The 459079-nt window shown below is 59.7% G+C and carries 434 protein-coding genes, 5 tRNA genes, 7 pseudogenes and 2 riboswitches (2 of these 448 only partly in view); of the genes and pseudogenes, 196 read left to right on the top strand and 250 right to left on the bottom strand.

Translation table 11 applies throughout. The features are described from left to right. The 4 genes from HCZ23_RS11500 to HCZ23_RS11485 form a co-directional block, all read right to left on the bottom strand. Positions 1-397, bottom strand: the 5' portion of a protein-coding gene (locus HCZ23_RS11500; RefSeq protein ID WP_167601847.1) for an ABC transporter ATP-binding protein. It extends 356 nt beyond the left edge of the window; the window shows 397 of its 753 coding nt (coding positions 1-397); it begins with the start codon at positions 395-397; the stop codon falls past the left edge of the window. Continuing rightward, entirely contained in the window at positions 394-1620 is a 1227-nt protein-coding gene (locus HCZ23_RS11495) for a branched-chain amino acid ABC transporter permease (protein WP_167601846.1), read from the bottom strand. Before HCZ23_RS11495 ends, HCZ23_RS11500 begins: the two co-directional genes overlap by 4 nt. 3 nt (positions 1621-1623) lie before the next feature. Then, positions 1624-2565: a branched-chain amino acid ABC transporter permease gene (locus HCZ23_RS11490; RefSeq protein ID WP_167601845.1), complete on the bottom strand. Its 942-nt coding sequence runs from the start codon at positions 2563-2565 to the stop codon at positions 1624-1626. A gap of 96 nt (positions 2566-2661) precedes the next feature. Beyond that, positions 2662-3909 carry a branched-chain amino acid ABC transporter substrate-binding protein gene (locus HCZ23_RS11485; RefSeq protein ID WP_167601844.1) on the bottom strand — a complete coding sequence of 416 codons (1248 nt, stop codon included), beginning with the start codon at positions 3907-3909 and terminating at the stop codon, positions 2662-2664. A gap of 231 nt (positions 3910-4140) precedes the next feature. On the opposite strand from HCZ23_RS11485, the gene HCZ23_RS11480 reads away from it, so the two are divergent. The 11 genes from HCZ23_RS11480 to HCZ23_RS11430 all read left to right on the top strand — a co-directional run bounded on the left by HCZ23_RS11480 (position 4141) and on the right by HCZ23_RS11430 (position 18446). Then, positions 4141-4884, top strand: coding sequence for a FadR/GntR family transcriptional regulator (locus HCZ23_RS11480; RefSeq protein ID WP_167601843.1), 744 nt, complete (start codon positions 4141-4143; stop codon positions 4882-4884). A gap of 606 nt (positions 4885-5490) precedes the next feature. Then, on the top strand, positions 5491-6780 hold the full coding sequence (locus HCZ23_RS11475; RefSeq protein WP_167601842.1) for an SRPBCC family protein: 1290 nt from the start codon (positions 5491-5493) through the stop codon (positions 6778-6780). After that, positions 6777-7871, top strand: a complete 1095-nt coding sequence (locus HCZ23_RS11470) for a hybrid-cluster NAD(P)-dependent oxidoreductase (protein ID WP_167601841.1) — start codon at positions 6777-6779, stop codon at positions 7869-7871. Before HCZ23_RS11475 ends, HCZ23_RS11470 begins: the two co-directional genes overlap by 4 nt. Positions 7872-8001: 130 nt before the next feature. After that, positions 8002-9642, top strand: a complete 1641-nt coding sequence (locus tag HCZ23_RS11465) for a BCCT family transporter (protein WP_167601840.1) — start codon at positions 8002-8004, stop codon at positions 9640-9642. A 134-nt stretch (positions 9643-9776) separates the two neighbouring features. Further along, complete coding sequence (gene folB, locus HCZ23_RS11460) at positions 9777-10139, top strand: dihydroneopterin aldolase (RefSeq protein WP_167601839.1); 363 nt, start codon at positions 9777-9779, stop codon at positions 10137-10139. A 362-nt stretch (positions 10140-10501) separates the two neighbouring features. Further along, on the top strand, positions 10502-11755 hold the full coding sequence (locus HCZ23_RS11455; RefSeq protein ID WP_167601838.1) for a sarcosine oxidase subunit beta family protein: 1254 nt from the start codon (positions 10502-10504) through the stop codon (positions 11753-11755). Between the two features lie 13 nt (positions 11756-11768). Beyond that, complete coding sequence (locus tag HCZ23_RS11450) at positions 11769-12074, top strand: sarcosine oxidase subunit delta (RefSeq protein ID WP_167601837.1); 306 nt, start codon at positions 11769-11771, stop codon at positions 12072-12074. After that, entirely contained in the window at positions 12071-15061 is a 2991-nt protein-coding gene (locus HCZ23_RS11445; protein WP_167601836.1) for a sarcosine oxidase subunit alpha, read from the top strand. Before HCZ23_RS11450 ends, HCZ23_RS11445 begins: the two co-directional genes overlap by 4 nt. A gap of 13 nt (positions 15062-15074) precedes the next feature. Continuing rightward, the gene (locus tag HCZ23_RS11440; protein WP_167601835.1) at positions 15075-15644 is read left to right on the top strand and encodes a sarcosine oxidase subunit gamma; all 570 of its coding nucleotides are present in this window, start codon (positions 15075-15077) and stop codon (positions 15642-15644) included. Between the two features lie 18 nt (positions 15645-15662). Continuing rightward, positions 15663-16931, top strand: coding sequence for a serine hydroxymethyltransferase (glyA, locus tag HCZ23_RS11435; protein WP_167601834.1), 1269 nt, complete (start codon positions 15663-15665; stop codon positions 16929-16931). Positions 16932-17039: 108 nt separating this feature from the next. Continuing rightward, a complete protein-coding gene (locus tag HCZ23_RS11430) occupies positions 17040-18446 on the top strand; it encodes an L-serine ammonia-lyase (RefSeq protein WP_167601892.1) in 1407 nt (468 codons plus the stop codon). A gap of 72 nt (positions 18447-18518) precedes the next feature. Here the strand turns inward: HCZ23_RS11430 and fdhA are convergent, their stop codons facing one another. The 6 genes from fdhA to HCZ23_RS11400 form a co-directional block, all read right to left on the bottom strand. Further along, entirely contained in the window at positions 18519-19706 is a 1188-nt protein-coding gene (gene fdhA / locus HCZ23_RS11425; RefSeq protein ID WP_167601833.1) for a formaldehyde dehydrogenase, glutathione-independent, read from the bottom strand. A gap of 264 nt (positions 19707-19970) precedes the next feature. Then, positions 19971-20909: an ABC transporter permease gene (locus HCZ23_RS11420; RefSeq protein WP_167601832.1), complete on the bottom strand. Its 939-nt coding sequence runs from the start codon at positions 20907-20909 to the stop codon at positions 19971-19973. Positions 20910-20921: 12 nt separating this feature from the next. Continuing rightward, positions 20922-22169, bottom strand: a complete 1248-nt coding sequence (locus HCZ23_RS11415; RefSeq protein ID WP_167601831.1) for an ABC transporter permease — start codon at positions 22167-22169, stop codon at positions 20922-20924. 185 nt (positions 22170-22354) lie between these two features. Then, entirely contained in the window at positions 22355-23440 is a 1086-nt protein-coding gene (locus tag HCZ23_RS11410; RefSeq protein WP_167601830.1) for an ABC transporter substrate-binding protein, read from the bottom strand. A 92-nt stretch (positions 23441-23532) separates the two neighbouring features. Next, positions 23533-24633: an ABC transporter ATP-binding protein gene (locus HCZ23_RS11405; protein ID WP_167601829.1), complete on the bottom strand. Its 1101-nt coding sequence runs from the start codon at positions 24631-24633 to the stop codon at positions 23533-23535. A gap of 244 nt (positions 24634-24877) precedes the next feature. After that, complete coding sequence (locus HCZ23_RS11400; RefSeq protein WP_167601828.1) at positions 24878-25939, bottom strand: GlxA family transcriptional regulator; 1062 nt, start codon at positions 25937-25939, stop codon at positions 24878-24880. A gap of 407 nt (positions 25940-26346) precedes the next feature. Here HCZ23_RS11400 and HCZ23_RS11395 point away from each other — a divergent pair, with 407 nt between their 5' ends. From HCZ23_RS11395 to HCZ23_RS11360, 7 genes are all read left to right on the top strand, one after another. Further along, the gene (locus HCZ23_RS11395; protein WP_167601827.1) at positions 26347-27096 is read left to right on the top strand and encodes an electron transfer flavoprotein subunit beta/FixA family protein; all 750 of its coding nucleotides are present in this window, start codon (positions 26347-26349) and stop codon (positions 27094-27096) included. A gap of 18 nt (positions 27097-27114) precedes the next feature. Next, positions 27115-28047, top strand: coding sequence for an electron transfer flavoprotein subunit alpha/FixB family protein (locus tag HCZ23_RS11390; protein ID WP_167601826.1), 933 nt, complete (start codon positions 27115-27117; stop codon positions 28045-28047). 38 nt (positions 28048-28085) lie between these two features. After that, positions 28086-28943 carry a formyltetrahydrofolate deformylase gene (gene purU / locus HCZ23_RS11385; protein WP_167601825.1) on the top strand — a complete coding sequence of 286 codons (858 nt, stop codon included), beginning with the start codon at positions 28086-28088 and terminating at the stop codon, positions 28941-28943. Between the two features lie 60 nt (positions 28944-29003). After that, positions 29004-29891, top strand: a complete 888-nt coding sequence (folD, locus tag HCZ23_RS11380) for a bifunctional methylenetetrahydrofolate dehydrogenase/methenyltetrahydrofolate cyclohydrolase FolD (RefSeq protein ID WP_167601824.1) — start codon at positions 29004-29006, stop codon at positions 29889-29891. A 166-nt stretch (positions 29892-30057) separates the two neighbouring features. Beyond that, positions 30058-32619 (top strand): FAD-dependent oxidoreductase, encoded by a 2562-nt coding sequence (locus HCZ23_RS11375; RefSeq protein ID WP_167601823.1) that lies wholly within the window; start codon positions 30058-30060, stop codon positions 32617-32619. Positions 32620-32863: 244 nt separating this feature from the next. Further along, positions 32864-33019 carry a hypothetical protein gene (locus tag HCZ23_RS11365; RefSeq protein WP_167601822.1) on the top strand — a complete coding sequence of 52 codons (156 nt, stop codon included), beginning with the start codon at positions 32864-32866 and terminating at the stop codon, positions 33017-33019. 84 nt (positions 33020-33103) lie between these two features. After that, positions 33104-33460: a hypothetical protein gene (locus HCZ23_RS11360; protein ID WP_167601821.1), complete on the top strand. Its 357-nt coding sequence runs from the start codon at positions 33104-33106 to the stop codon at positions 33458-33460. Between the two features lie 245 nt (positions 33461-33705). Here HCZ23_RS11360 and HCZ23_RS11355 read toward each other — a convergent pair whose 3' ends face one another. From HCZ23_RS11355 to HCZ23_RS11300, 12 genes are all read right to left on the bottom strand, one after another. Further along, the gene (locus tag HCZ23_RS11355) at positions 33706-36807 is read right to left on the bottom strand and encodes a type I restriction endonuclease subunit R (protein WP_167601820.1); all 3102 of its coding nucleotides are present in this window, start codon (positions 36805-36807) and stop codon (positions 33706-33708) included. Continuing rightward, positions 36800-37996 (bottom strand): AAA family ATPase, encoded by a 1197-nt coding sequence (locus HCZ23_RS11350; RefSeq protein WP_167601819.1) that lies wholly within the window; start codon positions 37994-37996, stop codon positions 36800-36802. The genes HCZ23_RS11355 and HCZ23_RS11350 overlap by 8 nt, the downstream gene beginning before the upstream one ends. Then, a complete protein-coding gene (locus HCZ23_RS11345; protein WP_167601818.1) occupies positions 37997-39199 on the bottom strand; it encodes a restriction endonuclease subunit S in 1203 nt (400 codons plus the stop codon). Next, the gene (locus HCZ23_RS11340) at positions 39196-40743 is read right to left on the bottom strand and encodes a type I restriction-modification system subunit M (RefSeq protein ID WP_167601817.1); all 1548 of its coding nucleotides are present in this window, start codon (positions 40741-40743) and stop codon (positions 39196-39198) included. The genes HCZ23_RS11345 and HCZ23_RS11340 overlap by 4 nt, the downstream gene beginning before the upstream one ends. Further along, positions 40740-40934 carry a helix-turn-helix domain-containing protein gene (locus tag HCZ23_RS11335; RefSeq protein WP_058239057.1) on the bottom strand — a complete coding sequence of 65 codons (195 nt, stop codon included), beginning with the start codon at positions 40932-40934 and terminating at the stop codon, positions 40740-40742. The genes HCZ23_RS11340 and HCZ23_RS11335 overlap by 4 nt, the downstream gene beginning before the upstream one ends. A 94-nt stretch (positions 40935-41028) precedes the next feature. After that, positions 41029-42048 (bottom strand): tyrosine recombinase XerC, encoded by a 1020-nt coding sequence (gene xerC / locus HCZ23_RS11330; protein WP_167601816.1) that lies wholly within the window; start codon positions 42046-42048, stop codon positions 41029-41031. 477 nt (positions 42049-42525) lie between these two features. Next, positions 42526-42735 carry a helix-turn-helix domain-containing protein gene (locus HCZ23_RS11325; protein WP_167601815.1) on the bottom strand — a complete coding sequence of 70 codons (210 nt, stop codon included), beginning with the start codon at positions 42733-42735 and terminating at the stop codon, positions 42526-42528. A 116-nt stretch (positions 42736-42851) separates the two neighbouring features. After that, on the bottom strand, positions 42852-43724 hold the full coding sequence (locus HCZ23_RS11320; RefSeq protein ID WP_167601814.1) for a hypothetical protein: 873 nt from the start codon (positions 43722-43724) through the stop codon (positions 42852-42854). Beyond that, positions 43708-44892 (bottom strand): site-specific integrase, encoded by a 1185-nt coding sequence (locus HCZ23_RS11315; protein WP_167601813.1) that lies wholly within the window; start codon positions 44890-44892, stop codon positions 43708-43710. The genes HCZ23_RS11320 and HCZ23_RS11315 overlap by 17 nt, the downstream gene beginning before the upstream one ends. A gap of 149 nt (positions 44893-45041) precedes the next feature. Further along, positions 45042-45131, bottom strand: a tRNA-Ser gene (locus tag HCZ23_RS11310). A 77-nt stretch (positions 45132-45208) separates the two neighbouring features. Next, entirely contained in the window at positions 45209-46219 is a 1011-nt protein-coding gene (locus HCZ23_RS11305) for an NAD-dependent epimerase/dehydratase family protein (protein WP_167601812.1), read from the bottom strand. A 25-nt stretch (positions 46220-46244) separates the two neighbouring features. Continuing rightward, positions 46245-47411: a nucleotide sugar dehydrogenase gene (locus tag HCZ23_RS11300; protein WP_167601811.1), complete on the bottom strand. Its 1167-nt coding sequence runs from the start codon at positions 47409-47411 to the stop codon at positions 46245-46247. Positions 47412-47827: 416 nt separating this feature from the next. Here HCZ23_RS11300 and HCZ23_RS11295 point away from each other — a divergent pair, with 416 nt between their 5' ends. From HCZ23_RS11295 to HCZ23_RS11285, 3 genes are all read left to right on the top strand, one after another. Next, complete coding sequence (locus tag HCZ23_RS11295) at positions 47828-49225, top strand: coniferyl aldehyde dehydrogenase (RefSeq protein WP_167601810.1); 1398 nt, start codon at positions 47828-47830, stop codon at positions 49223-49225. A gap of 145 nt (positions 49226-49370) precedes the next feature. After that, positions 49371-50681: an esterase-like activity of phytase family protein gene (locus HCZ23_RS11290; protein ID WP_167601809.1), complete on the top strand. Its 1311-nt coding sequence runs from the start codon at positions 49371-49373 to the stop codon at positions 50679-50681. A gap of 112 nt (positions 50682-50793) precedes the next feature. Next, entirely contained in the window at positions 50794-52134 is a 1341-nt protein-coding gene (locus tag HCZ23_RS11285) for an anti-phage deoxyguanosine triphosphatase (protein WP_167601808.1), read from the top strand. A gap of 51 nt (positions 52135-52185) precedes the next feature. On the opposite strand, the gene ychF is transcribed toward HCZ23_RS11285, so the two are convergent. Then, positions 52186-53283, bottom strand: coding sequence for a redox-regulated ATPase YchF (gene ychF, locus HCZ23_RS11280; RefSeq protein WP_167601807.1), 1098 nt, complete (start codon positions 53281-53283; stop codon positions 52186-52188). A gap of 127 nt (positions 53284-53410) precedes the next feature. Here ychF and trpA point away from each other — a divergent pair, with 127 nt between their 5' ends. Beyond that, positions 53411-54202, top strand: a complete 792-nt coding sequence (gene trpA / locus HCZ23_RS11275; protein ID WP_167601806.1) for a tryptophan synthase subunit alpha — start codon at positions 53411-53413, stop codon at positions 54200-54202. Positions 54203-54214: 12 nt separating this feature from the next. On the opposite strand, the gene HCZ23_RS18330 is transcribed toward trpA, so the two are convergent. Next, on the bottom strand, positions 54215-54514 hold the full coding sequence (locus tag HCZ23_RS18330) for a hypothetical protein (protein WP_368487343.1): 300 nt from the start codon (positions 54512-54514) through the stop codon (positions 54215-54217). 428 nt (positions 54515-54942) lie between these two features. On the opposite strand from HCZ23_RS18330, the gene nspC reads away from it, so the two are divergent. The 4 genes from nspC (at position 54943) to HCZ23_RS11250 (ending at position 59628) form a co-directional block, all read left to right on the top strand. Next, positions 54943-56037 carry a carboxynorspermidine decarboxylase gene (nspC, locus tag HCZ23_RS11265; protein ID WP_167601805.1) on the top strand — a complete coding sequence of 365 codons (1095 nt, stop codon included), beginning with the start codon at positions 54943-54945 and terminating at the stop codon, positions 56035-56037. A gap of 44 nt (positions 56038-56081) precedes the next feature. Continuing rightward, positions 56082-57326: a saccharopine dehydrogenase family protein gene (locus tag HCZ23_RS11260; protein ID WP_167601804.1), complete on the top strand. Its 1245-nt coding sequence runs from the start codon at positions 56082-56084 to the stop codon at positions 57324-57326. A gap of 123 nt (positions 57327-57449) precedes the next feature. Next, positions 57450-58352 carry a type IV pili methyl-accepting chemotaxis transducer N-terminal domain-containing protein gene (locus HCZ23_RS11255; RefSeq protein ID WP_167601803.1) on the top strand — a complete coding sequence of 301 codons (903 nt, stop codon included), beginning with the start codon at positions 57450-57452 and terminating at the stop codon, positions 58350-58352. Between the two features lie 112 nt (positions 58353-58464). Then, complete coding sequence (locus tag HCZ23_RS11250; RefSeq protein WP_167601802.1) at positions 58465-59628, top strand: alpha-hydroxy acid oxidase; 1164 nt, start codon at positions 58465-58467, stop codon at positions 59626-59628. A 31-nt stretch (positions 59629-59659) separates the two neighbouring features. Here HCZ23_RS11250 and HCZ23_RS11245 read toward each other — a convergent pair whose 3' ends face one another. Further along, positions 59660-60811, bottom strand: a complete 1152-nt coding sequence (locus HCZ23_RS11245; RefSeq protein ID WP_167601801.1) for an MFS transporter — start codon at positions 60809-60811, stop codon at positions 59660-59662. Positions 60812-61094: 283 nt separating this feature from the next. On the opposite strand from HCZ23_RS11245, the gene HCZ23_RS11240 reads away from it, so the two are divergent. The 4 genes from HCZ23_RS11240 (at position 61095) to HCZ23_RS11225 (ending at position 63961) form a co-directional block, all read left to right on the top strand. After that, entirely contained in the window at positions 61095-61724 is a 630-nt protein-coding gene (locus tag HCZ23_RS11240) for a 50S ribosomal protein L25/general stress protein Ctc (RefSeq protein WP_167601800.1), read from the top strand. Between the two features lie 136 nt (positions 61725-61860). Further along, on the top strand, positions 61861-62541 hold the full coding sequence (gene pth / locus HCZ23_RS11235; RefSeq protein WP_167601799.1) for an aminoacyl-tRNA hydrolase: 681 nt from the start codon (positions 61861-61863) through the stop codon (positions 62539-62541). After that, positions 62538-63575, top strand: coding sequence for a DUF2332 domain-containing protein (locus HCZ23_RS11230; protein ID WP_167601798.1), 1038 nt, complete (start codon positions 62538-62540; stop codon positions 63573-63575). The genes pth and HCZ23_RS11230 overlap by 4 nt, the downstream gene beginning before the upstream one ends. Positions 63576-63586: 11 nt before the next feature. Further along, positions 63587-63961 carry a DUF2237 family protein gene (locus HCZ23_RS11225; protein ID WP_167601797.1) on the top strand — a complete coding sequence of 125 codons (375 nt, stop codon included), beginning with the start codon at positions 63587-63589 and terminating at the stop codon, positions 63959-63961. 4 nt (positions 63962-63965) lie between these two features. Here HCZ23_RS11225 and HCZ23_RS11220 read toward each other — a convergent pair whose 3' ends face one another. From HCZ23_RS11220 to miaB, 25 genes are all read right to left on the bottom strand, one after another. Continuing rightward, complete coding sequence (locus tag HCZ23_RS11220; RefSeq protein ID WP_167601796.1) at positions 63966-64481, bottom strand: LuxR C-terminal-related transcriptional regulator; 516 nt, start codon at positions 64479-64481, stop codon at positions 63966-63968. Between the two features lie 12 nt (positions 64482-64493). Beyond that, positions 64494-64904 (bottom strand): PepSY domain-containing protein, encoded by a 411-nt coding sequence (locus HCZ23_RS11215; RefSeq protein WP_167601795.1) that lies wholly within the window; start codon positions 64902-64904, stop codon positions 64494-64496. 92 nt (positions 64905-64996) lie between these two features. Beyond that, positions 64997-65455 (bottom strand): hypothetical protein, encoded by a 459-nt coding sequence (locus HCZ23_RS17960; RefSeq protein WP_175580899.1) that lies wholly within the window; start codon positions 65453-65455, stop codon positions 64997-64999. Positions 65456-65686: 231 nt separating this feature from the next. Then, positions 65687-66937: a tryptophan synthase subunit beta gene (gene trpB, locus HCZ23_RS11205; RefSeq protein WP_167601794.1), complete on the bottom strand. Its 1251-nt coding sequence runs from the start codon at positions 66935-66937 to the stop codon at positions 65687-65689. Between the two features lie 100 nt (positions 66938-67037). Continuing rightward, the gene (locus HCZ23_RS11200) at positions 67038-67679 is read right to left on the bottom strand and encodes a phosphoribosylanthranilate isomerase (RefSeq protein ID WP_167601793.1); all 642 of its coding nucleotides are present in this window, start codon (positions 67677-67679) and stop codon (positions 67038-67040) included. 22 nt (positions 67680-67701) lie between these two features. Then, the gene (locus HCZ23_RS11195; protein ID WP_167601792.1) at positions 67702-68049 is read right to left on the bottom strand and encodes a lipopolysaccharide assembly LapA domain-containing protein; all 348 of its coding nucleotides are present in this window, start codon (positions 68047-68049) and stop codon (positions 67702-67704) included. Between the two features lie 18 nt (positions 68050-68067). Further along, a complete protein-coding gene (gene ihfB / locus HCZ23_RS11190; protein ID WP_167601791.1) occupies positions 68068-68349 on the bottom strand; it encodes an integration host factor subunit beta in 282 nt (93 codons plus the stop codon). A gap of 397 nt (positions 68350-68746) precedes the next feature. After that, the gene (rpsA, locus tag HCZ23_RS11185; protein ID WP_167601790.1) at positions 68747-70426 is read right to left on the bottom strand and encodes a 30S ribosomal protein S1; all 1680 of its coding nucleotides are present in this window, start codon (positions 70424-70426) and stop codon (positions 68747-68749) included. A 245-nt stretch (positions 70427-70671) separates the two neighbouring features. Further along, positions 70672-72063: a P-loop NTPase fold protein gene (locus tag HCZ23_RS11180; protein WP_167601789.1), complete on the bottom strand. Its 1392-nt coding sequence runs from the start codon at positions 72061-72063 to the stop codon at positions 70672-70674. 45 nt (positions 72064-72108) lie between these two features. Beyond that, positions 72109-72618 (bottom strand): BLUF domain-containing protein, encoded by a 510-nt coding sequence (locus HCZ23_RS11175; RefSeq protein ID WP_167601788.1) that lies wholly within the window; start codon positions 72616-72618, stop codon positions 72109-72111. Positions 72619-72816: 198 nt separating this feature from the next. Continuing rightward, positions 72817-73449: a nitroreductase family protein gene (locus tag HCZ23_RS11170; protein WP_167601787.1), complete on the bottom strand. Its 633-nt coding sequence runs from the start codon at positions 73447-73449 to the stop codon at positions 72817-72819. A 180-nt stretch (positions 73450-73629) separates the two neighbouring features. Continuing rightward, positions 73630-74574, bottom strand: coding sequence for a hypothetical protein (locus tag HCZ23_RS11165; protein ID WP_167601786.1), 945 nt, complete (start codon positions 74572-74574; stop codon positions 73630-73632). Further along, positions 74571-75179, bottom strand: coding sequence for a d(CMP) kinase (locus HCZ23_RS11160; protein ID WP_167601785.1), 609 nt, complete (start codon positions 75177-75179; stop codon positions 74571-74573). The genes HCZ23_RS11165 and HCZ23_RS11160 overlap by 4 nt, the downstream gene beginning before the upstream one ends. 32 nt (positions 75180-75211) lie before the next feature. Beyond that, the gene (locus HCZ23_RS11155) at positions 75212-75733 is read right to left on the bottom strand and encodes a hypothetical protein (RefSeq protein WP_167601784.1); all 522 of its coding nucleotides are present in this window, start codon (positions 75731-75733) and stop codon (positions 75212-75214) included. A gap of 1 nt (position 75734) precedes the next feature. Next, the gene (gene aroA / locus HCZ23_RS11150; RefSeq protein WP_167601783.1) at positions 75735-77084 is read right to left on the bottom strand and encodes a 3-phosphoshikimate 1-carboxyvinyltransferase; all 1350 of its coding nucleotides are present in this window, start codon (positions 77082-77084) and stop codon (positions 75735-75737) included. 95 nt (positions 77085-77179) lie between these two features. Further along, positions 77180-77953 (bottom strand): tRNA (guanosine(46)-N(7))-methyltransferase TrmB, encoded by a 774-nt coding sequence (locus HCZ23_RS11145; protein ID WP_167601782.1) that lies wholly within the window; start codon positions 77951-77953, stop codon positions 77180-77182. 322 nt (positions 77954-78275) lie between these two features. After that, complete coding sequence (gene queF / locus HCZ23_RS11140; protein WP_167601781.1) at positions 78276-78740, bottom strand: preQ(1) synthase; 465 nt, start codon at positions 78738-78740, stop codon at positions 78276-78278. Positions 78741-78801: 61 nt separating this feature from the next. Continuing rightward, positions 78802-79983, bottom strand: a complete 1182-nt coding sequence (metK, locus tag HCZ23_RS11135; RefSeq protein WP_167601780.1) for a methionine adenosyltransferase — start codon at positions 79981-79983, stop codon at positions 78802-78804. A gap of 8 nt (positions 79984-79991) precedes the next feature. After that, positions 79992-80042, bottom strand: a riboswitch (SAM-SAH riboswitch). A 37-nt stretch (positions 80043-80079) separates the two neighbouring features. Further along, positions 80080-81594, bottom strand: a complete 1515-nt coding sequence (gene lnt / locus HCZ23_RS11130; RefSeq protein ID WP_167601779.1) for an apolipoprotein N-acyltransferase — start codon at positions 81592-81594, stop codon at positions 80080-80082. Positions 81595-81597: 3 nt separating this feature from the next. Continuing rightward, on the bottom strand, positions 81598-82545 hold the full coding sequence (locus tag HCZ23_RS11125; RefSeq protein WP_167601778.1) for a transporter associated domain-containing protein: 948 nt from the start codon (positions 82543-82545) through the stop codon (positions 81598-81600). A gap of 57 nt (positions 82546-82602) precedes the next feature. Further along, positions 82603-83091 carry an rRNA maturation RNase YbeY gene (gene ybeY / locus HCZ23_RS11120; RefSeq protein WP_167601777.1) on the bottom strand — a complete coding sequence of 163 codons (489 nt, stop codon included), beginning with the start codon at positions 83089-83091 and terminating at the stop codon, positions 82603-82605. A gap of 20 nt (positions 83092-83111) precedes the next feature. Then, complete coding sequence (locus HCZ23_RS11115) at positions 83112-84122, bottom strand: PhoH family protein (RefSeq protein ID WP_167601776.1); 1011 nt, start codon at positions 84120-84122, stop codon at positions 83112-83114. A gap of 211 nt (positions 84123-84333) precedes the next feature. Next, positions 84334-84663 (bottom strand): hypothetical protein, encoded by a 330-nt coding sequence (locus HCZ23_RS11110; protein WP_167601775.1) that lies wholly within the window; start codon positions 84661-84663, stop codon positions 84334-84336. Between the two features lie 11 nt (positions 84664-84674). Further along, entirely contained in the window at positions 84675-85256 is a 582-nt protein-coding gene (locus HCZ23_RS11105; protein ID WP_368487340.1) for an OmpA family protein, read from the bottom strand. 246 nt (positions 85257-85502) lie between these two features. After that, complete coding sequence (gene miaB, locus HCZ23_RS11100) at positions 85503-86852, bottom strand: tRNA (N6-isopentenyl adenosine(37)-C2)-methylthiotransferase MiaB (protein WP_167601774.1); 1350 nt, start codon at positions 86850-86852, stop codon at positions 85503-85505. A gap of 230 nt (positions 86853-87082) precedes the next feature. Here miaB and HCZ23_RS11095 point away from each other — a divergent pair, with 230 nt between their 5' ends. The 3 genes from HCZ23_RS11095 to HCZ23_RS11085 all read left to right on the top strand — a co-directional run bounded on the left by HCZ23_RS11095 (position 87083) and on the right by HCZ23_RS11085 (position 89209). Continuing rightward, complete coding sequence (locus HCZ23_RS11095) at positions 87083-87946, top strand: hypothetical protein (protein ID WP_167601773.1); 864 nt, start codon at positions 87083-87085, stop codon at positions 87944-87946. 252 nt (positions 87947-88198) lie between these two features. Beyond that, positions 88199-88627 (top strand): peptidylprolyl isomerase, encoded by a 429-nt coding sequence (locus HCZ23_RS11090; protein WP_167601772.1) that lies wholly within the window; start codon positions 88199-88201, stop codon positions 88625-88627. A gap of 96 nt (positions 88628-88723) precedes the next feature. Further along, positions 88724-89209 carry a hypothetical protein gene (locus HCZ23_RS11085; RefSeq protein ID WP_167601771.1) on the top strand — a complete coding sequence of 162 codons (486 nt, stop codon included), beginning with the start codon at positions 88724-88726 and terminating at the stop codon, positions 89207-89209. A gap of 6 nt (positions 89210-89215) precedes the next feature. Here HCZ23_RS11085 and HCZ23_RS11080 read toward each other — a convergent pair whose 3' ends face one another. From HCZ23_RS11080 to irrA, 4 genes are all read right to left on the bottom strand, one after another. Then, on the bottom strand, positions 89216-89887 hold the full coding sequence (locus HCZ23_RS11080; RefSeq protein ID WP_167601770.1) for an FAD-binding oxidoreductase: 672 nt from the start codon (positions 89885-89887) through the stop codon (positions 89216-89218). A gap of 64 nt (positions 89888-89951) precedes the next feature. Next, positions 89952-90560, bottom strand: coding sequence for a DNA-3-methyladenine glycosylase I (locus HCZ23_RS11075; RefSeq protein WP_167601769.1), 609 nt, complete (start codon positions 90558-90560; stop codon positions 89952-89954). Further along, positions 90560-90919 carry a hypothetical protein gene (locus HCZ23_RS11070; protein ID WP_167601768.1) on the bottom strand — a complete coding sequence of 120 codons (360 nt, stop codon included), beginning with the start codon at positions 90917-90919 and terminating at the stop codon, positions 90560-90562. Before HCZ23_RS11070 ends, HCZ23_RS11075 begins: the two co-directional genes overlap by 1 nt. 20 nt (positions 90920-90939) lie before the next feature. After that, positions 90940-91374 (bottom strand): iron response transcriptional regulator IrrA, encoded by a 435-nt coding sequence (gene irrA / locus HCZ23_RS11065; RefSeq protein WP_167601767.1) that lies wholly within the window; start codon positions 91372-91374, stop codon positions 90940-90942. A gap of 207 nt (positions 91375-91581) precedes the next feature. Between irrA and fabA the strand changes: the two genes are divergently transcribed. The 3 genes from fabA to HCZ23_RS11050 are packed head-to-tail and all read left to right on the top strand — an operon-like array spanning position 91582 to position 94158. Next, on the top strand, positions 91582-92091 hold the full coding sequence (gene fabA, locus HCZ23_RS11060) for a bifunctional 3-hydroxydecanoyl-ACP dehydratase/trans-2-decenoyl-ACP isomerase (RefSeq protein WP_167601766.1): 510 nt from the start codon (positions 91582-91584) through the stop codon (positions 92089-92091). Positions 92092-92131: 40 nt separating this feature from the next. Beyond that, complete coding sequence (gene fabB / locus HCZ23_RS11055; protein WP_167601765.1) at positions 92132-93361, top strand: beta-ketoacyl-ACP synthase I; 1230 nt, start codon at positions 92132-92134, stop codon at positions 93359-93361. Between the two features lie 8 nt (positions 93362-93369). Continuing rightward, on the top strand, positions 93370-94158 hold the full coding sequence (locus HCZ23_RS11050) for an enoyl-ACP reductase (RefSeq protein ID WP_167601764.1): 789 nt from the start codon (positions 93370-93372) through the stop codon (positions 94156-94158). A gap of 87 nt (positions 94159-94245) precedes the next feature. Here HCZ23_RS11050 and HCZ23_RS11045 read toward each other — a convergent pair whose 3' ends face one another. Both HCZ23_RS11045 and HCZ23_RS11040 read right to left on the bottom strand, forming a co-directional pair. Further along, positions 94246-94836 (bottom strand): PRC-barrel domain-containing protein, encoded by a 591-nt coding sequence (locus HCZ23_RS11045; protein WP_167601763.1) that lies wholly within the window; start codon positions 94834-94836, stop codon positions 94246-94248. Between the two features lie 221 nt (positions 94837-95057). Then, positions 95058-95678: a hypothetical protein gene (locus HCZ23_RS11040; RefSeq protein WP_167601762.1), complete on the bottom strand. Its 621-nt coding sequence runs from the start codon at positions 95676-95678 to the stop codon at positions 95058-95060. Between the two features lie 255 nt (positions 95679-95933). Between HCZ23_RS11040 and HCZ23_RS11035 the strand changes: the two genes are divergently transcribed. From HCZ23_RS11035 to HCZ23_RS11000, 8 genes and pseudogenes are all read left to right on the top strand, one after another. Then, complete coding sequence (locus tag HCZ23_RS11035) at positions 95934-96713, top strand: hypothetical protein (protein ID WP_167601761.1); 780 nt, start codon at positions 95934-95936, stop codon at positions 96711-96713. A gap of 60 nt (positions 96714-96773) precedes the next feature. Further along, the gene (locus tag HCZ23_RS11030; RefSeq protein WP_167601760.1) at positions 96774-97613 is read left to right on the top strand and encodes an alpha/beta fold hydrolase; all 840 of its coding nucleotides are present in this window, start codon (positions 96774-96776) and stop codon (positions 97611-97613) included. Between the two features lie 151 nt (positions 97614-97764). Beyond that, a complete protein-coding gene (locus tag HCZ23_RS11025) occupies positions 97765-98097 on the top strand; it encodes a 5-aminolevulinate synthase (protein WP_167601759.1) in 333 nt (110 codons plus the stop codon). Between the two features lie 92 nt (positions 98098-98189). Continuing rightward, a pseudogene (gene pcaD, locus HCZ23_RS11020) lies at positions 98190-98972 on the top strand (3-oxoadipate enol-lactonase); the annotation flags it as partial. Between the two features lie 136 nt (positions 98973-99108). Further along, entirely contained in the window at positions 99109-99837 is a 729-nt protein-coding gene (locus HCZ23_RS11015) for an alpha/beta fold hydrolase (RefSeq protein WP_167601757.1), read from the top strand. A 45-nt stretch (positions 99838-99882) separates the two neighbouring features. Continuing rightward, positions 99883-101103 (top strand): TCR/Tet family MFS transporter, encoded by a 1221-nt coding sequence (locus tag HCZ23_RS11010; protein WP_368487338.1) that lies wholly within the window; start codon positions 99883-99885, stop codon positions 101101-101103. A gap of 94 nt (positions 101104-101197) precedes the next feature. Then, positions 101198-101386, top strand: a complete 189-nt coding sequence (locus tag HCZ23_RS11005; protein WP_167601756.1) for a hypothetical protein — start codon at positions 101198-101200, stop codon at positions 101384-101386. A 344-nt stretch (positions 101387-101730) separates the two neighbouring features. Continuing rightward, complete coding sequence (locus HCZ23_RS11000) at positions 101731-103245, top strand: acetyl-CoA hydrolase/transferase family protein (protein ID WP_368487337.1); 1515 nt, start codon at positions 101731-101733, stop codon at positions 103243-103245. 36 nt (positions 103246-103281) lie between these two features. Here the strand turns inward: HCZ23_RS11000 and ggpS are convergent, their stop codons facing one another. From ggpS to HCZ23_RS10960, 8 genes are all read right to left on the bottom strand, one after another. Beyond that, entirely contained in the window at positions 103282-104793 is a 1512-nt protein-coding gene (gene ggpS / locus HCZ23_RS10995) for a glucosylglycerol-phosphate synthase (RefSeq protein WP_167601754.1), read from the bottom strand. Between the two features lies 1 nt (position 104794). Next, positions 104795-105613: an HAD family hydrolase gene (locus tag HCZ23_RS10990; RefSeq protein WP_167601753.1), complete on the bottom strand. Its 819-nt coding sequence runs from the start codon at positions 105611-105613 to the stop codon at positions 104795-104797. Continuing rightward, positions 105610-106638: an NAD(P)H-dependent glycerol-3-phosphate dehydrogenase gene (locus HCZ23_RS10985; protein ID WP_254870155.1), complete on the bottom strand. Its 1029-nt coding sequence runs from the start codon at positions 106636-106638 to the stop codon at positions 105610-105612. The genes HCZ23_RS10990 and HCZ23_RS10985 overlap by 4 nt, the downstream gene beginning before the upstream one ends. A gap of 415 nt (positions 106639-107053) precedes the next feature. Beyond that, positions 107054-107962, bottom strand: coding sequence for a hypothetical protein (locus HCZ23_RS10980; RefSeq protein ID WP_167601752.1), 909 nt, complete (start codon positions 107960-107962; stop codon positions 107054-107056). 34 nt (positions 107963-107996) lie between these two features. Continuing rightward, complete coding sequence (locus tag HCZ23_RS10975) at positions 107997-108809, bottom strand: hypothetical protein (RefSeq protein ID WP_167601751.1); 813 nt, start codon at positions 108807-108809, stop codon at positions 107997-107999. Positions 108810-108814: 5 nt separating this feature from the next. Then, positions 108815-109291, bottom strand: a complete 477-nt coding sequence (locus HCZ23_RS10970; RefSeq protein ID WP_167601750.1) for a hypothetical protein — start codon at positions 109289-109291, stop codon at positions 108815-108817. 205 nt (positions 109292-109496) lie between these two features. After that, positions 109497-109573, bottom strand: a tRNA-Arg gene (locus HCZ23_RS10965). An 82-nt stretch (positions 109574-109655) separates the two neighbouring features. Continuing rightward, on the bottom strand, positions 109656-109967 hold the full coding sequence (locus HCZ23_RS10960; RefSeq protein WP_167601749.1) for an ETC complex I subunit: 312 nt from the start codon (positions 109965-109967) through the stop codon (positions 109656-109658). Between the two features lie 438 nt (positions 109968-110405). Here HCZ23_RS10960 and uvrB point away from each other — a divergent pair, with 438 nt between their 5' ends. Both uvrB and HCZ23_RS10950 read left to right on the top strand, forming a co-directional pair. Beyond that, positions 110406-112586, top strand: a complete 2181-nt coding sequence (uvrB, locus tag HCZ23_RS10955) for an excinuclease ABC subunit UvrB (protein WP_167601748.1) — start codon at positions 110406-110408, stop codon at positions 112584-112586. Between the two features lie 39 nt (positions 112587-112625). Then, a complete protein-coding gene (locus HCZ23_RS10950; RefSeq protein ID WP_167601747.1) occupies positions 112626-113048 on the top strand; it encodes a hypothetical protein in 423 nt (140 codons plus the stop codon). Positions 113049-113186: 138 nt separating this feature from the next. Here HCZ23_RS10950 and HCZ23_RS10945 read toward each other — a convergent pair whose 3' ends face one another. The 3 genes from HCZ23_RS10945 to HCZ23_RS10935 all read right to left on the bottom strand — a co-directional run bounded on the left by HCZ23_RS10945 (position 113187) and on the right by HCZ23_RS10935 (position 115305). Further along, complete coding sequence (locus HCZ23_RS10945; protein WP_254870145.1) at positions 113187-114314, bottom strand: mechanosensitive ion channel family protein; 1128 nt, start codon at positions 114312-114314, stop codon at positions 113187-113189. Between the two features lie 86 nt (positions 114315-114400). Further along, the gene (locus HCZ23_RS10940; RefSeq protein ID WP_167601746.1) at positions 114401-114988 is read right to left on the bottom strand and encodes a rhodanese-like domain-containing protein; all 588 of its coding nucleotides are present in this window, start codon (positions 114986-114988) and stop codon (positions 114401-114403) included. Beyond that, positions 114988-115305, bottom strand: coding sequence for an antibiotic biosynthesis monooxygenase (locus HCZ23_RS10935; protein WP_167601745.1), 318 nt, complete (start codon positions 115303-115305; stop codon positions 114988-114990). The genes HCZ23_RS10940 and HCZ23_RS10935 overlap by 1 nt, the downstream gene beginning before the upstream one ends. Positions 115306-115743: 438 nt before the next feature. On the opposite strand from HCZ23_RS10935, the gene HCZ23_RS10930 reads away from it, so the two are divergent. The 3 genes from HCZ23_RS10930 (at position 115744) to HCZ23_RS10920 (ending at position 118052) form a co-directional block, all read left to right on the top strand. Beyond that, positions 115744-116436 (top strand): response regulator transcription factor, encoded by a 693-nt coding sequence (locus tag HCZ23_RS10930; RefSeq protein WP_167601744.1) that lies wholly within the window; start codon positions 115744-115746, stop codon positions 116434-116436. Beyond that, positions 116360-117430, top strand: a complete 1071-nt coding sequence (locus tag HCZ23_RS10925) for a type IV pili methyl-accepting chemotaxis transducer N-terminal domain-containing protein (RefSeq protein WP_167601743.1) — start codon at positions 116360-116362, stop codon at positions 117428-117430. The genes HCZ23_RS10930 and HCZ23_RS10925 overlap by 77 nt, the downstream gene beginning before the upstream one ends. Positions 117431-117551: 121 nt before the next feature. Beyond that, positions 117552-118052, top strand: coding sequence for a HugZ family protein (locus tag HCZ23_RS10920; protein WP_167601742.1), 501 nt, complete (start codon positions 117552-117554; stop codon positions 118050-118052). Positions 118053-118107: 55 nt separating this feature from the next. On the opposite strand, the gene HCZ23_RS10915 is transcribed toward HCZ23_RS10920, so the two are convergent. Further along, a complete protein-coding gene (locus tag HCZ23_RS10915) occupies positions 118108-120396 on the bottom strand; it encodes a glycosyl hydrolase family 28-related protein (protein ID WP_167601741.1) in 2289 nt (762 codons plus the stop codon). A 265-nt stretch (positions 120397-120661) separates the two neighbouring features. On the opposite strand from HCZ23_RS10915, the gene HCZ23_RS10910 reads away from it, so the two are divergent. Then, positions 120662-121546 (top strand): CHAD domain-containing protein, encoded by an 885-nt coding sequence (locus HCZ23_RS10910; protein WP_167601740.1) that lies wholly within the window; start codon positions 120662-120664, stop codon positions 121544-121546. Positions 121547-121592: 46 nt separating this feature from the next. Here the strand turns inward: HCZ23_RS10910 and HCZ23_RS10905 are convergent, their stop codons facing one another. Beyond that, positions 121593-123245: a lysine--tRNA ligase gene (locus HCZ23_RS10905; RefSeq protein WP_167601739.1), complete on the bottom strand. Its 1653-nt coding sequence runs from the start codon at positions 123243-123245 to the stop codon at positions 121593-121595. 112 nt (positions 123246-123357) lie between these two features. On the opposite strand from HCZ23_RS10905, the gene HCZ23_RS10900 reads away from it, so the two are divergent. Continuing rightward, positions 123358-123798: a tellurite resistance TerB family protein gene (locus HCZ23_RS10900; RefSeq protein ID WP_167601738.1), complete on the top strand. Its 441-nt coding sequence runs from the start codon at positions 123358-123360 to the stop codon at positions 123796-123798. A gap of 98 nt (positions 123799-123896) precedes the next feature. Here the strand turns inward: HCZ23_RS10900 and dacB are convergent, their stop codons facing one another. Then, positions 123897-125408 (bottom strand): D-alanyl-D-alanine carboxypeptidase/D-alanyl-D-alanine-endopeptidase, encoded by a 1512-nt coding sequence (gene dacB / locus HCZ23_RS10895; protein WP_254870139.1) that lies wholly within the window; start codon positions 125406-125408, stop codon positions 123897-123899. Positions 125409-125499: 91 nt separating this feature from the next. Further along, positions 125500-126105, bottom strand: coding sequence for a nicotinate-nucleotide adenylyltransferase (locus HCZ23_RS10890; RefSeq protein WP_167601886.1), 606 nt, complete (start codon positions 126103-126105; stop codon positions 125500-125502). Between the two features lie 108 nt (positions 126106-126213). Here HCZ23_RS10890 and HCZ23_RS10885 point away from each other — a divergent pair, with 108 nt between their 5' ends. Beyond that, the gene (locus HCZ23_RS10885; RefSeq protein ID WP_167601737.1) at positions 126214-127089 is read left to right on the top strand and encodes a helix-turn-helix domain-containing GNAT family N-acetyltransferase; all 876 of its coding nucleotides are present in this window, start codon (positions 126214-126216) and stop codon (positions 127087-127089) included. On the opposite strand, the gene HCZ23_RS10880 is transcribed toward HCZ23_RS10885, so the two are convergent. After that, positions 127056-127832: an HNH endonuclease gene (locus tag HCZ23_RS10880; RefSeq protein ID WP_167601736.1), complete on the bottom strand. Its 777-nt coding sequence runs from the start codon at positions 127830-127832 to the stop codon at positions 127056-127058. The two genes, HCZ23_RS10885 and HCZ23_RS10880, sit on opposite strands and share 34 nt — an antisense overlap. Positions 127833-127901: 69 nt before the next feature. Here HCZ23_RS10880 and ettA point away from each other — a divergent pair, with 69 nt between their 5' ends. Both ettA and HCZ23_RS10870 read left to right on the top strand, forming a co-directional pair. Next, positions 127902-129557 (top strand): energy-dependent translational throttle protein EttA, encoded by a 1656-nt coding sequence (gene ettA, locus HCZ23_RS10875; RefSeq protein WP_167601735.1) that lies wholly within the window; start codon positions 127902-127904, stop codon positions 129555-129557. Positions 129558-130612: 1055 nt separating this feature from the next. Then, entirely contained in the window at positions 130613-130819 is a 207-nt protein-coding gene (locus HCZ23_RS10870; RefSeq protein WP_066708083.1) for a cold-shock protein, read from the top strand. A gap of 60 nt (positions 130820-130879) precedes the next feature. Here HCZ23_RS10870 and HCZ23_RS10865 read toward each other — a convergent pair whose 3' ends face one another. Further along, positions 130880-131386, bottom strand: a complete 507-nt coding sequence (locus tag HCZ23_RS10865; protein ID WP_167601734.1) for an alkylphosphonate utilization protein — start codon at positions 131384-131386, stop codon at positions 130880-130882. 213 nt (positions 131387-131599) lie between these two features. On the opposite strand from HCZ23_RS10865, the gene HCZ23_RS10860 reads away from it, so the two are divergent. From HCZ23_RS10860 to HCZ23_RS10840, 5 genes are all read left to right on the top strand, one after another. After that, positions 131600-133357, top strand: a complete 1758-nt coding sequence (locus HCZ23_RS10860; protein ID WP_167601733.1) for an autotransporter assembly complex family protein — start codon at positions 131600-131602, stop codon at positions 133355-133357. After that, the gene (locus HCZ23_RS10855) at positions 133357-136650 is read left to right on the top strand and encodes a translocation/assembly module TamB domain-containing protein (protein ID WP_167601732.1); all 3294 of its coding nucleotides are present in this window, start codon (positions 133357-133359) and stop codon (positions 136648-136650) included. Before HCZ23_RS10860 ends, HCZ23_RS10855 begins: the two co-directional genes overlap by 1 nt. 93 nt (positions 136651-136743) lie before the next feature. After that, entirely contained in the window at positions 136744-137451 is a 708-nt protein-coding gene (locus tag HCZ23_RS10850) for an ABC transporter ATP-binding protein (protein ID WP_175580898.1), read from the top strand. 2 nt (positions 137452-137453) lie between these two features. Further along, positions 137454-139820: an ABC transporter permease gene (locus tag HCZ23_RS10845; RefSeq protein WP_167601731.1), complete on the top strand. Its 2367-nt coding sequence runs from the start codon at positions 137454-137456 to the stop codon at positions 139818-139820. A gap of 3 nt (positions 139821-139823) precedes the next feature. Continuing rightward, a complete protein-coding gene (locus tag HCZ23_RS10840) occupies positions 139824-141035 on the top strand; it encodes an efflux RND transporter periplasmic adaptor subunit (protein ID WP_167601730.1) in 1212 nt (403 codons plus the stop codon). Here the strand turns inward: HCZ23_RS10840 and HCZ23_RS10835 are convergent. Further along, positions 141032-141661, bottom strand: a complete 630-nt coding sequence (locus HCZ23_RS10835) for a TetR/AcrR family transcriptional regulator (RefSeq protein WP_167601729.1) — start codon at positions 141659-141661, stop codon at positions 141032-141034. The genes HCZ23_RS10840 and HCZ23_RS10835 overlap by 4 nt on opposite strands. A gap of 402 nt (positions 141662-142063) precedes the next feature. Here HCZ23_RS10835 and HCZ23_RS10830 point away from each other — a divergent pair, with 402 nt between their 5' ends. The 8 genes from HCZ23_RS10830 (at position 142064) to HCZ23_RS10795 (ending at position 149586) form a co-directional block, all read left to right on the top strand. Then, positions 142064-142936, top strand: a complete 873-nt coding sequence (locus HCZ23_RS10830) for an ABC transporter ATP-binding protein (protein ID WP_368487336.1) — start codon at positions 142064-142066, stop codon at positions 142934-142936. Positions 142937-142974: 38 nt separating this feature from the next. Next, positions 142975-144255 carry an ABC transporter substrate-binding protein gene (locus HCZ23_RS10825; RefSeq protein WP_167601728.1) on the top strand — a complete coding sequence of 427 codons (1281 nt, stop codon included), beginning with the start codon at positions 142975-142977 and terminating at the stop codon, positions 144253-144255. Next, positions 144252-145085: an ABC transporter permease gene (locus tag HCZ23_RS10820; protein ID WP_175580897.1), complete on the top strand. Its 834-nt coding sequence runs from the start codon at positions 144252-144254 to the stop codon at positions 145083-145085. Before HCZ23_RS10825 ends, HCZ23_RS10820 begins: the two co-directional genes overlap by 4 nt. 45 nt (positions 145086-145130) lie before the next feature. Further along, a complete protein-coding gene (locus tag HCZ23_RS10815; protein WP_167601727.1) occupies positions 145131-145688 on the top strand; it encodes an OsmC family protein in 558 nt (185 codons plus the stop codon). A 78-nt stretch (positions 145689-145766) separates the two neighbouring features. Continuing rightward, the gene (locus HCZ23_RS10810; RefSeq protein WP_167601726.1) at positions 145767-146876 is read left to right on the top strand and encodes an acyl-CoA dehydrogenase family protein; all 1110 of its coding nucleotides are present in this window, start codon (positions 145767-145769) and stop codon (positions 146874-146876) included. 83 nt (positions 146877-146959) lie between these two features. Further along, entirely contained in the window at positions 146960-147817 is an 858-nt protein-coding gene (locus tag HCZ23_RS10805; RefSeq protein WP_167601725.1) for a sulfurtransferase, read from the top strand. 38 nt (positions 147818-147855) lie between these two features. After that, the gene (gene cynS, locus HCZ23_RS10800) at positions 147856-148308 is read left to right on the top strand and encodes a cyanase (protein ID WP_167601724.1); all 453 of its coding nucleotides are present in this window, start codon (positions 147856-147858) and stop codon (positions 148306-148308) included. Positions 148309-148359: 51 nt separating this feature from the next. Then, positions 148360-149586, top strand: a complete 1227-nt coding sequence (locus tag HCZ23_RS10795; RefSeq protein ID WP_167601723.1) for an NAD(P)/FAD-dependent oxidoreductase — start codon at positions 148360-148362, stop codon at positions 149584-149586. 81 nt (positions 149587-149667) lie between these two features. Here the strand turns inward: HCZ23_RS10795 and HCZ23_RS10790 are convergent, their stop codons facing one another. The 12 genes from HCZ23_RS10790 to HCZ23_RS10735 form a co-directional block, all read right to left on the bottom strand. Further along, complete coding sequence (locus tag HCZ23_RS10790; RefSeq protein ID WP_167601722.1) at positions 149668-150636, bottom strand: dipeptidase; 969 nt, start codon at positions 150634-150636, stop codon at positions 149668-149670. A gap of 14 nt (positions 150637-150650) precedes the next feature. Beyond that, a complete protein-coding gene (locus HCZ23_RS10785; protein WP_167601721.1) occupies positions 150651-151370 on the bottom strand; it encodes an ABC transporter ATP-binding protein in 720 nt (239 codons plus the stop codon). After that, on the bottom strand, positions 151357-152121 hold the full coding sequence (locus tag HCZ23_RS10780) for an ABC transporter ATP-binding protein (RefSeq protein WP_167601720.1): 765 nt from the start codon (positions 152119-152121) through the stop codon (positions 151357-151359). Before HCZ23_RS10780 ends, HCZ23_RS10785 begins: the two co-directional genes overlap by 14 nt. Beyond that, a complete protein-coding gene (locus tag HCZ23_RS10775; RefSeq protein ID WP_167601719.1) occupies positions 152121-153104 on the bottom strand; it encodes a branched-chain amino acid ABC transporter permease in 984 nt (327 codons plus the stop codon). Before HCZ23_RS10775 ends, HCZ23_RS10780 begins: the two co-directional genes overlap by 1 nt. Before the next feature lie 4 nt (positions 153105-153108). After that, entirely contained in the window at positions 153109-153978 is an 870-nt protein-coding gene (locus tag HCZ23_RS10770; protein ID WP_167601718.1) for a branched-chain amino acid ABC transporter permease, read from the bottom strand. A gap of 64 nt (positions 153979-154042) precedes the next feature. Beyond that, the gene (locus HCZ23_RS10765; protein ID WP_167601717.1) at positions 154043-155221 is read right to left on the bottom strand and encodes an ABC transporter substrate-binding protein; all 1179 of its coding nucleotides are present in this window, start codon (positions 155219-155221) and stop codon (positions 154043-154045) included. A 137-nt stretch (positions 155222-155358) separates the two neighbouring features. Next, on the bottom strand, positions 155359-155982 hold the full coding sequence (locus HCZ23_RS10760; protein ID WP_167601716.1) for a TetR/AcrR family transcriptional regulator: 624 nt from the start codon (positions 155980-155982) through the stop codon (positions 155359-155361). Between the two features lie 705 nt (positions 155983-156687). Beyond that, on the bottom strand, positions 156688-156852 hold the full coding sequence (locus tag HCZ23_RS10755) for a hypothetical protein (RefSeq protein WP_167601715.1): 165 nt from the start codon (positions 156850-156852) through the stop codon (positions 156688-156690). Between the two features lie 64 nt (positions 156853-156916). Continuing rightward, positions 156917-157135: a hypothetical protein gene (locus HCZ23_RS10750; RefSeq protein WP_167601714.1), complete on the bottom strand. Its 219-nt coding sequence runs from the start codon at positions 157133-157135 to the stop codon at positions 156917-156919. 55 nt (positions 157136-157190) lie between these two features. Continuing rightward, on the bottom strand, positions 157191-157397 hold the full coding sequence (locus tag HCZ23_RS10745; protein WP_167601713.1) for a cold-shock protein: 207 nt from the start codon (positions 157395-157397) through the stop codon (positions 157191-157193). A 222-nt stretch (positions 157398-157619) separates the two neighbouring features. Then, entirely contained in the window at positions 157620-158441 is an 822-nt protein-coding gene (locus tag HCZ23_RS10740) for a transglutaminase family protein (RefSeq protein ID WP_254870124.1), read from the bottom strand. Positions 158442-158499: 58 nt separating this feature from the next. Further along, positions 158500-158688, bottom strand: a complete 189-nt coding sequence (locus HCZ23_RS10735) for a hypothetical protein (RefSeq protein WP_167601712.1) — start codon at positions 158686-158688, stop codon at positions 158500-158502. A 792-nt stretch (positions 158689-159480) separates the two neighbouring features. Here HCZ23_RS10735 and HCZ23_RS10730 point away from each other — a divergent pair. After that, positions 159481-159744, top strand: coding sequence for a DUF982 domain-containing protein (locus tag HCZ23_RS10730; RefSeq protein ID WP_175580896.1), 264 nt, complete (start codon positions 159481-159483; stop codon positions 159742-159744). 111 nt (positions 159745-159855) lie between these two features. On the opposite strand, the gene HCZ23_RS10725 is transcribed toward HCZ23_RS10730, so the two are convergent. From HCZ23_RS10725 to HCZ23_RS10695, 7 genes are all read right to left on the bottom strand, one after another. After that, complete coding sequence (locus tag HCZ23_RS10725) at positions 159856-160173, bottom strand: hypothetical protein (protein WP_167601711.1); 318 nt, start codon at positions 160171-160173, stop codon at positions 159856-159858. 168 nt (positions 160174-160341) lie between these two features. Continuing rightward, on the bottom strand, positions 160342-160767 hold the full coding sequence (locus tag HCZ23_RS10720; protein ID WP_167601710.1) for a cytochrome c: 426 nt from the start codon (positions 160765-160767) through the stop codon (positions 160342-160344). A gap of 54 nt (positions 160768-160821) precedes the next feature. Next, the gene (locus HCZ23_RS10715) at positions 160822-161271 is read right to left on the bottom strand and encodes a c-type cytochrome (protein WP_167601709.1); all 450 of its coding nucleotides are present in this window, start codon (positions 161269-161271) and stop codon (positions 160822-160824) included. Between the two features lie 6 nt (positions 161272-161277). Next, on the bottom strand, positions 161278-161799 hold the full coding sequence (locus tag HCZ23_RS10710) for a methylamine dehydrogenase light chain (RefSeq protein WP_167601708.1): 522 nt from the start codon (positions 161797-161799) through the stop codon (positions 161278-161280). Positions 161800-161801: 2 nt separating this feature from the next. Further along, positions 161802-162419: a redoxin domain-containing protein gene (locus HCZ23_RS10705; protein WP_167601707.1), complete on the bottom strand. Its 618-nt coding sequence runs from the start codon at positions 162417-162419 to the stop codon at positions 161802-161804. Between the two features lie 16 nt (positions 162420-162435). Continuing rightward, positions 162436-162963 carry a MauE/DoxX family redox-associated membrane protein gene (locus tag HCZ23_RS10700; RefSeq protein WP_167601706.1) on the bottom strand — a complete coding sequence of 176 codons (528 nt, stop codon included), beginning with the start codon at positions 162961-162963 and terminating at the stop codon, positions 162436-162438. Continuing rightward, positions 162963-164102: an amine dehydrogenase large subunit gene (locus HCZ23_RS10695; RefSeq protein ID WP_217703172.1), complete on the bottom strand. Its 1140-nt coding sequence runs from the start codon at positions 164100-164102 to the stop codon at positions 162963-162965. The genes HCZ23_RS10700 and HCZ23_RS10695 overlap by 1 nt, the downstream gene beginning before the upstream one ends. A 222-nt stretch (positions 164103-164324) precedes the next feature. Here HCZ23_RS10695 and HCZ23_RS18325 point away from each other — a divergent pair, with 222 nt between their 5' ends. Both HCZ23_RS18325 and HCZ23_RS18105 read left to right on the top strand, forming a co-directional pair. Then, complete coding sequence (locus tag HCZ23_RS18325; protein WP_167601704.1) at positions 164325-165218, top strand: helix-turn-helix domain-containing protein; 894 nt, start codon at positions 164325-164327, stop codon at positions 165216-165218. Between the two features lie 434 nt (positions 165219-165652). Next, positions 165653-167107, top strand: coding sequence for a type I restriction endonuclease subunit R (locus HCZ23_RS18105; protein WP_167601703.1), 1455 nt, complete (start codon positions 165653-165655; stop codon positions 167105-167107). Between the two features lie 151 nt (positions 167108-167258). On the opposite strand, the gene HCZ23_RS10680 is transcribed toward HCZ23_RS18105, so the two are convergent. The 4 genes from HCZ23_RS10680 to HCZ23_RS10665 form a co-directional block, all read right to left on the bottom strand. After that, the gene (locus tag HCZ23_RS10680; protein ID WP_167601702.1) at positions 167259-170627 is read right to left on the bottom strand and encodes an Ig-like domain-containing protein; all 3369 of its coding nucleotides are present in this window, start codon (positions 170625-170627) and stop codon (positions 167259-167261) included. Positions 170628-171363: 736 nt separating this feature from the next. Further along, positions 171364-172191 (bottom strand): hypothetical protein, encoded by an 828-nt coding sequence (locus HCZ23_RS10675; RefSeq protein WP_217703171.1) that lies wholly within the window; start codon positions 172189-172191, stop codon positions 171364-171366. Continuing rightward, positions 172118-172582: a TniQ family protein gene (locus HCZ23_RS10670; protein ID WP_167601700.1), complete on the bottom strand. Its 465-nt coding sequence runs from the start codon at positions 172580-172582 to the stop codon at positions 172118-172120. Before HCZ23_RS10670 ends, HCZ23_RS10675 begins: the two co-directional genes overlap by 74 nt. A 273-nt stretch (positions 172583-172855) precedes the next feature. Continuing rightward, positions 172856-173089, bottom strand: coding sequence for a helix-turn-helix domain-containing protein (locus tag HCZ23_RS10665; RefSeq protein ID WP_167601699.1), 234 nt, complete (start codon positions 173087-173089; stop codon positions 172856-172858). 121 nt (positions 173090-173210) lie between these two features. Here HCZ23_RS10665 and HCZ23_RS10660 point away from each other — a divergent pair, with 121 nt between their 5' ends. Further along, a complete protein-coding gene (locus HCZ23_RS10660; RefSeq protein ID WP_167601698.1) occupies positions 173211-173468 on the top strand; it encodes a hypothetical protein in 258 nt (85 codons plus the stop codon). Positions 173469-173722: 254 nt separating this feature from the next. After that, a complete protein-coding gene (mprF, locus tag HCZ23_RS10655; protein WP_167601697.1) occupies positions 173723-176257 on the top strand; it encodes a bifunctional lysylphosphatidylglycerol flippase/synthetase MprF in 2535 nt (844 codons plus the stop codon). Positions 176258-176706: 449 nt separating this feature from the next. Here mprF and dmpG read toward each other — a convergent pair whose 3' ends face one another. From dmpG to HCZ23_RS10630, 5 genes are all read right to left on the bottom strand, one after another. Then, the gene (gene dmpG / locus HCZ23_RS10650; RefSeq protein ID WP_167601696.1) at positions 176707-177732 is read right to left on the bottom strand and encodes a 4-hydroxy-2-oxovalerate aldolase; all 1026 of its coding nucleotides are present in this window, start codon (positions 177730-177732) and stop codon (positions 176707-176709) included. A gap of 11 nt (positions 177733-177743) precedes the next feature. Then, positions 177744-178655, bottom strand: a complete 912-nt coding sequence (locus HCZ23_RS10645; RefSeq protein WP_167601695.1) for an acetaldehyde dehydrogenase (acetylating) — start codon at positions 178653-178655, stop codon at positions 177744-177746. A gap of 18 nt (positions 178656-178673) precedes the next feature. After that, on the bottom strand, positions 178674-179957 hold the full coding sequence (locus HCZ23_RS10640; protein WP_167601694.1) for a TRAP transporter large permease: 1284 nt from the start codon (positions 179955-179957) through the stop codon (positions 178674-178676). Further along, positions 179954-180442, bottom strand: coding sequence for a TRAP transporter small permease (locus tag HCZ23_RS10635; RefSeq protein WP_217703170.1), 489 nt, complete (start codon positions 180440-180442; stop codon positions 179954-179956). The genes HCZ23_RS10640 and HCZ23_RS10635 overlap by 4 nt, the downstream gene beginning before the upstream one ends. Positions 180443-180514: 72 nt before the next feature. Beyond that, positions 180515-181528: a TRAP transporter substrate-binding protein gene (locus HCZ23_RS10630; RefSeq protein WP_167601693.1), complete on the bottom strand. Its 1014-nt coding sequence runs from the start codon at positions 181526-181528 to the stop codon at positions 180515-180517. A 175-nt stretch (positions 181529-181703) separates the two neighbouring features. On the opposite strand from HCZ23_RS10630, the gene HCZ23_RS10625 reads away from it, so the two are divergent. After that, positions 181704-183113 carry an FAD-binding oxidoreductase gene (locus tag HCZ23_RS10625; RefSeq protein ID WP_167601692.1) on the top strand — a complete coding sequence of 470 codons (1410 nt, stop codon included), beginning with the start codon at positions 181704-181706 and terminating at the stop codon, positions 183111-183113. Here the strand turns inward: HCZ23_RS10625 and HCZ23_RS10620 are convergent. Then, a complete protein-coding gene (locus HCZ23_RS10620) occupies positions 183110-183880 on the bottom strand; it encodes an IclR family transcriptional regulator (RefSeq protein ID WP_167601691.1) in 771 nt (256 codons plus the stop codon). The genes HCZ23_RS10625 and HCZ23_RS10620 overlap by 4 nt on opposite strands. Positions 183881-184168: 288 nt before the next feature. On the opposite strand from HCZ23_RS10620, the pseudogene HCZ23_RS10615 reads away from it, so the two are divergent. Further along, a pseudogene (locus HCZ23_RS10615) lies at positions 184169-184531 on the top strand (DDE-type integrase/transposase/recombinase); the annotation flags it as partial. A 282-nt stretch (positions 184532-184813) separates the two neighbouring features. Beyond that, positions 184814-185956: an FAD-dependent monooxygenase gene (locus tag HCZ23_RS10610; RefSeq protein ID WP_167601690.1), complete on the top strand. Its 1143-nt coding sequence runs from the start codon at positions 184814-184816 to the stop codon at positions 185954-185956. A 39-nt stretch (positions 185957-185995) separates the two neighbouring features. Here HCZ23_RS10610 and HCZ23_RS10605 read toward each other — a convergent pair whose 3' ends face one another. The 16 genes and pseudogenes from HCZ23_RS10605 to HCZ23_RS18320 all read right to left on the bottom strand — a co-directional run bounded on the left by HCZ23_RS10605 (position 185996) and on the right by HCZ23_RS18320 (position 199623). Further along, positions 185996-186604, bottom strand: coding sequence for a flavin reductase family protein (locus tag HCZ23_RS10605; protein WP_167601689.1), 609 nt, complete (start codon positions 186602-186604; stop codon positions 185996-185998). Between the two features lie 67 nt (positions 186605-186671). After that, positions 186672-187292 (bottom strand): isochorismatase family protein, encoded by a 621-nt coding sequence (locus HCZ23_RS10600; protein WP_167601688.1) that lies wholly within the window; start codon positions 187290-187292, stop codon positions 186672-186674. Positions 187293-187377: 85 nt separating this feature from the next. Further along, positions 187378-188409 carry a leucyl aminopeptidase gene (locus HCZ23_RS10595; RefSeq protein WP_167601687.1) on the bottom strand — a complete coding sequence of 344 codons (1032 nt, stop codon included), beginning with the start codon at positions 188407-188409 and terminating at the stop codon, positions 187378-187380. A gap of 33 nt (positions 188410-188442) precedes the next feature. After that, on the bottom strand, positions 188443-189219 hold the full coding sequence (locus HCZ23_RS10590) for an alpha/beta fold hydrolase (protein WP_167601686.1): 777 nt from the start codon (positions 189217-189219) through the stop codon (positions 188443-188445). A 12-nt stretch (positions 189220-189231) separates the two neighbouring features. Further along, positions 189232-189933, bottom strand: a complete 702-nt coding sequence (locus HCZ23_RS10585; protein WP_167601879.1) for an Asp/Glu racemase — start codon at positions 189931-189933, stop codon at positions 189232-189234. Between the two features lie 159 nt (positions 189934-190092). Then, complete coding sequence (locus HCZ23_RS10580) at positions 190093-190767, bottom strand: TetR/AcrR family transcriptional regulator (RefSeq protein WP_167601685.1); 675 nt, start codon at positions 190765-190767, stop codon at positions 190093-190095. An 87-nt stretch (positions 190768-190854) separates the two neighbouring features. Then, on the bottom strand, positions 190855-192321 hold the full coding sequence (locus HCZ23_RS10575) for a tripartite tricarboxylate transporter permease (RefSeq protein WP_167601684.1): 1467 nt from the start codon (positions 192319-192321) through the stop codon (positions 190855-190857). A 63-nt stretch (positions 192322-192384) separates the two neighbouring features. Next, complete coding sequence (locus HCZ23_RS10570) at positions 192385-192900, bottom strand: tripartite tricarboxylate transporter TctB family protein (RefSeq protein ID WP_167601683.1); 516 nt, start codon at positions 192898-192900, stop codon at positions 192385-192387. Between the two features lie 73 nt (positions 192901-192973). Further along, on the bottom strand, positions 192974-193960 hold the full coding sequence (locus tag HCZ23_RS10565; protein WP_167601682.1) for a tripartite tricarboxylate transporter substrate binding protein: 987 nt from the start codon (positions 193958-193960) through the stop codon (positions 192974-192976). A 306-nt stretch (positions 193961-194266) separates the two neighbouring features. Next, positions 194267-195322, bottom strand: coding sequence for a 2Fe-2S iron-sulfur cluster-binding protein (locus tag HCZ23_RS10560; RefSeq protein ID WP_167601681.1), 1056 nt, complete (start codon positions 195320-195322; stop codon positions 194267-194269). After that, entirely contained in the window at positions 195315-196388 is a 1074-nt protein-coding gene (locus HCZ23_RS10555) for a xylose isomerase (RefSeq protein ID WP_167601680.1), read from the bottom strand. The genes HCZ23_RS10560 and HCZ23_RS10555 overlap by 8 nt, the downstream gene beginning before the upstream one ends. A 50-nt stretch (positions 196389-196438) precedes the next feature. Further along, on the bottom strand, positions 196439-197509 hold the full coding sequence (locus HCZ23_RS10550) for an aromatic ring-hydroxylating dioxygenase subunit alpha (protein ID WP_167601679.1): 1071 nt from the start codon (positions 197507-197509) through the stop codon (positions 196439-196441). 240 nt (positions 197510-197749) lie between these two features. After that, complete coding sequence (locus HCZ23_RS10545) at positions 197750-198232, bottom strand: MarR family winged helix-turn-helix transcriptional regulator (RefSeq protein WP_167601678.1); 483 nt, start codon at positions 198230-198232, stop codon at positions 197750-197752. A 28-nt stretch (positions 198233-198260) separates the two neighbouring features. Further along, positions 198261-198662, bottom strand: a complete 402-nt coding sequence (locus HCZ23_RS10540; protein WP_368487333.1) for a MarR family winged helix-turn-helix transcriptional regulator — start codon at positions 198660-198662, stop codon at positions 198261-198263. 200 nt (positions 198663-198862) lie between these two features. Next, a pseudogene (locus HCZ23_RS18100) lies at positions 198863-199030 on the bottom strand (IS481 family transposase); the annotation flags it as partial. 428 nt (positions 199031-199458) lie between these two features. Beyond that, positions 199459-199623 carry a hypothetical protein gene (locus tag HCZ23_RS18320; protein WP_368487332.1) on the bottom strand — a complete coding sequence of 55 codons (165 nt, stop codon included), beginning with the start codon at positions 199621-199623 and terminating at the stop codon, positions 199459-199461. A gap of 66 nt (positions 199624-199689) precedes the next feature. Between HCZ23_RS18320 and HCZ23_RS10530 the strand changes: the two genes are divergently transcribed. From HCZ23_RS10530 to HCZ23_RS10520, 3 genes are all read left to right on the top strand, one after another. Next, positions 199690-201102, top strand: coding sequence for a sigma-54 dependent transcriptional regulator (locus HCZ23_RS10530; protein ID WP_254870096.1), 1413 nt, complete (start codon positions 199690-199692; stop codon positions 201100-201102). A gap of 69 nt (positions 201103-201171) precedes the next feature. Continuing rightward, positions 201172-203076, top strand: a complete 1905-nt coding sequence (locus HCZ23_RS10525) for a HAMP domain-containing sensor histidine kinase (protein ID WP_167601877.1) — start codon at positions 201172-201174, stop codon at positions 203074-203076. Between the two features lie 256 nt (positions 203077-203332). Next, on the top strand, positions 203333-205057 hold the full coding sequence (locus HCZ23_RS10520) for an OFA family MFS transporter (protein ID WP_167601676.1): 1725 nt from the start codon (positions 203333-203335) through the stop codon (positions 205055-205057). A 371-nt stretch (positions 205058-205428) separates the two neighbouring features. Here HCZ23_RS10520 and HCZ23_RS10515 read toward each other — a convergent pair. Next, positions 205429-205950: pseudogene (locus HCZ23_RS10515) on the bottom strand (MetQ/NlpA family ABC transporter substrate-binding protein); the annotation flags it as partial. Here HCZ23_RS10515 and HCZ23_RS10510 point away from each other — a divergent pair. Together HCZ23_RS10510 and HCZ23_RS10505 are read left to right on the top strand one after the other, a co-directional pair. Next, positions 205949-206098 (top strand): hypothetical protein, encoded by a 150-nt coding sequence (locus tag HCZ23_RS10510; protein ID WP_167601675.1) that lies wholly within the window; start codon positions 205949-205951, stop codon positions 206096-206098. The pseudogene HCZ23_RS10515 and the gene HCZ23_RS10510 sit on opposite strands and share 2 nt — an antisense overlap. Continuing rightward, positions 206080-206364, top strand: coding sequence for a MerR family DNA-binding protein (locus HCZ23_RS10505; protein WP_368487347.1), 285 nt, complete (start codon positions 206080-206082; stop codon positions 206362-206364). The genes HCZ23_RS10510 and HCZ23_RS10505 overlap by 19 nt, the downstream gene beginning before the upstream one ends. A gap of 124 nt (positions 206365-206488) precedes the next feature. Here the strand turns inward: HCZ23_RS10505 and HCZ23_RS10500 are convergent, their stop codons facing one another. Then, positions 206489-207289, bottom strand: coding sequence for a helix-turn-helix domain-containing protein (locus HCZ23_RS10500; RefSeq protein WP_167601674.1), 801 nt, complete (start codon positions 207287-207289; stop codon positions 206489-206491). Positions 207290-207473: 184 nt separating this feature from the next. Here HCZ23_RS10500 and HCZ23_RS10495 point away from each other — a divergent pair, with 184 nt between their 5' ends. Beyond that, positions 207474-207872 carry a hypothetical protein gene (locus HCZ23_RS10495; RefSeq protein WP_167601673.1) on the top strand — a complete coding sequence of 133 codons (399 nt, stop codon included), beginning with the start codon at positions 207474-207476 and terminating at the stop codon, positions 207870-207872. A 29-nt stretch (positions 207873-207901) separates the two neighbouring features. Then, positions 207902-208312 carry a hypothetical protein gene (locus tag HCZ23_RS10490; RefSeq protein WP_167601672.1) on the top strand — a complete coding sequence of 137 codons (411 nt, stop codon included), beginning with the start codon at positions 207902-207904 and terminating at the stop codon, positions 208310-208312. Between the two features lie 109 nt (positions 208313-208421). On the opposite strand, the pseudogene HCZ23_RS10485 reads toward HCZ23_RS10490, so the two are convergent. From HCZ23_RS10485 to HCZ23_RS10440, 10 genes and pseudogenes are all read right to left on the bottom strand, one after another. Then, positions 208422-209669 (bottom strand): annotated as a pseudogene (locus tag HCZ23_RS10485) (transposase). Positions 209670-209763: 94 nt separating this feature from the next. Then, positions 209764-210348 carry a recombinase family protein gene (locus HCZ23_RS10480; RefSeq protein WP_167601671.1) on the bottom strand — a complete coding sequence of 195 codons (585 nt, stop codon included), beginning with the start codon at positions 210346-210348 and terminating at the stop codon, positions 209764-209766. A 377-nt stretch (positions 210349-210725) separates the two neighbouring features. Then, positions 210726-211148: a hypothetical protein gene (locus HCZ23_RS10475; protein ID WP_167601670.1), complete on the bottom strand. Its 423-nt coding sequence runs from the start codon at positions 211146-211148 to the stop codon at positions 210726-210728. Between the two features lie 81 nt (positions 211149-211229). Next, complete coding sequence (locus HCZ23_RS10470) at positions 211230-212156, bottom strand: ATP-binding protein (RefSeq protein ID WP_167601669.1); 927 nt, start codon at positions 212154-212156, stop codon at positions 211230-211232. Next, positions 212153-214351 carry a Mu transposase C-terminal domain-containing protein gene (locus HCZ23_RS10465; RefSeq protein WP_167601668.1) on the bottom strand — a complete coding sequence of 733 codons (2199 nt, stop codon included), beginning with the start codon at positions 214349-214351 and terminating at the stop codon, positions 212153-212155. The genes HCZ23_RS10470 and HCZ23_RS10465 overlap by 4 nt, the downstream gene beginning before the upstream one ends. Beyond that, entirely contained in the window at positions 214348-215109 is a 762-nt protein-coding gene (locus HCZ23_RS10460; RefSeq protein ID WP_167601667.1) for a hypothetical protein, read from the bottom strand. The genes HCZ23_RS10465 and HCZ23_RS10460 overlap by 4 nt, the downstream gene beginning before the upstream one ends. Positions 215110-215154: 45 nt before the next feature. After that, positions 215155-216231 (bottom strand): hypothetical protein, encoded by a 1077-nt coding sequence (locus tag HCZ23_RS10455; protein ID WP_167601666.1) that lies wholly within the window; start codon positions 216229-216231, stop codon positions 215155-215157. Between the two features lie 30 nt (positions 216232-216261). Further along, positions 216262-216672, bottom strand: coding sequence for a hypothetical protein (locus HCZ23_RS10450; protein WP_167601665.1), 411 nt, complete (start codon positions 216670-216672; stop codon positions 216262-216264). 379 nt (positions 216673-217051) lie between these two features. Further along, entirely contained in the window at positions 217052-217285 is a 234-nt protein-coding gene (locus HCZ23_RS10445; RefSeq protein ID WP_167601664.1) for a helix-turn-helix domain-containing protein, read from the bottom strand. A 292-nt stretch (positions 217286-217577) separates the two neighbouring features. Then, on the bottom strand, positions 217578-217862 hold the full coding sequence (locus HCZ23_RS10440; protein WP_167601663.1) for a hypothetical protein: 285 nt from the start codon (positions 217860-217862) through the stop codon (positions 217578-217580). A gap of 204 nt (positions 217863-218066) precedes the next feature. On the opposite strand from HCZ23_RS10440, the gene HCZ23_RS10435 reads away from it, so the two are divergent. From HCZ23_RS10435 to HCZ23_RS10415, 5 genes are all read left to right on the top strand, one after another. Next, positions 218067-218645 (top strand): ImuA family protein, encoded by a 579-nt coding sequence (locus HCZ23_RS10435; RefSeq protein WP_167601662.1) that lies wholly within the window; start codon positions 218067-218069, stop codon positions 218643-218645. After that, a complete protein-coding gene (locus HCZ23_RS10430) occupies positions 218560-220014 on the top strand; it encodes a DNA polymerase Y family protein (protein ID WP_167601661.1) in 1455 nt (484 codons plus the stop codon). The genes HCZ23_RS10435 and HCZ23_RS10430 overlap by 86 nt, the downstream gene beginning before the upstream one ends. Continuing rightward, complete coding sequence (locus HCZ23_RS10425) at positions 220011-223358, top strand: error-prone DNA polymerase (protein WP_167601660.1); 3348 nt, start codon at positions 220011-220013, stop codon at positions 223356-223358. The genes HCZ23_RS10430 and HCZ23_RS10425 overlap by 4 nt, the downstream gene beginning before the upstream one ends. A gap of 170 nt (positions 223359-223528) precedes the next feature. Next, the gene (locus tag HCZ23_RS10420; protein ID WP_167601659.1) at positions 223529-223942 is read left to right on the top strand and encodes a DUF2946 domain-containing protein; all 414 of its coding nucleotides are present in this window, start codon (positions 223529-223531) and stop codon (positions 223940-223942) included. Between the two features lie 102 nt (positions 223943-224044). Continuing rightward, on the top strand, positions 224045-226108 hold the full coding sequence (locus tag HCZ23_RS10415; RefSeq protein ID WP_167601658.1) for a TonB-dependent receptor: 2064 nt from the start codon (positions 224045-224047) through the stop codon (positions 226106-226108). Between the two features lie 92 nt (positions 226109-226200). On the opposite strand, the gene HCZ23_RS10410 is transcribed toward HCZ23_RS10415, so the two are convergent. Continuing rightward, positions 226201-227364 (bottom strand): S-(hydroxymethyl)glutathione dehydrogenase/class III alcohol dehydrogenase, encoded by a 1164-nt coding sequence (locus HCZ23_RS10410; protein ID WP_167601657.1) that lies wholly within the window; start codon positions 227362-227364, stop codon positions 226201-226203. Between the two features lie 128 nt (positions 227365-227492). Between HCZ23_RS10410 and HCZ23_RS10405 the strand changes: the two genes are divergently transcribed. Further along, a complete protein-coding gene (locus tag HCZ23_RS10405) occupies positions 227493-228509 on the top strand; it encodes a GlxA family transcriptional regulator (RefSeq protein WP_167601656.1) in 1017 nt (338 codons plus the stop codon). Positions 228510-228519: 10 nt separating this feature from the next. Here HCZ23_RS10405 and HCZ23_RS10400 read toward each other — a convergent pair whose 3' ends face one another. Genes HCZ23_RS10400 through HCZ23_RS10375 form a run of 7 tightly spaced genes read right to left on the bottom strand, consistent with a single transcriptional unit; the run spans position 228520 to position 234425 of the window. Next, entirely contained in the window at positions 228520-229167 is a 648-nt protein-coding gene (locus HCZ23_RS10400; RefSeq protein ID WP_167601655.1) for a DUF1826 domain-containing protein, read from the bottom strand. Positions 229168-229195: 28 nt separating this feature from the next. After that, a complete protein-coding gene (locus tag HCZ23_RS10395) occupies positions 229196-229669 on the bottom strand; it encodes a phosphoribosyl-AMP cyclohydrolase (RefSeq protein WP_167601654.1) in 474 nt (157 codons plus the stop codon). Between the two features lie 26 nt (positions 229670-229695). Beyond that, positions 229696-230106: a Zn-ribbon domain-containing OB-fold protein gene (locus HCZ23_RS10390; RefSeq protein ID WP_217703169.1), complete on the bottom strand. Its 411-nt coding sequence runs from the start codon at positions 230104-230106 to the stop codon at positions 229696-229698. Position 230107: 1 nt separating this feature from the next. Continuing rightward, positions 230108-230407 carry a hypothetical protein gene (locus HCZ23_RS18095; protein ID WP_254870086.1) on the bottom strand — a complete coding sequence of 100 codons (300 nt, stop codon included), beginning with the start codon at positions 230405-230407 and terminating at the stop codon, positions 230108-230110. A 39-nt stretch (positions 230408-230446) separates the two neighbouring features. Beyond that, the gene (locus HCZ23_RS10385; RefSeq protein ID WP_254870085.1) at positions 230447-231286 is read right to left on the bottom strand and encodes a thiolase domain-containing protein; all 840 of its coding nucleotides are present in this window, start codon (positions 231284-231286) and stop codon (positions 230447-230449) included. After that, positions 231283-233220 carry a threonine--tRNA ligase gene (gene thrS / locus HCZ23_RS10380; RefSeq protein WP_167601653.1) on the bottom strand — a complete coding sequence of 646 codons (1938 nt, stop codon included), beginning with the start codon at positions 233218-233220 and terminating at the stop codon, positions 231283-231285. Before thrS ends, HCZ23_RS10385 begins: the two co-directional genes overlap by 4 nt. 56 nt (positions 233221-233276) lie before the next feature. After that, on the bottom strand, positions 233277-234425 hold the full coding sequence (locus HCZ23_RS10375; RefSeq protein WP_167601652.1) for a GTP-binding protein: 1149 nt from the start codon (positions 234423-234425) through the stop codon (positions 233277-233279). 88 nt (positions 234426-234513) lie between these two features. Between HCZ23_RS10375 and hisI the strand changes: the two genes are divergently transcribed. From hisI to HCZ23_RS10355, 4 genes are all read left to right on the top strand, one after another. Then, on the top strand, positions 234514-234987 hold the full coding sequence (gene hisI, locus HCZ23_RS10370; protein WP_167601651.1) for a phosphoribosyl-AMP cyclohydrolase: 474 nt from the start codon (positions 234514-234516) through the stop codon (positions 234985-234987). Positions 234988-235160: 173 nt separating this feature from the next. Next, complete coding sequence (locus HCZ23_RS10365; RefSeq protein WP_167601650.1) at positions 235161-236033, top strand: LysR family transcriptional regulator; 873 nt, start codon at positions 235161-235163, stop codon at positions 236031-236033. A 184-nt stretch (positions 236034-236217) separates the two neighbouring features. Beyond that, on the top strand, positions 236218-237222 hold the full coding sequence (locus tag HCZ23_RS10360) for a DUF1852 domain-containing protein (protein ID WP_167601649.1): 1005 nt from the start codon (positions 236218-236220) through the stop codon (positions 237220-237222). Positions 237223-237246: 24 nt separating this feature from the next. Beyond that, positions 237247-238275 (top strand): methionine synthase, encoded by a 1029-nt coding sequence (locus tag HCZ23_RS10355; RefSeq protein ID WP_167601648.1) that lies wholly within the window; start codon positions 237247-237249, stop codon positions 238273-238275. Between the two features lie 61 nt (positions 238276-238336). On the opposite strand, the gene prpB is transcribed toward HCZ23_RS10355, so the two are convergent. From prpB to HCZ23_RS10335, 4 genes are read right to left on the bottom strand one after another with little or no spacing between them, the layout of a single operon-like run. Beyond that, positions 238337-239251, bottom strand: coding sequence for a methylisocitrate lyase (prpB, locus tag HCZ23_RS10350; protein WP_167601647.1), 915 nt, complete (start codon positions 239249-239251; stop codon positions 238337-238339). 4 nt (positions 239252-239255) lie between these two features. Then, positions 239256-240425 carry a 2-methylcitrate synthase gene (prpC, locus tag HCZ23_RS10345; RefSeq protein ID WP_167601646.1) on the bottom strand — a complete coding sequence of 390 codons (1170 nt, stop codon included), beginning with the start codon at positions 240423-240425 and terminating at the stop codon, positions 239256-239258. Further along, positions 240422-241939, bottom strand: coding sequence for an MmgE/PrpD family protein (locus HCZ23_RS10340; protein WP_167601645.1), 1518 nt, complete (start codon positions 241937-241939; stop codon positions 240422-240424). The genes prpC and HCZ23_RS10340 overlap by 4 nt, the downstream gene beginning before the upstream one ends. Continuing rightward, on the bottom strand, positions 241936-242364 hold the full coding sequence (locus tag HCZ23_RS10335; protein WP_167601644.1) for an acyl-CoA thioesterase: 429 nt from the start codon (positions 242362-242364) through the stop codon (positions 241936-241938). Before HCZ23_RS10335 ends, HCZ23_RS10340 begins: the two co-directional genes overlap by 4 nt. Positions 242365-242516: 152 nt before the next feature. On the opposite strand from HCZ23_RS10335, the gene HCZ23_RS10330 reads away from it, so the two are divergent. Then, positions 242517-243911 (top strand): short-chain fatty acyl-CoA regulator family protein, encoded by a 1395-nt coding sequence (locus HCZ23_RS10330; RefSeq protein ID WP_167601643.1) that lies wholly within the window; start codon positions 242517-242519, stop codon positions 243909-243911. Between the two features lie 46 nt (positions 243912-243957). Here the strand turns inward: HCZ23_RS10330 and HCZ23_RS10325 are convergent, their stop codons facing one another. Further along, positions 243958-245652 carry an ABC transporter ATP-binding protein gene (locus tag HCZ23_RS10325; RefSeq protein ID WP_254870078.1) on the bottom strand — a complete coding sequence of 565 codons (1695 nt, stop codon included), beginning with the start codon at positions 245650-245652 and terminating at the stop codon, positions 243958-243960. Positions 245653-246059: 407 nt separating this feature from the next. Then, positions 246060-246914, bottom strand: a complete 855-nt coding sequence (locus HCZ23_RS10320; RefSeq protein WP_167601641.1) for a DUF4394 domain-containing protein — start codon at positions 246912-246914, stop codon at positions 246060-246062. Between the two features lie 146 nt (positions 246915-247060). On the opposite strand from HCZ23_RS10320, the gene HCZ23_RS10315 reads away from it, so the two are divergent. Further along, positions 247061-247642, top strand: coding sequence for a sigma-70 family RNA polymerase sigma factor (locus HCZ23_RS10315; protein WP_368487331.1), 582 nt, complete (start codon positions 247061-247063; stop codon positions 247640-247642). After that, on the top strand, positions 247639-248331 hold the full coding sequence (locus HCZ23_RS10310; RefSeq protein ID WP_167601640.1) for an anti-sigma factor: 693 nt from the start codon (positions 247639-247641) through the stop codon (positions 248329-248331). Before HCZ23_RS10315 ends, HCZ23_RS10310 begins: the two co-directional genes overlap by 4 nt. 188 nt (positions 248332-248519) lie before the next feature. On the opposite strand, the gene HCZ23_RS18090 is transcribed toward HCZ23_RS10310, so the two are convergent. The 3 genes from HCZ23_RS18090 to HCZ23_RS10300 all read right to left on the bottom strand — a co-directional run bounded on the left by HCZ23_RS18090 (position 248520) and on the right by HCZ23_RS10300 (position 250395). Then, the gene (locus tag HCZ23_RS18090) at positions 248520-249020 is read right to left on the bottom strand and encodes a PepSY domain-containing protein (protein WP_368487330.1); all 501 of its coding nucleotides are present in this window, start codon (positions 249018-249020) and stop codon (positions 248520-248522) included. After that, positions 248923-249939 carry a PepSY domain-containing protein gene (locus tag HCZ23_RS10305; RefSeq protein ID WP_254870077.1) on the bottom strand — a complete coding sequence of 339 codons (1017 nt, stop codon included), beginning with the start codon at positions 249937-249939 and terminating at the stop codon, positions 248923-248925. Before HCZ23_RS10305 ends, HCZ23_RS18090 begins: the two co-directional genes overlap by 98 nt. 90 nt (positions 249940-250029) lie before the next feature. Further along, positions 250030-250395 (bottom strand): hypothetical protein, encoded by a 366-nt coding sequence (locus HCZ23_RS10300; protein ID WP_167601639.1) that lies wholly within the window; start codon positions 250393-250395, stop codon positions 250030-250032. A gap of 565 nt (positions 250396-250960) precedes the next feature. On the opposite strand from HCZ23_RS10300, the gene HCZ23_RS10295 reads away from it, so the two are divergent. The 8 genes from HCZ23_RS10295 to proC all read left to right on the top strand — a co-directional run bounded on the left by HCZ23_RS10295 (position 250961) and on the right by proC (position 258199). Further along, positions 250961-251626, top strand: coding sequence for a GntR family transcriptional regulator (locus tag HCZ23_RS10295; protein ID WP_167601638.1), 666 nt, complete (start codon positions 250961-250963; stop codon positions 251624-251626). Between the two features lie 25 nt (positions 251627-251651). After that, positions 251652-252476, top strand: coding sequence for a transporter substrate-binding domain-containing protein (locus tag HCZ23_RS10290; RefSeq protein ID WP_167601637.1), 825 nt, complete (start codon positions 251652-251654; stop codon positions 252474-252476). Positions 252477-252548: 72 nt separating this feature from the next. Next, positions 252549-253214 (top strand): amino acid ABC transporter permease, encoded by a 666-nt coding sequence (locus tag HCZ23_RS10285; RefSeq protein ID WP_167601636.1) that lies wholly within the window; start codon positions 252549-252551, stop codon positions 253212-253214. 9 nt (positions 253215-253223) lie between these two features. Then, positions 253224-253889: an amino acid ABC transporter permease gene (locus HCZ23_RS10280; RefSeq protein WP_167601635.1), complete on the top strand. Its 666-nt coding sequence runs from the start codon at positions 253224-253226 to the stop codon at positions 253887-253889. Between the two features lie 18 nt (positions 253890-253907). Then, the gene (locus HCZ23_RS10275) at positions 253908-254681 is read left to right on the top strand and encodes an amino acid ABC transporter ATP-binding protein (protein WP_217703168.1); all 774 of its coding nucleotides are present in this window, start codon (positions 253908-253910) and stop codon (positions 254679-254681) included. 24 nt (positions 254682-254705) lie between these two features. After that, complete coding sequence (locus tag HCZ23_RS10270; protein ID WP_167601634.1) at positions 254706-255620, top strand: aminotransferase class IV; 915 nt, start codon at positions 254706-254708, stop codon at positions 255618-255620. Positions 255621-255777: 157 nt separating this feature from the next. Next, on the top strand, positions 255778-257385 hold the full coding sequence (locus HCZ23_RS10265; RefSeq protein WP_167601633.1) for a chloride channel protein: 1608 nt from the start codon (positions 255778-255780) through the stop codon (positions 257383-257385). Positions 257386-257395: 10 nt separating this feature from the next. Continuing rightward, positions 257396-258199 carry a pyrroline-5-carboxylate reductase gene (gene proC / locus HCZ23_RS10260; protein WP_167601632.1) on the top strand — a complete coding sequence of 268 codons (804 nt, stop codon included), beginning with the start codon at positions 257396-257398 and terminating at the stop codon, positions 258197-258199. A 455-nt stretch (positions 258200-258654) separates the two neighbouring features. Here the strand turns inward: proC and HCZ23_RS10255 are convergent, their stop codons facing one another. Then, the gene (locus HCZ23_RS10255; protein WP_167601631.1) at positions 258655-259581 is read right to left on the bottom strand and encodes a LysR substrate-binding domain-containing protein; all 927 of its coding nucleotides are present in this window, start codon (positions 259579-259581) and stop codon (positions 258655-258657) included. A 176-nt stretch (positions 259582-259757) separates the two neighbouring features. On the opposite strand from HCZ23_RS10255, the gene HCZ23_RS10250 reads away from it, so the two are divergent. The 10 genes and pseudogenes from HCZ23_RS10250 (at position 259758) to HCZ23_RS10210 (ending at position 271299) form a co-directional block, all read left to right on the top strand. Next, positions 259758-261062, top strand: coding sequence for an FAD-binding oxidoreductase (locus HCZ23_RS10250; protein WP_175580895.1), 1305 nt, complete (start codon positions 259758-259760; stop codon positions 261060-261062). Between the two features lie 88 nt (positions 261063-261150). Then, positions 261151-262146 carry a D-2-hydroxyacid dehydrogenase gene (locus HCZ23_RS10245; RefSeq protein ID WP_167601630.1) on the top strand — a complete coding sequence of 332 codons (996 nt, stop codon included), beginning with the start codon at positions 261151-261153 and terminating at the stop codon, positions 262144-262146. 7 nt (positions 262147-262153) lie between these two features. Beyond that, positions 262154-263386, top strand: coding sequence for a pyridoxal phosphate-dependent aminotransferase (locus HCZ23_RS10240; protein ID WP_167601629.1), 1233 nt, complete (start codon positions 262154-262156; stop codon positions 263384-263386). 65 nt (positions 263387-263451) lie between these two features. Next, positions 263452-264777 (top strand): hypothetical protein, encoded by a 1326-nt coding sequence (locus tag HCZ23_RS10235; protein ID WP_167601628.1) that lies wholly within the window; start codon positions 263452-263454, stop codon positions 264775-264777. Between the two features lie 21 nt (positions 264778-264798). After that, positions 264799-266442 carry an NAD(P)/FAD-dependent oxidoreductase gene (locus HCZ23_RS10230; RefSeq protein WP_167601627.1) on the top strand — a complete coding sequence of 548 codons (1644 nt, stop codon included), beginning with the start codon at positions 264799-264801 and terminating at the stop codon, positions 266440-266442. A gap of 173 nt (positions 266443-266615) precedes the next feature. After that, positions 266616-267584, top strand: a complete 969-nt coding sequence (locus tag HCZ23_RS10225; RefSeq protein WP_167601626.1) for a TRAP transporter substrate-binding protein — start codon at positions 266616-266618, stop codon at positions 267582-267584. 144 nt (positions 267585-267728) lie between these two features. Continuing rightward, positions 267729-268220: pseudogene (locus HCZ23_RS18085) on the top strand (TRAP transporter small permease); the annotation flags it as partial. 144 nt (positions 268221-268364) lie between these two features. Beyond that, positions 268365-269690, top strand: a complete 1326-nt coding sequence (locus HCZ23_RS10220) for a TRAP transporter large permease (protein WP_254870229.1) — start codon at positions 268365-268367, stop codon at positions 269688-269690. Beyond that, positions 269687-270634, top strand: coding sequence for a hypothetical protein (locus HCZ23_RS10215; protein ID WP_167601624.1), 948 nt, complete (start codon positions 269687-269689; stop codon positions 270632-270634). Before HCZ23_RS10220 ends, HCZ23_RS10215 begins: the two co-directional genes overlap by 4 nt. Further along, a complete protein-coding gene (locus HCZ23_RS10210) occupies positions 270610-271299 on the top strand; it encodes an aspartate/glutamate racemase family protein (RefSeq protein WP_167601623.1) in 690 nt (229 codons plus the stop codon). Before HCZ23_RS10215 ends, HCZ23_RS10210 begins: the two co-directional genes overlap by 25 nt. Here HCZ23_RS10210 and HCZ23_RS10205 read toward each other — a convergent pair. The 4 genes from HCZ23_RS10205 to trxC all read right to left on the bottom strand — a co-directional run bounded on the left by HCZ23_RS10205 (position 271280) and on the right by trxC (position 273572). Further along, positions 271280-272056 (bottom strand): carbon-nitrogen hydrolase family protein, encoded by a 777-nt coding sequence (locus HCZ23_RS10205; RefSeq protein ID WP_167601622.1) that lies wholly within the window; start codon positions 272054-272056, stop codon positions 271280-271282. The genes HCZ23_RS10210 and HCZ23_RS10205 overlap by 20 nt on opposite strands. 319 nt (positions 272057-272375) lie before the next feature. Next, complete coding sequence (locus HCZ23_RS10200; protein WP_167601621.1) at positions 272376-272939, bottom strand: recombinase family protein; 564 nt, start codon at positions 272937-272939, stop codon at positions 272376-272378. Positions 272940-272976: 37 nt separating this feature from the next. Next, a tRNA-Ala gene (locus HCZ23_RS10195) sits at positions 272977-273052 on the bottom strand. A 58-nt stretch (positions 273053-273110) separates the two neighbouring features. Next, a complete protein-coding gene (gene trxC, locus HCZ23_RS10190; protein WP_167601620.1) occupies positions 273111-273572 on the bottom strand; it encodes a thioredoxin TrxC in 462 nt (153 codons plus the stop codon). A 71-nt stretch (positions 273573-273643) separates the two neighbouring features. Between trxC and HCZ23_RS10185 the strand changes: the two genes are divergently transcribed. After that, positions 273644-273826 (top strand): hypothetical protein, encoded by a 183-nt coding sequence (locus HCZ23_RS10185; RefSeq protein WP_167601619.1) that lies wholly within the window; start codon positions 273644-273646, stop codon positions 273824-273826. On the opposite strand, the gene gcvP is transcribed toward HCZ23_RS10185, so the two are convergent. The 4 genes from gcvP to gltX all read right to left on the bottom strand — a co-directional run bounded on the left by gcvP (position 273827) and on the right by gltX (position 279900). After that, positions 273827-276673 (bottom strand): aminomethyl-transferring glycine dehydrogenase, encoded by a 2847-nt coding sequence (gcvP, locus tag HCZ23_RS10180; protein WP_167601618.1) that lies wholly within the window; start codon positions 276671-276673, stop codon positions 273827-273829. It lies immediately after the preceding gene. A 12-nt stretch (positions 276674-276685) separates the two neighbouring features. Beyond that, a complete protein-coding gene (gene gcvH / locus HCZ23_RS10175; protein ID WP_167601872.1) occupies positions 276686-277045 on the bottom strand; it encodes a glycine cleavage system protein GcvH in 360 nt (119 codons plus the stop codon). A 32-nt stretch (positions 277046-277077) separates the two neighbouring features. After that, positions 277078-278217 (bottom strand): glycine cleavage system aminomethyltransferase GcvT, encoded by a 1140-nt coding sequence (gene gcvT, locus HCZ23_RS10170; protein ID WP_167601617.1) that lies wholly within the window; start codon positions 278215-278217, stop codon positions 277078-277080. 137 nt (positions 278218-278354) lie between these two features. After that, positions 278355-278438, bottom strand: a riboswitch (glycine riboswitch). Positions 278439-278577: 139 nt separating this feature from the next. Then, positions 278578-279900, bottom strand: coding sequence for a glutamate--tRNA ligase (gltX, locus tag HCZ23_RS10165; protein ID WP_167601616.1), 1323 nt, complete (start codon positions 279898-279900; stop codon positions 278578-278580). A gap of 81 nt (positions 279901-279981) precedes the next feature. Between gltX and HCZ23_RS10160 the strand changes: the two genes are divergently transcribed. The 3 genes from HCZ23_RS10160 (at position 279982) to HCZ23_RS10150 (ending at position 282625) form a co-directional block, all read left to right on the top strand. Next, entirely contained in the window at positions 279982-280398 is a 417-nt protein-coding gene (locus tag HCZ23_RS10160; RefSeq protein WP_167601615.1) for a metallopeptidase family protein, read from the top strand. Positions 280399-280494: 96 nt separating this feature from the next. Continuing rightward, a complete protein-coding gene (locus HCZ23_RS10155) occupies positions 280495-281436 on the top strand; it encodes an MBL fold metallo-hydrolase (RefSeq protein ID WP_167601614.1) in 942 nt (313 codons plus the stop codon). 235 nt (positions 281437-281671) lie between these two features. Further along, on the top strand, positions 281672-282625 hold the full coding sequence (locus HCZ23_RS10150; protein WP_167601613.1) for a 1-phosphofructokinase family hexose kinase: 954 nt from the start codon (positions 281672-281674) through the stop codon (positions 282623-282625). 3 nt (positions 282626-282628) lie between these two features. Here the strand turns inward: HCZ23_RS10150 and HCZ23_RS10145 are convergent, their stop codons facing one another. Together HCZ23_RS10145 and HCZ23_RS10140 are read right to left on the bottom strand one after the other, a co-directional pair. After that, positions 282629-283864 (bottom strand): Hsp70 family protein, encoded by a 1236-nt coding sequence (locus tag HCZ23_RS10145; RefSeq protein WP_167601612.1) that lies wholly within the window; start codon positions 283862-283864, stop codon positions 282629-282631. 159 nt (positions 283865-284023) lie between these two features. Next, positions 284024-285682 carry an NAD+ synthase gene (locus tag HCZ23_RS10140; protein ID WP_167601871.1) on the bottom strand — a complete coding sequence of 553 codons (1659 nt, stop codon included), beginning with the start codon at positions 285680-285682 and terminating at the stop codon, positions 284024-284026. A gap of 279 nt (positions 285683-285961) precedes the next feature. Between HCZ23_RS10140 and HCZ23_RS10135 the strand changes: the two genes are divergently transcribed. Further along, positions 285962-287359: an MORN repeat-containing protein gene (locus tag HCZ23_RS10135; protein WP_254870226.1), complete on the top strand. Its 1398-nt coding sequence runs from the start codon at positions 285962-285964 to the stop codon at positions 287357-287359. A 2-nt stretch (positions 287360-287361) separates the two neighbouring features. Here HCZ23_RS10135 and HCZ23_RS10130 read toward each other — a convergent pair whose 3' ends face one another. The 3 genes from HCZ23_RS10130 to HCZ23_RS10120 are packed head-to-tail and all read right to left on the bottom strand — an operon-like array spanning position 287362 to position 290859. Continuing rightward, complete coding sequence (locus HCZ23_RS10130; protein WP_167601611.1) at positions 287362-288891, bottom strand: cryptochrome/photolyase family protein; 1530 nt, start codon at positions 288889-288891, stop codon at positions 287362-287364. Beyond that, positions 288885-289541 carry an SDR family NAD(P)-dependent oxidoreductase gene (locus tag HCZ23_RS10125; RefSeq protein ID WP_167601610.1) on the bottom strand — a complete coding sequence of 219 codons (657 nt, stop codon included), beginning with the start codon at positions 289539-289541 and terminating at the stop codon, positions 288885-288887. The genes HCZ23_RS10130 and HCZ23_RS10125 overlap by 7 nt, the downstream gene beginning before the upstream one ends. A gap of 43 nt (positions 289542-289584) precedes the next feature. Continuing rightward, positions 289585-290859 (bottom strand): NAD(P)/FAD-dependent oxidoreductase, encoded by a 1275-nt coding sequence (locus tag HCZ23_RS10120; RefSeq protein WP_167601609.1) that lies wholly within the window; start codon positions 290857-290859, stop codon positions 289585-289587. 421 nt (positions 290860-291280) lie between these two features. Between HCZ23_RS10120 and HCZ23_RS10115 the strand changes: the two genes are divergently transcribed. The 7 genes from HCZ23_RS10115 (at position 291281) to HCZ23_RS10085 (ending at position 299651) form a co-directional block, all read left to right on the top strand. Beyond that, on the top strand, positions 291281-292858 hold the full coding sequence (locus HCZ23_RS10115; RefSeq protein WP_167601608.1) for a 2-isopropylmalate synthase: 1578 nt from the start codon (positions 291281-291283) through the stop codon (positions 292856-292858). A gap of 218 nt (positions 292859-293076) precedes the next feature. Next, positions 293077-294114, top strand: a complete 1038-nt coding sequence (locus tag HCZ23_RS10110) for a rod shape-determining protein (RefSeq protein ID WP_167601607.1) — start codon at positions 293077-293079, stop codon at positions 294112-294114. A gap of 73 nt (positions 294115-294187) precedes the next feature. Further along, complete coding sequence (gene mreC, locus HCZ23_RS10105) at positions 294188-295117, top strand: rod shape-determining protein MreC (protein WP_167601606.1); 930 nt, start codon at positions 294188-294190, stop codon at positions 295115-295117. After that, positions 295110-295649 (top strand): rod shape-determining protein MreD, encoded by a 540-nt coding sequence (locus HCZ23_RS10100; RefSeq protein WP_167601605.1) that lies wholly within the window; start codon positions 295110-295112, stop codon positions 295647-295649. Before mreC ends, HCZ23_RS10100 begins: the two co-directional genes overlap by 8 nt. Then, a complete protein-coding gene (mrdA, locus tag HCZ23_RS10095) occupies positions 295646-297565 on the top strand; it encodes a penicillin-binding protein 2 (protein WP_167601604.1) in 1920 nt (639 codons plus the stop codon). Before HCZ23_RS10100 ends, mrdA begins: the two co-directional genes overlap by 4 nt. Next, positions 297562-298710, top strand: a complete 1149-nt coding sequence (rodA, locus tag HCZ23_RS10090) for a rod shape-determining protein RodA (RefSeq protein ID WP_167601603.1) — start codon at positions 297562-297564, stop codon at positions 298708-298710. The genes mrdA and rodA overlap by 4 nt, the downstream gene beginning before the upstream one ends. A gap of 8 nt (positions 298711-298718) precedes the next feature. Further along, a complete protein-coding gene (locus tag HCZ23_RS10085) occupies positions 298719-299651 on the top strand; it encodes a glyoxylate/hydroxypyruvate reductase A (protein WP_167601602.1) in 933 nt (310 codons plus the stop codon). A gap of 108 nt (positions 299652-299759) precedes the next feature. Here HCZ23_RS10085 and HCZ23_RS10080 read toward each other — a convergent pair whose 3' ends face one another. Then, entirely contained in the window at positions 299760-300548 is a 789-nt protein-coding gene (locus tag HCZ23_RS10080) for an SseB family protein (protein ID WP_167601601.1), read from the bottom strand. Positions 300549-300556: 8 nt separating this feature from the next. Next, entirely contained in the window at positions 300557-301135 is a 579-nt protein-coding gene (locus tag HCZ23_RS10075; RefSeq protein WP_167601869.1) for a uracil-DNA glycosylase family protein, read from the bottom strand. Positions 301136-301228: 93 nt separating this feature from the next. Here HCZ23_RS10075 and HCZ23_RS10070 point away from each other — a divergent pair, with 93 nt between their 5' ends. The 7 genes from HCZ23_RS10070 to HCZ23_RS10040 all read left to right on the top strand — a co-directional run bounded on the left by HCZ23_RS10070 (position 301229) and on the right by HCZ23_RS10040 (position 307587). Then, positions 301229-301606: a helix-turn-helix transcriptional regulator gene (locus tag HCZ23_RS10070; RefSeq protein WP_167601600.1), complete on the top strand. Its 378-nt coding sequence runs from the start codon at positions 301229-301231 to the stop codon at positions 301604-301606. Continuing rightward, entirely contained in the window at positions 301599-302624 is a 1026-nt protein-coding gene (locus HCZ23_RS10065) for a permease (protein ID WP_167601599.1), read from the top strand. The genes HCZ23_RS10070 and HCZ23_RS10065 overlap by 8 nt, the downstream gene beginning before the upstream one ends. Before the next feature lie 139 nt (positions 302625-302763). Beyond that, positions 302764-304044, top strand: a complete 1281-nt coding sequence (locus HCZ23_RS10060; protein ID WP_167601598.1) for a Na+/H+ antiporter NhaA — start codon at positions 302764-302766, stop codon at positions 304042-304044. Between the two features lie 202 nt (positions 304045-304246). Continuing rightward, on the top strand, positions 304247-304900 hold the full coding sequence (locus HCZ23_RS10055) for an ABC transporter ATP-binding protein (RefSeq protein WP_167601597.1): 654 nt from the start codon (positions 304247-304249) through the stop codon (positions 304898-304900). After that, entirely contained in the window at positions 304884-306683 is a 1800-nt protein-coding gene (locus HCZ23_RS10050; protein WP_167601596.1) for a capsule biosynthesis protein, read from the top strand. The genes HCZ23_RS10055 and HCZ23_RS10050 overlap by 17 nt, the downstream gene beginning before the upstream one ends. Positions 306684-306793: 110 nt before the next feature. Then, a complete protein-coding gene (locus tag HCZ23_RS10045) occupies positions 306794-307327 on the top strand; it encodes an EF-hand domain-containing protein (RefSeq protein WP_167601595.1) in 534 nt (177 codons plus the stop codon). A 185-nt stretch (positions 307328-307512) separates the two neighbouring features. Next, a tRNA-Gln gene (locus HCZ23_RS10040) sits at positions 307513-307587 on the top strand. Positions 307588-307689: 102 nt separating this feature from the next. Here HCZ23_RS10040 and cynS (HCZ23_RS10035) read toward each other — a convergent pair. The 6 genes from cynS (HCZ23_RS10035) to HCZ23_RS10010 all read right to left on the bottom strand — a co-directional run bounded on the left by cynS (HCZ23_RS10035) (position 307690) and on the right by HCZ23_RS10010 (position 315189). Further along, entirely contained in the window at positions 307690-308169 is a 480-nt protein-coding gene (gene cynS / locus HCZ23_RS10035; RefSeq protein WP_167601594.1) for a cyanase, read from the bottom strand. Between the two features lie 18 nt (positions 308170-308187). Beyond that, a complete protein-coding gene (locus tag HCZ23_RS10030; RefSeq protein WP_167601593.1) occupies positions 308188-309909 on the bottom strand; it encodes a bifunctional protein-serine/threonine kinase/phosphatase in 1722 nt (573 codons plus the stop codon). 62 nt (positions 309910-309971) lie between these two features. Continuing rightward, entirely contained in the window at positions 309972-310814 is an 843-nt protein-coding gene (locus HCZ23_RS10025) for a formate/nitrite transporter family protein (RefSeq protein WP_167601592.1), read from the bottom strand. Positions 310815-310947: 133 nt separating this feature from the next. Then, positions 310948-311268 carry a nitrite reductase small subunit NirD gene (nirD, locus tag HCZ23_RS10020; RefSeq protein ID WP_167601591.1) on the bottom strand — a complete coding sequence of 107 codons (321 nt, stop codon included), beginning with the start codon at positions 311266-311268 and terminating at the stop codon, positions 310948-310950. Further along, positions 311265-313718: a nitrite reductase large subunit NirB gene (gene nirB, locus HCZ23_RS10015; RefSeq protein ID WP_167601590.1), complete on the bottom strand. Its 2454-nt coding sequence runs from the start codon at positions 313716-313718 to the stop codon at positions 311265-311267. The genes nirD and nirB overlap by 4 nt, the downstream gene beginning before the upstream one ends. 325 nt (positions 313719-314043) lie before the next feature. After that, entirely contained in the window at positions 314044-315189 is a 1146-nt protein-coding gene (locus HCZ23_RS10010) for an alpha-D-ribose 1-methylphosphonate 5-triphosphate diphosphatase (protein ID WP_167601589.1), read from the bottom strand. A 78-nt stretch (positions 315190-315267) separates the two neighbouring features. On the opposite strand from HCZ23_RS10010, the gene HCZ23_RS10005 reads away from it, so the two are divergent. Beyond that, the gene (locus tag HCZ23_RS10005) at positions 315268-315951 is read left to right on the top strand and encodes a DUF1045 domain-containing protein (protein WP_167601588.1); all 684 of its coding nucleotides are present in this window, start codon (positions 315268-315270) and stop codon (positions 315949-315951) included. Here HCZ23_RS10005 and phnN read toward each other — a convergent pair. The 9 genes from phnN to phnG are packed head-to-tail and all read right to left on the bottom strand — an operon-like array spanning position 315933 to position 322164. Beyond that, positions 315933-316475 carry a phosphonate metabolism protein/1,5-bisphosphokinase (PRPP-forming) PhnN gene (phnN, locus tag HCZ23_RS10000; RefSeq protein WP_167601587.1) on the bottom strand — a complete coding sequence of 181 codons (543 nt, stop codon included), beginning with the start codon at positions 316473-316475 and terminating at the stop codon, positions 315933-315935. The two genes, HCZ23_RS10005 and phnN, sit on opposite strands and share 19 nt — an antisense overlap. A gap of 3 nt (positions 316476-316478) precedes the next feature. Continuing rightward, complete coding sequence (phnL, locus tag HCZ23_RS09995; RefSeq protein ID WP_167601586.1) at positions 316479-317162, bottom strand: phosphonate C-P lyase system protein PhnL; 684 nt, start codon at positions 317160-317162, stop codon at positions 316479-316481. A 4-nt stretch (positions 317163-317166) separates the two neighbouring features. Beyond that, the gene (locus HCZ23_RS09990) at positions 317167-318120 is read right to left on the bottom strand and encodes a magnesium transporter CorA family protein (RefSeq protein WP_167601585.1); all 954 of its coding nucleotides are present in this window, start codon (positions 318118-318120) and stop codon (positions 317167-317169) included. 3 nt (positions 318121-318123) lie between these two features. Further along, on the bottom strand, positions 318124-318894 hold the full coding sequence (gene phnK / locus HCZ23_RS09985) for a phosphonate C-P lyase system protein PhnK (protein WP_167601868.1): 771 nt from the start codon (positions 318892-318894) through the stop codon (positions 318124-318126). 2 nt (positions 318895-318896) lie between these two features. Beyond that, complete coding sequence (locus HCZ23_RS09980) at positions 318897-319757, bottom strand: alpha-D-ribose 1-methylphosphonate 5-phosphate C-P-lyase PhnJ (protein WP_167601584.1); 861 nt, start codon at positions 319755-319757, stop codon at positions 318897-318899. Further along, positions 319750-320010 (bottom strand): hypothetical protein, encoded by a 261-nt coding sequence (locus HCZ23_RS09975; RefSeq protein ID WP_167601583.1) that lies wholly within the window; start codon positions 320008-320010, stop codon positions 319750-319752. Before HCZ23_RS09975 ends, HCZ23_RS09980 begins: the two co-directional genes overlap by 8 nt. Beyond that, the gene (locus tag HCZ23_RS09970; protein WP_167601582.1) at positions 320007-321107 is read right to left on the bottom strand and encodes a carbon-phosphorus lyase complex subunit PhnI; all 1101 of its coding nucleotides are present in this window, start codon (positions 321105-321107) and stop codon (positions 320007-320009) included. The genes HCZ23_RS09975 and HCZ23_RS09970 overlap by 4 nt, the downstream gene beginning before the upstream one ends. Beyond that, a complete protein-coding gene (gene phnH / locus HCZ23_RS09965; protein WP_167601581.1) occupies positions 321107-321688 on the bottom strand; it encodes a phosphonate C-P lyase system protein PhnH in 582 nt (193 codons plus the stop codon). The genes HCZ23_RS09970 and phnH overlap by 1 nt, the downstream gene beginning before the upstream one ends. Before the next feature lie 11 nt (positions 321689-321699). Beyond that, positions 321700-322164 (bottom strand): phosphonate C-P lyase system protein PhnG, encoded by a 465-nt coding sequence (phnG, locus tag HCZ23_RS09960; protein ID WP_167601580.1) that lies wholly within the window; start codon positions 322162-322164, stop codon positions 321700-321702. A gap of 135 nt (positions 322165-322299) precedes the next feature. Between phnG and phnF the strand changes: the two genes are divergently transcribed. After that, complete coding sequence (gene phnF / locus HCZ23_RS09955; protein WP_167601579.1) at positions 322300-323013, top strand: phosphonate metabolism transcriptional regulator PhnF; 714 nt, start codon at positions 322300-322302, stop codon at positions 323011-323013. A gap of 105 nt (positions 323014-323118) precedes the next feature. Then, positions 323119-324297: an alpha-D-ribose 1-methylphosphonate 5-triphosphate diphosphatase gene (locus HCZ23_RS09950; protein ID WP_167601578.1), complete on the top strand. Its 1179-nt coding sequence runs from the start codon at positions 323119-323121 to the stop codon at positions 324295-324297. A 9-nt stretch (positions 324298-324306) separates the two neighbouring features. On the opposite strand, the gene HCZ23_RS09945 is transcribed toward HCZ23_RS09950, so the two are convergent. From HCZ23_RS09945 to phnC, 5 genes are all read right to left on the bottom strand, one after another. After that, complete coding sequence (locus HCZ23_RS09945) at positions 324307-324921, bottom strand: chloramphenicol acetyltransferase (RefSeq protein ID WP_167601577.1); 615 nt, start codon at positions 324919-324921, stop codon at positions 324307-324309. 94 nt (positions 324922-325015) lie between these two features. Then, the gene (phnE, locus tag HCZ23_RS09940) at positions 325016-326341 is read right to left on the bottom strand and encodes a phosphonate ABC transporter, permease protein PhnE (protein WP_167601576.1); all 1326 of its coding nucleotides are present in this window, start codon (positions 326339-326341) and stop codon (positions 325016-325018) included. Beyond that, positions 326338-327201 (bottom strand): phosphonate ABC transporter, permease protein PhnE, encoded by an 864-nt coding sequence (gene phnE, locus HCZ23_RS09935; protein WP_167601575.1) that lies wholly within the window; start codon positions 327199-327201, stop codon positions 326338-326340. Before phnE (HCZ23_RS09935) ends, phnE (HCZ23_RS09940) begins: the two co-directional genes overlap by 4 nt. 77 nt (positions 327202-327278) lie before the next feature. Beyond that, a complete protein-coding gene (gene phnD, locus HCZ23_RS09930) occupies positions 327279-328184 on the bottom strand; it encodes a phosphonate ABC transporter substrate-binding protein (RefSeq protein WP_167601574.1) in 906 nt (301 codons plus the stop codon). Positions 328185-328239: 55 nt separating this feature from the next. Next, entirely contained in the window at positions 328240-329064 is an 825-nt protein-coding gene (gene phnC / locus HCZ23_RS09925) for a phosphonate ABC transporter ATP-binding protein (RefSeq protein ID WP_167601573.1), read from the bottom strand. Positions 329065-329313: 249 nt separating this feature from the next. Between phnC and HCZ23_RS09920 the strand changes: the two genes are divergently transcribed. After that, positions 329314-330360, top strand: a complete 1047-nt coding sequence (locus tag HCZ23_RS09920) for an AbrB family transcriptional regulator (protein WP_254870070.1) — start codon at positions 329314-329316, stop codon at positions 330358-330360. 126 nt (positions 330361-330486) lie between these two features. Here the strand turns inward: HCZ23_RS09920 and HCZ23_RS09915 are convergent, their stop codons facing one another. Beyond that, the gene (locus HCZ23_RS09915) at positions 330487-331491 is read right to left on the bottom strand and encodes a hypothetical protein (RefSeq protein WP_167601571.1); all 1005 of its coding nucleotides are present in this window, start codon (positions 331489-331491) and stop codon (positions 330487-330489) included. Positions 331492-331703: 212 nt separating this feature from the next. On the opposite strand from HCZ23_RS09915, the gene HCZ23_RS09910 reads away from it, so the two are divergent. From HCZ23_RS09910 to HCZ23_RS09900, 3 genes are read left to right on the top strand one after another with little or no spacing between them, the layout of a single operon-like run. Further along, a complete protein-coding gene (locus HCZ23_RS09910) occupies positions 331704-332723 on the top strand; it encodes a glycosyltransferase family 2 protein (protein ID WP_167601570.1) in 1020 nt (339 codons plus the stop codon). Position 332724: 1 nt separating this feature from the next. Continuing rightward, positions 332725-334950 carry a glycosyltransferase family 2 protein gene (locus HCZ23_RS09905; RefSeq protein ID WP_175580893.1) on the top strand — a complete coding sequence of 742 codons (2226 nt, stop codon included), beginning with the start codon at positions 332725-332727 and terminating at the stop codon, positions 334948-334950. Further along, on the top strand, positions 334947-335867 hold the full coding sequence (locus HCZ23_RS09900; protein ID WP_167601569.1) for a hypothetical protein: 921 nt from the start codon (positions 334947-334949) through the stop codon (positions 335865-335867). The genes HCZ23_RS09905 and HCZ23_RS09900 overlap by 4 nt, the downstream gene beginning before the upstream one ends. Positions 335868-335873: 6 nt before the next feature. On the opposite strand, the gene rpe is transcribed toward HCZ23_RS09900, so the two are convergent. Beyond that, on the bottom strand, positions 335874-336572 hold the full coding sequence (gene rpe / locus HCZ23_RS09895) for a ribulose-phosphate 3-epimerase (RefSeq protein WP_167601568.1): 699 nt from the start codon (positions 336570-336572) through the stop codon (positions 335874-335876). Between the two features lie 262 nt (positions 336573-336834). Between rpe and HCZ23_RS09890 the strand changes: the two genes are divergently transcribed. From HCZ23_RS09890 to HCZ23_RS09875, 4 genes are all read left to right on the top strand, one after another. After that, the gene (locus HCZ23_RS09890; protein WP_167601567.1) at positions 336835-337644 is read left to right on the top strand and encodes an AraC family transcriptional regulator; all 810 of its coding nucleotides are present in this window, start codon (positions 336835-336837) and stop codon (positions 337642-337644) included. A gap of 71 nt (positions 337645-337715) precedes the next feature. Then, the gene (gene deoC / locus HCZ23_RS09885) at positions 337716-338729 is read left to right on the top strand and encodes a deoxyribose-phosphate aldolase (protein WP_167601566.1); all 1014 of its coding nucleotides are present in this window, start codon (positions 337716-337718) and stop codon (positions 338727-338729) included. A gap of 15 nt (positions 338730-338744) precedes the next feature. Further along, positions 338745-339011 (top strand): hypothetical protein, encoded by a 267-nt coding sequence (locus HCZ23_RS09880; RefSeq protein ID WP_167601565.1) that lies wholly within the window; start codon positions 338745-338747, stop codon positions 339009-339011. Continuing rightward, positions 339008-341338: an aldehyde dehydrogenase family protein gene (locus HCZ23_RS09875; RefSeq protein ID WP_167601564.1), complete on the top strand. Its 2331-nt coding sequence runs from the start codon at positions 339008-339010 to the stop codon at positions 341336-341338. The genes HCZ23_RS09880 and HCZ23_RS09875 overlap by 4 nt, the downstream gene beginning before the upstream one ends. A gap of 39 nt (positions 341339-341377) precedes the next feature. Here the strand turns inward: HCZ23_RS09875 and HCZ23_RS09870 are convergent, their stop codons facing one another. The 3 genes from HCZ23_RS09870 to HCZ23_RS09860 form a co-directional block, all read right to left on the bottom strand. After that, positions 341378-342013, bottom strand: coding sequence for a DUF1523 family protein (locus tag HCZ23_RS09870; protein ID WP_167601563.1), 636 nt, complete (start codon positions 342011-342013; stop codon positions 341378-341380). Between the two features lie 10 nt (positions 342014-342023). Further along, the gene (locus HCZ23_RS09865) at positions 342024-342290 is read right to left on the bottom strand and encodes a hypothetical protein (protein WP_167601562.1); all 267 of its coding nucleotides are present in this window, start codon (positions 342288-342290) and stop codon (positions 342024-342026) included. A 199-nt stretch (positions 342291-342489) separates the two neighbouring features. Beyond that, the gene (locus tag HCZ23_RS09860) at positions 342490-342876 is read right to left on the bottom strand and encodes a hypothetical protein (RefSeq protein WP_167601561.1); all 387 of its coding nucleotides are present in this window, start codon (positions 342874-342876) and stop codon (positions 342490-342492) included. 151 nt (positions 342877-343027) lie between these two features. On the opposite strand from HCZ23_RS09860, the gene HCZ23_RS09855 reads away from it, so the two are divergent. Continuing rightward, positions 343028-343591, top strand: coding sequence for a hypothetical protein (locus HCZ23_RS09855; RefSeq protein WP_254870069.1), 564 nt, complete (start codon positions 343028-343030; stop codon positions 343589-343591). A gap of 177 nt (positions 343592-343768) precedes the next feature. Here the strand turns inward: HCZ23_RS09855 and HCZ23_RS09850 are convergent, their stop codons facing one another. Together HCZ23_RS09850 and HCZ23_RS09845 are read right to left on the bottom strand one after the other, a co-directional pair. Further along, positions 343769-345025: a PLP-dependent aminotransferase family protein gene (locus tag HCZ23_RS09850; protein ID WP_167601560.1), complete on the bottom strand. Its 1257-nt coding sequence runs from the start codon at positions 345023-345025 to the stop codon at positions 343769-343771. Between the two features lie 196 nt (positions 345026-345221). Next, the gene (locus HCZ23_RS09845; protein WP_175580892.1) at positions 345222-345563 is read right to left on the bottom strand and encodes a hypothetical protein; all 342 of its coding nucleotides are present in this window, start codon (positions 345561-345563) and stop codon (positions 345222-345224) included. A gap of 460 nt (positions 345564-346023) precedes the next feature. Here HCZ23_RS09845 and HCZ23_RS09840 point away from each other — a divergent pair, with 460 nt between their 5' ends. Next, entirely contained in the window at positions 346024-348192 is a 2169-nt protein-coding gene (locus HCZ23_RS09840) for an esterase-like activity of phytase family protein (protein WP_167601559.1), read from the top strand. Positions 348193-348268: 76 nt separating this feature from the next. On the opposite strand, the gene HCZ23_RS09835 is transcribed toward HCZ23_RS09840, so the two are convergent. The 5 genes from HCZ23_RS09835 to HCZ23_RS09815 all read right to left on the bottom strand — a co-directional run bounded on the left by HCZ23_RS09835 (position 348269) and on the right by HCZ23_RS09815 (position 353580). After that, on the bottom strand, positions 348269-348748 hold the full coding sequence (locus HCZ23_RS09835; RefSeq protein WP_167601558.1) for an Hsp20 family protein: 480 nt from the start codon (positions 348746-348748) through the stop codon (positions 348269-348271). Between the two features lie 143 nt (positions 348749-348891). Beyond that, positions 348892-349692, bottom strand: a complete 801-nt coding sequence (locus HCZ23_RS09830) for a serine protease (RefSeq protein WP_167601557.1) — start codon at positions 349690-349692, stop codon at positions 348892-348894. A gap of 53 nt (positions 349693-349745) precedes the next feature. Continuing rightward, positions 349746-351038, bottom strand: coding sequence for a glycolate oxidase subunit GlcF (glcF, locus tag HCZ23_RS09825; protein ID WP_167601556.1), 1293 nt, complete (start codon positions 351036-351038; stop codon positions 349746-349748). Continuing rightward, positions 351038-352147 carry an FAD-binding protein gene (locus tag HCZ23_RS09820; protein ID WP_167601555.1) on the bottom strand — a complete coding sequence of 370 codons (1110 nt, stop codon included), beginning with the start codon at positions 352145-352147 and terminating at the stop codon, positions 351038-351040. Before HCZ23_RS09820 ends, glcF begins: the two co-directional genes overlap by 1 nt. Continuing rightward, a complete protein-coding gene (locus tag HCZ23_RS09815; protein WP_167601554.1) occupies positions 352144-353580 on the bottom strand; it encodes an FAD-linked oxidase C-terminal domain-containing protein in 1437 nt (478 codons plus the stop codon). The genes HCZ23_RS09820 and HCZ23_RS09815 overlap by 4 nt, the downstream gene beginning before the upstream one ends. Positions 353581-353663: 83 nt before the next feature. Between HCZ23_RS09815 and HCZ23_RS09810 the strand changes: the two genes are divergently transcribed. Next, on the top strand, positions 353664-354359 hold the full coding sequence (locus tag HCZ23_RS09810) for a DUF599 domain-containing protein (protein WP_167601553.1): 696 nt from the start codon (positions 353664-353666) through the stop codon (positions 354357-354359). Here the strand turns inward: HCZ23_RS09810 and HCZ23_RS09805 are convergent. Next, complete coding sequence (locus HCZ23_RS09805; RefSeq protein WP_167601552.1) at positions 354356-354958, bottom strand: TetR/AcrR family transcriptional regulator; 603 nt, start codon at positions 354956-354958, stop codon at positions 354356-354358. The genes HCZ23_RS09810 and HCZ23_RS09805 overlap by 4 nt on opposite strands. A 114-nt stretch (positions 354959-355072) precedes the next feature. Between HCZ23_RS09805 and HCZ23_RS09800 the strand changes: the two genes are divergently transcribed. Further along, a complete protein-coding gene (locus HCZ23_RS09800; RefSeq protein WP_167601551.1) occupies positions 355073-355642 on the top strand; it encodes a carboxymuconolactone decarboxylase family protein in 570 nt (189 codons plus the stop codon). Between the two features lie 30 nt (positions 355643-355672). Here HCZ23_RS09800 and HCZ23_RS09795 read toward each other — a convergent pair whose 3' ends face one another. From HCZ23_RS09795 to HCZ23_RS09780, 4 genes are read right to left on the bottom strand one after another with little or no spacing between them, the layout of a single operon-like run. Further along, positions 355673-357736: a hypothetical protein gene (locus tag HCZ23_RS09795; RefSeq protein ID WP_167601550.1), complete on the bottom strand. Its 2064-nt coding sequence runs from the start codon at positions 357734-357736 to the stop codon at positions 355673-355675. After that, complete coding sequence (locus tag HCZ23_RS09790; RefSeq protein WP_167601549.1) at positions 357733-360489, bottom strand: DUF4159 domain-containing protein; 2757 nt, start codon at positions 360487-360489, stop codon at positions 357733-357735. The genes HCZ23_RS09795 and HCZ23_RS09790 overlap by 4 nt, the downstream gene beginning before the upstream one ends. After that, positions 360489-361385 carry a DUF58 domain-containing protein gene (locus tag HCZ23_RS09785; RefSeq protein WP_368487329.1) on the bottom strand — a complete coding sequence of 299 codons (897 nt, stop codon included), beginning with the start codon at positions 361383-361385 and terminating at the stop codon, positions 360489-360491. Before HCZ23_RS09785 ends, HCZ23_RS09790 begins: the two co-directional genes overlap by 1 nt. Next, positions 361382-362386, bottom strand: coding sequence for a MoxR family ATPase (locus HCZ23_RS09780; protein WP_167601548.1), 1005 nt, complete (start codon positions 362384-362386; stop codon positions 361382-361384). Before HCZ23_RS09780 ends, HCZ23_RS09785 begins: the two co-directional genes overlap by 4 nt. A gap of 110 nt (positions 362387-362496) precedes the next feature. Here HCZ23_RS09780 and HCZ23_RS09775 point away from each other — a divergent pair, with 110 nt between their 5' ends. Continuing rightward, the gene (locus HCZ23_RS09775; protein WP_167601547.1) at positions 362497-363060 is read left to right on the top strand and encodes a DUF1285 domain-containing protein; all 564 of its coding nucleotides are present in this window, start codon (positions 362497-362499) and stop codon (positions 363058-363060) included. Between the two features lie 14 nt (positions 363061-363074). Beyond that, a complete protein-coding gene (locus HCZ23_RS09770) occupies positions 363075-363842 on the top strand; it encodes a hydroxypyruvate isomerase family protein (RefSeq protein WP_167601546.1) in 768 nt (255 codons plus the stop codon). Here the strand turns inward: HCZ23_RS09770 and HCZ23_RS09765 are convergent. Then, positions 363834-364763, bottom strand: coding sequence for a cation diffusion facilitator family transporter (locus HCZ23_RS09765; RefSeq protein ID WP_167601545.1), 930 nt, complete (start codon positions 364761-364763; stop codon positions 363834-363836). The genes HCZ23_RS09770 and HCZ23_RS09765 overlap by 9 nt on opposite strands. A 511-nt stretch (positions 364764-365274) precedes the next feature. Here HCZ23_RS09765 and HCZ23_RS09760 point away from each other — a divergent pair. Next, a complete protein-coding gene (locus tag HCZ23_RS09760) occupies positions 365275-365616 on the top strand; it encodes a hypothetical protein (protein ID WP_175580891.1) in 342 nt (113 codons plus the stop codon). 172 nt (positions 365617-365788) lie between these two features. On the opposite strand, the gene HCZ23_RS09755 is transcribed toward HCZ23_RS09760, so the two are convergent. Continuing rightward, positions 365789-366607 (bottom strand): sulfotransferase family protein, encoded by an 819-nt coding sequence (locus HCZ23_RS09755; RefSeq protein ID WP_167601544.1) that lies wholly within the window; start codon positions 366605-366607, stop codon positions 365789-365791. 133 nt (positions 366608-366740) lie between these two features. Between HCZ23_RS09755 and HCZ23_RS09750 the strand changes: the two genes are divergently transcribed. Both HCZ23_RS09750 and HCZ23_RS09745 read left to right on the top strand, forming a co-directional pair. Beyond that, positions 366741-368318 carry a DUF5928 domain-containing protein gene (locus HCZ23_RS09750; RefSeq protein ID WP_167601543.1) on the top strand — a complete coding sequence of 526 codons (1578 nt, stop codon included), beginning with the start codon at positions 366741-366743 and terminating at the stop codon, positions 368316-368318. Positions 368319-368330: 12 nt separating this feature from the next. Next, on the top strand, positions 368331-368708 hold the full coding sequence (locus HCZ23_RS09745) for an HIT domain-containing protein (protein ID WP_167601542.1): 378 nt from the start codon (positions 368331-368333) through the stop codon (positions 368706-368708). An 80-nt stretch (positions 368709-368788) separates the two neighbouring features. On the opposite strand, the gene HCZ23_RS09740 is transcribed toward HCZ23_RS09745, so the two are convergent. Continuing rightward, a complete protein-coding gene (locus tag HCZ23_RS09740) occupies positions 368789-369739 on the bottom strand; it encodes an ABC transporter ATP-binding protein (protein WP_254870065.1) in 951 nt (316 codons plus the stop codon). A 215-nt stretch (positions 369740-369954) separates the two neighbouring features. Between HCZ23_RS09740 and HCZ23_RS09735 the strand changes: the two genes are divergently transcribed. From HCZ23_RS09735 to polA, 3 genes are all read left to right on the top strand, one after another. After that, the gene (locus HCZ23_RS09735) at positions 369955-370137 is read left to right on the top strand and encodes a zinc-finger domain-containing protein (RefSeq protein ID WP_167601541.1); all 183 of its coding nucleotides are present in this window, start codon (positions 369955-369957) and stop codon (positions 370135-370137) included. Between the two features lie 107 nt (positions 370138-370244). Then, positions 370245-370667, top strand: a complete 423-nt coding sequence (locus HCZ23_RS09730; RefSeq protein WP_167601540.1) for a globin domain-containing protein — start codon at positions 370245-370247, stop codon at positions 370665-370667. A gap of 234 nt (positions 370668-370901) precedes the next feature. Then, positions 370902-373709 carry a DNA polymerase I gene (gene polA, locus HCZ23_RS09725; protein WP_167601539.1) on the top strand — a complete coding sequence of 936 codons (2808 nt, stop codon included), beginning with the start codon at positions 370902-370904 and terminating at the stop codon, positions 373707-373709. Between the two features lie 83 nt (positions 373710-373792). Here polA and HCZ23_RS09720 read toward each other — a convergent pair whose 3' ends face one another. Beyond that, complete coding sequence (locus HCZ23_RS09720; RefSeq protein ID WP_167601538.1) at positions 373793-374779, bottom strand: adenosine kinase; 987 nt, start codon at positions 374777-374779, stop codon at positions 373793-373795. Continuing rightward, positions 374772-375419 (bottom strand): endonuclease III, encoded by a 648-nt coding sequence (nth, locus tag HCZ23_RS09715; protein WP_167601537.1) that lies wholly within the window; start codon positions 375417-375419, stop codon positions 374772-374774. Before nth ends, HCZ23_RS09720 begins: the two co-directional genes overlap by 8 nt. Before the next feature lie 188 nt (positions 375420-375607). Here nth and HCZ23_RS09710 point away from each other — a divergent pair, with 188 nt between their 5' ends. The 4 genes from HCZ23_RS09710 to HCZ23_RS09695 all read left to right on the top strand — a co-directional run bounded on the left by HCZ23_RS09710 (position 375608) and on the right by HCZ23_RS09695 (position 378891). Beyond that, positions 375608-376294 carry a Hint domain-containing protein gene (locus tag HCZ23_RS09710; RefSeq protein ID WP_167601536.1) on the top strand — a complete coding sequence of 229 codons (687 nt, stop codon included), beginning with the start codon at positions 375608-375610 and terminating at the stop codon, positions 376292-376294. An 89-nt stretch (positions 376295-376383) separates the two neighbouring features. Continuing rightward, a complete protein-coding gene (locus HCZ23_RS09705) occupies positions 376384-377286 on the top strand; it encodes a methylated-DNA--[protein]-cysteine S-methyltransferase (protein ID WP_167601535.1) in 903 nt (300 codons plus the stop codon). Positions 377287-377365: 79 nt separating this feature from the next. Next, positions 377366-378016 (top strand): OmpA family protein, encoded by a 651-nt coding sequence (locus HCZ23_RS09700; RefSeq protein ID WP_167601534.1) that lies wholly within the window; start codon positions 377366-377368, stop codon positions 378014-378016. 104 nt (positions 378017-378120) lie between these two features. Then, positions 378121-378891, top strand: coding sequence for a FadR/GntR family transcriptional regulator (locus HCZ23_RS09695; protein WP_167601533.1), 771 nt, complete (start codon positions 378121-378123; stop codon positions 378889-378891). Here the strand turns inward: HCZ23_RS09695 and HCZ23_RS09690 are convergent, their stop codons facing one another. The 6 genes from HCZ23_RS09690 to HCZ23_RS09665 form a co-directional block, all read right to left on the bottom strand. Continuing rightward, the gene (locus HCZ23_RS09690; RefSeq protein WP_167601532.1) at positions 378892-379272 is read right to left on the bottom strand and encodes a GFA family protein; all 381 of its coding nucleotides are present in this window, start codon (positions 379270-379272) and stop codon (positions 378892-378894) included. It lies immediately after the preceding gene. A gap of 115 nt (positions 379273-379387) precedes the next feature. Next, the gene (locus HCZ23_RS09685; protein WP_167601531.1) at positions 379388-379945 is read right to left on the bottom strand and encodes a F0F1 ATP synthase subunit B; all 558 of its coding nucleotides are present in this window, start codon (positions 379943-379945) and stop codon (positions 379388-379390) included. Positions 379946-379949: 4 nt separating this feature from the next. Then, entirely contained in the window at positions 379950-380486 is a 537-nt protein-coding gene (locus HCZ23_RS09680) for a F0F1 ATP synthase subunit B' (RefSeq protein WP_167601530.1), read from the bottom strand. 108 nt (positions 380487-380594) lie between these two features. Then, positions 380595-380831 carry a F0F1 ATP synthase subunit C gene (locus tag HCZ23_RS09675; protein WP_066608699.1) on the bottom strand — a complete coding sequence of 79 codons (237 nt, stop codon included), beginning with the start codon at positions 380829-380831 and terminating at the stop codon, positions 380595-380597. A gap of 60 nt (positions 380832-380891) precedes the next feature. After that, complete coding sequence (locus tag HCZ23_RS09670; RefSeq protein ID WP_167601529.1) at positions 380892-381647, bottom strand: F0F1 ATP synthase subunit A; 756 nt, start codon at positions 381645-381647, stop codon at positions 380892-380894. After that, positions 381637-382011, bottom strand: coding sequence for an AtpZ/AtpI family protein (locus HCZ23_RS09665; protein ID WP_167601528.1), 375 nt, complete (start codon positions 382009-382011; stop codon positions 381637-381639). The genes HCZ23_RS09670 and HCZ23_RS09665 overlap by 11 nt, the downstream gene beginning before the upstream one ends. A 229-nt stretch (positions 382012-382240) precedes the next feature. On the opposite strand from HCZ23_RS09665, the gene HCZ23_RS09660 reads away from it, so the two are divergent. Further along, entirely contained in the window at positions 382241-382576 is a 336-nt protein-coding gene (locus HCZ23_RS09660; RefSeq protein WP_167601863.1) for a helix-turn-helix transcriptional regulator, read from the top strand. Between the two features lie 196 nt (positions 382577-382772). Here the strand turns inward: HCZ23_RS09660 and HCZ23_RS09655 are convergent, their stop codons facing one another. The 3 genes from HCZ23_RS09655 to HCZ23_RS09645 all read right to left on the bottom strand — a co-directional run bounded on the left by HCZ23_RS09655 (position 382773) and on the right by HCZ23_RS09645 (position 385582). Then, positions 382773-383624 carry a DMT family transporter gene (locus HCZ23_RS09655; RefSeq protein ID WP_167601862.1) on the bottom strand — a complete coding sequence of 284 codons (852 nt, stop codon included), beginning with the start codon at positions 383622-383624 and terminating at the stop codon, positions 382773-382775. A gap of 158 nt (positions 383625-383782) precedes the next feature. After that, positions 383783-384676, bottom strand: coding sequence for a LysR family transcriptional regulator (locus tag HCZ23_RS09650; protein ID WP_167601527.1), 894 nt, complete (start codon positions 384674-384676; stop codon positions 383783-383785). Between the two features lie 66 nt (positions 384677-384742). Beyond that, positions 384743-385582, bottom strand: a complete 840-nt coding sequence (locus HCZ23_RS09645; RefSeq protein ID WP_167601526.1) for a putative nucleotide-diphospho-sugar transferase — start codon at positions 385580-385582, stop codon at positions 384743-384745. 321 nt (positions 385583-385903) lie between these two features. Between HCZ23_RS09645 and ffh the strand changes: the two genes are divergently transcribed. The 10 genes from ffh to rpmE all read left to right on the top strand — a co-directional run bounded on the left by ffh (position 385904) and on the right by rpmE (position 392415). Next, the gene (ffh, locus tag HCZ23_RS09640; protein WP_167601525.1) at positions 385904-387418 is read left to right on the top strand and encodes a signal recognition particle protein; all 1515 of its coding nucleotides are present in this window, start codon (positions 385904-385906) and stop codon (positions 387416-387418) included. Position 387419: 1 nt separating this feature from the next. Continuing rightward, positions 387420-387944, top strand: coding sequence for a GNAT family N-acetyltransferase (locus HCZ23_RS09635; RefSeq protein WP_167601524.1), 525 nt, complete (start codon positions 387420-387422; stop codon positions 387942-387944). Beyond that, a complete protein-coding gene (locus HCZ23_RS09630; RefSeq protein WP_167601523.1) occupies positions 387941-388489 on the top strand; it encodes a GNAT family N-acetyltransferase in 549 nt (182 codons plus the stop codon). Before HCZ23_RS09635 ends, HCZ23_RS09630 begins: the two co-directional genes overlap by 4 nt. After that, positions 388486-388785 carry a chorismate mutase gene (locus HCZ23_RS09625; RefSeq protein WP_167601522.1) on the top strand — a complete coding sequence of 100 codons (300 nt, stop codon included), beginning with the start codon at positions 388486-388488 and terminating at the stop codon, positions 388783-388785. The genes HCZ23_RS09630 and HCZ23_RS09625 overlap by 4 nt, the downstream gene beginning before the upstream one ends. Before the next feature lie 49 nt (positions 388786-388834). Next, positions 388835-389224 carry a 30S ribosomal protein S16 gene (gene rpsP / locus HCZ23_RS09620; protein WP_167601521.1) on the top strand — a complete coding sequence of 130 codons (390 nt, stop codon included), beginning with the start codon at positions 388835-388837 and terminating at the stop codon, positions 389222-389224. 204 nt (positions 389225-389428) lie between these two features. Then, complete coding sequence (gene bluB, locus HCZ23_RS09615; protein ID WP_167601520.1) at positions 389429-390076, top strand: 5,6-dimethylbenzimidazole synthase; 648 nt, start codon at positions 389429-389431, stop codon at positions 390074-390076. A gap of 107 nt (positions 390077-390183) precedes the next feature. Continuing rightward, positions 390184-390693: a ribosome maturation factor RimM gene (rimM, locus tag HCZ23_RS09610; RefSeq protein WP_167601519.1), complete on the top strand. Its 510-nt coding sequence runs from the start codon at positions 390184-390186 to the stop codon at positions 390691-390693. A 5-nt stretch (positions 390694-390698) separates the two neighbouring features. Then, entirely contained in the window at positions 390699-391544 is an 846-nt protein-coding gene (gene trmD / locus HCZ23_RS09605; protein WP_167601861.1) for a tRNA (guanosine(37)-N1)-methyltransferase TrmD, read from the top strand. Positions 391545-391801: 257 nt separating this feature from the next. Continuing rightward, complete coding sequence (rplS, locus tag HCZ23_RS09600) at positions 391802-392182, top strand: 50S ribosomal protein L19 (protein WP_167601518.1); 381 nt, start codon at positions 391802-391804, stop codon at positions 392180-392182. Between the two features lie 11 nt (positions 392183-392193). Further along, positions 392194-392415 carry a 50S ribosomal protein L31 gene (gene rpmE / locus HCZ23_RS09595; protein WP_167601517.1) on the top strand — a complete coding sequence of 74 codons (222 nt, stop codon included), beginning with the start codon at positions 392194-392196 and terminating at the stop codon, positions 392413-392415. Positions 392416-392483: 68 nt separating this feature from the next. On the opposite strand, the gene HCZ23_RS09590 is transcribed toward rpmE, so the two are convergent. Continuing rightward, positions 392484-394442, bottom strand: coding sequence for an OmpA family protein (locus tag HCZ23_RS09590; protein ID WP_167601516.1), 1959 nt, complete (start codon positions 394440-394442; stop codon positions 392484-392486). Positions 394443-394692: 250 nt separating this feature from the next. Between HCZ23_RS09590 and HCZ23_RS09585 the strand changes: the two genes are divergently transcribed. Next, the gene (locus tag HCZ23_RS09585; protein ID WP_167601515.1) at positions 394693-395505 is read left to right on the top strand and encodes a division plane positioning ATPase MipZ; all 813 of its coding nucleotides are present in this window, start codon (positions 394693-394695) and stop codon (positions 395503-395505) included. A gap of 25 nt (positions 395506-395530) precedes the next feature. Here the strand turns inward: HCZ23_RS09585 and HCZ23_RS09580 are convergent, their stop codons facing one another. The 11 genes and pseudogenes from HCZ23_RS09580 to HCZ23_RS09530 form a co-directional block, all read right to left on the bottom strand. Next, the gene (locus tag HCZ23_RS09580; protein ID WP_167601514.1) at positions 395531-395899 is read right to left on the bottom strand and encodes a hypothetical protein; all 369 of its coding nucleotides are present in this window, start codon (positions 395897-395899) and stop codon (positions 395531-395533) included. 57 nt (positions 395900-395956) lie between these two features. Beyond that, positions 395957-396217: a hypothetical protein gene (locus HCZ23_RS09575; RefSeq protein WP_167601513.1), complete on the bottom strand. Its 261-nt coding sequence runs from the start codon at positions 396215-396217 to the stop codon at positions 395957-395959. Between the two features lie 126 nt (positions 396218-396343). After that, a complete protein-coding gene (locus tag HCZ23_RS09570) occupies positions 396344-397294 on the bottom strand; it encodes a glycosyl transferase family protein (RefSeq protein ID WP_167601512.1) in 951 nt (316 codons plus the stop codon). Positions 397295-397306: 12 nt separating this feature from the next. Further along, positions 397307-399955, bottom strand: a complete 2649-nt coding sequence (locus tag HCZ23_RS09565; RefSeq protein WP_167601511.1) for a nitrate reductase — start codon at positions 399953-399955, stop codon at positions 397307-397309. Between the two features lie 53 nt (positions 399956-400008). Beyond that, positions 400009-401211, bottom strand: a pseudogene (locus HCZ23_RS09560) (NAD(P)/FAD-dependent oxidoreductase); the annotation flags it as partial. Positions 401212-401217: 6 nt separating this feature from the next. Next, positions 401218-402912 (bottom strand): ABC transporter ATP-binding protein, encoded by a 1695-nt coding sequence (locus HCZ23_RS09555; protein ID WP_175580890.1) that lies wholly within the window; start codon positions 402910-402912, stop codon positions 401218-401220. A gap of 5 nt (positions 402913-402917) precedes the next feature. Then, positions 402918-404012, bottom strand: coding sequence for an ABC transporter permease (locus HCZ23_RS09550; RefSeq protein ID WP_167601508.1), 1095 nt, complete (start codon positions 404010-404012; stop codon positions 402918-402920). 199 nt (positions 404013-404211) lie between these two features. Then, on the bottom strand, positions 404212-405579 hold the full coding sequence (locus HCZ23_RS09545) for a CmpA/NrtA family ABC transporter substrate-binding protein (RefSeq protein WP_167601507.1): 1368 nt from the start codon (positions 405577-405579) through the stop codon (positions 404212-404214). A gap of 285 nt (positions 405580-405864) precedes the next feature. Further along, positions 405865-407040, bottom strand: a complete 1176-nt coding sequence (locus HCZ23_RS09540; protein ID WP_167601506.1) for a CmpA/NrtA family ABC transporter substrate-binding protein — start codon at positions 407038-407040, stop codon at positions 405865-405867. Beyond that, the gene (locus HCZ23_RS09535; RefSeq protein WP_167601505.1) at positions 407037-407621 is read right to left on the bottom strand and encodes an ANTAR domain-containing response regulator; all 585 of its coding nucleotides are present in this window, start codon (positions 407619-407621) and stop codon (positions 407037-407039) included. The genes HCZ23_RS09540 and HCZ23_RS09535 overlap by 4 nt, the downstream gene beginning before the upstream one ends. A gap of 112 nt (positions 407622-407733) precedes the next feature. Then, positions 407734-408231, bottom strand: coding sequence for a DUF2478 domain-containing protein (locus tag HCZ23_RS09530; protein WP_167601504.1), 498 nt, complete (start codon positions 408229-408231; stop codon positions 407734-407736). Between the two features lie 80 nt (positions 408232-408311). Between HCZ23_RS09530 and mobA the strand changes: the two genes are divergently transcribed. Then, a complete protein-coding gene (gene mobA, locus HCZ23_RS09525) occupies positions 408312-408947 on the top strand; it encodes a molybdenum cofactor guanylyltransferase MobA (RefSeq protein WP_167601503.1) in 636 nt (211 codons plus the stop codon). On the opposite strand, the gene HCZ23_RS09520 is transcribed toward mobA, so the two are convergent. Together HCZ23_RS09520 and HCZ23_RS09515 are read right to left on the bottom strand one after the other, a co-directional pair. After that, positions 408934-409215, bottom strand: a complete 282-nt coding sequence (locus HCZ23_RS09520; protein ID WP_167601502.1) for a sulfurtransferase TusA family protein — start codon at positions 409213-409215, stop codon at positions 408934-408936. The two genes, mobA and HCZ23_RS09520, sit on opposite strands and share 14 nt — an antisense overlap. A 24-nt stretch (positions 409216-409239) precedes the next feature. Further along, positions 409240-410172 carry an isopenicillin N synthase family oxygenase gene (locus HCZ23_RS09515; protein ID WP_167601501.1) on the bottom strand — a complete coding sequence of 311 codons (933 nt, stop codon included), beginning with the start codon at positions 410170-410172 and terminating at the stop codon, positions 409240-409242. A 471-nt stretch (positions 410173-410643) separates the two neighbouring features. Between HCZ23_RS09515 and HCZ23_RS09510 the strand changes: the two genes are divergently transcribed. The 5 genes from HCZ23_RS09510 to HCZ23_RS09490 all read left to right on the top strand — a co-directional run bounded on the left by HCZ23_RS09510 (position 410644) and on the right by HCZ23_RS09490 (position 415901). Beyond that, positions 410644-411948: an extracellular solute-binding protein gene (locus tag HCZ23_RS09510; RefSeq protein WP_167601500.1), complete on the top strand. Its 1305-nt coding sequence runs from the start codon at positions 410644-410646 to the stop codon at positions 411946-411948. 70 nt (positions 411949-412018) lie between these two features. Beyond that, a complete protein-coding gene (locus HCZ23_RS09505) occupies positions 412019-412900 on the top strand; it encodes an ABC transporter permease subunit (RefSeq protein ID WP_167601499.1) in 882 nt (293 codons plus the stop codon). A 9-nt stretch (positions 412901-412909) separates the two neighbouring features. After that, positions 412910-413806 carry an ABC transporter permease subunit gene (locus HCZ23_RS09500; protein ID WP_167601498.1) on the top strand — a complete coding sequence of 299 codons (897 nt, stop codon included), beginning with the start codon at positions 412910-412912 and terminating at the stop codon, positions 413804-413806. 11 nt (positions 413807-413817) lie between these two features. Further along, the gene (locus HCZ23_RS09495) at positions 413818-414909 is read left to right on the top strand and encodes an ABC transporter ATP-binding protein (protein WP_167601497.1); all 1092 of its coding nucleotides are present in this window, start codon (positions 413818-413820) and stop codon (positions 414907-414909) included. After that, on the top strand, positions 414906-415901 hold the full coding sequence (locus HCZ23_RS09490; protein ID WP_167601496.1) for an endonuclease/exonuclease/phosphatase family protein: 996 nt from the start codon (positions 414906-414908) through the stop codon (positions 415899-415901). Before HCZ23_RS09495 ends, HCZ23_RS09490 begins: the two co-directional genes overlap by 4 nt. Here HCZ23_RS09490 and HCZ23_RS09485 read toward each other — a convergent pair. Beyond that, entirely contained in the window at positions 415898-416578 is a 681-nt protein-coding gene (locus HCZ23_RS09485) for a TetR family transcriptional regulator (RefSeq protein WP_167601495.1), read from the bottom strand. The two genes, HCZ23_RS09490 and HCZ23_RS09485, sit on opposite strands and share 4 nt — an antisense overlap. 124 nt (positions 416579-416702) lie before the next feature. On the opposite strand from HCZ23_RS09485, the gene HCZ23_RS09480 reads away from it, so the two are divergent. The 5 genes from HCZ23_RS09480 (at position 416703) to HCZ23_RS09460 (ending at position 422516) form a co-directional block, all read left to right on the top strand. After that, positions 416703-417617: a shikimate dehydrogenase gene (locus tag HCZ23_RS09480; RefSeq protein ID WP_254870060.1), complete on the top strand. Its 915-nt coding sequence runs from the start codon at positions 416703-416705 to the stop codon at positions 417615-417617. A gap of 52 nt (positions 417618-417669) precedes the next feature. Then, on the top strand, positions 417670-418677 hold the full coding sequence (locus HCZ23_RS09475) for a DctP family TRAP transporter solute-binding subunit (protein WP_167601493.1): 1008 nt from the start codon (positions 417670-417672) through the stop codon (positions 418675-418677). Positions 418678-418758: 81 nt separating this feature from the next. Then, entirely contained in the window at positions 418759-419292 is a 534-nt protein-coding gene (locus HCZ23_RS09470) for a TRAP transporter small permease (RefSeq protein ID WP_167601492.1), read from the top strand. Continuing rightward, positions 419289-420563, top strand: coding sequence for a TRAP transporter large permease (locus HCZ23_RS09465; protein ID WP_167601491.1), 1275 nt, complete (start codon positions 419289-419291; stop codon positions 420561-420563). Before HCZ23_RS09470 ends, HCZ23_RS09465 begins: the two co-directional genes overlap by 4 nt. Before the next feature lie 57 nt (positions 420564-420620). Next, positions 420621-422516, top strand: a complete 1896-nt coding sequence (locus tag HCZ23_RS09460) for a bifunctional sugar phosphate isomerase/epimerase/4-hydroxyphenylpyruvate dioxygenase family protein (RefSeq protein WP_167601490.1) — start codon at positions 420621-420623, stop codon at positions 422514-422516. A 314-nt stretch (positions 422517-422830) separates the two neighbouring features. Here the strand turns inward: HCZ23_RS09460 and HCZ23_RS09455 are convergent, their stop codons facing one another. Then, complete coding sequence (locus HCZ23_RS09455) at positions 422831-422971, bottom strand: hypothetical protein (RefSeq protein ID WP_217703165.1); 141 nt, start codon at positions 422969-422971, stop codon at positions 422831-422833. A 383-nt stretch (positions 422972-423354) separates the two neighbouring features. Between HCZ23_RS09455 and HCZ23_RS09445 the strand changes: the two genes are divergently transcribed. Then, positions 423355-423906, top strand: coding sequence for an FAD-binding protein (locus HCZ23_RS09445; RefSeq protein ID WP_167601489.1), 552 nt, complete (start codon positions 423355-423357; stop codon positions 423904-423906). 143 nt (positions 423907-424049) lie between these two features. On the opposite strand, the gene HCZ23_RS09440 is transcribed toward HCZ23_RS09445, so the two are convergent. Next, entirely contained in the window at positions 424050-425285 is a 1236-nt protein-coding gene (locus HCZ23_RS09440) for a serine hydrolase (RefSeq protein WP_167601488.1), read from the bottom strand. A 130-nt stretch (positions 425286-425415) separates the two neighbouring features. On the opposite strand from HCZ23_RS09440, the gene HCZ23_RS09435 reads away from it, so the two are divergent. Continuing rightward, positions 425416-426315 carry a LysR family transcriptional regulator gene (locus tag HCZ23_RS09435; protein ID WP_167601487.1) on the top strand — a complete coding sequence of 300 codons (900 nt, stop codon included), beginning with the start codon at positions 425416-425418 and terminating at the stop codon, positions 426313-426315. A gap of 88 nt (positions 426316-426403) precedes the next feature. On the opposite strand, the gene HCZ23_RS09430 is transcribed toward HCZ23_RS09435, so the two are convergent. The 8 genes from HCZ23_RS09430 to HCZ23_RS09395 all read right to left on the bottom strand — a co-directional run bounded on the left by HCZ23_RS09430 (position 426404) and on the right by HCZ23_RS09395 (position 436178). After that, positions 426404-427573 (bottom strand): M20 aminoacylase family protein, encoded by a 1170-nt coding sequence (locus HCZ23_RS09430; protein ID WP_167601486.1) that lies wholly within the window; start codon positions 427571-427573, stop codon positions 426404-426406. Between the two features lies 1 nt (position 427574). After that, positions 427575-428069: an L-2-amino-thiazoline-4-carboxylic acid hydrolase gene (locus tag HCZ23_RS09425; RefSeq protein ID WP_175580889.1), complete on the bottom strand. Its 495-nt coding sequence runs from the start codon at positions 428067-428069 to the stop codon at positions 427575-427577. Continuing rightward, complete coding sequence (locus tag HCZ23_RS09420) at positions 428066-429367, bottom strand: FAD-binding oxidoreductase (protein WP_167601485.1); 1302 nt, start codon at positions 429365-429367, stop codon at positions 428066-428068. The genes HCZ23_RS09425 and HCZ23_RS09420 overlap by 4 nt, the downstream gene beginning before the upstream one ends. Beyond that, positions 429364-430989: an aminotransferase class V-fold PLP-dependent enzyme gene (locus HCZ23_RS09415; RefSeq protein ID WP_167601484.1), complete on the bottom strand. Its 1626-nt coding sequence runs from the start codon at positions 430987-430989 to the stop codon at positions 429364-429366. Before HCZ23_RS09415 ends, HCZ23_RS09420 begins: the two co-directional genes overlap by 4 nt. A 9-nt stretch (positions 430990-430998) precedes the next feature. Beyond that, positions 430999-432645, bottom strand: a complete 1647-nt coding sequence (locus HCZ23_RS09410) for an ABC transporter ATP-binding protein (RefSeq protein WP_167601483.1) — start codon at positions 432643-432645, stop codon at positions 430999-431001. Continuing rightward, entirely contained in the window at positions 432642-433517 is an 876-nt protein-coding gene (locus HCZ23_RS09405; protein ID WP_167601482.1) for an ABC transporter permease, read from the bottom strand. Before HCZ23_RS09405 ends, HCZ23_RS09410 begins: the two co-directional genes overlap by 4 nt. Further along, positions 433514-434503, bottom strand: coding sequence for an ABC transporter permease (locus HCZ23_RS09400; RefSeq protein WP_217703164.1), 990 nt, complete (start codon positions 434501-434503; stop codon positions 433514-433516). The genes HCZ23_RS09405 and HCZ23_RS09400 overlap by 4 nt, the downstream gene beginning before the upstream one ends. A 79-nt stretch (positions 434504-434582) precedes the next feature. Further along, positions 434583-436178, bottom strand: coding sequence for an ABC transporter substrate-binding protein (locus HCZ23_RS09395; RefSeq protein ID WP_167601481.1), 1596 nt, complete (start codon positions 436176-436178; stop codon positions 434583-434585). A gap of 197 nt (positions 436179-436375) precedes the next feature. Between HCZ23_RS09395 and HCZ23_RS09390 the strand changes: the two genes are divergently transcribed. Genes HCZ23_RS09390 through HCZ23_RS09380 form a run of 3 tightly spaced genes read left to right on the top strand, consistent with a single transcriptional unit; the run spans position 436376 to position 438511 of the window. After that, positions 436376-437089: an SDR family oxidoreductase gene (locus HCZ23_RS09390; protein WP_167601480.1), complete on the top strand. Its 714-nt coding sequence runs from the start codon at positions 436376-436378 to the stop codon at positions 437087-437089. Positions 437090-437129: 40 nt separating this feature from the next. Next, a complete protein-coding gene (locus tag HCZ23_RS09385; RefSeq protein WP_167601479.1) occupies positions 437130-438002 on the top strand; it encodes a VOC family protein in 873 nt (290 codons plus the stop codon). Then, the gene (locus tag HCZ23_RS09380; RefSeq protein ID WP_217703163.1) at positions 437999-438511 is read left to right on the top strand and encodes an Lrp/AsnC family transcriptional regulator; all 513 of its coding nucleotides are present in this window, start codon (positions 437999-438001) and stop codon (positions 438509-438511) included. The genes HCZ23_RS09385 and HCZ23_RS09380 overlap by 4 nt, the downstream gene beginning before the upstream one ends. A 1381-nt stretch (positions 438512-439892) precedes the next feature. On the opposite strand, the gene HCZ23_RS18315 is transcribed toward HCZ23_RS09380, so the two are convergent. From HCZ23_RS18315 to HCZ23_RS09350, 5 genes are all read right to left on the bottom strand, one after another. Then, positions 439893-441596 carry a DUF87 domain-containing protein gene (locus tag HCZ23_RS18315; protein ID WP_167601477.1) on the bottom strand — a complete coding sequence of 568 codons (1704 nt, stop codon included), beginning with the start codon at positions 441594-441596 and terminating at the stop codon, positions 439893-439895. A 1051-nt stretch (positions 441597-442647) separates the two neighbouring features. Further along, positions 442648-442724, bottom strand: a tRNA-Arg gene (locus tag HCZ23_RS09365). A gap of 90 nt (positions 442725-442814) precedes the next feature. After that, the gene (locus HCZ23_RS09360; RefSeq protein WP_167601476.1) at positions 442815-444254 is read right to left on the bottom strand and encodes a HAMP domain-containing sensor histidine kinase; all 1440 of its coding nucleotides are present in this window, start codon (positions 444252-444254) and stop codon (positions 442815-442817) included. 29 nt (positions 444255-444283) lie between these two features. Next, positions 444284-445657: an NAD(P)/FAD-dependent oxidoreductase gene (locus HCZ23_RS09355; protein ID WP_167601475.1), complete on the bottom strand. Its 1374-nt coding sequence runs from the start codon at positions 445655-445657 to the stop codon at positions 444284-444286. Next, complete coding sequence (locus HCZ23_RS09350; protein WP_167601474.1) at positions 445654-446451, bottom strand: TVP38/TMEM64 family protein; 798 nt, start codon at positions 446449-446451, stop codon at positions 445654-445656. The genes HCZ23_RS09355 and HCZ23_RS09350 overlap by 4 nt, the downstream gene beginning before the upstream one ends. Positions 446452-446698: 247 nt before the next feature. On the opposite strand from HCZ23_RS09350, the gene rpmH reads away from it, so the two are divergent. From rpmH to HCZ23_RS09305, 9 genes are all read left to right on the top strand, one after another. Beyond that, on the top strand, positions 446699-446833 hold the full coding sequence (rpmH, locus tag HCZ23_RS09345) for a 50S ribosomal protein L34 (protein ID WP_043868490.1): 135 nt from the start codon (positions 446699-446701) through the stop codon (positions 446831-446833). 67 nt (positions 446834-446900) lie between these two features. Next, entirely contained in the window at positions 446901-447338 is a 438-nt protein-coding gene (gene rnpA, locus HCZ23_RS09340; protein ID WP_167601473.1) for a ribonuclease P protein component, read from the top strand. Continuing rightward, entirely contained in the window at positions 447335-447598 is a 264-nt protein-coding gene (gene yidD / locus HCZ23_RS09335; protein ID WP_167601472.1) for a membrane protein insertion efficiency factor YidD, read from the top strand. Before rnpA ends, yidD begins: the two co-directional genes overlap by 4 nt. Further along, the gene (gene ttcA / locus HCZ23_RS09330; protein ID WP_167601471.1) at positions 447591-448472 is read left to right on the top strand and encodes a tRNA 2-thiocytidine(32) synthetase TtcA; all 882 of its coding nucleotides are present in this window, start codon (positions 447591-447593) and stop codon (positions 448470-448472) included. Before yidD ends, ttcA begins: the two co-directional genes overlap by 8 nt. Positions 448473-448560: 88 nt before the next feature. Next, complete coding sequence (locus HCZ23_RS09325; protein WP_167601470.1) at positions 448561-450108, top strand: bifunctional diguanylate cyclase/phosphodiesterase; 1548 nt, start codon at positions 448561-448563, stop codon at positions 450106-450108. Between the two features lie 105 nt (positions 450109-450213). After that, a complete protein-coding gene (yidC, locus tag HCZ23_RS09320; RefSeq protein ID WP_167601469.1) occupies positions 450214-452040 on the top strand; it encodes a membrane protein insertase YidC in 1827 nt (608 codons plus the stop codon). 16 nt (positions 452041-452056) lie between these two features. Beyond that, positions 452057-452704, top strand: coding sequence for a ribosome biogenesis GTP-binding protein YihA/YsxC (gene yihA / locus HCZ23_RS09315; protein WP_167601468.1), 648 nt, complete (start codon positions 452057-452059; stop codon positions 452702-452704). A gap of 63 nt (positions 452705-452767) precedes the next feature. Then, the gene (gene argB / locus HCZ23_RS09310) at positions 452768-453664 is read left to right on the top strand and encodes an acetylglutamate kinase (RefSeq protein WP_167601467.1); all 897 of its coding nucleotides are present in this window, start codon (positions 452768-452770) and stop codon (positions 453662-453664) included. After that, positions 453664-454176: a histidine phosphatase family protein gene (locus tag HCZ23_RS09305; protein WP_167601466.1), complete on the top strand. Its 513-nt coding sequence runs from the start codon at positions 453664-453666 to the stop codon at positions 454174-454176. The genes argB and HCZ23_RS09305 overlap by 1 nt, the downstream gene beginning before the upstream one ends. A gap of 44 nt (positions 454177-454220) precedes the next feature. On the opposite strand, the gene HCZ23_RS09300 is transcribed toward HCZ23_RS09305, so the two are convergent. The 5 genes from HCZ23_RS09300 to HCZ23_RS09280 form a co-directional block, all read right to left on the bottom strand. After that, entirely contained in the window at positions 454221-455009 is a 789-nt protein-coding gene (locus HCZ23_RS09300; RefSeq protein ID WP_167601465.1) for an amino acid ABC transporter ATP-binding protein, read from the bottom strand. A 15-nt stretch (positions 455010-455024) separates the two neighbouring features. Then, positions 455025-456335: an amino acid ABC transporter permease gene (locus tag HCZ23_RS09295; protein WP_167601464.1), complete on the bottom strand. Its 1311-nt coding sequence runs from the start codon at positions 456333-456335 to the stop codon at positions 455025-455027. A gap of 1 nt (position 456336) precedes the next feature. Beyond that, a complete protein-coding gene (locus HCZ23_RS09290; protein ID WP_167601463.1) occupies positions 456337-457557 on the bottom strand; it encodes an amino acid ABC transporter permease in 1221 nt (406 codons plus the stop codon). A gap of 141 nt (positions 457558-457698) precedes the next feature. Next, positions 457699-458724 carry an amino acid ABC transporter substrate-binding protein gene (locus HCZ23_RS09285; protein ID WP_167601462.1) on the bottom strand — a complete coding sequence of 342 codons (1026 nt, stop codon included), beginning with the start codon at positions 458722-458724 and terminating at the stop codon, positions 457699-457701. Positions 458725-458953: 229 nt separating this feature from the next. Beyond that, positions 458954-459079, bottom strand: the 3' portion of a protein-coding gene (locus HCZ23_RS09280; RefSeq protein ID WP_167601461.1) for an ATP12 family protein. Its footprint extends 582 nt past the window's final position; 126 of the gene's 708 nt are visible here — the last part of the coding sequence; the start codon falls outside the window, past its right edge; the stop codon is at positions 458954-458956.

Raw genomic sequence — 459079 nt, 5'->3', positions numbered from 1 at the left:
GAAGATCGTCGACCTCCTCGTTGACCAGACGCAGCCGCGCGGCAGAGCGCCAGAACACGAATTGCAGGTTGTGCTTGCGCATCACCGCGAGACGCAAGTTCTCGAAGACCGTCACACCGGGGAAGATATTGGTGATCTGGAACGAGCGCGCCAGACCGCGACGGTTGACCTCCGCCGGTTTCAAACCGGCGATGTTCTTGCCGTTCAAAAGGATCTTGCCCTCGGTGGGTGCGAACTGGCCGGAGCAGAGATGGAACAGCGTCGACTTGCCCGCCCCGTTCGGCCCGATCACCGCATGGCGTTCACCGGGGATCACATCGAGATTGGCATCCCGGATGATATGGGCCTCGCCAAAGGACTTGTGAACATGTTGCAAAGACAGAATAGGATCGCTCATGCCTGTGCCTCCTTGCGCGCCGCGACGCGGCGGTTGACCATGGTGACCAAAGCGATGCCGATGCCGAAGAGGCCGAGGCCAAAGGCCCAAGGGCTTACGGAGAGCGGCGCCCAGTCATAAGAGAAAAGCGCGATGTCGGGCCAGGTGCCGTCGGTGACACCCGCGCGATACTCCGGCGACAGCACGCGTTGCAGGAATTCGATCAGGAAAACCGCACCGAAAGCAGCAATCGCGAGGCTCACAAGACGCGCCAACACCGTGCCGAGCGTGCGGGCCAAGCCTTCGCCACTGGGATTGCGGAGGCGTTCGACCAGCTCGCCCACGAGACCGCGCGGCAGGAACATCATGACGAGCACGAAGATGATGCCCTGGTACAAAAGCCAGACACGGGTCAGGTCGGAGGTGACATGGCCGAAGAAGGTCATCAGCGCGCCGCCGATCGCCGGGCCGAGGAAGACGCGCACACCGCCGATGAAGCTGTTGAGCACCACGGCCGTGGAGATGTGGGATTCGAGCACGACGTAGTTTGCGGCTTCGATGTTCATCGACTGAAGCGCCCCTGCAATGCCCGCGAACATGGCGGAGATGGCGAAGATCAACGTGCCAAGCGCATGGGTGTTGTAGCCCAGAAAACGCAGACGATGCGCGTTTTCACGCAGGCCCAGAGCCAAACGCCCAAGCGGGGTTTTGCTGAAGAGATACAGAAGACCGATGCTCACGAGCGTCCAGACCAGCGTCAGGAAATAGACGTCATTGAGCGAACCGAAGCCAATGCCCCAAGCCGGCATACGGAAGGAGGACACGCCCGCCTCGCCGCCAAAGACGGTTTTGAGGTGCGGCGCCAGAGCGTGCAGCAATTCAGCCAGCGCCAGCGTGATCATGGCGAAGTAAACGCCCGTGCGCTTGGTCGAAAAATAGCCCGCCAGAAGCCCGCTCACCAGGCCCGTCGCGCCCCCGACCAGCGGCAAAAGCGGCGTCGGCAAAAGCCCTTCGCCCCCGAAGGCGTTCATCGCATGGACGGCGGCAAAGGCGCCGACGCCAAAATAGGCGGCATGGCCAAAGCTCAGCATCCCGGCCTGCCCGCACAACAGGCCAAAGGCCATGGCGAAAAGGGCGGCGATCAGCATCTGAACAGCGGCGTTGAGCATGGAGCCGGAGACCAGCCACGGCAGGGCGATCAACACGGCGACCGTGACCAAAAGAAGTAGAGGTGCGTATTTCATGAGTTATTCCTTCTCGCCCATCAATCCGGAGGGGCGCAGCACCAGCACCAGAAGCATGATAAAGAACGGCAGGGTGGCGGCGAGGCTGGACATGCGCATGGTCAAAAGCCCGCCAATCTCCTCGGCCCACCCGCCCATGCCGATCCACGTCAGAAGATCCGCGATGCGGAAATCGCTTCCGACCGCGAGCGAGTTGGTGATGCCGATCAGAAGCGACGCGGCCATCGCGCCGCCCATGGAGCCAAGCCCCCCGACCACGACGACCACGAACACCATGACGCCAAGTTCCAGAGCCATGTTGGGATTGGTGGTGTAAAACGCACCCGCGACAGCACCCGCGAGACCCGCCAGAGCGGCCCCGATGCCAAAGACGCCCATGAAGACCATGGGGACGTTGTGACCCAGCGCCTCGACCATCTGCGGACGGTAAATGGCGGAGCGCACGACGATGCCGACACGGGTTTTCGTCAGCAAGAGATAGATCGCGATGAACATGACGACGGCGATGCCGCCCATGAACAAGCGATAGAACGGATAGTCGATGCCCGACAAAGAGAAGGCCGCAAAGTTCAGCTCGGCCGGCACGCGGTAATCGACCGCGAATTTGCCGTAGACCATCTTGATCATCTCGGCGATCACCACCGACAGACCGAAGGTCACAAGCAATTCATGCGCATGGCCGTGTTCGTGCACATGGCGCAAGATGAAACGTTCGACCAGAATGCCGACCCCCATCACCAGGATCGGAGCGAGGATGATTGCCAGCCAGAATCCCGTAAGAGGTTGAAGCGTATAGGCGAAATAGGCGCCCAGCATGTAAAAGGATGCGTGGGCAAAGTTCAAAACCCCCATCATCCCGAAGATAAGTGTCAAACCGGCGGAAACCATAAAGAGCAAGAGCCCGTAAATGGTGCCGTTGAGCAAAGCAAAGAGTATCTGGTCCACACTGACCTCCGTAGGCATCGGGTGAGCGGCGTCCTGACCGGGGCTTTTCGGCCCCGATCATGACATGCGTTTCGTGTGTAAGTGGGGTGTCAGGGCTTAGCCCGGACGCTTCATTTTGCAGCTGTCCTGCACCGGCTGTTCCGCATCTGCGGCGGAGATGACCTTGATCGGGACAAAGCCATATTCGGTGTCGTCGGCCTTATACTGGGCATCCTTGCTGACCTCTTGTACGATCATCGGCTGAATGATCTGGTGGTCATCGGCACGCATCGAGATCGGTCCCATCGGCGTCTCGGCGGTGGCATTTTCAAGCGCGACGGCGAGATCGGCAGCGTTCAATCCGTCCTCAGTCGGCTCAACCGACTTCAGCGCCTCGCCCAAAAGCATCAGACCAAAGACCGTCGTCGGTTCGACATAGCTTGGATAATGCCCGGTGACGGATTTGTAATCCTCCATGAAGGCGGAGGTTTCTTCCGGGTTCACTTGGGCATTGAACGGCGCGGAGAGGAAATGCCCCTCGGCCACGGCCCCGGCGTTGCCGATGTTGCCCGGCTGATCGAGGAAGGCCGTGCCGAAACGCACATCAAGGCCTGCGCCGCTGGCAGCTTTCATCAAAAGCAGAAGGTCGTTGGACCAGTTGCCGGTGATCACCGTATCGGCATCGGCGGCTTGAATGCGCTGCACATAAGGCGAGAAGTCCTGGATCTTGTTCACGTCATGCAGGGTCTGTTCGACGACGGTAAAGCCGAGACGATCAGCGGCGGCCACAGTGTTGTCCTGCACGTCGACACCCCAGGAGTAGTTCTGGTTCATCGCATAGACGTTGTCGCCCAGCACACCGGCTTCTTTCATGCCGTCGAGCAGAGTGTTGACGCGGATCGCGGCGTTCGGGCTGGTGCGGAAGTGGTAGTAGTGGCACTTGGACCCGGTCAGCTCCATCGCCTCGCCGCCCAGGTTGATGTAAAGTACCTCGTCGCCTGCGTTGCGCAGGTTGTATTTGCGCACGTCTTCGGTCACCTGACCGGCCACGGCGGAAGACGAGCCCTGAAGGATCACATCGGCGCCTTCGGAAATCGCGGCGCGGACACGGTCGGCGGCGCCCACCGGGCCGCCCTGGTTGTCGAATTCGAGCAGTTCGATCGGCTCACCGCCGAAGCCGCCCGCCTCATTGATCTTGCCGATCTGATATTTCACCGCATCGCGATACAGCAAACCGGTCGAGGCCTGCGGACCCGAGAGGGTCTCCACGAGAGCGATCTTCAAAGGCTCTGCCTGTGCCGCAGTCGCGGCCCCCATAACAAGCGCCATAGCCGCCGTACCGCGTGCGAATTTCTGGAATCCCATACTGTCCTCCCTGACATATTTGACTTGCGAAGAGATCCTCCACCCCTTCGGCTTTTCATGTGATGGCATGAAATGGTCTTACCAGTCAACAACCTAACTGACCAATTTTTCAAGGCACACAAAACCACACGAATTTTCAAAATTTACAAATTAATATATTGAATTTAATTGATAATTTTTTCTTTAACCTGTCAGACCAGTGAGATATTATGGTCCTGCAAAGGGGAAAAAATGTCAGTATCCAGTCGACTCACACATGATCAATCGCGCAATGGCACCGGGGCACGCAACGGTCATTTGCCAGATGAGATCGCACAGGACCTGAGCGCAAAAATTGCATCTGGCGCCTTGTCGGTCGGGGATCGGCTCCCCTCGGAGCGCGACCTTTGCACGCAATATGCCGTCAGCCGCGCCGTGGTGCGCGAGGCCTTGTCACAGCTCAAGTCCGACGGTCTCGTCGCCGCCCGCGCGGGCAGCGGCGTTTATGTGACCCAACGCGATCCAACCACATCGTTTCGCTTTCAGAACTTTTCCGTCTCCGATCTCGGGCGGCTCGAAGAGGCGATGGAATTGCTCGTGACCATCGAGGTCGCGGCCACACGCATCGCTGCGAAACGCCGCACGCCGGAGGATCTGAAAAAGATCAAACGCGCGTTGATTGGCATGGAATACGCCATCGCCAGCGACCGGCTGGGCGACGAAGAGGACTATCAGTTCCACCAGGCCATCGTCGAAGCGACGCATAACCCGCATTTCATTTCCCTGTGCCAACACTTGGAGGCCAGCGCGCGCAACATCATTCGCCAGGCGCGCAGCAACACCAAGACCAACCACGCCGATTTGATGGACGCGGTTCAGGATGAACACAAGGCGATCTACAAAGCGCTCGAAGATGGCGATGAGGAGGCGGCGGCTGAGGCGGCTTCGCGTCACCTCTACAACGCGTCGAAGCGGATACGGATTTATCTGGCCTGATGATTTGACCTGATGATCTGACCTGAAAGATCACCCGTCGCCGATTATCTGGCCCGAAACCTTTCTCCCATATCTCGCGCCCCGCCGTGACGGAAACATGACGCATTTGATTCTCTGCATGCTTGTTTTCGCACAGTGGCCACGGGGCGCACCGCGCCGCGACCTCTTGCCATATGCCCAGCCTCTTGTCTCTTCGCTCATTTCTCAGGCATAAAGAAAACAGCTCAGCCTGAGAAGATTGGGTCCTCAAGGGGTCCTGTCGCAAAAATACCGGCAGTTTGACTTACCACTTCTCCCCGCATTTTACACATTTTCAAATGATCACCAGATCGTCCGAACATTAGAGGGCGAAACCCAAAGAGCAGGTTACCTGCCGCCATTAAACAGGGAGACTTAGGGTGCGATCGACAGCCCTTGCCAACCCCCGCGCTTCTCGCGGGTCATACGCGTTTTCGCGGATGACAGACCTCTGCTCGCCAGAGCGGGGCTTTCGTACGGCACCAGCATGCAGTACGATAGAAAGGCAGCGGTTTTCCGCCTCGCAACGCACACCCTTTTATCCGGTCCCCTTCCCCCGCCAACACGCAGTAGCCGAGGTACATCAACATGCGTGACTCCGTTAACATCCCCGCCCTCGTCGCACGTCGCGAAGCTTACAAAAGCCTGGAAGCGCCGTTCTACACGTCTCAGGACGTGCTCGACCTCGATATCGAGGTGATCTTCGGCAACCACTGGATCTTTGTGGGGACCGAGCCGGAATTGCCCGAGCCGGGCGATTGTATCACTGTTGAGATCGGCCCGGTTTCCGTGCTGCTTCTGCGTGGCGACGACGAAGAGATCCGCGGCTTTCACAACGTCTGCCGTCACCGCGGCGCCAAGCTCGTCAACGAGAAATCCACCACCATCGGCAACATCGTCTGCCGCTACCACGGCTGGACCTACAACGAAGATGGCGATCTGATCCTGGCCGAGCACATGGGCAAGGATTTCAAAAAATCCTGCCACAACCTGCGCACCGTCCACGTCCGCTCGATCGCGGGCCTGATCTTCATCTGCCTCGCGAAAGACGCCCCGGCGGACATCGATCAGATGGACGAGATCATGTCGCCCTACATCGCGCCGCATGACATCAAGAACACCAAAGTGGCGTTCCAGTCCGAGCTGATCGAAGAGGGCAACTGGAAGCTGACGCTCGAGAACAACCGCGAGTGCTACCACTGCGAAGGCAACCACCCGCAGCTGACCGTGCCGCTTTCCGAGTTCGGCTTTGGCTTCTCCCCGGACGAGTTGGACGAGCGCCGCTCCGACGACGTTGCCAAATACGAACAAGAAATCAAAGAAAGCCACGCCCGTTGGACCGCCTGCGGCCTGCCCTCCTCCGAGGAACAGCACCTCTCCGACGTCACCGGGTTCCGCACCATGCGCCTGCCGCTGATGTGGGAAGGCGAAAGCCACACCGTGGACACGAAAGTGGCCTGTAAGAAACTTCTCGGCAACTTCAGCCGTGAAACCACTGGCGCCAAACTCGGCGGTCTGAGCTTCTGGACCCACCCGAACTCCTGGCACCACTTCATGTCCGACCACATCGTGACCTTCTCCGTGCTGCCGCTCTCCCCGGGCCGCACCATGGTGCGCACCACCTGGCTGGTGCACAAGGACGCGATCGAGGGCGAGGATTACAACCTCGACAACCTCACCCAGGTCTGGACCTACACCAACCAGCAAGACGCCGATCTGGTCGCTCTGGCACAAAAGGGCGCGGAAATGTCCGGCTACCAGCCGGGGCCCTACTCGCCCTACACCGAGCCGCATGTGGAATCCTTTGCCGCCTGGTACATTGATCGCCTGAAAGACCATTTCGCCAAAGCTGAAACCCAAAAGGTAGCTGCTGAATGACTGCACCGGCCAACGAAAAGCTGACCGAAGCAACTGGCGTTCCTCTGTGGGACCCGGAGGTAGACGACACGCTCGTCTGCCGCCAGGTCCGGCAGGAAACGCATGACGTGAAGACCTTCGTGTTCTCTGCGCGCGAACCGCGCGACTTCCGGTTCTATCCGGGTCAGCACATGACCTTTGAACTGCCGGTCGACGGCATGGTCACGCGCAGCTACACGATTTCCGCCTCGGCGGCGCGGCCTTATCGGATCGAGATCACGGTCAAACGCGTCCCGGGCGGCCCGGGCTCCAACTGGCTGCATGACAACATGTTGCCGGGCAAGGAACTGAACGTGATTGGTCCGTCCGGCGATTTCACCACCGACGCCAATGCGGAAGAGAAACTTTTGTTCATCTCCGCCGGGAGCGGCATCACACCGTTGATGTCGATGACCCGCACGGCCTGCGACCTGTCGGAACCCTACGACCTGCATTTCGTCCATGCGGCCCGGACCCCTGCGGATCTGATTTTCCGCAAGGAGCTTGAGCTTCTGGCGATGCAAAACCCGACGTTGAAATTGGCTCTGACGGTCGACACCACCTCCTCCAGCCATGCCTGGAGCGGCTACGTCGGTCGTCTGAACATCCAGATGCTCACCATGATGTCCCCGGATTACAAAGAGCGAAAAGTGTTCTGCTGCGGTCCGGCGCGTTTCATGGAAGGCGTGCGCGACATGTTGCGCGAGGCCGGGTTCAACATGGACCACTATTACGAAGAAAGCTTTGATTTCGGGGCAGAAACCGCTGGCACGATCGAGGAGCCCAGCTCGGCGCCCGAGATCAGCGGCGATACCTTCCGCGTGAGCTTTCCGAAAACCGGCCATGTGGTCGAGGTCAGCCCCGGCATGACCATTCTGACCGCCGCCAAAGAGGCCGGCCTGCTGCCGATGTCATCGTGTCAGCGCGGCATCTGCGGCACCTGTAAATCGAAACTGATCTCCGGTGAAGTCGATATGCAGCACGGTGGGGGCATTCGCAAACGCGAGATCGATCAGGGCAAAATCCTGATCTGTTGCTCCACGCCGCTCACAGACGTCGAGGTCGAACTCTAAGACCTCACTTTTCAGCCATGCACATCTCGCAGGCAACGCGTTTTGCGCGATGGGTATGGCTGTACCTAAAGGCCCGAAAAGAGGCCTGAATACGGACGAAATCCGCTAAATTTACATTGGAGGGATATCCATGACTGATCAAAAAGATCCGGACCAGACGCCCTATGAGGCGCCGCCGGAAAGTGTCATCGACACCGATTACGATATTGGCCAAGACAACATCGAAGGGTCCTTCGGCCCGTTTGGGTTCGACCTGCACAACCCGGTGTTCCCGGTCTCTGCCATCGCCGTCATCGCCTTTGTGATTTTCACGCTGCTGATGCCCGAAGTGGCCGGCAATACGTTTAGCGCCATGTTCTCATTCGTGACGAAAGGGTTCGACTGGTTCTTCCTCGGCGCGGCAGACATTTTCGTCATCGTCTGTCTTGCCATCGTCATCAGCCCCTATGGCAAAATTCGCCTCGGCGGCCCCGAGGCCAAACCGGACTTTACCTACACCAGCTGGTTCGCGATGCTCTTCGCTGCGGGTATGGGCATCGGCCTGATGTTCTACGGCGTGTCTGAACCTCTCAGCCACTTCTCGTCGTCCTTGGGCGGGATTTCCGTGGGCGAAGACGGTGTGCGCACCGACTGGGCACCGCTGGGTGCTGCGGGTGGAAACGAAGGCGACGCCGTGCGTCTCGGCATGGCGGCCTCGATCTTCCACTGGGGTCTGCACCCCTGGGCGATCTATGCCATCGTGGCGCTGAGCCTCGCGCTCTTTTCCTACAACAAGGGCCTTCCGCTCACCATCCGCTCCGCCTTCTACCCGATCTTCGGCGAACGCGTCTGGGGCTGGCCGGGTCACGTCATCGACATCCTCGCCGTGTTCGCGACCCTCTTCGGTCTCGCCACGTCGCTGGGTCTCGGTGCTGCCCAAGCCAACTCCGGCTTCAACAAGCTCTTCGGCATGCCGATCAGCGACACTTCGCAGGTGATCCTGATCTGCGGCATCACCGCGATCGCCCTGTTCTCCGTGATCCGAGGCCTCGAAGCCGGTGTGAAACTTCTGTCCGAGATCAACATGGGCCTGGCCTTCCTGCTCTGGGCCTTTGTGCTCATCGCGGGTCCGACGCTTTTGCTGACAACGGATGTGCTCAGCTTCCTCGGCGCCTACCTGCAATACCTGCCGGAACTGTCGAACCCGGTCGCACGTGACGATGTCAATTTCGTTCAGGGCTGGACCTCCTTCTACTGGGCCTGGTGGATCTCCTGGTCCCCGTTCGTCGGCATGTTCATCGCCCGCGTCTCCCGTGGTCGGACCGTGCGCGAGTTCATCATCTCCGTGCTGCTCGTCCCCTCGCTGGTCTGTGTGCTCTGGATGTCCGTCTTCGGCGGTGCTGCGATCAACCAGGTTGTGCGTGATGGCTACATGGCCGTGACCGAAGCCCCTCTTCCGCTTCAGCTCTTCACCATGCTGGACGCCATGCCCTGGACGGCGATCACCTCTTTCATCGGGATCATTCTGGTCATCGTCTTCTTCGTGACCTCGTCGGACTCCGGCTCTCTCGTGATCGACACCATCGCCGCAGGCGGTAAAGTCGACGCGCCGGTGCCGCAGCGTGTGTTCTGGTGCCTGTTCGAAGGCGTGGTGGCCATCGTGCTGCTGCTCTCCGCAGGGGGTCTGAGCTCGCTTCAATCCATGGTCATCTCGACCGGCCTTCCCTTCACCATCGTCCTTCTGGTCATGTGTGTCGCGATCTGGCGCGGTCTGGCCTCCGAGCCTCGCTAAGGCGGTGCTCTCCTAACTTCCAAGGGCTTTCCCCTGCCCTTCCCTTGCGCCGCCGGAAGATTCGTCCTCTGGCGGCGCTTTTTTATCCTTCGCCTCTCCCATCCTGCCTGTCTCCTGCCTGCCATGAGGTCCCCATGTCCGACCGCATTTTCATCAGCAATCTTTGCCTCTACGGCTTTCACGGCGTCATGCCGGAGGAAAAGCGTCTGGGCCAAAGATTCTACATCGACCTGTCTTGCGAGATCGACCTGACGCCTGCCGGTCAGGCGGATGACTACGGGCTGACGGTCTGTTATGATGCTTTGTGCCAGTTGGCGCAAAAGGCCTGTGACAGCGGGCCGTTCGATCTTATCGAAACGCTGGGGGAACGTATCGCGCAGGACGTGCTCGACCGGTTTGCCGCCATCCGTTCCGTGCGGGTGACCGTGCGCAAACCCTCGGCGCCGATCCAGGCCGCTCTGGATCACGTCGGAATCGAAATTCTGCGTCAGCGCTGAGCGAAAATCGCTGCGCCTGCGACAGGACATATGCGGCAGTTGCACAACCCGGCTTTCGCGCAGGCGTTCCAGTTGAAAAAGCGATTCCATCCCAGGGTCGTCAAGTGGTCGCAAAAAAGCTTGAACGCGATGGCGCAGCGCCTCAAATGCGCCAGAAATCAAGCATAGAAAGGGATTTCGCGCTCAAAGAATACGCAAAATGATGACAGACCCACTGCGGAAGGATCAGATTTTCTGGCCAACGCAACAAAAACGTGACGATGACGCATACATTCATAACGCGTGGCGCAAATATCCGATTATTCGCCCCGTTTAGACGCGATCATCGCACAATTCCTTCTCTCACAGAGAAAGCCTGCACGATGACACGCTTCAATGCACTTAACCTTGTTAAGAACGCCCTGACCGGGCACAAGAACTGGACCGAGCAATGGCCGGAGAGCCAGCCGAAAGCCGAATATGACGTGGTCATCGTCGGTGCTGGCGGCCACGGGCTTGGTGCCGCTTATTATCTGGCCAAAGAACACGGCATCACCAATATCGCCGTGATCGACAAAGGTTGGCTCGGCGGTGGCAACACCGGCCGGAACACGACCATCATTCGCTCGAACTACCTCTATGACGAGAGCCAGGCGCTCTTCAATCACTCGGTGGATCTCTGGCAGAACCTGAGCCAGGAGCTGAACTACAACGTGATGTACTCGAACCGCGGCTGCTTGATGCTGGCCCACACGGTGCATGACGTTCAAAGCTTTAAGCGTCACGTCCATGCCAACCGTCTGAACGGCGTCGACAACCGCTGGCTGACCCCGGAAGAGTGCAAGGAATACTGCCCGCCGGTCAACATCGCACCGGACGCCCGTTACCCCGTCATGGGCGGTGCGCTTCAGGAACGTGCCGGCACCGCGCGTCACGATGCCGTGGCCTGGGGCTATGCCCGTGGGGCCGCCGAACGTGGTGTGGACATCATCCAGAACTGCGCCGTGAACGCCATCCGCCGCAACCCGGACGGCTCCGTCGCCGGCGTCGACACCGACAAGGGTTTCATCAAAGCCAAGAAGGTCGCCGTCTCCGCCTCCGGCCACAACTCGATGGTCATGGAAACCGCAGGCGTCCGTCTGCCGCTCGAATCCATGCCGCTTCAGGCGCTCGTGTCCGAGCCGATCAAACCGATCTTCCCCTGCGTCGTGATGTCGAACGCCGTGCACGCCTATTGTTCGCAGTCGGACAAAGGCGAGCTGGTCATCGGCTCCGGCACCGACCAATACGTGTCCTACTCCCAGCGCGGCGGCCTGCCGCTCATCGAGCACACGATTGCGGCCATCTCCGAAGTCTTCCCGATCTTCAACCGCATGCGGATGCTGCGCAAATGGGGCGGGATCACCGACAACACACCGGACCGGTCGCCGATCGTCGGCAAGACCCCGGTTCAGAACCTCTATGTCAACTGTGGCTGGGGCACGGGCGGGTTCAAAGCCACCCCGGGTGCCGCGCACACGCTGGCCTGGACCGTTGCCAAAGACGAACCGCACCCGATCAACGCGCCCTTCACGCTGGACCGCTTCCGCACCGGCCGCCTGATCGACGAAGCCGCCGCTGCCGCTGTGGCCCACTAAGGAGACCAAAGACATGATCCAGATTCATTGTCCTTATTGCGGCGAAACGCTTCCGGAACTGGAATTCGCCTACGCGGGCGAGGCCCACATCGACCGTCCGGTCAGCCCCACGGAGCAGACCGACGAAGAATGGGCCGAGTTCCTGTTCATGCGGCAAAACGTCAAGGGCCCGCATTTCGAACGCTGGCGCCACGTCCACGGCTGTGGCCGGTTCTTCAACGCGGTCCGCAACACCATCACCGACCGTTTCTACACCACCTACAAAGCCGGTGAGCCGCGTCCCGATCTCGCCACGCTTCTGGAGGAAGACAACAAATGAGCACTTACCGCGTACGTGGCAAAGGGCGCGTCGACGCCTCCAAGCCGATCGTTTTCACCTTTGACGGCAAACCCTACACCGGTGTGAAAGGCGACACCGTCGCCTCCGCGCTTCTGTCGCATGGCGTCCACCTGATGGGCCGGTCGTTCAAATACCACCGCCCGCGTGGCGCCATCGCGGCCGGTTCCGAAGAGCCCAACGCGCTCATCGGCACCCGGCGCGGCGCTGGCCGTTTCGAGCCGAACACCCGCGCCACCGTTCAGGAGATCTGGGAAGGTCTGGAGACCACCTCGCAGAACAAATTCCCGAGCCTGAAATTCGACGTGGGCGCCGTGAACGACGCCGCCTACATGATGTTCTCGGCCGGGTTCTACTATAAAACCTTCATGTGGCCGCGGTCTTTCTGGGACAAGGTCTATGAGCCTTTCATCCGTGCCGCTGCCGGTCTGGGTGTCTCCCCGACCGAACACGACCCGGACACCTATGCCTCGCGCAACCTCTACTGCGATCTGTTGATCGTGGGCGCCGGTCCCGCCGGGATCGCCGCCGCGCGCGAAGCTTCGGGCAAAGGTCTGTCGGTTGTGCTGGTGGATGAGAACGCCGAAATGGGCGGCTCGATCCTGTCGGAACCGCAAGCCAAGATCGAAGGCAAGACCTCCTGGGATTGGCTCTCGGACGAGCTCGCGGATCTCAAAGCGGCAGGCGTCAAGCTGATGACCCGCACCACCGCGATTGCCTATTACCACGAGAACCTGATCGGTCTGGTCGAGAAACTGACCGACCACCTGCCGACGCTTCCGGCCGACACCCCGCGTGAGCGGATGTGGCGTGTGCGCGCCAAACAGGTCGTTCTGGCCCAGGGTGCTCTGGAAAAACCGCTGGTGTTCCACGGCAACGACCGTCCGGGCGTGATGCTCGCGGGGTCTGCCCAGACCTACCTGAACCGCTACGGCGTCAAGGTCGGCAACAGCCCGGTCGTCGTCACCTCGCATGACAGCGCCTGGTATGCCGCGTTCGATCTTCAGGATGCGGGCGCTTACGTTCAGGCCATCGTCGACACCCGTGCGCAGGTCCGTCAGGACCTTCAGGCCGAGGCCCGTGCGCGTGGCATTCCGGTGAAACTGTCGCACACTGTGACGGCCACCGGCGGTCGTCTGCGCGTCAACAATGTGCGCGTGAACCCGCTCTCCGGCACCAATGTCGGCGCTGGTCAGTGGATCAAATGTGACGCCCTTCTGATGTCCGGTGGCTGGACCCCGTCCCTGCACCTGTTCTCCCACACCAAGGGCAGCCTGACCTGGGACGACGATCTCACCACCTTCTTGCCGAAAGACACGCCGGAAGACTGCGTGATCACCGGCGCATCGCGTGGCCTTTGGGGCACCGAGGCGGCTCTGCGTGACGGGGCAACCCGTGTGGGCGAGGCTCTGGCCAAACTGGGCGTCGAAGCCACCGCGACCGAGTACACCGTGGCGGACGACCGCACCGGCTCCGGCGTGATGATGCGCGAACTGCCGACGGATCGCAGCCCGGGCAAGGCGAAAGCCTTTGTCGACTTCCAGAACGACGTGACCGCGAAAGACCTGCGTCTTGCTGTGCGCGAGGGCATGCGCTCCATCGAGCACGTCAAACGCTACACCACCAACGGCATGGCGACCGACCAAGGCAAGATGTCCAACATCAACGGCCTCAACATCGCCGCCGACGCTCTGGGCAAAAAGCAACCGCAGGTGGGTCTGACGACCTTCCGTCCGCCCTACACGCCGACCACCTTCGGGGCCTTCGCGGGCTATCACCGCGGTGAGCATTTCGAAGTGGTGCGCAAAACGCAGATCGACGGTTGGGCCGAAGAGAACGGTGCTGTGTTCGAACCCGTGGGCCAGTGGCGCCGTGCGCGCTACTTCCCGAAAGCGGGCGAGACCATGGATCAGGCCGTGACCCGCGAATGTGCGGCGACGCGGGCTTCCGTAGGCATCTTCGACGCTTCCACGCTGGGCAAGATCGAAGTCGTCGGGCCGGATGCGGCCGAATTCGTCAACCGCATGTACACCAACCCGTTCCTGAAACTGGCGCCGGGCAAATGTCGCTACGGTCTTCTGCTGGGCGATGACGGCTACATCCGCGACGACGGCGTGATCGCCCGTGTCGAGGAAGACCGGTTCCACGTAACCACCACCACCGGTGGCGCAGCGCGTGTGCTGAACATGATGGAAGACTACCTCCAAACGGAATGGCCCGATCTCAACGTCTGGCTGACCTCCACCACGGAGCAATGGTCCACTGTTGCGCTCAATGGTCCGAACGCCGCCAAACTGCTCGCGCCCTTCGTCGAAGGCATTGAGCTGACCGAAGAGGCTTTCCCGCATATGTCTTGCGTGAATTGCACCGTGGCAGGCTACCCGGCCCGTCTGTGGCGCGTGAGCTTCACCGGTGAGATCGGCTTTGAGATCAACGTGGCAGCACCTTACGGTCGCGATCTTTGGGAAAAACTGTGGGAGGCGGGTCAGAAATACGACATCACCGCCTACGGCACCGAGACCATGCACGTGTTGCGCGCCGAAAAAGGCTACATCATCGTCGGTCAGGACACCGATGGCACCGTCACCCCGCAGGACGCGGGTATGGATTGGGCCGTCGGCAAGAAGAAAGCCGACTTTGTGGGCATGCGCGGTCTCAAACGCCCGGACCTCGTGGCAGAAAACCGCAAACAGCTCGTGGGTCTTCTGACCGAAGACAACAGCTGGCTCGAGGAAGGCGCTCAGATCGTGTTCGATCCGAAACAGCCGATCCCGATGACCATGCGCGGTCACGTGACCTCGTCCTACAATCAGGGCACGACCGGTCGTCCGATCGCTCTGGCCGTGATCGAAGGCGGGCACTCGAAGATGGGCGAAACGGTCTACATCCCGATGCCGGATCGGACCATCGCCGCAAAAATCACCGGGACCGTGTTCTACGATCCCGAAAACAGCCGCCTGAAAATCTGATCGGAGGTCAGACATGTCCAAGCATATCTCTTCTCTGGCCCCCTCGGTCGTGGTGGATACCGCTGCTGCCCGTGTGGCCGTCTCGCAACTGATCGGGCGCATCTCTCTGCGCGCCCGGACCAATGAAAACGGTGGTGATCTTGCCGCTGTCGGCAAAGCCATCGGCCTCGAGCTTCCGACCCAGATCGGCACCCGCGCCAAGGCGGAAGGCATCGAAGCCGCCTGCCTCGGCCCGGACGAGTGGACCGTTCTGGTCCCGCTCGGCCAGATCGAAAAAGTAGAGGACGCTTTGGCGGCCCTCTACCCCTCCCTGCCGCATTCGATGACCGACATCACCGGGCGCGAAGTGACGCTCACCATCGAGGGTCCGCAGGCCGCCGAGCTTTTGAGCATCGGCGCGCCCCGTGACATCGCCTCGATCAAAGTGGGCCAGGCCCGCCGCATGCTTTTCGACGGCGCGACCGTCACTCTCTGGCGCGACTCTGACACCAGCTTCCGCATGGATGTCTGGAACAGCTTCGCGTCCTTCCTTGTCACAACCCTTGAGACCGGCGCGAAAGAACTCGCGGCCGAACTCGCCTGAACCTGAAGGATCACCCGCATGTTTGACCGCCTGCAAAAATACGAAATCGCAGACGCCGACATCGCCTCCGCCATTGGCGAGGAACTGGAGCGTCAGCAGACCCAGATCGAACTGATCGCCTCCGAGAACATCGTGTCCCCGGACGTGATGGCGGCTCAGGGCTCTGTTCTGACCAACAAATACGCCGAAGGGTATGTCGGCAAGCGCTACTACGGTGGCTGTGAGTTCGTGGACAAGGTCGAGGCCGTGGCCATCGACCGTCTCAAACAACTCTTCGGCGCCGAATACGCCAACGTGCAGCCGCACTCCGGCGCACAGGCCAACCAGGCCGTGTTTCTGGCGCTTCTGCAGCCGGGCGACCGCATCATGGGTCTCTCGCTGGCCCACGGTGGTCACCTGACCCACGGCTCGCCTGTGACCATGTCCGGCAAATGGTTCGATGTCGTCTCCTATGAGGTCGACCCCGACACCCACCTGATCGACATGGAAAAAGTGCGTGAGAAAGCGCTGGAAACCAAGCCGAAGCTGATCGTCGCCGGTGCCTCCGCCTACCCGCGTGTCATCGATTTCGAAGGCTTCCGCAAGATCGCCGACGAAGTGGGGGCTTACCTCATGGTCGACATGGCGCACTACGCCGGTCTGATCGCGGGCGGCAAATACCCGAACCCGGTGCCGCACGCCCATGTGACCACCTCCACCACCCACAAGACCCTGCGCGGTCCGCGGGGCGGCGTGATCCTGTCCAACGACGAAGCGATCGCGAAGAAACTGAACTCCGCCGTCTTCCCGGGCAACCAGGGTGGCCCGCTGATGCATGTCATCGCCGCGAAAGCCGTGGCTTTCGGTGAGGCGCTTCAGCCGTCCTTCTCCGACTACGCCGGCCAAGTGATCGAGAACGCGAAAGCTCTGGCGGACGTGTTGAAAGTCGGCGGTCTGGGCATCGTCTCCGGTGGCACCGATTGTCACATGGTCCTCGTCGATCTGCGCCCCAAAGGCGTGACCGGCAAAGTGGCCGAAATCGCGCTCGAACGCGCTGGTCTGACCTGCAACAAGAACTCGATCCCGAACGATCCGGAAAAGCCCTTCGTGACCTCCGGCATCCGTCTCGGCACCTCTGCGGGCACCACGCGTGGGTTCAAAGAGGCCGAGTTCGAACAGATCGGCTCGCTGATCCTTAAGGTCCTCGACGCCCTGTCGAACAATCCCGAGGGCGACGCGGCCGTCGAGGCCGAAGTGCTGGCCGAGGTGAAAAAACTCTGCGCCGATCACCCGATCTACGGCGCCTGATCCTGTCGCGGCCTCCCGTGTGGGGCCGCGACACACCACACCGAGTTGATCTCTGATCTGAGGGGCCTGACGTTTATGCGCAGGCCCCGATTTGCGAAAGGCACCACCATGTTCCTCTCCGTCTTCGACGTTTTCAAAATCGGCATCGGCCCCTCTTCGTCGCATACGATGGGGCCCATGGTCGCCGCGCACCGCTTTATCGAGGATCTGCGCGCTGGTAAGGGCAAATATCCGGGCTGTGGGCCGCTGTCGCGCCTGTCGGCCACGCTCTACGGCTCGCTGGCGTTCACCGGCAAGGGCCACGCCACAGACCGTGCCGTGATCCTTGGGCTTTGCGGGCAATTGCCCGACACGCTCGATCTCGATCAGGCCGACGCGATGGAACAGGCGGTCTATGACGACAAGAAAATCGCCCTCGACGGTCTGCCGGAGCTGGATTTCAACCCGAAGGTGGATCTCGTGTTCGACTACGGTCCGGCGCTTGAGGGTCACGCCAACGGCATGATCCTGCGCGGCCATGACAAGGACGGCAACATCTACTACGCCCAAACCTATTATTCGGTCGGCGGCGGCTTCATCATGACCGATGAGGAGCTGGAAGCCTCCAAAACCGGTGTGTCTCTGCACGACGAAAAAGAAGCACTGAACTTCCCCTACCCCTTTGGCACGGCAAAAGAAATGCTCGCCATGGGGCTAGACGCGGGCAAGTCGATTGCCGAGATGAAACGCGCCAATGAGCGCAAGGTGCATGGCGCCGATCTTGAACCGAAACTCGACCGTCTGATTGAGACGATGAACGAATGCATCGACCGCGGCCTGTCCCAAGACGGCATCCTGCCCGGCGGGTTGAAGGTCAAACGCCGCGCCAAATCCATCCATGAATCGCTCAAGGCCGAACAGGGTCTCAACATCACCGCGCCCCATGTCGCCAACGACTGGATGAGCGTCTACGCCATGGCGGTGAACGAGGAGAACGCGGCGGGTGGCCGGGTTGTGACCTCTCCCACCAACGGGGCAGCGGGCGTCGTGCCGGCTGTGATGCGCTACTACCGGATGCATTGCCAGGGCGCGACAGACGCGAAGCTCAAGGACTTCCTGCTGGTCGCCGCCGCCATCGGCGGGTTGATCAAGCACAACGCCTCGATTTCCGGCGCCGAAGTGGGGTGTCAGGGTGAGGTCGGCTCGGCTGCGGCGATGGCGGCGGGAGCGCTTTGTGCGGTGCTGGGCGGCACCAACGAACAGGTGGAGAATGCCGCCGAGATCGCGCTTGAGCATCACCTCGGAATGACCTGCGACCCGGCGGCGGGTCTGGTTCAGGTGCCCTGTATCGAACGCAACGCGCTTGGCGCGATCAAGGCGGTGTCGGCGGCGTCCCTGTCGCTGCGCGGCGACGGCACGCATTTCATGCCGCTCGACAACTGTATCCAGGTGATGTTGGAAACCGGGCGCGACATGAACCTCAAATACAAAGAGACCTCCACCGGGGGGATCGCTGTGAACCTGCCCGAGTGTTGAGGGCACTTCGTTTGAGACGAAAAAAAGGGCGGCCAACTCTGGCCGCCCTTTCTGTTTCTGGTCGGGTCAGGCTCAGCTCGCCTTGAGCATGCCATGCGGGTCGAGCACGAATTTCTTCGCGGCACCGTGGTCGAAGGCCTCATAGCCCTTCGCCGCATCCTCAAGCGAGATCACCTGTGCGTTCACGATGTCCGCGATCGGCAGACGGCCGTGCAGGATCGCCTGCATGAGCTGACGGTTGTATTTGAGAACCGGGGTCTGGCCGGTGTGGAAGCTCTGCGCCTTGGCCCAGCCGAGCCCGAACCGCAGCGACAGGCTGCCCACCTTAGCGGCTTCATCGGTCGCGCCCGGATCTTCGGTCACGTAGAGGCCCGGAATGCCGATGCTGCCCGCCACGCGGGTGATGTCCATCATCTGGTTGAGCACGATGGCCGGCTGTTCACCGCCCGAATGCCCGCGCGCCTCAAAGCCCACGGCGTCGATGGCGGCGTCCACTTCGGGGCTGCCGGTGATCTCGGCGATCATGTCGCCCAGACGGTCGCTCTGGTTCAGATCGACCGGAACAAAGCCCATCTTGGCGGCGTGATCGAGACGTTCCTTGTTGAAGTCGCCGATCATCACGATGGCGGCGCCAAGGATTTGCGCCGAAGCCGCCGCAGCCAAACCGACAGGACCCGCGCCCGCAACATAGACCACGGAGCCCACGCCCACACCGGCCTGAACCGCACCGTGGAAGCCGGTGGGCAGGATGTCGGAGAGCATGGTGAGATCGGTGATCTTCTCCATCGCCTGATCGCGATCCGGGAATTTCAACAGGTTGAAATCCGCGTAGGGCACCATGACATAGCGCGCCTGACCACCAACCCAGCCGCCCATGTCGACATAGCCATAGGCGCCGCCAGCACGTTCCGGGTTCACGGTGAGACAAACGCCGGTGTCTTGTTCTTTACAGCAGCGGCAACGGCCACAGGCGACGTTGAACGGCACGGAGACGATGTCGCCGACGTTCAGCATCTCGACATCGGAGCCTTTTTCGATCACCTCACCGGTGATTTCGTGACCGAGCACAAGACCCTCGGGCGCGGTGGTGCGACCCCGGACCATGTGCTGGTCGGAACCACAGATGTTGGTGGAGATCACTTTCAGGATCACCGCATGTTCAAGCTTGCGCCCGTCGGGGGCGGCCATCACCGGATCTGCGATGGATTGGACCTCGACCTTGCCGGGGCCCATGTAGACGACGCCTTTGTTGGAACTCATAACTTTCCTCCCATTTCTTCATAGCAATGCGGTTTCAGGATCAGGCCGCTCCGTCCTCCCGGAACTGCCCGCCCGCAAATGGACCTCGCAAATACGGTCCATGCGTCCGACCAGAAGAGCGCGGCAAGCCCCTGTGGCGCGCGGAGAGATGCGGCGAAACCGGGGAACAACTGCGTCACAAACGCAAACGCGCCCGTCCAGGCGGAAGGGCGCGTAGCTATAGTATAACACAGTTGGCGATCAAGATCGCCCGGATGGGCCAGCTTAATGCGCCGCCACCCCCCGCAGACGCTCGGACCGGCGGCGCAGGATTTCCACCGTGGTCAGAAGCGAGATCGAGATGATCACGAGGATCGTCGCCACGGCCAGAATGGCAGGGCTGATCTGTTCGCGGATGCCGCTCCACATTTCGCGCGGGATGGTCTGTTGATCGGGGCCCGCGATGAAAAGCACGGCGACCACTTCGTCAAAGGAGGTGACAAAGGCGAAGAGACCGCCGGAGATCACGCCCGGCAAGATGAGCGGCATCACCACTTTGAAGAACGTCCGGCGCGGGTTGGCGCCGAGGCTGGCCGACGCCCGGATCAGCGACTGGTCAAAGCCCGACATGGTCGCCGTCACGGTGATGATCACGAAGGGAATGCCAAGCGCTGCGTGGGCCAGAATGACGCCCGTATAGGTCGAGGTCAGGCGCCCGCAGTCCATGCCGACGATGGCGCAGGGGTTGGAATAGAAAAAGAACATCCCAGTTGCGACGATGATGATCGGCACGATCATCGGGCTGATCAGGATCGCCATGATCGTCCGGCGCCAGGGCATTTCGGGGCGCGCCAGTCCGAGGGCCGCCAAAGTGCCCAGAACGGTCGACAGGATCGTCGCCCAGAAACCGATGATCACGGAGTTCTTCGCCGCTTTCACCCAATCCGCATTGTGCCACAGATCGGACCACCAGGCGGCATCGCGCACCGCCTCATGGGCCTGCATCCCCGTGGTCAAAAGCGAGTCGTACCAGCGCAGGCTGTAGCCTTCGGGATCGAAGCTGAGCATCTTCTCGGTATAGGTGAAATAGGGTTCCGCGTTGAACGAGAGCGGCACGATCACCAGGATCGGCGCGATCAGGAAGATGAACACGAGGACACAGATCGCCAGATAGGCGTAGTGCCAGGCGCGTTCGAGCGGGGAGGCGTAGGTTGGCAGGGCCATCAGTCTCTCTCCTTAACCGAGTTTCAGTTTGTCGATGCCGATCAGGCGATCGTAGAGCCAGTAGAGCACCAGGACGCCCACCAGAAGCATGGTCGCCAGAGCCGCTGCCATGGACCAGTTGGCCTTGGTCATGTGGAACTGCACCATGTTGGAGAACAGCTGGCCGTCAGCGCCACCGACAAGCGCGGGGGTGATGTAATAGCCAACCGCGAGGATGAAGACCAAGAGCACGCCCGCACCGATGCCGGGAATGGTCTGCGGCAGGTAGATGCGGCGGAAGGTGGTCCAGCTGGTGGCGCCCAGAGAGCGTGCGGCTCGGGTGTAGCTGACCGGAATAACGCGCATCACGGAGTAGAGCGGCAGCACCATGAAGGGCAACAAGATGTGCACCATGGCAATGATCGTCCCGGTCTGGTTGTAGATCATCTGCAGGCGGCCATCGTCGCCGAGGATGCCCAGCGCCACGAAGATGTCGTTGATCACGCCCTGGCCTTGCAACAGCACGATCCAGCTAGTGGTCCGCACCAAGAGCGAGGTCCAGAAGGGCAAAAGCACGAGGATCATCAAGAGGTTCGCCTTGGCCATCGGCAGGGTCGCCAAGAGATGCGCAATCGGAAAGGCCAGCACCAGGCAGATCGCGGTGATCACGCCCGCAATCAGGAAGGTCTTGATGAACAAACGGAAATAGATGCGCTGGTTCTCATCGACCTTGGTCAGCTTGCCGTCCGCGTCGCGTTCCAGATCGAAAGCGATGGTGTAGAAGTCAAACGTCCAGGGGCTGGCCGCTGAGCGCATCGCGTTCCAGACCAGCGGGTCGTCCCAGTCTTCGTCCAGCTCAAGCATCGCCGCCATATAGGGCGGCTCCAATTTGTCCGCGCCACGTGCCGCCTTGGTGAACATCGAGCGCGTGCCGGAGACCACATAGTTGATCCGCGTGCCCGCATCGCCCGCCGCCCGCGTCTCTTTCATCAGCACGAGATCGGAGGCCAGCGCCGCAAAGGCGGCCTCATCGGGCGCTGTGCCTTTCGGGTTCTCGGCAAACCACTCGGTTAGCGCCGGGACGGATTTGGAGAACTGATCGTTGTAGACCGAGCGTTGCAGCATCTGGCCGATCGGCACGGCGAAGCTGATCAGAATGAACAGCAGCAAAGGCAGCACAAGGAAAAATGCGCGGCGTTTGGCCCGGGCCTGGGCCGAGGCCAGCGCGGCCTTGAGCGGGCGCCCGTCCGCGGTGGTCAACTGAGAGGCGACGTCAGACATCCTGTTTCCTATCTTTATCTTGGCGCCGGAGCTGCGCGGGGAACGCGCTCACGGCCGTGTCAGAACACGCGTCAAATTTCGGGTCTTGGGGGACCGGCGAAAGAGCAGAGGTAAAGCTCTTTCGCCGGTCTGCCGGGGACAAGGGGAGGGAGCCCCCGGCAACACTTTCAAATCCTGAGACAGGATCAGTTGGCGAGGAGCCAGGCGTTGAAACGCTCACCCAGCTCGGTTTCGCGGTCGACCCAGAACTCGGCGGAAGACGCCAGAGCGTTGGTCATGTTGTCCGGGTAGGTCGGCAGGTTCGGCGCCATCGGGATGTCGGTGCCGTGCACGTTGCCCACCAGCGGTGCTGCGGATTTACGCGGGGTGCCGTAGGAGATGCGCTCGGAGAAGCTGGCGGATTGCTCGGACGAGGTGGCGTATTTGATGTAGTCCATCGCGGCCTCGGCGTTCGGCGCGCCTTCCGGGATCACATAGCCTTCCCACTCATAGACCTGACCGTCCCAGAGCACTTCGAAGGGTTTGCCTTCGTTGACGGCGGCGTTGAAGATACGGCCGTTGTAGGACATGGTCATCACGACTTCACCATCGGCCAGAAGCTGCGGCGGTTGTGCCCCGGCTTCCCAGTAGATCGCGTCGTCTTTGATGCTTTCGAGTTTCGCAAACGCGCGATCCACACCTTCGTCGGTGTCGAGCACGTCATAAACCTCGGAGGCCGGCACGCCATCGGCCATCAGCGCCATTTCCAGAACCACTTTCGGGCTCTTCAACACGCCGCGTTTGCCCGGGAATTTCTCGGTGTCAAAGAAGTCGGCGATGGAGGACGGGGCCTCACCTTCGGCATATTGCGACGCGTCAAACGCCACGGCGGTGGCGTAAATATCGTTCGGGATCATGCATTCGCTGAGCGTGCCTTCGAGGAAGTCTTCTTCCGCAGGCGTGCCATCGACGCCGTCCGGCAACAGGGAGGCGTCGATCGGCATCAGCTGGCCTTCGTCACACAGACGCACGGCATCGGAGAGGAGGAACAGAGCGACGTCGGTGGTGACGTTGCCAGCATCCACCTGGGCTTTCACCGGGGTCGCCGGGTTGTCGGCGTCCACGGAGACGACACCGATGCCGCTCTCTGCGGTGAAGGGCTTGTAGTAGGCTTCGTTTTCAGCGGCGGCGTAGGACCCGCCCCAGCTCATGATGGTGATGTCCTCGGCCAGAGCCGGGAGCGCCAGGCCGCCAAGCGCGGTGGTCAGGGCCAAAAGAGTCTTTTTGTTCATGTTGGTCTCCATGTTGGATCAGGATGAAATGCGGAGGGGTGCCTTTCGCATCTATGGCCTCGCCCCGGCCCTGAACGCCCGGGCGAAGAAACTCAGATCATGTCGAGCGCGCGCGCATCGAGCGGGTTCCAACCGATGCGGATGCGCTGGCCCGGGGTCAGGGGCATCTGGTCGATGGTGTTGCGACATTTCACGACGAATTCGTCATGACCGGCCACCCGCATCCGGGTGCGCAGAATGTCACCCATGTAGATGACTTCGAGCACCTCAGCGTCGATGGTATGGGCGCCTTCGGGGATAAGTTCGGGTTTGAATTCAACGCGTTCGGGGCGGATCGACACGAGGGTCTTTTCCCCCTTGGCTTTCACGTTCACGGCGGTGGCATCGATCAGCTCGCCATTCTCGAGACGCACCACGGCCCGCTCACCATTGAGCTCTTCGACAACCCCCGGCAGCTTGTTGTTCTCGCCGATGAAGCCCGCGACAAAGCTGTTGTCGGGACGCTCATAAAGCTCGGCGGGCGGCGCGAGTTGCTGGATGCGGCCATCGTTGAACACCGCGACGCGGTCGGACATGGTGAGCGCTTCGCCCTGATCGTGGGTCACATAGACCACGGTGATGCCGAGGCTTTCGTGCAGGTGTTTGATCTCGAACTGCATGTGTTCCCGCAGCTGTTTGTCGAGCGCGCCCAGAGGTTCGTCCATCAGCACGAGTTTCGGGTCGAACACCAATGCGCGCGCCAGAGCGATCCGCTGTTGCTGACCGCCGGACATCTGCGCCGGACGACGGTTCGCGAAGGCGCCCATCTGCACCATATCGAGCGCGCGTTTGATTTTCGCCTCGCGCTCGGACTTGCCCATGCCGCGCACTTCGAGCGGGAAGGACAGGTTTTCGCCCACGGTCATATGCGGGAAAAGCGCGTAGTTCTGGAACACCATGCCGATGCCCCGTTTGTGCGGCGGCACCTGGTTGATCGGTTTGCCGTCGAGGCGGATCTCACCATGGGTGGCGGTCTCAAAGCCTGCGAGCATCATCAGGCAGGTGGTCTTGCCCGACCCCGACGGCCCGAGCATGGTCAGGAATTCACCCTTGGCCAATTGCAGATTGAGGTCTTTCACCACGAGGGTCTCACCGTCGTAGCTTTTCTGTACATGTTCGAAAGACACGAACGCGTCGTCGCGGGATGCCGCCATGACCCAAACTCCCCTGAGTTTTTGTTGTTGAGCCATCGTATGCCGCCCTCTGGAGCGGCCCGTGGCCAAGAATTTCAGGGAATATTGAGAGAAGGCCGAAGCGCAGGGAGTAGCCCTGCGTCATTACCCCAGCATTATTGCGTCGAAGCTCTGGGCGATATGCCGCAGGTTTCACCAAATGTTCATTTTTTACGCCAAGCGCGCTCAGAAAAAGAACGATTGCGACCATTTTCCAGGCAGGAAATTAATCTTCCTGGGTCGGTCCGGCGCGAAATGCCTGCGGCGTGTCGCCATAACGGCGCCGAAACATGCGACTCAGATGCGAAGAATCACAGAAACCGGCATCGACCGCGATCCGTGCGATGGACTTCTGCGACTTCTCGATGAGATGCTTGGCAAAGTTCAGGCGCATGTCGAGAAAGGCCGCCTGCGGCGAGGTATTGAGCGCCAGACGGAAGTGCCGTTCGACCTGGCGTTTGCTGTTGCCCATGCGCTGCGCGATGTCCTGCACCGTGATCGGCGTGTCGATATTCTGCTGCATCAACAAGAGCGCGCGCTGCACGATCGGGTCCTGGGTCTTGAGATCGAGCGGCAGGCCGGGCTGCGGTTTGTCCTCTTGCAACGCGTCGTCGATGATCATGATGTGCAGGCTCTTGCTGGCCTGCGCGCGGCCCACATGCTTGTCCACCAGATAGGCCGCGAGATGCGCGGAACTCGCTCCGCCCGAACAGGTCAGGCGATCTCTGTCCACCACGAAAATCTGATCCGCGACAGGGTTCAGACCCTCGAATTGCTCAAGGAAATCAGAGTGATGGAACCAGCTCACACAACAGCGATAGCCATCCAAAAGCCCCGCCTGGTGCAAAAAGAACGCGCCCGTGCAGACCCCGATCAGCGGGATATTCGCCTCCGCCGCCTGTTGCAGAAACCGGTGATAGGCCTGGCCCAGAGAGGGCGTTTCATCCATCAAACCGCCGATCACGACAATATAGTCAAAGCGCCGCGGGTCGCCGAGGCGTTCCTTGGGCTGCACCGTAATGCCGCTGCTCGACGCGACCGGGTCCATGGTGTCCGACAAGACGGTCCAGTCGCAGAGAATCGGCCGACTGCGGTCGCCCTCATCGGCGGCCAAGCGCAGGACATCGACGAAATTGGCAAAGGCACAGAGCGTGAACCGGCGCGCAAGGATAAAGCCCACCGACAGGCGCGGCCCCTCCGTGCGCGGTTTTTGCGCCCGCAACGTGGTGCTGCGCGGCAAAGCGGATGAGTCGCGGCCAGATGGCTCTCGGGAGGACGGAGTCGTCATCTTTGTCTCTCCAAACAGGAAACCCCAGATTTCCTGTCGTAGCGATAATCTTCGATTGACGCAATCATTCTATTTTTCGACGCAAAAGTCGTCATATTGCCCAGCACGATCAGAAATCCGGTCGTCATGACGAGGACGCGAGTCGGGAGACCGACGAAAACTCCGAGAGGTCAGGGATCACGAACCGCCATCTTTCATGGCCCGTCGCACGTTCGCGCGCCCCGCTTAGCCTCTCTGTTTCATCCCTCGCCCGGCATCGGATTTGTGAAGGTAAACCTGGCTGGACCGGGAACGCCACCGGGGGCATCGCTACGGCACCTTGCTCCCTTATCTTGGAAATAATGCAAAGGCCTCGCACCGGGGCCCGCGCCCGAAACCTCACCATTCGGGCCGACAGAGAGGGAAAAATGAAAGTACTCGTTCCTGTAAAGCGGGTGGTCGATTACAACGTGAAAATCCGTGTCAAAGCGGACAATTCCGGTGTCGAACTCGCCAACGTCAAAATGTCCATGAACCCCTTCGACGAGATCGCCGTCGAAGAAGCCGTGCGCCTGAAAGAAGCGGGCAAGGCCGATGAGGTCATCGCCGTTTCCGTAGGCCCCGCACAGGCGCAAGACGTTCTGCGCACCGCGCTCGCCATGGGCGCCGACCGTGCCATTCTCATCACCGTTGACGGCACCACCGAGCCGCTGACCGTTGCCAAGCTCCTCAAAGGCGTTGCCACCGAGGAAGAGGCCGGTCTCGTGATCCTCGGCAAACAGGCCATCGACGACGACGCCAACCAGACCGGCCAGATGCTCTCCGCGCTCTTGGGCTGGTCGCAGGGCACCTTTGCCTCCGAGGTTGACCTTGGCGACGGCTCCGCGAAAGTCACCCGTGAGGTGGACGGCGGTTTGCAAGCCATCGAGATCAAACTCCCCGCCGTGGTCACCGCCGATCTGCGTCTCAACGAGCCGCGCTATGCCTCTTTGCCGAACATCATGAAGGCCAAGAAAAAGCCGCTCGATCAAAAGACCCCCGCCGATTACGGCGTGACGGTCGAGAACCGCCTGAACGTGTTGCGTGTCGAAGAGCCCGCACAGCGTGAGGCCGGGATCAAAGTCGCCTCCCCCGCCGAGCTGATCGAAAAGCTCAAAAACGAAGCTGGCGTGATCTGAACGTAGGGACCTGAACACATGGCTATTCTTCTTTTTGCAGAACATGACAACGCGACCCTGTCGGACCAGACCGCCAAAGCTCTGACCGCAGCGTCTCAAATCGGCGGCGACGTCGACATCCTGATCGCGGGCAAGGACGCCTCTGCCGCAGCCGACGCCGCCGCCAAACTGGCCGGTGTGCGCAAGGTGCTCGTCGCTGAAAGCGATGCGCTGGCCGAGCGTCTCGCCGAAGCTTCCGCAGCCCTGATCGTCTCGCTCGCGGGCGACTATGACACCATTCTGGCGCCTGCCACCACGACCGGCAAAAACGTGCTGCCGCGCGTCGCTGCCCTTCTGGACGTGATGCAGGTCTCCGAGGTGATCGAAGTGGTCTCCGCCGACACCTTCAAACGTCCGATCTACGCGGGCAATGCCATCGAAGTGGTGCAGGCGACCGACGCGACCAAGGTCCTGACCGTCCGCACCGCCGGGTTTGCCGCCGCGGGCGAAGGTGGCTCCGCCGCCGTCTCTTCCGTGGATGCGCCCTCTGAGGGCAGCGATCTGTCCAGCTTTGTGCAGAACATCCTGTCCGAGAGCGACCGCCCGGAACTGAACTCCGCGAAAATCATCGTCTCCGGCGGCCGTGCGCTCGGCTCCGACGAGAAGTTCAACGAGGTCATCACGCCCCTGGCCGACAAACTCGGCGCCGCCATTGGCGCGTCGCGTGCGGCCGTGGATGCGGGCTATGCCGCCAACGATCTTCAGGTCGGTCAGACCGGCAAAGTCGTGGCGCCGGATCTCTACATCGCCTGCGGCATCTCCGGGGCGATCCAGCACCTTGCCGGGATGAAGGACAGCAAAATCATCGTGGCCATCAACACCGATGAGGATGCGCCGATCTTCCAGGTCGCCGATTACGGCATCGTTGGCGATCTCTTCGAGATCGTGCCTGAGCTTGAGCGTCAACTCTGACGCTCACCCATCAGACATTTATGAACGGAACCAATCCAATGAGCTCCAATTCCTACACCCTGCGCATCGCCTGTGACGACCAGCCGGGCATCGTCTCCGCCGTCACCACCGCCATGGCGTCGCGTGGCGCGAACATCGCCGAATCCAACCAGTTCTGGGACCGCAAGACGAACAAGTTCTTCCTGCGCATGTCCTGCCTCTTCCCCGAGACCATCGAGCGCGATGCCATCGAACTGGCTCTGAAACCCTCCGTCGATCGGTTCAATCTGAACCTCAAGATCGCGGACGAGACCCGCAAGCCGAAGATCATCATCATGGTGTCGAAATTCGACCACGCCATGTTGCACCTTCTCTACCAGATCAAAACCGGCTGGCTCGACGCCGAAGTGGTGGCCATCGTGTCGAACCACGAAGACGCCCGCAAAGTCGCCGATCAGGAAGGCATCCCGTTCCACTGCTGGCCGGTGAACAAGGAAAACAAAGCCGAGCAGGAAGAGAAACTTGCCGCTCTGGTTCAGGAAACCGGTGCCGAGCTGGTGATCCTCGCCCGTTACATGCAGGTGATCTCCAACGAGCTGTCGACCCAGCTTTTCGGCATGATCATCAACATCCACCACTCCTTCCTGCCAAGCTTCAAAGGCGCGAAGCCCTATCATCAGGCTTACGACCGCGGCGTGAAACTCATCGGGGCGACCGCGCATTATGTGACGCCGGATCTCGACGAGGGCCCGATCATCGAGCAGGAAACCGAGCGCGTCACCCACACCATGTCCGCCGAGGATTTCGTGGCCACCGGTCGCGACATCGAGTCCCGCGTCTTGGCCCGTGCAGTGAAATACCACCTCGAAGGCCGCGTCATGTTGAACGACCACCGCACCGTCGTCTTCACGCCGTAATTCCCTGTCCGGAAGGGGTCCAGCCGGTCCCCTTTTCGCTTTTTCTAAGGAGGTGCGTTCATGACCGCACAAATCATCGACGGAAAGGCCTTTGCAGCCGGGCTTGGGGATCGCATCGCCGAAAAAGCCGCCGTTTTCACCGAAAAATCGGGCCGCGCGCCCGGTCTGGCCGTGGTGCTGGTGGGGTCGGACCCGGCCAGCGAAATCTATGTCCGCTCGAAAGGCCGCATGGCCCGCAAGCTGGGCATGGAGAGCTTTGAGCACACGCTGCCCGAAGACACGACGCAAGAAACCCTCATGGAGCTTGTCGCGCAACTCAATGCCGACGAGACCGTGGACGGCATCCTCGTGCAACTGCCCCTGCCCCGTCACCTCGACAGCCTCCAAGTGATCGAAGCCATCGATCCCGCGAAAGATGTCGACGGTCTGCACCCGCTCAGCGCTGGCTATCTGGCTTCCGGCCTTCCCGGTCTGGTGTCTTGCACACCGCTAGGCTGTCTGATGCTTTTGAAGGACCAGCTCGGGTCTCTGTCGGGTCTCGACGCCATTGTCGTGGGCCGGTCGATTTTGGTCGGCAAACCGATGGCACAGCTTCTTCTGGCTGAGAACTGCACCGTCACCATGGCGCATTCGCGCACGGCGGATCTGCCGGAGAAAGTCGGCAAGGCGGATATCGTCGTGGCCGCTGTCGGTCAGGCCGAAATGATCAAGGGCGAATGGATCAAGCCGGGCGCCACCGTGATCGACGTGGGCACCAGCCGCGTCATCCGCGACGGCGAAAAGCACCTCGTGGGCGATGTCGATTTCGGCTCCGCCGCGACCCGCGCCCGCGCCATCACGCCGGTGCCCGGCGGGGTCGGGCCGATGACCATCATGACGCTCATGCACAACACGCTGATCGCGGCCTACCGCAGAAAAGACTATGATGTGCCGGAGCTGGGTGCATGACACCACGCCGTGATATAGCTTACGGCACAGATTTTGGCCGCGCGGGGGGAGATTTCCTCCGCGCGGCTGTCGTCGGTTTCGGGGCCGACCGTTTCCCCCGTAGATCCCGGCGCGCCCTCCCCGCGCCATCCACAGACAAGCACCTCGAAAAGAAGGATTGAGAGATATGTCTTCGTTCCCCAACAGGGCCAAAGTCGTCATCGTCGGTCTCGGCGGCATCGTCGGCGCCTCCGTGGCGCATCACCTCATCGAAAACGGCTGGGATGATATTGTCGGCATCGACAAATCCGCCGTCCCCACCGACATCGGCTCCACCGGCCACGCGTCGGACTTTTGCTTTGCCACCAGCCACGATCTGTTGAGCACCTGGAGCACCATGTACTCGATGGATTTCTACGAGAAGATGGGCCGCTACTCCCGCATCGGCGGCATCGAAGTGTGCCGCAAAGGCGACGAGGACCGTCTGACCGAGCTGAAGCGCCGCTGTGACTCCGGTCGTGCCTTTGGCTCCAACGTGAAGATGATCACGGCGGCCGAAGCCAAAGAGAAATTCCCGCTTCTCGAAGAAGACGAGATCGAATGCGCCATGTGGGACCCGGATGCCGGTCTCGTTGTGCCGCGTTCGCAAGCCGTTGCAGGCGAATTGATCGACGCTGCCGAGAAATCCGGCAAGCTCAAGGTTTTCGCCAATACCCCCGCTCTGGAACTTTTGACCGAGAACGGTCGCGTCACCGGTGTGAAAACCCACCGTGGCACGATCATGGCCGATTACGTTGTGGTCTGTGCCGGTCTTTGGGGCCGTTTGATTGCCGAAATGGCGGGCGAAGACCTCCCCGTGATGCCGGTCGACCACCCGCTGACCTTCTTCGGGCCCTATGATGAATTCGCGGGCACCGGCCTCGAGATTGGTCGTCCGCTTCTGCGCGATCAGGGCAACTCCGCCTATATGCGCGACACCGGCGACCCATCCACCACCGAGGGTGGCCAGATGGAATGGGGCTACTACTACGAGAAAGACGTGCGCATGGTTCACCCGCGCGACATTCTCGAGAAAGAAGAGGCCCGCATGGGTCCGTCCATGCGCGATTTGAGTTTGGAGGACGTGATCGAGCCGCTTGAAAAAGCCATGGAGCTGACGCCGATCCTGGCCGAGCTTGGGTTTAACGAAGGTCACTCCTTCAACGGTCTATTGCAAACCACCACCGATGGCGGCCCGTCCATGGGTGAAAGCCGCAAGCTGCGTGGGTTGTGGTATGCCGTCGCGATCTGGGTCAAAGACGGCCCCGGCATGGGCAAGCTCATCGCCGACTGGATGACCAAAGGCCGCACCGATGTGGACCACAACGGCATCGATTACGCCCGTTTCAGCGACTACCAGCTCACCGAAGACTGGATCTGGGGCCGTTGCGAAGAAACCGCTGCCAAGATCTACAACCCGCCGGTTCACCCGCGCGAGCCCTTCGCCAACGGTCGCGGCGTGCGTCGGTCGCCCTTCTACGAGCGCGAGGTTGAACTGGGTGGCTACTTCATGGAGCTTGGCGGCTGGGAACGGGCCCACGGCTACGCGGCCAACGAGCATCTTCTTGAGAAATACGCCGATCAGGTGCCTGTGCGTGAGGCCGAATGGGACAACCGTCACTTCTGGCGCGTCTCCAACGCCGAACAGCTTGAGATGTCCGCCGATTGCGGCATCATCAACCTGTCGCACTTCCACATGACCGACATTTCGGGTCCCGATCATGTCGAGCTGATGGAATACCTCTGCGCCGCGAAAATCGGGGGCGACAACAACATCGGCAAGGGGATTTACACCCATATGCTCGATTCCGAGGGCATGGTCCGCGCCGACTTTACGGTGTTCCGCATGGAAGACCGTTGCCGCCTCGTGAACGGGGCCGACGCCGGTCCGCGCGATCTCATGTACATGAAGCGTATGGCCGAAGACCGCGGTCTCGACGTGACCATCACCGAGACGACCGAGGACTTCACCACCATCGGCATCTGGGGTCCGAATGCGCGTGAGAACCTGAAAAAGGTTGTCGCCGATCCGGACATGCTGGACATCGAGAACTTCCCCTTCGCGGCGATCAAAACGATCGAGATCGCAGGCAAGAAAGTCTCCGCCTTCCGCATCTCCTACGTGGGGGAACAGGGTTGGGAACTTCACATGCGCTACGAGGACGGTCTGGCCGTTTGGGACGCGCTGCGTGGTGTCGGCGTGATGGCCGTGGGTGTTGAAACCTATGCCAACTCCCGTCGTCTGGAGAAATCCCTGCGCCTGCAGAACGCCGATCTGAACACGATGTACAACCTCTACGAGGCCGACCTGTCGCGCCCGAAAGTGAAAGAGGCGGACTTCGTGGGCAAAGAGAAGCATCTCGAATACCGTGCCCGCGAACAGCAACCGGCGATGCTCTGCACGCTGGTGATGCTCGAGCACACGGACAAAAACGGTGTGAAGCGCTACCCGAACACCACCATGCCGGTGATGGACCCGGAAACCGGTGAGGTTCTGATCGACGAGCTTGGCCGTCGTTCGTTCACCTCTTCGGTGGCTTACGGTCCGAGCGTGGGCAAGAACATCGCTCTGGCTTACCTGCCGAAAGAGTATTGTGAAGTGGGTCGGACGCTCCACGTCACCTATCTCGACGAGACCTACCCGGTCGAGGTCGCAGGTGTCGGCTACGCGCCGCTTTACGATCCGGAAAACTCCAAACCGCGCAGCTAAGGCACGCCGTTTCCGGTCACATAAAAGGGGCGCTTTAGGCGCCCCTTTTTCTATGCCTGAATCTCCGCGCTTCAGAAGGGCCGGACGACATTCCCGGAATAGAAAAACACACCCATCCCGAGGGTAAAAAGCACATTGCCCGCAATGGCATGCAGCACCACCGCCAGAGGGAAAGATTTGCGCACCTCACCCGCTGACCTCCTGCTGGTCGAAGAGCAAGACGGGCAAGAAGCATCCTTATTATATGTGCTTCCACAAGGGCTGTTCCTCCTACCGCAAATCCATTCGCCGCGATGTGATCGAAGGCGAGTTCGCCGTTCTGCTCAATGACATCACTCCGTCACCTGCGAAACTCTCAATTGCCAAGCGCATGTTCAGTGCCGCTTGGAATGATCGCTAGGACCGCGCCCGCGAAAACGCGGCGCTCTATGCTCAGAAGATCAAGGAACTGAATGCGCAGGTCGAATCGCTGCTCTCCCGCTTGATGGAGGCGGACACCAGCACAGTCATCAAGGCGTATGAGAAGAAGATCGGGCAGATCGAACAGGAAAAGCTACTGCTAGCCGAAAAGGCGGAGCAAACAGGCAAGCCGAAAGCAACCTTCGAGCAAATGTTCGAACTCGCGATCCGGCTTCCCGCAAGCCTTTGGAAAGTCTGGGAAACAGGTCGCTTCGACCTACAACGACTCGTGCTCAGACTGGCCTTTGCAGACCGCTTGGCCTACTGCCGGACTGAGGGGTTTCGAACCCCGGAGGTTTCGTTTCTGTTCAAAGTATTACGGGGAGAATCCATGCCGGATTGCAAAATGGCGGAGACGAAGTCCGCCACATTAAATCTTTAACTATTTGTCTTTTTTGTACTTATTGAATTTATCTGGATTTTATACCACATAAAATACCACTCAAGATCAGAAATTGAGGCTTTTCCACTCAAAGTGGACTGGAAGTCCGATGCGCCCTCGTCTCACTTTCGCTCACTCTAAACCACAATAGGGCTTTGCATCGGAGCCCGCGCAGGGGCTTAAACAGACCCACTACGAATAGCAAGTAGAAGCGAAAACCCTCCTAGTCATCGCCGACACGTGCGCTAGAGCCGCCCACCAACACCTTTGAATTTTTCGACAAAGGCGGCAATCTTCTCGAAGACGGTCGTCTTTTTGGTCCGAAACTGCGGATTTAATGGGCTCATTTTGGGAAGTATGGCATTGAGGTCGGCACCGTTTTCACTTGCAAATTCGCGTTTTATGGAAGCGGAAATATAGCGCCTTGCTGCATCAGAATTTAGATCTTCCGATCTGATAAGCTCTTCCACTTCCTTGCGTTGCTCTGCTTGGGCAAAAGAGAAAAATGCATCGATCACACCGGCCTTGTCATCGATCTGATCAAGGTCAGTCTGGTTGATGAAGTCCACGATCAGGCTCTCCTTGGCTCGATTGCCAAGGCTACCGCGAATGACGCGGCGTGCATCCTCAATCAGATCCCCTTTGCTCTTCACCTTTTTGTTTTTCTCAAAGATGAGCTCGAGGATGTAGTCGAGGTTGATCTCCTGCGATTTCAGAAGATCCACTTCGAAAACAACATCATCCCACTCGATATTGCCTTGTTCTTGCTCAGCCGAAGACTTTTCCCGGCGCAGCCAATCGCGAATGTCGTTGTATGTTGATCTATAGTCTTGAACTGCTCGGTCTGAAGGCAGTTCTATCGCCTCCAGGTCGCGTAGGTCCTCGTTGCGCAAATAGTGCTTTTGCTTGAACTCCTCAACGGCAGCGGCATCTGCTAAATCTAGCCCCTGATAGGCTTTCAATGCTGAAAACTCGTCGTAATTTCTGAGCACATTCTCAACTCTCAGATACTCACCAAAGAGCTTCGCGAAATCTTTCTTATCTGCTTCTATGACAATCTCGTCAGGCTTTGGAAAACGCTCGGTCAGCTCCTTCACAACATCAATGAACCCGCGCCGTGCCGTACCGGTTTCTTGATCAACGAAACCGTTCATGTACTCGTCGTAGCTCTTCTCAAGCACGACGTTCTTTGTGTTCTTGTCACCGAACAGCGTGATCGCATCAACGGTTGCTTGCTCAAGATCCCTGAACGCCACGATATTGCCGAACGTTTTGGTCGCATCGTAAATCCGGTTAGTTCTGGAAAACGCTTGCATCAAGCCATGAAAGCGAAGATTTTTGTCGACAAACAAGGTGTTAAGCGTTGGCGCGTCAAAGCCTGTAAGGAACATGCCGACGACAATAAGCAAGTCGATTTCTTTCGAGCGAACCCGGCTGGCAAGATCGCGGTAGTAGTTTTGAAAGCCACTGCTATCGACACTATAATTCGTTTTGAAAAAGGAATTGTAGTCTTTGACTGCGGCGCCCAGAAACTCCTTCGCGCTGCTATTCATCGCTGACACATCGAAGCTCTCGTCCTGAATGTCACCGATCGCATCTTGCTGTTCGTTGGCCGCAAACGAGAAGATCGTCGCGATCTTCAGCGGCTTTTCACTGCCCGCCTGCAGAGCGTTCAAGGTCTCATAGTAGAGCTTCGCGGCATCCACACTGCTGACAGCAAACATGGCATTGAACCCACTGCTGCCTACTTGCATCCGGTGGGTTTTTTGACGGAAGTTGTTTAGTATATACTGAGAGACTTCCCGAATACGTTCTGGATGAAGTAGCGCTTGCTTGTTTTCGGCCGCGCTGAGCTTCTTTTCATCTTGCTCTGTCTCGATGGCTTTAAACTGGGGACGCACATCGTTGTAGTCGACCTTGAACTTCAGAACCTTTTCGTCGCGAATGGCATCGGTGATTACATAGGAATGTAGCTCGCGCCCAAACACGCCCGCGGTCGTTTCAGCCCCAAGCGCATTCTCAGGAAAGATTGGCGTTCCTGTGAAGCCAAACTGGTAAAACCGTTTGAACTTCTTCTTCAGATTCTTCTGTGCCTCACCGAACTGGCTACGGTGGCATTCATCGAAAATGAAAACCACCTGCTGTTCATATACCGACAGGTCACCCTCTGACTTCATCAGGTTGTTCAGCTTTTGAATCGTCGTGACGATGATTTTGTTATCGTCCTTGCCCAAGTTGCGCTTCAACCCGGCCGTGCTGTCGGACCCATTGACACTATCAGGGGAAAACCTCTGGTATTCCTTCATGGTCTGGTAGTCGAGGTCCTTGCGGTCCACGACGAAGAAGACTTTGTCGATGAAATCCAACTCGGTTGCCAACCGCGCCGCCTTGAAACTCGTCAGCGTTTTGCCGGAGCCTGTGGTGTGCCAAATGAAACCACCGCTCTCAGGCTTTCTCCAGTTTTTGGCCTCATATGAGCTTTTGATCTTCCACAGGATGCGCTCAGTCGCTGCAATCTGGTAAGGACGCATGATCAGCAACGTGTCGCTGACATCGAAAACCGAATACTGCAACAGAACGTTCAGCAGCGTACGCTTCTGAAGGAAAGTTGCGGTGAAATCCTTGAGATCTTTGATCAGCTCATTGTCGGACTTCGCCCAGTTCATGGTGAAGTCGAAGCTGTTCTTGTTACGCTTGGTCGTGTTGGCGAAATACCGGGTGTCGGTGCCATTCGAAATCACGAAGAGCTGCAGAAACTTGAACAGGGAATGCTCGCTGTTGAAGCTTTCCTTGCTGTAGCGGTGAATCTGGTTGAAGGCCTCCCGGATCGCCACGCCGCGCTTCTTCAGCTCGATCTGCACCAATGGCAAACCGTTGACCAGGATCGTCACGTCGTAGCGATTAGCGTGCGTGCCGACCTGCTCGAACTGCTTGATCACCTGCAGCTTGTTGCGGGCCATGTTCTTCTTATCGACGAGGTAGATGTTCTGGATGCGCCCGTCGTCAAAGACGAAGTCATGGATGTAGTCGTCGTGGATTTTGCGGGTTTTGTCGACGATGTTGTCGCTTGGCTTGTCGAGGTAGGTCTCGACAAAACGCTTCCATTCATCATCTGAAAACGTGACGTTGTTCAGCCGTTCCAGCTGCACCCGGACATTGGCAAGCATGGCATCTGGGGTCGTGAGACCAGGCAGGAACTCATAGCCCTGATTGATCAGATCCTGCACCAATTCGCGTTCCAGATCATCTTCGCTCTGGTAGCGATCGGCGGCATCCCACTCCTTGGTGTACTTGTCGAGGACGATGAAATTCTTCGTTTCAGCGATGGTTTTCGTCTTCTCAACCATTTTGTTCATCCTGTTGCCAATAGGCGTAATTATTAACCAGATTTTCCAATAAGAGCTTCACGGTGTTTTTCTCTGCAGGTGAAGGATCCCTGACCTGCTCATTCGAAAGCGCCGAGTGCGTGAAAGTGTTGATTGCCCGCACATAGGCGTCTTTACTGCCTTCCACCGTGTCGAGCAGATCGCTCCACCTTGCGTAGCCCAGGAACCCAGCCGTTTTCTCATAGAGGTTCCGAAGCAGCGTAAAATGGTATCGCTCGACAGCGTTGCTAGCGATCGCCTCTTCCAACACCTTCTTCAAATGCAAATGATAGGAAAAACTCTTGTTCGCATCGCCGTATTTGACATTCAGATTGAAGCTCCCATCTTCCAACCGCTCAAGCAGATAGCACCCTTCCTTTTTGCCCTGCTTCTTTAGATCAAGCTCGTTGTGCAAAACGTTGTAGAACAGAGGGCTATGGGTGGTGATCACGAATTTCAGCTGCGGCGGTGCAGCCGTGATCAGGTCCGCCAGGTTCACCGCCAATTCGATCAGGTGGTTTTCATCAAGCGAGCTGACCGGGTCATCAACAAAAACGTACTGCAGCCCATTGAACTGATCCGTTGGTCGATCGCCGACCTCTGCAATGCTCAGAACCGAGACCACTTCTTCAAGGAGGGTGAAAAATATGCTCCAGATGAAATTGCTTTCTTCGCCCTTGGATATCTTGAAGTTGCCGATTTCCTCGTCCCCACCGGCTTCGACCGAAAATGTGACTTCAGAGAAGGCCTTGATCACGACCTCTTTGTCTTGCCCGAGCTCATCCTTGGTTTGAACGGTATATTCTTGGTTGAACGTGGGTGTCAGCTTGTCATTGGCGTATCGCTGAAAGTTCCTGGTGATATTTGGCTCTTGCCCTTGCTCGACCAAGATCCATTCAGTGAACGTGTTCGGCTGGATCACCAACTTGGCGTCGCCGTCACCCTGCAGGTCATTGTTCCAAAAAAACAGATCTTCAGTGAAGGCATTGTAATACAGTATTTTTTCCCGCGAGAGCTCGCCCTCCTGACCGTCTTCAGCCTTGGGAGCAATCAGGTCCTTCAAGGCCCGGGACAGCCGAGTTTTGCCAGTGCCGTTGAAGGCGTAGATCAACTGCACCTTCTTATCGGCTGCATGCAGCTGTTGTGCGATCTCCTCGAGGGTCTGGCCCATTTACGCGGCCTCCTCGGGTTTGGGGAAGCTCAAGAGCAAGTCGCGGTAGTATTCATATTGCTGCTGACGCAACTTGATCTCACGCGGCAAGCCCTCACTGAGCGATGTGGTCAACGTGTCGAACTTGTCGAGGATAGCAACGATGCGGTCTTGCTCCTCAGTAGAGGGGACAGGAACTTTGAACCCCTGCAGCATGGGCATTGTTATATATGGCACGGAACCCTTCTTTGAATGCTGCATGATATATGGCCTGAGATACGCTTTGAGATACGTCAGCAAGAACGCTATCGATACCGTCTCGGCTGTGTCGGCTAAAATATATGTGCGTTGGTACGCGTTGAATTTCCCTTTGTAGTAATTGATGTGCCCAACTTGACTGCCGTTTCCTGATACGATTATGGCTTCGGTGTCGAACGCAAAGGTATCAATTCTGAAAGGATTGGCGTCGCAGGTGAAAAATGGATATTGACCGCCTTCCGTCATTGCATTGGCATTCAATTTCCCAGTCTTTATTGTGTTAACAAGTTCCCCCAAAGTCTTCCATTCCACGTCACCATCTTCAAAACTCAGTACCTGCTCTCGATAGTGGTTGTATTGCTGCTTACGGGCCTTAAGCTCGGCTGTCAGCTCGGCTGTCAGCTCGGCTGTCAGCTCGGTGAAACTGTCCAAAATCCGAACAATCTCCGCTTGGATCGCCAGCGATTTTTCTGGGTCCTCAGGGCATGGGATGGGGATTTGAAAAGCCTTCACCTTCCCGTCCGAAATTGCTGGATAGGCCGCGCCGCTCTGATGCTCTTCAACGTACTGTTTGAATTCGCGAGAGCCAATCCAATGCAACAGCCATTTTGGTAGAACCGCTGTTTGATCCGCCCGCAGAACGCAGTAGCCAGTACTGGCCACCTCCCCTGAAAAGTCCGAGCCGATGAGGCAATATCTTTGTTGTGCAGGTCGAGTGGTCGCGAAAATAAGATCGTTGGTTTCAACAAGTTTTTGCGCTCGACTGGGCGCTGTGTCAGCTGTGATTTCTTTCGTTTCAGTTATGGTACGCGTCTTGATATCGACCGAAGTCAAATCGATGTAGCGGACGGGTCCGTCGACCTCGCCCCATCTGATGTTGCGGGTCTGTAACGTCACCTCTGAGATTGGCACCCAATCGACCGCAGCCCCATTCAGCAGCCTTTCCAGAAAGCCCCGATTGCTCATGCCTCGATCTCCGCAACGATGGCGTCGATGTCTGCGCGCAACTGATCGATCTTGGCGACAGTGGTTTTCAAATCGGCGTTCAGTTCGGTTATGTCGACGGTTTCGCGGGTGTCCTTGGGTTCAACATGGGCACTGACCGACAGGTTATAGTCTTTCTCGACAATCGTGTCGTAGGGGACGGTTTCGGCCACGTGAGGCACGTTCTCTTTGCTGTCGAACATCTTCATGATCTCGGCAATGTGCCGGTCTTCCATGAAGTTGTTGTTCGTGCCTTTGCGGAAGAAGGTATCCTCCTCGGTCGCATCGATGAACTGAACGGCTGTGTCGGTCTTGTTCTTGGCCAGCACCAGAATGTTCACCGCGATGGTTGTGCCGAAAAACAGGTTCGGCGCGAGAGCGATCACCGTTTCAACGAAGTTGTTGTCGACCAGATACTTGCGGATCTTCTGCTCTGCGCCGCCACGGTAGAAGATACCAGGGAAGCAAACGATCGCAGCCCGCCCCTTGGCCGACAGGTAGTGCAGCGCGTGAAGGACAAAGGCAAAGTCGGCCTTCGACTTCGGGGCAAGAACCCCAGCTGGCGCAAAGCGTTCGTCATTGATCAGCGTCGGGTCATCCGCACCCTTCCACTTCACCGAATAGGGCGGGTTCGACACGATGGCGTCAAAGGGCTTGTCATCCTGAAAGTGCGGGTCCTCGAGCGTGTTACCGTATTGGATGTTGAACTTGTCGTAGTTGATGTTGTGCAGGAACATGTTCATGCGGGCGAGGTTGTAGGTGGTGTAATTGATTTCCTGCCCGAAGAAGCCGTCTTCGATTATGTGCTTCTCAAACTCTTCTTTGGCCTGCAAAAGTAGCGACCCAGACCCCGCCGCCGGATCGTAGATCTTGTTGACGCTGGTCTGCTTGTGCATGGCCAGTTTGGCGATGAGTTTGGACACGTGGGTCGGCGTGAAGAACTCACCGCCGGATTTACCCGCGTTGGCCGCGTAGTTCGAGATCAAGAACTCATAGGCGTCGCCGAACAAGTCGCCTTCGTTATCATCGAACTTCAACGGCAAGCCAGCAACGCCCTTGAGGACCTCAGCCAGTCTTTCGTTCTTCTGTTTGACCGTGCTGCCCAGGCGGTTGCTGGTGGTGTCGAAATCAGCAAAGAGGCCATAGATGTCCTGCTCGGACGGATAGCCGCTGGCCGAAGCCTCAATCGCCGAAAAAATCTCGGCAAGGTCAGTGTTCAGGCTGTCGTTCTTGCTCGCGGATTTCACCACGTTTTGAAAGAGTTGGCTGGGGTAGATGAAGTAGCCCTTGGTCTTGATCGCATCGACTTTGGCCTCATCGGGGATGTCAGCGTCCGACATGCCAGCATAATCGATGCTGTCGTCACCACCTTCGATGTAGTTTGTGAAGTTCTCGCTGATGAAGCGATAGAACAACGCGCCCAAGACGAACTGCTTGAAGTCCCAGCCATCGACCGCACCCCGCACTCTATTTGCGATGCTCCAGATTTCTCGGCGCAATGCCTCAGCCTGTTGTTGCCCGGTCATTTTTGCTCCCCTTCTTGTTTTTGTTCCTGCTCGGCAATCCAGCGGTCGATCTCGCTTTTGCGAAATCGCCATGCGCTTCCCACCTTAAACCCGGGAACCTTGCCCTCAGATGCGAACCGATATGCCGTTTTCTCAGCGATCTTGAGATACTCAGCGAGCTCTTTCACGGTCAGAATGTCTTCGTTGGGCATTTCGAAAATGTCCTCTCTGAGGGATATGGGTTGAAACTAGGGGGTAATGATTGAGCCAGCAAGCGCGGTTCATGCTATCTGCCCTTCTTGTAAGTCAATCTAAATGCATACCCTTGATCAACACACCCTGATGTTGTTCTGAGACAGGCAAATAACTCGAAACAGTCGTTGTGAAGTTTTCATGCCCCAAGTTCTGAGACCATGCTTTTTGTTCGGCAAGGGTTAGGTCGCGGTCGTTCATCTCTTGCACAAGGGTTTTGCGGATGCTGTGCGCGCCGTATGGTTGCATCTGAACCTGCACAAACGCAGCCTTAAAAACCTCGTTGATGATGGAGCCGTTCGTGTAGATCTCTCGTGATACTGTGTCGAAAACGAACTTACCGTTCACCAAGCGCTGCTCTGGACGAGGAAACAAAGCGTCTTCCGGGCCAAACATCTTTTCGTTGCGCAGGTAGTTCACCCACCTAGTGAAACACGCCAGATAGTCGGGATGCATTGGAAAAAACCATGTGGTGAAGGTCTTGCCAGCTTTCGTGCGAACTTCTCGCCCATCCTGCAAAACGTATCCGTCCACGAGATTGATATGTTTTAGGCGCAATGAAGAAGCCGCCCCAATCCGTGCGCCCGTGATCACCAGAAACGCGAAAATGGCCTTGTTGCGCCGTTCCAGCTCTGTTCGATCTGCCATTCCTTGAAATGCATGATGCGTGGCTTTTGTTGACGGATACTGAACTGCGCGCTGAGCGTGGGCCGCTCGGGCATCGTTGCGGTTGTTGTTGAAGTATTCGACCTCGGAATAGGTCACCACCTTCTTGAAACCCTGCTGACCCGCCAGCCAATGAAAGAACCCTTTTACCAATCGTAGCGTTGCATCAATCGTTGTCAGGGCCAGCGGCTTACCTTGGATGGTCTTGGCGCGGCTCAAGGCATCCTTGAATTGACGCGCCTGATCGACACGGAACGCCTTGAACGGTTTGTACTTGGTGCTCTCTTCAAATTTCACCAAGGCCGCGCGCATCTTGTCAATGGACTTGTCGTCCTGCCCTTTGGCCTCGCGCAGATACTGCTCATATCGCCGCTTCAGTCGCTCGTTTTCTGCATTATATTTCCGCATGACTCAGCGTCCTTTCCGAAGTGTAGGTTTAAGAGGGGGATGAGGGGTTCCTTTAGGGTCACCAACTGTCCCTGTTCACCACTTCCAGAACTTTCCGAATGGCAGGCATGTCACGGGCACTAACGTTGCGATTGCATTGGCACTCACAGACGGAACACAACGCCTTTAGACGACCGCCGCTGGTACTCGTAGGCACATAGTCCGCCATCGCGCCAAGCGCGCTTCTTTGGGCTTTGCACCGGAAGCAGTAGAATTCTCCCAAGCCCAACGGGCGGCTTGCCTTTGCCTTGCGAGCTTCCAAAAAGGCGAGCGCCTGAAACCCCATGATAAACGTCGGGCGGTTGCCATCGAGCCGATCCATACCGTCTTTTAGCCATTGGCGGACAGTCGCAGGCACAACGTCAGTGACATCCGCTAGCTCGTCAATTCGATAGGCTTTGTTGGCTTTGATACGGCGCGTCTTGAAACGCCGCGACACTAGGTGCGCCCTTCACTCGGATCGACGCGCTGGGCATCGGCCCATGCGTTCAAATCTGCTCCGCGATAGATGATCTTGCGACCGAGTTTGTAGAACGCTGGCCCGACGCCCTTGTGCCGCCATTGCGCCAGCTTCTCGCGGTCGCCTAGGAGGTTAAGTTCTTCGTCGCCAAGAACGTAGTTTCGGTTTTGCTCGAATAGGTCTGCCATGCTCCATTCCTCTCAACAACTTCTTGCTGTTGTTTGGTAATGGGCATTTTCATTCGCCACACCCAATAGACTGAGAGCCATCGGCGGTTCTTCCCAAATTGGGAAAAATCGCCAATCTATCCGATTTTTTCTAGCTTCCTAAGCGCAGAAACTCGCTTTCGTATGGCTTCAACGCCTATCACTTCGCCAGTTGCTTTGATCAAGAGTTGTTTGGGTCGCTTTCGCATGGCTATCGCATAGATTGCCTGAGCAGCGTTGCTATCGCGCCGCATTACTTCGTTTCCTAGCTCCACCCGCGCTTCAAACCAATACTCAGCGATTACCTTGTTTTTGTCCTCAGATTGGGCCTTGGAATGCTCTTTCCTAGCAGAGTTGGCCTTTTGCAGCGCCGCAGAGTTTGCCTGCCCCCGCTCTGCGACATCTCCGACGTCTGCCCTCCACCAAAGTTGAGCGAGCAAAATCCCCATCGTCATGGCAACATCGGGCATTTCCACATCGCTAAAATAGAGGTGAGAGATCTTTGCATAGTACCACTCTTTTGAGAACTCGCTGCCATCCTGCTCTAGCTCTCCGACGACATCTTCCAAATAGAACGCCATATCGACCCGCTCAGCAACACCCCAATCATCACTGGAACCTCTCTCATTTTTCCATCCTCTCGCCTGAAGCTCATCGAATGGGTCTTCGCCAGATATGATGAACTCGACGTCGCTCTCAAACCAGCCGTGACCTTGCAAGTATTGGACCGCGACAAGAACTTCTGATGTCGCACTATATCGAATGGCGTTTAGAGCAAATTGGGAGCTGATGGATGGCTTGCCATCTGCATCAAGATGGAAGGGGTAGATCAATTCAGAGAAGAAATTGACTGTCAAACCGTTCGATACTTTCCCAAAAACCATGCCAACGGCGCCAACTCCAAGCGGTTGAGGGAAACTCTTGTAGTCAATAATCTCAAGGACTGTAGCCCGCTCAATCACTATTTTCACCCATGCCGGATACAAATCCCGACCAACGTTCCATAAGGGTCCGGCGCTTGTCCAATAAATCTGACCGCGCATAGGCGCGCTCTACGTCTGACCCGACCCTGTGCGACAAGCTCATTTCGGCAATCTCGCGTGGGGCGCTGGTCACTTCGGACGCCCAATCGCGGAAGGTGGACCGGAACCCGTGTACCGTGATCCCCTCAACATTCATCCGGCGCAACAGCATCAGCATGGACATATTGGAAAGCGGTTTGTGGCGTTTCTGGCCCTCGAACACGAAGTCGGATTTCAGTCCCTTGAGTGGCTCAATAATTGCCAGCATTTCGTCTGTCAGGGGAACGCGGTGATCTTCCCCCGTTTTCATCCGCTCGTCGGGGCAGGTCCACAGCCGCGCGTCAAAGTCGATCTCTTCCCAACGCATCCCCAAGACTTCGCTGGTCCGCGATCCGGTCAAGCAGGTGAAGCGCAGTGCATTGGCAGACATTGCGCTCCGTCCCTTCAAGTCCGCGTAGAAGGCAGGCACGTCCTGCCAGCGCATTGCCTTGTGGTGTTTGGGCTTGGCCTTCACCTTTGGCAGCGCACCTGCGTCCTTGATCCCTGTGACGGGGTTTTCGCCGGATCGGAAGCCCTTGGACTTCGCCACATCCAGCACCGTCTTGATCCGCTGAGCCAACCGCTTGGCGGTTTCATGCTTTTCGGTCCAGATTGGCGACAGGCACATCATGACTTCGGGCTGGTCGATACTGTCCAGCGGCATTCGGCCGATCTTCGGGAAGGCATAATCACGCAGCGTGTTGATCCATTGCTGGCCATGCTTGGCGTTCTTCCACGTCGGCATCCGATCAATGTGGACCTGCTGGGCGAACTCTTCGAAGGTGGGAATTTCGCGCTGGGCGTTGAAACGCGGGTTCAAGCCTTGCTTGGCCATCCGCCGATACTCCAGCGCCCGTTCGCGCGCTTGGTTGATCGTGACAATATCCGCCCCGCCCAATCCGAAGTCCGTCCGCAACGGAGCGCCCTTCTTGTTCTTGGCCCCTTTGACCACAACGCGCACGATCCAGCGCCGCGCACCGGACGGATCGACCACAAGATAAAGCCCGTTGCCATCCCCATGTCGCCCAGCGCCAAGGCTCTCGACCAGTTTCTTAGTCAGCTTGCCAGAAAGGGCCATTAAAAATACCACATTCCATACCACTCAAGGAACGAATATAGGCATCACCGAAGAAAACTCAAGGCAATCAAGAACGCTCGTATTTCCCAACAAAACAAAGCAAAAGGGCCGCCAGGGGCGACCCAATCAAACTCTTGGAAATGGTATGGTGGCGGAGACGAAGGGATTCGAACCCTCGAGACGGTTTCCCGCCTACTCCCTTAGCAGGGGAGCGCCTTCGACCACTCGGCCACGTCTCCGTCGACCCGTGTAATGGAGCCGTCACAGAGACACAAGGCAAAATCTCACGTCACATCGCCCTGAAAAGCGCCGGCGATCAGGCGTTGTAATATTGCCGATACCAGCGCACGAAATTCGCCACACCTTCGGGCACGGAGGTTTTCGGCGCGTAGCCCGTCAGGCGTTTGAGCAAAGAGGCATCGGCCCAGGTCGCGGGCACATCGCCTGGCTGCATTTCCATCAGGTTGCGGTCTGCGGTCTGGCCGGTGGCGGCCTCGATGGCGGCAATGAAATCGGTGAGCTGCACGGCGTCCGAGTTGCCGATGTTCACCACACGGTAGGGCGCCACGGGCGAGAGGCTGTCGCCCTCCTCGACCACGCCGTCTTCGGGCCGCACCGGCACCGCGTCGATCAGCAGACGTATGGCGTGCACGAGGTCTTCGACATAGGTGAAATCGCGCTTCATGTCGCCGTAATTGTAGACGTCGATGGGCTTACCTTCGAGGATCGCCTTGGTGAATTTAAACAGCGCCATGTCGGGGCGCCCCCAAGGGCCATAGACGGTGAAAAATCGGAACACGGTGATCGGCAGGTCGAAAAGATGCGCGTAGCTGTGCGCCATGCTTTCGGTCGATTTTTTCGTGGCCGCATAAAACGACATTTGGTGGTCGGCCTTCACCGTCTCCTGATAGGGCATCACGGTGTTGGCGCCATAGGCCGAAGAGGTCGAGGCCAAGAGCATGTGCTTCGGCGGATAGGCCCGCGCCGCCTCCAGAAGTTCAAACGTACCGATGATGTTGCTCTCGAGGTAAGACCGCGGGTTCTCGATCGAATAGCGCACACCCGCCTGGGCCGCGAGGTGGATCACCACATCGGGCTTTTCCTCCGCAAACAAAGACATCAAGAGACCGGGGGTCTCGACCTTGTCATGCACGGAGCGGTAGCCGTCATAGGCCGACAGCGTTTCTTCGCGGCGTTCCTTGAGGGCGACATCGTAGTAATCCGACAGGCAGTCTAGGCCTATGACACGCCAGCCTTCTTCCAAGAGGGTGCGGCAAACGAAAGAGCCAATGAACCCGGCGGCGCCGGTGACGAGAGCGGTGGGCATGGGGAGCAGTCCTTGGTCGGCGTCGTTAGTCAGCGTGGAACAGGTCGCGGGTAAAGATCTTGTCCGCGACATCCGCGACATCATCGGTCATACGGTTGGCGACGATGACATCGGCTTCCGCCTTGAACGCCTCCAGGTCGCGCACCACACGCGAGCCAAAGAAATCGTCGTCGTCCAGCACCGGCTCATAGACGATCACTTCGATGCCCTTGGCCTTGATCCGCTTCATGATGCCCTGAATGGACGACTGGCGGAAATTGTCCGAGCCCGCTTTCATCACCAGACGGTAGACGCCCACGACCTTGGGGCCTTTGGCGATGATTTGATCGGCGAGGAAATCCTTGCGCGTGCGGTTGGTTTCCACGATGGCCGCGATCAGGTTTTGCGGCACTTCGGAATAGTTTGCGAGCAACTGTTTGGTGTCTTTCGGAAGGCAATAGCCGCCGTAGCCGAAGGACGGGTTGTTGTAATGGCTGCCGATGCGCGGGTCCAACCCGATGCCGTCGATGATCTGGCGCGTGTCCATGCCGCGCGCCATGGCGTAGCTGTCCAACTCGTTGAAAAACGCCACGCGCATCGCGAGATAGGTGTTGGCGAAAAGTTTGATCGCCTCGGCCTCATCGGCGTCGGTGAAGAGCACCGACACATCCTTGTCCACCGCGCCCTCGACCAGAAGATCGGCAAAGGTGCGGGCGCGCTCGGATTGTTCGCCGACGATGATCCGGGAGGGATGCAGGTTGTCGTAAAGCGCGCGGCCCTCGCGCAGGAATTCCGGCGAAAAGATCACCTGATCGGTGGCCATCTCGGCGCGCACGCGGGTGACAAAGCCCACGGGGATGGTGGATTTCACGACGATTGTGGCGGTCGGGTTCACCGCGATCACCTGCGCGATCACGGCCTCCACGGAGGAGGTGTCGAAATAATTGGATTTGGTGTCGTAATTCGTGGGCGTCGCCACGATGACGAAATCCGCGCCGGTGTAGGCCGAAGCCCCGTCCGTCGTCGCCGACAGGTTCAGCTCTTTGTGCGCGAGAAAGTCCTCAAGTTCCGCATCGACAATCGGAGATTGCCGCCCGTTGACCATCTGGACGCGGCTCTCGGAAATGTCCACCGCGACAACTTCATGATGCTGCGCGAGCAAAACCGCGTTCGACATCCCCACATAGCCGATCCCGGCAACCGCAATCTTCATCCCTGAACCCTTGCACAACTTTCATTGCCCCTCATGGTAATAGATGCATTTGCGGTAATCCAGAGAACAGTTGGAATGTGCTTCAATTTGCAGAGTTTTTAGGCAGTTTGGCCGTCGTGGGGGCACCCCGCATGCCCTTTGCGTCACAGCGATTTCGCAGAGCTGTCACCGGACTGAGACATTTTACCCTTAACAGCGCGTTAAACGCATCTGTCCGTGTTGTTTGGGGGACCCGAGACATGACCGAGATCAGACCTTTCGCCTTTGTGTTGGGCTGTTTGTGGGAACCATCGCGCAACGGGTTTCGCGCCACGTTACGCCGCGTCCTGAGCCGCAACGGCGTCTGACGCGTCTGGCGGGCCTTTTTCTTGCCCATCTTTTCTGGCTGAATGCCCGAAACGATGCGAGAGGCCGACATGACCGCCCAAATAGCAGAGCTGTTCCGCAGCCAAAAGACCGCCCAGCGCGGTCAGCCCCTTATCGAATTGGACCTGCGGCTGGACCGTTTGACGCGGTTGCAAGAGGCATTGCTCTCGGCCGAACCCGCACTGATCGCAGCGATGTCAGATGACTTTTCCCATCGCCCCGCGATGGAAAGCCGCCTCTACGACATCGATCTGGTTCTGGGCGAAATTCGTCAGGCCAAACGGCATTTGAAACGCTGGATGCGGGTCCGTCGCGCGCCTGTGCCGCTGGTCTATAAACCCGCCCGCGCCGAAATCCGGCCGCAGCCCTTGGGCGTTGTCGGCATCATCTCACCGTGGAATTTCCCGGTGCAGCTGGCCCTGGCGCCGATGGTCGCGGCTTTGGCGGCGGGCAATCGCGTGATGCTCAAACCCTCTGAATTGACGCCCCGCACCTCTGAGGTTTTGGCCGAGATGCTCTCAGGCGCCTTCGCCCCCGAAGAGATCGCGACCGTCACCGGCGGGCCGGAGGTCGCAGAGGCGTTTTCCGCGCTCCCATTTGATCATCTGTTCTTCACCGGCTCCACCGCGGTCGGGCGCAAGGTGGCCGAGGCGGCGGCGCGTAACCTGACGCCTGTCACCTTGGAGCTGGGTGGCAAAAGCCCCGCCGTGATCATGCCCGGCGCCGATCTCGACCGCGCGGGGCGGCGGATTGCCTGGGGCAAGGCGATGAATGCCGGGCAGGTCTGTGTCGCGCCCGATTACGTCTTGGTGCCGCGCAAGAAAATGCTGGCCGTCGCCGATGCGATCATGGGCGGCTTCATGCATTTCTTCCCTAAAGGCCCCGAAAGCGACGACTACGCCGCGATCGTTTCCGAACGCCATCATGCCCGGCTGACCGCGATGCTGGCAGAGGCTGAGGCCCGCGGTGCGCAAATCCTGCGCCTCGAAGGGGCCACAGGCAACGCCCGCAAATTCGCCCCCACGGTGGTGCTCGATCCGCCGCAAGACATCGCCTTGATGCAGGAGGAAATCTTCGGTCCGATCCTGCCGCTCATCCCCTATGACGACCCGCAAGAGGCGCTAAACTTCGTTGCCGCGCGCGACCATCCGCTGGCGCTTTATGTCTTCTCGGACAACAAAGACGAGCAAGAGTTGTGGCTCGACCATTCCATCTCCGGGGGCGTGACGGTCAACGATGTGGCGATCCATGTGGGCTTTGGCACCTTGCCGTTTGGCGGTGTCGGCGCCTCCGGTCAAGGCGTCTATCATGGCCGCGCAGGCTTTGAGACGTTTTCGCATCCGAAACCCGTGGTGCGGCAGGCCAAGCGCAACGGCATGGCCATCGCCGAGCCGCCGTTCAAAGGCTGGCGCAAACGCGCGCTGGGGATGATGCGCAAGCTGATGTGATCCTGTCACGCAAGTTTTGTGGGATTTTGACCAAACGGTCGCAAATCCGTTGCGTTTCTTCGGTTCCTTGCGCGCATCGCTTTGGGCCGCCAAGCGCCCGAGCGCACAAGAAACGCATCACACAGAAATCACACAGGACAGTGACATGACCAAACCCGTTTACGGCGCAGCCCTCGCGGCACTCATGCTTGCCAGCACCGCCCAGGCGCAAGAGGCCTTCCCCGCCACGCTCAAGGCACAGGCCGAACTGACCGGCCATAGCTTCGTCCCCGCCCCCGAAGGCGCCTCGCCCTATTACAACACCTCCGGCCGCTTCACCAATGGCGCGCGCAACGAGGTGCTCTATGACAATTTCCAAGAGGCCACCGGCCTCGCGCTCCCCTTCCCCGGCCAGCCGCTTCAGGGGTTTTCCGGCATCCGCTCCTTGGGCGATGACCGTTTCCTCGTGCTGACCGACAACGGCTTTGGCGCGAAAGCCAACTCCTCCGACGTCATCCTGATGTTCAACATCGTCAAAGTCGATTGGGAGACGGGCCGCGTGGCCATCGAGAAGACCGTGCAACTGTCGGACCCGGACCACAAAGTGCCCTTCCCGATCATGAACGAAGCCACAGATCTGCGGGCGCTGACGGGTGCGGATTTCGACATCGAATCCATCCAGCCCGTGGGTGACACCTACTGGATCGGTGACGAATTCGGTCCGTGGATCATCGAAGTGAATGCTGAGGGCGAGGTGCTCCGCGTGCTGGCGACCGAGCCGGGCGGTGAGTTGATCCAATCGCCGGACAACTTCTTTGTCGCCACGCCGAACCCCGGCGGCGCCCTGCCCGACACGGTCGTCTCCTACCGTTCCGGCGGCTATGAGGGCATGGCTTTGTCCGAGGATATGAAAACCCTCTACCCGCTGTTGGAAAAGCCGGTCTATGACCCGGAAACCGGCGGCAAGAAACATGTCGGCGGCAAGCCGGTTCTGTCGATGTTCGAACTGTCCACCGAAACCGGCGCATGGGGTGACACGGTGCGTTACTTCCCGCTTGAGGACGAAAACCACGCCATCGGCGATTTCAACCTGATCGAAGGCACCCGTGGTCTGATCATCGAGCGCGACAACTTCCAAGGCGATCCGCGCGAAGGCTGGTCCGAAAATCCGGCGATGTTCAAACGCATCTACCTGATTGATCTGGAGCGGATGGACGAGAACAATGTCTTGGAAAAAATCGCCTATATCGACCTGATGGACATTCAGGACCCCGACGGCATCGCGCCGCGTGGCACGATGGATGGGGTCTACACCTTCCCCTATTTCACCATCGAGGATGTGGACCGTGTGGACGAGACCACCATCGTCGTCGCCAATGACAACAACTACCCCTTCTCGACCGGTCGCCAGCAAGGCCGCGTTGACGACAACGAGATGATCCTTCTCGACGTCGCCGAGTTTTTGAAGGCGGAATAATCTCTGCCCCGGAGCGGTGCGCCTTTTCCTCATCGTGCCGCTCCGGGGTTTCCCCATCTGGCCTTCCCTCCACGCGCCCCATATGGTGCGCCCGAACCACGAGGAGGCGCAGATGTGGCTTGAACGCAGAGAGACATGGAGCGGGCATTCCGAGGACGCGCGCGGGGCGGGCGACGTCGATTATGCGCGCGTGATCCATTCCGCCTCCTTTCGGCGGCTTCAGGGCAAGACGCAAATCCTCAACCTCGGCGACAGCGATTTCTATCGCACCCGTCTGACGCATTCGCTGGAAGTCGCGCAGATCGCCGGTGGCCTCGCGCGCCAGTTGGAACAGAGTTTCCCCACACATCCCGCCACCGCCCATCTGCCGGATCGTTCGATGATCCATGCGATCGGCTGTTCGCACGATCTGGGCCATCCGCCGTTCGGTCATGGCGGCGAAGTGGCGCTGAATTACTGTATGCGCGAAGCGGGCGGGTTCGAGGGCAATGGCCAGAGCCTGCGCATCCTGTCCCGGCTTGAGAGCTTTTCCGCGCAGAGTGGTGCAAACCTCACCCGGCGCAGCCTTTTGGGCCTGTTGAAATACCCGGTCTCCTACGCGCAGGCCCGCAACTCCGCGCTCAGGCCCAAACTGAGCGACCGCCCTGACACGCTCAAGCTGATCGACACAGAGGCCTCGACGCCGCCGAAATGTTACCTCGACAGCGAGCAGGACGTGGTGGAATGGGTACTCGCCCCGCTCTCCCCCGAAGACCGCAGCGCTTTTTGTGCCATGGGGCAGGTGGAGGCCGGGAAACACCGCAAGGCGCTGCATAAATCCTTTGATTGCAGCATCATGGACCTGGCCGATGACATCGCCTACGGGGTGCATGATCTGGAGGATGCGATTGCGCTCACGCTTTTGACGCGTGACGATTTTGTCACGCATGTGTCGGCGGATCAGATCGGCGATTTTCTCGACATGCTCAAACACAAATACCCGGATCAGTTCGGCAATGACGTCTATGGCCAGATGCTCGATGGGTTGTTCGGCGGGCGCGACACGCGGAAACGCTTCATTTCGCGGTTTGTGAATTATCTGATCACGGCTGTCGAATACACCGAAGCGCCCGAGTTCTCCGAACCGCTCCTGCGCTACCGCGCCAGCCTGCCTGCCGCGCGGCGTCCGGTGTTGAAGGCGCTGAAAGAGCTGGTGTTCAAAGTGGTGATCAAAAGCCCCAACGTGCAGCAGCTCGAATTCAAGGGCCAGCAGATGGTGGTCTCGGTGTTTGAGGCACTCTGTTCCGATCCCGAGCGGCTTTTGCCACGCGATCATCAGGAGCGCTATGCGGAAGCGGCGGGCGATCTGCGGGTGATCTGCGACTATGTGGCGAGCATGACGGATGCGGCTTTGCTCAAGACCTATGAGCGGCTGTTTGCGCCGCGCATGGGGTCGGTGTTCGACCGGCTCTAAACGAAAAAGGCGGCCCGAAGACCGCCTTTCCAAATCATCTCTCAACCCCGATCAGGTGTTGAACAGGAAGTGCATCACATCGCCGTCCTGCACGATGTAACTTTTGCCTTCCGCGCGCATCTTGCCCGCTTCTTTCGCGCCCGCTTCGCCCTTGCACGCGATGAAATCGTCATAGGCGATGGTCTCAGCCCGAATGAAGCCACGCTCAAAGTCACCATGGATCACACCGGCGGCGGCCGGCGCGGCGGTGCCTTTGGTGATGGTCCAGGCGCGGGCCTCTTTCGGGCCAACCGTGAAATAGGTCTCAAGGTGCAGCAACTCGTAGCCCGCGCGAATGAGACGGTCGAGACCGGCCTCGTGCAGCCCCAATTCCTCAAGGAACATCTCGGCTTCTTCGCCTTCGAGTTGCGAAATCTCTTCCTCGATCTTGGCGGAAATCACCACGGTGCCTGCGCCCTGCTCCTCGGCCATTTTCGCGACCGCATCCGAGAAAGCATTGCCCTTGGCGGCGTTTTCTTCCTCGACATTGCAGACATAGAGGATCGGCTTTTGCGTCAGAAGTTGCAGCATGTTCCACTGCTTGCGCTCTTCGTCGGTGATCTCGACGGTGCGGGCCGGTTTATCGTCCTCCAAAGCGGCCTGCGCGCGGGCCAGGAGATCGTCTTGGAGTTTCGCCTCTTTGTCGTTGCCCTTGAGCTTGCGCACCAAATTGGCACGGCGTTTGGCGATGCTTTCCAGATCGGCGAGCATCAGCTCCATCTCGATGACCTGCGCATCGTCCACTGGATCGACGCGGCCCTCGACGTGGGTCACATCCCCGTCCTCGAAACAGCGCACCACATGGGCAATCGCGTCACATTCGCGAATGTTCGCGAGGAACTGGTTGCCGAGGCCCTCCCCCTTGGAGGCGCCTTTCACCAGACCGGCGATGTCCACGAAGGACATGCGCGTCGGGATGATCTGTTTCGAGCCGGCAATCTCTGCCAGCTTGTCCAAACGCGGGTCCGGCACCGCCACGTCGCCCACGTTGGGCTCGATGGTACAGAACGGAAAGTTCGCCGCCTGCGCCGCGGCGGTTTTGGTCAGCGCATTGAAAAGCGTCGATTTGCCCACGTTTGGCAGACCGACGATGCCCATCTTGAAGCCCATTGCGGCCTCCTTTGTCCGAAATTCCTAGGCTGTCTAAGGTGCAAAGAGGCCTCGCGCAAGCCTTCCCCATTGCACTTGCGTCAAAGATCGGCCAAACCCGTTGCGCAAACAGCCATGGAGCCGCCACATGACCCGTATCGACGCCAAATTCGCCGAATTGAAAGCCGCTGGTAAGAAAGCTTTCGTCGCTTATGTCATGGCGGGCGATCCGGATGAGGCGAAATCTCTGGAAATCGTCAAGGCGCTGCCCGAGGCGGGTGTCGACATCATCGAGCTGGGCCTGCCCTTCACCGATCCGATGGCCGATGGCGCAACCATTCAGCTGGCCGGTCAGCGCGCGCTGGATCAGGGCATGACGCTGAACAAGACGCTCGCTCTGGCGAAAGAATTCCGCAAGACGGATGACAAAACGCCGATTGTTCTGATGGGCTATTACAACCCGATCTATTCCCATGGCGTGGATCAGTTTCTGGTCGACGCGGTCGAGGCCGGGATCGACGGGCTGATCGTTGTGGATCTTCCGCCCGAAGAAGACGAAGAACTTTGTATTCCGGCGCAAAAAGCCGGTCTGAACTTCATCCGTCTGGCAACCCCCACGACCGATGACAAACGCCTGCCGACCGTGCTGCAAAACACCTCCGGGTTTGTCTATTACGTCTCCGTGACCGGCACCACCGGGGCCGCTGCCGCGTCAGGCGCCGATGTCGCCCCGGAAGTGGCGCGGATCAAAGCCAAGACCGACCTGCCGGTGATCGTGGGCTTCGGCGTGCGCACGCCGGAAAAAGCCGAAGAGATCGCCGCCGTCGCCGACGGCACCGTGGTCGGCTCCGCCATCGTCAGCGAGATCGCAGAAGGTAAATCGGTCGAAGAGGTCGCAGCCTATGTGAAATCCTTGGCGGATGGGGCACACCGCGCCTGATATTTGGCGCCGTCAGCCTGTTTCCAACCGGAACTTGAGAAACCGATTGCCCTCATAAAGCGTCTCCCCCACCTGCTCCGCCCCCATGCGCCGCAGAGCGCCGAGGTGGCGGCGGGACGGTGGCAGGAGGAAGGTGGCGTAGGGAATGCGCGCATCATTGTGGACGAACTCAAGCACCTTTTTCGCGATCTTTACGCCCAGTCCAAAGCTGTCCGGGCGCAGAACCAAACCGAAATCCCACTCCTCGCCCTCTTTTTGAAATCCGCCCCAGCCGACATAGGCGCCATCCGCGAAAAACGCCCAGTGCCCCAACCCGTCGCGCGTCCAGCAGGCTTCTTTGGCGGCGACGAAGGCCCCGACGGTTTACCCGGTCTAGGGCATGGTCAAAAGCGGCATATGCTCCGCCACGCGCGGGTCGCGCATGTGGTTGAGGATGTCGGCGGCGGGACCTCCGTCAAACGGGCAAAGCGAAGATCGGTCATGAGGGCCTGCTTTACAAAGAGGGTGCATCTTGGTCGGAGCGCCTGTGGGGCATATCTCACATTGGACGGTCAAGCGCGCCCCTGTCACTTAGGCATCACGTTTTCGTCGCCTCTCTGACGGAAACGCAAGGGGAAACTGTCACATTTTATTGCCGATGTTTTTCTTGCCTCATGGATTGAATCGCCCTAAGTGCAGCCCCCTAAAGCCGTTCCTTTTTGACCACTGCGGGGCCATTAAGGGCCCATTGGGGGAATGAGATGATCCAGACGCCTTACTACCTGATCGACAAGGCGCGCCTGCTTCCGAACATGGATAAAATCGCCCGGTTGCGCGAGGCCTCCGGGGCGAAAGCCCTGTTGGCGCTCAAGTGCTTTTCGACCTGGCCTGTGTTCGATTTCATGCGCGACTATATGGACGGGACGACCTCGTCGTCTTTGTACGAACTGCGCTTGGGGGCTGAGAAATTCGGCAAGGAAACCCATGCCTATTCCGTGGGTTGGGCGGACAATGAGATCGACGAGGCGGTGAGCTACGCCGACAAGATCATCTTCAACTCTCTCGGCCAGTTGGATCGCTTTGGCGACAAAGCCAAGGGCATCGCCACTGGCCTGCGCCTCAATCCGCGGTTCTCGACCTCCGGCTTTGACCTTGCCGACCCGGCGCGGCCGTTTTCGCGTCTGGGCGAATGGGACATGGCGCGGCTGGAGATGGCGGAGACCCGCATCAATGGCGTGATGATCCACTATAATTGTGAAAACAATGACTTCGCCCTGTTTTCAGAGCAGCTTTCGCGGATCGAGCGCGACTTTGGCGATTTCCTGAAGCGGCTCGATTGGGTCTCTCTCGGTGGCGGCATTCACTTCACGGGCGAAGGTTACCCGCTCGACAAGCTGGCGGATCGGTTGAAATCTTTCTCTGACGCGATGGGCGTGCAGGTCTATCTGGAGCCCGGCGAGGCCTCGATCACCCGCTCCACCACGCTCGAGGTTTCCGTGCTCGACATCATCGACAACGGGAAAAAAGTCGCCATCGTGGACAGCTCGATTGAGGCCCACATGCTCGATCTTCTGATCTACCGCGAGACCGCGAAACTGCCGCAAAACGGCGCGCATGAGTATCAGATCGCGGGCAAGACCTGTCTGGCGGGCGACATCTTTGGCGAGGCCAAATTCGACAAACCGCTCGAAATTGGGGATAAAATCTCCATCGACGATGCCGCCGGTTACACAATGGTTAAAAAGAACTGGTTTAACGGGGTGAAGATGCCGGGGATCGCCATTCGCGAACTCGACGGCACCGTCAAACTGGTACGTGACTTCGGTTACGAGGATTTCGTCGCGGCGCTTGGCTAAGCCCGCTCCATTCACCACCCGAAACGATAAGGGGGTCTCTACAGTTGAAACAGAACGTACTCATCATCGGCGCCGGCGGCGTCGCTCAGGTCGTCGCGCATAAATGCGCCCAAAACAACGATGTGCTTGGCGAAATTCATATCGCAAGCCGGACGCTTTCGAAATGCGAAGCGATCCTTGAGTCGGTCCGTGAAAAGGCCGCGATGAAACAGGAGGGCGTTCTAGAGGCCCATCAGGTCGACGCGATGGACAGCAAAGCCGTCGCCGCCCTGATCGAAAAAACCGGTGCGCAGATCGTGATCAACGTCGGCTCGGCGTTTGTCAACATGACCGTGCTCGACGCCTGTATCGAGACGGGCGCCGCCTATATCGACACCGCGATTCACGAAGACCCGACCAAGATCTGCGAAACCCCGCCATGGTACGGCAACTACGAGTGGAAGAAACGCGATCTCTGCGCAGAAAAGGGCGTCACGGCCATTCTGGGTGCTGGCTTTGATCCGGGTGTTGTGAACGCCTACGCGCGCTTTGCCATCGACATGATGGATGAGGTCAAATCGATCGACATCGTCGACATCAACGCGGGCTCGCATGGCAAATATTTCGCCACGAACTTCGACCCGGAGATCAACTTCCGCGAATTCACTGGCGTCGTCTACTATTGGGAAGACGGCCAGTGGAAAGAGAAAAAGATGTTCGAGAGCGGGCACGATTGGGACCTGCCGGTGGTGGGGGCCTGCCGCGCCTATCAGTCGGGTCACGACGAGGTGCATTCGCTTGCCACCAACTATCCGCAGGCCGACGTGCGGTTCTGGATGGGCTTTGGCGAGCATTACATCAACGTCTTCACCGTGCTGCAAAACCTCGGCCTTCTCTCCGAACAGCCGGTGAAAACCGCCGAGGGCCTCGAAGTCGTGCCGCTCAAGGTGGTCAAGGCCGTGCTGCCCGATCCCTCCTCTCTGGCGCCGAATTACGAGGGCAAGACCTGCATCGGCGACCTGGTGAAAGGCACCAAGGATGGCGAGGATTTCGAGGTCTTCGTCTATAACGTCGCGGACCACAAAGAGGCCTATAACGAGGTCGGCTCGCAGGGCATTTCCTACACCGCAGGCGTGCCGCCGGTGGCCGCCGCCATGCTCATTGCCACGGGCGACTGGGACGCGGGCACGATGAAAAACGTCGAGGAACTGGACCCGAAACCGTTCTTTACCCTGCTCGACAAGATGGGTCTCCCGACCCGCGTGCAGATCGGCGGGCTTGGTGGCGAAGACAAGGCCTGGGACGCCTGATCCCGCAAAAACAAAAGCACTTAAAAACCCGCCTCTGGCGGGTTTTTTCATGAATTCGCTGCAGTTTAATCCGTTGGAAAGGAGAATCGCGGAGTCTCTGCCAACCTAAAAGCAGAGAGTCTCATGTCCGCATCTCGTAAGTTTCTCGTCCTGATCCTGACCCTTGCCCTGCTGCCGCTCACCCTGACGGCGGCGGAACCCGAGACGGGGGAGACAGCCGGCGACACCTCCTATGAACGCCAAATTCAGCTGATCGGGCGGCAAACTGCGCTGGCACATCGTCTGGTGCGCAGCATGTGTTTTGCTCAGGCGGGGATTGATGTGAAACGCAATCGCGCCTTGGTCGCCGACACGCGGCGGGAGGTCACGGCCGCCTTCGTGGCGCTTCGAGAGGGCGATCCCGCGCGCGGTATTGCCCCGATCACCAATGGCAATATCCTGACCCAGCTCGGCTCCGCTGAAATGGTTTGGAACGGGCTCGACAAGAAAGCGGCGAGCTTTCTGTCAGAAGGGATGCAGGATGACGAGGTGTTGAAACTCACCTTCAAATCCCAGTCGCTCGAAAAGCTTTGGCGCAATGTGTCTCAGTCTCTGGAGCTCAGAACCTCTGTCGAGCTGTCGCCCGAATATCTGATGCGCAGCCGTCTTGTCATCACCGCTGGCGATCAAAACCGGCTGTTGCAACAGGCTGGCAAGGACGCCTGCCTCATCTATCTCGATCAGGGGGCGGAGACCAATGTCGCCCGTCGCGAGGACCTGTCAGCGGACCTGTCGACCTTCAACCAGAATATCTTCAATCTGACCTTCACGCGTCCGGCGCAATCAGATCAACCCGACGCCCCCGCCCTTGAGCAAGCCACATTCAGCACCTGGCAAACCTGGGTCGGGCTTGAGCCTCTCTTCTATGCTCTGATCACCCCGAGCAATCAGGCCAATCTCTCCGCGTTGCTCCCGGAATTGTCGTTCAGTATTGAATATATGGACCTGCAACTTGTGGAAACGCTCGAGATTTTCATGGCACTTTAGAACCGGGCCAACGCGGGCAATCCGTGGCGACGTTCCGAATTGCGGCTTGGAGTGCATCGAAATTTGTGCGAATTGGTTATGCAATCGAACCAATTTGGCAAAGAAGAGTGATATGACGGTCATAACCAATATCGACGATCTCAAACGGCTGCACAAACGGCGCACGCCGAAGATGTTCTATGACTATTGTGAAAGCGGCTCCTGGACCGAGCAGACCTTTCGCGAGAACGTGTCGGATTTCGACCAGATTCGCCTGCGCCAACGTGTGGCCGTCGATATGGAAGGCCGCTCCACCGCCACGAAAATGATCGGCGAGGATGTCGCCATGCCCGTCGCACTGGCGCCCGTTGGCCTCACCGGCATGCAGCGCGCCGATGGCGAGATCAAAGCGGCGAAAGCGGCGGAGAAATTCGGCGTGCCTTTCACACTCTCGACCATGTCGATTTGTTCGATCGAGGATGTGGCGGAACACACTTCGAAACCTTTTTGGTTCCAACTCTATGTGATGCGCGACCAGGAGTTTTTGAAAAACATCATCCAGCGGGCCAAGGACGCGGGATGTTCGGCGCTTGTCCTGACGCTCGATCTGCAAATCCTCGGCCAACGCCACAAGGATCTGAAAAACGGCCTCTCCGCTCCGCCGAAACTGACCCCCGCCGTGATCGCCGATCTGGCGACGAAATGGGAGTGGGGCTTGGAAATGCTTCAGACCAAACGCCGCAGCTTCGGGAATATCGTTGGCCACGCCAAGGATGTCGACGATCCAGCGTCGCTGTTCAAATGGACCTCCGAGCAATTCGATCCGCGCCTCGACTGGAAAAAGATCGAAGCCATCAAAGAAATGTGGGGCGGGCCGCTAATCCTCAAGGGCGTGATGGAGCCGGAGGATGCCATCATGGCCGCGAAAACCGGCTGCGATGCCATTGTCGTATCGAACCACGGCGGACGTCAGCTGGACGGCGCGCTGTCCTCGATCCGCGCTTTGTCGCCAATTCTGGACGCCGTGGGCGATCAGGTCGAGGTGCATCTCGACAGCGGCATCCGCTCCGGTCAGGACGTGCTCAAAGCGATGGCGATGGGCGCGAAAGGCACCTATATCGGCCGCGCTTTCGTCCACGGCCTCGGCGCCATGGGCGAAGCTGGCGTGACCAAGGCGCTCGAGGTGATCCACAAGGAGCTGGACGTCTCCATGGCGCTCTGTGGTCGCAAACATATCGAAGATGTCGACCGCAACATCCTGCGTGTGCCGGAAAATTTCGCCGGACGCTGGGCCTAACGCCAAATGACGAGGCGGCCTCTGTGCCGCCTCAGTCTTTGCGCGTGGGCAGGCTCAAGATCGCCGGGATAATCAGTCCGATGAGCCCCGCCACCACCAGAAACGCCGCGCGCAATCCGAAATGTTCGGAGAGATAGCCAATCGAGGTCGGCCCAACAAAAAAGCCGACAAAACCAATCATCCAGGCGCGGGAAATGGCCATGTCGCGTTGCCTGCGATGGCTGAGCTTGCCCAAAAGCGAGGTCGCCGTCGGCACGATCACCGCCAGCCCGGTGGCCATGAGCGAGATCCCCAGCAAAGCCATGCCCTGTGTCGGCGCCTGAGACAAGGCCACCGCGCCGCACATGCCGATCAGACCCGACCAAAAAATCACACGGCGCTCGCCCATACGCTCCGTCGTCAACTGCCCGGCCAGTCGAAACGCGGCCATGGTAAAGCCCAGCATCGCAGGCCCGAATCCCCCCTGCCCCGGCGCGCCGCCCAATTCGCGTTCCAGAAACAGCGCCGACCAGGTTTCCACCGTGTTTTCACTCACGAAGGCCACAAACATCATCAAGGCAATCAACAGGATCGCCCGCCAAGGCAGCCTATCGGGCGTCGGGCTCTGATCCTCGTCTTCCGCGACAAAGCCCCGACGTTCGATCGTCAAAATCCCCGCCGCAAAAATCACAACGCTCATCAGCGGCAACACCTGTTCCAGCGCAATCCCGCGCGCGCGCATCGCCCCGACCGCCAACGAGGCCATCCCGAAGCAGAGGGAAAACATTGCATGGTTGAGGTTCATGAGATGGAGGCCGTGCTGCTCCTCAAGGCTGGAAATCCGCAGATTGGCGTTCACGTCGAAACTCGCGACAACCATGCCCAAAGCCAGCATAACGGGAAACAGGCTCAAGGGGCTGGTCACCAATACCGGCAATTGCAACGCGATGAGCGAGCACAGACCAAGGACCGGCAAGGCCAGCCGCCCGAGTTTTTTGTTGAGCGCCGGAGCAAGATACATGGCCAACATACCGCCTGCCGCCGAGCCCAAAAGCGCCAACCCGAAGACGGCATCCGAGGCCTCGGCGCGCATTTTGACCACGGGCACCATGGCCGCAAATGTGCCCCACAGAAACCCTGTCGCACCCAGAGCCGCCAAAGGCGCTCGGGAAACGGTGATGGCCTTCAGGAGAGATTGTGACATGGTTTGACCCTCTGCATCTGGCCCAATGTGTTTCTCAGTGGGGTTCTAAATGGGATTCTCAAAGCGCTTTGAGTGATTGTTTTATAGGTAAGAGGGATGGTGCCATGGACACAACAGATTTTTCACGCCACCAAGACAAAGCCCCCAAAGAGGCCCCTTTGCGGGAAACCATGCGACCCTGGCAACAAAATCCTTCCCATTTCGCCGATTCCCGTGTAAGGCCACGGCTTCACGCGGGACTACAGCCTTGGAGGAGTCCCGCCCTATTTATGGAGAATTCAAAATGGCTGGTGAGATTCCTGATCTTATTGCCCAGGAACGTACGGGGACAGGCAAGGGCGCCGCTCGTCAGGCACGTCGCGACGGTCTGGTTCCGGGGATCGTTTACGGTGATGACAAAGAACCGCTTCCGATCAACATCAAATTCAACGAGCTGCTGAAGCGCCTGAAAGCCGGCCGTTTCCTGTCCACGCTCTTCAACCTCAAAGTTGAAGGCCAGGACGACGTCCGCGTGATCTGCCGCGGCGTTCAGCGTGACGTTGTGAAAGACCTTCCGACCCACGTCGATTTCATGCGTCTGCACCGCAACTCCCGCATCAACCTCTTCATTCCCGTCGAAATCGTCGGCGAAGAGGCGGCTCCGGGCATCAAAAAGGGCGGCGTTGTGACCCACGTCCGTACCGACGTCGAGCTGATCGTGACCGCGTCCGACATTCCGGAAAAAATCACCCTCGACATCACCGGCGGCAACATTGGCGATGTGTACCACATCTCCGACGTGACCCTGCCGGCAGGCGCGAAACCGGTCATCGAGCGTGACTTCGTGATCGCCAACATCGCAGCCCCGGCCGGTCTCGGCGCTGGTGCCTCCGATGAGGACGAAGAAGCTGAAGAGGCCGCCGCAGAGGAATAATCCTTCGCAGCCTCTGGCAAGAATTGAAACGCGGGTCCTTCGGGGCTCGCGTTTTTCGTTGTGGGCGTTTCGCATGTCAGGGGGACTCGCAAATCCGGCGCAGAGGCTTTAGGTGTCATTTCCAAAGGAGACGCGCATGAAACTCTTTGTTGGCCTCGGCAATCCCGGCGCGAAATACGCGCACAACCGTCACAATATCGGCTTCATGGTGCTGGACAGGATCGCCGAGGATCACGGCTTTGGCCCGTGGCGGGCGAAGTTTCAGGGCCAGATGACCGAGGGCCGTCTGGGCGGCGACAAGGTCATTCTTCTGAAACCCGAAACCTTCATGAACCTCTCCGGCCAAGCCGTCGGCGAAGCGATGCGGTTCTACAAACTCACCCCCGCCGACGTGGTGGTGTTTCACGACGAGTTGGATCTGGCGCCCGGCAAGGTGCGGGTCAAATCCGGCGGCGGGCATGCGGGTCACAACGGGCTTCGCTCGATCCATCAGCATATCGGTGCGGAGTATGACCGTGTGCGCCTCGGCATCGGGCATCCCGGGCATAAGGACCGCGTGGCGCCCTATGTCTTGTCGGATTTCGCCAAGGCCGAACAGGACTGGCTCGACGATGTGATCCGCGGCTGTTCCGATGGCGCCCCCGCTCTGGCCGATAATGAACCCGCGAAGTTCTCCAACGCCGTCGCGCTCAGAACCGCGCCGCCGCGCAGTTCGACCGGGACGAAACCACCCAAGGAAAAAACGACAGAAACACCGGAACCGCCCGCCGAGGACACCCGCTCGCCGCTTCAAAAGCTCAAGGACAAATTCCAATGAGCTGGCGCGCGGCGTTCCACGATCAGGCCCGCGCCTGCCGCGACCTCGGTTCGCCGTTCACCGCCACGCTGCTCGATGGCTTTGCCAATCTCGGCCTGCCGGACGGTCCCATCGCGGAGCGCATCGCCTCTTGGCCCGGGGATATGTCCAGCAAAGGGGCCTCCGTGCCGCTGCGTCTGGCGGGCGCTCTGCATGGGCTTGTGCTTGAGGGGAAAGACCCGGAGCTGGCCGCATTTTATCCGCCTCATGTCTCGACAGAGGCGGAGCTGCACGCGGCAGCCAGTGCCGCCATCCTGCGACATGGGAGCTATCTCGACCAGCGTCTCAACGATGCGCCGCAAACCAACGAGGTGGCCCGCGCCACGGCGCTGATCCTCGCGGCCGACGCCCTGTCCGAACGGTTTGGCCTGCCTTTGGTTCTGTCGGAATTGGGCGCGAGCGCGGGGTTGAACCTGAACTTTGATCGCTTTCGCCTCTGCGCGCCCAACGGGGATTTCGGTCCCTCGGACAGCCCCGTGATCTTGACGCCCGACTGGCGGAACGCGGCGCCGAAGCCGCATGGGTTCACCGTCGCAGAGCGACAAGGCGTGGATCTCAGCCCGCGTGATCCGGTGGCGGAGAGGCTCAGGTTGTTGTCCTTCATCTGGCCCGACCAGACGGCGCGGTTCGAGCGCATCTCAGCCGCGCTCGATTTGGCCGCAGAGCATCCGCCGCGCGTGGACCAAGCCGACGCCATCGACTGGCTGGAGGAGCGACTGTCGCGGCGCTTGGACGGCCATCTGCATCTGGTTTACCATACGGTGGCTTGGCAATATTTCCCGCAGACTGTTCAGGATCGGGGGGAGGCCTTGTTGGCCGAGGCCGGCGCGCGTGCCAGAAAAGACGCCCCGCTTGCCCGTCTCTCGATGGAGGCCGATGGTGAGGGGCCCGGCGCCAAACTGACGCTCACGCTGTGGCCCGGAGGCACAGAGCACGACCTCGGGCGGTTCGATTTTCACGGGCGTTGGATCGACTGGATCACGCCAAAACTGTGACGGAGACCAAAATGGAAAAGGCCCCTTCCCTTAATGTTCTGGGCGGCACGCTCGCGCCTTGCTCCACCGATCCTGTGACTGGATTTTTCCGCGACGGGGCCTGTAACACCTGCGCCGAAGATCATGGCAGCCACACGGTCTGCGCCGTGATGACGGAGGAGTTTCTGGCCTATTCGAAATATGTCGGCAACGACCTGTCGACCGCACGCCCGGAGTATGGCTTTGCCGGTCTGAAACCGGGGGATCAGTGGTGCCTCTGCGCCGGGCGGTTCCTGCAAGCCTATGACGAAGGCTGCGCGCCGCAGGTGACGCTGGCCGCCACGCATCTGCGAGCGCTAGAGATCGTACCTTTGGACATTTTGCAACGTCACGCGGTCGATCTTTGAGGGCTCAGGCCACGCGTTCGCCCGCCTCGACCGGCATGATCTGATCATCCATCAGATCGTCAATAAAAAGGCTCAAAAGCTGCGAAGAGCCGCCCACGCCCGCTTTGCGGTAGACCGCATTGGTCTGCGCCTTGACGGTGCCTTCGGAGGTCTGCCGCAGCCGGGCGATCTCCGCGATGGGAAGCCCCTTGATCAGGAAAAGCGCCACGTCGCGCTCGGCCGGCGTCAGGCCCCAGGTCGCAAAGCGATCTTCGAGTACATCGGCAAAGGCAGAAGCGGCGCGACGCAATTTGGTCTCAGCCATGCTCCGTCGGATCATCGAGCGTCTGAGCGCCAGCCCGCCCATGATCACGCCTAAGATGAGGCCAAGCGCCGCCCCCAATTCGATCACCTCGCGAATTTGCCAGGAAATCGGACGCGCGCGCAGGCCCAGAACCGAAGCCAGAATGTCGAAGACGAAAAAGATGGCGCAGAGCGACTGCACGGCGAGGATAATCGCGAGGATGACACTGTCTTTCACCGGCCCTGTACCTCAGTCATCATCATCGCCGTCGTCATCGTCGTCGTCATCGCGCCCGCCGCGATCATCACGATCATCGTCGTCGCCCTCATCATCGTTCTCATCATCGTCATCCCGATCACCGTGATCGCGATCAGACCGATCGCGATCATCATCGTCGTCATGATCGTCCTCCTCGACCTCCCAATAATCGCGAAGCACCTCCCCTGTCGCCGGGTTGATGATGATCTCACGGCGCATTTCATCGTTTTGCGCCACGATCCGCGTGCGGCCCAAAAAGGTCCGGCCCATGGTGATCTTGGTGTAGCCTTGCGACTTAAGCTGGGCGATGACCTGATCGACCACGCTCGTTGTCTGCGCGAGCGCGGGCGCCGCGGTCAGAACGACCGCCGTAAGTCCGGTTATGAAAAGCCTGCGGTGCATGATGTCCTGTCCTGTCCAGCCTCCCGCCCCTGTTAACACGATTGCGACCCGCCCCTCCATGGGGCAGGTGCGGTTTTCATTTTACAGACGGATCAATCGTCATCGTCGTCGTTGTCGTCATCGTGATCGTCGCGGTCGTCGTCATGATCATCATCGCGATCATCGCGGTCGTCGTCACGATCATCGTCATAACGGTCATCGTCATAGCGGTCATCGTCACGATCATCGTCATAGCGATCGTCATCCTCTTCGACCTCGACACCATTCACGCGCGATGTGCGGTCATCGTCATAGGTCTCATCCCGCCATTCCCGCTCGCTCAGCACACGCTCGCGTTCCCGCAGAACCTCGCCCGTCGCATTGTCGATGCGCAGGTCGATCTCCTTGCCGTCGATATAGACCTCGACCTCAGTCTGGCGGAACCCGCGGTCGATCTCGATCCGCGTCGCGCCGGGGTATTGTGCGACGATTTCTTCCGTCGTCGGCTGTGCCGAAACTGCCGTCACACCCAGCCCGCAAACGAGCGCCGACATCATAAGAACCTTGTGCATTGGACTATCCTTTCATGCGTTTTCAAACAAATCGTTCAACGAGGGTCATCGTGACCTCGCCCTGAGATGTGGTCGAAAAACGGCGGCGCGCCCATTGGCATGAGGTTTATCCGGGTTTACGGGCCTGTCTCTAAACCTTTGGTATTCGGTCATAAACTTTGGTTTAAAACCGCCACACAAAAGAAAAGCCGCCCCAAGGGACGGCTTTTGCTAGAGAATTTCGGAGTGCGATCACTCCATATCGCGGCCTTCTTCGCCCGCGAGATCTGCGCCCAGGTGACGCGCCACGGTAAAGATGTCCTTATCGCCCCGCCCCGAAAGGTTGATGACGATGATATGGTCCTTCGGCAAATCGCCTGCGATCTTCATCACATGGGCCACCGCATGGCTCGATTCGAGCGCCGGGATGATGCCCTCCGTGCGGCAACAGAATTGGAAGGCATCCAATGCTTCCTTATCCGTGATCGACACGTAAGTCGCACGTTTGGTGTCATGCAGCCAGCTGTGCTCCGGCCCGATCCCCGGATAATCCAGCCCCGCCGAGATCGAATGGCCTTCGAGGATTTGCCCATCCTCATCTTGCAACAGGTAGGTGCGGTTACCATGCAAAACGCCCGGACGCCCGCCTGTCAGAGAGGCACAATGCTCCATCCGGTCATCGACGCCATGCCCACCGGCCTCAACGCCGATGATGTTCACGCTTTCGTCGTCAAGGAACGGGTGGAACAGCCCCATGGCATTCGAACCACCGCCCACAGCGGCCACGAGCGTATCGGGCAGGCGACCTTCGCCCTCCTGCTCGGCGAGCTGCCAGCGGGTTTCCTGGCCGATGATGGCCTGGTAATCGCGCACCATCGCCGGGTACGGGTGCGGCCCCGCCACCGTGCCGATGCAATAAAATGTGTCGCGCACATTGGTCACCCAATCGCGCAACGCATCGTTCATCGCGTCCTTGAGCGTGCCACGACCGGACTCCACCGGCACAACCTTGGCGCCCAAAAGCTGCATGCGGAACACATTCGGCTTTTGCCGCTCCACGTCGGTGGCGCCCATGTAGACGATGCACTCCAGACCGAACTTGGCACAGACCGTCGCCGTCGCCACACCATGCTGACCCGCGCCGGTTTCGGCGATGATCCGGGTTTTCCCCATGCGACGTGCCAAGAGGATCTGCCCCAGCACATTGTTGATCTTATGCGCGCCGGTGTGGTTGAGCTCTTCGCGCTTGAGATAAATCTTCGCGCCGCCCAGCTCGTCGGTCATCTTCTCCGCGAAATAAAGCGGCGAAGGACGGCCCACGTAATGCTTCCAGAGATCGCGCATCTCTTCCCAGAACGACGGATCGTCCTTGGCCTTGTTGTATTCCTCTTCCAAAGAGAGGATCAGCGGCATCAATGTCTCCGACACGAACCGCCCGCCGTAGATACCAAAGCGGCCCTTTTCGTCCGGGCCACTCATAAAGCTGTTGAAAAGATCGTTCATCGCGATGCTCCTTTGCGGATCTCACAGGATGTAGCGCAGAGGTCCGGCACGGTAAAGCGCGCCCGCCTTTTTCTTGGCAAAAATACTCAAGGATTGCCGGTCAGGCAGCGCGGATCGCCTCAAAAAAGGCGCGGATTTTGGCAGGGTCTTTCACCCCCGGCGCGCTCTCCACGCCCGACGAGAGATCCACCTGTTTCGCGCCCGTCATCTGGATCGCCTGAACCACATTGTCGACCGTCAGCCCACCCGCCAGCATCCAGGGCCGGTTCCAGGCGCGTTTGGAGATCAGCCGCCAGTCAAAGGTCTGGCCATTGCCGCCCGGACGAGTCGCGTCTTTCGGGGCTTTTGTCTCCACCAAGAGTTGATCCGCAACCATGCCATAGGCATCAAGCGCGGCCACGTCTTCCGGCCCTGCGATCCCCACCGCCTTCATCACCGGCAAACCATAGCGCGCGCGCACTTCCGCCACCCGCTCAAGGCTTTCAGACCCGTGAAGCTGCAACATATCGAGCGGCACCTCGGAGGTGATCCGGTCAAGCTCGGCATCCGTCGGGTTCACCACAAGCGCCACTTTCGCGACGCCCACCGGCACCTCCGTCGCCAGATCGCGCGCGCTGGCGACCTCGACATGACGCGGGGATTTCGGGAAGAAGACAAAGCCGAGGTATTGCGCGCCTGCGTCCACGGCAGCGGCGACCGCTTCGGGCGTTTTCAGCCCGCAGATTTTTACACGAGTGTCCATAAGTCTATCCGGGGCTCGCGGGTCAGCGTTCCAAGAGCGCCAAGACTTCGTCGCCCTCTTTCTTCGCCTTGTCGGTTTTCAGCTTGCTCACTTCGCGGGCCAGCTGTTCCTTCTCGCGCTTATGGGTCGAGGCGGCGGAACGATGTTTGTACTCGCGCATCCATTCCCAGACGAAGCCGATCAAAAGACCGGCCACGATGGCGCCAAAGATCACCACGAAGAGCGGCAGGCTGATCGACATCGACACGCCGCTCAGCACCGCCAGATCGGCGGGCAGAAGATTGAGAGTCACCATGTCCCGGTTCGCGATGGCAACGGTCACCAGCACCACGGCAAGCGCCGCGAGAAAAGCGTAACGGATGTATCGCATGGGGAGGCCTCTATTGTCTTATTCGTCGTTCAAACGGTCGCGCAGCAGCTTGCCGGTTTTGAAGAACGGCACATGTTTTTCCTCAACAGGCACGCTCTCGCCGGTGCGCGGGTTGCGACCCATTCTGGCATCGCGCTTCTTGACGGAAAACGCGCCAAAACCGCGCAGCTCCACCCGATCGCCCCGTGCCATCGCTTCAATGATTTCCTCGAAAATCGTGTTCACGATGCGCTCCACATCTCGTTGGTAGAGATGCGGGTTCTCATCGGCGATCTTCTGGATCAGCTCGGACCGGATCATGGAAGTCCCCCCTTACATATCAGGCGCTTTTTGCGTTCTCATGACATGCGGCAAACGCTTTGCCCGCATGATGTTTTTCATAGACTGACTATAGGATGGGATAGCGATCCGGGAAAGCGTCTCGTAGGGGAGAGAACGGTGTTTTTTAGGGCTAATGTGCTGAGTTTTAGCCTAAAAATCCAACTTGCCTGTGCGAAACTGGAAATTTCCCCGCGCCACCCGATTTGCCGCATCGCGGCAAGGATCAAAGCGATTCGGCCTTCTCATCATTGATAAATCGCTTTTTCGCCCGGCTTCGCGTTCAAAGCCGTTTGGAAACGATTTTTTTAGATATCAAACCGATGGCACAAAAAAGGCCCCGCAAAAGCGGGGCCTTTCTCTATTCTATTGTACGAAATTACTCGTCGCCGGTCTTCAGAGCCGCGCCGAGGATATCGCCCAGGGACGCACCGGAGTCGGAGGAACCGTACTGTTCGACGGCTTCTTTCTCTTCCGCGATCTCACGTGCCTTGATGGACAGGCCCAGACGACGGGTTTTCTGATCCACGTTGGTCACGCGCACATCGATGTGGTCGCCGATCTGGAAGCGCTCGGGGCGCTGTTCCGCACGGTCACGCGACAGGTCGGAGCGGCGGATGAAGGATTTCGCGCCTTCATATTCCACTTCGATGCCGCCGTCTTCGATGGCGGTCACGGTCACGGTCACGATGGAGCCGCGTTTCACGCCCTCAACCGCACCGGAGAAGCTGTCGTCGAGTGCTTTGATGGAGAGAGAGATACGCTCTTTTTCCACGTCCACTTCGGTGACGACGGCTTTGACCATGTCGTTCTTGTGGTAGTTCTGGATGGCATCCTCGCCACGCTCTTCCCAAGACAGGTCGGAGAGGTGAACCATGCCGTCGATGTCGCCCGGCAGACCCACGAACAGACCGAATTCGGTGATGTTCTTGACTTCGCCTTCGACCACGGTGCCTTCCGGGTGAGTCTCGGCAAAGAGCTCCCACGGGTTGCGCATGGTTTGTTTGAGGCCGAGGGACACGCGACGCTTGGACGGGTCGATCTCGAGCACCATGACTTCCACTTCTTGCGAGGTGGAGACGATTTTGCCCGGGTGGACGTTTTTCTTGGTCCAGGACATCTCGGAGACGTGCACCAGACCTTCAACGCCAGCTTCCAGCTCAACGAATGCGCCGTAGTCGGTGATGTTGGTCACGCGGCCCGTGTGCACGGATTCGAGCGGGTATTTGGCTTCAACGGAATCCCACGGATCGTCCTGCAGCTGTTTCATGCCCAGCGAGATACGATGAGTCTCTTTGTTGATCTTGATCACCTGAACCTTGATCGTCTCGCCGATGGAGAGGATCTCGGACGGGTGGTTCACACGGCGCCATGCCATGTCGGTGACGTGCAGCAGGCCGTCGACACCGCCGAGGTCCACGAAGGCACCGTATTCGGTGATGTTCTTGACGACACCGTCAACGGTCTGACCTTCGGTGAGGTTGCCGATGACTTCAGCGCGCTGTTCCGCACGGGACTCTTCGAGGATCGCACGACGCGACACAACGATGTTGCCACGACGACGGTCCATCTTGAGGATTTGGAACGGCTGCTTGAGACCCATGAGCGGGCCCGCGTCGCGCACCGGACGCACGTCCACTTGCGACCCCGGAAGGAAGGCAACTGCGCCGCCCAGATCGACGGTGAAACCGCCTTTGACGCGGCCAAAGATGGCGCCTTCGACGCGCTCTTCGGAAGCGTAGGCTTTTTCGAGACGATCCCAGGCTTCTTCGCGACGGGCTTTATCGCGGGAGATGACGGCTTCGCCACGGGCGTTTTCAACGCGGTCGAGGAACACTTCGACTTCGTCGCCAACGGCCACGGAGGGTGCTTCGCCCGGGTTGGAGAATTCTTTCAGATCAACGCGGCCCTCCATTTTGTAGCCGACGTCGATGATGGCCTGACCTGCTTCAATCGCGATCACTTTGCCTTTGACAACCGAGCCCTCGGCCGGGGTGTCAATTTCGAAGCTTTCATTCAGGAGGGCTTCGAAATCCTCCATAGATACGTTCTGAGCCATGTGGTCTCTAGATTCCTTTTCATACGGTTATGCGGGCCGGGCGGTTGTCTCCACCGGTCTTGATTTCAGATCGCCTATAAAACCACCCCTTAAAAAGACGACGCTCAGAAGGCACTGCGGGAAAAACACAAATCAGGGCCGAAGCTGTTCTTCGACCCTGCCCGGAGTGTCTTGATGACGTCTGATGGCCTCATAGACTGGCGCGCGTATAGGCGCGAATCCCGTGAAAAGCAAGGGAAATCGGGTTAATCGGCAGGATTGGCCATGAGAGCGTGGGCGGCGTTGAGAACGGCTTCGTGGTCGGGGATGTAGTGGGGACCAAAAATTTTAGCCTGCTTTTGGTAAGGCGTTACAATGTGTTTAGGAGGAAACATCCTTTCCGCGCCAAACAGAGGCTCCAAGCCTGCTTTCCTCCTCTCTTCTTTTTCCCTGTTCTTTTGCCGTAATTCTTCTCGATTTTTTTCCTCACGCTCCTCGGACCCTAGCAATGTTTTACGAACACTCACCGGAACCAGTATTGCCTGTGGCAGCCAGCTTTCTTCGAAGGTGAATCGCGTACCAGAATGGCAAAATGCCAGATAAATCAGCATTGAGCGATCTAATGGCATCTCCACATAGCATCGTAATGCGATCTCGACCCGATCCAATATGCGCTTGATTTGTCGAAATGACAGATCGCTGTTCACAACAATACTCGCTGTAAGTTTTGCGGCTGCTTCAATCGAAAAAGTCTCATCATCGGAATAGGGCGTCCCAATATCCAACTGCTGCAAAACCAGTTGGTAGGTCGCCCGCCCCTTCGCTTCCGCCGTCGCCTTCAACGCCAGTCGGAGATCGACGAATTTATCGAGATACCGTTCCCCCTCGCCATGCGCGCCGAACCGATGCTGTGCGACTTTCTCCAAATAATCGGCATTGACCATCAAGCAGAACACATAGCCGGGACGGTCGAACACATGTTTCATCGCCTCCAAGAGCGCGATGGCATATTCTGGATGACACCGGTCCAACTCGTCGATCAGGATGATCACCCGATCCGTCTCCTTGCCCTTGGTCAACTCGGCTTTGAGGGCATCAAGCTGCGCGGGCAGTTCTTTTTGAATGGCCTTCTCAGCGGCCAGTTGCGTGGCAATCATCTGGGCGGCGGTTTTGGACATTTCCTCGCCGACACTGTCCGCCATGCTTTGCAAAGCCTCTTGTCCTTCGAAGACCTCGCCAATCTCGCCGGACACGGCGTCGATGACCTCATCAGCCCCGGCCTTGAGCACCGCCTTCGTCAGCGAACGCGCGACAACACCGCCGTATTTACGGCCCAAAGCGCCAGCCTTCTGAACCTTCCCCTTTTCCTCCACCGGCAATTCCGCCAGCAAAGCGCCGAGAAAGGTCACCACCGGATCGCCGGAGTGGTCCGAGCGCTGCGCATCGACCTCGATCACCACCTCCCCCGCCTGACGCAGGTGTTTGGCCCAGGCCTCCCGGAAAAAGGTTTTGCCGTGACCAAAGCCTGCCTCGATGGAGATGACCTTGCTGTCATCCACCGTCTGGATCAACCGGGTGAAGGTTTCCCCGAGTTTCTCATATTCGAGAAGGTCGTCGGCCCAAGGGGACGCGGGGGCTGGAAGGGTATCGTGAGGCATGGCAAAGGCTTTTCAAGAAACGCAACAGCCTTCACCCTATCGCTCTCACACCAACCCGTCGAGCCGCGCCAGATAGGCCGCGTCGTTTTCGCCTGACAGGCGCGCGTAGGGGAAGGCGGAGCCGTAGGTGGCGACGCTGGTGGCGGTTTTGGCGAAGAGTGCGATCAGCTCGCGGGCGCGATCCGGGGTAATCACCGGATAGGTGTTGTCCTCCTGAAGCCCGAGCTCCTGTTCGAAACCCAAGATCGAGTCATAGGACATCGACCAATCTTTGAAGGGCGAGGTGTCCATGGCCTCTTCGTGCAGCAGAATCTCTACATTCTGATGCCGGTCGTCCGCCGCGATGCGGGTCATGAGCGCGTCAACATGCTGCACAGGCCCGTGCAGCGCCTGAAAGAATTGCTCGTCGATGCGCAGCAAGATGCCGGTCACACCATGTTCGGCGTTGAATTTGATGGCCGTCCGCAGGATGTCGAGGTCCGACGGGTGAAAATCTTCGTGGCGGGCAACAGAACGATATAGAACTTGTACATAAGGGGTTACGCGGCTTTCCATTCAGGACCCTCCTCGCGCATCTCGTCTTGCCGCAGTCCATCGCAGCGGCGCGAAGTTGCCCCGAAGTCAAGGAACAGGCAAGATAAATTCGCACAGAGCTGTTCAAAAAAGAAAGGACAGCCGCAAAATTTCGGCCACCCTTATCAAAATCACATATATTTTAGCACAGCTGCGCGCCTCAGCAGATCAACTCTGTGCTCAATTCAAATCCGTGACCAGATCATAGGCCGGTTTGCGGACCTTTTTGAGCGGCAAAAGCCAATCGCCCTCGACCCGCCGCGTGCCCAGCGCAAGCGCCACGACGGATTTGAGCCCCTTGTCTTTCAGCCCCAGGATGTCATCGAATTTGGCGTTGTCAAAGCCCTCCATCGGCGTGCTGTCGACCTCAAGCTCGGCGGCGGCGGCGAGCGCAAAGCCGAGCGCGAGATAGGTCTGACGGGCGGCGTGATCGAAATTGACCGCATCCGGACGCGGCAGGTAGGCGGCTTTGAGATTGCCATAGTAGGTGTCGAGTGCCGCTTCGGTGCCCGGACGCTCTGCCGCATGGCGGGTGACGACCGCATCGATCCGCGCCTCCGTGTAAGAATCGAAAGCGGCAAAGACCAAGAGATGCGAGCTGTCCGTCAGCAGGTCCTTGGCATTGGCTGCCTCCTTGAGTTTGGATTTCAGCTCCGCGTTGCGGATGACGAAGAGGTGAAAGGGCTGAAGCCCGGACGAGGTCGGCGCCATGCGGATGGCTTCGACGATCTGGGCCACTTTGGCCTCGTCCACGGGTTTTGTCGGATCCATGGCCTTGGTGGCATAGCGCCAATTCAATTTGTCGAGAAACATGTGATGTCTCCAAGAGAGGTTGCGTTGCCCTAGACATGCGCCTCTCTGCTGCGGTGGGCAAACCTCCCGGAACGCACAACCCGCTGCACGCTTTCCGCAGAATTTTGTTTTTAAATGATAAAACCGCTCCGTTTCGCCGCGATGCAAATGCTGCTGTGCAGAAATGATCTGATGATCCGATCAAAAATGCGACAAACCAAGCCGGTCGGCATCAAATCCGATCTCGGCAAAAAGACGCAACACCTGTGCCTCGAACTCCGGATCGTCCAGCCAGAGGCATTGCGAAAAATACCAGTAGAGGAATTTGGTGTAATCGCGCTTGCCCGTCACAGCCTGTTCCAGCGCGGGGGCAAAGTCCTCAGGCGTCCGCACAATCCCCGCCACCTGATCGAAATCGGCGCGCGCAAACAAAAGCGTCGGCGTTCCGTGCAGGAAGCCCTCGAGAGAGGCCGCCGAATTGGCCGAGACTGTCACCGCCGCCTGCCTCAGCAGATCGTGCACATTGGCGTTGGTCTTGATCGGCTGGTAGCCCTGCGCCTTGAGGTTCTTAATCACCTGAAGGCCTTCGTCTTTGCGGATCGGATGCGGTTTGATGTAAACCGGCCGACCGCCCGCGCCTTCCAGCACCGTGTGCAGCATCTCATCGAGCCCCATATAGGCATGCCCCCGGCGATAGGGCGGCGGACCTTGCAGAAAGACCACAATGCCCTCGGGGTCGATCTGCTCGACGGCTTTCTTTTGGTGATAGCGTGAATTGCGCGGGTCCGAAAACCGGGCCCTGAGCCGGCTCACATAGGCCTCTGCCTCCGCCGGATCGACCGTCTCGGGATCGAAACGGCGCGCGGCAATAGAGCTGTCGGCCAGCACGCCTTTGGGATCGAGATGCCAGCAGCCGTCGAGATAGGCCAGCGCAGAAATCAGCACATCCGGGTGCGGCTTGCGGGCATTGTCGACGACGTGAAGGTTGCCGTCCGGCGCCGTAGGCGGAAAGCGCGGGGCGATCTCGACCGTGCCGCCGCGCTGTTCGATCATGCGTTTGAGGCGCGGATAAAGCGACGTCCTCTTGCCCGCCTCCAAGGCCGCCCGCTCGTGATCGGGCAGATGGAGAACGAGCTTTGCCGTCATGCCCGGCGCGCCTCGATCAGGGCGATCACCTGGGCCACCGCCTCGTCGATGCTCATCTCGGTCGTGTCGATCACGGTGGCGTCTTCGGCGGGCTTCAATGGCGCCGAAGCCCGCGCCGCGTCGCGCTCATCGCGCTCGCGCAGGTCTTCCAATACCTCGTCCAGCGTGATGTCTTCGCCCTTCGCAACCAACTCTTTATGCCGCCGCATCGCGCGCACCTCGTCGGAGGCCACGACATAAAGCTTCACCTCGGCATCGGGGCAAATCACCGTGCCGATGTCGCGCCCGTCCAGAACGGCACCACCTTCACGACGGGCAAAGGCCTGTTGAAAATCCACGAGAGCGGCGCGGACTTCGGGCACGGCGGCCACACGAGACGCTGCCTGTCCGGCATCGCCCGAGCGCAAATCGTCACGTTCCAAATCCTTCGCCGTCAAAGACTGTGCCGCCTCAATCGGGGTCAGCCCTTCGAATGTCTTCGCCCCGGTCGCACGGTACAAAAGCCCGGTGTCGAGATGAGCGAATCCGAAATGCGTGGCAACGGCTTTGGAAATCGTACCTTTGCCCGCGGCGGCGGGGCCATCGATGGCGATGCAGAAACTCATGTGAACCTCCAGTTCGGGAGACAAGTTCTGACTCAGCTGCGCGGCACTGTCAATTTCTGCCCCAGCTGTCTGAGCAAAAGCACGCCCCAAAGTGTCATCGCAACGGCCCCACTTGCGGCTTTAAGACGGGTAAAGAGCGTGGCACGGGCGATCTCCGCCGCGCTCACATCCTCGGGGGATTGGCCCAACAGCCCCGCCACCGCAATGTTTTCGGCGTAATCCGCCAGCATGCACAAAACCGCGGCGGCGAAAACGAGACGAAAAACCCAAAGCCAGTGCCCCGCCGCCCATCGCGCCGACCAGATCACCGTCAGCGCCAAAAGCGCAGGGTAGACTGCATCGAGCCAGCGTTGCGGCCCCTGATAGAGGGCTCGGCCGTCGTCGGACAAAGCGCTCAGAAAATCCCGCGCCTGCGCTTCCGACATCCCCCAGGGCCGCATATCAAAGGCTGGCATCCCCGCGTCGCGCGCAATCATCGCCAGCGTCCCGCCCACCATCGCGGCATAGACCCCGAGGGTCACCGCAAAGAGCAGCCAGAACGCCGCCCGGCGCATCTCAGTTGTTCCGCGTCACATAGGCACCGAGGTCTGTCATCAGCTTTTCGAAAACCGGGAAAGAGGTGGCAATCGGGCTGCCGTCATCCACCGTCACCGGCTCTTTCGAGGCCATGCCCAACACGAGAAACGACATCGCGATCCGGTGGTCGATATGGGTCGCACAGGTGGCGCCGCCCTTGACCCCATCCGGTCCCTGACCATGCACGATCAGCGTGTCTTCGTCCTCTTCAATGGTCACCCCACAGGCCTCAAGCCCGCGCGCCATGGCGTCGATGCGATCCGATTCCTTGACGCGCAATTCCTTGACGCCGCGCATCACGGTGGTGCCCTCGGCATAGGCCGCAACCACAGACAGGATCGGGTATTCGTCGATCATCGACGCGGCGCGTTCGGGCGGCACTTCGATGCCTTTGAGTTTCGAGTATTTCACACGCAGATCGGCCACCGGCTCGCCGCCCTCTTCGCGCTCATTTTCAAAGGCGATCTCGGCGCCCATCTCGACCAACGTCGTGTAAAGCCCATTGCGCGTCAGGTTCTGGCTCACGCCCGGCACGAAAATATCCGAGCCTTCGACGATCAGCGCCGCACAGACCGGGAAGGCCGCAGAGGACGGATCGCGCGGCACGGCGACCTCTTGCGGGGTCAGTTCGGGGCGGCCGGTGAGGGTGATCTTGTTGTAGCCTTCGGGAGTCTTTTCGGTGACCACCTCGGCGCCAAAGCCAGTGAGCATACGTTCGGTGTGGTCACGCGTGGCCTCTTTCTCGATCACCACGGTCTTGCCCGGTGCATTCAGCCCCGCGAGCAAAACAGCGGATTTCACCTGCGCAGAGGGCACCGGCGTCTCATATTCCACCGGCACCGGATCGGCGGCGCCCACCAAAGTGAGCGGCAAACGCCCGCCAGAGCGCCCGACAGACCGCGTCCCAAAGAGCGCCAAAGGATCGGTCACCCGCGCCATCGGGCGTTTGCGCAAAGAGCCGTCGCCGGTGAAGGTCGTGCAGAAATCATAACACGCAACACAGCCCATGATCAGCCGCACGCCGGTGCCCGAGTTGCCGCAATCAATGATGTCTTCAGGCTCCGTAAAGCCGCCAACCCCCACGCCATGCACGGTCCACTCGCCCGCGCCTTCGCGCACTACATCGGCCCCCAGCGCCTGCATCGCCTTGGCGGTGTCGAGCACATCTTCGCCCTCCAACAGCCCTGTGATCTTGGTCTCGCCCACCGCCATGGCACCGAAAATCAGCGCCCGGTGCGAGATAGATTTGTCGCCGGGCACCGCCGCCGTGCCTTTCAAAGGCCCGGTCTTGCGCGATGACATCGGGATCGGGGTGGCATGGCTGGACATGGGTCGTTCTCCTCACATTGCCGTTCTGATAACGCAAGCCCGGCAGGCGGTCTATCGGCTGTCTTCATTGCAGCCCAAATACTCAGATGTTTCCGTCAGTTTTTGCGAAACGTCATGTAATGCGGCCTGCGGCCTTCACGGATCGCCTTTTTCTCGTAGCGGGTCGAGAACCAATCCGACCACGGCTTGCGCCAATCTTCGGCGCTCTCGCCCAGCCATTCAAACCCTGCGCGCGGCACCTCTTCCATGGTCTGGCGCACGTAATCCGGAATGTCGGTCGCCACGCGGAATTCCGCACAGGGTTTGAGCGCGCGGTAAAGCGGCTCGAGGTGCTCTGCGGTCACGAAACGGCGACGGTGGTGACGGGCTTTCGGCCAAGGATCGGGATAGTTCAAAAAGGCTTTGTCGAGGCTTTCATCGGGCAGCACATCGAAGAGATCGCGCGCATCGCCTGCGTGGATCGCCACATTGTCGAGGCCGCCCACGCGGCGGATATGTCCCAAACAAGACGCGACGCCATTGACATAGGGTTCACAGCCAATGATCGCCACATTGGGATAGGTCTGCGCCATGTGGATGAGGTGCTCACCGGCGCCAAAGCCAACCTCGAGCCAAACAGGTTTGCCGCCAAACCGCGCCGTCAGGTCGAGCTTTTCGCGTTCCGGGTTTTCGTCCCAGGTCACCGGCCCAGGGGCAAGTTTGGGCAGGTCCTCTTCGAGGTACTCCTTTTGCGCCTGATTGAGCGTCTTACCGTGGATACGGCCATAAAAGTTGCGCCACGGAGCACCGGAGGTGTGACCACTTTCGTGTGTGCCGGAGGTGTGACCACCTTCTTCGGCTCCTGATTGGTGCTGTTGATCGTCAGACATGGAAAACCCCGCGTGTTACGGCGGGGCTTTTGCCAAGAAACAGACTGGAAAGCAATGGAAAGCAATACTGACTGACCGGACCCGTCCTCAGGCCCGCTGAATCATGTAAAGCCCCGCCGCCATGGTCAGCATACCAGCGGCGCGCATCGCGGAAATCGGCGGCCGCGAAAAACAGATGTGCCGGTTGATGCAACAGCTCTCCGACCGGCACCGGCGGGCCAAGACCCGCGCGACAGGAAAAGATCGGGCCAAAGAGAACCAGGGCACAGAACCAAAGGGGGACGCAGGGTCTCTCGCATCTCGGCCTCCTCCGAACGGTCTCCTACCCGCGCCCGCGATAGGGCGGCACGCCCTGATCGGGGATCCAGACATCTTTCGGCTCCGGCCCGGAGGCCCAGAACACGTCAATAGGAATGCCGCCGCGCGGATACCAATAGGCACCGATGCGCAGCCAAACAGGATCGAGGAATTCGGTCAGGCGCTTGCCGATATAGACAGAACAATCCTCGTGAAAGGCGCCGTGATTGCGGAAAGAGCCGAGGAAGAGCTTGAGCGATTTGCTCTCCACCAGCCATTTCCCGGGAATGTAGTCGATCATCAGATGGCCGAAATCCGGCTGGCCGGTCATCGGACAGAGCGAGGTGAACTCGGGCGCGGTAAAGCGCGCGACATAGCGTTCGCCTTCGTGCGTGTGCGGTACGCGTTCAAGCACTGCCTCTTCAGGAGAGGTTGGCGGGGCGGTGGCGCCACCGAGTTGTGTCAGGCTGGATGTGTCTGTCTTGACCATGGCTCTCTCTGGCTCCGAAAACGAAAAGGGCGGGAAACCCCGCCCTTTTGTCTATGGCCGATCAGACCGCGTTGTTCAACGCCTCTGCCAGGTCGGTACGTTCCCAGCTGAACCCACCATCGGCCTCCGGCGCGCGACCGAAATGGCCATAGGCGGCGGTGCGTTGGTAGATCGGTTTGTTCAGCGCCAGATGGGTGCGGATGCCGCGCGGGGTCAGGTCCATCACCTTCGGGATCGCCGCTTCGATCAATGCCTCATCGACTTTGCCGGTACCGTGCAGGTCGGCATAGATCGACAGGGGTGCGGCCACACCGATGGCGTAGCTGAGCTGGATCGTAGCCTTGTCGGCCAGCCCCGCCGCCACGACGTTTTTCGCCAGATAGCGCGCGGCATAGGCGGCCGAGCGGTCCACCTTGGTCGGATCTTTGCCCGAAAACGCCCCGCCACCATGAGGGGCCGCGCCACCATAGGTATCGACGATGATCTTACGCCCCGTGAGACCCGCGTCGCCATCGGGGCCGCCGATGACGAATTTACCGGTCGGATTGACGTGCCAGACCGTGTTGTCGGTCAGCCAGCCCTCGGGCAGCACCTCTTCGATATAGGGGGCGACGATGGCGCGCACGTCCTCGGAGGTCAGATTTTCGTCAAGGTGCTGGGTCGACAGCACGAGCGAGGACACCTCGACCGGCTTGCCGCCTTGGTAGCGCACAGAAAGCTGCGCCTTGGCGTCCGGGCCCAACACCGGCTCGGTGCCGTTTTTGCGCACCTCGGCCAGACGACGCAGGATGGCGTGAGAAAACTGGATCGGAGCGGGCATCATCGCTTCGGTCTCATTGGTCGCGAACCCGAACATGATGCCCTGATCGCCCGCGCCTTCGTCCTTGTTGCCCGCAGCATCGACGCCCTGGGCGATATGAGCAGATTGTTCGTGCAGGAGGTTCGTCACCTCCAGCGTGTTCCAATGAAATTTGTCCTGCTCATAGCCGATGTCGCGCACACAGTCGCGCACGATGCCATCGACCTTGTCCATGTAACCGCGCAGCTTGTCCTGATCGGACAGGCCGATCTCGCCGCCGATGACGACGCGGTTCGTGGTGGCGAATGTCTCGCAAGCGACGCGCGCTTCGGGCTCTTCGGAGATCAAAGCGTCGAGGACGGCATCGGAAATGCGGTCGCACACCTTATCGGGGTGACCCTCGGAAACGGATTCCGAGGTGAATACGTAGTCTTGGCGGGACATGGGGGTCGTGCTCCATTGGATTATGTCGCCCACACGTCAGGAAGCCGTTGTGTGGGCCGTTGATTAAAATGCGATATAGTCGCTCGCGAGGGAGGGTCAATCGGTTTTTCTGGCGGACCCCATCCGCGTTCTTGCCCACCCTGATATCACAAAGAGGATTAATAAAGCCCAAACGGGCGCTTCTTTAAGCTGCATATAAGGGGTCTCGGAGAGCTTTCCGGGCAGCGGCGCGGTGAAGGCGCCAGAGGTGCCCAGAGGGATTTGCGCCAAGACCTCGCCACGCGCATTGATCAGCGCGGAGACGCCGGTGTTGGCGGCACGCACCATGGGCAAGCCGGTCTCGATCGCCCGGAACCGCGCCTGCGCAAGTGCTTGTTGCGGCCCGGAAAATTCACCGAACCACGCGTCATTGGTCATCTGCAAAAGCCAGTCGGGGCGGGTTTTGCTGCGCAGATCGCGCGGGAAAATCGCCTCGTAACAAATCAATGGCAGGGCCTGTCCCAAGGCGCCCGTGTCGAACAGCTCCGGGCCGGGACCGGCGGAATAGCCATAGCCATTCTTCGCGGTGAAAGCCCGCAACCCGATCCGCTCCAAGAGCCAGGGCAAAGGCATATATTCCCCGAACGGCACGAGGTGATGTTTGTCATAGCTTTCGATCACCTGCCCCGTCTCATCGAGGTGGATGGCGCTGTTATAGCCCTGCATCCCTTCGACTCGGTTGAGGCCGACGATGGCGCGCGCGGGGGCTGCCACCTCTGCAATCTCGCGCAGATAGGGACCGGCGGCGTAGAGCGGCGCGGCGACGGAGGTCTCCGGCCAGATCACCAGATCAGCGGGGGCTTCGGAGGCATCGGGCGCGGTCAGATCGAGCGCGCGATTGTAAAAGACGGGGATGTAATCCGGGTCCCATTTGAGATGCTGCGGCGCGTTGGGTTGGACCACGCGGATGTTATGCGCGGTGTCCGGAGGCATCGGTTGGGACAGGCGATAGGCGCCTCCGACCCATGTGGCAATGAAACAGACGACCGCCAGCGCCGCCACTCTGCGCGAACGCGTAAGAACCGCATGCGCCAGAAGCGCGGTATAAGCGAAACTCAGCGCGGTGAGCGCATAGGGGCCGATGAAGGCGGACAATTGCGCGATGGGGGTGTCGAGCCAGATGTAGCCGGGCATGGCCCATGGGAAACCGGTAAAGACATGACCGCGGGCCAGTTCCATCAGTCCCCAGACTGCGGCCAGACCCGGCAGACCGGTTTTGAGTATTTTTGCCAAGAAAAAGGCCAAGGCCCAGAACAGCGCCAGCCCCCCCGCCATGAAGAAGAGCGCGAAGGGGATCATCCAGCCGTGCCGCCAGGGTTCGACCAGAAAGGGATTCACGATCCAACTGAGCGAGATCAGAAATGTCGCCAGTCCGACAAGCCAGCCGCGCAGAGCGGCCTGTTTCGGGGTGAGCGCCATGTGCCAACTGATCGCTGCCATGGTGAGGCCTATGAGAGCCACCGGCCATAAGCCCAAAGGCGCCTGCCCGACAGCGATCAACAGGCCTGCGCCGAAAGCAAAGGCCCGCGGCGGCGTGATCAGGCGCCGCAGACGGGACAGGCGTTGTGCCATATTTTAGACCTCGGTCTTGGGTTTGACGGCGGAGGGCAGACGCACGCGAATGCGTTTGATCCGGCGCGGGTCGGCGTCGATGATTTCGAACGCGGCGCCTGACGGATGCGGGATCACTTCGCCACGCGCGGGCACACGGCCCGAGAGCAAAAAGACCAGGCCGCCCAGCGTGTCAATCTCCTCGTCCTCTTCCTCATCGGCGAGACGCAGGCCAATCGCGGCCTCGAATTCGTCGAGCGGCGCTTTGGCCTGAGCGATGAAAACGCCGGGTGCGGTCTGGGTCCAGAACACATCCTCGTCGATGTCATGCTCGTCCTCAATCTCGCCGATCACCTGTTCGACCAGATCCTCGAGCGTCACCAAACCGTCCACACCGCCGTATTCGTCGATCACCAAAGCCATATGCATCCGGTCGGACTGCATCTTTTGCAACAGGATGCCGATGGGCATGGAGGGCGGCGCGTAGATCAGCGGACGCAGCATTTTCTTGAGGTTGAAACGTTCCGCGCCCTTGCCGTTAAAGCCATGCTGAAGCGCAAAGTCTTTCAGGTGCACGAGGCCCACGGGCGTATCGAGCGTGCCTTTGTAGACCGGCAGGCGGGTCATGCCGCTTTCGCGAAAGACCTGAACCAGATCCTCTTTTCGGATGTCGGAGGGAACAGCGACGATTTCGGCCTTTGGCACGGCCACATCATCCACGCGCATACGGCGCAGGTTGACCATGCCCGGGCGCTGCGCAGGCGGAACCTGTGCGGCAGGGGCCGGTGTGTCGGCAATCGTCGGGGTTTTAACGGGTTTAGAGGAAAACGCCGCCTTGATGCGATCGAACCACCCTTCGGATTTGACACCTGTGGCGGTCTTTGTGTCCTTCGCGTGGCTCTGCGTTTTACTTATGGGGTCCGTTGGCGCGCTCTGCGCTGCCATAGAAGACCCAGGCTCAGTGTCGCCCATGTGCCCTTTCCAACATACGTCCTTTCAATTTGAGGCGGCCGAAACGCGGCCGTTCGCTTAATATGGGTCGTCCAACCCCAAGGTTGCAAGTATTTCGACCTCTGTGCCTTCCATAATTTCGGCATCCTGGTCGGATATGTGATCATAACCCAACAGATGTAACAGACCATGAACGATCAAATGGGTGACATGATCCGCCATCGGCTTGTCGGCCTCTTGGGCCTCGCGCGCGCAGGTGTCATAGGAAATCGCGATGTCACCCAACTCAATGGTGCCGTCGAAATCCTCTTCCGGCAGCGGCGGGCGTGCGCCGGGCGTGGCACGTTCCTCAGCGGGCCAGGACAGCACATTCGTTGCCTTGTCCTTCTCGCGAAAATCGGCGTTCAACAGTTTGATCCGGGCGTCATCACAGGCCAGCACCGAGCCTTCGCAGAGCTCCGCCTCCAGCCCCAAATGCGAACAGAGCGCCGCAAATGCGCGCTCTGTCAGCTCTTCCAATCCCGCCTCATCCCAGCACGGGTCTTCGATGATCACGTCCACGGCCAAGGGGCCCTCCGCATCGCGCCTTATTGCGCTTCGTCGGCCTCATACGCTTCAATGATCGCGGCGACAAGCGGGTGACGCACCACGTCTTTCGACGAGAAGTAGTTGAACGAAATGTTCGGCACACCCGCGAGGATGCGTTCGGCGTCGCGCAGACCCGATTGCACACCGCGCGGCAAATCGACCTGAGAACGGTCGCCGGTGATCACCATGCGCGAGCCTTCGCCCAGACGGGTCAGGAACATTTTCATCTGCATGGTGGTGGCGTTTTGCGCCTCGTCCAAAACCACGAAGGCACGGCTCAGAGTCCGGCCCCGCATAAAGGCCAGGGGCGCGATCTCGATGGTCTTTTCCTCGCGCATTTTCTGCACCTGCTTGGCGGGCAAGAAATCATTCAGCGCGTCGTAAAGCGGCTGCATATAGGGATCGACCTTCTCGTCCTGCGTGCCGGGCAGAAAACCCAGACGCTCGCCGGCCTCCACAGCAGGGCGCGACAGGATCATCTTGTCGACATGGCCGTTGATCAGCATGTTCACGCCGACTGCGACGGCGAGATAGGTCTTGCCGGTGCCCGCAGGACCGATGCCGAAAGCCAGTTCGTTGTTGAACAGGTTCTGCACATAGGTCTTTTGCGCCTCTGTGCGGGGCTCCACGAGTTTCTTGCGAGTCTTGATTTCGACTTCGCCACCTCGGAACATTTCCATCTGGTCGCCCGGCAATCCCTTGTCCGCCTGCGTTTCGCCCATGCGGATCATGCCGTCGATGTCGCCGGGTTCGATCTCGCGCCCGGCTTCGAGTTTGCCATAAAGCTCCTGCAACACGGCGGCGGCGCGGCCCCGGGCGGAACCGGTGCCCATGACAGACAACATGTTGCCTCGTCGGACGATCTGGACCTCGAGCTTATGCTCGATCTGAGCGAGGTTTCGGTCGAATTCCCCGCACAGGTCAATCAGCAACCTGTTGTCATGGAATTCAAGAAGCGTTTCGTGGACTGCGTCCTGCGATTTCGGGGGTGTCAACGCGCTCAGGCCCAAATATGTCTCTCCGGTTATGGTCCGACTCTGGTGATGGTTCCTGACCTCATGGTGCCAAGGGATTGCGGTTCTGGCAAGCGGGGACACAAAATCTTCGCAAAACGCGTCGCTCACACCTTGGACATCTGCCCGAAAATTAAGCAGGACCTCAAGCGAACAAAAACGGCCACCCGCATGGAGTGGCCGTTGAAAACACATGTCCTGAGCGGTCTTAGACCGGATCAGGGAAAGACGAGCCGCCTTTATAGGGGCCGATCGCGGTGTTGGGTTCCGCCACACCGGAGCAGACCGGCTTGCCGTATTTGTCGACACGCGGGGACAGGTAGCCCTCGACACCGTCGTCGATGATCCAGTGGTCACAGCCGTTCGGATCGATCCAAATGCCCGCGACCAAGGTCGACAAGTGTTTGCTGTCGAACCCGCGGTCCACGGTCTTGTCTTTTTTGTGCGACTCATAGCCTGCTTCGCCGACGATGGCCTCGGTACAGGCGGTGGTGGAGCCCAGCACGGCGAGAAGGGCGATGGATTTCAGGACGTTCATCGTCTCTCTCCTCATTTGATACAGATGATTTCGACGCGGCGGTTTTGCTGCATGCCAGCGGCGGTCGCGTTGGACGCTTTCGGCATCCGCTCGCCATAGCCCCGCACATCGGCGATACGGGCGCCGGTGCTTTGCGCGATCTTGGCGACCGCATTGGCGCGGTTGTAGCTCAGGCGCATGTTGTATTCGTCAGAGGCGCGGCTGTCGGTGTGACCGATGATAATATAGGCCGTGGCGTTCGCCTGAGAAAAGAAATCCGTGAGGCGTTTGCGGCCCGCAGCAGAGATCGCATATTTGTCGGTGGCAAACAGTTGATCCGAATTCATCACGGCACAGCTTTGCACCGGATGGCAGGTCGGGTTGCCCTGACGGTCCACTTTCAGGTCCATGTAGCCTTCGACACCGTCGTCCATGACCCAGTGCTCACAGCCATCCGGGTCGATCCAGATCGTCGGCGCATAGCGTTCGCCATTCACCGTGCCGGAAATCATCTGCGCCTGAACCGGAGCAGTGGCCATGGTGGCGACTGCCAAACCAAGGCTTGCCGCGAAAGCAAACCCTGCGCGGCCCTTTTTGAGAAATTCGATGGTCACGTCTTCCGTCCCCCAAATGTTCACGTTTTCGGGCCGCCCATAACAGATGCGCCCCTGCAGCCACTGGCTGCCCGCGCCCTACTCACCAATATTGTGGTTAAAGGATAGCAAACTTTGGGGCCATGTGAAGAAAAATAACCAGATATTGTGGCTCATTTCTCAACGAAATCACGCATTTCGCGCAATTGTTGACCACACGAGCATAAGGCGATGCAAATCCCTTTCCCCGAAGGTCAAGGCCACGCCTCAGCGCAACAACACGCCCCCCAAAGAATTCGGCCCGCTTTCAGTGATTCTCACGCGCCCGATCTTCCCCACGGCGACCTCATCGGTGACGTGAACCGCATGAAGATATTCGGATTTTCCGACCATCTGCCCCGGCAGGCGGCCTTTGCGTTCAAAGAGCACAGAGACCTCGCGACCGACCATCGCGTCCTGAAAGGCGCGCTGTTGCTGGGTGATCAACTCCTGCAAACGGTAAAGCCGCTCAGACGCCACATCCGGGTCGACCATCTTGGCCTCTTTCTCAGCAGCGGGCGTGCCCGGACGCGGCGAGTATTTGAACGAAAACGCCGAGCCATAGCCCACTTCCCGCACGAGGCTCATGGTATCCTCGAAATCCTGATCCGTCTCACCCGGGAAACCGACGATAAAATCGCCGGACATGGCGATGTCGGGCCGTGCGGCGCGGATGCGTTCGATCAGACGGAGGTACTCTTCGGCGGTGTGTTTGCGGTTCATCGCCTTGAGGATTTTGTCGGAGCCGGACTGCACCGGAAGATGCAGATAGGGCATGAGCTTGTCGCAATCCCCGTGCGCGGCGATCAGGTCGTCTTCCATGTCGTTCGGGTGCGAAGTCGTGAAGCGGATGCGCTCCAGCCCGTCGACTTTTGCGAGTTCACGGATGAGACGCGCAAGTCCCCAAGTTGACTGACCTGCGCCGCCCTCACCTGCGCCATGATAGGCGTTAACATTCTGTCCCAAAAGGGTAATCTCCCGCACCCCGCGCTCGACCAGATCGCGCGCCTCGGTCAGAACGCGATCCACAGGCCGCGAGACTTCGGCCCCGCGCGTGTAGGGGACAACGCAGAAGGCACAGAATTTGTCACAGCCTTCTTGCACGGTCAGAAACGCCGCAGGCGCGCGCTTTGCCTTGGGCCGGGATTTCAGTTTCTCGAACTTGTCCTCTTCGGGGAAATCCGTGTCGAGCGCCTTTTCGCCATGCCCCGCCTTGGCCTCAAGCTCCGGCAGGCGGTGATAGCTTTGCGGCCCGACCACGAGGTCCACCATCGGCTGACGCTTGATGATCTCTTCGCCCTCGGCCTGGGCCACGCAACCCGCCACGCCGATCTTGAGATCGGGATTGGCAATCTTGAGATCCTTATAGCGGCCCAGCTCTGAATAGACCTTTTCCGCCGCCTTTTCCCGAATGTGGCAGGTATTGAGCAAGATCATATCCGCCTCTTCAGGGGACGACACCTCGGTGTAACCCGACCCGCCCAGCGCCTCGGCCATGCGTTCGCTGTCGTAGACGTTCATCTGGCACCCATAGGTCTTGATGAACAGCTTTTTGGTGTTGCTCGGTGTCTCGGCCATGAGGAAGGGTCCACGCATGCTGGGAATTAAGGCGCTTCTCTACCGCAACAGGCAGGATGGATCAAACGGGTTTTGCCGCGATCCCCTCTTGGACCACAGGCATCTTTCTGCGGCACAAGAGAGACAGCCGCGGCGGCAGGCGGAAAGACTGTTTCCACAATCCTTGCAATCCCCTGCCCTTCATGCATTTTTTACCGAAACCGGCGACATTCCCCCGGCAAAGGACACAGATGCGGTACGACAGCCTCGACACATTCCTCACCGACGGCAAAGAGGCCCTGCTAAAAGGGCCGATTGCGATGATCTTTGCCGAGGATCTGGTCGAGGTCGATACGACGCTGCGCCATCATCTGTCATTGGGCTTCAAACAGGTGCTTTTGTTCGCGCCCGACGACGTGCGCCTGCCGGAGGGGTTGGAGGCGAAAATCCATCGCATCCGCTACGCCACCCGCGCGCCCAATATGCTGTCTGACGCCGTCAACCGGATGATCGAGGCCGCACCAGGGATTTGGATGTATTACTGCTACAACGCGGAATACCTGTTCTTTCCGTTTTGCGAAACGCGCACGATCACGGACATGCTGACATTTCACACCGAAGAGCGGCGCGACGCGATGCTTTGCTATGTCGCCGATCTCTATGCCGAGGACCTGAGCGCGCATCCGAATGCGGTGTCTCTGGAGGACGCGCATCTCGACCGCTCCGGCTATTACGCCTTGGGGCGCAATAACGCCGAGGGGCATCCAAAAGAGCGCCAGCTCGACTTTTTCGGCGGGCTCCGGTGGCGGTTTGAAGAACACATGCCGCCGCATCGTCGCCGCATCGACCGGATCGCGATTTTCAAGGCGAAGAAAGGGCTGAAGCTCAGCGAGGAACATCTGTTCAACGATGAGGAATACAACACCTATGCCTGCCCCTGGCATCATAACCTGACCGCCACCATCGCGTCGTTTCGCACCGCCAAAGCTTTGAAAACCAACGCGGGGTCGACCTATGACATCCACAATTTCATGTGGCACAACTCGACAGAGTTCGAATGGCACAGCCAGCAATTGCTGGATCTCGGGCTGATGGAACCGGGGCAGTGGTTCTAAGAGCGTTTTGGCACAGCCAAAACGCGCGCCCCCCTATCAATCTGTTCAAGGTTTCTAAAACACCCGCATGTGAGGCAGCGTTTTCCCTGAAAACGCGTCACATGCGTCTCTCGCGATTATTAGGACTCTTACGGCTTTTTCCCGCCATCGGGTTGCATTTCGCAGATCACTGCTTATCCTTTCGCGCAATCGTCATTGGGCACCCGCAAAGACGCGGCCCCAAAAACTCACCCCGAACAGTTAGGATTCTTCATGACCGAAGTTAAATCGGGCGACAAAGTACGCATTCACTACACCGGCACGCTGGCGGACGGCACCGTCTTCGACAGCTCCGAAGGCCGCGACCCGCTGGAATTCGAAGTTGGCTCCGGCCAGATCATTCCGGGCATGGACAAGCACCTGCCGGGCATGACCGTGGGCGAAAAGAAAACCATCGTCGCCGTCGCCGACGAGGCCTATGGCCAGCGCCACGCCGACGCGCAACAGGCCGTGCCGCGCGCGCAGATCCCGGCGGAGATTCCGCTTGAAGTCGGTCTTCAGCTTCAGATGCAGAGCCCGCAGGGTCAGGTGATCCCCGTCACGGTTGTCGAGATCACCGACGAGGAAGTGACGCTCGACGCCAACCACCGTCTGGCGGGTGAAGACCTGACCTTTGCCATCGAGTTGGTGGAAATCGTTTAAAGCTGAGTATTTGCTCAGCAAAGGAAACAGGGCGGCGCGCGATGGGCGGGCCGCCTTTTTTATTGATCATAGGGCTGTTTGGAGTCAAATGGCGGCATGACTTCAGAGTTCGCCTCAGACTGCTCGAACTGCGCCGCGCTGTGCTGCATGGCTTTGGCGTTCGATGCGGGCGAAATGTTCGGTCACGACAAGCCTGCGGGGCTGCCGTGCCACAATCTCGATGGGTTTTCCTGTGCGATTCATGCGCAATTGCCCGAGAGCGGCTATCGCGGCTGCGTCGCATTTGAATGCCTTGGCGCCGGGCAGAAGGTCACGGCCCTTTTCGAGCAGACTTGGCGCGATCAACCGCGGTTGGCGCGGCCGATGATCGAAGCCTTTCGGCAGATGCGCGACGTTCAGGAGCTGCGCCAGATGCTGAAGGCCGCCGCCGCGCTGCCACTTCCAGAAGACGTTGCGGCAGAGCGACAGGCTTGGGAAACAGAGCTTACGGAAACAGCGCAGGAGCTGGCGGCCTTGGCCGTTTTTGACCCGGCGCCGCTGCGGGCCTGGCTCAAAGGTCTGGCCGCGCATGTCACCCGGTGACGCGCTTTAGTCGAATTGCTCGATCACGATCTGCGGCTCAGGCACGCCCAGATCCTTGAGATCGGAGACGACCGCTTCGATCATCTTGTCCGGCCCACAGACGTAAACCGGCCCCGCCTCGGGATCGAGATGGTCCTTGAGAAAGGCCTTGTCGATCATGTCGGTCTCGACATCGGCGGTCTTTTGGTCCGTGACCGTGAACACGGTCTTGAGCCCCGGCATCGCCTCAAGCTCTTCGCGGCAAATGATGTCGGCCTCGGTTTTGTTCGAGAAAATCAGGGTGCAGCCCTGAAGCGTTCCGTCTCGTTCGAGCCGTTCGTGAAGGATCGCCAAAAACGGCGTGATGCCCGCGCCGCCCGCGATGAAGGTGCCTGCGCCTTCGTCATGGATCGCGCCCCAAGGCTCTGAGATTTCGACCATTTCGCCTTTGCGCAGCGTCGGGATTTCCTTGGTCACGCCATCATGTTCGGGATAGCTTTTGATCACGAATTCGATCCTGTCACCGTCTTTGTGCACCGGCGTGAAGGGCCGCGCCTCGTCGCGAAAGCCTTCGCGCATCAGGGTCATGTCCACGGCCTGACCGGGGGTGATGTCGATCTCCTCGGAGGCGGTGAAAACCAGATGGCGCGTGTCGTGGGTGACGGCTTCGTTCTTCTCAAGTGTCAGCAGGGTGCTCATAGCGTGCTCCTTTCGTTTGAAAGAAGAACGCATGGCCATGGGGCCGTGTTCCCGATTTGCCCGCTCAGACTATCGAAGGCGGGGTGAAAGCGGCGCGCAGGGCCTCGGCCTTGGCATGATGCGCGCAGTCCGGGTGATGATCGTTCACCAGCCCCATCGCCTGCATGAAGGCATAGCAGGTGGTCGGCCCGACAAAGTTCCAGCCGCGCTTTTTCAGATCCTTCGACAGGCGTTTAGAGGTCTCGGTGACAGAGGGCACACCCTCGATGTGCCGCGCCTCTTCGCGGCCCTCATAGCGCCAGAAAAACGCGGCCAGACTGCCGAATTCCGCCTGCATTTCGATGGCACGGGCGGCGTTGTTGATCGTGGCCGCGATCTTGCCGCGGTGGCGCACGATGCCTTTGTCCTGCAACAGGCGTTCGATGTCGCTTTGGCCGAAGTGCGCGACCTTGTGAAAATCGAAGCCCTCGAAAGCGGCACGAAAGTTCTCGCGCTTTTGCAGGATCGTCCACCACGACAAGCCGGACTGAAAGCCTTCGAGACAGATTTTCTCGAAAAGGCGTGTGTCATCGGAGACCGGATAGCCCCATTCTTCGTCGTGGTAGCGGATATACTCCGGGTGGCTGGCGCACCAGGTGCAGCGGCTCACACCATCTTCACCGATAAAAACCATCAAGGTGTCCTTTTCTCATACGCGCGCCAAAAGGCAGGCGGGGCGTCATCGGGGTTGACGATGCACACCTGACGGTCGGCTGTATAGCCATAAGAGGTGAGATAGACCGTCGTGTCGGCCAGGTGCTCAAAAGCGACCACGTTCAGAGAGGCAGGTTCAGGCGCCGTTTGACAGCGGCCCACCACATACCATGTCTCATCGGCCAGCAACTCACGATCCGTGAAGAACACATGGAATTGGTCGGCCCCGGAGGCCTCATCGAAGCGCTCAGGATCAAAGCGGACGGGCAAGCCCCCCTGCCCCACGCTCTGCGCGACACAAAGCCCCGGCACGGCGCATAGGACAGCGCCGATCATCATTTGGGCAGATCGTGGAAAGCTCAGTGTTTGGCCTTCGGACGCAGGCGGATCACCACATCGACGGAGGCGATCTCCATGCCTTCGGGCGCGACAGGCAAGCGTTCGATCTTGAGCTGTTCGGAGGGCGCATCGGTCAGCTCGCCATTGTCTTCCCAGAAGAAATGCGGGTGCTCGTCCATATTGGTGTCGAAATAGCTGCGCGAGCCATCGACCGTGACCTCTTGCATCAGACCGGCCTGACAAAAGGCGCGCAACGTGTTGTAGACCGTGGCCAGAGACACTTTTTCGCCCGCATCCTGCGCGGCCTCGAACAGGCTTTCGGCGGTCACATGGCGGTCATGTCCGTCGCCGACCAAAAGCGTGGCAAGCGCCACACGCTGGCGGGTCGGGCGTACGCCGCCCCCGGCCAACCAGGCCTCACCTCGGCGAATTTCTGTGTCTGCAATCTGGGTCATGTGCGTTCATTTCCTGGCTACAGAGGAGAATATAGGGGAAAAGGAATGCGAAATTCAATCGGAAATCCCTTACAGCTTGGATCAAAACCCTTATATCATGGCGTGAAACCTTGGATGCGACCTCTTCTCTTGCGCCTTGCACGCGCGGGGCACCGGGTGATAGAGGGGGTGCGACTTAAAGAGATGTAGAAGGCAGAGCGCAGACTGATGGCAGATTATCCGACGAGCTTCACAAAAGAAGACCTTTTGAAATGCGCAGCCGGCGAGCTGTTCGGTGAGGGCAACGCCCAGCTTCCGGCGCCGCCGATGCTGATGATGGACCGCATCACCGAGATCTCCGGCGATGGCGGCGCGCATGGCAAAGGTCACGTGATCGCGGAATTCGACATCACGCCCGATCTGTGGTTCTTCGAATGCCACTTCCCCGGCAACCCGATCATGCCCGGCTGTCTCGGCCTCGATGGTCTGTGGCAGCTCACCGGCTTTAACCTCGGCTGGCGCGGCTGGCAGGGGCGCGGCTATGCGCTTGGCGTCGGCGAAGTGAAACTCACCGGCATGGTCCGCCCGGATCGCAAAATGCTGACCTATAAGATCGACTTCACCAAGGCGATCCAGACCCGCCGCCTGACCATGGGCGTTGCGGACGGCATCGTCGAAGCCGACGGCGAAGTGATCTATCAGGTCAAGGATATGAAAGTCGCGCTGTCCGAGAGCTGATCTCAGGGCACAGTCGAACTCAAACAAAAGGAATACGCCCATGCGTCGCGTCGTCGTCACAGGTCTTGGGATCGTTTCATCCATCGGCACCAATGCCGAAGAAGTGCTTGCCTCTTTGAAGGCAGGCAAATCCGGCATTACTGCCAATGAGGACATGAAGGAATACGGCTTTCGCAGCCAAATCGCGGGGGCCGTGGACATCGACATCAAGGAGCATGTCGACAAACGCGCGCTGCGCTTCATGGGGCCGGGTGCGGCCTATGCGGCGATTGCCATGCAACAGGCGATCCAGGATTCCGGTCTCGAAGAGAGCGACGTGGTGAACCCGCGCACCGGTCTGATCGCAGGCTCCGGCGGCCCGTCCACCTCCGCCATGCTGACCGCGCATCAATCCGTGCTCAAGACCATGTCCACCAAACGTGTCGGGCCCTTTGCCGTGCCGAAATGCATGGGCTCGACGATTTCCGCCAACCTTGCGACGGCCTACCAGATCAAGGGCATCAACTATTCGATCACCTCGGCCTGTTCGACCTCGCTGCATTGCATCGGCTCGGCCTCTGAGCAGATCATGATGGGCAAGCAGGACGTCATGTTCGCGGGCGGCGGCGAGGAACTGGACTGGACCCTGTCCTGCCTGTTCGACGCCATGGGCGCGATGTCCTCGAAATACAACGACACGCCGGAAAAAGCCTCGCGCGCGTTTGATGCGGAGCGTGACGGCTTCGTGATCTCCGGCGGCGGTGCGATCCTCGTGCTCGAAGAGCTGGAACACGCGAAAGCCCGCGGTGCCAAGATTTACGCCGAAGTCACCGGCTTTGCCGCCACCTCTGACGGCGCCGATATGGTGGCGCCCTCTGGCGAAGGCGGCGAGCGCGCGATGCGCCTCGCACTTCAGTCGCTCGAAGAAGGTCGCAAGGTCGGCTATATCAACGCCCATGGCACCTCGACCCCGGTCGGCGATGTGGGCGAAGTCGAAGCGGTGCGCCGTGTTTTTGGCGAAGGTCAAACCCCGGTGATTTCCTCGACGAAATCCATGACCGGCCACTCACAGGGCGCCACCGGCGCGCAAGAGGCCGTCTATTGCTTGCTCGCGCTGCAGAACGATTTCATCATCCCGTCGATCAACGTCGAGACGCTTGATCCCGCGATCCATGAGGGTGAAATTGCGACCAAACTGGTGGAAAATGCAGGGCTCGATACGGTGATGACCAACTCCTTTGGGTTCGGCGGCACCAATGGCTCGATGTTGTTGTCGAAATATCTGGGGTAAAAACACAGATGGCTGATCTTCTCAAAGGCAAACGCGGGCTCGTGATGGGCGTCGCCAATGAGCGCTCCATTGCCTGGGGCATCGCGAAAGCCTGTGCCGATGAGGGCGCGGAGCTGGCGTTTACCTATCAGGGCGCGGCCTTTGGCAAACGTCTTGAACCGCTGGCAAGCTCCGTCGGCTCCGACACGATGGTCGATGTCGATGTCACCAACCCGGAACAGATGGACGCGGCCTTCGCGGCGCTCAAAGCGAAATGGGGCAAGCTCGATTTCGTTGTCCACGCCATCGCTTATTCGGACAAATCCGAACTCACGGGCCGGTTCCGCGACACTTCGGAGGCGAATTTCAAGAACTCGCTCCACATCTCGTGTTTCAGCTTCATCGACGTCGCCAAACGTGCGTCCGAGTTGATGACGGATGGCGGCACTTTGATGACCCTGACCTTCGCGGGGTCGAACACGGTCGTGCCGAATTACAACGTGATGGGCGTGGCCAAGGCGGCACTGGAATCCTCCGTGCGCTACCTCGCCAACGACCTCGGCCCCGAGGGCATCCGTGTCAACGCGATCTCCCCCGGCCCGATGAAAACGCTGGCCGGTTCCGCCATCGGCGGCGCGCGCCGGACGTATAAGCACGCCGAACAAAACGCGCCGATGCAATCCAACGCGACGCTCGAAGCGGTCGGCGCCACGGCGGTCTATCTGGCCTCTGACGGCGGTGCTTTCACCACCGGTGAGATCATCCGCGTCGATGGTGGCTATCACATCATGGGCATGCCCCGGATCGAAAATCTCTGATTTCGACGTTCGGTTTGAATAAAAAACGGCCCCCGCGAGAGGGCCGTTTCTTTTTACATCGAAGATGTCATGGGAAATCAGGTGGGATCAGTCCCAGAAGCCTTCGTCAACGCTTTCCATCGCCTCAAGCTCTTCCTCATTGTAGCCGGTCACAGCCACATAGGTGTCGTTGTCGAGACGGGTCAGTGTCACGTTTTCGATCGGGATCATCACATGTTTGTCGCCGATGTCGAGGAAACCGCCAACTTCAGCGACGATGCCCTTCACCTGACCATTCATGTCGAGCACGATGTCTTCGATTTCACCAATCTCGTTCCAGTCTTCGCCGACTTCGGTCATGTTGGAGTCGAGTTCCCAGCCTTCATCATTGGCTTCGTCAGTGGTGTAGATCACGGAGTCGGTGATGTCGCGGGTGCGGATCAGCGGGTGACCGTCATTCACATCGCCCATGTTGGCCATGTCAGCGGCGTCATCGGCGGCGTCAGCCGTTGCATCCATCGCATTGTCGGCAGCGGCTGCAGTCGCATCGCCCGCATCTTCCATGGCGGCACCGGTCTGATCGGCTGCCTGCTCCATATGCGTGCCAGCTTCATCCATTTCAGCTTCGGCGTGATTGTCAGCAAAGGCGATGCCGGTGGCGGCGATCAGAGCGAGAGCGGATGTGGTAAAAAGTTTCATACTGTTCCTCCAGTGTCTTTTACATTCACCAACCCAATGCCTGAAAGCCCTCATAAGTTCCTGCGTTTATTTGATAGTTTCCGCTTGCCTAAAATCCATTCCACCCTACGCACGCGAACCGACGTTAAAGCCGCACCGGCCGAGCGGCCCCATGAATTGGCTCATCCTTGGTTGGGTCTGTGCTGTCTCACGCCCGCCAGACCGGTTTAAAGCGAAACGCTTTAGTGACAGCCCCCCGGCCCGCAGCTGTCGCAGCTTTCACAGGCCCGCGCGCGGTCCTTCATTTCGATGAATTTCTCGTCCCAGGACTCACCATCTCCGAAGGCGAGGAAATGTTGATATTGCTCGTGCCGATCCGGCAGGTTGCGCGCGTGTTTGATCGGGCACCAGTAATATTCCGTGCGCCCCGCCACTTCGCGGACATAGGCCAAAAGCCCGTTGCAATAGCCGCAATAGACGCAGTTCAGTTTCTGCATGAAATTGAGATAGGTGAGCTTGTGGCGGTCGACGGCGATGTAATTTTTGCGCTTCACCTTCGGGATGCCGTAGACCGGAAAACAGACCGCTTGATAGACCGTCACGAAAAGATCCATCAGGGCAAAAGGGATGATCAGCCCGTAGATCACCGGCGCCGTGACGATCTCCCAAGGGCGTGCGCGGCGCAGAAAGACCGACCAGCGGACGCGCAAGGCACGGCCACGCTTGCGGGCCTCTTCCTCAAATACGACCCGGCCGTTCGAAAGCCGGTATTGAAACCGCTCCCGCGCCTCCTGGGCCTCTTTTTCGAGCTGAAGTTGCAAATCCCGCAGGCTCTCGCGGAGTTTTTCAACCGTGCTGTTCATCCGGGCCTCCAGCCACTGTTTTTCGCTTAGGGTAGAGCCTTCGCGCGGTCTGGCAAGCGTCCCGACATCTCGTGACTGTTTTTTTGCCCGAGACTGTTGCCGACACGATGTTGCCGCTCAAAATGTTGCGGCTGCGGAAACACTGCGTTGCGCGCGCCGAAGTTCGCGCCGCGCGACAGCCCGCGCCACATTGTCGCCACATTTAAGACCCATCAAAACCTCAAATATTATTCGAACGCGCGGTCCGACTCACCAATGATTTTTCTTTTGCTCGCCCTTGCCCTCGGCCTCATGGCACTGCCGCTTGTGACCAGCCCGGCACCGACCGAGGGGCACATCCGGGCCAGCGGATTTAATGGCGTGGGCGTGCTCATTGGTTTTGTCATCACGGTCGCCGTCGCCACGCTGACCTCTCCGATGTTCGGGTTTGGCTTTGTCTTTGCCGTGCTGCTGCATGAACTGGGCTCGGCTCTGGCGGTGCGGATCATCGGCCATGACGTGGCGCGCGTGCGTCTCGTGCCCCTGCCCTTCATGGCCGCGCCCCGCTCCGACCGGCCCTTCGCGCACGCGCTCGAGGAAAGCTTTGCCGCGCTCTATGCGCCCGCGCTTGCGATCCCGCCGATGATCATCGGCTTTGGCCTGTTTCATGTGCTGGCCCCCATCGCGCCGGGGACTGCCAATGTGCTGCGCGTCATGGCGATCATGCTGGGCACCTTCAATTTCCTGATGCTCCTGCCCTTTCTGCCCTTTGGCGGCGGGCGTGTGGTGCAAAGCGTCTCAGATGCCTTTTGGCCGCAGCTGCGCACCTTCGTGACCCTCTTCATGAGCGCCGCCTTTGCCTCCGCCGCTTTGCGCGATCATTCCATCGCCATGGCGATCCTCGCCGTCGCGGGTTTTCAAAGCCTCTTGCACCGCCGACGTCCGGCGCAAGAACGCCTGACCCACAACCAGGCGCTTTTGGTGATGTCCTGCTATGCCTTTGTGCTCACAGTGCATTTTACCGGCGGGTTCTGGCTTTTGGCCGGGTTGATCTGAGTTGATCTAAGTCTGTTCATCCGCTCCACTCCGTGGCAATCTTCGGAGAAAGGGGGCACCATGGTTCACTATTTCACCACATCCGACGGGCTCAATCTGGCCTATGACGTTCAGGGCACGGGTGTGCCTGTGCTGTGTCTCGCGGGCCTCACGCGCAACATGGACGATTTCGAACCGGTCGTTGAGCATTTTGCAGACCGGGCGCAGATCATCCGCCTCGACAGCCGGGGACGCGGGGCCTCCGATCATGATCCGAATGTGATGAATTACACCATCCCGCAGGAAAGCGCCGATGCCCTTGCTCTGCTCAATCATCTCGGGATCGACAAGGCCGCCATCCTCGGCACCTCGCGCGGCGGGCTGATTGCCATGGCGCGGGCCGTGACCGCGAAGGCGCGGCTGTCGGGCGTCTTGCTCAATGACATCGGGCCGGAGATGGACCCGCAGGGCCTGTCGCATATCATGGATTACCTTGGCCGCCCCTCCGCCTATCGCAGCTTTGAGGACGCCGCCGACAAATTGCCGAAAGCCCTGGGCGCGCAATTCCCCAATGTGAGCCACGCGCAATGGCTCACTTACGCGCGCCGCATCTGGGCAGAGGGGGGGAGCCGTCTGGAACTGCGCTACGATCCCGGCCTGCGCGAGGCGATCGAGGCGCAAAGCGTCACCGGAGCGCTCCCCGATCTCTGGCCGCTGTTCGAGGCCTTCGACGGGCTGCCCCTGGCGCTTCTCAGGGGCGAGAACTCCAATCTACTGCCGCGCAGCACCTACGAAGAAATGCAGCGCCGCCGCCCCGACATGATCGCCGCCGAGGTCAAGGATCGCGGCCATGTGCCCTTTCTCGACGAGCCGGAAAGCCTCGATGTGATCGCGCGGTTCGTTGCCCGCATAGAGGTTTGAAAGAGGCCTGGAAGACAGGTTTCCCGGACTTGACGTAAAGGTCAGCGACGTTCAACGTAACGGCGCAAAGGGTCATATTGCGCGGCGTATCAGGGCCACGCCGCGTCATAGGCTCTTTCGCGTGTGTTAACTCGTGTATCTTTGGAGTCCCATGTTTGCGCTTCCAACGCACCATTTGGTGTTTCTGGTCCTGGTCGGAGCGGGCTATGCCCTTGCCACCGTCGGGATGAAACTTGTGGCCAGTTCTGGCGCGATGCCCTCGCCCTTTGGCCTTTGTCTGATCGTCGCGGGGCTTCTCGCTGCGATCATCTTCGAAATCATCCTTTTGCGGCAGGCCCCAGTCAGCCAGCTCTATCTCATCGTCATCGCGGTCGAGACCGCCATCGTCTTGAGCTTTGCCTGTCTGATCGGCGAACAGATCACCCCACGGCTGGCGCTTGGCATGGGGTTCATCTTTGTCGGGCTGGCGACTGTCGCCCATTAAGGTGGCGCGCATTAGGGTCGCGCGCATGAGGCGCGCATGAGGTTGAGCCTCCCCTGCGCCCCGCCTATGGTGCCCTCAAAAAGGAGAACCAGATGCGGGTCGAGATCGGAGAGCTGTCGCTCAATGTCGAGGTGAGCGGGCCGGAAGACGGCGCGCCCGTGGTCTTTGCCCATGCCCTGGGGACCGATCTGCATCTCTGGGATGAGGTCTTGCCGCATCTGCCCGAAGGCTTGCGGCTCATTCGCTATGATCTGCGCGGCCATGGCGGGTCGGACGTGCCGAAAGGCCCCTATGCGATGGGGGCGCTGGTGCGCGATGCCGAGCGGCTTTTGGACGCGCTCAAGGTGCAAGACGCGGTCTTTGTCGGCATTTCCATCGGCGGGCTGATTGCGCAGGGGCTGGCGGTCAAGCGGCTCGATCAGGTGCGCGCGCTGGTGCTGTCGAACACGGCGGCGAAAATCGGCGTGCGCAGCATCTGGGACAAACGCATCGCGGAGGTGCGCGCCAAAGGTATGGAGGCTCTTTTGGCCCCCACGATGGAGCGCTGGTTCGCCCCCGGATTTCGCAAGACGGAAGCCGCCAAGCGCTGGGCGCAGTCCATTTTGGACACCCCGTTTGAGGGCTATCTCGGCTGTGCCGCCGCCATCGCGGGTACGGATTTCTACACGCCGACCTCGGGGCTTCGGCTCGCCTGTCTGGGCATTGCGGGCGGCTATGACGGCTCGACGCCGCCCGATCTGGTGCAGGAAACGCTGGGCGTCATTCCCGGTGCGCAGTTTAAATTGATGCGCCGGTCCGGCCATCTGCCGCCCGTCGATGCGCCCGAAGACTATGCCGCGATCCTGAGCCAGTTTCTCAGTGAGATCGCCCATGTCCGGCGCGATCCGACCCCGCATGATCATCTGCCGATGTTGAACAATCATCCTCACGATCATGGCCACCATCACCGCGATCATTCCCACGGCCCTTCACACGGTCATTCACACGACCATTCCCACGGCGAACATAACGATGGCTGACCCCACGATCCTTCTGGTCCACGGCTCCGCCCATGGCGCCTGGTGCTGGCGCGATCTGTTGCCAGAACTTGAAAGCCGGGGCTTCAAAGCCCGCGCGCTCGATCTACCGTCGCATGGAGAGAGCCTGACGGATTACACAGAGGTCACTTTGGAGCGCTACCGCGACGCCATTCTGGCCGACATCGCAAAACACGGCGGGCCGGTTGTCCTGGTCGGCCATTCCGCCGGCGGTTATCCGATCACGGCCGTGGCCGAGACAGCGCCGGAGAAAATCGCCGCCCTCGTCTATCTTTGCGCCTATGTCCCGCAAGACGGGATGAGTCTGGCCGACATGCGCCGCAGCGCCGCTGAGCACCCCGTGCTCGACCTGATCGAGCGCACCGACGATGGCCGCGCCTTTCGGTTCAAACTCTCGGAGGGTGCAGAGGCGCTCTACCACGACTGCCCGCACGAGGTCGCCGAATTCGCCAAGGCACATCTCGGCCCGCAAGCCATCGCACCGCAAGAAACGCCGCTCCATATCACCGGGGCCTCGACCGACCTGCCGCGTCACTATGTGATCTGCGACAACGACCGGGTGATCCCACCCGAGGAACAGCGCAAAATGGTCCAAAGCTGGCCCGAGGCTCACGTCCACCACCTGCCGTCGGGGCATTCGCCGTTTTTCTCGATGCCAGAACGGCTTGCGGATCTGCTGACAGGGATTGTGCAGCAACGGTGATGGACAGGGCGCGCTCTTGCGGCCACAAAGGCGGGGTTGTTTTGGATGTCTCATATGCTCACCCGCCTGCCTGTTCTGTTCATCACCCTCACAGTTGTCATCGACGCCATCGGCATCGGGTTGATTTTCCCCGTGATGCCCTCGCTCATCCGCGAGTTGACCGGGCGGACACTGGCCGATGCGGCGATCTGGGGCGGGGTTTTGGCGACGGGTTTTGCCGTGATGCAATTCCTGTTCGGCCCTTTGGTGGGCAACCTCTCGGATCGCTTCGGGCGCAAACCGATCCTTCTGACGGCGCTTTTCGTCATGATGCTCGATTATCTCGTCATGGCGGTCGCACCAACGATTTGGCTTTTGCTCATCGGGCGGTTGATCGCCGGGATCACCGCTGCCACGCCCGGCACGGCGGCTGCCTTTATGGCCGATATTTCCGCGCCAGAGGATCGCGAGCGCAATTTCGGATATATTTATGCCGCCTTCGGGCTGGGCTTTGCCTTTGGGCCTATGATTGGCGGGCTTTTGGCCGGGATCGACACCCGTGCACCGTTCTATGCCGCAGCCGCCATTGCCGGGGCCAATATGTTGTTCGGTTTTTTCGTCATGCCCGAAAGCCTCGCGCCCGAAAAACGTCGCCGGTTCGAATGGCGCCGCGCCAATCCCTTTGGCGCCTTGCGCGCCATCGGATCGCTCAAGGGCCTCACCGGGTTGCTCATCGTCTTCGGCCTCTACGAGCTGGCCTATTTCGTCTACCCGGCGATCTGGGCGTTTTACACCGAGGAACGCTTTGGTTTCGACACGGTCGCCACCGGCATGACGCTCTTTGCCTTCGGCGTCTCTCTCGGGTTGGCGCAGGCGCTTTTGGTGGGGCCTCTGGTCAAACGCTTTGGCGCCTACCGCGTCGCCATGGCGGGGATCCTTCTGGATGCGGTGGTGTTTTTGACCTTCGGCCTCACAACGAGCGTACCGATGGTCTGGATCATGTCCATTCTGTCTGGCATATCCGCAATTTCCATCCCCGCGCTCCAGGGCATGATGAGCCGCGCCACGCCAGACGATCAACAGGGCGAATTGCAGGGCGTCACCGGCTCCATCGCCGCGCTCGCCACCATCCTCAGCCCCTTGATCATGACCGAAACCTTCGCGATCTTTTCGCGCCCCGGCACCGCACATTACATGCCCGGCGCGCCATTTCTCTTGTCCCTGGTCATCGTCCTGATCGCCGGACTGATCCTTTGGCGTTGGCATCGGCGCCAAGCTTTCTCGTGAGCGGATTTCATCTCGGGTTCACCGGATTTGATCTGAATCGCCGCACGTCGGACAGAATCTGCTATACTGGCGGTCCATAAGAGGAGGAGACCTTATGACACGCCACATTACAGACAGACCGCATCGCAAGTCCGATTCCAGCCGTCTGGTGCAATATTTGAGCCAAGATCGCGCCACCGGGCGCTCCGGCGTCTGGGCCAAAATGGACCGGGAACGCCAAAGCCCGAAAGGTGCCGCCCGCGTCAAACAGTTCCTGCGCATCGACCGGGGTATTTCCGCCTAAGTTGCCCCCTTCGGTGTAAAGTCTCAGGCCCGCAGACATTGCGGGCCTTTTCTATGTGCAAATCTGTGTGGCAAAGCGGTTTGCCACTGCAAATCTCATTTGCAAACCCACCCCATCTTATTGCTTTTGCAAAGAATGATTCAAAAATCTGTGCGCAATTTGCATATCGGGGTTGCCTCATCAGAATGTGACTGGAAGCTCCCCACAGATGGCGCGTAGATGCGACGAAATTGGGAGACTCTGTGGGAGGAGGCAACCAAACCGCGTGAAACGCGATCCCCCTCTTCCCCGAAACGCCCCCCGCTTTTTCAGTCAGCGTTTTCATTCAGCCGGAGAGAAACCTCGTGACCATCACGCGCCGTCCTATTCCCGCATCTCTACAGTCCAAAATCATGTCGGCCGAAGATGCCGCCGCCCTCGTCGACAAGGACGCGACCGTGGGCATGAGCGGCTTTACCGGCTCGGGCTACCCGAAAGCCGTGCCTTTGGCGCTGGCGGCCCGGATCGAGGAGAAACACGCAGCGGGCGAAAAATTCCGCATCAAGATCTGGTCCGGCGCCTCGACGGGCCCCGAGCTTGACGGGGCGCTCGCCAAGGCCGACGGCATCGATTTCCGCCTGCCCTATAACTCCGATCCGATCGCGCGCGAAAAGATCAACAAGGGCGAAATGAACTATTTCGACATGCACCTCAGCCAAGTGGCACCGATGGCGTGGCAGGGGTTTCTGGGCAAGCTCGACACCGCCATTGTCGAAATTTCCGGCATCACGCCGGAGGGCGACCTGATCCCGTCGTCGTCGATTGGCAACAACAAGACCTGGCTGGAGTGTGCCGACAAGATCATCCTTGAGCTGAACTCCTGGCAGAGCGAGCATCTCAACGGGATGCATGACATTTACTACGGCACAGCGCTCCCGCCGAACCGGGTTGGCATTCCGCTGATCAAGGCAGACGACCGCATCGGCCAGCCGCATTTCAAGGTCGATCCAGCCAAGATCGTCGCCATCGTCGAGACCGATACGCCGGACCGCAACGCGCCGTTTGCAAAGCCCGACCAGACCGCTTTGGACATCGCCGGGCACCTGTTGGAGTTCCTGTCGCATGAGCTGAAAATGGGCCGGATGCCGAAGGAGCTTTTGCCGCTACAATCGGGGGTCGGCAATGTGACCAACGCCGTGCTCGCGGGGCTTTTGGACAGCCCGTTTGAAAACATGACCGCCTTCACCGAGGTGATCCAGGACGGCATGCTTGATATGCTCGACGCGGGCAAACTGCGCATGGCCTCGGCCACCGCGTTTTCGCTGTCGCCCGAAGCGGCCGAAAAGTTCAACGCCGAGGCACATCGCTATCGGGACAAACTGATCCTGCGCCCGCAGGAAATCTCCAACCACCCGGAGCTGGTGCGGCGCCTGGGCTGTGTCGCGATGAACGGTCTGATTGAGGCGGACATTTACGGCAACGTCAACTCGACCCATGTGATGGGCTCGCGGATCATGAACGGCATCGGCGGTTCGGGCGATTTTGCGCGCAACGCCTTTGTGTCGATCTTCATGACGCCCTCGACCGCCAAGGGCGGCGCGATTTCTGCGATTGTGCCGATGGCCAGCCATGTGGATCACATCAACCAGGACGTTCAGGTCATCGTGACGGAACAGGGCCTCGCCGATCTGCGCGGCCTCGACCCAAAACAGAAAGCCGAACTGATCATCGAAAAATGTGCGCATCCCGCCTATCGCCACATGCTGCGCGATTATTACGAGCGGGCGAAGAAAAGCTCCTTCGGGGGGCACGCGCCGCATGATCTGCGGGAGGCGCTGAGCTGGCATCAGCGCTTTATTGATACCGGGTCTATGAAATAAGAAAAGGCCTCCCGCCGGGGAGGCCTTTTTTATGGGTCAGGCCGCTTCGCCACCTGTGATCAGATCGACTGGCACCTCGCCCGCACCAAAGGCCTGCATCTGATCCTCGGCCCAGAAGCGAATGTCTTGCAGCTTGACCATCTTGCGATTGGAGATCATCCGGCCTCGGCGTTCCTCTGGCGGCAGGTCGAGCGCGAACTGGATCGCCCCGTCCATCGACTTGTGAGAGAACGGATTGGTTGGCACGGCGGCGGCCAATTCGACGGCCGCACCCGCAAATTCCGACAGGACCAGAACCCCGTCTTCATCCGTGCGCGCGGCGCAATATTCCTTGCACACGAGGTTCATGCCATCCGCCAAAGGCGTGATCCAGGCGACATCGGCAGCGCGGTAGTAGGCCACCAGATCCTCGAACGGCACAGGCCGCGAAATCAGCGCGATGGGTTGCCACTCAAAGGTGCCGTACCGCCCGTTGATTTTACCGGCGAGATGTTCGAGGTCGCGTTGAATTTCCTCATAGGCGGTCATGTTGGAATTGGCCGCCACCGAGACATGCATCAACCGCACCTTGCCGCGCAGATCGGGGCGGGTTTCCAGCAGGCGCTCATAGCTTTCGAGCTGTTCGATACCGCCCTTGGTGTAATCGGTGCGCCCGACGGAAAGGATCAACTGACCGTCGCCGATCTCTTGCTTGATCTCCTTGACCTTGGCCGCGGTCTTGTCGCTTTGCGCAAGGGTCTCGATGTAATCGACATCGACGCCCACGGGGCTGGCCTGAAGCCGCACGGTGCGGTCGTTATAACCCACTTCGGTCACCACGGATTGCTCGGAAAGCGCAGAGGTTTCGGACGCGAGTTCCGGTTTGACCTTTTCGCGTTTCAGCGTCTCGACCTCCAACAAAGACCGCGCGGCGGAGACAAAGTTGTTCACATAGCGCGGGATATGGAAACCGACGACATCGCAGGCCAGAAGGCTTTCCAAAATCTCCTTGCGCCAGGGCAGCACGTTGAAAATATCGGCGTTCGGAAACGGCGTATGGTGAAAGAAGCTGATCTTCACATCGGGCCGCAGCGTGCGCAGGTACCCTGGCACGAGCCAGAGGTTATAGTCATGCACCCAGACCACAGCCCCCTCGGCGGCCTCGGCGGCGGCGGCCTCGGCAAAGGCCCAGTTCACCTCGCGAAACGTGGGCCAATCGACGGGGTCGTAATTGTAGCGCTCCTTGAAGCCATGCAGGATCGGCCAGAAGGCCTCTTTGGAGGAGACGTGATAGAAACTCGTCACCTGCTCCGGCGTCAAAGGCAAACGCGACACCGTGTATTTGCCATAAGCATCGTCGATCTCGATCACCCGCTCAAAGTCCGGGTTGGCCGGATCGTCGGCGTGTTTCCACGCGATCCACGCGCCCTTGTCGACACGTCCGAAAAAGCTTTTGAGCGTCGGCACGATGCCATTCGGGCTTTTGTTTTCGCGGTATTCGATTTTTCCATCCACCTCGACCTCTTCGTAGGGCTGGCGGTGGTAAACGATCACAAGATTGGAAGACATATCAGGCTCCTTTCAGGGCGAGATTTGACGCGGGCACCGCGGCATGCGTGGGCGCGTCATGCAGGTCGAGCGCGTTGATGGCCTCAAGGATGCCTGCGGCACCGAAACCCGTCGCGTGATAAACCGTGTCGCGGCCATAGAGCCGCTGTTTGAGTGGGGCCTCCGAATTGCCGACCGCCACAGCCGGCAGGCCAGAGATCAGCATCGACAGATCGTTCATCGTGTCGCCCGCGCAAAGCACGCGGGTCTCGGGAATGCCGAGATGCGCGATCAGACGCTTGATCGACGGACCTTTCGAAACGCCCTTGGGCAGCACGTCGAAGTAGCGGTTGTCGGAGATGAGCCAATCTAGACCCAGTTCCTCGACCAGCACTTCGGCGGTGGCGTCATAGGCATTGGGCGTCAGGTCGTAGCTGACCCGATAGCGAAACGGCGTCGGCTGAAGCGTCAGACCGGAGATGCCATCGAGCGTGGCGCGCACCGCATTTCCTTTGTCACCCCAGCGTTCGGCAATGTCCGCCTCCAGCGCGGGGATCGGTTCGACATGACCGTCATCACGCACATGCGCAATCGTGGTGCCGACATCGCCAACGACATATTCCGGCCACGGAAGCCCCTGCTCGCGGCACATCTCCATAATGAACTCCGGGTCGCGCCCGGTGACGAAAATCAGCCCAACCGTGTCGCGATTGGCCTCGATCCAGTCGTAAAGCGTTTTGCGCTCCTCCTCTGAGCCGCCCAGAAACGTCCCATCCAGATCGGTCGCAAGGGTGAAACGGCGCGCGGCAATCGCCGGGCGCGGTGTGGCGTGAACAGTCATGAGGGATCTCCGAATTGCAGCGGCATATCAGGGGTGGGATGGGTCAGGGAGAGGGTGAGCGCATTGGGCTCAGATTCGATGGGACGGGCCCAAAGCGCGGTAAAGGCCTCTTGCAAGTCGGCCCCTTTGTGCAACACCGCGTGCACCGTCTCGCAGATCGGCATCGGCACGCCGATGCGATGCGCCAGATCGGTGACAGAAACGGAGTTGACTTCGCCTTCCACCACCACGGGACGGCCCTCGAAACAGGAGGGTCGTGCAAGACCTTGGCCCAATTGATAGCCCAGCGACATGTTGCGCGAAGTGGTGGAGCTACAGGTCAGGGTCAGATCGCCCGCGCCGGACAGGCCGGTCACGGTTTCCCGAGAGCCGCCCAGGGCCTGTGCGAGCTGTTTCATCTCATCGGTGCCACGGGTGATCAGCGCCGCGCGGGTGTTCTCCGCAAAGCCCGCGCCGGACATCATCCCGCAGGCGATGGCGATCACATTCTTGACCGCGCCGCCCACTTCGACGCCGACGAGATCGTCGGAGACATAGGGGCGAAAGCCGCCACCTGAGAGCGACACGGCCAGACGCGCCGCCGGGCTTTTTTCTGGGTTCAGACGATCCGCGTAGGAAAACGGAAAGGCGACCGTGGCCGCCGTCGGATGGTCCAGCGCGGTTTCACGCGCAAAGGTCGGGCCGGAGACGGCACCGACCGGATGGCCGGGCAGTTCTTCGGAGACCACTTCGGACAAGAGGTATCCGGTACGACGCTCGACGCCTTTACAGGCCAGCGCGATCGGAATGCCCTTGGGGATATGCGGAGCGATGGCCTGACACATCGGGCGCAGTGTCGACGAGGGTGTGACCATCAAAACGGCCTCGGCACCGGCCAGCGCCTCTGACAGATCAGAGGTGGCCGTCAGACCGTTTGGAAGATCGACCTCGGGCAGGTAATCCGCATTCTCTTTGGTTTCATTGATCCGTTGGGCAAGGTCCGGACGACGCGCCCAGAGGCGCACCTCACGGCCATTGCGGGCCAAAACGGAGGCGAGCGCGGTGCCCCAACTGCCGGCGCCAAGAACGGCGACGCGGGCGTAGGGCTGCGACGGGGTATGGGAGATGGAATCCTTGATGGGGAGCTCCTTTTGGGTGCTCTTAACTCAATATCTGGTCTTCAGGTTCCGCGCGCCCCACCCGCCACACTGGCCGCGCGACAAGGGGCAAAGACAGGCCAAGAGGACCATGGTCAGCGCCAAGCGGGTCGTACACATGCGCAGTTTAAGCCCTTTTGGGACGCGTTCGTGCCGAGCGGGTCCGTCGCGTGAACCCTAGTGATAGGGTAGCAACCCTGTCTTAAATTTCAACCCAACCTCGCCGCAATGCGGCGAAGACCTTTGGAATAAAAGGAAACTTTTTTATTTTAGCGTTCACAGAGACGTGTTCTCGCCCCATCGATCACGGCTCAAACCCGGCAACATTGCCCTCATGCACCCAGGCGGAGGAGCATTTCCCGAGATAGGCGGCCTCCGTTGACCAGCCCTCTGGAGTCAAACCACAGGCCGCCAATTTGGCGTCATACCCCATCTCCTTCATGTAACCGCCCGCGCCGTCGCCTTTTTCAGGGTCGGTCCAGATGATGCCGGAAAACCCGTTGTCGAAATCGCATTCGAACGCCTGCTTCAAGGCATAGGGCGAGATATAGCCCAAAATGGCCGCCTCTTCGAAGGGCGCGGCATAGAGCGCGATCTGGCCACTCTCTGTGCCTTTCTTGCTGATCACACCGCTGACTTCACGACATTCGGCGCCACCGTAGGGCGCGGCGCCCACAAGTGGCATGCGGGGCTGATAATAGGCGGCACTCTCTCGGCTTGGCCCGGTGCGGAAACTGTTGAACGCGATGCGACGCGCCGTAAGGATGTCCGACACCTCGGCACTGAGCGCTGGAGCTAGACAAGACAGCGTACGCAGGGGCGTCAGATCCCGGTGATAGAGATCGAGCCAAATCTCCGCCTCTGCCGCACCGGTCCCATCAATCGGAGTTTGGATGTTCAGGACAGCCCGCCCGCCCTCATGCAAAAACGTCAGACGATAGCTGTCCCAAGGATAGCCCCCGGTGCCCGGCGTCATGTCGAACGGCGTGTCGAGGGCCAGCTGGGTGAGCGGCCCATCTGAGATTTGAGGCGTGACATGCAGCTCAAAAGCCGAGGCGCCCGTTTCGGGATGCTGCGCGCCGCAGAGTTTGATCTCTTCGGCCTCTTCGGTCACGCAAAGCACCTGCGTCGCCAGAATGTCATCGCAAAACGCATGGGCGCCCGCCGTCGAAGACAGGAGGGCCAGGGTGAAACAGGGGGCGAAAAATCGCATCGTTAACGTCCTTACATCCGTTTTGAGACCCGCGTCACTGCACGCGGTCGAGATATGTGCCATCGACCCAACCCGTCGCACAGGGGCCTTGGTAGGGCGTATAAAGCTGCTCGGGCCGGATGAGACAGGCGGTGACCCCATAGGTGGGGATTGCCACGGCGAGAAAATCTCCCTCGCGGGCAATGACGTCCACAGTGTCTCCCTCATAGAGCTGCCACCAGACAGGCGTCGCAGCGTTTGGACGGGCGGTCGCGTAGACCGCAAGCCCTTCGCCCGACGGCAGGGGCATCACCTCTGCGACGCCAACCGCATTGGGCTCTGGCACCACGACATCCTGCGAGAAAAACAGGCCGATGGGGCCGCGCGTCTCCAGCGGCGCCCAAAGTGCCTCCGTGTCGGCGTAGACGGTTTGCGACAGGCAGGGTGTCTGGTCGCTGTCTTGCTGCCAATGCGCGGATTGCAGCCACATCTCTGCGGGGCCATCTTGCGCCACCGCCTCTTCCATATCGTCCCACGGCAGGCTGGCATGCAGCGTCACTGGCTCGCCCAGATCGGTGCTCCAAAACCCCAATTCGACGCGCAGATCGTCACCCTCTTGCCAGCTAAACCACGTGGTCGCCGCCTCCGCGATCAGTGGCGTATCGTCGTAAGGCTCGCCGGTTTCAAGCGCGTGGCGGACAAGGCTAAAGCGCGCGTCTTGTGCGCAGACGGTGATCTGTTCACGGGGCTCGGCATCGGTGGCGCATTGAAACACGACCACGCCGTCGCAGACGGCCTGTGCAGTCGCGCTTTGGGCAAAACCTGCGGCCAGACAGGCCAGAGCCGCTTTTCGGAGATGTCTCTGCATCGCTGTTACGGCGAGACTTGCGCTAGGTCGATCATCTCGATCAGCGCGCCGAGATCGGAGGTGACAGAGCCCGCATCACAAGACAGGGTCGCGATCACGTCGTCGTTCTGGAGCACGTTGATCCCGCCTTCCAGCGCGGCCTCCGCCGACTGCTCCCCACCAGCCCAAACTTCATAGGCGTAGCCGCCATCGGCACTTAAGGTCACGGAGTCACTCATATAGGTTCCCATGCCATTCCACGGCGTATAGGACAGCGTCACCTTCTCTTGCAGGATCTCTTTTTCCACCTCGCCATTGGATTTGAAAAACCCGTAGGACACCATATCGCCGTCTTCCCAAATCGCATCGCAAAGCTCGACCGCTTTGGCGCCACCATTGAAGGTGCAAGAGAACACCTCGGTCCCATCAAGCAGGCAATATTGCGCGGCCTGCGCCATGCCAGCGGCAAAAATCAGTGCGGTTGCGAGAGACAGTCTTTTCATTGGTTTTCCTTGATCGAAGATCATTTGTGAAACTGCCCGCGACGGCGCGCATGGCGAAGCGTCATAAGAGCTTTTAGCGGCCTCAGTACTACGGCCCCCGCGCAGCAAGAGGAGGGGGAAAATGTCGGTCGTTTTCCCAAACGACAGACCCAACGCACGGTGAGGGCGCAGATCACAAAAGTCAGGGCAATTTATATCGGAGAAATGGCGATCCCTTGAGGACTCGAACCCCAAACCTGCTGATTAGAAGTCAGCTGCTCTATCCAGTTGAGCTAAGGGACCGCGTTTTGGCCAGTTTAGACCCTGGCCGCGGTCGAAAAAGCGCCGGCGGACCGGCGCTTGGGCGTCACGAAAAGGCACCGGATCAATGGGTCCAGGGCATCCGTCTGTTGGTTGCGAAGTTTTCGCCATAGCCGCCCGGGCGGACGTTGTGGGCACGGGTCTTCGGCTCTTGCACGACGTAATCGATGCCATGCTCTTCGGCGTAGGCGATGGCCTGTTCCTTGCTGTCGAAGGTCATCTTGACCTGCGTCTGCGTGTCCTTGGACGAGGTCCAGCCCATCAGCGGATCAATGTCACGGCTGGTGGCCGGCGCGAAATCAAGCAGCCAGTGTTTGGTCTTGCCTTGCCCGGATTGCATCGCGTTGCGAGCGGGCTGATAGATACGAGCGCGCATCAGGGGACTCCTTTGTTCCTTGCCAGCGTTATCCCCGTTTCTGCCGGGTGTTTCAAGCCTTTCAAAACCGCGCAGGTCCCGATCCGCGCAATAAAAAACCCGCCTGTCAGGGCGGGAGAGGAAGAAGTGACTGCCCGACCGGGGTGTGGGAGCGAGGGGTGGGGTGGGGTGTTACACGCCCGGTCGGGACAGTCTGTTCTGCTGCTTGCATAATCAGATTAGGCAGGAAGGCTTTCGTTAAGCAAGGCAAAATATCGCTTAGGTTGCAAAATAAATCATAAAATTCTCCCTATAGTGGTAACCCTTTGTTTACCTTTCCGCGTCTCGTGGCAGTTGGCACAGAAGAGTCTGGCCCAAGACTTGAAACGTGAACAAAAAGAGATCATTTGTTAACGATCTGCCCTGCCGCTCTCCCCTGCCCGCCTTCAAGGAGCCCCCATGGACCCGTTGATGATGACCGATCCGCCGAAGGATCTGAAAAATCGCCCCAAGCTCGAAGGCGGCAAGCGCTTTGTCATGCACAGCCAGTTCGAGCCCTCCGGCGACCAGCCGACAGCCATCGCGGAGCTCTCCGCCGCGATTGAGGCGGGCGAGCACAATCAAGTGCTTTTGGGGGCCACCGGCACGGGCAAGACCTTTACCATGGCGAAGGTCATTGAGGCGACCCAGCGCCCGGCGATCATCCTTGCCCCGAACAAAACGCTGGCGGCGCAGCTTTACGGCGAGTTCAAAGGCTTTTTCCCTGAGAATGCCGTCGAATACTTCGTGTCGTATTATGACTATTATCAGCCTGAGGCCTATGTTGCGCGCTCGGACACGTTCATCGAGAAAGAGAGCCAGATCAACGAACAGATCGACCGGATGCGCCACGCCGCCACGCGGTCTCTGTTGGAGCGTGACGATGTGATCATCGTGGCCTCCGTCTCCTGCATCTACGGCCTCGGCTCGCCCGAATTGTACATGGCGATGACCATCGATTTGATGATGGGGCAGGAGTACGACCAGCGCCAGTTGATGAGCGATCTTGTCGAGCTGCAATACCGGCGCAATGACACCGCCTTTGACCGCGGGTCCTTCCGGGTGCGGGGCGACAGTTTGGAAATCTGGCCCGCCCACATGGAGGACCGCGCGTGGAAGCTGTCGTTCTTTGGTGAGGAGCTTGAAAGCATCACCGAATTCGACCCGCTCACGGGCAAGAAAACCGACACGCTGGAGCAGGTGCGGGTCTACGCGAATTCGCACTATGTGACGCCGAAACCGACGATCAAACAGGCGATCAACGGCATCAAAGCCGAGCTGAAACAACAGCTGATCCGCTTTACGGATGAGGGAAAATTGCTTGAGGCGCAGCGGCTGGAGCAGCGCACGAATTTCGATCTTGAGATGTTGGAGGCCTCGGGCTTTTGCAACGGGATCGAGAACTATTCGCGCTATCTGACGGGCCGCGCGCCGGGTGAGCCGCCGCCCACCCTGTTCGAATTCATCCCCGACAATGCGATTGTGTTCGCGGACGAAAGCCACGTTTCCGTGCCGCAGATCGGCGGGATGTATCGCGGCGACTTTCGGCGCAAATCCGTGCTTGCGGAGCATGGGTTTCGCCTGCCGTCCTGCATGGACAACCGGCCTTTGAAATTCGAGGAATGGGACGCGATGCGGCCGCAATCGGTGTTTGTGTCCGCGACGCCGAAGGACTGGGAGTTGGAGCAATCCGGCGGTGTTTTCGTCGAACAGATCATTCGTCCGACCGGCCTTTTGGACCCCGTGGTGGAAATTCGCCCGGTGGACACGCAGGTCGACGATCTCCTGGACGAGGCCAAGCGGATGACCGAGCTGGGGCGGCGGATTTTGGTCACCACGCTCACCAAACGCATGGCCGAAGACCTCACCGAATACCTCCACGAACAGGGCGTGCGGGTGCGCTATATGCACTCCGACATCGACACCATCGAGCGGATCGAGATCCTGCGCGACCTGCGGCTTGGGGCCTTTGATGTGCTCGTGGGGATCAACCTGTTGCGCGAAGGGTTGGACATCCCGGAATGTGGCCTCGTCGCCATTCTGGACGCCGACAAAGAGGGCTTCCTGCGCTCTGAGACCTCGCTGATCCAGACCATCGGCCGCGCCGCGCGCAACGCCGACGGGCGTGTGATTTTGTATGCTGACAAGATCACCGGCTCGATGCAACGCGCAATGGACGAAACCGACCGCCGCCGCGCGAAACAGATCGCCTATAACGAAGAACACGGCATTACGCCGCAGACCGTCAAGAAGAACGTCGACGACATTCTGGCGGGGCTTTATCAGGGCGACGTGGACATGAACCGCGTGACGGCGACGATTGATAAGCCGATGGCAGGGCAGAACCTGCAAGCCGTTCTGGACGGCCTCAAAACCGACATGCGCGTGGCCGCAGAGAACCTGGAATTCGAAGAAGCCGCGCGACTCCGCGACGAGATCAAGCGGCTCGAAACCGTCGATCTGGTGCTGCACGACGATCCGCTGGCGCGGCAATCGGCGGTGGACGATGCGGTGGCAGATGCGAAGGCGAAGAGTGGACGGTCTACGGCGGGGAGACCGGGGCAAAGAGGTGGGAAGGCTGGACGGGGGAAGAGGAAGTAATCAAGACTAAGTTGCATCGCTTACGCGTTTAACGCAAACATGTCCGCATTTGATGAAACGAGGGGCTTTATGCGTTATCTTTCTATTCTCTCTCTAACAATTCTCACCGCCTGTAGCGGCACAATGACTGGCCAAGTACGCGAAACTGGAGAAAAAGTTCAGTTCAACTATGAACAGGGCATGGATCACGACATCTATACCGCCAAGATTGGCAATGAGACCTTCAAAGGCAAAGCAATCATGGACGGCTCGAGTAGCACATATGCTAATGCATGGGGTGAAGGCTTCACGAATATCTTCGGCACTACTTCGACAAACAAATTTATCGCGGTTCTTTTGGGTGACCAAGGCCACTCATTGAATTGCCAAATGCGCTACGCAGATTCTAGCGGCTTTACCGCTTCCGGAGGCATTGGAATTTGTAAACATTCTGACGGCCGTGTGATCGATATAGTTTGGTAAGCCAAAGCGCCCGGCCCGAGGACTTGTACGTAAAACGCGCCCGCCGTCACGCCAAAGGCGTGCTTTCAGCACGACGGGGCGGGTCGGGCGCGTTCGGACATGCAAGCATGTCTGATTGGCCTAACGCAACCATTGCTCCTACTCCGCCGCCAGCCCCTTGCCCAAAGGCCCCTGCCCGCTTGGAGTTTCACCCTTGATCTCGAAACTCGCCCGTGTCCGGGGCAGCGCGTGCGGATGCGCGCCCTGCAACCACGTCAGCAATTTCTCCCGCACTTCACAGCGCAGCTCCCACAGTCTCGGCGAGGTCCGCGCCGACATCAGCCCACGCAGCTCCACCACGTCTGAGGCGCTGTCCACGACTTGCAGGTTCACCACCTGCCCGTCCCAATAGTCGCTCTCTTGCACAAATTCCTTCACCTTCGCCCGGATGTCATCAATCGGCGCGGTGTAGTCGACGCGCCACATCACAGCGCCGATGACATTGGTACTGTCGCGGGTCCAGTTCTCGAACGGGTGTTCGATGAAATAGGTCAGCGGCACGACCAGACGGCGCCAATCCCAGATGCGGATAACGACATAGGTGGCGGTGATTTCTTCGATCCAGCCCCATTCGCCCTCGACGATCACCACATCGTTGATGCGGATCGGTTGGGTGAGCGCGATCTGGATGCCTGCGAAGACATTCGACAGCACGGGCCGCGCGGCGATGCCGAGGACAAGACCCGCGACACCGGCGGAGGCGAAGAGCCCCGTGCCGATCTCGCGCACGCCGGGGAAGGTCAAAAGGATGCCGCCGGCGGTGAACATGAAGATCACAAAGAACATCACTTGGCGCAGCACCCGCAACTGAGTGAGCGTTTTGCGCGCGGTGAGGTTTTCTTCGTCATCCGTCTGATAGCGGGTCATCGCACGGGTGGTGAAATGGTTGGCGACGATGTAGCTGGCCCAGCCGAGCGTCAGGATCAGGATGATGCCCATGACGTGGCGGATGGTGGCGAGCCAGGAGCTTGGCAGAGAGACCAGAGGCAGCACCACCATGAGCGACAGGAAGACGGCCATGAGGCGCATCGGGATGATGGCCTGACGCATGGTGACGCGGGCGATGTGGGAGCGGTCGGAGAACAGGCGGCGGATCACCGCACGCAGCGACCAGTTGACGAGAAGGCCCACGAGAATGGCCCCCACGACGATGGCGACATCGACGAAAAAGTAATCGAGACGAAATAAAAAGGTGCGGGTTTCGGAGAGAAGCTCTTCGAAGGTCAAGAGGGAGGTCCCTATGCTGCGGCTGCGAGATACCCTTATTTACTTAGGTCTCTGAGCGCAGGGTCAAGCCCCCCCCTCCCGTTTTGTCATTCGCCGGTGACGCTCAGCCCCAGCATGCGCCAGACCTGCATGCCGCCGCGGTAGTAGTGGATTTTCTCTGCCGGATAGCCCGCCTCGATCATGCGCCGGGCGGCAGTGGGGGATTGGCCACACCACGGGCCGTTGCAATAGAGCGCGACGGTTTTGACCTGATCGCCTTCGCAGATGAAGCCCTCGAAATCCGGCTCACAGCCCAGTTCGCCCAGTCGGTCGGCGGCCTCGGTGTAGGGCATATGCACGGCGCCGGGGATGGCGCCACCGTCGAAATCGGGTTTGACGCGGCTGTCCAAAACCATGGCGTCTGGGTCCTGAAGCATCGCGATCAGTTCCAGCTCGCCGATGGTGGTCACGCCCTCAGCCGGTGTCATCGGCTGGATGCAGAAATTCGGACAGGGGCGCGAGGTCTGGGCCCACTCCCCCGAAACCATATTGTCGTTGTCCTGAATGCGGGAAATCTCCATAGGCCCCGAAGGCGTTTCCACTGTCGCGGACATCATATCGGGGGTGATCCCCACCGGATCGGCCCAGGCCCCGCCCGCAAGCACGATCAAAGCTGTCGTTAAAATCTTATGCATCAATAAATGCCCTCCACTTCATACATGACGGGTTCGAACGACTTGCACATGCCGTTGATCTCCCGATTGCGTTTGCGCATCTCTTCGGTGCGCAGCATGGCCTGGTAGTCCTCGCGTTTCTGCCATTGCGAATAATTGGCGATCCGGGTTTGCGCGTCGTTGATATGAAGCGCCGCCGAAATGAACCCCGGCTGTTTCGAGATCACCTCATCGAAGGCGGATTGAAGCGCCTCCATGAGGTCCTGGGCCACGCCGGGTGTGGTCTCGAAGGTCGTCAGAACGGTTTGACAGGTTTTGTCCTTGGAAATGGTCGGCATCGTCTCCTCCCTCAGATACGTCTGGCCGAAATGGGCCTGAGATGAACATAGCACGATTAGAGTGCATTTTAGCCAGAAGGGATTTTGCGACTCACTTTAGAGGGGCTATATCTTTCGCATTCCGCGAAACGCTCTGGTCCATATTAACCAGTGTTTTTCGGCTATTCTCCCAGCTTCTTCCCCGCTCTTGCCCAAGCCTTGCCGCAATTGCTTGGGACGCCCTGATTCATTTCATTTTTTCTATGATTTCAGCATATTAACCATAATAAATGCTTGCCAGAACTGAGGCACATTTAGCTAAAACTCTACCAATATCTCAACAGGCCCGGAAAATCGGCGCCGCACCTTGTCCAGAACGGACCCATTCCCATGCCTTGAAAACGCCTCGCCATAGACCCTGTCACGCGAGGCCGGAATGAGCCAAGAAAGGACACTGCCATGCGCGTGCTGCTTGCCGAAACCAACTGGAATGCCATGACCGCCGCCGCAGGTCTGACCGATGCCGGGGTCCTCGTGACCCGGGTGAATGACGGACGCGAATTGATGGATTTTGCCGATTTCGGCGAACAGAGCGCCGTCGTTCTGGATCTCGACATGCCGGACATCAACGGTTTCAAATTGATCGAGCAATTGCGCCGCAAAGACCCGCTGAAACCGATCTATGCGCTGACCGAGAAAACCGACTGGGGCAGCCGCAAGAAGGCCTATGATTGTGGCGCGGATGATGTGATTTCCGGTCCGGTGCATCCCGCCGCTTTGGCCGCACAAATCAAGGCGGCTGTGCGTCGTGCCGCAGGCTATTCAAGCGCCGCGTTGCAGATTGGTGCGCTTTGTCTTGATACGGAACAGACACTGGCCACGCTTCATGGCAAGGCGTTGCAACTGACACGCAAGGAATATGAAATCCTTGAAATGCTGGTGCTCAACCACGAACGTTTGGTGACACGGGAGACCTTGATGAACCATCTCTACGCGTGGGACGACGAACCCGATGCACGGATCATCAACGTCTATCTGAGCCGCCTGCGCCAGCAAATCGAACTCTGCGGCGGGGATGCCGAAATGGTCGAAACAGTTTGGGGACTGGGCTATCGCATCACGTCGGGAGCCGCGCAGAAACAGGTTGCCTGATAAAATATCCCGACATCGGGTGATTTTAAGGCCCCGTAAATCCTCTTTCCCTAAGGATGAGAAAAATTACATCGCACAGATCCTCATGTGGAAAGGCAACATGCTTCGTATTTTCCTCCTCCTTCTGCTCATTGCGTCGGGGGGCGCCCTGACGCTCCCAGGCCCTCTACACGCCGGTGAGACGCCGAACACCACCTCCGAATTACAGGTGCGGATCGATGTCGCCGGCCGCCAACGCATGTTGAGCCAGCGCATGGTGCGTACCGCTTGTATTGCCGAAATGGATGTCAATCGGGATCAGAACATCACCCTGTTGCTGACCTCGAAATTCCTGTTCGACAGCACCCTGAAAGCCCTTCGTGAGGGGGGCGGACCGGATAAATTCCAACCGGAGACAGACCCCGCCACATTGGCCCTGATCGCTGAAATCGAGGACGTCTGGGATGTCTTCAAACATCAGATCACCGCCGCCAAGAAAGGCAAACTTGAGGGCTATTCTGACTATGCTGCACTCTCTGAGCTGTCGTTGCGCCTGCTGGAAACGTCGAATGCTCTGGTGCAAAATCTTGATGATCGCTATAGCGCATTGGCCGCTCAGGGCACTCCCGAGCTTGGCCGCATGATCAACATTGCCGGACGGCAAAGGATGTTGATCCAAAAGGCGGGCAAGGAGGCCTGTCTTGCTCAGATGGCTGGCACTCTTGATGAGATGACCCCGCAACTGGAGCAATTGCAAAAGACAATCGCACTGTTCGAACAGTCTGCCTTTGGCCTCGCGTTTTCCTCGCGCGCGCTCGACCTGCCAGCTCCCCCAAGCGCGGAAATTGAAAACGCGAATTTCAATCACTGGCAGGAATGGAGTAATATCGTTCCGCTTTTCGAGAGCATGGATGAGCACAAACTGAGCGAACTCGAATTGCATGAACTGTCCAGCAGCATCGAATTCTTTCTAAGTGCGCTCAACACCACAGTCCAAAAATATGCGCAGCTCTAGCGTCTCATGGTTTTGCCCGCCGTACGGAGGGGGGTGAGCCATTTACGATCGTGGCAACCGGAAGACTAAAGCCTACAATTTTACTATGGTATACGCTGCGCTGACATTCTATTGTCCACGCATGACCAAAGACACCTTCTCCCCGATCCGTGCCACGGATGATGACGCCCGCCAAATGGCGCAAAACCTGATACGGCACGCGCGCATCGCCGCGCTTGCTTTTGTGAACCCTGAAAACGGTGCGCCGCATGTGACACGGGTGGCGTTTGGTCTCGGTGCTGAGGGGCAATGGCTCACTCTGGTCTCCGATCTCGCCTTCCACACCCGGGCTTTGCGCGCCACACCGCAGGTCGGCCTCCTGTTGGGCGAGGCTCCGACAAAAGGCGACCCTCTGGCCTTTCCCCGCTTGTCAGCCCAAGCCACAGCAGAGTTCGTGACGCGTGAGAGCAAAGCCCATGTATCCCATCGCGAATATTGGCTGAAACATCACCCGAAATCCGCACTCTATGTTGATTTCGCGGACTTTTCCTTCGTCACATTCACACCTCTCAGCGCAGATCTGAACGGTGGCTTCGGCAAGGCCTATCACTTAAAGGCCGAAGACATGTGTCTGAGCTCATGAAAAACCGGGCAGCAAACGCCGCCCGGTTGATCAAATCTTGTCTATTGCTCCCGAGTTAAATCGGGCGGTCCATCCGTGCGATCAGATTCACCGTACCTTTGACCGCCTGTTCGAAGGTCAACAGGACCTGATCCTTGTTCGAGCCATAATTGACGGTCACATAGGGCGTTTCGAACACCGTACTGCCACTGGCATTCGTCATCTCGTTACGGAACACGATGCTCTCCACCACACGCGCCCAGCCCCCAAAGGGCAGATAGCCGGAAGGATCAAGCACCCAAGACGTCGAGGCCGTATTCTGACTGAACTCCAGAGACACCGGGTTGATCGTATTCTGGCTAACGCCATTGAAGCTGTTGCCCTCGAAGGTCACATTGCGTGTCGAGTTATACTCGAGATCTGCATAGGTTGTATCGATCCGCTCAACCCGTTCGATAAACCCGTTCAAGGACTTGAACGTGTTGTTCTGAACAGCCAAACCTTGAAGGAAATGGCCCGGCCCATAAGGGGTGATCACGATCCAGGAGAACGAACTTGCCGCATCGTTCACTGTGAAAATATTGCCCGTGATGGTCAGACCGCCAAAGGAATATTCCGACGAGAAATCCGGCGCGACATCGTGCTCGTTCGTCATTTCGATAAACGAGTTGTCGATGTAATTGCCCGTCACCACGGATTTTACATTGGGATAGGTGAACACCAAACCCGCCGTGCGCGGACTGTCGGTGAAATCATCCCCCTGGAACCAGTGATTGCCCACGAACATATGGCCATTGCCATAGACAATCCCCGTATGACCAAAGCGCTGGAAACGGTTGTCACGGATTTTGCAGTCGTTCGAGTTGATGTTGAACGCAATCGACTGACGATCTTCGGCCCGCAACGGTTGCTCGTTCGACACGAAAGTACAGCGGTCAATGTGCAAATCCTGACACCCGCCACCGATCGACGTCACGCCGCGATTGAGCGGCGATTTGATATGACAATCGCGCAGGTGGAAATTGTTCCCGCCCCCGGCCAGCATGATGCCGGACGCGCGACCATTGCAGAGCAACTCCACATCAAACAGCTCGAACTGCGAAAGCTTCGACAGCCCCGAGAAATCAAACACGTATTTGAAGCGTGTAAAGGTGTAGGTCTGGGTCGTGTTCGGCCCGAACAGCGGGTGATTCAGTGTCAGGGACTGGTTTCCGACATTGACAGATTCGACATAGACTTCGCGCCCGACACCGGTGCCCGTCACCAGACTGCCGACTTGGATATTTGCGATATTGGCGACATTGCTCAGGGTGCGGGCATTGGCTGTGCTGTAAGTCGCTTGCGACGTGACCTCTTCGGTGTCCCAATCCGTCGAGCTTTGCACGTTGATCTGCCCATTGCGGATCACACGGCGCACTTCAAGCGTGCTCGCGCCAGTGATCTCGGCCACATCCAGCGGCGCATATAGCTCGACACGACGCCCACGCATGTCGAGGCTGTCGTGATCCGTATAGTAAAACATTGCCTGAATGGCGCGTTTCAAACCTTCGGTCTCATCGCCGAAAGCGTCGATATAGGCGTTCAGATGAAAATCATGGCGCAGGACAAGACGTGCAGAAGCCGACATGGTCACCGTGCCATCGAACACCGCCTCTTCGGTAAAGGACACCGTATCCGCAAGGTGATACACCCCTTCCGGCACAAGGATTTTCCGCCCTGCAGCAGCCGTATTGGCCGCATTGAACGCATCCGTGTTGTCGGTGGTGCCATCGCCCACAGCACCGTAATCGCGCACGTCGATCATGCCGGAGCTCTCGCTCAGGAACCATTCGGAGACATCCTCGATCACGATATCGTCGATCCGCACGGTGCCGCCATTGGCGCCCGTCAGATCGAGACCGAAATGGCCATAAACCGGCTCAAGCCCCCAGGGCATGTCCACGCCACCTCTGTCGCCAGAGCCGACAATGGCCGTCACCTCGACCACTTCGCCATAGCTGGTCAGCGCCTCAGATGTGCCGATCTCCGTCAACCCGGAGACATGCGAGAACGAGGCATCGCCTGCCCAACCCGCGATCCGCACGGAGGGCAGATTGCCCGAAATGGCTTTCACCCGCGCTTTGATCTGAAGATACATGCCCGGCTGCAAAGGCGTCTCGCCCATGTAGCGCAGCTTGGTCAGCGTGTCGTTTTTGACCAACTCGAGACAGCCGCCAAAATCCGCATCGGCCGCCACCAATGCCGCATTGCCCGCGCCGTCATAGGTCGCCGACCCCGGTGTCCCGTCTTCGCTGGACCAAACGTCCAGCCCGTCTTCGAACGCCGGTGGCATCAGCACCAGCCCGTCAGTAATGGCCTTGTTCATCCGAACCCCTTTCAATCCTTCAATTCCATGCGCACCGATCTGCATGACGGATCCCGGCCCTGGACGAGACCGTCCGGGCAAACTCGTACGAGAAACTCATCATGGAAACTCGGGACGCATGAGCCCCGAGATGGGCAAAGGTCTACAGGAGCAGTTTAACCCGTCGCTTAAGCCTCCGAACGCCGCCCTCGCCCCGCACGCAACAGCGGCAAAGCGTGTCATTGGCCTGTCATGTACCATGGCCTAGAGTTGGGCAGAGGTCCCCATGAGCTATTCGATCCAAGCCGACGATCACGACATGACCCAAGCCCTGCGCCGCATTGCAAGGGACCGTTTGGGACGGGCGATCAAGACCTGTGACGCGGACACACCCGAGGCGCGCATGGTTGCGGTGCATGACATTCGCAAACGTCTCAAGGAGATGCGTGGCCTTATGCGCCTCGTCGGCCCCGATTTCGACCGATACAAACAGGTGGATCGACGCCTGCGCGACATCGGGCGTCAATTGTCCGAACTGCGCGACATCAAAGTCCGCTGCGACACGCTGGGCCATTTGTCCGATTATATTGCGCGTTCTGACGATCTCCTGACGCAGTACCTCAATCATCTGAGCCAGGCCCGTGATGCAAACTACGCAGGAGCTGGCGATCTGCTGCATTCCGTTGCGAAAGACCTGACCGAGCTTCGTCATTCCAGCGCGGATTGGCAGCTGCGCCACAATGGCCGCAAAGCGATTTTCCCCGGCCTGTCCACCACTTACACGACCGCGCGAGGCACCATGGAACGCGCCCGCGAAACCCGAGCGCCCGAGGATTTCCACGATTGGCGCAAGCATGTGAAATATCACTTCTACCATGCCCGCCTTCTGACCCCGATCTGGCCGGACGCGATGGCGGCACAGGTCAAAGCCGCCGAAAGTCTGGGTGAGCTTTTGGGGAAACATCACGACCTCATCGTCTTGGGCGATGAGGCGCACTCTGCCGGTCTCAACGAAACCGCAATCAAAACTCTGGAAACTGGATTAAAATCGCAAATCGCCGCCTGTGAAAAACAGGCCTTTCTCGATGGCGCGCGGCTTTTGGCGGACACACCAGAGACGCTGACGCATCGCTGGTCCATCTGGTATCGGCTGTGGCGTCACGCCAAATAAAAAGGGCCGCCGAAGCAGCCCTTTGAAAACACGTGCGAAAAACGGCTTACGACAGCTCGCCGTTCAGACCTTTTTCGATCAGGCCGATGGTCTCATTCACCCCGTAGAGCGCCGCGAAGGACCCGAAGCGCGGGCCTTGGGACTGGCCCAAAAGCACCTCATAGAGCGCCTTGAACCAGTCGCGCAAATTCTCGAACCCGTGGTTCTTGCCGACCGCGAAGACGATGCTTTGCAGAAAATCTCCATCGGCAAAATTCGCTTCCGGCAGCGGTTCGTCATTGCCCATATCGGCGTTTTTCTTCGCAATCGCGGCCAAAGCCAGGTCTTCAGAGCCAAAGGCCGCCTTGAGGTCTTCCATCGCCGCGCGTTCCTGATCGCTTGGGGCGCGGAAGGTTTTCTCCGGCTTCACGAAGTCATTGTAATAGCGCACCGCATAGCCCGCTGCCGCATCAAGCTGTGGGTTGGCCTCCGGCGAGGCGTCCGGCGCATAGCGCTGGATAAAACCCCAAAGCTGGTCTTTTTCTTCAGCCCCCGCCACAGAGGCAAGGTTCAGAAGCATCGAGAAGGGCACCACCATGTCAGACATCGGCACATCGGCGCCGTGGATGTGGAACACCGGGTTCGCCGCCTGTTTCGCCGCGTCCTGCGTCGGATAGGCGCGCAGCTGTTGGTGATACTCATCCATCGCCCGCGGGATCACATCGAAGTGCATCCGCTTCGCCGTTTTCGGCTTTTGATACATGAAATAGGCCAGAGATTCCGTCGAGGCATAGGTCAGCCATTCGTCAATCGACAGGCCATTGCCCGAGGATTTCGAAATTTTCTGACCATTGGCATCGAGGAACAGCTCGTAAGTAAAGTGCTCCGGCTTCTGCCCGCCCAAGATTTCACAAATCCGGTCGTAGATCGGCGTGTTGGTCGAGTGATCCTTGCCGTACATCTCGAAATCCACACCAAGTGCTGCCCAGCGCGCGCCAAAGTCCGGTTTCCATTGCAATTTCACATTGCCGCCGGTGACCGGAAGCGTCCACTCCTTCCCGTCCTCATCGTCAAAGGTGATCGTGTAATCGTCCTTGTTCACCTCTTTCATCGGCACGTAGAGCACGCGACCGGTTTCCGGGTGGATCGGCAGGAAGATGGAATAGGTCGCCGCACGCTCTTCACGCAGGGATTTGAGCATGACCTTCATCACATCGTCGTATTTCTCGACGGCGCGCTTCAGCACCTCATCGAACTGACCGGATTTGTAAAACTCGGTCGCCGAATAGAACTCATACTCGAACCCGAAGGTATCGAGGAAGCGGCGCAGCATGGCGTTGTTGTGATGGCCAAAGCTTTCGAACTCTTCGAAAGGGTCGAATACAGAGGTCAGCGGCTTTTGAATGTCTTCTTTCAGACGCTCCTGGTTCGGCACGTTCGACGGGATTTTGCGCATCCCGTCCATATCGTCGGAGAAACAGATCAGACGCGTCGGCACGTCCGAGATCACCTCGAACGCCCGGCGGATCATCGTCGTGCGCAGCACCTCGCCAAAGGTCCCGATATGCGGCAGACCCGACGGACCGTAACCGGTCTCGAAAAGCACGTAGTCCTTCGCCGTGCCCTTCTTTTTGGATGCCTCATACCGCTTGAGAACAGTCCGGGCCTCTTCAAAGGGCCAGGCTTTCGAGCTCATACCGGCATCACGCAGGTCCGTCATTTTCAGCAATCCTTTTGTCGCACGGGTCTCTCCCGCAAGGCGCAACTCCTATTGAACCCCCCGGCTTGCGTCAATATTGTTTGACCAAACATGCCCCTTCGGAGCCAATAAAATGAACGATATTCCCCATTCCCTCACGCCCCAGGACTGTCTCGTCGCTGTGATGATCGCCTTGTCGATGTCCGATGAGAACATTCGCACCGCCGAATTGGTCACCATCGAGAATATCGTCAACCATTTGCCTATTTTTGGCGAATACGACACCGACCGGATCAAAATGGTTTCCTCGACGGTCTTCGATCTCTTTTCCGAAGAGGACGGGCTGGACGCGCTTTTCGGCCTCATTCGCGACAACCTGCCCGAGTATCTGCACGAAACGGCCTATGCGCTGGCCTGTGACGTCGCCGCCGCCGATGGCCATACCTATGAGGCCGAATTGCGCCTGCTCGAAGAGATTCGCTACGAGTTGAACATCGACCGGCTGCATGCCGCCGCCATCGAACGCGGCGCGCGGGCGCGGTATATGCTCCTTCACACCGATGTTGTTGGGTGAGGCTCTGCACATCGCCAGATCGTGAATAAGAACTGCGCCCTCAGAGAGTGGGATTGCGCCTGAAAATCAAGGGCGTTCTTTGTGCATTACCCCTCTTCTCACCCCGCATACACCCCCGCCCAGCGCTCAATCAACGCTTGCTGCAGCTTTTTCGCCCGCCCGTTGAACGTCCGCGCCCCTTGCGGAATTTCCGCGCCTTGCGCCTTGGCCGCCTCTCGCCGAGGCACATCCGCAACGAAGATCGCAAAGGCCATGCGCGTGCCGCCCGGCGCGTCCACATACCCCGCCAGAGTGGACACGAAATTCAGCGTTCCGGTCTTGGCGACGACGGAGAGCGGGTGGTTTTTGATCACGCCGCCTTGGTCATTTTTCATGGGAATAGACTTGAGCAAAGGCGCCAAACGCGCTTCGACGCCCGGGGCCGTCAACATATGGGCCAGATCAACCGTGGTCACTTTTGATGCCCCGCCAAGGCCCGAATGATCCACAAAAGATATATGCCGCATGTTCAGCGCCTCACGCGCCCAGTCGCTCATCGCGCTGGCCGAGGACTGCAAACTGTTCACCGCGAGACCGCGCGCACGGCTGGCCGTGAGGCCAAGAACCTCTGCCGTCAGGTTGGTCGAATATTTCAACATATCGCGCACAACGACACTCAAAGGCGCGCTCTCAATGCGCGCGATCTCTTCACCGGACGCCGCCATCCTTTGCCCCTGCGGCAGGCGCAGCCCCTGCGCACCAGCCACCGCCTGAAACACTTCGCCCGCATAAAGCCCCGGCAATCGCACCGGCAACCACCGCGCCCCGCCATTGCCCAGCGCGCTTTGCGCCACTGTCCATTCGTCCCGCCCCTGCCCGGCCACATGGTCGAACACCGGCAGGTTGCGCGCCGCCACGCTGATCCGCGCGATCCGCACATCCGGCGCATAACGTTCGGCGCGAGCGTCCATCTTGAGGCTGTAGCCCTCGCCTTGCCGTTTCCATTCGAAATGCACGCGGTTGTAATTCAGATTCAGCCCCGAAATCGTCGGATTGTAGCCCGCATATTCCGTCTGCCCCGCGTCGATTTCCTCGATCCGAGGCAGGGCCGTGTCATCAATCAAAAACCGCCCACTAACGCCTTTGATGCCTTGCTCGACAAGCTGCCCGGCCAGCACCGCCAACCCGTCCGTGTCCAAGGTCGGATCGCCCCCGCCCGCGAGGATCAGATCGCCCTGCACAATCCCGTCCACCACCGGCCCGCTGCGCAGCACGCGCGTGGCAAAGCGATAGTCCGCGCCCAAATGCTCCAGCGCATAAAGCGCGGTCACGGTCTTGGCGACGGAGGCCGGGGGAAGCCGCAAAAGCGGCGCATGGGATTCATGGATTGCCCCACTCACGCTGTCCGCCACCACATAGCTGACCTGCCCCGACAGACCCGAGGCCTCGATCAGCGCCTCTCCCGTCGGGATTGACTGAAGGTAGAGATCCGCCGGACGCGGTTTCGGCAGCGGCGAGGAGGTGAGCCCCTCAGCCAAAGCGCCGCGCGCCATCCCTGCCTGAGCGATACCGCCCAACAGAAGCCCAAGCATCCCGCGTCGATTGATCCGTGAATTTTCAGTCTTCATCATGGCCGTGAGTTAAGCCTGCGTTTGCGTCATGGGCAAGACGGGAAAACCTGTCTTTTGCTCCCCGTGCGTCACCTTTCTGGGCAAAATGCGATCAGTCCCGGACCCAGCCACCTTTGGCCCGGATTTCCGTCGAGGAGGCATCCGACATCGGCACGTTGATGAAACACCAGCACGGCGTGCCGCAGCGCCCCAAAAGCCGCGAGGCGCGGGGCGAGAGTTTCGCATGAGCAAAGCTTTGCGCCGCCACCGAATTGCGCGCCGCCCCGCGCGTGCCGGGCCGGGCGATCACGCCGACAGGCGTGGTTTGCATGATGTCGCGCCAGTCCTGCCAAAGATGAAACTGGGCCAGATTGTCCGCCCCCATCAGCCACACGAAAGTCACGCCGGGATAAAGCCCTTTGATCGCCTCAAGCGTCGCCGCCGTATAGCGCGTGCCCGTGCGCGCCTCGATGTCCGTCACTTCGACCCTGGGGTGATCCATGATCTCGCGGGCGTGGGTCAGGCGCCGCTCCATACTTGCAGGTCCCTTTTCTTTCAAAGGGTTCCCCGGGCTGACCAACCACCAGACACGATCCAAATTGAACCGTTTCAGCGCCATTTTGGTGATATGCACATGCCCCTCATGCGCGGGATCGAAGGATCCCCCGAGCAGGCCGATCACTTGACCGGAACGCGCATATGGCAGGTTGCAACGCATGACGACTTGCATGGCGGGAAGGCGCGAGACTGTCAATCGCTCTTGCTTGACTTCAAATTTCACCTGACTAAAGTCAGAAGAAATAACAGACCTCAGTCAGACATCACCATGACCCTTTCCCCCATCGCCCGCATCCGCCGCTTCAACCGCGCCGTGACCACCGAAACCGGCGTGTTGGACCAGAGCTTTCTCGGCCGGGGCCGCCCGCTCGGCGCCGCCCGCGTGCTCAATGCCATCGGCCCCTCCGGCCGCGCCGTCTCCGACATCCGCGCCTTCCTCGATCTCGACACCGGCCTTCTGTCGCGCCTGTTGCGTAGTCTTGAGGACGAAGGCCTCGCCACCGTCACCGAAGACCCCGCCGACAAACGCCGCCGCATCGCGCACCTGACACCCGAGGGCCTGCGTGAATACGCCGCTTACGAGAGCCTCTCCGACACCCGCGCGCAGGCGCTTCTGGACCGTCATCCGCATCCCGAAGCACTCCTCGCCGCCATGGACCTGATCGCCTCCGCTCTGGGCCGCGACCGGATCGAGATTGTGGAAAGCGATCCGCACAGCGCCCCCGCCATCCTTTGCCTCGAAAGCTACTACGCCGAACTGGCCGCGCGCTTCGCCATGGGCTTCGACCCGGCCAAAGCCGCCCGCCTCGACAGCGACGACATGCGCCCGCCGCGTGGCGTGTTCCTCGTGGCCTTGTCCGATGGGCTGCCATCCGGCTGCGTGGGTCTGAAAGGCACCGATAAAGGCTACGCAGAAATCAAACGCCTCTGGGTCGCTCCGTCGGCGCGGGGACTTGGATTGGCGAAACGGCTGATGTCCGAGGCCGAGACCCACGCGCGGGCAATGGGCATCACCACGCTCCGGCTCGACACCAACTCAGCGCTGCCGGAAGCGGCGGGACTGTATCAGCGGCTGGGGTGGAGGGAGATTGAGCGATTTAACGACGATCCCTATCCGGATTTGTTTTTTGAGAAGAGGGTGTGAAGGTCTCGCACGCCTTTCACAACAGCCCTCAATCCCTCCAAGTCATCGGGGCTTTCAAGCCGATGGATGATGCGATGACAGGTTGCGCAAAGAACTGCAAAATCATCTGGATCAGCGTGACGACCTTCGACAGGCATCTCCGCAACGGGCTTAAGATGATGAGCCTCGATACAACTCAGTGCAATCTTACGCCCGAAATGCACTTCGGCATTAAGACCACAGCCTTCACATGTGAGACCTCTGATTTCTTTGACCTTCCGCGTATTAACACCTCTTCGTTCCCATGCGGTGTGAAGACGGGCAACGCGCCGCTCTTTGAAGCTAGGAGTTTCTTCATCTCCGACTGCATTTATCGCAAAGTCGGCGTGTTCTCCGTTCTCAAACCTTCTACTCGTTCCATCTGGATAAAATACTTCATGCGCATCATAAAGTTCCTCGGGATCAAAGCCTCGAACGCCTAATTCACGCGATTTGCGATCACGAAACTTCAAGTATGGAAAACCCAGATTTTTTGCCACATCTTCTGCTTCGTGAGTTTGGAAACCTTTTCTCATTGGAGATTTAGCTATTTTACCCGCCACCTCGGCTACAATTTTTATATCCCAAAGCTCATTGGTATCCGGGTCGATTACATAGGTCGTTTGCGAAAGCTTACTGTCATAACCGCCCTCCCAAGCTTTTGTCCGCATTACCTCTGAAAAGACACCCCGGGAAATCCCCTCAAAAACCAGTTTATCGCTCATCTCAATTGCTCCTCATGAATCACTTCGCTATTTAACACCAAACCATCCCCCCCCCAAAAGGAGCCCGACATGGCAGCCTATCAATACGTCTACCACATGGACGGCGTGTCCAAGACCTACCCCGGCGGCAAGAAGGTGTTCGAGAACATCCGCCTCTCCTTCCTCCCGGGCGTGAAAATCGGTGTCGTCGGTGTCAACGGCACCGGTAAATCGACCCTCATGCGCATCATGGCGGGCATGGACAAGGACTTTCAGGGCGAGGCCTGGGCCGCAGAAGGCGCCAAAGTCGGCTATCTGCCGCAGGAGCCGGAGCTTGATCCGTCGCTGGACGTGCGCGGCAACGTCATGCTCGGGGTGGCCGCCAAAAAGGCCATTCTCGACCGTTACAACGAACTCGCCATGAACTACTCCGACGAGACTGCCGACGAGATGGCCAAGCTTCAGGACGAGATCGACGCCCAGAACCTCTGGGATCTCGACAGCCAGATCGACGTCTCCATGGAGGCGCTGCGTTGCCCCCCCGATGACGCCGATGTCACCACGCTCTCGGGCGGTGAGAAACGCCGTGTCGCGCTCTGCAAACTGCTGCTCGAAGCGCCCGACATGCTGCTCCTCGACGAACCCACCAACCACCTCGACGCCGAGACCATCGCCTGGCTGCAACAGCACCTCATCGAGTACAAGGGCACGATCCTGATCGTCACCCACGACCGCTACTTCCTCGATGACATCACCGGCTGGATTCTCGAGCTGGACCGTGGCTCGGGCATTCCTTACGAGGGCAACTATTCGGCGTGGCTCGAACAGAAAGCCAAGCGTCTGGAACAGGAAGCCAAGGAAGACAAATCCCGTCAAAAGACCCTTGAGCGCGAACTTGAGTGGATGCGGCAGGGGCAAAAAGCCCGTCAGGCCAAGCAAAAGGCCCGGATCGACCGCTACAATGACCTTGCTTCGCAATCCGAGCGCGACAAGATCACCCGCGCGCAGATCGTCATCCCGAACGGCCCGCGCCTTGGTTCCAAGGTCATCGAGGTCAATGGCCTGTCGAAACATATGGGCGACAAACAACTGATCGAAGGGCTGGATTTTGCCCTGCCGCCGGGTGGTATCGTCGGCGTGATCGGCCCGAACGGCGCCGGCAAATCCACGCTCTTCCGCATGCTCACCGGCCAGTTGGAGCCCGACGCCGGCACCGTCGAATATGGCGACACGGTCAAGCTCAGCTACGTTGACCAGTCCCGCGATGATTTGGACCCGAACGCCACGGTGTTCGAGGCGATCTCCGACGGGCAGCAAGTGATCGCTTTGGGCGACGCAGAGATGAACGGCCGGGCCTATTGCTCCGCCTTCAACTTCAAGGGCGGCGATCAGCAGAAGAAAGTCGGCGTGCTGTCGGGCGGTGAACGCAACCGCGTGCACATGGCGCGGCTTTTGAAATCGGGCGGCAACGTGTTGCTGCTCGACGAACCGACCAACGACTTGGACGTCGAGACACTTCGTGCCCTTGAGGACGCGCTGACAGACTTCGCAGGCTGCGCCGTGGTCATCTCCCACGACCGCTTCTTCCTCGACCGGATCTGTACCCACATTCTGGCGTTTGAAGGCGACGCCCATGTGGAATGGTTCGAAGGCAACTTCGAGGATTATGAGGAAGACAAGAAGCGGCGGTTGGGGCCGGATGCCCTCGAACCCAAGCGACTGAAATACAAGAAGTTCTCGCGCTAAAAGCGCGGGGATTTCTTGTAGTTCCGCTTGGGCTTCGAGGCGCGCGAGGCAGCGTATTTTTAAAGAAAATGCGCGTTCGCGCCCCGTGGAGCAAGGGCGGAAGATTTATGATTTGGATGATTGACAAAGGCGCCCCAGGGCGCACTGGTCATGCCAAACCAAAATGTTCTCCTTTTGTGCCCTTGATGTATTGACGGAACCAAGGCGAATCAATATCTTTTGTATCAACTCTTGCAGAGCAATAGATATTGCTTGTTGGTCGACCAAATCACCCGTTTTCGGACACGAGTTGAGTTAACCGGAAAAAGAGCCAGCCCTCATCGGGGCTAGGTCGAAAACCGAGAGGTGATTAGGCTAAGGGGTGTCCGAAGGAAATCGACGAGTGATTCAAAGATCAATTCTTCGGGTGGCGCTTCGAAACGAGCGACCAATCGGCCGAAAAGTTGCTCAAACCGCCGGAATTGGGGCGGAATATAAATACTGAGCGAACCTTAATCGCTCATCCGGATGAGCATCGCTTAGGATAAATTCCAATGCGGTTTTCATTCAAAATCGAGGGACGGGTATCGTATGGTGACATAATTGGAACCATATCACTTGTACTGACAATCATGGCGCTTTTGATATGATTGTTGGGCGGCCTTCGGGCCGCCCTCTTTCATTTTATCCCCGCGCCTGACCCGAGGGAGTTCGCGTGAAACGCGCAGCCCCGTCGCACCAAAGGTGCGCCGTTCATAGTCTGTCGGCACGCCTTCGGCGTGACCGGGTGGGTCTGGCTGCTTCTCGCACATTGCTCCGCAATATGCTGACAGCCACGCCCTCGGCTTCGCCGAAGGCTTGCGTCAAAGATGCTTTGCATCTTTGATTGGTCTCCACCTCAACCAACCCCACAAAATTCCCCTATCTTTACCCCCCGAAACCTGCCATAGTCCCCCTCGCTAAGTTACCTCTTTCGACCCTTCTGTTCTCCCTAACCGGCCACAGTCATCGAACGACTACGACGACGCCGGGTCGCTGCACTCTCGCGAGCGACAAGACAAACAGGAGTAAACACGATGGCCAATGGCACCGTGAAATGGTTCAATTCCACCAAAGGTTTCGGCTTCATTCAGCCGGAAGGCGGCAGCAAAGACGTGTTCGTGCACATCTCTGCCGTTGAGCGCTCTGGCCTCACCGGCCTGGCCGATGGCGCGAAGGTTACCTTCGACATCGAAGCCGGCCGTGACGGTCGCGAATCTGCGGTGAACCTCGTTCTCGCCTAATCTCAGGCGCACGAGACCACGAAAGAGAAACGCCCGCGATCTGCGGGCGTTTTTTGCATTTTAGCGCTTCTTTACAAACTCGGTCAGGATCACGATCCGCTGGCCTTCGACACGGCCCTCGATATGACCCGCATTGTCCGGCACGAGAGAAATCCCGCGCACAGCCGTGCCGCGTTTGGCGGTAAACCCACCGCCCTTGACCGGAAGATCCTTGATCAGAACGACCGTATCGCCCGAGGACAGCACAGCGCCGACGCTGTCGCGGTGGATCACCTCGGGACCAGCCGCCTTAGCCCACTCTTCCACCTCAGGCTCCAGATAGAGCATGTCCAAAGCATCCGCCGCCCAGGCTTCGTCGCGGAACCGATTGAGCAAGCGCCAGGACACGACCTTGACCGCATCGTTTTCGGACCACATGGCGGTGGTGAGCGCCTGCCAATGCCCTTCGGGAACCGCATCGCCTTTCAGGCCATTCGCACAGGTCTCACACAGGCTCACCGTCTCGCTGCGCGGCTGAACCGCAACCGCAGTCAAAGAGCCCTCAGCGCCACAAATCTCACATTGCATGATCTCGGTCTCCTTCATTTGATGAACCTGTTTGCGATATGCGAACAGGCTTTAAGGAGACGTCGGCTTCGGAGCAAGCGGCAAACTGCCGCCACACACGAAAGCGTCAGGAAAACCCCCTTTAAACTCGTCTACGAACACCGCATAGTCGTCCTGTGTATTGGACGGGGGGGCCGTCTGTTGGGAAGGCCGAGTGTGCTTCAAATATTCAGATTGACCACCGCGTTCATGGTCTGCGCCACGGCGGCTCAGGCCTTTGACGTCCGTTTCGAGACTTCCGCAGGCGAGGATCTCACGAAGCGGCTCAGGGGCGCCTCTGCCGTGATTGAGGCCGCCGATACGGATGTCACGGCCCCCGAAGAAATCATGGCCGCCGTGCAATCGGATTACCGCGCGCTGATCGGCACGCTCTACCGCGAAGGCTATTATGGCCCTCAGATTTCGATCCGTGTCGACGGGCGTGAAGGTGCCTCCATGTCCTTGGTGTCCCTGCCCGCGCAGATCAACACGGTGACGATTGAGGTGACCCCCGGTCCGCGATTTGTCTTTGGCGACACCACCATTGCGCCGCTTGCCAGGGGCACGGAGCTTCCCGAGGATTTCCGGCGCGGTGAAGTGGCCCATTCCTATCTGGTTGGTGAGGCGACAGACGCCGCGATCAAGAGCTGGCGCGAGGCCTCTCATGCCAAGGCACAGCCCAAAGATCAGACGGTCATTGCCGATCATCCCACCCAGACCCTCGATGTCGATGTCGAGATCGACCCAGGCCCTGCGGTCACCCTGGGCCGGTTGCGGTTTGCCGGCACCACAACTGTGCGCGAAAGCCGTCTGGCGCGGATTTCCAATCTGGCGACAGGCTCGGCCTACCACCCCGAAAAGCTGGATCTGGTGACCAAACGGCTGCAGAAAACCGGGACCTTCCGGTCCATCACGCTGCGCGAAGCGGACACGTTAAATGACGATGGCAGCCTCGACATCATCGCCACGCTGGTCGATGAAAAGCCGCGGCGGTTCGGGTTCGGCGCCGAGCTTTCTTCGCTCGAAGGCGGCACGCTCAGCGCCTATTGGATGCATCGCAACCTGACCGACAATGCCGACAGGCTGCGCTTTGACGGCGAGGTTTCCGGCCTCGGCGGCAACACAGGTGTCGATGTCACGGTCTCCACCTCCTACCGTCGCCCGGCCACGGTGACGCGCAAGACCACACTGGTTCTGGGCGCCACCATGGAACATCTCGACGAGCCGGATTTCCTCTCTGACAGCGGCGAATTCACGCTGGGCTTCGATGTGGAAACCTCCCCAAATTCAACATTTTACGGCGGCATCGGCTATCGCTATTCTGAGGTCGAAGATGATCTGGGATATCGCAACTTCTCTCACCTGATCCTGCCCTTCGAAGGCTCCCGCGACACGCGGGACAATTCGCTGAACCCGACCCAAGGCACCTATTTCGAAGCGGAAATCATGCCCTTCGTCGGACTGGATGACTCTGCCAGCGGCGTGCGCGTCTTTGCCGACGGGCGGGGCTATCTGTCCTTCGGTGGCGATGATCGTTTCACCCTTGCGGGGCGGCTGCAACTCGGGTCGATTTCTGGTGCAGAATTTACCGAAGTGCCCCCCGACATGCTGTTTTTCTCCGGCGGCGGCGGCACCGTGCGCGGCCAGCCCTACCAGTCGCTCGATGTCGATCTGGGCGGCGGCAATGAAACCGGCGGGTCAAGCTTTGTCGGCCTCTCCGGCGAATTGCGCGCCAAGGTCAAAGGCAATATTTCCGCCGTCGGCTTTTACGATCTGGGCGGGATCGGCACCACAGCGCTCCCCGGCGAGGACGCCGAATGGCACGCGGGCGCGGGTCTTGGCCTGCGCTACAACACGGGTTTCGGGCCGATCCGCTTTGACCTCGCGGCACCTGTCTCCGGCGACACTGGCGACGGGATTCAGATTTACATCGGCATCGGGCAGGCCTTTTGATGAAACACCTTCTTCTCGCCTCCACGCTGCTGTTCCCCGCGACACTTCTGGCACAGGATGCCACAGAAAACGCACCTGAGACCGCCCGCGACCGCTCGATGATTGTTGGCTTTCTCGAGGACAATCTCTCCGGCGCCGGGCGCGATATTCGTATTGAAGGCTTCCGAGGCCTTCTGTCTTCCACCGCCACGATGGACGAGCTGACCATCGCCGATGACACCGGCGTCTGGTTCACGCTCAAGAATGCCGAACTGGACTGGAGCCGATCCGCGCTTTTGGCCGGGCGTGTCGAGGTCACCCGCATCGCCGCCGAAGAAATCATCTTCGAGCGCCTGCCTGACACCTCCAGCGAGGGCGTCGATCTTCCCGACCCGGAGGCCACGCCTTTCGCCCTTCCCGAACTGCCCGTCTCTATCGACATCGGCGCCATCGAGGCGGAGCGCGTTCACCTCGGCGCGCCCGTCCTCAAACTCGGCGAGGCGGTCGATCTGTCGCTGAGCGGGTCCGCGAAACTGGCCGATGGCTCAGGCGAGGCCGCACTCGAAATCGAACGACTCGATGCCGCCGAGGGACAGTTTTCCGTGGACGTGTCCTATGACAACGCCAGCGAAGTGCTCGATCTCGACATTGCGCTGACCGAGGGCGCGGGTGGCATCGTCTCGACACTCGCAAACCTGCCGGGATCGCCGCCTTTGTCGCTCACCGCGAAAGGTGCGGGTCCCCTCGATGATTTCGCCGCCGACATTGCCTTGGCCACCCAGGGCGAAGATCGCCTGACCGGACAGGTCGCGCTCAAGGCCGAGGTCGATCCAGACGCCCCCGAGGCCGCAGCCCCCCGCCGTTTTTCCGCCGATCTCTCGGGCGATCTGACCCCGCTGTTCAGCGCAGACTATGCGCAATTCTTCGGCCCCTCCTCGACGCTCACCGCCGAAGGCCTGTCCTATCCCGCAGGCGGATTTGATCTCGAACGTTTTGCACTTTCGACCCGCACGCTGTCGCTGATCGGGGCTACGACCATTGGCACGGACGGCTGGCCCAGCGCATTCTCGGTCTCCGGCACACTCGAAAGCCCCGATGAGCGCCCCGTGCTTTTGCCCTTCGGCAGCGCGCGCGCCATGGTGCAAAAGGCCGAAATTCTCGCCAAATACGATGTGACGCGCGGGCAAGGCTGGAACGCGAACATTGATCTTGAAGGCTATCGCCAAGACGGGCTCGTCATCGACGCCGCACGCCTCGGCGCGCAAGGCACGCTTTCCCGTCAGAGGTCCGATGCGGGCACCATTCTGGGCGCGATCAAAGCGCGGTTTGGCCTGACGGTTCAAGGCTTTGCCTCCGAAGACCCCGCCCTGCAAGAGGCCGTCGGCACCGCCCCCGCACTCACCGCGCAAGTGTTTTGGCGCGAGGGACAGCCCTTTGCCATTCAAAGCCTTGAGGCGCGCACCGACGCCACTCGCGCCACTGCGTCCGGTAGCATTGACGGGCTGGACGCGGGTTTTGAATTCACCGGGCGCATGTCGCTCGACACGCCCCGGCTTGCGCGGTTCGCGGCACTTTCCGGCCTCGATCTGGCCGGCGCCGTCAGCGCCACCGCGCAAGGCAGTGTCTCGCCGCTCAACGGCACCTTCGACATTGAGGCCGATGCCACCGGCACCGGCCTGCGCACCGGGATTGACCAACTCGACACGCTGATCGGCGGCACCAGCGACATTCACCTGTCTGCGCTGCGCGACCAAACCGGGATGACGCTGCGCGAGGGCACGATGACGACGCAGGCCGTCACGGCGGAGGCAAAAGGCGCGCTCACCTCCGACAGCGGGACGCTGAGCGTGAGCGGACGGCTGGACAACGTCGCGCGTCTTGGCGTAGCTCTCGACGGCCCTGCAACGCTCGATGCCGAAATGTCCTACCTCGGCGCGGATAGCCCGTGGACGACGCGTGCCGAAATGACCGGCCCCGGCGGCTCGACCGCCACGCTTTCCGGCACGCTGACGCAAGACTTTGCCCGCGCCGATCTAGATCTCTCGGGCACGGCACCTCTGGGCCTGTCCAACCGCTTCACCACCGCCGCGCTGACCCAAGGCACGGCACGGTTCGATCTTGGGGTGAACGGCCCGCTGGCGCTGTCGTCCGTCAGGGGGCAGGCCCAAATCACCCCCGGCGCGCGCGTTGTGGTCTCTTCAGCCGGGCTGGCGCTCACCATCAATCGCGGCGTGGTCACGCTCAATGGCGAACAGGCGCAGATTGACGTGGAGGCCGCCGCCGACACCGGCGGGTCGATCTCGACCTCTGGCTCTTTGACCGTGAGCGGAAGCGTCCCCGCCAACCTGTCGATCAGCCTCAACGCCCTCGGCCTCACCGATCCGCAGCTTTACAGCACCTCGATCAATGGCGCCCTGACTGTGTCCGGCCCCCTGACCGGCAGTGCTACAATCACCGGCGATCTGACGTTGGGTGAAACCGACATCACCGTCTCCCCCGCCGCTTTGGGCAGTGGTGGCGACATTCCCGACATCACCCATCGCGGTGCGCCCTCCGCCGTGACCCAGACCCGGGATCGCGCAGGGTTGATCCAAAGCGAGCAAGGCAGCGGGTCTTCCGTTGCCTATGGGCTTGATGTCACGCTCTCCGCGCCCAATCGGATTTTCGTGCGCGGGCGTGGCTTGGACGCCGAATTGGGCGGGCGTCTGCGCATTCGTGGCACCACCGCCGATGTGATCCCTGTCGGGCAGTTTTCCTTGATCCGTGGGCGCTTGTCGCTTTTGGGCAAACGCATCACGATGGAGGAAGGCGCGATCACGCTTCAGGGCGAGTTGGACCCGATCCTGCGGCTGGTGGCCGAGACCGAGACCGACACGATGACGGTCAGGCTGATCACCGAAGGCCCGCTCAGCTCGCCCGAGCTGACACTCAGTTCCTCGCCCGCGCTGCCGGATGACGAAATCCTCGCCCAGCTTTTGTTCGGCAAGGACCTGAGCCAAATGTCCGCATTGCAAGCCGCGCAGATGGCGGATGCGGTGGCCACTTTGACAGGCGGCGGCAGCGGTCTCGTCGGCTCGATCCGGGACAGTTTCGGGTTGGACGATCTCGACCTTCAGACCTCCGAAGAGGGCAGCAGCGCGCTCAAGCTGGGCAAATACATCTCGGATTCGCTCTACACGGACGTAACCATAGACAATGCCGGAAAATCTGTGATCAACCTCAATTATGACGCCACGCGCAACGTGACGGTCAAAGGATCGGTCAGTTCCGAAGGCGACACCGGCCTCGGCGTGTTTTTCGAGCGCGATTATTGAGGCACAGATAGGGGACAGCGACGGAACGTGCAATTTGATCCGTTTCATGGTCATAACTCTGGGCGGGTGTAAACTGGCCCCAGGAGGATCCTCATGCCCGAGACCGTGTTTCATACCGAGAAGCTGGTAAAGACCTACCGCACCGGCGGTGCGGAGGTGCATGCGCTCTCTGGCGTCGATCTCGATCTTTACGCTTCCGAGTTGACGGTCCTCTTGGGGCCGTCGGGGTCGGGCAAGTCCACGCTTTTGAACATCTTAGGCGGTCTGGATCACGCCACCTCGGGCAAGGTGATGTTCCGCGATCTCGATCTGACGGTGCAATCCGACCGGGCGCTCACACGGTTTCGCCGCGATCACGTCGGCTTCGTGTTTCAGTTCTACAACCTCGTGCCCTCGCTCACCGCCCGCGAAAACGTCCAGATGGTCACCGACATCGCCCCCAATCCGATGCGGGCCGAGGAGGCACTGGAACGCGTCGGGATGAGCGACCGGATCGACCATTTCCCGGCCGAGCTTTCCGGCGGCCAACAACAGCGCGTCGCCATCGCGCGGGCCATCGCCAAACGGCCCGAAGTGTTGTTGTGCGACGAACCCACCGGCGCCTTGGACAGCAGCACGGGGGTGCAGGTCCTGGAGGCAATCCGCGAGATCAATGAGGACCTCGGCACCACCGCCATCGTCATCACGCATAACGCCGCCATTCAGGCCATGGCACATCGCGTGGTGCGGTTTCAGGACGGCAATATCGCCTCAGTCGCCACCAATGACACCCGCATCGCGCCCTCCGAGATCGTGTGGTGATCATGCATGCGCTCGACAAAAAACTCCTGCGCGATTTCAGACGGCTTTGGGGTCAGTCGCTGGCCATCGCTTTGGTGCTCGCTTGCGGGGTGATGATTCTTTTGACGGCCTTTGGCATGTACCGGGCGCTGGACGACACTTTGGCGGCCTTTTACGAGCGCAATGAATTTGCCGATGTCTGGGCGATGACCGAAAAGGCACCGCGTCCGCTTTTGACCGAAATCTCCGCCCTTCCCGGCGTGCAGACCGCCGAGGCACGGGTGCAGGAATATCTCATGCTCGATCTGCCGGGGCGGGTGAAATCGGCGACAGGCCTTGCGCTGTCTTTGCCCGACACGGGCGCGCTGCCGACGCTCAATGTGCCGCTCCTGCGCGCGGGCCGCCTGCCCGATCCGCAAGCCAGCGACGAGGTCATGGTCAATGAACCCTTCGCCGAGGCCAATGGCTTTGAGATCGGCGATACTTTCGAGGCGTTGATGTCCGGCCAGAAACGCCGCCTGACCATCACCGGCACGGCGCTGTCGCCCGAATTCGTCTATGCCATCGGCCCCGGCACGCTGATGCCCGATGACGAGAGCTTTGGCATTCTCTGGATGCCGCAGGCGATGCTGGCCTCCGCTTTCGACATGTCCGGCGCCTTCAATTCCGTGACGCTCAGCCTTTCGCGAGGTGCCCAGGAAGATCAGGTGATCGAGGCTCTGGATACGCTGTTGGAGCCTTATGGGGGCACCGGCGCGCATGGCCGCGATGAACAGGCCTCCAACGCTTTCATCGCCACCGAAATCAAACAGCTCAAGAACATGGCGACCATCCTGCCGCCGGTGTTTTTTGGCATCTCCGCCTTTCTCGTCAATATGGTGATCGGGCGGATCATCGCGCTTGAGCGCGCCGAGATCGGATTGCTCAAGGCGCTTGGCTACACCGATCTCCACATCGCCGCGCATTACGTGCTTTTGGCCGGGCTGACCGCCGTGTTGGGCGTTGTGATCGGCTGGGTCACCGGCGGCCTGTCGGCGCGCTGGATGGCGGGCGAATATGCGCAATATTTCAAATTCCCCTATCTGATTTTCAACGTCTCCTATGATGCCTATGCGATCTCGGGATTCCTCGCGCTTTTGACCGCCGCCGTTGGCGCGCTGCGCTCCGCCATGGGGGCCGCCGCTCTGCCGCCCGCTGTCGCCATGTCGCCGCCCGCGCCGCCCCGGTTCAAACGCAGTCTCTTCGACCGGGCATTGGCAGCGCTGCGTCTCAGCCAACCCTCGATGATGATCTGGCGCTCGCTGTTTCGCTGGCCACTGCGGGCGGCCTTTTCCGCCATTGGCCTGTCTTTGGCGGTGGCGATCATGATTTCGGTGGGCTTTTTCTCCTATTCGATGAGCAGCATCGCCGACATCGCCTTTAACCAATCGAATCGCGAAGACATCGTCTTGCTCTTCACAAAAGAACGCAGCCTATCCGCGCTCGAAGACATCCGCACCCTGCCCGGCGTGATGGAGGTCGAGGGCGAATTGTTCACGCCCGTGACCCTGCGCAACGGGCCGTTGGAGAAACAGCTGTCGATCACCACACGCGGCGCGGGCGCCACTCTGGCGCGCTCCATCGACGAGGCGGGCCGCGTGGTCGAGGTGGACGGCCCCGGCCTTTTGATCACCACCCGCGTGGCCGAAGTCCTGCGCCTTGCTCCCGGCGATTCCGTCGAAGTGGAATTCATGAGCGGGCGGCGCGAGACCTACAGCTTGACGGTGGCGGGCGTCACTGAGCAATTCTTTGGCCTCGGCGCTTTCATGACCCGCGAGGCCATGTCCCACCTGACCCGCAGCGTGCCGCAAATTTCGGTCGCCAATGTCACGCTTGATCCCACCGAAGACGACGCGTTCAACCGCGCCATCAAGGACACGCCGCTGATCTCCGGCGCCGTGCGCGTCACCGATATGAAAGCTTCATTCGACGCCACGGTCGAAGAGAACATCTCGATCATGAACGGGTTGTTCAGCGTGGTCGCCATCCTGATCACCGTCGGCCTAACCTATAACAGCGCCCGCATTCAGCTTTCCGAGCGCGCCCGCGAATTGGCCTCCCTGCGCATTCTCGGATTCTCGAATTGGGAGGTCTCCTACATCCTGATCGGAGAGATCATGCTGATCGCCGCGCTGGCGCAGCCTTTGGGCTGGCTCATCGGCTACGGGCTTGGCCACCTGATGGCCGCCAGTTTCGCCTCCGATCTCTACACCATTCCGATGGTCCTTCCGCCCGCCGCCTATGCCACGGCCTCCGTTGTTGTACTGGGCACGGCGCTGGCCTCCGTGCTACTGGTGCGACAGCGGATTGACCGGCTTGACCTTGTTTCCGTTATGAAAACCCGGGAGTGACCCATGACCTCCAAGTCCCGTAAATCGCTTTTGACCCTGATCGTTGGCGCACTCGTCGTGGCGCTCCTGTTCATCGCCTTTCGCCCGCATCCCGTGGCCGTCGATCTGGCGCCTGTGACCCGGGGGCCGATGCAGGTGACGATCAATGCCGATGGCAAAACCAAGATCCGCAACCTCTATGAGGTCTCTGCGCCGATTGCGGGCACGGCTCTGCGGTCGCCTGTCGAAGAGGGCGATGCGGTCGAGGCGGGTGTGACCGTGGTGGCCAAGGTCGAACCCATCGCGCCTTCGCTCATCGACGCCCGGACCCGCGTGCAGTTGGAGGCCGCCGTGCGCGAGGCCCGTGCCGCCGCCGATCTCGCAGGCGCGCAGTTGCGGCAGTCCGACGAAGAGCTGTCCTATGCCCAAAACCAATATGAGCGCACCAAGGCACTCGTCGCGCGGGGCGTCTCCTCACTCACAGCCCTCGAAGATGCGCAACAACTTTTGTCGCTGCGCGTTGCCGCCCGCGATGCCTCCGCCTCGAACGTCCAGATGGCCGAATCCTCACTGGCCCGCGCAGAGGCCGCGTTGATCGAACCGGGGGCGTCGCTGCGGACTGGCGAAACCTGCTGTGTCGAGATCACTGCGCCGGCGGCAGGCAAGGTTTTGGCGATCACGCAGGTCTCTGAGCACGCGGTCACGGTCGGCTCGCCGCTCTTGTCCATCGGCGATGTCGCCGATCTGGAGATCGAGGCGGATTTGCTGTCCTCTGACGCCGTGGGTCTTGAGATCGGCGCCCGTGCCATGGTCGAACGCTGGGGCGGCACGCCTGCGCTCGAGGCCCGGCTGATCCGTCTCGCGCCGCGCGCCGACACGCATGTCTCTTCGCTGGGCATCGAAGAGCAACGGGTTTCCGCCGTCTTTTCGCTGATCACCCCACCCGAGAAGCGCCCCGGTCTGGGCCACCACTATTCCGTCTTCCTGAAGGTTGTGCGCTGGGAAGATGACGCTGCCCTGACCATCCCGATCTCCGCCATGTTCCGACATGGGACAGGCTGGGCCACCTTCGTCGCCGACGGAGGAACAGCGCGGCTGCGCCCCATCGAGATCGGCCATCAATCCGACACCCGCGCCGAGGTTCTGTCTGGTCTTGAAGAAGGCGAAATGGTCATCCCCCATCCCGCCGACACCGTGGAAGACGGCACATCGATTGTAGACCGCGCTGCGCTTTAGCGGACCTCGATCTGAGACAGATAGCCCTCGGCAATCACCCGCGCCGTGCGGGCAAAACTCGGGTCGCGCCCATGTTGCGCGGCCACAATGGCGCCGTCGAACAGGACCGCAATCGCGCGCGCGGTTTCCGTCACATCCTTGGCCTTCATCTCCATCGCCTGCGCCTTGAGCCAGGTCAGGAGGTGCTGTTTGTGCACATCCGCCGCCTGCCGCACCGCCTCATTGCCGGTGTCGAACTCGGCGACCGCGTTGATGAAGGGACAGCCATAAAATCCCGGATCGGAGAACCACTCTTCGAGCAGGTCGAACACCGCCAAAATACGTTCTGGCGCCGGGCCTTTGACCTCCGCCAGTCGCCCAAAGAACCAGTTGCGCCAGGTTTCGCCCTCAGCCTCCAGGACGGCGGCGATCAACTCCTCTTTCGAGGCGAAGTGATGATAAAGCGTCGCCTTGGCCGTGCCCGCGCGCGTCAGGATCTTGTCGATCCCGGTGGCGGAAAAGCCGTGATTGCAGAACAGATGCGAGGCCGCCGTCATGATCTTTTCGCGGGCATTTTGCGGCTCTTTAGCGGCAAAACTCCAGTCTGAGGTTTGCAGCGAGCAGAACTCCTGTGGCGCGTCTTCCATCTGATCATCTCCTGCGGACGAAACTCAATACGATACTGTGGCGTCTATGGCGTCACTATGGCGTCACGCCTGAGCAGAATCGCCCAGCCAACCGCCTCTTCAAACCTCCCTCACATATATACCGCAAAAAAACAAGAACGATCTGTCTTGTCTTTTGGATGAGATTCTTGCCTGCGACATTCGTGCATCTTCGTGAGATCAGAGCTCAAAATCGAGGAAAATTCGCTCGATTTCGCCCAGATACAGGCAGTCTACCTCTATTTTTGCCGAATAAATAAACAAGAAAATAAGATTCATCTTTTTGCATGCATGGGCGTTGACGGAGGCGATTTCTTTTTGGCTGGATAAGACAGAACGGTTTGTTCAGTTCATGAATTTAACCCGGAGCGAGAAGAGATGGCCGTGACAAAAATCAAAGATCAGACCCCGCCCCACACCACTGACGCAAAGCAGGCGGCACCGGGTCTCACACCGGCTCCGAATGGTGCACATGTGGCGGTCAAAGGCCTGAGCCACAGCTACCGCAAGGCCGATGGCCTCGTGCTCGACAACATGACTTTCGACATCCATCCGGGCGAGGTGATCGCACTTTTGGGGCGCTCAGGTTGTGGCAAATCCACGCTCTTGCACATGCTCGCCGGGCTCACCCACCCGTCCGAGGGCGAGGTGGTGATCAACGGCAATGTGGTCGAGCATCCCTCGCCGAAATGGGTGATGATGTTTCAGGCGCCCTCGCTTTATCCCTGGATGACCGTGGCGCAAAACGCTGGCCTTGGCCTCAAATTCACCCGCCGCAGCTATGAGATCGCCAAACGTGTGCCGGAGGTCTTGGAGCTGGTTGATCTGGCCGCCTTCGCGGATCGCAACGCACAGGAATTGTCCGGCGGCCAGCAACAGCGTGTTGCACTGGCCCGCTCTCTGGCGCCGCGCCCGGAGATGCTTCTGCTCGACGAACCCTTCTCTGCGCTGGACGCCTTCACCCGCCGTTCGCTTCAGCAAGACGTGCGCAAGATCGCCAAGGATCTGGGCCTGACGCTGGTGATCGTGACCCATGATGTCGGCGAGGCGGTGCGCATGGCGGATCGGGTTCTGGTGCTGCGCGCCAATCCGGGCCGGATCGCCGAGGACACAAAGATCGCGCTCTCCGATGCGGAGCGCAGTGGCGGCACGGAGGCGTTCGGCCGCGAACACACCCGTCTGATGGGCCTCTACGCCGATGTCGCCGAGAGGAGCGACCCAGCCGTCGACAACGATTTCACCCGCCTCCCAGAGTAAGCCGAACACAACCAACCGAACACCAACAGGGATTTCACATGACTGACGACCACAAGACCACTTGCGGCCACGGCCATCACGACCTTCACGCCCCGTGCTGCGGCGGAGATACGGAGTTCGACCCGGGCCGTCGCTCGGCCCTCGATCTGCTCGCCAAGGGCGGTTTGGCGGCTCTTTTGGGCGGCATGCCCGCGATGTTGCCGCGCATGGCGCATGCGCAGGACGACGATGTGTTGCGGATCGGATATTTGCCGATCACCGACGCCACGCCGCTTTTGCTGGCACATGCCAAAGGCTATTTCGAGGAGGAGGGCATCAAGGCCGAGCAACCGACCCTGATCCGGGGCTGGTCGCCGCTGATCGAGGGCTTTGCCTCGGGCAAGTTCAACCTCGTGCACTTCCTGAAACCGATCCCGGTCTGGATGCGCTACAATAACAATTTCCCTGTGAAAATCATGTCCTGGGCGCACACCAACGGCTCCGCTCTGGTGGTCGGTCGTCACACGGACATCGCAGATTTCGCGGGTCTGGGTGGCAAACAGGTCGCCGTGCCGTTCTGGTATTCGATGCACAACATCGTGCTGCAATACGCGCTCAGGGCCAATGGCATCAAAGCCGTGATCAAGCCGCAGGGCGAGGCGATTGCAGCGGACGAATGCAACCTTCAGGTCCTGCCGCCGCCCGAGATGCCCCCTGCGCTCGCGGCCAAGAAGATCGACGCCTATATCGTCGCCGAACCGTTCAACGCGCTTGGCGAATTGAAAGCGGGCGCGCGGATGCTGCGCTTTACCGGCGACATCTGGAAAAACCATCCGTGCTGCGTGGTCTGCATGCATGAAGAGGCCACGGTCGCGAAACCGGAATGGACCCAGGGCGTGATGAACGCCGTGGTGCGTGCCTCGATCTATGCTTCTCAAAACAAAGAGGAAGTGGCGGAATTGCTATCGAAAGACGGCGCGGGATACCTCCCCGCTCCGGCGCCAGTCGTGAAACGCGCCATGACGCTCTATGAGAACAACCCCGATTACATCGCCTCCGGTGCGATCAAGCATCAGGCAGAATTCCACAACGGTCGGATCGACTTTCAGCCCTGGCCCTATCCCTCGGCGACCAAGCTGATCGTCGAGGCGATGAACGAGACGGTCGTCTCGGGCGAGACGACCTTTCTCGAGGGGCTCGATCCGCAATTCGTGGCCGACGATCTGGTGAACTACGATTACGTCAAAACCGCGCTTGAAACCTACCCGGAGTGGAAGGCCGATCCGTCGGTCGCGACCGGCGGCGATCCTTACACCCGTGAGGAGATCTTCGAGCTATGAGCGACGTGACGCAGCTCTCCGGGCCGATGGCGAGGACAGGGTTTTCCCTGCCAAAGCTGGGCCGTTTGCGCGGCCTTGCGAACGGTCTGCTCGGCGTTGGCCTTTTGCTGATGCTGTGGTGGATCGGCGGCCGGATCGTTGAGACCAGTGACGATCTTTTCGCCTTCGCCGATTTCGCGCCTGCGCCGACGCTCACGCGTCTTTGGGCGATGCTGATGGATGGTGAGGTCGTGGCGATGTCGGGGCCCTCGCTGAGGCGGGTGGGGCTGGGATTGTTCTACGCCACTGTGATCGGCGTGCCGGTGGGCATCATGATCGGGCGGATGAAGCGCCTCAATGAGGTCGCCAATGTGCCGTTCCAATTCCTGCGGATGATCTCGCCGCTGTCTTGGATGCCCATCGCGGTCATGGCCTTTGCCACCTGGGACGGGGCGATCATTTTCCTGATCGGTATGGCCGCCGTTTGGCCGATCCTCTTCTCCACCGCAGGAGGTGTGCGTCGGATTGATCCCGCATGGCTCAAGGTGGCGCGCAATCTGGGGGCAAACCCGCTCCATATGCTGTTCTCGGTCATTCTTCCGGCCATTGCCGTCGATGTTCTCTCGGGCATTCGCCTCGCGCTTGGGGTGGCCTGGGTGGTGCTGGTGCCCGCTGAATATCTCGGCGTCACCTCCGGGCTTGGCTACGCGATCAACGATGCGCGGGACACGCTCGAATACGATCGGCTGGCCGCCACTGTGGTGGTGATCGGCATCATCGGTTTCGCCCTCGATGCCCTCGCAGGCCAGCTGATCAAAAAATTCAACTGGGTGCGTTCAGAGGGGCACTAACCCCCGCACCCGCAACCTTTAACCCACCAGACGAAAGGAATTCTTATGTCTGAACCCGTAACCGCTCTCACCGGCTGTCTCGCGCCGGATGTTGACGGGCTGGACCCGATCTCGAAAGAGGGTCTGGAGGCACTGATCGCCTCCGGCAAGGCCAACCCGAAAGCCGTGAAGACGCTGAAATGTAAGACTGTCGCGGAAGGTCGTTTCCGCCACGCCAACTACATCCGCGATCTCGAACCCTACATCGTGGACGAGCCGCCGGGGCTTTTGGGCGACGACACCGCGCCGAACCCGTCGGAGGCCTCTCTGGCCGCTCTCGGCTCCTGCGTCGCCGTGGGTCTCCACGCCAACGCCATCGCCCGCGGCATCAAGATCCAGAAGCTCGAACTCGAGCTTGAAGGCGATCTGAACATCACCGCCGTCTGGGGTACGGGTGACGTGTCCGAGAAGCCCGTCGGCTTTACTGATGTGCGCATCAAGGTCGAGATGGAGGCCGATTGCCCGCAAGAGGAGATCGACGCGCTGATCACCCACGTGACCCAGTGGTCGCCGGTGTTCAACACCTTCTCGCGCCCTGTGAACATGATCGCGGAAAGCGTCTGACACAAATCGGCGGGCCGTCCGAGAGACGCGCATAGGCTGGCCCGCCGCCTTTTTGCCCCCAACCTCTGGAGAGATGAGATGAACGTCGCCACCTCCCTCACGGCTTACGATTTCGACGAGATCGACCGTATTTCCCGCGAAGATCTCGCAAGCATCGTCCAAAAGATTGACGAAGACCGGATCTACGCCGAAGACGTCATGCGCGCATATGGCAAGGCCGGCGCTTATGGCACCCATGTCGGCGGGCCGGACGGCCATGTCGACCTGAGCTCCGCCGTGCTCGCCATGGCGCGCACGTCCGAGGAATGCCTGTCCACGGGCTTCTGTGTCTGGTGTCAGGACACGCTGGCTTGGTACATCGCCTCCTCCGACAACGAGTTCCTGAAAACCGAGATTCTGCCGAAAGTGATCAAGGGCGAGGCGCTTGGCGGCACCGGCATGTCCAACCCGATGAAGGCCATGGGCGAGATCGAAAAGATGCGCCTCAAAGGCACCAGGGTCGAGGGCGGGTATACCGTCAAAGGTCTTTTGCCATGGGTCTCCAACCTCGTCGAAGACGGCTATTTCGGCACGATGTTCCATGTGGATGTCGAAGGCGAGGACTCCCCGAAACGCGTCATGGCGATTTTCCATGCCGGTTGGGAGGGGATCAAGCTCAAGCTCGACCACGACTTTGTCGCCATGGGCGGCACCGCCACTTGCAATGTGCAATGTCGCGATGTGTTTGTGCCCGACGAATATATCCTGGGCGATCCGGCGATGGATTTCGTCAAACGCATCCGCCCCGGTTTCACCATCCTGCAATGCGGTATGGCGGCGGGGATCATCAAGAATTGCATCGAGCTGATCGAACAGGTCGAGGCGCCTTTGGGCCATGTGAACCAATATCTCGACAAACAGGCCTCCGATCTGCGCGCGGACTATGACGCGCTGCTGGCCGAGGTTCTGGAGCTTTGCAAGACACCCTATGATCTGTCCGACGCCTTCTACCTGCGTGTGCTGAAAGCGCGCCTCAGGGGCGGCGAGTTGGCGATGGAGGCCGCGCATTGGGCGCAGCTTCACACGGGCGCGCGCGGCTATGTCAGTCACGGCGCCGCCCAGCGCCGCCTGCGCGAGGCCTATTTCGTCGGCATCGTCACGCCCGCGACCAAGCATCTCAAAATGCTGATCGCGCAAATGGAACGCTGACAGCCCGACCATGGGGGAGGGCCCGCCCCTCCCCGCACTTCTGAAAGACAAGACTTCAAACGGAACCAAAAGGGAGCCGACGCATGGACTCTGCGCTCATCACACCGACTGAACTCAAGACACTTTCCGACGCCGATCTCGCCGTCATCATCGACACGCGCGATCCCGAAAGCTTTGCCGCCGGGCACATCCCCGGCGCGGTGAACATGCATGACATCTTCACCTTCCTCGCCACCTCGGACGCCTCAGGGATGGCCGCACTCAAGGAGAAATTCGCCGCCGAATTCGGTGCCGCCGGTCTCGATGGCGAAAAAACCGCCGTGATCTATGAGGCGGCCATGGACGGGGGCTTTGGTCAGTCGTGCCGTGGCTTCTACCTCCTGTCCTTCCTGGGCTATCCGAAGGTCAAAGTGCTGCACGGGGGCTTTGCCGCCTGGACTGCCGACGCCCTGCCCGTCTCGACCGCCATGGTCGCGCCGACGCCTGCGGGCTTTGCGATCGACGAGGCCGCAGGCGCGATCATGATGGATGCGGACGACATGAAAGCCGCGATTGACGACCCGCAGGCGGTGATCCTCGACGTGCGCGACATCGACGAATGGATCGGCACCTCATCCTCGCCCTACGGCGTCGACTTCTGCCCGCGCAAAGGCCGTATCCCGGGTGCTGTCTGGATCGAATGGTATCGCATGATGAAACCCTCCGCCCACGGCAAAATGATGAAATCCCGCGAAGAAGTCCTCGCCGAATGCGCCACCGTCGGCATCACGCCCGACACGCCGGTGAAACTCTATTGCTTCAAAGGCGCGCGGGCCTCGAACACCTTTCTGGCCCTCAAGGAGGCCGGGATCAAGGACATCGCGATCTATTTCGGGTCCTGGAACGAATGGTCGCGCGACATGTCCCTGCCGATCGAAGACGGCCTGCCGTTCGGCGCCTGATATCTCAATTAAACATCTGACATGACGGAGAAAAACAGATGACCACCCGTGCAGAACTCACCGAGAAAATCATCGCCCATAAGGTGTTCAACGACATCAAATGGGCCGATGTGGCCGCCGCCGTCGGCCAGTCCAAAGAATGGACCACCGCCGCGCTGATGGGGCAGATCTCGCTCACCAAAGATCAGATCGCCAAGGTCGACAACGCCATGGGGATCAATTTCTCGGACGAAGAAATCGCGCTCTTGATGACCGTGCCTTACCGTGGCTCGCTGCCGACCTCTGTGCCGACCGATCCGCTGATCTACCGTCTCTACGAGGTGGTGAACGTCTACGGCACCACGATGAAAGCGCTGATCGAAGAGGAATTCGGCGACGGCATCATGTCCGCCATCGATTTCACCATGGATATTTCGCGCACCGAGGACCCGAAAGGCGACCGCGTGAAGATCGTGCTCGACGGCAAATTCCTGCCCTACAAAATGTACTGATTTTGGCGGGCGCGGGGCAATCCGCGCCCTCACTCTATCCGAGGAAAGACCATGACGCATATCGCCGTGATCGGCGCGGGCCAGGCAGGCGCCGCACTTGCCGCCAAACTGCGCGCTTTGGGCTATGAGGGGCGGTTGAGCCTCATCGGTGCAGAGCCCGTGCCGCCCTATCAACGCCCGCCTTTGTCAAAGAAATATATGTCCGGCGAGATGGAGCTGGACCGGCTGTTCCTGCGCCCCGAAAGCTTTTACGGCGAGCAGGGGATAGAGCTTTTGACCGGCGCGCGGGTGAGCGCCATTGATCCCGAGACGATGATGATCACGCTGGCGGACGGCACCGAAATGCCGGTCGATCAGATCGCGCTCACCACTGGTTCCGATCCGATCTGCCTGCCGCCTGAGATGGGCGGGGGCGAGGCCGGGATTTACACCATGCGCTCGCTCGCCGACGCCGACGCCATGGCGCATGAGTTCACGCCGGGACGCCGCGTGTTGATCGTCGGCGGCGGCTATATCGGGTTGGAGGCCGCGGCGGTCGCGGCGCTCAAGGGGCTTCAGGTCACTTTGGTCGAAATGGCGCCGCGCATTCTGGCGCGGGTCGCAGCCAAAGAGAGCGCCGATTGGATCAAGGCGCTGCACCGGTCGCATGGCGTGGACATTCGCGAGGGCTGTGGCCTTGAGAGCCTGACGAAAACCGAGACCGGATTTTCCGCCGCGTTGACGGATGGCACCGCACTTGAGGTCGATTTCGTGATCTGCGGCATCGGCGTGCGCCCCGGCACGGCGCTGGCCGAGATGGCCGGGCTTGAGATCGACAATGGCATCAAGGTCGATGTGTTCGGCCAGACCTCCCACCCCAAGATTTTCGCGGCGGGCGATTGCGCCTCATTCCCTTGGCAAGGGCAGCGCATCCGTTTGGAAAGCGTGCCCAACGCGATTGAACAGGCCGAAGCCACCGCTGCGACCATGCTGGGCCAAGGCCAGCCCTATGTGGCGAAACCGTGGTTCTGGTCGGATCAATATGACGTCAAACTTCAAATCGCCGGGCTGAACACGGGCTACGATCAGGTCGTCATCCGCCCCGGCGACAGGCCCGGGACACAGAGCCATTGGTATTATCGTGGCGGGCGGCTTTTGGCTGTCGATGCGATGAACGACCCGCGCGCCTATATGATCGGCAAGCGCCTGATCGAGGCCGGGCAATCGCCCTGTCCCAAGGCCGTCGCCGATCCCGCGCAGCCGTTGAAAACCCTGCCTCTCGTCTCGGAGGCCGCCTGAAAAAGGCCCGCCTCGGAGCGGGCCTTTCAAAGCTCTATCAGGCCGCGCGTCGGGCCGGGGACAATGCCCCGGCGCAGGAAATCACCAAACGCGGTCGAGCAGTGTGAGCCAGTTTTCCCCCATCACGCGGCGGATTTTGGTCTCCGACCAGCCCGCGCGCTCCATCGCCGCCGTGAGGTTCGGGAAATCGGCGATGGATTCGAGACCGTCGGGGAATTCGACCTCCCAGATGTCCGTGAGTTGGCGGGCGTAGCCTTTGTCGCGATTGAGATATTCGAAGAATTTCGACCCGTAGCCCATGGTGAAATCGGTGCCAAAGCCCACGCGTTCTTCGCCCACGAGGTTCACGATGTAGTCGATCGCGGCCACGTAATCGTCGACCGTCGCGCCATTGCCAGCGGCGAGGAAGGGCGGGAACATGGTGACGCCGACAAAGCCGTCATGATCGGCGATGAACCGCAATTGCTCGTCGGATTTGTTGCGCGGATGCGCCTTGAGCCCGGCTGGCAGACAGTGCGAATAGGCCACAGGCTTTTGCGACGCCCGGATCACCTCTTCCGAGGTCTTCGGCCCCACGTGGCTCAGGTCACAGAGGATGCCGACACGGTTCATCTCCGCCACCACTTCGTGCCCGAAGTCCGACAGCCCGCTGTCGGTGCTCTCATAGCACCCGGAGCCCACGAGGTTTTGGGTGTTATAGGTCATCTGAACGATGCCGACGCCCTGTTCCTTGAACAGTTCGATGGTTTCCAAACGGTCCTCAAACGCGGTGGTGTTCTGGAACCCGAGCACAATGGCGGTTTTGCCGTCGTCCTTGGCGCGGCGGATGTCCGCCACGGTTTTGGCCTTCACGATCAGGTCGGCGTTGTCGCGGAACTGGGTGTTCCAGGCGCCGATGGCCAGCATCGTGTCGCGGAAGTTTTCCCAAACCGAGCAGGTGCAATTGGCGGCGGTCAGCCCGCCCTTGGCCATCGCCTCGAACACGGGGCGGCCCCAGTCCGAGATGATCAGCCCGTCGAAGACGATGAGATCGTCATGCAGCGTAGTCATTTTAAAGTCCTTCGTCAGAGATAAATTTCGCGCACAATCGCGTCGTGGTCGCCCGCCATGGCGCGGACATCGCCGCCGTCCACCACCTCGCCGTCCCTGAGGACGATAAAGCGGTCGGCAGCGCGGAAAGCGAGGTTGAGGTTTTGTTCGACCATCAACATGGTCACCCCATCCTCTTTCAGCGTGTCGATGATCTTGGCGATCTCTTCGCAGAACTGCGGAGACAGGCCGCCCGAGGGTTCATCAAGCAACAACAGCCGGGGCCGGGACATCAGGGCGCGCCCGATGGCGACCATCTGTTGTTCGCCGCCGGAAAGTGTGCGGGTCGGCTGTTTGCGGCGCTCGGCCAAGCGCGGGAAACGCTCATACACCAGTTGCAGCGTCTGGCTGATCTCCTTACCCCCGCGCCGCATGGCGCCAAGCCGGAGATTGTCCTCGACTGTGAGATCGGGGAAGAGATCGCGGGCCTGGCTGACTTGCGCGATGCCATGGGAAAAGATCTTGTGCGGCGAGAGACCCGCCGTCTCGATCCCATCGAACAACACCGAGCCGGAGGTCGGTTTGACAAAGCCGCAAACGGCGTTGAGCGAGGTCGATTTGCCGGAGCCGTTCGCGCCCAAAAGCGTGAGACATTCCCCCGGCAGCACGTCGTAGGTCGCGCCCCGCAGGATCGGTTTTTTGCCGTAGCCCACATGCAGGTCACGGATTTTGAGAAGCGGTTCAGGAGTGTCCAAGGTAAGCCTCCAAGACAGCGCGATCTTCGCGGATTTCTTCGGGTGTGCCCTCGGCGATGCGCGCGCCTGCCGCCATCACGAGGATGCGGTCGGCGGCGGCCATCACAAGCTCCACCGCGTGTTCAATGAGCAGGATGCCGACCCCTTTTTCGCCAGCGAGGCGATGGATGATCTCCATCATCTGAGCGCGGGCAACGGGGGACAGACCCACAGCGGGTTCGTCGAGCAGGAGAACCGGCGGGTCGGAGGCCACGGTACGGACGATTTCGACGATCCGTTGTTGACCGCCGGACAGGTCCCCTGCCCTTGTGTCGGCCATGTGATCCATCGACATGAGCTTCAAAAGCTCCCGCGCCCGGTGGATGTTCTCGGCCTCGGATTTGAGCGCCTTGGAGCGACCCAAGAGGATGTCGAGGAACGAGCCTTCGATCTGGGCGTGAAGCCCGGTGAGGACGTTTTCGAGAACCGTCAGCTCCGGGAACAGCCCACCATTTTGAAAGGTTCGGCGGACGCCCTGTTCGGCGATCTCATGCGGCGTGAGCTTGGTCAGCTCCTGGCCCTTGAGATGGACGGTGCCAGAGGTCGGCGTGACGTAGCCAGAGATCGCGTTGAACAGCGTGGACTTGCCCGCTCCGTTCGGCCCGATCACGGCACGCACCGCGCCTTCCTGAAGGGTGAAAGAGACATCGTCCAAGGCCGTGAGGCCGGAGAAGCGGACGCTCAATCCATTGACGTGCAGAAGTTCGGTCATCACGATTCCTCCCGGTAATAGCGTTCCACGAAGATGGGCGAGAGACGGCGCAGGAGGCTTGCAAGCCCCAAAGGCATGGCGACCAGCACGGCGGCGACGATCAGGCCGAAGAACAGTTCTTCCATCCCCGGAAACGCCCGCAGATATTCCGGCAAGGCGGTCAGGACCACAGCGCCGAGCACGGCGCCGAGGACAGACCCAAGGCCCCCGACCAACACCATCGCGAAGGAGGCGATGAGGTGCAGCATGCCGAAGCTTTCCGGGAAGACATGGCCGACGTGGCGGGCAAACAGCGCGCCCGCACAGCCAACTACAAAGCCCGACCAGATGAAGGTGGTGAGGATCACCCGCGCGGTCGGAATGGCGAGAGAGGCCGTGGCCACTTCGTTTTCGCGCACCGCCATGACGGCGCGACCAAAGCGAGAGCGCAGGAGATTCAGCGTGGCTTTGACGAGAACGACAGTCACCGCGAGGAAGATGTAGAACTTCAACGTGTCATCGCTCAGCGAGATGCCGAACATGGTCTCACGCGGCAAGGGCAGACCATCGGTGCCACCCGTGAGCGGCTTGGTGTGCAGGTAGGCCCAGCGCATCAACTCGCCAAAGGCCAAGGTGATGATCGCGAGGTAGTAGGAACGGATGCCACGCAGGGCTGCGGAAGAGGCCAGAAAGCCTCCGAGCGCGCCGAGCGCCCCCGCAAGAGGGATCGTCATGATCCACGGCAGGCCGAGCTTTGCGGACAGGATGGCGGAGGCATAGGCCCCGATCCCGAAAAACGCGGTGTTGGCAAAAGCGAGCTGGCCGAGGTTGCCAATCACGAGCGTGAAGCCCAAGGTCACGAGGATCGAGATCAGCATCCCGTTGATGATGAATTGCGTGTAGGCGTTGGTGGCCAGAGGCGTGAGCAGCAAGAGCACGGGGACGGCCCAGAAGGCCCAAGTGCGCAGGCGGCGTTGGCGGGAGGTTGGCATGGTCGTACTCATGTTCTTACACCTTCACCACGGCTTTGCGGCCAAAGAGGCCATGCGGACGAATGAACAGCACCAGCACGATGACGACATAGGCGGTGATCTCGATCAGGGCGCTGTCGAGGTAGGCCCCGGCATATTGTTCCGCGAGCCCCAGAAGGATGCCGCCCAGAACCGCGCCGCCCAGAGAGCCAAAGCCCCCGAGTGTCATGGCGGCAAAGCCTTTGATCAGGAAGGAGGCGCCAAGGTCCGGATGCAGGAGCGAGATGGGCGCGACGAGGATACCACCGAGGGCACCAAGGGCCGCGCCAACACCCCAGCTAAAATCGTTGAAACGCTCGACGTTCAGGCCAATGAGGCGGGCGCCGCGCGGGCTTTGGTAGACCGCCTGCACCATCTTGCCGAGGTCGGTGAGGCCGAGAAGGCCAAAGAAGACCACCAAGAGGACAAAGACCGTCCCGATGATAAAGACCGCGTCGCCCGTGATGACGAGATTGCCGATGAAAATCGGTTCGATGTCGAACACCGGCGGCATGGGGAGCACTTCGCGCCCCCAGACCATCCGCGCGATCCCACGCAGGATGTAGCCCGCCGAGATACACATGAGCGCCAGTCCGATATGTGGACCGCCCCGGATGGGTCGGATCAGACCTTTGCTGAAGAACACGCCCAGCACAAACATGGCGAGCATGGCGAGCACAGCGGCCGGAAGAAAGGCAATGCCCGCGAGCACGACCAGAACATAGGAAAGAAAGGCCCCTGCCATCACGAAGTCGCCATGGCCAAAGTTCACAACCGTGGTCGAGCGATAGACAACGGTCAGAGAGAGGGCGATGAGGGCATAGATCGCCCCTTGGGCGAATCCGCCCAATGTCAGCTGCATCAGCATCGGTATTTCTCCTGGAAAAGGTCCGGCGCGTTGGTGCGCCGGAGCCAGTCAGTCGGGGAGGAAATTAGTAGGGCTGGCCCCAGGCTTTGAGAACGGTCGGTTCACCATCGACGAAACCGGCCACGGCAGAGCCTTTGACGCCTTGGTGATCCTCGGGAGTCCAGGTGATCGGATCGGACAGGATACCAGTGTCAAAGTCCCGCACCTCTTCGAGTGCCGCGATCAGTTTGGAACGGGTGAGATCCGGTCCCACGGCTTCGAGGGCGGAGACCAGCGCCTCGGCAGATCCGATGGAGACAAAGGAGAAGGTCGAAAGCTCTTCGTCCGGGTAGTATTTGTGGATCATGTCGCCCCAGGGCTTCATTTTCTCGCCGTCGAGATTGTCGACATAGGAGTGGATCACGTAGTAGTTTTGGACGGTCTCGAAATCGCCGGTGCGCTTGAGCGTGTTTTCAAGGTCGGTGCCCGCGGTGCCCATGACCGGGATGTCCCCCATGCCGTATTTCTTCAGATCGCGCAGGAAGATGGCGGTTTCCGCCTCATAAAGCGCTGCGATGATGAAATCGGGCTTGTTCTGGCGCAGCTTCAGCACCTGCGCGGTGGCATCGGTCTGGCCGCGCTCCATGGTCAGTTCGGCGGTCGGCTCGACGCCATGCTCTTTCAGATAGTCGCGCGCCGGGTTGGAATAGCTGTGCGCCCAGTCGTTGGAATGCTCGATGATTGCAACGTTTTTTGTGTCCGGCTTGGAGAGCACGAAGGCCGCCATGGCGTAGCCATTCGCACGTCCGGTCGGCACACCGTGAAAGATATTCGCCGCCAGCGGATCGGAGATCGAGTCGCTCACCGCATGGGCGACGATCCACGGAAGCCCCGCTTCTTCGATGGTCGGACGCAGCGCCAGCGCCACGCCGGAGCAGGAGTTGCCCTGAAGCATGAACACTTCGTCTTGGGAGATCAGTTTCTTGGCGGCGGCGAGGCCTTTGGCACTGTCGCAGGCGGTGTCTTCCTGAACCGCGACCAGTTTGCGGCCATGCACGCCACCCTCTTCGTTGACCTTGTCGTAATAGGCCATCATGCCGATCAGGGCTTTGCTATAGGACGACGCATTGCCGGAGAACGGCCCCATCACACCGATGGTGATGGCGTCATCCGTGAGCCCTTGGGTTTCCCAGGCGTCGTCTTGAGCAAAGGCGGGAGCGGCGACAAGGGTCGCTGCGGTGAGAAAAGTCGTTAGCTTATTCATCTGTTACTCCTGTTGGACGTTTCTGTTTGGACTGCGGCTTTTTTACCGCTTTTGTTATGTGTCGATTTCAACTTAAAAACCGACCGTATTGTTTGTTTAAGCGCATGCACGATGCGCAAAACTGGTAAGGAAGAAAATTACAAGGGACCGCTTGCGGGACGAACATGCCCCGCCAACATGGTTTTGAGCGTCATCACCATTTCGCGGAAATAGGCCTCATCCCTGCGCAGCACCGCCTGAACGGCCATGCCGCGAAACACATTCATCGCCAGGTTCAACGCCACCCGCGAGGTCACCACATCGGGGTTCACCGCCACGAAGGTCTGCGACCAGATCGCCTCCAGCCGCTCGTGCAGATCGAGGATCAGCGGCTCAAGCTGTTGGCGCAGGTCCGCGTCGCCGCGCGCCGCCACGATGATTTCGAGCGAGGAATAGAACCAGTCGCCATGCAGCACCTCGCCCCAGACCGCCTCGAAAAACCGGTCGTAATCCAGCGCCCCGCTCCGCATATCAGCCGCGAGCGCCTCCAGCCCGGCGGCGAAATTCGCGAACATCTCTTCGGTGGCAGCGACGATCAGCGCCATCTTGCTGGGGTAATGATGCGTCTGCGCCCCGCGAGACACGCCCGCACGCTTGGCGATGCCTGCCGTGCTGGTGTTGGCGTAGCCCACTTCCATCAGCATCTGCACCGTCGCCGCCAGCAGAAGCCTGCGGGTTTCGGTGCTGCGTTGGTCTTGGGTGCGGCGTGTCGTTACTGTCATCTGTCCCTCATTTAAAAACAGGTTGGCTTGTATTTATAATTTGGTCAAGCGCGTCGAGAGCCTTATGTCCGGCAAAATCGCAAGCCCCCTCGGTTTGCTCAAAAAATCGGCACCGGGCTCGGGTATCTTGAAACTCTAACGGAAAAAAAACGGCAAGAACGCCGCGCAGGTATATAGGCCCGGCACAAAGTGAATGGTCGAACAGTGTCTCGGCTCGCATCCCTGATTGTCTGTGAGGGATGTGGTCGCCTTTGTGTGCCCGGATCGTCTCTTTCCCGCTCAGGGTCGTTTGCCGGATCGCAAAGATTGAAAGCTCTTCACCACCGCAGTGAACGACAGCTCCGGGCCGTGAATTGCGTCTGCCGCTGCCCCAACCCGGACCTTTGGTTCGGGATGGGGTGATGTCCGGTGCGCGGGACAGAGTGGTCAAAAACGACATCAGAACAAAGGGAGGGGTCGGGGCAGTTTGCGATTTCCTCGGTGAACGCTCTGACGGTCATATCGACTGAGAAGACGAAAAACGGAAATCGTGTAAACAAGGTAGTCCCGAAAGGTGGCACATAAAAGCAAAACGGCAGAGACAATGCTCTGCCGCTTCACCTCCCGATGGCGCATCGACGAATGCTGATCGGCGCAAGAGGCGCCTGATCGCTCTCAGTCGGGCCACCGGGAACACCATCTTCCATATGCTATGGAAAAATGGTGTTATTCCTGAACGTGTCGCGGCAAGGCCTGCCGCGTTTCGGATGTCTTTTCCGCCGCCAGATGCCGAAAGAAATTCTGCCATCCGAGGTCAGCGGCTTTGGTCTTTTCGACAAAGGACGTCGATACGGGGGAGTGCGCGCCCTGAGGCGTCTGTTTGGGTGTCATGTTTGGTGCTCCATCATGATCCGGGGCTCTCCCCGGAGGGTCAGTGTGAGCCCATGAAACCGGCTCAGCTGTTGGTCTCGTCAGAGACAGGGGCTGCGTCGGGCGCAGCCTGATGCGCATCGCGCGCCAGACGGGCCGCTTTGAGGTTGGCCGTCAATTCTGCGCGTCGCGCGGCTTCTGTTTCGATGATCTCGCGGGCCGCCGCAGCGGTGCGATCATGCGGTGTGGCCGGCTTGGTGACCGTTTCGCGAAACAGAGAGGTGACTTTGTCTTTGCGGGGCATAAGGCCTCCTTGGTCATAGGACCCGGCGATGAGCGCCGGGTCCGAACCGGTCAGATCAGGCGAGTGCCAGATTGGTCGCGGACTCGCGGCCGTCGCGTCCGGATTCGACGTCGAAGGTGACGGTTTGACCGTCATCCAACTGGGCGATGCCGCCGCGTTCCATCGCGGAAATATGGACGAAAATATCGCGTCCACCGGATTCCGGTGCGATGAAGCCGAAGCCTTTAGTTTGGTTGAACCATTTCACAGTGCCATTGGCCATTGTGATGTCTCCTTGAGTGTTTTGCAGCCCACGTGAATGCGGTTGCCCGGCACAGTCTGATCGAAATGGCAGACTGGAACCGATAAGGGAGACAGGATGCAGATGGAAAAAACGTTGCTCCTTAGGGGTACAGGACGGGACTCCGAATAGCAAAGGAAAAGAAATAAAAGATTTTTCCCGTCCGGCGCGCGCCACCTTTCGGAGCTGTCTTTGAGCTGCGCGTCAGCTGATCTGATCACTCCAGACGTCGAAGCCGGACAAAATGTTTTCGCCAAAAGAATGGGTCAGAGGCACGTCCGCGGCATCGCGCCCCTGCGCGACCAGAACGCGCCCGATGCGCAGCATGTTGTTGCGCGGATCGAACACCCACCAGCGCCCATCGAGCCAGACCTCCATCCAGGCCGCGAAATCGCCCGGCGGATAGGGCGGCGCCGTACCGATGTCGCCGAGATAGCCGGTGCAGTAGCGCGCCGGGATGTTCATGCAGCGACAAAAGGTGATCGCCAGATGCGCGTAATCTCGGCAAACGCCCTGCGCCTCGTGATAGGCCCGCGCGGCACTCCGGGTGGCATCCGCAGCCATGTAATCAAAGCGAATATGGTTGTGAACGAAATCGCAGATCGCCTGCACGCGGGGCAACCCGAAGGAGGTATGCTGAAACAACCGCCAAGCTGTGTCGGATAGGGTGTCGGTGTCGCAATAGCGGCTGCCCAAGAGATAAACGAGCACCTCGTCCGGCAAGCTTTCGACGGGCGCCTGCGCACCGATGTCCGGGCGCGCATCAGGCAGGCCCGTGTCCCGGATGATCGTCTGGGTTTCGACGGTGAAACGTCCTTGTGGCGCGATCATTCGTGTGCACCAATTGCCGAACCCGTCGCGATAGCCGCTCATCGGCACGCGGGGCGTGGTGGTGAGGTGGTCCGGGTATTCGAGATCGCTGACCCGCGAGAAATGCACGTTCAAAAGCGCGATCATCGGGGTCGGTTGCGGCAGATCGAACTGAAATCGACAGCCGAGTTTGATACGCAGATCGGAAGAGGTCATAAAATGGCTCCTCTGCGGCGCATGGCGAGAGGCGCGTCGAATGACGGTCTCTTTGATCTCATGATTTGGCGCTATGGCGCGACCACGCCTTGCGTAATTCCGCGCCAACAGGGGCGTAGGAGTCGTCAAAAATCGAACGGCGCGGTGTCGGAGCCGCGTCCGGCGTCGCGGTCTTGGTCGGGCGTTTGCGCACGATTGTCGACTTGTCCGTATCGGCATCTTCGCGGTGAGGGATCTGCTTGGTCATCGTGGGTATCCTTTTCGGGTGCACGTTCGGGGGAAGCGGCGCTCCGAGGCGGCGATCGCGCACGCGCGACGGCTCTCCTCTAAAGGGGCAGCTTTGAACCTGTTCGTTTGGTTGGTCGTCAGGATACGAGGAGAAACTGGGGGCATATTGCGCACCGCAGTGATGGCGCGGGTCGTCGCCCGCCTGTGAGAATTTCCTTGTAACCTTTATAGATATGGGGGATCGCGCGCGATATTACCAGTGCAATGACGCGCAATCGGAACAACTTCACCTTAGAGACCGCCGTCGACGGTCTGACACCGCAGGGCAATCCGTGAGAGCCCAAGAATAATACTGTGCGTTTTCCGCAACTAAGCCGGGTTTCGCGTCTTTCTGAGGAAAACACCTCGCATTTCGGCGACGGAGCCCCTATCTCTCTCTGAGACGTTTGGCCCGTGCCTCACATGTTGACATATGGTTCGACAGGCCCGCATAAGGCCCGCAGACGTTTTCCTGTTGATGTGCAAATTGCGCCAGACAAATTGCACCAGACAGGGCAAGCGATTGGATTGACCGTCGCTGACGTATTCACCTGACCAGAAGATAGGGTCCGCAGCACGTTTTGGCGTGTGCATTGCAGGTGTCTGGTGACCACATTCACCTGCGCCACGACCCAGGATGGTCAACCACTTGAGTTCCCGCGAACCAAGCCATTCTCAAGGGCAGATGCCGTAGGCCGTGCGCCACGACCTGTCCAAAACCGCGCCGCTTTATCGGTGGCTCTGCGGTTTGCTGACAAGAAAGAAGAAGATCTTGATAGAAATTTATTGGGGCACGCCCCTGTCTCTCCTCACATCGCCCGAAGGCGACGTACAGAAATTCGGCACCATCGAAAAAGCCCGCTACTGGCTTAGCCGCAAATGGCCGGTCTCCGACGACGCGCAGCAACGCGCACTGACGACGATTGACGCAGCCATGGACTGCATGGCACCCGTGGGCGAAGCACGCAAAGCGTTTATGACGGCTGCACAAACTGCGGGTTTCGTACCCGTGTTGCCAACGCAGAGAGTCGCATAGCCGACATCGTTGCCCCTCAAATGACTGCTTTGCAGCATTCCCTCAAGTCTGGGCGCTCGAAATAGATTGGGTCGCCTGGATTTGCGATCATGTCGTCGATCAGCTCAGGCATCAACTCCACCTCAGGCGACGCGACACCAATCGTTCCGTTCGTCGACGGACATTTGCCGCCCCCTGAACTTCCAGCTGACGCTCATGTAAGCGAGCTTCTTCGGCGCGCGCGGATTCGGCTCTATCTTCCATTTCCTCAGCACGAAGTCTTGCTGCTGCCGAGCCGACATTGCCTTGGCGCTCATATCTCACAGCATCAGCACGAAAACCTTGTTCACGGGCTTCGGCACGTTCTGCAATTTCTAGATGTTGGTCAACAAGCATTCCAAGGCGCTCGACGCGTTGACTTCGTGCCGTCTCCGCGACGATATATTTCAAGCGCCCCGTCCACAGGTTGTGCGTGGCGACGTGGTGGTCCTCCCCCACAGAGGTGGTTCACCTTACTCTTTAGGAAAACGAAGGGCCAAGATGGTTCCGAAGCGGCACAAGCCAGAAGGTAGTGTCACGAAGCTGCGGCAGGTTGAGGGGCTTGTCGGTCAAGGCACATCAAGGCCATGGATACTCCGCGACGGTCACCCCCATGGCGGAAAGCTCATCCACCACGAGACGACGATAGGCCACCACATCGGGCACCGGCTCGGCGCGGCGGTGGGTCACCTCTTCCTCTGTGAAGGGCTCGGGCGGGCTGCCGCTGTCGGTCGCCCCCCAGATGTCGAGGATATAGTTCATCACTTCGGCGATCTCGCCGTTGTTGAGCGAGGCGCTCACGACGCCCGGCACATGCATCATGTAGGTGCGGCCCATCTCGGTGCTGGCGATATAACCGACACTGTCGGGAAAGGCCGGGATGTCCCCCTCTGTCGTCCCCAAGCCCTCGAACCCGTGACAGCCCGCACAGCGCAGGATGTAATTCGTGTGCGGGCTGCGCGTGGGTTGATCGGCGGCTGCAAGCGCGGCGGGCAGAAGTGCCATCACAATGCTCAAAGATTTCAAAAGAGGCATGCTCATTCCTTTCCGTCCAAGGGCTTAATCGACAGCCGGGCGCATGGCACGCAGATCGGCATGAGAGGGACGCGCCTCCCGCGCCGCATCGAGAAGCGCCTGCGTCATGACGCCATCGGTCTCACCGAGCGTTTGCAACACCCAAGTGCCGATTTCGACCAGTTCTTCGTCGGTGGTGCTGGCCACTGGCGGCATGATCAGGCCGATGTACATCTGGCCCTGCACCTCCAGCTTGCCCGCCATTCCCGACACCACCACGCCAGCGAGATACTCGGGCGCGGTGTCGCCAAGGGCTTGCCAAAAGGCGGGCCGGTTCAACGGCGGGGCGAGGCCCGGATTGCCGATGCCGCCCGTGTTGTGACAGGCGGCGCAATGAGTGTTAAACAGCTCCTCCGGCGTCTCTGCCGAGACCGGGAGGGCGAGGAGGGCCATGGCGGTCGCCACAGCCCCCGTGAGTGTCGTCAAAAGGCGCACGTCAGATTACTCCGCCAGGCCCACAACCACGGAAACCGTGCAGTGATAGCCTTTGTCGGTATTCGCCATGCACCAGTTGATGTCGTTGTAGAGCCCCATGCGATAGCCCGGACGCTCGCCTTCGGAGGTGTAGCAGAAGGTTGCGGAATCCACCGACGGTTTGCCGCAGCAATCGTTGTAGGACACGAGGTAATCCTTGCCGTCGTCCGGGTTGGTGCAAGTGCCGACCCAGGACACCGACGACGCCGACGAGCCCGGAGGACATTGCGTCAAAGAGCCGCCGGAGGTCGAACACAGGTTGCCGTCGAGGGCACAGTGGCGCCAGTAGGCGCATTCGTCTTCCGGCAGCTCAGAGGCGTTGGCGCGACGATCAAAAGGCAGGATCGGGGTCGCAACGGCGGCGCCCAGAACCGAAGCCCCGGCCTTTGCCATAAAGCTGCGGCGGCCAAGGTTGCGCGCGGCGGTGCGGGCACCGGTTTCGACGCTTTTGTCGAGGGTCTTGAGAAGTTTATCGATCAGTCTGGTCATAATCAGATCCTTTCGGAGGAAAATTGAGTGGCGCCCATCTGCTGGGCGACCGCAGCCTGGTAAGAAGGGATGCCGGTCTCGGAGGCGGTGAACAGGCTTTCGAGCTGTTCACGAGAGTTCACGAGACCCTTGGCGCGCACCTTGCCGTCCGGCCCGATGAGCACGGCAAAGGGCAGTTTTGCGACCTTGAAGGTCATGCCGAGATCGGAGGACAGCGCATAAGGGAAAGACCCGAGATCTTCCGCCTCGATAAGCCGACGATGCGCCGCTTCGCGCCCGTCGGAGGCCAGCGCGACATCGAGCCAGCCCTGTTCATCGTCCCGGATCGATTTGATCGCGGGCAAGAGCGCCTTGCAGATCGGACAGGTGGTGGACAGGAAGAACACAAGCTGCGCCCGCCCTTCCGGCCCGCCCAATGCAAATTCCGGCCCGTTGAGATTGGGCAGGGTCATGTTCGGCACGGCTTCGTCGATGTCCGGCCCGCTGTCCGAAATCATCGCGCCGACCGGAGAGACCCGTTCGAACAGGATGCCGATCTGGCGGGCGAGCGCGAAGATGATCGCGATCTGTACCAGCACGACGACCCACAGGGCGATGTTGGAAAAGATAAGTATATTCATATCGTTCTGTCCTCTCTCATCCGGCCTGACGGATGTGGGGGAGATGGGAAGCGAGTTTTTCCACCACGCCGTAGATGGCGAAAAGCGTGATCCCGGCGGTGATCGCCATGATCGCCCCCGCAGGACCGACCGGCCCGGTGGCGATCATCGCGACAGCCAGCGCCATGGCGGTCAAAACGGCATTGCGCCCGAGGGTGAGGCCGGAGACGATCTGCGGCGTGCCACCGCAGCCACAGTCGATCTCCGTCTGCCCGCGAAGCAAAGCCGCCGCCATCAAAGCGCCGTAGCCCAGGAACAAACCTGCCGCCATCAGTCCGCCGAAGGGGCGGGTGAATGGGAGCAGGAGTGCGAGAACGGTGAGGGCCTCGGCCCCCATCAGTCCGCGCACGATCAAGGGCACCAAATGACGCGGCACAAGCCCATAGCCCTGCGCAAATCCCACCGTTTCATAGTAGGCCTGCCATTTGTGCCAGGCCGCGCGCGCCAAGACGAGCACGAGAAAGCTCGTCAAGGTTGCAGAGGTGAGGTGCGACAGGTCTCCCATCAGCGATCCAGCTCCATGATGGTCGGCCAGCCGGCGATGTTGAACTCTTCGGCCACCTCAAGGAAGACCTCGTCGCCCATCTCGACGGAGTAGAGATAGACGTCGCCTTCCTCATTGGCGCCATAGAGCATCGGCTCTTCGGTCTGGGTCACGATCAGCCCGTTTTCGTGATGCGCGGCGGCGCGTCCGACAACGGTTTTGCTGTCCATATCCACGGCCCAGATTTGCTCGGCTCCGTTTTTGTGCGACCCGTCATAGGACCCGGAGTGCATCAGCACGAAAGCGGTGTTGGTCGGCGCGTTATAGGCGATCAGCTCGGAACCAGACGGCGCCCATTTGCCCAGAACACCTTCGGTCAGGGCGAAGGTCTCGGACAGGACCGGCACCTCACCGCTGTCGTCGACGACATAGAGGTTGCCGTTATAGGACACGTAAACGAGGGTCTCGCCCACGCGCACGCCATTGGTGAAAAGCGCGTCGTCATCGACGTCAAAGATCTTCTCCGACTTGCCCGGATCGCCAAAGGTGCCATCGGCGGCATAAGCATAGGTCTGGAAGGTGCCATCCCCGCAGATCGTGGTGAACTTCATGCCGGAGGTCGAGGGGAAGATGCCCCAGCAGCCCGGCGTCGGAATTTCGGCCAGCGTGGCGCCCGCGGCGATGTCGATCACCGACACGGAGGTCGCGGGTGTCGCGTTTTGCGCCAGCGCATAGGCCTCATCGGAGGACAGCGTCAGAAGCGCCGGCTGGCTTTCCACATGGGCCATTTTATCGCCGAACTCGAATTCGCTTTTGATCTTGAGCGTGTCAACGTCCCAGGTGTGGAAGACGTTGGTGATCGGGCCATAGGTGTAGCGTTCGAAATAGACCGAGGTGGTGTACATCGTCTTGCCATCGGCAGAGAGCACCATCTGTGCGGTGGTGCCCGGGCCCATGTTGCCCTTCATCGCGAAATCTTCGGCGCCCAACACGTTGATCGAGGACGGGCCTCTCCACTCCTGAGAAAGCACGAACAGATTCGGGCCTTCGTCGATCGTTTCCTTGACGGTGAGGGTTTCGGGTTCAATGGCGTCTTGTGCAAAAGCCGGTCCGGTCAATGCAGCAAGCGCCACGAAAGCGGCGGTTGTAGATTTCATCATCTGTCTCCTGGTGATGGTCTCGCAATCAGCTTAGGCGCTGGCGATCAGCCCGCGCTATCCGCTTTGATCCGGCTATTTCGCTCATAAAATATGCGGCACGTGAATCTCGCCCTTTTAGGGTCCGCCAAGCTTGACGTGCCCCTCCTCCATGCGCCTTGAAGGAAGAAAAACATTCAAAATTGGATGCTTACAATGCACACATGTCTTAAGACCAAGACCCTCGTGAGAGAAGTTCAATATGACAACTTCGTCGACCAAGAGCGCGGTCTCGACGGTTGGAAACAGCTCTATCGGCAATTGTCCCCAGGGGCGTTCGAGGGGCACATCGCGGCATTGGAATGGGATGAGATTTCGCTCTACCGCGAGACAGTGAACCAAAAGATGGAGAACTTCTATCGTGTTCCCGATGGCTCCATCTGCGTCGGATTTTCGCTTGGCAAACGGCTGTCGATGGCCGGTCAGGCCAACGCGATTGGCGCGGGGACCGGCATGATCCATGTCGCAGACGAAGAGTATCACATCTTCACCGACAGCCATGCGGATTACATCATGCTCACCCTGCCCGACACCGCCCTCTCGGAAGAGATCGCAAGAGGGTCGAACCCTATTCCGCCGCAGGCCAGCCATGGTATCGCGGACTGGATGTTGACGCTGATAGAGAGTGCGCGTCAGGGTCTCGCGCAACAACCCGTTCTGGATCTGGCGCCGGATCTGTTGATCGACCGCATTTCGCTCTGGGCGCGTGACGCCATGCGACACCGCCTGCGCAAATCCCCACGCGGGTTGATGTCGGATATTCTTGCCGCTTGCGATACGCTTCCTTTCGAAAAGCTCAGCGTCAGCCATTTGTCAAAAGTGTTGGAGCGGGATCGTGCAGAGCTGCGGGCCTGCTGTCTGGAACGGACGGGGATGACGCTTGACGATATGCTCAAAGGGCGCCGTCTGAGCGAAGTGCATCGTTGCCTCCGCTTGTCAGACCCGCGTGACACGAAAGTGTCGGATATCAGCATGGAATTCGGTTACTATCATTGGGGTCGGTTTTCACAGACCTATCGCACCATGTTTGGCGAGCGCCCTTCTGACACACTGCGCCGTGACGCGCCCAAACATCACTGAGACGTGGATATCAGATCACCTGTCCGGATGAGATGCTCCCGCGGCATGGCGCGGATGATGTATATCGCGATCGGGCTTTGGAGCAGTCATCTGTTGTACGAGGCACGAAATTTCGATGAGGGTCGGTCGGCCCTCTCTCGTCTTAAAGTTGCGCTTATGTTGGCGTCGTCACGTCCTGCGCATTGCAATTTTTCGCTCTCAGTGTCAGTGGAGCAAAAGAGTGCGCGACATGCAAAATCTTAAATCGAATCACAACCTAAACCTCTGTTTTAAATCATAAATTCCACATCAAACTTAACTCGAAGCCATAAACATGCACGTTTGGAGCATATTGGGGCAAGCTGCGTCGCAAGGACGGGACGTTCATCGACGATGAAGAGGTTTCCGACCTCGACCTGAAGGAATTCTTCGAGAGCGAAAAGCGGATCGACGGTGTGGTTGACTGGATCATCGAGAACCACGACCACAAGACGCATAATCGCGACTTATCGGCTATCATGTGCGTTGGTTCCGTCGATGCCCTGACCAAGACCTATGAGGCGTTTCAGCGCAAGAAGAGCGAGGGCCAAGATGACCTGAAGGTCGCCACGATTTTCACCTTCGCGGCCAATGAAGAAGACGAGGACGCCAACGGATTGATTGGCGAGCCGGATGTCACGGGCGGCCCCGTCAGTGCCGCCACCCAGCACAGCCGGGACAAGCTGGCCGGTTATGTGGCCGATTACAACGCGATGTTCGGCACCAACAACAGCGTGAAGGACGGAAAGGCCTTTTACGTCTACTACAAGGCGCTGGCGAAGCGCATGAAATGGCGTGACCGGAAGGATTTCATCGAAGGCCAAGGCATCGACATCCTGCTGGTCGTCAACATGTTCCTTACCGGCTTCGACGCCAAGACCTGCAACACCCTCTATGTCGACAAAAACCTGCGCTATCATGGGCTGATTCAAGCATTTTCCCGCACGAACCGGATCCTCGGGCAAAAGAAATCGCAGGGCAATATTGTCTGCTTCCGCAACCTCAAGGCCAAGGTGGACGAGGCCATCGCGCTGTTCTCCAACAAGGATGCTGACGAGACAATCCTGATCGCGCCCTACCAAGAGTATGTTGACCGCTTCAACGAGGCGGCGATGGAATTGCTCAAGATTGCACCGACGCCGTCAGCTGTGGACAAGCTGGTTTCAGAGGACGACATTCTCGCCTTCGTGCGCGCCTTCCGCGAGCTGATCCGCATCCGCAACGTTCTGACCAGTTTCACCGAGTTCAGCGATGACGACCTATCTCTGGACGCGCAGCACTTCGAGGACTTCAAGAGCAAGTATCTCGATATCCACGACCGTATGAAATCGGATCGGGATGACGATCAGAAGGCCTCCATTCTCAATGAGGTCGACTTCGAGCTTGAGTTGATCCGGCGTGACAACATCAACGTCGCCTATATTCTGGCCTTGCGGGCCTCTGTCGTCGCGGAGCAAAGGGAAGCCGAGGACGCGCAGGATACTGCGAGCAAGACCAAGACCATTCTCGATCTGCTTGGGTCAGAGCCCCGCCTGCGCAGCAAGCGCGAGCTGATTGAAGAGTTCATCACGGCCTACCTGCCGACCATGAAAAGTGCCGCACAAACAACAGCGACGTTCGAAGAGTTCTGGGCAGAAAAGTGCGAAGCGGCGTTCCAAACGATTTGCACAGAAGAAAAGCCGGATCGTGAGGGGTTCGTCGGATTGCTGGACGCGTATCAGTTTTCCGGCAAGCGCCCGCTGACCGATGAGGTGATTGCGATAATGATCGAAGTACCGGGCATCCTTCAACGCAAGCCCTCTGCTGAACGCGTCGTCACACTGATGGTGGACTTGCTCGAAACCTTCGATGAGGGAATGGGTGATATTTAGGGCGTGGAGTTTCTTAACTCGACTACAAGGGCGGGAAGCGGACATTCGCTGCGCGCGATACTAGCGTCGGCTTTAGCGCTCAGCAAATCAGAGCGCCCGCCAACCAGAGGTCAGCGGGCGTTGTTTTTTTTGGCCTTTGATGAGGTTTCGATCAGAACGTAAAGGCGACCTCGAAGGACAGGCCGTAGCTGGACACCTCCGTGTCGCCGCCCAGACCGTCGACGAAAGCTGCCCCGGATGTTCTCAAGCCGCTTCCGTTATCGTAGCTCAGGCCGATATCCATACGGCCACGATGCCCTTCCTCTTCGGTGATATAGGCACTTGCGGCGCCGCTGCCTTTCGTGTGGCTGTAGATCCCGGAAATTCCGAAATCGAGCATCAAATCCCCCTCGGGTACAAGGATCGGCACCTCGAAATCCAGCCCGGCGGCGAGTTCGGTGAGGGTCACCTTTTGCTCCGGCACAACCGTGCCGCCGCTGACATAAGCGTTCTGGGAATCGCTGACGTGGCTCAGTGTCAGGTTGGGAATGAGGGTCCAGCCCTTGTCCATCTTGACACGCCCCTGCGCCCCCAATGAGGCCAGCATCCGGTCGCCCGAGAAGCTGCCCGTTTGACCCGTGGACAGGGTGATGTCGTTGTCGGTCTCGCCGAACAACAACCGCCCATCGACAAAGAACGGATGATCGCCGATCTGGGAGGCAAAATACGGGCCGACGAGCCAGCCGGTGCCTTCAACTTTGGTCCCTTGCGCGTCTTCTTGTTCCGCCATGTCATATTGCACCATCGCGCCGATGATCGTGCCTGAGGACAGCGCCGTGTGGTAGCCGAGAGACGCGAGACCGTAGCTCATGTCCTCGGTGTCGCTGTCCGACCAGGACCCCGACACTGCGATCCAAAACGGACCGTTTCCGCGGGAACTGAGCGCGAACTCACCGCCACCGCGCGAGACACTGACGGAGGCATTGCCCGCATTCTGCCCGGTGACGAAACGGGACACATCAGGCTGGTTCTGGATCAGGCTGCGCGCACGCGCTTGCAAGAAATGTGCGATCGCTTCGCTTTGCTCCGCCGATGTGTCGAGCTGCGCCAGAGCGGAGGCCGCCACGGAGGGCTCGCCCGTCATGTCACGCGCGGCACCGTCTGCCACCGAGACGGTGACATCACCGCGATCGTCCGGCGTGATGGAGACCGAATAGACCGACCCGCTGCCGGTGAGCGCGCCCATCGTCGCGTTGGTGAGGGAAATATCCGATGCTTCGAAACCGACAACAGATTCTGTGAAGGTAAATGTCGCAACGAAACTTTCGCCACGCGTGATCGTCGTCGGAACGCCCGAAATCGTCAGGCTCGGCGCAACGCCGTCGGGTGCCACGGAAATGATGTTCGAGGCGCTGTTGCCATTGCCCGCAGCGTCGAGAACCGTGTCCGCGCGCAGTTGGATGGACTGCGCAAAGTCCGTCCCCTTGGCCTGAAGAGTGTAGCTGTCACCGTTGCCCGAGAGGGAAGAGAGATCGACATTCGTGGTGGTGAAATCGCCCAGATCGAGACCGGTCACATCCTCATCGAAGGTGATCGTTACCGTGTAAGGCGTGCCCGGGAAGTCCGGCGTTGCCGTGAGCGTCGGTGCAGGGTCGGTCAGATCGGCAGTGTTCGTGACGGCTGTTGCCGCCGCGTTGCCAAGCCCGGACAGATCCGTCACGGCATTCTCGGCGAAATTGACCGTCACCGTTCCGTCCGCGTCGGGTGTAATCGTGGCCGTGTAAACGGTCGTGCTGGTTTGTTGCAAATTCGAGGCCGTGCCATTGCTGACCAAAATGTTGCCTAGGGCGACCCCTGTCACTTCCTCGGAGAAGGTCATCGTCAGCGTGAAAGGCGCATTCACCAAGCCGCTCGGCATATCGAGCGTCACCGTCGGACGGGTGATATCCGCTGTGGTCGTCTCTGTATTGGAAGCGATGTTGTCGTTGCCCACGGCATCGGTAGCAACCCCCGCCGGGACGGACACGGTGACCGTGCCGTCGGCATCGGGCGTGATCGTGGCCGAATACTCACGTGCAGAGACGGTTTGCAGGTCCGAGGCAACGCCATTCGTCACGGTGATGTCGCCAAGCGTGAAATCGTTCACATCCTCATCGAAGCTGATCGTAGCGGTATAGGGATTGCCCGGCCCGTTGTCGGTCAAACTCACGACCGGCGTCGGGGCGGTCAGGTCGGCAGTGTTGGTGATGGCCGTCGCTGCTTCGTTGCCGAGACCGGCCGTATCCGTCACGAGGTTCTCTGGGAAATTGACCGTGATGAGTCCGTCTGCGTCGGGTGTGATCGTGGCCGTGTAAACGGTCGCACTGGATTGTTGCAGGTCAGAAGCCGTGCCGTTGCTGACCGAAATATTGCCCAACGTCACTGCGCTCACCTCCTCGGAGAAGGTCATCGTCAGCGTGAAGGGCGCGTTCACCAGCCCCGTGGGCATATCAAGCGACACGGTGGGACGGGTCACATCCGCCGTGGTGCTCACCGTGTTGGAGGCAGTGTTGCCGTTGCCCGCCGCATCCGTGGCAGCGCTTGCAGGCACCGACACGGTGACTGTGCCGTCGGCGTCGGGCGTGATCGTGGCCGAATAGACCCGCAAGGAGACGGCTTGAAGGTTCGATGCCGTGCCATTCACCACGGTGAAATCGCCAAGCGCAAATCCAGTCATGTCCTCATCGAAGGTCACGGTCACATCGAAGGGTCCGTTCACCTCGGAAGGGATCGCGGAGAGTTCAGCGGTCGGCGCCGTCACATCCCGCGTGCCGCTGAGTGTGGCGCCCGTGCCCGAATTGCCAGCGCGGTCAACGGCGGCGGCATCCGCGACGGAGACCTGAAACGCACCTGTCGAGCTGAGGGTCAAATCGGCGGTATAGGTCGACCCGCTGCCGCTGAAATTCGAGAAAGAGCCGGTGCCAGAACTGAGGGTCAGATCGCTCACGTCGAAACCCGTTACGATTTCGGAAAAAGTGAAGGTGAGCGGGATCACCGATGCGTTGGTTGGAAGCGGCGAAGACGTGGTGATCGACAGCGTCGGGTCCACATTGTCGGGACTATAGGCCTCGTTCACATCGAGGACGCTGAAATCTGTCATGGCATTGCCCGCCAAATCATAGATGGTGGAATCGCTCCGTGGAACAATCTGCACAAATCCGGTGCCATTGGTCACAGGGTAAGAGAACTGCACCCTGAAGCGATAGACGCTCGGTGTGATCTGGGCCGCGGGGAATGCCGCAGGATCGACATTGCCAACACTCGTAGAAATGACAAAATCTGCATAAATATCGAGATCGGTGACATCTTCGGTGAAGGTCACCTCCCACACCACTTCCGTCTCACTGGTGTATTGGCCCAGAGGATCATAGCGGGTGATCGACTGGATGCGTGGTGGCGTTGTGTCTGTCGCCTGTGCGTTGGCTGTCTCGCTGAGTGCTGTGATGCAACAGAGCGTGACCAAAGCCAGTGAAATGTGTTGTAGAAAACTTCGTGCGGTCATCTTCTTCCCCATACAACAGGGGCATGAAGAACAAACAACATACCCCAATGGTGACGCGATCCTTCGATCACGCCGCATACATTGGGCCAGTTGCTTGCGACGGAAAGACGCAAAACCGCGTCCTTGGATCTTCCCTAACGCCGACATTTTACCGGTGAGGCCAGTTGCACCGGAGGTTCTCAAGCAGCGGCAGCTTCCACCTTTGAAAGCAATCATGAAAGTGTCTATTGGTATGTCTTGAAAAAACAATGGACTGTGCGGTGTTTTGGTCACTGTCCTCTGAGGCCGCGGAACTCCGTTGGCTGCGGCCCCTACTTGATTTAGAGCAATTTTGCATTGCGCAACGAATGCCCGATTTGGGAGAGTGCAGTCATCCGCAGCATATTTCACGGATGTCGGCTTTGGGTCGGAAGCACTAAAGGTCAACCGTCGCCAGCCCCGCCCCTACGGCTCTTTTGGGCGAGAGCGGGCCGGGGTTGGCTCAGCTCTCAACTGCAATCCTCGGAAAGCACTCACACCTGCGTCCGTCGCTTTATGGACGCCGTGCCGACTGTAATGTGGACTCGATGCCGTTGGGTTTTGGAATACGCACTCTCAGCCAACCATGTTTTCTGCCAGAGGTAATAGGCAGACTGGCCGATCGGCGGGCCTTCCAGAACCGCGAGGGTTTTCCATATCTTTGTCCCTTTGTACCCTGCCTCAATCATTTGGATGGCGACTGCTTTTCGCAGATCTGTCATGCTCGGTTTGCGCCCCAAGCGTTGAGGGAGGAGAGCTTTTCCGCATCCGCAATGGCCGCGTCCATCACCGTGGCTGACACAAGCATCCCCCGGTCACTGAGGCCGTTCTTCATCTCCGACGTGAGTTCGCCGCTGCGCTTAAGTTGGCGCGTAAGCGTGGAAATTGGGATGCCTGAACGCTTTGAGGCCACACCCACGGTGAGTAAACGCGGTGCCCCGCAGGTTTCGCCCAGGAGCGACGTCCCCTCCGGCACATAGAAATGATCCAGAACATAGTCACGCATGAGATGCCGCAACACGTCGAAGTCAGGATCGTTTCGCCGTGCCCGCAATTCCGCGATCACCGGGCCAAAGATTTTCGAATAATCTGGTTTCTGGGATTTGGGCGCCGACGTCCGGATGGTATCAAGTGCATTCCGAATGGCGTCCGGCCCGTATTTTGCAACGGCGTACCCTGCCGCACCAGCCTTGATCCAATCGAGAGCAGAAAGTAGGTGCGGACGCGCTTTTGACCCGAATTGCAGCAGGGTTCCGAGCGCTTCGCAAAACGAAGAAACCGCATGAAACTCGAAGCCGTCGAGCCAATCCTGTCCGCGACCCAACCTGATCCGATCTGCGAGATAGACCTCTAAGCTAAGGTCTTCATCTGCCACCTCGGTAATTTCGCCCGGCACCCAGCTTTTGATATGCTGCGCAAAATCATGGACGGATTTGCTATTGCCCGAGACCTCCAATGGGACAAGCGCCACCTTATTTTTTAGACAGCAATGCAGGCTCGACACCTGCCAGACGCCCCCTTTGAAAAGCGCCATTCCGAGCATCATCCGTGCGGCCTTCGAGCACGCAAGCAGGACAGACCTGCCCGCCAGAACGCGTGAACGCCGTGGCCTTGATCCGCTCTGCCCCAAGCCGGAACCAACCTTGTTGATCAACGCGCGGGGTATTGAATCGAAGCGTGTCGAACTCAATTCCGGTGAGGTCTGCGATATGCGCGACTTCGGCATCGAAACCATTGCAGAGGTTCAAAAATCCAATACGCTGGTCGCTACACAGAGCTTGTAGCGATGCATAGCCGTTGTTTTGGGCGGCACGACTGGCCCGCGATGTGGCCGTTTCGCCATCCGCCAGTCTCGTCGCGATCGGCAGGGGCGCTCGACACCCGTGCACGACAGCATCCCGCCCGCCTCGCGCGGGGGATTTCCTGATGTTGTCCATTTTTAATGAGCAGTCATGTCAAATGCGGCGCATCCGACACCTGCTGTCCCTTCATTCCGTTTCAGACAGGCCTTCCGGCGGCGCAGACGCCGTCGAAAGGTTGACAATTCGCTGGATGTGGGAGATGAATAAGAAAATCGTCGCTAATCGATTTCAAGAGGCCTTGGGTTCGCAAGATCCAAGGTCTCACCCTATTCAAACCACATGCACAAAGACACTCGCTCTATCGTGACGATAGGGAATTGCTCTCGATGCTTTTGGATGATTAGTATCTTACGTCTCTAGATCATTGTGATCTCCATACCTGTCATAAAACAGTGTCTCGACGGGGGTCGACAAGGCCGTCGCAAGCGCTTGCTCGACACGCCGCGAGCGCGACGTCCCCAGACTGACTTCAGAGACAGAACTAGGCTTGATCCCCAATTCTGCAGCGACGTTAGAAAAGCTCGTTCCGGCGATGCGCAAAGCACACTTGATTTGCTCATGGCGAACCCTATTAACGCGCATTTTCAACCTCCTTCCCACCCTTCTTTATAGGTGGAGAGAATCACTGAACGCAGCCAGCCCGCCAAGCCCAAAAAACCACTCAAGAATTTGTTTTTAAACGTAAAAACTTAGTCTTGATTTGATGCTCAGTTTTCAAATCAAGACCCATTTATCGAGCCAGAACTCAGTTTCATCTCGAAACAAAGATATCGCCACAAAACCAGGTCTTGAACTTGAGCCCGACAAGACCGTCACGCCGCTCAACCGCATGGCTTCGTATAAAGTCAGAATTCAGGGGCAGTCTTCGAATTTTAATGGTGGATTGGCGAAGAATGGGCGGATTGCGGACCTTCTCTGCGCCCTGGACGAACGGCAGCGATATGCAGATAGCTGCCGCTGATGGACACCTTTCTTTAGATAGCTCACGTCATTGCGCGCCCATGCCGCCTAGATTCAGTAGACCGCCCGAGCACGGAAGCATATGCGATCCGGGTACATTCCATTGTTCATCACCCGAGCCCACAATCTGAATGTGACTTGATCGGGAGATTGACCTCTAAATGCGCGCCGCCCAATTACACATGGCAAGGTGCCTTCACGTTTGAAATCTCACCCGAAAACGTGGCACTCAGAGCCTAAGGGGGAGAGAATCCTATGTCTGAGATGAAATCACGCATTCGCTTGCTGACGCCATATCTGATAACTGCCGCGCTTTTTGCGGCAGGGTCCTATGCGCTTTACCATCTTTTGCGCGACGTACAGCTACATGATGTCATGGCCATGGTGCGTGCGACACCACTCACAACGCTCTGGCTCGCGCTTCTTTGTACATTTATCGGCTATGTCGCTTTGATCGGGTACGATTGGTCCGCGCTCAGGTATATTGGGCATCGCCTGCCGTTCCACGTCACAGCTTTAGGATCATTTCTGGGGTATGGGATTGGCAATACCGTCGGCGCGGGGCCGATTACGGGAGGGGCGGTGCGCTATCGCATTTACTCGGCGTTGGGTCTCTCTCCACTCGATATCGCGGGGATATCGTTCTTCGGCTCTGTTTCCTTTGGCTTAGGCTCCACAGTGATCGGATTGCTGGCGCTGGCGTGGCATCCTGATGCGCTCGGAAGCATGATCTTGTGGGCGCCCTCTCTGGTTCGCTGGAGTGCGCTGTCGGTTGTCGGCGTCGTGATCACCAGCTTGGCAATTGTGACGCTCCAAAAGAAAACTGTGACCGTGCGAGGCGTGACCCTTGCCGCGCCCTCGCTTGGGCTTGCCTCTGGGCAATTCGTGTTTGTCACCCTCGAAACGATTATGGCGGCGTCGACGCTCTACCTGCTTTTGCCATCCGACAATGTCAGTTTTGCGAGTTTCCTTGCGATCTATGCAATCGCGGTGATGGCCGGGGTGCTGAGCCACGTCCCTGGTGGCGTCGGTGTCTTTGAGACAATCATCATTGCCGCCTTGCCTGCTGATGTTCCAGTCACAGAGATTGCCGCGGGGCTTCTTCTGTTCCGGCTGATCTATTATCTCGTGCCCTTCGCGCTGGCCCTCATCTTGATGGCCCTTGGTGAGGCGCGGCTCCTCAGGCAGCGTCTCGGCCCGACCCTCGCCCCGACGCAAAAGGCGATTTCCGCACTGATGCCGCTGGCCATGTCCGCAATGGTCTTTGCCTCGGGGGTCCTCATGATGTTGAGGTCCTTGCTGCCCACCGCGAGCGAATGGACCGAAGAGCTCGAGGTTCTTTTGCCTCTCGGTTTCGTCGAGGGTGGGGCGCTGTTGTCGAGTGCTCTTGGCGCCTGTCTTTTGGTGATTGCGCATGGGCTTTTGCAACGGGTCGAAGGGGCGTGGTGGTTGGCGATGGGGGCCCTGCTCGCCGGAGCCGGAGTCAGTGTCGCCCATGGTCTGGATTATGACAGGGCGGTCATCCTTTTGGCGGCGGCTCTTGTGCTTCTTCCGGCGCGGCACGAGTTCTATCGCGCGACACGGCTGACACACAATATCTTGAGCCTCCGATGGGTCTTGCTGATCGGCTGCCTCTCCGGCGCACTGGCGGGGGTGTTCTTTTTCGCCCACAAAGCCGTTCCTTATGAAACGAGCCTTTGGTGGCAATTCGCATCTGACCATGCCGCGCCGCGTTCTATGCGCGCTGGCCTCGTCGGACTCGTCGTTATGGTTCTCCTCCTGATGCGCTATGCCCTGAGGCCCTCCCGTCTGGGCGATCTGCTTCCCGATCCCGAGACGCTAGACCATGTGGAAACGATTGTGCACTCTCAGGACCGTCCCGAGGCCTGCGTCGCGCTGACCGGCGACAAGGCTTTTCTGTTCTCGGATACCGGAAACAGCTTTTTGATGTATCGCATTCAGGGGCGTAGCTGGATCGCGCTACACGATCCGATCGGTAAGCCGGAAGAGTTTCAGGCCTTGGTCTGGGATTTCCATGATGCAGCCTATGCGGCCAATGCACGCCCTGTTTTCTATGCGGTCTCTGCGGCGTCGGCGACAATCTGGATTGATATGGGTATGGTTGCACATAAGTTTGGCGAAGAAGCCGTGGTTGATCTCAACGAATTCAGCCTCGAAGGCGCTTCACGCAAGCGGCTACGCACCGCCTATAACCGAGCGCTTCGCGACGGATTGGGTTTCGAGGTGCTCTCCGCTCCGCATGGGGACAATCTCCTGTCCGAATTGAAAGACATCTCAGACGGCTGGCTGAAGGCCAAAGTCGGTGAGGAGAAAGGCTTTTCGGTCGGCAGTTTCGACACCCGCTATCTGAACCGCACCCCAATCGCGGTGGTGCGCCACGAGGGAAAGATTGTGGCCTTTGCCAATCTCTGGGTCACCGACCGTAAGCACCGCGCCTCACTCGACCTCATGCGGCACAGAGACTCCATCCCGAACGGCACGATGGATTTCCTGTTCACCTCACTGCTGTTGCATTTCAAAGACGACGGTCACGCCGAGTTCTCACTCGGCAATGCGCCGCTTTCCGGACTCGAAGCGCGTCGCGGGGTGCGCATGAGCACCCACCTCGGCGCCTTCGTTTATCGGCATGGCGGACAGTTCTACAATTTCGAGGGGCTGCGCGGGTTCAAACAGAAATTTTCGCCCCGTTGGGAGCCTGTCTATATTGTTGTGCCCCCTCGCGCGAACATCATGGCCGTGGCTCATGACCTCATTGGCGTGATCGGGTGAGGCAACGCGCTCAAACGTCAGGCATTCGCCGAGTAGACCGTGAAGGATCACAAAAGAACTGCGAGCGGAAGTTCTCTGTGTCAGGCATGAATGGAATGTCCGGGCCCACGATGAAGAACCTCTGGCAAAGGGCGATATCTCCGCTTCAGATCTCCAACTCGAAAACGCACATATCACCCGAGGCTTACGCAGCAAGTCCGATACATTTGTCACACGACATTCAGAGCAGAAGGAGCCTGAACAGAAATGGGCAATGACGATTAAGAGAGGGAACCGGCACGGGTCGCTCAACGAGTAAAAGTAGATCCGAATCTCTACGCTTCGGCCAATCACTCAAATGCATTTCCCCAACATTAGGTTTGGAACACACAAGATTTTGCAACAGCCACTTGGCCTCAATCCCCAACCTATGAATCCCCGGACTGCATCAGGCCGGGGATTTCATTTATTTACGTACGACGCTCACGCTGCCAGGTCAGTGCGAGATCTTCGATCATATCCTCCTGACCACCGACCATACCTCGCTTGCCCAATTCCATAAGCAATTCGCGCGCCGGGATGCCGTAGCGTTCCTCCGCCCGCTTCGCGAAGAGCAGGAAGGAGCTGTAGACACCTGCGTAACCGATGGTCAGAGAGTTGCGGTCCACCCGGACAAGATGGTCCATCATCGGCACGACAAGATCTTCGGCGACATCCATGATACCGAACAGGTCGACCCCGGTCTGCGCGCCCATACGGTTGAAAACCGCGACGAGCAGCTCCATCGGCGCGTTGCCCGCACCGGCACCCAGACCGGCTGCAGCCCCGTCGATGCGGTTCGCCCCGCATTCGACGGCAGCGACCGAATTGGCAATCCCCATACCCAAGTTATGGTGACCATGGAAGCCGAGTTCCGTCTCCGGCGACAGCGCCTCGCGCAGCGCGATGATCCGCGCTCTTACATCGTCGGGTAGCATATAACCTGCGGAGTCGGTGCAATAGATGCAGTTGGCGCCATAGCTTTCCATTTTCAGCGCTTCTTCCACCAACCCTTCGGGGCTGTTGCGATGCGCCATCATCAGGAAACCGACCGTGTCGAGATCGGTCTGGGCGGCAAATTTGATATGCTGTTCGGCGACATCCGCCTCGGTACAATGCGTGGCGACCCGAACGCCGGAAATCCCGAGATCCATTGCGCGTTTGAGATCGTCCAGAATGCCGATGCCGGGAAGCAGCAGCGCAGAGACTTTCGCGTTTTTCATATGCGGGATCACCGCGGCGAGATATTCGTCGTCCGTGGCCGGGGCGAAACCGTAGTTGACGGAGTTGCCGCCCAGACCATCCCCATGGGTCACTTCGATCCAGGGCATCCCTGCGGCGTCGAGCGCCTTGGCGATGGTGATCATCTCCTCGATGGAGATTTGTTGGCGCTTGGCATGCATGCCATCGCGCAGGCTCATTTCGTGCAATGTGACGTTGCGGCCTTCGATGCTCATTCTGGCCTCCTTCAAGCGCGTTTGGGCAGGGCGATGTCACCGCCTGCGATTTCTTGTGCGAACATTTCAGCCGTGCGCAGCGCGGCCGAGGTCATGATGTCGAGATTGCCCGCATATTTCGGCAGGAAATCCCCAAGCCCCTCGACCTCGACAAAAATCGAGACGCGATTTCCGTCGAACACCGGGCCATTCACAAGCGTGTAGCCCGGCACATATTTCTGAACCTCCTGGACCATCGACTTGACGGATTCGGTGATGGCGGCTTCGTCGGGCGTGTCCTCGGTCAGAACATGAATGGTGTCGCGCATGAGAAGCGGCGGCTCAGCCGGATTCACAACGATGATCGCCTTGCCTTTCTTTGCACCGCCGACATTTTCGATGGCGCGGGCAGTAGTCTGGGTAAATTCGTCGATGTTCTTGCGCGTGCCAGGCCCGATAGACCGCGAGGCCACAGAGGCCACGATCTCGCCATAAGCGACCGGCTGAACGCGTGAGACGGCGGCGACCATGGGGATCGTCGCCTGACCGCCACAGGTCACCATGTTGACGTTCATTTCAAGCTTGGCGGCATGTTCCGCAAGATTGACCGGCGGCACACAGTAAGGACCGATGGCGGCAGGCGTCAGGTCGACCATGAGAACACCCTTCTCATTGAGCTTACGGCTGTTCTCGGCATGGACATAGGCCGAGGTCGCATCAAAGGCGATACGGATGTCATCGGCCTCAACGGCCTCAAGCATTCCATCGACCCCCTCTGCGGTGGTTTTGATACCCATTTCCGCCGCCCGCTTGAGGCCTTCAGAGGTCGGGTCAATACCAACCATCCAAACCGGCTCAACCCATTCGGAGCGCTGCATTTTCATCAACAGGTCCGTTCCGATATTGCCGGGACCGATAATCACGGCACGCAGTTTCTTTGTCATCGTGCAATTCCTTTGAGTTTACATTCCGAAGAGGGCCGGCAGGCCGAGAGACAGAGCGGGCACATAGGTGATCAACGCCAGGATCAGGAGCATCACCCCAAGAAAGGGCGCCGCTGAGCGCATGAGTTTTTCCAGAGGAATGTTGCCCACGCGCGAGGCGACAAAGAGGTTTACGCCCACAGGCGGCGTCACCATGCCGATCGCGAGGTTGGCGATCATGACAATGCCGAAATGGACCGGATCCACCCCCGTCGCCACAGCGACCGGCAACAGGATCGGAGTGAGGATGATGATCGCGGCGAGCGTCTCCATGAATGTGCCCACCACCAGCAACAGCAGGTTGATCAGGATAAGGATCATCAGCGGGTTGCTCACCAACTGCGTAATGAAATCCGCCATCATCACCGGGATGCGCTCGATCGCCAGAACCCGCCCGAAGATCGTGGCCGCCCCGACGATCAGCATGATCGTGGCCGAGGTGAGCGCCGAGGACGCAAAAATGTGATGCAGGTCCGCGAATTTCAATTCGCGATAGACGAAAAGCCCAACGATGAGGCCATAGATCACACCGATCGCGGAGGCCTCTGTGGGCGTGAAGACACCGCCATAGATGCCGCCTAAGATCAGGACGGGGACCATGAGGGCCCATTTCGCCTCCCAGATGGTGACGACGATGTCCTTGAAGCTATGGCGTTCCGTGCTGCGTTCGATGCCTTCGCGGCGCGCCTGGAACCATGAATATACGATAAGAGCAATGCCGATCAGAGCCCCCGGCACGACACCGGCCATGAACATTTTGGTCACGGAGACATTGGCCGACGTGGCATAGATCACCATCGGGATCGATGGCGGGATGATGACCCCGAGGCTCCCCGCAGAGGCGATAAGCCCGCCTGTGAAGGGCGGGCGATAGCCCCCTTTGGCCATCGCGGGCATCAGGATCGCGCCAACAGCGGCCACGGTGGCCGGACCGGAGCCGGAGATCGCGGCAAAGAACATACAGGTGACAACCGCGATGATCGCCAAGCCACCGGAATAGCGCCCGAAGAGCACGAGCCCGACCTTCAAGAGCCGTTTGGACAGGCCACCGTGCCCCATGAGATCGCCCGCGAGCACAAAGAAGGGCACCGCCATCAGGGGAAAGCTGTCAATCGAGGTGACAAGCCCCTGTGCGATATAGCTTGAACTCACCTTGCCACTGACCAAAAGCGCCAGCGTCGAAGCCAGCCCCAAGGCGATGCCGATCGGCACCGACACCAGAAGCATGACGAGGAACGGAATAAAGAGCAGAGCAGAAATCATTCTTCGGCCTCCGGGGCGCGACCACGCAACCGGGCGATATCGAGCACGATGTGTTGAATAAGACGGATCACCACGAGACCAAAACCCACCACCGGCGCGGCATAGACATAGGCCATCGGGACCCCCAGCGAGGACGAGGTCTGACCGAAGCCATAGATTTTCGCGGTGAGTTTCGTCCCTTCCCAAATCACCAGAGCGGCAAAAAGGCCGAACACGAGATGGATGAGAATGCGCACCAGGATCTGGCCACGATGCGGCAGCAGATCGCTGAAAGCTGTGACGCGGATATGCGCCTGCTTTCGAACGCCGTAGCTCACCCCGATGTAGGTTGCCCAGATGAACAGATAACGCGCCAATTCTTCTGACCAGGTCAGGGAGGCTTCCATCACATAGCGCATGAAAACCTGAAGTCCGATGAGAAGAGTCATTGAGGCAAGAAGAGCGACCAGAAGCGTCTCTTCGAGTTTCTCGTTGATGAATTTCAAGGGGATACTCCAGTCAATAGGAGGTCGGTCTGACCGAGCGCGCACTGCAGTGTCGCGCTCGGTCCGTTTGACTTATTCGCCGTTGGCAATGGCCATGATGCGGTCCACCGCCTCCGCACCGATTTTCTTTTTCACCATCTCGATGACCGGGCCCATACGACCGGCGAACTCGGCCTGTTGTTCTGCCGTAAGCTCGACAAAGGTAATCTCAGGCATCGCGGCTTCGGCCTTGTCGTCGGCGTCCTGCGCGAGTTGGCGTTGATAGGCTTTGGACTCCGCGAAGACCTCTTCGAAAATCGCACGATCCTCATCGGACATCCGTGCCGTCACTTCCGGGTTCATCAGCACCACAAACGGGGAATAGATGTGGTTCGTCTTGGTGATGTACTTCTGCACTTCGAAGAACTTCATGTCATAGAAGAGGTTGATCGGCCCTTCTTGTGCATCGAACGTGCCCTGCTGCAGTGCGGTGAACAGCTCAGAAAACGCCAGAGGCGCCGGGTTTGCCCCCTCTTCACGCCACGCCGCGATATGCACCTCGTTTTCCATGGTGCGCATTTTCATGCCCTCGAGATCGGCGGGCGTGTAGATCGGCTTCACGTTGTTGGTCAACTGACGGAAGCCATTTTCCCAATAACCAACGCCATGTAGGCCGACGCGCTCAAGGCTGTCGAGAAGGCCTTGACCAACCTCACCGTCCAGCACGCGGTAGACACTTTCGCGGTCCTTGAACAGGAACGGAATATCGAGCGCGAAATACTCTTTGTTGAAACTGCCGAGCGGCGCCGAGGACACAAAGGCCATATCCAGATTGCCGAGCTGCAGGCTCTCGATCAATTCGCGTTCACCACCAAGCTGCCCGTTCGGAAAAATCTCAAGCCCGATCCGGCCTTCGGTTCTTTCACGCATTTGCTCGTCGATAAACTCAAGTGCGAGGTGGCCGGTGTTGGTGGCCGATGCGGCATGTGCCGCTTTGATCGTCAGCTCAGGTTCAGCCACCGCCTGCGTCGCCCCCAAAGACGTCGCCAAAAGGCAAATCGCAACAGCCGTTTTGCGCAGGCTTGTGCCCGCGTTGAAGTGAATCATGGAATCCTCCCAGGTTCAGTCATGTGAGCCCACTCGTGCGGACCCATTTCCTCCGGCAACAACAGGATAGCCCTGCCATTTCCCTTGAACCTTCTAACGATTCAAATCATCTTATGTCAAATAGTGAAATTACCTCTCAACATATGATAGATTATGCCGCTTCGAGGAGGAAGATATGCAGACACAAGTTCTTGGAAAACCGGATATCGAGGCCTTCTGGGAGGCCTTGGCTCATTGCCTCTCTCCAACCGACCTCATCAGCGGCGAAGATGTCTCGGAAACGGATATCAAGGACTGGAGCGCAGAGATTCCCGGGCGACCCATCGGCCTCGCCCTGCCGCGCAGCACACAAGAGGTCTCCGAGGTTTTGTCGCTGTGCAATCGCCACAACATCCCGGTTGTGCCTCAGGGCGGGCGTACGGGTCTCGCTGGCGGTGCGGTGGCCAGCGATGGAGCTTTGCTTTTGTCACTCGCACGCATGAGTGGCATTGAAGAGATCGACACCGCCTCCGCCACCGCGACGGTTCTTGCCGGAACGCCCTTGCAAACCATTCAGGAAGCCGCCGAGGCGGAAGGAATGATGTTCGGCCTCGACCTCGGCCCGCGCGGTTCATGTCAGATCGGCGGCAACATCTCGACCAATGCGGGCGGCAATCGTGTGATTCGCTACGGCATGACCCGCGATTTGGTGCTAGGCCTTGAGGTGGTTCTAGCGGACGGGCGCATCCTGTCGATGCTCAACCAGATGCCAAAGAACAACGCCGCACTGGACCTGAAGCCCCTGTTCATTGGCAGCGAAGGCACGCTTGGGGTCATCACACGGGCCGTGCTGAAACTGCATCCGGGGATTGCCGGCGCGAATACCGCTCTGGTCGCCCTTCCCGATTTCGAGGCTGCTCTGGCCCTTTTGGGTCATGCCCGACGTATGCTCTCCGACCGCGTCAGCGCCTTCGAAGTGATGTGGTCGGATTATTTCGATGCAGTGCTCAAAATCACAGGCCTGCGTGCCCCGCTTGAATCCAAGGCGCCGCTTTACGCCCTCATCGATATGCAAGGGCCCGATCCGGATAAGGAAAACGACCTGTTTCACGACATGCTCGGAGAGGCGATGGAGCAAGGCTGGATTCTCGACGCAGCTCTGGCACAATCGCAAAAAGACGCGCTTGATCTCTGGGCCTTGCGCGATGGCGTGACAGAACTGTTGATGACCTGTCGGCCGACGATCAATTTCGATGTTTCCGTGCCAATTGCCAAAATCGGTGAGTGTGTCGCACACATGCGCGCAGCACTTGAGACCGACTTCCCGGATATGAACCGCTTTTTCTTCGGACACATCGGCGACAGCAACATTCACCTCGTCACGGGTCCCTTGCCAGCGGATCCAAGTGTCGAACACCGGATCGAGTCCCTCGTGTACGAAATCGTTCGAAACTTTTCCGGCAGCGTCTCCGCCGAGCATGGCATCGGGTTGCACAAAAAACCCTGGCTTAAATACAGCCGCAGCGATGAGGAACTGACCTTGTTGCGCGAATTGAAGCAAACCCTTGATCCAAAGAGAATCCTCAATCCCGGCAAGGTGCTTTAAACGTCTCGGTCGCCAAGGAAGCCAAGTTCACGGCTGATTTCGGCGGCCGTGGCCTTGACCACCGGGATCAAGGCCTCCATGCGATCTTGCTGCATGTATTCAAGCGTCGAAGACACACTGATTGCCGCGACGATACGCCCCGTCGCATCCCGCAGGGGCGCAGCAACACAACGGATTTGGTGTTCGTCCTCCCCAAGATCATAAGCATATCCACCGTCTTGATATGACCGCATCCGCGCGAACCATTCCGTCGCTGGTGTTTTGACCTTCATAAGATGACGGTCTCTTTTGAACAGACGCCGCAAATCTTCTTCAGGAGTGTCCAGCAACAAAGCCTTGCCCACCCCCGTCGAGACGGCAGGCTTTCGGCCTCCGATCCGCGACGTGATCTCGATCGGGCGGCGGCTTTGCAGCTTGTCCAGATAGATCACTTCACCATCTTCCAGCCTTGCCAGATGCACTGTATCGGAAGTTGCCTGCGCCAGTTTTGCAAGAGAGGGTTTCGCGATCTTGGTGACATCGGCCTGATGATAGCCTGCAAAACCCAACTCGACGATTTTCGGTCCCAACCCATAGGTTCGGTTGTCCACCTGTCGCAAATATCGAACTTCGGTGAGAGCAGACACAACACGATGTGCCGTCTGATAGGTGACACCGGTCGCTTCGGCGATCTCGGGAATGCTGCGCGGCATATGTGCCACACATTCAAGAACAGAAAGGCCGCGAAGCAAGGTCTGACTATTGGCAGGTTTGGTAGGTTTGCTCATTCACATCACACAGAGAACCAAAGGCTATTTTAGCGGTCAACCGCGATACTATCCGAGGATCTTCTATTCTTCTATCTCTTGTTGCTCATGTAGGTAGGCGCATAGGCCTTATTTTGGCGGGAGGCGAAAGTGTAAATTGCGGTTTCTGGCGAAACATCCAACGGGTTAATCATTTTTCCCCAAGAATTTCGCAAGGTGTTTGGGGCGTTGTCACACCATCTACTTCCGATTGCCCGGTCCGCGATTTGAAGGTAGCCGGTGCTGATGCAGACACCGTCAATCAGCTATAAGCGCGACAAGCGGGCCGCGAAACAGGTGCTGCTCCGCCTGATCAAATGTCACAGGCTGCCCAAACGGATCATTACCGACAAGCTCCGTTCCTATGGGGCGGCCAAACGGGAAGTGGCGCCAGGCCTTGATCATTGCGCGCACAAGGGCCTCAACAATCGCGCCGAGAATAGCCACCTGCCATTTCGCAAGCGAGAACGAGCGATGCAAAGCTTCCGGCCACCGAACGGATTAAAGCGGTTCGTGTCAGTTCATTCCGCCATCCGAAATTGTTTTACCCTTCCATCCAGACGCCGTGCCGCCTTGACTATACGATATCACCGAAGGCTCAAAGCCTGGGTAACCACAGCCGACATAGCCTGAACCAGCAGAAACCGGCCGCTCTTGCAAGCCGCAAAAGTTAACGTGACAACACCGCTGGCCGCTCTGCACGCTCCGCCACGGCACTTATTTTCTTGCTGCAGACGCCGGATCTAGACCTGACGTTTTGCTTTAAGCGGCTCGGCCGGAAGGGTTCAAAGCTTAAATTTTGGGCGTCAGATTAATTTTCAAATGATAAACGGACAATAATCTTTGAGTGTTCTCATTTTGATATGCTATTTGTTTGTACACAAACAAATTTGATTCTGACGCACAGGACCACACATGACACAGATCGACCAAGTAGACATTGCAGTGATCGGCGCAGGCCTCGGGGGAGCTGCGGCCGCGGCTCTTCTTCTCAACGCAGGTTTTTCCGTTCACACCTTCGAGCAGGCTCCGGAATTCACTCGTCTCGGCGCAGGTATCCATATCGGACCGAACGTGATGAAAATCTTCCGCCAGATCGGGCTTGAGAAACGACTCGAAGAGATTGGCTCCCACCCGGATTTCTGGTTCTCTCGCGATGGCCTCACCGGCGATTATCTGTCGAAAATCCCCTTGGGCGATTACGCCAAAAAGGAATACGGCGCCTCCTACATCACCATTCACCGGGGCGACCTGCATGCCGAACAGATCAACGCCCTGCCCCAAGATACGGTGCATTTCGACCATCGCCTGACCGACATCGAAGAACGCGACAGTGACGTTCTTTTGACCTTCGCCAATGGAAACAAGGTTGCAGCGAAACTTGTCGTCGGGGCCGATGGCATCAACTCAATGATCCGCGAGAAACTTCTGGGCGTCGAAAAACCGCGTTACAGCGGCTGGATCGGACACCGGGCGCTGGTCAACATGGACAAGCTGCGCGCCTCCGGCGTCGATCTTGAGCCCTGCGTGAAATGGTGGTGGGAACAGTCCCGTCACATCATGACCTACGCCACGAAAAACGATCAATCTGAGCATTACTATGTGACCGGCGTGCCTGTGGACAGTTGGGATCACGAAGCAAGTTTTGTCGACAGCTCCCGCGAAGAGATGGAAGCGATCTTTGGCAGCTCGCACCCCGTCGTGCAGGCGCTGATCGACGCGACAGAGACCGTCACAAAATGGCCGTTCTGGAACCGCGATGTGATGAACCTCTGGAGCCAAGGGCGCCTTGTCATGCTGGGCGATGCCTGCCACCCGATGCGCCCGCATATGGCCCAAGGCGCCTGCATGGCGATCGAAGATGCCGCCGTTCTGACCCGCGCGCTGTCGATCTCCGGTATGGAAGATTATGCCTCTGCATTCAAAACCTACGAGGCGACCCGCCACTCCCGGGCCACCAAAGTGCAGACGATCTCCAACGCCAACACCTGGCTCAAGGAGCCGGAAGATCCGGCTTGGGTTTACGCCTATGACCCGATGACGGCGGACCTCGCCTGATATGAAAACGGCCCCCGCGGGGGCCGTTTTTTAATTACGTCAAAGTTTCGGGCGGCGCATCTGGAACAGCCTATCTATGGTGGCGAAATCCTGATAGCCGAGCCGCGTCAAAGGCTTGTAGCGCAAGACATCGAACCGCCCCTCTTCACTCAGACAGTCGTCGCGCAAATGAATTGCCTCGACGCGGGCGAGGATCATCAGGTTGCCGTCGCCTTCAAGATCAATAGATTGGGTCAGTCGACACTCCAGCGCGGCGGGAGCGTCGGCCAGACGCGGACAGTTGATGGTCTCGCAGTCAGCCGCGTTCAGCCCCAATGTCTCGAATTCGCTTTGATCCGCCGGATAGCCCGCCGAAGAGGCATTGAGCGCCTCGCGATCCTCAAACCCCGCAATATTGATGCAAAACACGCCAGTCTCGACGATGTGGCTGTAACTGTCCTTACCCTTGTCCCGATCCGGCTTACCGCCGATGGAAGAGACGATCACCTGCGGCGGAGTGTAGGCCACTGCGTTGAAAAACGAATACGGCGCGAGGTTCGTGGTGCCCGCGGCCCCACGCGTCGAAATCCACGCAATGGGGCGTGGCGAGACAATCGCGGCGAACGGGTCTCTTGGCAGGCCGGAACCGTCTTTCGTCAGGTAAAACATCGCTTACTCCTATGCAAAAAGGGAAGGCCATTGCCTTCCCCATCCATTTCGCAGCACCAAGGTGAGGTCAAAGGCTTTTGAGCCAGTCCAGAATATCCGCACTGTCAGTGACGTCACCGTATTTCTGATCCATGTCGTAGAGGTTCGCCTCATGCGGCGCCTCGGCCCGATCCGCGCAGCAATCGCGGGGGATCAGCACGTTATACCCCGACTGCACCGCATCTACGACGGTTGCACGCACACATCCCGAAGTCGTCGCGCCGGTCACGACAACCGTGTCGACATTCGCGCCAGTGAGAAGAGCGCTCAGGGTCGACCCAAAAAAAGACGATGCCCCCTTCTTCGTGACAATCGCGTCCTCGGGTTGAATGCCCGTCGCAGCGTCAATTTCGACAAGCCGTGTGCCCTCGATCAGCGCCCGCATCCCGGTGGCCTTCTTGAGCCAAGGCAGCTTGTCCAGTTCGCCAGGATGGTAAGCGATGGTGGTGAAAATCACTGGAAAGCCTTTGGCACGGGCCAGATCACAAATCTCTTTGGTCTTCGCCATCTGCGTGACAGCGTCAGAGGCCGTAGGGTATTGCAGATCGGTGAACCCGTATGAGAAATCCACGACCACAATGCCGGGACACATGCCACGCGGCACGGAGACGCCAAAGCCCGCGGCCTTATAGGTGTCTGACTGGGACATTCTGTGCTCCTTTGAAATAAAAATGGGGCGACCACAAAGAGGTAAGGAACAGGCCGCCCCGGATGCGCTTGAGACCGGGGAAGCCTCAGCCGCGCTCCATCTGAATCTCTTTCACCACGATATCGCCGTCGATGACGATGGCTTCGTCATCGAGGAAGAGCGAACAATTGCGCATCGGGATGTCGAGGTGACAGGCGGTGTCGTTCGGTCCGCCCAGCTCATTGTTCGGACCGGTAGAGAACATGACGTTGCCGTAGAAACTGCGCGGCTCCATGCCCATGCCGCCCGGGAAAGCCCCCGGCACCATGTTGTGCCACTTGGCATTCGGGTTCATGCCCCAGCCAACGTGGCTCATGCCAAGCCCACGCGGGTCGTTAAACGCATCCATGTAGGACTTCACCAGCTCGGCATCGAGACCACCACGCATGTCGGTGATCCAGCCCTTTTCAATCGTGTAGGTGATCGGCGTGTTCACATAGGTGTTCTGCGGCAGAAGCACATCGCCCGGCGCCACAACGATGGTGCCGTCCACCCCGTCGTCATCACCGCCGGTAAAGACAAAGCCAGACGGCCAGTGATCCCAGCGCCCCGGCTCATCGGTACAGGCATATTCCGTCACCGCCGGGTAGGTGTTGAGCTTATAGGTCACATCGGTGCCATGCGGCGAGGTGATGCGCATAACCTTGGCCTTGGACAGCATCTCGCCCGCGATGGTCACTTTCTCGCGAATCTCTTGCGTCGGGAGCATCCGAGCCAGAAGTTCCGGCGGCTCGACGGCGGTCAGGATACGGGTGCCCGCAGCCTGAATGGCGAATTGCTCCGGCGAGAACAACAGGAAGATACAATCGATCAGCATGTCGCAATTCTTAAGCGCCTCGACCGCATCGGGCATAGCGGCAAGCCCCGTCTGACCAACAGCCCATTCGCCAATGATGGCAGGTGCAGGCAGGCGCATATGGTACATATTTGCACCCAGCATACGACCGGCGGCCATGAAGGCGTCGGCATAATCGAGACGCTCGTTGCCCTGAGTGAGAACGATGAGCCGCTCGTCTTTTTGCACGCCCGACATCTTCAGCTGATGCAGGCAGATCTCCGTGAAACTCGCGTGATCCATATCTGTTTTCCCTGTTGTGTTCTGTGGTCGGTCTTAAGCTTTGAAATCCATGACGGCCTTAAGGAAGCCTTCAAGATCATCCCATGGGATCATGTGCCCAGCACCTTCCACCGTGCGGACCTCCATGGAGGGCAAAAGCGCCTTCAGTTCAGCCTCGTCTTCGTCCTGAATGACCGGCGCGCCGCCTGCGATCACCAACCGGGTCGGCACAGTGAGTTTCGGAACGTCTGCGTGGATGTCATCGGTGTGGAACCCGTCATAAGCGGTACGGATCGCACCCCAGTGGCAGGTGTGCAGCCATTCGGCCCGCAGTGCACATTGTTCGTCGGTCCATGTCGGGCAATAGGCTTTCATGTCCTCCGCCGAACAGCCTTTCACAGCCATATTGATCGAGTCACCATACCAAGCCCAGGGCGACGGATACGGGCGACGGTTCGGGCCGGAGACCGGCGGATCGACCAGAATGGCGCCTTTGAACACCTCAGGCTTCGTCGCCACGGCACGGATCGCGGTGCGCGCGCCCATGGAATGCCCCAGGACAATCGGTCGGTCCATCTGCTCGGCCAACGCCACCGCATCGGCGGCCATGGCATCAAGGGTGTAGTCCAGGTCTCCCGTCTCGCTCAGCCCGCGACCGCGCACGTCGAGGACATGGACGTCGAAGGCCTCGGCCAGACGTTCGGCGACAAAGCCCCATGTGATTGCCGGAGACGTGATGCCGGGGATCAGGAGCATTTGCGGCCCCTTCCCCTCATAGCGGATCAGGTGATTGCGAATGCCGTTTGCCCGAATATTATATCCGTATGCCATGCTCTTACCCCCTCAATACGCGCCAGACAAAAGCGTGCCGCCACCCGGCACGCGGGTGTCGAGATCGAGCGCCTTGAGCATCTGCCAAGTGGTGGCGATGGCTGCGGTCAGAACCGGCTTGCCGGTGATCGCTTCGGCCATCGACACAGCGGGCAGCGAGGGCATTTGAACGCAGGCCGAGAGCACCACTGCATCAACATCGTCGGTTTTCAGACCCTTGACGATCTCCGGCAGGTTCATCGGATCATGTGCGGCCACATCGAGGTTGTCCTGAATTTCGAGTGCGATGTAATCGCTGACCTCGATACCTTCATTGCGGATATACTCGACCACCATCTCGGTCAGCGGCTTCATATATGGCGCGACCAGAGCGATTTTCTTTGCGCCAAGGGCCCGGACGCCTTCCACGAGAGCGCCCGCCGAGGTGACGACCGGAGCGGGGCCGCCATTCTCGGCAGCCACACCCGCGAGGCGCGGCCCGGACACACAGTGATAGCCCTTGCCCATGGACATGATCGCCACGAGACAGGCGTAGCCCATGACATCGACTTTGGCGTCTGAAAGCTCAAGTGCGCAGCGGTCGCTGTCAGCGTCCATCTTCGCCAACTCTTCCTTGGTCACATGCTTCATCCGCATACGCGCGGAGTGAAAGGTAAACCGCTCGGGCGCCACGGTCTCGCGCGCTTTTAGGAGCGCGGGGATTTCCGTCTCCATGGTGATGTTGGAGCTGGGCACGATCTGCCCGATGCGAAAGGTCTTCATGATTCTCGTCCTTGAGTGTGCGTTGTCTCAAGGCGTAATTCCAATTTCGTATAATTACAAGTCTGAATAATTATTCGCGCAGGACAGAACCGGCAGAAATTCGACAAATGTCTAGGGAAGCGGCGCGCGCAGACCGGCTGACAGAAAGGCTGTCAGGTGATCAAGCATATCGCCCTGCCCGACCTCGCCGATCTGACCGTCAGTCAGATCGTTCAAACGCCCAAGATCACTCAACATGAACATGTAGGTGCCGACGAGAAAGGCCATGCGGATCGAGATAACCTCTTGCGGGATCTCCGGGAGCGCGTCGCAAAGCGCCGCGATATAGCGTTTGACCGAGGCATCATAAACCTCGCTGCGCAGATGCAGCGCATGCTCATCAAGCTCAGAGTGCAGTCGGGCTTGCAAGCGCACAAAAGCCGCGCCACTCGGCCCGGAATACTTCATATCCCATTGAGGTTTCAAATAATTTTTAACGATCTCCTCAACTGTCGGCGCACCACCCGCAGACAAAAGCCGATCCAGAAGCACATGGCGCGCACCGGAAATCACAGAGCCGCGCCGCCGTACGACCTCGTCGAACAGATCTTGCTTGGAGCCGAAATAATAGCGCACCAGCGCCTGATTGACACCCGCTTCAGAGGCGATGTCACGTACCTTAGCCCCATTGAACCCAACCTCGGAAAAGATCAGCTCCGCCTTGTCGAGGATGACATCGCGCAGTTCCACCCCTTCTTTCGGGCGTCCAGGCTTGCGGCGTGCTTTCAGCTCTGATCTCTCGGACATATCTTTACCCCGGCTGCCAAATCCAATCTTTTGGTTCTGACAGCCGTGACGCAAAAGCTCAAGCTCATATATTATTCCAATTAATAATTATGTCGCTTTATTGGTGCTCGCTTCAGATCCACCACGCAGCCTTACCCAAGCCCACTTCAACAGCGGCAAAGATATAAGAACGACACAGATCGCGATCAGTACGGCCGAGATCGGTCGCTCCAGAAAGATAGACCAAGAGCCCCGACTGATCATCAGACTACGGCGCAGGTTTTCCTCGAGGATCGGCCCCAAGATCAGACCAAACGCCAACGGCGTGACCGGAAGGCTGAGGCGCGAGAACACAAAGCCCACCACCCCGAAGGCGATCATCACATAGACATCGTTCATGTCATTGCGGATCGCGAAGGCGCCGATCACGCAGAAGACCGCGATGAATACATACATGAGCTGCGGCGGTATTTTCGTCACCAAAACAGCGGCGCGGATCATGCCGAGCCCCAGGACCAGCGTGAAGATGAGCGCCAAAAATACGGAGACGTAGATCCAGGACACGAACGTCGGATTGTTGGCGAACAATAGCGGCCCGGGCGTCAGCCCATGCACCATAAGCGCGCCCATCAACACTGCTGTGATTGTGTCCCCCGGCACACCAAGCGCGATAAGAGGGATGAGAGAGCCACCAACAGAAGCGCTATTCGCCGCCTCGGGCGCAACAAGTCCGTCCGGATGCCCAGTGCCAAATTTCTCCGGTTCTTTTGAGAGACGACGCTCCTGCGCATAGGCGATCGAGACCGCAACCGCAGAGCCCGCCGCCGGGATTGCCCCGATAAAGGTCCCGATCACAGAGCCGCGCAGCATGACTTTCCAACGCGAGGTCAACTCATGCAGGGGCAAAAGCACTTTGCCGATCTGGGGGCGCACCTTGGGCGTGCCGCCAAACCCCACAAGGTTTTGCAAGATCTCACCTAGTCCGAACAGACCGATGATCACCGGGATCAGGTTTAGTCCGGATTGCAAAACCGGCGTATTGAGCGTCATGCGCTGCGCATCTGTGAGCGCATCGAAGCCGATCATGCCCAAAACAACACCGATAAAACCGACGACAGAGGCCACAAGAGTGGAGCCATTGGACGCAAAGGAGAGCATGACAATACCGAACAGCGCGACGGCGGCAAATTCAGGACTGCGGAAATTGGTCGCAAAACCCGCGAGCACCGGTGCCAGTAGCACAAGCATCGCCAGCCCCACCATGCCGCCGACCGTCGAGGCGACCAGCGCGAAATTGAGCGCATGCCCCGCTTTGCCTTTTTGCGCCATAGGATACCCGTCGACTTGCGTGAAAATCGAGGCGGGTGTGCCGGGGAGTTTCATCAAAATCGCGGAGATCGAGCCGCCGTAGACGCTCGACATGAAAACCGCAATCAGGAAGAGGATCGCGACACCAGGTTCCATCGTGAAGGTCACCGGCATCAGGATTGCCAGCGCCATGGTTGAGGAAATCCCCGGAATTGCGCCGAGCACGAGACCGAGCACCGTGCCCAGAGCCACCAAGCCTAACATCATGGGGCTGGAAATGAATCCGATCAGAACATCGGCAAAAGAGGAGAGTAGCATGAGAGGAACCGATCAGGCAGGAAGTGGAAGAGTTAGAAGGCGCACGAAGATCAGATTGACGAACAAGGCGGCGCCAGCACCGAACAAGAGTGCCTCGACCACATGGCGCAGCGCATGGCCGCGCACGACCGTCAAAAGACCGTAAATCCAAACCATGGAGAACAGAGCAACGGCGAAGGTCGTCCCCAACGTGCGCATCGCCGTCGGCATCAAGAGAAGCGAGGCCACAAAGGCAATCGACAAGGTCCAGGCCCGCGCGATTTCGACCAGGCGATAGGTCGGCGTGAAGGTCACACCATGCTCACGAAAGCCCCAAAGCCCCAAAACGAACAACAGCCCGCCCGCAATCACGAGCACCCAAAGACACAGGCCGATCAAAAAGAACGGACCAGGATCTCCCGGCATCGACATGCCCGAGTACATGTTCCGGCTTTGCCGCAACACGAGCCAGCCGATCCCGGCAAGCAGCAGGAAAAACAGACCGACAGCGAGGGTCTTGCGTGCGGATCCATCAATAGGCGGGGTCATATCGGGCTCCTTGGGGCTCACCTGGGAGAGATCGGGGCGGACAAACCGCCCCGAGCAAATATCAGTGAAAATCTCAGTCGCGCTTCAGCTCGGGCGCAACCAGCCCGGCCTTGTCGAGAAGCGGATAAACAAGCGCTTCCTGCTTTGCGAGTTCAACTGCGGTATCGTCAGCCCCGAGCGGACGCAGCACCATACCATTTTTGTCCGCAGCAGCCTTGAAACCTTCGCTGTTGACGGCAGCCAGAAGACCTTCTTCGAGTTTGCTCCGCACATCCGCGGGGATGCCTTTGGGAGCGACCATCATGACGAAATCATTCACCACGATATCATAGCCCTGTTCCTTGAAGGTCGGCACATCCGGGAGTTTCGGGTGACGATTCTCAGAAGCCACGCCAAGCACATTCACGGTGCCCGCAAGCGCGTGCTCCAGAACGGGCGGGATCGGCAAGGTCGCGGTCTGGACCTCTTCGGTCAAAAGCGCTGTGACGGTTGGCGCGTGCCCCGGATAAGGCAGCTTCATCATCTCGACGCCGAGCGCCTCAGGAATGACTTCCGCAAAGATAAAGGAGTTGCCACCCTGCGGGTCATTGCCATTCATCAAGGCCATCGGGTCTTTCTTCATCGCCTCGACATAGCCCTCAAGCGTATCGATGCCGGTGGAGGCGGAGATCTCAAGCGCGCCGGGCTCGTCACTGACGTAAACCAGCGGATCGAGACCGTCGAGTTTAGGCGCATTGGTGTTCATGTAGGATTGCGACACGGCATGCAGCCCCATCACACCGATGGTGTAGCCGTCGGGTTTGGCATCTACGATGTGACGCATGCCGGTGGAGCCGCCCGCGCCGGTGACATTGTCGACCACGACGGCGGTGTCCATAATGCTCGAAAGCTCGTGTCCGATCAGACGGGCCACAAGATCGTGACCGCCGCCCGCCGGCCAGACCACAGTGATGTGGATCGGCTCGCTCGGATAGGCATCTTCAGCCATGGCGGAGCCGAAAGGCAGCGCGGTCGCGGCAGTCAGGCAAAAGGCGGATGTAAGGAGATGGCGTCGTTTCATGGGATCCCTGTTGCTTTCTTAAGTGTAGCAGTTGCGAGCAGGCAAAGCCTACCCGGTCGCGGCCCGCATCACGCGGATCGCAGCGTTGGTTTGAGTTTATTTCGGCCCTTGAAGGCAGTGCGATTATCGTCCGGAGTTCTCAGCCCTTTGCGGGTCTTTTGCTCCTTTGCAGACTTAGAAAAGCGCAGACGGCATTGTTTGTATAGAAACAAATTATTCCACTGAATAATTTCTCCTTCCCTTTCCCGTTGCCCCGTGTTTTTGCCCATTTATTGAGCATGTAAATTGAATTACAGGCACATGTCATTACAAATCGAGCGTGACATCCCCCTCGGGAACAGAGCAGCAGAGGAAGATTTTCCCCTCCTCAGGCGAATCGATGAGGTCTTCCGTATACGCAACATCTCCACTGAGCTTGCGACAGGCGCATGTGCCACATATACCGGCCCGGCATTCAAATTCGGGCGTCAGACCTTGTGCTTCGGCGAGCTCCAAAAGGCTTTCACTCGTACCATCCCAAGCCACATCAAAGCCGGATTTGGCAAAGTGCACGACAGGACCGGCAACCAGCGCCCCAGCCCCGCCTCCGCCCTCAACAGGCGCGAGCGAAACGGGCGCCTCATTTTTCACCAAAGGCGCAGCACCGCCAAACGTCTCCTGATGAATTTCCGCATCCGGCACACCGAGAGACACCAAAGCCGCTCGCATGGCGGACATGAAACCATCCGGCCCGCAGAGATAGACGTGATAGGCGTCGAGAGGCAAAAGCTCGCGCAAGACCTCACGAGACAGAAGCCCGACACCCTGACACCGCCCGTCAGCGACATCCGCCTCCGCCCCTTCAGCGTAAGCCGCATAGGCCTGCACATTGGGCGCGCGCGCCGCCATCTCCGCGACCTCATCGGCAAAGCTGTGCTCTGCTGCCGACAGGCAAGCATGGACGAAATAGACGGGCCGCTCCGGCTGGCGTGTCAGCACGGAAAGCATCGACAGCGCCGGCGTGATCCCGATCCCGCCCGTGAGAAGCAAAACAGGCCGCGCGTCATCGGCCAGAACAAACTTGCCGCGCGGACGCTCCGCCGGGATGCGCGCACCAACTTGCACCGCATGCAAGAACCGCGAGCCGCCCTTGCCATTCGGTTCAATCTTGACGCTGATCCGATAACCATTGTGATCGGCGGGATCTGAGGAGATTGTATAGGTCGCAAGCTTGCGCTCAGGCAGATCAAGCCGCAGCGGCAAGTGCTGGCCCGCCAGGAAAGGCTGAAACACGCCCTCCACGACATTGAGCCGCAATGAGATCACGTTCTGACTTTCCTGAACTCGTTCAGCCACTTCGAGCATCATCGGTGCATTAGTCATTTGCGCCTCCCTGCGGCAAACCAAGCGCCGCCATTTCATCGCGCAGGAACTGCGCAATCGCAGCGTTCTGGCCAATGAGCGAGAATTTCGCCCCATCGCCATAGTCGGTGAGGTTGATCATCTCGGTGGTGATCACAGCAAGACGGCTTTCCGGCGTTTCAGCATGATGCTTCAGCACCTTGCGCGCCACGTGCTTACAGGGTTCAAGCCGCCATGCCTCCCAAGGCGAATGCCATTCATCAGGGTCCGGGCGCGTGAAAGGATAAAGGATCGCGCGGCCAAACTGACCCTCGCGTGCCCGTTGATGAGGATCGTCGGGCACGCCCGCCGCGCCGTTGGAACTGTCATGTTTGGACCAGAGGTTGCGCGGACCGGACGGGGTCACCGAACGCAATTGGAACCAACGCACCAACCCGGCGTCGAGCCACTGATCCACCAGATTGCCCGCCTCATACGGGTCAAGCACAACCCGCCCGGCGGCCACATCTTCGCGAATTCCGGAGACATCCAGCTCCGCATCATCCCCCATCTTGAAAAGCATGTGCGAGTAATCGAGCGTGAGGTTGAACGGGATGCCCAGCTTGTCAGCAGCTTCGGCCACGATGGCAACGCGGCGCGGGTCTTCACTCCACATGTTCACATGCAACTCGAAACAGGGCTCGATGCCGATTTCTTGCCCTAGCTCCCAGGCGTCAGCCCAGGCACGAATGACCTCTTCATCCGTGACCCAGCGCTTTTCGTCGTGCCAGTTGTAGACCATCATATTGTGGAATTTGGCCCCCACCTTCACCGCGCGCTCCATATTGCGACGCAGCGCAGACAGATAGCCCTCTCCCAGCGCATAAACACCGCTGGCGGTGGTCACGGGGAGAGTGTTGGCAGCGCTCAGTTCGAGAAAGGTCTCGACCTCACCCACCATCGGGAGACGATCAAAGAAATCGAACACACCGGCGCTTGCGACCATGGCAAACTGTTCGGAGAGCGGCGGCTCGGAGAATGTGACGGGGCGTTCGGGCGAGGAGGCTTGAGCTCCGCGACCGTTACAGCCAATCAGGAGAGGCGTCATAGTCTTGCTTTCGGAATAAGGCGCCGGGGGACGAGCCCCCGGCGGATCGCTCAGTCGTGATAGACGAAGGAGGGGTTCGGTTCGGCCGACGCATCGACCGTACGCTCACGCTCCAGCATCTCATTGATGCGTTTGCGGTAGACCATCGGCCCGCGGTCAATGGCAATGCGGATCGGACGGCGCTTGAGCGGCGCCTTCTCTTCGGCATGAACAGCTTCGAGAATTTCTTTGTCTTCCGAGAAGGCGACGCGGAACATCGCATCGATCTTTTGCGAAGCCTCTTCGGTTTCAACGGCCGTGTTGCGCAGGTGCATCCAACGGTCGATGGTGTAATCCTCCGTCACTGGCGTCATGAAATGCAGCGCGAAGATGCGGTTGCCGTCATCGAGATTGTCTTCGGTGATCCCGGCCGCCACATCGGCGGAGCCGAAATCGATCACGGCGATCGAGGGCTGATAGAGATGGTAATAGTGCCAACGGTCGACATTGCCTTTGAAATCCCCGAACGCCTTGAAAAAGCCAATCGGCTCGGCATCGCGGATCCAGCGCCACGCGGTGATCGCCTCGCCTTCGGTCGAGACATGAACCGGGATATTCTCCGAGGCGGAGTTGCCCAAAGTGGTCGGATGCACAAAGCTAACGTGCGCCGGGTCGACGAGGTTTTCCGCCACGTTCAGATAGTTTGACTCGAGATGCAGCGCATCGCCGTGATGGGCGTGCCATTTCGGGTCAGTGAACTGCGGCATGTCGAAAATGTCGTCGGTGTTGGCGCGATGCGCGTCGCCCATCCAGATCCAGACGATGCCGTGACGCTCAAACGTCGGGTAGGCATCGACATAGGCCGAGGCCGGGATCTTGTCCTGGCCCGGCACACGGGTGCATTTACCGTCCGCGCCAAAGGTAAGACCGTGATACCCGCATTGCACCGTATCACCGATACGTTTGCCCTTGGACAGCGGCAGAAGGCGGTGCGGACAGCGATCTTCGAGCGCGGCCACGGTGCCATCGGTGCGGCGGAACAAAAGCACCGGATCGCCCAGGATCGTAAAGCGGCGCAGCTCGTCGTCAATCTCGGTAGACCACGCGGCGACATACCACGCATTGCGGACCAAAGTCGTCATATCAAATTCCCTTTTAGCTGGCGTGTGCGTTAGATCAATTAGTGCGTACTAAAAGTAATTTGATCCAGATCAAATTTGGGGATTTGAGGATTTTCGCGATATTTCGGTATTTTTTACGGTAAATTTCACCATATATGCGCAATATTTGTGCGAATGTGGCGCAAATCGAAAAGGCGAGAAACAGCGCGATGGGTTTCGGATGGATGAAATTTTATATGAGTACGTATTTATTTTCGATCTTTACGACTCATCTGCGCCGCTCATCACCTTGCGCAGAAGCTCCATGAAAAGCGTTCGTTCAATCGGCGTCAGCGGGGCAAGCAACTCTTCGCCTGCGCGCAAGCTGACTGGCACATGGTCGGCCGCACAGGCTCGCCCCGCCTCGGTCAGCTCAATCACAGAGGCGCGTTGATCGTCCTTGCTGCGCGTCTTTTTGATCAGGCCGTCTTTTTCGAGCTTGCGCACCACGACGGTGGTGGTGGACGGATCCATCGAAGTTAGTCGCCCAAGATGGCTCTGCGCCACGGGGCCCACCTTAAGAAGCGTCACAAGCGCCACGAATTGCGTCACCGACAGGTTGGGTGTCAGAACCGCCTGCGTGAAAAGCTGCGCTCCGCGCTGATGGACGCGGCGCACCAATTGTGCCGGATGATTGCGTGGATCATAGGCATCTATGGCCTCCGCCATGTCTATTTTGGCCTCATCCATATTCTTTTGATCCATTGTCGTCGCTCAATCCTCTACGCAAATCTCAGCTAATTTTATCTAGCAACGCAAGCAACGTACGCCTTTCAGCCTCGGTCAAGGGCTTGAGCGTCTCTTCCGTAATGGACCTTACCACGGGCACACACTCTGCTATTAGCGCCTTTCCTGCCTCGGTCGCGCTCAAAAGATACCGCCGACGATCTTCCTTGTCCTTCTCGGTCACGATCAATCCCCGCGCCTCAAGTCGGTTCACGACCCCTTTCGTGGTCGCTGCATCCATCGCGACGGATCGCCCCAAAGCATTCTGAGATAGTGGAGCCTTCGATAACGCCAACCGGTAGAGCGTCGAGAACTGTTGAGGCGTCAAGCTGTCCATCCGCTCAGCAAAGATGGTCATATGACGTTGATGAGCCCTACGCAAAACGAAGCCCACCTGCTCATCCAGCACATAGTGCCCATGTGTGTTCCCAGTGTCCATTCGCCCTGACTTAAGTATGCAATTCTCGTTACGCAAAATGACGCCGAACTCGGCATTTAATACTACCTTTTAGCGACACGCCTTGCCAAACAATACCTCAACTCGAAAAACAACCAAATTTTGTACCGCCTTTGTCTCCCGGAGCCCAGAAACCGCATGCGAGGCCAACACTAGGTGTTCAGTCCCGGCATTTTGTGGATCGGATTTAGGATGAAACGATCTGACTCTGAAGTCCAGATTTTGCAGACGTATTCGTAGGGCATGAGACCATTGAGGGGCTTTGGCCTGCGTGCGACGCTGTAAGCGTCCATGAAGTCGGTGAGGTGCGTGCACAGCTGATAGTTGAGGTGCCTCCAGGCTTGTAGACGCTTTGCGTGGTAATTTTGAAAACTAAGCATCCGGCACAGACCACAAGTATATCGCTGGAATACGTGTGGTCAAACCAGAGATCCGTAAGAGGGGTAGAGTTGATCCGAACTCAACCCTACGGCCCTTCATACCCGCAACGCCGCCCCTCAGGATGGCTCCGACTGGCGCTATTTCGCCAGAACATCAAATTGGGTCACAAACCTGACGATCAGGTCGTTTTCGTGTGACGTTCAACATGAGGTGTGGAGCGTCACATGGAGTTGACCTAATAGGGGCAAAAAAGTGAGTCAAATCAGTGCGTGCCGTCACGTAATTCCGACCCAAACGTCAGGCATTTCTGCCCAGACTTGGCAAACCTCAGCGAATACATGCCTCACCTCCCGTGCCGTCGCATTTGTCAGTTCGCACGGCTCAGACTTAGGTCTTCTATCGACCGTCGATGATGGCCCCACGGGGAGAGCCCACCGAGGCTCATGTACGGGCGAGTATGCTTATGGTCATCGCGCCACGTGCCGATCAGAACCTGGGCCTGGCACAGCTTCGCAAAAAGGGGCTCGTTCATACGTTCATCCCAGTGCCTGCCCTAAGGAATGAATAATTTTCCCTAGACGCCCACGCTGCAAACGTCATGATGCTCGACAAACAGAGACGAAGAAAGGGAGGGTCCCCGGTGGAGGAGGCTGGCACCCGCCACGATAGCCTTTTGACCGCGTCATTGACGCAGGTCAGCGTGCTGGTCGTGGATGATGAGCCGGGGATGCGAAATTTCCTGGTCAAGACATTGACCCCGCATTGCCGGGCGGTCGCCGAGGCGTCGAATGCCGAAGAGGCCGCCGCGCAGCTGGCCGCTCAGCATTTCGATATCATGCTGCTCGACAACATGATGCCGGGGCAGAAGGGGTTGGACTGGCTGGCGGAGCAAAGAACCACCGGTGGCGTCACCGACGTCATCATGGTCACCGCCTACGCCGATCTGGAGACCGCGATTCAGGCGATGCGGGCGGGCGTATCGGATTTCATTCTCAAGCCGTTTCGCACCAACCAATTGCTGAACGCGGTCTGCCGCTGTCAGCAGACCGCGATGCTGCGACGGGAAAACCGGCTGCTGCGACGCGAGCTCGAGCAATGCGACCTCGGAGCGCGTCACCGCGACCGGTTGCTCGGCGGATCGCCGGAGATCGAGGAGATTCGCACCACGCTAGAGCGGGTGAAGGATGTCACCACGCCGCTGTTGATCACCGGCGCATCGGGCACCGGAAAGGAAGTGGCTGCGCGCCATCTTCACGCCGCCTCGAAACGCGCGGATCGGCCCTTTGTGCCGGTCAATTGCGCCACCATCCCGGCCGAGATGATCGAGCTGGAGCTTTTCGGACATGCCGCCGGGGCCTACCCCGGCGCGGCCGCGGCGCGTGAGGGGCTTCTGGCCTCGGCCCAGGGCGGAATGGTGTTCATCGACGAAGTAGCGGACCTGTCCGGCCCGGCCCAGATGGCGCTTCTGAGAGTGTTGGAAGACGGGCTGGTCCGGCCGGTGGGAACCGAGCGCAGCCTGCAGCTCGACATTCGCTTCGTGTTGGCGAGCGCGCGGTCGCTGCGCCAGGAGGTGGCCGAGGGACGTTTCCGCCCGGATCTGTTTTTCCGCATTGACGTGCTCAATCTCCAGATGCCGCCTCTGGCGCATCGCGGCACGGATGTTCTGGAACTGGCGGCGCATTTTCTCGACGACCTGTCGCATCGGCTCGGCCTGCCCGGGCTCGAGATCGACGCAGCGGCGCGCGCGGCCATGCTGCGCTACGACTGGCCGGGCAATATCCGTGAGCTGCGCAATTTCATCGAGCGCGCACTGATCTTTGGCAGGTTCCCACTTGAAACGCTTGGCGGCGAACAGATCACCCGCGCCGCGATTGCGCCGCTCGATCAGGTGGAACGGCGCGAAATTTTGCGCGCGCTCGACGCGGTGGACGGCAACCGCACCGAGGCGGCCCGCCGGCTTGGGGTTTCGCGCAAGACCATCGACCGCAAATGCACGGCCTGGGGGCTTTAAGCGGTGGCGTGGCGCTGGTCTGTGCTGCAATCGGTGCGCGTGCGCCTCCTGGTCATCGCGCTCCTGCCGATGCTGGTGCTGTTGCCGCTGCTGCTCGGCGGCACCATGCTGCGCTGGTCGGGCAAGATTGACAAGATCCTGATTTCCAAGGTCAACGGCGATCTGACCATCGCAAATCAATATCTGGCCCGGTTGATGGATATGTCCGGCGAAAGGCTGGATGCGGTGGCAGGATCGGTCGCGCTGCAGCAGGCACTCGGGCAGAAGAGCGCGCTCGAAGCTCTGCTGGCGGAACGGCGCGTGGCCTTGCAGCTCGACTTTCTCTATCTCGCGACCGAAGAGACCAGGCCCGGCGGGTTTCAACCCGACGCCTGGCCAGTGGTGCGGGCGGCCTGGAACGGCAGGGCTGAAAGCGCCATCGACATCCTCTCCGCGGAGGCGCTCGATCAGCTCTCGCCGGGACTGGCAGATCAAGCGGCAATCCATCTGGTCCCGACCGTCGCCGCGGTGGCGACCGCGCGGCAGGTCGAGGATCGCGGCATGATCATCCATTCGGCCGCCCCCGTGCACCTGCCCGATGGCCGTCGTGCGGCGTTGGTCGGCGGGCAGCTTCTCAATCGCAATCTCGATTTCATCGACACGATCAACGCGCTGGTCTACCGCGAACAGAGCTTACCCAAGGGCAGCCGCGGCACGGCGACGCTGTTTCTCGAGGATGTACGTGTGTCGACCAATGTGCGCCTGTTCGAAAATGTGCGCGCGCTTGGCACCCGTGTCTCCGCCGTCGTGCGGGCCCGGGTTCTGGATGAGGGGGCGGTCTGGCTCGACCGGGCCTTTGTGGTCAATGACTGGTATATTTCGGCCTATGAGCCGATTGTTGACAGCTTCGGCATGCGGGTCGGTATGCTCTATGTCGGCTATCTCGAGACCCCGTTTCAACACGCCAAGACGGTCTCGATCCTGACCATTATCCTGATGTTCCTGCTGATCGCCACCATCTCTGTCCCGATTTTCCTCAGATGGGCCGGGCGGATCTTTCTGCCACTCGAACGCATGACCCAAACCATCGCGCGGGTCGAAGCCGGGGATCTGCAGGCGCGCAACGGCGATGTCGATGACAGCGGCGAGATCGCGCAGGTGGCTGCGCATTTCGACGATCTTCTCGACCAGATCCAGGAGCGCGACCGGCTCTTGCGCGATTGGGCCAACAGTCTCGAGCAGAAGGTCGAGGAACGCACCGCCGATCTGCGCACCGCCAATCGCAAGCTGGAGAAAACCACCGAGCGGCTGATCATCTCGGAAAAACTCGCCGCCGTGGGGGAGATCAGCGCTTCTGTCGCCCATGAGATCAACAATCCGATCGCGGTCATTCAGGGCAACGTCGAAGTGGCGCGCAGCCTGCTGGCCGAACATGCCGAGGCGGTCGAGACCGAGTTTCGCCTGATCGACGATCAGATCTATCGCATCGGTTCGATTGTCTCCAAACTTCTGCATTTCGCGCGCCCCGAAGACTATTCCGGCGCCGCCACTGTCATCTCGCCCGCCGAGGTCGTGCGCGATTGTCTCGTACTGACCCGCCATCAGATCGCGACCAACGGGATCGTGGTCGAAACCGACATGGCGTCGGACAAGAACGTCCTGATGGCCCGGACCGAGCTACAGCAGGTGCTGGTCAACCTGATCCTGAACGCAGTGCATGCGATGCCCGAGGGCGGCACGCTGTCGCTGGCAGTGCGCGATGTGACGAAAGGCGTGGAAATCGAGGTGGCAGATAGCGGCACCGGCATAGCCCCCGAGACGCTGCGACGCATCTTCGATCCATTCTTCACAACCAAACAGGCGCAGGGCACCGGGCTCGGCCTGTCGATCAGTCAAACGCTGGTGCGACATGCCGGTGGTACGCTTACCGCAAGCTCGGTGCCCGGCGAGGGCAGCCTGTTCACGATTTTCCTGCCGCAGACAGATCCGCAGTAATTCGGACAAAATGTCCCACCCTGACGCAGCCAGGGAAAGGTGCGCGGACAGAATGTCCAGATTCGCCCGCGTTGCGGCCGAAGAAAAGGCCAGAATGTCAATGTAAGTATCTGTTTTAGTTATATTATTAATTTGACACAGGAAAGATGTCCTGGCCATTTTCTCCCCGTGGCATGCGGTCGCATGCCGGTTTGACCGTACCTGCCCCGGGAGGGGGCGAGGACGGCAACGATCTGACGACAGGGAGGATAACACCATGAGTAACGCCCAAGGGGGCGGCGCGCTCGGCTTTTTGCACAAGAGCCACATCGTCGCAAAACCCGGTTACAACCGCTGGCGCGTGCCGCCGGCATCCATCGCCATCCATCTTTGCATCGGCTCGGTCTATGCCTGGTCGGTGTTCAACCCGGCGCTGATGCGGCAACACGGGGTCGTATCGCCCGCCGCCAGCGACTGGAGCCTGAGTTCCGTGGTCTGGATTTTCTCCGTGGCCATTGTGTTTCTGGGCCTGTCGGCAGCCTTTGCCGGCAAATGGCTAGAAGAGGTCGGCCCGCGCATGGTCGGCGTCGTGGCCGCCTTTCTCTGGGGCGGCGGCTTCATCATTGGCTCCTTCGGAATTTCAAGCCACCAACTCTGGTTGATCTACCTCGGTTATGGCGTGCTAGGTGGCTGCGGCCTGGGGCTTGGCTATGTCTCTCCCGTCTCAACCCTAATCCGCTGGTTTCCAGACCGGCGCGGCATGGCCACCGGCATGGCCATTATGGGTTTTGGCGGCGGCGCGATGATCGCCGCCCCGGTCAAGGGATGGTTGCTTGGTGTTTTCGCGAAAGCGCCCGACTATCTCGGCAGCCAGGACGCCGTGGCGACCGTCGTCGAGAACGGCCGGCTCTTTGCCGAAACGGCGGCGGGCAAGATCGAGGTGGTGATCGCCTCAGCCCAGCAAGCCGCCGAGGTTGGCGGGCAAGCCGGCGTCTATGCGGTCGGGACCGGTGATACCGGCGCGGCGGCGACCTTCATGACGCTCGGGATCGTCTATTTCATTGTCATGATCCTCGCCTCTTTCCAATACCGCGTCCCGCAAAACGGCTGGAAACCCGAAGGCTGGAAACCCAAGCCCGTCGCCTCGGGCCTCGTAACCCAGAACAATGTCCATATCGACCAGGCGCTCAAGACACCGCAATTCTGGCAGATGTGGCTCATGCTCTGCCTCAATGTCACCGCCGGGATCGGCGTGATCGGAGTGGCAAAGACCATGATGAGCGAGATCTTCGGCACCACCATGCCGCTGATCGTGACCGCAGGCTTTGCCTCGACCTATGTTCTGATGATCTCGGTCTTCAACATGGTGGGGCGGTTCTTCTGGGCCTCGACTTCGGATTACATCGGCCGCAAGGCGACCTATATGTGCTTCTTCGTGCTGGGGCCCCTGCTCTACCTGTCGATCCCCTATCTGGCCAGTGCCGGCGCCTCGGCACCATCGACGATCTACCTGATCGGTTTCTACCTAGCGACGATGATCATCTTCTCGATGTACGGCGGCGGCTTTGCGACGATCCCGGCCTATCTGGCGGACATGTTCGGCACCATGCATGTAGGCGGGATCCATGGCCGCATCCTGACCGCATGGTCCACCGCGGGGGTCCTTGGGCCGTTGGCGATAACTTCGCTGCGGCAAATGTCCGTCTCGAACGCGATCAATGATCTGGCCGCGCGGGTCGACCCCGGTGTCTTCGCCGACACGTTCGGCGCGCCGATCGGCCAGTTGCAGCAATTGGTAGACGCCCACACGGTGACAATTGCCCGCCTGATGGAGATCGCCCCCGCCGGAACGGTCGATCCGACCCCGAGCCTCTACAACACCACCATGTATGCCATGGCGGCGCTTCTGGTCGTGGCTTTCTTCGCCAACCTTTTGATGAAGCCGGTGAAAGAACATCACCATCATGATGAGGCCGAACTGGCCGCCGTACCGGTCGAGTGATTGATCTGGATCGGGGCGCCCAAAGCGCCCCGATCCGATGCCCCGGCACAACAGGCCGGCCTATGAACGGATGGTTTATCCGGCAGTCACCTTCAAAATCTGCCTTACCAGTGAACGTGTCACACTTCCGCGAACGCTTTCACATCTCGACCCGTCAATAAGCACGGATTGCCCCCAGATGGATAACATCGATTGGTTTGGAGGCAGGCGCCTAGAAGAAGCGCTTTCTCAGATCCTCGGCTCGCTCGCTCAGGCGGGCCAAGGCCGCCACGCCGGCGGCGCCCAGACCTCTCTGCGCTTGCGGATGTGCAATGTCAAAAAGCGCGCCTTGGATATGTCTCGTCGTAAATGAAAAACGCCGCCCGATGCAGGGCGGCGTCCAGTTCGAGGAACTTGAGGCCCTTGGGGTTGTCCTGCACATCGAGCGGGCTCGGCACGAGACCGGTGCCTTCCGCGAGCGTCACGAGACCGAGGTCTTGCAACAGCAACAAAGCACGGCCGCCGTTGGTCGGGTCGTTCGGGATAGCGACTTTTGCACCGTCTTCGAGGGTGGCGAGATCTTCGATCTTATCGGAATAGATGCCCATCGGCGTGGTGATCGTGTTGCCCACGACAACCAGCTCAAAGCCACGGTCCTTCATCTGGTTGTCCAGATAGGGCACGTGCTGGAAGGAGTTGGCTTCGATGTCGCCATCGGCCAGCGCGGTGTTCGGGATCACGTAGTCGGAGAATTCCACCACGTCGATGTCGAGGCCCATCGGGGCGGCGACTTTGGCGACGTCTTCCATGATTTCAGCATGTTCGCCGGGGGACACGCCGACTTTGATCTCTTCGGCCATGGCCACGGAGGCCATCAGCGCCAGAACGGAGGAGAGGGTTGCAACGCGCAGCATGTGTAAACTCCTTATGATGCGGTTCGGATACGCGCCCATGGCGGATGTCGGTGGCGCGGGCGTTTATCCCGTGGCGGATCGTGGGGGCATCGAAGTCCGGCAGGGCAGCGCTGCTACGGCGATGCCGAGCTGGACCGGCTGTCCTTAATCGCCCATGCCCGGCAGCTCGGTTTCGACCTCGACGCCATTGCCGAACTGATCGCGTTGCAGGAGACACCCCATGCTGCCCATGGCGACGCGCACCGCATCGCGAAGGATCGGATTATCGAAATCTGTGATCGGATCGCGCGGTTGCGGCGGCTGGAGGCTGAATTGGTGTGCGTCGTGAAGACCTGCGACGGTCAATCCGATGGGCAACCCTGCCGGGTGCTGCAGGCCCTGGCCGACCATCAGGCGTGCGAAGGCGAGCACTGAGACCTGCGTGGGGTCACAAGGAGGTTTTGAACGTGAACACGTCCCATGTCGGGGCGAACGGCGCGCCGAAGTATTCGCTAAGCGGCAATTGTGGACGACACTCAGCATCTCCTGTCGCTCTTCCCTATCGTGAACGATTCCGCTCGAGCAGATAGCGGCCTGGAGGCTTGCCGACCATCTTTCGAAACATGGTCACGAAACTGCTGGCGCTTTCATAGCCGAGATCGATGGCGACGGCCTGAACCGACTGACCAGCGCTCAGCCGCCGCAAGGCAAGCACGATATGCAACTGTCGGCGCCAGCGGCCGAAACTCATGCCCACCTCTTCGGCTAACAGACGGCTCAGGCTGCGCTCACTGAGCGCGACGCGGGAGGCCCACTCAGCGACGCTCGCATGATCCGCAGGCGCCGCGATCAACAGGTCGGTGAGCTTCTTCAGGCGCGGATCGCCGGGGATGGGGAGGCAGAGGTCCTCGACCGGTGCCACAGCCAGCTCATCGAAGAGAACGGACACGATCCGGCCATCCGGACCGTCGACGTCATAGAGATCCGGCAGAGCGTTTGCCCGCATCAGCAACTCACGGAGAAAACGCGACACCGTGATCGTGCAGCAGTCTTTCGGCAGGTTTGCGGCTCCGGGTGGGTCAATGAAGAGAGAGAGACACTCCACCTCGCCCGAGCCGAAAACGGAATGGGGCAGCCCGCCGGGAATCCACACGGCGCATTGCGGCGGTACAATCCAGACTGCGCCGTCGACCTCGCAATTGACGACACCACGCACCGTGAAAAGCAGTTGCGCCTTCTGATGGTGGTGCCGGGGCGATTGCTCTAGGGCGTCAAGGGTGGCGACCGCGTTGGCTGCCACCAGCGCACGCGGGATTTTGTCGACATAGGCGAGCCAGTCGCGACGGACGTCCAGATGCATCTCAGACCTCGGCGTTATCAGATCAGGCAGGATTGAAACATATAGTGGCAGGGTTGCGCAATGACGCCAAGTGCCGGCTGGCGTATTGCTGTGAGGCAGAGGCGGCGGGCGGATCTTGTGATCGCGCTCCGTTGCTGGAGGGGCAGAGCTGATCTGCCCGACACATAGGCACAGGAGGTTTCATGTGATCGACAATGCCCCCGTTAAGCTCGCGCTCGCATGGCTCATCCCTGCAGTTGGTGCCGCACTCTTTGTCACGATCCAATGCTTTTCCTATCTGAACGCCTATGTTGGCAGCGGCGGGAGGATGCAGGCCATGACGTTCGATCCCGCCGCCTTGTGGGGCGTGTCCATTTTCTATGGCGCCTGGGTCGTCCCGCCCTTGCTGGCGCTGGCCGCACGGCGCGCGACCGACTGGGCGATGCTCGTCCTCGGCGGTCTGCTGTTCGTCATGAGCACGCTCGCTGGCGTTTTCGATGGCTTGCGCGATGGTGGCCATCTTGTGGGCCTGGAACTGCTGGCTGTCACGCTTCCGGGCGTGGTCGCGCTCATCTTTACATGGCAGCACATTCGCTCGACCTGAAACCTTCCATTCTCTCCCGGAGACGACACATGCCCTTGGATATCACGAATTTTCCGCTTGTCTGGATGAGCTATGACGAAGCGCCCGATCACGACCACGACGAGGATTTCGCGGCGTTAGAGGTGTGCCTAAAGCGCGGCGCACCGTTCGTGATCTTGAGCGATAATGCTCCGACCGAAGAAGAAGACCACGACCACAGTCAGGAAGAAAGGAAGCGCACTGCACTGTGGATGAAGAAGCACAAGGCCGAACTGCGGACGCTCGTGCTGGCGATGATTGTGATTGAGCCGAGCGCCGCCAAGCGTCTGGCCTTCAAGACTTTCGGCGCGGTCTTTTCTAAATTCTGGGGTTTTCCGTTGAGGATTGCAGTGACTCGCGAAGAGGCGATGGATGTCGCCGAGAACCTGCTGTCAGAGGGCGTGGGGTCTGCAACATCCTGAAGAACGGCTGAGTGGACCGTGCGAAGACGGTTTCCGTCGTTCTGTTGAAAAACTAACGTTTTCGAATGCAGAAATGGCACTTACAAATTCGGCGCAAGCGTCTTTCTGATCAGGCTTTTCGCATTTGCTGCGGTGCAGGAAAAATCTTGGCCAGTTTTCGGAGGTTTTGGGCGGTGGCGGCGAGGATGGAGTGAGCCGGGACCGTGGCCCCAGTGGGGCCGCGAAAGCCCGAAGCGAACGTCATTTGCGCCACATGGTCCACGTAATCGAAGCCGGTTCAGGCCAAGGATTCTTTTGAGGTGGGCAAAGAACATCTCAACCGTCTTTCGCAGCTTCATCGAGATCACATATTGCTCGGTTTTGGCGATCTCGCGGGCGACCTCGCGGGCGTCTTCGTGCTCTTCGCGGGTGATCTTGTGGGCCTCCGCATTCGGGCAGCAGTTCGCTTTTGCCGGGTATGACTGACAGAGCTCTTTCAGCGCCCGATAGCGGGCTGTGCCTTTGCCGGTCGGCCCCCGGTTCGGGTCGGAATAGTTCCGGCGGAACTGCTTCAGCTCATGGCCTTCTGGGCAGATGTATTGGTCGTTCTCGGCACCCCACTCGAAATCGGCCCGGGTCCAGGTCCCGTCGCTGCGCTCCGACTTGTCGAAGACAGGAATATGCGGGGCGATCTTGCGCTCGAGAAGCCAGCCAAGCATTGGGCCGGTCCCTTACGGGCAGCAGTCCATTGGCTCGCCGGATCGGAATGGGACGTGAACTTGGGCTGAACCTCGCTGGCTGCCCCAAATGCGGCCTCATCCAGCGTGTCGAGATATTCGTGTACGGCGCGGGGCGCGTCGGTCGGATCAATGGTCGAGACGTCCCACTCTTCCTTCGGCGTCGAGTTCTGCTTGTTTGCGTCCGCTTCGATCAGGCTGGCATCGATGGCCATGCGTTGACCGCTGACAAGGCCTTCCTCGATGCACCTTGCAACGGTCGTCTCAAACAAGTGGCGCAGCAGTTCACTCTCGCGGAACCTGCCATGACGGTTCTTGGAAAAGGTCGAATGGTTGGGAACACGGTCGTTCAAATCCAGACGACAAAACCAGCGCTATGCCAGGTTCAGATGCACCTCCTCGCACAGCCGCCGCTCGGACCGGATACCAAAGCAATAGCCCACCAACAGCATGCGGATCAGTAGCTCAGGATCAACTGACGGGCGGTCGGTGTGACTGTAGAAACCGGCAAGATAGGCGCGAATACTGCTCAGCTCGACGAACCGATCAATCGACCGTAGCAGGTAATCCTGGGGAACGTGATCCTCCAGCGAGAACTCGTAAAACAGTGCCGCCCGCGCTTCTTGCCGCGGTCCCATCATCACCGGATCCTCCCACCCTATATAGAAATTGAATCAGCTGACGGCCCTTCGATCAAGGGCGCGTTTTTCAACAAAATACGACCTTCGCGTCTGATCACTCCCTCTTAGCCAACCACGTTTTCTGCCAGAGGTAATAGGTCGATTGGCTGATCGGCGGGCCTTCCAGAACCGCGAGGGTTTTCCATATCTTTGTCCCTTTGTACCCAGCCTCGATCATTTGAATGGCGACGGCTTTGCGCAGGTCTGTCATGCTCGGCTTGCGTCCCAGACGTTGGCCACGGGCCTTGGCCTCTTGCAGCGCGATCTTGGTGCGTTCCGAGAAGCCTTTGCGGTCGAGGCGGTTGAGCGTGGTCAGCAGAGTGCCGATTTGGGACTGCCAATCGTTTCGGCTGTCGAATGCCTCATCAAGGCAGCGCATATGAATGCCCAACTTCCGCGCTGCTTCGACCGTGGCGGCGATGCCTTGTGTTGAAAGGTTGAGGTCGCTCAGAGACGGAGCGATCAGTTCCCAGCTCGCGCTCAGATCTCTAAGCCAGACGGGCGGTGCATTTGGCTCTTCTGGGTCAGTCCAAAAAATCCGATCTGTCGGAATGCCTTCTGCTTCAAGCCGTGCAACGGCGAGCTGCCGATCCTCCACGCTTCGCATTCCAGAGATCACGCCATAACGATTTTCGGACATTGGAGGCCTTTCGGAGAGAGCAGGAAACGAAGCGCGTTTGTCTAGGACCTGCGAAACATCCACTATATCTTGTGTTTCAGAATTTTCTTGACACTGAGATGCACGTTTATGCTCCAAAAATGCACTCTTATAGTCCAATGACAACAACATGTCATTGGACTATAAGAGTGCACGAAACTCAAAACCTGAAATCGAATCAATCACAAGCCACTGTTTTAAAATATAAATTCAACCACCCCTTTAGATCGAACCCATAAACGTGCACGTTTGGAGCATAAACGCGCAGCATAAGTTTGAACACGTCCCAACCCCGAAACCGCACAACAGAAAAGCCCGCGCAAATTGCGCGGGCCCGCTGGTGATTTCACGGTAGGTTTTCAGATGCGCCAGTGAAGCGCCGAACGGTGATAACAGTCCTTCAATTTTCCGGAAGGAAGGCGTTTCAGATACGGAGCCTCGAACACCACTGCCTCGTTGGAACGATACTGATCGGTTTGCATTCGGGCGAACGCTTCTTGGAAAAAGCGGTGTCGGACCGATGCAACTTGGGAGATTTTCCCAACTTCTATGATGCCACTCAATGTCAGACTTATTGCCTCGAACATCAAAGTTTCCCCGCCTATTGGATGAATTGAAACCTGTTCCAGATCAACAAGACCGAGTTCAAGCAGGGAATTTGCACTCAACGGGTCCCAGCAGCCGTGGAGATCAATATTCATCAAGGCAACGCCAAGGTCGGGTGTAAATATCTGAGCGAAATCAGCTCTCCTTTTCTTCGTATTTTGAGCAATATCCATCATACAGTGTAAGATAAATATTGCATCACTCTCTCAGCCCCCTCTTCCCACTTTCTCATCCCACAGATCGAAGATTTTCGCGGCCTAGAACAACGGCTCGAAATCCTCGATTGTAAACGGCGAATAGCCCGATGGTAGGGAGTTCCGGTCGGTGAACGCACGACAGAAATGCCCCGCCTCAAGACAAAGGTCCGCGCATCGGCTTGCTTCCACCAACGCGTCAATCAGCAGTTCGATCACAAGCCCCCAGCGATAGGAACAGGCGCAGGAGAGACGCCGATAGAAATCCATCGAACTGAGTGGCGTGAAGTCGAACCCGGCAGTATCAGCATAGGCAAAACAGAGCCGGTTTAACTCCTGAACATCCGCGTCCCGCGCCAGAGAGATTTCACGGAATGGCACCGGCCGGAGCAGATAGGCCAATTGCTCTTCGCTGTTGATGTGACCAGCCAGTTCGTCAACGCCCGACAGGATCAGCATCAGGGGCCAATCGGGCTTTTTGAGGAGCGACTTAAAGCTGTCGAGGATCATCGCCCGCCCTTCGGCGCTTTTCTTCGGAAAGATATGCTGACACTCATCGTAATGAATGCCGTGCACGCCCTGTTCACGAGAATGGAAACCGACCATGTCCCAGATTTCGCGCTGCGTCATACGGCCCGATGTCGGCAAGCCAAATCCCTCTCGCAAGGTATGCACGCCCAAATCTTTCCACGACATGGTACCTTTGAGCATGACGCTGACGATGCGCGCGGGACGCCCGCCAGGCATGAGGGTTGATCCATCGTTGAGTTGATCAAGCTGGTGGCGGATTTCTCCGGTTTTCCCGATCCGGGACGGCCCCGTCACCATCAGGCCGCGCGCCTCAAAGGTCTGGCTCGCAGAGGCTTTGGCCCAATAATCGGTAATCATCCACGAGATCCCCGCGCGCAAATCGTTTGCGCGCGGGAAATCATAATGCAGGGCTTTGAGGGCCGAAATTTTCGAGGCCACGGCAGTGTCAAGGAAACTCACTTCAGCCTCCCCGCGTGTTCCGGGCGACCGAATACGGCGCGCTCGTCCTGAGTGCCGGACGTCAGATCGCCCTCAATCGGCGGCTCGAATCCATCGCCAATGTCATATGCGAAGGGATCACACTCCAGATCCGCGAGCGTACCCGGCGCAACCGTGCCCTCGGTGATTTTCGGTTCTGATGACTGCATGCCAGCGGTGAGCACGGCAGCTTTCTTTCCGGCTTCCGCCCGCGTCATATAACTCCGGGCAAGACCGTTTTCGATGGCCTTACTCTTCAGATAATCGAACCTTTCCTGGCGCAAGCGCGCCAGGCGAACACGCGTGTCCTTCAGATTGGCGGGATCGTTCCTGCGCAGTTCCTCGTAATGCGCCAGAACCTCAGGAATGGTCATATCGCGCAATTCTGTCCAGCTCAGATCCACGCATATTGGGGCCGGATGCCCCTCGACAATGACTGTGACTTCATTCACGCAATCAGGATCACAAAACACGGCGACTTTGCGCTTGGTGATGTCGCGGAATTTCTGAAGCTCGGGGGAGTTGTATGGCAGGCCGAAGACTTTCACACCTTCGTCAGTGATCATGGCTTCCTTGCGCCACCCGAGATGCAGCCGCCGATCCTGCGGAGATGGAACGGCGATGGCCCAGCCTTCCTCTGCTAGCTGGGTCGCGACGTGGATCGGGGAGCGCCCGAACATCGTTGTCCCATAGTGATTTTGGTATGGGTATTCGTCGATCAGATAGCGCGTGATCAGGCGAAAGAGCTCTTCGCGGAAAATCACTGCATTCTTCTTGGCATCGTAGCCTTTGAGATGACCCGCCTTGCGCCCCGTGTAGCCATGAAGCAAGTTGATGAGCTGGCTTTCCATTGTGCTCCACATCCGCTCGACGAAGGGCGTATCGCCAGAGTGATACGCCCTGACATCGACCACCTGGGCCCCCGCTCCTAAAAGCGCCGTCTTCACGGCCCCATTGCGCAGGCCGGAGCCATTGTCGTTTGCGACACAAGCCAACCCGACCGAAGGCATTGGATCGCAATCACACCCACATATGATTTTCTCGCGCTCTTTGCTCCGTGTCGCCATCCGCAGAACTTCCAAAGTGGCCTCATGGTTCGGGGCATCGGTCAGCGTCCAGCCGAGTGGCATCCGCGTCGCAACGTCCAGCACAAGCACCAGCCATAGCCGCGACGTCACATATTCCTCTAATTCTTCGAGCGCCTCTTTGTCCTCCGCACTCAGCACCGTCCAAAATCCGGCTTTCCTCACCGGGGTAAGTACGGACAATTTACACTCATCAACTTCAACGTCTTCGCCAATCATGAGAGCGCGGGTATCGGTGCTACCCCTTGTGCGCGCGTTCGTTGCCGCACGCTCTCCATCTCTGGCAACGGCGAGCGCCGTCGCGTTGATCATGTCGACATGGTCAGAAACCGTCTTGTGTGTGACGCAAGTCAGCTCACTCTGTTCAAGTACAGCACGCCGTTCGTTTTCCGAGGTTGTGAGCGTCTCAAGACGGCTTAGCGCCACAGAGATTTGCGGCCTTTTCAGATCGAGATGCACCTCATCAATCGCCTGATCAATCAACTCGCGCACACGCCAATGGATACGTGGAGTGCGATTGCCTTTCAGCCAGTTTTGATCGGCCAGTGCCATCTCGTCAAAGCCCGCGTCGACGTAGCGCGTCCAATAGCCTTGTAAGGAGCGGCCCATCGGCATAATCGCACACTCTATCACACACTCTCGCGTACTCCCGCCGCGTGGCGTGATCCAGATCGGTCGATCCGGATAATGCGGCTGCGCAATGTCGCGAAGCTTTCTGCGGTTCTGCAATTTGGCGAGAGCGGGTCCCGTGATCTTCAGCCCCTCAGCCTCAAGAGCTTCGATACCAACCATCAATGCTTTGCGCAGTTTGACTGTGTCACGCCCCTTCGCGTTCAACTGATCCCGGTGGAAAAGCCCGCCCGTTTGGATTCGTGCGGACGCCAGGCTCCCGCGCACATTATGGTATGAGCGCGACGCGTCCGGTCGGCTTGAGCGGTCCAAAAACTGATCTGCCGTCCATGTCTCAGACCGCCCCGTCGCAACGTCTTCCGCACGGTATACTCCACCTATTTGCGGGTAGAGAAAAAAGGACCTGCCGCCAGTCATCAACTGGGTGCCAGCAGGCACATGATAATTCAGACGCACACTCATTTTGCAGCCCTCCAGAGACGAGAGTTCGCCGCGATCACAGCATTCATATTGGCTTTGAGTGCGCCCCGCGCGATGAGGCGGAGGCAGGATTTCATGATTTGACCATTAGGCAAGTCGATAACGTTAAACAAATCAGACACGCGCCAGAGCGTTTTGAGATCGTAAGCCGCCACCTCCACAAGAGCATCCGCCTGAGGACCGGGTTCAAAACAGGCAAAATGATGTATCCGTCGCAGGTTGTCCCGGCGCGCGCGATTGTAGCCATCGGCATCTATGACAATGAACTTATGCGCCTCGGCTCGTGGTGCAGCTTGACGGATTGCCGCGATCTCAGCGATGGTCTGCGGCTTTGACAGGCTGGTCGCGTTGCGCATGAAAACGACGCACGCCAGACCATTCCTCAGCGTCAGCCTGAGATCAATCGTATGCCAGTGCATCCCTTCAGCAGGATGTTCGTATTGAAAACGCACAGGCTGGAATTCCACGTCGTAGAATTTTCCGCTGCTCAAGGCTTCATGCGCAACTGCGGCCTCAGCCAAGCTTTCTGCCGCCCCGACTTTCGGGACAAAATTATTCGCAGCCGTTCGGTACGTCAGGGCAACTTTCTGGCTCGTGCGACTGGTAGTTAGCGGATTGCGCACCCCGCTGAACGGAAGGCCCCCCGGAATGTCTCCGATGGTGATTTTACCTGCTGTTCTCGTCTTGGGCAGGTTGTAGGCCCAGCTGTCGTGGTCGATGATTTCGATTTTATCTGTCATTATTTTGCTTGTTGTTTGGGCCTCTTGGCCCTGTTCATTTGTGGGTTAAAAGACGCCATCCGAGAGGCGCGGGTGCATCTCGTCAGCGGCCAGAAGGCGAGCAAGCGCATGGCCTCCGGGACGGTAGGCAAGTCGCTCGATCTCAACGCGTTTGAAGAATTTTCTGGCAGTTTCACCGAGCTGAAGCGGCTCGACACCCTGCTCTGAAAGCTGGAGCTGAAGAGCTTCAAAATCAGCGCGCCGCGTTCCGCTCAGAGCCCGCGGCAGGATATAGTCGCGTTCAAAAGCCTCCAAATCCGCGAGAGGAACCACGCGCCGTTTGCGGTTCGACAGTCGCGCATCCTGAAGCCGCGAACCAACAAAGCCACCCTCCGCGAGGGCATGGATTGTCGCCACATTGCATCCCAGCAGCTTCGCTGCCTGAGCCGCCGTTACCTGCCCTTCGGGGATCTGATCCAGTTGGTCCCGGACCTCTGTAAGCGACACATAGAACTCGGTCAGTCGAAACGGTTCGTGGAGCTTTGAGACCAGCCTCAGATGACCTGATAGGGCTTGCGACAGCAGCCAATGCGTCGTGCAATGACACTGGCGAGCGACCTCTGCCAGCGGCAGATCATCGGCCCCGAGATCCGACCGCATCTCTGTTACCGCTTGCAGACGCGAGACAAAGTTTAAGATTTCGTCGCTGTGAAGCATCGGCAAACTGCCCTCACCCGCCGGGAAATGCAGGGGCACCACCTCGCTCTCGATGAGGCGCTCCATCGTGTAACGGTCGCAGCCAAGGACCTCCCGCGCGACCTTGAGAGAGGAGAGTTTTTCCGCCTCAGCAATGGCCGAGTTCATCACTTTGGCAGCGACGAGCATCGCCCGGTCACTGAGGCCGTTCTTCATCTCCGTCGTGAGTTCTCCACTGCGCTTGAGTTGGCGCGTAAGCGTGGAAATAGGAATGCCTGAGCGCTTTGAGGCCACGCCCACGGTGAGCAGACGCGGTGCCCCACAGGTTTCACCCAACAGCGACGTCCCCTCCGGCACATAGAAATGATCTAAAACGCACTCACACATGAGGTGTCGCAACACGTCGAAGTCCGGATCGTTTCGCCGTGCCCGCAGTTCCGCGATCATCGGGCCGAAGACTTTCGAATAATCCGGTTTCTAGGATTTGGGCGCCGACGTCCGGATGGCATCAAGTGCATTCCGAATGGCGTCCGGCCCGTATTTTGCATCGGCGTACCCTGCCGCACCAGCCTTGATCCAATCGAGAGCAGAAAGTAGTTGCGGACGCGCTTTTGACCCGAATTTCAACAGGGTGCCGAGTGCTTCGACAAACGAAGAGACAACGTGAAACTCGAAGCCGTCGAGCCAAGCCTGTCCGCGACCCAACCTGATCCGATCTGCGAGGTAGACCTCTAAGCCAAGATCCTCATCGGTCACCTCGATCATTTCGCCCGGCACCCAGCTTTTGATATGCTGCGCAAAGTCTTGGGCGGTTTTGCTATTGCCAGTGACCTCCAATGGGACAAGCGCCACCTTATGTTTTAGACAGCGATACAGCCGTTTCGCCATCCGCCAATCTCGTCGCAATCGGCAACGGCGTTCGTCTCCCGTGAACGACCGCATCCCGCCCGCCTCGCACGGGGGATTTCCTGATATTTTCCATTATTGATGAGCAGTCATGTCAAACACGCGCAAGCGCTACGCCCCATCCGACACCTGCTGTCCCTTCATTCCGTTTCAGACAGGCCTCCCGGCGGCGCAGACGCCGTCGAAAAGTTGAAAATTCGATGGAAGTGGGAGATGAATAAGAAAATCGCCGTTAATCGATTTCAAGAGGCCTTGGGTTCCGACACCCAAGGCTTCATCCTATTCTAACCACATGCACAAAAACACTCACTCTATCGTAACGACAGGGGATTGCTCTCGATGCTTTTGGATGATTAATCTCTTACGTCTCTAGATCATTTTGATCTCCATATCTGTCGGCGAATAAAGTTTCGACGGGGGTAGACAAAGCCGTCGCAAGCGCTTGCTCGACACGCCGCGAGCGCGACGTCCCCAGACTGACTTCAGAGACAGAACTAGGCTTGATCCCCAATTCTGCAGCGACGTTAGAAAAGCTCGTTCCGGCGATGCGCAAAGCACACTTGATTTGCTCATGGCGCACCCTGTCTACGCTCATCTTCAGCCTCCTTCTCACCCTTCTTTATAGGTAGAGAGAATCACTGATATTGAGAATCGGGTCAAGCGCGAAATTCAAATAAGCCACTGAAAATAAATGAATTATCACCAAGGAAACCGCCCAAAATCACCGTGGAAATCTTCTTTAAAGGTAGCAAAGACAACAAAAGTACTTTGTTCATAAATAGATACGATTTTGCAGAGGCCGCACGACGTTTCAGCAAAGATCTCGATACATGATTAAAAAAATGAGGCGCTGACGATCCACAGCCAGCGCCTCATTGATATGTTTCTTAAGTATCTGCATCTTCCCCTGTCGAGGACAACGCGTCCTGCAAGCCCTGCTCCAAGAGCTGGAGAATGTGCAGCGGCATTTCATCAACGCCCCACGCTCTGCGCGGATCGGGCCAGAGTTGATCGAAGATGTCTTCTGTCATAACGACATAGGCAATCCTGCCATGATGACGCAAAAACGTCGGCCCCTTGTCGGCCTGTCGCGCCAATTTCAACGCGTCGTATTGAAGTGTCTCAACGTCGAAACGACGGCCTTGGAGCGGCGGGAGTTTAGAGCAATCCATAGATTTTCCTTTCATCGGCGCACGACACTGGTCACGGAGAAGTCCGTGTTGGCGTGCGAGCGAGATGGAAAATCTAAGTCATGTGTCTGCGTACCATATGCTCTGGGATATGTACTCCCTGTTTGACGCTGAGCGTCATGCTGGACATCGCTTTCGACCGTAGGCCCAATTGCCGAACTCAAATGTTCCCATTACGTTCCATTCATGCGAGTCGATTTCCACACTGTCTTTCCCTTGCGCCCTGCGCGGGTCCATGAGGTCTATGGTCCCAGCTCCATGAGCTTCGCCGCCATGGCCGCTGCGGGGGCCTGCCTGTGGATCAGGGAAAGTTGGCACTCTGACACACTCATGCCTCAGGGGCTTTTGCCGATCTTCAACCCGGCACGTCTGTTGCTTGCCCGCCCCAAGGATCAGACCGATGCTCTCGCCGTCGCCGAAGAGGCGCTGAAAGACGGCGCGCTGCCCTTTGTCGTCATTGAGATCACCCGCCCGCTGAACCTGCGCGAGGGACGTCGGTTGCAACTTGCGGCCAAGGCAGGCGGCACCACGGGGCTTTGCATCATTCCCGAAGGCATAGGGTCAAACGCCGCCGAGACCCGTTGGCATGCCGCGCCGATCTTTGACACACAAAGCGAGGACTCGACTCTGATGCGATGGGAAATTAAAAAGAACAAATCAGGAACATTTGGAGCCTGGAATGTTCGATGGGATCACAAAACGCGTCGTGTGCATGTGGTTTCCCCGGTTGGCGAGCGACCGGGTTCTGCGCGCGCGCGCAGTTGATGGCCCCTTCGCGATCACACTCAAGTCGAACAACACCGAACAGATTTATTGCCTCAACAAGCGCGCCGAACGGCTCGGCCTGACGCGCGGCATGAGCTTTGCCGACGCCCGCGCCTTTTGTCCCGATCTGATCAGCCAGCCCGCGCGCCCCGATCTCGACGCCCGGTTTCTCGCCATGCTGCGTCGATGGGCAACGCGCTATTGCCCTTGGGTGGGGCGTGATGGAATGCATGGGTTGGTGCTGGATGTCACGGGTTCGACGCATCTTTGGGGCGGCGAAGCGGAGATGCTCGCGGATATTCAAGCCCGTGCGAAGCGGGCCGGGCTGACGCTCCGTCTGGGATGCGCGGGGACCCGAGGTGCTGCTTGGGCCTTTGCGCATTTTGGGACGGGAAAGGAAGCCCTCACCGATCTGCCAGTTGCCGCGCTCCGCCTTGAAGACACCACCATCACCGCCCTGCAACGTCTCGGCCTGAGGAACATTGGCGATCTGGCGGAGGCCGCCCGTGCGCCTTTGGCCCGCCGTTTCGGCCCTGATCTTTTGCTGCGTCTCGATCAAGCCATGGGGCACATCCCCGAACCCGTCACGCCCGAGACCGAACCACCGCAGTTTGCGACCCGCATGAGCCTGCCGGAACCCGTCGGCCTGACAGAGGATGTGATGGGCCTCACAGCGCGCCTGCTGGACCCGCTCTGCGACAAGCTCAACCGCTATGAAATGGGCGCGCGCCACCTTACGCTGACCCTGCGCCGGGTCGATCAAGGCAGTCCGCAGGTCGAGCTGCGCCTCGCCGCGCCGATGCGCGATCCGCATCGAATTCTACCCCTGTTCGAACGCGGCGTGGGCGAGGTGGACGCGGGCTTTGGCATCGACCAGATCCGGTTGGAAGCCACACAGGTCGAACCGCTCCCCGTGCAACAGATCGGCAGCGCGCAAACCTCCCCCGATCAGCTCAACGACCTGATCACCCGGATCGGCACGCGCATCGGGCTGGACAACATCCAACGCGTCCTCCCCGCCGACAGCCATATCCCCGAGCGTAGCTTTACCATCGCCCCCGCCGCCTTTAGCACGCCCGACAGCGCGTGGTCCTGCCCGCGCCCGCGCCCCCTGCGCCTCTTCCCTCCCGAACCGCTTGCCGGTCATGGCGCCGAGCCTCCCGCGCGGTTCCGCTGGCGCCGCATGTCGCTCACCACCGGGCGCGCCATCGGCCCCGAACGCATCGCGCCGGAATGGTGGCTGCCCGATGAGGCGTGGCGCTCCGGTGTACGCGATTACTGGCGGATCGAAACCCGCGAAGGCCGCCGCCTCTGGCTCTATCACACCCCACAAAATCCCGGCTGGTTCGTGCAAGGAGAATTCGCATGAGCCTTCATTGCAGTCCAAATACTCATCCCCAGCCCGCCTCTTACGCCGAGCTTTGCGTCACCTCGAACTTCACCTTCCTCACCGGTGCCTCGCATCCCGAGGAACTGATGCTGCGCGCCGCAGAGCTGGGCCTTGAGGCCATCGCGATCACCGACCGCAACACGCTCGCGGGCGTTGTGCGGGCCTACTCGGCGCTCAAGACGCTCCGCGAAGAGGTCGCCGAACAGCTTCGCGTGCGCTCCTCGCATCAGGTCGATCCCTGTTCGCGGCAGGAGTTTGGGTCGCCGCAAGACCTCCCCGTTCCGCTGACTCCAAAGCTCCCGAAACTCATCGTCGGCAGCCGGCTTGTGCTGCGCGACAGTCCCGTCGAATGGCTCGCGCTGCCCACGGACCGTGCGGCCTATCACCGGCTGTCGCGGCTTTTGACCTTGGGCAAGCGGCGGGCGGAAAAGGCCGAGTGTCATCTTGATCTAAAAGATTTGGAAACAGGGTGTCAGGGGATGATCCTGATCGCTCTGCCGCCCAGGGATCTGACCCGCGCGCAACCAGCCCTCCAAACCCTCCAACGTCGCTATCCCGGTCAGGTTTTCCTCGGCGCCGCCCCGCGCTATGACGGCTCCGATCAGAGATGGTTCGACTCCTGTGCCAGGCTGGCGCTCAGGTGTTCGACGCCGATGGTGGCCGTAGGCGATGTGCTGATGCATCACGGGCGGCGGCGCAGGCTTGCGGATGTGCTGACCTGTCTGCGCGAAGGGCTGACCATCGACCGGATCGGCACGAAGGCGCTGCCCAATGCCGAACGTCGTCTCAAAGGTGCCGCCGACATGGCGCGGCTTTATCGCAACCACCCGGCGGCGCTCAAACGCACGCTGGAGATCACTGCGCGCTGTGGCTTCGATCTCTCTGAACTGAGCTATGAATATCCCGACGAGATGTCGGAGGGCGAAGCACCGCAGGACCGGCTTGTCCGGCTGGCGCGCGACGGGCTGCACCGCCGTTATCCAGAGGGGGCGACCGAGCGCGTACATCAGTTGATGGACAAGGAACTGTCCCTGATCGGAGAACTCAACTACGCGCCCTATTTCCTCACCGTCCATGACATCGTTGGGGAGGCCCGGTCGCGCGGCATCCTCTGCCAAGGGCGCGGCTCGGCGGCCAATTCCATCCTCTGTTACCTCTTAGGCATCACCGACGTGTCGCCCGACATGATCGGCATGGTGTTCGAGCGCTTTATTTCGCGGCATCGGGGCGAGCCGCCTGATATTGACGTGGATTTCGAACACGAACGCCGCGAAGAAGTCATCCAGTGGATTTATGAGAAATACGGTCGCCACCGTGCCGGGCTGTGTGCGACCGTGATCCATTTTCGCACCCGCGCCGCGATCCGGGAGGTCGGCAAGGTCATGGGCCTGTCCCAAGACCTCACCGCGCGGCTGTCGGGCGACATCTGGGGCCTGACCAATTCCGGCGCGGATATGGAGCGGGCGAAAGAGTTGGGCCTCAACCCCAAAGACCGGCGGCTGGCGCAGACGATTGAACTGATCGGCGAGATCATCGGATTTCCGCGTCACCTGAGCCAGCATGTCGGTGGCTTCATCATCACGCGCGGGCGTCTCGACGAGCTGTGCCCCATCGAGAACGCGGCGATGGAAAACCGCACGGTGATCGAATGGGATAAGGACGACATCGACGCCTTGGGCATTCTCAAGGTCGATATTCTGAGCCTCGGGATGCTCACCTGTCTGCGCAAAAGCTTCGATCTTTTGGACGCACATGAGAAGACGCGCCTGACCCTCGACACCGTGCCGCAGGAGGACCGCACGACCTATGAGATGCTGCAACGCGCCGATGCGGTGGGGGTGTTTCAGGTCGAAAGCCGAGCGCAGATGAATTTCCTGCCGCGGATGAAGCCCGCCACGTTTTACGATCTGGTGATCGAGGTCGCCATCGTGCGCCCCGGCCCCATTCAGGGCGGCATGGTCAAGCCTTACATTCGGCGGCGACAGGGATTGGAGGCGCCCGAACCCTTTGGGCCTGCGCTCGAAGAGGTCACGCGTAAGACACTTGGCGTGCCGCTCTTCCAAGAACAAGCCATGCAGATCGCCGTCGTCGGCGCGGGCTATTCGGCGGAAGAGGCCGACAAGCTGCGACGCTCGCTGGCCTCTTTCCGGCGCATGGGCACCATTGGCGAGCATCGCGACCGGTTCGTGCGCGGCATGATGGGGAATGGCTACAGCCAGGAGATCGCGGAGGCCTGTTTCGGCCAGATCGAGGGCTTTGCCGATTACGGCTTTCCCGAAAGCCACGCGGCCGCCTTTGCCATGCTGACCTATGTGTCGTCCTGGCTCAAATGCCACCACCCGGCGGTGTTTGCCTGTGCTCTGCTCAATTCCCAACCGATGGGATTCTACGCCCCGGCGCAGATCGTGCGCGATGTCCGCGACCACGGCATCGAGGTGCGTCCCGTTTGCGTCAACCATTCCGACTGGGACAACCTGTTGGAACGCCGCGCCGACGGGGCGCTGGCGCTGCGTCTCGGATTTCGACAGATCAAAGGCTTTCGCGAGGAAGACGCGGGTTGGATCACAGCGGCGCGCGGCAACGGCTACCAAGACCCGGAAAGCGTCTGGCTCCGCGCCGGTGTCGCGCCCTCCGTGCTTGAGCGACTGGCCGAGGCGGACGCCTTCATCGGCATGGGGCTGACGCGCCGCGATGCGCTATGGCAGGTCCGCGCGATCCGCGCTCCGAAACCCTTGCCTCTGTTCTCCGACCCGCTCGATGGTGAGGGCATTCGTGAACCCGATGTGATCCTGCCCAACATGCATTTGGGCGAAGAGGTCGTGGAGGATTACGTCGCGCTGCGCCTGACGCTCCGCGCCCATCCGATGGAGCTCTTGCGCCCGTCACTCCCCGGCCTGACGCCACACGACCGCCTGCCAACGGCACCGCTCATCCGCACCACCGTCTGCGGCCTCGTGATCACGCGCCAGCGCCCTGGCACGGCCTCAGGCGTGATCTTCCTGACGCTCGAAGACGAAACCGGCGTCTCAAATGTCGTGGTCTGGCCCAAGGTTTACGAGCGTTTCCGTCGCATCGTCATGGGCGGCAGGCTGTTGCGCGTCACCGGGCGGCTGGAGCGCGAAGGCATCGTCATCCACCTCATCGCCGATTACATCGAAGACCTGTCGCACAAGCTCTCAGAGCTGGGGCATCCGCTCAACGACGCCATCGGCATCACCCAGCCCCAAGCCGACGACGCCCCTAGACCACCACGCTACCCGCCCCGTGCCCGTCATCCGCGAGAACAGGCCAAGCGGTTGTTTCCGAGCCGCGATTTTCACTGAGAAATGAATAGAGGAAGCGATCTATTTCTGCACCTCAGTGAAAGCGCGCGTGGAATGTTTCCCAAGTTTGAAAGAGGAACACATTTTCACGCCCGCCGTTCTACATACAGCTGCAATGGATCTGAAAATTCTCAGTTGCATTTTCATGAACTTGTGAACATACGAAAGTCATGGGGGACAAGTTTCTGAATAAGCGGGTTTTGCGTGGCTTCTGGGCCGCCTGCCTTGCTGTTCTCTTGTCCGTCCAGTTCGCAGTCGCTTTCCAGCCCAATACCCGCGGCGGGATCGTCCTGTCGGACACCGAAGTTCTTCTGCAGATTTGTAGCACGCCGGGAAATGGCGCCACGCTTGTCTTTGACACCTCGACTGGCGATGTCCGGGACGTGCCATCGGATGATGCGACAGGTGGGGCGGACTGTCCTTATTGTGTTCTCGGTGCCGCTTTCTTCGTGTCGGCCTGTGCGATCCCCGTTTTACCGGTAGCGCATCATCCCGCAGAGATTGCCCCGTCTGCGACCGAGGTCCTTTTGGTCGCCCGTCGCGATTTTAGCCGCACCAGCCGCGCACCACCTCTGACGCTCTGATCACATGCCACGCCCGTAAGGGCTTTTCCCGGACCTGAACCGCTCGTCGGTCACGTCCGGGCCCAAACCATATGACCAGATACCATTCCCAGAGGGACACACATGACCACTCAACACACGGTGCGCCTCGGCGCGACCGCTCTTTTGATGAGCACCATCTCGACCCTGGCCTATGCTCAGGATGACATTTTAACGCTTGATACGATCATTGTTGAAGGCCAACAAAGCGTGGCGCAAACCGCGCAAACCTACGCGTTCGACCCGGCGCTTATGCCGGTGCCTTCCGGTCTCGACGGTGGCGCGCTTCTGTCCACCATTCCCGGTGTATCCGGCAGACGGATGGGCGCACATGGCATCGACATCATCATTCGCGGCATGCAAAAAAATCAGCTCAACGTGATCGACGCAGGTGGCTTTACCTATGGCGGTTGCCCGAACCGAATGGACCCGCCGACCTCCATCGCTGCGTTCTATCGTGCGGATAAAGTCATCGTCGAAAAAGGCTACACCAGCGTGACAAACGGGCCGGGCGGTTCTGGTGGCACGGTGCGCCTTGAGCGCGAGGCCCCGGAGTTCGAACCCGGAAAAATGTTTGCCGGTTCTTTGACCACGGGCGTGAATTCAAACGGCAATGGCTATGGCATCGCCGGGACTGTGTCCGCAGATTTGGGCAATGGCTTCTATGCAGAGTTTTCCGGCGAGCGCAAAAGCTCGGATGATTACGAAGACGGCAATGGCAACGAGGTGCGCAGCGGCTTTACGCAAAAAAGTGCGGGCGTCACCTTTGGTTATGCCACTGACAGTGTAGATCTTGCGCTCGATATCGAAAAGGACCGTGCCGAAGACGTGAAATTCGCGGGTGCGCAGATGGACAGCCCGCTGTCCGAGACCATGACTTACCGTCTGCGCGGCGGTGTCGATGTCGATGCCGGACGGCTTACCCGGATCGAAGGGGTGCTCTACAGCTCGAACGTCGATCACACCATGGACAACTATACCCTGCGCACCCCCGCGTCGATGAAGATGCTTGCGCCGACAACCTCCGATACCGTGGGGGGCAGCCTTGAAGGCCATCTCGATTTCGGCATGACCACCGCCCGGATCGGTGTGGATTATCAGGCCAACACGCGCCGTGCGCTTGGCTATTCCAGCATGGGAAGCATGCCGATCAACCTCGCTAACCCCTCGTCGCTCAGTTGGCCTGATGTGACCATTGCGCAGCTTGGGGTTTTCGGGGAGACCGAAACGACACTCAGCGCGCACTCCACGTTGAAACTCGGCCTGCGCTACGACCATGTCACAGCGCGTGCGGATGAGGCGGATGTTACGGTGGGGTCGTCTTCGACCACGGCCAATGATTATTATCAGATGGTCTATGGCACCGATTTCACCGAAGACAAAACCGAGGACAATTTTGGCGGTCTCATCCGCTACGAACATCACCTGTCTTCGGGAACGTTGGTTTTCGCCGGCCTGTCCCGGTCTGTGCGCACCGCCGATGCCAACGAGCGTGCGTTTTCCCGTGGTATGAACGGGGTGCCCTCCTATGTGGGCAATCCGGACATCGACCCGGAAAAACACACCCAGCTCGATTTCGGCCTGAAAACCCAAACGGAGACCTACAGCCTGACCGCCACGGTGTTTTACGACCGGGTCAACGACTATATTCTTGAGGAGAAAACCGCGTGGCCCGGGTCGATGAGCGGGGTGACGACCTATCGCAATATCGACGCAGAGCTGGCGGGGATCGAACTGTCCGGCAGCTGGACCCTCGGACAGGTGATCCTGGCGGGGGATATGAGCTACACCTATGGGGCCAACAAGACCGATGGAGGGGCTTTGGGACAAATTCCGCCACTGCAAGGCACGCTGAGCGCGACCTATGATGCCGAACTCTGGCAAGCGGGCGCGCGCCTCAACTGGGCGTCGAAACAGGATCGTATCTACACCGTTCTCGATGCGGGCGAGACCCCGGGCTATGCGACACTCGATCTGTTCGGGTCCTATGCGCTGAATGACAGCGTCACGCTTATGGCAGGAATAGATAACGTTTTTGACAAGGCCTATGCGACCCACCTCAACCGCTCGAACAGCTATGACACTTCCGTTGAGCGCGTCAACGAACCGGGGCGGAATGTCTACCTGACGATGCAGGTGCAGTTCTGATCCTTGCGGGCGCGCCAGTCTCTGGCGCGCCCTTTTCCTTTTTTGACTGGCCCGCAGGTCAGATTACACAGGTCAGATCACGCCCGGTACAATCACGCGGGCACGATGACGCCAGGCAAATCATTGACCAGCATCGTTTCCCCCGGCTGGAAGTGGATCACGGATCGGATCGACTTTCCGGCATGCAAGAGATCGAAGGCCGTGTTGATCTGATCATGGGTCATATTGTGGGTGATGTAGGGATCGACATCGAAATCGCCACGCAACCATTCATCAACCATTCCCGGCAACTGGCTCCGGCCCAAGACGCCGCCAAAGGCCGACCCACGCCAGACGCGGCCCGTGACAAGCTGGAACGGACGGGTGGCAATCTCTTCACCGGCACCTGCAACACCGATCACGGTGCATTCGCCCCAGCCCTTGTGACAGCATTCCAGCGCCGAACGCATGACATTGACGTTGCCGATGCACTCAAAAGAATAATCCACGCCGCCATCGGTCATCTCGACGATGATGTCCTGAATCGGCTCGGAGAAATCTGCTGGGTTGATGCATTCGGTGGCGCCGAGGCTCCGGACCAGTTCGAATTTGTTCGGGTTGGTGTCAATGCCGATGATGCGCGACGCGCCTTGCATTTTGGCGCCCTGAATGACGGCCATGCCCACGGCCCCCAGACCGAAAACGGCGACCGTCGCCCCGGCTTCGACCTTGGCGGTGTTGCGCACCGCACCCATGCCGGTCGGGATCGCACAGCCCATGACCGAAGCCTTCGCAAGCGGCGCCTCTTTCGAGATTTTCGCAAGCGCAATCTCCGGCAAAACCGTGTATTCGGCGAAGGTCGAGGTGCCCATATAGTGATGGATCATCTTGCCCTTATAGCTGAATCGCGAGGTGCCATCGGGCATGACGCCCTGGCCTTGGGTCTTGCGGATGGTCTGGCAGAGGTTGGTTTTGCCGGATTTGATATAGGGGCAGTTCGGGTCCTCCGGCGTGTAAAGCGGGATGACGTGATCGCCGGGTTTCAGCGAGGTCACACCTGCCCCCAGTTCCTCGACGATGCCGACGGCCTCATGGCCCAGAACGGCAGGGAACAGGCCCTCTGGATCGGCGCCCGACAGGGTGAACATATCGGTGTGGCACAGGCTGGTGGTGACGATGCGGATGAGGACTTCGCCTTCCTTGGGACCTTCCAGGTCGATCTCTTCGATTTCAAGCGGGCGGTTGGCTTCCCAAGCGACGGCAGCGCGGATTTTCATGACTGTTCTCTCTGTTCATCTGTGGTCTCACGATGTTACAGTATCACATTGGGCGGTCCAGCAATCTGACCCCGCCCATTTGGCCAAACACCGGGCCGGACTGGCCACATCCGGGGAACGACGACACGATGCCGACAGATCACGACCTTGCACCCAAGATGGACCAGCGGCGACAGGTGGCCCTGATCGTCTACCCGGGCTTCAAAACATTGGAGGCAACAGGCCCTCTGAGCGTTCTGAGCTACGCGTCACAGCATCTTGCCGCCGCCGGGTATACCGGCGGATATGACGTCACCATCGCGGCCCCTACCGCTGGGCCGATCCCCTCCGACACTCTGATGACGCTGGGCGCCACGGTCGCGCTCGATGATCTTGGCACACCAGAAACGGTCCTGATCGCGAGCGCGCCCAAGATCGAAGAGGTGCTGCGCAATGAAGACAGGCTGGTGGCGTGGTGCCGCGAAAATGGGCGCGACGTCACGCGCTGCGCTGCCTTATGCACCGGCTCTTTCTTTCTGGCCGAGGCCGGTCTTTTGGAGGGCCAGAGTGCCGCGACCCATTGGAACTATGCCGACAGGCTGCGCCAACGGTTTCCGAAGTTGCAAGTGGACCCCGACGCGATCTTTGTGCAGGCGGGCAATTTCTGGACCTCCGCCGGTGTGACGGCGGCGATTGACCTGACCCTGGCCTTTGTCGAACAGGACTACGGGCGCGACATCGCCTTGGCCGTGGCGCGCGACATGGTGATGTACCTCAAACGACCGGGTGGGCAATCTCAATTCAGCACATTGCTGGCCGGGCAAATGTCGGGAACAAGTCGGATGAGCGATGTGCTCAACTGGATGAGCGAGCGGCTGGATCAGCCTCTGACACTCGATGAAATTGCCCGCGCGCAGGGCATGAGTGTGCGCAGCCTGTCGCGGGCGTTTACTTCCGAGTTCGGCGCCTCACCGATGACCATGCTGGAAGGCCTGCGCTGTGACCGCGCCAAGGCCCTGCTGCTCGACACCGACCTGCCGCTCAAAAGCGTGGCCTATAAGGCCGGGTTTCAGTCGGACGAGCAGATGCGCAAAGCCTTTCGCCGCCGCTTTTCCCTGTCACCGCGCGACTATCGCGCCCGGTTTGCGACGGCGGGGTCCGAATAGCATCAGCGCCTCAATGCAGGTAAGCGCCCTCTGCCTCCTCCGCAAGGTCCTCCACAGGGTCGAGCACCAAGAGAAGCCGCGTCTCCCCCGTTCCGGCAATCGGCGGCGAACGGTGCAACAGGCTTGAGAGCGGCGTTTCAGGCCAGCGCGTGCCACGCAAAACAATCGGCGCGCCGGTCGGCACCGTGACGATTTTCGCAGGATCTTGGCCATTCTCAGACAGACCGTATTGCGTGCCTGTCCCGCGATAGGTGCAGACCAGCCGGGCTTTGACGGCGTCGATGTGAAACTTGCGACAGGCATTTGTGTCAACGACATCCAGCCGCAGGCGCAGGTACTCGGCCTGCATGACATTGGCAAAAATCGCCGCCAGCGCAGAGGCATCTTCGATCAGCATGTCGCGCTCCGGACACTCCGTCGTTCCACACCGTTCGGCCACATTCAACAGCGCATCACAAACCGCATCGGGCCGCAAGATCAGGCGTGCTTTCGGCAGTTTCTCCGGCGGCAAGGCTTCGATCCAGTTTTGGAAACGCGGCAGCGGATTACGTTGCCAAATTGCAGCGGCGCAGGCCGGTTCGTGAATGTCCAAAAGGCCTTTGGGTGTGGAGACGACCGAGGTGCAATCTGTGAGGCCGAGACTGTTTTCGAGGAGCATAGAGCGGTCTTTCCGGGTCTGTGGTGGTTTACGGTTGGTAGGGCAAAGACGAATGGTGCAGCACGATGCGCATCTTGCCGGCCGCATCCTTTTTGTAGCCAAAGCTCTTGTCGACCGTGGTGACCGAGCCGTCCTTGTTCGTCAGTTTGATCCAGCCCATCCACATGGCAACGTCGCCATGAATGAAGCTGGCCGAGGTGATGCGCTCCATCGCGCGCCAGCCCATGATCGCGAAGCCATTGTCGAGCGGGTACTCTTCGGAATGGCCACAGAAATAGGCCAAAGCGCCCGCTTTCGTCGGGCGAAACGTCTGCGCTCCGCTGGCCATCGTCGGTTTGAACAACACGGGGCCGAGGGTGTAGCCGTAGTACTCATCGAGATTGGCGGAGGCCACCTTGCGCGCCGCGTCGATACCGCCGTCCTCGAAGACTTTCGAAATGGCGATCTTGCCCTCGCCCCAGGTGATGAGAGCGTTTTCGATGTCGTCTTGGGTGATCTGCATGGGATAGTCCTCTGTGTGATCTTGTCTCAATCGGTCGCAACCGTGGTAAACATGGGGACACGTCTGCCGTTGGCGCAAGGCTCAAAGACGACGCGCACCCTTTGCCCGATCTTTGCCGCGGACAGGTCGCACCGGGTCAGCGCGCTCAGAATGATCGGGCCTTCAGTGAGTGCGATATAAGCGATGCAATGCTCCGCGCCCTGACGTGTCGAGACGCTGAGCGCATAAACTTCCCCTGTGCCTTCCGCCTCGATCCAGTCGGTGTCGTCGCGCCCGGTGAAGGGGCTGATCTTGCGCGGCGGGTGAAAGGCCTTGCCCGTGCCAAGGCAGCGTTTCAGCACCAGCCGCCCTTCATCGGCGGCGTCCCAATAGGCGGCGGTCTCTGCGGTCGGTTCCGGCGCGGTGATGGGATTTTGCTCAGGCATCTCAACGGACATTTCAAACCCTCTCCAGAACAAGCGTGGCACTGCCGTGCCGTGATCCAAGTTGCCCGCCCGTGCCATGGGCCAGCGCCAGATGGCAATCGGGCACCTGCACGGCGGGATGGGCCTCGCCCCGCAACTGGCGCACCGCTTCGATCAGCTTGGTCATGCCGCCGCGATTGCCGGGATGATTGCTGCACAGCCCGCCACCATCGGTGTTGACCGGCAGACGTCCCACGCCCGCAATCAGGTTGCCCTCCGCCACGAAACGCCCACCCTGCCCCGGCGCGCAGAACCCGAGGTTTTCGAGCTGCACCAGAACGGTGATCGTGAAGCTGTCGTAGATTGAGGCATATTAAATGTCCTGCGGCGTGACGCCCGCCTGAGCAAAGGCTTCCGCCCCGGATTTCACACCGCCCGAGGCCAGAATATCGAAATAGCCGCCATTGAGATGCTTGACGGTAAACCCCGCGCCGATGGGGGTGATTTTGGGACGATCCAAGTCGCGCGCCACGTCCGGGTGCACGACGACCAGAGCCCCGCCCCCATCGCTGATGATACAACAATCCAAACGGTGCAGCGGCGTCGCCGCGATAGGGGAATTCAGCACGTCTTCGACCGTCACCACCTTGGGCAGGACGGCGTTGGGATTGTGCTGCGCGTGGTGTGAGGCGGCGACTTTGATCCAGGCCAGTTGCTCCGGCGTGGTGCCGTGTTCGTACATATGCCGGGCGGCCACCATACCGTACATGTTGGTGACAACGGGACCATAGGGCAATTCGAACTGGGCCTCATGCGCGCTTTGCGTCTGTTCGCTGTGCATCTGCGCGGGTGATTTGCGCTCGGCGCGCGGGCGACCGGCCTGCGTGATCAGCGCCACGCGGCATTTGCCCGCCTCGATGGCCTGCACGGCATGGGCGACGTGGTTGATATAGGCCGACCCCCAGCTTTCGGTGGTGTCGAGATGGCGCAGGTTCAGCCCGAGATATTCGACCATCGAAAATGGCCCGCATCCGGGCGCGTCCCAGCCCGCCACGTCACCGGCACAGAAGTACCCGTCCACATCCGCAAGGCTCAATCCGGCATCCGCCAGCGCCCCCGCCGCCACTTCAGCATGCAGTTGCGCCAATGGAATGTCGGACGCATCCCGTGTCGGATGCTCATAGGCCCCGACGATAAAAGCTTTGTTCTTCATGGTTTCCCCACGCGAAGACTGTGGCCCGGCACCCGTGCCTCCGCGACCAGCAGCTGAAGCGCCTCCTCCAGTGGCAAAGACTGCGTCTTGTCCGTGCCGTGACGGCGGATCGAGACGCTGCGCTCTTCGGCTTCACGGACACCAAGGGCGATCTGAACCGGGATTTTCTGCAACGCGTGTTCGCGCACCTTGTACCCGATCTTCTCATTACGCAGGTCGGTCTCGACACGGAGCCCCGCGGCTTTCAGGGCCCCTGCAACCTCCGTGGCCCAGTCGTTCGCCGCTCCGGTGACCGTGGCGACCACAACCTGGACCGGGACAAGCCAGAGCGGCAGGTGACCGGCATAATGCTCGATCAGAATGCCTGTAAACCGTTCGAGCGACCCAAACAGCGCACGGTGCAGCATGACCGGCACCATTTTGTCCCCGGAAGGCGCGACATAGGTCGTCCCGAACCGTTCCGGCAGGTTGAAATCCACCTGCAAGGTGCCGCATTGCCAGTCACGCCCAATGGCGTCGCGCAAGACATATTCCAACTTCGGCCCGTAAAACGCGCCTTCGCCCTCGAAAATCGTATAGGGATGCCCCGCCTGATCCAGCGCGGCGCGCAAAGCCGCTTCGGAGCGATCCCAGCTTTCATCGCTGCCGATGCGGTTCTCGGGCCGGGTGGAAAGCTTGATCCGCACATCCTCGAACCCGAAGTCGCGGTAGATCGACAGCACCAGATCGTTGACCTTCAAACATTCCTTTGTGAACTGTTCGGGCGTACAATAGATATGCGCGTCATCTTGGGTAAAGCTGCGCACACGTAATAGCCCATGAAGCGCGCCCGAGGGTTCATAGCGGTGCACCTTGCCGAATTCGGCCAGCTTCAGCGGCAGATCGCGGTAGCTTTTCACGCCTTGCCCGTAGATCAGCATGTGACCGGGGCAATTCATCGGTTTGAGTGCATAGTCGCGGTCATCCTCGGTTTTGGCGAGGAACATGTTCTGGCGATAGTTCTGCCAATGGCCGGAGGTTTCCCAAAGGGCGCAGTCCATAATGTCGGGGGAATTCACCTCGATATAGCCCGCCGCCTCCTGCCGATCCCGCATGTAGCCGATCAGGGTCTGGAACAACCGCCAGCCTTTCGCATGCCAAAAGACCGAGCCGGGCGCGACCTCTTCGAAGTGAAAGAGGTTCATCTCGCGCCCCAACCTGCGGTGGTCGCGTTTCTCGGCCTCGGCCATCATAGTGAGATGCGCCTCAAGGGCAGGCTTGTCGGCAAAAGCCACGCCGTAGATGCGGCTGAGCATCGGGTTGTTGCTATCGCCACGCCAATAGGCCCCGGCCACGCGGGTCAACTTAAAGGCGCTGCCCGCATCGCCAGTGTGGCGCATATGCGGGCCACGACAGAGGTCGAGCCACCCGCCCTGACGGTAGATGGTCACCGGCTCACCCTCGGGGATCGCCTCCAGAAGCGCCAGCTTATACGGCTCCCCCGCCGCTTCGAAATGCGCGCGCGCCGCGTCGCGGGTCCATGCCTCACAGGTGAAAGGCACCTTCGCCGCGATGATCTCGCGCATCTTCTTCTCAATCGCGGGCAGGTCCTCCGGGGTGAAGGGCGTGTCGCGCTCGAAGTCATAATAAAACCCATGCTCAATCGCCGGGCCGATGGCGGTTTTCGTGCCGGGCCGGAGCGCCTGTACGGCTTCGGCCAACACATGGGCCAGGTCATGCCGGATCAGTTCAAGCGCCGCCGGATCATCGCGCGAGACAAGCTCCACCGCCGCCCCATCCGGCAGAGGCGCGGAGAGATCGGTGAGCTTGCCATCGACACGCGCCGCCACCGTGCGCTTGGCAAGGCTGGGGCTGATGGAAGCGACGAGATCGGCGGCGGTGCTGGCGGGCTCAAGCGCGCGGGTGGCGCCATCGGGCAGGCGAATATGGATCATTGCGGGGTCTTTCTTTGGCGGGGCGATTTGATGAGGCAGGTCAGGCGCGCATCGGATCAAAATGGCATCTCGAGGGTTTCGACCATCATGCCACTGGCCAGATCATGCCCCGGCGCGCTCTTTGGCGGCCGCGACAGAAGCATGTTCAGACTGGCTGTGAGGTCGGCCTCCTCCATGTCGCGCGCGATGACGACCACACGGCTTGTGGTGTCGGGACTGGACCAGTTTTTCAACGGCACAGGCGCGTCGGAAATATGTTGAACCCCGTGGATCACAAAGGGATAGGCCGCGCCCTCGACGTGCAGTATGCCCTTGATGCGCAGGACGTTCGGCCCACGGAGCGCGATCAACGTGTTCAGCCAAAAGTCGAAGACCGTGGCGGGAATGGGCTCTGCGACCTCAATCGAGGCCGATGTGATCCGGTGATCGTGACGGCCCTGCGCCACCGACGGCATAGCGTTGAACGCCAGAGGAGCCGAAACCGTGGCTTTCAGACCAGACAGACCGGCCAGAGGCTCATGCTGGATCGCATCCGGCATGTCCCCAAGCCAGGCGTCAATCTCGGCATGTGTCACGCCCAAGCGCATCGCGGACAGTCCGAAAAGCGCGCCGCGCGGCACCTCCGCGTGGCTTGAGCGGATGCGCCGGGCGGTGGTGTTGATCCCCGCCAGACGCTTCTCGAACCGGATCAGGTCAAAATCGTCGACCAGATCGGTTTTCGACAGGATCAGCACATCGGCCATCGCCACCTGCAGCACCGCCTCCGGCTGTTGATCCAGCGTCTTTATGCCCGTCGCCGCATCCGCCAGCGTCACAACGCCATCTAGCCGAAAGGTCTGAGCGATCTGCCGATCCGCAGCCAGCGTGTGGATGATCGGCCCCGGATCAGCGATGCCGCTGGTTTCGATGATCACCCTGTCGAAGTGCAAATCACCCGCCGCGCGCTTCGCCTCCAGCGTCCCGAGCGTTGTCGCCAAATCGCCAAGGATCGCGCAGCACAGGCAGCCTGACGGCAACAGCACGGTCTCCTCTGTCGCCTCCTCGATGAGATCGTGATCCAGCGCCACATCGCCGAATTCATTCATAATGACCACAACCCGCCCCGCCTGCGGATCGCTGATCAGGTGTTTCAACAGAGTTGTCTTCCCGGCGCCAAGGAAACCGGACAGCAAGGTGACCGGAAGGCGGGTGTCCTCCAATGCCATAGTGCGTGCCCTTTACAATGCGTCTGGATTTGGCCATGCTTTGTTACATTATAACATTACTATTCGAAGCAGCTGAAAAGAGACCCTGATGACGCAACTGGACTTCGCCCCACGCAAAACAATCGAACAGGTCGAAGAGAGCACCGAACTTGCTCCGAAGTTTGGGGATGACGGCCTTCTGCCCTGCATCACAACGGATGCTGCAACCGGAGACGTTCTGATGCTGGGCTGGATGACGGAGGAGGCCTTTCGCCTGACGATTGAGACCGGCGAAGCGCATTACTTTAGCCGCGCGCGACAGGTTCTATGGCACAAGGGCGCGACTTCGGGGCTGGTGCAAAAGGTTGTAGAGGCGCTCATTGATGATGATCAGGATGCGCTTTGGCTGAGCGTTGACGTCACCGGGTCGGGCGCGTCCTGTCACGTGGGCTATCGGTCGTGTTTCTATCGCGCCGTGCCCCATGGAGCGCAGGCAGGCGCGTCTTTGGTCTTCATTGAAGATCAAAAGACATTTGATCCGCTTACAATCTACGGTGACGCGCCGAACCCGACACAGCTTTAACACTACCTCAAAGCGAAACTCCGGAATCTCATGGGAGCCTGCCCAAGCTGCGGGGCGCGCGTTGCAGCCATCCCCAATCGGGTCATGCCGTCATAGATCTCAAAAAACGACAAATTTTCTCATGACATAAATGCGATTTTAAAGCATGAAAGAGCAAAACAAGGTCAAGAGATATGATTGACATTCAACCCCTCGCAATCTTGCGCGAAATCGAGCGGACGGGCAGCCTGACCGAAGCGGCAGATCGTCTGCATTTGACGCAATCGGCCGTCAGCCATGCCATTCGCCGGTTCGAAGAGCGGTATGGTGTGAAGCTTTGGGAACGCGAAGGCCGCAAGTTACGGCTCACGCCGACGGGGGAATACCTGACGGGACTGGCAGCACGGGTGTTGCCGCAGCTTGAACATGGCGCCACCGTTTTAGAGGACTATGCGCGGGGGCGCCGCGGAGCGATCCGAGTGGGGATGGAGTGCCATCCCTGTCAGGACTGGCTGATGCGGATCGTCGATCCGTTTCTGGCGCAATGGCCGGATGTCGATCTCGACGTGACCTCCGCGTTTCAGTTCGGCGGGCTGGCGGCTCTGCTGGGGCATGAGATCGACCTGCTTGTGACGCCGGACCCGGTCGAGCGTACCGGTCTCGAATACAGGCCTGTTTTCAATTACGAATTGGTGCTTGCGGTCGCCGAAGACCATCCGCTTGCCCGCAAGCGGCAGGTCACGCCAGAGGACTTGGCGCGCGAGACGCTGATCACCTATCCCGTCGCGCGTGAAAGGCTCGACATATACACGCGTTTTCTCGTACCCGCCCATGCCTTGCCGCGTCGGCATCGCACGGTTGAAACCACCGACCTCATGCTACGGCTTGTGGCGTCCGGCCGGGCCGTAAGCGCGACGCCGGATTGGCTTTTGCGTGAGGCCAAGGGGGTGAAGGGTGTGCGTATCGGTGAGGGCATTCCCAAATCCATTCACTTGGGCTACCGGACGGGTGCCGCCCCGAGCTACCTTGATGGATTCATACAGCTGGCGGAGACGGTCCAGATCTGACCGTCAAACGTCATGTCGGGCCTCGGCAGAGCAGAAGTCTCGCGAAAAATCATGACACAAAGTCATGCTTTTACGATAATAAGTCATTTTTATTCATGTTGATCCCGCCGCATAGAAGAGGCGTCGCGGGAGGCATTTCCGCTCGCGATTCACATTGGAAACAACGACCGGATAGCCGACCACCATGCCCGAGACATTCACCTTCGAGATCAAGAGCCTTCGCTTTGACGAAACCTATATGCCTGCGGACAGCACGCGGTTGACGACCAATTTCGCCAATCTCGCACGCGGCGCGTACCGCCAACAGAACCTCGCGAATGCGCTGCGCATGATCGACAATCGGTTCAACGATCTGGCGCAATGGGACAATCCCGAGGGAGATCGCTACGCTGTCGAACTCGACATCATCTCCGTCGAAATGGATGTCGTTGAGAGCGGCACGGCCTTCCCGGCCATCGAAATGCTGAACACCACGATTGTCGATAAACAAAGCGGCACGCGCGTCGACGGTCTGGTGGGCAACAATTTCTCGTCCTACCTGCGGGACTATGATTTCAGCGTCGTCCTGCCCGCGCACAACAAGGCCCGGGATGGGTTCAGTCTGCCGGAAGATTTCGGCGATCTGCATGGCAAGATATTTCAGGCCTTCGTCGCCTCCGACACCTTCAAGACGCATTTCCGCAAGCCGCCGGTGATCTGTCTCAGCGTGTCGGAAACCAAGACCTATCGCCGAACCGCGAATGCCCATCCTGTTCTGGGCCTCGAATATGCGCCAAGCGGGGCGTCGCTGACCGAGCAGTACTTTGACAAGATGGGCATGAAGGTGCGCTATTTCATGCCGCCCAAAAGCGTCGCTCCGCTGGCCTTTTATGTCTTCGGCGATCTGTTGAATGACTACAGCAATCTCGAACTCATCGGCACGATCAGCACGATGGAGGCCTTCCAGAAAATCTACCGACCCGAGATCTACAATGCGAATTCGGTGGCCGGCCAATTCTACAGGCCGAGCCTGAAGCACGAGGATTTTTCGCCCACCCGCGTCATCTATGACCGCGAGGAGCGCGCACGTCTGGCGGCCGAACAGGGCCGGTTCGCAGAAGAGCATTTCATCAAACCCTATGGCGCCCGGCTGGCTGAGTGGTCCGCACAGTTTTCCCAGACCGGCCAGTCCACCCAATCCGCTGCCTGATACAAAGACCAAGGAACGCACAAAATGACCAAACTTCTCCCCACCTCCACCGCGGGCAGCCTTCCGAAACCTTCCTGGCTGGCCGAACCCGAAAAACTCTGGTCGCCTTGGAAACTTGAGGGCGAAGACCTCGCTCATGCCAAACGTGACGCGCTGCGCGTGACCCTTGGCGAACAGCGGGACGCCGGGATCGACATCGTCAGCGATGGCGAACAGACCCGGCAGCATTTCGTCACCACCTTTATCGAGGGGCTCGAAGGGGTCGATTTCGAAAAGCGGGAAACCGTGCGCATCCGCGACCGATATGACGCCAGCGTGCCGACGGTGGTGAGCGCCGTGACGCGGCCCCGGTCGGTCTTTGTCGAGGACGCCAAATTCCTGCGGTCGCTGACCGACGCCCCGATCAAATGGGCGCTGCCAGGGCCGATGACGATGATCGACACGCTTTATGATGCGCATTACGGCAGCCGCGAAAAACTCGCCTGGGAATTCGCGAAACTTCTGAACGAAGAGGCAAAAGAGCTTGAGGCTGCAGGCGTCGACATCATCCAGTTCGACGAACCGGCGTTCAATGTGTTTTTTGAAGAGGTCAATGACTGGGGCATGGCCACATTGGAGCGCGCCATGGAGGGGCTTAAATGTCAGAAGGCCGTTCATGTGTGCTATGGCTATGGCATCAAGGCGAACACGGATTGGAAGGCGACGCTTGGCTCCGAATGGCGGCAATACGAGATGATCTTCCCGGCGATTCAGGCCTCCAGCGTCGATCTGATCTCGCTCGAATGCCACAACTCGCATGTTCCTCTGGAGTTGATCGAGATGCTGCGCGGCAAGAAGATCATGGTCGGGGCGATTGATGTCGCCAACACGCAAGTCGAAACCCCGGAAGAGGTGGCGGACACCCTGCGCAAGGCGCTTCAATTCGTGGATGCGGACAAGCTTTACCCTTGCACCAACTGCGGAATGACGCCCCTCTCGCGGCAGGTTGCGCGCGGCAAGCTCAAAGCCTTGAGTGCAGGCGCCGAGATCATTCGGCAGGAACTGGCGAGCTGAGGCGCGTGAGGTGCGTGATCCCAGGCCCGCCATGACAGACGGGCCTGCGAGCGGGTCTAGGTTACGCGACCCAGTCCGGTGCGACCGAAGCCGCAATGGATGTGTCGAGCGCCTCGAAGGTGTTGAGCCCGATGGTGTCATACAACTCCTTGCGGGTTTGCATCTCCGGGATCATCGCTGTGGTGGCCCCGTCGCGGGCAAGGGCGGCGTAGAGCTTTTCCTGCGCCTTGTTGGCGACCCTGAGGGACGACACCGGCCAGATCACCATGTCATAGCCCAGCTCTTCGAACTCCTTGGCCGTGAGCGCGGGCGTGCGTCCGAATTCGGTCATGTTGGCCAGAAGTTTGACACCGGGAAGGGCCGCGCGCATCTCCTTGAACATCTCGACCGAGGTCAGCGCCTCCGGGAAGATCGCATCGGCCCCGGCTGCGACGTAAAGTTTCGCACGAGCCACCGCACCCTCAATCCCTTCAGAGGCCGCGGCATCTGTGCGGGCGATGATCACGAGATCGCGCGAGGCTTTCGCCGCCGCCGCCACTTTCGCCGCCATATCCGCCGCAGGGGCGAGCTTCTTGTCATTTAGGTGGCCGCATTTCTTGGGCAAAAGCTGATCTTCGAGATGCACGGCGCCCGCGCCCGCCTCTTCGAAGGCGCGCACCATATGCATGACATTGAGCGCCTCGCCATAGCCGGTGTCGCCATCGACCAGAAGCGGCAGGCCGGAGGCGCGCGCGATCTGGCGAATGAAGAAACAGACCTCATCCACGGTGATGATGCCCAGATCCGGCAAACCCATGGACGCGGTCATCGCCGCCCCCGACAGGTACAAGGCCTCGAAATCGGCCCCCTTCGCCTGAAGCGCGGACTGACCGTTATGCGCACCGGGAAGCCGTAGAATTCCCGGATCGTTCAACGCCTTGCGAAACCTCCGCCCGGCGCTCTCTTCGGGCAAATCCTCTGCAATCAAATAGGTCATGGGATCACTCCGCAGCTCTGGGGAATTCAGCACCCCGCCGCCCAAGCGGCAGGAAGGGGCGGTTTTCGGGACCGACGTAATTGGCCGAGGGGCGGATGATCTTATTGTCGATCCGCTGCTCGATCACATGCGCGCCCCAGCCAGACGTCCGGGCAATGACGAAAATCGGCGTGAACATCGCCGTCGGCACCCCCAAGAGGTGATAGGAGACGGCGGAGAACCAATCGAGGTTCGGGAACATGCGCTTGGCATCCATCATCACGAATTCTATCCGCTCGGCGATGTCGTACATTTTCATCGACCCCGCGGTTTCCGACAGGTGCCGCGCGACGCGTTTGATCACGACATTGCGCGGATCGGAGACGGTGTAGACGGGATGGCCAAAGCCGATCACCACCTCTTTGTTGGCGATGCGCGCGCGAATGTCCTGCTCCGCCTCATCCGGCGTCTCGTAGCGTTTCTGGGTCTCAAAAGCGACCTCGTTCGCGCCCCCGTGTTTCGGCCCCCTAAGCGCGCCAATGGCCCCGGTGATGGCGGAATAGACATCCGCGCCAGTGCCCGCGATGGAACGCGCGGTGAAGGTCGAGGCATTGAACTCATGCTCGGCATAGAGGTTCAGCGTCACATGCATCGCGCGGACGTCCTCCGCGCCTGCGGTGTGACCGTGCAACAGATGTAGGAAATGCCCGGCGATGCTGTCGTCTTCGGTCTCTACCTCGATCCGTCGCCCGTTTTGAGCATAGTGATACCAGTAGAGCAGCATCGAGCCCTGCACCGCGATCAGCCGGTCCACAATGTCGCGCGCGCCAGCGGTGTTGTGATCGCTGGCCTCGGGCAAAGCACAGCCCATCGCCGAGACCCCAGAACGCAGCACGTCCATCGGATGCGCGGCCGCCGGGATCGCCTCAAGCGTTTTGCGCACGGCTTTCGGCAGGCCCCTGAGCGCCTTGAGTTTGGCCTTGTAGGCATCGAGTTCTGCGGCGGATGGCAGGCTTCCATGGATCAAAAGATGCGCCACCTCTTCGAACTCGCAGCTCTCCGCGAGATCGAGAATATCATAGCCGCGATAATGCAGGTCATTGCCGCTTTGCCCCACGGAACAAAGCGCGGTGTTGCCCGCCGTGACGCCCGAAAGCGCCACGGATTTTTTCGGTTTCTTGATAGAACCGCTCATGTTTTCCTCCAATCAAAAATGCCATGCGGACGCGGCGCGCCGAGCTTGTCGGCCTCGACCACGAAATTGAGTTGGCCCAGATCGCCCGCCTCGAGATCGGCAAGCCCCTCGGCCACATCGAGAAAGCGCTGTTGTTCGGATGCGCTCAGCACGCCCTCTGAGAGGGTCAGGAATTTCCGGACGTAATTCGCCCGCACGAAGGGGCGCGCCCCGTCGGGATGGGCGTCGGCCAGCGCCAGCTCGTCCACGATGTGCGACCCGTCCTCAAGCGTGACGGTCACACGCCCGCCAAAGGCCTTTTCCTTCGGATCGCGGGCGTGGTAGCGGCGCGTCCATTCGGCGTCCTCGGCGGTCGAGATCTTGTGCCAGAGCGCCACGGTCGAGGGCCGCCGGGCACGCTCCGGCGCATAGCTTTTCTCGTGGTGCCAACCGCCATCTTCGAGCGCGACCGCAAAAATATACATGATCGAATGGTCCAGCGTCTCGCGCGAGGCCGTAGGGTCCATTTTCTGCGGGTCATTCGCCCCGGTGCCGATCACGTAATGGGTGTGATGCGAGGTCTCGATCAGGACCGATTTGACCTTCGACAGATCGCCGATCTTCGGCCCCATCCGGCGCGCAAGGTCGATCAGCGCCTGACTTTGGTATTCCGCTGAATGTTCCTTGGTATAGGTGTCGAGGATCGCACGTTTGGCCTCGCCCTTCTCTGGCAGCGGCACATGATAGACGGCATCCGCCCCCGACAGCAGCCAGGCAATAAAGCCATCTTCGCCCTCCCAGGCCGGGCTGGGCGCACCTTCGCCACGCATCACGCGATCCACAGCTTCGATCGCCATTTTGCCAGCAAAAGCCGGCGCATAGGCCTTCCACGAGGAAATCTCGCCCTTACGTGACTGGCGCGTCGTGGTTGTCACATGCAGCGCCTGCTGGATCGCCTGATAAATCACCTCGACCGGCAGGTTCAGCGCGGTGCCGATCCCGGCCGCCGCCGACGGCCCAAGATGGGCAATATGGTCAATCTTGTGCTCATGCAAGCAAATGCCCTTCACCAGATCGACCTGAATCTCATAGCCGGTCGCCAGCCCCCGGATCAGATCAAGGCCCGACAGCCCAGCATGCTGCGCGACCGCCAGAACCGGCGGGATATTGTCGCCCGGGTGGGAATATTCGGCAGCCAGAAAGGTGTCGTGGAAATCCAGTTCTCGCACCGCCGTGCCATTGGCCCATGCGGCCCATTCCGGGCTGACGCGGGTGTCGGTCGGCATGCCAAAAACAGTCGCGCCGTGGGCGTAGGGGTGACACAGCGCCTGCGCCCGGGCCGAGGCCACCGGACGACGCGCCAAAGAGGCGGCGGCGACAGCGGCGTTGTCGATCACCCGGTTGATGATCATCTCGATCACCTCGGGGGCCACGGCGACCGGGTCGGCGGCCACCTCGGCGATTTTCCAGGCCAATTGGTCTTCGCGGGCCAGATGTTCGGCGGATTTATAAGTCCGCACGTCATGCGTTTTCATACAGTCTCTTCCTTCTTTGAGGTCTTGTCAGTGAGCGCACGTGGGCGCCCCGATGCATCCACGGCCACCATCACGAACTGTCCCTTGAGGGCCTCGCGGCGATTGCCGGTGTCCATCTCTTCTGCGATGCCCACGACCGCGACGCTCATGGAGCTGCGGCCGATGCGGATGATCTCGGACCGAAGCTCCAAAAGCTCTCCGACCCGAACGGGCGTGGTGAAATCCACCTGTTCCGAGCGCGCCATGACCACCGCACCACGCGCCCTGCGGGTGGCGGCGACAAAGGCGGCCCGGGCCATCAGCGACAAGGCCGTGCCGCCGAACAACGTGCCGTAGTGGTTCGCCAGTTCGGGAAAGACCATTTCGACCATCACAGTCGGATTGTCGGGTTGATCATCAGGCTGACCATTGGGTGTCTGGGACATCAGGGGCTCCATCTGTCAGCTTGTGGAAACTGAACTTCGCAAAATTAGCAAAGACAGCTTTTCACACCCGATGGCATTCTATAAACTACTGAAAACGCGTATTTTTGCGAAGAAACGCCGTGCAAATTGCGAATGTTGCGAAGGATAAAGAAATGAAAAAACCTTTCATGGGCGTCCGCCTGCGCCGTCTGCGCGAAGAGCGCAGCATGACCCAAGCAGCGCTCGCCCGCGCCCTGGAGATTTCTCCGAGCTATCTCAATCAACTCGAACGCAACCAGCGGCCTTTGACTGTGCCCGTGTTGTTGAAACTGAACGCCGTTTTCGGGTTGGATGTGCAGTTCTTTTCAGAGGCCGAAGAGGCACGTCTCATCCCCGATCTGCGGGCCGCACTGGCCGATCAGGGGGCGGGTGCGTCGCTGGCGGAGGTCCGCGAGATCGCGGCCAACATGCCGGGTGTCGCCCGTGCGATCATCGCCACGCACGCCCGGCTGCGCGAAAGCGCGGAGCGCATGGACCTGATGAACGGCCGCCTCTCCGGCGAAGCTGGCGCAGGCCGCGCGCCCTTTGAGGCGGTACGCGACTGGTTCTATGAGCAGCACAACTATGTGCCCGCTTTGGACGAGGCGGCCGAGAGCATCGGACAGGGGCTACGCCCCGGACGGATGGCCGAAGGGCTGATCGACCGCCTTGCCGGGCGACACGGTATTCGTGTGGTGCTGGAAGATGACACGCGCGCGCTGCGCCGTTTCGATGCGGGGGCGGGCGTCTTGCATCTGTCATCGCAGCTGACAGCGGGGCAGCGGGCCTTTCAGATGGCGACGCAGCTTGGGTTTCTGGAACAAGGGAGCCTGATCGACCGATTGGCCGAGGAGGCCGGGATGGCAAGCGAAGACAGCCGCGCGCTTCTTCGTATCGGGTTGGCGAACTACTTTGCCGGGGCGGTGATCCTGCCCTACGGCAGCTTCCTTGCGGCGGCGGAGGCCGAAGGCTATGACATCGAGCGGCTCGCTCATCGGTTCGGCGTTGGGTTCGAGACGACTTGCCATAGGCTGTCCACCCTCCAGAGGCCTGCGGCGTGCGGCGTGCCATTTTTCTTTATCAGGGTGGATCGTGCGGGCAATATTTCCAAACGTCAGTCCGCGACCGACTTTCACTTTTCGCGCATCGGTGGGTCTTGTCCGCTTTGGAACGTCTACGCGGCCTTTTCGCGACCCGGCGAGGTGTTGACGCAGGTGGCGCAGATGCCGGATGGGCGCAGCTACCTTTGGGTTGCGCGCACGGTACGTCACGGAACGGGTGGCTTCGGCGCGCCGGTCAAGGAATTCGCTGTGGCGCTCGGCTGTGATCTGTCGCATGCGGAGCGGCTTGTTTATTCCCCGGGGCTGGACCTGAAGAACCCGGGCATTGCCACACCGATTGGCGCGGGCTGCAAAATCTGCGACCGCCAGAACTGCGCGCAGCGGGCTTTCCCGATGACGGGGCACCCGCTGCGCCCAAACCCCGGTGTGTCGCGGCTTGCGCCCTATTCAAGCAAGGAGGGCGGGTAAGTTCGGCTGATCCGCCATGCGTGCATGCGTTTCCGCTCAAGTGACCTCACCCCACCAAAGCCTGCCGGGCGCGCAGGGCGCGGTAGAGGCCGTCTTCGCGGGCCATAAGCTGCAAAGGCGTGCCGTCTTCGACGATCCGTCCACGATCAAAGACGAGGATGCGGTCCATCCGTTCGACCGTCGCCAGACGGTGGGCAATCACCAAAGTGGTGCGCCCCTCCATCAGCCGCTCTGCGGCCTGCGCCACCTTGGCCTCGGCCTCTGAATCGAGCGACGATGTCGCCTCATCCATGATCAGAACCGGCGCGTTCGACAAAAAGGCGCGCGCGATGGCGACCCGCTGCCGCTCTCCCCCCGAGAGCTTGACGCCCCGCTCGCCCACCTTTGTGGCAAAGCCTTTGGGCAAACGCTCGATGAAATCGAGAGCCCCTGCGCGCTCGGCGGCCTCCCGGACCTCCTGCATCGATGCGCCGGGACGGGCGTAAGCGATGTTCTCGGCCAGAGAGCGGTGAAACAACACAGGCTCTTGCGGGACAAGCGCGATGTGTTGGCGCAGCACCTCCAAGGGAACGCGCGCGATATCGACGCCGCCCAATGTGATGCTGCCGTCATTGATCTCGTGAAGCCGCTGGATCAACTTCACAAAAGTGGTTTTGCCCGAGCCAGACCGCCCAACCAATCCGACTTTCTGGCCCTCTGGAATGGCAATATCCAGATCGGTGAAAAGCGGTGTTGCCGCCCCGTCGTAGCCATAATCCACATGGTTGAATGCCAATGCCGCCGCGCGGGGCGGCAAGGTGGCTTCGGGCTTTTTCGCGACAGAGGTTTCGGGGGTGACGACCATCAGGGCCACCAGTTCCTCGGCATCGTTGACCGCCTTTTGCAGCCCGCGCACATGGTTGCCCATCTGGCGCAAATAGCCGTCGAGCATCCCGAGGGCCGAGACCACAAAGGCAATTTCGCCCGCATTGGCCAGACCACGGGTATAGGCGACAAGAGCCCCGCCCAGAACCATCGCCCGCAAGGCCCAGATCGTCATGTCCTGCGACAGGCCGGACACTGTGCCGCGCCGCCATGTGCGCCGACTGCGATGTGCCCATTTGTTCAGGACAAGGCCCAGCCGCGTATCTTCGCGCAGCTCTCCCGCATGGGCCCGCACAACCCCGTTGGAGGTGATCGCATCGGCCAGTGCACCAGACACGCGGCTGTCTTGCGCATTGGCCAAACGGGCCGCAGGCGCCACCCAGAACAGCGTCAACGACAGGGAAAGGGCCAGAAACACAAGCGCGCCGATCCCGGCGACAAGCCCGACCTCCCAGCGAAACGCCGTCAGCGTTCCGATGGTGCCCAAAAGGATCAGCGCCGAGGGCAACAGTGCCAGCAACAAAAGGTCTGCCATTTCGTCCAAGGCCCAGGCCCCGCGTGTGATTTTACGCACGGTGGAGCCGGCAAAGGCGTTTGCGTGCCAGTCGGCGGGGAGCCGTTGAACATGGGCGAAGGCTTCTGATTCGGCGGCGCGCATCGAAGGGATGGTCAGGTCGATGATGGCAAAATAGCTTTGGATTTTGGCGACGACAGAGAGAACGCCAAACACCAAAAGCGCCCCGAAGGAAGGCCAAGGCGTCTCAGACGCGGCCACTGCATCAACGAGGCGTCCCGTGAAAACAGGTATGGAGAGATCGGAGGCCGCGGAGATCAGAACCAAGGCCAGAATGGTGACAACCTTTCCCTTTTGGCGCATCCAAAGACGGAAGGTGAACGAGAAAACACGCGCAAACGCGCCGTGAGCAGAAAAATGGATCATGATGACAATTTCACAACCGGACTGGCTGCGCCTTGCGAAGTGTTTGGAAAGTGGGTCCGGCTTGGACCAATAACTCTTTCGCTTGTGGGCAAAAGCGCCACGAAAGCGTCAGATAAGGGTGGCTCCGAAACCGGAGATCCCCGGGAGGAAGCGATAAGCAATCGTCATGTGCGTCCTCCATGCAAGGTATCTAATCATATGTGTTTTAGTCGGGGATTTTATGATCCGTCAAGTCCAACTTGAGGATCGGTTGAGGGAAAACAGGCCAAAGACAAACACCCCGATCCTGAGATCGGGGTGTTCGTTTTGATCTCAGGATGACCGCAAGCGATCAGCCAATCGACTTACATGCCTTTCGAGGCAGCAAAGCCCGCAAAGCCGCCCATCCCCAGATCGCCGAGCATGGTCAGCGCGCCGGAGGAGAGGTCCACGGAATAGAGACCTGCGGCACTGTCGCCGTCGATCTGCAAAATAGCATAGGCGTGGTCCATGCCTTCCTCGGGAGACACGATGTCAAAACCGCCCCAATCGGTCACATCCACAGTCTCGCCGTCGAGGGTCAGATAACCGACCGAGGCCAGTTCCCCCGCGTTGTTGGCCAGCGAAACCAAGGCGTTGGCGCGGGCATCGAGCGCGTATTGTGCCGTGGACGCGGCCGTCATGCCATTGATCGCATTGGTGTAGGCGTTGGCAAAGATCAGCGGCTCGGCACCAGTGCTCATGTCCCCTTCAGCATAGAAAGTATCGGTAAAGCGACGGACGGACCCCGCACGTTCATCACCGTCCCCGAACCCATCGGGGAAATAGACGAGATTCGCACCATCGGCGCCCACGGCACGCACCGCGTCGATCTTGTTGTTGAAGTCGAAGGCAACCGCGCCTTCACCGATCATCGCATCCTCCATGAACATCGCGTCAAGGTCCGTCAAAGCGCCCGACATCGGGTCGACCTCAAAGATCATGCCATCGGCATAGCCCAAAAGCTGTCCGGTCACGGGACGATAGGCAATGGCCCGCAGCGGCATCTCCAGCTCATGGGTCATCACCTCGCCGGGGGAGGCAATGTCGGCCATGGTCACAAGGGTTTTTCCGTCTTCAGCAAGCGCGTAGCCCATGGTGCCGGCATGATCCATGGCAAAAACGGGCGCAGCGGTGGCGAGTGCGGCAGAGGCAGTCAGGGCAAGTTTCAGGGGCGTCATCGTGGTTTCCTTCCTATCTATTGGCCAATGTATCGATCTGTGTATTGGCTTGCGTTGAGCCGAGTTTTCCGGGTCAATCGCCTTTAACCACGGACGGCCACGTGAAAGAGTTTCAGCCGGGTCGATTTTTTTTTGAGGTATCCAGAGTGACAGAGGCAAAAGAGGGCGACAGGGCAGACAACACGCCGCCGCCCCAAGACAGGGTCGAAGGCCTGATCGCGCGTGTTTCTCTGGGCGAGCGGGCGGCACTTGCCGAGCTCTATGATCTGACCAGCGCGAAACTTTATGCGGTGTCGCTTCGTGTCTTGAGAGAACGCCAATCGGCCGAGGACGCCATGCACGACACCTATATCAAAATCTGGAAGAACGCCGGACGCTACCGCGTGACAGGTCATTCGCCGATGACATGGCTCATCACCATTGCCCGCAACACGGCGATTGATCGGCTCAGAGCGCGGCGCAGTCACGCCCATGTCGGAGATTACGAAGACACGCTGGCCGCGCCCGGCCAGACACCAGAGCAAGCAACCATCGCCGCCTCGGACGCCCGGCGCATCGTGGCCTGTCTCGACACCCTGCCCGAGGATCGACGTACCGCCATCACCGGGGCCTATCTCGACGGGCAAAGCTATGCCGAACTGGCCGAGGCCGCCAAAGTGCCGCTCAACACGATGCGCACATGGCTGCGACGTGGGCTGATCGCATTAAGGGAGTGTATGGACCGATGACCCAATCCCATGACGATGATGAGATGCTCGCCGCTGAATTGGCGCTCGATCTGCTTGAGGGCGACGAACGGGACAGGGTGCAACGCCGCGCCGCGACCGATCCCGGGTTTGCCGGGCTTGTGCGGGGCTGGGAAACACGCCTGTCCACGATGGCGGATTTGCCGCCCGTGACGGCACCCTTTTCGGTCAAGGCCGCGCTGATGGCCGATCTCTTTCCCGAGACCGTGAAGCCCCCCATCTGGAAACGGCTTGGGGTTTGGCAGGCCCTGACAAGCGGGGCGGTGGCCGTGGCGCTTGTGCTCGTTCTCACGCTGACGCCGCTGCGTGGCCCGAACACGACGGGTCCGCTCTATACCGCCGAGATCACATCGGACATCGGGGATTTCCGTGTCGTCGCCGTGGTCGACAAATCCCGCCAGGAGGTCATCCTGACCCGGACCCTGGGCGGCGCTCCCGAGGGGCGCATCCTTCAGGTCTGGGCACATGGCCCCGATGAACCGGCCCAGTCGGTCGGCCTGTGGCCTGCGGGCGAAAGCATCAGATTGCCGCTGCCGCCGGACATCGCTGCGGTGCGCGGGACGCTCACTCTGGGCGTCTCCGAAGAACCGCCCGGAGGCTCGCTGACAGGGTCGCCCTCTGGTCGCGTCTTCGGCACGGTCGATATCGCCAATGTCATAGGAGCGGGTTAAAAAATTTCAGTCGATACGCTTTCAGGCGGCCCTCAATCGACGCCTTCGGCTCAAAACGGTCGTTCGTGATTGTTAATGGCGAAAGTCCGCTCTTGCCCTTTGGTGACTGTCCCTGGCAGATAAATAGAGGGGCCAGCACCGGCGCCTCTTAAAGTATCTATTGTCTGTGCCCCATCGTACACTGGGTCTCATGCGAACTTTCTGCGACGTCCGATCATATGAGCGACCAACTCAATCCCCAGCAGAAGCAACATCGACAGCCCCACCAGCGGGAAGAAGATCCCCGCCACAACGGCCATCCCGAGCAAAGTCCGGGGAATGCGCCAATCGGTCGGAACGGTCGGAATACCCAAGGCACCGGAGGGGCGACGTTTCCACCACATGGTTGCCGCTGACACGCAAAGCATGACCATAGCGAGACAGGCGAGCAGCAGGACGATCTGGTTCAGAAGGCCCCATTCCTGGCCCATATGGACCGAGATGCCCCATTCCGCCCAGCGACCCAGAGTGCCCAGGTCTTCGAGACCCGCGTCGTAGAGCACTTCTCCCGTGTAGCGATCATGGTGGATAACCCGCTCAAAAGTGATGTCGTCAGGATATACGGAAGCCGTGAAGACCCCGGTCGGCGTGGTCGGCACATTGATGGCATAACCCGGCACGATGCCCAGTCGCTCGACCGTGGCGACCACTGTGTCGAGGAGCGGACTCGATGCCCTCCGGCGTGGAGGATGTCGTCGCATGTTCGCCATGGCCTGCATGAGCGCCACCCTCAGGGGGCTGCGAAGACGGGATCGTGTGGCGCTCCATGATCCAGGGCGCGCGATCTACCACGTCCTGTGTGGGAACCTCGGATTGAGGTGTCTTGGACCAGTAACCATCGGGCATTCCGAGCCCAAGCGCGTAGGCGGTGTCATAGAATTTCGCCCCCCAGACGCCGGACCAAGGCAGACCCGTCATGGCAAGAAAGACGATGAAGCCCCCGGTGTAGATCCCGGTGTAGATCCCGGTGACCGCATGCAGGTCACGCCACCAGGGACGTCCCCGAGAGGCCTTTATACGTAGCGTCCCCACGGTCTTGCGGCCACGCGGAAGCCACAGGTAGATGCCGCTGGCCACCAAAAGGACCATCCAGCCCGCCGCCGCCTCAATCAGGCGGTTGCCGAACCAGCCGACGTATTCCAGAGAATGGAGCTTGCGCACGACATACATCATTGGGCTGCCAGCCGCGCCGCCGTCCCAGAGCGTGCCCAGCACGCGCCCGTCGTAGGGTTCGACGTAGATCGTGTTGCGCAGCCCATCCTCACCGACGATGTCGACCTCGGCGCTGCGATCCGGGGCAGAAGCAGGAGTGTAGGCGCGAAGCGTGCCGGGATGGGCAGCCAGCGCGGCTCCGGTGATCTGCGAGGCGGACAGGGCCACAGATTGGGCCTCCACGAAGCGCAGGTTCCGGTGCACGGTGTTGTTGATCTCGTCCTTGAAGAGATAGATTGCGCCTGTCACGGCCAGGATCAGAACGAAAGGCAGGACGATATGCCCCGCGATGAAGTGCCAACGCCAGACGGCGCGATAGAGTGCAGCGCCTGCTGCACGATTTGGTGTGTCAGTCATTTGAACATTCCTTAGTTCCGCCTCTTGGGCGGGAACGGGCATGGGATTTGCCCTGCGCGCCAGGCGACAGGGCCGTCTAATCTTTGCCAATCAGGCGATCCGCGGAGGGGCCCTTGTGGAATGATTGATGTTGCGCGCCGAGGCTGCACGTCGCAGTGGCTCTATCTGTCGCCACTGTTCATGCGGCCGGAATGCCAGGCACAGGTCAGGCGCGTTCAATTGCGGCGCGTTAGGGAGAGCGTGGCAGAACGGACAATTGTGCGCGTGCCCACCATGCCCCGCATCGCTACCACAGAAATCTTCCGCTTCTAATCCGAAGACCATCGCATAGACGGCCTGGGCATTGCCGGTTCTGTTGGGGGCCATATGGGTCGCCGATACAACGCTCGTCACCGCGAGGCCGAAGCCAAGCAGCAAAGCGAAGATGGTCGAGGTCCGAACAGTCATCCACTTCATATGCCAGCAACTCTTGCAAATGTGAATGATGGTATTTGCGACGGAGCGCTCACGCAGAAAGCCGACTTTCACCCTAAGAGCAATAGAATGGCTACCCGCCCAAAATGACGGATGGCCGCATACGACCCGGAGCCGACATTCGTGCAAGGCGCGGCAGATGGCCGGTCCCAGCCCAACTGCGACGTTCGAGTGTGTCGCAGCATAAGCCCATATGCGGACAATACGTTTCTGCTGCGGCTCGGGTTCAGAGCCTCCTCGGCCACCCGTCCTGAGCTCCAGTCCCATGCTGAGACCTGAAAAACCTTCCAACGGAGTTCCTCGTCTCGAATCGTTTCCTGGCGGGATTTTGTGGTTGTTTGCAGGTTTCCTCGCTCTGATGACGGGGGATAAAGGCCGTTTTGATGTAAATGGTGATTAATTGCTGTGCAAAAATGGCGCATTTCTCGCCAATCCTTCATGTTGAAGTAAAGATAATCGATTGTCGACAATATGGGTGTTGCCAGCAATGCGTCGAGGCGCGTTATGATTGTCGACAATCGGCAATCAAGTGTGAGGGCGTCTGACCATGAAGAGCAACGCGATCAAACGAGAGACAATGGGTGCGCAAATCTGCAACGAATTGCGTTCATCCATTCTCTCCGGCGAGTTCGCTCCTGGCGACGCCATTACAGAAACGGCGCTCGCGCTTCGCTTCGGCGTCAGTCGTGCGCCGCTGCGTGAAGCCATGCGACAGCTCATCGACGAGGGCTTGCTTGTCTCGAAACCCTACACAGGCACACGCGTCCTCGAACTCTCGACCGATGACATCAACGACATCTATTCCATGCGTATTTGTCTCGAAATCTTCGCTTTCGAGCAAATCTGGGACCGCCGTGGACCGCCGTTCGAAGCGGAACTGAAAGCACGCCATCAAGCGCTTCTTAAAGCTGTAGATGGGGGCGATGACGTCAAGGCAATCGATGCAGAACTCGACCTTCACGGCCTGGTATACGAACTCAGCGGTAACAAAATTCTCCTGTCGAGCTGGATGGGGATCCGTGGGCGCCTGCAGCTCTACTGGGCAGCCCACCACCGCGCCCATGGTATCACAGGCCCGAAACGGGAAAGCCATGATGACTATATTCGCCTCGCGCTGGGAAACAGCATCGAGGAGATGAGAAACGAGATTCAAAGCCACATGCGGCGCGGTCTCGAAACAACAAAAGCCTTTGTCGAAACGCAAACGGCATAAATTCCAAACCCAACAGGAGAGAATGATGAAACGAAGAACGCTTTTGGCGGCTGCCGCCGCGTTTGCAGTCAGCGCAGGCATTCCTGCCTTTGCTCAGGACACTGGAACGCTCGCTCAGGTGAAAGACACCGGCAAACTCCGGATCGGTGTCGCCTCTGCCGAGCCGTGGTTCTACAAAGACCCCATGACCGAAGTGTGGACCGGCGTTGGCGTTGCCATGGGCAAGCGTATGGCAGCCGAGCTTGGCGTAGAGCTTGTTCCCGTCGAAACGAGTTGGGCGAACGCTGTCGCGGGTCTTCAGGCGAACCAGTTTGACATTATGTTTGTTCTCGACCCCACCGAAGAGCGTAAGAAGGCAATCGATTTCCCCGAAGAGCCGCTTTTCTACTACGCGATGGGTGCTCTTGTCCGCGAAGACGTCGATGTGAGCTCGTGGGACGTGCTCGACACGCCTGATACCCGTATCGGCGTCACACTCGGCACGTCGCTGGACAAGAACATTACCGAAATGATGTCCGAAGCGCAGATCAACCGCTTCTCCTCCAACGACGAAGCGATCGCGGCCTTCGCCGCGGGACGCGTGGATGCTGTCGTGCAATTCCACCCTGCGCTTGTCGTTCAATACTCTCGCCTGAAGCTGGGCAAAGTCGCTCTGCCCGAACCGGTCAACCCGGTCGCCACTTCGGCTGGCATGCGTAAGGAAGAGGATGGCGCCTTCAAGGATTGGGTGAACACCACGATCACCGATTTCTATGAAGCAGGTGTCCCGAACGAACTGTTCACGGGTTACCTCTCCAGCAAGAACATCGATCCGACCGGCATTCCGGGCCTCGAAAAAGAGAACTGGTAAGCCGATTTGGAGACCTGGCTTTTCCCCTTGTGCCAGGTCTCCAACCTTTCACGCTAAATCGGAAATCGTCATATGGACTATTCCTGGGACTTCGGGCCGGTGTTGTCGCGCTTCGACATGCTTGCGCTTGGCCTGCTTAATACCGTCAAAATCGCAATGGTTTCGATTGTGCTCGGCATCATTGTCGGCCTTGTTCTCGTCATGATGCGCCTTTCGCCACGCAAATGGCTCGCATGGCCCGCCGCCGTGTTCATCGAGTTCTACCGCAATACACCGCCCATCGTGCACTTCTTCTGGTTCTTCTATGCTTTGCCGGTTCTGCTCGCGATCAGCCTCAATCCCTACGTGGCGGCGGTGCTCGCGCTTTCGACCCAATCCGGTGCGTTCTACGCGGAAGTGTTTCGCGGTGGGATTGTCTCGATCGAGCGTGGTCAATGGGAAGGAGGCAAGGCACTTGGGATGACCCATTCGGCGTTGATGACGCGTGTCATTGTACCTCAAGCGATTTCGCGAATGGTCCCCCCGTTCATCGAACGCAGTTTCGAGCTTCTCAAGACCACCGCTCTGGCGTCTACCCTCGCGTATGCGGACTTGCTCTATCAGGCGATGCTCGTGAATTCCGAAACCTTCCGTCCGCTCGAAGTCTATACGACCATCGCGCTCATGTATCTCGTGCTTCTGGTCACGGCGAGCCAACTCGCGCGTATGGCTGAAACCCGACTAACCGCATATCAGTGAGGCCGGACAATGAACTACGTTCCCGATTTCACCATTGTCACAGACAACTGGATCGTTCTGCTTCGCGGCCTCTGGGTGACAATCCAGATCTGGCTCCCGTCCATCATCATGGGGCTTTGCTTCGGATTTGCGATTGCGCAGGCGCGGTTGTCCGAACGGAAATGGCTGTCGCGCAGCACTCTCGTCTATGTCGAACTGTTTCGCGATACGCCGGTCCTTATTCAGCTGATCTGGTTCTACTATGCGTTCCCGATTCTAATCGGCATGCAGCTCAGCCCGTTTGCCGCTGCCATGCTCGGCTTGACGCTAAACACCTCGGCCTATGCCTCTGAAATCTTCCGCGGAGGGATCAAATCCATCCATCGCGGACAAATGGAGGGCGCGAAAGCCATCGGTATGACTCATGCGCAAGCCATGCGGCGCGTCATTCTTCCGCAGGTCATCAAGCGCATGCTCCCTGCTCTGACAAACCGGACGATCGAGGTCGCCAAGATGTCCTCTCTGGCCTCCGTCATCTCGGTGCACGAGCTGATGTATCAAGGGCGGCTCCTGTCCTCGACCTACTATCGACCGTTTGAAATCCTGACTGCTGTCGCCTTCATCTACTTCATTCTGATCTATCCCGGCACTTTCCTTGCCGGACGTCTCGAAAAGTATCTGGCACGGTCGAACTGAGCCGGGAAAGGAATACAAATGAACACTCAGCCCATTTTGGAAGTCAAAGGACTTCATAAGAGTTTCGCCGACCACCACGTGCTCAAGGGCATTGACTTCAGTGTCAAGCCGGGCGAGCGCGTCGCGATCATCGGCGGTTCCGGCTCTGGCAAATCGACATTCTTGCGCTGCCTGAATTTCATGGAAACCCTCAGCGAGGGGGAAATCTGGGTCGATAACGAGCGCATCGGTGTCGAAAAGAACGGACGCATAACCTACCCGGAAAAGCAGTTGTGCTCTGTGCGCGAACGCCTTGGTATGGTGTTCCAGCAGTTCAACCTCTTCCCCCACATGACTGTGCTGCAAAACGTCATGGAAGGCCTCATCACGGTCAAAGGCTATACAAAGCAGGACGCGCATGCCGTCGCAGTTCGCGAGCTTGCCAAAGTGGGCCTTTCCGAAAAGCACGATGCTTGGCCGGGGCGTCTTTCTGGTGGGCAGCAGCAACGCGTTGCGATTGCGCGTGCACTCTCCATGGAACCGGAAGTTCTTCTCTTCGATGAACCCACATCTTCTCTCGATCCCGAGCTCGTCGGGGAGGTCCTTCGCGTCATCAATCAGCTTGCCGAAGAAGGCCGGACGATGCTGCTCGTGACCCACGAGCTCGGATTTGCCTACCACTTCGCAACCAAGGTGATCTTCCTCGCGGATGGCGTCTTTCACGAAGTCGGCACACCTGACGAGGTTCTCAAAAACCCCAAGAAACCGCGCACGCAGGAATTCCTGCGTCGCTTCAGCGAATTTGCTTTCTGAGCAACGACAACCCAAGGATTTATCATGACCCCGATGAGCAGCTCTTCTTCGCAAAGCTATGTGAAGGACCCTCGTAATGATGACGTCGAAATCTATGTGAATGGCGAATTCTTTAAGCGTGATGAGGCAAAAGTCTCGATCTTCGACGCCGGTTTCGTTCTCGGAGACGGCGTCTGGGAAGGCATTCGTCTCATTAACGGCAAACTTCTTGCCATCGACGAGCACATCGACCGTATTTTTGAAGGCGCAAACTCGATCCAACTCGACATCGGATACACCAAGGCTGAACTCATCGAAGAGCTTTGGAAATGTCTGCGCCACAACAAGATGGAAGATGGCGTCCATATCCGCATGATGATTTCTCGCGGCCTCAAGTCGACGCCGAACCAGGATCCGCGTTTCATCGTTGGCGGGGCAACCATCGTGATTGTCGCGGAGTGGAAACAACCGAACCCGGAACTCAAGAAGTCCGGACTATCGTTGATGACCTCGACAATCCGTTGTTCGACGCCGGATGTGTTTGACCTTCGCCTTAATTCGCACTCGCGTCTAAACTTCATCCAGGCCTTGATCCAGGCGATCAACATGGGGGCTGACGAGGCGCTTATGCTGGACAATCGCGGCTTTGTCGCATCCTGCAACTCGACGAATTTCTTCATCTTCCGTGGCAATGAACTTTGGACCTCTGACGGGCAATGCTGTTTCAACGGCATCACCCGCAAGAAGGCCATCAAGCTTTGGAAAGATGCTGGGTTCGTTGTCCACGAGAAGCCGTTCACACTCGCCGAAGTCTATTCCGCCGACGAAGCCTTCGTGACCGGCACTCTCGGAGGGATCACGCCCGTCGCGACGATTGATGGGCGTCCGATCGGAACAGGAAAACCCGGTCCGTTGACCGCGAAAATGAACGAAATTTATCAATCTTTCATCGCCCAGTAAGACGATGTCGAAACGCTTGCGATCCCTGCGTAGGCCTTCGTTCCTGCGTCGTATCTATGCCCCGCTAAGACTGCGGACGCTGATACGACGCAGTGAAATCGCCTACACATGTCTCGCGGCGCTTGTCGGCGCAATTTCGGGCGCTGCCGTTGTCGGGATGCAAGAACTCATCCATCTTCTCGGACTTTGGGTATTCGCGTCTGAGCAGGACATTAGCGGCGCAACAGGGGTTCCCGCAGTTCGAATCCTCCTTGCGCCCGTTGCAGGGGGAATCCTGCTCGGTCTTTCCTATCTCATCGCTCGGAAATGGTTCCGCCGAGTCGCGGACCCGATCGAGGCGAATGCCGTCGGCGGCGGTAAACTCCCGATCTTCGGAAGTCTTTTCATCGCTCTCCAGACCATTGCCTCCAGCGGTTTCGGTGCTTCTGTTGGCATGGAGGCCGCATATACACAAATCGCTTCCGCAGTCGCCTCATGGGGGGGGCAACGTTTGCGTCTGCGCCGCGAGGACCTGAGGCAACTCGTTGCAGCGGGGGCTGGGGGGGCCATCGCAGCAGCGTTCGACGCACCACTCACCGGCGCCTTCTATGCTTTCGAGCTCGTCCTTGCCGCCTATTCTGTCGCCGCACTCCTGCCTGTGCTTGCGGCTTCCCTCGCGGCGACCGCAATTGCTCGGCTTCTGAGCGAGACTCATGGGTGGACCCTGTATTTCGCGGGGGATATCGCTCCGACGGCCTATCTGCCGATCGCGATATTGTCGGTCGCTGCAGCCTTTGTCGGAATAGGTATAATGCGTTCCGTGAGTGTGGTTGAAGGCGGTTTGCAACGCCTTCGTGTGCCGTTCTGGGCCATGCCTGTCGTTGGCGGGCTATGTGTCGGGCTGCTCGCACTCATCACGCCGCATGTGCTCTCGTCCGGCCACGGGTCAATGGACATTATTTTGAACGCGAACCTGAGCTACGGGATGCTCGCGTCGATTTTCGTGCTTAAGAGTCTCGCCTCTGTCATTTCACTCGGTTCGGGATTTCGCGGCGGTCTCTTCTTTGCCTCCCTTCTGCTCGGGGCCATTCTCGGGAAATTGCTTGCAATCTTCTGGATGATCGCCTTCGGGCTCAATCTCCCGATTGTCATTTTTGCCGTGGTCGGTATGTGTGCGATGGCGACATCAATTATCGGCGCACCACTTGCGATGAGCTTTCTCGCGCTCGAGACAACCCAAAGCCTGCCGCTGACCCTGGCGGTTCTTTTCGCGGCATTGTTGTCGACCGCTCTCGTTCGCCGCTTCTTTGGTTTCAGCTTCTCTACCTGGCGCTTCCATCTGCGCGGAGAAACGATCCGTTCGGCGGCGGATATTGGTTGGATGAGGGACCTCACCGTCGGTCGCTTGATGCGTCGCGTGAACAACGGGCTCCTGACGAATACAACGATTGCTGACGCGCGCCGACGCTATCCGCTCGGTGCGACGAAAGCCATCCCGTTAACGGACGAAGCCGGCACCTACGCGGGGATGTGCATTATAACAGATCTCCACTGGGACGGGCTGGACCCGAAGGAAACTGTCGCATCAATCGCTCGCCTCAGAGAGGCTTGGTTGCGTCCGGAGCAAAGCGTCAAAGAGGCAATCGATGCATTTGGCAAGGCAGAGGCGGATAGCTTGGCCGTGCTTGATGCGGAGATGAAAATTCTCGGCACGGTGAACGAGCACTACTGCTTGCGCCGTTATGCGGACGAAACAAACAGGCGTCTCTACCCCGAGCGCACATGAAAGGAAAAACATGAAACTTCTATTTGTAGGCTGCGGGAACATGGGGGGCGCAATCGCCGCAGGTGCACTTCGTGCTCTTCAGAATCTCGAACTGACCGTCGTTGATCCTAACGTGGTTCGGGCCAGAGCTCTTCTCGAGGAGGCTGAGAACGCACGGTTCCTCGCAGATTTTTCCAGCCTGCAGGGCGAGGCTTTCGATCTGACCGTTCTGTCGGTGAAGCCGCAGCAATTCACGTCTCTTTCGTCGGAAGCGGTTGCCGTGGTTGGTAGCGGCGCTGTTGCGTCCATCATGGCGGGTGTCACAATCGATATGATCGAGAAAACCTTGGGAACCAAACAGATTGTCCGAACTATGCCGAACCTACCAGCACTGGTGGGCGAAGCCATGACGGTCGCGTATTCGGAAGAGAGTATTCCCGAAGAAGTTCGCGGAGGCGTCGAAGTGTTGTTCAAAAGTATCGGTGAATTCACTTGGCTCGAGAGTGAAGAGCAGATCAATGCCGCGACGGCAGTCGCTGGCAGTGGACCCGGGTATATCTTTGCTTTTGCCCACCACATGACCGAGGCGGCGAAAGCAACAGGCCTTCAGCCGGACGTCGCAGACCTACTGGTGCGCCAGACCTTCCTTGGGGCGGCGAAGATGCTGAAAGAGGATGAACGCTCCGCCCTTTCCCTTAAAAAAGCGGTAACGAGCAAGGCTGGAACGACAGAAGCAGGTCTCAGAGTCTTCGAAAACCCTACAGCCCTACCTGAGATTTGCCATCAGGCAGTGGAAGCTGCACGGGTAAGGGCAATCGAACTTGCGGAGGGCTAAAATGTGCGCCGTCTCGCGCACTCCGCGCTTTCGAGTGCATCCGGGCTAAGTATTCGCCACGATTGCCCGGTTCGACGGACCTTGATGTAGCGAAGCGATTGGCTCACGAACGACAGTGACCTGAACTGACTGAGCCAAAGGATGCTCCTTTGTCTCAAGTGTCGTTTCCTGCGCATTGCCGCCGTTCGACCGAGGCGCAGCGAAAACCCGCTTCCCGCCCTTGGTGTTGATGGACGCGAACGGCCCAATCCGGCCGTTTGCCATCTGATTGAATGCGGTATGCAGCGTCCCAGAAGCGGGCTTCTATTTCCGCCCTTTGTACTTAAGGCCAGACCCGCAACAGCACTTTCATCGGCCTGGGGCCGGAGATTGGTGGTGGCTCAGGGAGCGTAGATTTTGCTCCTGTCTTTCGTAGAATGAATGTTCGAAAGCCTGGGAAGGCTGCACTCGTGTAGTTACAGATTGGTGCTGCGCATGTGCGAGACATCACGACGGAATTGCCGGGCCTGATCTTTGATCCAGAGAGAGAATTGATGCGCCGCAGGAATCTCTGCGCGTTGCTCGGGTTGCACGAGCCAATAGCTGTCTGCCGTGGGAACCGGACCTCCAAACGCAAGAGCAAGCTCCTTGTTCTGGAGTTCGGTTTCAACATAAAGCAGCGGCACAACGGCGAGACCCAGCCCGCTCTTGGCGGCGGAAATCAGCAATTCGCTGTGCGGAAACCTCGGGCCACGGATGGCGCCCCGGTGTTGCAATCCGGCCCCGCGCAACCATGTGAGCCAGAGGTCGGGGCGGCTGGCATTCTGGAGCGTGGCGATGTTGTCGAAATCCAGAACATCCTCCGAAGGCAGGGTGTCAACGACATGCGGCGCCCCGACGACCACGAGTTCCTCGCGAAACAACTCCTGTGACCGGGTCGCGGTCCAGGTCCCACGGCCACGCAGGATCGCGGCGTCGATACGTGTCTCCGTAAAGTTGATGTCTTTGGCGGTCGTGACGAAATCGAGGATGGTCTCGGGGCGGTCTTTCAAAAAATCCTGAAGCCTGGGGGTCAACCAACGTGAGGCCAGCGTGGGATGTGCGCAGATCATTAAGGCGGCCTCCAGAGATTGCCCTCGGACGCAATTCACAGAAGCCTGTTCGATCTGATTAAGACCGCTGGTGATTTCATTGAGATAAGACTTGGCAACCTCCGTGAGGACAAGTCGAGAGCCCACGCGTTCGAAGAGCTTGGCCCCCAGAAGGGATTCGAGATTGCTGATCTGACGACTGATGCCGCTTTGCGTGACCGCCAAATCTTCGGCGGCTTTCGTGAAGTTCATATGTCGGGCGGCGGATTCGAATGCCAAAAGAGCTGTCAGGGAAGGTACGAAGCGTCTCATTGCAGGTCTTTCTATGAAAAAAAGTCATTGAGGTCTGAGCTTTTTGAGAGTTCGTCTGCCGTAACAACTCTGCCAAACTCACTTTGTCGACAGGATACACCGGTTGATGAAGGAAAATGCACTGATGTGGCGGCTTGCTTAATTTGGCAGCGCCCCACAAACCATGAGGTAAAATCATGCGCCCCGAGGCGACCATAGACCGTCAGATCGCCAAAATCGCACAGCGCCAGATCGCTGTGATCGGCGGAGGGATCGTTGGCGCAGCGATCGCAGAGACGATTTTGCGGCAAGGGCACAGGGTCACGATGATCGAACCCGGCCCCTTCGGCGGAGAGCAGGCGGCGAGCTATGGCAATGGTGCGTTCATCAGCCCCGCCTCCATTATTCCGATGTCGATGCCCGGCCTTTGGCGGCAAGTGCCAGGCTACCTCTTGGACCAAAGCGGTCCTCTGACGATCCGCTGGCCATTTTTTCCGCGTCTTTTGCCCTGGCTCACCCGCTTTCTGCTGGCGGGCCGCAGCAAGGCCCGCGTCACCAAGACCGCAAAGGCACTCTCTGAGCTTTTGTCCAAATCCCCCGAACGTCACGCCGATCTGGCGGCCCGCGCCGGTGTCGAAGAGATGATTCACGAAGAGGGGCTTTTGTACCTCTACGTCGATCGCCGCGCCTATGAGGCCGATGCATTGTCGTGGCGGTTGCGCGCCGATTGCGGTGTCAAAACCCGCGAAGTCGAGGGTGATGAACTGCGTGCCATGGTGCCCGGACTGGCCGCGCGCTATAGCCTTGGTATCCTCCTGACCGAGGGGCGGCATTGCCTCAATCCCGGTGGATATGTGGATGCCATTGCGCGCCATTGCGTGACCAATGGCGCGATGACACAGGCCTCTTGCGCCCAGCGTGTTCTCATGTCGGGAGATGCGATTGTCGGCGTGGAAACGGATGGCGGCATCGTCGCCTGTGACACCGTTGTGGTCGCCGCCGGCATTCACTCCACACCCTTCACCAAGCAATTCGGCGACCGTATCCCGCTTGAGGCCGAGCGCGGTTATCACGTCGAGTTTGCCGACATGCCGCTCAATCTCAAAGTGCCGGTGATGCCGCAGGATCTCAAAGTCGCCATCGTGCAGACCGCCGGTGGCCTGCGGGTCGCGGGTCAGGTTGAATTTGCCTCGTGGAAAGCCGCGCCGAACTGGAAACGGGCCGATTTGCTCGGTGAAAAGCTGCGCTCCTGTTTTCCGGGCCTGCCTGCAAAAGCCGCGACCCAAGAGCCGCACCGCTGGCAGGGCAACCGCCCCTCGACCCCGGATGGGTTGCCCGTCATCGGGCGCTCCCGGAACAACAAGAATGTGATCTATGCCTTCGGGCACGGACATATTGGCCTCAATGCTGCGCCGATGACGGCGGAGCTTGTGGCCCGCCTGATCGCGGATCAACCGCCGCCGATCGACCTTACCCCCTTCTCGCCCGAACGCTTCCGCTGACGGCCTGATCACTTCACTCAACTATTCAAAGCAACTGGCTACGCGGTGCGTGGCCCGATCCCCTGCACTTTTCTGATGGAGACCTGCAATGACGGACCAGACCCCAATCACCACCGTGCTCCCGGCGCGCAAAGACCTCAACATCCTCTTCGCCCACGGCGCCTATGACATGAAGCCGATCTTCGACAGCGCAGATCACGGCATCTCCACACAGCAGGTCAGCACCTATGCCGATCTCGAAAAAGCGCTGCCCGAGGCCGACGTGCTCGTCGTCTCCGGCCTGTGGAAGAACGACCTTCTAAAGCATGCGACCAAGCTGAAATACATTCAGTCGGTCAGCTCCGGCACCAACCAATATGACATCGAAGCCTTCAAGGACCGCGGCATTCGCCTCGCATCCGGTCAGGGCGTGAACAAGAACGCGGTGTCCGAACATGCCATCGGCCTGTTGCTGTCGATGACCCGTCGTCTGGCCTTTGCCCGCGACAACCAGCACGCCACTTTCTGGCGCACTGAGCAGACCGACCCGATGCTGCGCGAGGACGAGCTTCCGGGCAAAACCATGGTCATCGTTGGCACCGGCGGGATCGGCGACCGGATCGCCAAACTCGCGAAAGGCTTTGACATGAAAGTCATCGGTGTGCGGCGCGATGCCTCCAAAGGCAAGGGCGCAGCCGATGAGGTGCATTCTTTCAAAGACCTGAAATCGGTTCTGCCGCAGGCAGATGTGCTGGTGCTGAGCTGCCCGCTCACCGATGAGACCCGCAACATCATCGACGCCGAGGCTTTGAGCCTGCTCAAGGACACCGCGCTGTTCATCAATGTCGCCCGTGGCGCCTGTGTGGATGAAGAGGCACTGATCGAGGTGTTGAAGTCTGAGAAGATCGCGGGTGCCGGCCTCGATGTGACCGCCAATGAACCGCTGCCTGCCGACAGCCCGCTGTGGTCCTTGGACAATGTCGTCCTGACGCCCCATGCCGCCGGGGAAACCCGTCGTTATGAGCTGAACGTGCTGAACCTGTTGACCCAGAACCTCGACCGTCTCTGGGCCGGCGAGGCCGCTCTCGTCAATCAGATCGTCTGAGGCTGACATGTTGGATAGTGCCAAACCCGCGTTCCACCGGGCGAACCGCCTCGCGTCGCAAAAGGTCTCCGAGATTCTCGCTATCGGGGCCCGCGCGGCGGAATTGAAAAAACAGGGCCACCCGGTGATCGTGCTGGGCGCAGGCGAGCCGGATTTTCCGACGCCTGACAATGTGATCGAGGCGGCGCATCGCGCCGCGCTCGACGGCCAGACGACCTACACCCCGCTTGCGGGCACGCCCGAGATGAAAGCGGCCATCGTCGCAAAATTCCGCCGTGAGAACGGGTTGGACTATGCGATGAACGAAGTCATCGCGACGGCGGGTGCCAAACAGGTCATTTTCAACGCCTTCATGGCGACGCTCAATCCGGGCGATGAGGTGGTCATCCCGACACCCTATTGGACGACCTATTCCGCGATGGTCGACATCTGCGGCGGCGTGCCGGTGACCGTCACCTGCACCGGCGACACCGGGTTTAAGATCACGCCCGAACAACTCGAAGCCGCGATCACGCCTGAGACCCGCTGGCTGATGCTCAACTCGCCGTCGAATCCGACCGGCGCCGCCTATAGCCCCGAGGAGCTTTTGAAACTGCTCGAAGTGCTGGAACGTCATCCCGATGTCTGGCTGTTGTCGGACGAGATTTACGAGCACATCGTCTATGACGATTTCCCCGCCGTCAGCCCCGCGGCCCTCTCCGCCGCCATTCGCCAGCGCACGCTGATCGTCAACGGCGTCTCGAAAGCATATGCCATGACCGGCTGGCGGATCGGATATGGCGCGGGGCCCGCCGAACTGATTGCCGCGATGACCGTGGTGCAAAGCCAGTCGACCTCGAACGCCTGTTCCATCGCGCAAGCCGCCGCCATCGAGGCCCTGAACGGACCGCAGGACATTCTGGCCGAACGTCGGGAGAGCTTTCAGATGCGCCGTGATCTGGTTGTCGATGCGATCAACGCCATCCCCGGCCTCTCTTGCCGCAAACCGGAAGGCGCGTTTTATGCCTTCGCGAGCTGCGAAGGGGTGATCGGCGCCAAGACGCCCGAGGGCAAAACCCTTGAGAGCGACCGCGATTTCTGCGCCTGGGTTCTCGAAACCGCCCATGTCGCCATGGTGCCCGGCGCGGCTTTCGGATTGTCGCCCTATTTCCGGGTGTCCTACGCGACATCGAAAGAAGAACTGGAGGAAGCCATGGCGCGCTTGGCCACGGCCTGCGCCGGGCTTGAATGGTCTGAATGAGACTTGCAACTGTCCCCTTGCCCCGTGGCGTCTTGACGCCCGGGGTGTTTTTACAATGCGCCCTTTTGCTGTTGCTGATTTGCGGCGCAATCCTGCACACCACTGTCCTGAGCAAGCTGGCTGCCATTCTCTCGGTGATCTGGGTCGCGACGCAATGGACGCGGCTCATTCCGCTGGCACGACTGTTTGTCGGCATCGCGGCGGCCTGTTTCGCCCTCTGCATTTTGCTCTGGCCAGAGGCCGCGCCGCGTCTGATGACGGCGCTGGTGCAGGGCACTGGATTTGCCGGGCTGATGATGGTGTTGGGGCTGCTGCGTCAACCGGTCAAACGCGCCGAGGTGACCCGCGAAGCCGCCGAATATCTTCTCTCTTTTCGTCCGAAACATCGCTATGGCAGCGTGCTTGCCGGCGCGCAGTTCATGGCCTTGATGTTCAACATCGGGATCATCGCGATGATCGGCGACCTGACCCAGCCAACGGACGGTCGCGATGTCCGGCATGATCCGGCACGGCGTGCCATGGTGATGGCGGCGATGCGCGGTGCAGCGCTGGTGTCGATCTGGTCTCCGATGTCGCTTGGCTTTGCAATTGTCACCGCTGGGGTGCCCACTATCGACCCGATGCAACTCATCGCCGTAGCCTTTGGGTTCACTGCCCTCCTTCTTATTCTGTCGGGTCACTTTCCGCTCTTGCCGAAGGCCGCGCAACTGCCGACAGAGGATGTCTGCAAATCTGAGACCGGCTCTGTGCTCTCTTTGGTCAAAGTCCTGGGCGCGAGTGCATTGTTGCTGATGCTGACGATCACCTTGCATCGCACGCTGGCACTGAGCTTCACGCTTTCTGCGGTCGTTGTCCTGCCGGTGTTCTCGCTGATCTGGCTGGCGCTTGAACCGTCGCGTGGCGTGGCCTACGGCGAACGGCTCAGATCCGCCTTGGCCGCTTTGGCGGACCTGCGCTCCGAGAGTGCGCTGTTTCTGTCCGCCAATGTCATCGGCGCGGCGCTGTCGCTGGTCATTCAGGCCAGCCCGCTTTGGCCCCTGTTGTCGAACGGTGGATTTGCCAGCCTGCCGACGCTGATCCTGTGCCTCTTCGCCATTCCGCTTGCCGCGGCGCTCTACTTGCCGAACAGCATCATGGTCGTTCTGACCGCACAGGTGCTTGGCCCGACGGTTCTGGGACAATCGCATCCGCTGGCGCTGGGGCTGACGCTTTGCATCGGTTGGGCGCTTGCGATCTGCGTCAACCCGATCAGCGCGATGAACCTTATCGTCGGGCGGTTTTGCGACGTGCCCGCATCGCGGGTGGCGCATCTCTGGAATGTGCGCTTTGTTGCTGTGACTTTTGTCCTCGCTGCGCTCCTCATCGGTTTCGTCTTTCAATTGGGAGGGTAAGCTCCCGTCAATGGAGGCTTCATGACACAGCTCACCGCATTCGGTCCCGATTTTCCTTTCGACTATGAGGCCTGGATCAGCCACCCGGCGGGGACTGGCTTCATCCCCAAGGACCTGCAGGGCACATCCGTTGCCGTAATCGGAGCCGGTGCCGCGGGCATCGTTGCGGGGTTCGAGCTGATGAAGCTCGGGCTCCGTCCCGTTTTCTACGAATCCGCGCAATTTGGCGGGCGTCTCAGATCGCAAGTGTTTGAAGGCAGCGACGGGATCGTGGCGGAACTGGGCGGCATGCGGTTCCCGGTTTCCTCGCGCGGGTTTTATCACTATCTCGACCTGACGGGATGTGAGACGAGGCCCTTTCCGAACCCGCTCACCCCGGCGGCGGGCTCGACCGTGATCGACCTCGAAGGGCGCAGCCATTTTGCGCGAAGCTCTGACGACCTGCCGCAAGTCTATCGCGATATTGCCGAAGCCTATAATACCGCCCTCGCGGAGCAGGCCGACTTCCCCGAACTTCAGGCTGCCGTGCGGGCCAAGGATGTCGCCCGGATCAAAGCCATTTGGGATCCGCTGGTCGCCGCTTGGGATGAGCGGACATTTTATGATTTCGTGACCCATTCGCGCGCCTTCCAGGGGCTCAATTTCCATCACCGCGAAATCTTTGGACAGGTGGGCTTTGGCACGGGCGGTTGGGACAGTGATTTTCCGAACTCGATGCTGGAGATTTTGCGCGTCAACCTGCTGGGCCTCGACGATGACCAAAGGTTTGTCGTGGGTGGCGTCGAGCAGGTTCTGCACAAGCTCTGGCGGCTGGCCCCCGATTGCGCCTATTGGCCGGAGGGCACGACGCTTGAGACCCTGAACGGCGGGGCGACGCGCAGCCGGGCCACGGCAATCTCACGGGCGGGCGAGCTGATCCGGGTGCGCGATCAATGGGGCAATGAGGCGGATTATCCTGCTGTGTTGGCGACCTGTCAGTCGCATCTTTTGACGACGGCGATCGAGGTCGAAGAGGCATTGTTCGATCAGAAACTCTGGATGGCGCTGGATCGGACGCGGTACATGCAATCCTCGAAAACCTTCGTGATGGTGGGTCGGCCGTTCTGGAAAGACATTGACCCGCAAACCAACCGGCCGACCTTGTCGATGACCCTGACGGACCGCCTGACCCGTGGGACGTATTTTTTCGACAATGGCGACGATCAGCCTGGGGTGATCTGCCTGAGCTATGCCTGGATGACCGATGCCCTGAAAGTGCTGCCGCTGTCGGATGAGAAACGTGTTGAGCTGGCCTTAAAGGCGCTCGCGAAAATCTACCCCGATGTCGATATCGCGTCCCATATCCGGGGTGCGCCGATCTGTGTCAGCTGGGAGGCCGATGAAAACTTCCTTGGCGCCTTCAAGGGCGCCTTGCCCGGACATTATCGCTACAACCACCGGATTTACGGTCATTTCATGCAGGATGGCTTTGCGGATTGCGAGAAAGGTCTTTTCCTCGCGGGCGATGGAATCAGTTGGACACCGGCCTGGGTCGAAGGCGCTGTGCAAACCGCGTTGAATGCCGTGTGGGGAATCATGAGCCATTTGGGAGGCGCATCTGCTGCCGAAAACCCCGGTCCCGGCGACCTGTATCCAGAACGCGCGCCAGTTCAGCTTCCTGAATGACCCATGATGAAAATTGGGGCGAAATGTGTACTCGCAATGATAAAAAGTCATGCAGAACCCTGCATTCCGTTCCTTTCCAATCGGCACCTCATCTGTCAGCCTGCTGTCATAAACACGGAAGAGACCGGACAAACGGTCAACCAAATGCATAAGATCAAACAGAGAGGACGATCATGAAAATAACGCTTAGCGCAGCTATTGCTGCCTCTACGCTGTTGGGTGGCGCTGCTATGGCAGAGATCTGGGATATGCCGATGGCCTACCCGGCTGCCAACTATCACACCGAGAACGCCCAGGAATTCGCCGATGCCGTCAAGGCATGCTCCGGTGGGGAACTGGAGATCGTCATTCACGCAGGCGGATCGCTTTTCAAAGGCGGAGAGATCAAGCGTGCCGTTCAGCTTGGCGAAGCACAGATTGGCGAGCGCCTGCTCTCGGCCCATGCCAATGAAAATGCGGTCTTCGCTTATGACTCCGTGCCGTTCATCGCGACATCCTTTGAAGCCTCTGATCAGCTTCGCGACGCGGCCGCGCCCACTTTGTCCAAGGTGCTGGCTGAGCAAAACCTGACGCTTCTCTATTCCGTACCGTGGCCGCCGCAAGGTCTTTACTTTGCCAAACCTGTCGCAAGTCCCAAGGATATGGAAGGCGTGAAATTCCGTGCGTATAACTCGATCACGGCACGGGTCGCTGAACTCGCCGGCATGGTGCCGACCCAAATCGAAGCCGCCGACCTGAAACAGGCGCTGGCAACCGGTGTCGTGTCTTCGATGATTTCCTCCGGTTCTACCGGCGTGGATGAAAGCGTCTGGGAAGACATGACCAATTTCTATGACGTTAAGGCATGGCTGCCGCGCAACACCGTCTTTGTGAACTCGGACGCGTTCAACGCGCTGTCCGACGAAGTGAAGACCTGTGTGACCGAGGAAGCCGCCAAGGCGCAGACCCGCGGCACCGAAAAGGCCGAAGCTCTGGCCAACGGTTTCATCGAGACGCTGGCCAGCAACGGCATGACCGTCGGTGCGCCGACGGAAGCCGTCGCCACCAAGCTGATGGGCATTGGCGAGGTCATGGTCGGCGAGTGGCTTGAAACAACCGGCGATGACGGCAAAGCCGTCATGGACGCCTATAAATCCGAATAAGGAGAGGCGAACACACCGCGAGGCACCTGCGAGATCCGTGGGTGCCACAGCACCTTCTTTCTTTGATTGAACGCCAGAGCGACTTGGCCGGGTTCGACGTGAAGGACAGGATGACTCTCGCGAAAATCGTTCGTCGCATGACCGATGACATATTCCCCGATATCCTATCTCGATACGAACCAACACAGAGGGGCCCGCATGCGCCGCCTGATCGACAGTCTCTACAAGTTTTCCGGCACCGGCGCGGCCATTTCCCTCGTTGCGATCCTGTGCCTCGTGGTGGCGCAGATGGTCAGCCGCTGGCTTGGCATCCTCTTCCCGGGGGGCGCGAACTATGCCGGTTACGCCATGGCTGCGGCCTCTTTTCTCGCTTTGGCCGATACGTTTCGCCACAATGAACATATCCGCGTCAGCATGTTGGTCGAACGCACGACCCGGCTGCGGCGCGCGGCTGAAATCTGGTGTTACACTGCGGGCAGCATCGTGGCGCTGTTCTTCGCCTGGTACGCGGTGCAAACGCCGATCCTGAGCCATAAGATCAATGATGTGTCTCAAGGGCAGGACGGAACGCCCCTCTGGATTCCGCAGATTTTCATGGCAGTCGGTGCCGTGCTCTTTGCGATTGCGGTGATCGACAGTCTCCTGGGTATCCTGTTCTCAGAGAGCTACGGTGTCGACGGACCGCGCAAACCGATCCTCAAGGAGGCTTTGGTCTCTACCAAATCCCGCGCGATCTTTGCCGCTGCCTGTGGCTTGGCGATCTATGCCGCGATTCATCTGATGACCGGCTTCGATCGCGATGCCGTTGGCCTGAAAATCGGTATTTTCCTCTTTGTGCTCTTCTTCTTGCTCGGCACCGGGCTTTGGGTGGGGCTGGCTCTCATGGGCGTGGCCTACATGGGCATGATCGGCTTCACGCCTCGCAACCCCGGCAGTTCCATGAGCATCACAATCTGGTCGTCGGCCTCGAGCTGGACCCTGACCTCTCTGCCGCTGTTCATCTGGATGGGGGAGATTCTCTATCGCACGCGCCTCTCCGAGGACATGTTCAAAGGCCTGGCGCCTTGGCTGTCGCGCTTTCCGGGTGGGTTGCTGCATACCAATGTCGTGGGCTGTACGGTCTTTGCGGCTGTTTCCGGCTCCTCTGCGGCGACGCTCACCACCGTCGGCAAGATGTCGATCCCGGAGCTGCGCAAGCGGGGATACCCTGAGTTCATGATCATCGGCACGCTCGCCGGGGCCGCCACTTTGGGTCTGATGATCCCGCCGTCCCTGACGCTCATTGTCTATGGCGTGACCGTGCAGGAGAGCATCACCAGCCTCTTTATGGCGGGTGTCATCCCGGGCCTCGTCTTGGCCGGTCTTTTCATGGCCTATATCGCGGGCTGGTCCGTGCTGCGCAAGGATCAGGCGCCCGCACCTGAGCCGCACATGTCATTTACGGCAAAGCTGCGTTCCTCTGTCCTGTTGATCCCGGTGATCGCACTGATCCTCGTGGTGATCGGGTCTATGTATCTTGGCCTCGCCACCGCGACCGAAGCCGCCGCCTTCGGGGTGATCGGGGCGCTGGTTCTCGCCGGGCTGCAGGGCTCTCTGAGTCGCCGGGCTTTCCTCGAAAGTCTCTTCGGTGCGACGCGCACCTCGGCGATGATCGCGATGATCCTGATGGGCGCAAGTTTTCTAACGCTTGCCATGGGGTTCACCGGGGTGCCGCGTGCTCTGGCCGGCCTCATTGCCGATATGGGCCTGTCGCCGGTGGCTCTGATCGTGGCGCTGACCCTGTTCTACATCGTCATCGGCATGTTCCTTGACGGGATTTCCGCGGTCGTTCTGACCATGGCCATCATCGAACCGATGGTGCGCGCGGCAGGGATTGACCTCTTGTGGTTCGGGATCTTCATCGTGGTCGTCGTGGAGATGGCCCAGATCACACCGCCGGTCGGGTTCAATCTCTTTGTCCTTCAGGGCATGACACGCCATGACATGGGCTATATCGCGCGGACCGCGCTGCCGATGTTCCTGATCATGTTGCTGATGGTGGCCATTCTGGTGCTCTTCCCGGGGCTCGTGACATGGCTGCCGGACATGGTGCAGGCCACGCAATGAGACCTCTGACATGGGTGGGCGGGCATGCGTCGGCCCTCCTGCTTCTCGGCTTTGTCACGACCTCCTTCCTTCCGGTCTCGGCCGAGACCATGCGGCCCCTATTGCCGCCTTTGGTCGTTTTGGTGACGGCGCTCGGGTTTGCCCGTCAGCCGCTGGATCCGGTGAGCCTGCGCGGTCTCCTCCAGATCAGGCACATCGCCTTTAGCCTCGTTTGGCTGGTCTCGACACAGGTTCTCGCCGCGTTTCTGGCCGTCTCGGTCGGGCGGGCCATTGGCGCGACGCCCGATCAGTTGGTCTTTATCGCCGCCTTCTTTGCCGCGCCGCCGATGAGTTCTGCTCCCAACATCTGCCTCATTCTCGGCTTTGATCATGCCATGTCTTTGCGCATCGCCGTGTTGGGCACGCTCTGTGCCCCCATTCTGATGCCTTTGACCCTGTCTCTGTCTGGCATGGGGCCCGAAGCCTCAGGCCTCGTGGTCGGGCTCAGGGTGTTCTCGATGCTGCTGAGCGGGATTGTTCTGGGCACTGTGATCCATCTCGCCCTGGGGCCGGTGCGGATCGCGCGCCATGCCCTGGCGCTGAACGGGCTGGCCGCTTTGGCGATGATCGCCTTTCTTATCCCACTGATGTCCGGAGCGATGGAGGCGATTGTCGCCACGCCGCATCTTGCACTCGGGTTGCTGAGCCTGGCTGTTGCGCTGAATATTCTCGGCAATCTTCTGGTGCGACTGGTGGCGCGTCTGCACCTGTCCGCGCAGCAGGCCGCGACACTTGGCTATCTGTTCGGCAACCGCAACCTGTCGCTCGTTCTGGCCTCCGTGCCTTTCGATCCCATCCTCACCCTCTTCGTCGCGCTCATGCAGGCGCCGATCTACGGCACTCCGGCGCTTTTCTCTTTTGTTCAAAGGACCCGTAGACCATGGCCCCCTTCATCGGAATTCTAAGCCTTGATACCCGATTCCCCCGTATTCCGGGCGACGCGGGGCATCCCGAGAGCTATCACATGCCCGCCCGTGTGCGGGTGGTCAAAGGCGCGGGCAGCACCGAGATCGTGCGCGATGGGCGTCCCGCGCCGGAACTGGTGACCTCGTTTCGAAGGGCGGCGGAAGAGCTGGTCGCCGAGGGCGCGTGCCTCATCACCTCGACCTGCGGTTTTCTGATCTCGGTCCAGGAAGACATCGCCGAGGGCCTGTCCGTGCCTGTGTGCCTGTCCGGCCTTTGCCTCTTGCCGACGGTGCGGTTGATGATGGGCAAGGCGCCGATCGGTGTCTTGACCGCCTCGGCGACATCGCTGGGCTACGGGGCCGTTCGGGCCGCGGGTCTGGCGCCAGACGATGTGCGGATCGGCGGGCTGGAGGACAGCACCCTTTTTTCCGAAACCTTCCTGAGCCGAAAAGACCAGCAGCGCGAGAGTTTTGATCGCGACGAGATGGAAGCCGAGGTGATCCGGGGCGCCATGCGTCTGATGGCGCGTGCGCCCGAAGTCGCCGCCATCGTGCTCGAATGCGGTAACCTGCCGCCTTATACGACCGCCATTCAGGAGGCGACCGGACGTCCGGTGTTCTCTATCCTTGATGCGGCACGTCTGGTCAGTCCTCTCGCGTCCTGAGGTCCTCCAGTTGCGTCGACAGAGCGCTTGCTGGGTACGTGGCCAACTCAGGCAGTTGAACATATAGCTCCGTTGGTATTTGTCCCGCGCGGGACAAAGCCTTGCCATCCGGGCCCACGACCAGAGACGCGCCCGAGAACTCCAACCCATTCTGAGTGCCGCAATAATTCGCATAGGCCACGAACTGACGGTTTTCGTGGGCGCGCGCAGGAACCAGAATGTCCTGCACATGCTCATATCCCACCGGATTGGCCGTCGGGACAATCACGACCTCCGCTCCCCGCTGCGCGAGGTCTCTCGCATATTCCGGGAATTCGATTTCGTAACAGATCAGCAGACCGCATTTGCGGCCGGCGATTTCAAAGGTGGGAGGGAGAGACCTGCCGGGGGTAAAGCTTTCGTGCTCCATCTCGCCGAAAAGCTGGTGCTTGCGATAGTGCGCCAAAATATCGCCCTTGGCACTCACGGCGGTTGCCGCGTTGTAAATTGTCCCATCATGATTTTCTGCCCAACCCAATACAATTGCGCATGTATATTCTCTCGCAATTCCGGCAATACGGTTCATCCACGACCCGCTTTGAGTTTGTGCATCATTGTTGTGGCGATCAGGAAAATTATAGCCTGGTAAGAAGAGTTCCGGGAATACGACCACATCAGGACGATGCCGTTTGGCGCCCGAAACCAAGGCGTCGATTGATGCAATAATTTCTTCGGACACATCATGAGATGAGTTTGGTTGGATGATGGCTAATTTCAATCGGAAACCATATTTCGTTGTTTAGGTTGGGCTATAGTTTACGCGCGCAAGGCGACTTGATGTAGCTTTTGAAATCCAAATGCGAACATTTTCCATTCTCTGACACTTAATTATTCTGTCTTCCAGAAGCGGCAAGGCAACGGATGTCAGATCAGATGACGGAAAGCAGCGTATTGAGCACGTCGGGCAATGTCAAAATAATGCTGTCGATAGAGATTTCAGCCTTAGACGGGACAGTTTCGGAAGGTCCGGTTAGAGTTCTTGAACATCGTGCTATCGCAATCGCAGCGAATGACTGTTTCCCGCCCTTCGCGTCTGATCACTTCCGTCCAGCCAGCCATGTTTTCTGCCAGAGGTAATAGGCTGACTGACTGATCGGCGGGCCCTCCAGAACCGCGAGGATTTTCCATATTTTTGTCCCTTTGTACCCTGCCTCGATCATTTGAATGGCGACGGCTTTGCGCAGGTCTGTCATGCTCGGTTTGCGCCCCAAGCGTTGGCCTCGGGCTTTGGCTTCTTGCAGTGCGATCTTGGTGCGGTCGGAGAAGCCTTTGCGGTCTAGACAGTTGAGGGCTGTCAACAGAGTGCCGATTTGGGACTGCCAATCGTTTCGGCTGTCGAATGCCTCATCAAGGCAGCGGATATGAATGCCTATCTTCCGCGCGGCTTCCAGTGTGGCGGCGATGCCTTGTGTTGAAAAATTTAGGTCGCTCAGAGACCGAGCAATCAGTTCCGCGTTCGCGCTCATGGAGCAGAGCCAGACGGGCGGTGCATTTGGCTCTTCAGGGTCGTCCGTGAGAATCCGTTCTGCCGGAATGACTCCCGCTTCAAGCCGTGAAACGGCGACCTGCCGATCTTCAGCACTTCGCAGCCCAGAGATCACGCCACAGAGGTTTGCGGACAAAACAAATAAGGAAAATTGGTGGAGTCGATCGGGATCGAACCGACGACCTCGTCATTGCGAACGACGCGCTCTCCCAACTGAGCTACGACCCCACTCTGGTCAAAGATGTGAGACTTTCGGGCCGGAAAGTCAAGCGACCCGAAAAGGGACTTAGGCCGGAAGTCTGCCGTTTTGTTCGACAAAAGCGACGATGTCACGCGCCGGGCGGGCGCCTGCGATGCGGGCGACTTCCTTGCCGCCCTGGTAGAGGATCAGTGCGGGGATACCGCGAATGCCGTTTTTCATCGACACGGTCGGGTGGTCTTCGGTGTTGATCTTGGCAAAACGTGCCTTGCCCTTGAGCTCCTGCGCCGCTTTGGCAAATTCCGGCGCCATCATGCGGCACGGGCCACACCAGGGCGCCCAGAAATCCACCAGCACCGCCAGATCGTCCTTTTTCGACAGCGCCTGAAGCCCTTTCGGGTCCAGCTCCGCCACTTTGCCGGACATCAAAGGCTCGCCACAGGTGCCACATTTCGGGCCTGCGGTGAGTTTCGCCACGGGCACGCGGTTCACCTGACCACAGGTCGGACAGGCCAGTTTCACATCGGTTTTCTCAAGAGCGGCGGCCATGGCCTGCCTCCTTTTCATATTCGCGTTACGGAATATATGTAACCTGACACAGTCCGATTCAAGAGGCCAAAATGACACCCTTTCGCGATCTGCCATTCGAAGAACAGACACGCCTGCGCGCGGCCTATGAAGACGAAATGGCCCGTCAGACAACCACCTGTTCGATGGACGAGAAAATCAGCCGTTTCAACGCATGGCTCATGCCGCAGGGCGTCTCATTTACCGAGGACGACCTGCGGCCCAAACGACTTTAATCACTCCGCCGCTTCGATATAGCTCTCGGGCGGTGGGCAAAGGCAGATCAGGTTGCGGTCGCCATAGGCGTTGTCGACACGCCCCACAGGCGGCCAATATTTGTCGACGCGGAACGCCCCCGGCGGGAAGCATCCCTGTTCGCGCGGGTAAGGCCGATCCCAATCGGCGACCAGATCGTTCACCGTATGCGGCGCATGTTTCAGCGGATTGTTGTCTTGCGGCAGCGCGCCACTTTCGATCTGCGCAATCTCGTGACGGATTGACAACATCGCCTCGCAGAAGCGGTCCAGTTCGGCCTTGGTCTCGCTCTCCGTCGGCTCGATCATCAGCGTGCCGGGCACCGGGAAGGACATGGTCGGGGCGTGAAAACCGCTGTCGATCAGGCGTTTCGCGATGTCATCGACGGTCACATCCGTGGTCTTTTCAAACCCGCGTGGATCAACAATGCACTCATGCGCGACACGCCCCTGTTTGCCTTTGTAAAGCACAGGGAAAGCGTCGTTCAGGCGCGCGGCGATGTAGTTGGCATTGAGGATCGCCACCTTCGTCGCCTGCGTCAGCCCCGCGCCGCCCATCAGCATGCAGTACGCCCAAGAGATCGGCAGGATCGAGGCGGAGCCGAAATTCGAGCCCGACACCGGGCCGATGTCGCCCGAGCCATCCGGTGCGCCGGGCAGGAAGCGGGCAAGATGCGCTTTGACCCCGATCGGCCCCATGCCGGGACCGCCGCCGCCATGCGGAATGCAGAAGGTCTTGTGCAGGTTGAGATGCGACACGTCGGAGCCGATCTCACCGGGTTTCGCAAGCCCCACCAAGGCGTTGAGGTTCGCCCCATCGAGATAGACCTGCCCGCCATGGTCGTGCGTGATGCGACAGACCTCTTTCACCGTTTCCTCGAACACGCCATGCGTCGAGGGATAGGTGATCATGCAGGCCGCAAGTTTGCTGCCCGCGGCTTCGGCCTTGGTGCGGAAATCATCCAGATCAATATCACCATTTTCGGCAGTTTTCACCACCACGACCTTGAGGCCGACCATCTGCGCGGAGGCCGGATTGGTGCCATGCGCCGACATCGGGATGAGACAGATGTTGCGCCCGCCCTGCCCGTTCGCACGGTGATAGGCCTGAATGGTCAAAAGCCCGGCATATTCGCCCTGCGCGCCGGAATTCGGCTGCATCGACATGGCGTCATAGCCGGTGATCTCGCAGAGCTTGGCGGAGAGATCGTCGATCATATAGCGGTAGCCCTCGCTCTGATCCTCCGGCGCGTAAGGATGGATCGCGTTGAATTCCGGCCATGTGATCGGCATCATCTCGACAGCGGCGTTCAGCTTCATTGTACAGGAGCCAAGCGGGATCATCGCGCGGTCCAAGGCCAGATCGCGGTCCGCCAGACGACGCATATAGCGCATCATCTCGCCCTCGGCGCGGTTCATGCCGAAAATAGGATGCTCCAGATAGGCGCTCTCACGGAGCAGCTTTTCCGGGAAGCCGAGGCCTGGGAAGCCCGAGGGCACCTCCGCCTCATGCCCGAAAGCGCGCCAGACTTTGGCGATCACCTCGTCATCGGCCATTTCATCCATCGAAATCCCGATCCGACCCTTGCCCACTTTGCGCAGGTTCAGGCCTTCGGCGACGGCAGAGCGCAAGATCACGCCCTGCATCGCGCCGACCTCAACCGTGATCGTATCAAAGAACGCGGCGGGCGAGACTTTGAAGCCTTCTGCTTTCAGCCCCTCGGCCAATTTCACGGCCTTGGCGTGAATCTGTTCGCCAATCGCACGCAAGCCCTGCGGCCCGTGGAAAACTGCATAGAAGGACGCCATGACAGCGAGCAAGGCCTGCGCGGTGCAGACGTTCGACGTCGCTTTTTCGCGGCGGATATGCTGTTCGCGGGTCTGAAGCGACAGGCGGTAAGCGCGGTTGCCGCTCGCATCGACCGAGACGCCAACGATGCGACCAGGCATGGAGCGCTTCATCGCATCCTTGCAGGACATGAAGGCCGCATGCGGACCACCGAACCCCATCGGCACACCGAAACGCTGCGCCGAGCCGACGGCAATGTCCGCATCCATCGCGCCCGGTTCCTTGAGCATCGTCAGCGCCATCAGGTCGGTCGCCATGACCGCCACGGCTTTGACCTCATGCAGCGCTGCGATTTGGGCGGTGAAATCCTGCACTTCGCCGTAGGTGCCGGGGTATTGGAAGATCGCGCCAAAGACGTCTTCGGGCACCAAAGCGCGCGGATCGGCGATGATCAGCTCGATCCCCAGAGGGGCCGCGCGGGTTTTCATCACCTCGATGTTTTGCGGATGACAGTTTTCGTCGATGAAGAACGCCTTGGCCTTCGATTTCGCGACGCGCTGCGCCATGGTCATCGCCTCGGCGCAGGCGGTGGCCTCATCGAGCAAGGACGCGTTGGCGACCGGCAGGCCGGTGAGATCGCTGACCATGGTCTGGAAGTTCAGCAAAGCCTCCAGACGCCCCTGCGCGATCTCCGGCTGGTAAGGCGTATAGGCTGTGTACCACGCCGGGTTCTCCAGGATATTGCGCTGGATCGCGGGCGGCGTGGCGGTGCCGTAGAACCCCTGCCCGATGAGCGAGGTCATTACGAGATTGCGCTTGGCCACCTTACGGATATGTCCCAGCACCTCATGTTCGGTCATCGGCGCCCAGTCGAGCGGCTCCATCTGACGGATCGCCATCGGCACGGTCTCGTCGATCAAGACATCGAGAGACGTGGCGCCGATCACTTTGAGCATCTCGGCCATCTCGTCGGGAGACGGGCCGATGTGCCGGCGGTTGGCGAAATCATAGGGGTTATAGCTCGACGGGGTATAGGCCACGGTGCGCGTTCCTTACGAGATGAAGTCTTTGTAGTCCGCTTCCGACATGAAGTCGTCGAGCGCGGAGAGGTCTTCGATCTTCATTTTGAAGAACCACGCGTCGCCCATCGGGTCCTCGCCGACCTTGCCCGGATCTTCGGTCAACGGATCGTTCACCTCGACAATCTCGCCGTCCAGCGGCGCGAGAATGTCGGAGGCGGCTTTGACGCTCTCGATCACCACGACCTCATCGTCTTTCGACACGGTGGTGCCTTCTTCCGGCAGTTCGATGAAGACCACATCGCCCAGTTGCTCGGCGGCGTGTTCCGTGATGCCAACGACGATCAGATCGTCCTCGACGCGGAGCCATTCGTGTTCTTCGGTGAATTTGATGTCAGCGGCCATAGTCTTGGTCCCTATAGAGTTTAGCGTTTGTAAGAGGTGGCATGGAACGGCATCGGTGCGACCGTCACAGGCAGGCGCTTGCCGCGCAGTTCCGCGAAGAGTTCGGTGCCGTTGCTGGCGAGTTCCGTGGGGAGATAGCCCATGGCAACGGGGCATTGGGCCGAGGGGCCAAAGCCGCCTGAAGTGATCTCTCCGATCTGGTCGTCGCTCTCGGACGTGGCAAAAAGCGGCGTGCCCTCACGCATCGGCGCGCGGCCCTGCGGCAGGAGGCCAACGCGTTTGCGCTCTGCGCCGTTGTGGAGTTCAGAGAGGATACGATCCGCACCGGGGAAGCCGCCTTCGCGGGCACCGCCAGAACGACGCACCTTTTGAATGGCCCAGGCGATATTGCCCTCAACCGGCGAAGTGGTGGTGTCGATGTCATGGCCATAAAGGCAAAGCCCGGCCTCCAATCTCAGGCTGTCGCGGGCTCCGAGCCCGATGGGCTCGACCTCCTCCATGGCGATCAGTTTGTCGGCGATCTCCGGCGCAAGCTCCGCCGGGATCGAAATTTCAAACCCGTCCTCGCCGGTGTAGCCGGAGCGCGAAATCCACCATTCCATGGCATCGATGGTGATGCGCACGCTATCCATGAATTTCAAGTCTATAACCTGCGGGACCAGGCGCGCGAGAGCCATCTCGGCCATCGGCCCTTGCAGCGCCAAAAGCGCGCGGTCGGCGATTTCCGTGACCGTGACATGATCCGGCAGGGAGGCGTTCAAATGCGCAATGTCATCCATTTTACAGGCCGCATTCACGACCAGAAACAGCGCGTCGCCGGTGTTGGAGATCATCAGATCGTCGAGAATGCCGCCCGTCTCATCGGTGAAAATCCCATAACGCTGACGCCCCGGCGCGAGGCCCAGCACATCCACAGGCACGATACTTTCCAAGGCCAGAGCCAGTGCCTCAAACCCGTCGGACGAGCTGAGCATCACCTGCCCCATATGCGACACATCGAAAAGCCCCGCACCCGCCCGCGTGTGAAGATGTTCTTTCATCACGCCCAGCGGATAGTGCACCGGCATCTCATAGCCCGCAAACGGCACCATCTTGGCGCCCTGCGCGACGTGAAACTCATAGAGCGGTGTGCGCATGAGCGCCGTCGCCTGATCCGACATTCTAACCTCTTGCCCCCTTTGGTGCATCCCACCGCAGCCCGAAAGCCGACGGTATCCATGATGCCCCCTCTGTCCTATGTGCCTGAGATCGTTATCCCTTCGGCGGAGGCGTCACACCCCTCTCTCCAGAGTTTCATGACCGTGCGAAGGTCCGTTCACCTGAGAGTTTTCCGGGGCGGTTGCTCCTTCGGTAGGGAAGTCCCTTCTCCCAACGCACGATGTGAGGCGACCTTAGGCAAGGTCCAGATTCGGGACAAGCCGAAAATATTTCCGATAGGAAACTTACGACATTTCGACAGTAAAAAGCCGCCATGCGGACGATCCCGAGGCGGCTTTTTGTGTAATTTTGAACAGAAGCGATTAAAGCGTCGGCTTTTTCTGCATCAACGGCAGGACGTTGGACATGTCCGGGCCATGCGCCATGCCAGTCACGGCCTTGCGCAAAGGCATGAACAGGCCTTTGCCCTTGCGGCCCGTCGCCTCTTTCACAGCCGTCGTCCACTCTTTCCAGCTGTCCGCCGTGTAGGGCGGTTCAGGCAACATGGCGAAGGCCTCTGCAATGAAGTCCTTGTCCTCATCGTCGACCAGCGGCTCGGCGCCATCGCGGAACAGCTCCCACCAGCCTTTCATATCCGCTTTGACGGTGATGTTTTCACGCACGACGGTCCAGAACGGCTCGGCGATCTCGGCGGGCACGCCAAGGGCGGCCACGTCGTCGGCCACATCCGCAAAGGGTTTCGCGTGATTGATCTGCGAGGTCAGAGAGAACAGGTCCTGGCTGTCGAATTTGGTGGGCGCCGCGCCGAAGTGCGACAGATCGAAGCCTTCGATCAGCTCCTCCATGGAGCTGCGCAGCTCGATCGGCTGCGACGAGCCGAGACGCGCCATCAGGGACAAAAGCGCCATCGGCTCGACCCCCGCCGCGCGCAGGTCGCGCAGGCTGAGCGTGCCGAGACGTTTCGACAGCGCCTCGCCCTGCGGGCCGGTGAGCAAAGAGTGGTGCGCAAAGGACGGGACAGTACCGCCCAGCGCTTCGATGATCTGGATCTGCGTCGCCGTGTTGGTGACGTGGTCAGAGCCGCGGACGATGTTGGTCACACCGAAATCGACGTCATCGCAGACGGAGGCCAGCGTATAAAGGAACTGACCATCGGCGCGGATCAACACCGGATCGGACACGGAGGCCGCATCGATTGAGATGTCGCCCAGAATGCCGTCATTCCACTCGATCCGTTCCTGATCGAGCTTGAAGCGCCAAACGCCATCGCCACGCTCGGCGCGCAACGCGTCTTTCTCGGCCTCAGTGAGCGCCAAAGCGGCACGGTCGTAAACCGGCGGCTTGCCCATATTGAGCTGTTTCTTCCGCTTCAGGTCCAGTTCTGTGGGTGTTTCGAATGCCTCGTAGAACCGGCCTTTCTCGCGCAGCTCATCGGCGGCGGCGTGGTAACGATCCAGGCGCTCGGATTGCTTTTCAAAGCGATCCCAGGTGAAGCCCAGCCATTCGAGATCTTCGAGAATGCCATCGGCATATTCCTGTTTCGAGCGCTCCTGATCCGTGTCGTCGAGGCGCAGAATGAACTGCCCCCCGGCCTTGCGAGTGATCAGATAGTTGAACAGCGCAGTGCGCAGGTTGCCGACATGAATAAAGCCCGTGGGCGAAGGCGCGAAACGTGTGACGATCATCGTGGGTCTCCTGTTGCGCTTCCTCTTTCATATCGCGGCCAAAGAGTCCATATCGGAGCCAGTCCCAACCGGAGGTCAGACATGTCTTCACCGCTTCTTGATGCCACCGCGCCCGATCTCGACGTGATCGAGGACATCGCCCGCGCCACGATGAACGACCTTCCGCCCGCGTTCAAAGTGCTGGCCTCGAATGTGTCTCTGACGGTGATGGATTTCGCGCCGGAGGATTTGCTGGCCGAGATCGGCATCGAAGACCCGTTTGAGCTGACCGGGCTTTATACCGGCATCCCTATGACCGAGAAATCGACGCTGGACCAGGCCATGGCGCCGGATACGATCTGGCTGTTTCGGCGGCCCATTCTGGACGAATGGTGCATGCGTGGGAATGTGACGTTGCAACAGATGGTGGCGCATGTCACCGTGCATGAGCTGGCGCATCATTTCGGATGGTCGGATGAGGACATCGCCACGATCGACAAATGGTGGGAATACGACTGAGCCGGGACTTCCCTGACCTGACACAATTGTCATCCTGCCAAAGGCTCTCTGTGCTATTCTGGTTTCAATCATATCCGAAACCGGAGGACGCATAGTATGAAAAACACTTCTCTGAGAACGCCTTATCTGTCCCGCCGCCATCTTTTGCTGGGTGCCGCCGCTGTGCCCCTGGCCGCTGGCCTGCCCTTTAGCGCCCGCGCCGAGGCGCCGATGATGGGCGCGGCGCTCGCTCCCTATCGTCGCTTCAAACTTGGGGCGTTCGAGGTCACGACGCTTTTGGCCGGGACCCGCACCGTGCCCGATCCGCATACGATCTTTGGCCTCAACGCCTCTGACGAGGACTTTGCCGCCGCCTCCGAGGCCGCGTTCATCCCCTCTGATGCCGCGCAGTTTTTCTTTACGCCGACACTGGTGAACACCGGCTCCGAACTGATCCTCTTTGACACCGGCCTCGCACCCGAGGGCATCACCGCAGCACTTGAGGCCGCAGGCTATACCGCAGACCAAGTCGACCGCGTGGTGATCACCCATATGCATGGCGACCACATCGGCGGCATCTATGCGGACGCCCCGACCTTTGCCAATGCCGCCTATTCCACGGGTTCGGTGGAAATGGATCACTGGGATATGTCCGGCAATGACGGGTTCGAGGCCAAAATCCGGCCCCTTCAGGACCAGTTCGATCTGTTGGACGATGGCTCCGACGTCACCTCCGGCATCACCGCCATGGCTGCTTTCGGTCACACGCCCGGGCACATGGCCTTTCACCTCGAAAGCGAAGGGGAGCGCCTGATCCTCGGCGCGGATTTCGCCAACCATTACGTCTACTCGCTGGCCAACCCGGATTGGGAAGTGCTCTACGACACGGACAAGGCAATGGCCGCCACGACCCGACGCACGCTTTTGGACATGATGGCGACGGACCGTGTGCCCTTCATCGGCTATCACATGCCCTTCCCGGCACTGGGCTATGTCGCCGCCAAGGATGGCAATTTCGAATATGTTCCGGCCAGTTATCAGACCATGATCGAGGGCTGAGACCACAAACACTCGGGCAGTGCGGCAGGCTTCATGAAGAGGCTTGCCGCTTCGCGTTTCAGACCGGCAACAAAGAGCTGGTGTCACATATCATTTGCAAATTCATTAGACAGTGCATAGCGGGACTGCGTAAAAAACACGCGTAAGGCAGGCAAATGTGACCTGCATCAATGATGTTAACGCTAGCAAAGCTAAGATCGGCCAAAAGTGAGAGAGTCGTGACACGGAGACACCCATGGCCCATATCCTGACCATCACATTGAACCCGACCGTGGACCTGTCCACCACGACCGCAAGCGTCGAAGCGGGGCCGAAACTGCGCTGTGTCACACCGGAAGCCGATCCCGGCGGCGGCGGCATCAACGTGTCGCGGGCGATTAAATTCCTGGGCGGCGAGAGCACGGCCTTTACCGCCGTGGGTGGCGAGACCGGTGCACAGTTGTTGCGACTTTTGGCCGAGGAGCATGTGCGCTTCACGGCCTTTTCCGTCACCGGCGGCGCCACGCGGCAATCCATCGCCGTGACCGAACAGCTGACCGGCAAGCAATATCGCTTTGTCATGCCCGGGCCTTACTGGAACCACGAGATGGTCGATGAATCCCTGAACGCCATCGCGCAAGCCGCCTCCGCGAGCGGGGTTGTGGTGCTTTCCGGCTCGCAGCCGCCGGGTGTGCCGATGGATTACCCGGCCCGTCTCGCGCGCCATCTGGCGGCGAAAGGCGTGCAGCTGTTCGTCGACACCTCCGGCCAGCCGCTGCATGAATTGGTCAAACACACGGCCAATCCCTATGTGCTCAGAATGGATGATGTCGAGGCGGAGGATCTGGCGGGCTGCCCCTTGCCGACGCGCGAGGATACGGCGGATTTCGCCTCGGAACTGGTGGCCAAAGGCGTGGCCGAGAACGTCATCGTCGCGCGCGGCGCGGATGGATCGACGCTTGCCAATGCGACCGGGCGCTGGCATGCCTCGCGCGCGATCAATCCTGAAGATGTGGTCTCCGCCGTGGGCGCGGGCGACAGTTTCGTGGGGGCGTTTTCTTTGGCGCTCACCCGTGGAGATGCGATGCAACAGGCGCTGTGTTTCGGCACATCTGCGGCCTCCGCCGCCGTGTTGAGCGCGGGCACGCAGCTTTGTTCCTCCGAGGACGTGGCGCGGCTTTTGCCCGGCTGCGAATTGATTGCGCTCTGAAGTTTACGCCCCTTCGGCAGAGGCCAAGGCGAGACCATCGACGACAGCCGTAAAGGCCTCACCACGCAGCGCGCGGGCCTCGGGCAGCACGGTGCGACAGGCCGCTTCGACCACATGCATAAGGCTCGAACCGCCGACATAGACGACCGCGCCGACGGCGTCTGCCTTGAGTTCCGCAAGCGACAGGGTGGCCGTGATCGCTTCTGACAATTCGGCCTGATAGCCTGCCAAATCCTCGGCCAGCGCAGCGGGGGTCAAGGGCGCAGACAGGCCCTTTTCAACAAGCGCCAGATCAATTTGAGACGCAGCCCCGCCATTGGCGCCGATCTTCGCCGCCTCGACGGCGAAAGCGACATCATGGCCCAGCTCCGCCTCGATCACCTCGACAAGGCGTTCGAGTTTTTCCGGCTCGACCGCATGGGCTTCGAGGTCGCGCACCTTCGTCAGCGTGTCGCGGGTGTAGAGAAAAGGGATGTTTTGCCAGGTCGCGAGATCGTTAAAAATCTGCGTCGGCATGGGCAAAAGCCCCTTGCCAAAGGTGCGCTTCAACTCGGTTCCCGCCCCCAGCAAAGGCATGGCATGCGCCAGGCTCAGCGCCCGGTCGAAATGCGTGCCGCCAAGGCGGATCCCGTGGGAGGCCAACACCTCGACCTTGCCGTTCTCCTTGCGAAACAAGGTGAAATCTGAGGTGCCGCCGCCGATGTCGACGACCAGCCCGATCTCGCCTGAGTGCAAATCCTTCGAGGCCAGCGCCGCCGCTTCGGGTTCAGCCAGAAAGCGGATGCGGGAAAACCCGGCCATCTCATAGGCCTCGCGCAGATCGCACTCGGCCTGCGCGTCGCGCGCGGCATCTTTCGAATGGAAATGCACCGGACGACCGGACACGACGCCAGTGACAGGTTGGCGCAGCTGCTCTTCGGTGCGGGTTTTGAGCACGGTCAGGAATTGCGCGATCACCTCCAAAAGGCTCTGACGCTTGCCGCCGATGGGGCGGGTTTCGCGCAACAAAGGTGTGCCCAACACGGATTTGAGCGCGCGCATGTAGCGGCCTTCATCTCCGTCGATCAGCGCCCTGTTCGCCGCCGATCCGAGCCGCATGTTGCCCCGCGGATCGAAAAACACCGCCGTCGGCAGGGTCTTTTCTCCGGGTTCAAGCTCCACGAGCCAGGGCGTGCCATTGACCGCGAGACCCAGCGCGGAATTCGATGTGCCGAAATCGATACCAACTGTCAGTTCCATAGCGCGCCTCCTTGTCAGAAAGCGCGCTGTCTAACGATCCCCTTGCGCAAGGACAAGAGGCCATCGTGACAGCCTCCTCGCGTTAAGGTTAATCAGATTAAGGTTAACGCGAGGAAGAGAGGCGTCGTGCGGTCCGCCGACAGGACAACCGTGAAAGGATCAACTCGGGTCGCGCCAGCGGCTTGCGATCGGATAGCGACGATCCAACCAAAAGGCGCGCGGCGTCAACCGGGTGCCCGGTGCGGATTGGAAGCGTTTGTACTCAGAGATATACAAGAGATGCTCGACGCGTTTGACGGTCGCGCGATCAAAGCCCGCCTCCACCAGATCGGCGACGCTTTCTTCACGATCCACGAGACCTTCGAGGATCGCGTCCAGCACCTCATAGGGCGGCAGGCTGTCGTCATCACGCTGATCCGGGCGCAGCTCCGCCGAGGGCGGTTTGTCGATGATCGTGACCGGGATGACCTCGCCCTCCGGGCCTTTCATCCAGTCGCGATGATTGGCGTTGCGCCAGCGGCATTGCTCGAAGACGCGCGTTTTATAGAGGTCTTTGATCGGGTTATAGCCGCCGTTCATATCGCCATAGATCGTGCAATAGCCGACGGCCATTTCGGATTTATTGCCGGTGGTCAAAAGCATCGAGCCGAATTTGTTCGACAGCGCCATGAGCAAAAGCCCCCGAAGACGCGACTGGATGTTTTCCTCGGTCGTATCGAACGGCAGATCGCCAAAGATCGGCGCGAGCGTGTCGGTGATCGCATCGCGGCCTTGGGAAATCGGCACAAAGTCGTAGCGACAGCCCAGACGATTGGCGATGTCCTTGGCGTCCTCCAGCGAGCCTTGGGAGGTGTATTCCGACGGCAGCATCACGCAATGCACATTCTCGGCGCCAAGCGCGTCGGTGGCAATCGTGGCGACAATCGCCGAGTCGATGCCGCCGGAGAGGCCAAGCACCACCTTCTTGAACCCGGTCTTGCCAAGGTAATCACGCAGGCTGAGCACCATGGCGTGGTAGTCTTGCTCCCATTCATTGGGCTGATGGGTCACTTCGCCCTCGGAAGCGACCCATTTGCCGTCCTCTTTGACGAAATCGACATGGCGCAACTCTTCGGCAAAAGCCGGAAGGATATGCGCCGGTTTGCCGTGACGATTGAGCACGAAAGAGCCGCCGTCAAAAACCTGATCGTCCTGACCGCCGACCATGTTGAGATACACCAGCGGCACGTCATTTTCGATCACACGCGACACCATATGGGTGAGCCGCGTGTTGAATTTGTTGCGATAATAAGGCGAGCCGTTGGGCACGATCAGAATTTCCGCCCCGCTTTCAACCTGCGCCTCGGCGACGTCCTCATACCAGGCATCTTCGCAGATCGGCGAGCCGATGCGCAGCGGGCCGATGGCATAGGGGCCTTCGATGGGACCCGAGGCAAAGAGGCGCACCTCATCGAACACCTTGTAATTCGGCAGGTGATGTTTACGCAGCACCTGTTTGACGCGGCCCTCGGCCAGAATCCAATAGCCGTTGTAAAGCGCATCGCCATAAAAATACGGCGCACCCAGACCAATCGCGGGACCATCGACTGTCAAAGCGGCCAGTTCCTCGGCCTTGGCCATGGCCGTGTTCACCAAAGCGGGCTTCATCACCAGATCCTGCGGCTGGTAGCCGATCAGGAACAGCTCAGGAAAGACGATCATATCGGCGCCTGCCGCCTTGGCCTCGGCGTAGGCGCTGCGGACCTTGTCGGCATTGGCATCAATCGCACCCACGGTCGGGTTGAGCTGGGCTAGGGTCAGGCGAAAGGTCTCAGTCATGGCACTCATGCGTCCTACTATGTTGAGGCAAGGTTTAGCAGAATGACGCCCAAGGGAAAGGCGCTCACAGGAAAAACATTTGAAGACCGCGGGCCTACCCCCTAGTCTGGCGCGCGACAGGGTCTGCGCGGATGCGGCCCCGGATTAGAACAAGGTCCACCTCGGCGACCAAAGCAACACGGCGGCAGCCCAGGCAGACACATGACCTCATCGGGAATGGGACGTAAGACAGTGACACGAATGCGCATCACGCTTTTCGCGGCAACGATGATCGGGGCCATGCCGGCCCTGCCCACGGCCCTGCTGGCGCAAGACAGCGGAAAAGTGGAGACCCGCCAGTTCGAAGAGGGCGGGATTTACGAAGGCACGTTCAAGGACGGTTTGCAGGACGGCGTCGGCACCTACAGCCTGCCCAACGGCTATGAATACACCGGCGAATGGGTGATGGGCGAGATCAAGGGCCAGGGCCTTGCGCGGTTCACCGACGGTTCGGTCTATGAGGGCGCCTTTGAGAAGGGCAAGCCGCATGGCTTTGGCAAGATCACCTATGCCGATGGCGGCACTTACGAGGGCGATTGGGTCGAGGGTGAGGCCACCGGCTCGGGCGTCGCGGTCTATGCCAATGGCGTGAAATACGAGGGCGGTTTCATGGCCGCCAAGCACCACGGCCAAGGACGCTTGGAAAGCCCCACCGGCTATATCTACGAAGGCGGCTGGGTCAACGGCGTGAAAGAGGGGCGCGGCACGATCACCTATCCCGAAGGCGCCACCTATGAGGGCGAAATGGCCCGCGACATGCGCCACGGGCCGGGTGTTCTGACCACAGACGAAGGGATGATTCTCGACTGCAACTGGGTGGACAACCAGTGCAACGGCCAAGGTACGATCACGCAGCCCAACGGCGATGTCTTCGAGGGCGAACTGGTCGGCGGCAAACGTCAGGGCGCGGGCAAGGTGACCTACGCCAATGGCGATGTCTATGAGGGCAATTTCGACGATGACAAACGCGACGGCCAAGGCACGTTTACCGGCGCGGACGGCTATCTCTATGTCGGCGCATGGACCGAGGGGCGGATCGAGGGTCAGGGTCAGGTGACTTACCCGGACGGCTCCGTCTACGTGGGCGACTTCCTCGATGACCTGTCGCATGGCAAGGGCAAGATCACCTACCCCAATGGCACGACCTATGAGGGCGATTGGAAATATGGCGTGATCGACGGCACGGGTGTGGCGCGCTACGCGGGCGGGCTGACCTATGAGGGCGAGTTCCGAAACGCGCAGAACCACGGCAAGGGCAAGATGACCTATGCCGACGGCTTTGTGTACGACGGCGACTGGGTCGACGGCCAGCGTCAGGGCAAGGGCAAAGGCACCTATGTCGACGGCACGGTCTATGAAGGCGATTACGTGGCGGGCAAACGCGACGGGATCGGCACCATCACGATGGCCTCAGGGTTTACCTATACCGGCGAATGGAAAGACGGCGAAATTCAGGGCCGCGGCACGGCGACCTATCCCAATGGCGACAGCTACGAGGGCATGTTCGTCGCGGGCAAATCCCAGGGTCATGGCACTATCACCTATGCCAATGGCAAGGTGGTGTCCGGCGAATGGATGGACGGGGCTTTGGTGTCCGAGGATGCGCCCGAGACGGAAGCGCCTGCGGCCTCCGAGTAACCTTAAACAGTTTCCCCTTTTGAGAGGCGGTCCAGAAATGCGGCCGCCTCTTTCACTATCACCGCGCGCTTGTCCGCATCCATCCGATCCCAGGTCCGATACATCTGGCCCATACGCGGATTGCCTTCGAACCGCTCGCGATGACGGTCGAGGAAGTGCCAATAGAGCAGATTAAAAGGACAGGCGCCCTCCCCCGTCTTCTTGGTCACCGCATAGGCGCAGTCACCGCAGTAATCCGACATTTTGTGGATGTAATTGCCCGAGGAAATATAGGGTTTAGACGCGATCACCCCGCCATCGGCGAATTGGCTCATTCCGACCGTATTGGGCGCCTCGACCCACTCGAAGGCATCGATATAGACGGCGAGATACCATTCATGCACCTCCTTGGGGTTCACCCCGGCCAAAAGTGCGAAGTTGCCGGTCACCATCAGGCGCTGAATGTGGTGGGCATAGGCATCTTCGCAGGTCTGGGTCAACGCGTGCGACAGGCAATTCATCCGGGTCTCAGCGCCCCAATAGAGCGCGGGCAGGCCGCGTTGATGATTGAGCTTGTTCTGATGCGGATAATCCGCGCCCTTGAGGAAATACAGCCCCCGCACATATTCGCGCCAGCCGAGGATTTGCCGGATGAAGCCTTCGGCGGAGTTGATCGGCACTTTGCCGTCGCGATAGCGTTTCTCGACAGCTTGGCAGAGCGCCAGCGGGTCCAAAAGGCCGATGTTGAGATAGGCCGACAGGAGCGAGTGATGCAGCACGCGGTCGTTTGAGAGCATCGCGTCCTGATAGGGGCCGAAGTCCTGCAAGTGATGATCGAGGAAATGCTGTTGCGCGCGTTCGGCATCTTTGCGCGTCACCGCGTAGGAGAACGGGTGCAGCTCTCCGAAATTATCGCCAAACCGCGCTTCTACCAGATCGAGCACCGCGCGGGTGATCTCGTCCGGCTCAAACGTCAAAGGTTTGGTGCGGAACAGGTCGTCCGAGGCGGGTTTGCGATTGTCATGATCGAAATTCCATTGCCCGCCGCAGGGCGCGTCGCCGTCCATCAACAACCCGGTCTTGCGCCGCATCTCACGATAGAAATACTCCATCCGAAGCGCCTTGCGCCCCTCGGCCCAGTCGGCAAACTCCGCCTCCGTTGCGATAAATCGCGTGTCGGGCAGTTGCCGCACCGGGATGGCGCTTTCTTCGGCCTCAAGCCTCAGCCGCCATTCCCCGGCCTCTGTCATGACAATCTCATCCGCGCCGTGGTCCTGCGCCCGACGTCGCGCCTCGCCCAAGAGCGACTGCGTGTTGTCGTCATCTTCGAGCCCCGTGTAGGCCACATCCCAGCCCGCCGCACGCAGCTCTTCGGCGAAATGGCGCATGGCGGCAAAGATCAGCGCGATCTTTTTCGGGTGATGCGCGACGTAATCGGTCTCTGCGGCGACCTCCGCCATGACGACCAGATCGCTGTCCTTGTCGCCCTCTTTCAACGACGACATCTCAAGGGAGAGCTGATCGCCAAGGATCAGAATGACACGGCTCACCACGGCACCTCTACCCCCTTCCAATCATAGAACCGCCCGCTGTCTCGCGGGTCCCGCGCCGCCATGACATCGATCAGATGACCGGCGGCCTCCTCCGGGCTCAGCTTGTCGCGGCTGTAGCCTTCGGTGAATTTTGTCGCCACCGTGCCGGGGTGATAGGCGATGAGGCAGGCCTGTTTGTGGCTGCGCGCGATCTCGATCGCCGCCGTGCGGGTCAGTTGATTGGCCGCCGCCTTGGCCGCACGGTAGCTGTACCAGCCGCCCATGTGATTGTCTCCGATGGACCCCACACGCGCGGTCAGGACTGCCACCACCGAGGGCGCGTCTTTCGGCAAAAGCCGAGGCAATTCCCGCAGGATCAACGCCGGGCCGAGCGCGTTGGTGGCGAATTGATCGCGCAGCGCTTCGGCGCTCAGCGCCCGCAAGGATTTCTCCGGCGGCGCCCCGTCCCCGTCGAGTTTTCCCGTGGCGATCACCACGCGCTCGAATGGCCCCTCAAGAGCACCAAGATGCCGTGAGACGCTGTCAGGATCGGTGACGTCCACCCCGTCTTCGCGCCGCGACAGGCCCGTCACCTCATACGACCGGGCGGCAAAGGCGCGGGCCACTGCCCCGCCGATGCCGCCCGAAGTGCCAATGATCAATGCTTTCATACCGGTCTCCCGTCTCTCATTACGGGAGCGCGGCGACACTGGATCACATGTCTTTGAGTTTGTTCACCTTCATGATCTTCATGATCATACGCTCATAGAAAGGCTCAGAGACACCGCGTTTCACCTTGCGCATGAAATACCACTCGAACCCGAGCTTGGCCCAGTGCACCCATTTGCCATGCCCCGCCCAGTTGACGTTGCGCGGCGGGTTCTGCGGCATCGCCAAGAATGCCGCGCCGCCATCGCCGAAGTCCGCCAGACACAGAGCGTTCCAGGAAGCGAGGTTCTTCGGCTCCTCACCCTTCATGATCAGCGGGATGTTATGCGCGGTGGCGGTCACCATGCTCTCGATCATGAACCCGGTTTTCGGCACGCCGGTCGGGATCACGGTCGGTTCCGTCGGCGCGATGGCGATACAGACGCCGATGCCGAAGATGTTCGGATAGGTCGGGTTGCGCTGGAATTCATCGACGATGACAAAGCCGCGCGGGTTGACCAGACCTTCGACGCCCATCAGCGCCGGAATGCCACGGAAGGCGGGCAGCAACATGGAATAGGAGAAGGGCAGTTCGTGCTCTTTCACCGGATTGCCATATTGATCGTGCTCGGTGACATGCACCTTGCCGTCTTCGAATTTGTTGGTCTTGGCGTTGGTGATCCAGCGGATGGACCGGTCCCGCATGTAGGATTCGAGCATCCCTTTGGTGTCGCCCACCCCGCCAAGGCCCAGATGCCCGATATAGGGTTCCGGCGTCACGAAGGTCATCGGCACCTTGTCGCGGATTTTGCGACGGCGCAGGTCGGTGTCCATGGTCATAGCATATTCATAGGCCGGACCGAAACACGACGCGCCCTGCACCGCGCCCACCACGATGGGCCCCGGATTGGCGCAGAAATCCTCCCATATCGCGCCGGATTCAGAGGCATGTTCGATGGAGCACACCGAATGGGTGTAGCCCGCGGGACCAAAGCCCTCGATCTCGTCAAAGGCCAGTTCCGGCCCTGTTGCGAGCACGAGGTAGTCGTAGGTGACCTCTTTGCCCGAGGCCAGCGTGATCTTGTTCTCTTTCGGATCGAGCGCCACCGCGCCGTCACAGATAAACTCGATGCCGCGGCGTTTCATCACCGGTTCAAGCTCGATCGTGAGATCGTCCTTGGTCCGCCAATTGACCCCCGCCCACGGATTGGACGGCGTGAACTGAAAATAGCTTTTGTTGGAGATCACCGTGATCTTGTCGTCCTTGCCCACGGTTTCCTTCAACTCATAGGCCTGAATGGTTCCGCCAAGACCGGCGCCGAGTACGACGATATGTGCCATAATACACTCCCTTCCCCTGAGCCTCTGCCGAACGGGTCAGCGACCCCGAGGGCGTGAGATATATGGATGATAGCATGGTTTGCGCTGTACCGGCTTGATGACGATCATGACCGAGTCGGTATACACTCGTATTCAATTATTCGAATAAGAAATCAAGTTTAAAATGCGAGACGGCACCTCGACGCGGGACATCCGGTCGCAGATCACCGGAAATTGGGGCTTTTCAAGCCTGCTCTCTGCGTATATTCCAAACTTTATGACGACGATGGCTCATATCCCGACCCAAGACCTGCGCCCCTGCGCAGCGCTTCGTCATGGCCTCCTCCTTCTTAGCTGCCTCTGAGCGTGCCCACGGCGCGAGGCTCAGAGGTGACCGCATGCGCCGGAGTAAAACGCTAAGGACTAAAAGAGAGATTTCAAAATGACCGAGACATCCAAACAGGACCGCGTCCTGATTTTCGACACGACCCTGCGGGACGGCGAACAATCCCCCGGCGCGACCATGAGCCACAACGAAAAGCTCGAGATCGCCGCCATGCTCGACGAAATGGGCGTGGACATCATCGAGGCGGGGTTCCCGATTGCCTCCGAGGGCGATTTCGAAGCGGTCAGCGAGATCGCGAAGAATTCCAAGAACTCCGTGATCTGCGGTCTGGCGCGTGCCAGCCTGCGCGACATCGACCGCTGCATGGAAGCGGTGAGTCACGCCGCACGTCCCCGGATTCACACCTTTATCGGCACCTCGCCCCTGCACCGCGACATCACGGCGCTCTCAATGGATGAGATGGCTGACAAGATCCACGAGACCGTGACCCACGCCCGCAACCTGACGGACAATGTGCAATGGTCGCCGATGGATGCGATCCGCACCGAACATGATTATCTGTGCCGCGTTGTCGAGATCGCGATCAAGGCGGGCGCGACCACGATCAACATCCCCGACACCGTCGGCTACACCACACCGCGCGAAAGCGCCGACATCATCCGCATGTTGCTGGAACGCGTGCCGGGCGCCGATGAGATCGTCTTTGCCACCCACTGTCACAACGATCTGGGCATGGCGACCGCCAACGCTCTGGCCGCTGTCGAGGCAGGTGCGCGCCAGATCGAATGCACGATCAACGGGTTGGGCGAACGTGCGGGCAACACCGCGCTCGAAGAGGTCGTCATGGCGCTCAAGGTGCGCAACGATGTGATGCCGTTTTCGACCGGGATCGACACGACGAAGATCATGAACATCTCCCGCCGTGTGTCGCAGGTCTCTGGCTTTGCGGTCCAGCCGAACAAGGCCATCGTCGGCAAGAACGCCTTTGCCCATGAGAGCGGCATCCACCAGGACGGCATGCTGAAGAACAAGGAAACCTTCGAGATCATGCGTCCGCAAGACGTGGGTCTGTCGGGCACCTCCCTGCCCCTCGGCAAACACTCCGGCCGCGCCGCGCTGCGCGCCAAGCTCGACGAGCTGGGCTATGCCTTGGGCGACAACCAGTTGAAAGACCTCTTTGTCAGCTTCAAGGAGTTGGCGGATCGCAAGAAAGAAGTGCTGGACGATGACATCGTCGCGCTGATGCAGGCCACCGGGGCCGACAGCCAGAACGAGGTCATCAAGATCAAGCATCTGCGCGTGATCTGTGGGTCTGAGGCGCCGCAAACCGCCGACATCATCCTCGAAATCAATGGCGTCGAAAGCCATTGCACGGTCGAGGGCGACGGTCCGGTGGACGCAACCTTCAAGGCGATCAAAACGCTCTACCCGACACAGGCGCGGTTGCAGCTCTATCAGGTGCAGGCCGTCACCGAAGGCACCGATGCACAGGCCACCGTCATGGTGCGGATGGAAGAGGACGGGCGGATTTCGACCGGGCAAAGTTCGCACACGGATACGGTCTTCGCCTCCGCCAAGGCCTATATCAACGCGCTGAACCGCCTGATCGTGCGCCGTGGCAAAACCGCCCCCAACGCCGATGTGCGTGAGATCAAATACACGGACGCCAGCTAAACGCTGCGCCGCATTCTTTTCAGGCAATTGTGAAGAGGCGCTCCGTTGTGGGCGCCTTTTTCATGTTCAAAAAGAGGTTTTGAGCAAGTCTTCGCCAAAACCCGCCATATCGCCCCCTTTTCCATAGCCACGACGCCCCCTATAAGTCTGCCGATACGGGGGGATTCTCCCCTTCGCGGCTGGCCACTTTGGCTAAACGGGGCATACGGGGCATAAATATGGCAGGATTTGCGGGACTTTTCTCTTCCGACATGGCAATCGACCTGGGCACGGCGAACACGCTGGTCTATGTCAAAGGCAAAGGCATCATCCTCAATGAACCCTCCGTTGTGGCCTATCACGTCAAGGACGGGCGCAAACAGGTGCTCGCCGTTGGTGAGGACGCCAAGCACATGCTCGGCAAAACCCCCGGCTCGATCGAAGCCATTCGCCCGATGCGCGAAGGTGTGATCGCCGACTTCGACACCGCCGAGGAAATGATCAAACATTTCATCCGCAAGGTCCACAAACGCACCACGTTTTCCAAGCCGAAGATCATCGTCTGCGTGCCCCATGGCGCCACCCCCGTTGAGAAACGCGCGATCCGTCAATCCGTGCTCTCCGCCGGTGCGCGCAAGGCCGGGCTTATTGCTGAACCCATCGCGGCGGCCATCGGCGCGGGTATGCCGATCACCGACCCGACCGGCAACATGGTCGTGGACATCGGCGGCGGCACCACCGAGGTGGCGGTTCTGTCCTTGGGCGACATCGTTTACGCGCGCTCCGTGCGTGTCGGCGGCGACCGGATGGATGACGCCATCATCGCCTACCTGCGCCGCCAGCAGAACCTTTTGATCGGCGAAGGCACCGCCGAGCGCATCAAGACCACCATCGGCACCGCGCGGATGCCCGATGACGGGCGTGGCTCGGTTCTGACCATTCGCGGGCGCGACCTGTTGAACGGTGTTCCAAAAGAGATTGAGATCAACCAGGCGCAAGTCGCCGAAGCGCTGGCCGAACCGGTGCAGCAAATCTGCGAGGCGGTGATGACCGCTTTGGAAACCACGCCGCCGGATCTCGCCGCAGACATCGTTGACCGTGGCGTGATGCTGACGGGCGGTGGGGCGCTTTTGGGCGAATTGGATCTGGCGCTGCGCGAACAGACCGGCCTTGCCATTTCGGTGGCCGATGAGTCACTCAATTGTGTGGCTCTGGGCACTGGCAAAGCGCTGGAATATGAGAAACAACTCCGGCACGTTATTGACTACGACAGCTGAGGGCTCGCGCCGTTTGGGCGCGTCCCCAGTCAAATGTCTGGCGGCATGCCCGGCGCGCGGACCCGGAGGATAGATGGCCAGAAACAAGGGCAATTCGGAAACCTATGTCCGCCCGATCCGGCGTTTGCTGATCGGGATCATGCTCTTGTGCTTTTTCGGCCTCTTCATCCTATGGCGCATCGACAGTCCCCGGGTCGAGCGGCTTCGTGCGGGGTTGGTCGACAAGGTGGTGCCGTCGTTCGAATGGGCCTTGGTGCCGGTCACCAAGACCATCGGCATGATCGAGAATTTCCAGAGTTATCAACGGCTTTACGACCAGAACCAGGAGCTGCGCAACGAGCTGCGTCAGATGCAGGCCTGGAAAGAGGCCGCGCTTCAGCTGGAACAAAAGAACGCCAAACTTCTCGACCTGAACAAGGTGCGGATCGACCCGCGGTATACCTATGTCACCGGCGTCGTGATGGCCGACAGCGGCTCGCCGTTTCGGCAATCCGTGCTGCTGAACGTCGGCGCGCGCGACGGCATCATGGATGGCTGGGCGACGATGGACGGCATCGGCCTTGTGGGCCGCATCTCCGGCGTCGGCCAGAACACCGCGCGGGTGATTCTTTTGACCGACAGCAACTCGCGCCTGCCGGTGACGATCCAGCCGTCGGGCCAACGCGCCATTCTGTCGGGGGATAATTCGATCCGCCCCTCGCTCGATTTCATCGAGACGCCCGAGCTTGTCCGCCCCGGCGATCGGGTGATTTCCTCGGGCGATGGCGGGGTGTTTCCGCCGGGCATCCTGATCGGTCAGGTCGCCAAAGACCCGGACCGGCGCCTGCGTGTCATTCTGGCGGCGGATTATGAGCGGATGGATTACCTGCGCGTCCTGCGCACCCATGAGAGCGAGCGCATCACGGACCCCGGCGCCTTGATCATCCCGGAACGCGTAGACCCGCAGTCCGAAATCGACGGGATCGAAGACACTGGCCAAAGCGCGGAGGCTGAGAATGGTTGACCCCCGCACAGTGCGCAAATGGTCCTTTCGCGGCGTTTTCCTGGTGATCACCGCCCTGGCGACGTTTTTCTACCTTTTGCCGCTGCAAGTCGGCTCAGGCCGCTGGCCGGGCCCCGATCTGATCCTCGCCTTCGCCTTTGCCTGGGTCCTCAGACGCCCCGATTACGTGCCGGTGTTTCTTGTGGCCATCGTTATGCTTTTGGCCGATTTCATCTTTCTGCGCCCGCCGGGGCTTTGGGCGGCGCTCAGCATCATGGGCCTCGAATTCCTGCGCAGCCGCGAACCCACCTCGCGCGATCTGCCTTTTGCCATCGAATGGGCCATGGTGGCCGGGGTCATGCTGGCGATGGCGGTGACCTATCGTCTCTGCCTTGCGATTTTCATGGTGGATCAAACCTCTCTGGGGCTGGCCATCCTCGGGCAACTCTCGACCATTTTGAGTTATCCGATCGTGATTGCCATCTCGCATTACGGGCTTGGCATCGCCAAGATCACGCCGTCCGAGGCCGATGAGATGAGGTATGTACGATGAAACGTTCGCCCACTGAAAACGCCGCCTCCGCCCGCAAAATCACCCGACGCGCTCTGTTTCTGGCCGGCTCTCAGGTGGCCTTCATGGGCGCTTTGGGCCTGCGGATGCGCTACTTGCAGGTCGATCAGGCGGATAAATTTCGGCTTTTGGCCGAGGAAAACCGCATTCGCGATTTCCTTTTGGCGCCCGCGCGCGGGTTGATTTACGACCGCAACGGCGCGCTTTTGGCCGAGAACGAACAGACGCTGCGCGTGGTCATCCGCAAGGAAGACTCCGCAGAGCTGGACGCCGTTTTGATCAAGCTCGAAGAGCTGATCGGCATCACCGCCGAGGACCAGGCCCGCGTGCGTGACGAATTGAAAAAGGCCGGTCCATCTGCGCCTGTGATCATCGCGGATCGTCTGAGCTGGGAGGATTTCTCGCTCGTCTCCGCCAATGGCCCTGCACTTCCCGGTGTGACGCCAGAGGTCGGCCTGTCGCGTTACTACCCGCTGCACAATGATTTTGCGCATCTGGTGGGCTATGTCGGCCCGGTGTCGAGCTATGACATCTCCCGCATGGAGACGGTCGATCCGGTCTATAAAATCCCGAAATTCCAGCTCGGCAAATTCGGCATCGAGTCCAAGCTCGAAGACACGCTCAAGGGCAAGGCGGGTCTGCGCCGGGTCGAGCAGAACGTGCATGGGCGCATTATTCGCGAGCTGGACCGGCAAGAGGGCCAGCCCGGCGCGAATGTGCAGCTGACCGTCGATCACAAGGTGCAGAATTTCGTCCAGGCGCGCCTTGGCTCTGAGAGTGCGGCCGCCGTGGTGATTGACGTGCAGACCGGCGACATCATCGCCGCGGGATCGACGCCTGCCTTCGACCCGAACCTGTTTGTGCGCGGCATTTCTGTGCCGGATTACAATGCCCTGCTGGAAAACGACCACCGCCCGCTGCCCGCGAAATCCGTGCAGGGCGCCTACCCCCCCGGCTCGACCTTTAAAATGGTCTCGGCGCTGGCGGCGCTGGACGCGGGCGTCGTGTCGCCAGAAGAAACCGTGCGCTGTCTGGGGCACACCGAGGTCGGTGGGCGGCGCTTCCACTGCTGGAAACGCGCGGGCCATGGCAATGTGAACCTCGTGGGTTCGCTGCGCCATTCCTGCGACGTCTACTATTACGAGATGGCCCAGCGCGCAGGCATCGAGAAGATCGCCGAAATGGGCCGCAAGCTCGGGCTGGGTCAGACCTATGACCTGCCGCTCTCGGGGATCAATTCGGGCCTCATGCCGGACAAGCAATGGAAACTGGCCAATCGTGGTGCCGAATGGGTCGTGGGCGACAGTCTCAATGCCTCGATCGGACAGGGCTTTGTCTTGGCGACGCCGATGCAATTGGCCGTGATGGCCGCTCGGATCGCCACCAACCGCGAAGTGATCCCCCGTATCGTGCGCTCCATCGACGGGGTCGAACAACCTGTGCAGGGCGGCGGCGAGCTTGGCCTCAATGAAAACATGCTGCGTTCCGTGCGTCAGGGTATGTTCGAGGTGTCGAACTCCAACCGAGGGACGGCCTATGCCTCCCGGATCGCCGATGAAACGATGCGCATGGCGGGCAAGACCGGCACGTCGCAGGTGCGCTCGGCGGTCGTGAACAACAAGAACGTGCCTTGGGAAGAGCGCGACCATGCGTTGTTCGTCGCCTTCGCGCCTTATGACGCGCCGCGTTATGCGGTCTCCGTCGTGGTCGAGCATGGCGGTGGCGGCTCTTCCGTGGCCGCGCCGATTGCCCGCGACCTGATGCTCTTTGCGCTCCATGGTGCGGTGCCGCCGCTTGAGGCCTATCCCAGCTCGCAGCGCAACACCATCCGCGAGCGCTTCCGTACCCTGCCGCTGATCGGCAATGAGGGCGAGAGCGACGAGAGGAGCCAAGCATGAGCTATCTCGAGTCGACGCTCAAGACCATGCCCACAGGCATCGCAAAGGTGCTCTACGTCAACTGGGCGCTGGTGGTGTTGCTCTCTGCCGTCGCCTCCGTCGGTTTCCTGATGCTCTACTCCAACGCAGGCGGCTCGTTTCAGCCATGGGCCGAGCCGCAGATGAAGCGCTTTGCGCTTGGCATGGTCGCAATGCTGATGATCGCCATGGTGCCGATCTGGTTTTGGCGCAACATCGCGGGGCTGGCCTATATCTTTTCCTTCCTGCTTTTGATCTTCGTCGAGTTTTTCGGCCACGTCGGTATGGGGGCACAGCGTTGGATCGATCTTGGCCCGATCAAGCTTCAACCCTCCGAGTTGATGAAAATCTCTCTCGTGATGCTTTTGGCGGCCTATTACGACTGGCTGCCTTTGGAGAAAGTCTCGCGACCCTTGTGGGTCTTGATCCCCGTCGTGCTGATCCTTGTGCCGACGTTCCTCGTGCTCAAACAGCCCGACCTCGGCACCTCGATCCTCTTGGTCGCGGGCGGGGCCATCGTGATGTTTGCGGCGGGGGTGAGCTGGATCTATTTCGGCGTGGTCATCGCGCTATTTGCAGGTCTGATCGCCGCCGTCTTTGCCTCGCGTGGCACCGGTTGGCAATTGCTCAACGACTATCAATATCGCCGCATCGACACCTTCCTCGACCCCTCCGCCGAACCACTTGGCGCAGGCTATCACATCACCCAGGCCAAGATCGCCCTTGGCTCCGGCGGTTGGACCGGGCGCGGGTTTATGCAGGGCACGCAGTCGCGTCTGAACTTCCTGCCCGAAAAGCACACCGACTTTATCTTCACCACCCTGGCGGAGGAATTCGGCTTTATCGGCGCCTTCTCGCTTTTGGCGCTTTATGCCGGGATCATCGTCTTTTGTCTGATCTCCGCGATGAACAACAAAGACCGTTTCGGCGCGCTCGTCACCATCGGCATCGCCGCCACGTTCTTCCTGTTCTTCGCGGTGAACATGTCCATGGTGATGGGCCTGATGCCCGTGGTGGGCGTGCCCCTGCCGCTGGTGTCCTATGGCGGCTCCGCGATGCTTGTGCTCTTGGCCGCTTTCGGCATCGTGCAATCGGCGCATGTCCATAGACCCAGAGGGAAAAGCTGAGGCCAAAGATGACGCTGTCCCTTCTGTTTTCCGCGCCCGACCGGATTTGGCCTGCTTACGAAACCGTGCTGCCAAAAGCCTTGGAAAACGCCGGTCTGGACGCGCGCCTCACCCGAGACGCTTCGCCGGAAGAGGTCGACTACATCGTCTACGCCCCCAATGATGCACTCAGGGATTTCACCCCCTACACGCGTGCCAAAGCCGTGCTGAGCCTCTGGGCCGGGGTCGAGAAAATCGCCCCCAATCCCACGCTGACCCAGCCCCTGTGCCGTATGGTTGATCCGGGCCTTGCGCTCGGGATGCGGGATTATGTCGTCGGCCATGTGATGCGCTATCACCTCGGCATGGATCGGCATATCCACGGGTTGGGCGGCCAATGGGATCACATCACGCCGCCTCTGGCCAAGGATCGCCCCATGACGGTTCTGGGCCTCGGAGAATTGGGCCAGATCTGTGCCGTGGCGCTCTCTCGCTTGGGGTTTGACGTCACCGGTTGGTCCCGACGCCCCAAAGAGATTGATGGTCTCACCTGCCTCCACGGCCCCGAGGGCCTCGCACAGGCGCTGAGCTCCGCCGAGATCCTCGTCACCCTTCTGCCGGACACCCCCGCAACCCAAAACACGCTCAATGCCGGCACCCTGGCCTTGATGCCCAAAGGCGCAAAGATCGTGAATCCGGGACGCGGTACACTGATCGACGATGACGCGCTTTTGGCCGCCTTCAACAGCGGTCAGATCGGGCACGCCACACTCGACGTCTTCCGCACCGAGCCCCTGCCCGCCGATCACCCCTATTGGTCGCACCCAAAGGTCACGGTCACGCCGCATATCGCCGCCGAAACCCGGGCCGACACGGCTTCTGACGTCATTGCGGAGAACATCCGGCGCTCTGAGGCGGGTGAACCGCTCCTGCACCTCGTCGACCGCCACGCAGGCTACTGACCCGCGCTGCCGCCTCCCCTCTCGCATGAACCTGAATCAGATTAGCCTTAATGCGGAGAAACAGCGGGAGGCACGCGCCCGTTTCCTTTGCTGCGAAAAATACTCACATCACCGCAGTTTCGGCGGGGCGTTGGGGTCCATGCCGGGCGCAGACGGTCCGGTCGAGATCGGCTCAGGCTCCGGCAAATCGAACCGCAGGCCAAAGCGCGCCAGAGGCGCGCAGTGCGGATCGGAGGATTTGAAAAACGCCACATCCAAAGCGCCCGCTTCGACGCCCGAAAAGATCAGCGCCTCGGAAACGAGCCGCGCCAAAGCATCTTCCGCGCCCGGGATGTGATCCACGAAGGCCAAGAGGTGCGAGCGCACCCCGTCTTCGTATTTCACGCCGGACAGATAGACGAGCTTCGCCAAACCGCCTGCAATCGCCAGTTTGGCATCCAAGGCCACGATCAGCGCTTCGGGAAGACCCGCAGGCGGGAAAATCTCTTCGGCTTTGCCATGGGCTTCTGAGGGCGCATTGCCGAGCGTCGCGTGGAGCCAATCCACCGCCGCCCCCGGCAAGAGCATTTCAGACGGCGCAACTGAGAGGTTCAGCCCCAGACCATAGCCCGAGCCCGCCAGCATCTCCGCCAAGACGCGTCCCGACATCGCCGCATAGGGCGCATGGCCCGCGAATTCCGCCAGACGTTGCTCGCGATCAAAGGCCAGCACAAAGTTATCCGCTTCGACCGGGAACACACGCGGCGAGATTGGCCCCTCTCCGTCATGTTCCTCCTCCAAAAGCAAAAACCATTCGCCATCGGCCACCCGTTCGAAAAACCGCAGACGGGCGTTGTCGTCCTCGGGGGCGGCCTGCATGGCGGCATGGGCCAGATCAATCGGGGTCTGTTCGGTCATTTCATCTCTCACAACAGCGTTTGGATACGGGCGCGCAGGTCCGGCAATAGCTCGGCCTCGAACCACGGATTTTTCCTGAGCCAAGCCGTATTGCGCCAGGACGGATGAGGCAAGGGGGTGAGACGCGGCGCATCGGCGCGCCAGTTCATGACAGCCTCGGTCAGACTGCCTTTATGGCCGGTGTGATAGCGGATCGCATGGAGGCCCACGGGCAGGATCAGCTCCAGTTCGGTCAGCTCTGCCATCACCTTGTCATGCCAGGTTTCGCGACAGAGCGTGGGTGGCGGCAGGTCCGATCCCTTGGCATCATAGCCCGGAAAGCAAAAGCCCATCGGCACGATCGCGATGCGGTCGCGGTCATAAAACGTCGCCTCATCCAGCCCCAACCACGCGCGCAGCCGCTCGCCCGAGGCATCGGTAAAGGGCCGCCCGCTCTCATGCACCCGCGCGCCGGGGGCCTGTCCGGCGATCAGGATGCGTGCGGAGGGCCGGAACCAGACCACCGGACGCGGGCTGTGCTGCGTGGCCGTGGCGGCAAAGCGATCCGCACAGAGCCGACAGTTTTGGATGTCCTGAGCGAGTGTCATTCTGGGGTTGTAGCGCGAGGGCGCAAGATTGGCCACTTGACTCATTTTGATATTTTTAGAAATATAGAAATGAATCACATCACGGAGTCCCTCATGTCCGCCCCAAGACCGCACGCGCAATTTGACGATCTGTCCCTTGCCGAGGCCGCAAGCCTGTTTTCCGCGCTGGGTTCTGAGCAGCGCCTCTTGGTCCTGCGCACCCTGTTGCGGGCCGGACCGAAGGGGTTGTCCATCGGAGAGCTGGGCAATCGCACCGGCATCACCGGCGCGACGCTGACCCATCACATGAAAACGCTGGCCGCCGTCGGCGTCGTGAAACAGGAAAAACAAGGCCGCTCGGTGATCTGCATCGCCGCCGATTACGACCAGTTGCAAAGCCAGCTCACCGGACTTTTGGGCGAATGCTGTGCCGATTGCACCGATGACACCTGCACACCGGAGAGCCATTGCCATGGAGAGCAACATGACTGATCTCACCCAAACCCCGCCCCGCCTGCCGCAGCTTTGGAAACGCCTCGACAAGGCGCTCCTGCTCACCGGACTGGTGCTTTTGGCCGTCGCGATCTTTGACCCCGCAAACCTGTTCCCGACATTCAAATTCACGCTGGACGCCCTATGGAAAGCGGCGCCCTTCCTTTTGTTCGCCATCCTCGCCACCGCCTATGTGCAAGCCACCGGGGCCGAGACCCTGTTGAGCAGGGCGTTTGAGGGCCGCGAGATGCAGATGATCGTCGTGGCGGCGCTGGTGGGCGGCATTTCGCCCTTTTGCTCCTGTCAGGTCATCCCGTTTATCGCCGCCTCTCTCGCTGTCGGCGTGCCCCTGTCCGCCGTCATGGCCTTTTGGCTGGCCTCTCCGCTGATGGACCCGGCGATGTTCTTTGTCACCGCAGGCGAGCTGGGCATGGATTTCGCCGTGGCCAAAACCGTGGCCGCCGTGGGCATCGGGCTTTTGGGTGGTTTGGGCGTCAAACTCCTGGGCGGGACCGCTTTGTTTGCCGATCCGCTCAAAGCTTTCGATAAGCCCTCCTGCTGCGCCACCTCTGGGTTGCGGGGCAAACCGAATTGGACGTTTTGGCGCGAGACAGACCGCATCGAGGCATTCAAATCGAGCTTTCTCAAAAACCTGTTGTTCCTCGGCAAATGGATGCTGGTGGCTTACGTCCTCGAAAGCGTCATGCTCTCCTACCTGCCCGCCGATGTGATCGCCTCGGTCATGGGCGGTGAGGGCCTCAAGCCGATCCTGATCGGCGCCGTCATCGGTGCGCCCGCCTATCTCAACGGCTTTGCCGCCGTGCCGCTGATGTCCGGGCTGATCTCGCAAGGCATGGCCGAGGGGGCCGCCATGTCCTTCATGATCGCAGGCGGGATCTCGTGCATTCCTGCGGCGGTCGCGGTCTGGGCGCTGGTGAAACCGCGCGTCTTTGCCGCCTATATCGGCTTTGCCCTCATCGGCGCGGTTCTGGCCGGAGTGATCTGGTCGGCCTTCTGATCCCGCTTGCAAGCGCAGGCTTTCACGGCCCGCGCTTGCCCTGACAGCCCAGTTGAATTATCCCGGCTATAGGGTTTGGCGAACATCCGGCCAAAGGGTGCCACCCAAACCGACGGGATCGGGCTAAAAAGGGCTGAGCATGTATAAAGTCTGGAATTTTATTACCAACTATTCGCTGCTCTTGATCATCGGGGCGATTTTGGCGCTGATCTGGGCCAATGTGGACGCCCATTCCTACCACGCTTTTGTCGAATACCCGATCGCCGAGAACTTCTTTATCGGCCACGCCCATGTCGACGATCACGGCCATGTCCACCGCACCCTGACCCTGCATTACCTGTTCAACGACCTGTTCATGGCCTTCTTCTTTGCCATCGCGGCGAAAGAGGTCTGGGAGGCGGTGATCCTCAAGAACGGCAGCCTGCGCGGCAAGAAAGCCGCCACGCCCCTGATCGCGACCTCCGGCGGCATGTTGGGGCCCATCGCGGTCTATCTGGGCCTCGCGTTGATCATGGGGTCCGACACCTTCGATGCGGTGAAAAACGGCTGGGCTGTGCCGACCGCGACCGACATCGCGTTTTCCTATCTCGTGGGCCGTGTGGTCTTTGGCGCGGGGCATCCGGCGGTGCGGTTCCTGTTGCTTTTGGCCATCGCGGACGATGCGGCTGGCCTCGTGATCCTGGCCATTTTCTATCCGACCGGAGAATTGGCGCCGCAATGGCTTTTGCTGTCCTTGGCCGCCGCCGTGGTGGTGTTTGTCCTCGCCAACTGGCTGCCGCGCAAGATGGATGCCGGCAATCAGTTGCGCCCCAACTCGAGCTGGGTACGCAAAAACCTGACCTTCTGGCCCTATCTGATCGCCGGTTGCATTTCGTGGTACGGCTTCATGCGCGCGGGCATTCACCCGGCTCTGGGGCTTTTGCCCATCGTGCCGACCATCCCGCATGCCGACCGCGCCTTCGGGATTTTTGCCGCCGCCGAAGAGCATCTGCATGACCTGTTGAACGATATCGAGCACAAGCTCAAAAGCCCGGTCGAGGTCATCCTGTTCTTCTTCGGCCTTTTGAATGCAGGCGTCGAATTCAATGCCATCGGCGACCCGACCTGGCTGGTGCTGGCGGGGCTTTTGATCGGCAAACCTCTGGGGGTGCTGGTCATGGGGGCGTTTGCCGCGCATGTTTTGCGGTTGGGTCTGCCTGCCGGGATGCGGACCATCGATCTTCTGGTGATCGGCTGTGTCGCAGCCATCGGCTTTACCGTGTCGCTGTTCATTGCGGCGGTGGCCTTTGACGGCACTGCCATGCTCGGAGACACCCCCATTCAGGCCGCCGCCAAGATGGGCGCGCTGTTCTCCTTTGTGGCTGCCATCGTCTCGATCGTGGCGGGCAAGCTTTGCGGGGTTAAGAAACAATCCGCCTAAATCGGCGTTGCGACCGCGGCACTGTTTCTCTCGCAGGGTCAAAAACTTGCGATTTGGCCGCATTCCTGCCACATTTGCGCGATCATAGATGGATTTGCCGCGAGCGTGGCGACATAATATGGCCGAATTGGCCGTTTAAGACATTCCATTAAGAAAACCCGTGTAAGGGTGGAGTGTTGAGGCAGTATCAGGGCGCTTAGAGATGCTCGAATTTGACAATGTCAGCAAGTCCTTCTGGACGGGCAAGCAGCGCAAGGTGATCCTTGATCGCGCCTCTTTTCGCGTGGAACTTGGCAATTCTCTTGGCATTCTGGCGCCCAACGGCACCGGCAAGACCACGATCATCAACATGATGTCGGGCCTTGAAAAACCCGACGAGGGCGAAATTCGCCGCAACTGTCGCGTGTCCTTCCCGCTGGGGTTCATGGGGGGGCTGTTGGGCAAACACACCGCGCGCGAAAACGTGCGGTTCATCGCCGAGCTCTACGATCTCGATCCCGATTACGTGGAGGCGTTTTGCCGCTGGCTCTGCGAATTGGACGAATATTTCGAAATGCCCGTGGCGACATTTTCCGCCGGGATGCGCTCGCGTCTGTCCTTCGCGCTGTTGCTCGCGCTCGATTTCGATATGTATCTGATCGACGAGGGCATGCCCTCCACCGCAGATGTCAATTTCAACCGCAAAGCAGGCAGTATCCTGCGCGAGCGGCTTGAGCGTACCACCATTGTCGTGGTCTCGCACCAGGCCGCCACATTAGAAAAATTCTGTCGTTCTGCCGCCGTTCTCAGAAACGGCCAGCTCTACATGTTCGACACGCTGGAAGAGGCAAAGGCACTCTATGACTACGAAGGTTAAAGCCCAGAAATTCCGCGTCCGTCGGACGCCGCGTGCGGCCGCCTCGTCTCAGGCCGGGGCCGCCGCTGCGCCGGAAACCGACCCGATCCTTGAAAGCCAGGCGCCCTCTGCGGCGAAGACCGGCGACATCCTCAATGACGACAAACTCTTCGACACGGACGCCAGCGCCGACGGGTTTGGCGATGCCCCCTTTCCTGGTTCTGCCGCAGCCGAGGCCAAGTCGAAGCCCAGCCGCCGCGCCCGCCCGCATGGCTCGGTCGCCCGCTCGCTCGGCTCTGGCCCTGAGACCGAGGACAGCGCGCTCCATGGCGACATCACGCCCGCCGACGAGACCGCAATCGATGCCGACATCGACGCGATCCGGCGCGAAGGTCTGACAGGCCGGCAATTGCGTCTGGCGCGGCGCGTGGCGCAGAAACACGGGTTGGCGGCAACCTCGGATTTCGATGCGGTGCGGCTGTTGCGCAAGGCGGGGATCGATCCGTTCCAACGCGGTGCCATGCTCGATATGGTGACCACTGAGGGCAAAGAACAATCGCGAGAACTGACCACGACCGAGGGGCCGAAACTGCCCAAGACTGTGGAGAACAAACCCAATCTGCCCTCCAAGGAGATCCTTGAGCGATTGAACCGCGATGGTGAGATTTCGCAAATTCAGCAAGACATCGCCCGGCGACGTCGGCGCAAAATGGCCCTGCTTGCCGCCCGTTTGGCGGTCTTCGTCGGCATTCCGACGATCCTTGCGGGGATCTACTTTTACACTATGGCGACGCCGATGTATGCGACCAAATCGGCCTTTATCATCCAGCAATCCGAAGCGCCCTCGGCGGGGGGAGCTGGCCTCGGCGGACTTTTGTCCGGCAGCCCTCTGGCCACCTCGCAGGATTCGATCACCGTGCAGGATTACCTGACCTCACGCGAAGCGATGCTGCGTCTTGATGCCGACACCGGGTTCAAGGCGCATTTCTCCTCTGACGCCATCGACCCGCTGCAACGCCTGCCGGAGAACCCGACCAATGAGGAGGCCTACAAGGTCTATCTGGATCGTGTGTCCATCGGCTACGACCCGACGGAGGGCCTGTTGCGGATGGAGGTTGTGGCCGCCGATCCGCAGGTCTCGCAGGATTTCTCCGATCACCTCATCGCCTATGCCGAAGAACAGGTCGACCAGATGACCCAGCGCCTGCGCGAGGACCAGATGAAGGGCGCGCGCGAAAGCCTCGACGACACTGAGGCCAAGATGATCGCGGCGCAGGAAAAGATTGTGCAACTGCAAGAACAGCTGGGGATCATTTCGCCGGATGCGGAAACCGCCGCGATCATGTCTCAGGTCTCAGCCTTTGAGACGCAATTGCAGCAAAAGCGGCTGCAACTGCAACAGCTTCTGGACAACCCGCGCCCGAACCAGGCGCGTGTCGAGGGCACGCAGGGCGACATCCGTCGGCTTGAAAACCTGATCACGGATTTGCGCGCGCAGCTGACGCAAGCGAACGAAGGCGCCGACTCTCTGGCCCGGATCACCGCCGAATTGCGCATGGCCGAGGTCGACCTGGCGACACGTCAGGCGATGGCCGCCTCCGCCATTCAGGCGCTTGAGATGGCGCGTGTCGAGGCCAACCGGCAGGTGCGTTACCTGTCGCTGTCATCGCGTCCCGTGGCCCCCGATGAGCCGACATATCCGCGCAAATTCGAGAATACGCTTTTGGCCATGCTGGTGTTTTCCGGCATCTACCTTCTGGCCTCTCTCACCGCCGCGGTGCTGCGCGAACAGGTCTCCGCCTGACGCTGCGCGCCGCGCCTCCGGGGCGCGGCGCCCCCCTGCGACAATTTGGCGAAACGGAAGTTTACCTCTGGACCGTTCTATTTGCATGAGACATGCGAAAGGAACGGATTATGAGACGTTTAGCTTTTTCTCTCGGACTTCTGGCGGCGCTTCCTCTGGCCGCACAGGCGCAGGGTTTTGGTCCTCAATTCATGACCAATTGGGATCTGGACGAAAACGGTCAAGTGACGCTCGCCGAAGTGCTCGAACGGCGCGGGGATTTGTTTTACATGTTCGACGCGGATGAAGATGGGCGTTTGAACGACGAAGAATATGCGACGTTCGACGAAACCCGCGCGCTCGACCGTGAGATGCATCTTGAGGACTATGGGATGACCCCCGGTCAGGCGGCGAGACAGGCCGCTCCCAAAGGCCCTCAAGGCGGTCGCGGTCAGGGTCTGGGACAGGGTATGGGCCCCGGAAACGCCATGGGCATGGCCGCCGGGATCGATACGGTACAGCGCTCGATGACGCGGCTGTCCAATGATCTGAACGGCGATGGAACCGTCACCCGCGATGAATTCGTGACCAACGGTCGGCAATGGTTTGCCCGAATGGACCGCAACCGCGATGGCGTTGTGAGCTTGGCCGATTTCGGCAATTGAGGCCCGCCCCCATCTATGCCGCCATCTACGCCCCCATCTACGCCCCCATCTACGCCCCCTGAGCGGGCGTATCGCGCGCATCCCCCAGGGTTGCGCGCTTTTTCCTTCGTCCTTCAGGTTTTTCACAAAAGGCTCGAAAAAGGGCTTGCGCAGGACGCGGGGACCGACTAATTAGCCCCCCACGTTGGGGTGTAGCCAAGTGGTAAGGCAACTGTTTTTGGTACAGTGTACCGTAGGTTCGAATCCTACCACCCCAGCCATCTTTCTCCTGAGCTCCACTGATTTATAATCCTGAAGGCATCATCTTCAGGTCCTGCGACATTGCTTTTCAGGTCATGACAAACCCTGACGATCAGCGCCTGTCACCACGCGTTGTATTGCAGGTATTTGCCGGACATTTTGACCTCGACCCGATCGCCTTTCGGGTTCTCGATCCTCTCGACGGACATATCGAAATCGATCGCCGACATGATGCCGTCGCCGAATTTCTCATGGATCAGCGCCTTGAGCGTCGGGCCGTAGACGCCGACGATTTCGTAGAATCGATAGATGCAAGGATCGGTCGGCACGGTTTGCGCCCACGCTTTCGTCGGGCTTTCCACCAGAACCTCGGCCGCCTCAGACGGCAGGCTCAGCGCGGCGACCAAGGCCTCGGCTTTCTCCAGCGGAAAGGCGTTCATGCCCATACAGGCGGAGTGGGTGAAGACCGGCGACATGCCGATGGTCTCGGCGATGGCTTCCCAGCTCAACCCCTGTTTCTTTTTGGCGATGAGGATGAGGGCGGTCACGTCTTCTTTGGTCATCAAGGTGTCGGTTACGATGTCTTTCACAGAATCTTTCATGGTCTCTCTCCTGTCAGGTCAGTTTATGATGAGTGTTGCAAGAATGATCACGATCACCGCCAGACCGGCGGAGACCGCTTGCCAGAACCGCACAGGGTTCTTTTCCATCAGCGGCACATGACGCGCCGCATGCCAGCTTTGGCCGGGGCGTTTCAGCTCGGACACGAACTCCGACAGCGCATCATAGCGACGTGCGGCATCCGGCTGGGTCGCGCGTTTGAGCGCCGCATCCATCCAGGCGGGCACCGGGCTGTCGTCATCGCGTGCGGGCCGGTAGCGCAGGCGCAACAGATCGCGCCGGGTCTGGATGCGCGCCACCTCGGCGCCATAGGGCAAACGCCCGGTCAGCATCTCATAGGCGATCACACCCAAGGCATATTGATCCGACCGCCAGGTGACGAAATCGCCGGAGAAATATTCGGGCGCGGTATATTGAAAGGTGCCGGGCAGTGGACCCAGCACACCCGCTGCCGCCTCTTCGACCCCGGCCACGGACGTCGAGCCCAGATCGATGATTTTCACCGTGCCCGCGTCGTCGATCATGATGTTCTCGGGGCGCAGGTCTTGGTGCAGCATTTCCTTGCGGTGAAAGGCGCGCAGACCGACAACGATCTGGCTGATGATGTCGCGCACCTTGTCGAGATCGGGGTCGGGCGCGGGATGGTCATCCATCCATTGTCTGAGCGTGCGGCCCTCGACCCATTCGGTGACCACATAGAGCGCGCTGCGCTCTGCGGGCGCGGTGGCGGCGCGCAGCACGTGAGAAGACGTCAGCCGCCGTGCGATCCATTCTTCCAAGACAAAGCGGTTGAGATAGACCGGGTCTTCGGCCATCTCCACGGTCGGAATTTTCAGCGCGATTTTTTCACCCGCCGGAGCTTCGGCCAGAAAGACATGCGAACGGGCGGTGGAATTGACGGGCCGCAGGATACGAAACCCGTCGATCACATCGCCCGCCTTGGGCAAGGGCGGCAGCGGCAGCTTGGCGAGGTCCAGCTCCAACTCCGCCTCAGGCAGGTTCTCGACGCGGGCCAGCATCACGGTGAGGTTGTCCTCGGAGCCGCGCTCATAGGCGATTTGGCCGAGTTGCTTCGCCGCCGCGTCGAGATCGGGGGCCTCCAGCGCGCGGATCACATCCGCCGCCTCGATCCCCTCATGCACCCCATCGGTGGCAAGCATAAAGACATCGCCGACGGACAGTGACACCCGCCGATAGTCAACCGCGACCTGCGCGTCCAGGCCCATGCCGCGCGCGAGATAGCTTTCGTCATGGGAGAGAACCGCCCGGTGATCCGTGGTCAAAGGCTCAAGCGCCTCACCGCTCAGCCGGTAAATCCGACTGTCGCCCAAGTGAAAGATATGCCCCTCACAGCCTTTGAAAATCAGCGCGGAGAGCGTACATATCTTGCCCGCATTCATGTCACTCAAAGCGGCGTTCTGACCGTAAAGCCAGGCATTGGTGGCGGAGATCACCGTGGTCGCCGCCGTCCGCGCGGTCCAGGCGTCGGAGGTGGCGTAGTAATCTGTCAAAAGTGCGGTGACACTGGCCTCAGAGGCCTCTGCACTTGTGGCGCTCGACGAGATACCGTCGGCCACGGCCAAGGTGATCCCCTTGAGCGATAAAGCGCTGCCTTCAGGTACCCATGCACCGCAAAAGTCCTGATTTTCGGGCTTTCGACCCGCCTCCGAAAACTGGCCAATCGAAACCGTGAGCTTTGTCGATGCGGCGTCTTTCGGCATGGTATGGCCTCGCGCTGAAAAGACAGGCCCCGCCGTCGCGGAGCCTGTTCGGGGAAGTCCGATTACTCAGCCGGCACGCCCTGCACGGAGGCCGTGGTGGCGTTGCGTTTCGGCGATTCCTTGAAGTGGGTGGCGTAGATCATGCCGCCGACAAAGGTCAGGCCGCCGACGAGGTTGCCCAAAACGACCGGGATCTCGTTGTACATGAAGTAGTCGCCCCAGGTGAACTCACCGCCCAGCATGATGCCCGAGGGAAAAAGGAACATGTTCACGATGGAGTGCTCGAAGCCCAGGTAGAAGAACACGATGATCGGCATCCACATGGCCATGATTTTGCCCGACACGGAGTTCGACATCATCGCGGCGACGACACCGGTGGAGACCATCCAGTTGCACAGGATCGCGCGGACGAAGACAGTCAGGAGACCTGCACCGCCGGCAGCGGCATAGCCCAAGGTACGTGCCTCGCCGATGTGACCGATCTTTTGGCCAACGGCGTTGGGTTCCTGAGAAAAGCCCATGGTAAAGATGATCGCCATCAGGATCGCGGTGGTCATGGCGCCCGCAAAGTTGCCGACGAAGACGAGACCCCAGTTGCGGAACACGCCTTTCCAGGTGCATCCCGGGCGTTTCGCGATGACGGCCAGAGGCGCCAGCGTGAAGACGCCGGTCAAAAGGTCAAAGCCCAGAAGGTAGAGCGTACAAAAGCCCACCGGGAAGAGAAGCGAGGCCACGAGGAAATTGCCGGTGTTGACCGCGATGGTCACCGCGAAGGCGGCGGCCAGTGCGAGGATCGCGCCCGCCATATAGGCGCGGATCAAGGTGTCTTTGGTCGCCATGAAGATCTTGGATTCGCCCGCATCGACCATTTTGGCGGCGAATTCCTTTGGTTGTACATAAGCCATTGAATTGTCCCTGTTTGGTTTTTCTTTGATGTTGGCCCCTTCACCTCATCGGGCATCAGGAGACCGTTTGCAGCGCATTGCGTTTGCTCTGCAGTCTTTCCGTGAGCCCAAGAGCCCGTTCCGTGAGAAAGCTTTAAAGACCGAGCAATACGGTCTCGCCGTCCAGTTTGACCGGGAAGGTCAGGCTCATCCCCTCGTCGGCACCTTGCGCGGCACCTGTTTCGAGGGAAATGACCCAGTTGTGGAGCGGGCATGTGACACAGCCGTCGTGCACAATGCCATCGCTCAGCGGCCCGTTCTTATGCGGGCATTTGTCTTCGAGGGCGAAAAGGCGGTCGTCGGTGGTGCGAAAGATGGCGATCGTCATCTCGCCGGTCTTCACACAGCGCGCGCCTTGCCGCGGGATGTCAGTGAGGGTGCCGACTTCAATCCAGGTTTTGCTCTGCATGTTCATTCTGCTGCCTCCAGATTGAGGGTGGCCATGGGTTTGAATTCATGGGCTTCGGCGCCCGCGACACGTTCGGCCCAGGGGTCAACCTGCGCGAATTCCTGTGAGTAGCGGAAGCGTTCGGCGAAGGCTTTGCGCTCCTCCAGATTGTCGTAGATCACTTCCTTGATGTGATCGTAGCCCAGCCGGTCCGCCCATTTGTAAATCCGCTCAAGGTAGAACCCGGTCTCGCGGTAATACTGCGTCAGCGCGCAAACCACCTCCATGACCTCCTCTTCCGTGGCGACTTTGCCCAGCACGGTCGTGCCCTGAATGTGCAGCCCCGCAGCCCCGCCATAGACGATCTCATAGCCGCTATCGACGCAGATGATGCCGATGTCCTTGCACGTCGCTTCGGCACAGTTGCGCGGACAGCCGGTGACCGCGAGTTTGAGTTTCGCAGGCGACCACGACCCCCAGAGTGCTTTCTCCAACTTGATGCCCAGACCCGTCGAGTCCTGCGTGCCGAAGCGGCACCAATCCGTCCCGACACAGGTTTTCACCGTGCGCAGGCCTTTGGAATAGGCCGCCCCGGAGATCATCCCCGCCGCGTTGAGATCGGCCCAAACCGGGATCAGGTCTTCTTTTTTGACACCCAGCAAGTCGATGCGCTGACCGCCGGTGACCTTGACGGTCGGGATGTCGTATTTGTCGGCCACGTCAGCGATGGCACGCAGCTCATCCGGCGTGGTGATGCCCCCGAACATCCGCGGCACGACGGAATAGGTGCCGTCTTTCTGGATGTTGGCGTGGACACGTTCGTTGATGAAGCGCGATTGCTGGTCGTCCTTGTATTCCCCCGGCCAATCTGCAACGAGGTAGTAGTTCAGCGCCGGACGGCATTTGGCACAGCCCTCCGCCGTCGACCATTCCAGCTCCTGCATCACGGCGGGGATGGATTTGAGGCCTTTCGCCTTGATCATGCGACGGACAAAGCCGTGGCTATGGGTGGTGCAACCGCACATGCCCTGCGCCGCCGGGAGGACGAAATCGTCGCCAAGCGTAATGCCCATGATGCCTTCGACAAGGTTCGTGCAGGTGCCGCAAGACGCAGAGGCCTTGGAATGCGCGCGCACATCGGCCAAAGACGTCAGGCCCTTGTCGGTGATCGCCTTGACGATCATCCCCTTGGTGATGCCGTTACAGCCGCAAATCTCCGCATCATCCGGAAGTGCTGCGACCGCCGCCAACGGATCGACCGTGCCGCCGCCTTGATAGGCCTGACCGAAGATCAGGGTGTCACGCATCTCGGAAATATCTTCGCCCGAGATGAGCATCTGGTTGTACCACGCCCCATCGGCGACATCGCCGTAGAGCACGGCTCCGATCAGTTTATTGTCTTTGAGGATGACCCGTTTGTAGGTCCCGCGCTGCGCGTCGCGCAGCACGATGTCCTCACGCCCCTCGCCTTCGGCGAAATCGCCAACGGAATAGAGGTCGCAGCCTGTGACTTTGAGCTTGGTCGGCGTCTCTGCATGGGCAAAGGCGGCCTCAGAGGGACCGGCCAGATGTTCGGCGGCCACTTTGGCCATGCGGTAGAGAGGGGCGACAAGGCCATAGACCATGCCGCCCACTTCCACACATTCCCCCACGGAATAGATGTTCGGGTCAGAGGTTTTCATCGTCGCGTCGGTGACGATGCCGCGATTGACCTCAAGGCCCGCTTCTTGCGCCAGCGCGACGTTGGGACGGATGCCGACGGCCATCACCACGAGGGAGGCGTCAATGACGCGACCGTCAGCCAGTTCCACCCCCTCGACTTTGCCCTCACCGAGGATCTGTTTGGTGTTGGCTTCGCAGAGCACGTCGATGCCACGGCTCTCCAGTTCTTTTTGCAAAAGATACCCGGCAGCGGTATCGAGCTGACGTTCCATCAGCGTCGGCATCAGGTGAATGACGGTCACCTCCATGCCACGCAGTTTCAGACCCGCAGCGGCCTCAAGGCCCAAAAGACCGCCGCCGATCACGACAGCGCGCCCGCCTTTTTCAGCCGCTTTGATCATGCCGTCGGTGTCATCGAGATCGCGGTAGGCCAACACGCCAGGCAGATCCGATCCCGGCACGGGGATGATAAAGGGGTTGGACCCGGTGGCGATGACCAGCTTGTCGTAGTCCGCGACCACGCCTTTCTCGGAAATCACCTTGCGCTCATGGCGGCGAATTTCGGTGATCTTGTCGCCTTGGTGCAGCGTGATGCCATGCTCGGCATACCAGCCTTCGCCATGGATGATGATGTCGGCATAGGTCTTTTCGCCCGACAGAACCGGAGACAGCATGATGCGGTCGTAGTTCACACGCGGCTCAGCGTTGAAAATGGTGACCTCGTATTGGTCGCCCACTTCGAACAGATGCTCAAGCATCCGGCTCGGCGCCATGCCATTTCCAACGATCACGAGTTTTTGCTTTTGAGCAGTCATAGCGGCACTTCCTCTCAGAACGCGGCTCAGAATGAGCCAGATTGTCTTTTGGTGAGAATGCAGCGCCGTTGCTGCGGGCCCCGGTATCAGAGGGGCATATGTCATTCACGTCGCGTCCTTGCGACATGCGAGTGTGTCACTCGTTGAAATCAGCTTTTAGGAAATCCGCCCCGTCCGACAAGACCCATGTGCGGGAATGCCCTCAGTTTTTTCGCGGATGCAGCATGGTTTGATTAAACTTTACGCAGGATTTCCGCAAAAGCTGCGATTTAAGAGGCGAAACGACAAGGCTCCGCCTCTTGGAAATGTGCCAAAACGCAGCGGATCAGCCCACCTGACGCCCATGCGACCAGACGCCCCGGACCACCGGCGTGCCCTCGATTCGGGAGATTCGCACCAGATCGGCATGCAGCCCCGGCGCGATTCGACCACGATCCGAGAGCCCCACCGCCTCAGCCGGGTTGGCGGTCACGGTGGCGATCGCACGGGGCAGATCGTCCCACAGATCCGCCAGCAAAATCGCCGAGGTCATCAGCGCAGAGGGCACGTAATCCGAGGAGACGATGTCCAACAACCCGCGTTCCGCCAGCTCATGCGCCGCGACATTGCCGGAATGCGAGCCGCCGCGAATGAGATTGGGCGCGCCCATCATCGCGGCGATGCCATGGAGTTTGCAGGCCTGCGCCGCCTCCACCGTGGTCGGAAATTCCGCCACCCGCACGCCGTTCTGACGCGAGGTCTCGACGTGATCCGCCGTGGTGTCGTCGTGAGAGGCCAAAACCGCCCCCAGACGCCGCGCCTCGGAGACTGCGATCTGTTCATGCCGCGCACCATAGGTATCGCGCAGCTCGTAGAGGTGCTCGACGTGATCGTCGAATTCCGCATCCGTCATGCCGCGTTTCTTTTGCACATAGTCCTTGAGCTTCGAGAGATCACGAAACTGCCGCTGCCCCGGCGTGTGATCCATGAGCGACACGAGACCCACGCGGTCCTCCGGTGTGAATTCCGCCAGTTCATCTTCCAATGTCTCCGAACAGACCTCCGCCCGAAGATGCAGAAAATGGCTGATTTTCAGCGCGCCAAGATCGCGCAGATGCATCACTTCTTGCGACAGGCTGCGGGCATATTTGTGATAGCCCGCGTCCCCCTTGCGACGGTGAATGGACCCCACGCGCATGGCATCGAACACGGTTGTGATGCCGACCGAGGCCAGTTCCGCGTCATGCGCCAGGATCGCCGCCTGATGCGGCCAATCGACCTTGGGGCGCGGCTCGATATGGCGCTCCAAGTTGTCGGTATGAAGCTCGATGAGGCCGGGGATCACCATATCGCCGCCCACGTCCTCGGCCCCCGGCACAGCCGTGCCGCCCGCGCTCACATCGGCAATCTTGCCATTCTCGACACGCAGGGTGCCTTGGATCACCTCCGTCTCCAAAACGATCCTTGCATTGGTCAAAGTAAAGTCGGTCATCACATCGTCCTTGTCAGAGGCGCGTCATTGCCCGATCCATGTCACATGAGTGTGACAGGGAGCCGTTAGGACAGCGCCATGGATGAATTCAAAAGATACGCGGTCTATTACGCCCCCGCTCCGGGGCCGTTTGCCGAATTTTCTGCCCATTGGCTGGGCTGGGATGCGTTCGACGGCGTCGAGTTGCCGCATCCCGCCGTGGACGGACTGCCCCTGCCCGTCTCCGAGATCACCGCGACGCCGCGCAAATACGGGTTTCACGGCACGCTCAAGCCGCCGTTTCGTCTGACCGGCACGCGCGCGGAGTTGATGGCCGATCTCGAGGCCTTCGCCGCCGCCCATGCGCCGATTGTGTTGGAGGGCCTCAAGCTCACCCGCATCGGTGGGTTTCTGGCGCTGACGCCCGAGGGCGATCTGAGCACGTTGGAGACGCTGGCCGGAGAGGTGGTCGCCACGCTCGACCCGCATCGCGCGCAGCCCTCCGAGACCGAATTGGCGCGTCGCCGGGCGTCGGGGCTTTCGGCCCGTCAGGAGGCGCTGCTCAGCCAATGGGGCTATCCTTACGTGATGGAGGAATTCAAATTTCACCTCACGTTCACCGGTAAACTCACCGAAGCACAGGCCGAGGCCACTGTCAAAGCGCTGACCCCGGTGATCGCCCCGCTCCTGCCCCGGCCCTTTGAGATCAAGGACCTGTGCCTCTTCGGCGAGGCGGGGGATGGCCGGTTTCATTTGCTGCACCGTTACACCCTCTCCGGCTGAAGGGCCGCGAGGAAAGACGTCACAGCGTCCTCCAACGCGCCATCGTTTTCCACACGCCTGACCGGCAGGCCGGGCGCGATGTCATATTCGGCGCGGGCCAGACGTTTCTCGATCTCGTCGCGGCTTTCGCGGCCACGCGCCGCCAAACGGGTTGCGAGAACCGAAGGCGAGGCGGTGATCAGCAAAACGCCCATATTGGGATAGATCGCATAGGCCTCTGGCAGGATCGCGCGCGAGCCGTTGAACAACACATCGCGGCCCTCATTCAGCGACGTCTCGATAGAAATCGACACACCGTATTTGAGCCCATGCGCCTCCCAGTGGAGCGCGAACTCTCCGGCCTCCAGACGGCGATCGAACTCCTCGACCGTGACGCCCTCAAAATCCTCGCCGCCGGCTTCGGTCGGCCTTGTGATCACGCGTTTGGCGACGGCCAGATCGCGGCGCCGTTCGAGTGCGGCCTCAATCAGAGTGTCCTTGCCCGCGCCTGAGGGGCCGACGATGGCATAGAGACGCCCGACCATCGCTCAGGCCGCCCGTGCAGGGGTAAAATCGGAGACGTTGATCTCCCGATCCGCCACCCGGTCGCGGGCGGGGGCGTCGTGGAAGATGCCGATGATCGCCGCGCCACGCGCTTTGGCCTCTTCGATCAGGCTCAGAACCGTTTCGCGGTTCGTCGCATCCAGAGAGGCAGTGGGTTCGTCCAAAAGCATCGCCGGATAGTCATGGGCAAAGCCGCGCGCGATGTTCACCCGCTGTTGCTCGCCGCCGGAGAATGTCGTAGGCGAAAGGCCCCAGAGGGTTTCGGGAATGTTGAGACGCGACAGGAGATCGCGGGCCTTGGCAAAGGCCGTCTCCTTGTCCACGCCAACGGTCAGGAGCGGTTCAGCCACCACCTCAAGCGTCGGCACACGCGGCACGACACGCAGGAATTGCGAGACATAGCCAAGCGTGGCCCGGCGCAAAGCGATGATCTCGCGCGGTTCGGCGGTCGCGACATCCGTCTCGCCCACCCAGATATGCCCCGAGGCCGACAGGTAATTGCCGTAGATCATCCGCATCAGCGTTGATTTGCCGGCGCCCGAATTGCCGGTGAGCGCCACGCATTCGCCGGGTGCCACCTCGAATGTGGCGCCTTGCATGACCGGGATCACGGCGCTGCCCTGATTGTGGAGCGTGAAGGATTTGGAGAGGTTGTCGATCTTGATCATGAGATTACAGCCAGTTTTTCCATTTCGAGAGAAGGTAAGTCCCAAGCGCCGAGCCGATCATCAGAGCGGTGGCGATCAGGTAGCCATAGGGGCTGTCGAGGCCGGGGATGAAGGGAAAGTTCATGCCGTAGACAGAGGCCACAAGCGTCGGCGGCAGGAACAGCACGGCCACGACCGACAGGATGCGGCTGGTGTCGTTTTGCTCCAGATTGATAAGACCCAAAATCACATCGGTGAGCTGCGCGATCCGGCCCGACAGGAAATCGCCATGCACGGTGAGCGCCTGACAATCCTTGACCTGCGCCTTGAGAATGCTCGTCAGCGGCTTATCCTTTTCGCCTTCAAGGCCAAGGCCAAAGCTCGACAAGGCGCGTTCGACGGTCAAAAGCGCATGGCGGTATTTCGCGACCTGTTCGCTTTGTTTGCCGAGCGCGCGCAGAGCATCCGCCAATTCATCGCCACGCGGTTCGGGGTCACGAAAGGCGATATGCGATTGTTGATCGAGCGCCTCGCCCACACCTTCCAAAAGGTCGGCGATGCGGGCGACGATCTCTTCGATCAGGCCCAGAAACACCCGTCGCCGCCCGGCGCAGCCTGCGCTCGATTGGCCCGCGTGGGTGGCATAGGTCTCGAACGGACGCGGCGTGTGATAGCGCACGGTAAACAACCGATCCGGCGTGATCAGAAAGGCGACGGGGCCGAAAGACGGCTCCTTGTTGCGATCCAGCCCCGGCAAAACGATGGTCAGAACCTCGGTGTCGCCTTCGCGGTAGAGCCGGTTAGACACCTCGATCTCCTGCATATCCGCAAGCGTCGGCACGGAGACGCCAAGCGCCTCCACGGCCTCGACCTGTGCCGGTTGCGGGCTCAAGAGATCGACCCACAGAGCATCGGAAAGATCGCCCTCATTGGGCAATCTCTCGAGGCCTGCGCCGAGGGGTCGATAGGCGAAAATCATGTCTCAGACCTGCAAGACAGAAGAGACGAGAAGCTGCGTATAGGCATGTTGCGGGTCATCGAGCACCTGATCGGTAAGGCCATGTTCGACGACATGGCCGGATTTCATCACCATCAGACGATCCGCCAAAAGCCGCACGACAGCAAGGTCATGGGTGACGATGATCGCCGACAATCCCATTTCCCGCACCAATCCGCGCAACAAGTCCAAAAGCCGCGCCTGAACCGAGACATCCAGGCCGCCGGTCGGTTCGTCCATGAAAACAAGCCTTGGGCCGGTGACAAGGTTCCGCGCGATTTGCAGGCGTTGTTGCATCCCGCCGGAAAACGCGCTGGGTTTGTCGTCCACCCGGTCCTCATTGATCTCGACCCGGTCCAGCCAGTCGATGGCCTGCGTGCGGATATTGCCGTAATGCCGCGCGCCGACCGCCATGAGACGCTCGCCGACATTGCCGCCCGCAGAGACCCCCATGCGCAGCCCGTCGCGGGCGTGTTGATGGACAAAGGCCCAATCCGTGCGCGACAGCATCCGGCGTTCGGGTTCGGACATGGTGAGCGTGTCGACCATACCGCGGTCGCGCGTGTCGAACAGAACCTGCCCGCTGTCGGGCGGCAAGTGCCCCGCCATGCAATTCAAAAGCGTCGACTTGCCAGAGCCGGATTCGCCCACAATGCCCATCACCTCGCCGGGGTAAAGATCGAAGGACACATCGGAACAGCCGACCCTATCGCCATAGGTTTTGCGGATGTCCTTAACGGAAAGAAGCGGTTGGATTGTCATTCTGCTGCCTCTGGAGATAGTCGCCCGCGATAGCCCATGGCCTGCCGCTCGGCGCAATAATCGGTATCGGAACAGACGAACATCCGCCCGCCCTCATCGTCGATGATCACCTCATCGAGATAGGTGTGCTCCGCCCCGCAAAGATCGCAGGGGTGGTTGGCTTTAGAGGGATCAAACGGATGATCTTCGAAATCGAGACTGACGACCTTGGTATAGGGCGGCACGGCGTAGATGCGTTGCTCGCGCCCGGCGCCAAAGAGTTGGATCGCCGCCATTTCCATCTTCGGATTGTCGAATTTCGGGATCGGCGACGGGTCCATCACATAACGCCCCTCGACCTTGACCGGATAGGCGTAGGAGGTGGCGATATGGCCGTGTTTGGCGATGTCTTCGTAAAGTTTCACATGCATCAGCCCGTATTCTTCGAGCGCATGCATCTTGCGTGTCTCGGTCTCGCGCGGCTCCAGAAAGCGCAAAGGCTCCGGGATCGGCACCTGATAAACAAGGATTTGCCCCTCGGTCAGCGGCTCTTCGGGGATGCGGTGGCGGGTCTGGATCACCGTCGCCTCGCGGGTCTTTTCGGTCACGGCGATCTCGGCGGTCTTCTCGAAAAACTTTCGGATCGAGACGGCATTGGTCGTGTCATCCGCACCCTGGTCGATCACCTTAAGTGTATCTTCTGGCATCAGACAGGCGGCAGAAACCTGCACGCCCCCCGTCCCCCAACCATAGGGCATCGGCATTTCGCGCGAGGCAAACGGCACCTGATAGCCCGGAACGGCAATGCCTTTGAGGATCGCGCGACGGATCATTCGTTTGGTTTGCTCGTCGAGATAGGCGAAGTTATAGTCAGACATGACAGCCACCGTTTAGAAAGTATTTGATATGATTGATTTTATCTTCGCGATTGCGCCTTTGTTCGGCATTGCAGCCTTGGGTGTTCTTCTCGTTGTGCTTGGTCGTGGGAAACCAAAGCCTCGCAAATTTCAGGGAGAGGCCGACGGAAGCATGAGTGGCATCGACCTCCCGAAAAGCTCTCGCAATGACACATGGGATGGTGGCGGATTTGATACTGGCGGCGATGCTGGCGGTGGCGGCGACTGAGGTCATTCTGCGGCCTCCTTCGTTCTCTCTTCTGCACTTGCGCTCGCAATCTCCGCGCGCATTTTGCGGACCAGTTCCATCTCGGACTGAAAATCCACATAGTGTGGCAATTTGATATGTTCTAGGAATCCGGTCGCCTGAATGTTGTCACAGTGATACAAGACGAATTCCTCGTCATGCGCAGGCGAGTTCGAGACCTCGACGCCCAACTCCTTCGAGCGCAGCGAGCGGTCGACCAGTGCCATGGAAATCGCCTTGCGTTCCGTCTGGCCAAAGGTCAGCCCGTAGCCGCGTGTGAACTGCGGCGGCTCGACTTTCGAGCCTGCGAATTTGTTCACGGTTTCGCATTCGGTCAGTTCCACTTCGCCGATCTCGATGGCAAAGCCCAGTTCCGGGATGTCCATCTCGACCGCGACCTTACCGATGCGCAACTCGCCCACAAACGCATGGCTGTTGCCGTAGCCGCGTTGCGTCGAATAGGCCATCGACAGGATGAAGCCTTCGTCGCCACGGGTCAGCGCCTGCAACCGCAGCGCGCGGTTGGCGGGCAGTTCCAGCGGCTCGCGGGTCAGGTCCGGCGGGGTCTCACCACTCTCGGCTTCGGTCTGGATCAGGCCCTCCTTGTTGAGGAAAGACGTCACATGCGGGGTCGGCTCAATCCGGGGATCGGCCTCGACCGCCTCCGGCACCTCGCCTTCCGCCATCAGTTTGAAATCCAAAAGACGATGGGTGTAATCGAAGGTCGGTCCCAAAACCTGCCCCCCCGGCACGTCTTTGAACGTCGCGGACACGCGTCGATCACAGGCCATCTTGCCGGTCTCGACAGGATGCGAATGGCCGATGCGCGGCAGGGTCGTCCGGTAGGCACGAATGAGGAAAATCGCCTCGATCAGATCGCCGCGCGATTGCTTGATCGCCAGAGCGGCCAGATCGGGATCGTAGAGCGAGCCTTCCGTCATGACGCGGTTCACAGCCAGCGCCAATTGTTCGCGGATTTGCGGCACGGTGAGTTCCGCGACCGTCACATCGCCCCGGCGCTCTTCGGCCAGCCAGGCGTGCGCATTGTCGATGGCGCGTTCGCCCCCTTTGACGGCAACATACATCAGTTGGCCTCCATCATGTCAGTGACCTGCGTGCTGCGCGGCAGACCCGCGATCTGTGTGCCCGAGGTGAAATAGAAATCGAGCCCCAGCGGGAAGAGCATCGCGTTCCTCTGAAACGGCTCCAAGGCGGGCAACGAGAGGCGGGCCGTGGTTTCGATCCCCGGCCCCGTGAGCTGCGCGCCGTCCTGAGACAGCGCGTCCATTTCGACGATCAGTGTCGTCGAGCGGTCGGGATATTCCGCCGTGCCGATGGGGAAAGCCGTCACCGGCTGCAACGCCTCCCAAGTGCCCAGCGCGAACATGGCTGTCAAAGGGTCGACGATGGGCGCGCCGATTTGAAAGGCGATCCAGTCGCGGATCTCCGGCGTGTCATGCGCGCCCATCAGGCAAAGCGGCGTTTCCGGGTCGCAGAGCGTCAGGAGCAGACTCGCCGCCGCCACCGACACAGGCGCGGGCGCTTGACCGCCCTTGATGTCATGGAGCGTGCCGGGGCGCGCGAGGGCTTTCAGCGCGGCGCGAAACGCGCGGGCGGCGTCTTGCGGAGGGGCTGCAAAGGCGCCAATCAGGCTTTGGTCACTCATGTGTTTTGGCATCAGTCTTCTCCTCGCACCATCGTAAAGAAGTCCACTTTCGTTGCCGCAGCTTTCGCGGCGCGCGCGGCGCGACTCGCGACCTGCGCCGTCTCGAGAGGCGCCAGAACCGCGTCGCGCAACTGATCAGCGCGCGGGCCCTGCATCAACGCATCGACAAGCGCGGCCTGCTCCGCCTGTCGCTTGTCGCGGCCCTGCACATAGCCATGACCGACTTCACCCGTTGCCAGCCGCAGAGAACAGCGCGTGACAGTCATTTCGCCCAGATTGAACGGCGCGCCGGTGCCGCCCATGCGTCCACGCACCATGACACCGCCGACCTCGGGGCGGCGCAGCCAGTCGAACTCCGGCAGGTCCAATGCGCCCAGACGCTCGGCCAAAAGCGCGGCCTCGGACTTGGCCAAAAGCCCCATCCACGCCTTGCGCACCTCTTGTTCGGGAGAGAGTACAGCCTCGGGTTTGCCCATCGTCGCCTCTTTTCATCCTGTGTCGTCTAGACAGCTTGCCAAGTTGTCTAAATTACTATACAACTAGACAAATCATTGCCGATCCGAAGCGACTCGGCAAGGGTTAATTCGTGAAACTTTGGTGACGAGACGCTCATGCCACGCACGCCAGTCTGGAAGTCCATCGCGGAAACGCTCTCTGAAGAGATCGCCAAGGGGCATTACCGCCCCGGCGACAAGCTCCCGACGGAGGCAGAGCTGTCGTCGCGCTTCGGGGTCAATCGCCACACGGTGCGCCATGCGCTCTCCGATCTCACCGAACGCGGCATCACCCGCTCTCGGCGCGGTGCGGGCGTCTTTGTGCAAAGCGCGCCGGTGGATTACCCCATCGGCAAACGCGTGCGGTTTCACCAGAACATCCGCGCGACGGGACGACTGCCGCAAAAGAAAGTGCTGCGCATGGAGACCCGGCCCTGCGATCAAACCGAAGCGGAAGTGCTTCATCTCGCTTTGGGGGATCCTGTGCTGGTCTATGAGGGGCTGTCCCTGTCGGGCGACGCCCCCGTCGCGCATTTCATCTCAATCTTTCCCGAGGCGCGCACACCGGGCCTCATGGCCGCGTTTGGCGAGATCAGTTCGGTCACCCAGGCGCTCAAATCCATCGGCATTGCCGATTATGTCCGCTCTGAGACCCGTGTCAGCGCCGAGCGCGCCACGGCCACCCAAGCGCTGCATCTTGGCCTGCGCGAAGGCGATCCGATGCTGCGCACTGTGAGCCTCAACACCACGCCCGACGGCGTGCCGATCGAGCGGGGCCTCACTTGGTTTGCCGGCGAACGGGTCACCCTTTTGGTCACGCCCGATGACTAAAATCAGATTTTTGTGAAAGATTTCAGACGTCACGCGGACGATACATTGCCTGCGTAAAACAACCTGCAATGGTAAAACGCCACAGGTTTCTCGCAGGTATTCGTCATGGCTCTTCTTCCGCCGCTCAGCTTCACAGGGGCCTCCGTGCTCAGTGAGGACGCGCTCCGCATCCAGCCGCTCAACATCGAGGACGGCTACATCGGCCACGGGCGTTTCCCGGAGGTGGACCTGTCGGGCTACATGATCCTGCCCGGCATCATCGACCTGCATGGCGATGCCTTCGAGCGCCACATCTCACCGCGTCCGCGCGCGCCTTTCCCGATCCGTTCGGGCCTTTCATCGGCGGCGCGTGACGCGGCCGCACATGGCGTGACGACCGCCTGGTTTGCGCAATGCTGGTCCTGGGAGGGCGGCTTGCGTGGCCCGGATTATGCCGAGGAATTGTTGGCGGAGATGAAGGCTTTCGAGGCCCACGCGCCCATCGATATCCGCCTGCAAATTCGCTGCGAGACGCATATGATCGACAGCCGCGACCGGCTTTTGGCGGCGATCCGGCGCTTTGGCGTGGACTATGTGATCTTCAACAACCACCTGCCCGAAGCCATAGAGATCGCCAAGAAAGAGCCGCTGGAATTTGCCGCCTGGGCGAAGCGCGGCGGACGCACCCCGGAAGAGTTCATCAAGGTGCTGCGCGAGGCCAAGGATCGCAAATCCGAAGTGCCGCGTCATTTGTGGCAATTGGCCGAAGCCTTTGACACGCTGGGCGTGACTTACGGCAGCCACGATGACCCCGACGCAGAAACCCGCGAAGAGTTTCGCATCCTGGGTGCGCGTGTGGCCGAATTCCCGATCTCCGAGAAAGCCGCCGCCGCCGCAAAGGCGATGGGCGATCCGGTGCTCATGGGCGCGCCCAACGTGGCCCGTGGCGGCTCGCAATCGGGCAATATCTCGGCGCAGAAACTGATCGAACGCGGGCTTTGCGATGCCTTGGTGTCAGACTACCACTACCCGGCGATGATCGCCGCCGTTTGGGCCATGGTGGACAAAGGATTCTGTGCCCTGCCAAAGGCCTGGGCGATGGTCTCGGCGAACCCGGCGCAGATCATGCGGCTGTCGGATCGTGGCACCCTGGAGCGCGGCAAGCGGGCGGATTTCGTGGTGATCAACCAAGCCACCCGCGAGATCGAAGCCACGGTCGCCGGCGGGCGTATCGCCTATATGAGCGGTCAGGCCGGGCAGCGTCTGGCGCAAGCGGATCACCGGATGTCGCTGGCGGCGGAATAACGGCGGCGTTTACTCGTATTTTTCGAGAAAGGCCTCGGCCCTCAGAGAGCGAAAATCCTCAAGCGCCGCCCGCAGCCGCTGGTGATCCCAATCCCACCAGCCAAGCGCCTCGATCCGCGCGCCGATGCCTTGCGCATAGCGCGGCCGCATCGGTTGAGACGGCACGCCGGCCACAATCATATAGGGCGGGACATCTTTGGTGACGACGGCGCCCGAGGCGACGATGGCGCCATTTCCGATGGTCACCTCCGGCTTGATGATCGCACCGTGCCCGATCCAGGTGTCATGCCCGATGACCGTCCGTCGCGCAGAGCGCGCCGCAAAAAACGCCGGATCGTCCTCGGCATCCTCCCAGTAGTAAGACGAGCGGTAGAGGAAGTGGTGCAGAGAGGCGTTCTGATAGGGGTGATCCGTCGGCCCGATCCGTGTGAAGGCCGCGATATTGGCGAATTTGCCCACCGTCGTATTGGCGATGTCCGCGAACTGATCGCAATAGGCGTAATCCAGGAAGTCTGAATTCAACACCCGCGCGCCCTTGCCCACCTCGCAATAGGCGCCAAAGGTGGCGTTATGCACCTCTGCGCCCTCGTGAACAAAGGGCTCGGTCGCGCTCAGTTTCGGCATGTGTCACCTGTCAGAAATCTTGTGTCGCCTCCGGCGGGAGTATTGCCGCTGCAATGAAAAGGGCAAGGGCTGCCTTCATTGCAGGGACAAATACTCACTCGCCCTTGATCAACTTGCGCCGCAGCCAGCCCGAAAAGCTGTCCATCGCCATCACCAGAAGCACGATGAGGATGATGTAATAGGACACCTCTTCCCAATCCTTCTGGGTGATCATCGCCTGCGTCAGCAAAAGCCCGATGCCGCCGCCCGTAATGGCACCGATGATGGTGGCGGAGCGGGTGTTGGATTCGAGGAAGTAGAGCACTTGCGACAGGAGCACCGGCACAATTTGCGGGATGACGCCGAAGCGGTAGCGTTGCAGCGGTTTGGCGCCGGTGGAGGCAACGCCTTCGATCTGTTTGCTGTCAACGTTCTCCAGCGCTTCGGAGAAGAGCTTGCCGAAAGAACCGGTGTCGGTGAAAAGGATCGCCAGGGCGCCGGTCATCGGCCCCGGCCCGAAGGCGCGCGACAGAAGAATCGTCCAGATCAGCCCATCGACACCGCGCAGGAAGTCGAACAGCCGCCGCGCCGCCATGCGGATCGCCACGAGGGGCGCGAAATTGCGGGCGGCGAGGAAGGCGAGAGGCAGGGCAATGATGGCCGCGCCGAAGGTTCCGAGGAAGGCCATGAGCACGGTTTCGAACAGGGCCCAGGCCACGTCGCCATGACGCCAGATCGCGTTGGTCCAGAAATCCTGCCACGCACCCGCAAGGTTCGAACGCGTCGGGTCGATCCGGTCGCCAAAGGCGATCTCAGAGAAGCTATGGCCGTAATAGGGGCTTTCCAGCGTGAACCAGAACAGCTCCCACCCGAACTCATAAACGAAAACCTCGGTGCGGGCCTTGGTCAGGGACAGGCGCGCGGCCTTCGTGGTGACGGACAGGCGGGTGTTGGAATAGGAAATCCAGTCGGGCAGATCGGAGGTGTCGAGGTTTATCGTCACACCGTCCGCGCGCGATTGCGTCGCCTCGATCAGGCCAAACCCCGGCACCTCAAAGCGCACGATGTCGCCATTGATCTCGATGGTTCCCCCATCGTCGAGACGGATCGTCGCCGCGTCCTCACCGACCGTCACCCAAGAGGGGTAATTTGTGGCGTCATAGGTGCCTTTGCGCTCGCCCTCGACCGCAACCTCGATCTCGCCTCTGCGGTTGTTGCGCTCGACATGGGTCTTGTAGCTGTAAGTGTCGGAGACCAGCGCGATGGCATTGTCCAAACGCGCCCGCTCGCGCAGGCCGAGGATGTCGAAGGCGAAGAAAATATAGACAAAATAGGCGAGGATCGCCAAAGGCACGGCAAAGGTGAGCAGCCGTTTGCGGGCGATCAGAGCCGTGGCCGTCGCGCGCATGTCGACGGAAGAGGAGGCAGTGGCGAGGCTCATTTGGTGGCTCCGTAGGTCATGCGGTTGCGCACATATGAGGACAGTTGGTCGAAAAACACGATGGTCAGAAACAGGAGGATGAAGACGGCGGCGGCTTCATCGAATTTGCCTTGCCCCCAGGAGATCGCATTCTTCAGCTCATAGCCAATGCCGCCCGCACCGACGAAGCCCAAGATCGCGGAGGCCCGGATGTTGATTTCAAAGCGCAGCAAAGCATAGGAAAACCAGTTCGGCGCGACCTGCGGCACGAGCCCCAGCAGCATCCGCTGCGGCCAGGTGGCGCCGACGGAGGCGAGGCCTTCGAGCGGTTTGAGATCGGCGTTTTCATTGACCTCTGAGAAGAGCTTGCCCAACGCGCCAACGGTGTGAAAGGCGATGGCGATGGCGGCGGGCACAGGTCCCCCGCCCAGGATGAAGATCAGCACCAGCGCGATCACGATCTCAGGCATGGCGCGCATCAGGTCCATCATGCGACGAAACACGGGGATGAGGCGCGGCCAAGGCGCGAGACCGTGGGTCGAGAGCATCGACAAAATGATCGCACCCAAAGCCCCGGTCAGGGTCGCCACGGCGGCGATATTGATGGTCTCGATCAGCGCGGGCAAAGCATCGATAAGATGCCCCGGCAGGTTCGCACGTTTTTCCCAGGCCTCGGCGACCACATCGGCGGGAAAGTCGAAAATATGCGGCAGACCGGGCAGAAAGCCCCCGGCGTTGCGCTCGTTGGCGATGCCAAACCCGGCGGCCAGCAAAAGGACAAAGACCAAAAGCATGATCCCGCCATAGAGACGGCGTTGGCGGGTGAGCGCCATGTAATGCGCGCGCGTGACGTCCAAAGACGCCGCTGTCAGATCGGCCATGTGGGGTCAGTCCTGTCGGGAAGTCGTCAAAAGGAAAGACCCCGCGTGAGCCACGCGAGGTCTTGTATCAAAGGCGCTTAGTTAGATTTCGCCAGACGCGCCGCGACGATGGATTCGTAGGCCGCGTGGGTGATCGGGTCGAAGCCGAGGCTGTCGCCGGCCGCCACGCCATAGGCGCAATCGGGGTCATTTTCATGCAGCTCGTCGACGAGTTTCGTCATGATCGCTTTGACATCGTCCGGCAGCGCTTTGCGCAGCACGATCGGGCCTTCCGGGATCGGCTTGGAGCGCCAGATTTCCACGAGGTCGTTCATGTCCACGATGCCCGCGTCAGAGGCTTTGCGCAGCGCGCCGTTGTTGTAACCGTCTTCCCAAGCGCCTTGGCCATCGGCCCAGGTCACACCAGCGTCGATGTCGCCATTGTTCACGGCCACGATGGTTTGCTCATGACCGCCGGTGAATTTCACTTCACCGAAATAGTCGCCGCTTTCCATGGTGATGCCGTCTTTGTAGGTCGGGATCTCGATGGAGGGGATCAGGTAGCCGGAGGTGGAGTTCGGATCACCGAAGCCGAAGACCTTGCCTTCCATATCGTCCAGCGAAGTGATGCCGCTGTCTTTGCGGGCAAAGCCGATGGAGTGGTAGCCGTAAGAGCCATCGAGGTTGATCTTGATGAGCACCGGCTCCACGGCGTCGGGGTCCTGGATGTAGACACCGGCGTAGGATGAGGCGCCGAGCCAGGCCATGTCGATGGTGCCGCCCAGAAGGCCCTGCATCACGCCGTTGTAGTCTGCAGGGGCGAACATTTTCACTGGAACGCCGAGGGCTTCTTCGGTGTAATCGCCAAGGCACTGGTAGGCGTTCAGACGGTCCTGGGCGTTTTCGCCGCCCAGAATGCCGATGTTGAATTCGGTGATCTCCTGAGCCTGAGCAGCGCCCGTGAGGGCAGTGGTGGCCAGAACGGCAGCAAGCAGTTTCTTCATCTCTGTCTCCAGTTGGTTATTCCCGCGGTTTTTCGTATGCGGGGATGAAAGGTCGTTAGATCGCGACTTCGGCGGCTCGAATCTCGGCCTTTTCCAAAGCGTCATGATCGCGAATTTCGGTGGATGTGGCGGCTTCGGAAAAATCGGCACCGGCGCCGTAGATGTCGCGCGCCACCCCTGTGGTCAGTTGCGCAGGCGTGCCGTCAAAGACCACGCGCCCGTCGCGCATGCCGATGATCCGGTCACAATAGCGCCGCGCGGTGTCGAGCGTGTGAAGGTTGGCGATGACCATGCGACCGTCTTCGTCATGGATACGGCGGAGCGCCTCCATCACGGTTTGCGCGTTCATCGGGTCCAAGGACGCAATGGGTTCGTCGGCCAGAATGACTTTCGGGTCCTGCATCAGGGCGCGCGCGATGGCGACGCGTTGTTGCTGGCCACCAGAAAGAGCCTCGGCGCGTTTGGTGGCATGTTCGGAAATGCCAAGGCGACCGAGAATGTCGATCGCCTTGTGAATATCCTCTTCGGGATAGAGATTGAACATGGTCGCAAGCGTGGAACGACGACCCAAGGTGCCATGCAAAACGTTGGACACAACATCCATACGCGGCACGAGGTTGAACTGTTGGAAAATCATCGCGCAATCGGATTGCCAGTCACGCTTCTCTTTGCCGGTGAGCGACAGGACATTGCGGCCCTCGAAATTCAATTCGCCTTCGGAGGCGTCGGTCAGACGATTCATCATGCGCAGAAAGGTCGACTTGCCCGCGCCCGAACGCCCGATGATGCCGATCATCATCGACCGATCCACAGTGAAACTGACATTGTCCACGGCGGTGTTTGCGCCAAACCGTTTCGTCAGATGTTTCACATCAAGCATGTCTGTCCCCTCGCTCGTTCGGCGGGGATAAAGCACAGGGTCTGAAACCCTTCTGTGACAGGTCTGAAAAACTTTTGTGACGGACCCAAATCTAAGAAAAACCGCGGAGCAAAGCCGAAACCATAGGCAGCGCCAAGCCCCGGTTGCGCAAGACCTGTGCAAAATCCCAAATCTCACCGCCTTGCCCCTGCGGACAGCCTCGCTATGGTGACGCAACGACAGGCTCGGGATCGGATTTTGACAGCACCCTTGGACAAGACACGCGCGTTTCGCAACAGTCTGACGCTGGTTCTCGGCGCATTGGGCGGCACCGGGTTTTACCTCGCCGGGCTGCCCCTGCCGTGGATGCTGGGCTCGATGTTGGTGATTTTCGTCTGCGTCATGGCCGGTGCGCCGCTTGAGACCTCGGGGCGGTTTCGCCCCCTCGTGATCCCGGTGATCGGCGTCATGTTAGGCTCAAGCTTCGACTCGGACACTTTTCACCACCTGAGCCAATGGGGCCTCTCGCTGGCCGGGCTGGCGGTCTATCTCGTACTTGCCGCCATTCTGGTCGTGCCGTTCTACATCAAGATAGGGCTCCTCGATCCGGTGACCGCGTTCTTCTCCGCCATGCCCGGCGGGCTCAATGAGATGACGGTGATCGGCGGCGCTTTGGGCGGCGATGAAAAGCGGATCATTCTGGCCCATGCCGGGCGGATCGTGGTGACGATCTCGATCATCGCGTTGTGGTTTCGCGTGGTGCTCGGGCTTGAGGTGCGTGGCGTGCCGCTTCATGCCGAGGGGGAGAGCCTCACTCTGATGAGCGGCGCGATCCTTTTGGCCTGTGCAGTTCTGGGCAATTGGATCGGGACCAAACTCAAATTCCCCGCGCCGGGGCTTTTGGGGCCGATGCTTTTGTCAGGCGCTGTGCATATGACAGGGCTGACGCATTCCTCGCCACCGGGTCTCATCGTGATCATCGCGCAGATTGTCCTTGGCACCACCATGGGCTGTCGCTTTCGTGGCGCCAAACCCAAACTGGTGGGCGAAACCCTGTTGCTCACGCTGGGCGGCACCCTGATCACCATGGGGTTGTCCTTGGGTTTTGCGGTGCTGTTGCACGGCATGTTCGGCCAGACCGTCGAACAGGTGCTCTTGGCCTATGCACCCGGCGGGCTGACGGAGATGTCTCTGGTGGCTTTGGCGATGCATGCGGAGGTGGCTTATATCTCGATCCACCACCTTGTGCGGATCGTGATCCTTGTGGCTGTCGCCCCCTCTTTGCTGACCCGGTTGGCGGAGCGGCTCAAATACTAAAGCGTTTTTCGTTTAATCTGAATCAGATTGAGCGAAAAACGTTGCCACACTGAATTGATATTGCAGCATTTCTCAAAAATTGAGTGACTCAGGTTTTTTTGAGAAACGCTTTAGCCGCCTTTTGCGTCATTCGAACAGCGTGGCCGCCTTTTGTTCGATCACCTCGCGGCATTCCTTGACGAACTTCTTGTCCACCAGAAACGCGCGGCAAATCTTGTCCATCGACAACTCGCCCTTGAGCGCCTCAAGCCCGATCTGCGCCTGAAACGCCGGGTCGTCCACCGGGGCCTTGGCGTTCGCATTGGCCTTTTTGGCCGGGATCGGCGCCGCCGCCGGGTCGATGGCATGTTTCTTGATCAGCTCATCCATAAAGGACCCGCGCCGGGGCGTGTTGTTTTCCTTTTCCTCCAAACGCGGCTTCATCCGACGCGCCCAGAAATGCACCCCGCGCGTGTCCTCAGTGAAACGCTCTTCGGGTTTGAAACGGCTGAGGATCAGGTGGTTTCGCTCCTTGAAACTCACCGGATAAAAGGCGGGTTCGGGCTGCGCGTGTTCGATCTCTCCGGTCTCGATCAGGAAATGCGTGACCGACGAGGGCCCGGTAAAGCCCCAGGTCTGCTCCGTCATATGCACCGGCGTGCCCGCGTCGCGTTCGGCCTCAAGCTCGGCGATCTGTTCGGGTTTGAGCCAGGGCGCGATGGCATATTCGTCCTCGAAAAACTCCAGCAATCCGTTCAGGGTTTTGCTGTCCGACGGCAGCCCCAGAACCGCGTTGCACACCAGCCCCGGCTTTTCCCACCCGAAAACATAAGGCGAGCTGTAGTCGAAGGGCTTGTAGCAATACATATCCGCATCGACCCAAATCTTGTCGGTCTTTTTCAACAGGTTGAGCCGCCACATATCGGCATGGATCGCCGGGCTCCCGGTCCGCGCGTGGCGCAGCATCCGCTCGCCGGGATAGATCTCGGCGGCATCTGCGACATGCACCCCCGGCGGCACATTGGGGATCGGCTCGTAGGAATAGAGCGTGATGTGATGGCCCTGATCGGCAAAGCTTTTCAGGCAAAGCTGTTCCAGCCAGCTCAACTTGCCGCCGATCCAAAGCGACGCGATCTCGGGTAGTTTATCCATTTCGCCTGATACCTGCTCTATCTCTTACTCTTAGCATCTTTTAATCTCAGCCCGACGCCTGCCGTTCTGGCCCGGATCGTTACCCGACCCGCGACCAAAAGGCCATGAGAGACGGCCCGGCAAACTTGACTCATACTGGGCCATGTGAGACCCCTTTTGCAACGAAATCAAGCGCGAAGGCCGCTTGAGACGCGTATGAGGACAGGTTGGGTTTGAACACACTCGCGATCACATGCATCCGCGACGAGGGGCCTTGGCTTCTGGATTGGATCGCCCATCACAAGGCGGCGGGGTTTACGCAGTTCCTCATCGCCTCGCACGATTGTTCGGATGGCACGGACCGGCTGCTCGATGCGCTGGACGCCGCAGGGGTCATCACCCACCTGCCCTTCGTGCCCGAGGGCGAGAAGGCCGTGCAATGGCAGGCAATGAAAATGCTGTCCAAGCACCCGCTATACAAAGAAGCCGATCTGGCGATGTTTTTCGATGTCGATGAATATCTCGTGCTCGAAGCGCCTCTGGTGGAGCTTCTGCCCGAAGAGGCCGACGCCATGCCGCTCAGATGGCATCTGTTTGGCAACAGTGGGCTTGGCACATGGGACGACCGCCCGGTGACGGAGCGGTTCACCCTGGCGGCCCCCGACGACATCCCCCTGCCCTTGGCGCATTTCTTCAAGACCCTGCACCGGCCCAAGGCGTTCAAAGGCCTCGGCGTCCATCGCCCGAAAGGCAAAGAGGCGCGCTGGGTCACTGCCGCAGGCCGCCCCATGGCGCCGGATTTCGCCGCGCAGCAATCACGGATCAACCTCTTTGGCCTGACCTCAAAAGGCGAGCGCGCCTGGCTCAATCACTATTCCACGCGCTCCATTGAGGAATTCCTCCTCAAATCCCAGCGCGGCCTGCCAAACCATATGGAAAAACCCGTGGGCGCAGGCTATTGGGCGGAACGGAATTTTAACACGGTCGAAGATACACGCATCGCGCCGATGCGAGAGGCTGCCGCAACAGCCCGTGCCGCGCTGTCGGAGGTCGACGATCTTCATGCGGAGACGGTGGGCTATCACCGCGGGGCGCTTAAACGCCTGACATTGCGGCGCGATGTGGTCGAACTGATGTGGCAACTGACGCTCATGGGAAGCTCGGTCGCCCCCGGCCCGACCCAATTGGCGGCGCATCTGGCGCGGCTCAAGGCGCTGAAGACTGAGGACAGAACCGAGGACAGACAGGCCTGACATGGCACAGTTTGACAGACATCACATCCAGTCGCGCGATCTTGGCATGGCGGTGCTTTTGGCCGCCGTTCAGACGGGTAACGCCAGCGCGCATCTGTTTTTCACCAAAGGCTCTGAGGTGAGCCCCATCGTGGCCGAAAAGCTTTTGGATGCGGCCGAGACCCGCAGCGTGGGCGATGCCCCATGGCTCACAGGGCGCATCCCCGAAGGCGGCATTCAGGCGTTTTTCGACAGCGAAATGGTAGAGATCACGCCCAAAGCGCCACAACCCGCGATGATGGCCGGGCGCAATGTGGCGCTGGCCACGCGCAATGGCGAGACGGCGGACACGGTGCTGGACTGGCTCGCCTATCACGTCAAACACCAGGGCCTGACAGGCGCGGTCATTCTGGATCGTGCGGCCCCCGGCACGGATGAGGCATTTGCCGAAGCACTGGAAAGCGGCCTGAAAAATTTCGACGATCTCGCCGTGCTTCTGGTCGATTGCGATGTGCCTTTGGGGCAATCCGACAACGCGCCTGAACACCACCCCTTCGTCACGCCCGGTGCGCCGGGCAAGGACCGGATGGAGGTGCCAAAGCCCGCGCCGTGGTCCGCGCCTTTGGGCGATGTGTTGATCTACGAGATGCTCAGGCACCTCTTTCTGCCCGAGGCCCGGGCGGTGGCCAATATCGAGGTCTATGACCTCGTGCCACCAGATCCCCGCGGTACCATGTTCGATCTGGCGCAGACCGCGAAGGGCGGCGTGGTGCAACTCGTCGGCCAGCAATGTTACCCTTGGCGGGTGCGCGACGACGATCCGGTGCGCTTTGCCGATCACATCTGTGTCCAGTTCGATGCCAAGAAACGTCGAGGCCGCTGGTGCGCCGCGATGGCTGCGCTTGACGATCAGGCGGTGTTCCGACTGGTGCGGATCGGCGGGGTAGACCCGGAGGTGGCCTATCCGTTCTACCGCTTCATGGCGCTCAGACACCGCGCGCCCACTGTTTCAAAGATTGTGCCCAAGGCCTCGCTGATCGAACATGCACCGCTGATCAAAATGTCGGAAGCCGAATGGGATCACAAACCGATCCTCATGCCGCATGAAGAGGTGGAACAACCGCCCAAGGGCGACAATTCCGTCGCCATCGTGACCTGCATGAAAAACGAGGGGCCCTTCATCCTTGAATGGCTGGCTTATCACCGCGCCATTGGAATCGAGGGCTTTCTGGTCTACACCAACGATTGCACCGACGGCACCGACACCTTCCTCGATCTCTTGCAAGACAAAGGCTACGTCCAGCACCGCGACAACAAATTCCACGGCACAGGGTTGAAACCGCAACACCATGCGCTTCAGCAGGCCGAAAAAGAACCCGTCGTGATGGAAAGCGACTGGGCGATTTCGATGGATGTGGACGAGTTCATCGACATCAAGGTGGGCGATGGCACGATGACCGCGCTCTTTGATGTGGTGCCGGATGCGAACCTGATTTCCTGCACCTGGCGGCTCTTTGGCAACAACGACGTGCATGCGTACGAAGACCGGTTTTTGATCGAGCAATTCTTTCGCTGCGCACCCGAGTTTGCCAACAAACCGCATCAGGCCTGGGGGTTTAAAACGCTCTTTAAAAACGTCGGCTTATTCAAGAAACTCGGCGTGCACCGGCCCAAAGGCCTCAAGCCGCAGATATGGGACAAGATCCGCTGGTACAATGGCTCCGCCAAACCCATGCCCGAGGGCGAATATCGCAACGCCTGGCGGTCGAACGCCTCGACCTACGGCTATGACGTGGTGCAGCTCAATCACTACGCCGTGCGCTCGGCGGAGAGTTTCCTCGTGAAACGCGACCGGGGGCGGGTGAACCACGTGGACCGCGACCAAGGCTTGGCGTACTGGTTCCGTATGAACAACAACTTCGAGGAAGAGCGCTCGATCCAGCGGATGATCCCAAAGCTGCAAGAAGAATTCGACCGGTTGCTGGCCGATCCCGACATTCGCGCCCAGCATGAGGCCTGTGTCAAAGCCCACAAAGACAAGATCAAAGAGCTGCGGGCGACGGAAAACTACAGCAAATTCTACGCCGAACTGACCGGCCCGCGGATGGAGAAACTCAGCCGCATGCACCGCCATTTCGGCGCGAATGTGTTTCTCACCGGCCCGGAATGCGTGCCCGACGAAGTGCTGGAGCGCGCGGGCGAAGAGAAATTCTTTTTCACCGTAGAACGCGGGGAGACGGCACATTGAGCGACGCCAAAGAGACCGAAAAACCGCGTGTGACGCTGCATATCGGGGTGCATTTCACCGCCGACGGCTACCTGCAACGCTCCGTCTCCGCCAACCGGGCGCGGCTCAAGGCGCATGGCGTGCATGTCCCCGCAAAGCGCCACGCCTGGAGCGTGATTTCCAAGATGCTCGAAAACCTCGACGGCTTGCCGCCGATTGCCGAAGAAGAGGATGAGGTGCGCCGTGCGCTCTTGGGCCAATCCGGCGCGCAGCATTTGTTTCTGGCTGACGACCGCTGGGCGGCGCCGCTGCGTGAGTCCGTGGATGGCGAAATGCTTTACCCCGGCATAGGAGAGCGCGTCGCGGCTGTGGCCGAGCTGTTTTCCGGCGCGGAGCTACAGATCAGCATGGCGCTGATCAATCCGGCGGTTTTCATGAGCAACAGCTTTGCATCGGGCACCGCGCCGCGCCTGCTGAGCACCTTCGTGGATCAGGTCGACCCGGCGGGCCTGCGCTGGCGCGACACGGTGGAGGCCTTGCGCGCGGCTGTGCCCGATGTGCCGCTCCTGATCTGGGCCGAAGAGGACGCGCCGCTGATCTGGCCCACCGTGATGCGGCACCTGTTTCACCTGCCCCCGGAGGAGCCTGTGGCGGGTCGCATCCTGCCTCTGAAACCCTTGCTTTTGGAGGAAGGCTTCGAGCGGTTGAAAACCTATCTGATCAGTCAGGCCCCCGAGACGCCGGCGCAATATGAGCGCGCGATCATGGTGTTCATGGACAAATATGGTCGCGAGGAGGCACTGGCCCCGCGTTGCGACATCCCCGGTTGGGGGCCTGAAGACATCGAGGTCCTGACCGCGCATTACGAGGAAGACCTCGATGCGTTGGCGCAGGAAGAGGGCGTCACCCTCCTCCTGCCTGTCACCCAGCCAGAATAAAACGTCTCAGCGCGCGGCCTCTGCCGCAGCACGAATGGCGCGGATGTTGTCGCCGTAGGGGATCGGGTTCACGACAGAGCCGCCTTTGAACACGGCAGAGCCCGCGACCAGTGCATCGGCGCCCGCAGCCGCCACCAGAGGCGCCGTGCTCGGGTCGACGCCACCGTCGATTTCGATGTGGATCGGACGATCGCCGATCATCTCCCGCAGCTGTTTGATTTTCTCGATCTGGGAGTGAATGAATTTCTGGCCGCCAAAACCGGGGTTCACGGTCATCACACAGATCAGATCGACCATATCCAACAGGTACTCGACACTTTCCGCCGGCGTGCCGGGGTTGAGTGCCACGCCCGCTTTCGCGCCATTCGCGCGGATCGCCTGCATGGTGCGGTGAATATGCGGACCCGCTTCGACATGTGCAGTGATGATGTCGGCGCCGGCCTCGGCGAAGGCCTCGATATAGGGATCGACAGGCGCGATCATCAGGTGCACGTCCATCACCGTCTTGATATGCGGGCGGATTGCCTTGCACATCGCCGGGCCAAAGGTCAGGTTCGGCACGAAATGCCCGTCCATGACATCGACGTGAATCCAATCGGCGCCCTGGGCCTCGACGGCTTCGATCTCCTGGCCGAAATTCGCGAAATCGGCGGCAAGGATGGACGGGGCGATCTTGATCGAGCGCTCAAAGCTTTGGCTGGACATGGTGGCGATTCCTCAAACTGGCAGTCTTCGCGCTGCATCTACCCCGTTTGCCCGCCCCTGTCACCTTTCCTCTGTTTCGGCACGGATAGGCCGAGTTCCGAGCCTCTGACCGGCGACTTCTCGCCAGCCTTGCTCGCGAATGCAGCAAATCCTCTCACGGCGCTGATTTCCTGTTCAAAAATAAAGGAAAGGTCACGAATCATCCGCGAACATGTGCTAACTTTACGTCATGGATATAACCCAATTGCTGCAGTCAGACATTTTGAGCAAAGGAGAACAGTTCCACTTCTCCCGCTCCGTCCTATCGCGTGCGCGCCCTAAGGCGCTGCACGATCAGGATTATTATGAGCTGTTCTGGCTGCACAACGGGCGCGCGCGGCTGGTCACTGAGACCTCTCAGGTGAAGCTGACCGAGGGCGATCTGGTGTTTCTCGCGCCGGGTTACCCCCATGCGCTTCAGGGTGTCGGCGACGAGAGCCATATCGTCAACATCATCCTCAAGCGCAAACGGATCAAGGAATTGACCGACCGCTTCCCTGAGGTGGCACAGTATTTCCCCGCTCCCGGCTCGCTTCCCGTGCAAATCCACCGCGACATGCGCCATTTGTCTCGGCTGTCCACTGCCGCCAAAGCCCTTGAGGCCGCCCCGCGCAGCGCGCTCTATCTTGAGGCATTTCTCTTGCCTCTGGTCGCCGAACTGGCACTTGAGGCGCGCGATGACACGGCTGCCATGCCCTCTTGGCTGAGCGAGGCTTTGATCCGCGCAGAAGACCCGTCGGTGTTCCGCGAAGGCGCCTCGGGCCTCGTCGCGCAATGCGGCAAAGCCCATGCCCATGTCGCCCGCACGATGCAAATGCATCTGCGACAAACACCGTCGGATTACATCAACGCGCTGCGCATGGAGTTCGCCGCGCGCCAGCTCAAGGGCACGCCGGATTCTCTGTCGGAAATCGCCGATGAGATCGGCATTCACAACATGAGCCATTTTCACCGCCTGTTCCGTGCGCGCTTCGGCATGACGCCGCGTCAGTACCGCGTGAAACATCAAAAGGGTGTGGTGCAGCCGGTTTGACCAAACGGTCAATGATTGCCAAATCCCTCGGACCATGCGAGCTTGCACATAAGTTGAAACGGAGCTTGCAGATGAGCACACCCGATAGGACCGCTGAGGCCACAAGCCTCGCGACAAGTACTGCACAATTGCCGCAGGTGCATGAACCGCGCAATCCCGGCATGGAGCTGGATCTGGACATCGTGGAACGCCAGCGCGTGAACACCTCCGCTGTCGAGCGACGCTGTGCCACCCTGCCCGGACGTCGGTCTGTGAAGAAAGATCATCAGGCGGCATGGTTGTTGAAAGCAATCACCATGATCGACCTCACCACTTTGGCGGGCGATGACACGGCGGGGCGCGTGCGACGTCTTTGCGCCAAAGCCGCCCATCCGGTGCGCGCCGACATCCTGGACGCTTTGGGCATGCCCGCAATCACCACCGGCGCGGTCTGTGTCTATCACGATATGGTCGAAACGGCGGTCGAGGCGCTGGACGGCACGGGCATCCCGGTCGCCGCCGTCTCGACAGGGTTTCCGGCGGGTCTCTCGCCCTATCATCTGCGCGTGAAAGAGATCGAGGAAAGCGTCAAGGCAGGCGCAAAAGAGATCGACATCGTGATCTCCCGCCGCCACGTCCTGACCGGCAATTGGCAGGCGCTTTACGATGAGATGCGCGCGTTCCGCGCCACCTGTGGCGAGGCGCATGTGAAGGCCATTCTGGCGACCGGCGAATTGGGGTCGCTGCGCAATGTCGCGAAGGCGTCGCAGGTTTGCATGATGGCAGGCGCGGATTTCATCAAGACCTCGACCGGCAAGGAAAGCGTCAACGCCACCCTGCCCGTCTCTTTGGTCATGATCCGCGCGATCCGCGACTATCACGCCCGCACCGGCTATCGCATCGGCTACAAACCCGCGGGCGGGATTTCCAAGGCGAAGGATGCGTTGGTCTACCTGTCGCTGATCAAGGAAGAACTGGGCGATCACTGGCTCTCGCCGCATCTGTTCCGCTTTGGCGCCTCGTCTTTGTTGGGCGACATTGAGCGGCAGTTGGAACACCATGTGACCGGGCAGTATTCTGCCGCGTGGCGGCATGCGATTGGGTGAGCGAGGAACTAGGCAATGAGTGTTTCACGAGATGATCTTCGTTTATGGGTCTTTGAAGCTTTGAAAGCTTTGGGTGGAAAAGCATACTTGATTGATGTCGCAGACCACATATGGACGCATCACGAAGCTGACTTGCGAACAAACCGAACTAGGCTTCTCAAGTGGCAATACGAGATGCGTTGGGGGGCGACCCAACTTCGTAAACAAGGTTACATGAAAGAAAACACCACATCAGAGCCGTGGGAACTTACAGCGAAAGGCATGGGGGCAGCTTCGCTATGACAGTCAAAGAGATTTTCGACACAATGGACTATGGCACAGCGCCCGAAAGCGCGGCGGAAGCTCTGGCGTGGCTGGTGGATGGCGGCGATCGGTTCGGGCTGTTCATCAATGGGACGATGACGGAGCCGGGCGCGGTTTTTGAGGCCAAGAACCCCGCGACGGGCGAGGTTTTGGCGCATCTGACTCGGGCGACAGAGGCCGATGTCGATGCCGCCGTGACTGCCGCCCGCAAGGCGCAGAGCAAATGGGCGAAGGACAGCAAAGCGCGGGCCAAGGTGCTTTATGCGCTGGCGCGACTGGTGCAGAAACACGCGCGGCTCTTTGCCGTGTTGGAGACCTTGGATAACGGCAAACCGATCCGCGAGAGCCGTGACATCGACGTGGCTCTGGTCGCGCGGCATTTCTATTACCACGCGGGTATGGCGCAGCTCATGGACGAAGAGCTTCCGGGGCGCGAGGCGCTTGGCGTTTGCGGCCAGATCATCCCGTGGAACTTCCCGCTTTTGATGCTGGCGTGGAAGGTGGCGCCCGCGATTGCAATGGGCAATACGGTGGTGTTGAAGCCGGCGGAATATACCTCGCTCACCGCTTTGCTGTTTGCGCAGATTTGTCAGGAAGCAGGCGTACCGAAAGGCGTCGTCAATATTGTGACCGGCGACGGCGCGGTGGGCGAAATGATCGTCACGCATCCCGGCGTGGACAAAATTGCGTTCACCGGATCGACCGCAGTGGGACGGCGCATTCGCGAGGCGACCGCTGGCTCGGGTAAATCTCTGACACTCGAACTCGGCGGCAAATCGCCCTACATCGTCTTTGAGGATGCCGACATCGACAGCGCCATCGAAGGCCTGGTCGATGCGATTTTCTTCAACCAAGGGCAGGTCTGCTGCGCGGGGTCGCGTTTGCTCGTTCAAGAAGGCATTGCCGAGGATTTCCACGCGCGGCTTGTGGCCCGCATGGCCAATCTGCGCATCGGCAATCCTTTGGACAAGAGCATTGATGTCGGTGCCATCGTGGACCCAGTGCAGTTGGAGAGGATCAAAAGCCTCGTGGCCAAGGGCGGATCCGAGGGCACCGTGCATCAACCTGTGAAAGCGCCGGAGGGCTGTTTCTACCCGCCGACCTTGGTGTCGGGGCTGGAGCCCTCGTCGCTCTTGATGCAGGAAGAAATCTTTGGGCCGGTGCTTGTGTCTACCACCTTCCGCACGCCCGCCGAGGCGGTGCAGGTGGCGAACAACACGCGCTATGGCTTGGCGGCGTCACTCTGGACCGAGAACGTCAATCTGGCATTGGATATTGCGCCGAAACTCGTGGCCGGTGTCGTCTGGGTCAACGGGTCGAACATGTTTGACGCGAGCGCCGGATTTGGCGGTGTGCGCGAAAGCGGTTTTGGGCGCGAGGGCGGTTGGGAAGGTCTGATGGCCTATACCAAACCCAAAGGCAAAGCGACGCCCGTGAAGCCCGCAAAAGCGCATGTGAAGCCGGATGACGTCGAGGTTCTGGGGCTGGATCGCACCGCAAAGCTCTACATCGGCGGCAAACAGGCGCGGCCCGATGGCGGCTATTCTCAGGCGATCTACGCCCCGAAAGGCAAGCTCTTGGGCCATAGCTCGATTGCCAGCCGCAAGGACATTCGCAACGCCGTCGAGGCCGCGCAAGGTGCCAAGGGCTGGGCGAAAGCAACCGCCCACAACCGGGCGCAGGTGATGTATTTCATCGGCGAAAACCTCTCGGCCCGCGCCGATGAATTCGCCACCCGCATCCGCGATCTGACCGGAACGACTGAGGCGAAGGCCCAGGCCGAAGTGGCGGAGGCGATCGACACGCTCTTCACCTATGCCGCGTGGTGCGACAAGCTCGACGGGGCGGCGAAACCTGTGCCGATGCGCGGTGTGGCTTTGGCGATGAACGAACCCGTCGGCGTGATCGGCGCGTTTTGTGATGACCGGCCCCTTGCCGGGCTGATCGAGGTGATCGCACCCGCGATTGCCATGGGCAACCGGGTCATTGCCGTGGCGTCTGAGGCCTATCCTTTGGCTGCGACCGATTTCTATCAGGTGCTCGACACGTCCGACGTGCCCGCAGGTGTCGTCAACATCCTGACCGGGCCGCATAAGGAGCTGGCGAAAACCATGGCCGGGCATATGGATGTGGAAGCTGTGTGGAGTTTCTCCTCCGCCGAGATTTCCGCTGTGATCGAAAAAGAGAGCGCCGGGAATTTGAAACGTTCCTGGGTCAACAACGGGCTGAGCCGAGCCTATCCCGCGCGGGACTGGTTGGCGCAGGCGACCGAGGTCAAAACGATCTGGGTGCCCTACGGGGAATAAAACAGGACATGAAAAAGGGGCTCTCCGAGGCCCCTTTTTTTATCGTTTGAACCAGCCTTTGACCTTATCGACCGCGCTGTCCTTTTTCTCATCGGCCAGCTCAAGCACGTCTTCGACATCATCGACCAGCGGTTCGATGGCACGTTGGCGGAATTGTTGCCACATACGGTAAAGGGTCACCACAAAGAGGAACAGGACCGTCAGGATGATGATATTGGCCCAGGGGATGATGGTCACATCCGGGCCCGCGACCGGTTTGATCCCCATCGCATTGGGGAAGATCGACAAAAGCTCAGAGCGCCAACCATAGTGGGTGACGGCAACCCATTCGGGGGCCGCCTTGGTCGAGATTGCATCATTGGCCTCGGTATAAAGGTTCGCCGTGTCGAATTTGAAGTAGGGCGGCCAGCCCCAGCCGGTGTCTTCGTTGCGATAGACGATGCTCTTGCCGTTCGGACGCACGGCCTGAATGAACTGCACATCACGGGTTTGATCGCCGGTCGTCGAGCCATTGTCAGGCGCCTGCCAGAACATCGTGGTCCAGCCGGACAGATCCTGACGTTCCTCATAGGTGTTCACGATCCGCACGATGTCATGCTGCGGCAGGGTGTAATGCGCAAACCCTCCGACAATCAGAACGATCAGGGCGATCAGGGTCCATTTCACATAGCGCATCGGCGGGGCCTCACAGAAAATTCGTCACATAAAAGATCGCGGCAAAGACGATCAGCGGCAGGATATAGACCAAGAGCAACAGTTTCGGACGGAAAGAGCGCTCATAGGCTTTGATCCCCTCCTCCACATAAGCGTCCCTCTCGCCAATGGAACCCTCTTTTTCCCAATCTTCTTCAAGACGTTCGCGGGTGAGCGAGCGGACGTAGATCGACAAAAGCCCATAGAACAGGGTCATGACGACAAAGCCGATGATCAGAAACCGCAAAAAGCCCAGCATGGGGTGTCCCCTGTCGCGCCGGGGTCGTCCGGCCGTTGTATTCAGCTTAAAGCGTTTTTCGTTTAATCTAAATCAGATTGAGCGAAAAACCTTGCAACGCTGAATAGATATTGCTGCGTTTCTCAAAAATTGAGTGCCTCATGTTTTTTGACAAACGCTTTAGCTGCACTGCCGCGCAAGCGCGAGGGATTTGATCGGGTTATGTCTCTTGATCGGGCAGATCGTGGCGCATGGCCTCGTCGGATTTGATCTGTTCGACGCGACGCGCGAGGCTAAGCCAAGCGAGGCCCAAAAGCGGCAACCAGATCAGGCTGGCCAGAGCGGCACGACGGGCGAGAAAGCCGAACATCTCTCCGGGGGCTGAACGTATTGTCTGAATGACCGGCACGCCATCGACCTCGTAGAGAAAGGCGAACAAAGCCCCGCCCAACACGAAGAGCCCCAAAGCGCTCAGTAGAACTGAGACCAGCAGACGTTTTTGCGAGCGGGTGCCACGCGGGGTCAGCGCCAGAGGCAAGGCCAGAGCCGCCACACCGATCAGCCCCACCGGAAGGGCAATGCCGCTTATCACACCCATGTCGATCATGCCTTTGCCTCCAAATATGAGCTGGCCTAACACCATAAAATCATACGTCTTAAATGCGCCTCATCAGCGATGAGGTCCGATCTCTATTCTTCCCCTTGTGACAGACGTCGGGCCGGTTTTCTATGATCTTATCATCATCGGAGGGGACCTCATGACACTTAAAACTGTTCTACTCGGCACCGGCTTTGGCCTTTTCGTGGCGACAGGCGCCATGGCGGATGACGTCACCGACACGCTGCAAAGCGCGCTCAAAGCCTATGAAGACGGCGACGTCACCTATGCGCTCGAAGAGTTGGATTACGCCAAACAATTGTTGCAAGAAATGCAGACCGGCGCCTTGGCCGATTTCCTGCCCGCCGCTCCCGAAGGCTGGACCGCAGAAGAAGACACCGACACCGTGGCCGGTTTTGCCATGATGGGCGGCGGCACGGCGGCGGCGCAAAGCTACACCAATGAGACGGGCGACAGTTTCACCATTTCCATCGTGGTGGACAGTCCGATGATCGCCATGATGGGCGGCATGATTTCCAACGCAGGCGCCATGGGCATGAAAACCGTGCGCGTGGGGCGCGAGAAATTCCTCGAAAATGAGGGCGATCTCACCGCCTTGGTTGAGGGTCGCGTTTTGGTTCAGGCCTCGGGCGAACCGCGCGATGTGGTTCTGCCGCTTTTGGAGAGCATCGACTACCGCGCCTTGGGCCGCTTCGGCTACTAAAGCGTTTTTCGTTTAATCTGAATCAGATTGAGCGAAAAACGTTGCGACACTGAATTGATCTTGCTGCGTTTTTCAAAAATTGAGTGCCTCAAGTTTTTTGAAAAACGCTTTAATCGACCTTAGTTCAGACATAAAAAGAGGGGCCGTCTCGCCCCTCTTTTTCTATTTCCGACGATCTCAGAGTTGAGTGCGGATGACATCCCCCAGACGCGCAATGCCCTCTTCGATCTTCGCCGCCGCCGACATCGAGAAGTTGAGCCGCAGCGTGTTGCGGTTCGAGCCATCGGCATAGAACGCCCCACCCGGCACAAAAGCGACATTGGCTTTGAGCGCCTCTTTCAAAAGCTCCGCCCCATCCATGCCCCGCGGCAGGGTCACCCAGACGAACATCCCGCCATCCGGTTTGGTCCACTCGACGCCTTCGGGCATATGACGTTTGAGCGCGCTCAGCATCGCGTCCAGCCGCACGCCGTAAACCTCGCGCAGCGTCGCCACGTGATCCTCGAACACGCCATGCGCCACTTCGCTCACCGCGATCTGGTTGATCGTCGCGGTCTGAAGATCGGCGGCTTGTTTGGTGAGCACCATCTGGCTGATCACCGGCTTCGCCGCCACGGCCCAGCCGACGCGCAGCCCCGGCGCCAAGGTTTTCGAGAAAGAGCCGAGGTAGATCGTGCGACAGGCGTCGATATCGCCCTTTTCTTCGATTTCAAGTGCCAGGATCGGCTTGATCTCTTCGCCGCGGTAGCGCAGCTCCTGATAGGCCGCGTCCTCGATCACCGCGCAGCCCAGCGCCTCGGCGCGCGCCAATACGGTGCGGCGCTGCTCCTCGGTCAGGGTCACGCCGGTGGGGTTGGCGAAATCGGTCGACAGGTAGGCGAATTTGACTTCGCCGCCTGCGGCTTTCGCGTCGGCCAGCACGTCTTCGGTGGGCCGGTTGGTCTGCGGATCGATCCGGTCGTAGCGCGGCTCATAGGCGTTGAACGCCCCCAGCGCGCCCATGTAGGTCGGCCAGGTCACAAGCGCGGTATCATTCGCATTGAGGAAAATCTTGCCCAGATAATCCAGGGCCTGCTGCGAGCCTGCCGTGATCAGGATGTTGTCGCGGGTACAGGTCACACCGTGGCGCGCCATATAGCCGACGATCCAGTCGCGAAGCGGCGTATAGCCCTCGGACGTGGAATATTGCAATGCGACCGCCGCCGCCTGTTCGCTCAAAGCCTTGGTCATCGCCTCGGCAAAGGCTTCGCGCGGGAAATAGGCCGGGTCGGGAATGCCGCCCGCAAAGGAAATAATGTCCGGCTGATCGAGAAGTTTAAGAAGCTCGCGGATTTCGGACGCCCGCATCCTTTCGGTCCGATGGGCGAACAGTTCGGTCAGACGCGCGCTTGTTTTCTCTAAAGTCGTCTCGGCGGAATTCTCTGGCAGACTCATGACATTCTCCATTCAGCGCCCCGATGTCACACATTTGATTGGGGAAATCCACAAAAAGGATTTGCAACATTTTAAATGTGATTGACCCGGTTATGCCTTGGACCTTTGAGACAGAAAAAAATGCCGCAGGAGTTTCCTCCCGCGGCATTTTTCCATCCACCCTGAGCACATTGTTCAGAGCGAACTGGACCACCCGTTATTGGATGTTGTTCACGTTGGTTTCGGCCAGATCAGCACCGTTGGCGCCCACGAGCACGAACTCGATGTTGGAGCGCGGCGCGGTGGACAGGCTGACTTTCACGTCGGTGTTGGCGCCGGCTTTGACGTCGGTGGAGCCAAGAAGAGCCACGCGCTCACCGCCGTGCACGGAGTAAACTTCGAGCGTTGCGGGTGCGTCGGCGCGGACGAGCTCGACGTTTGCGGTGGTTTTCGAGGAGGCCTGGTTGCCCGGGATGATGTAGTTCGGGCCAGCGAAAGCGGCGGAACCGGCAACGGCAACGATGGCAGCGGCAGCGAGGGTTTTGAAAGAGTTGGTCATGGTTTTGGTCCTTTATAAGTGTTTCGTGTGTGACACGTCAGTTGTGGAAGACGCTGTGTGTTCGTTTTTGCGTCTTTCTATGAGAATGAATGTAGGCTTCCGTCACAGGTGTGTAAATAGGAACATATATACAAGACTTGACCGATATAATGTTTATATTTGAACATCACAAATGTCGTGATCTCGGGAACTTTTTCACATTTCATGCACAAACAGTGGCGTGATGCCTCTCCATCCTCATAATTCTCCACACTGTTCCTTTTTGAACATAAGTTCGGAGTGTCAGGGAATTTCGACCGTAAATGCTGAGAGCTCGGCCTGCTGGGCACGGCTAAGCGGGGCATGGTCTCGCCAGAAACACCCGCAAAAATATGCCGTTACAAAACGGATACAAAACCGTCACCCCGGCGACATTTCCCTTCGTCACACCGCCCGCACAGATACTGACGAGGGACGTCTCATGAAAAAGAACCTGCTGCTTGCGGCTTCTGCTCTGGCGCTTTGTGCGACCGGGGCATCTGCCGATATGACCTTCAACCGCATCGCCTCTTTCGCCACGCCGGACAATATGGCCGAGGGCGAGGACCACGCGCGCGAAACCTCCGCCGAGATCATCGCCGCCTCGGAAGACGGCATGACGCTGATCTATACCGACAGCCCGCTGGGCGTCGTCGGCCTCATCGACATCACCGACCCGAAAGCCCCCAAGGCGCTTGGCAATATCGAGATGCCGGGCGAGCCGACCTCCGTGGCTGTGCGCGGCATGACCGCCTATGTCGGCGTGAACACCTCTGAGGATTACGTCAACACCTCCGGCCAGCTCGTTGTGGTGGATATGGCCAAGAAAGAGATCATCGGGTCGTGCGATCTGGGCGGTCAGCCCGACTCGATCGCCGTGTCGAAAGACGGCTCTTTTGTATCCGTGGCGATCGAGAACGAGCGAGACGAGGACCTGGGCGACGGCCGCACCGGCCAGATGCCGGCGGGCTTTCTGGATATGGTTTCCGTCACTGAGAGCGGTTGCTCTGACGTGAAAACCGTCGAAGTGACCGGCCTGACCGAGATTTCGCCGGAAGACCCGGAGCCGGAGTTCGTCGACATCAATTCCATGGGCGAAACCGTCATGACGCTTCAGGAAAACAACCACCTGATGGTGATCTCCAAAGACGGCGAAGTCCTGAACCATTTCTCCGCAGGCACCGTGGATCTGACCGAGATCGACACCGTGGACGAGCGCGCCTCGCTTGATTTCACCGGCGAACAACTGGGCCGCAAACGCGAACCCGATGCGGTGAAATGGATCGACGACGACCATTTTGCCATCGCCAACGAAGGCGACATGGACGGCGGCTCGCGCGGCTGGACCATTTTCAACAAGGACGGCTCTGTCGTCTTTGAGAGCGGTGCCTCTTTTGAACATGCGCTGATTCAGATCGGTCACTACCCGGACAAACGCTCCGACGCCAAAGGTGTCGAGCCGGAGAGCATCGAAACCGCCGTGTTCGACGGCACGCCCTATGTCTTCGTCGGCTCCGAGCGCGGCTCTGCCGTGGGCGTCTACAACGTGTCTGACCTCTCTGCCCCTGTGCTGGAGCAAATCCTGCCGTCGGGCATCGGGCCGGAAGGCTATGTCGCGATCCCGGAGCGCAACCTGTTGATCTCCGCCAACGAAACCGACCTTATCGAAGACGGTGGCGTGCGCGCCCATGTCATGATCTTCGAACGCGCCGAGGGCGAGGCGATGTATCCGACGCTGACCTCCGAGGGCGCGGATGAGTTGATCGGTTGGGGCGCAATCTCCGGCATGGTCGCGGGTGAGGACGGCATGATCTACGCCGTCAACGACAGCTTCTATGGCTTCCAGCCCTCCATCTTCAAAATCGATCCGTCGAGCAAACCGGCCCGTATCGTGGATGTGATCCGTGTGCATCGTGCCAATGGCGACGCGGCGCAGAAACTCGATATGGAAGGCATCACGCTCGACGGCAAAGGTGGGTTCTATGTTGCCTCCGAAGGCCGCACCGAGCGCCTGATCCCGCATGCGATCTACCACGTCAACGCCGATGGCCTGATCGAAACCAACAAAGGCGAGATCGGCATCCCCGCAGAGTTGAGCGCCGTTGAAAAACGCTTTGGCTTCGAAGGCATCACCAAGGTCGGTGACACGCTTTGGATGGCTGTGCAGCGCGAATGGGGCGATGACGCGAAGAACACCGTGAAACTCGTCGCCTATAACCTTGAGACCAAGGAATGGGGTGCCGTCTCCTATCCCAAAGCCGCGCCGGACACGGGCTGGGTCGGCCTGTCGGAGATCGTCGCCCATGGCGATTACTTCTACGTCATCGAGCGCGACAACCAGATCGGTGCCAACGCCGTGACCAAGAAAATCTACCGCATCCCGGCCTCTGAGATGGTGCCTGCGCCTTTGGGCGGTGAGCTTCCGTTGGTCACCAAGGAAGAGGTCCGCGACCTGATCCCGGATCTGAAATCCTTCGGCGGCTATGTGGTCGATAAGGTCGAGGGCCTCGCGATCACCCCTGAGGGCGAGATGTTCGTTTCCACCGACAACGACGGTGTGGATGACAGCTCGGGCGAGACCTTCTTTTGGTCCATCGGGTCTGTCGAGTAAGCTGACGCTTTATAAACGAGAGACGCCCGCCAAATCGGCGGGCGTTTTTATGTGAGTATTTTTGCCAAGAAAAAGATCAGACCTCGGTGGTCGGATCGCTCTCGATCACCTTGGTTTCGACCGTGTTCGGCCCGGCGATCTCGATCCGGCGCGGTTTCAGAGCTTCGGGCACTTCGCGTTTCAGGTCGATATGCAGCATGCCGTTTTCATGGGACGCGCCGGTGACGCGCACATGTTCAGCGAGCGTAAAGCGGCGCTCGAACGCACGGGTGGCGATGCCGCGATGAAGATAGGTCTTGGCCTTATCTTCGTCGCTGTCGGCTTTGCGCGCGGTGATCACCAGCGCGTTTTCACGCTGTTCGATGGCGATGTCTTCGGTCGAAAACCCGGCCACGGCCAGCGAAATGCGCCAGGCGTCGTCGGAGGTTTTCTCGATGTTATAGGGCGGGTAGCTGGGTTGGCTGACCTCTTGGGTCAGAACGCGGTCCATCAGATCGGCGATTTGGTCGAAGCCGACGGTGGCACGGTAGAGCGGTGCAAGATCAAAGTTACGCATGGGTATCCTCCAGTGAGCGATTCCAAAATGTGATGCCTTCCGACGCGCGGACAGGCGAAATGCCGGACCCAAAAGAGGCGTCCGACATCAGGAATCTGGGGATCGGGATTTGCGGTTTCAAGAGGGGGCAAAGCCCCGCGCGGTCAGTGACCTGTGACGCCCACAACGAATTCTGTCTGGGACAATGCGGGCAAGGGCTCAGTGCTGGCCTTTTGGAAATGGCTTTTCCCGGTGGAGGCCATTTGCAAGAGATCAGACAGGGCGCCATCGAGAGAGGTGCCAACAGACACACGCCCGCCCCGGAATTGCGCCTTGGCGGAGACCACGGACACGATGCGCGGCGTGGGGCCGGACATATCGAAAATCGGTGCGCCGGAGGAGCCGAAATCCACTTCGCATGAGGTCACAAGCACACCGCCCTGACGCGCCATCACATGGCAGACTTCTTGCAAGGACGGCGTTTCCGCGCGGTCATGGGCATAAGAGACAACCCCCACAGCCTGGCCCTTTTCCGGACGCGCCGAGATTGCGAACGGCCGCACAGAGGTGATGCGCACCGGGCGGTCCAACTCGATCAACGCAACGTCATGCACCAGACGGTCATGAAGGTCGCCGGAATTGAGCGCAAACTCCGGATGCACGTAGATCGCCTTGGCAGCGCGGTAAGCCTGCGCTTGGCCATTGCGCCAACCGGCCTTGAACGTGATGTCTTTGGGCTTGTGCGGTTTGTGATCGTAGATGTCGAACATGCAATGCGCGGCGGTGAGGACCAGCGTTTCGGTGATCAGCGCCCCGGTGCAGAAACTGCGCCCGGCGAAATCGAGACGCCCGACGGCTTCCCAACCGCGGCTGTCATCGCCGGTTTGAAAGGCCTTGAGCTTGCTGTCCGCCTGCGCCTGTCCTGCCATGAGGAGGATAAAGAAGATGGTCAGCAATTTTTTCATGGCGGTCCTCAAGTCCTGTTCCCCCCTAGAGCTATAGAGGGTTCAAGGCGGGATTATGACCGATTCGAGAACAATTTGGGCGGTTTTGGGCCACCTGTTGCCCAATCGAGCAATTCGACTGTGTGCACCACAGGCACCTCCATGCCCGATCCGATCTGCATGATGCAGCCGATATTGCCCGCGGCCACCACATCTGGGGTCTTCGCCGATAAGGTTTTGATTTTCCTGTCCTTCAGGTTTTTTGACAGCTCGGGCTGCAACAGGTTGTAGGTGCCCGCCGAGCCACAACAGAGATGGCTGTCCTGTGGCTCGACCACCTCGAAACCGACGCGTTTCAGGAGGGTTTTCGGATGGGTCTTGATCTGTTGCCCGTGTTGCAGCGAACAGGCGGCGTGATAAGCGACTTTGAGGTCCTGTTGGCCTTCCGGCAGGTCGAGCAGCATCAAGACTTCGGAGACATCCTTGGCCAGCGCGGCGACCTGTGCGGCCTCATCGGCCAGCTCAGAGCTGCGGAACATATGGCCGTAATCTTTCACCGTCGTGCCACAGCCCGAGGTGTTGATCAAGATGGCATCCAGCCCGTCCCCCTCGATCTCTCGCATCCAGGCGCGGATGTTTTTGGCGGCCGCTCCATGCGACTCTGCCTCCTTGCCCATGTGATGGGTGAGCGCCCCGCAACAGCCCGCGCCCTTTGCTACCACGACCTCACATCCCAACCGCGTCAAAAGCCGGATGGTTGCATCGTTGATGTCCGTGTCCAACGCCTTTTGCGCGCAGCCGGTCATCAAAGCGACGCGCATCTTGCGTGCGCCTTTGGCCGGAAACACCTGCGCATCGTCATTGCGCGACGGGGCCGGAATGCGAGCGGGCGCCATCTCGAGCATCGCTTTCAGCCGTGGGTCGGGCATCAGATGACGCAGAGGTTTCGCGATCTTCGCCCCCAGCAAAGCCACCCGAAACCGCCCCGGATAGGGCAGGATTTTCGCCAGCGTCCAGCGCAGGAACCGATCCATCACGGGACGTTTGTAGGTCTTCTCGACATGCACCCGCGCATGGTCGATCAGATGCATGTAATGCACCCCTGACGGACAGGTCGTCATACAAGCCAGACAGGACAGGCAGCGATCCAGATGTTTGACGATCTTGGCATCCGCAGGCCGATCATTTTCCAACATATCCTTGATCAGATAAATCCGCCCGCGTGGGCTATCCAATTCGTCGCCCAGCACTGCATAGGTCGGACAGGTCGCGGTACAGAACCCGCAATGCACACAGGCGCGCAGGATTTCATTGGCGCGTTTGATCCCGGGATCGGTGAGCTGCTCCGGCGTAAAATTCGTCTGCATCAGCGCATGCCTCTGTTGAATTTGCCTTCAGGATCAAATCTTTGCCTCAAGCCTGCGCTGATCCGTTCGAGTGCGGGGGATTGTGGAGGGAATACGCCCAGACGTCGCTTGGTCTCTTCGGAAGCTCGCATAAGAGTGGCATGCCCAGAAGGCATCTTCTCCCGCACATCCGTGCCCGTCTTGGTCAAAAGCCAAAGCCGGTTGCCGCCCCAATCGAACATCACGTCCTCGGGCTGAACGGCCTCAAGCACCCTGACTGCCTCAGAAGGTTTGATGGACACAGACCAGACATCCCCCGACCGACCATGAAACGCCGTCACATCCCGAATGCCGCGCCAGATCGGGTCACAGGCTTCTAAGCCCCAATGCTCCACAACATCATGCTGCAAGAGCGCCCTCAATCGCTCGACACGATAGCGCAGCGAGGTCTCGAACCCTTCAAGCCGCAGCAAAACCTCACCGTTTTGCCACGCAGCCCCGGTCAAATCATAGGGTTGGCCCAACATCTGGGACAGGATCGCAATCGCCTCCCCCGCATCACATCCCGGAACCGCCAGCGTCACCGTGGTCTCAGGCAAAGGTTGCACCTTGAGGCTCACCTCCGTCATCACGCCCAGCGTCCCATGGCTCCCGGCCATAAGCTTCACAAGGTCGAGCCCGGTGACGTTCTTCATCACCCGACCGCCGTTTTTCACCACCGCTCCGCGACCATCGACAAAGCGCACCCCAAGACAAAAATCGCGACAGGCGCCCACCGCCACACGCCGCGGCCCGGAGGCATTCGTGGCCACGACGCCGCCGAGGGTGCTCTCTCCCGCACGCCCTAAAAGCCCACGGAAATCAGGAACCTCAAACGCCAACCTTTGGTTTTCAGCGGCCAAAAGCACGTCAATCTCACTCAAAGGCGTCCCCGCCTGCGCCACAAGCGTCAGCGTCCCCGGCTCATAAAGCGTCACACCGCTCAGCCCCCGCGTGGACAGGGGCTCTCCCTCGGTCACGCCAATCCGCCGCGTCCCGCCGCCTTCGATGACAATCGACGCGGAACCGCTGATGATCTCAACCAAATCGGTTTCGTTTTTCGCAGTTTCCTTTGCTGTCAAAATACTCATGCCGCTCCCCTCCGGTGCGCGCTGACATCCAGCGGAAACACCTTCGCCGGGTTCAAAATCCATTTCGGATCGAACACATCCTTCACCGCCATCTGCGCCTCAAGATCGGCGGGCGCAAACTGATGCGTCATCAACTCGCGTTTCTCGACGCCCACGCCATGCTCCCCGGTGAGACAGCCCCCTGCATCGACGCAAAGCTTCAAAATCTCCGCGCCCAACCGTTCGGCGCTCTCCAACTGTCCCGGTTCGTTGGCGTTATAAAGAATGAGCGGATGCATATTGCCATCGCCCGCGTGGAACACATTTCCGACCATATGACCGTGTTCCGCGCCGAGTTCCGCGATACGTTTGAGCACAGCGGGCAGTTCCCCCACTGGGATCGTGCCATCGAGGCAAATATAGTCGCCCCGTTGCCCCATCGCGCCAAAGGCGGATTTTCGGCCCAACCAAATCCGCGTGCTTTCTTCCGCACTTTGGCTTTCCCGGATCGCCACCGGATTGTGCCGCTTGGCGATCTCGACGATCCGTGCCAGTTGGTCGTCGATCTCCTGGTCCGAACCTTCGACCTCGACAATCAAAAGCGCCTCGCAATCCGGGTAGCCCGCACCCGCGAACTCTTCGGTTGCGCGAATGATCGGCCGGTCCATGAATTCGATCGCAACGGGGATCAGCCCCGAGCGGATGATGTCCGCAACACAGGCCCCCGCGACTTCGTTGCTGTCGAAGCCAAAGAGCACAGGCCGCGCGCCTTCGGGTTTCGGCAGGATGCGCAGGGTGGCTTCGGTCACCACACCCAGCTGCCCCTCGGAGCCGCAGATCAGACCTAAAATATCGAGACCGCCCGCGTCCATTTCGGCGCCGCCGATCTCGATGACTTCGCCGTCGGCCATCACCATGGTGACACCCAACAGGTTGTTCGTCGTCACCCCGTATTTGAGACAATGCGCGCCGCCGGAATTCATCGCGATATTGCCCGCAATGGCGCAGGCCAATTGGCTCGACGGGTCGGGGGCGTAGAAAAACCCCTCGTCTTCCACCGCCGCCGTGACGGCGAGGTTGGTCATGCCGGTCTGCACGCGGATGTAGCGGTCAGAGGTGTTGATCTCCACCACATCGCGCAGGCGCGCGACGCCCAAGATCACGGCATCTTCCGACGGCAAAGCGCCCCCGGCCAGCGACGTCCCGGCACCGCGCGGCACCACCGGCACGCCCATCTCGTGACAAATCGCCATGACTTTCGAGACCTCTTCCGTGGTCTCCGGCAGCACCGCCAAAAGCGGCGGACAGCGATAGGCCGTCAGCGCATCGCATTCATAGGCCTTGAGCTCTTCGGGGGCTTCAATCAGCGCATGCTTGGCCAAAACCGCCCGCAGGCGTGCGGCCAGTTCCGACTTGCGGCTGAGAATCTCCGGCTTTGGCGCGGGCATATCCATGGCGCGTCCTCCCTTTATTGGTCAATTTTTATAACCAATTTTTAGATGTGACAAGCGCGATGGGTTTGCGTAATGCTGCGCCCATGGAACTCTTTGATCAGCTTCGATATTTCTCCCTGCTCGATGGCCTCGCCGTGATCTACCTGATCGCGGCCTGGGGCATTTTGGGCTATGTGATCGAGAATCCACCGAAAAAACGCGTCTCGACCTCCGTGCTGGTCGCCGATTATCGACGCGAGTGGATGGTGCATATGATCACCCGCAAACCCCGGATTTTCGATGCGACCGTGCTTGCGACCCTGCGCGAAGGTACGAGCTTTCTTGCCTCTGCCTGTCTCATCGCCATCGGTGGCGGTTTGGCGGCAATCTCGAATGCCGAGAGGTTGAGCGGCGTGGCGCGCGATCTGGCGATTGATGCGCCGAAAATCATCTGGGAGGTGAAAATCCTTTTGGCGCTGTTTTTTATCACCAACGCATTCTTGAAATTCATCTGGTCGAACCGGCTGTTCGGCTATTGCGGCGTGGTCATGGCCTCGGTCAGCAATGACGAGGCCGACCCTCAGGCCCTGCCGCGCGCGCACAAGGCGGGCGAGTTGAACATCACCGCCGCGCGCGCGTTCAACGCAGGCATTCGAGGCATCTATTTCGCGCTCGGCGCGTTGTCGTGGCTGTTGGGTCCGGTCGGGCTTTTGGTCGGTGGCAGTTTGGTCATTTTCATCATGCTGCGCCGCGAATTCGCCTCGACCTCGCGGCGGATTTTGATGCGCGAAGAAGTTTAAGCCGCTTTGACGGAGAAGGCTTCAATGCCCTGCGCGATGTCTTCGGCGACCTGCGCGACGCGATCCTCCGCGTGCATCCGCTGCGCATAGGCGCGCAAGCCGATCAGCTGTGTCTGAATCTGCCCTGCGAGCCGCACCGGATCGGTGCTTGCGGGCAGTTCGCCTTCCGCCTGCGCCTGACGCAGAACCTCGGTTAGGGCCGTTTCCATTTGGTCGATCAAATCTTCGGCGAGACCCCGCAGGTTCGGGTCGTCATCGGGCATTTCAAGAATGGTTTTGACCAACATACAGGCCCGCGACGGCACTTCAGTCCGCCTCTGTCCGCCCAACAAGCGGATGTAATCGGCGATCCCTTTGAGCTTTGAACCGCCCTCCGCCATGACCTCTGCAAGCCCCGCCTGCGTGCGCCCCGAATAGAGCCTGAGCGCCTCGGCATAGAGCCCCTCTTTCGATCCGAAAGCGGCGTAGATCGAGCCGGGCCGCATGTCGAGCGCGTTCTCCAGATCTTTCAGCGAGGTGGCATGAAACCCCTTGGCCCAGAACAGGTCCATCGCGGATTTCAGCACCTTGTCGCGGTCATATGTCGCCTGTCTCGCCATCTTTCGCCTCAAATTTGAGTGATCGCTCAAAATATATATTGAGTGATCGCTCAAGTAAACTAATGTCAGGCCATCTATAATTGAGCAATCGCTCAAGAATCAAAAGGACCGACCATGATCGACTTTACCGCCCACACGATTGACTCCGCCCCCGAAGAAAGCCGCGCCACGATGGAGGAGGTGAAATCCGCCTTCGGTCGCGTCTCCGGCCTCATCGCCGTCATGGCAGAAGCACCGGCGCTCGCGAAATCCTATTGGCAGCTCCACCATACATTTATGACCGAGACGACGTTTGACAAGGATGAGCTGACCGTGATCTGGCAGACCATCAATGTCGAACACGAATGCCATTACTGCGTGCCCGGCCATACCGGTATCGCGAAGATGATGAAGGTGGATGACGCCATCACCAATGCCCTGCGCGATGAAACCCCGCTGCCGACGGCGCATCTTGAGGCGCTCAGAACCTTCACGCTTCAGATCGTGCGCCAGCGCGGCAAGGTCACGCAAGATCAGATGCAAGCCTTTCTCGACGCAGGCTATACCAAGCGGCAAATCCTCGAAGTGCTGGTTGGGACGGCGCAAAAGGTGATGTCGAATTACACCAACGCCATCGCCCAGACCCCGGTCGATCCGGCGATGCAGGCCTTTGCATGGGAAAAAGCGAAACCTGCTCTGGTGTGATCTTTGGGGGCAAGCCCCAAAAGGGCGGCCTCACCGCCGCCCTTCTCTCAGCCACGCCGCCACCGACAGCCCTGCCAAAATCACCAGCCAGACCCAGCCGGGCAACAGAGGCGACAGTCGGGTCGATTGCGTCACATAAGCCTCACGCGGGGTGATGCCGAACCATCCGCGACCTGCGGCGACGCGGCCCTCTTCGACCAGACGCAGACGCGGCACGCCACCCGAGAGCGCAAAGGTGCCGCCACCCGAGGCGCGGATCACGGAGGCGAGCTTGTCGCCCGAGGCAATCGTCTCTTCGAACTCCCGTGGCGCGGAAGGGCCAAGCACCATGACGGCGGTCTGATCGCCTTCGGACAGGCGATAAAGCCCCATCTCGCCACCGGTGACTTCGGTCACATAGCGGCCCGGCGCGGTCTCTTCCATCGGCACGACGGACACAGTGCCATCGGGTGCCTCGACGGTCACCGACCGCGAACCTTCGGTGAGGCTGCGGCGGGTGATTGTCAGCGTGTTGCCCTCGGCCGTGGCGGTCAGCGCCTCTTCCTCAAGCTCCGGTTCTTTCATCATCCAATGGGCCAGACGCCGCAGCAGTTCAAGCTGCGGCCCGCCGCCCTCGACGCCCCGCGTCCAAAGCCACGCATGATCGGAACCAAGCACCGCCACGCGGCCCTCGCCCACCCGGTCGAGCACCAACAAAGGCCGCCCATCGAGACCGGACATCACCGTTTCGCCCTGTTCATTGGGCTCAAGCTCGACCTGACGGAACCACCGCCCCCAAGCCGGCTCGTCTTCCGCAAAGCGCAGCCCGCCCAAACCCTCGGTCACCGGGTGGCGCGCGCCCAGATCGGTGAGGCGCGGCAGGTAAGGATCCTCGATCACCCGGCCGGTGGGGGAGACCGGAATGACCCGCGCCAAAGGCGAGCGATAGATACTGTCGGCGGAGGCAAAATCCGGCCCTGCGGCGAACAGCACTGCGCCGCCGTTTTCCACATAGCGTGCGATGTTGTCGAGGTAAGAGGCGGGCAGGATGCCACGCAATTTGTAGCGGTCGAAAATGATCAGGTCGAAATCCTCGACCTTCTCCATGAACAGCTCCCGCGTCGGGAAAGCGATCAGCGACAGTTCGGTCACCGGCACACCGTCCTGTTTCGAGGGCGGGCGCAAAATGGTGAAGTGCACGAGATCGACGGAAGGGTCGGATTTCAACAGGTTGCGCCAAGTGCGTTCGCCATTGTGTGGCTCGCCGGAAACCAGCAAAACGCGCAAACGGTCGCGCACGCCGTTGATCTGCACCATGGCGGAATTGTTGCGCGTGGTCAGCTCTCCGTCCGCTTCGGGCAGGGTGAATTGGATCACATTCATGCCGCCATGGGGCAGCATCAACGGCACTTCGATGGAGCGGCCAACGGGGATGGTAAACCTCTGCGGCGTCTCGCCATCGATGGAGACCAAAAGCGGGCTGGTCGCGTCTTCATTCGGCACCGCGCCTTGATCCTCGACACGGAGTTTCAGCACGACCTCCTCGTCCAGGATCGCAAAACTCGGCGCGCTCTCAATGACCAGTCGACGGTCCCAATCCTGCGGCTCGCCTGTGAGCATGAGATGCACCGGTGCGGGAAAATCGGGGGCAAGGTCGACATCGTGCAACTGGCCGTCAGAGAGCAGAACAGCCCCGGCCAACCGCCCGCGTGGCTCGTCGGCCATGGCTTCCGCGAGCGCGCTCATCAACAGCGTGCCGCGATTGTCCGGGGCATCGCGCAGCGTAATCTCGCGCAGCTCTGTGTTGGGCATGGCGGTGATACGGGCCTCCAGAGTGGCGCGTGCCGCCTCAATTTGATCGGGCCGGGTCGAGAGGTCTTGCGAGGCGCTTTCATCGACGACGAGGAACACGATGTCGGTCAGCGGATCGCGCATTTCCTGTTTGAGCGACGGCCCCGACAAGGCCGCCAAAACGCCCAAAGCAGCCAGCGCCCGCAAGGCCCAGCCTGACAATCCACGCCAAGCGGCGAAGATGATGAGAACAAAGGCGATGCCCGCAAAAACGGCCAGCACAGGCAGGGGGATGAGCGGGGAAAAGGTGAGATCGCGGATCATTGGCCCAACCTGTCGAGCAGCGCAGGCACATGGACCTGATCGGATTTGTAATTGCCGGTCAGCACGTAGATCACCAGATTGACGCCGAACCGATAAGACAGCTCGCGTTGGCGCTCACCTGACAGACCACGCCCAACCGGCAAGAGCGGAAAGCCGGTCTCATCCAAGGCCCAGGCCGAGGCCCAATCGCCACCGCCGATGATCACCGGCGTCACATTGTCGTTGAGGTTGCGAAACGGCATGCCCTCGGCCTGTTCACTGTCGGGGGCGGCCTCGACCCAAAGCGTGCCATCGGCGTGACGTCCCGGGAATTCGCGCAAGAGGTAGAAGGCGCGATTGAGCACGTGATCCTCGGGAATTTGTTCGAGGGCGGGGATGTCGAGGGAAGCGGCCAAAGCTTGCAGTTTCGTGCCGTTTGGCGTCGCCGCGCCGAAGCCCGCGACATCGGCATCGCGCGTGTCAAAAAGGATCACGCCGCCGGTGCGCAGATAGGCGTTGAGTTTGGTATAAGCGGTCGCCGAGGGCGTCGGCTGGCTCGCCGTCACCGGCCAGTAGAGCATCGGGAAAAAGCCCAGAGGATCGGTTTCCAGATTGATTCCGATGGGCGGCGCAGGCTCGACGGAGGTGCGCATGGTCAAGACGTCGGAGAGACCGGCAAGACCGGCCTCGGAGATGCGATCCAGAGCGGCATCGCCGGTTTCGACATAGGCCAGCGCCAGTTCAGACGAGGCGCGAAGGGCGAAATCATCGTCCAACTCTTGGGCTTTGGCAACCGGGGCGATCAGCATCGCGCAGAGCAGAACCGGCAGCGCCCGCGCGCCGAAAAGGCGGCCTGAGAGCCAAAGCGAGGCCAAAAGGTCGGCACCCAAAAGCGCCAGAGCCAGCGTCAAAAGAAACGGCGCAAGGGGGCGTTCGCGCCCGGCTTCGACACCCAAAAGCGTGACATCAGACGGCCAGCGCATCTGCGCAAGCGTATCGCCTTCGGCCATCACATTGAGCGCCCGCAGGCTGTCGCGGCCCTGATAAAGCCCCGGCGGCGTGGCTTTGGTCGCATGTGCCGTCACAAACTCTTCGCCCGCGACAGGCGGCATGGCGGCGGCCTCATTGAGACGACCGAAGCCATCCATCACCCGCACCGGCTGAAGGCTTTGCCCCGCCAGATCATCCACCTCCAAAACCGCCGCCCGCGAGGTCACAGCGAGACGGTCGAGCATCTCAACGAACAGTCCAGACAAGGGCAGCGTGGACCACTCGGCATTCGCGGTGACGTGGAACAGCACGACCTGCCCCTGGCCCATGGGCTTGCGGGTGACCAAAGGCGTGCCGTCTTCCAACGTGGCGATCACGCGGTTGGCCAGCTCCGGGTCGGGCTGGGCCATGACCTGGGCGTTGATCTCAACGTCTTCGGGCACCGGCAGACCGTAAAAGGGCGAGGTCTCGGCAAAGGGGCGCAGGCGTTTCGGCTCGCCCCAACTCATCGCACCGCCCAGCGTCCGCCCTCCGGCGCGCAGCCGCACGGGCATCAGCGGATCGTCCTCGTCGCGCGCCACATCGGAGCCTGCCAGATTGGGGCCGGCAAAGCGCAACAACATGCCGCCGTCGTTCAACCAGTCCAACAAATCGGCCACTTCGCCACCCGAAAGCTGCGCGACATCGGCCAAGACAATCACATCGGGATTGGCCATGATCAGATCGGGCAAAGCGCCCTCGATCACATCGGCTTTGTCCGCCAGAGCCGCACGCAGGTAGTGGAGTTGTGACAAAAGCTGAAGCCCTTCGCCGCCTTCACGCACCACGACCAGCCCGACCTCGCGGCGTTTGAGGCTGTCGTCGGTGAGGCGTTTGGCGCCTGCGGAGGTTTGGCCTTCGATCTCAAATCGCGTGACCCGCGCGCGGAGTTCCGGCGGCAGGTCGAATGGCACTGTGACGCGGGTTTCTCCGCTCGGCAAAGTGACCTCACGCCGGTCCAGCACACGCGGCACGCCGGCGGGATCGGGGCCATGCGCCAGGATCACCACATCGCGCTCCCCACCCGCATCGGCGCGCAGCACGGGGACGGAAATCCCCGTGTCCGTGAGCTCCAGCGGCCCGAGTGCCATCACATCACGAGCAGTTTCGAAAACGGACACAGGGCCGAAGCTTTCGAGATCGGCCAGCACATCTTCGCGTCCGGCCCGCGCCAAACCGTCCGACAGCCAGAGCGTCTCGACAGCCGTCGGCATCACGGAAATCACGCCGCTCAGGGCCTCCATGTCAGGCGCAAAAGGTGCGGGCGTGATCCCGGCCAGACGCGGACGCCAATCGGCGGGTGCAAGGAATGTACAGCCTTCGGTCGGCAGGTCGGTGGCAGGCAGAATACAGACCGTGCGCCCGTCGGCTTCGGCCTCATCGAGTGCCTGTTCCACGCGCCCCATGCGCTGCGACCAATCGGGCGCGGAGGCCCAGCTTGCATCCAGCAGAACCAACAACGGATCGGAGGAGCCGCCACGCTCGACACGCGGGTTCAGAACCGGACCCGCAAAGGCGAGGATCAGCGCCGCCACTGCCACCATGCGCAACAGGAGCAGCCACCAAGGCGTGCGATCCGCCTCGACCTCTTCGTCCTTGAGACCCAGCAAAAGCGCCACGCCCGGAAAACGGCGTCTGATCGGCGCGGGCGGCACGGCGCGCAGCAAGAGCCAAAGGATCGGCAGGGCCAAAAGCCCAAGCAAAACCCAAGGCGCGGTGAATCCGATGGGGCCTAAAATCCACATCAGCGCGGGCCCTCCAAAGCCTCGTAAAGCCACAAGAGCGCGGTGAGATCGGAGTGATCCGTGTGATGCGTGGCAAAGCGCCAACCGGCATGATGCGCGATCTGGCTGAGGCGATCTTTGCGTTCGGCCAGCCGCTCGAGATAGCGGGTTTTCAGGTCAGAGGCGCGGAGCGTTTCATGCATGATGCCGCCGGACATCGAGGTAAACACCGTCCGCCCGCGATAGGGGAAGGCCTCTTCGGCAGGGTCGAGAATTTGGTAGAGCATGCCGGAAATGCCGCGATCCGAGGCGGCAGCGACGGCCGCTTCGACGGCTTCGATGGGGCCTAAGAAATCGGACAGGAAGACGGCGCGAGCGTTGGGGAGAAACAGCGTCGCGTCGGGTGCGCCGTAATCGGCCTCCGTGCTCTGCGCCAGCCCTTCGGCAATGCGCCGGAGTTGCAACGAGCCGATCCGGGGTGGCGTGCCAAGAGAGGCCAGCGCGACCCGTTCGCCGCCTTTCATCAGGAGGATCGACACGGCCATTGCCAAGAGCGCCGCGCGGTCAGATTTCTGCGGCACGTTTTTGTCGGATGAAAATCCCATCGAAGCCGAGAGATCGACCCAGAGGTGCACCGATTGCGCCGCCTGCCATTCCTTTTCGCGCACATAATGCCCGTCGGAGCGGCCCGAGCGGCGCCAATCAATCGCGCGCCCCGGATCGCCCGCCTGCGCGGGGCGATATTGCCAAAACTCGTCGCCCATCCCGGATTGCCGCCGCCCGTGGCCGCCCATCAAAAGCGTGCGCGCGAGCTGTTCTGCGCGGGCCTGCAAAGGTGGCAAGGGGGCGCTGAGGGTTTCTGCGCGCGCGCGCAGGCCCTTGTGGTTGGGGCCTTTATGGGCGCTGGGCTGGGTCACGCGGCGGACCGCACTTTCAGAGCGGTCTCAGAAACACCCGCAATGATCGCCCCCAAATCATCACCCCGCGCACGCGCCGCAAAAGTCAGAGCCATACGGTGAATGAGCACGGGACGCGCCATCGCCAAGACGTCTTCGGGGCTGGGCGCGAGACGGCCATCCAAGAGAGCACGAGCGCGGGTGGTGAGCATCAGGGCCTGTGCGGCGCGCGGTCCCGGCCCCCAAGCGACGGAGGCGTTCACGGCCTCGGGCGCTTCGGCTTCATTCGGACGACAGGCGCGGACGAGATCGAGAATCATCTCAACGACCTGCTCGCCCACCGGCATTTTGCGCAACAGCGCCTGCGCGCGGATCAGCTCGTCTGCGGTAAACACGGCATGGGCTTCGTCCTCATCGGCGCCGGTGGTCGCAATCAGGATGTCGCGCTCGGTGTCGCGGTCGGGGTATTCGACATCGACCTGCACCAAAAAACGGTCAAGCTGGGCCTCGGGCAGCGGATAGGTGCCCTCTTGTTCCAGCGGGTTTTGTGTGGCGAGGACGTGAAATGGCGCCTCCAAATCATGCGGCTGACCGGCGATGGTGACGGATTTTTCCTGCATCGCCTGCAAGAGCGCCGATTGGGTGCGCGGGCTGGCGCGGTTGATCTCGTCGGCCAGCAAGAGCTGGCAAAACACCGGGCCTTCAATGAAACGGAAGGCACGCGATCCATCGGACGCGGTTTCCAAAACTTCGGAGCCAAGGATGTCGGCGGGCATGAGATCGGGGGTGAACTGCACCCGCGCGCCTTTGAGGCCCATCACGGTCGAAAGCGTATCGACAAGGCGGGTTTTGCCCAAGCCCGGCAGGCCCAAGAGCAAAGCGTGGCCGCCGCAAAGCATGGAGGACAGCACCAAATCCACCACTGTTTCCTGACCGATGAAGCGGCGGGTGATGGAGGCCTTGGCCTCGTTCAATTTCGCGCCCAGGGCTTCGATCTCGGCGACGAGGTCGGTTTCGGTCATCACATACTCCTCACTTGCCAAGCACTTACTTAGCGGGTCGAACCATGCCACTATTAGAAACGTGTCAGGTGCAAAGCACAAATGACAAAAGGTTTAAGAGGAGATTTTCCATGTCCGTTTCCGCAGAAAGCATCGCGAGCGCCGTAAAAGCCGCCAAGGGGCGCGGATTGCCGCCGGTGGACAAGTGGAACCCGCCGTTTTGTGGCGATCTCGACATGCGGATCGCGCGGGATGGGACGTGGTTCTACCTTGGCACCCCCATCGGGCGCGCGCCTTTGGTGCGGCTGTTTTCGACCGTGTTGAAACGCGAGGGCGACAAGTATTTCCTCGTCACGCCCGTCGAAAAAGTGGGAATCACCGTCGATGACGCGCCGTTTCTGGCGGTGGATTTCGAGGTAGAGGGGGACGGCCCCGCGCAAAAGCTGACCTTTCAGACCTCGGTCGGCGATACGGTGACGGCGGATGCGGATCATCCGATCCGGGTCGAGACGCGTGACGGAGAGCCCGCCCCCTATGTCGAGGTGCGCGCGGGGCTTGAGGCGCTGATCGATCGCAAAAGCTTTTTCCGACTTGTTGACCATGGTGTCACGGAGGAGATTGACGGCGAGGATGTTTTTGGCGTCTGGTCTGCGGACACGTTTTTCGAAATCGCCAAAGCGACTGATCTCGCCTGAACCACCCGGAACTGATGCCCAAATTCGCCGCCAACCTGTCGTTTCTCTTCAAGGAATACCCCTTCCTCGAACGCTTTGCTGAGGCGAAGGCCTGTGGATTCAAGGCGGTTGAGGTCCTGTTTCCCTATGACGAACCGGCCTCAGAGGTCGCGAAGCGCATGGCCGATCTGAACCTCAAGATGGTGCTGATCAACGTGCCGCCGCCGAATTACACCGGCGGCGAACGGGGCTTTGCCGCTGTGCCGGGGCTGGAAGATCGGTTCAAACGCGACTTCAAACGCGCGCTTCGCTATGCGGAATTCCTGGGCGCCGCGCATATGCACATCATGGCGGGTAAGGCGAAAGGCGTGGTGGCGCTTGAGACCTACAAACGCAATTTGAAATGGGCGGCCCAAGTTGCCCCCAACATGAGCCTCACGATCGAGCCGATCAATGAGGGCGACATGCCGGGCTATTTCCTCAGTGACTTCGACCAGGCTGTCGAGATTCTCAACGAGGTGGCGGAGTTGAACCTCGGGCTGCAATTCGACGCTTATCACGCCCAGATCATCACCGGCGATGCCATGGCGGCCTGGGACGCATACGCGCCCTATGTGCGGCACATCCAGATCGCTGGGCCGCCCGACCGGCATGAGCCGATCAAAGGCCTGATCGATTTTCCGGAGTTTTTCCGGCGCGTGGATGAGAGCGGCTACACGGGCTGGATTTCCGCGGAATATACGCCAAAGAAACGGACCGAAGACGGGCTTGACTGGTTCCGCCAAGCGCAGGCGTTAAGCTAAGGGCTGCGTCCCCGCGACCTCTCCGGCACAGCCCGCGCCGGGCGCTTCGACCTCCAGCGTGGAATGTGCGATGGAGAACCGCTCGCGCAGCACGCTTTTCAGTTCGGTCAAAACAGGCGTCGCCTCACCCGAAATCACCACATGCGCCTCGACCGAGGTGCGGCGTTCGTCGATTTGCCACAGATGAATATGGTGCACATCCTCGACACCCTCGATTTCCGCCATGGCTGCGGCCACGTCGTCCGCCTTGGTGTCCGTTGGCGCGCCGAGCATCAGAATGCGGATCACCGGACGGATTTCTGCGAAAGACTGCCAGAGTATATAGAGTGCAATGGCGATGGTCAGAAGCGGGTCGATCAGCCGCCAATCCCAGATCAGAATGACCACCCCCGCGACGATGACCGCCACAGAGGTCGCGGCATCGGCGAGATTGTGAAGGAAAGCGGCCCGGATGTTGAGGCTGTCTTTCGACATCGAATAGGTCAGCGCTGCCGTCACCAGATCGACGACCAAGGCAATGAGCGCCACGATCACCACGGTCCACCCCGCAATCTCCGGCGGGTTGAACAGGCGAGAGACTCCTTCGGCGAAGAGATAGACGGAGATGATGATCAGCGAGGTGTAGTTGACCATGGCGGCGACCACTTCGGCACGCCCGTAGCCAAAGGTCATGGTGTCATCGCGCGGCTTGCGAGCGATTTTGCGCGCACCAAAGGCGATCACGAGGGCGATGGCATCGGACAGATTGTGAATTGCATCGGCGATCAGCGCCATGGAGCCCGAGACGACGCCGCCGACGATTTGCGCCAGTGTCAGGAAAAGATTGACCGCGATGGCGCCCGCGACTCGGGCGTCTCCGGCGTTCGGATCGATGTGGTGATGGTGATGGCTGTGAGGCCCGTGGTGATGATCATGTGACATGCGGACATCCTGCCTCAACGCGCGACCAATGCCAGCGGAAAGTGAAGGGGGCTGCGTATAAGTCGCACCGACGCGTGCCTGAGTTTCTCGTGACCCCCCGAGTCTTCCCCGACAGACAGGCCATTTTCGGATCAGCCGGGTTCAAGGTCCGCGCATATGCACAAAGAAACACGATGATTTCCCCAATAAAAGCGCAGCTGTATACATTTGCACACTGAAATCCCGCCAAGACCCCAAATTTATGTTCAAAAATAAACAACGCATAAAAACGAGTCGAAAACTGCGGTATCTCAGGTGACTTCACACAAAATCACGCCAATTTACAAAATTATCCCAAAAATGTGATCTGCATAAACGCACATTACAATGTTTATAAACCTATTATTCGTTCCTATTTACACATCCATGACGGAAGCCTACATTCATTCCCATAGAAAGACGCAAAAACGAACATACGGCGTCTTCCACAACTGACGTGTCACACACGAAACACTTATAAAGGACCAAAACCATGACCAACTCTTTCAAAACCCTCGCTGCCGCTGCCATCGTTGCCGTTGCCGGTTCCGCCGCTTTCGCTGGCCCGAACTACATCATCCCGGGCAACCAGGCCTCCTCGAAAACCACCGCAAACGTCGAGCTCGTCCGCGCCGACGCACCCGCAACGCTCGAAGTTTACTCCGTGCACGGCGGTGAGCGCGTGGCTCTTCTTGGCTCCACCGACGTCAAAGCCGGCGCCAACACCGACGTGAAAGTCAGCCTGTCGTCCTCACCGCGCTCCAACATCGAGTTCGTGCTCGTCGGCGCCAACGGTGCCGATCTGGCCCAAACCAACGTGAACAACATCCAATAAGCGCCCCCGCACACCTTTGCGTGTGCTTTGTCTCTCAAAAACTGTCCCCTCGATTTTTGAGACAGGCGTGAACGGGTGGTCCAGTTCGTTCTGATCTGATTGGTGCGAACGGAAAAAATGCCGCGGAGGAAACTCCCGCGGCATTTTTTCTATTCCGATCATGAGGTAAAAATCAGTCGCCCAGTTTGGCGTGCACCTCCGCCAGATCGACCTCGCCCAGCGGCATTTTGTTGCCCGGATTCTCGAAATCATATTTGAAGAGCTGGAAATCACGCTTGTAGATTTCCCACATCAAATGCATCGAGAGATCGTCGAAATAGTCCTCAACCGGATGCAGACGCTTCGGGCCGTGGCCTTCGGATTCGTTGAACCGCGGGATTTGCGTCAGATCGACGGCATGGGGCGTCTCGATGTGATCGAGCACGTCCTGCATGCCTTCGTTGAATTTCTCGGTAAAGAAAATCTTGTCGTAGGTACCGCCGTTCACGATGAAGGTCGAGACATGGCCGGACATCGCCGACCAGTGGATGTCCGGATCCATCGGGCGGCGCCAACGGATGGTGTCGCGCACGAACAACAAAAACCGCCGAAAGCTCGCGATCTGATCGAAATCATCCTTGCCGTCCGGGCCGCCGACCTCGATGCCGTATTTCTGGATGAGCTGCGGCACGAGATTGCCGCGATAGCGTTTGCCGTTGCGCTGAATGCCGCAAATTTTGTCGAAAAAGCTCGACAAAACACGGGTGTATGGGTTTCGCACACAAGTGAAGGCGTAGCTTTTGTGGCTCTGCACATTGGCTTCGATCAGAGGCTGGCTTTCCTCTTGCGCCCATTTGTGCATGCGATCCTTGCTGTCGTGGATGTCGCCATCGAAAAATTCGCCATGATCGGAATAGAACATGATTTGCCCGATGGTCGAGCAGGCACATTTGGGGACGACACGATAGACCACACTTTCGCTTTCGGTCATCCAGGTTCCGGGAAAGCCCATATTTACCACAACTCCTCTTTGTCACGCTCACCGTGACCCTTTTCGCTTTAAAAGCAAATTAGCCTTGATTATTCAATGATTGGTTACGCTTATATGCGAACAATACGTCAAAAATGAGGTTACGGTTTCCAATATGGCACGAATTGCCTTCATCTTGCTGTGCCATAAAGACCCAGAGGCCATCATCGACCAGGCCCGTCGGCTGACGCGGGCCGGGGATTATATCTCGATCCATTTCGATGCGCGCGGCGGCAAGGAGATGTTCGAGACCATCAAGAAGGGGCTCGACGACAATCCGAATGTGACCTTCGCGACCAAGCGGATCAAATGTGGTTGGGGGGCGTGGAGCCTTGTTGAGGCGACGCTTTACGCCATCGAGGCGGCCGAGCGCGATTTCCCGCGCGCCACGCATTTCTACATGCTCTCCGGCGACTGCATGTCGATCAAGACCGCAGAATATATGCATGACTACCTCGACCGCGAGGATGTCGATTTTATCGAAAGTTTCGACTTTTTCGAAAGCGACTGGATCAAGACGGGGATCAAGGAAGAGCGACTGATCTATCGCCATTGGTTCAACGAGCGCACGCACAAATGGTTGTTCTACGAGAGCCTGAAGATGCAACAGCGTCTGGGCCTCAAACGCGAAATTCCCGAAGACATTCAGATCATGATCGGCTCGCAGTGGTGGTGTCTGCGGCGCCGGACCATCGAGTGGATTCTCGAATTTACGCGTCAACGCAAAGACGTGATGAAGTTCTTCCGCACCAGTTGGATTCCCGATGAGACGTTTTTCCAGACGCTCGTCCGCCATCTGGTGCCCGAGAAAGAAATCCGCACCCGCACGCAGACGTTCCTTATGTTCACCGACTATGGCATGCCCGTGGTGTTCTACAACGACCACTACGATTTGCTGATTTCGCAGGACTATCTCTTCGCGCGCAAAATCTCCCCGGATGCCAAAGAGTTGAAAAAACGGCTGGGCGATCTTTTTGCCGCGACCGGCGTGAACTTCCAAATCTCGAACGAAGGCCGGTCACTGTTTCAGTTCCTCTCGGGACGCGGGCGCAACGGGCGGCGGTTTGCACAGAGATTCTGGGAGACCGAAAGCTCACTGGGGCGCGACCGCGAGTTGTTGATGATCGTCTGCAAGAAATGGCACGTCGCCAAGCGGTTGGTCGCGGAGATCAAGAACCAAACCGACATTCCCTGTCTTGAATACCTCTTCAACGAGGAACACACCTACCTGCCCGATCTGGGTGGGATCGAGAAAAGCCTCGAGAAACGCACGCGACACCGTCGGGCCTGGGTGCGGATGCTGTTCGATTATTTCAACACGGATCGGATGATCGTCTGCCTCGACCCCGAGGGGATCGAGCTGATCCGCGACTTTTATGCCGACCGTTCCGGCACGCGGCTTTTGGAAATCGAGTGCGAATTCACCGACGACTATCTGATCGGACATGCCAAGCGCACGGGCCTCGCGGGCGATCACACGCCGGACGACGCGCTGGCGCGGCTTTTGCCGACGATCCGCTCCGATATGACCCATGAAAGCGATCAAATCCGCGACGCGGATTTTGAGAACTACGCCCGGATTTCACAGTTCAACACACCAGAGGAAAACGCGCCCCCCCTTGCGCGCTTCCTCGGCATCTCCGAAGATAAAGCGCGCGAGATCGTCTCGATGCATTACCTGTTTTCCGACTAAGCGAGCCCCCCCATGCCCTACGCCTATGATGACCAGAACATCTTTGCCAAAATCCTGCGCGGGGAGATCCCCTCGTCTCCCGTGTTCGAGAGCGAACACACGATTGCCTTTCCCGACATCACGCCGCAGAAAAAGGCGCATATTCTGGTGATCCCGAAAGGGCCCTATCGCTGTTACGACCATTTTGTGCAGGCGGCCTCTGAGGCGGAACAGCTCGACTTTTTCCGCTCTGTTGCCAAGGTGGCCGAACAGATCGGCGTGGCCGAGTCTGCGGGCGGTCAGGGGTTTCGTCTGGTGACCAACTCGGGCGAGCACTCACATCAGGAAGTGCCGCATTTTCATGTCCATCTCTTGGGCGGCGAGCCCGTTGGGCCGCTGACCTGTAAATAATAAGTTGCATCCTTAAATGACAAAACCCCGCCTAAGGCGGGGTTTTTTATTGAGTATTTTGACCAAGAAAAAGAAAGGCGTTATTTGCCGGAGGTCAGCTCGACAAAGACGTCTTCGAGATCCGGTTCCATCGTGCGCACGTCGCCGATGGTGATCCCTGCGGTTTTGACCGCATCGAGAATCGCCCCGACAGAGGCCTGACCGCGCGAGAAATCGAACACGAAAGCGCCGTCACGACGGCGTTCCATTTTGACGCCCTCGGGCAGCGCGAAACTGTCGGGTGCGGCACCGTCCGGTTCGATCACGAGGGTCTTTGCATCCATCAGGCCGAGAAGGTTTTTCGTCGTATCCTGCTTGATCAACGCGCCATGGTTGATGATCGCGATCTCGTCACACATTTCCTGCGCCTCTTCGAGGTAGTGTGTGGTGAGAATGATCGTCATGCCGCGCTCTTCGTTGAGCTTGCGCACATTGGTCCAAAGCATCTGACGCAGCTCGATGTCGACACCTGCGGTCGGCTCATCGAGCACCAGAATTTGCGGGTTATGTACCAGCGCTTTGCCCAGCAAAAGACGCCGCCGCATCCCGCCCGAGAGCGTGCGCGCATAGGCATCGGCCTTGTCGGAAAGTCCAATGAGATCAAGGATTTCATCTGTGCGACGGTCGCGTTTCGGCACGCCGTAAAGCCCGGCCTGCACCTCCAAGGCGCCGCGCGGGGTGAAGAAGGGATCGAGGTTCAGCTCCTGCGGCATCACACCGATCGCGGCGCGCGACTGACGCGGATTCACATCCTGATCGAAGCCCCAGATTTTCACCTTGCCGGAGGTTTTGATCACCAGCCCGGCGAGGATGTTGATCATCGTCGATTTGCCGGCACCATTCGGACCCAACAGACCAAAGATCGACCCCGTCGGAATCTTCAGGTCGACGCCTTTCAAGGCCTCTTTCGCAGGCTGCCCTGCCCCGCCGCCATAGGTCTTGCGCAGGGCTTCAATTTCGAGTGCGTAGCTCATGTTGCGCGTGTTGCTCATGGGTCTCGCTCCTTTTGTTCCTTTTGCCTGCGTCGCAGATCGGGGCACGGTTGCCCCTTGTCCGTGCCGCCCGGATCGCTATCATGCAGCCCTGACTTAGGCGGTCTACGAGACTGCGGCAACCGCGTCCACCGCCAAGCCCCTTGCACAGACCCGCACAGGCCTCTGGTGTCGGCGGGCGACAGAGCCGATGCGATAGCGAAAAGGACAGGACGATGACGATTCAAGCGCCGGAAACCGAAGTGGTCTCCACATGGAAAGTGGCCTGTGATGGCGGCGAAGGTGCACTTGGACATCCGCGCGTCTGGTTGGTGATCCCGCATGACACGGGCTATGTGGAATGCGGCTATTGCGACAAGAAATTCATCCATGAAAGCGCCAAGCTGAAAGACGCGTAAATCTTTCGGCAAGGCTCTGAAACGAGGTGAAAATGCGTTTGGCGTTTTCCCTTTGTTAAAGTCTTGCACCTAACCTCTCAGACATCAGCTTTTTGAGAGGTCGGGACATGCTAACGATCCAACAAATCACTTTGGTTCGGAATAATTTTCGGCGTCTCGCACCTGTGCGTCTTGACGCCTTGCAAGAGGTGTACAAACGCTTTGCCGCGATGGCGCCGGAATTCGACGGGCAATACCATACCTCGCTCAACGACCGGGGCCGTACTTTGGAAAGTATTATCGAGCTATCGCTTTTGTCGCTCGATCATCCCGGCGCCCTGTTTGCAACATTGCATGGTCTGGGTCGAGAATATGCCAATTACGGCAGCTGGAAAGACACCTACGATCTTATCAGCGAGTTGATTATTGACGTCTTTGCCGAACACACCGGAGACGACTGGACGATCGAACACGCTCACGCCTGGCGCACGGTCTTGCACTTTATCGCCAAAGGCATGTTGGAGGGCGCGAAATCACGCGCTGTGGCGTAAAGCGTTTTTCTTTTTCTCTGAAACAGGAAAAGAAAAAACGCAGTGCAACATATAAACCTTGTGCGCGCTTCACACCAAATCTGTGATTCAGATTTGATGTGAGACGTTTTAACCGGAGACGCCTTGCCAATAAACCGCTCCCATTGGCGATACCTGCTTGCAGGGGGCGCGCCTTTCCGTGCTATCAAGACGCAACTTTTGAGCACGGGTTAAGAGCAGAGGGAAAGACGCGTCATGACATTCGGCAAGGGCAGCCATCTTCACCTCATCGACGGATCGGCGTTTATTTTCCGCGCCTATCATGCGCTTCCGCCACTGACGCGCAAATCCGACGGTCTGCCCGTGGGGGCGGTCAGCGGGTTTTGCAACATGCTCTACCGCTATATCGAGGCCAACACCGGCGCCGATGCGCCCACGCACGCGGCGGTGATTTTCGACGCTTCGGGCAAGACCTTTCGCAACGATCTCTATCCGGCCTACAAAGCCAATCGCCCGCCCGCACCCGAAGATCTGGTGCCGCAATTCCCGCTGACGCGCGAGGCCACCCGCGCCTTCAACGTCGCCTGTATCGAAATCACCGGCTTTGAGGCCGACGACATCATCGGCACGCTTTCTCATCAGGCGCGTGACGCGGGCGGTCGTGTGACCATCATTTCCTCGGACAAAGACCTGATGCAACTGGTCGGCGGCGGCGTCGAGATGCTCGACCCGATGAAAAACAAACGCATCGACCGCGAGGGCGTCGAAGAGAAATTCGGCGTCGGCCCAGAGCGTGTCGTCGATGTGCAGGCGCTTGCGGGCGACTCGGTCGACAACGTCCCCGGCGCCCCCGGCATCGGGATCAAGACGGCGGCGCTTTTGATCAACGAATTCGGTGATCTTGAAAGCTTGCTGTCGCGGACCGACGAGATCAAACAGCCGAAACGCCGCCAGACGCTGGAGGACAATGCCGAGTTGATCCGCGTTTCCCGCGATCTGGTGAAACTCGATTGCGAGATGGAGTTGGATTTCAGCCTCGATAGCCTTGAGGTGCAGGAGCCGGACAAGGATAAGCTCTTGTCATTCCTCACGGAAATGGAATTCCGCACCATCGTCAAACGCGTCTCGGAACGCTTCGGCGTCGAGGCTCCTGCGATCCCCGAGGCCCCTGCCCTCGCTGCCAGCCAATCGCCCGACGCCCCTGCGGCGCCAGAGGCCAGGCCGTTTGACACCTCGTCTTATGAAAAAGTGTCGACCATGGGCGCGCTGGAGCGTTGGATCGACACGATCTATGCCCGCGGCTACGTCGCCGTCGACACCGAAACGACCGGGCTCGACGAGATGCAGGCCGATCTGGTTGGCGTCTCCTTGTGCGTCGAGCCGGGCGAGGCCTGTTACACCCCGGTCGGCCATACTTTGGGCGAGGACGATCTCTTCGGCGGCTCCAATTTGGTCGATGGGCAGCTGTCGAAAAACATGGTTCTGGACGCTCTGAAACCGATGCTTGAGGACGACAGCATCCTCAAAATCGGCCAGAACATGAAATATGACGCCAAGATTTTTGCCCGTCACGGTGTGCGCGTCGCGCCCTATGACGACACGATGCTCCTGTCCTATGCGCTGAACGCCGGTATCCACAATCATGGTATGGATGCGCTGTCCGAGCGCTATCTGAACCACACGCCGATCCCCACAAAAGACCTTTTGGGCAGCGGCAAATCCGCGATCACTTTTGACAAGGTGGAGATCGGCAAAGCGGTCGAATATGCCGCCGAGGACGCCGACATCACGCTGCGGCTGTGGCAGGTTTTGAAACCGCGTTTGCACGCTGAGCGCGTCACCACCGTCTATGAGACCTTGGAGCGCCCGCTCTCGCCGGTTTTGGCGCAGATGGAAATGGCCGGCGTTCTCGTTGACCGCGACGTGCTCTCGCGCATGTCGAACGCTTTCGCCCAGAAAATGGCGGGGCTTGAGGCGGAGATTCACGAGCTTGCGGGCGAGACCTTCAACGTCGGAAGCCCCGCGCAGCTTGGCGAGATTCTCTTCGAGAAAATGGGCCTTGAGGGCGGCAAAAAGGGCAAGACTGGCAAATATTCCACCCCCGCCGACGTGCTCGAAGACCTTGCCACCGAACACGACCTGCCCGGACGCGTGTTGGATTGGCGGCAGCTCTCGAAACTCAAATCCACCTACACCGACGCGCTTCAGACCTTTATCCACCCCGAGACGGGTCGCGTGCATACCTCCTACGTTCAAACCGGCGCTGTGACCGGGCGTTTGGCCTCCTCTGACCCCAACCTGCAAAACATCCCCGTGCGCTCCGACGAAGGCCGCCGCATCCGCGAGGCCTTTATCGCCGCTCCCGGCAAGAAACTGATTTCGCTCGACTATTCCCAGATCGAGCTGCGCATTCTCGCCCATGTCGCCGGCATCGACAGTCTGAAACAGGCCTTCCGCGACGGCTTGGACATTCACGCCATGACGGCGTCTGAGATGTTCAATGTCCCGATCGAAGGCATGGACCCGATGGTCCGCCGCCAGGCCAAGGCGATCAACTTCGGCGTGATCTACGGCATCTCCGGGTTCGGCCTCGCCCGCAACCTGCGCATTCCGCGCAAAGAGGCGCAGGGCTTTATCGACCGCTATTTCGAACGTTTCCCCGGCATCCGCGCCTATATGGACGACACGGTGGAATTCGCCAAAGCGCATAAATACGTCGAGACCCTCTTTGGCCGCAAAATCCACACGCCGGAAATCGCCGCCAAAGGCCCGCAAGCCGGCTTCGCCAAACGTCAGGCCATCAACGCGCCCATTCAAGGCTCCGCCGCCGACATCATCCGCCGCGCCATGGTCCGCATGCCCGACGCGATCAAAGACCTGCCCGCAACCATGCTGTTGCAGGTCCACGACGAATTGATCTTTGAGGTTGATGAGGACGCCTGCGATCAGGTGATCGAAGTGGTCAAGGACGTGATGGAAACCGCCTCCGAGCCCGCCGTGAAACTTGATGTGCCGATCGAAGTGGACGCAGGCATCGGCGACAATTGGGCCGAAGCACATTGAGCCTGTCTTCATTGCAGCTCAAATACTCAAAAACGGAGCGATGTTCCTCGCGCCGTTTTCACATTCAAAGCATCAGAAAAGCCTTAAATCAGGCCTTCCTTCTGGAACAGGACTTTCAAATTCGCCTCTGGCCGCGGCCCGATGTGGGAAATCACTTCTGCGGCGGCAACACAGCCCATACGCCCACAGGTCGCAAGGCTCTGCCCCGTCGCGTAGCCGTATAGGAAACCGGCGGCGAATTGGTCGCCCGCGCCAGTGGTGTCCACGGGTTGCACGCGATTGACCGGCACCACGGCCTCTTCATCGCCCTGCACCAAAACCACGTCAGAGCCAGAGCGCGTACAGACCACGAGACCCGATTCCATGGCCGCCGTTTCCAGCGCGGTCGATAGGTCGGTCTGGTAGAGGCTTTCCCATTCGTGTTCGTTGCCGATGACAAAATCCAGCTCCTTCACAAAGGTCCGGAAATCGTCACGGTGACGGTCGACGCAGAACGGATCGGACAGAGAAATCCCGACCTTGCCGCCCGCGGCCTTGGTCAGCTTCGCGGCTTGGTCGAAGGCGTATTTGCCTTTGGGCTTGTCGTAGAGATAGCCTTCGAGGAACATGATCTCCGCATCGCCCGCGACCGCCTCCGACACATCCTCTTCGGAAATTTCCGACGAAATCCCGAGGTAGGTGTTCATCGAGCGCTCCCCATCCGGCGAGACAAAAATCATCGAGCGCGAGGTCGGAAGTTCGCCGCCCGGCACCGGCGCGTTGACGAAAGCGGTGCCATCGGCCTCCATCTCGGCGGCATAAAACCGGCCCAGAGCGTCGTCATGCACCCGGCCGATAAAGCCGGTCTTGAGGCCCAAAGTACCCAGCCCCGCCAGAGTGTTCGCCACGGAGCCGCCCGGCGTCTGCACCCGGTTGGACATTGCACCATAAAGCAACTCGCCCCGCTCGCGTTCCACGAGCTGCATGATGCCTTTCTCGATGCCCATGAGTTCCAGAAAACTGTCATCGGCCTGGGTGATCACATCGACGATGGCGTTGCCGATGCCGACAACCTGATAGGTTTTAGTCAAGGTTTTTCTCCTCGAACATGCACAGATCGCGGATCAGGCACGCGCTGCATTTCGGTTTGCGCGCAACACAGGTGTAGCGTCCGTGCAGGATCATCCAGTGATGCGCATGCTGTTGAAATTCGGCAGGAATATGGTCTTCGATGGCGCGTTCGACCGCCACCACATCCTTGCCCACGGCCACGCCCGAGCGATTGCCGAAACGGAAAATATGCGTATCCACCGCTTGCGTGGGCACATGCCACCACATGTTCAGCACGACATTCGCAGTCTTGCGCCCGACCCCCGGAAGGCTCTCCAATGCGGCGCGCGACGAGGGCACGATGCCGTCATAGTCGTCGACCAAAATCTGGCTCAACTTGATGACATTCTTCGCCTTGTTGCGGTAAAGCCCGATGGTTTTGATATGCTCGATCAGCCCCTCTTCGCCCAGATCGAGCATTTTTTGCGGTGTGTCGGCGATTTTAAACAGCTCTTTCGTCGCCTTGTTGACGCCCTTGTCGGTCGCCTGTGCAGACAGCGCGACGGCCACCACCAAGGTATAGGCGTTCACATGGTCAAGCTCGCCCTTGGGCTCGGGCTCAGCGGCCTGGAAACGGGTGAAAATCTCATGGATCGTATGGTAATCGAGCTGTTTGGTCATAGGCTTCTAATGCCTTGTCGAAGGGATCGGGGCAAGTCGTTCCTGTGATAGATGGGGTTTTCCTAAAATCCTCTGAAAATCAGATGAAAATCCGTGTCATTTTTTACCTCAAAACAGGGCAGGAATTAATCCTCGCTTCAACTCTGACCTGCATTCTCAACCCACAGAGATTCAATTGGGACGACAGAATGGACCCCTTTGCGGCTTACGGCATGATCGCGGGTGCGGCGCTCATAGAAGAGGATGAGACCTATCAGATGGACAAACTGTCCAGCTATGGCCTCTCGGGCTTTGGCCCCGGTGTCATGATCGAGACCAGCGAGGGACCGCAACCCGTCGAATGGCTGCGTCCCGGCGATCTGTTGCTGACTCGTGACGAGGGCTACAAACCGCTTCTTTGGGTCGGTCGCAGCGCCTTGACGGATGAAGGTGTAAAGCCGCCCTTGCGCCTCCACGCTGGCGCCTTTGGCAAACGCACGCCGGAGCGTGATCTGATCCTCGCGCCCGGCCATCATGTCCTGCTGCGCTCGGCGCAGGTCGAATTGCATTTCTTTGAGAGCGAGGTGCTGGTGCCCTCCGGCGATCTCGCAACCGAATCGGAGATCGACTATACACCGCCTGCCTCGGACTATGCCTATTGCCATCTCGTCATGGCCGACCATCAGATGCTTTTGGCCGAAGGTGTCTGGACTGAAAGCCTGTTCCCGGACGAAGACACGCTTGTCGCTTTGGGGGCGCTGGCGCGGGCGGAAATCACGGCCAAGCTCGGCCCCTCTCTGATCCGGGCACAGCGGGCGAGGATGACGCTTGCCCCCGGTGAGGCAGTCGTGTTGCAACCGCGCTCGGCCGTCGCGGCGCGGCGTATGGCCGCCTAATCCGCAAGTTTCGGGTCGGCAAGGCCCATGGGACAAGTTAGGCTTCTCCCATCTGATCGCCTGTCTGATCTCTGCCCGGAGCCTGCCCGATGCCGCCTCACACTGAAAACATCGAGACTGTCTCAGCGCCCGAGCCTTTTGAAGATCGCTACCACTTCAACGTCGTGCGCCGGGCCATCGACATCATCGACCAGTCCGAACAGCCCCTGTCGCTGGACACTCTCGCCGCCGAATTGGGCATGTCGCCCTTTCATTTGCAAAAGCTCTTTAGCCAATGGGCCGGTGTCTCTCCGAAACGGTTTCAGCAATATCTGACCCTGGGTCATGCCAAGGCCCTCATCACCCAAAACCACAGCCTCTTGGACACGACAGAGGCCACGGGCATGTCCAGCACCGGACGCCTGCACGATTTGTTCGTGCGTTGGGAGGCGATGAGCCCCGGCGAATATGCCCGCAAAGGCGATGGCCTGACGATTTCCTACGGCTGGTTCGACACACCTTTCGGGCGTAGCCTCGCGATGGCCACGCCGCGCGGGCTTTGTGCCCTGGCGTTCACCTCCGAATGTCGCGATCAGGATGCCTTTGCCGACCTGTCTTCCCGCTGGCCCAAAGCCTCTTTCGTGAAAAACTCCGACGCGGTGCGCCCCTTTGTCGAGGCCGCTCTTGGCGGCGGAGACACCAAGCTGCATCTCATCGGCGGACCGTTTCAGATCAAAGTCTGGGAAGCACTCCTGTCGATCCCGTCCGGTCAGGTCACCACCTATTCCGACATTGCCCGCGCCATCGGCAACCCCAAGGCGGTGCGCGCCGTTGGCACAGCCGTCGGGCATAACCCCGTGAGCTGGCTCATCCCCTGCCACCGCGTGTTGCGCAAAACCGGGGCCCTGGGCGGCTATCACTGGGGCCTGCCGGTCAAACGCGCGCTTTTGGCCTATGAAAGCCTCAAGGCCGACGCCCTCACGCCTGAGCGAAAACCCGCCACATTTTCGTGATTGCGATAAATCCACCGTGCCAGAGCCGCGAGACGCAGGTAAAACCAGCGTCAAGAGCAGTTTTTCAAGGAGGATCCAAATGAAATCCCCGCTTTATATCGCTATCCCTCTCGTGGCCAGCTTTGGCCTGACCGCCTGTATGGACAGCTACGACCCCAATTCCAAAGCCACGCAAGGCGTCGCCCTCGGTGCGGCCCTCGGCGGCATCACCGCCGCCGCCACCTCGGGTGACAATGACAAGCTTGCCAAGGTCGCCGTGGGCGCCATGATCGGTGGGGCCGTGGGCGGTGCCATCGGTCAGCGTCTGGACCAACAGGCCGCCGATCTGCGTGAGGATCTTGGCAATGATGACGTGAAAATCGTCAACACCGGCTCGCAGCTGATCGTGACCATGCCGCAGGACATCCTGTTCGCGACCGACAGCGCCGTTGTTGTGCCCTCGCTGCAAACCGACCTACGCAAGCTGGCCTATAACCTCCAGGACTACCCGAACACCACGGTTCAAATCATCGGTCACACCGACAACACCGGGTCTGCGGGCTATAACCAAGAGCTGTCGACCCGTCGTGCGACGGCGGTCGCGACCGTGCTGACCGGCAATGGCGTTGCCACCGGTCGGGTGCATGCCTTTGGCCGTGGCGAAGACCAACCGATCGCCACCAACCTGACGCCGGAGGGCAAGGCCCAGAACCGTCGCGTCGAGATCGTCATCACGCCGACCTCGGCCTGATCGCTCTGATACAGATTTCGAAAGGCCGGGCCTGTCCCGGCCTTTTTTATGGCTCAGAACCTGCGCTGGTCATATAATCTGACCAGTCACAGCACGAGAGCCCCATGCCCTTTCAAAAAGTCACCCCCGAAAAACTCAGCGCCTCTGTTGCACGTCAGGTCGAGCTTTTGATCCTGCGTGGAATTTTGCGGCCTGGCGAGCGCCTGCCCTCAGAGCGCGATCTGGCGGAGCGGCTGGGCGTGTCGCGCCCCTCAGTGCGCGAGGCCGTGGCGGAACTGACCGACAAGGGCCTGTTGGAGACCCGCGCCAATGCCGGCATCTTCGTGGCCGATGTCTTGGGGTCGGCCTTCTCGCCGGCGTTGGTCAAACTCTTCGGCAGCCATGACGAGGCAGTGTTCGACTACATCGCCTTTCGCCGAGATATGGAGGGGCTGGCCGCCGAGCGCGCCGCAAAGATGGCCTCCGACACCGACCTGAAAGTCATCGCCACGATCTTTCAAAAGATGGAAGCGGCCCATCCGAAACGCAATCCGACCGAAGAGGCCCGTCTCGACGCGGAGTTTCACCTGTCGATCATCGAGGCCTCGCATAACGTCATCATGCTGCACATGATGCGCTCTATGTTCGATCTGTTGCGCGAGGGCGTGTTCTATAACCGCTCGGTGATGTTCAAACAGCGCACCAACCGCGCCCAGCTTTTGGAGCAACACCGCGCCATTCACGACGCGCTTCAGGACCGTGACCCGGAGGCCGCCCGCGCCGCCGTCACGCAGCATCTCGACTATGTCGAAGAGGCGCTTTTGGATCAGCAGAGGTTCGAGCGCAATGAAGAGGTCGCAAAGCTCAGATTCGAACATGAACAGGCGCGCGGGTGATCACAGCGCGCTGCCTTTGATGGTCACCACCGGCAAAGCCTCCAGATCAACGCCTTCCAAACAGCGCAGATTGATGGCCCAGCCTTCGAAACGCGTCGCCCCTGCCGCCAGTTCTTTTTCAGTCGGGGCCGAGGGACGACGGAACGGAGAAATGCCGCAGTGCGGACAAAAATAATCGGCCCCGGTCATCGTGCCCCAACGGTAGACGGTCATGTCCTCTAGGGGCGTCAACATCTGCAACGCCTCTTTCGGCACCCGAAAATTCAGCGCACCACGTTTGCGACAAATGGAACAATCACAAACCCGCATGTGGTCGATCTCGGCAGTGACCTCAAACCCTGTGGCGCCACAATGACAGCTTCCCTGATAGGTCTTCGGCATAATGCGTTTCCTCTGTCGTGTCTTCATTGCAGGCCAAATACTCAAAAAGCCCCGCCGATGTGGCGGGGCTTTCGATCAGGGTCTGTCTGATCCGGTCAGGAGATCAAACAAAGACTTAGTGCAGCTTGTCACCAACTTCGGCAATCGAGGTGTCGATCAGAGCGTTGGCGTCCGCAGCAGTCATGTTTTTCGCGATCACATCGCTTGCAGCAGCCACGGCGACGGAAATTGCCGTGTTGCGGACTTCGCGGATCGCGGCGGCTTCAGCGGCACCAATTTGCTCTTCGGCGGCCGCGAGGCGGCGGGCGATGGAGGATTTCAGATCCTCTTTCGCTTTCACCGCGGCGGCTTCCGCGTCTTTCTTTGCTTGCGCGACGATGGCGTCGGCCTGATCCTGAACTTCGCGCTGTTTGCGCTCGTAGGAGGCGAGGATCGACTGAGCTTCTTCACGCAGGGCGCGGGCTTCGTCCAGTTCGGATTTGATGCCTGCGGCGCGCTGATCGAGCATGCCGCCGATCATCGAGGGGACTTTCTTCCAGAGAAGAATGCCGACGAAGACCAAAAAGCCCAGGAGCACGACGAAGTTGGTGTTCTTCAGCGAGAAGAACGGACCGGTTGCCGCGAAGGCCGGGCTAGCCGCGGTGAGGGCGAGGAGGAGAGAAAGTTTTTTCATGTCCTTAGCCTTTCATCCGTGCCGTGACAGCAGCCGTGATCGAACGCGCATCGGCGGAGGAGCCCATGGCGGCGACGAGTTCCTTGGCGGTATCTTTGGCGACGTCCTTGACGCTTTCCAAAGCCCCGTCGCGGATCTCAGCGATGGCTTTTTCAGATTCGGCGGTTTTCGCGGAGATCTCTGCATCGGCCTTGGCGGTCGCGGCATCGAGATCGGCCTGAATGGCCGCACGGGTTTCATTGGCGATTTGCTGGGCCTGAGCTTTCGCCTCGGCCAGTGCAGCGTTATACGCCTCTTCCGCTTCTTTCGCCTTGAGCTTCAGCTCTTCGGCGGCGGAAATATCATTCATGATCGTGCCGGAGCGCTCGGCGAGCACCGTAGAGATGCGCGGCAGGGCGATCTTGGACAGCACGAAATAGATCACGACGAGCGTGACCAGAAGCCAGAAAATCTGGTTGGGGAAAGTGGAGAAATCGAGCTGCGGCATGCCGGCTTCTGCGGCGCCGTGTGCGGCTTCTACCCCGTGTGTTTCGGTTGCCATCTTGTCCTCCTGGCTCTGACCTGTGTCTCCCGAAAGGGAGAGACCCCTATATTACGCGAGGGTGGGACTAAACGAAGTCCCACCCTGCCGTAAGGATGGAGCGTCGGATCAGACGGCGAACATCAGCAGCAGAGCGACGAGGAACGAGAAGATCCCCAGAGCTTCTGCGAAGGCCATGCCGATGAAGAGCGTCGCGGTTTGCGAAGCAGCGGCGGAGGGGTTGCGAAGAGCGCCGGAGAGGTAGTTACCTGCCACGTTGCCCACACCCATTGCTGCGCCGCCCATGCCGATAGCGGTCAGACCAACACCGATGTATTTGCCGAGTTCTGCGATATTGCCTTCCATTGTGGTATCTCCTTACGTTGGAATTGGCTGGATTGAGTTCGAACCTGTTTGTGCGCGGTCTTAGTGGACCGGGTGCAGCGCGTCTTTCAGATAGACACAGGTCAGAATGGTGAAGACGTAGGCCTGGATAAAGGCCACGAGAATTTCGAGACCATACATGGCGGTGATCGCCAGAATGGAGACCGGAGAGATCGCGGCGATCGCGGCAAAACCGGCGAACACTTTGATCACGGCGTGACCGGCCATCATGTTACCCGCAAGACGGATGGAGTGGCTGACGGGACGCACGAAGTAGGAGATCAGCTCGATCACCGCGAGAAGCGGGCGCACGGCCATCGGTGCGGAGCTGACCCAGAAGAGGGCGAGGAATTTGGAGCCGTTCTTCACGAAACCGAGGATGGTCACGAAAAGGAACACCAGAAGCGCCAACACACCGGTGACGGCGATGTGGGAGGTCGTGGTGAAAGACAGCGGCAAAAGGCCCAGCATGTTCGAGAAGACGATGAAGATGAAGAGCGTCATCACATAGGGGAAGTATTTCACGGCATCTTTGCCGGTCACATCCTCGATCATCTTGTAGACGAAGCCGTAGGTCAGTTCCGCGATGGACTGGCCTTTCGACGGCACGATGGCGCGACCACGGGAGCCGACGACCAGCAGAAGGATAACGCCGATGACGGAGATCGCCATCCAGAGCGTCACGTTGGTGATGGTGTACCAATGCACTGCCCCGTCGCCAAAGAGCGGCGTGACCTTGAACTGGTCCATCGGGTGAAACACCAGGCTGCTTTCCGAACCGTGAGCCTCAGTCGCCATGTTTGTCCCTCTCAGTACCTGCGGACGTCTCCGCGTTGTCATATTCGGTCGCGTTCAGTTCAGCGACCTGTTGTTTTTCAATGTCCCGCGCGGTGCGCATCATCGTCTTGACGCCGGCCGCGAGGCCAAATCCGATAAACAGCACGAGAAACAGGGGCATTGTGCCCAAAAGCTTATCCAGCCCGTATCCCACACCGAAGCCGATCAGAAGACCGGCCACCAATTCCGTCACCATCCGCCAGGCCATGTTCGCCTGAGAAAAGTGTTCTTCGCCGCGGGAGGTTTTGGGCTTTTGCGCCTCTTTCACCTGGCTCAGCCGCTCTTCCAAAGCGCGCAAACGCTCGGGATCATGCGGTTCGGACATGTGAATGGCCCCCTACGGTCAGTTGCGGGCAAGCTATGCGGGGGCGGGTTTAGAGTCAACGCGGAATTGCCCCTTTCAATGCCGCATTAAGCCAATGATTTTATTGAGTATTTTTGCAACAAAGGAAACGCAAGAACATGGCAAACAGCGCCGTTAGCGCAAAAGGCTCGCGTTTTCGTTATTCAACCAAATGGTTGACCAAGCCGGCCAGCACGCCTATCGGCAAGACATGTCTCACGATCTCGACCTCATCTTTGCAGCCCTTGGAGACCCGACCCGTCGGGCCATCCTGTCGATGCTGTTGGAGGATGACATGGCGGTCACCGATGTGGCCGATCCGTTCGAGATGTCCCTGGCGGCGGTGTCGAAGCACCTGACCATTCTGACCCGCGCAGGATTGATCGCGCAGGAAAAGCGCGGGCGGGTGAAATGGTGCAAGCTGGAGCCGGACGCGATGCGCGCGGCGTCGGTGTGGATGCAGGGCTTCGGGCAGTTCGACGAGATTGACCTCGACGGGCTGGAGCGATTTCTTGAACGCGAGCTGTCGCAAGAGGGCGACGCATAAAAAACGCACGGCCTCAAGGGAGCCGCGCGTCTTTGTTGATTTCAGATGTCGCTCAGCGCTCAGAAGACAAAGCTCAAGATAGCACCGACAACCACGATAAGACCGACCAGATAGATGACGTTGTTCATAACTGTGTTCCTCTTTTGATTTGAAAGACCAACGCACAGCAATGTGAATTTGTTCCCGTCGGGGGCTATCAGGCCTCGTGCTTGAGCAAAAGATAGAGCGCCAGGATTGTCAGGCCGATGCCGCCAAAGACCAGAGCGGGCGGCGTGCCGTGGCCCAGAGCGATCTCCCAGATGATCACCCAGGACGGCACAAGATAGGTGTAGGCCATGACCTTGGCCGCCGCCAGCCGCACGGAGGCATAGGCCAGCAAAGAGGCGGTGATGGTGGTGGCGAAGATGGTGATATAGCCCAAGGCGATCCAGACGATGGCTGGAAGATGCGCCCAGTCGGTCGCCAGCATGTCTTTCCAGCCGAAGAGCAAAATGACGATCGTGGCGGAGGCCAACACAAAAAAGGTGAAAACGAGCGTGCGCTCGCCGCGATGCAGGCGCGGCACCATCGGGGTGTAAATCGCATGAGCCACGACACCGATGAAATAAAGCGCCTCCCCGCGTCCGACATGAAAGGCCAGAAACGCCTGAATATCGGCGCGGAAAATCACCCAAAGCGCGCCTGCCGCCCCGATGGCAAGCGCGATGGCGATGCGGCGCGTGGTGATTTGGCGCATGATCAGATAGCCGAAGCCTGCCGCCAGGAGAGGGGTCAGGGTGAAGACGGCGGAGGCGGAAACAGGTTCCGCAGTTTGCAGGCCCACGAACATCATCACGAAGTAAAGCGCGAAAATACCACCAAGGATGAGGTAGCGCCACGGCTGACGGGTGGCCTCCCGCGAAATGCCCCCCGTGAGCATCGTCATGATGCCGATGACAAGCGTGGCGATGGTGAACCGCACGCCGTTCAAGGCGAGCGGCGTAATCTCATTGGCGGCCATGGCGCCCAAGGAAAAGGACCCGGCGACGAGGCATGAGAAGGTGAGCATCGCCAGATGCCCGTTGCGGCGATCCTTGGCGGCAGCAGAATGAGGCAAGGGCGATGCGTCCTCTGATAAATTCAATTGATCGCACGTGTTTTAGCGACAGCGCCAGACAAGGTCCATGCGCCGCTTACGCACAGCACGCACGCATAATCCGTCACAGATCAGGAATAGGGCCATTCCTTGGCGCGTGCCTTCAGGAAGGTCAGGAAAGACTGAACTTTCGGCGTGCGGTGCAAATCGACATGGGTCACCAGCCAGTTCTGGCTTTCCCATTCGGGTTGCGGTGACATGATCTGCACCAGATCGGGATTGTCATGCGCCATCCAGGTCGGCAGGAAGCCAGCGCCTGCGCCCGCAAGGATCGCATCGGACATGGCCGTCAAATCGGAGGTGCGGAACACGATCCGGTCAGACGGCACATGATCGTTCATCCAGACCATGAACGGCGCGCGGGAATTGACGTCATCGAGGGACACGAACCGCAATTCATGCGCCAATTCCTCGCCCTCGCCCTGCGGCGCACCGAAGGCGTCGATGTAGCTTTGATGGGCGTAAAGACCAAAGGCCTGACGGTAGAAAGGCTGCACCACATTGTCGGGTTCCTGCGGCGGCTTACCGCCCCGGATCGCGATATGGGCCTCGCCATATTCGAGCCGGAACACCCGCTCGCCCGCCAGATAGCGCACGGTCAGCCCTGGGTGATCGCGTTGGAACTCGGCCAGAATCGGCGCCAACAGAGGCCCCATCCCCGGCAGGGAGGTGACGACCAGCTCTCCGACCACCTCTTCGCCCCGGCCTTTGATCCGGGAGACGAGTTGCGAGAATTGATCGTCGGTGGTCTGCGCCACTTTCAAAAGGTCAATCCCCGCCTCGGTCGGCGTGTAGCCGCGGGCATGGCGTTGAAAGAGTTTGACGCCCAGACGGCCCTCAAGCGCATCAATATGGCGGATCACGGTGGCGTGGTGCACGCCAAGCGCTTGAGCGGCGCCGGAGACGGTGCCCATTTTTGCAACCTGAAACGCGGTGCGGAACTCATCCCAATTTTCGACGGACATAGCGGCCTCATGTGCAGAGGGGAACAGTTGGCGCCGATCATCGTGAGACCTGTTCGGAATTACAAGCTATTTTGCAGCGGAGCGGTTTCTTAATTCGGCCCAGACGCGCGCTGCCTCGGGGAGCGCCTCTTCTTTGGTCCATTCCTCGGCCAATGCTTCGCGTTCAACCTTGAGAAGCGCTTCCAGGGTTGCGATCCGATCTCCGCGCGCCTCATCCCCTTGCTCGCGCATGTGATCCTGAAACCGATGCGAATGCAGGATCGTCGGCACGGCGTCCAACGGCTCCCAGGCATCGAGCATCGTCACCCGGCGCAGATTGAACTCCGGCGGCAGGACATAATAGCGCAGATCGCTTTCCCAGAGCAGATCCTTGAGGATGATCTGATCGCGATGGATGTCGTCGTCGGCAAAGAATCTCTCCGCCCAGTCATTGAGAAAGTCCAGCATCGCGGGGCTGTTGCGATAGAGGAAGACGCCGGAATTGTGCTGAGGAAAGGCGTAGGGCGTGATGTGATCGCGGCCCTGTCGGATCAGCGACCAATCGCGGCGCACGTCATGGCAGAGCGCACATTCGAAGCGGTCGAGAATCCCGAAGAGATCGCCCAGAGGCGCCACAAAGAGGGTATCGCTGTCGACATAAAGCGTGCGTTCAAAGCGGCTCGCCGGCATAGCGCGGAGTTTCTCGCGCGGATGCATGTCGTAGCTGGCCGTGACCCGATCAAACAGCCCGGCGGGCAGGTTTTCCGGCAGGTCCGTCACCAGATCGATGGCAATCCCCGGCTCATGGTCCCGCAAAGAGCGCGCCGATTGGATCGCCAGATCGACATAGTCCTCGCCCCCCGCCACATAGAGCACACCGCAGGTCAGGCCGTCCTGTTCAGATATCGCAGGCTTTAGGTCTTGCATCTGTCCCTCCCACCGGGTGTAGAAACGGGCGTATGAAAAGTGTAGCGCAACAGGCTTGGCAATCCAGTCGGCCATATGCGCTTTGTCTTGACTCCTCTTACGCACGCGCGTAGAGACCGGATCAAATTTCCCGGAAGTGTGCATCTTCCGGTCCTCAGGCCATAGGCCAGGATCGCCCCCCGTCAGCGTTATACGCCCACGGGGGCAAATGTGCATTTGCCGCGTTGTCAGTGTTTGATGGCAGCGCTCGGGGTGTAAAATTCGCCGCTTCGTCCCCAGATGGAGCATATCGTCAACGGCCCCTTTAAAGGAGAACGGCCCATGTTTGAAAATCTGTCCGACCGCCTCTCAGGCGTCTTCGACAAGCTCACCAAACAAGGTGCCCTGTCCGAAGACGATGTGAAAACCGCGCTGCGCGAAGTGCGTGTCGCGCTTCTTGAGGCCGACGTCTCGCTGCCGGTTGCCCGCGATTTCGTCAAGGCGGTGACCGAGAAAGCCACCGGTCAGGCCGTGACCAAATCCGTCACGCCGGGTCAGCAGGTCGTCAAAATCGTGCACGACGAGCTGGTGCATGTGTTGCAAGGCGACGAGGCCGACATCGGGTCTCTCAAGGTCGACAACCCGCCCGCTCCGATCCTCATGGTCGGCCTGCAAGGGGGTGGTAAGACCACGACCACGGCAAAACTCGCCAAGCGCCTGAAAGAAAAACACGGCAAGCGCGTGCTGATGGCGTCTTTGGACGTCTACCGCCCCGCTGCGATGGACCAGCTCAAAGTCTTGGGCGAACAGATCGGCGTCGATACGCTTCCGATCGTGCCGGGTCAAAGCCCCGCCGACATCGCCAAACGCGCGAAACAACAGGCCGCCATGGCCGGGTATGACGTCTATATGCTCGACACCGCCGGGCGTCTGTCCATTGACGATGCGCTGATGGCCGAGGTCGAGGAGGTCAAAGCGATCACCTCGCCGCGTGAAACCCTTCTCGTTGTGGACGGCCTCACCGGTCAGGACGCCGTGCACACGGCGGAAAACTTTGACGGCCGCATCGGCATCTCCGGCGTCGTCCTGACCCGGATGGACGGCGACGGTCGCGGTGGTGCGGCGCTTTCCATGCGTGCGGTCACTGGCAAGCCGATCAAATTCGTCGGTCTCGGCGAAAAGATGGACGCGCTCGAAGAGTTCCACCCGGACCGCGTCGCGGGCCGCATCCTTGGCATGGGCGACATCGTGGCCCTCGTCGAGAAAGCGCAGGAAACCATCGAGGCCGAACAGGCCGAAAAGATGGCCCGGCGCTTTGCCAAGGGTCGGTTCAACATGAACGACATGAAGATGCAGCTCGAGCAGATGCAGAAAATGGGCGGCATGGAATCGATCATGGGCATGATGCCGGGCATGAAAAAAGCCGCCTCGCAGATCAAAGAGAGCGGCTTTGACGACAGCGTTTTCAAACGTCAGGTCGCGCTGATCAACTCGATGACCAAGAAAGAGCGCGCCAACCCGCAACTCCTGCAAGCCTCGCGCAAGAAACGCATCGCCAAAGGCGCGGGTCTTGAGGTGTCTGAGCTCAATCAGCTGATCAAGATGCACCGCCAGATGTCGGATGCGATGAAAAAGATGAGCAAGATGAAGGGCGGCATGTTCAAACAGGCCTTGAAAGGCATGTTGGGCAAAGGCGGTCCGCAGGGCCTTGAGGACATGGACCCGGCGAAAATGGCCGAGGCAACCAAAGCTTTGGGTGGCGCGATGCCGAAAGGCATGGGCGGACTTGGTGGTCTTCCGGGTCTGGGCGGCGCGTCCTTGCCGCCGGGTCTGTCGGGCTTCGGGAAAAAGAAATAACATGACGCTGGCCCCCACCATAACCACGGATCGTCTGATCCTGCGCGCGCCCTGTGGCGATGACATTGCGGCAATAACGCAATTCTTCGCACAAGAGCGCGCACGGTTTTATGGCGGCCCTCTGCCTGAGGATCAGGCTTGGAGACGATTGGCAACCTATGCCGGACAATGGATGCTCTTGGGCTACGGGCTTTTTACGATCACCCTCAAAGAGACGGGCGAACCCATCGGCATGGCAGGTCCCGTACATCCTTGTGACTTCTCTGAACCGGAACTGTCGTGGCTTTTGACCTCGACAGAATATGAGGGTCACGGCTTTGCCGCCGAAGCCTGCAAAGCTGTTTTGACCTATCTGTTTGATCGTCTCGGCTGGTCGACTGTGGTCAGCTATATTGACCCTGAAAACCTTGGATCCAAAGCACTGGCCACTCGCTTGGGGGCAGTCATCGACGCACAGGCGGCCATCCCTGCCTGCTTACCCGGATGTGTCGCCTATCGGCATTTCCCAGCAGGAGCGCAAAAATGACCCTCGCCCCCACCATAGAAACCCAGCGCCTGCGCTTGCGCGGCCATCGGATCGAGGATTTCGACGCTTACGCCGATGTCTTCTCCTCTGATCGCGCCAGCTACATGGGGCAGCTCCAACGCCGTCAGGCGTGGTTCAGCTTTTGCTCCGATGTGGCGCAATGGCAGCTGTTCGGGCATGGCGCCTGGGGGGTGGAACGTCTCGAAGACGGGACCTTTGTCGGTCAGGTTGCCTTGTTGAAGCCGGATCACTTCCCAGAACTGGAACTCGGATGGATGTTGACCTCTGAGGGCGAAGGGCATGGTTACGCCTTCGAGGCCGCCGAGGCCGCGCGCGATTATGCCTATGTCGAAATGGGCCGCGACACATTGGTGTCCTACATCGACCCGATGAACACCCGCTCGATTGCTCTGGCGGAACGTCTCGGCGCAACCCGAGACGACAGCGCCGCGCGACCGGATGGCGAGAGCCTCGCGGAAACCGTGGTCTACCGCCACCCCACCCCAGACGCGCTGCAAGACGGCGGCATGGAGGCCTACGCATGAACGAGACCCAAATCCGCGCGCAGGAGGTGCTCAAGGAGCATCGCGAAAGCATCGACCGGCTGGACGCGATCCTCGTCTACACGCTGGGCGAGCGGTTCAAACACACGCAGGCCGTTGGCAAGCTCAAGGCCGCCCACGATCTTCCGCCGTCGGACCCGGCGCGCGAAGAAAACCAGATTGCCCGGCTCGAAGAGCTCGCCGTTGCGGCGGATCTCGACCCGGAATTTGCAAAGGAATTCCTGAAATTCATCATTCAGGAAGTCATTCACCACCACGAAAAACACCAGGATTGCTAAGGCCTCACCCGGACCTTGGCTTAATAGTCAGACTTAGGAGAAACACATCATGGCTATGAAAATTCGTCTCGCCCGCGGCGGTTCCAAAAAACGCCCCTTCTACAGCATCGTTGCCGCCGATTCGCGCATGCCGCGTGACGGTCGCTTCATCGAGAAGCTCGGCACCTACAACCCGCTCCTGCCGAAAGACAGCGAAGAGCGTGTGAAAATGAACATGGAGCGCGTGCAATACTGGCTCGGCCAAGGCGCCCAGCCGACCGACCGTATCTCCCGCATGCTCGAAGCGGCTGGCGTGCTCGAGAAAAAAGAGCGCAACAACCCGAAGAAAGCCGTTCCGGGCAAAAAAGCGCAGGACCGCGCTGAAGAGAAAGCTGCGAAAGCTGCCGAGGCCGCTGAAGCTGCTGCTGCACCGGCAGAAGAGGCCGCTGCTGAAGAGTAAGCACACCCGGATATCCGTCCGAGTGAGTCTCTCTCATTCGAAAGCGCAGGTGGTTCGCCCATCTGCGCTTTTCTCTTTCCCTCTTGATCTGTGAGCAATAATATAGGGTTACCCTTACACCCTAAGATTTGCGCACAATCAAAGTGAACGTAAAATCAACTCGCTACGCTGACGTCATATCTGAGCACTCCCAGGGGATCGAAGATGATCAACACCGCTGCAATCGGACAGTTTTCTGCCGCTTTTCGTAAAGATTTTTCCGAGCTTATGCGCTGGCGCCGCGATGTGCGCAGCTTTCAGGACACGCCCGTCGATGCCGCAGCCCTCGCGCGCTGTCTCGACGCCTTCAAACTGGCGCCTTCCGTCAGCCTGACCCAGCCCTGGCGGCTCGTCGAGATCAAGAGCGAGGGCGCGCGCAAAACCGTCATAGAGAATTTCAAAAGCTTCAACGCCAGTGCGCTCTCCGGTGCGGATGGCGAAACCGCGCAGGGCTTTGCCACGCAAAAGCTCAAAGGGCTTGAAGTGGCGCCGGTGCAATACGCCGTGTTCAGCGACGGCGCCGCGACCGAAGGGCATGTGCTCGATCTCTCCTCCATCCCGCAGGTGTTGGACTATTCCGTCGCCGCCGCGATCATGCAATTCTGGCTGGCGCTACGCGTCGAAGGCATCGGCATGGGCTGGGTGTCCCGCTTTGATCCGGCACAGCTTCAGGCCGATCTCGACATCGCGCAAAGCTGGAAGCTGGTGGGCTATCTCTGCATCGGCTACCCGACCGCAGACAGCACCGAGCCGGACCTGCAAACCCGTGGCTATGAGACCCGCGCGCCGGAGCTTGAGCTTCTCGCGCGCTGATCTTCTGCGCTGAGACCTGCGAATTCCCTCAGGCGGGTGCTTCAAACCCGCCTGAAAACGCTTTAGGTTGGCGCGAAATCGTCCAGACCTCAAACAGCGAGCCAAACATGAGTGACACGCGGATCATCGTCGGAGCCATCGCCGGCGCCTTTGGCGTACATGGCGAAGTGCGGATCAAAAGCTTTTGCTCCGATCCCGAAGCCATCGGCGATTACGCGCCTTTGACCTCGGAAGACGGCACGCAGACCTTTGAGCTGACACTGACCCGCGCGATCAAGAACGGCTTTGCCGCCGAGATCGAGGGCGTGGACACCAAGGAAGAGGCCGATGCGCTCAAGGGCGTGACGCTGTTTGCCGACCGCGACGCGCTGCCGTCGCTGCCCGATGACGAATATTACCACGCCGATCTGATCGGCCTCACCGTTCTGGACACCGGCGGCACCGAGCTTGGCCAGGTGCGCAATGTGCTCAACCACGGCGCGGGCGATCTGTTGGAAGTGCATGGGCCGGGGCTCAAGACGCCGGTGCTTTTGCCTTTTACCATGGCCAATGTGCCGACGGTCGATCTGGCCGCAGGCCGCATCATCGCCGACCCGCCCGAGGGTCTGTTCGAATGAGCGACATGGACGACACAGCCAAATCCAAATCCAAATCCCAATCCAAATCGCATGGCCGCCTCGCCGTGCGCCCGACGCTACGCCCGCGCGAGTTGATGACCAACACGCCCGATCTTGTCGGTGTCTGGAAGGCCAAGGTGATCACGCTCTTCCCGGAGGCCTTTCCCGGTGTCTTGGGCGAAAGCCTGACCGGCAAGGCGTTGCAGGACGGTCGATGGCAGTTGGAACAAATCCACCTGCGTGAGTTCGGCGAGGGCAAGCACAAGAATGTCGATGACACCCCTGCGGGCGGTGGCGCGGGCATGGTGATCCGCCCCGACGTGATGGGCAATGCGATTGATTTCGCGATGAACGGCACACCGCCGGACCGTCGCGAATGGCCGCTTGTGTATCTGTCGCCGCGGGGCAAACGCTTTGATCAGGCCACCGCGAAACGTTGGTCCGAGGCGCGCGGCATCACGATGATCTGCGGTCGGTTCGAGGGCGTCGATGACCGCGTGCTGTTTCACTACGGGATCGAGGAAGTGTCCTTGGGCGATTTCGTCCTCACCGGCGGCGAGATCGCGGCGCAGGCGATGATCGACGCCACCGTGCGGCTTTTGCCCGGCGTTTTGGGCAATGCGGAAAGCATCGAAGAGGAAAGCCATTCGAACGGCCTCTTGGAGCACCCGCAATTCACCCGCCCCGCCGAGTGGCGCGGGATGGCGATCCCTGAGGTCTTGATGTCCGGGCACCACGGCAAGATCGCCGAATGGCGCCAGAAGATGGCGGAAAAGATCACGCGGGATCGCAGGCCGGATATGTGGGAGGCCTATGAGGCGACCGCAAAAGCCACGAAGGCTAAGGAATAAAAGTCATACCCTCTTGATCGACAAGCGCGCGCGGCCTATACACCGCCCGTCTGGCACCGGGATTCGGCGCACAGACCTTTTTGCTATGGATCGGACGGTTTCTTCCTCGTCCAGCACGACCCCGGCAGATTGCACAAAGCAAAGACGACCTGAACCCTCCGGCGGGCATCATATGGATGGACCCGATCGAAGACGCGGAGCTCTGAGGCAGTTGAAACCTTCGTGGACAAAACCACGAGCAAATTGGAGAACAAGCGATGGATCTTATCGCCCAGCTTGAAGCCGAGCAAATCGAAGCTCTCGGCAAAACTATCCCGGATTTCAAAGCCGGTGACACCATCCGCGTCGGTTACAAAGTGACCGAAGGCACGCGCACCCGTGTGCAGAACTACGAAGGTGTCTGCATCTCCCGTAAGAACGGCAAAGGCATTGCCGGGTCCTTCACGGTTCGCAAAATTTCCTTTGGTGAAGGTGTGGAACGTGTGTTCCCGCTCTACTCCACCAACATCGACAGCATCGAGGTGGTGCGTCGCGGTAAAGTGCGTCGTTCGAAACTCTACTACCTCCGCTCGCGTCGCGGCAAATCTGCCCGTATCGCAGAAGTCACCAACTACAAACCGCTCGACGCGAAAGCCTGAGGAGTATTTCGATGAAAACCGATATCCATCCCGACTACCACTTCATCGACGTCAAAATGACCGATGGAACGATCGTGAAAATGCGCTCCACATGGGGTGGCGAAGGCGACACGCTCGCCCTCGACATCGACCCGACGGTGCACCCGGCCTGGACCGGCGGCAACTCGCGCCTCATGGATGCTGGCGGTCGTGTGTCCAAGTTCAAAAACAAATACGCTGGCCTCGGCTTCTAAGCCCTGCCCCATGCAACCATATGAAAGGCCCGCCAAATCGGCGGGCCTTTTTTTGTCATCGCCTCACATCACTGACCGCTGGCAACCACTTGGCCCAAAAGCGGCGTGATCACCCGGACGGCGGCACGACGGTTGGCGCGTTCGGCGTCCACGGTCGGCACCTTGAGGTAGCGCTCACCATAGCCTTGCACGATCATGTTCTCCGGCGGCACGTCGAAGTATTCTGTCAAGGCCAGCGCGAGGCTCTCAGCCCGGCGGTCGGACAGGGCAAGGTTGTAACTCGCATTGCCGACCGCATCCGTATGGCCCTCGACCAGAAACACCTCACGCGGGTTCTCAGAGATGGCATCGCGCATCGCACGGCCCAAAGCGGCCAGTTCCTCGGCCTCCGACGGCGTGATCGCGGCGGACCCGGTGCGGAAGTTCACATTGGTCAGCTCGATCTCCGGCGCCAGCTCGCGCACGGCACGAATGGTGCGGATCTGGTTGAGCGAAAAGCTGCGGTTGAGACCTTCCGCGCGGGCTTGGCTCTCGGCAAGCGCGGCGCGCAGGGCGTCCTCTTCCTCATCCTGCTCATATTGGTAGGTCACGGTCTTTTGCTGGCTGTCCGGCAGGGCCGATACATCCACCGCATCCACATTGCGCGTATCGTCGAACAGCGTCACGACCGTGCCATCCGTCAACACCCGATCCCGGCGCAACACACGGCCATCGGCGGCGCGCACGGTGATCACTTTCGAGCCGTCGTCACGGGTGGTGGTGGTGCGGGCGGACCCGTCCGGGAAGGTCTCCGTCGTCACCTGACTGCCCGGCTGACGCAGCAGTGCGTCGTCGTTTTTCAGCACCCTCAGCTGACCGTTGTTTTCCACCACGACACGGTCGCCCGTGTTGGAAATCACCTGATCGTCATTGCCCAAAATCTGCGACAACACGGCGGCCCCGATGGCCCCCAAAATGACTTTCTCACCATCGCTCATGCCGCCGTCACTTTTCACGCTTGGGGCGTTCGTCGTCGCGATCTCATCGGCAGAACTGCGCGCGGTCTCTTGCGTCACCGTCTCGGTCACGACATCAACCTCGGCTTCGGCTTCCGGGTCCTCCATCGCAGCGGCGGCCGCGCTATTTTGCTCGGCTTCCAAGGTGGCGGCCATTTCCGCCTCTTCTTCGGCCTGCTCCGCCTGCGCCTCTTCACTCATCGCGGCTTCAAGGCTTTCGTCGGTCTGAAGGTCCTGCAACAGCGGTTCTTCTTGCTCCAGCGCCTCGGCCAACGCATTCTCTTCCGCAGCCTCAGAGGCGTTTTCATATTCGATGACCTCTTCCTGAACCGGCGCCTCGATCACACCACCGTCTTCGGCAAGCTCTTCGGCCACCGTGTCATTGCCGGAAGGCGTTTCCGTCACGGTGTCTTCCGCGACTTCCTCGCTGGCCGGGTTTTCGCTTGCCGGATTTTCGGTGGCCGGATTTTCCACGATTTCCGGATCGACCTCGGCCTCCGCGACCGGGTCAATCGGCGCCTCTTGCGTCGTGGCATCCTCCGTCGCGACCTCTTCTGTCACACTCTCTTCTGATACAGGGGCATCACCTTGCGCCTCTGCCTCTGCCTCTGCGTCAGGCAAATCCTCGGCCAGTTCTTCGGCGAGCACCTCTTCTTCGACCACCTCGGCATGCTCCATATCCGCCACGGCCTCTTCGCCTGCGGTGGTGACATCCGCCAAGGGCATCTCTTCTGTGGCCAGGTCTTCGGCCATCTCCTCGCCCGCTTCGGCATCGGCCTCGATCTCCGCGCGCGGTGCGGCAATGCCCAGGGCCTCATAGGCCTCTTCCAGCGACACTTCCGTGCCATCCTTGAGCATCACAGTGGACTCAGACGTCATGCATGGCGGTGCGATGTCGTCGCAGGCCTCCAGCTCAAGCTCTGCCGCCAGTTCCGTCTCAAGTGCTGCGTCCTGTGCATAGGCGGGCCATGTCGCGCCAAGGCTCGCCAGACAAAGCCCCGTCGCAGCGGTGCCGAAAATCATACGTTTCATGGATGTCCTCCAGACTTTCCTCTCCAAGCGCGACGATCAAGACCAGGGCCAAGACCAGAGCGCTGCTATCGCGGCTCAACGCGCAACCCCATCAAAAGGTTTCCGTCACGTCCCCGGAGCAGGACGGCAACAGTTTCGTCTCAGCCGTCGAAACGCTCTTGCACGGGAAGGGAAAGAGAGGTCATACAGAACTCCAAAGCAACATGAACGCGCGGGAAAATGCGCGTCGAAGCGGACGGGAATTCGGGACGTGGCGCATATCATCATCGTCGGAAACGAGAAAGGCGGAGCGGGGAAATCCACCGTCTCCATGCATGTGGCAACCGCTTTGGCGCGGATGGGTCATCGGGTCGGCGCGCTGGATCTGGACCTGCGGCAAAAAACCTTTGCGCGTTATCTGGAGAACCGGCTGAGCTTTTGCCTGCGCGAAGGGATCGAGCTGGCGACGCCAGAGTATCGCGATCTGCCGCAGGTCGAGGCGACCGATCTGGCCGAAGGCGAAAACATCTATGACCGCCGTCTGTCCATGGCCGTGGCGGGTCTCGAAGAGAGCTGTGATTTCATCCTGATCGACTGTCCCGGCTCGCACACGCGCCTGTCGCAGGTGGCGCACACGCTGGCGGATACGCTGATCACGCCGATGAACGACAGTTTCATCGACTTCGACCTTCTGGCTCGCGTCGATCCGGACACCAACAAAATCCTCGGGCCGTCGGTCTATTCGGAAATGGTCTGGAACGCGCGGCAGCTCAGGGCGCAGGCCGGGTTGAAACCCATCGACTGGGTCGTGCTGCGCAACCGTCTTGGCGCGCAGGCCATGCACAACAAAAAGAAAATCGGCGACGCCTTGGACGAGCTCAGCAAGCGCATCGGGTTCCGCGTGGCACCCGGATTTTCCGAGCGCGTGATTTTCCGCGAATTGTTCCCGCGTGGCCTGACGCTTTTGGATCTCAAGGACATTGGCGTCAAATCCGCGCTGAACATTTCCAACGTCGCCGCCCGTCAGGAATTGCGCGATCTGATGAAAGAGCTGTCCCTGCCCGGGGTCGAAATCGACCTCTAAGACAGCACTCTGAGACCACGCCGGTTCAGTCGATTTTGACCACCGTCACCACATCGGCATTGAGACCCTGTGCGGCCAATTGCGCCGCCAGCGTGTCTTGCCGCGTCTCATTGCCAACCGGGGCCCGCACCGTTTTGATGTTCAGCTCCGCCTTTTGCGGCCGGTCGCGCCAAAGCTGTCTCGGATCGTATTTGACGTACCACGGCGTCGTTGCCCCATAGGCAGAGCCGTGCCTCCCAGAGCCCGTCAGGCTGGGAAGAGAGATCGGCGTGGTTTGCGTCAGATAGGCCATATCGCCCGTTTGCGCTGCACGACGTAACCCATCGGATTTCGTCACGATAAAGCCCATTGCGAGGGCTGTCAGAAGCAGGGAGTAGAAAACCATTTTGTACATGAAATAAAAACTCGCACGAAAAATTTAAAAAAATCTTGTCCTCTCAGGTCATGGCCGTCACGCCATCCGATCAAGACGGCGCAAAAAGGCATCGCCTTTTTCCCGCGCCACGACATGACGTTCGCCCGGCACGACATATGCCATCTCGGATTTTTGCGGCATGCGGACCGGGTTCTTTTGGGATTTTTCCCGGCTGCGCTGCCACAAAAGGGCGGCGACGGCAAAGATCATAAGCCCAAAACTCACCGCCAAAAGCGTCACATGATCTTCTGCAGTCAGCCCGGCGGCCCAATTTTGATAGATTGCCACGATATCCATTGACCGGCCTCCTTCGCCGCTTGGGGTCTGACCTCCTGAGGGTCTGATCCAAGTGTCGTGGCGTAAAGCGGCGAAAATCGGGCCAAGACGTGGAGAAAGCGGTCGGATTTCGTGGTAAATTCGGGATCAGACCCGCGCGTCCCAGAGCGCTGCCGCCTTTGCCTCTGCCTCCGCAACGCCCAGCGTATCCAAGGCCAGCGCCGCCGTGGCCAGCACGATGCCTTTTGCAAAAGGATCGTCCAATTTACCTGACCAAAGCGCCGAAAGCCGCGCCAGATCGGTTTCGCCATCGTTGAGGCGCCGTGCGTCGTCCTGATTGGGCGGCACGAGCATGTCCCAGGGCTGTCCACCTCTCAGACCAAACACCTGAATATCCTTCGACGGATTGCGTTCGAACTCGCCCCCACCGCCTTTGATCACCGACATGGCTCCCAGACCCAAGAGATGCGAAGCATCGGCCTGAAGCTCGCGGTAGGGCGGGTGAAATACGCCCTGCACGGAGGCCCCCGCCCCACCCGGATTGAGCATCCGCGCCACGGTATTGAGGCAGGACCGCAGCCCGAAATCCGCGCGCAGTTGCAACAGGCGCAGCAACTCCGGCGAGAAATTCTCCAGCGGCAGATAGGCGATGTTGTCACGCGCCAGAACCTCCGCGGCCTCATCCGGACCGGCGCAGCTCGTGATCCCGGCATAGGGCAGGCCGTCGCGCACCAGATGGCCGCGCTCACTCAACCCGTTCCAGCCATGCATCAGAACCTTATACCCGCCCTGCGCCACAAGCCGTGCGGAGAGCAAGAACCACGGTAGCCCTCGCGTGCGTCCGGCGGCATAGGACGGCCAATCGAGATCGGGGGTGGGCACTTTGGTCAGCACATCCCGAAAGGCAGCGGTAAATCCCGCGAGCTCCTCGGGCACCTCGCCTTTCATCCGCATCAGCATCAACATGGCGCCAATGCTCTCAGGCGCGGCCTCACCGCGCAGCACGCGCGCCATGGCCTCATGCGCCTCCTCTTGGGTCAAAGAGCGCGAGCGCCCCGGACCACGGCCAAGGATGCGAACGAATTCAGCGATGCTCATCGGATGTCTGCCCTATTCTGCGGCGTCTTTGCCTTCCGCGCCTTTGATGAGAGCGGCGATTTCCGAGCGACAGGAGCCACAATTCGTGCCCGCCTGCAACGCCTCGCCAATCGCATCGACCGTCATCAATCCGCGTGTCTCGATGGCGTCGAGAATAGTATTCACCCCGACATTGAAGCAAGAGCAGAGCGTCGGCCCCGGATCGGGTTGATCGGCTGGGGATTTGCCCGACAGCACCATGGGGGCGGCCTCTCCGGGCAGGTTGGACAGGTAATCACGCATCACCGCCACGGGGCTACGCGAGATGAACAAAGCGGCCTTGAGCGCGCCCTCTTCGAGCAAAGCGATGCGCGCAGTGCCTTTTGCGGGGTCGAGCATGGTTTGCACATCCGCATCGGGCAGGCCAAAGATCAGACGTGCCTCTTCGACCCAGTCTTCAGGCGTCTCAAGGCCTGCCATTTCAATGCGGTAGCCCGCGTAGGTTTTCGCCAGTGCCCAATAGTCCGACGTGGTTTTCACAGGTCTCTGCGAGATCGCAAAGCCGTACCAAGCGGCCTCAAACGGCGCGATGGAGGCAACCGCGCCTTTGCTTTCCGGCTGGCCCGAAACGGGGTCGGTGACGGGCGCCACCAGTGCGTCAACCCGCGCGGCAGGGGCGTTTTCGCCGGTCCAATGCATCGGGGCGAAGACCTCGCCACGCGCAATCCGATCCGTGATCATCGCGCGCAGGATCGCCATGCCGTTGGGCGTGTTCACCTCGACAAGAGAGGCCGGGCCGATGCCGTTTGCCTTGGCGTCCTCGGGGTGAATCTCAAGGAAGGGTTCGCCCAGATGCGCCGACAGACGCGGCGAGCGGGCCGTGCGGGTCATCGTATGCCATTGGTCGCGAATGCGGCCGGTGTTGAGCCGGAACGGGTAGCGCGGTTCCTTTTTGGCGACTGGCGGTTTCCAAGTCACGGGCAACATCCGACCCTTGCCGTCTGGGGTGAAGAACTTGCCATCGGCAAAGAACCGGCCGCCCTGTTTGCCGTCCGTCACCGGCCAGCGGGTCGGCGCGAGCGTGTCATATTGCGTGTCGGTGAGGTCCTTGAGACCCGAGATGTCGAAATCTTTGCCAAAGCCCCCCGCAATGCCCGACAGCGCGGCATATTCGCGGAAAATCTCCGCAGGCGTCTCGTAATCGAACCCGTCCTTGAAGCCCATGCGGCGGGCGACCTCGGCCAGTTGCTCCCAATCGGCGCGAGCCTGACCGGGGGCAGGAAGCGCGGGACGCTGTCGGGACATCAGACGGTCGGAATTGGTCACCGTGCCGCTTTTTTCGCCCCATGCAGTGGCGGGCAAAAGCACATGGGCCAGCCGCGCAGTGTCGGTGGCGCCGGTGATGTCGGAGACCACGACGAAATCACAGCCCGCGATGGCCGCGCGCACCCGGTCCGCATCGGGCATCGAGACGGCGGGGTTGGTGTGGAGAATCCAGAGCGCCTTGATTTGGCCCTCGCCCACAGCGCGGAACATGTCGACGGCTTTGAGGCCGGGTTTCTCCGGCATCTCGGGCGCGGACCAAAAGGTTTTGACGGCATTGCGATGATCGGCGTTTTCAATGTCGAGATGGCACGCCAGCATATTGGCAAGCCCCCCGACCTCGCGCCCGCCCATGGCGTTGGGCTGGCCGGTGACCGAAAACGGGCCTTGGCCCGCGCGCCCGATGCGACCTGTGGCGAGGTGGCAATTGGTGATCGCGTTGACCTTGTCGGTGCCCGACGAGGATTGGTTGACGCCTTGGGAAAAGATCGTGACGACCTTTTCCGCACCGCACCAGAGGTCATAGAAGGTCGTGAGCAGATCATCGGACAGGCCGGTGACGGAGAGATCGTCGACCTTGGCGGCGGCGATGGCCTCCTCCAGCCCGGTGACATTCTCGGCAAACTTGCGATCAATCAACCCGCGTTTGTCGATCTCGGCCAGCAACCCGTTGAACAGCGCCACATCGGAACCAAGCGCCAAAGGCAAATGCAAATCGGCCAGATCACAGGACGCGGTGCGGCGCGGGTCGATGACGATGAGCTTTTGTTCCGGGCGTTTCTTGCGGGTGGCGAGGATGCGTTGGTAGAGCACCGGGTGGCACCAGGCGAGGTTCGATCCGGTGAGCACGATCACATCGGCCTCGTCCAGATCCTCATAGGTGCCGGGCACCGTATCCGTGCCGAACGCGCGTTTGTGCCCCGCGACGGTCGACGCCATGCAGAGCCGCGAATTGGTGTCGATATTGGCCGAGCCGATGTAGCCCTTCATCAGCTTGTTGGCGACGTAATAGTCCTCGGTCAGGAGCTGACCGGAGACGTAAAAGGCGACACTATCAGGGCCGTGCTCAGAAATCGCGTCGGAAAATTTGCGTGCGACCAGGTCCAGCGCCGTGTCCCAATCCGCCTCGCACCCGTCGATCTGCGGCGCCAGGAGGCGGCCCTCAAGCGAGACGGTTTCGCCCAAGGCCGAGCCTTTGGAACAGAGCCGCCCGAAGTTGGCCGGGTGGTCTTGGTCACCGCGCACGTCGAGCCCGCCCTGCCCGTCCGGTCCCAAAAGAACGCCACAGCCAACGCCGCAGTAGGGACAGGTCGAGCGGATCGAGCAGATTGATTTGAGATTGGATTTGGGCCGTTTCATGCGATCGCCTCCAGAAGAACCGGCGCGGCGGTGGGGGGCGGCGGCGGCGCGTCCTGATAGGCCGGACCGAAAATCATCATTTCCCGCATGGCGGAGACATCGACACCGTCGCGGATCAGGTTGAAAAACCACCCACCATCCTGCGTGTCGCCATACATCACCGCGCCGATCAGCCGGTCGTTTTCGATCACCAGACGTTTGTAGATGGCGGAGGGCGCATCGCTATAGGTGATGCATTCGCGCCCCTTCCCATCGCGGAAATCGCCTGCAGAAAACAGATCACAGCCGGTGACCTTGAGCTTGGTTGAGACCTCTTTGTTGACGTAGTGCGCAGGCATGCCGCGCAGGGTTTTCGCCAGCACTTTGGCCTGATCGAACAGGGGCGCCACAAGACCGAAGAGCGCGCCGTCATGTTCCACACATTCGCCCAGCGCGAATATGTTCGGGTCCGACGTCAAAAGTTGGTCATCGACGATCACCCCCCGGCCCGTCTCGATCCCGGCCTCTTGCGCCAGTGTTATGGAAGGCCGAATGCCCACGGCCATGACCAGAAGATCACAATAGAGCATCCGACCGTCGTCGAGCAAAAGCGCCCGCACGCGGCCGTCGTCTCCGGCGATCACTTCCTTGGAATGGGCGCCGCACATTACCTCGATCCCGCGCGCCTCCAGCGCCTGACGCAAAAGCCCGGCCGCCTCGCAATCCAGCTGACGATCCATCAGGTGATCGTTGAGATGCACCACGGTGACATGCACCCCGCGCGCGGCCATCCCCGCCGCTGCCTCCAACCCCAACAAACCGCCTCCGATCACCACGGCCCGCGCACCGGGGATGTCGCCAAGACGCATCATCTCTTCGGTGTCTTCAAGGTCGCGATAGGCGATCACCCCCGGCAAATCATGACCGGGCAGTGGCACGATGAAGGGGGTCGAGCCAGTGGCAATCACGAGTTTATCGTAAGGCACTTCGCCCTTCTCGCCGATCACCACACGACGCGCGCGGTCGATGCCATGCACCCATTCGCCAAAGCGACAGGTCACGTCGTTTTTCGCATACCAGGCCTCATCATGGGTGACGATGTCGGCATAGCATTTCTCACCCGCCAGCACCGGAGACAGCATCAGCCGGTCATAGGTGCCGCGCGGTTCGGCGTTGAACAGCGTGATGTCAAAGGCGCCCGGTGCCTCCCCGATCAGATGATCGAGAAGCCGTCCAGAGGCCATCCCCGCGCCGATGATAACGAGACGTTCGACCATATCTTTTTACTCCGCCGCGATGGCTTTCGGCTCACGCTTTTTTGCGTTTGGCTTTTTGGGCTTGGCGCCATGCTCGTATTCTTCGAGGAAATCGAGCACTTCCTGACGGTATTTGTAGTAATCCGGGTGCTCCAACAGCGCTTTGCGGGTGCGCGGACGTGGTAGGTTCACTTCGGTGATCTTGCCGATGGTGGCCTGCGGGCCGTTGGTCATCATCACCACGCGGTCGGCCAGAAGGATGGCTTCGTCCACGTCATGCGTCACGCAGATCGCGGTCACTTTTGTGCGTTCCCAGACCTCCATCAGCACCTCTTGCAGCTCCCAGCGCGTGAGGCTGTCGAGCATGCCGAAAGGTTCGTCCAAAAGCAGCAGTTTCGGAGAGAGGGCAAAGGCGCGGGCGATGCCCACGCGTTGCCTCATGCCGTTCGACATCTCCGACGCGGGCTTGTCCATAGAGTCAGCGAGACCGACCCTCTCAAGATAATATTCAACGACATCCTGCCGTTCGGCTTGCGAAGCTGTGGGGTACACTCTGTCGACACCAATGGACACGTTCTCCTTTGCGGTGAGCCACGGAAACAGGTTCGGCGATTGGAACACCACAGCGCGCTCCGGGTCGGCGCCGCGCACCTCGAAGCCGTCGAGTTTGATCGCGCCTTTCGAGATGTCGTTGAGACCGGCGGCCATGGTGAGAACCGTGGATTTGCCACAGCCCGAATGGCCAATGAGCGAAATAAACTCGCCACGGTTGAGCTTCAGGTTGAAATCCTCGACCACCGTGAGCGGGCCTTTGGGGGTCGGATAGACTTTGTGCAGGCCTTCGAAGCTTAGGAAACGATTGTCGATCAGGCCTTCTTGCGCCTTCACAACCGCTTTCGGCACCTGGTGGATCGCCGTGACATTGGGCAAAAGTTTGCTGCCCTCGGCCTTGGCCTCGATCCCCACATCCATGAGGTAGGTCGTGACCTCCGCACGCAGTTTGTGGAAGGTCTCGTCGTTGTTCATCTCGCCCCGGTCGCGCGGGCGCGGGATGTCGACTTTGAATTCTTCGCCAAGGCTGCCGTCGGGATTGAGCGCAATGATACGGTCGGCCAAAAGAATGGCTTCGTCCACATCGTTGGTGATCAGCACACAGGTCTTTTTGTCGGCTTCCCAGATGTGTTCGATCTCATCGGCAAGGTTCGCCCGCGTCAAAGCGTCGAGGGCGGAAAGCGGTTCGTCCAGCAAGAGCACTTCCGGGTTCATCGCCAGCGCCCGCGCCACGTTCACCCGCTGACGCATCCCGCCCGAAAGCTCCGCCGGACGACGGGTTTTCGCATGGCTCAACCCCACCATTTTGACGAAATGATCGACCTTTTCCTGTTTCGAAGCCTTGGGCAAATCGGGGAAAATCGTGTCCACCGCCAGAGCGACGTTCTGATCGACCGTCAGCCAGGGCATCAGCGAATAGTTCTGAAAGATCACGCCGCGCTCGGGGCCGGGACCCGTGATGTTTTTGCCCTTAAAGGTGACCCTACCGGAGGACGGCATTTCCAGCCCCGCCATGAGGTTGATCAGCGTCGTCTTGCCGGTGCCGGAAAACCCCAGAAGGACAAGGAACTCGCCCTCTTGCACATCGAGGTCGATGTTTTTCAGAACGTCCGTGCGGTGAAGCCCCGCACCGAAGCCTTTGGAAACAGTGTCAAACGTCAGAATACCCATGTCGATCACCGATTGTTCGAGAAGGTGAAGAGGGATTGCAGCGCGAACATCACTCGGTCCAACAGGAACCCGATGATCCCGATGGTCAGCACCGCGACGATGATTTTCGCCAGCGATTGCGAGGAGCCGTTCTGGAATTCGTCCCAGACGAATTTGCCAAGCCCCGGGTTCTGCGCCAGCATTTCAGCGGCGATCAGCACCATCCAGCCCACACCGAGGGACAGACGCAGCCCGGTGAAGATCAGCGGCAGCGCGGAGGGCAGAACCAGCTTGGTGATCTTCTGCCAGGTGCCCATTTTCAGCACTTTGGAGACGGACACCAGATCCTTGTCGATGGAGGCCACGCCGAGCGAGGTGTTGATCAAGGTCGGCCACAGAGAGCAGAGCGTCACGGTGATGGCCGACACGAGGAAGGATTTCGCGAACAGGCCATCATTCGTGGTGTAAAGCGCGGAGACCACCATGGTCACGATCGGCAACCACGCCAGCGGTGACACCGGTTTGAAGATCTGCACCAAGGGGTTGATCGCGGCATTGGCGTAAGGAGAAAGTCCGGCGAGGATGCCCAGCGGGATCGCAATCGCGGAGCCGATCAGGAAGCCGAAGAAGACGGTTTTGATCGAGGTCCAGATTTGTTCGTAATAGGACGGCGAGCCGGTGTAAGGGATGTCCTTGACCTTCTCAGGCTGTCCATTGGCGATGAAGCGTTCGTTGCGGGCCTCGACGCGCTCGAGGAAAGCCGCTTTTTTCTCCGCCTTGGCCAGCGCGTCCTGGTGCAGGTTCACCGCCTCGTCCCACACAGCCGCAGGACCGGGGATCGCGCCCAGAGAGGTCTGTACCTTCGGCGCCAGAGTGCCCCAGAGCATCAGAAAGCCGACGATGGCCAGAACCGGCACGCCCAAGAGTTTCCAGATCTCCTTGCCCTGCGCCTTCGGGTTGTCCCCCGCAAGCGCCTTCAGGACGGGTGTCATCCACGACAGGCCCAGAACCTGAAACCAGGCGTCGGCCTTATTGATCCGGGTAAAAAGTTTCGCGCGACGGGCCGCACGAGCTTGCTCGGTGGCCTCGGCGTCCAACGCTTGGGGGTCGATCGCAGTCATTGCGGCATCCTCATTGGGAAGAGAAACATGGGAAGAGCTGGAAAAAGGCGGGCACAGCGCCGCTGCGCCCGCTCAGGAGAGGTTCGTTAAAGCGTTTTTCAAAAAACTTGAGGCACTCAATTTTTGAAAAACGCAGCAAGATCAATTCAGTGTCGCAACGTTTTTCGCTCAATCTGATTCAGATTAAACGAAAAACGCTTTAGCCTTTGACTTCCGTCCCTACGACTGTCTGCTCGCCTTTCAGGCCAATCGGCAGGCTGTCGAGATACGCGTTCGGGGCTTTGCCGTCATAGGCGATGCCGTCGATGATGTCGGCAGCGGGCGTCGGCGCCTTGTAACCGTCGCTGTCCCAGGGGAAGTCGGCTTCATTGGCGAGACCTTCGTCGACCAGAAGACGTGCGGCTTCGAGGTAGATCTCCGGCTTGTAAACAGATTTCGCGACCTCATCGTACCAGCTATCGGGCTTGGCCTCGGAAATCTGGCCCCAACGACGCATCTGGGTCAGATACCACACGGCGTCGGAGTAGAACGGATAGGTCGCGTTGTAGCGGAAGAACACGTTGAAGTCCGGCACCTCGCGCTTGTCGCCTTTTTCGTACTCAAACGTGCCGGTCATGGAGTTCGCGATCACCTCGTAATCGGCGCCGACGTAATCCGGGCGGGACAGGATTTCCACGGCCTCCGGACGGTTGGCGTTGTCATTCTCATCGAGCCACATCGCGGCACGGATCAGCGCTTTCACGACGGCTTTCGTGGTGTTCGGATATTCTTCGGCAAACTCTGCGGTGATGCCGAAGACCTTCTCCGGGTTGTTTTTCCAAAGCTCGTAGTCGGTGATGACCGGCACGCCGATGCCTTTGAACACGGCCTGCTGGTTCCACGGCTCACCCACACAGTAGCCGTAGATGGTGCCGGCCTCGAGCGTGGCGGGCATCTGCGGCGGGGGCGTCACGGAGAGGAACACGTCGGCGCCAATCTGGCCGGTGATGTTGTCGGGCGAGTAGTAGCCCGGATGCAGACCGCCTGCGGCCAGCCAGTAGCGCAGCTCGTAGTTATGCGTGGACACCGGGAACACCATGCCCATGTTAAAGGGCTTGCCTTCGGATTTGTATTTCTCGACCACCGGCGCCAGAGCTTCGGCAGAGATCGGGTGAACCGGTTTGCCGTCGGCATCCACCGGGATATTCGGCTTCATCTCTTCCCAAACCTCGTTGGACACGGTGATGCCGTTGCCGTTCAGGTCCATGGAAAACGGCGTGATGATATGCGCTTCGGTGCCGAACCCGATGGTCGCGGCCAACGGCTGACCCGCCAGCATGTGCGCGCCGTCCAGCGTGCCGTCGATCACGCCATCCAGAAGCACCTTCCAGTTGGCCTGCGCTTCGAGCGTCACAAAGAGGCCTTCGTCATCGAAAAAACCCTGTTCATAGGCCACCGCGAGCGGCGCCATGTCGGTCAGTTTGATGAAGCCAAAGGTCAGTTCGTCTTTTTCCAGATCGAGCATCTCTGCCCAAGCACCCGTGGCGAGTGCGGTCGTGGCTGCGAGGCCGAGGAGAAGTTTTTTCATTTGTTGCGTCCCTGTTGGTCCCTGTTGGGGAAGTAAAACACGAAAAAAGCCGCCGATAGACCGCCTGGGAGGAGAAGGGGCGGTGTATCGAGCGGCTTTGCTCTGTTGCCCCGTTCGCCGAGGCATATGCAGACTTCCCGATCTTCGGGAAAATATTCCGTATCGCGGCATCGTTGCCTTGCGATGAGTTTAGGGTCCGCCGAAATGCTGCGTTGGCAAAGGTGAATTCGGCGTCTTTTCCGCAAATCATGCCGCAGCCGCACGGGCGCGCCTAAATTTTGCGCATCATTTCACGAAAGGATCAAAAACGCGTCCGTCGAAAAACTGGTTCTTCTCAAGAATCAGCTGCCCGACCTTCGACGCGACCGCCGTCGGCACGCTCAATCCGCCCTCTTGTTTCGAAGACGCCCCAGGCAAATCGGCAGAGGTCGTCTCAAGCGCCTGACGGTAAAGATCGGAGCGGAACACGCCGTGGGCCGCGCGCTGTGCGGCCGCGCGGTCCAGCCCCATGCGCGCCGCCAATTGCGTGCCGATCCACTCCGCCTGAGAGCGCCACGGGAAACTCGCGGCGCCTTTGTAGAATTCGACAAAGCCGTCGACCCGACGCGCATCGCCCTGCGCGGAAATCACCATATTGCCGGTCAAAGCGCGCTCCAGCATCTCTGAGGGCTGATCGAGATACTCAGGACGGCTCAGCAATTCAGAGGCCAGCATCGGGCTGTCAGTGGTGCCCAGCCACCGCCCCGCACGCCAGACTGCGCGGATCAGACGGCCCATCAGGGCCTGTTCCTGCTCAGCCCAATCAGAGCGCACGGCCAGCACTTTTTCCGGTGCCGCCGACCAGATCGCACAGCCCGGCAGCAATAGCTCGCCGCCGCCATGTTCCACCGCTTGCGAGCCCCAAGGTTCGCCGACGCAAAAGGCGTCGATCTCGCCGGCCTCAATCGCGGCGCCCATCAAGGGCGGCGGCACCGTGCGGATGTCGACGGATTGCGGCGCGGGCAGGCCCAGCGCGGAGAGCCAGTAATACAACAGTTCGGCATGCATCGAAAACGGAAAGGGCACGCCAATCCTGAGCCGACCTTTGGCGGACTCGATCAAATCGCGCCCGGCTTTTTCGGCATCGTCAAAGCCGAACCCATGCCCGACATCGCGCAGCCGCGCAGCCAGATCATTCGACACGCCGATCACGTTGCCGTTCATCGACAAGACTGAAAGTGCCGCGAATTGCACGCCCGAGCCCCCCAGACCGAGCGCCGTCGCGACAGGTACCGGCGACAACATATGTGCGGCATCGACGCGGCCAAAGGCCAGCATATCGCGCACCGAGGACCAGGACGGCGCAGGTCTCAGATCGAGCGACAGGCCTTCTTCGGCGGCAAAGCCCATCTCCTGCGCCACGATCAAAGGCGCGGCGTCGATCAGGGGAATATAGCCAACGGACAGCGTCGTGGGTCTCATGACAAAAGCCCCGCCGCCGTCACCAGAGCCTGTGCCACATCGGCGACGCGTTTGCCCTGATCCATCGCGGTTTTGCGCAGAAGCGCATAGGCCTCGTCCTCGCCGATGCCTTTGGCGCGCATCAACATGCCTTTGGCGCGGTCGATGACCTTGCGTTCCTCGAGCGCCTTTTTGGTCTCCGCCAACTCCGTGCGCATACGCTGGAACATGCGAAACCGCGCGATGGCGGCGTCCATGATCGGTTTGACGCGCTGAGATTGCAGCCCGTCGACGATATAGGCCGAGACCCCCGCCTCGATGGCCGCCGAGGACAGGCCCTCGTCGGAGCGATCCACAAACATCGCGACCGGACGATCCAGCGGGCCGGAAGCCAGCGCCAGTTCCTCCATCGTGTCGCGCGACGGGTTTTCGATGTCGATCAGGACCACATCCGGGTTGCGCGCCTGAATTTGACGCGCAAGGCCCGTGACCTCGGAGATGATGAAAATGTCGAAATCCCCGGCGTCGCGCAGGCTGTCCACGATCAGCTGGGCGCGGGTGCGGTCGGTTTCGACGACGATGATGGAGAGGGCGGCACTCATGGCTTCAAAACGCGTCAAGCTGTGCGGGAAGTAAACGATTCCTGATGAGGAACCTGAGGGTTGGTTGTTCGGCGCCTGTTTTTTGTCGAACGTCGCTCAAAATATAGGCGCATCACAGGGCATCCTGACTCCAGACCCAAAGCGCCTCCAGCTCCGGCGCAATCTCTTCGGCGAACTCTCCGGCGAAGTCCAGAAAGCCCGCGATATTCTTGGCGTTCACACCGACGATGGCCGGCACACCCCGCGCCAAAGCCTCGCCGATCAGGGTACGAAAGCCGCGCCCCTCGACCTCTTGCTTGCCGAATTTGTTGATCAAAACCAGATCAGCCCCGGCGTCGAGCCCCTGTTCCGTCTGAAAAACCGCTTGTTCCAACCCCTCGGGGTTCAACCGACAGCCTTTCGACAGCGCGCCAAGGCTCTGCGAAATCTGCACGCGTTCGCCAGAGGGCAAAAGCTGCAACTCCATCCGGCATTTGACATCATTGGGCAGGTCGGTGTTGATCTGGACCGCGCCGGTGACACGATGCCCTTCGACCTGCAACCGCTCCGCCAGAGCCGCCAGCAGCGCATCGACCGCGCCGCGGCCTTCCGCCATCACATATCCGAGCATGTCTTTGCCCCTTGATTTGCCTCTCCCCGGACATACAGAATGGCAACCACGGGGGGAAGCGCTTAGAGGGAGCACAGGATATGTCACAGGGTCCCAGAGTATCTGAGGGGGTTTTCCCCGGCGTCATCCTCGCGGGCGGGCAAGGCATCCGTCTCGGCGGTGTCGACAAGGGGATGGTGGAGCTGGGCGGTACGCGGTTGATCGAGCGGATCATCGACCGTCTGGCCCCGCAATGCGCCACTCTGGCGATCAGCGCCAATGGCGACCCGAAACGCTATTCCGAATTCGGCTTTCCGATCCTGCCTGATGGCACGTCTGACGCACAGGGGCCTTTGGCGGGGGTTTTGGCTGGGCTGGACTGGGCGGCGATGAAGGGCTTTGAGGCCATTGTCACGGTCGCCACCGATACGCCATTTTTTCCGACCGATCTGGTTCATCGCCTGGCGAGTGTGTCGCAGCCCGAGGGCTTTGGCATCGCGGTGACCAAGGAGGCGGGGGAGCTGCGTTGGCATCCGACCTTCGGCCTTTGGCCGGTGGGATTGCGCCATGACCTGCGCATCGCTCTTCAACGCAATCAAAGGCGGATGCAGCAATTCGCCGAGGGCAAAGGCGCCGTGCCGGTGCTGTTCGAGGCGGAGCATCCCGAGGAACTGTTCTTCAACATCAACACGGCGGAAGATCTGGCGCAGGCCGAGGACCGGCTTATCCGCGCTTGATCAGGTAAGACTGACTCTCGCCATGGTCCGTCATGGCGAGATAGTCGTGCCCCGCCTCCTGACAGAAATGCGGCACGTCGATCACGGCGGCCGGGTCTGAGGCCAACAGCCGCAGGACCTGCCCCGGCGCCATGGCCAAAAGCCGTTTGCGCGCCTTGAGCACCGGCAAAGGACAGATCAGCCCAATGGCATCGAGGGTGTCGTCCCATGCCGCGTTACATGTGTCCGGTCCGGCGTCCTGGGTCTCATGATGTGTCGTCTCTGTCATACCCAGAGGCTTAATCCAGCCTCATCAACCCTGTCCAGAGGCAAGCGGCATATAGGTCTGCGCCAAGCGCACCCGCAGGTAATCCGCCGCCCGCACCGGCGGGTATTGCGGCGCGCCCAGCCCCGGCAAAGGCGCGATGACGCTCTCGGGATTGGGATCGAGGTAAAAGGCCGCCAGCGTCCTTGGCTGCACCGGCGGCAAGACCCGATGCGGCGCGGCGCGGTAGAGATCGTTGCTCCAGCGCATCAACTCCTCCCCCACCAAGACCGTCAGCGTGTCCGGCGTATCCGGGATGTCATACCACCGCCCACTCCGGTTTTTCACCTGTAGCCCGGCCACCCCGTCCGACAGAACGAGGGTCAGCGCACCGTAATCGAATTGCGGCAGATCGGAGGCGAGGCCGTCGCGCCAGGGGTCCGCCGGCGTATGCGACAGCCGCAGCGTGGCGTTGGGCTCGGAGAAATGCGGTTTGAAGAAATCCTTCGGCAGGTCGAGATCACTTTCGACCGCGCGCATGAGGCTGCGCCCGAGGCTCAGCATTTCCTTGTAATAGTCGCGCATCACGTCGCGGAACTGGTCGCAGTCGGGCCAGACATTGGGGCCACGAAACGGTTCGCCCGCCAAAACGCGGGGATCGTCGGGGCGCAAATCGAGGCCGATGCTGAAACTTTCCTTGCTCAAAGGTGTGCCATCCTGGCCGCCCAGACGCTCCACCCCCATGCCCGCCCAGCCGCGATTGCAGGACGAATGACGAATGTCGAGCGGGGCTTTGTCCTCTTCGGGCAGAGCAAAGAACTCCTCCGCGGCGGCGATGACATCGCGCAAAAGGCCGCGCGGGATGCCGTGGTCTTTCAGTTGGAACACGCCTTCGGTGCGGCAGGCCTGTCCAAGTTGGGTCGCAAATCCGCCGGGGTCTTTCCCGGAGATCAGGTCGTGATAGTCCAAAATCTGTATCATATGTGTGCTTTCAAATGACTCGTCTGCGTCCTCCTCCCCGCAATGATCCGCAGACCGATCATCCGGTCTCTCCAAGATACACGGGCCGCGCCGCGCCCAAGACACAACCTATAGGTGAATCGCAAAAAATCGGGCCCGTGATGAAACGGCGGGCATAAATTTGCCCGTCTGGTCAGTTTCGATGCGGTCGGGATTTTGCCAAAGCGCTTGCGGGAAATGCGGCCTCTGATCTGCTGCGCCGTCCGACCCGAACAGCGAATTTGATCCAAACGATAAAAAACCGTCACAGAACCATCACAGAGCATGGGTAGGCGAACCTCTATGCAAACCGGTGCGCGGGCGATCTGCCCGGCCCGCTTTGTCTCTCCCATAGCAATCACGGGAGAAAGGATCGCAACGCCATAGCCCCCCGCGGGCCGCGGCGTGAACCGACAAAAGGCCCCGAGAGTGGGTCCAACCGGAGACAGTGTGATGAACACGATCAAATTCACAGCGGCCGCCGCCGCTTTCGCCCTCGCGGGCACCGCCGCATTTGCGGAAACCGAAATCACCTGGTGGCACGCCATGGGCGGCAACCTCGGCGAGACCGTCAACAAAATCGCCGAAGGCTTCAACGCTTCGCAGGACGAATACAAGATCACCCCGGTGTTCAAAGGTTCCTACGAAGAGACCCTGACCTCCGGCATCGCCGCCTTCCGTGCGGGCGAGCAGCCGAACATCATGCAGGTGTTTGACGCCGGTTCCGCCACCGTGATCGGTGCTCAGGGCGCGACTGTTCCGGTGCAGGATCTTTTGTCCGAGAACGGCGTCGATTTCGACATCAACGACTACATCCCGGGCGTGCGCTATTTCTACGCCGACAACCAGGGCAAGATGATCGGCATGCCGTTCAACTCCTCCTCGCCGGTGATGTATTACAATGCCGACGCGCTGGCCGCCGCCGGCGTCGAAGTGCCGACCACCTACGAAGAATTCGAAGAGATCGCGCCGAAGCTTAAAGAGGCCGGTTACATCCCGCTCGTGCAGACGCACCTGCCGTGGGAATTCGTCGAGAACTTCCATTCCCGTCACAACCTGCCGTTTGCGACCAACGCCAATGGTTATGACGGCGCAGAAGGCACCGAAATTCTCATCAACTCCGATGAGATGAAAATGCATTTCACCAAGGTCAAAGAATGGCTCGACGAAGGCTACTTCGGCTTCTTCGGCACCGGTTGGGATGACAACCAGGCACAATTCGAAGACGGCAAAGCCGCCATGTACATCGGCTCCTCGGGCGACTTCGGTGGCCTGACGTCGAAAGGCATGTCCTTCGAGTGGGGCTCCGCCTACCTCCCCTACTGGGCGTCGATCACCGAAGAGGGCTACCAGACCTTCATCGGCGGCGCGGCACTCTTTGCGATGTCCGGCAAATCCGCTGAAGAAAACAAGGCGACCGCCGAGTTCTTCCGCTACCTGACCTCGCCGGAAGTTCAATACATGTGGCACCGTGAAACCGGTTATGTTCCGGTCACCACCGCCGCTTATGAGCTCGCCAAAGCCGATGGTCACTACGACCGTTTCCCGGCCGCCGAAACCGGCCCGAAACAGCTGATGCTGCAAGCTGGCGAAAACACCCGTGGCTACCGCATGGGCTTCTACGTCCAGATCCGTGACGTGGAAAACCGTGAGCTGGGCCGTGTGCTCTCCGGCGAGACCACCGTCGAGGACGCGCTGGCCACGATCGAGAAAGAGGGCAACGAGCTTCTCGCCCGTTTCGCCAAGACCCAAGGGTAATTCCGGTCTTCAAGACATTTCTGACGGCCGCGTCCTCGCGGCCGTCAGGCTTTTGCGAAAGGTCCCTCCCATGAAACGCGCAGGCTTTGCCTCCCGCTGGTTGCCGATCCTCCTTCTGGTGCCGCAGCTCTCGATCATCCTCGTCTTTTTCTACTGGCCCGCTGCCTATGCGGTGAAGTCGTCTTTCTACCTGCAAGACCCGTTCGGCTTTGGCCAAACCTTTGTCGGGCTGGAGAATTACAGTTCGCTGGCGGACTCCGCCGAATATCTCAGAGTGACGAATTTCACCGTGGTCTTCACGGTTTTGGTGACGTTTTTCTCGCTGGCGCTGGCGCTGTTGCTGGCGGTGAAGGCGGATAAGGTCATCCGGGGTGCGAAGAGCTATCGCACGCTGTTGATGTGGGTCTATGCGGTCGCACCGCCGGTGGCGGGCTACATGGGGCTTTTGCTGTTCAACCAACGCTGGGGGCCGCTCACCGAATTTTTCAACGTGTTCGGCTGGGAGTTCAACCTGCGGGCGGATTATTTCGACACGGCCTTTGCCATGGTCGTCGTCTCCGTCTGGAAACAGGTGCCGGTGAATTTCATCTTCTTCCTCTCCGGGCTTCAGAGCATTCCGAAATCCGTGCGCGAGGCGGCCTTGATCGACAACCGCTCGGCCTCTGGCCGGTTCTGGGACGTGACATTCCCGCTCTTGGCACCCACCGGATTTTTCCTCCTGATCATCAACATCACCTACGCGCTTTTCGACACCTTCGGCGTGATCGACACGCTGGTGAAAGGCGAGCCTGCGAACAACCCGATGACGCTTGTTTACAAGGTCTACATCGACGGTTTCCGTGGCAATGACCTTGGCGGATCCTCGGCGCAATCGGTGGTTTTGATGCTCTTGGTTCTGGCCCTGACCGTGTTCCAGTTCCGCATGGTCGAAAAACGCATTCATTATACGTGAGGCATGACAATGGCTGACATTTCCCTCTCCGCGGCCACCCCGGTCGTCCCTCGCCGCCGCTTTCGCTGGTCCACCGTGGTGGACCACGCGGTGCTCATCACCGGCGCGCTCATCATGTTCTTTCCGCTTCTGGTGATGCTGCAAACCGCCTCGACACCCGATGTCGAGACGATGAAATACGGGCCAGGCCTCTACTTTGGCGACCAGCTCGACGACAATTTCCGCAAGGCGATGTTCGAGGCTTCGGGGTTCTCCGGCGCGAACACCGGGCTGTCGATGTTCAAGAACTCGCTGATCCTCGGCCTTGGCTTTGCCATCGGCAAGATCGTCATCGGCATGATGGCCGCCTATGCCATCGTCTACTTCCGCCTGCGGTTCGCGACCTTTGCCTTTTGGCTGATCTTCACAACGCTCCTCTTGCCGCTCGAAGTCCGCATCCTGCCGTCCTATGAGATCACGCAGAAACTGGGCCTTCTCAACACCTACACCGGCCTCATCGTGCCGCTCATTGCCTCCGCCACCGCGACGTTTTTCTTCCGCCAGTTCTTTCGCTCCGTGCCCGAGGAATTGGTCGAAGCCGCGCGGATTGATGGCGCAGGCCCGGTGAAATTCTTCATCGACATCCTCGTGCCGCTCTCGCAAACCATGATCGCCGCGATGTTCATCATCATGTTCGTCTATGGCTGGAACCAATACCTCTGGCCGACGATGATCACCACGGATGAGGGCATGTACACCCTCGTGCGCGGCATCAAGCGGATCGTTCAGGTGCTGCAAGGCGGCAATGAAATCCCCGAATACGGACGCGCAAATGTGCTGGCGATCATCGCCGTTCTGCCGCCCGTCGCCATCGTCATTTTCTTCCAGAGCTGGTTCGTCAAGGGCCTCACGGAATCCGACAAATAAGGACAACATCAATGGCTCAGGTCACTTTGGACTCCGTCCGCAAAATCTATCCGAACGGCGTTGAGGCCGTCACGCCCGCAAGCTTTCAGATCGAGGACGGCGAATTCGTTGTTCTGGTCGGCCCCTCGGGCTGCGGGAAATCCACACTCTTGCGCATGATCGCGGGGCTTGAGGACATCACCGAAGGCGCGCTCTCCATTGGCGAGACCGTGGTCAACACGCTCGACCCGGCGGATCGCGACATCGCCATGGTGTTTCAAAACTACGCGCTCTACCCGCATATGACGGTGCGCAAAAACATCGCCTACGGCCTCAAGAACCGCAAAACGCCGAAAGACGTGATCGCGCAAAAGGTCGATGAAGCGGCGAAGATGCTCAACCTCACCGAATACCTCGAGCGCAAACCGGCGCAACTCTCCGGCGGCCAGCGCCAGCGCGTTGCCATGGGCCGTGCTATTGTGCGTGACCCGGCGCTGTTCCTCTTCGATGAGCCTTTGTCGAATTTGGACGCGAAACTGCGCAACCAGATGCGGATCGAGATCAAGGCGCTTCAGCGTCGCCTTGGTGTCACATCGATCTACGTCACCCACGATCAGGTCGAAGCCATGACCATGGCCGACCGCATCATCGTGTTGAACGGCGGCAGGATCGAACAGATCGGCACACCGTCCGACATCTACCACAACCCGGCCTCGACCTTTGTCGCCTCCTTCATGGGCGCACCGCCGATGAACCTCGTGGCGGCCGAAATGCAGGACGGGACCCTGAGCTTTGCCGGGCTGGAGCTGCCGCTGGCCTCGTCTTTGCGCGGCCCGGTGACACTGGGCCTGCGGCCCGAAGATTTGATCATCGACAGCCACGGCCCGCTGGCGATGGAGGTCGAGTTGATCGAGGAACTCGGCGCGCATCGTCTGTTGCACGGCCAGGTCGACGGCCAGCGTCTCACGGTACATCTCGCGAAAGAAGAACAGGTCGCGCTTGGGCCTTTGCGCCTCTCGTGCCGTGTGCAGAACCTCTGCCTGTTCCACCCCGAAACCGGCGTGCGCATGGATGGCGGCTTTGCCTTCAACCTCGCGCAGGAACGCATGGAAGAACGCGCATGATCTCGCTTTTGGACAGCCTGCCCCCGGTCACCGACGAGCAACGCAACACGCTTTTGACCGCGCCGCGCACGGCGGATGCCCACCGCGCTATGATGGCGGATGTGCTGGCGATGAATGCCGTGCAGATCGGCGGCACGGCGATGCAAAAGGCCCTGCCCTCTGAAATCACCGTCGCCGCCTGGAATGTCGAACGCTGTCTCTTTCCGCCTGAGACCGCCGCCCATCTCATGCCGCTTGCGCCCGATGTGGTGCTTCTCTCCGAGGTCGATCACGGCATGTCCCGCACCGGCCAGCGCCATACGACCCAAGAGGTCGCCGAGGCGCTTGGCATGCGCTATGCCTTTGGCGTTGAGTTTTTTGAGATGGGGCTGGGCGGCCCGACCGAGCGGCATTTCTGCAAAGACGATGTCAACGCGCTGGGATGGCACGGCAATGCGGTTCTGTCCAAGGTGCCTTTCGACAAGGTGACGCTCATTCGTCTCGACGATCACGGCCATTGGTTTTCCTCGGAAAGTGGTGCCGACCCGGAGCAGCCGCGCCTTGGCGGGCGGATGGCGATTGCCGCCGTGCTGCCCACAGATGCAGGCGAGATCTGCGTCGTCTCCACCCATCTGGAAAGCAATGCCGGACCTGCGCATCGGCACGCCCAATTCGAGATCCTGCTCGATGCGGTCGATGCGTTTGCGCCAGGGATGCCCGTGCTGATCGGCGGCGATCTCAACACCGGCAACCACATCCCGCCCCATTTCGACCATCGCGACGAGACGCTCTTTGAGCTTGGCGCGGCGCGGGGCTATGACTGGGGGTTCACCGCAGAGGGCATGACCACGCGTCCGTCTTTGATCACGCCGCACCCGGAGCGGGTGATGAAGCTCGACTGGATCGCCGCGCGGGACCTGCGCTGTCTCGACAAGGGCGTGTTGTCGTCTCTCGACGCCAACGACCGCCCGCTTGCCGATCACGATTGCGTCTGGGCGCAGGTGGCGTTTTAGACGCGATCCGGCCGCAACACCGAGCTCGCAATGCTCTGCACGACCTGTTCGCGCAGCATCAGCTGCGCGTTCTCGGCAAACAGATCATCGCCGAAGTTCATCGAAAACGTCGCCCGGTTCGCGACGTTGAAAAAGCTCATCGCCGAAATTTGCCAGTGGATCACCAGAGGTGACACATCGGGGCGAAACAGCCCGGCCTCGACGCCACGACGACAAATCCGGTCGAGTTGCTCAATCGCCGCGATGTTGGTCGTCGCCAGCGTTTCAATGCGGGACATATGCGTGCCGTCGTGGATGTTTTCGATCATCACGAGGCGGATGAAATCCGGGTTCTGGCGGTGGTGATCGAAGGTGAATTCCACCACTTTGCGAAGCGCCTCATCCGGCGGCAGGTGGCGAATGTCGAGATTGGCCTCGGCCTCGCGCACTTCGCGGTAAGCCTGATCCAGCACGGCGAGATAGAGGCTCTCCTTGTCGCCGAAATAGTAGAAAATCATCCGCTTCGAGGTCTGGGTACGTTCGACGATGGCGCTGATCCGCGCGCCCGACAACCCGTGTGCTGCAAACTCTGCACGCGCCGCGTTCAGGATGTCGGCCTTCACGGTTTCCGGGTCCTGTTTCCACGATCGACCTTGTGAACGCGTTTGCGCAGTTTTTTGTTTTGTCTCGCTGACCATGGCTCGCCTCCTCCGTCCCGCCAAAGTTGCACATTTAACCGCAGGGTTCAATTGTCTTGACGTAATTAACCGAGTGGTTCATTTTAACACCAACGAATCGTCAATACCGCCTGGGAGGAGCGTCTTGACCACGCCAAACGCACCCAAAACCACAACAGAGACCCCCAAGGACTCTGTCCTCACCGGCCTGATCGGTCGCGGCATCGCTTTGTCGCGCACGCCCGCCATGCATATGGCCGAGGCCCGCGCCCAAGGCATCAACGGCGTCTACCGCATTCTCGACATGGACGCACCGGAGCGTGCGAACACCTCCCTCAAAGAGCTGATCGAGCAGGCGGACATCCTGGGCTACGACGGGTTCAACGTCACCTATCCCTATAAGATCGAGGTCATTGAGCATCTCGACGCGCTGTCCGACAACGCCCGCTCTGTCGGCGCCGTGAACACGGTGGTTTTGAAGGACGGCAAGCGCTACGGGCACAACACCGACCTTTGGGGCTTTGCCGAAAGCTTTCGCCGTGGCCTGCCCGACGCCAAACGCGACCATGCGCTTTTGATCGGGGCCGGCGGGGCCGGTGTGGCCGTGGCGCACGCGTTGGCGGATTGCGGCGTGAAGCTGCTGTCGATCACCGACATAGACCCCGCGCGCGCCGAAAGCCTTGCCGCGCAGGTCCGTGCCAATCGCCAGGACTGCACGACCCGCGCCGTGACCGATGTGGCTGCCCTTGTGACCGAAGATCGTCCCGACGGCATCGTCAACACCACCCCCGTGGGCATGGCGAAACTGCCCGGCACCTCTTTTCCGGTCGACCTGATCGATCCGAAGATGTGGGTCGCGGACATCGTCTATTTCCCGCTGGAAACCGAATTGCTGCGCGCCGCGCGGGCCAAGGGCTGCGCCGTGCTGCCCGGCTCCGGCATGGCTGTGTTTCAGGCGGTTCGCGCCTTTGAACTGTTCACCGGCCTGCCCGCCAGCCCGGAGCGGATGAAAGCCCGCTTCGATGCCTTTGACGAGGCCCCGCAAACGCAGGCGAGTTAAACAGGCGGGCGAACGACACGCACACGACAGATACGCAAATGGGAGGAACACTATGCGTTTTGAACTGAAAACCCTCACCGCCGCCGCGGCGCTCACGCTCGGCATGGGTGCCATGGCCAGCGCGGAAACCATCCGCATCGCCCACGTCGACCCGGACGAATGGACCGGCTCGAAAAAAGGCGCCGCTGCTCAGATTTTCAAGAACATCGTCGAAGGCGAAACCGATCTTGAGGTCGAGATCTTCCCGGCAGGTGCCCTTGGCAACGAAGACGAGCTGATCGGTCAGGCCCAAGAAGGCCTGTTGCAAATGGCCATCGTGTCCGGCGCCATGTCGAAAGCCTGCCCGGCAGCCTCCGTGCTCGACATCCCCTACACCTTTGCCTCCGCGACCGTCGCCTGGGACGTGCTCGACGGTGAGTTCGGCGACAACCTCGCCCAGCACTGCCTCGACCAAACCGGCCTGCGCACGCTGGCCTACGGTGAAACGGGCTTCCGGAATTTCACCAACGGCACCCGCGAAATTCGCAGCCCCGAGGATATGGAAGGCCTGAAATTCCGCGTTCAGCCGATCCCGCTTTACGTCGAAATGGTCAAAGGTCTGGGCGGGGAGCCGACTCCGATCGCATGGACCGAACTGCCGAACGCGCTCTCCACGGGTGTGGTCGACGGTCAGGAAAACCCGGTCGGCGTGATCTACAACAACGGTCTGCACAAGCTTCAGAAATACATGACGCTCGACGGCCACGTTTACGCCGCCGACTTCATCGTGATCGACGATGCGTTCTTTGGCGATCTCTCGGCCTCCGAGCAGGAAGTCGTCGCGAAAGCCGCGCGCATCGCGGGCAACATGGGCCGTTCGATCCAACAATGGAACACCGCAGAAGGCGTCAAGAAGGTTCAGGATGAAGGCATGGAAGTCTACTCCCCGACCGCTGACGAAATCGCCGCTTTCGCCGAGAAAGCACAGCCTGCCGTGGTTGAATATCTCCGTGGCGAGCTGGGCGACGATGCCGTCTGGATCGACAACCTGCAGGCCGCTGTGGCCGCCGCGAACGAGTGATCCTTCATCCGGACCACGACACGTAACTGACGGCGGACCGGCGCGAAATGTGCCGGTCCAACGCCGTAAAGAGGGGGCTCCATGCACCGTTTCAACGCCATTATCCGACGGGTTTTCGCCTTTGGCTCCGGCCTGTCTATGGCGCTCGTCTTCGCGATCATCTTCGTGAACTCGCTGCGCCGCTACATCGTCGGGCAATCCGTGCCCTGGGGCGAGGAGCTTCCGATTTACCTGACCATTTATGGCGTGATGTTCGGCATCGCCTGGGCCTATAGCGTCGACCAGCACATCCGCTTTACGATCCTTGTCGACATGATCAAACGCCGGACCCGCGAAAAGCTCTATCTCGCGGTGGATGTGGTCACCCTGATCTCCGGGCTGTGCCTCGCCTACTCCGGGCATATGTTTGCCATGCGTCGCGGCAATCTGGCCTCTTCGGGTCTGAAATCCACCGCCGACAGCCTTGCGCAATCGACCGGCATCGAGGCGCTCACCTGGATCGGCAAAGTCGGCACCTGGCAATATGCCATGGCCATTGGCGGCGTGCTTTTGGCGCTTGCGGCCTTTGGGAAATTTTTTGAGCGGTATGACGCTTTGAAAGGGGTGCAGAGATGATCTACGCCGTTTTGATCCTTGCGCTGATCGCCGGTGTGCCGATCGCGTTTTCGATCCTCGCCGCGCTGTTTTCTTTCATGGCGACACAGGACAACCCCTATGTCATGCGCATCGTCGCCACTGAGATGTTCAAAAGCCTGAACTCTTTCCCGCTTCTTGCCATTCCGCTGTTCGTTCTGGCGGGCGAAATGATGAACGAGTCCGGCATCACGGGCCGTATCATCGCCTTTGCCAACGTCCTTGTTGGACGGATGCGCGCGGGGCTGGCACTTGTGAACATCTGGGCCTCGGTGATCTTTGCCGGGCTGTCCGGTTCTGCCGTGGCCGACACCTCCGCGATTGGCCGCGTGTTCATCCCCGAGATGGAAAAACACGGCTACAAACGCGATTTCGCCGCAGCTCTGACCGCCGCCTCCTCCGTCATCGGGCCGATCATTCCGCCCTCGATCCCGGTGATCATCTATGCGCTGATCGTCTCCGGCGTCTCTGTGCCCGCGCTCTTCATGGCGGGTGTGATCCCCGGCATTCTGCTGGCCGTCTTCCTGTCGGCCTATGTGATGCTGACGGTCAAGATCGACCATGGCGATCAGTCCAGCGATCTGGTGACGCAGCCGGCGGGTCAGGCCCTGATGGGCGGCATCCTTCCGCTCTTGATGCCGGTCTTTGTGGTGGGCTCGATCCTCTTGGGCATCGTGACGCCGACTGAGGCCGCCAGCTTTGCGGTCGCCTATGCGCTGTTTCTGGGCCTCTTTGTGTATCGTAAAATCAAGCTCGACCGTCTGCCGACGATCTTCGCCGCCGCCATGCGCGACAGTGCGGTGATCCTTGTGATCATCTCTGCCGTGGGCGCGGGCAACTGGCTTTTGACCTACAACCGCGTGCCGAACATGCTCACCGATTGGGTGCTGTCGAACGTCGATGGTCAGACCGCCTTCCTGATCGCCGTGATCTTGCTGTTCCTCTTCGTGGGCCTCTTCCTCGAAGGCATCGCGGCCATGTTGGTCCTCGTGCCGATCCTGCATCCGATTGCCGTCAGCCTCGGCATCGACCCGGTGCATTTCGGCATCCTCGTGATCTTCAACCTGATGATCGGGTTGATCACGCCGCCGCTGGGCCTCTGTCTGTTTGTCGCCGAAGGGGTGGCGCAGGTGGGGATGGCCAAACTCACCCGCGCGATCCTGCCGTTCTTTGCGGTCGAAGTTCTGGTGCTGTTGATCCTCACCTTCGTGCCCGAAACGGTGACCTGGCTGCCGACCGTGCTTGGCTATTGATGAAATCCCCCCGGGCCCATCTTGGGCCTGGGGTCTGTCCCATAGGAGTTCCCCGCGATGAAGACCTCGATTGCCACCGTCTCGATTTCCGGCAACTTCCGGGAAAAACTCGATGCCATCTCGAAGGCAGGCTATGACGGCATCGAGATTTTCGAACAGGATTTCATCGCCCATGACGGCGGCCCGCGCGACGTGGCGCGGATGGTGCGCGACCACGGCCTCGACATCCCGCTGTTCCAGCCGTTTCGCGATTTCGAATGCTTGCCGGAGCCGCTCCGGTCCAAAGCCTTTGATCGTGCGAAACGCAAATTCGACGTGATGAACGAACTGGGGACAGACCTCATCCTGTTCTGTTCCTCCTGCCACCCCGCAAGCCTTGGCGGTATCGACCGCGCGGCGGATGATTTCGCCGAACTGGGCGAGGTGGCCAAGGCGCATGGCGTCCGTGTCGGTTACGAAGCACTCGCCTGGGGGCGGCATATCAACGATCACCGCGACGCCTGGGAGATCGTGCGCCGCGCCGATCACGACAACATCGGCTTGATCGTCGACAGTTTCCACACACTGGGGCGCAAGCTCGATCCGAATTCGATCCGCTCCATCCCCGGCGACAAGATTTTCTTTGTCCAGCTGGCCGATGCGCCACTCATCGACATGGACCTGCTCTATTGGTCGCGCCATTTCCGCAACATGCCGGGCGAAGGCGATCTCGACGTCACGGGGTTCATGCGCGCCGTCATGGCGTCGGGCTATGCCGGGCCGATCAGCCTTGAGATTTTCAACGACCAGTTCCGCGGCGGCAATCCCCTGACCATCGCGCAAGACGGCTATCGGTCGCTGATTTCGCTGATGGATGACGTGCGCACGGTCGAACCGACGATCGCGCTTGACCTGCCGCCGATCCCGCCGCGTGTCGGGGTCGACGGCGTGTCTTTCATCGAATTCGCCGCCCGGGGCGAGGATGCACAGAAGCTCTCGACATTGCTGAGTTCTCTGGGCTTCGTGCACACCGCGCACCACCGCAACAAGGAAATCGGCCTCTGGCAACAGGGCGACATCCGTATCGTGTTGAACTCCGAAGACAGTGGCCACGCCGCCCATGTCTGGAACGCGCGCGGCCTCAGTGTCTGCGACATCGGGCTCAAGGTCGGCTCGGCCACGGACACCGTCGCCCGCGCCACCGCCCTGGGGGCCAGCCCCTTTGAGCAACCCATCGGCCCCGGCGAATTGTCGATCCCGGCCATTCGCGGGCTTGAGGGATCGGTTCTGCATTTCATCGACGAGGAAAGCGGGCTGTCGCGGGTCTGGGACGTCGAATTCGTCGCGACCGGCGAGGCGGCGACCGCCGACGCCGGTCTCAAGCGCATCGACCACATCGCCCAGACCATGAGCTACGACAACATGCTCAGCTGGACCCTGTTCTACACCGCGCTTTTCGATATGGACAAATCGCCGATGGTGGACGTGATCGACCCGGACGGGCTGGTCCGGTCTCAGGTCGTCGAAAGCGAAGGCCGCGGGTTCTGCGTGTCGCTCAACGGTGCGGAGACGCATCGCACATTGGCCGGGGATTTCCTGGCGCAAAGCTTCGGCGCCTCGGTGCAGCACATCGCGCTTGCGACCGACGACATCTTTGCCACGGCCGACGCGTTGAAAGCCTGCGGCTTCGATCCCCTACCCCTGTCCGACAACTACTATGCCGATCTCGCGGCGCGTTTCGATCTCGCGCCCGGGCTTTTGGAACGTCTGAAGGCCGCCAATGTGTTCTACGACGAACTCAATGGCAGCCCCTTCTTCCAGCTCTATTCCCGCAGCTTCGCAGGCGGCATGTTCTTTGAGATCGTGCAGCGCGAGACGGGCTATGGCGGCTATGGCGCCGCCAATGCGCCCTTCCGGATTGCCGCGCAGAAACGTTTGGCGCGACCAAAGGGCATGCCCGCGATGAAGGGCTGACACATTTGCAAAACCACAAAGACCGGCCCCCAATGGGCCCGGTCTTTTTCTTAGGTGCTCTCGTTTAGAGGAAAGCGCCGTTGTCGGCCTGACCATAGACCTTGATCGCCTCTTCGAACACGCGTGCAGGCGCCTCAGGATCGGAGGAATCGGCCACAAGCCCATCGCCTCGCTGCCCTTGGCCTTGATCTCGGCGGCCTTGTCGTCGAGCAGGTCCTTGCAGCCTGCGGTCAGGATGACATTGGCCCCCTCTTCCGCGAAGAGCTCGGCAATCGCGAGGTCGATGTCTTTGACGGCGCGTGTCCGGGCGGAAATCATCGGCGCGAGGTAGGAGCTTTTGGCGTATTTCGCCTGATAGGCGGCGTACCATAGGTTTTGCCATCCTCGCGGAACGGGGAAATCCTCAGGTCGTCCGCAGCCGCGATCTCGGTGAGTTGCTCCTTGGTCCAGTCCATGGTGAAGCTCCTGTTTTCCGTCTCGAACATGCACCGCAGAGCTCACACTTCGACCTCCTCCGCCCTGCCCTTGTTGGCTCTGGGCCTCGGCTCCTTCGGCATCGGCACCACGGGATTCGCGCCTATGGGCCTATTGCCCGCGATTGCCGAGGGCACCAGCACCTCGATCCCCGCGGCGGGCCAATTGGTCACCGCCTATGCCATCGGCGTCATGGTCAGCGCGCCGGCGCCGCACCTATGTGATTTCCGAAGTTCAACGCGCAGAGGCGCTCGGATAACCTCTCTCGGAGAACCTTTCATGCGCGTCACGGATTATTTCGACCTTTCTCCCCGCAACAGCTTCGGCTTTTCATCCCTTGCGCGCTATGGCGCAGAGGTGACGCGTGTCGAAGAGATTGCCGAGATCGCTCAGCTTTCTGAACGCCTCGACCTGCCGCTTTATTTGCTGGGCGGGGGGGAGCAATTGCCTCTTGCCCAAGAGGCTCCGCGCGGTGGTGGCGGTGATGGCGGTGATGGCGATCAAGGGATGGTGCGTCGAGGGCAGCGTGGCAAATCACATCAAGATCAAGGCGCAAGCGGGCGAAGATTGGCCCTCTCTGGTGGCGCAGATCACGGGGGCTGGCCTCGGCGGATTGGAAAACCTCGCGGGCATTCCCGGTACGGCCGGCGCTGCGCCGATCCAGAACATCGACACCTATGGCGTGGAACTGTCCGATGTCTTCGAACGCCTCAAAGCCTATGATCGCAAAGAGAATAGAATGGTGATGCTGGACAAGGCCGACTGTCGGCTTGCCTATCGCCACAGTATCTTCAAGGACCAGCCGGGGCGCGACATCGTCTCCGAGGTGACCCTGCGCCTGCCCCGTCCGTGGCACCCTCTTCTGAGCTATGCGGGGCTGCGTGAGTTGCCCCGCCCCGGACGCCCGCAACCGTGATGCAGGAGGTTCTGGCGCAACGTGCGGCCAAGCTGCCGGATTGGCGGGTGCTCGGCCATGTCGGCTCCTTCTTTCACAATCCGGTCGACTCGTAGAAAAGGCCCCGCGATCTACCATGGCACACATGACGGGGCCTCTTCTCTTTACTTTTTGAGGCGCGCCTCGATCTGCGCAAACAATTCCAGATTTTCTGCGTCGCGCCCCACCGGCTCTTCCGTATGGCTGGCCTTGACGATCACCACGTCTTCTGTCGGGTCGATGTAAATATACTGGTGAAACAGACCCAGTGCGGCGTAGGCGTCGGAGTTGTCGTAGGTCCACCACTGATATTGATACCCTTCCAACTCGCCCTCCGCGACAGGTTCATAGCCCGCATCGGGAATGGTGGCTTTGGCCACCCAGTCCGCCGGTACGACCTGTTTGCCATTGGCCTGACCGCCATTCAGGAACATCAGGCCAAAACGGGCATGATCACGCAGCGTGGCATTCAGACCCGCGCCATAGAACTCCCGGCCCACAGCCTCTGGCCCATCCATGATCCAATAGGCATCGGCTTCCATACCCGCCGGTTGCCACAGTTTTTCGGACATATATTCGGCGCCCGTTTTCCCGATGACCTTCTCGACGAGACAGCCCAGAACACTGGTGTCGAGGGTGGTGTAATTGAACGCCTCTCCTGGTGCGGTCTCCCCCGGAACGGATTTGTCAGCGGCGTAATCGCACCAGCGGTAATTATAGCCCACCAGCGCATTGTCATGCACCTCAGTCAACTGTGTGTCGCTGCCGAATTCATAGTATTCCAGCCAGTCGACCCCTGAACGCATGCGCAACACATCTTCGATGGTCGGTCCGTCATATCCGGTGCCTTCCATCTCCGGCAGATATTTCGTCACCTTATCATCCAGACTGTCGATCAGGCCGTCATTCAACGCAAAGCCCACCAGGGTGGAGACATAGGATTTCGCAACCGAAAAGGTGATGAACCGGGTCTGTGCATCGCTGCCATTGAGATAGGTCTCATAGGCAATTTTGCCATTTTTCACGACCACCAGACCATTGGCATCCGTGAGTTCGAGCGCCTCGGCGAAGCTCATGGTTTCACCGTTGATGGTATAGTCACCCTCCAGAGAAATCGGGTCGGAGGGCAAGTCCCACACATCGCTGCCGGCCTTGACCTCACGGGTGGCAAACATCTGATCCATATGCTGAAAGGTCAAAAAGTTCAGCCCCGGATCGAACATATGCGCCCGGCCGTTGATCATGGTTGGGGTCAGCCAATGTGCACCCTGCGTCGGATCGCTTTGGATCTGATCAGCATGTGCCACCATTGGCACCGTCAGTGCGAGCACCGTCAACGCGGCTTTCCGCAGTCTTGTCATCCTGTCACCTCTCCTGTTGTGTTTGAAACACTCTGAGAAAGGTTTTTATCTTCGAATAGACGCAAAATATGGTAGGGTGACCTCGTTTCGTTGTCAGGTGAACCGTACCAGGGCCGTCACGGAGGTAGATTTGCGCATCAACCAGTTGGAGGCCATCACCGCGCTGGCCGAAACCGGCTCGATCCGGGGTGCAGCGCGGGCTCTGGGTCTGAGCCAAAGCGCCGTCACGCGCGCCCTGAAAGAGCTTGAGCGGGACACCGGCGCACCTCTTCTCGACCGTCAAACGGAGGGCACAAAGTTCACGCGCGCCGGCACAGTCTTGCTGGACCATGCCAGCCTTGCACTTGCCGCGATTAGGCGGGCGAAAGAAGAGGTGCGGCGGATTTCCGGTCAGGATACGGCCCATGTGCGCATCGCTGTCACGCCCGCCGTTGCCAACGCCAAACTCGCACGTCTTGTGACCGCGTTTCAGTCAGATTTTCCTGACGGAAGACTTCAGATCCAAACGGGCGTCCTCTCCACCGTGGTGCCCGCACTGCGCACAGGCGATCTCGATTTCGCGATGGTTCTGGCCAAACCCGAGGAAATCCCCCCTGATCTCAGCTTTGAACAGCTTGGCGACATGCGCATGATCCCGATCACCCGTCTGACGACAGACACCTGCGTCAAGATGAGCTGGGAGGCGCTGGCACAAAAGCGTTGGGTAGCGAATATGATGCCCGGCAGCGCGGATCATATCGTTTTCGAGTGGCTCAACAGTCGTGGCATTCAGTTCACACATCCGCTCATCGAATGCAGTTCACCTTACCTGAAAATGATCCTGAACGTCTCGACAGATGTCGTCGCACTCAGTCCCGCGCCGCTTTACCACAGTCAATTGCACGCGCTTGGCCTCGTCGCGATCGCGGTTCCGGATTTGCCGCCCCCGATCGCCCTTGGCATTCTCTTGCGCGATCAGATGCCACAGTCCGAAGCGGCACAGATGTTGCTCGCGCTCGCGCGACGCCTGGGCGGAGGGATGACTCTTTAGCCTTGGCACACCTCATACCCGTCAGCGACTTTGGCCCTCTCACATGCGCCGAATGCGCGCCGAAAATGTCACTCTCGGCGCCACGCCCCTAACCAAGCGGAAGACGTTGCCGCACCAAAGTGGTCCAATAGGAACTGCCCCAGGCGATCACGTCGTCGTTGAAATCATAGAGCGGGTGGTGCAGCGCCGCTGACGGGCCGTTGCCGACATTGATCATCGCACCGGGCACTTCGTTGAGCATGAAGGAAAAATCCTCTCCGCCCAGGGTTTGCGGCATGTCGAGGAACACGTTCTCGACACCCGCCACCTCTTGCGCGGCCTTGGCGGCCAGTTCGGTTTCACGCGCGTGGTTCACCGTCACCGGATAGTGGCGCGTGTATTCGGTCGTGCCCACCGCACCATAGGCGGCGGCGATATTGCCGACCATGGCCGTCAGCCGCTCTTCGATCATATCGCGCACCTCTTCGCGCAGCGTCCGCACTGTGCCGGTCAGGGTCACATCCTGCGGAATGACGTTGAACGCATTCCCGGCCTGAATGGTGCAGAGCGAGATCACCGCACTGTCGATCGGGTCCATGTTGCGCGAGGTCAGCGTCTGAACCGCCTGCAACAGCGCGCCCGCGATGGGGAGAGGGTCGATGGTCTGTTCGGGACGTGCCGCATGGCCACCGCGCCCGGTGATGGTGATTTTCACCTCATCGACCGAGCCCATGATCGGCCCGGAATTGATGGTGAATTGCCCGACCGGCAAGTTCGGACGGTTGTGCATGCCGTAGACCTCATCACAGGGCCAGCGAGTGAAGAGCCCGTCCTCGATCATCGCGCGTGCGCCCGCGCCGCCCTCTTCGGCGGGTTGGAAGATCACAACCACGGTCCCATCAAAGGCCCGGCTCTCCGCCAGATGCCGCGCCGCGCCCAAGAGCATCGTCGTGTGTCCGTCATGGCCGCAGGCGTGCATCTTGCCCGGCACCTGCGAGGCATAGGGCTTGCCGGTTTCCTCCAAAATAGGGAGCGCATCCATATCGGCGCGCAGACCGATGGAGCGCCCGGACAGATTGCTTTGACCCCGGATCACACCGACCACGCCGGTCTTGCCGATGCCTTCATGGACCTCATCGACCCCGGCGGCCCGAAGTGCCTCGGCCACCTTCTGCGCCGTGCGTTCCACGTCATACAAAAGCTCGGGGTTCATATGCAGATCGCGGCGGAATTCCGTCAGATCCGCAACCTGTTTGGCGACCCAATTCTCGACAGCCATCTCAGGCCTCCTTCTTCATTCTGTAACGGAAATCGCAGTGGCTCGCGCCTTTCATGATCGTCTGCGTGCGGGTCATTTCGATCTCCGGATTATAGCCGATGCAGAAATCGCCATCACGATTGCAGGACAACAGGTGGCCGATATCGCCCAGCCCCATTTCCTGATACATCTCCGCATATCGGCATTTCACCACGTTGAAATCCATCTTTTCCTCGGACATCTCAATGGTCTCGATTCTGAGTGCATCCTCGCGGGTCCAGTTCGGCTGGATCGCGGCAAAATCCGTCAGGTCTGGCGCATGGCCCAGCACTTCGGCCAGCATCTGACCTTGTTCGATTGCGGATTTGGAACAGGCCGCCCCGATCACGGCCTCGGCCTCTTCGCGACCCGTGCGCTCGGTGATCACGTCGAGCACATGTTTGAGGATCATCGCCTCGATGCGGCGGCGGAGCAGGATCGGAACGTCGTTCAGGTCCATCTTTTTTTCTTCGGTCATAGGTTCACTTCCTTGTGGTCCTGACGTTTGAGCCAGGCCAGATAGGTGGGGGCAAAGCGGCGCACAAAGCCATGCGCCGGGAAGGGATGCGGCTCGGTCACCGGCAGGGCCAGTTCATCTTCCGGTTGGCCGGTGGCGGCGCGGGCCAACTCGCGGCCCAAAGAGGTGCCAAGCGCCACACCGCGCCCGTTACACCCGATCCAGGCCCAGCCATCGGGGCCGAGTTTGTGAACACGCGGGAAGCGGTCCCAGTTCATGCCGATATAGCCCGACCAGACATGGGTCATTTCCGGAACGCCCAGTTCTGGGAAGGCCTCGGCGAGGCTCTTCGCGGCTTTCTTGCGCACGCGGTTGGCAACGTCAAAAGACCCCATCACGGCACCGCCGGTGATCAGCCGATTGCGCGCGTCATATCGGAAAAACCGCAAATCCCCGCGCGTGTCTGAGACCGCCTGACGCCCCGGCAGGATTTTCTGACGCAGGTTGTCGCCCAAGGGTGCTGTCGCCATTTGCCAGCTCAGCACCGGCACAATCGAGCGCGCAATCCGAGGCGCCAGACGCGGAGCCAATTCGCCCGTGTAAGCGTTGGTGGCAAGGATCAGTGCCCGAGCCTTGAGCGTGCCCTGCGCCGTTTTGATCACCCATTCAGAGCCGACGCGCTCATAAGAGATCACCGGACTGTCCTCATGGATCACCGCGCCCAGATGTTCCGCCACCCGCGCCATTTCACGTGCCAAGGCGAGCGGATTGATATGGCCGCCCGTCGGGTTGAACATGCCGCCGTACCAGAAATCCGTGCCTAAGATGTCCGCACATTCTTTGGCGTCTTTCAGCTCCGCCGGAAAGCCATGGCGCGCCCAGGCTTCGACGCGTTTTTGCGACAGTTTCACACGACCGGGGCTATGGGCCGGTTGGAACCAGCCGGTCTGTTCGGCCTCCGCCTGCATGTCGAATTCGCGCACCAGATCGAACAGCACATCGCCCGAGTTGCCGATCAGCCGGACCATGCGTTTGCCGGTCTCGCCATAGCGCGACACCCAGACATCGGGTTCGGCAGAGGTCAGGATCGGGATCACCTGGCCGTTGTTGCGCCCCGACGCGCCCCATCCTGCGGCTTTGCCTTCGACAACGGTGACCGCATGGCCGCGTTTGCGGGCCTCAATGGCGGCGGAGAGGCCGGTGAACCCCGCGCCGATCACGGCGACATCGGTTTCCTCGACGCCTTCGAGCGGTGCGGAAAGCGGGCGGTCGGGCGCGGTGGCGGCCCAGAGGGATTTCGGAAAGTCGACAGACATCATGCCGCTCCTTCCGGAATCAGGCCGGTGACTTCCTGTGGCAGCCAGAACCAACGCAGCGCCTCTTCTTCGGCGGAGAGATCCGGCCCGGCACAGCAGTCGAGCGTTTTGGCGGTCTCGGCCAAGGCCTCAGCCTGCGCGAGGCAGCTGGAGAAATCAGGCACTGTGTCCATTTGCGACGATTGGCTTTCCCAAAGCGCAGAAAGTGCGGTGGGACAAGTGTCCTCAAAACTGGGCGTTGCACGCCATATGCCCTCGACCGCATCGAGTTGGTAATAGGCCAGCATGTCGAGACCGTGTTCGGAGACAAAGCGGATGGCACTGGCGATCTTGTCCACGTCTTCCTCCTCGAAGAACCAGTTCACCCCGAACCGCGCCCAGCCGGGACGGAAGATCGAATGGCCGTGCTGCACGGCGGCCTCGTGGCGCGCGCTTGTGGTCAGGTCGATGTCGAGTAAGGAGTGTCCGTACGGCCCGGCACAGGAACAGCCGCCACGGGCCTGAATCCCGAACAGATCATTGAGCAAAGCCACGACATAGTTGTGGTGCAACAGCTTGCCTTTGACCCGCAGGTTGAACGAGAAAATCCCCAGACGCGGCACATTCGACGGCCCCAAAAGCTCCATCCCCGGAATGGCGCGCAGCGCCTCTTCCATCCGACGGGTCAACACGGTTTCGCGGGCCTCGACACGAGCCTCGTCCATGTCGCGTTTGAGCTGCATCACCATGCCGGCGCGGATGTTGTCGACGATGGCGGGGGTGCCACCCTCTTCGCGGTGCTCGGGATCGGTGATGTAGCTGTGGCCCTCAGACGTCACGTAGCTCACCGTGCCGCCGCCCGTGAGCGTCGGGCGCGTGGTGTCAAAGAGGCTCCGTTCGGCGATCAGCACACCGGAGGCCCCGGGGCCGCCGGGGAATTTATGCGGCGAGATCACGGCGGCGTCGATCCGGTCGCCTGCGCCTTGCGATGTTTCCGCGAGTTCCACCGGCATATAGGGCGCGGCGGCGGCGAAATCGGCGACACAAAAGGCGTCATGTTCGTGGAGCAGCTTGGCAATCGCGCGCAGGTCGGTGCGCACGCCGGTGACGTTAGAGGCGGCCGAGAAGGCTCCGATTTTGAGAGGCGCGTCGGCATGAGTTTCGAGCGCCTGTTCCAGCGTTTCCAGACAGATCGTGCCTGCCGCATTCAAGGGAATGCGCACCAGCTCTGCCCCGCTTTCCCGCCAGGGCAGATCGTTGGAGTGATGCTCATAGGGACCGACAAAGACCACGCCTTGCGAGAGGCCTTTCATGGCAAAGGCCCGCACCAGCTTGTCGACCGCGCCGGTCGCGCCAGAGCCGGTGAAGATCACCGCGTGATTTTCATCCGCATCGACCGCCGAACGCACCGCTTCGCGCGCCATTTCCCGGAGCTGCGTGGTGCGGCGCCCGACGAAAGAGGTCTCCGTATGGGTGTTGCCATAATAGGGCAGGACATGGGTGCGGATCGCGTCTTCGATGAACCCAAGTGCCCGGCCGGAGGCGACGTAATCGGCATAGATCAGGGCGCGGGGTCCGAAGGGGCCGGAGATGGCCGCCCCCTCGCCGATCAGAGCGCTTCGAATATCTTTAAATTCCAGTGACATGGTAAAACCTCAGGCAACATTCGCGTGCAGCGACGGGGGGGTCCAATCGCGGCCCGGAATGGAAGACAACAAATTCTGTGTGTAGGGGTGCTGCGGGTTGGCGAAGACCTCCGCGGTGGGCCCGTGTTCGACGATCTCGCCCTTTTGCATGACGATGATCCGGTCGCAGAGCTGGGCCGCGACGCGCAGGTCGTGGGTGACGAACAGCAAGGACAGGTTGAGCCGATCGCGCAGCTCCGCCAAGAGTTTGAGCACCTGCGCCTGCACCGAGACATCCAGCGCGGAGACCGGTTCGTCGGCAACGATCACCTTCGGCTCCATCGCAAGGGCGCGGGCAATGCCGATGCGCTGACGCTGACCGCCGGAGAATTCATGCGGAAACCGGTTGGCCGCGGCGGGGGACAGCTCAACAAGTTCGAGGAGCTTCTTCGCGTCTTCGCGGGCCTTTTTCGGATCGGCACCGTGTACGATGGGACCCTGCGCGATGAGGTCGACCACGCGTTTGCGCGGGTTGAGCGAGGCCATCGGGTCCTGGAACACCATCTGAATGTGCTGACGCAGGGCGCGCAATTCTTTCGGCGTGGCGGCCAAAAGATCGGTGCCGTCCAACTCGACAGAGCCTTGGTCACATTCCAAAAGACGTGTGACGATGCGCGACACGGTGGTCTTGCCGGAGCCGCTTTCACCGACGACGCCAAGGGTTTCGCCCTGACGCAGCTCAAAGGTGAGATCCTTGACCGCCGTCACCGCTTTGCGTTTGCCCGACAGCAATCCGCCGCGCGCGGCGAAGGTCTTTTTCAACCCCGTGCCTTTGAGCACGACAGGCGCGTCAGAGGCGGCTTTGACCGGCGGGGGGGTGAGTGCGGGTACGGCGCCGATCAGCGCGCGGGTGTAAGGATGCTGCGGGTGGTTGAGCACCGCATCCGTCGTGCCGCTTTCGACCAGCTCACCCCGGCAGAGCACGGCGACCTTGTCGGCAATTTCCGCCACCACGCCAAAGTCGTGGGTGATGAAGAGCACGCCCGCGCCCTCTTCCTCTTGGAGCTCGCGAATGAGTTTCAGGATTTGCAACTGGGTCGTCACATCAAGCGCCGTGGTCGGTTCATCCGCGATGATCAGCTTCGGCGAAAGCACCAAAGACATGGCGATCATCACCCGCTGACGCTGGCCACCGGAGATTTGATGCGGGTAGGCGTTATAGGCCGAGGCGGGCTCCGGGATGTGGACGCGCTCCAACATCTCAAGCGCGCGGGCCTTGCGCTCCGCCTTGGTCATTTTGGTGTGGAGACGCAGCACTTCGTCGATTTGCCACCCCACGGTTTTCTGCGGGTTGAGCGCGGTCATCGGCTCCTGGAAGATCATCGAAATATCGGCGCCGCGCAGCTTGCGCATCTCGGCATCCGATTTGCCGCGAAGCTCTTCGCCCATGAAGCGGATCGCACCGCCGGTCACCCGCACATGCGGTTCCGGCAGAAGGCCCATGATGGCGCCCGCGCAGAGCGATTTGCCGGAGCCGCTTTCGCCGACGAGACAGACAATCTCGCCCGCGTTGATGGTCAGGTCGAGGCCTTCGAGCGCGAAAGCACGGTCCGCGCCCTTGGGCAGGGAAATCTCCAGCTTGCACAGATCGAGGACGGGAGGAGGTGTCTTGGTCATTTCTTCTGCCTCGGATTGAGCGCATCGTTCAGCCCCTCGCCCAGAAGCGAAAAGGACAGCACAGTCAGGATGATCGCAATGCCGGGGATCACGGCGCAGTAAGGGGCGGAGCGCAGCACGGCGCGGCCTTGACCGATCATATTGCCCCAGCTGGCGTAGTTCGGGTCGCCCAGCGAAAGAAAGGCCAGCGCGCTTTCCATCAGGATCGACAGCGCCATGATGACGGAGGCGTAGACCACGATGGGCGGCAAAGCGTTGGGCAGGATTTCGCGGAAGATGATCGAGGTGTTCGACACGCCGAGATTGCGGGCGGCGTCGACGAATTCGCGGTGCCGCAGCGACATGAATTCGGCACGCACCATGCGGGCCGGCGCGGTCCAACTGACGATGCCGATGGCCAGCGTGATCCACTCAATTTTTGACCCCATGATGGCGACGAGCGTCAACAACAGGACAAAGTTCGGGATGGTCTGAAACGCTTCAGTGATGCGCATCAGCACGTCATCGACCCAGCCGCCAAAGTAGCCAGCAAGTGCGCCGATCACGACGCCGATAACGATGGCCACGAGCGTGGCGACGACGCCGATCAAAAGCGAAATACGCGCGCCGTAGAAGACACCGGAGAGCACATCGCGGCCCAACTGATCCGTGCCCAAAGGCGTGTCCCAGTTCATGAACGGCGGGGTGAGCGGTTCCCCCGCACGGCGCAGCGGGTCGCCGGGATCAATGAGGCCCGCCGTCAGCGCCATCAGCACGACGAGGACAAAGAGCACAAGGCCAAGCAAAGCGGCGCGGTTGCGTTTGTAGCGGCGCCAGAACATGACGTAACGCGGCGGCTCGGGCGGGGCGATTTCTGTATCGGCGAAGGTCATGCGAGTTCGATCCGGCTGTCGAGACGTGCGTAGAGCAGGTCGGTGAGGAAATTGACGACGACCACGATGATGGCGCACAAAAAGATGATGCCCATCAAGGTGTTCATGTCGCGCTGAACGACGGACTGGTAGGCCAGTTGGCCCAGTCCCGGCAGGGTGAAGATGGTTTCAACCACGATGGAGCCGCCCAGAACGGTGGAGAACTGAAGCCCCAAAAGCGTGACCACCGGCAGGAGCGCGTTGCGCATGATGTGGTGGGTCATAAGGCGGCCTTCGCGGGCGCCCTTGGCGCGGGCGGTGCGGACATAATCGAGATCAGCGACTTCCATCACGGAGGCCCGCATCAGGCGCAGGTAAAACGCCAGATAGATCAGCGAGAGCGCGGTCGTCGGCATGATCAGGTGGCGCACCACATCCCAAACGTGATCCCAGCCGGTGTAAAAGGCGGCGATGGTCTTGATCCCGCCCACCGGCAACCAGCCGAGTTTGACGGAGAAAACCAGCATCAGCATCAGGGAGAGGAAAAACGAGGGAGTGGCGTAGAACACGAGACCCAGAATGGAGATCAGGTTGTCGGTCGCGGAATAGGCACGCCGCGCGGCAATGGCGCCCAAAACGATCCCGGCCGTAAAGGCGATGCTCAAAGAGGCGGCCATCAGCATCAGTGTGGTGCCGAGGCGGTCCATCAAAACAGTCGCGACGGGTTGCTCATAGACAAAGGACCAGCCGAAATCGAAGCTCGCCAGCTTGACCATATAGCGCCAGAGCTGCACCCAAATCGGTTGGTCGAGACCGTATTCGGCCCTAAGCCGCGCGATGAAGGCGGCATCCGCGCCCCCCATGTCGCCCACAAGCGCATCGACCGTGTCGCCGGGCGCCAGTTTGAGCAAGAGAAATGTGCCGATCATGATCAGGATGACCACGGGAATGGCCTGAATCAGACGCCTCAGCGCATAGGTCAGGATCGGGGGCATGTGCAGTGTCATTGTCTTTGGATCCTTCGGGATCATGGGCAAATGTCAAAAGAGCGGGCGCGAAGGGAGGCGCGCCCGCCAAAGTGTCAGATCATTGTTCGAGCCAGAGGTCGTACCAGCTCGACGAGTTCCACCGCGGCGTGTTGTGGTGGTTGTGGAGCTTTTTGGAGGTGACAGAGATGAACGGATGTTCGATCGCGAAGATCACCGGCAGCTCGGCCATCTCACGCGCTTGAATTTCGTGATACATCTCGGCACGTTTCTGGACGTCCAACTCGGAGGCGGCGGCGTCGATCATCGCGTCCATCTCTTCGTCCTTCCAGCCGAACTGGTTGGTCCAGGGCGTGCCTTCCGGCTGACCGGAGCGCAGCCAGACCATGGTGGACACAGCCGGGTCGGAGCGGAACTGGTGCCAGCCGTTCGCGGTGTCGAAATCATGGTCACGGTACACACCATTAAGGAAGCCCGGCGCATCGTTGGTGAGAATCTCGACGTCGATGCCGATCTCTTTCATCGCCTGCGCGTAATACTCGGCCCAAAGCTGGGTGTATTCGCCCCAGGGCGCCGGACGGTGTTTGAGGTGGAACCGATAGCCATCGTCCTGCACCGGATAGCCAGCCTCATCGAGCATCTGTTTGGCCAGTTCCGGGTCGTAGTCATAGGTCGGCACATCGTCGGTGTAATTGATGCCACCGGCGCTCGGCACCGGACCGCGGCCCGGTTTGGCGTAGCCATGCATGATCGTCTGGATCGCATAGTCGATGTCCAGACCATGATACATTGCCTGACGCACTTTCAGATCGGCGAGGATCGGGTTGCGGTGATTGAATTCGACGGTCGAGTGGGCGACGTTGTTTTCATAGCCCTGGGTGCCGACGTCAAAACGATCGTCTTCGCCGAAGCGCGCAACATCGGCCATGGAGACACCGATAAAGCCAGACTCATGCACCTCGCCTGCCTCAAGGGCGGCGGCGGCGGCGGATTTGTCCTTGATGAAACGCCAGACGATGCGGTCGAGATAAGGGTAGCCCTCGCGCCAGTAGTCTTCGTTCTTCTCCGCCAAAACATACTGCCCGCGCTGATATTCGACGAATTTGAACGGGCCGGTGCCGACGGGGGCGGTGTTATACTCGTTCTTGAGAATATCGGTGCCTTCGAACAGGTGTTTCGGAACCGGATGCCCCAGATCGGGCATGGCAGCGACGAAAAGCTCAATCGGCATCGGTTTCGAATAGTTGAACACCGCCGTATGCGGATCCGGGCAATCGACGCTTTCAAGATTGGCCTGAAGCGCGGAGGAGTAATTCAAGAGTTTTTTCCACAGCTCTATCGCCGAGAACGCCACATCGTCACAGGTGAAGGGTTCGCCATCGTGCCAGTTCACCCCTTCGCGCAATTTGAGCGTGACCGTCAGACCATCGTCGGAGCCGGACCATTCGGTCGCCAGCACCGGCTCGTAGCCCTCGTAGCTTTTGTCGATCAGCGGCTCCATGATCTTGCCGGTGATGTTGTACACCCCGGTCGAGGCGCGCAGACCCGGATTGAGAATACGCTGTTCGGAAATCATATGGATGACGGCGGTGCCGCCCTTTTGGACCTCGTCTTGCGCCTGGGCTGTCAAGGCCACAGAGCTCAGGGCCCCGGTCATGGCGAGCGCCAGCCCCGCCTGTTTCATCGTGAAAGTCATCTGTTCTGGTTCTCCCGGTCGGTTGATCACCCTTTGCGGGCTTGTTCGGTCGTTATGCTCCCCTACCTGAGAGAAGCAACATGCATCCGTCAACATTAAAAACCAACTTTTAGAACAAGATTGGAAAAAAATTCTACACTATGATTAAATATTGGTGCTAGCATTCCCCATAAGTTGAAAACACTGGGACAAAACATATGACAAAAATTGCATGGATCACCGGGGCGGGCTCCGGCATTGGCGCCGCCATGGCGCGGGGCTTTGCCGAGGCCGGGTATCGCGTGGCTTTGACGGCACGCGGACGCGAGAGCCTTGAGGCGGTGGCGGCCACCCTGCCCGACCCCGAGGCCGCTTTGATCCTGCCCGGCGACGTCACCGACCGCGCGGGCATGGCCAAGGCCGCCGAGACCATCGTGGCGTGGTCCGGCGGGCTTCATGTGCTGTGTAACAACGCGGGGCTCAACATTCCGAAACGAAGCTGGGCCGATCTGGATTGGGAAAGCTGGGACCGGGTGATCGACGTCAACATCACCGGCGCACTCAATGTGATTGCCGCCTGCCTGCCGATCATGCGGGCGCAAAAGGACGGCGTGATGATCCACACCTCGAGCTGGGCCGGTCGGTTTCATTCACCGGTCAGCGGCGTGGTTTACGGCGCCTCGAAACATGCGCTGTCCGATCTGTCGCTGAGCCTCAACGACGAGGAGGGCAAGAACGGCATCCGCTCCACCGCGCTTTGCCCCGCCGAGGTGGCGACCCCGCTCTTGGCAAAACGCCCCGGTTTCGATGCCGCGAAAATGGCCGCGATGATCCAGCCCGAAGACATGGCGAAGACCGCGCTCTTTGTGGCGGAGATGCAGCCCGGCATTTGCCTGCCTGAAATTGTCCTGAGCCCTGTTCGCACATCCTGAGCCCTGTTCGCACATAACGCATCAATAAAGAGACACGCACATGACCCATCCTGTCCCCCATCCTGTCCATGGCATCGACCATTGTTTTGCCCTCGTCGACGATCTCGACCACGCCGCCGCGCAGTATAAGGCGCTTGGCTTTACCCTCTCGCCGCGCGGCACCCATTCCGCCGCCAAGGGCACGGCGAATTACACCATCATGTTCCCCGACGATTATTTCGAGCTTTTGGGCGTCGTCACCCCGACCGATCTGAACGCCCCTCGCCGCGAGATGTTGACCACCATGGGTCAGGGGCTTCATGCCATCGCCTGTCGTATCGACGATGCCGAAGCCGCCGCCGGTGCTCTGGGTGATTTGGGCATCGCCACACAGGGGCTTGGCAGCTTTTCGCGCCCGGTCCCCCTGCCCGATGGGTCCGAAGGCACCGCCGCCTTTTCCACCGTCAGCTTTACGCCGGAGGAGGTTCCGCTGGGCATGGTTTTCATGTGCCAGCACAAGACCCGCGAAACGGTCTGGGTTCCAGAGCTGTTGGAACATGCCAACACCGCCTGCGGATTGGACGCGGTGCTTGCGATCTCCGACACACCCGAAGAGGACGCCCCGCGCTTTGCCCGGCTTTGGGCCGACGGCGCAGTCCACACAGAGGATGGGCTGACCACAATCGAGACCGGCCCCAACTCCGCCCCGCTGATCCTCGCCACAGCCGACCGGATGGCCGCGCTCTATCCCGGCATTGACCTTTCCGCGACGACCAAGGGCGCCTTCACGGCCCTTCGCCTCAAAGTACGCAGCCTTGAAACCCTCCGGCATTGCCTTAAAGATGCGCATGTAAATATGTTTGAGACCGCCACCGGTCTGGCCGTGGGGCCCGAATTTTCAGCCGGTGTCCTTTTGGAGTTTGTTGCCACATGACAGAGCCTCGCCCCCGCAAAACCGGATCGAAACCGATCGAAAGCATGACCTTCGACGAGACCGACCGACGCATTCTTGAGATTCTACAACAGGACAGCGACACGCCGATTCAGGCGATCTCCGAAGCCGTCGGCCTGTCCACCAACCCCTGCTGGCGCCGCATCAAGCGGATGGAAGAAGCCGGCGTGATCAAGAAACGCGTGGTCCTCGTGGATCAGACCCGCGCCAATGTGCCCCTGACCGTGTTCATCGGCGTGAGCACTTCGCGCCATGAAATTGATTGGCTCAACACCTTTCGCGAGTTGATCGACGAGATCCCGGAAGTGGTCGAAGCCTATCGCCTCACCGGGACCGTGGATTACATTCTCAAGGTGGTGGTGCCGGACATGGCCTCCTATGATGCCGTCTACAAACAGATGATCCAGAGACTGGAATTCAGCCAGGTCAATTCGATGATTTCCATGGAAGAGCTGAAATTCACCACCGCTATTCCGACCTCTTATTTGTAAGATATACGCTCTCTCCCCCTGCGCTCTGCGCGCTCCTTCATTGCTGGTCAGACTGGCGGGTCAGAGACGTCAGACCGGGGCAAAAGCGCGACCAGTCCCTGCGACAGTTTACCGATAAGGCCTTAAGCAGGCCTCTTTGATACCTTTCAGGTATTAACGGAGATTGAGCGAAGCATTGAGGACCAAGCACGCCACGGTCAAACTCTGCGCCAGACTTGGAAAACCCCGCGCGATCTGAACCAAGGATACGCCTCGCTGCCTCAGGCGGTACTTTATCTCTTCATGTCGATCGCGGTTGAGGATCATCAGACTATCAAACTGTTTTGCTTGTTTGCCCAACTTCCGCTCAGCCAGAGCTAGGTCAAGGATTTCCACTTTGTGGGGCTTTGAATCTCTTTTTTGCCATGGCGATCATCATACAGAATGAGATCTCGTGTTGGCCAAAGCACTGCAAACTGTGACTATGTCGCAAACAAGGAATCACACGCAGGGAACCAGATATGGGCTTGAACACTGATGCGCGGCCCAGTCGTCATGGGACGACAGACGAAGAAAGCCGAATGTTTCATCAAGCCGAAGAGAACTTACAGCAAGCAAAAGAAGCTCTTCGATTAGCCCAAGAAGCCTACGACAGGCTAGCTGCCCGACGACCGATTAGGATCCCTGCGCGGAAGCGGAAACAGCTTCAGAATCGCAAATCGTTGACCGATGAAGAAAGGCGTGCGCGTTGTCGAGAGGCCGAACGTCGTGCCATGAAGCGACGTCTCGAACTCCGAGAGCAGGTTCAGAAGCGTGCATTTATCTACAGCTTTGGGGCCGACATCAGCATTGTGCGACCGATGAACTGGTGGCGCTGTTTCAGGAAGTCGGGTCCCTGGATCAGTTCGCCAAAAGGCTTGCGATCACACGCCGCGATGCCATTCACGGTCTGAAAGCGGCTGGGTTTGACGTTGTAGAAAATATTGCGAAGGCATGGGAAGGCGGGAAATCTCTGCGTGCCCTGAGCCAAGAGCATGGGCCGACGCCCCAGTCCATATCCAAGTGGATCAAGTCGACCGGACGCACAATCAAGCCACGAAATTCAAACCAGAAATATGATCGCGCCCGCATGTATGAGCTGTCTGATGATGGATGGACAACAAACAAGATCGCTAGAACTATGCGTCTCAGCTGGGCGACGGTGCAAAGGTGCAAGACAAGTTGGTGGGATGCAAAGAACACGCAGCCTTAGCTGATGATTGTTCCATCGATCCTTTCTGACTTCAGACCCGGCATCCGACGGGTCGGGCGGAAACCGGAAGTTCGCTGCACTTGCGAACGCAACCTTGCCAAATCGTGGAAGCGGACATTCCGCCACGATCACGCCGCCGGAACGTCGTGGTCAGAATTGAGTTATGCGGGGGCCTTCGCCCGAACGATCTTGGTCGGCCTCAGCCTCGTCGACGACTTCCTCGTGCAATGCTTCGGGTTCGATCTTTTCTGCAGGGGCCGCGTTGACCGCTTTGCTTGCATCCTCTTTTGCTTGATCGAAATCTCTCCTTAGGACGATCGGGCGCTCCGCTTTGATAGCCTTCCCGGAAGCGAGGAACTCAAACCTGCCGAGGTTCGGTATCAGTCGCGCGTGTTGACTGCTGTAGACGCTCTCCAAAAAGGACAGGCTCGTTTGGTCAATGAGTGAGTGGGTCAGGAACGTATTGCATTGGGAGAGTATTGTCTTGCTTACAAGGGCTGTGCGTTGGCTGATAACCATCAGACCCACACGGTACTTTCGTCCTTGAAGTGCAATTTGTCCAATTCGGCTAACTACATATTGCGTATCCGAGTCAAAACCTGACCCAAATACCTCTGGGAGGATTGTGTGAGCCTCCTCCAAGACAATCAAGATTTGTCGAGCTCGTCGGTTAGCTTGAGCCCACCTCATGATCGTCGAGAGATATAGCTCTGTAAGGCGAAGAGTTGCCTTCGTATTTGTGATCTCGGCGAGTTCGAATATCGCCAGGTAATTTTCCTCGCTCTTCAAAAAATCGTTAATTTGCTCTTCGGCAGCACTACTTATTTTATCAACGCCTTTCTGAAGGACTTTCTTCTCTTCGGGGGCTCCAAACTTTCCGGTGGCGACCTCGAAAAGCTGGTCTTCGAGCCACTTTGATTGGGTGTCGGTCGGCGAAGGAAAAATAGGACCCAGCTCGCTGAGCCGAGCAGCATAGTCACCGGTAAAATCCACGCAGAAGACTTTTGTCTTATTGGCTACTGCTTCCCGAACAATATCGAGCGCCATCTCTGTCTTGCCGGTTCCAGTGACGCCAAGGACTGCAGTGTGGTATTCGACAAGATCGTCTAATCTCGCGACTGCGGAAATATTCGTTGAAGGCACCTTTCCTATTTCGACTTCGCGATCACCTACAATCGGGACATCGAAGCTGCGCGATGAAGCCGAGAAGATCGGGGTATTCATCGCAGGCAACCACTGGTACTTCGTGAAACCTTCCTCCGCGGTATAGACACCTAGCTGGGCTGCTTGGACCACGTGTGTGCCGCGAGGGTTCTGATCGAAGGTCTCCTCATAGGTTTTGGCATCTATAATCTGATAGAAAATGTCTTGTCCCTTAATCCATACAAAAACGACATCACCCTCGTGAAGGTCTGATCTCCCCGAGACTTCAAATTGAATTAATCCTATGCTGGAGTTCTCCACTACAAAGCCTACCAATTGGGCGTCGTCAGAGCCACTTAGATTCTTCAAGAATTCCTTGGTTTGCTCATCGTCATGGCTGCTGCAGACCAGACTCGTCGGAAGAATGATCGGCCTAGCGAGTTCACCAACGCAAAGCGCAGTCCCTATGACTTCCGTCCCTTGGGTTTGAGCAAACAGAGACAGAACGAAACGTTGTGTGCCATCGGGCAAGCTGGCCGTGAACAACCGGTTTGAGCGCCAAACAGTGTCTGAGTTTAGCTTCACACGGATGATATCCGGGTGATCTACGCGAACGATTGTGCCAACTGTCAGTAGTGCTTCGGTCGATGAGCGTTCGGCTCTGAACTGCCTGATCGCGGCGATGAAACGTTCAACGGGTTTCGCAACCACGATCGCCAGCCAGAAAAAAGGAGAGTACTCAAGGTAGCTGCGTCCGTACAGCAGGAAGCAACTATGGATATGATCGCAGGGATCGAGAAAAGCACCTCCCCACTGCCGAAGTTTCCGACGAGACGATAGGCAAGGTGACCTACAGGCGACCGCTGCTCCGTGTCGTGCATCAGAAGAGCATATGCTGCGAGCGTCACAACCCCGACGCAGAAAAAAATACCCACAACACGTGCCATGCCGACAGCTTCTGCCCCAACCGCAACCCCATTTAAGTCCATCGTTGCAAGGACCAGAGCCGCACCGACACCGCTAACTATCGCGTCTCTATCCGGGATAAACCAAGGAGCCGAAAGTAGCGCGAGGAACCATTACGACATCGCGCTGAGAAGCCAGACCGACTCTAATGCGCCTGTTGGAACCACGTTGCCGCTAAACGCGACATAAATGGCGTACGCGATTGTAATGTTTGCAAAAAGGCTCAGAAGCCTTGCGCGTATTGTGAGGTAAGACATCTGAGCTCCGAGTAGGCAAAGAGAGGCTTTAGGCAAGTAGCAGGGTGACTGTTGCGAGCCTCTGCGGAAACGCGCCATTTTGCAACCGCAGACCGTCGCACGATGCTGCAACAGGGTCCGTTTTCGGAGAACGCTTCATACCTCAGTCGGTCATTGCGCGGGAGAAAGAAGGTTTCGAACCGGATACCTGTCCTTGGCGCAGCTGCAGCGAAAGCTGACTTCGTTCCGCAGACTGTGGGGTTGCTGGCACTCAATTCTCGCGCGTGCAGCGAATGTCCATTCTGACGTGCTGCAGCGCAACAGCCAATAGAATGCGAAATGCCGGCTTTGGGCGCGTTTGTTACTTAACCGGTCCTGCCGCCATCCCAGCATTGCATAGGCGCTTTCCGTGCATCGCCGTCCTAAAGATCTAGCGAAGCATCACGTAAGAGGGGGCGAACCGGATACTCGCGGCTTGCCCACAATCATCCGGTTCGCGGTGATTGGGTCAGTTTATGACGTAAAAGCCAATTTCGTCTGACGTTCTACAATTTGAAAAGTGGCGGACCGAGGAGGATTCGAACCCCCGACCCCTTGATTCGTAGTCAAGTACTCTATCCAGCTGAGCTATCGGTCCACTGGAGGCGGGGAATACATATAAGCTCGGAGGGGTGCAAGAGGCATTTGTCAGAAAAATGAAAAAACATTCTCGAAATACTTCTGCCGCTCAACGTGCAGGCGCTTGCTCCTTTTCCGGTGCCAGGGCGCCGCGCTGGGAATAGCCTTTCGGCAAATGTATGGCGAAGGCCGTGCCGGTCTCGTCGGAACGTTCCAGCACAAGCTGGCCGCCATGCCCGCGCACCAGTTCGGCGGAGATCGCAAGGCCGAGGCCGAAACCGCCCTTGCGCGTGCCGCCCTGAAACGGCTGGAACAGGTATTCGCGCGCGCGCGGCGGCAGGCCCGGTCCGGTGTCGATCACGGAGAGCACCCATTCGTCCTCATCTTCGCGCCCCGAGACGGAAATCTCGCCATGATCGCAGGTCGCCATGATCGCCTGACGGGCGTTGCGCACCAGATTGGACAATACGCGGTGCATCTGTTCCGGGTCGGCGCGGACGACCATGGTGGCGGGGATATCTTCGGCAAAGGACAGATCGAAATCACCGATGGAGAGGCGTTCGCCCTCGATCACCTCGCCCACCAGTTCGGCCAAACGCACGCCGGTGAGCGTTGGCGCAGGTTCTTCAGCCTTGCCGAAAGCCAGCGTGGTTTCACAGAGGTTCACGGCGCGCTGGATCGAATTGACGAGCTTTGGCGCAGAACGGGTCACGGCAGGGTCTTGGGACATTTCCAGCCGGTCGGTGAAAAGCTGCGCCGTGGTCAGGATGTTGCGCAGATCGTGCGAGACTTTAGCAACGGCACCGCCAAGTTGTGCCAAGCGCTCTTTTTGCCGCAAGGAGGCCGTGAGTTCGGTTTCCATAACCTTAAGCGCCACTTCGGCTTCGCGCAGCTCTGCGACCTTGGCGGAGGGGGTGATGATGCGGCGGGCGTCTTCGGGCGCCTGCGTGTAAGACGTCATTGCCCCCACCACGCGTTTGATCGGCCGCACCAAAAGCGCGCGCACCGCAAGAAACAACAGAAACGCCGTGATGAAAGAGATCACCGCCGACAGCAACAGAATGCGAAAGCCATAATCCAGCATCGCCATGCGCAGGGGCGCTGTGGGGAGCGTCACCTCGATCAAAAGTCCAGCCTGTTTGACCGGATCGCCGATCACCCGGATCACGCGCTCCTCAGGATCGAAAAGCGTCACCATGGCGTCCCGGATCAACTCAAACGCGGTGGCATTGCGCAGATCGTAGGTGGCGTGCACCTGATCGGGGATCGGAGAAGACAGGACCAATTGGCGAATCTCATTGCGGCGCAGCACGACGTTATAAACGCCTGCATTCGCCAAAAGTTCGTCTTCGAGGTCCATATCGAGGCTGTCATTGGCCAAGAGCGCCAGAGAGGCGATCTGAGCGCGTTCCAAACGGGACAGAAGGAAATCTTCGCGAAAACGTGCGACAGAGGGCATGAAAATCATCACCTCGGCGGCCATCACGAAAATGACCGTCAGGATCAGGAAGCGCCCGGACAGGGTGTTGATGAAACGCGGTAACGTCATGGCTCCTCTTCGCCGCATGGGGCCGCCCGTCAGGGCACAAGTCTCTGAATTGTCTTGACGATCGCCTTGACCTTGCGGCTGTCGAACAGTCTCGGGGTAAAATAGGCGCTTACGACGCGTTTGTTAAGTTCGGCCAATGTGGGATATGGCGCGACCATCCCCGCGATTTTGCTCATCTTGAGTTTGAGCGACAGGACGAGCGACCAGAATGCGATCAATTCGCCCGCGTCCGGGCCGACAATCGTGACGCCCACGGGGCGGGATTTGACCACCATGAGCTTGATGAAACCGGGGCCAGACCGCCCGGTCGCAATCGCGCGATCATTGCCGGAGACCTCGGCGCGGACGATTTCCAACTTGTCTTGATAGGTCTCGCGGGCCTGCGCCTCGGTCAGCCCGACCTGCGCCAGTTCGGGGCTTGTGTAGGTGGCGTGCGGGATGTGATGGGTTGCGGCCTTCGCAGGCAGACCGAACAGAAGCGCGCGCACGATGACCCCGGCCTGATAGCCCGCCACATGGGTGAACTGCATGCCGCCCGCCACGACATCGCCGATGGCGTAAATGCGGCGATTGGAGGTGCGCAGGTTGGGCCCGACCTTGATGCCGGTCTTGGAGCGATCCACATCGGCGTGTTGCAGGCCCAGGTCTTCACAATGCGCGCGCCGTCCGGTGGCGACCAAGAGATGCGAGCCTGTGACGTTTTGGCCATCCGACAGGCTGACCGAAATCGCACCATCCGTACCGGACACACGCTCAGCCCCTGTGCCTTCGATCAGGGTCACGCCTTCGTCTCGCAGCGCGGCTTTGACGATCTCGGCAGCCTCCGGGTCTTCGCGGCCCAGCGCGTCAAACGCTTCGATCACTGTGACCTGCGCGCCCAACCGCCGATGCGCCTGCGCCATTTCCATGCCGATCGCGCCGCCACCGAGGATGATGAGATGATCGGGACAGGCGCTCAGCGACCAGAGCGTTTCATTGGTGAGATAGGGCACGGAGGCGAGGCCCTCGATCTCCGGCACACGCGGGCTTGAGCCCGTGGCGATGACAAAGCGGCGGGCCTTGATGGTCACACCGCCCGCCTCCACCGTCTTGGGCGAGGTAAAGCGCGCCTCGGACCGGATGACTTTGCAGCCCAGACCCTCAAACCGCTCCTGACTGTCATGCGGGGCAATGGTGGCAATGCTTTGGCGGACATGTTCCATGGCGGCCGGGTAACTCATGCCAGCGCCCGCGGCATGCAAGAGCGCCTTCGACGGCACACAGCCGGTGTTGAGGCAATCGCCGCCCATCACGCCCTTCTCGATCAGCACGACCCGCGCGCCCATCTGAACCGCACCGGCCGCGACGGACAGTCCGCCCGAGCCAGCACCGATCACACAGATATCCGTCTTGAGTTTGCTCATGTCGCCTCCTTGCGTTCCCGCCAAGCCTTCCACAAAACCGGCAAAAGTGCGAGCAGGCAAAGCCCGAGCAGCGGGAAGAGGATCTGCGGCTCAAAGACAATGGCGAGGTTCGGCGTCTCGCCTTTTTCGAACACCATGCCGAGGCCGGCGCCCACAGACGTGTAAACCAATGCGCCCGGAATGATGCCCAGCGCGGTCGAGATCACGAAACGCGAGAACGGCACACCGAAAAGTGCGGGCAGGAGATTGGCAACGAAGAAGGGCACCACGGGCAGGAAACGGATCAGGAAGAGCATCGACCATTGGTTCTCGTCGATGCCGCGTTTGATCTTGTGAATGCGCCCCTCAGAGGCATCGATCTTGCCCGCCAACCAATCGCCAAGCCCCCAGCGCGCCGCGAGGAACAGGACGGAGGCACCAAGGACAGCACCGGACATATTATAAAGCACGCCGGGAAACGTGCCGAAAAGGAACCCGCCGGTCAGCGTCGCCACCGTTGCGCCGGGCAAGGAGAGCGCCACAATCACCGCGTATATTAGGATGAAAAGAACAACGGCCAGCCCGGCATGGCGTTCGGTATAGTCCACAAGCATCGCGCGATTCTCGGACAAAGCCTCGAAACTCAGTTGATCGCGCAGCAGGACGGCCAATCCGAGGGCCAGGCAGGCGAAAAGGCTTAAAATCCAGACATGGTTTTTGTGCGCTTTGGTTTTACCGGCTTTATCCTGCACGTTTGCCCCTGTAGAGATGCGATTTGCGGCAAGATGGGCCGCCTCGGCGCCTGTGACCAGCATTTTGCGCCCTCTTCACGGCTCAGTGATAGGCTGTCATGAGTTTTCGGCGCAGCAGCGCCCATTGTTACAGAATTTTGTTTTCGAATTCTGGCGCATGAGAATTGACAACGGACTGAAGGCCTCCTATTGGCAGGGCTTCGAACGATTACTCGCCTTCGAATCCCTTTGTCATGCCACGCGGTCTCTTGGCCATACGGTTTGATGCCAGAGGGATTTGGGCCCCAACGCAACCGATGGAGATAGCGCGATGAAACGCACCTATCAACCGAGCAACCTCGTCCGCAAGCGCCGCCACGGCTTCCGTGCGCGTATGGCCACCAAAGCGGGCCGCAAGGTTCTGAACGCCCGCCGTGCTCGCGGCCGCAAGTCCCTGTCCGCATAAGTCCTGTCCGCGTAACTTACGCTTTCGGGACGCCTGAACAGGCTGACGCGCATATAGGCAAACGACGATGACACCGCCGGACGCACCCACAGCAAAGGCCATGGCCGGAGCGCAAGGGTCGCAGTCGGCGGTTTTGTCATGCGCGGATCATGCCGCAACGCTCACAACCCTCGCCAAGCGCAGTGATTTCCTGAAAGCCGCCCGCGCGCGTCGTCAGGGCACAGCGAGCTTTTTATTGCAGGGCCGTCAGCGTGGCGAGGCCGAAGAGTCTCAGGGCATTCGGGTCGGCTACACCTGTTCCAAAAAAGTCGGCAACGCCGTCGCCCGCAACCATGCCAAGCGACGCCTGCGCGAAGCGGCGCGTCTGGTGATCCCGGAATTAGGGCGCGACGGTTGGGATTATGTGCTGATCGGCAAAAAGAGCGACACGAGCGAACGCCCCTTCGATCTTTTGCTCAAAGACCTGCGATATGCACTGAAAAAAGTTCACGGAGAGCACAGATGACGCCTCTGGCCTTTGTCGTCTCCCTCCCCGTCCGCGCCTATCGCCGCATTTTTTCGCCCTTTGTCGGGCACAATTGCCGCTACCAACCGACCTGCTCGGCTTACGCGATGGAGGCCTTGGAAAAACACGGCGCCTTCAAAGGCTCTTGGCTGACCATCCGCCGCATCGGGCGCTGTCACCCGCTGGGCGGCATGGGCTATGATCCGGTGCCAGAGCCCAAATCGACACAGGACAAGACCGAGGAAAAGCACGATGCTTGACGATCTCGACGATATCCACCCGCTGTTCCACGGCGCGCCCTCCACGACGGAGTTCAAAAAGCTGCGCAAGCGGATCATCCGCAATGTGCGTGAGGCGATTGAGCAATACGGGATGGTCGAACGCGGCGCGAAATGGCTTGTGTGCCTCTCGGGCGGCAAGGACAGCTATACGATGCTGGCCGCGCTCTATGAGCTGAAATGGCGCGGCATGTTGCCGGTTGAATTGGTCGCCTGCAATCTCGATCAGGGTCAGCCGGGGTTCCCCGCGACGGTGTTGCCGGACTTCTTGGAGCGTATGCAGGTGCCGCATCGCATCGAGTATCAGGACACCTATTCCATCGTCATGGACAAGGTGCCTCAGGGCCGGACGTTTTGTGCGCTTTGCTCGCGTCTGCGGCGCGGGAATCTCTACCGAATCGCGCGCGAGGAGGGCTGTACCGCCGTGGTGCTGGGTCATCACCGCGACGACATTCTCGAGACCTTTTTCATGAACCTTTTCCATGGCGGGCGCTTGGCGACCATGCCACCGAAACTGGTAAACGAAGAAGGCGATCTTTTCGTTTACCGTCCGCTGGCGCATGTCGCCGAAGAGGATTGCGAGAGATTCGCCCGTGCGATGAACTACCCGATCATTCCCTGCGATCTCTGCGGCTCTCAGGACGGCTTGCAGCGCCAGCAGGTCAAGCAAATCCTGGACGGATGGGAGAAAAACAGTCCCGGTCGCCGTCAGGTGATGTTCAAGGCGCTGACCAATATTCGGCCCTCCCATATGATGGACCCGAAGCTGTTCGACTTTCTTGGCCTTTCGTTAACGGGTCGCACGGAGACGGGAACAAATACAGAAAATTCTATGGAAATCCCGAGGTTGCGTTAACCGCACGACTACTTTCTTGGGTCAATGTCCCCTGTGTTGACGGTCAATAGACCAGCCATGACACCACAAATGACTCGGGACAGGACGCATGCAAAGAACCATCGCTGACACGCTTCACCGCCTGCGCGATGCCCTGACGGGGCCACATACCATTGCCTTTCTGCCGGCGCTCTGCCTTGGGGCTTATTGGTATGGCGGGGAACAGATGTTGGTCCTTTGTGCCCTGGCGCTCCCTGCCCTTGTCGCTCTGCTCAATCTGTTGCCGAACTTGACCCGTCGCGACGCAGATCAGGACCTCCAAACCACGGACGGCTTGACCCGTCTGCCATTACGCGCCCGGGTTCTACATACGCTCGATCAGATTCTCGACTCGCGGGATGTCACCGGGCGCACGACCGCGTGCCTTGCACTTGAAATCGACGATTTCCGGGGATTGTGCTCGACATTTGGCGATCCGGCTGGCGACTTGATCCTCAAGACAGCCGCGCGTCGCATTCAAGACGTTCTGCGCGAACACGATACGGTGGCCCGCCTGAACGGTCCGCGGTTCGCGATTGCCTTGGCTCCCGTGCGTTGCGCCGATCTGGAAACGCTGATTCAGCTGTCTTCTCGCATTCAGGCTGCTTTGTCTGAACCCTACTCGATCGATGCCACGAAAATTTTTGCCACATGCTCTATCGGCTTTTGCATGCCCGGTCGTGCGCCTGCGCAATCAGGACAAGCGTTCCTTGATGCGGCCGAAATTGCTTTGAGCGATGCGCGTCACAACGGTCCCGGCTCCATTCGGGCTTATTCGCCCAATCTGGCCCCGCGCACGCTTGAACACGGCAGCCTGAGTGCCGATCTTGGCGCGGCCTTGGAAAACGGTCAGATCATCCCCTGGTTCCAACCGCAGATTTCCACGGACACGGGTGAGGTATCTGGCATGGAGGCGCTCGCACGCTGGGCGCATCCGGACCGCGGCATTCTCTCTCCCGGACAATTCATGTCCGACATCGAGGAGCTCGGCCTTCTTGAGCGCCTGAATGAGATTATGCTCTACCACGCGCTTATGGCGATCAAAACATGGGACAAAGCCGGTTTTCACGTGGCCTCCGTGGCCGTCAATTTCTCGCCCACAGATTTGGCCAACCCCAAAATCGTGGATAAAATCCGATGGGAGCTGGATCGATTTGAGTTGGAACCGTCCAGATTGAGCGTCGAGATTCTCGAAAGTGTCATTTCCTCTTCGGACAACGATACCATCAGCCGCAACATCTGGGCCCTCAAGGAGATGGGCTGCGGCATTGATCTCGATGATTATGGCACGGGTCATGCCTCCATCGCCAATATTCGCCGGTTCGCAGTGAAACGTATCAAGATCGACCGCTCCTATGTGACGCGATGTGATCTGGACCGGGACCAACAAAGCATGCTTGCGGCCATTCTGACCATGGCGGAACGTTTGGATTTGGAGACCCTTGCCGAAGGTGTGGAAACTGTGGGCGAACACGCGATGCTGGCCCAACTCGGATGTGACCATGTGCAGGGTTTCTCCATTTCGCGACCGATGTCTTTTGAAAAAACACTCGGCTGGATGGACAGTCACAACCGCAAATTGGCCCAAACCCCGCAAATAGGACGCCGCGCCAGTTGATCACTTTGCCGCATTTTCCAAAAGAAATGGCCGAAACTGCTTGACGTCGGGCCCTCTGGGAGGTTGAACCACCCGAGACTGAATTCCAACAATCGGGCGGCCTAGATGGACGATCAAAACAAGAACCTGATTCTTGCCATTGTGCTCAGTGGCATCGTGTTACTCGGGTGGACAATTTTCTTCCCGGCGCCAGAGCCCGTCACGGATCCGAATGCTCCGGCCGTCACGCAATCGGCGTCGGATGCCACAGGTGCCGCGACTGCGCCTCTGGCAGACCCGGCGAGCGATGCTCAGGGCGCCGTGAATGAGACCGCCACCCAAACCGCCGATGCCCCGCGCATTGCGATCGATACGGCCCGGCTGATCGGGTCTATCTCGCTCGTTGGCGGTCGGATCGACGATCTTTCGCTCAAGGATTATACCGTCGATGTCGACAGCGACGAGTTGGTCAAGCTTCTGACGCCGGTCGGCACGGACACGCCCTATTTTGCGTCCTTTGGCTGGGCTCCTGGTGGGGCGCTGAGCCTCGAAGATGTGCCGGGCACCAACACGCTGTGGTCGGTGGAAAGCGGTGAGACTCTGACCTCGGAAACGCCGGTGGTTCTGGTTTGGGACAACGGCAAAGGCGTGACCTTCCGCCGTACGATCGAGGTTGATGAGAATTTCATGTTCTCGGTGACCCAGTCGATCGAGAACGCTTCGGGTGCCGCCATTCGGGTCGCCACCAACAACGAAATCGTACACCTCGGCAAGCCCGAGAATCTGACGCGCCTGCTGGTGCATGAGGGCGCCATTCGCGAAAGCAATGGCACGTTGGAAGAAATCAGCTTCAAAAGCGGCTTTCTGAAAACCAAATTCGACGAGCTGAAAGCCGACCCGCGCTGGGGCGAGCATGCCGAGTTGGAAGAGGTGACGGAAAACGGGTGGATCGGTTTCACCGATCACTATTGGATGACCACCCTTATCCCGAATGCGACCGACGCCTTCACCTCTGTCGTGACCTATCACGAAGCCAGCGACACCTATAAGACCGTCGCGCGCTATCCGGCCGTGGACATCGCCGCAGGCAGTTCTTACGAAGTGTCTTCGCGCCTCTTTGCGGGGGCCAAGCAATGGGAAACCATCCGCACCTATGAGCGCGAGGGCGGCGTCTACAAGTTCAGCGATTCGACCGATTGGGGCCTGTTCTTCTTTATCACAAAGCCGATCTTCCGCATCCTGCATGCGCTGAACGGTCTGATCGGCAACATGGGTTGGGCGATCATCCTTCTGACGCTGATCATCAAGGGCATCATGTTCCCGCTGGCCTATAAATCCTACGTCTCCATGGCGCGAATGAAAGAGCTTCAGCCGGAGATGGAAAAGCTCAAGGAAGCCGCTGGCGACGACAAGGAAAAACTCCAGCGCGGCATGATGGAGCTCTACAAGACGAACAAAGTGAACCCGGCTTCCGGCTGTTTGCCGCTGTTGCTGCAAATCCCGGTGTTCTTCTCGCTCTACAAGGTGATCCTGGTCACCATCGAATTGCGGCATGCCCCCTGGGTCGGCTGGATCCGTGACCTCTCCGCGCCGGACCCGAGCTCGATCCTGAACCTCTTCGGTCTCCTGCCCTTCGCCGCGCCGGAAGCGGGCTCTGCTCTCGCCTTCCTGAGCCTCGGCGTGCTGCCGATCCTTCTGGGCATCTCGATGTGGCTGCAACAGAAACTGAACCCGGCGCCGACCGATCCGTCGCAGGCGATGATCATGGCCTGGATGCCCTGGGTGTTCATGTTCATGCTCGGCAATTTCGCCTCGGGTCTAGTGCTCTACTGGATTTGCAACAACACGATCACCTTCACACAGCAATATCTGATCATGCGCAGCCACGGACACAAACCGGATGTCTTTGGCAACATCATGCGCTCGCTCAGGCTCAAGAAAAAGGACGCCTGATCAAGGCGTGATCCCGATGGATTTACACTTTCCCATCGCTGAACCAGATGCGGCGGCCTTGGAGAAGGGCCGCTTGCTGTTTGCGGGCGAAACCGATTTTCTCAAAGGCGTCGTCGCCATGGACGGCATGCCGCCGGACGACCGTTTGGAGGTCTGTTTCGCGGGCCGTTCCAACGTGGGGAAATCCTCGCTGATCAACGCGCTGACCGGGCGCAAGGCGCTCGCCCGCGCCTCGAACACGCCGGGCCGGACGCAGGAGATCAACTTTTTCACCTGTGCCGACAGCCATTACCTCGTCGACCTTCCGGGCTACGGCTTTGCCAAAGCGCCGGTGAAAACCGTCGAGAAATGGCAACGCCTTTTGAAAGCTTACCTGTCTGGCCGCGCAACCCTGCGCCGTGCTTTCGTGCTGATCGACAGTCGCCATGGCGTGAAAGAAGTGGATGAGGAGATCATGACGCTCCTGGACCGCTCCGCCGTGCCCTTCCAGACCGTGTTGACCAAAGCCGACAAAGTCAAGGAAGCCGAACGCCAGAAAGTCATCGAACAGGTCCGGGGCGCGGTGTCGAAACACCCCGCCGCCTACCCCGAATTGATCGTGACCTCGTCTGAAAAAGGCTGGGGCGTCGATGTTTTGCGTGCGGTGATTGCCACGCTTATCTGAGCCGCTTGGCCTCGCGTCGGGAAAATTGTATTGAGGATCAAACCCTCATCTGGATTCCCGAACATGAAGAAGCAAGACATGAACCGAGATTGGATCGCGACCGCCCGCACTCTTTCCCAAGCGCTGCCTTATTTGCAGCGATACGAAGGCGCGACCGTCGTGATCAAGCTCGGCGGTCATGCGATGGGCTCGGACGAGGCGATGGAAAGCTTTGCCCGCGATGTCGTGCTGATGCAGCAGGTTGGTGTGAAGCCGGTGGTCGTCCATGGCGGCGGGCCGATGATCAACAAGATGCTGGCCGATCTCAACATCCAGTCCGAATTCGTCAACGGCAAAAGGGTGACCGACAAGGCGACTGTCGAGGTCGTCGAGATGGTGCTCTCGGGCCTCGTGAACAAAAGGATCGTGCAGGCGATCAACGGTCAGGGCGGCCGCGCTGTCGGGATTTCCGGCAAGGACGCAAACCTGATGGTCTGTGAGCAAACCGACCCCTCGCTGGGCTTTGTCGGGACGCCGGTGTCGATGAACCCGTCGATCATCAAAGAGCTTGGCGATGAGAACCTGATCCCGGTGATCGCGCCTGTGGGGGCGGGCCGCAATGGCGAGACGTTTAACGTCAATGGCGACACCGCGGCGGGCGCGATTGCGGGCGCACTGCACGCCGATCGGCTTCTGCTTTTGACCGATGTGTCGGGGGTGAAGGACGGCAATGGCGAAGTTTTGACCGCGCTCAGCTCGCAACAGATCAAAGATTTGACCGACTCCGGCGTCATTGCGGGCGGCATGATCCCCAAAACCCAAACCGCGCTCGATGCGCTTCGTGACGGGGTGCGGGCCGTGGTGATCCTCGACGGGCGCGCACCGAATGCGTGCCTTTTGGAGCTTTACACGGAACACGGCGCGGGCTCGCTCATTCGCGACACGCAGCCCCGCGTGAAACCGTCGAAGATGACATCCTGATGTCTCGTCGTCTGATCCTGATGCGCCACGCCAAATCGGGATGGGACGATCCCCGGTTGGATGACATCGACCGTCCTTTGAATGCGCGCGGTCAGCGCAATGCGGTGACCATGGGCACATGGCTGAAGGACAAGGGATATATTCCCGATCAGGTGCTGGTCTCTTCGGCCGTGCGCACCCGCGAAACGCTTGAACGCGTGACGCGCGGGCTTGGCCTTTGTCCGCCGGAGACGGTGCTGGACACGCTTTATCTCGCGTCGGAACACCGGATCATGAGCGCCTTGAAACAGGCAACGGGCGATTGTGTCTTGGTGCTCGCACACAATCCCGGCATCGGGGAGTTTGCCGCGCATTTCGCATCTCATCCCCCGCTGCACCCGGATTTCCTGCGCTATCCGACGGCGGCGACGGCGGTGTTCGATCTCAAGGCTCCGACTTGGGCAGAGGCGCGGTTCGGGGAAAATGAGGTAGTGGATTTCGCCATCCCCCGCGAGTTGGAAGCCGCCGAGTAAAAAAGGGCGCCGAGGCGCCCTTTTGTCTGTTCTGAGGACCGATCTCAGTGGCCAAGAATTTGTGAGAGGAAGAGTTTTGTCCGCTCCGATTTCGGATTGTTGAAGAACTCTTCCGGCTCGTTCTGTTCGACGATCTGGCCCTGGTCCATGAAAATGACACGGTTCGCGACCTGACGGGCAAAGCCCATCTCGTGGGTCACGCAGAGCATGGTCATGCCCTCTTCCGCCAGTTCGATCATGGTGTCGAGCACCTCCTTGATCATCTCCGGGTCGAGCGCCGAGGTCGGTTCATCGAACAGCATGATCCGCGGTTGCATACAGAGCGAGCGGGCGATGGCCACACGCTGTTGTTGTCCACCCGACAGCATACCGGGGTATTTATGCGCCTGATCCGGGATTTTCACCTTTTCCAGGAAATGCATCGCCAGCTCTTCGGCCTCGCGTTTCGGCGTTTTGCGCACCCACATCGGCGCCAGCGTGCAGTTTTCCAGAATGGTCAAATGCGGGAAGAGGTTGAAGTGCTGAAAGCACATGCCGACTTCCGAGCGGATCTTGTCGATGTTCTTGAGATCCGAGGTCAGCTCGGTCCCATCGACGATGATCTTGCCCTGCTGGTGCTCTTCGAGACGGTTGATACAGCGGATCATCGTGGATTTGCCGGAGCCGGAGGGCCCCGCGATGACGATCCGCTCGCCCCGGTTCACAGTCAGGTTGATGTCACGGAGAACGTGAAATTCGCCGTACCATTTGTTCATATTCGTGATCTGAATGGCCACCTCATCGGAGACGGTCAGTTTAGAACGGTCAATAGCGCGGTCTTCTGCGAGAGACATATCTGGTCTCCTTTCTTAACGATGATCGGTGCGGAGCTTGCGCTCCAGCCACTGAGAATATTGTGACATGGCGAAACAGCAGATCCAGAAGACCCCGCCGATGAAGATGAACAGCTCCCAATAGATGCCGTTCCAGGCTGCGTTGGCACGGATGGCGTTGGAGAGGCCCAGCATGTCGTAGATGCCGATGAACATCACCAGCGTGGTGTCCTTGAACAGGCCGATAAAGGTGTTCACGATGCCCGGGATGGAGATTTTCAGTGCCTGCGGCATGATGATCAGGCGCTGCGCTTTCCAATAATCGAGACCGAGCGCGTCGGCCGCCTCATATTGACCTTTCGGCAGAGCGGCGAGACCGCCCCGGATCACCTCGGCCATGTAAGCCGACGAGAACAGCGTCACCATGATGATCACCCGCAAGGTCAGATCGAACGTCGTGCCCGGCGGGAGGAAGTAGTTGAGCAAAAGCGAGGCGGTGAACAGGAGCGTGATGAGCGGCACGCCGCGGATGAACTCGATGAACCCCACACAGATGGTTTTCACGATGAACAGGTCCGACTGACGGCCCAGCGCCAGAACGATGCCGATGGGCAGCGAGAGCGCGATGCCGGAGATGCCGATGATCACACAGATCATAAAACCGCCGAGATCGCGGCTTTGGACCTCTTCGAGATGCCCGATCGGCGCCACGGCATTGAGGCCCTCGACCACCGACGGGCCGATGAAAAGCCACCAGATCACGGCCACGGCAACAGCGGCAATCGCCGACAAAGCCATGGAACCGTAACGATCCACCACCTTGAACGCCACGCCACCAAGGAGGAAACCGACAGCCACGGAGGTCACCCCCCAGATCGGGCCGCCCCAGACCAGCCAGACCATCAGGAAGGGGAAGGCCATGGTGAGGTAGAGCATCTTGCGCGGCACTTTGTCGAACAGCACCGGCGCCAGAGAGGCCAACATCAAGACGAAGGCCAGATTGGCGCGCCAGTATTGGCTTTCCGGGTAGAACCCGTAGAGCAACTGGTTCCAGCGCTCTGTCAAAACGGCCCAACAGGCGTAATGGGTGTTGCCGAAGCGCTCATTGAGGATGGTCCGGCATTGATCCAGAGAGGTCGCGTCCCAGACGCCGCCAAAGAGCCATGGAAGTGTTCCGGCGAGGATTTTGTAGATCACGAAGATCGACACAATCGTCAGGATCGAATTGAACCAACCTGAGAACAGGTTCTCACGGACCCAGCGTGTAAACCCGACCTGAGAGCGTGGCGCAGGCTGCTGTTCCAGCATCTCCTTGCGCACATATGAGAGGGAGTTTGTGTTGCTCATCTCAGCGCTCCTTCAGTCTGACGGATTTGTTGTAGACGTTCATGCCCGACGAAATCAGCAGGCTGACAACGAGGTAAATCGCCATCATCAAGAGCATACATTCCAACTCCCGCCCCGTCGTGTTGAGCGTGGTGCCGCCCAGGGTCGAGCGCAGGTCCATATAGCCCACGGCCAGAGCCAGCGAAGAGTTCTTCGTCAGGTTCAGGTATTGCGAAATGAGCGGCGGGATGATGACCCGCAACGCCTGCGGCAGGATCACGAGGTTCATGGTCCGCGACGGGCGCAGGCCGAGTGCAAAAGCGGCCTCGGTCTGGCCTTTGGAAATGGCGAGAATGCCGGAGCGCACGATTTCGGCGATGAAGGACCCGGTGTAAAAACTCAGCGCCAGCCAAAGCGCCAACATCGAGTTGCGCATGTGCAGACCACCGCCGAAGTTGAAGCCCTTGAGCTCCGGGTAAGACAGGGTGATCGGGCGGCCCATCACGAAATAGACGAGGATCGACGGGACGAAAAAGATCGCCAGCTTGATCCAGAAATTCGGCAGGATTTGCCCGGTCGCCTCAAAGCGGCGCTGGGAGAATTTGCCAAAAGCCCAGATACCCAGAAGCGACAGAAGGAAGGTGATGACGACAAACACCGACCCGTCGCCCCAGACCGGCGCCGGGATATAGGTGCCGCGATTGGTCACCGCCACACTGTCCCAAAGCCACATGGAGGCCGCCGGATCATCGCCGCGGAAGGCGCGCGGCGCGGGGAGGGCTTCGGAGAGCACCGCCATGAAGGCGAGAATCCACAAAAGCACCGGGATGTTGCGGAAGCTCTCGACATAGAACGTCATGATCCGCGCCGTCAGCCAGTTTTTTGACAGGCGCAAGACCCCTGCGATGACCCCGATGATCGTCGCCAGTATACAGCCCAGAACGGCGATCAGAAGCGTGTTGAGAAGCCCCACCAAAGTCGCCCGCCAATGCGGATCGTCCGAGGTGTAAGGAATGATTTGTTGGTTGATGTCATAGGCCGCACGATTGAACAGGAACCCGAAGTCGATGTCCTTGCCCAAAGCCGATAGGTTGATGATCGTGTTGCGAATGAGAAAAGCCGCGATCAACATGAACGCCAGCATCGCAATCACCTGAATGGTGATCGAACGATACCGCGTGTCATAGATCAGCTGGCTTAGCCGAAAGCCCTGATCTTCCGGCGTATTTGTCGCTGTCGTCATGAGTGACGGTCCCCTGTTTCCCAGAAAAAGCCCTACAACCGCCCGGAATTTCCCGTTCGCGCATTTGATGGTTTTGAAGTGTGCAGAGCCAGAAAGGCAAAGGGCGCGGAGTGTGATCCGCGCCCTTCCCTTTTGTCAGTCTTAGCGGAAGGGCGGCGAGTAGATCAGGCCGCCTTCGGTCCACTGAGCATTGAGGCCCCGAGCCAGACCCACCGGGGTGTTCTCACCGATGTTCTTCTCGAAGCTTTCGCCATAGTTGCCAACCTGGGTCAGGATGTTCAGAGCCCAGGCGTTGTCGAGACCGAGCATCGCGCCCAGTTCACCTTCGACACCCAGAAGACGGTTGATCTCCGGGTTTTCGGTGCCGTTGGCCATTTCGGCCGCATTCGCGGAGGTCACGCCGTATTCTTCGGCCGCGATCATCGCGTTCAAAGACCAGCGCACGATGTCGCCCCAGTTGTCATCGCCATGACGCACGAGCGGGCCGAGCGGCTCTTTGGAGATGATTTCCGGCAGAACCACGTAACCTTCCGGGTTCTCGAAGGACGCACGCGAGGCGGCCAGAGCGGAGGCGTCGGTGGTGTACACGTCGCAAGCACCGGCGAGGAACTGCGTCTGAGCTTCGGTGAAGCTTTCAACCGGAACCGGTTCGTAATCCATGTTGTTCACACGGAAATAGTCAGCAAGGTTCAGCTCGGTCGTGGTACCGGTTTCGATACAGACCGTCGCACCGCCCAGCTCTTTTGCGGAGGACACGCCGAGATCTTTCGGCACCATAAAGCCCTGACCGTCATAGTAGTTCACGCCGACGAAGGTGTTCTTCAGGTCGACGTCACGCGAGAAGGTCCAGGTGGTGTTGCGGGCCAGCATGTCCACTTCGCCGGAGGCGAGCGCGGTGAAGCGCACCGCGGAGGTCAGCGGCGTGTATTCGACGGCCTCGGAGTCACCCAGAACAGCAGCGGCCACAGCACGGCAGACGTCTACGTCAAAGCCAACGAAGTTGCCGTTTGCATCCGGAGCAGCAAAGCCCGGGGTGCCCGGGTTCACGCCGCATTTCAGAACGCCACGCTCTTTCACGGCGGCCAGCGTGGAGGAATCCTGGGCCATCGCGGTACCGGCAGCCAGACCTGCCAGCGTCAGCGCGCCAAGAAAAACGGATTTTTTCATATTTACCTCTTCCTGATAGTGCGCCGTTTGCGGCGCTTCTTCTCCGACCCTCCCTGTGGGCCGGGGGCGATATCGAAATGAGCAAATGCCCTTTCAATGAGCTTAGTTTGGGAGGATTCATTCCAAAACGTCAAGGCCATGATCACGTTTCCGCATGGGAACGCGGCGTTTGATCAAATTGCTCGCAGGAATGCGCGGGAATTAAACGTCTCGCGACAGCAACCGCCCTTTAATTGACCGCGCGGTAAAACAAAGCTGCCTGAACAAAGCTTTGGCGTTTGATTTCGGCGGCCTCCGCGGCCTCTTCATCCTCGCCCCATTGCTCGATCTGGTAATCCTCATCAACGCGCGAAAG

Origin of the sequence: Celeribacter sp. HF31 (assembly GCF_011806455.1) — a bacterium.
In the GTDB taxonomy this organism is placed as follows: domain Bacteria; phylum Pseudomonadota; class Alphaproteobacteria; order Rhodobacterales; family Rhodobacteraceae; genus Celeribacter.
This window is presented reverse-complemented; position numbering and strand designations above follow the sequence as displayed.

Coding starts and splice junctions, on each gene's coding strand:
- HCZ23_RS09675 (WP_066608699.1), bottom strand. CDS start 380,831: ATGGAAGGCAATATCGCAGAACTCGGCAAATACATCGGTGTTGGTCTG.
- HCZ23_RS11335 (WP_058239057.1), bottom strand. CDS start 40,934: ATGCCCAACGAAGACATTCTGACCGTGAAAGAGCTCGCTGAGTATCTC.
- rpmH (WP_043868490.1), top strand. CDS start 446,699: ATGAAACGCACCTATCAACCGAGCAACCTCGTCCGCAAGCGCCGCCAC.
- HCZ23_RS09750 (WP_167601543.1), top strand. CDS start 366,741: ATGGCACGAATTGCCTTCATCTTGCTGTGCCATAAAGACCCAGAGGCC.
- xerC (WP_167601816.1), bottom strand. CDS start 42,048: ATGCGGAAATATAATGCAGAAAACGAGCGACTGAAGCGGCGATATGAG.
- HCZ23_RS10375 (WP_167601652.1), bottom strand. CDS start 234,425: ATGGCATTGGAGGACACCCGCCTTCCGGTCACCTTGCTGTCCGGTTTC.
- HCZ23_RS10270 (WP_167601634.1), top strand. CDS start 254,706: ATGACCCCGATGAGCAGCTCTTCTTCGCAAAGCTATGTGAAGGACCCT.
- HCZ23_RS09870 (WP_167601563.1), bottom strand. CDS start 342,013: ATGCGCTATGTGAAATGGACCCTGATCGCCCTGATCGTTCTGATTGTC.
- HCZ23_RS10805 (WP_167601725.1), top strand. CDS start 146,960: ATGGACTCTGCGCTCATCACACCGACTGAACTCAAGACACTTTCCGAC.
- HCZ23_RS10680 (WP_167601702.1), bottom strand. CDS start 170,627: ATGACCGCACGAAGTTTTCTACAACACATTTCACTGGCTTTGGTCACG.
- rplS (WP_167601518.1), top strand. CDS start 391,802: ATGGATCTTATCGCCCAGCTTGAAGCCGAGCAAATCGAAGCTCTCGGC.
- HCZ23_RS11165 (WP_167601786.1), bottom strand. CDS start 74,574: ATGACGGCAAAGCTCGTTCTCCATCTGCCCGATCACGAGCGGGCGGCC.
- HCZ23_RS09860 (WP_167601561.1), bottom strand. CDS start 342,876: ATGATCGACATGGGTGTGATAAGCGGCATTGCCCTTCCGGTGGGGCTG.
- irrA (WP_167601767.1), bottom strand. CDS start 91,374: ATGACCCAGATTGCAGACACAGAAATTCGCCGAGGTGAGGCCTGGTTG.
- HCZ23_RS10740 (WP_254870124.1), bottom strand. CDS start 158,441: ATGACCTCTTCCGATCTGCGTATCAAACTCGGCTGTCGATTTCAGTTC.
- HCZ23_RS10660 (WP_167601698.1), top strand. CDS start 173,211: ATGCTCAGTTTTCAAATCAAGACCCATTTATCGAGCCAGAACTCAGTT.
- HCZ23_RS09645 (WP_167601526.1), bottom strand. CDS start 385,582: ATGCAAGACCTAAAGCCTGCGATATCTGAACAGGACGGCCTGACCTGC.
- HCZ23_RS09380 (WP_217703163.1), top strand. CDS start 437,999: ATGACAGAGCCTCGCCCCCGCAAAACCGGATCGAAACCGATCGAAAGC.
- HCZ23_RS11145 (WP_167601782.1), bottom strand. CDS start 77,953: ATGTCTGACGATCAACAGCACCAATCAGGAGCCGAAGAAGGTGGTCAC.
- HCZ23_RS09505 (WP_167601499.1), top strand. CDS start 412,019: ATGAAACGCGCAGGCTTTGCCTCCCGCTGGTTGCCGATCCTCCTTCTG.
- HCZ23_RS09510 (WP_167601500.1), top strand. CDS start 410,644: ATGAACACGATCAAATTCACAGCGGCCGCCGCCGCTTTCGCCCTCGCG.
- HCZ23_RS11030 (WP_167601760.1), top strand. CDS start 96,774: ATGGTTCACTATTTCACCACATCCGACGGGCTCAATCTGGCCTATGAC.
- HCZ23_RS09730 (WP_167601540.1), top strand. CDS start 370,245: ATGCTAACGATCCAACAAATCACTTTGGTTCGGAATAATTTTCGGCGT.
- HCZ23_RS10285 (WP_167601636.1), top strand. CDS start 252,549: ATGGACTATTCCTGGGACTTCGGGCCGGTGTTGTCGCGCTTCGACATG.
- phnG (WP_167601580.1), bottom strand. CDS start 322,164: ATGGGCAAACCCGAGGCTGTACTCTCTCCCGAACAAGAGGTGCGCAAG.
- HCZ23_RS10700 (WP_167601706.1), bottom strand. CDS start 162,963: ATGGGAGACCTGTCGCACCTCACCTCTGCAACCTTGACGAGCTTTCTC.
- HCZ23_RS10290 (WP_167601637.1), top strand. CDS start 251,652: ATGAAACGAAGAACGCTTTTGGCGGCTGCCGCCGCGTTTGCAGTCAGC.
- HCZ23_RS10930 (WP_167601744.1), top strand. CDS start 115,744: ATGCGCGTGCTGCTTGCCGAAACCAACTGGAATGCCATGACCGCCGCC.
- HCZ23_RS11300 (WP_167601811.1), bottom strand. CDS start 47,411: ATGAAGATTGCGGTTGCCGGGATCGGCTATGTGGGGATGTCGAACGCG.
- HCZ23_RS09455 (WP_217703165.1), bottom strand. CDS start 422,971: ATGGACTGGACCAAGGAGCAACTCACCGAGATCGCGGCTGCGGACGAC.
- HCZ23_RS09905 (WP_175580893.1), top strand. CDS start 332,725: ATGGCACAGTTTGACAGACATCACATCCAGTCGCGCGATCTTGGCATG.
- dacB (WP_254870139.1), bottom strand. CDS start 125,408: ATGATGAAGACTGAAAATTCACGGATCAATCGACGCGGGATGCTTGGG.
- HCZ23_RS10005 (WP_167601588.1), top strand. CDS start 315,268: ATGGATGAATTCAAAAGATACGCGGTCTATTACGCCCCCGCTCCGGGG.
- HCZ23_RS11285 (WP_167601808.1), top strand. CDS start 50,794: ATGTGGCTTGAACGCAGAGAGACATGGAGCGGGCATTCCGAGGACGCG.
- HCZ23_RS11350 (WP_167601819.1), bottom strand. CDS start 37,996: ATGGGCCAGACCCTCGAGGAGATCGCACAACAGCTGCATGCAGCCGAT.
- HCZ23_RS09555 (WP_175580890.1), bottom strand. CDS start 402,912: ATGGGTATTCTGACGTTTGACACTGTTTCCAAAGGCTTCGGTGCGGGG.
- HCZ23_RS10125 (WP_167601610.1), bottom strand. CDS start 289,541: ATGAAAGCATTGATCATTGGCACTTCGGGCGGCATCGGCGGGGCAGTG.
- HCZ23_RS09520 (WP_167601502.1), bottom strand. CDS start 409,215: ATGACAGAGACGACACATCATGAGACCCAGGACGCCGGACCGGACACA.
- HCZ23_RS09550 (WP_167601508.1), bottom strand. CDS start 404,012: ATGACTGCGATCGACCCCCAAGCGTTGGACGCCGAGGCCACCGAGCAA.
- HCZ23_RS10610 (WP_167601690.1), top strand. CDS start 184,814: ATGACACAGATCGACCAAGTAGACATTGCAGTGATCGGCGCAGGCCTC.
- HCZ23_RS09815 (WP_167601554.1), bottom strand. CDS start 353,580: ATGGATATGCCCGCGCCAAAGCCGGAGATTCTCAGCCGCAAGTCGGAA.
- HCZ23_RS10705 (WP_167601707.1), bottom strand. CDS start 162,419: ATGAATATACTTATCTTTTCCAACATCGCCCTGTGGGTCGTCGTGCTG.
- HCZ23_RS10065 (WP_167601599.1), top strand. CDS start 301,599: ATGACTGATCTCACCCAAACCCCGCCCCGCCTGCCGCAGCTTTGGAAA.
- rodA (WP_167601603.1), top strand. CDS start 297,562: ATGAGCTATCTCGAGTCGACGCTCAAGACCATGCCCACAGGCATCGCA.
- HCZ23_RS11225 (WP_167601797.1), top strand. CDS start 63,587: ATGGAAAAGGCCCCTTCCCTTAATGTTCTGGGCGGCACGCTCGCGCCT.
- HCZ23_RS10385 (WP_254870085.1), bottom strand. CDS start 231,286: ATGAAGAACAAAGCTTTTATCGTCGGGGCCTATGAGCATCCGACACGG.
- HCZ23_RS09770 (WP_167601546.1), top strand. CDS start 363,075: ATGCCCAAATTCGCCGCCAACCTGTCGTTTCTCTTCAAGGAATACCCC.
- HCZ23_RS11155 (WP_167601784.1), bottom strand. CDS start 75,733: ATGCGCCGGGCGGCGTTCTGGCTGCTCTTTGCGGTGACCCTCGGGGTC.
- HCZ23_RS10050 (WP_167601596.1), top strand. CDS start 304,884: ATGACTACGAAGGTTAAAGCCCAGAAATTCCGCGTCCGTCGGACGCCG.
- HCZ23_RS10070 (WP_167601600.1), top strand. CDS start 301,229: ATGTCCGCCCCAAGACCGCACGCGCAATTTGACGATCTGTCCCTTGCC.
- HCZ23_RS11075 (WP_167601769.1), bottom strand. CDS start 90,560: ATGGTTTTTATCGGTGAAGATGGTGTGAGCCGCTGCACCTGGTGCGCC.
- HCZ23_RS10510 (WP_167601675.1), top strand. CDS start 205,949: ATGTGTAAACTCCTTATGATGCGGTTCGGATACGCGCCCATGGCGGAT.
- HCZ23_RS10010 (WP_167601589.1), bottom strand. CDS start 315,189: ATGACCGACTTTACTTTGACCAATGCAAGGATCGTTTTGGAGACGGAG.
- HCZ23_RS10760 (WP_167601716.1), bottom strand. CDS start 155,982: ATGACAGTAACGACACGCCGCACCCAAGACCAACGCAGCACCGAAACC.
- HCZ23_RS10980 (WP_167601752.1), bottom strand. CDS start 107,962: ATGCGATTTTTCGCCCCCTGTTTCACCCTGGCCCTCCTGTCTTCGACG.
- HCZ23_RS10665 (WP_167601699.1), bottom strand. CDS start 173,089: ATGCGCGTTAATAGGGTTCGCCATGAGCAAATCAAGTGTGCTTTGCGC.
- HCZ23_RS09775 (WP_167601547.1), top strand. CDS start 362,497: ATGTCCGTTTCCGCAGAAAGCATCGCGAGCGCCGTAAAAGCCGCCAAG.
- HCZ23_RS11485 (WP_167601844.1), bottom strand. CDS start 3,909: ATGGGATTCCAGAAATTCGCACGCGGTACGGCGGCTATGGCGCTTGTT.
- HCZ23_RS11365 (WP_167601822.1), top strand. CDS start 32,864: ATGTGCTTCCACAAGGGCTGTTCCTCCTACCGCAAATCCATTCGCCGC.
- phnH (WP_167601581.1), bottom strand. CDS start 321,688: ATGAGTGACCAAAGCCTGATTGGCGCCTTTGCAGCCCCTCCGCAAGAC.
- HCZ23_RS11200 (WP_167601793.1), bottom strand. CDS start 67,679: ATGGACACTCGTGTAAAAATCTGCGGGCTGAAAACGCCCGAAGCGGTC.
- HCZ23_RS11195 (WP_167601792.1), bottom strand. CDS start 68,049: ATGCGATACATCCGTTACGCTTTTCTCGCGGCGCTTGCCGTGGTGCTG.
- thrS (WP_167601653.1), bottom strand. CDS start 233,220: ATGATCCATATTCGCCTGCCCGATGGCGCCACCCGCGCGCTTGAGCCC.
- HCZ23_RS17960 (WP_175580899.1), bottom strand. CDS start 65,455: ATGCACAAGGTTCTTATGATGTCGGCGCTCGTTTGCGGGCTGGGTGTG.
- HCZ23_RS10415 (WP_167601658.1), top strand. CDS start 224,045: ATGACCACTCAACACACGGTGCGCCTCGGCGCGACCGCTCTTTTGATG.
- HCZ23_RS11480 (WP_167601843.1), top strand. CDS start 4,141: ATGTCAGTATCCAGTCGACTCACACATGATCAATCGCGCAATGGCACC.
- HCZ23_RS10795 (WP_167601723.1), top strand. CDS start 148,360: ATGACGCATATCGCCGTGATCGGCGCGGGCCAGGCAGGCGCCGCACTT.
- glcF (WP_167601556.1), bottom strand. CDS start 351,038: ATGCAGACGAATTTTACGCCGGAGCAGCTCACCGATCCCGGGATCAAA.
- HCZ23_RS11090 (WP_167601772.1), top strand. CDS start 88,199: ATGACCGAAGTTAAATCGGGCGACAAAGTACGCATTCACTACACCGGC.
- HCZ23_RS10240 (WP_167601629.1), top strand. CDS start 262,154: ATGTTGGATAGTGCCAAACCCGCGTTCCACCGGGCGAACCGCCTCGCG.
- HCZ23_RS09515 (WP_167601501.1), bottom strand. CDS start 410,172: ATGATACAGATTTTGGACTATCACGACCTGATCTCCGGGAAAGACCCC.
- rpe (WP_167601568.1), bottom strand. CDS start 336,572: ATGTCCAGCCAAAGCTTTGAGCGCTCGATCAAGATCGCCCCGTCCATC.
- rimM (WP_167601519.1), top strand. CDS start 390,184: ATGAGTGACACGCGGATCATCGTCGGAGCCATCGCCGGCGCCTTTGGC.
- HCZ23_RS11410 (WP_167601830.1), bottom strand. CDS start 23,440: ATGAACAAAAAGACTCTTTTGGCCCTGACCACCGCGCTTGGCGGCCTG.
- HCZ23_RS09440 (WP_167601488.1), bottom strand. CDS start 425,285: ATGACAAGACTGCGGAAAGCCGCGTTGACGGTGCTCGCACTGACGGTG.
- HCZ23_RS11170 (WP_167601787.1), bottom strand. CDS start 73,449: ATGTTTCTCGACAAATTGAATTGGCGCTATGCCACCAAGGCCATGGAT.
- HCZ23_RS10300 (WP_167601639.1), bottom strand. CDS start 250,395: ATGAAGTGGATGACTGTTCGGACCTCGACCATCTTCGCTTTGCTGCTT.
- trpB (WP_167601794.1), bottom strand. CDS start 66,937: ATGAACGATCTTTTCAACAGCTTTATGAGTGGCCCGGACGAAAAGGGC.
- HCZ23_RS10275 (WP_217703168.1), top strand. CDS start 253,908: ATGAACACTCAGCCCATTTTGGAAGTCAAAGGACTTCATAAGAGTTTC.
- polA (WP_167601539.1), top strand. CDS start 370,902: ATGACATTCGGCAAGGGCAGCCATCTTCACCTCATCGACGGATCGGCG.
- glyA (WP_167601834.1), top strand. CDS start 15,663: ATGTTTGACCGCCTGCAAAAATACGAAATCGCAGACGCCGACATCGCC.
- HCZ23_RS09755 (WP_167601544.1), bottom strand. CDS start 366,607: ATGGGCTTTCCCGGAACCTGGATGACCGAAAGCGAAAGTGTGGTCTAT.
- HCZ23_RS10975 (WP_167601751.1), bottom strand. CDS start 108,809: ATGCAGAGACATCTCCGAAAAGCGGCTCTGGCCTGTCTGGCCGCAGGT.
- HCZ23_RS11455 (WP_167601838.1), top strand. CDS start 10,502: ATGACACGCTTCAATGCACTTAACCTTGTTAAGAACGCCCTGACCGGG.
- HCZ23_RS10060 (WP_167601598.1), top strand. CDS start 302,764: ATGTATAAAGTCTGGAATTTTATTACCAACTATTCGCTGCTCTTGATC.
- nspC (WP_167601805.1), top strand. CDS start 54,943: ATGATCCAGACGCCTTACTACCTGATCGACAAGGCGCGCCTGCTTCCG.
- miaB (WP_167601774.1), bottom strand. CDS start 86,852: ATGGCCGAGACACCGAGCAACACCAAAAAGCTGTTCATCAAGACCTAT.
- HCZ23_RS10360 (WP_167601649.1), top strand. CDS start 236,218: ATGCCCGAGACATTCACCTTCGAGATCAAGAGCCTTCGCTTTGACGAA.
- HCZ23_RS10545 (WP_167601678.1), bottom strand. CDS start 198,232: ATGGATCAAAAGAATATGGATGAGGCCAAAATAGACATGGCGGAGGCC.
- HCZ23_RS11475 (WP_167601842.1), top strand. CDS start 5,491: ATGCGTGACTCCGTTAACATCCCCGCCCTCGTCGCACGTCGCGAAGCT.
- HCZ23_RS10625 (WP_167601692.1), top strand. CDS start 181,704: ATGCAGACACAAGTTCTTGGAAAACCGGATATCGAGGCCTTCTGGGAG.
- folB (WP_167601839.1), top strand. CDS start 9,777: ATGTCCGACCGCATTTTCATCAGCAATCTTTGCCTCTACGGCTTTCAC.
- HCZ23_RS10155 (WP_167601614.1), top strand. CDS start 280,495: ATGAAAAACACTTCTCTGAGAACGCCTTATCTGTCCCGCCGCCATCTT.
- HCZ23_RS09765 (WP_167601545.1), bottom strand. CDS start 364,763: ATGTCACATGATCATCACCACGGGCCTCACAGCCATCACCATCACCAC.
- fdhA (WP_167601833.1), bottom strand. CDS start 19,706: ATGAGTTCCAACAAAGGCGTCGTCTACATGGGCCCCGGCAAGGTCGAG.
- HCZ23_RS11215 (WP_167601795.1), bottom strand. CDS start 64,904: ATGCACCGCAGGCTTTTCATAACCGGACTTACGGCGGTCGTTCTGACC.
- HCZ23_RS10585 (WP_167601879.1), bottom strand. CDS start 189,933: ATGGAGACGGAAATCCCCGCGCTCCTAAAAGCGCGCGAGACCGTGGCG.
- HCZ23_RS10465 (WP_167601668.1), bottom strand. CDS start 214,351: ATGAGTGTGCGTCTGAATTATCATGTGCCTGCTGGCACCCAGTTGATG.
- HCZ23_RS11025 (WP_167601759.1), top strand. CDS start 97,765: ATGTTTGCGCTTCCAACGCACCATTTGGTGTTTCTGGTCCTGGTCGGA.
- HCZ23_RS11305 (WP_167601812.1), bottom strand. CDS start 46,219: ATGCCCACCGCTCTCGTCACCGGCGCCGCCGGGTTCATTGGCTCTTTC.
- HCZ23_RS09465 (WP_167601491.1), top strand. CDS start 419,289: ATGATCTACGCCGTTTTGATCCTTGCGCTGATCGCCGGTGTGCCGATC.
- uvrB (WP_167601748.1), top strand. CDS start 110,406: ATGGACCCGTTGATGATGACCGATCCGCCGAAGGATCTGAAAAATCGC.
- HCZ23_RS10735 (WP_167601712.1), bottom strand. CDS start 158,688: ATGACCAAGCAGATCCCTCACCGCGAAGATGCCGATACGGACAAGTCG.
- HCZ23_RS09690 (WP_167601532.1), bottom strand. CDS start 379,272: ATGCCGAAGACCTATCAGGGAAGCTGTCATTGTGGCGCCACAGGGTTT.
- phnE (WP_167601576.1), bottom strand. CDS start 326,341: ATGAGCCTCGCCACTGCCTCCTCTTCCGTCGACATGCGCGCGACGGCC.
- HCZ23_RS10825 (WP_167601728.1), top strand. CDS start 142,975: ATGACTGACGACCACAAGACCACTTGCGGCCACGGCCATCACGACCTT.
- HCZ23_RS09285 (WP_167601462.1), bottom strand. CDS start 458,724: ATGAAAAAATCCGTTTTTCTTGGCGCGCTGACGCTGGCAGGTCTGGCT.
- HCZ23_RS09875 (WP_167601564.1), top strand. CDS start 339,008: ATGACAGTCAAAGAGATTTTCGACACAATGGACTATGGCACAGCGCCC.
- HCZ23_RS09980 (WP_167601584.1), bottom strand. CDS start 319,757: ATGTCTGACTATAACTTCGCCTATCTCGACGAGCAAACCAAACGAATG.
- HCZ23_RS10885 (WP_167601737.1), top strand. CDS start 126,214: ATGACCCTTTCCCCCATCGCCCGCATCCGCCGCTTCAACCGCGCCGTG.
- HCZ23_RS11450 (WP_167601837.1), top strand. CDS start 11,769: ATGATCCAGATTCATTGTCCTTATTGCGGCGAAACGCTTCCGGAACTG.
- HCZ23_RS10720 (WP_167601710.1), bottom strand. CDS start 160,767: ATGGCACTTCTGCCCGCCGCGCTTGCAGCCGCCGATCAACCCACGCGC.
- phnF (WP_167601579.1), top strand. CDS start 322,300: ATGCCACGCACGCCAGTCTGGAAGTCCATCGCGGAAACGCTCTCTGAA.
- HCZ23_RS10770 (WP_167601718.1), bottom strand. CDS start 153,978: ATGCTGATGCAGCTGACATTGGGCGGATTCGCCCAAGGGGCGATCTAT.
- lnt (WP_167601779.1), bottom strand. CDS start 81,594: ATGGCACAACGCCTGTCCCGTCTGCGGCGCCTGATCACGCCGCCGCGG.
- HCZ23_RS11440 (WP_167601835.1), top strand. CDS start 15,075: ATGTCCAAGCATATCTCTTCTCTGGCCCCCTCGGTCGTGGTGGATACC.
- HCZ23_RS10645 (WP_167601695.1), bottom strand. CDS start 178,655: ATGACAAAGAAACTGCGTGCCGTGATTATCGGTCCCGGCAATATCGGA.
- HCZ23_RS09760 (WP_175580891.1), top strand. CDS start 365,275: ATGACCAACTCTTTCAAAACCCTCGCTGCCGCTGCCATCGTTGCCGTT.
- HCZ23_RS10080 (WP_167601601.1), bottom strand. CDS start 300,548: ATGACCGAACAGACCCCGATTGATCTGGCCCATGCCGCCATGCAGGCC.
- mobA (WP_167601503.1), top strand. CDS start 408,312: ATGTCACAGGGTCCCAGAGTATCTGAGGGGGTTTTCCCCGGCGTCATC.
- HCZ23_RS09650 (WP_167601527.1), bottom strand. CDS start 384,676: ATGTCCGTCGAAAATTGGGATGAGTTCCGCACCGCGTTTCAGGTTGCA.
- HCZ23_RS10915 (WP_167601741.1), bottom strand. CDS start 120,396: ATGAACAAGGCCATTACTGACGGGCTGGTGCTGATGCCACCGGCGTTC.
- HCZ23_RS11245 (WP_167601801.1), bottom strand. CDS start 60,811: ATGTCACAATCTCTCCTGAAGGCCATCACCGTTTCCCGAGCGCCTTTG.
- nirD (WP_167601591.1), bottom strand. CDS start 311,268: ATGAACATGCAGAGCAAAACCTGGATTGAAGTCGGCACCCTCACTGAC.
- HCZ23_RS09970 (WP_167601582.1), bottom strand. CDS start 321,107: ATGTATGTTGCCGTCAAAGGGGGCGAACGCGCCATCGACAATGCGCAC.
- HCZ23_RS10220 (WP_254870229.1), top strand. CDS start 268,365: ATGACCGGCTTCGATCGCGATGCCGTTGGCCTGAAAATCGGTATTTTC.
- HCZ23_RS10820 (WP_175580897.1), top strand. CDS start 144,252: ATGAGCGACGTGACGCAGCTCTCCGGGCCGATGGCGAGGACAGGGTTT.
- HCZ23_RS11250 (WP_167601802.1), top strand. CDS start 58,465: ATGACGGTCATAACCAATATCGACGATCTCAAACGGCTGCACAAACGG.
- HCZ23_RS09635 (WP_167601524.1), top strand. CDS start 387,420: ATGACGCTGGCCCCCACCATAACCACGGATCGTCTGATCCTGCGCGCG.
- HCZ23_RS10855 (WP_167601732.1), top strand. CDS start 133,357: ATGAAACACCTTCTTCTCGCCTCCACGCTGCTGTTCCCCGCGACACTT.
- HCZ23_RS09295 (WP_167601464.1), bottom strand. CDS start 456,335: ATGAGCAACACAAACTCCCTCTCATATGTGCGCAAGGAGATGCTGGAA.
- HCZ23_RS11465 (WP_167601840.1), top strand. CDS start 8,002: ATGACTGATCAAAAAGATCCGGACCAGACGCCCTATGAGGCGCCGCCG.
- ffh (WP_167601525.1), top strand. CDS start 385,904: ATGTTTGAAAATCTGTCCGACCGCCTCTCAGGCGTCTTCGACAAGCTC.
- HCZ23_RS10840 (WP_167601730.1), top strand. CDS start 139,824: ATGACCTCCAAGTCCCGTAAATCGCTTTTGACCCTGATCGTTGGCGCA.
- HCZ23_RS09575 (WP_167601513.1), bottom strand. CDS start 396,217: ATGGATATCGTGGCAATCTATCAAAATTGGGCCGCCGGGCTGACTGCA.
- HCZ23_RS10310 (WP_167601640.1), top strand. CDS start 247,639: ATGACCCAATCCCATGACGATGATGAGATGCTCGCCGCTGAATTGGCG.
- HCZ23_RS10075 (WP_167601869.1), bottom strand. CDS start 301,135: ATGACACTCGCTCAGGACATCCAAAACTGTCGGCTCTGTGCGGATCGC.
- mrdA (WP_167601604.1), top strand. CDS start 295,646: ATGAAACGTTCGCCCACTGAAAACGCCGCCTCCGCCCGCAAAATCACC.
- HCZ23_RS10255 (WP_167601631.1), bottom strand. CDS start 259,581: ATGAGACGCTTCGTACCTTCCCTGACAGCTCTTTTGGCATTCGAATCC.
- HCZ23_RS10640 (WP_167601694.1), bottom strand. CDS start 179,957: ATGATTTCTGCTCTGCTCTTTATTCCGTTCCTCGTCATGCTTCTGGTG.
- HCZ23_RS10440 (WP_167601663.1), bottom strand. CDS start 217,862: ATGGATTGCTCTAAACTCCCGCCGCTCCAAGGCCGTCGTTTCGACGTT.
- trxC (WP_167601620.1), bottom strand. CDS start 273,572: ATGGCCGCCGCTCTTGAGAAAACCGATGTGAAACTGGCCTGTCCGACC.
- HCZ23_RS10185 (WP_167601619.1), top strand. CDS start 273,644: ATGACACCCTTTCGCGATCTGCCATTCGAAGAACAGACACGCCTGCGC.
- ihfB (WP_167601791.1), bottom strand. CDS start 68,349: ATGATCCGGTCCGAGCTGATCCAGAAGATCGCCGATGAGAACCCGCAT.
- HCZ23_RS09530 (WP_167601504.1), bottom strand. CDS start 408,231: ATGCTCGGATATGTGATGGCGGAAGGCCGCGGCGCGGTCGATGCGCTG.
- HCZ23_RS11070 (WP_167601768.1), bottom strand. CDS start 90,919: ATGATGATCGGCGCTGTCCTATGCGCCGTGCCGGGGCTTTGTGTCGCG.
- HCZ23_RS09475 (WP_167601493.1), top strand. CDS start 417,670: ATGCGTTTTGAACTGAAAACCCTCACCGCCGCCGCGGCGCTCACGCTC.
- HCZ23_RS09915 (WP_167601571.1), bottom strand. CDS start 331,491: ATGGATAAACTACCCGAGATCGCGTCGCTTTGGATCGGCGGCAAGTTG.
- HCZ23_RS11240 (WP_167601800.1), top strand. CDS start 61,095: ATGGCTGGTGAGATTCCTGATCTTATTGCCCAGGAACGTACGGGGACA.
- HCZ23_RS09590 (WP_167601516.1), bottom strand. CDS start 394,442: ATGAAACGTATGATTTTCGGCACCGCTGCGACGGGGCTTTGTCTGGCG.
- HCZ23_RS09745 (WP_167601542.1), top strand. CDS start 368,331: ATGCCCTACGCCTATGATGACCAGAACATCTTTGCCAAAATCCTGCGC.
- HCZ23_RS09975 (WP_167601583.1), bottom strand. CDS start 320,010: ATGACCTCAGTCGCCGCCACCGCCAGCATCGCCGCCAGTATCAAATCC.
- HCZ23_RS09735 (WP_167601541.1), top strand. CDS start 369,955: ATGACGATTCAAGCGCCGGAAACCGAAGTGGTCTCCACATGGAAAGTG.
- HCZ23_RS11405 (WP_167601829.1), bottom strand. CDS start 24,633: ATGGCGGCATCCCGCGACGACGCGTTCGTGTCTTTCGAACATGTACAG.
- HCZ23_RS10595 (WP_167601687.1), bottom strand. CDS start 188,409: ATGGATCACGCGAGTTTCACGGAGATCTGCCTGCATCAGCTGAAGATG.
- HCZ23_RS09400 (WP_217703164.1), bottom strand. CDS start 434,503: ATGACACTGCACATGCCCCCGATCCTGACCTATGCGCTGAGGCGTCTG.
- HCZ23_RS11040 (WP_167601762.1), bottom strand. CDS start 95,678: ATGAACAGCACGGTTGAAAAACTCCGCGAGAGCCTGCGGGATTTGCAA.
- phnE (WP_167601575.1), bottom strand. CDS start 327,201: ATGGCCGATCTGACAGCGGCGTCTTTGGACGTCACGCGCGCGCATTAC.
- HCZ23_RS11035 (WP_167601761.1), top strand. CDS start 95,934: ATGATTTTTCTTTTGCTCGCCCTTGCCCTCGGCCTCATGGCACTGCCG.
- HCZ23_RS18320 (WP_368487332.1), bottom strand. CDS start 199,623: ATGAACGAGCCCCTTTTTGCGAAGCTGTGCCAGGCCCAGGTTCTGATC.
- HCZ23_RS10920 (WP_167601742.1), top strand. CDS start 117,552: ATGACCAAAGACACCTTCTCCCCGATCCGTGCCACGGATGATGACGCC.
- HCZ23_RS10280 (WP_167601635.1), top strand. CDS start 253,224: ATGAACTACGTTCCCGATTTCACCATTGTCACAGACAACTGGATCGTT.
- HCZ23_RS10600 (WP_167601688.1), bottom strand. CDS start 187,292: ATGTCCCAGTCAGACACCTATAAGGCCGCGGGCTTTGGCGTCTCCGTG.
- HCZ23_RS11360 (WP_167601821.1), top strand. CDS start 33,104: ATGGAGGCGGACACCAGCACAGTCATCAAGGCGTATGAGAAGAAGATC.
- nth (WP_167601537.1), bottom strand. CDS start 375,419: ATGACCAAACAGCTCGATTACCATACGATCCATGAGATTTTCACCCGT.
- HCZ23_RS09710 (WP_167601536.1), top strand. CDS start 375,608: ATGGACCCCTTTGCGGCTTACGGCATGATCGCGGGTGCGGCGCTCATA.
- HCZ23_RS10710 (WP_167601708.1), bottom strand. CDS start 161,799: ATGACCAGACTGATCGATAAACTTCTCAAGACCCTCGACAAAAGCGTC.
- HCZ23_RS11045 (WP_167601763.1), bottom strand. CDS start 94,836: ATGAAACTTTTTACCACATCCGCTCTCGCTCTGATCGCCGCCACCGGC.
- HCZ23_RS09660 (WP_167601863.1), top strand. CDS start 382,241: ATGTCTCACGATCTCGACCTCATCTTTGCAGCCCTTGGAGACCCGACC.
- fabA (WP_167601766.1), top strand. CDS start 91,582: ATGGCAGATTATCCGACGAGCTTCACAAAAGAAGACCTTTTGAAATGC.
- HCZ23_RS10305 (WP_254870077.1), bottom strand. CDS start 249,939: ATGACTGACACACCAAATCGTGCAGCAGGCGCTGCACTCTATCGCGCC.
- HCZ23_RS10055 (WP_167601597.1), top strand. CDS start 304,247: ATGCTCGAATTTGACAATGTCAGCAAGTCCTTCTGGACGGGCAAGCAG.
- HCZ23_RS10140 (WP_167601871.1), bottom strand. CDS start 285,682: ATGACTGAGACCTTTCGCCTGACCCTAGCCCAGCTCAACCCGACCGTG.
- prpC (WP_167601646.1), bottom strand. CDS start 240,425: ATGAGCGGTTCTATCAAGAAACCGAAAAAATCCGTGGCGCTTTCGGGC.
- phnN (WP_167601587.1), bottom strand. CDS start 316,475: ATGGTCGGGCGTCTCTATGCCATCGTCGGCCCCTCAGGCGCGGGCAAG.
- HCZ23_RS09395 (WP_167601481.1), bottom strand. CDS start 436,178: ATGACTTTCACGATGAAACAGGCGGGGCTGGCGCTCGCCATGACCGGG.
- yidD (WP_167601472.1), top strand. CDS start 447,335: ATGACGCCTCTGGCCTTTGTCGTCTCCCTCCCCGTCCGCGCCTATCGC.
- HCZ23_RS11415 (WP_167601831.1), bottom strand. CDS start 22,169: ATGTCTGACGTCGCCTCTCAGTTGACCACCGCGGACGGGCGCCCGCTC.
- HCZ23_RS11050 (WP_167601764.1), top strand. CDS start 93,370: ATGGCTGATCTTCTCAAAGGCAAACGCGGGCTCGTGATGGGCGTCGCC.
- HCZ23_RS09990 (WP_167601585.1), bottom strand. CDS start 318,120: ATGATTTTCGCCTATCGACCCCTCGGCGCAGGCCTCGAGAGATTGCCC.
- HCZ23_RS09415 (WP_167601484.1), bottom strand. CDS start 430,989: ATGTCACTGGAATTTAAAGATATTCGAAGCGCTCTGATCGGCGAGGGG.
- HCZ23_RS09665 (WP_167601528.1), bottom strand. CDS start 382,011: ATGTCCGAACCGCATGATCCCGAGCGTTTGCGCGCTTTGGAAGAGCGG.
- HCZ23_RS10410 (WP_167601657.1), bottom strand. CDS start 227,364: ATGAAAATCCGCGCTGCCGTCGCTTGGGAAGCCAACCGCCCGCTTGAA.
- HCZ23_RS11315 (WP_167601813.1), bottom strand. CDS start 44,892: ATGGCCCTTTCTGGCAAGCTGACTAAGAAACTGGTCGAGAGCCTTGGC.
- HCZ23_RS09945 (WP_167601577.1), bottom strand. CDS start 324,921: ATGCCGAAACTGAGCGCGACCGAGCCCTTTGTTCACGAGGGCGCAGAG.
- fabB (WP_167601765.1), top strand. CDS start 92,132: ATGCGTCGCGTCGTCGTCACAGGTCTTGGGATCGTTTCATCCATCGGC.
- rpmE (WP_167601517.1), top strand. CDS start 392,194: ATGAAAACCGATATCCATCCCGACTACCACTTCATCGACGTCAAAATG.
- HCZ23_RS10320 (WP_167601641.1), bottom strand. CDS start 246,914: ATGACGCCCCTGAAACTTGCCCTGACTGCCTCTGCCGCACTCGCCACC.
- HCZ23_RS11395 (WP_167601827.1), top strand. CDS start 26,347: ATGAAAGTACTCGTTCCTGTAAAGCGGGTGGTCGATTACAACGTGAAA.
- HCZ23_RS09625 (WP_167601522.1), top strand. CDS start 388,486: ATGAACGAGACCCAAATCCGCGCGCAGGAGGTGCTCAAGGAGCATCGC.
- HCZ23_RS10575 (WP_167601684.1), bottom strand. CDS start 192,321: ATGATGTTAGGCTTGGTGGCTCTGGGCACGGTGCTCGGTCTCGTGCTC.
- HCZ23_RS09540 (WP_167601506.1), bottom strand. CDS start 407,040: ATGAGACCCACGACGCTGTCCGTTGGCTATATTCCCCTGATCGACGCC.
- dmpG (WP_167601696.1), bottom strand. CDS start 177,732: ATGAGCATCGAAGGCCGCAACGTCACATTGCACGAAATGAGCCTGCGC.
- HCZ23_RS10225 (WP_167601626.1), top strand. CDS start 266,616: ATGAAAATAACGCTTAGCGCAGCTATTGCTGCCTCTACGCTGTTGGGT.
- HCZ23_RS10145 (WP_167601612.1), bottom strand. CDS start 283,864: ATGGAACTGACAGTTGGTATCGATTTCGGCACATCGAATTCCGCGCTG.
- HCZ23_RS10455 (WP_167601666.1), bottom strand. CDS start 216,231: ATGATCGCGGAACTGCGGGCACGGCGAAACGATCCGGACTTCGACGTG.
- HCZ23_RS10630 (WP_167601693.1), bottom strand. CDS start 181,528: ATGATTCACTTCAACGCGGGCACAAGCCTGCGCAAAACGGCTGTTGCG.
- HCZ23_RS11355 (WP_167601820.1), bottom strand. CDS start 36,807: ATGGTTGAGAAGACGAAAACCATCGCTGAAACGAAGAATTTCATCGTC.
- purU (WP_167601825.1), top strand. CDS start 28,086: ATGAGCTCCAATTCCTACACCCTGCGCATCGCCTGTGACGACCAGCCG.
- rpsA (WP_167601790.1), bottom strand. CDS start 70,426: ATGGCTCAGAACGTATCTATGGAGGATTTCGAAGCCCTCCTGAATGAA.
- folD (WP_167601824.1), top strand. CDS start 29,004: ATGACCGCACAAATCATCGACGGAAAGGCCTTTGCAGCCGGGCTTGGG.
- gcvT (WP_167601617.1), bottom strand. CDS start 278,217: ATGTCGGATCAGGCGACGGCGCTCATGCGCACACCGCTCTATGAGTTT.
- HCZ23_RS10745 (WP_167601713.1), bottom strand. CDS start 157,397: ATGGCCAATGGCACTGTGAAATGGTTCAACCAAACTAAAGGCTTCGGC.
- ggpS (WP_167601754.1), bottom strand. CDS start 104,793: ATGTCTTCCAATCTTGTGATCGTTTACCACCGCCAGCCCTACGAAGAG.
- queF (WP_167601781.1), bottom strand. CDS start 78,740: ATGGTCAAGACAGACACATCCAGCCTGACACAACTCGGTGGCGCCACC.
- HCZ23_RS10430 (WP_167601661.1), top strand. CDS start 218,560: ATGTTCGATGGGATCACAAAACGCGTCGTGTGCATGTGGTTTCCCCGG.
- HCZ23_RS09355 (WP_167601475.1), bottom strand. CDS start 445,657: ATGAGCAAACTCAAGACGGATATCTGTGTGATCGGTGCTGGCTCGGGC.
- HCZ23_RS10390 (WP_217703169.1), bottom strand. CDS start 230,106: ATGTCCGTTGAGATGCCTGAGCAAAATCCCATCACCGCGCCGGAACCG.
- trpA (WP_167601806.1), top strand. CDS start 53,411: ATGACCCGTATCGACGCCAAATTCGCCGAATTGAAAGCCGCTGGTAAG.
- HCZ23_RS10590 (WP_167601686.1), bottom strand. CDS start 189,219: ATGGCATACGGATATAATATTCGGGCAAACGGCATTCGCAATCACCTG.
- HCZ23_RS10115 (WP_167601608.1), top strand. CDS start 291,281: ATGACCGAGACATCCAAACAGGACCGCGTCCTGATTTTCGACACGACC.
- HCZ23_RS11175 (WP_167601788.1), bottom strand. CDS start 72,618: ATGGAAAGCCGCGTAACCCCTTATGTACAAGTTCTATATCGTTCTGTT.
- HCZ23_RS11160 (WP_167601785.1), bottom strand. CDS start 75,179: ATGAGTTTCTGCATCGCCATCGATGGCCCCGCCGCCGCGGGCAAAGGT.
- HCZ23_RS10815 (WP_167601727.1), top strand. CDS start 145,131: ATGTCTGAACCCGTAACCGCTCTCACCGGCTGTCTCGCGCCGGATGTT.
- HCZ23_RS10395 (WP_167601654.1), bottom strand. CDS start 229,669: ATGCAGATCACCCAAGACGACATCGAAAACGCTCTCATCACCTGGGGC.
- HCZ23_RS11390 (WP_167601826.1), top strand. CDS start 27,115: ATGGCTATTCTTCTTTTTGCAGAACATGACAACGCGACCCTGTCGGAC.
- HCZ23_RS10400 (WP_167601655.1), bottom strand. CDS start 229,167: ATGCTCCTCGAAAACAGTCTCGGCCTCACAGATTGCACCTCGGTCGTC.
- HCZ23_RS11325 (WP_167601815.1), bottom strand. CDS start 42,735: ATGGCAGACCTATTCGAGCAAAACCGAAACTACGTTCTTGGCGACGAA.
- HCZ23_RS09405 (WP_167601482.1), bottom strand. CDS start 433,517: ATGACCTTCGCCGATACAGAAATCGCCCCGCCCGAGCCGCCGCGTTAC.
- HCZ23_RS11400 (WP_167601828.1), bottom strand. CDS start 25,939: ATGACGACTCCGTCCTCCCGAGAGCCATCTGGCCGCGACTCATCCGCT.
- HCZ23_RS10450 (WP_167601665.1), bottom strand. CDS start 216,672: ATGGCGAAACGGCTGTATCGCTGTCTAAAACATAAGGTGGCGCTTGTC.
- HCZ23_RS10210 (WP_167601623.1), top strand. CDS start 270,610: ATGGCCCCCTTCATCGGAATTCTAAGCCTTGATACCCGATTCCCCCGT.
- HCZ23_RS09495 (WP_167601497.1), top strand. CDS start 413,818: ATGGCTCAGGTCACTTTGGACTCCGTCCGCAAAATCTATCCGAACGGC.
- HCZ23_RS10555 (WP_167601680.1), bottom strand. CDS start 196,388: ATGACGCCTCTCCTGATTGGCTGTAACGGTCGCGGAGCTCAAGCCTCC.
- HCZ23_RS09685 (WP_167601531.1), bottom strand. CDS start 379,945: ATGAAAAAACTTTCTCTCCTCCTCGCCCTCACCGCGGCTAGCCCGGCC.
- HCZ23_RS09410 (WP_167601483.1), bottom strand. CDS start 432,645: ATGACCAAGACACCTCCTCCCGTCCTCGATCTGTGCAAGCTGGAGATT.
- HCZ23_RS09830 (WP_167601557.1), bottom strand. CDS start 349,692: ATGAAAAAATTGCTGACCATCTTCTTTATCCTCCTCATGGCAGGACAG.
- HCZ23_RS10570 (WP_167601683.1), bottom strand. CDS start 192,900: ATGACCCCGCCTATTGATGGATCCGCACGCAAGACCCTCGCTGTCGGT.
- rpsP (WP_167601521.1), top strand. CDS start 388,835: ATGGCTATGAAAATTCGTCTCGCCCGCGGCGGTTCCAAAAAACGCCCC.
- HCZ23_RS10325 (WP_254870078.1), bottom strand. CDS start 245,652: ATGCGCCAAAAGGGAAAGGTTGTCACCATTCTGGCCTTGGTTCTGATC.
- HCZ23_RS11180 (WP_167601789.1), bottom strand. CDS start 72,063: ATGCCTCACGATACCCTTCCAGCCCCCGCGTCCCCTTGGGCCGACGAC.
- HCZ23_RS10550 (WP_167601679.1), bottom strand. CDS start 197,509: ATGACGACTTTGGTCCGCAATGCGTGGTATGTCGCCGCGTGGTCTACC.
- HCZ23_RS09850 (WP_167601560.1), bottom strand. CDS start 345,025: ATGAGTCTGCCAGAGAATTCCGCCGAGACGACTTTAGAGAAAACAAGC.
- HCZ23_RS10865 (WP_167601734.1), bottom strand. CDS start 131,386: ATGCAATGTGAGATTTGTGGCGCTGAGGGCTCTTTGACTGCGGTTGCG.
- ychF (WP_167601807.1), bottom strand. CDS start 53,283: ATGGGCTTCAAGATGGGCATCGTCGGTCTGCCAAACGTGGGCAAATCG.
- HCZ23_RS11005 (WP_167601756.1), top strand. CDS start 101,198: ATGACACGCCACATTACAGACAGACCGCATCGCAAGTCCGATTCCAGC.
- deoC (WP_167601566.1), top strand. CDS start 337,716: ATGAGCACACCCGATAGGACCGCTGAGGCCACAAGCCTCGCGACAAGT.
- trmD (WP_167601861.1), top strand. CDS start 390,699: ATGGACGACACAGCCAAATCCAAATCCAAATCCCAATCCAAATCGCAT.
- HCZ23_RS10265 (WP_167601633.1), top strand. CDS start 255,778: ATGCAAGAACTCATCCATCTTCTCGGACTTTGGGTATTCGCGTCTGAG.
- HCZ23_RS09420 (WP_167601485.1), bottom strand. CDS start 429,367: ATGATGTCTGTCGACTTTCCGAAATCCCTCTGGGCCGCCACCGCGCCC.
- HCZ23_RS11095 (WP_167601773.1), top strand. CDS start 87,083: ATGCGGTACGACAGCCTCGACACATTCCTCACCGACGGCAAAGAGGCC.
- HCZ23_RS10835 (WP_167601729.1), bottom strand. CDS start 141,661: ATGGAAGACGCGCCACAGGAGTTCTGCTCGCTGCAAACCTCAGACTGG.
- HCZ23_RS09305 (WP_167601466.1), top strand. CDS start 453,664: ATGTCTCGTCGTCTGATCCTGATGCGCCACGCCAAATCGGGATGGGAC.
- HCZ23_RS11255 (WP_167601803.1), top strand. CDS start 57,450: ATGTCCGCATCTCGTAAGTTTCTCGTCCTGATCCTGACCCTTGCCCTG.
- HCZ23_RS10460 (WP_167601667.1), bottom strand. CDS start 215,109: ATGACAGATAAAATCGAAATCATCGACCACGACAGCTGGGCCTACAAC.
- HCZ23_RS09325 (WP_167601470.1), top strand. CDS start 448,561: ATGCAAAGAACCATCGCTGACACGCTTCACCGCCTGCGCGATGCCCTG.
- HCZ23_RS10025 (WP_167601592.1), bottom strand. CDS start 310,814: ATGGCTTATGTACAACCAAAGGAATTCGCCGCCAAAATGGTCGATGCG.
- yidC (WP_167601469.1), top strand. CDS start 450,214: ATGGACGATCAAAACAAGAACCTGATTCTTGCCATTGTGCTCAGTGGC.
- HCZ23_RS10755 (WP_167601715.1), bottom strand. CDS start 156,852: ATGACACCCAAACAGACGCCTCAGGGCGCGCACTCCCCCGTATCGACG.
- HCZ23_RS09840 (WP_167601559.1), top strand. CDS start 346,024: ATGAAAAAGAACCTGCTGCTTGCGGCTTCTGCTCTGGCGCTTTGTGCG.
- HCZ23_RS09350 (WP_167601474.1), bottom strand. CDS start 446,451: ATGCTGGTCACAGGCGCCGAGGCGGCCCATCTTGCCGCAAATCGCATC.
- HCZ23_RS09500 (WP_167601498.1), top strand. CDS start 412,910: ATGGCTGACATTTCCCTCTCCGCGGCCACCCCGGTCGTCCCTCGCCGC.
- HCZ23_RS11010 (WP_368487338.1), top strand. CDS start 99,883: ATGTCTCATATGCTCACCCGCCTGCCTGTTCTGTTCATCACCCTCACA.
- HCZ23_RS11110 (WP_167601775.1), bottom strand. CDS start 84,663: ATGAACGTCCTGAAATCCATCGCCCTTCTCGCCGTGCTGGGCTCCACC.
- HCZ23_RS09705 (WP_167601535.1), top strand. CDS start 376,384: ATGCCGCCTCACACTGAAAACATCGAGACTGTCTCAGCGCCCGAGCCT.
- cynS (WP_167601594.1), bottom strand. CDS start 308,169: ATGAAAGATTCTGTGAAAGACATCGTAACCGACACCTTGATGACCAAA.
- HCZ23_RS09880 (WP_167601565.1), top strand. CDS start 338,745: ATGAGTGTTTCACGAGATGATCTTCGTTTATGGGTCTTTGAAGCTTTG.
- HCZ23_RS11295 (WP_167601810.1), top strand. CDS start 47,828: ATGACCGCCCAAATAGCAGAGCTGTTCCGCAGCCAAAAGACCGCCCAG.
- mreC (WP_167601606.1), top strand. CDS start 294,188: ATGGCCAGAAACAAGGGCAATTCGGAAACCTATGTCCGCCCGATCCGG.
- HCZ23_RS09865 (WP_167601562.1), bottom strand. CDS start 342,290: ATGCTGGGCTTTTTGCGGTTTCTGATCATCGGCTTTGTCGTCATGACC.
- gltX (WP_167601616.1), bottom strand. CDS start 279,900: ATGATCGTCACACGTTTCGCGCCTTCGCCCACGGGCTTTATTCATGTC.
- HCZ23_RS11085 (WP_167601771.1), top strand. CDS start 88,724: ATGACTTCAGAGTTCGCCTCAGACTGCTCGAACTGCGCCGCGCTGTGC.
- HCZ23_RS10160 (WP_167601615.1), top strand. CDS start 279,982: ATGTCTTCACCGCTTCTTGATGCCACCGCGCCCGATCTCGACGTGATC.
- HCZ23_RS10245 (WP_167601630.1), top strand. CDS start 261,151: ATGACGGACCAGACCCCAATCACCACCGTGCTCCCGGCGCGCAAAGAC.
- HCZ23_RS10475 (WP_167601670.1), bottom strand. CDS start 211,148: ATGATGGATATTGCTCAAAATACGAAGAAAAGGAGAGCTGATTTCGCT.
- HCZ23_RS09630 (WP_167601523.1), top strand. CDS start 387,941: ATGACCCTCGCCCCCACCATAGAAACCCAGCGCCTGCGCTTGCGCGGC.
- HCZ23_RS10775 (WP_167601719.1), bottom strand. CDS start 153,104: ATGAGTACGACCATGCCAACCTCCCGCCAACGCCGCCTGCGCACTTGG.
- yihA (WP_167601468.1), top strand. CDS start 452,057: ATGGATTTACACTTTCCCATCGCTGAACCAGATGCGGCGGCCTTGGAG.
- HCZ23_RS10580 (WP_167601685.1), bottom strand. CDS start 190,767: ATGTCCGAGAGATCAGAGCTGAAAGCACGCCGCAAGCCTGGACGCCCG.
- HCZ23_RS09820 (WP_167601555.1), bottom strand. CDS start 352,147: ATGAGTATTTTGACAGCAAAGGAAACTGCGAAAAACGAAACCGATTTG.
- HCZ23_RS11420 (WP_167601832.1), bottom strand. CDS start 20,909: ATGGCCCTGCCAACCTACGCCTCCCCGCTCGAACGCGCCTGGCACTAC.
- HCZ23_RS10120 (WP_167601609.1), bottom strand. CDS start 290,859: ATGGCACATATCGTCGTACTCGGCGCCGGTCTTGGCGGAACCATTCAG.
- HCZ23_RS10695 (WP_217703172.1), bottom strand. CDS start 164,102: ATGATGAAATCTACAACCGCCGCTTTCGTGGCGCTTGCTGCATTGACC.
- HCZ23_RS10960 (WP_167601749.1), bottom strand. CDS start 109,967: ATGCGCGCTCGTATCTATCAGCCCGCTCGCAACGCGATGCAATCCGGG.
- HCZ23_RS10230 (WP_167601627.1), top strand. CDS start 264,799: ATGACACAGCTCACCGCATTCGGTCCCGATTTTCCTTTCGACTATGAG.
- HCZ23_RS10355 (WP_167601648.1), top strand. CDS start 237,247: ATGACCAAACTTCTCCCCACCTCCACCGCGGGCAGCCTTCCGAAACCT.
- HCZ23_RS10420 (WP_167601659.1), top strand. CDS start 223,529: ATGGGGGACAAGTTTCTGAATAAGCGGGTTTTGCGTGGCTTCTGGGCC.
- HCZ23_RS10330 (WP_167601643.1), top strand. CDS start 242,517: ATGAAAAAACCTTTCATGGGCGTCCGCCTGCGCCGTCTGCGCGAAGAG.
- HCZ23_RS10940 (WP_167601746.1), bottom strand. CDS start 114,988: ATGCATAAGATTTTAACGACAGCTTTGATCGTGCTTGCGGGCGGGGCC.
- HCZ23_RS10045 (WP_167601595.1), top strand. CDS start 306,794: ATGAGACGTTTAGCTTTTTCTCTCGGACTTCTGGCGGCGCTTCCTCTG.
- HCZ23_RS09535 (WP_167601505.1), bottom strand. CDS start 407,621: ATGAGTGCCGCCCTCTCCATCATCGTCGTCGAAACCGACCGCACCCGC.
- HCZ23_RS10525 (WP_167601877.1), top strand. CDS start 201,172: ATGCTGGTGCTGTTGCCGCTGCTGCTCGGCGGCACCATGCTGCGCTGG.
- HCZ23_RS10850 (WP_175580898.1), top strand. CDS start 136,744: ATGCCCGAGACCGTGTTTCATACCGAGAAGCTGGTAAAGACCTACCGC.
- HCZ23_RS10935 (WP_167601745.1), bottom strand. CDS start 115,305: ATGCCGACCATTTCCAAGGACAAAACCTGTCAAACCGTTCTGACGACC.
- HCZ23_RS11470 (WP_167601841.1), top strand. CDS start 6,777: ATGACTGCACCGGCCAACGAAAAGCTGACCGAAGCAACTGGCGTTCCT.
- HCZ23_RS10490 (WP_167601672.1), top strand. CDS start 207,902: ATGCCCTTGGATATCACGAATTTTCCGCTTGTCTGGATGAGCTATGAC.
- HCZ23_RS10845 (WP_167601731.1), top strand. CDS start 137,454: ATGCATGCGCTCGACAAAAAACTCCTGCGCGATTTCAGACGGCTTTGG.
- HCZ23_RS11080 (WP_167601770.1), bottom strand. CDS start 89,887: ATGAGCACCCTGCTGACACTTGAGAAGAACGAAGCCGTCACCCACGAC.
- HCZ23_RS11375 (WP_167601823.1), top strand. CDS start 30,058: ATGTCTTCGTTCCCCAACAGGGCCAAAGTCGTCATCGTCGGTCTCGGC.
- HCZ23_RS10520 (WP_167601676.1), top strand. CDS start 203,333: ATGAGTAACGCCCAAGGGGGCGGCGCGCTCGGCTTTTTGCACAAGAGC.
- HCZ23_RS10870 (WP_066708083.1), top strand. CDS start 130,613: ATGGCCAATGGCACCGTGAAATGGTTCAATTCCACCAAAGGTTTCGGC.
- HCZ23_RS10085 (WP_167601602.1), top strand. CDS start 298,719: ATGACGCTGTCCCTTCTGTTTTCCGCGCCCGACCGGATTTGGCCTGCT.
- HCZ23_RS09680 (WP_167601530.1), bottom strand. CDS start 380,486: ATGGCAACCGAAACACACGGGGTAGAAGCCGCACACGGCGCCGCAGAA.
- HCZ23_RS09800 (WP_167601551.1), top strand. CDS start 355,073: ATGATCGACTTTACCGCCCACACGATTGACTCCGCCCCCGAAGAAAGC.
- HCZ23_RS09385 (WP_167601479.1), top strand. CDS start 437,130: ATGACCCATCCTGTCCCCCATCCTGTCCATGGCATCGACCATTGTTTT.
- argB (WP_167601467.1), top strand. CDS start 452,768: ATGAAGAAGCAAGACATGAACCGAGATTGGATCGCGACCGCCCGCACT.
- HCZ23_RS09700 (WP_167601534.1), top strand. CDS start 377,366: ATGAAATCCCCGCTTTATATCGCTATCCCTCTCGTGGCCAGCTTTGGC.
- ettA (WP_167601735.1), top strand. CDS start 127,902: ATGGCAGCCTATCAATACGTCTACCACATGGACGGCGTGTCCAAGACC.
- HCZ23_RS10480 (WP_167601671.1), bottom strand. CDS start 210,348: ATGTCCGAAAATCGTTATGGCGTGATCTCTGGAATGCGAAGCGTGGAG.
- HCZ23_RS09795 (WP_167601550.1), bottom strand. CDS start 357,736: ATGATCCGCGATCTCACCTTTTCCCCGCTCATCCCCCTGCCTGTGCTG.
- HCZ23_RS09470 (WP_167601492.1), top strand. CDS start 418,759: ATGCACCGTTTCAACGCCATTATCCGACGGGTTTTCGCCTTTGGCTCC.
- HCZ23_RS10890 (WP_167601886.1), bottom strand. CDS start 126,105: ATGCGTTGCAACCTGCCATATGCGCGTTCCGGTCAAGTGATCGGCCTG.
- HCZ23_RS11230 (WP_167601798.1), top strand. CDS start 62,538: ATGAGCTGGCGCGCGGCGTTCCACGATCAGGCCCGCGCCTGCCGCGAC.
- HCZ23_RS09545 (WP_167601507.1), bottom strand. CDS start 405,579: ATGAAAAAACTTCTCCTCGGCCTCGCAGCCACGACCGCACTCGCCACG.
- HCZ23_RS10990 (WP_167601753.1), bottom strand. CDS start 105,613: ATGACTGTTCACGCCACACCGCGCCCGGCGATTGCCGCGCGCCGTTTC.
- HCZ23_RS10135 (WP_254870226.1), top strand. CDS start 285,962: ATGCCGGCCCTGCCCACGGCCCTGCTGGCGCAAGACAGCGGAAAAGTG.
- HCZ23_RS10500 (WP_167601674.1), bottom strand. CDS start 207,289: ATGCATCTGGACGTCCGTCGCGACTGGCTCGCCTATGTCGACAAAATC.
- HCZ23_RS10810 (WP_167601726.1), top strand. CDS start 145,767: ATGAACGTCGCCACCTCCCTCACGGCTTACGATTTCGACGAGATCGAC.
- hisI (WP_167601651.1), top strand. CDS start 234,514: ATGACGCAACTGGACTTCGCCCCACGCAAAACAATCGAACAGGTCGAA.
- HCZ23_RS09805 (WP_167601552.1), bottom strand. CDS start 354,958: ATGGCGAGACAGGCGACATATGACCGCGACAAGGTGCTGAAATCCGCG.
- HCZ23_RS09485 (WP_167601495.1), bottom strand. CDS start 416,578: ATGGTCAGCGAGACAAAACAAAAAACTGCGCAAACGCGTTCACAAGGT.
- HCZ23_RS09390 (WP_167601480.1), top strand. CDS start 436,376: ATGACAAAAATTGCATGGATCACCGGGGCGGGCTCCGGCATTGGCGCC.
- nirB (WP_167601590.1), bottom strand. CDS start 313,718: ATGACTGCTCAAAAGCAAAAACTCGTGATCGTTGGAAATGGCATGGCG.
- HCZ23_RS10970 (WP_167601750.1), bottom strand. CDS start 109,291: ATGAAAAGACTGTCTCTCGCAACCGCACTGATTTTTGCCGCTGGCATG.
- HCZ23_RS09670 (WP_167601529.1), bottom strand. CDS start 381,647: ATGGCGACTGAGGCTCACGGTTCGGAAAGCAGCCTGGTGTTTCACCCG.
- phnL (WP_167601586.1), bottom strand. CDS start 317,162: ATGATCAAGATCGACAACCTCTCCAAATCCTTCACGCTCCACAATCAG.
- HCZ23_RS09695 (WP_167601533.1), top strand. CDS start 378,121: ATGCCCTTTCAAAAAGTCACCCCCGAAAAACTCAGCGCCTCTGTTGCA.
- HCZ23_RS10405 (WP_167601656.1), top strand. CDS start 227,493: ATGCCGACAGATCACGACCTTGCACCCAAGATGGACCAGCGGCGACAG.
- HCZ23_RS10950 (WP_167601747.1), top strand. CDS start 112,626: ATGTCCGCATTTGATGAAACGAGGGGCTTTATGCGTTATCTTTCTATT.
- HCZ23_RS10605 (WP_167601689.1), bottom strand. CDS start 186,604: ATGTTTTACCTGACGAAAGACGGTTCCGGCCTGCCAAGAGACCCGTTC.
- HCZ23_RS10365 (WP_167601650.1), top strand. CDS start 235,161: ATGATTGACATTCAACCCCTCGCAATCTTGCGCGAAATCGAGCGGACG.
- HCZ23_RS09360 (WP_167601476.1), bottom strand. CDS start 444,254: ATGACGTTACCGCGTTTCATCAACACCCTGTCCGGGCGCTTCCTGATC.
- cynS (WP_167601724.1), top strand. CDS start 147,856: ATGACCACCCGTGCAGAACTCACCGAGAAAATCATCGCCCATAAGGTG.
- HCZ23_RS11125 (WP_167601778.1), bottom strand. CDS start 82,545: ATGGGCGACACTGAGCCTGGGTCTTCTATGGCAGCGCAGAGCGCGCCA.
- HCZ23_RS10215 (WP_167601624.1), top strand. CDS start 269,687: ATGAGACCTCTGACATGGGTGGGCGGGCATGCGTCGGCCCTCCTGCTT.
- HCZ23_RS10340 (WP_167601645.1), bottom strand. CDS start 241,939: ATGAAAACGCATGACGTGCGGACTTATAAATCCGCCGAACATCTGGCC.
- proC (WP_167601632.1), top strand. CDS start 257,396: ATGAAACTTCTATTTGTAGGCTGCGGGAACATGGGGGGCGCAATCGCC.
- HCZ23_RS10530 (WP_254870096.1), top strand. CDS start 199,690: ATGATGCTCGACAAACAGAGACGAAGAAAGGGAGGGTCCCCGGTGGAG.
- ttcA (WP_167601471.1), top strand. CDS start 447,591: ATGCTTGACGATCTCGACGATATCCACCCGCTGTTCCACGGCGCGCCC.
- mprF (WP_167601697.1), top strand. CDS start 173,723: ATGTCTGAGATGAAATCACGCATTCGCTTGCTGACGCCATATCTGATA.
- HCZ23_RS10750 (WP_167601714.1), bottom strand. CDS start 157,135: ATGCCCCGCAAAGACAAAGTCACCTCTCTGTTTCGCGAAACGGTCACC.
- HCZ23_RS10765 (WP_167601717.1), bottom strand. CDS start 155,221: ATGAATAAGCTAACGACTTTTCTCACCGCAGCGACCCTTGTCGCCGCT.
- HCZ23_RS09570 (WP_167601512.1), bottom strand. CDS start 397,294: ATGAGCATCGCTGAATTCGTTCGCATCCTTGGCCGTGGTCCGGGGCGC.
- metK (WP_167601780.1), bottom strand. CDS start 79,983: ATGTCCCGCCAAGACTACGTATTCACCTCGGAATCCGTTTCCGAGGGT.
- HCZ23_RS10030 (WP_167601593.1), bottom strand. CDS start 309,909: ATGCCGAAAGACGCCGCATCGACAAAGCTCACGGTTTCGATTGGCCAG.
- HCZ23_RS10780 (WP_167601720.1), bottom strand. CDS start 152,121: ATGACCGAACTTCTGCACGTCAATGGATTGAGCGTCCGCTTCTCCGGC.
- HCZ23_RS09835 (WP_167601558.1), bottom strand. CDS start 348,748: ATGCGTAACTTTGATCTTGCACCGCTCTACCGTGCCACCGTCGGCTTC.
- HCZ23_RS10150 (WP_167601613.1), top strand. CDS start 281,672: ATGGCCCATATCCTGACCATCACATTGAACCCGACCGTGGACCTGTCC.
- HCZ23_RS09490 (WP_167601496.1), top strand. CDS start 414,906: ATGATCTCGCTTTTGGACAGCCTGCCCCCGGTCACCGACGAGCAACGC.
- HCZ23_RS10335 (WP_167601644.1), bottom strand. CDS start 242,364: ATGTCCCAGACACCCAATGGTCAGCCTGATGATCAACCCGACAATCCG.
- phnD (WP_167601574.1), bottom strand. CDS start 328,184: ATGAAGAAACTGCTTGCTGCCGTTCTGGCCACCACTGCCCTCACGGGC.
- HCZ23_RS09425 (WP_175580889.1), bottom strand. CDS start 428,069: ATGACCGAAGAAAAAAAGATGGACCTGAACGACGTTCCGATCCTGCTC.
- aroA (WP_167601783.1), bottom strand. CDS start 77,084: ATGTCCAGCCATGCCACCCCGATCCCGATGTCATCGCGCAAGACCGGG.
- HCZ23_RS11340 (WP_167601817.1), bottom strand. CDS start 40,743: ATGACCGGGCAACAACAGGCTGAGGCATTGCGCCGAGAAATCTGGAGC.
- HCZ23_RS10910 (WP_167601740.1), top strand. CDS start 120,662: ATGAGCTATTCGATCCAAGCCGACGATCACGACATGACCCAAGCCCTG.
- HCZ23_RS10560 (WP_167601681.1), bottom strand. CDS start 195,322: ATGACTAATGCACCGATGATGCTCGAAGTGGCTGAACGAGTTCAGGAA.
- HCZ23_RS09845 (WP_175580892.1), bottom strand. CDS start 345,563: ATGACCAACTCTTTCAAAACCCTCGCTGCCGCTGCCATCGTTGCCGTT.
- HCZ23_RS09580 (WP_167601514.1), bottom strand. CDS start 395,899: ATGTACAAAATGGTTTTCTACTCCCTGCTTCTGACAGCCCTCGCAATG.
- HCZ23_RS10100 (WP_167601605.1), top strand. CDS start 295,110: ATGGTTGACCCCCGCACAGTGCGCAAATGGTCCTTTCGCGGCGTTTTC.
- HCZ23_RS09460 (WP_167601490.1), top strand. CDS start 420,621: ATGAAGACCTCGATTGCCACCGTCTCGATTTCCGGCAACTTCCGGGAA.
- HCZ23_RS11495 (WP_167601846.1), bottom strand. CDS start 1,620: ATGAAATACGCACCTCTACTTCTTTTGGTCACGGTCGCCGTGTTGATC.
- bluB (WP_167601520.1), top strand. CDS start 389,429: ATGATCAACACCGCTGCAATCGGACAGTTTTCTGCCGCTTTTCGTAAA.
- HCZ23_RS10445 (WP_167601664.1), bottom strand. CDS start 217,285: ATGAGCGTAGACAGGGTGCGCCATGAGCAAATCAAGTGTGCTTTGCGC.
- pth (WP_167601799.1), top strand. CDS start 61,861: ATGAAACTCTTTGTTGGCCTCGGCAATCCCGGCGCGAAATACGCGCAC.
- HCZ23_RS09950 (WP_167601578.1), top strand. CDS start 323,119: ATGGCTCTTCTTCCGCCGCTCAGCTTCACAGGGGCCTCCGTGCTCAGT.
- HCZ23_RS10880 (WP_167601736.1), bottom strand. CDS start 127,832: ATGAGCGATAAACTGGTTTTTGAGGGGATTTCCCGGGGTGTCTTTTCA.
- HCZ23_RS09790 (WP_167601549.1), bottom strand. CDS start 360,489: ATGTGGATTTTAGGCCCCATCGGATTCACCGCGCCTTGGGTTTTGCTT.
- HCZ23_RS11345 (WP_167601818.1), bottom strand. CDS start 39,199: ATGAGCAATCGGGGCTTTCTGGAAAGGCTGCTGAATGGGGCTGCGGTC.
- HCZ23_RS09740 (WP_254870065.1), bottom strand. CDS start 369,739: ATGAGCAACACGCGCAACATGAGCTACGCACTCGAAATTGAAGCCCTG.
- HCZ23_RS09780 (WP_167601548.1), bottom strand. CDS start 362,386: ATGACCGAAACCGACCTCGTCGCCGAGATCGAAGCCCTGGGCGCGAAA.
- HCZ23_RS10670 (WP_167601700.1), bottom strand. CDS start 172,582: ATGGACAACATCAGGAAATCCCCCGCGCGAGGCGGGCGGGATGCTGTC.
- HCZ23_RS11015 (WP_167601757.1), top strand. CDS start 99,109: ATGGCTGACCCCACGATCCTTCTGGTCCACGGCTCCGCCCATGGCGCC.
- HCZ23_RS09655 (WP_167601862.1), bottom strand. CDS start 383,624: ATGCTCACCTTCTCATGCCTCGTCGCCGGGTCCTTTTCCTTGGGCGCC.
- HCZ23_RS09300 (WP_167601465.1), bottom strand. CDS start 455,009: ATGTCTCTCGCAGAAGACCGCGCTATTGACCGTTCTAAACTGACCGTC.
- HCZ23_RS10675 (WP_217703171.1), bottom strand. CDS start 172,191: ATGATGCTCGGAATGGCGCTTTTCAAAGGGGGCGTCTGGCAGGTGTCG.
- HCZ23_RS10250 (WP_175580895.1), top strand. CDS start 259,758: ATGCGCCCCGAGGCGACCATAGACCGTCAGATCGCCAAAATCGCACAG.
- HCZ23_RS09855 (WP_254870069.1), top strand. CDS start 343,028: ATGACACTTAAAACTGTTCTACTCGGCACCGGCTTTGGCCTTTTCGTG.
- HCZ23_RS10620 (WP_167601691.1), bottom strand. CDS start 183,880: ATGAGCAAACCTACCAAACCTGCCAATAGTCAGACCTTGCTTCGCGGC.
- HCZ23_RS09565 (WP_167601511.1), bottom strand. CDS start 399,955: ATGAAACGGCCCAAATCCAATCTCAAATCAATCTGCTCGATCCGCTCG.
- HCZ23_RS11445 (WP_167601836.1), top strand. CDS start 12,071: ATGAGCACTTACCGCGTACGTGGCAAAGGGCGCGTCGACGCCTCCAAG.
- HCZ23_RS10905 (WP_167601739.1), bottom strand. CDS start 123,245: ATGACGGACCTGCGTGATGCCGGTATGAGCTCGAAAGCCTGGCCCTTT.
- rnpA (WP_167601473.1), top strand. CDS start 446,901: ATGACACCGCCGGACGCACCCACAGCAAAGGCCATGGCCGGAGCGCAA.
- phnC (WP_167601573.1), bottom strand. CDS start 329,064: ATGCTTGATGTGAAACATCTGACGAAACGGTTTGGCGCAAACACCGCC.
- HCZ23_RS09290 (WP_167601463.1), bottom strand. CDS start 457,557: ATGACGACAGCGACAAATACGCCGGAAGATCAGGGCTTTCGGCTAAGC.
- HCZ23_RS10295 (WP_167601638.1), top strand. CDS start 250,961: ATGAAGAGCAACGCGATCAAACGAGAGACAATGGGTGCGCAAATCTGC.
- HCZ23_RS10790 (WP_167601722.1), bottom strand. CDS start 150,636: ATGACTACGCTGCATGACGATCTCATCGTCTTCGACGGGCTGATCATC.
- HCZ23_RS11290 (WP_167601809.1), top strand. CDS start 49,371: ATGACCAAACCCGTTTACGGCGCAGCCCTCGCGGCACTCATGCTTGCC.
- HCZ23_RS10565 (WP_167601682.1), bottom strand. CDS start 193,960: ATGAAACGACGCCATCTCCTTACATCCGCCTTTTGCCTGACTGCCGCG.
- HCZ23_RS10110 (WP_167601607.1), top strand. CDS start 293,077: ATGGCAGGATTTGCGGGACTTTTCTCTTCCGACATGGCAATCGACCTG.
- HCZ23_RS10425 (WP_167601660.1), top strand. CDS start 220,011: ATGAGCCTTCATTGCAGTCCAAATACTCATCCCCAGCCCGCCTCTTAC.
- HCZ23_RS10925 (WP_167601743.1), top strand. CDS start 116,360: ATGCCGAAATGGTCGAAACAGTTTGGGGACTGGGCTATCGCATCACGT.
- HCZ23_RS10900 (WP_167601738.1), top strand. CDS start 123,358: ATGAACGATATTCCCCATTCCCTCACGCCCCAGGACTGTCTCGTCGCT.
- prpB (WP_167601647.1), bottom strand. CDS start 239,251: ATGACCTATTTGATTGCAGAGGATTTGCCCGAAGAGAGCGCCGGGCGG.
- HCZ23_RS10435 (WP_167601662.1), top strand. CDS start 218,067: ATGCGAGTCGATTTCCACACTGTCTTTCCCTTGCGCCCTGCGCGGGTC.
- HCZ23_RS09430 (WP_167601486.1), bottom strand. CDS start 427,573: ATGGCTGTCGAGAATTGGGTCGCCAAACAGGTTGCGGATCTGACGGAA.
- HCZ23_RS09810 (WP_167601553.1), top strand. CDS start 353,664: ATGGAACTCTTTGATCAGCTTCGATATTTCTCCCTGCTCGATGGCCTC.
- HCZ23_RS11430 (WP_167601892.1), top strand. CDS start 17,040: ATGTTCCTCTCCGTCTTCGACGTTTTCAAAATCGGCATCGGCCCCTCT.